Genomic DNA, 461,373 nt, shown 5'->3' on the forward strand with positions numbered 1-461,373 from the left:
CATATGGCCGAACAGCCTGCCCTTCATGAACGGCAGCAGGTGGAAGGTCGGGGTGACGAACGAATAGCCATAGGGATATTTGGTCACCACCAGCCGATCACCGACCAGCATGCCGGGCAGCATCGATTCGGACGGGATGTAGAAGGGTTTGGCGATCAGGCTGTGGAAGCCCAGCACCGCGATCACCAGCCAGAAGACGCCGCGCACCTCCGCCCACCAGTCGGTTCGACGGGGGGGACGCTTTCGGGTCAGGACGATATCGGGTGCGGTCAATTCGGGGCTTTCGGCGATCACGCGATCGGGATCGCTTCGATCACGACAAAGGCCTGGGCCCAGGGGTCGTCGTCGGTCAGGGTCAGGTGCACGCGCGCCTCATGGCCATCGGGGATCAGCCGGTCGAGCGCCGCCTGCGCCCCGCCGGCCAGCGCCAGCGTCGGAGCACCCGACGGCGCGTTGACCACGCCGATATCCTTCATGAACACGCCGCGGCGGAACCCCGTTCCCACGGCCTTGGAAAAGGCTTCCTTGGCCGCGAACCGCTTGGCCAGCGTGGCGGCGCGGGTGTGCGGCCGGCGTCGGGCCTTGCCCAGCTCGACCTCGGTAAAGACGCGATTTTCGAACCGCTCGCCGAACCGCTCGAGCGAGTTGCGGATCCGCTCGATATTGCACAGGTCGGAACCCAGGCCGACGATCATGACTCTTCTCCGGCGGACGCAGCCTCGGTGATCAACTCGTCGCGGACCCGCGTCAGGACCTCTCCCAGCCAGTTGGTCCCGCGCCAACGGCTCCTGTCGAGGGCGGCTGGATCATCCGCGGCCAGGCCGATGCCCCAGATCCGGTCGAACGGGCTCGCCTCGACCAGCGTCGTGCCGGCGGTTTCGAGCAGCAGCGCCTTGAGGTCGGGATTCGCGGCATATTTGGCGCGATTGCCCTTCAGAACGATCTCGCGCGCGACGGCATTCCACCGCTCCGCGTCGAAATTGGCGACGCGGCGGCCCAGCGCCTTCTGCTCGCGCGGGCTGTCCGTCGCCAGGATTTCGGCAAGCGTCGTCTGATCCTCGAACAGCCTCGCCTTTTCCGCCATCATATATTGCTCGGCGGTGACGTAGCGCGTCCCATCGATCTCGAACGGGCTGGGATGCCACTGCGAAAAGGGATCGTTCCAGAAGAAGGTGAACCGTTCCTCGCTCACCGCGCTTCGTCCATCAGCGCGCGCATGCGCATCACGACGGGCGCGAGGCCGTCGAAGATCGCCTCGCCGATCAGGAAATGGCCGATATTGAGCTCGGCCAGCTGCGGGATGGCGGCGACGGGCACGACATTGTCGAAGGTCAGGCCGTGGCCGGCATGCGGCTCGATCCCGTTCTTGGCCGCCAGCGCGGCAGCGTCGGCGAGTCGACGCAGTTCCTCCGCCTGAGCCGGGCCCTCGAGTTCGGCGTAGCGGCCGGTGTGCAGTTCGACGACCGGCGCGCGCAGGCGCAGCGCGGCCTCGATCTGGCGCGGATCGGGTTCGATGAACAGGCTGACGCGGCATCCGGCATCGTTCAGCTGCGCGATCATCGGCGCGAGGTGGTTGTGCTGGCCCGCGGCATCGAGCCCGCCCTCGGTGGTGCGCTCCTCGCGCTTCTCGGGCACGATGCACACCGCGTGCGGGCGATGACGCAGCGCGATCGCCAGCATCTCCTCGGTCGCCGCCATCTCCAGGTTGAGCGGCACGGTCAGCCCGGTCGACAGGCGCGCGATGTCGTCGTCGGTGATGTGGCGGCGGTCCTCGCGCAGATGCGCGGTGATGCCGTCGGCCCCGGCCTCGGCCGCGAGCAGCGCGGCGCGGACCGGGTCGGGATAGCCGCTGCCGCGTGCGTTTCGCACCGTGGCGACATGGTCGATATTGACCCCCAGGCGCAGCTTGCCGCTCACGCCGTCACGCGGCTTCCGGGCTTGATCGCGGGAATCGCCGCCAGCTCCGGCGGCAGCTGGTCGGCCGGATAGGCGGGCACGTCCATCTTCAGCAGCGAGACCAGCGGCACGCCGATATCGGCGGTGCCGTTCGACCGGTCGACGATGCAGGCCGCGCCGAGCAGCGTGCCCGGAAACTTGCGAATCGAGGCGATGCATTCGCGCGACGACAGGCCGGTGGTGACGATGTCCTCGACCATCACGATCCGGGCGCCCTCGGGAATCTCGAAGCCGCGGCGCAGCTGGAACTCGCCGTCCTCGCGCTCGACGAACACCGCCTTGCAGCCGAGTGCGCGCGCAGTCTCGTATCCCGGGATGATCCCGCCGATCGCGGGCGAGACCACCAGGTCGACCTCGCCGAACGTGTCGCGGATCAGCGCGCCGAGCCGCGAACAGACGCGCTCGGTCCGCGCCGGATCCTCGAAGATTCGCATCTTCTGCAGGAACACCGGCGAGCGCAGCCCCGACGAGAGAATGAAATGTCCTTCCAGCAACGCACCGGCGTCACGGAATTCGGCAAGAATCGGGTCTTCGGTCACGCGCGCTCCCAGGGTCAACAGGGTTGGCGCGTACTTAGGACTCGTGCGCCGGTGCCGCAACGGCAATGCAAAAAGCTGTTGAGCAGACCCCCTGCCAGCGTATAGGCCCCACGATACGGCAAGTTTCGTAAGCAGATTCCGCTCGCTTCGGCGCTTCTGAACAGGGTGAATATCGACGATGCGCATGCTTGGGTTGACCACGATTGTCCTGGCGGCGGGCCTCGCGCTCGCAGGCCCGGCAACCGCCCAGAACACCGCGGCCCCGGCCGCCGCCAACGCGCCGACCGAGGCTTCGGCCGGTGGCGCACAGGCCAACAGCTCGGCTCCGGCAACTGCCGACGCGCCCGCACCTGCGGTCGCCGACCCGCTGCTCAATGCCGACGGCACGCCGAAAACGGCACCGCAGGCAGGCATCGGCATGCCCGTCGACGGGCATATCACGCTGCAGCAGCAGGTGACTCCGAACGGCCGCGAGGCGCATTGGTTTCACGATGCCATCCTGCTCCCGCTGGTCATCGCGATCTCGATCTTCGTCCTGATCCTGCTGATGTGGGTGATCTTCCGCTATCGCCGGGCAGCCAACCCGACCCCGTCCAAGACCGCGCACAATACCGCGATCGAGGTGGTCTGGACGCTGCTGCCGGTCCTGATCCTGGTGGTCGTGGCGGTCCCGTCGATCCGGCTTCTGGCCAATCAGTTCAAGCCTGCACCCGACAATGCCGTGACGCTGAAGGCGATCGGCAACCAGTGGTTCTGGAGCTATGAATATCCCGACCATGGCGGGATCGAGCTGACCGCGAACATGCTGAAGGAAAAGGACCAGGTCGCTGCCGGCACCCGCTATCGCACCGAAGCGGACGGCCCCCGTCTGCTGGCGACCGACACCCGCGTCGTGCTGCCTGTCGGGGTACCGATCCGACTGCTCGCCACCGCGAACGACGTGATCCACTCCTGGGCGATCCCCGCTTTCTGGATCAAGCTCGACGCGGTACCTGGCCGCATCAACGAGACGTCGTTCACCATCGAGAAGCCGGGCGTCTATTATGGTCAGTGCTCGGAACTGTGCGGCGCGCGTCACGCCTTCATGCCGATCGTGGTCGAGGCAGTGACGCCGGCCCAGTTCGAGGCCTGGGTCCGTGCCAAGGGCGGCACGATGCCGGCCGTCGGCAAGCCCAGCGCGGCAACGCCGGCACAGCCCGGCAGCGACGCCACCGACGACACCGCCACCCCCGCCAACGGCACCGGGCCGGTCGTGAACGCGATCGACGTGCCCGCGACCACCAACCAGGCCGCCACGGCGAACCCCGCCGGCGCAGGGAACTGAGACCATGAGCACAACGACTTTCGACGCGCACGGTCACGACCACGCGCACGACCATCATGAGGATCACCTGCCGGGCTTCTTCGCCCGCTGGTTCATGTCGACCAACCACAAGGACATCGGCACCCTCTACCTGATCTTCGCGATCGTCGCGGGCATCATCGGCGGCGGTATTTCGGGCCTGATGCGGCTCGAGCTGGCCGAGCCGGGCATCCAGTGGCTGCCCTGGCTTTCTGGTCATGCCGTCGAATCCTCTTACCACTTCTGGAACGTGCTGATCACCGCACACGGCCTGATCATGGTGTTCTTCATGGTCATGCCGGCGATGATCGGCGGCTTCGGCAACTGGTTCGTCCCCATCATGATCGGCGCGCCCGACATGGCGTTTCCGCGGATGAACAACATCTCGTTCTGGCTGCTGATCCCGGCCTTCGCACTGCTGCTGGGCTCCGCCTTTGTCGGCGAGGGTGCGGGCACGGGCTGGACGGTCTATGCGCCGCTGTCGACCTCCGGTGAACCGGGACCCTCGGTCGACATGGCGATCCTGTCGCTGCACATCGCCGGCGCCAGCTCGATCCTCGGCGCGATCAACTTCATCACCACCATCTTCAACATGCGCGCGCCGGGCATGACCCTGCACAAGATGCCGCTGTTCGTGTGGTCGGTGCTGGTCACCGCCTTCCTGCTGCTGCTCGCGCTGCCGGTGCTGGCCGCGGCGATCACCATGCTGCTGACCGACCGCAATTTCGGCACGGCCTTCTACGACCCCCAGGGCGGCGGCAACCCGGTCCTGTACCAGCACCTGTTCTGGTTCTTCGGTCACCCCGAAGTGTACATCATGATCCTGCCGGGCTTCGGCATCGTCAGCCAGATCGTGGCGACCTTCAGCCGCAAGCCGGTGTTCGGCTATCTCGGCATGGCCTATGCCATGGTCGCGATCGGCGTCGTCGGCTTCGTCGTTTGGGCGCACCACATGTTCACCACCGGCCTGAGCGTGAACGTGAAGATGTACTTCACCGCAGCGACGATGGTCATCGCGGTGCCGACCGGCGTGAAGATCTTCTCGTGGATCGCCACCATGTGGGGCGGTTCGATCAGCTTCCGCACCCCGATGGTGTGGGCGATCGGCTTCATCTTCATGTTCACCGTCGGCGGCGTGACCGGCGTCGTGCTCGCCAATGGCGGCGTCGACGACTATATGCACGACACCTATTACGTCGTGGCGCACTTCCACTATGTGCTGTCGCTGGGCGCGGTGTTCGGCCTGTTCGCGGGCTTCTACTACTGGTTCCCGAAGATGTTCGGGAAGATGTACAGCGAGTTCCTCGGCCAGCTGCACTTCTGGGTGTTCTTCATCGGCGTGAACGTCATGTTCTTCCCGATGCACTTCCTGGGCCTGCAGGGCATGCCGCGTCGCTACCCGGATTATCCGGACGCCTATGCCTATTGGAACCAGATCGCGAGCATCGGCTATCTGATCATGGCGGCCGGCATCGTGATCTTCTTCATCAACGTCATCTACTCGCTGATCGCGGGCAAGCAGGCCCCCGACAATCCGTGGGGCGAAGGTGCGACGACGCTGGAATGGACGCTGTCCAGCCCGCCGCCGTTCCACCAGTTCGAGACGCTGCCGATCATCGACGACGACAAGCACCACTAAGCTTCGCGTCCTCGCCGAAACCGAAACGCCCCGGAGGACACTCCGGGGCGTTTTTCGTTTCACCGGAAGGCAGTCAGCCGCCGTGGCAGCCCTGGTCCCTCACCCCTCGGCAAGCGCCTCGGCCAGCCAGCCCGGCATGAGCGCATCGCCCAGTGCCTCGGCCCGGCGAAGCTCGATCATCAGGCCAAGGTCGGGATAGGTCGCGCGGGTCCGGTCCCCCGGCTCGCCAAGGGGGGCGACGACCAGCCGGCGATTGACCTTCGCGCGGTAGTGCATCCGCGCGGTATTCTCCTGCCCGACATAACAGCCCTTGGTGAAGCTGACGCCGTTCAGTTCCTGCGCGTTGCATTCGAGCCAGAGCGTCTTGTCCTGGCCGAGTTCGCCCGCGCCCTCCGTCACGCCGAGCGACAGCCGGTGCGCCCGCCAGTCCGGGGCCGCCTCTCCCGCCGCCGCGCCGATCCAGCGCCAACCCAGGTCGGCGAGGCGCGGATCGGGGACGCCCTGCCCCGGCTCGCGCGACCAGTGGACGCCGCCATCCACCGCCTGAATCGTGATCGCGCGCCGCAGGCGATACAGCGTCAGCCGGCGCAGCAGCGCGTCGCGCTGCTCGGCCTCGCCGTCCAGCAGGATCGATCCGTCGCCCCCGTCCCACAGGATGAAGTCGAACAACGCCTTCCCCTGTGGGGTCAGCAATCCCGCCCATTGCGGCGCGTCGGGCGCGACGCTGGCCATGTCCTGCGTCACCAGCCCCTGAAGAAAGCCGCGCACATCCTCGCCGGACAATCGGATCAGGGCGCGGTCGGGCAGCAGGGTGGCGTGGCTCATCGGGAACAGGTAGGAGGCCCCACACTCCAGCGAAAGAGGCGATCATGGCTAGCGTCGATCTGAAGCTTGTAGGCGGACGCGTGCATCTGCCGGGCGGCCCTGCCGATGTCGCGGTCGGCGTCACCGCGGGCAAGATCGTCGCGATCGGATCGGTCGGCGATGCCGGGGAGACGATCGACTGTACCGGCCTGGATATCCTTCCCGGCGTGATCGACAGCCAGGTCCATTTCCGCGAGCCGGGACTCGAGGCGAAGGAAGACCTGGAAAGCGGCGCGCGCGCTGCGGTGCTGGGCGGCGTCACCGCCGTGTTCGAGATGCCGAACACCAAGCCGAACACCGATTCGGCCGATGCGATCAACGACAAGCTGGCGCGTGCGAAGGACCGGATGTGGTGCGACCACGCCTTCTATGTCGGGGCTACCGCAGCCAATGCGCCGCAGCTTGCCGAGCTGGAACGGCTGCCGGGCACCGCGGGCGTCAAGATCTTCATGGGCGCCTCGACCGGCGACCTGCTGGTCGCCGAGGACGACCAGCTCGCCCGCGTCCTTGCGTCGGGCCATCGCCGGGTGGCGATCCATGCCGAGGACGAGGCGCGGATGAACGCGCGCGCCGACGAGCGGGTCGCCGGCGATCCCGCATCGCATCCGGTGTGGCGCGACGACGAGAGCGCGATGCTGGCGACGCAGCGCATCCTGCGCCTGGCGCGCGAGGCCCGGCGGCGCATTCACATCCTTCATGTCACGACGCCCGCCGAACTCGAGCTGATCGGCAAGCACAAGGACATCGCGACCTGCGAGGTGACGCCGCAGCATCTGACGCTGGCCGGCGAGGACGCCTATCCGCGCCTCGGCACCTTTGCCCAGATGAACCCGCCGATCCGCTCTGGCGCACATCGCGACGGGCTGTGGAACTGGCTGGTTCAGGGCGTTCCCGACGTGATCGGATCGGATCACGCGCCGCACACGCGCGAGGAAAAGGCAAAGGAATATCCCGCCTCGCCGAGCGGCATGCCGGGCGTGCAGACGCTGCTGCCGCTGATGCTCAATCACGTCGCCGAGGGCCGGCTGACGCTGCAGCGGCTGATCGACATGACCAGCGCCGGGCCGCAGCGGGTGTTCGGCATCGCCGGCAAGGGACGCATCGCGGTCGGGTATGATGCCGACTTCACCGTCGTCGATCTCAAGGCACGCTGGACCATCGAGGAAAGCTGGCTGGCATCGCGCTGCGGCTGGTCTCCCTTCACCGGCATGGCGCTGACCGGCAAGCCGATCGGCACGATCATCCGCGGCAACCGGGTGATGTGGGACGCGGAACTCGCCAACCAGGCGATCGGCGCGCCGGTCCGCTTCGAGGCGGTCGAGTTCGGCTGAGCCGCCGCAGGGCCTGCGCTACAGGGCGAACGCCAGAAGTAGTCCCGCCTGCGCCGCGGCGATCAGGGTGAGCCAGGCCGAGAAGGGCTGCTTGCGCGTCTTGTGGCGCAGCATCGCGCGCGCCGCGAAGGCGGCCGGGGTTCCGCCGAGCAGCGCCAGCCCGAGCAGGCGCCGCTCGGGAATGCGGCGTCCGCCGACGACGGCGCGCTGCTTGTCGCGCCGGAAGCTCAGGAAGGTGAGCAGGTTGACGGCAACAGCGGCGCCCGCCGCGGCCTTCAGAAGGGGAGCCAGCGCTTCTTCTCGGTGAAGTTCATATAGCCGGCATTGACGCCCAGCCGCCAGCCGACGCCCAGCCGGACCGGGATCAGCACGATGTCGCCGCGGCGCATATAGGTGGCGGAGAAGCCGCCGACCACGAACACGCGCCCCTCCCCGCCGGGGAAGCGCTTGTAGAGTTCCTGGCTGTCGTGAAGATTATAGACCAGCACGAAGACGTTGCTGGCGTCGCCGCCTACGTCGAAGCCGATCGACGGGCCGGTCCAATAGACTTTGCGCTGTCCCTCGATCTTGTGGAACAGCGTGCCCGAGCCATAGCGCACGCCGATCGCGATCGCGCCGCCGGCCTCGCGGCCGGCGATATAGGCATTGGGCTCGCCCTGTTCCTTCAGGATATTCTCGATCAGGCCGGCCAGCCCGGCCGCGCCCTTGCCAAACACGCCCTCGGCCGCGCCGATCAGGTCGTCCTGCTGGAAGGTGTCGGTCGCCTGCGCACGCGCACCCGCCTGCTCGGCACTCTGCGGCATGTCGTAGCTGCTGCCGGGACGCGTCGATGGCCCCTGGCCGGGCTGGCCCGGCGCGGGATAAGGCTGCTGTGCGGGTTGCGGCTGATAGGGTTCGGGATAGGGATCGCGCGCGGGGTCCTGCGACGGATCCTCATAGCGCGGCGGCGAGGGATCGGCGCCGCGATAGGGATCGTCCGGCTGCTGCGCCGCGGGCGGCGTGTCGAGATCCGAATCGATCTGCGAATTGGGATCGATTCGCGTCACCTGCGCCGAGGCCGGAGCCGAGCCCAGGGCGAGCAGCGTCGCCGCCGCCATCGCCGCAAGCGCACCAAATCGCTTCATTCCCCGTCCCCAAACATGACCGTACAGCCATCCCGCTAGACCCCCATGCCTGACCCGGCAATGAACAGGCGACGATTCGAGTCGAAAATGCGCCAATCGGGGCGTTGATCCGGACAGAGTCCGTCGCTATAGGCCGCCCTTCGGTCCTGTCCGGAGACGTGGGTGAGTGGCTGAAACCAACGCTTTGCTAAAGCGTCGTACGGGAAACCGTACCGAGGGTTCGAATCCCTCCGTCTCCGCCACCGCCCTGCCGAATATCCGCACAGGAGCCGGTGTGATCCAGCCCATCGCCAGACCGATCAAACGCAAGCCCAAGCCCAAGTCGCTCCGTCTTCACGGCACGGTTGCGCGTGACCTGGGCATCCGCATCGTCACCGGCGTGTTGCAGCCCGGCGAGCTGCTCGACGGCGAAATCCAGGCAAGCGAGCAGTTCAAGGTCAGCCGCACCGCCTATCGCGAGGCGATCCGCATCCTGTCCGCCAAGGGCCTGGTCCAGTCCCGTCCCAAGATCGGCACGCAGGTGAGCCCGCGAACCGGCTGGCACCTGCTCGACCCCGATGTGCTCAGCTGGATGTTCGCCACCGACGTGCCCGACCAGGCGCTGATCGAGAGCCTGTTCGAGCTGCGCCGGATCGTCGAACCCGATGCGGCGCGACTGGCGGCGATGCGGCGCACGCCCGAACAGCTGGCGCGGATGCGGTCGGGCCTGGACGGGGTCAGCCGGCACAGCTTCGCGACTGAGGAAGGCCGGGCGTGCGACCATGAATTCCATTCGGCGCTGCTCGAGGCGAGCCATAACGACTTCGTGATCTCGCTGGCCCATGGGGTCGCCACTGCGATCGCGCTGACGACCGCCTTCAAGCAGGACAAGCTGCCGGCGCCGCGCGATGCGCTTCCCGGCCATCTTCGCGTGCTGGAGGCGATCGAGGCCGGCGATGCCGAGAGGGCGCATGATTCGATGGCGGCGCTGGTCGCCGACGGGCTGAACGACGCGCGGGAAGCCCGCGGCTGCTGCTGAGCGGCCACCGCCCAAGTCCGCTTTTGCATCGGCAGATGGTTGAACCCGGACCGCCCAGGGCCTAAATCCCGATCAGATCATGTTACCGCTAACTTTTCGACGCGGAACCAACAGGAGGGATCCAGCCATGGCGCTTACCGGGGAATTGTTCATTGCTTCCGAGCGCGTGAAGCGCGACGGCGAGGGGTTCCGCGCGGTATCGCCCGCGACCGGCGCCGAGATCGAGCCGAGCTTCACCGTCGCCACCACCGAGGATGTCGAGACCGCGGCCATCGCCGCCGAAGCGGCTTTCCCGGTCTATGCCGCCCTGCCGCGCGAGAAGCGCGCCGAGTTCCTCGAGACGATTGCCGACGAGATCGACGCACTGGGCGAGACGCTGACCGAGCGCGCCATGGCCGAGACCGGCCTGCCGCACGCGCGCCTGACCGGCGAGCGCGGCCGGACGGTCGGCCAGTTGCGCATGTTCGCCCGCGAACTGCGCCTGGGTGACTATCTGCGCGCGCGCATCGACCATGCCCTGCCCGAACGCACCCCGCCGCGCGCCGACCTGCGCCTGCGCATGGTCCCGCTGGGCCCGGTCACCGTGTTCGGCGCCAGCAACTTCCCGCTCGCCTTCTCGACCGCCGGCGGCGACACCGCCTCGGCGCTCGCGGCCGGCTGCCCGGTGATCGTGAAGGGCCATTCGGCGCATCCCGGGACCGCGGAATTGGTTGCAGGTGCAATCAATCGCGCTGCCGAAAAGACCGGCATGCCGAAGGGCGTGTTCAGCCTGATCAACGGCCCCGGCAATTCGGTCGGATCGGCACTGGTCACCGATCCGCGGATCAAGGCAGTCGGCTTCACCGGCTCGTTCGGCGGCGGCACCCAGCTGATGAAGCTGGCCGCGAGCCGCCCGGTGCCGATCCCGGTCTATGCCGAGATGAGCAGCATCAACCCGGTCATCCTGCTTCCCGCCGCACTCGAGGCACGCGCCGAGGCGATCGCGCAGGGCTTCGTCGCGTCGCTGACCATGGGCGCCGGCCAGTTCTGCACCAATCCCGGCCTGGTGCTGGCGATCGAGGGCCCCGCGCTCGACCGTTTCCTCACCGCCGCATCGGATCTGGTGGGCGTCGCGCCGGCCGCGACGATGCTGACCCCGGGCATCCACCGCGCCTATGAGAGCGGCGTGGCGCGGATGGCGTCGGCCCCGGCCTTCACCCAGCTTGCCCAGGGTGCCGAGCCCGGCGGTCCGCATTGCGGCCGCGCGGCGCTGTTCAGCATCTCGGCGAAGGACTTCATCGCCGATCCCGAGCATGCCGAGGAAGTGTTCGGCGCGACCAGCATGATCGTGCGCTGCGCCGATATCGACGAGCTGAACACCGTACTCGCCTCGATCGAGGGGCAGCTGACCGCGACGCTGCAGGTCGACGACGGCGACACCGATCTCGCGCGGCAGCTGCTGCCGGTGCTGGAGCGCAAGGTCGGCCGCATCCTGGCCAATGGCTGGCCGACCGGCGTCGAGGTGACCGACGCGATCGTCCATGGCGGACCGTTCCCGTCCACCTCGGACGGCCGCAGCACCTCGGTCGGCACGCTCGCGATCGACCGTTTCCTGCGCCCGGTCTCCTACCAGGACCTGCCGGAAGCGCTGCTGCCGGAGGAACTGCGCGAAGGCTATAGCGGCATCCCGCGCCGCGTGGACGGCAAGCCGACGCTGTAAGCTCGGCTCGACCAGTCGATCCGGAAAGGGGCTCGCCGATGGCGGGCCCCTTTCTCATATGGCGGTCAGAAGGCGGCGGCCTCGTCGTCGGCGGTGCGAAAGCGAAACGCGATGCGGTGCTCGTAGCGCTGGCCGGGATCGAGCCGCGCGGTTGGAAATTCCGGCCGGTTCGGGCTGTCCGGAAACAGCTGGGGCTCAAGGCACAGCCCGTCGCGCGCCGCATAGGGGCGACCCGAGGTGCCCGGCGGGCCATCGGCCAGATGATTGCCCGAATAGAATTGCAGTCCGGGGCGATCCGATTCGAGGTCGAGCACCCGGCCCGACACGGGATCGTAGAGCGTCGCGACCACGCCAGGGCGGTCGATCACCCAATTATGGTCATAGCCCTTGCCCAGCGCGAGCTGGGCGTCGTCCACGCCGATATCGCGGCCGACCGGCTTGGGATCGCGGAAATCGAACACGCTGCCCGCCACCTCGGCCAGTTCGCCGGTCGGGATGAGCGTCGCATCGACCGGCGTCATCCGGCTCCCCCGGATTCGCAGCCGGTGATCGAGGATCGACGTACCGCGCCCCTCCCCCGCCAGGTTGAAATAGGCGTGATGGGTGAGGTTGAGGATGGTCGGCGCATCGGTAGTCGCGCCGAGCGTGACCTCCAGCCCGTCGGCCAGCATCTCGTATCGCGCCTCGACCCGGACGGTGCCGGGAAAGCCATTCTCGCCGTCGGGGCTGGTCAGCGCCAACACCGCGCTGGTCGCGTCGTGCGACACCAGGTCCCAGTCGCGCTGGTCGAAGCCCGGCACCCCGCCATGCAGCGTATTGGGGCCGTCATTGACCGGCAGACGAACCTCGCGCCCGTCGAGCGCGAACCGGCCGCCGGCAATGCGATTGGCATAACGGCCGACGACCGAGCCCAGATAGCGCGGCGCCCCGCGATAATCGTCGAGATCGGCCAGGCCGAGCACGATGTTCGCGCTGCGGCCCGTCCGGTCGGGCACTTCGAGCCGCCGGAGCGTCGCGCCGAGCGTCAGAAGCTCGGCGCGAAACACCCCGTTGGCGATCTCGACCCGCGTCACCCGATCCTCACTTGGCCGGACAGACCGAGTTGTTGGGATCGGACACGACCCGAATGTCGGCGATCGTCACGGCGAACGGCCCGCTCGCCTGCAGCACGAAGGGTGCGGTCACACGGGCGAGATCGACGCCGTTCGACTGGTAGCACTTCAGGAACACCTTGCTCGTCTGCCACGCGCCCACCTTGCCGAACAGGCTGGTCGCATCGATCGCGCCACCCTTGGTGTCGCCTTCCATCATCAGCTTGACCGGACCGGTCGGCGCGGTCTCGACGCGGTAGGTGATCTGCAGTGACAGATCGGCATTGGCATCGCGCGAGAAGTCGATCGGCGCCGCGCCACCGATGCGGAAGGTGGCCGGGCCGTTCGGCCAGGTCAGCCGCACCGCGCCTTCCTGCTGCGCCTGTGCCTCGGCCACGGTGCGGGTGATGCCGCTGTCGGTCGCGATCGAGAAGGGCGCCGGGGTCTGGCCGCGGGAGAAGAAGATGCTGGTGTTGAGCGCCGATGCGTCGATCCCCGACACCTCTCCCAGCTTCCCGACCTTGCCGGGCTTGGCATAGGTCAGGCCGTAGCCGAACGGGAACAGCGGATCATAGCCCTTCATCCCCTGGTTCAGCACGAACTGGCCGGCGGTCTTGGGCCAGCTGTACGACAGCTTGCCGTGGAAGTCGGTGCGCGGCTTGCCCGTCTTGTCGCCGATGATCACGTCGGCAATGCCGCCGCCCTCGGTGCCCGGCAGCCAGGCGGCGACGAAGGCGTTCGACTGGTTGATCTCGGGGTTCACCCACAAAGGACGGCCCGACAGGAACACCGACACGGTCGGGATGCCCTGGCTGCGCAGCTTGCGCAGCGTGGCCAGCGCCTGCTTGTCGCCCGGCTGGAATTCCAGCGTGCGGATGTCGCCGCGCATCTCCGCATAGGGCTTTTCGCCGAACACGACGATCGCGACGTCCGGCTTCTTCGTGAAGCTGCCGTCGACCGACAGGGTCGCGGTGCCGCCGCCCGCCTTTGCCGCCTCGGCAATGCCGGAGAAGATCGTCTGGCCGTTAGGGAACAGGGAATTGGGGTTCTCCTCACCCTGCCAGGTCAGCGTCCAGCCGCCGGTCTGCATCTCGAACGAATCGGCGCTGGGGCCGGCGACCAGGATGTTGGCGCTCGACTTGATCGGCAGCACGCCCTCGTTCTTCAGCAGGACCAGCGACTTGACCACCGCCTCGCGCGCGACCGCGCGGTGCTCGGGCGTGCCGAGCGCGTCGGTGCCCTCGACCGGACGCGCCTCGTCGAACAGGCCCAGCGCGAACTTCACCCGCAGGATGCGGCGAACGGCATCGTCGATCCGCGCCATCGGGATGCGGCCTTCGCGGACATGCTTGATGGTCGAGTCGAACATGCCCTTCCAGCTGTCCGGCGCCATCGCCATGTCGAGCCCGGCGAGGAAGGTCTGGGGGCAATCGTCCTTGGTGCAGCCCGGAATCTGGCCATGGCCGTTCCAGTCGCCGACGACGAAGCCCTGGAAACCCATCCGCCCCTTCAGCACGTCGGTCAGCAGCGGCTTGTTGCCGTGCATCTTGCCGCCGTTCCAGCTGGAGTAGGACGCCATGATCGTCATCGCCCCGGCGTTGATCGCATTGGGATAGCCGGCATTGTGGATGCGGATCAGCGTATCCTCGTCGACCTCGGTATTGCCCTGGTCGATGCCATCGGTGGTGCCGCCATCGCCCAGGAAATGCTTGGCCGATGCCGCGACATGCCCCTTCTGGATACGGCTCTCGCCGGGCTTGCCCTGAAGCCCCTCGATCATCGCGCCGGCATAGCTGGCGACGACCGACGGATCCTCCGAATAGCCTTCATAGGTGCGGCCCCAGCGATCGTTCTGCGGCACCGCCAGCGTCGGGCCGAACGCCCAGTCGGGGCCGGCCGCCGCGGTCTCGGTCGCCGTCACCTGGCCGATGCGGCGGATCACGTCGGGATCGCGCATCGCGCCCAGCGCGATATTGTGCGGGAAGATCACCGCACCGATCACGTTGTTGTTGCCGTGCACGGCATCGACGCCGAAGATCAGCGGGATGCGCAGATTGCCCGCGCGCTGCTCCATCGCCACGGCGCGGAAGGCGCGCGCCGTCGCCACCCAGTCCTTCTGATACGAACGATCGTCGGGCGCGCCGAGCGGCGGCGAGTTGCCGCCCGCCAGGATCGAGCCGAGCGGATAGGTGCGCAGATCCTCGGGCTTCACCGTCGAGATGTCGCCCTGGATCATCTGGCCGACCTTCTGCTCCAGCGTCATCTTCGCGATCAGCTCGTCGATGCGCTTTTCGGTGGCGGGATCGACCAGCCCCTGGCTTGCGGCGGCAGGCCATTTGTCGGGCTGGGCGACGGTCGTCGCTGACACCGTTGTCGGATCCTGCTGCGCAATCGCCGGCGCTGCGCAAAGGATGGTCGTTGCCAGAAGCAGCTTCCGCATCAGGTCTCTCCTAAAAGATGATATCGTTATCAGAATAGCCGTACCGCGAGAAAAATCTACCTTTGCAGGTGACTTGCGAGCCAATTTGCAGCGGCGCCAGGGCTCACCTTGTCCGAGTCGCGGTCCACGCGGTAATTCGCCTCGCGCATATCCTCGACCCGGATCGCGCCGATCAGCGGGCGCAGCGCCGCCTGAAACCGGGCATCCTCCGCCCGTTTCGGAGACAGCAGCAGGATCGCGTCATAGCCCGGTATCGCCCCCTTGGGATCGGCGAGCACCGTCAGCCTGTCGGCAGCGATCCGGCCGTCGGACGAGAAGGCGGGGATGACGTCCGCCTCGCCCCCGGCCAGCGCCTTGTACATGAAGGTCGGCTGATAGGGGTGGGCCGACCGGAAGCGCAGGCCATAGGCGTCGCGCACCGCGCGCCATTCGGGCCGCTCGAGAAATTCGATATCGGTGGCCAGGCGCAGCGTCGGCGCCTGGGATGCGAGATCGGCGATGCTGCGGATGCCGCGGCGCTGCGCCTCGTCCGCGCGCATCGCGAAGGCATAGGCATTCTCGAAGCCGAGCGAACCCATCGACAGGACGCCGTGCCGCTCGCGCGCCCAGCGGCCGACGCCGTCGACGATCGCCGCGCGCGGCGGCACGTCGGTGCGCTGCATCTGGTTGGTCCAGATCGTGCCCGAATAATCGACATAAACGTCGATATCGCCCGCCGCGAGTGCGCTGAACGCCACCGCCGAGCCCAGCCCCTCGCGATAATCGACGCGGTAGCCGGCCTGTTCCAGCCGCTGGCCGATCAGCCGGGCGAGGATGAACTGCTCCGAAAAGCCCTTCGCGCCCACCACCACCGTGCCCCTGCCCGAGGGAAGCGCGGGCGCGAGCGCAACCGCGGCGGCGATCAGCAACGCGGCCAGGCTGCCCCAGGCAAGGCCGCGCCGCCGCCGGGCGATGCCATATTCGGCGAGGCCGAGCAGCGCGTCGACCGCCAGCGCCAGCCCGGCCGCGGCGATGCATCCCGCCAGCACCAGCGCCCAGTTCTGGGTCTGCAACCCGGCAAAGATCAGGTCGCCCAGGCTGGGCTGTCCGACGGTGGTCGACAACGTCGCGGCGCCGATCGTCCACACGGCGGCAGTGCGAATGCCTGCCATCAGCACCGGCAGCACCAGAGGCGCCTCGACCAGCCGCAATTTCTGCCAGCGGGTCATGCCGACCCCGTCCGCCGCCTCGATCACCGCAGGGTCGATCGTCGCCAGCCCGGTCACCGCGTTGCGCAGGATCGGCAGCAGCGCATAGAGCATCAGCGCGAGCAGCGACGGCAGGAATCCTAGCGCGGGAATGCCGCCGCCGACCAGCGTCGAGAGCGACAACAGGATCGGATAGAAGAGCGCGAGCAGCGCGAGGCTGGGGATCGTCTGGACCAGGCTGGCAAAGCCCAGTGCAACCCGTCCGACCATGCGGTTGCGCGCCGAGAGAATCGCGAGCGGCAGGCTGATGACGATGCCCAGCAGCAGCGCGGCGAAGGCCAGCAGCAGATGTTGCGCGAGAAGGTCGGGGACCCGGGCGAAGGCTGCGGTCATCGGGGCGACGCCATCACGCGCCCATTGCCGCCAGGCGGGCGGCCTGCTCTCGCGGGACCGCGACCAGCGCCTGGGCGACCGCGCCCCCCTCCCCGGCGATCAGCTGCGCGGGCGTCATGTCGGCGACGATGCGGCCGGCATCCATCACCAGGATGCGATCCGCCAGCAACAGCGCCTCCGCCATGTCGTGGGTGACCATAAGGGTGGTGAGCCCGATCCGGTCGTGCAGCGCGCGGATCGCCTTGCCCAGCGCGTCGCGGGTGACGGGGTCGAGCGCGCCGAACGGCTCGTCCATCAGCATCAGCCCGGGGCCGGTCGCCAGCGCCCGTGCAACGCCGACCCGCTGGCGCTGGCCGCCCGACAGCGCGTCGGGCATGCGCATCGCCAGGTCGGGGGCAAGCTCGACCAGGTCGAGCAGTTCGGCGACGCGCGCCGCCGTGTCCCGCACCCCCGCCAGCCGCAGGCCGATGGCGACATTCTCCCCGACGGTCATGTGCGGGAAGAGGCCGACATTCTGGAAGACATAGCCGATCTGCCGCCGAAGTTCGTGGACCGGGCGGGCGGAGACCGGCGCGCTCTCGACCTGGACCTCGCCCGCGCTGGGCTCGATCAGGCGATTGATCATCTTGAGCAGGGTCGACTTGCCCGATCCCGACGCGCCGACCAGTGCGACGAAGCTGCCGCCCTCGATCGCCAGCGACACGTCGTCAACCGCGACCGCGACCGCGTATCGCTTGCTGACATTTTCGAAGGAAACGCTGCGCGATCGCTCTGGCATCGCCCGCGATTGTGCGGGATGGTGCGGCAACAGTCAAAAAAGACGGTGGGAGGAGCGAGGCATGGCGAAGGCGATCTTCATCACGGGCGGGGCGTCGGGGATCGGCCAGGCGGTGGCGCGGTTCTTCGCGGCGCGCGGATGGTTCGTCGGACTGGCCGATGTCAACGCCGCCGGCCTTGCCGCGACCCGGGCGATGCTGCCCGACGGCATGGCCACCACTCATGTCATGGACGTGCGCGACCGCGACCAATGGGCGACCGCGCTCGCGGAATTCACCGCCGCCAGCGGCGGGCGGCTGGACGTGCTGTTCAACAATGCGGGTATCGCCATCGGCGGTCCGCTGGCCAATGCGAGCGGGGAGGAGATCGACCGAATCGTCGGCATCAACCTGACCGGCGTGATCAACGGCGCGCGTGCCGCCTATCCCCATCTCAAGGCGACGCCCGGATCGGCACTGGTCAACACCGCCAGCGCCGCCGCCATCTATGGCTCGGGCGGCCTCGCACTATATGCGGCGGTGAAGTTCGGCGTGCGTGGCCTGTCCGAGGCGCTGGACTGCGAATGGGCGGCCGACGGGATCAGGGTCAGGGTGGTGATGCCCAGCTTCATCGACACGCCGCTGCTCGATTCGAACGTGTCGGGCACCAATTACACCGCCCGCGACGCGGTCCGTGCGGCGAAGCTGGAATTCACGCCGCTGGACGAGGTGGCGCAGCAGATCTGGGACGGGATCGAGCGCGACAAGGTGCATGTCATCATCGGCAAGACCGCGCGCCGCCTGGCCTTTGCCGCGCGCTGGATGCCCGGCGGGCTGCGCAAGCAGATGCGCCGCGGCCGCGGAATGGGCTGAACCCGCCGGCCCGCGCTCAGCCGACCAACGCGTCGATCGCCTGGGCCATCTGGATGTCGCGGATCGACAGGCCGCCCGCGTCATGGGTGGTCAGCAGGATGTCGACCTTGTTCCAGACGTTCGACCACTCCGGATGGTGATCGGCTTTCTCCGCCAGCAGCGCGACGCGCGTCATGAAGCCGAACGCCTCGACAAAGTCCCTGAAGGCGAAGCTGCGCACGATCGCGTCGCGCGCCGGCTCGTGCCGCCACTCGGGCAGGCTGGCCAGTGATTCGTCGCGCAGTCCGTCGGTCAGTCGCGTCACCATCATCGCCTCCTTGCCCTTGGCCGAATGCAACGCCTATTCCCGGCAGCATGACCGGACAAGCCCCTGACGCAGCCGCGATCGAGCGCCTCGCCCGCGCGGCGCTGGCGCGCATTCCCGAACCCTTCGCCACCCATCTGGCCGATGTGGTTCTGATCGTCGAGGAATTCGCCGATGAGGAAACGCTGGCAGAAATGGGGATCGAGGACCCCTTGGCGCTGACGGGCCAGTATCGCGGCCGGCCGGTCGGCGCAAAATCCTCGTTCGACGCCATGAGCTTTCCCGACGAGATCTACCTGTATCGTATGCCTATCCTGTATGAGTGGTGCGAGACAGGCGTCGAGTTCGAGGCGCTGATCAACAATGTCGTGGTGCATGAAGTCGGCCATCATTTCGGCCTGTCCGACGACGACATCCATGCGCTGGAGGACTCCGCCGAGTGAGCCTGCTCGTCTTCCGCGACGTGACCTGCGCGCGCGGGGGACGGATGTTGTTCGAGGGGCTGAGCTTCGCGGTCGAGGCCGGCGGCGGGTGCCTGGTGACCGGGCCGAACGGGGCGGGCAAGTCGAGCCTCGTCCGGCTGGCGGCGGGGCTGCTCGATGCCGCGGCGGGGTCGGTCGAAGCCGGACCGCGCGCGTTGCTGGGCGAGCCGAGCGCGCTCGACCCCGAACTGCCGCTGGTGCGGGCACTGGCGTTCTGGGCGGGGATCGACGGGCAGCCGCGGGCGGCGGTTGATGCGGCACTTGCCGCACTCGACCTGGCGCATCTGGCGGAGGTTCCGGTGCGGTTGCTGTCGACCGGGCAGCGCCGGCGGGCCGGGCTGGCACGGGTCGCGGCATCGGGCGCGCCGCTCTGGCTGCTCGACGAGCCCGCCAATGGCCTGGACGTCCGGTCGATCGGGTTGCTGGAGGCTCTGATCGCAGCGCATCGTGCGAAAGGCGGCGCGGTAGTGGTCGCGACGCACCTGCCGGTGGCGATGCCTGGCGCGAGCGAGGTGGCGTTGTGAGGCGCAGCGGGCTTCGACAAGCTCAGCCCGAACGAGGTTTGGGCGTGTCCACGAAACCTCCGTTCGCCCTGAGCCTGTCGAAGGGCGCTGCCTGCCCGGCAACCACTGAGGTGGCGCTGTGAGGCGCAGCGGGCTTCGCATCATGAGCGCCGTCGCCGCCATCATCCTGCGCGAATTGCGCCGCAGCTGGACCAGCGGCGGGCTGGTCCTGCCGGTCGCCTTCTTCCTGCTGACCGCGATCCTGTTCCCCTTTGCGGTCGGGCCCGACGGGCAATTGCTCGCCCGGATCGGCGGCGGGGTCATCTGGGCGGCGGCGCTGCTGGCGGCGCTCCTGCCGGTCGAGCGGCTGGTCGGCCCCGATGCCGAGAGCGGCATGATCGATCAGTTCGTCGCGCGCGGATTGTCCGACGCGACGGTGGCAGCGGCGAAGATGGCCGGCCACTGGCTCGGCTTCGCGCCCAGCCTGCTTGCGGCGACGGTCATCGCCTCTGCCTTGCTGCGACTGCCGGGCGAGGCATTGCTGCGGATCGAGATCGCGCTGGCCCTCGGCACGCCCGGGCTCGCGGCGCTGGGCATCGCGACGGCGGCGCTGACCTCGGGCCTGCGCGGCGCCGGGGCGCTGGCCGGCCTGGTGATGCTGCCCTTCGCCATTCCGCTGCTGATCTTCGGCGCCGGCGCGGTCGATGGCGAGGTCGGCGCGCTCAAGCTGCTCGCCGCGGTCAGCCTCGTGCTGGTCGCGGGATGCCCGTTCGTCGCCGGCGCGGCGATGAAGATGGGACGCGGCTGAGCCTCAGTCGCGCCGCCAGCGCGCGAAGATCGCCGTCGGCAGTTGCAGTCCGCGTGCTTCCTCGCGCACCGCGAGTTCGCCCGCCTCGACCACCCCGCCCAGATCGGCGAAGTGCTGGCGCACCAGTTCGCCGATCGCCAGCGCCGACATGCGCACCGCATAGACGGTGAGGAACAGGAAGCGCGATTTCTCGTCGAGCAGCTTGCGGCAGTCGGCGACGAGTGCGGGCAGGCCTTCTTCGAGTTTCCACACTTCGCCATTGGGGCCGCGGCCCCATTTCGGCGGATCGAGGATGATGCCGTCATAACGACGCTCGCGGCGCACCTCGCGCGCGACGAACTTGGCGGCGTCGTCGATCATCCAGCGGACCGGACGATCGGTCATGCCCGACAGCGCGGCGTTCTCCTTGGCTTCCGCCACCGACTTTTTCGACGCATCGACATGGGTCATGCGCGCGCCCTTTGCCGACAGCGCCAGCGTGCCGACGCCGGTATAGCCGAACAGGTTCATGCATTCGGCCTGGTCGATGCCGTCGATCTGGCCGCGCATCCAGTCCCACACGGGCGCCATGTCGGGAAAGAAGCCGAGATGGCGGAACGGCGTGTTCTGCGCGGTGAAGCGAACCTCGCGCCAGCTCAGCGGCCAGCCGTCGCGCGGCACCGGCTGGTCGAACACCCAGCGTCCGCCGCCTTCCTCGTCCGATCCGGGCAGGAATTCGGCATGCGCGTCCCATTGCGCACTGGCGGGCGCCCACATCGCCTGCGGCTCGGGGCGGATGAAGCGGAAGCGGCCATAACGTTCGAGCTTGCGGCCATGACCGCTGTCGATCAGGCCATAGTCCGCCCAGGGTTCGCCGGTGAGAGTGATCAGGTCCATCACTGCCCCTTAGCGAGGTTGGGCGCGCTCCGCGATATAGGCCGTGATCGCGTCGAAATCGGCGGGAAGCGCGTCGTAGCGCTCCTCGCGCTCGAACAGGTCGCCGACCCTGCCCGGCAGTCCGGGTCGGATCCCGGTCGAGCGCTCGACCGCATCGGGGAATTTCGCGGGATGCGCCGTGGCGAGCGTCACGATCGGCGCCACGCCGGTCTCCGCACGGCGGGCGGCGGCGAGGCCGATCGCGGTGTGGGGATCGACGATCTGGCCCGATTCCGCTGCCCAGCGCATCGTCTGCGCCATCTCACCCGCATCGACCCGGTCGCTGACCAGCCAGCGCGCCGCCTCGGTCTGCTGAATATTGGTGAGCCGCATCGCCCGGGTCGATTCGAACCCGCGCATCTGTTCGGCAAGCGCCTGTCCCTCGCGGCCCCCGGCGTCGAACAGCAGCCGCTCGAAATTCGAGCTGACCTGGATGTCCATGCTCGGCGCCGCCGTCGGCGTGACCGTGCCGGCCGAATAATCCCCGCTCGACAACGCGCGGTGGAGGATGTCGTTGACGTTGGTGGCAACCACCAGCCGTTCGATCGGCAGTCCCATGCGCGCGGCGGCATAGCCGGCGAACACGTCGCCGAAATTGCCGGTCGGCACCGCAAAGGCAATCTTGCGGTCGGGCGCGCCGAGGCGGACCGCGGCGTAGAAATAATAGACGATCTGGGCCATCAGCCGCGCCCAGTTGATCGAGTTCACCGCCGACAGGGCGAACCGTCCCGAAAAGCCGGGATCGTTGAACATCGCCTTCACCAGCGCCTGCGCATCGTCGAAGCTGCCGTCGATCGCGATGTTGTGGACGTTGGGCGCCAGCACCGTGGTCATCTGGCGACGCTGGACATCCGACACGCGGCCCTGGGGGTGGAGCATGAAGATGTCGACGCCGTGCCGTCCGGCAACGGCATCGATCGCCGCCGACCCGGTATCGCCCGAGGTCGCGCCGACGATCGTCAGATGCGTGCTGCTGCCGGTCAGGAACTTCTCGAACAACAGGCCAAGCAGCTGGAGCGCGACGTCCTTGAACGCCAGGGTCGGGCCGTGGAACAGTTCGAGCAGCCAGTGGCGCTGGTCCAGCTGCACCAGCGGCGTGACCGCGGCATGCGCGAACCGGCCATAGGCCTGGGTGCACAGGTCGCGCAGTTCGTCCTCGCTCAGATCGTCGCCGACAAAGGGGAGCATCACCCGTACCGCGGTCTCGGCATAGGACAGGCCGGCCATCGCGGCGATCTCGTCCGCGCCGAATTGCGGCCAGGCTTCGGGAATATAGAGGCCGCCATCGCTGGCGAGACCCGCAAGGGTCACATCACGAAAGCCGAGCGTCGGCGCGGTGCCGCGGGTGCTGAGATAGCGCATGGTGCGCGGACTAGCTGCGCGGGTCGCCAGGGGCAAGGACAGCGCTTCTTTAGGTGCGGTCGTTTCCGGCTTCGCCATCGGATGCCGGCGTCTTTGCGCGCCAGCGCAGCGCAAGGACGTAGATCACCGCGGCGATCAGCGCGAAGAGAAACCACTGGACCGCATAGGCCAGGTGGTTGTTCGGGACGCTGGACAGATCGGGCCGTGCGGTTGCCGACAGGCCGGGTGCGGCAAGGTCGGCGACCAGCATCAGCGAGCGCGGGCGCCGGTCGAACCACTGGCCGATCAGCGATCGCGAATCGGGAGCGTGGGTGATGGTGCCGGTGATCGGCCCACCGCCCCATTGCGGCTTCACCTTGGGATCGGTCGAGACGCCGACATCGACCAGGAGCACCGGGCCTTCGGCACCGGTGCGGCACTGTGCGATCTGACGCCATCCGCTTTCGCCCTTGCGCGAGCGGCCGCCCTGGCTCTGCCAGCCGATCACTTCGAGGCACATCGCGCTGGCATGGCGGAACAGCAGCTCGTCGCCGACCGGGATGCGCGGGAACGCGATCGTCGGCTTCTCGAAATTCTGAGCATAGACCGCGATCGCGCGTTCCTTTTCGGCGCGACGATCAAGCTGCCAGACGCCCAGCGCGATCATCGCGGCGATGGCGAGCGCGACGATGACGGTCGGGATCAGCGGAAAGCGGGGCATCAGGGTCCAACGCGCCCTTCGCGCGCATCGTTGCGATATTCGAGTGCGAGCAGCAGCCCCTTGGCGAAGCGCAGCGCGAACAGGACCATGACCGCGGTGAGCGGCCCCCAGAGCAGGACATGGATCAGCAGGCCGGGTTCGAAGGCCAGCTCGACCGTGACGGCCAGGATGGTGATGATCGTGCCGATACCCAGCGTCAGGAAGACGACGGGGCCGTCACCGACATTGAAGCGGGTGAAGTCGAACCCGCATTTGCCGCAGGTGTCGGCAAAGCGGATCCAGCCGGAAAACATCTTGCCCCCGCCGCAGCGAGGGCAGACGCCTTTCAGCGCAGCTTCGGCGGGCGCCGGCTCGGTGACCGTGCCCGCCGTCACGATCAGTGAACCGGAGCGCCCCAGCCGCCCCAGACATAGATCGAGGCGAACAGGAACAGCCACACCACGTCGACGAAGTGCCAGTACCAGGCAGCCGCCTCGAAGCCGAAATGCTGCTTCGGGGTGAAGTCGCCCTTGTACACGCGGATCAGGTTCACGATCAGGAAGATCGTGCCGACCAGGACGTGGAAGCCGTGAAAGCCGGTCGCCATGAAGAACACGCCGCCATAGGCGCTGCCGCCCTCGCTCTCCGCCTTGAACGGGAATGGCGCGTGCATGTATTCATAGGCCTGGATCATCGAGAAGACGACGCCGAGGATGATCGTCAGCCACAGGCCCGTCTTCACGTCGTCGCGGCGATCATGGAGCATCGCATGGTGCGCCCAGGTGATCGTCGTGCCCGAGCACAGCAGCAGCAGCGTGTTGAGCAGCGGCAGCGACCAGGCGTCGATGACGTGCATGCCCTTGGGCGGCCACTGACCGCCGACGGACTCGACCATCGAGGGGAAGAGCGAGAAATCGAACCAAGCCCAGAACCAGCCGACGAAGAACATCACTTCGGAGGCGATGAACAGGATCATGCCATAGCGCAGGTGGAGCTGCACGATCGGCGTATGATCGCCGGCATGCGCTTCCTGGATCACCTTCGACCACCAGCCGAAGAAGGTCAGTGCCAGCAGGGCGACGCCCAAGAAGAACACCAGCGCCGGAACGCTGTTCGTCGCGTCGGCCGGCTGGTGCATCCACATGATGCCGCCGACCGCGAGAACGAAAGCGGACAGCGAGCCGACCAGCGGCCAGATGCTGGGCGGCAGGATGTGATATTGGTGGTTCTTGGCTCCGGCCATGGTCGGTCCCTGTTACATGGTGTGGGGCGTGCTTAACCCGGTGTCTTCGCGGAATCCACAGGGTAAAATGTGTAGGAGAGGGTGATCTTCTCCACGTCGCGGGCATCGGGATCGTTCAGGATCGCGGGATCGACATAATAGATCACCGGCATCCGCACCTCTTCGCCCGGCGCCAGCGTCTGTTCGGTGAAGCAGAAACACTGGATCTTGGTGAAATACTTGCCTGCCTGCCCCGGCGACACGTTGAACGTCGCGGTGCCGGTGACCGGCTTGTCGCTGTCGTTGCGGGCGGTGAAGAACGCCATGTCGCGCGCGCCGACATTCACCCGCTCGGACGCGACCTCGGGCTTGAACTTCCACGGAAGCTTGGGGCTGGTATTGGCGTCGAACGCGACCGTGACCATCCGGCCGGTGGCGCCCGGAGCCTCGGTGCCGCGCTGCGTCGTGCCGTCGAATCCGGTCACTTCGCAGAACATCCGGTAGAGCGGCACGCTGGCGAACCCGAGCCCGCCCATGCAGCACACGAAGGTTCCGCCCAGCAGGGCGGTACGAAGCTTGCGGCTGAGCGTCACTCGACCCCGCCCTGGATCCTGACGAAGGCGATGGCGAACACGAGCAGGACGAACGCGACCAGCAGCCACGCCATGACCCTGGCCCGCGCCTGCTGGCGGGCACGAATCTGTTCGACCGACATCGGCGCGGGGTCGCGATCCTGCGGCGCGTTCATGCCATCCACCGATCGGCGATCACGGCGCCGAACATGAGGAAGAGGTAGAGGATCGAGAATTTGAACAGGCGCTTTTCGGGCTGCATCGTGTCGTTCGGCTGCGACTGGCGAAGCGCGACCTGCAGCGCGAACGCCGCGAAGACCAGGTTCAGCGCGATCGCGGTCCAGCCATAGATGCTGCCGACCAGGCCAAGTGCCCAGGGCGCGATCGCGGCGGCGATCATCGGCACGGTGTAGATGCCGATCTGGACGCGGGTGACGCGCTCACCGGCGACGACCGGAAGCATCGGCACGCCGGCATTGGCGTAATCGGTCTTCACGAACAGCGCGAGCGCCCAGAAATGCGGCGGCGTCCACAGGAAGATCAGCGCGAACAACAGCACCGGGAGCGTGGCCACGTCGCCGGTGGCGGCGGCCCAGCCGATCAGCGGCGGGAAGGCACCGGCGGCACCGCCGATGACGATGTTCTGCGCGGTGCGGCGCTTCAGCCAGATCGTGTAGATGAAGACATAGAACAGGATCGACACGGTCAGGATGGCCGCCGCCGCCAGGTTCAGCGCGAAGAACATCAGGATGACCGAGAAAGCGGCCAGGCCGACGCCGAAATGGAGCGCCGACTGGCGATCCATCCGACCGGCGGGCAGAGGCCGTCCCTGGGTGCGCTTCATCTTGGCGTCGAGATCGGCCTCGTACCACTGGTTGAGCGCGCCCGCGGCGCCGGCTCCCAGGGCGATGCAGAGAATCGCGGTGAACCCCAGCACGGGGTGGATCGCGCCGGGTGCGGCGATCATCCCGGCCAGCCCGGTGAAGACGACAAGGGTCATCACCCGGGGCTTGGTCAGCGCCAGGAAATCCCGCCATTCGGCCGGCAGCGGTGTTGCAGTTGCATTCATGGTGGCTGCGGAAGTCATGATGACCGCAGGCTATAGGCTGCCATGTCCGCGCGGGAAAGCATTGATATCAGGACGCGCAGGCAACGCCGGGCCGGTCGGGTGGCCCGCGCCGCCGCGACGGCACTCATAGAAAAAGGGAGGCCGGTTTCCCGACCTCCCCTATTCTTGTCAGTCCCTGTCGGAACTGGTTGGGCTTAGTTGCCCGAACCCGGACCGTAGGTGACTTCCACGCGGCGGTTCTGCAGTTCGCGGACACCGTCGGCGGTGGCAACGCGCGGCTGGCTTTCACCAAACGCTTCGGTGCCGATGACGCCGTTGGGGATGCCACGCGACGACAGATACGCCTTGACCGAGTCAGCGCGACGCTGAGACAGGCCAACGTTGTAGCTGGCTGCGCCCGAACGGTCAGCGTGACCGGCGAGCATGACCGACGCGTTGCCGCAGCTCTGGTAGTTGCTGATCGCGTTATCCAGGATGCCAGCGGCTTCCGGGGTGATGTCCGACTTATCCCAGTCGAAGAACACGATGTACGGTCCCGGGGTGCAGACCACGGTCGGGGTCGGCTGCGGGGCCGGCTCCGGCGGGGGCGTCCAAGCCGGTGCCGGGGTCGGGGCCGGTACGGGCTCCGGCTCGGGCTCCGGACCACCGAAGTTGAACGTCAGGCCACCCATGATCGAGTGCGTACGGAGACGACCCTCATAGTTGCGACCGGTGACGTCCACCAGGTTGAAGTTGTCCGCGTTGAAGAAGCGATACTTCAGCGAGATGTCGACCGAGTCGCTCAGCGGAGCGCGAACGCCGGCAATTGCCTGCCACGCGAACACGGTGTCCGAATCGTCGAGGAAGTCGCGACGGGTGTTCAGGCCGATCTCGCTGCTGACGCGAGCGACGCCCGCACCACCGCCGACAAAACCCTGGATGCCGTCGTCTTCACCGAAGTCGAGCATCGCGTTGACCATGAACGACAGGGCCGACGTCTTGCCACCGGCATAGTCGTAGTTACCAGCCGGTGCGTTCTGGATCAGGTTGTTGCTGTTGACGAACGGCGTCGTCACCGTCGAACGATATCCATTTACGAAAGCCTGGCGATAGCCAACCTCTGCTTCGAGGCGGAAGCCACCGAAGTCGTAACCAATGGTGCCACCAACGTCCCAACCGGCGCGATGGTCGACAGTTCCTGCATCCTTCGCAGCGCCGATGTCGAATGAGATGTCTTCGACGAGCATAGCGCCGCCTTCAACACCCACATACCACGAGTCGTCGCGGGCGAGAGCAGGCGTGCTTAGCGCAGTCGTGGCCAGTGCCAATGTGACGGCAAGCTTCCGCATCATAATCCCCTTTCTGAGTTGTCACTACGGACAGCGCAAACTCACTACCGAAACGAAAGTTTCCACGCAAGCGCACAAATAGGTGTGGTGTTGCGGGAACGACACAGTTTTTCCGCATTTCCAGCCGCTTGTTCGGTAACCGTAACAATTGGGTGTCTCGGTTGGAGGGCAGCTCGGTTCGCATCATACAACCCGTAATCACGCGGATGCGCCACCGCATTATCGAGGTTGAGGTTCCAAGCCGATGAAATCGCAAGCTTAGTTCAGGAACGTCGGCTTGAAATCGGCAGTGGGGCAGCGCGGATCGTCACGACGAACCGCTGATCGGCGGCGATGAAGCGTTTTACACGTCAAAACGGAACCGATCATTTGTGCGCGGCGCACGCCGCAAAATGCGACGGTCCGAGCCAGGCGGACCCGCAGTTCCGCCCAGGGCGTGCGTCCCAACATTTTGACCTGCTGTTTTTTGCAGTGCAGCACGGGGTCTACCACGTGCCGCCGCCGACCGCTCCTGCGCGGTATTCGTCGAGCCGGCGGCGCGTGGCGGGCGAGATGTCCTCGGGAAGGTCGTCGATCGCGAACCAGCGCGCCTCCGCGATCTCGAGCGCATCTGCGCGGCGCATCGATCCTTCGGCATCTTCGGGCACGCTGACCACATAGACGACGACATGGTCGTCCTTATATTCCCGACGGGCATGATAGACGCCCAGCACCCGGTCGATCCGGAACTCGGCGATCGCGATCTCCTCGGCCAGCTCGCGCGCCAGGGCGGCGGCCGCGCCCTCGCCCTTCTTGACCCCGCCACCGGGGAGGTACCAGCCCCGAAGATAGGTGTGGTGGACGAGCGCCACCCTGCCCGCTGCGTCGGTCACGACCGCGCGCACGCCAAAGGTCCGCGGCCGCGTGACGAACCACACCAGCCGCGCAGCCCTGCCCGCAAGACGATGATGCCAGGCCATGCGAAGGGAATAGCGGGCGCGATCAACAGTCGCCAGCGCTCGCTGGGCAATCGCCGGCCGCGCGATTAGGGTGGCGTGGTGACCCGATCCCCGCCCGTCGTCCGGCCATGACCGGCATCGCCCGCACCGAGCTTGCTACCCCCGCCCTGCTGGTCGATCGCCCGGCGCTGGACCGCAACATCGCCGCGATGGCCAGGTTCGTCGCCGATCGCGGCCTGGCGCTGCGTCCGCATGCCAAGACGCACAAATCGGCCGACATCGCCCGCCGCCAGGTCGCCGCAGGCGCCGTCGGCATCTGTTGCGCCAAGCTGGGCGAGGCAGAGGCACTGGCAGCCGAGGGGATCGCCGACATCCACCTGACCTCGCCGGTCGTCCGGTCCGACGCCATCCGCCGGCTGATCCTGTTGAACGATCGTATAACGCTGTCTCTGGTGGTCGATCATCCAGCGATCGTCGAAGCGCTGGCCCGGGCGGCGGAAGCGGCGGGGCGGACCCTGACGCTCTTCATCGACGTCGATCCCGGCACCCGTCGCACCGGCGTGGCCTCGCCCGGGGCGGCGGTGGCGCTGGCGCGCAGCATCGCCGCAGCACCGGCGCTGCGGCTGGGCGGGGTGCAATTCTATTGCGGGGCGCAGCAGCACATTGCGACCCGGACCGAGCGTAACGCCGCGATCACGCAGCTGACCACCCGGCTCGCAACCCTATTGGACGCGCTGCGCGACGATGGCCACCCGGTTCCGGTGGTGACCGGGGGCGGCACCGGCAGCTTCGCGATCGACGCGGAGCTCGGCGTCCTCACCGAGCTTCAATGCGGCTCCTACATCTTCCTCGATCGCGAATATGAGGATTGCGAGCTGGGCGGCGGCGGAGCCCCGGCCTTCGAGCGCGCGCTGTTCCTCGATTCCACCGTCATCAGCGCGAACCATGCAGGAATCGTCACGCTCGATGCCGGGCTTAAGGCGATGGCCACCGACGCCGGACCGCCACGCCCGCTCTGGCCCGGTGCCCGTTATCATTTCATGGGCGACGAACATGGCGCGCTGCTGTCCGACGGCCCGCTGCCAATGCTGGGCGAGCGCGTCGTGCTGCAGCCGCCGCACTGCGACCCCACGGTGAATCTGTACGACCGCTTCCACCTGCTGGAGGGCGAGCGGATCGTCGCAGAATGGCCAGTGACCGCGCGGGGCCGGGCGACCTAGACAGCGGGCGCGCGGACGCTAGGCTCGACCGATACAAGCGTCCGGGGGAGAGATCGATGAAGCTGCGCCGTGCGACCGTCACCTTCGCGGCACTGACCCTGGCCGGCGCCGTTCCGGCAGCCGCCCAGCGCCTCGATGCCACCCTTACCCGCACGACGCAGGGCGCTTCGCATATCGTCGCGAAGGACATGGCCGGGCTCGGCTATGGCTCGGGCTATGCCGCGGCGCAGGACAATGGCTGCGTCATCGCCGACATGCTCCTGACCGTGCGGGGCGAGCGGGCGAAATTCCTGGGCGAGGGCAGCGTCTCGGTCGGGTTCCGCACCATCCCCAATATCGAGAGCGACTTCTATCACCGGTCGATCGCCGACCTGCCCGCGCTCCGGGCAGCGCAGGCGGCGACCAGCGCGGACAACCGCGCGATCATCGACGGATTCCGGTTCGGGTATAACCGCTATCTTCGCGATCATCGCCAGGCGCTGGCCGAAAGCTGCCGGGACGCGGACTGGGTTCGTCCGATGAGCGCCGACGATTCGCTGCTGCTGGTCAACGCCGCGATGACGCTGATCAGCTCTGCGGCACTCGCCCAGCAGATTGCCGGGGCGGCGCCGCCCTCGCCCAGGGCGGCATCGCTCGACGCGGGCTTTCCGGTCGCGGCGGACCGGATCGGGCTGGGCAGCAATGGCTGGGCGTTCGGCGGCGACGTGACCCGCGACGGCCGCGGCCTGCTGATCGGGAATCCCCATTTTCCCTGGCAGGGGCCGAACCGGTTCCGCCGGCTGCACCTGACCATCCCGGGCAAGTTCGACGTGATGGGCGGCGGCCTGGTCTTCATGCCGACGGTCGGCATCGGCTTCAATCGGTCGATCGCCTGGACGCACACGGTCACGACCGCCAGCCATTTCACCCTGCACGAGCTGAAGCTCGACCCCGCCGATCCCACCGCCTATCTGGTCGACGGCAAGCCCGAGAAGATGACCGGACGCCAGATCATCGTCGAGGTGAAGGGCACCGCGCCGATCACCCGCACCCTGTGGTCCAGTCGCTATGGGCCGATCGCCGCGATGCCCAGCGTGGGCTTCGGCTGGACGGCGACCACCGCCTATGCGCTGCGCGACGCGAACCAGGCCAATTTCCGCTCCGGTGACGCCTGGCTCGGCATCGCCCGGGCGCGCAATGTCGGAGACATCCGCACGGCGATCGGCAGCACATTGGGGATTCCCTGGGTCAACACGATCGCCGCCGACGCCGACGGCAATGCGCTCTACGCCGACGTGACCGCGGTGCCGAACGTGTCCGCCGACCTGCTCAAGGACTGCGCTGCGCCCTCGGGGAAGTCGCCGCTGGCGCGCGGTGCGAGCATCTTCCTGCTCGACGGGGCGCGATCCTCCTGCAACTGGGCGATCGACGCGTCGACGCCAGCACCTGGCCTGATGCCGCTGACGAAGCTCGCGGTGATCGAGCGCCGCGATGTGGTTCAGAATTCGAACGACAGCTACTGGCTCTCCAGTCCGCGCGCGCCGCACGCCGAATTGTCGCCGATGCTGGGTCCATGGGGCAAGCCGCAGGGCCTGCGTACCCGCGCCGCCATCAACGAGATCGACCGCGCGCTGGCGACCGGCAAGATCGATCCGGACGTCGTGGCGGCGATGGCATTTTCGAACAAGGTTCCTGCAGCAGCCTCGCTGGTGCCCGGCCTGATGACGATCTGCCCGTCACGCCCCGAACTCGCGCGGGCCTGCGCGATCCTGGCGGCCTGGGACGGCAAGGTCGACGCTGACAGCCGCGGGGCGGCGCTGTTTCTTGCCCTATGGCAGTCCGCCCAGCGCATTCCGAACCTGTGGTCGACACCGTTCGATCCCGCCAGGCCCACGGACACGCCGTCCGGGCTCGACCTGAAGGCCGCCGGGCCCGCGCTGCTCGACGCGCTGGAGGCAGGACAGAAGTCGCTGGAGAGCCTGAACATCGCGCTCGACACCCCCTGGAGCGCGGTCCAGTATGTCGAGCGAAACGGCCAGCGCATCGGAATCCATGGCGGCCCGGGCGGGGCAGGCATCCTCAACGCGATGGAGTCAGCCGTTGCGGACGGCCATCTCACGCCCTTCCACGGCACCAGCTATGTCCAGCTCGTCACCTTCGGCAAGGATGGCCCCGTCGCGCGATCGATGCTGAGCTATTCGCAGTCGAGCGATCCCGCGTCGCCCAATTCGGCGGATGGCACCCGCGCCTATTCGGCCAAGCAATGGCTGCGACTGCCGTTCACCGATCGCGAGATCGCGGCGGAGCGCATCGGCACGCCGCTGCGCATCCGCGAATAGGCTAATCCTTCTGCATCAACCGCGCGACGCGGCGCATCAGATCCTCGATGGCGAACGGCTTGGTCAGCACCTCCATGCCATGTTCGATATGGCCGTGGTTCAGCACCGCATTCTCGGCATAGCCGGTGACGAACAGGATGCGCAGCCCCGGCCGCAGCGCGCGCGCGGCATCGGCGACCTGACGGCCGTTCAACCCGCCGGGCAGGCCGACATCGGTGATCAGCAGGTCGATCCGCGCGCCCGACTGGAGCAGCTTGAGCCCCGCCGGGCCGTCCTGCGCCTCGAGACAGGCATAGCCGCGATCGCCGAGCGCATCGGCGATCAGCATCCGCACCGAGGGTTCGTCGTCGATCACCAGCACGGTCTCGCCCGCCTCGACCGGAACCGAGTCGGCGGGCACCAGCGGCGCGTCGACTTCCTCCTCGCCATGGTATCGCGGCAGGTAGATGCACACCATCGTCCCCTGGCCGACCTCGGAATAGATGCGGACATGGCCATGGCTCTGGCGGGCAAAGCCATAGACCATCGACAGCCCCAGCCCGGTCCCCTGCCCCATCGGCTTGGTCGTGAAGAAGGGGTCGAAGACGCGCTCCAGATCCTCCTTCGCGATGCCGATGCCGGTGTCGCTGACGCATACGGTCACATATTGGCCGGGATCGAGCCCCAGCGCATGGGCGGTGGTGTGGTCGAGCCAGCGATTGCCGGTCTCGATCGTGATCCGGCCCCCGTCGGGCATCGCATCGCGGGCGTTGATGCACAGGTTGAGCAGCGCGTTTTCGAGCTGGTTGTCGTCGACCAGCGCGGGCCATAGCGCGCTGGCGGCAACGGTCTCGACCATGATGCCGGGACCTGCCGTGCGCTGGAACAGCTCGGTGATGTCGGCCAGCAGGCGGTTGATGACGATCGGCCGCGGAGTCAGCGTCTGGCGGCGCGAAAAGGCCAGCAGCCGGTGCGTCAGCGCCGCAGCGCGCCGTGCCGCGCCCTGCCCGGCCGCCAGATAGCGTTCGACATCGGCGGTCCGCCCCTGGGCGATGCGGGTCCCGATCATCTCGAACGCGCCGCTGATCCCGGCCAGGATATTGTTGAAGTCGTGCGCCAGGCCACCGGTCAGCTGGCCGACCGCCTCCATCTTCTGCGCCTGGCGAAGCGCCGATTCGACCTGCTCGCGCTCCGCCAGCGCCTCGGCGATGCGCGCCTCCAGCGTCTCGTTCAACGTCCGCATCGCCGCCTCGGCGCGCATCCGCTCGGTCACGTCGTTGAACAGCACCGCCACAAGCCGATCGGACGGGTCGCCGACCCGGAACGACGAGACCTCCAGATAGCGGCCGGTGGCAACCAGCTCGCGCTGGAACCGGATCGGCTGTCCGGTCCGCAGCACCCCGCCATATAGCTCGACCCAGCCATCGGCCTCGTCGGGCACCATCTCGCGCACCTTCTGGCCGACGACATTGGGAATGCCGGCATGGCGTTCATAGGCGGCGTTCGCCTCGATATGGATATAGTCCGACAAGGGGCCATGCGGTCCGTCGAGGAACTCGATGATGCAGAATCCCTCGTCCATCGATTCGAACAGCGCCCGGTACCGGCCATTGGCGGGCTCGGGATCGACGTTCGGGGCAGGACCTTCCGGTGGCGAAATGGCGCTCATCGTGCGGGCAAACTCGGAAACGGAATGAGGAAGTTGGCGGCCATAACACCGGAACGGTCCGATTATATCCCCACGGACCGCGGGTTATTTCGCCTCCGTCCCGATTTCGGATCCGAAACGGGCCATCAGCACCGGGACCAGCAACAGGGTGAGCAGCGTTGCCGAAACCAGACCGCCGATCACTACCGTCGCCAGCGGCTTCTGCACCTCCGCCCCGGCCCCATGGCCCAGCGCCATCGGAACGAAGCCCAGCGAGGCGACGAGCGCGGTCATGACCACCGGCCGCAGCCGCTGAAGCGCACCCTGCCGGGCGGCTTCGACCGGCGCCATCCCGGACGCGCGCAGGCGCTGGATGGCGGTCACCATCACCAGCCCGTTCAGGACCGCGACCCCCGACAGTGCGATGAACCCTGCCGCCGCCGAGATCGAGAAGGGCATGCCGCGCAGCCAGAGGGCCACCACCCCGCCGACCAGCGCAAGCGGAACGCCGGTGAAGACGATCGCCGCCTCGCGCATGCTCCCCAGCGCGCCGAAGAGCAGCAGGACGATGATCGCCAGGCAGGCGGGCACCACCAGCATCAGCCGCTCGCGCGCCGAGGCGAGATTTTCGAACTGGCCGCCCCATTGCAGATGCACGCCGGTCGGCAGCCGCACCTCGCGGGCAATCCGTGCCTCGGCATCCGCGACCACGCCGGCGATGTCGCGCCCGCGGACATTGGCCTGGACCACCAGCCGGCGCTGGCCATTCTCGCGGCTGATCTGGTTCGGCCCCTCGGTCACGGCGATCGCGGCGACGGTGGACAGGGGCACGAAGCCCCCCGATGGCGTCGCCACCGGGACCTGCGCCAGCACATCGGGATCGGCGCGCGCGGCGTCGTCCAGCCGGATCGTGACCGAGAATCGCCGGTCGCCTTCGAAGATCAGGCCCGCGTCGCGGCCCCCCACCGCGGCGGCGACCGTGTCCTGGACGGTGCTTGCCGCGATGCCCAGTCGCGCCATCGCGTCGCGATCCGGGCGGACATCGAGCATCGGCAGGCCTGACGCCTGCTCGACCCGCACATCGGCGGCGCCCGGCGTGTCGCGCAGGATCGCCGCGATCCGGCCCGCGGTGTCCGCCATCGCCGCGGGATCGTCGCCGAAGACCTTGACCGCGATATCGCCGCGCACCCCGGCGATCAGCTCGTTGAAACGCATCTGGATCGGCTGGCTGATCTCGAATGCCTGGCCCGGCAGGCCGGCAAGCACCCGTTCAACCCGCTCGACCAGTTCGGCCTTTGGCAGGCCCGGATCAGGCCATTGCGCCCGCGGCTTCATCACGACGAACGTGTCGGAAATGTTGGGCGGCATCGGATCGGACGCCAGTTCGGCAGTGCCGGTCTTGGAAAAGACGAACCGCACTTCGGGCAGGGTCGAGAGCCTCCGCTCGACCCGCGACTGCATCGCCTGGCTCTGCTCGATCGACGTGCCCGGCAGGCGCAGAAGCTGGACCGTCAGGTCGCCTTCGTCGAGTTGCGGCAGGAATTCCTGCCCCAGCGTGGCAAACAGCAGCGCCGCCGCGGCAATGCCCGCCAGGGCGCCGCCGATCACGATGCGCGGACGCGCGAGCGCCTGTTCCAGGCCGGGGGCATAGCCCCGCTTCAGCCAGCGGACGACGCGCCCTTCCTGTTCCTCGACTGGTCCAGTCAGCCAGGCGGCGATCGCCGCCGGCACGAAGCTGATCGACAACAGGAATGCGGCGATCAGCGCCAGGATCACCGTCAGCGCCATCGGCGCGAAGGTCTTGCCCTCGACCCCGCCCAGCATCAGCAGCGGGACATAGACCAGCATGATGATCGCCTGGCCATAGACCGAAGGGCGCACCATCTCGCGGGCGGCGGCGGCGATCGTGTCCAGCCGCTCCTGCCGGGTCAGCTGCCCGCCGGCCTCGTGCTGACGCTCGCCGATGCGGCGCAGCGCATTCTCGACGATGATCACCGCCCCGTCGACGATCAGCCCGAAATCGAGCGCACCCAGGCTCATCAGGTTCGCCGACACGCCCGCCTGCAGCATGCCGAAGCCGGCCAGCATCATCGTGACCGGAATGACCAGCGCGGCGATGATCGCGGCGCGGAAATTGCCGAGCAGCGCGAACAGCACGACGATCACCAGCAGCGCGCCCTCGCTCAGGTTGCGCGTCACGGTGGCGATCGTCGCGTTGACCAGCGCGGTCCGGTCCAGCACCGGCTCGACGATGATGTCGGGCGGCAATGACGCGTTGATCTCGCCCAGCCGCCGGGCGACGCCCGAGGCGACCTGGCGGCTGTTCTCGCCGATGCGCATGATCGCGGTCCCGACCACGACCTCGGTTCCGTTCTCCGACGCCGATCCGGTGCGCAACGCCTGGCCCAGCCTCACCCGGGCGACCGTATCCAGCAGGACTGGCACGCCGTCGCGCGTCGCGATCGGGGTCTTCGCCAGATCGGCGATCCCGGTCAGCCGAGCATCGGACCGCACCTCCAGCCCCTCGCCGTTGCGATTGACGGTTCCCGCGCCGATCGCGCCATTGTTCGCCTCGATCGCGCGGGCGAGCGCGTCGAGATCGATGCGCAGCGCCGCGAGGCGCTGCAGATCGGGGACCACCAGATACTGCTTCTCATGGCCGCCGATCGAATCGACGCCGGCGAGCCCGTCGACGTTGCGCAGCAGCGGCGCGACGATCCAGTCCTGCGCGGTGCGCAGATAGGTGGCGCGGTCGGCCTCGGTCTGGAGATGGTCGCCATCAGGCGTGACATAGCTGCCGTCGGGCTGAAGCCCCGGTTCGCCGGGCGCGTGCCGGTCGCCCGGTCGATGCGCCATGCGGACGGTCCACATGAACACCTCGCCCAGCCCGGTGGCGATCGGGCCCAGTTCGGGCTCGGCGCCGACGGGCAGGTCCTGTTCCACCGCGCGCAGCCGTTCGAGCACCTGGGCGCGGGCGAAATAGATGTCGGTCGAATCGCTGAAGACCGCGGTGACCTGCGCGAAGCCGTTGCGGCTGAGCGACCGCGTATGGTCCAGCCCGGGGGTGCCCGCCAACGCGGTCTCGATTGGATAGGCGATCTGCTTCTCGACCAGTTCGGGCGACAGGCCGCTGGCGCGGACATTCACCTGGACCTGGTTATTGGTGATGTCGGGCACGGCATCGATCGGCAGCCGCACCAGCGCGGCGGCGCCGATCGCGGCGGCGATCACGGTCAACAGCAACACCAGCCAGCGCCGCTCGACCGACAGGGTGACGATCCGTCCGATCATGGCTCAATGATCCCCATGATCGGCGTCGCCCTTGCCGAGTTCGGCCTTGAGCGTGAAGCTGTTGGTGGCCGCGATCCGCTCGCCGCCGGTCAGGCCGGAGACAATGATCACCCGCGGGCCGTCGCGCCTGCCCAGCGTGACGGGGACCGCACGGAACCCTGCGGGGGTCCGGACGAACACCGTCGGTCGGTTGCCGATGGTCTGGACCGCGTCGGCCGGAACGCTCAGCCGGTCGGCCGGCCCGGCGCCGGTCTCGGTCCGGATTTCCACCTGGACCGGCTCGCCGACGCGCCAGCGCCCGTCGCGATTGTCGAGATCGGCGATGACCCGCACCAGCCGGGTCTCGGAATCGAGGACCGGCGAGACGAACCGGACCCGAGCCTGCCCCTCGCGGCCGGGCGCCGCTAGGGTGAGCGTCATGCCGGGTTGCACCCGGCTGGCATCGGCGGGCGGCAACGACAGCGTGACGCTGATCCGGGTCAGGTTGGCGACTCGAAACAGCTCGGCATCGGCCGCGACGGTCTGGCCCAGCATCGCGGTGCGGCCGATTACCCGGCCACCGATCGGCGCGGCGATCACGATCCGGTTGAGGCCGCCGCGCCGCAGGCCCGATGCCGCCACCTGCTGGCGCGCCATGTTCAGGCTCACCTCCGCCTCGCGTGCGGCGGCGCGCGAGGTCTGGACCTCGCGCTCGGGCCGGTGCCCCTTGGCGAACAGCGCCTCGTCGCGGCTGAGATTGGCGCGGGCGAGTTCGGCGCGCGCCGCCGCCCGCTCGACCTCGGCATTGAGGGCGGCCGCCTCGCGGCTCTCGATCACTGCCAGCGTCTCTCCCCGGCGGACCGGGTCGCCCAGGTTGCGGGCGAGCGATACGACCCGCCCGCCGATCGCGGCCGAGACAATCTGGGTCGCCTGCGGATCCCCCTCGAGCAGCGCAGGCGCGGCGATGGTGCCCCCGCCCGATCCGCGTTCGGGCCGGACGAGCGTAATTCCGGCGGCGGCGACCTGATCGTCGCTCAGCGCGATCTCGCCCGCTGCCACATGCGGTTCGGCTTCGGTCTTGTTATGGCCGGCGGGCGCGCCGCCCTCGCCGCAGCCGGCAAGCGGCAGCAGCAGAAGCGCGGGCGCAAGCCGACACGACCATGCGGCGCACCGCGCCGCGATAGTGACGGTCATTTGAAATGCTCCTGATGATGATCATCGGCGCCGCGCAGGGGCGGCGGCGGACATCGTCAGGCGATCGGGGGCCTCAGCATCCGGGCAGCAAGCTGCTGGTCGAGGAGCCGTGCCGGGGTCATGCCGGGTGCCGCAGGCAGCGGACGCAGGGCGGACTGGCGGGCAAAGGCGAACTGCGCGCCCAGATCATGGCCATGACAGCCATGACCGCCATGCGGCACGCCGTGATCGATCCCGGTTTCGGGCTCGCCGGGCGCGGGTCGTTCGACATCGGCATCGGCCGGCGCCGAATGGTCATGCTCGTCATCGGCATGGAGCCAGCTACTGGCGACGCCGTGGCCCGATGTCTCGGCCGCATGGATCACCGACCCGTTCACGAGACCCGCGAGCAGGAACAGCGATGCAAGAAGGGCGAACAGCCGGCGCACCGGGTACCCTTAGCCGATCGGGCGCCCGTGAAAAAGGGCCGCCCGAGCGGAGCGGCCCTTCCTCGCGTGGTCCGTGCCGAGACGGCGCATGCTGTCGCGGCGCACGTCCGGGACCCTGGCGCAACGTGCGTTGCGCGATCGGGGTCCCGAGCCCGTGACGATTCGCGCAGCGGTCTCTTCAGGCCAGCGCTGCGACTGCATTCGCCCAGGCGTCAGCCTCGCCGTCGCGATCGATGCGGTCCTCGACCGGTCCCGCGATACCGTCGGCAATCTCGACCTGCGCGTCGTACAGGAAGGTGGCATTGCCCTCGATCGTGACGATCCCCTCGGCGCTCGCCGTCCCGCGAACCAGTCCACCCTTGTTGAAGACGGTCGTGGCTGCTCCGAACGGAACGCGGTCGGTCAGCCCGGCGGCATAGACCGACGAGGCCATCGCGCTGCCACAGCTATTGGTCAGGCCGACGCCGCGTTCGAAGGTGCGGACATAGAGGTCGGGCCCGCGCTGCTCGACGAACGAGACATTGGCCCGACCGGGGATCAGCGGCGGCGCTGCCTCGCACCATTCGCCAAGCGCGACCAGTTCGGCCTCGTCGACGCGATCGACGAAAGTGACGAGATGCGGATTCGGCATCGCGACCGCCACGAAGCTGCGCGCGCTGGGCAGGTCGGACAGCGGCCCGGTCAGGCCGACATCGGCCAGATCGGTCGAGGCAGGGCCGACGCGGGTACGGATCGTGGTTACGCCGGGCGCGAGATCGGCAACGCGGGCGACATCGGCGCTGCTCGTCTTCAGGCGGACGCGCGCAGTCTCGAGCCCCAGCGCCTCGAACCCCGCCCGGGCGACGCAGCGCAGGCCGTTGAGGCAGGTCTCGGCCTCCGACCCGTCCGAATTGAACATGCGCATGCCGAAGTCATGCTCGCCATCGCCCGCGGTCAGCAACAACAGGCCGTCACCGCCGGCCGTGCCGGCGCGATCGGCCAGCGCGCGGGCGACGACCGCCCATTCCGCATCGCCCAGCGACAGGGAGCGGGCGTCGATCAGCGGAAAGTCGTTCCCCGACCCGTGGCATTTGACGAAAGCGAAGCGCATGGCCGCCCCTTAGGACCGCCATGCGTCATGGGCAATCCGCTCAGGCAGCGGCGCTTTGCATCACCGGCCCGCCCATCGCGGCGACCGCCGCCTGGTCCTTGGCGATGATCGCGGCGAAACTGGGCCGGGCGTGGATCGCATCGACCCAGGCCGCGGTCTTCGGCCAGCGTGCGGGATCGACCCGGCAGTCGACACAGCCCAGGGTGGCGAACGGGCTGGCCACGGCGATATCGGCGAGCGTCAGCCGATCCTCGACCAGGAAGCCGCTTTGCGGGATCACGCCTTCCAGATAGTCGAGAATCGGCGGAAGGACGGCGGTTTCCGCTTTGTCGGCGGCGTCGTGATCGGGCTGGCCCTTCATCACGCGCGGGATCACGAAACGGTTGCCGAAGATCGCGCTGCCCGCGGCCATCACGATCGTGTCGGCCAGCTCGTCATACCAGATGGTGCGCGCCCGCGCCTCCGGGGCGGCCGGGATCAGGTTGGGATCGGGATATTTCGCGTCGAGATAGGCGACGATCGCGCTGGAATCGGAGATCGCGAAGTCGCCGTCGACAAAGCCCGGCATCTTGCCGAACGGGCTGGCCGCGGCGAACTCCGGCCCACCGCGGCCCATGCCGGCCATCCTGAGCTCCATATCGAGTCCCTTTTCCGCGCCGAACACCATCACCTTGCGCACATAGGGCGACAGGGTGGAACCGAAGACGATCATGGCCAAAGTCCTCTCCTAGAAATCGATGCGGCATCGTAACAGATAGGTTGCATTGGACAACTGGATAATAGGCGACAAGCGCGGCGTAGCGTGCAAGACCGGCGGTCGTGATCTCCCTCCTGCTTCTCGCCGTCATCGTCCTGGGCATCGTTGCGTATAACCAGCATCGCAACCTGGCCCGGCTGAGGCAGGACCTCGATCATTACGACCAGCGCCTGGGCCTGGTCGAGCGTCGCCGTGATAGCGGACTGCGCCCTGCCGGCCCGGCTATTGTCGACACACCGCCAGCTGAACCCGCACATCCGCAACGCGCGTCGCGCCCTGTCCCACCGGTGCCGGCGCTTGCCGCCGCACCGCAGCCGCGGGTCGATCGGCCCGCGCCACCGGCTCCCGCCCCCGCGCCGCAGCCGCGCCCGGCGATCAGTTTCGAATCTCTGATCGGCGGCCGCTTGCCGATCTGGATCGGCGGCGTAGCGCTGGTTCTCGCCGGCTTCTTCCTGGTCCGCTATTCGATCGAAGCGGGTCTGCTGGGGCCGACGACGCGGACGATCCTGGCAGCGATCTTCGCCGCGACGCTGATCGTCGGAAGCGAGGTCACCCGGCGGATCGCCGCCACCCGCGATGATCCGCGCGTGGCCCAAGCACTGGCCGGCGCCGGCGTCGCGAGCTTCTACGCCACGCTCTACATGGCGGCGGCGCTCTATCACCTGGTCGGCCCGGTCACCGGGTTCGGGTTGATGCTGGCGATCACCGCGCTGGCGCTGGCGCTGTCGCTGCGGCACGGGCCGCCGACCGCGATCATGGCGCTGGGCGGCGGGTTCATCGCTCCGCTCGTGGCGGGATGGAATGCGGCCGGCATCGGCCCGCTGCTCGTCTATCTCGGCCTGTTCACCGCCGCGATCTTCGGGCTGGCGGTCAATCGGCGCTGGGGCTGGCTGGCGCTGGCGGCAACCGGCGCGGGCTTCGCCTGGGTCAATTTCCTGCTGGCGATGCTGGGCGGTGGCGATCTGGCGACGGTCGGCGGGTTCGTCGTGGTCCTGGCGGCGGGCGCTAGCGCCGCGCTGCCCGCGACCGGCATCCGCACGCCCTGGCTGAGGCTGTTGCCGCTGGTGGCGGGACTGATCCAGCTGATCGCGATCGCCCCCGTGCTCCAGTTCGATGCGCTTGCCTGGAGCTTCTACCTCGTCCTTGCGGCAGCATCGCTGTTCCTGGCGTGGCGCGACCGGGTGTTCCTGCCGGGCGCGCTTGCCGCGATCGGCCTCCTGTTGCTGCTGGAGGCGCTGGCGCTCGTCCAGCCCGAGCTTGGCGTCACGCCGGTCGCAGCCGTCATCGCCACGGCGTTGTTCGCGGGTGCGGGGCACGTGCTGGCCCGCCGACATGCCGGCTGGGCAGCGATCGCGCTTGCCGGCACCGCCGGGCCGGTGCTGATCGCCCATGGCTGCGCGCGCGTGCTGCTGGCCCCGATCGGCTGGAGCGCGCTCGAACTGGTTGCCGCTGCGGCCGCGGCCAGCCTTGCCTGGCGCTATCGCGGCGAGCGTCTGGAGCGCATCCTCGTCGCAGCCACCCTGGTGGCCGGCCTGCTTGCCGCGATCGGACTGGGCGTGCTGGTGCCGACCGTCTGGCTCGCCCTGCCGCTGACGGCGATACTGGTCGCCGCCGCGCTCTGGGCTCGCAGGATCGAGGCGCCGACGCTGTTCGAGTTGCCGACGCTCCCGCTCGCCGCGGCGTTGATCGCCGCGACCCCGATCCTGGTCGCGCTGGCCAGCGCTATCAGCGCGTCTCTGTTCGGGCTGCCTGGCGGCTTCACCCTGCTTCCCGGTCCGGGCGAAGCGCTCCGTGCGCTGGCACTTCCGCTGCTCGCGGCATCGGCCTTGTTGCTGACCGACCGCCGCCAGTTCGGCAAGGCGCGCGCCGGGGTGGCAGGCGCGATCATCGCGCTTGCGATCCTGGTCGCCTGGGTGCTGGCGAAGCAGGTCCTGCATCTCGATACGCCCCAGGCACTGACGATGCAGGGCTTTGTCGAGCGGACGATCTTCACCCAGGCCTGTTTGGCTGCGGGCTGGGCGTTGCTGGTCCGCGCGCGCCAGCCGCGGCTGGGCTGGATCCTGATCGTGCTGGGGCTGTTTCGGGTCGTCTGGTTCGACCTGCTCGCGCTGAACCCGGTCGTCGTCGGGCAATGGAGCGGGCCGTTCGTCCCGCTCCACCTTGCAGCGACGGGCCTGTGGTTGCGAAGCCTGCCCGGCGCGCGCGAGCGTCGCCTCGACTTGGCGGGACTGGGGTTCCTCCTGCTGGCGGTCGCCGCGGCGGTGCGCTGGCTGACGCACGGCTGGTTCCTCACCGGCCCCGTCTCGACGCTGGAGAATGGCGCCTATTCGGCCGCCCTGCTGGTGGTCGCCTTGCTGTGGCTGTGGCGCGGTATCGCCGGGGAAGCGAAGCCGCTGCGCATCGCCGGCCTCGCGCTGCTGACGCTGGTGACGCTCAAGGTGTTCCTGATCGACGCGGCGGCACTCGATGGCATCCTTCGCATCCTGTCCTTCCTGGGGCTGGGGTTGGCGCTGATCGTGATCGGCTGGGCCTATGGCAGGTTCGTGGGCAAGGGCGCGGCGCCGGCGCCGGCAATTGCCGGCTTGCCGGAGCGGGAAAACTGAGAAAGACTCCGCAACCTGATGGGTTAGGGGAGCCGCAATGATCACCGCCATCCGCGAGGTGCGCCGGGCCAGGGGGCTGACGCTGGACGATGTCGCTCGCCGATGCGTGCCGCCGACCACGGCACAGACGATTGGCAGGCTGGAGACCGGCACGCGAACCGTTTCGGTCGGCTGGCTCAACCGCATCGCCAAGGCGCTGGGCGTCGAGGCATCGGACCTGGTGCGCGTGGCGGACCGGCCCGAAATTCCGGTGGCGGCCGTGCTCGACGGCGGCGGCGCACAGGCGCCCCGCCGCGACGCGATGCTGACCCCGGTCCGCGCCGAACCCGGCACCGTCGCGGTCAGCGTTGCGGGCGGAATCGGCGATTATCGCACGGGCGACGAGATCTGGTGCCGGCGACTCGATCCCGATGACTTCGCTGCCGCGCTCAATCGCGACGTGCTGGTCCCGCGCCCCGGCGGCCGGTTCCTGTTCGGCCGCCTGATCGGGCGCGAGCCGGGCGACCGGACCCCCGACGGCACGGGCAGGCTGCACCTGCTTCCGCTAGGCGCCGGCGCGCGTCAGCAGGTGGTCGCCGACCCCGCCTGGATCGGCTGTGCGGTCCGTCTCGTCCGGCCGCTCTGACCACAGCCTGACCCCTTGCCGAACGCGCGAAAGAGGCGCATTCGAAAGCGATCTGGAGGGGTATCTGATGGCTTATAAATTCGCTGCATTCGCCGCCGCCGCACTGCTTGCGGCAGCGCCCGCCCTCGCCGAGGAATGGGACTTCGTCCTGACCAACAGCACCGGCAAGGGCATCAAGACGTTCGAGATCTCGCCGGCCGGCGCCAACAAGTGGCAGGCGAACAAGGTCGATCCCGAAATGAAGCGCGAGCCCGAGGTCAAGAATGGCGGCCGCACCACCATTCATTTCGACAAGGAAGGTTCGCAGTGCAAATATGACCTGAAGGCGACCTTCGGGGATGGCGCGACTGCGGTATGGTCGGGCATCAACATCTGCGACGCCGCCTATGTCACGATCAAGTATGCGAACGACACGGCGACCTTCACGGTCAACTGATCTGCATCCGCGTCGCGGCGATCCGGACAGGCCGGCGCCGCGGCAGCGCGAGGGATCCTGATCTGGGTCCTGGTGGGCGCTGACGGGCTCGAACCGCCGACCCTCTCGGTGTAAACGAGATGCTCTACCAACTGAGCTAAGCGCCCGTATCTCGGGAAGCCGCGCTTTAGGCGGTTTTCGTCGCGCGTCAAAGCCCTGCGCGGTGATTATCGCGGCTTTTGCGTTGGCTCAGATGAGCGGCAGGCCCTGACGCCGCAGCGCCGCGACATAGGCGCGCATTCCGGCCAGCCCCTTGGGACTCAACGCGATATAGGCGCGCCGCCGGTCGCTGGGATCGGCGTTGCGTTCGAACAGACCGGCCTCGTTCAGCGTGCTGATCCAGCGCAATGCCGTGGTCGGCGGCACGGCGGCCGCAATGCACAGGCTGGACACCGATACCTGCCGCCGCTCCAGCGCCGAGGCGTAGAGGTCGAGCAGCATGTCCCAGGCCGGATCGGCGAACAGTTCGGCATCGAAATACTGGGCGCGCATTCGCCGCGCGCGGATCGCGGTGCGGATCTCGCGCGGGTTGGCATCCTCGACGCCGTCAGGATCTTCGCCGCGATAGCCGCGGCCGGGATCGCGGACACCCGGACCGGAAAGGTCGCCGCGGCTCAGCCGGGTGAGCGTCTCGGCGATTCGCGCGACCTCGTCCGCCCATCGTGGCGGTGCCACGGATTGCCGGTCCTCGCCCGTCTCGGGTGCAACCAGGCCGAAGCGCGCCGCAGCGATCGCCGCCACCCGCTCGGCCAGCGACGGCGCGCTCAGCACCTTCGCATTGCCGCTCATCAGCAGCGAGGTGGCGAGATCGATCTGGCCAGCGTCCACCGTTGCGACGATCGGCAATCGATGCTCCAGTGCGATCCGGTTGGCCTGCACCAGCACCGGCTCGACCAGCGCATCCGGTGCGCCGGTCGCCTCGATCACGATCATTCGTCCGTGCGGACGGGACAGAGCCGCCGATGCAGCGTCGAATCCGATCCGCTCGTCCACGCGGACTTCCGCCAGGGCGAGCGCTTCGGCCGCCACCCGGCCGCCTTCAACGTCGCCGGCGATGACAAGCGCCTCGGAGAAATCCAGCTCGAGGTCGGGCGCAACCGGCGCCGGCCGATACTCATCCGTCATGATTATCTCGAATCGACATCGGCTTAGGGATGCCGCACCGCGCGGGCCGTCGAGAGTCCGAGTTCCTCCGTTTCGGAGCAATCAGGACCGTCGACGACCCCGCGCGAGGGGAGAGGAAGCCGCGGGTTACTCGAAGATTTCCGCGGTGCGATAGGCGTCGGCCTCGGGCACGTCGCCCGTTTCGGCCAGCAATTCGCGCGCGGCGCTGCCGACCACGCCATAGCCGAGCACGAACGCCATCAGGGAGAGGACGAACGTGCCGATCACAAACATGATGACCGTCGCGACCGACCCCATCATCTGCGCCACCGCGAATTGCGCCGCCGTCGGGTCACCCGATCCAGCAGCGGCGAAGATCGCGGCGAAGATCGACCAGAAGAACACCAGCGCCAGCACCACAATCAAAAGCCAGACGACCAGATACGAGCCGAACAACGTCCAGAACCGGCCCTTGCCGAGCGCCCATCCTTCGTCGATCGCGATACGCCGGCGATGAAATGTCATCGGAAAGATCAGCGACAGACGAACCAGCACCCAGATCCACAGCGCGAAGAAACCGATCCCCAGCACGAATGTCAGCACGCCCGCGACGGCCGTGTTCTGGCCGGCGATCGCTCCGATCACGAATGCCACCACCATCGTCGCCAGGAGCATGAGCAGGTAGAGGATTACAATGCCGATGAAGAAGATGACCGCCAGCCCCAGCATGCGGAACTCGTCGCCGCCGATCCGCATGAAGGCGAAACTGCTTTCGCTGGGTCGCAGCATTGCGCGGTACACGGCATTGATCAGGATGATCGAGAGGAAGAACTGCAGCAGATACACGAGCAGAATCATCAGGAGCGCGCCCGCGCCGAACTGCCCCATGGCGGACGGATCGGCTGCCTGACCAGGCATGAATATCATGCTGGTGCCCAGCAAGAGACCGAACGCGGCGTAGATCGCGATCATTCCGACGATATAGGTGACGCCCCATATCGCTACCGCCCCCGGCCGTTCCCGGATCAGGCGGAACGTGCCGCCGATGATCGAGCCGACAGTCGCCATGTCATTCCCCCTACCAAAAATACCCTGGCCGGGATCGTGGCCTGAAACGCCCCCGTTAGTCCAGAGACTTAACGATCTCCTCTACCATCTTCTTGGCGTCGGCGAGGAGCATCATGGTGTTGTCCATGTAGAAGACGTCATTGTCGACGCCGGCATAGCCGACGCCGCCCATGCTGCGCTTCACGAACAGCACGGTCTTGGCCTTCTCCACGTCCAGGATCGGCATGCCGTAGATGGGCGAGCTCTTGTCGGTCTTGGCCGCCGGATTGGTGACGTCGTTGGCGCCGATGACGAAGGCAACGTCGGTCTGCGAGAATTCGGAGTTGATGTCCTCCAGCTCGAACACCTCGTCATAGGGCACGTTCGCTTCGGCCAGCAGAACGTTCATATGCCCCGGCATGCGTCCCGCCACCGGGTGGATCGCATATTTGACGCGGACGCCGTGCTCCTTCAGCTTGTCGCCCATCTCGCGCAGCACATGCTGCGCCTGCGCCACCGCCATGCCGTATCCGGGCACGATGATGACCTGTTCCGCCTGGCTCATCAGGAAGGCCGCATCCTCGGCCGATCCGCGCGTCCACGGCCGGTCGCTCGCCGCCGCGGCGGCGCCGCCCCCGGCGTCGCCGCCGAACCCGCCGGCGATCACGCTGATGAAGCTGCGGTTCATCGCCCGGCACATGATGTAGCTGAGGATCGCGCCCGAGCTGCCCACGAGCGCGCCGGTGACGATCATCGCGGTATTGTGCAGCGTGAAGCCCATCGCCGCCGCCGCCCAGCCCGAATAGCTGTTCAGCATCGACACCACGACCGGCATGTCCGCGCCGCCGATCGGCACGATCAGCAGGAAACCGATCAGAAAGCTGAGTCCGGTCACCGTCCAGAACACCCAGGGGCTCTGGTCGGTCAGGAAATAGCCGATCAGACCGAGGATCGCGGCCAGCGTCCCCAGGTTGATGATGTGGCGGCCCGGCAGCAGGATCGGCTTGCCCGACATGTTGCCGTTCAGCTTAAGGAAGGCGATCACCGACCCGGAGAAGGTGATCGCGCCGATCGCGACGCCCAGCCCCATTTCGATCCGGCTGACCTGGTGGATCACGCCATTCTCGGAAATGCCGAACGCTTCGGGATTGAGGAAGGCGGCTGCCGCCACGAGCACCGCGGCGAGGCCGACCAGCGAGTGGAACGCGGCGACCAGCTGCGGCATGTCGGTCATCGCGATCTTGCGCGCGATGACGAAGCCGATCACGCCGCCGATCGCGATCGCGCCCAGGATTTCGGGCAATGCCGCGATCTCGTGCGTGATCAGCGTGGTCACGACCGCCAGCAGCATGCCCGCCATGCCGAACCGGTTGCCGCGCCGGCTCGACGCCGGGTTGGAAAGCCCGCGCAGCGCCAGGATGAAGCAGACGCCCGACACCAGATAGGCGAGCGGGATCCAGGGGTTCACCTCATGCATCGGCTCAGCCCTTCTTCTTGTACATGGCGAGCATCCGCTCGGTCACGGCGAACCCGCCGAAGATGTTGATGCTGGCGAACACGACCGCGACGAGGCCGAGCCATTTGGCGCTCGCGCTGCCCCCGGCCGCCGCGGCGATCAGCGCACCGACGATGATCACCGACGAGATCGCGTTGGTCACCGCCATCAGCGGCGTATGCAGCGCCGGCGTGACCGACCAGACGACGTAATAGCCGACGAAACAGGCCAGCACGAAGATCGAGAGGATCGAGATGAAGTCCATGATAGCCCCCTTCGTGCGTCAGCCGAGTAGCCGCGCGTTCACCACCTTGCCGCCCTGGGTCAGGCGGATCGCATCGCCGATTTCCTCGTCGAGCACCGGCTTGCCGGCGTCCTTGTCCCAGAAGGCCGAGAGGAAATTGTAGAGGTTGCGCGAGAACAGCGCCGAGGTGTCCGCCGCCAGCCGCGACGGCACGTTGCGGTGGCCGACGATGCGGACGCCGTGGCGCTCGACGATCTCGCCGGCGACCGCGCCCTCGACATTGCCGCCCTGCTCGACCGCCAGGTCGACGATGACGCTACCCGGCTTCATCGTCGCGATCTGCGCGTCGCTGATCAGCCGCGGCGCAGCGCGGCCGGGGATCAGCGCGGTCGTGATGACGATGTCCTGCTTCGCGATATGCGACGATACCAGCTCGGCCTGCGCCTTCTGATATTCCTCGCTCATCTCGGTGGCATAGCCGCCCGAGCCCTCGCCCTCGATACCTGCGACATTCTCGACGAAGATCGGCTTGGCACCAAGCGACTGGATCTGCTCCTTGGTCGCGGCGCGCACGTCGGTGGCGGAAACCTGCGCGCCCAGACGGCGCGCGGTCGCGATCGCCTGGAGCCCGGCAACGCCGACGCCCATCACGAAGACCTTGGCGGCGGAGACGGTGCCCGCCGCGGTCATCATCATCGGAAAGGCGCGGCCATATTCGGCGGCGGCGTCCAGCACTGCCTTGTAGCCCGACAGGTTCGACTGCGAGGACAGGATGTCCATCGACTGCGCACGGGTGATGCGCGGCATGAATTCCATCGCCAGCGCTTCGAGCCCTGCCGCGGCATAGGCGTCGACCCTGGCGCGCTCGCCAAAGGGGTTCAGCCCGGCGACGACCCAGGCACCCGGCGCCACGCCGGCAAGCGTCGCGGGATCGGGGCCCTGCACCCCCAGCACGATGTCCGCGCCGCCCAGCACCGCGCCGCGATCGCCCACCGTCGCTCCGGCTGCCGCATAGCCCGCATCGTCGATCGATGCCGTGGCGCCGGCGCCGGCCTCGACCGCCACCTCCGCGCCCAGGGCGACGAACTTCTTGACGGTCTCGGGCGTGGCCGCGACCCGGCGTTCGCCGGCCGCGACTTCCTTCAATACCGCGATCTTCACCTCAGCTGGCGATCAGCACGACGACGCAAAGGGCAACCACGACGCAGATCGCGGTGCCCCAGGTCATCATCGTGACGAAGCCGCCCCAGGTCTGGGTGTGCTGCTTGATCTCATGCGTCGAGTTCGATTCGTCGGCCATGTGATCTCCCCTGATGTGCTGTTGCCGGACTTCCTAACCGCGCTGCGCCCTCGCCTCAAGGGCCGCCCCCTAATTCGCACTTAAGCTGAACTTTACCTCTGTTTCCTATCCGGACTGCTCTGAAACGGGACAGTGGGGACGAGATACAGCGAAATGACGCGAAACGGGCAACGCCTTATGATGCTGATCGACGACGAGCCGGCGCAGCGCCGCCTGGTCGGCGCGATCGCAGCGCGCCGCGGCTGGCGCACCGTATTTGCGGGCGACGCGGAGACTGCGATCGCCACGCTGGGCACGCCCGACGGCATGGCGCTCGATGCGATCCTGCTCGACCACAGCGCGCCCGACTTCGACGCTGCCGCGCTGATCGCCGAACTGCGGGTGCGACGCCCCCTGCTGCCGATTCTGGTGCTCACCGCCAATGATTCGGTTGCGGCCGCCGTTTCGGCGATGCGGGCGGGCGCGACCGATTTCCTCGTCAAGCCGCTGGCGGCGGAACGCCTGCTCGCCGCGCTGGAGGCCGTGCTGGGCGGCGAGGCCGATGGCGAATTGCGCCCGCTCAGCGAGAAGCTGTCGACCCCGCTCGCCTTTGACGAGATCGTCGGGTCGGCCCCGCTGTTCCGCGCGGCGCTGGCGATCGCCGCCAAGGCAGCGCGCGCGCGCGTGCCGATGCTGATCGAGGGCGAAAGCGGCGTCGGCAAGGAAGTGGTAGCCGAGGCGATACACGCGGCTTCCCCGCGCAGCCGCAAGGAGATAGTCCGCGTCAATTGCGGCGCGATCCCGTCCAACCTCGTCGAATCGGAATTGTTCGGGCACGAGAAAGGTGCCTTTACCGGTGCATTCGAACGCAAGATCGGCCGTTTCCAGGATGCGGACGGCGGCACGATCTTCCTCGACGAGGTCGGCGAAATCCCGCTGGACGCACAGGTCAGGCTGTTGCGCCTGCTCCAGTCGGGCGAGATCCAGCCGATCGGCGCGCGCCATCCGCGCGAAGTGGACGTCCGCGTCATTGCCGCCACCAACAAGAGCCTTGCCGCCGAGGTCGAGGCGGGACGGTTCCGCGAGGACCTTTATTACCGGCTCAACGTCGTCCAGGTCATGATCCCGCCGCTGCGCGACCGCACGGGTGACATCCCCGCGCTTGCCCGCCACCTCCTGGCGCGAATCGCCGAACAACCGGGCCTGCGTCCGCTGGGCATCACCGACGAAGCGCTTGCCTTGCTCGGCAGCTATGACTGGCCCGGCAATGTCCGGCAGTTGCAGAACGCCTTGTTCCGCGCCTCGGTTCTCTGCGAGGGCGATGGCCTGACCCGCGCCGACTTCCCCCAACTCGCCCAGCTCTCGCTCGGCCGGCCGGCGAGCACCACCGGCGGCCAGCCCTCGGGGAATGGCGGCGTCACGCTGTTCCGCGCCGACGGCAATCTGCGCACACTGCACGAGATCGAAGCGGACGTGATCCGCCTCGCGATCGGCCATTATCGCGGGCGGATGACCGAGGTTGCCCGGCGCCTGGGGATCGGGCGATCGACGCTGTACCGCAAGCTCGTCGAGCTGGGGATCGATCAGAGCGCGGCTTGACGCGACCGGCGGCCGCTCAGCGGCCGACCAGCGCCTGATCGCGCAGTCCGCGCCAGACGCGCAGCGCCTGCGCGGTTTCGAACACGTCGTGGACGCGGATGAGCTGACAGCCGAGATCGGCCCCCTTCAGCGCAAGCGCGATCGATCCGCCCAGCCGCGCCTCGGCCGGTGCCTCGTTCGACAGCGCACCGATCATCCGCTTGCGGCTCGCGCCCAGCAGGATCGGGCACCCCAGGCCGTGGAACAGCGCCAGGCCGTTGAGCAGCGCCAGATTCTCCGCCAGCGACTTGCCGAACCCGATGCCCGGATCGACCAGGATGTTCGACCGGTCGACACCGGCAGCGACCACCGCCTCGACCCGCGCCTCCAGCCAGTCATAGGTGTCGATCAGGACATCGCGGTAATTGCCGCCCATCACGCCGCCATGCGGCCCCTTTCGCGGGTCGGGCGAATGCATCAGCACCACCGGGCACTCCGCCTTGACCACCACGTCGAGCGCGCGGTCGTCCCACAACAGCGCCGCGACATCGTTCACGACATGCGCGCCGGCGGCCAGCGCCGCTTCCATCACCCCCGCCTTGCGCGTGTCGATCGAGACGGCGGCACCGCTGCGCGCCAGCCGCTCGATCACCGGGGCGACCCGCCTGATTTCTTCGCCTTCCCACACGGTTTCCGCACCGGGTCGCGTGGATTCGCCGCCGACATCGATGATCGCGGTGCCGGCGATGGTCATATCGACCCCGGCGCGTGCGGCGGCCTCGGCATCGTCGATATGCGCGCCGCCGTCGGAGAAACTGTCTGGGGTCAGGTTCAGGATCCCCATGACCAGCGGCTGATCGAGCCGAAGCGTGCGGTCTCCCAGTGCCAGCGGCGGCCGCGGGGACGTGATGCGCGCGGCGATCGCGTCCAGCACAGGGTCGCATAGCCCGGCCAGGTCGGCCACGGGGAGCGTCGTCTGCGTGATCCGCTTTCCGTCCTGGACCGCGATGACGTCATAGGCAGCAAACCAGCTGAGCCCCCCCGCCAGCCGCACGACCTGGCCGTCGCGACCGATCGGCGTGTCGACGAACTGCGTGGGGAGGAGATAGCGCCTGGCGGAGGACGGAAGGTCGATCATGCCGCCTCTCTTAGCCTCGGCCCGCGCCCTTGGCGACGATCCTGCGCGGCGTCGCGCAGCGTGCGGAAGATCCGACGATCAGCCCTCGCGCTTCGCCCGGCTCACCAGCAGCTTGTCGATCTTGCGCTCGTCCATGTCGACGATCTCGAACCGCCAGCCCTGGGTGACGAAATGCTCACCTTCGTGCGGCAGGTGCTTGAGGATGGCCAGCGCCAGGCCGGCGACCGTCGCATAGTCGCGGTCCTCGTCCAGATCGAGGCCCAGCCGCTCGGCAAGCGAGTCCGCCGGGGTCTGGCCCGCGACCAGGAACGATCCGTCCTCGCGAACGACGATATTGGGATTCTCGCCGGGGGTCGCGTCGGATGCCTGTTCACCGGCGATCGCGGCCAGCAGGTTGGCCGGCGTCACGATCCCTTCAAAATGGCCATATTCGTCATGGACGAAGCCCATCGGCACCTCGGCGCGACGCAGCGCCCCCAGTGCGTCCATCGCATCGACCTGGTCGGGCAGGACCGGTGCGGCGCGCATCAGCGCGCGCAGGTCGAGTGCCTCCCCGCGGATCATCGCCGCGACGATGTCGCGCGACTGGACGACGCCGACGACAGCGTCGATCGACCCGTCGCCGACCGGCAGGCGCGTGTGCGGCGTCGCCACCAGCGCCGCGCGGATCCCGTCATTGTCGAGGTTGAGGTCCAGCCAATCGACTTCGGTGCGCGGCGTCATGACTTCGCGCACCGGACGATCGGCCAGCCGGACGACGCTGGAGATGATCGATCGCTCATGCTCCTCGATCACGCCCGATCGGGTCGCCTCCGCCACCAGCAGGTGGAGCTCCTCGGCAGTGACGCGATTTTCCGATTCGCGGCTCAGCCCGACCAGGCGGAAGACCAGCGCGCTGCTCCGGTCGAGCAGCCACACCACCGGGGCGGTCGCCTTGCTGAGCCACAGCATCGGCACCGCGACCAGCACCGCGATCGGCTCTGGCGAGCGCAGCGCGAATTGCTTGGGCACCAGTTCGCCGACGATCAGCGAGGCATAGGTGGTCAGCGCGATGACGATGGTGAAGCCGATCGTCTCGGCAGTCTGCGGCTCGACGCCGAAAAGCTGGATCCGCGCCGCCGTCGGGCTGCCCAGGCTCGCGCCCGAATAGGCGCCGGCGATGATGCCGATCAGGGTGATGCCGATCTGCACGGTCGACAGGAACCGGCCGGGATCCGCCGCCAGGGCCATCGCGGTGCGCGCGCTGCGCTTGCCGGACCGGGCCATCGCCTCGATCCGCGCCGGGCGCGCGGACACGATCGCAAGCTCCGACATCGCGAAGACGCCATTGAGTGCGATCAGCGCGAGGATGATCGCGACATCGATCCAGGGGAAGGGTGGAAGCGGGTCCATCGATTCGCGCCAGCCATAGCGGCAAGCCGATGCCTTTCACAACCGCGCATCTCGCAAGCAGGATCGGCTTTCGATGCGCAAGCGGAACAAGACTCGCGCGAAACGGGTTTCACCTCGATAACCAGGAACCAGGGGAGTCTTCCAATGCGCACTCGCTTTCTGATCGCAACCGCGCTGGGCGCGGCGCTGCTGACCGGTGGTTGCATGACCGATCCGGTGACCGGCGAGCGACGGGTGTCGAACACCGCGATCGGCGGAATCACCGGTGCGCTGGGCGGCTATCTGCTGGGCGACATCGTCGGCGGCCGCAACGACCGCACCGAAAAGCTGGTCGGTGCCGGGCTTGGCGGCCTCGCCGGCGTCGCGATCGGATCCTATATGGACCGGCAGGAGCGCGAACTGCGCGAGCGGACCGCGGGCAGCGACGTGCAGGTGATCCGCAACGGCGACGACCTGATACTGCGCATGCCGTCGGGAATCACCTTCGCCACCGACAGCGCGACTATCGATCCGCAGTTCCGCCCGACGCTCGACCGGGTGGGTGAAGTGCTCGGCCAATATGACCAGACCTATGTCGACATCTATGGCCACACCGATTCGACCGGCGCGGATGCCTATAACCAGACGCTGTCGGAGCGTCGCGCGCGGTCGGTCGCCGACTATCTCTCGACCCGCGGCGTGCGCAGCGTTCGGATCGCCACCCGCGGCTTCGGCGAGACCCAGCCGATCGCAAGCAACGACACCGAGGAAGGCCGCGCCGCCAATCGCCGTGTCGAGATCAAGCTGGTGCCGATCGAAAACGGCCGCTGATCGCGGCCGTCAGCCGCGGCGCTGCCTGAAGAAGTCGCGGAGCAGCCCGGCCGCCTCGCTTTCGCCGATCCCCGAATAGATTTCGGGGCGGTGATGGCAGGTCGGCTGGGCAAAGACGCGCGCACCATGTTCGACCGCGCCGCCCTTGGGGTCGGCAGCGCCATAATAGAGCCGGGCGATACGCGCATGGGCGATGGCGCCGGCACACATGGCGCAGGGCTCCAGCGTCACCCACAGGTCGCAATCCTCCAGCCGTTCGCGACCCAGCAGCCGTGCCGCCTCGCGGATCGCCAGCATCTCGGCATGGGCGGTGGGGTCGGTCAGCCGGCGCGGCGCATTCGCCGCAACCGCCACGATCCGGCCGGCATGGACCAGGGCGGCGCCCACCGGCACTTCGTCCGCTTCCGCGGCCGCATGGGCGGCATCGAGCGCGGCGCGCATCGGATCGGGGAGCGGGAACATGGCGACGACCTAGCCCAGGCCGATGCCCGCGTCACCCGTCACACCGGCGCGGCCGATCCACGACCGGAAGCGACCAGCCACAGGGCATGGGCCATGCCGGGCACGAAGCCGAGCATCGTCAGACCGATCGTGATCCAGAAGTTCCGGGATGCTCCACCCGAGAGGTAGGTCGCCAGCGGCGGCGCGAACACCGCCGCCGCGATCCTGCCCGGGCGGGGCGCGATCACTTGTTGTCGACCGGGGTGCCGTCGGCCTTCTTCACTTCGATCGCCGGCACCTCGACGGTCTTGTTAGTCGTGGTCAGATCGATCGAACCGGTTTCCGCCTTCACCTTGGGCATCTGGCCGCCGTCGACGCTGACCTTCGGCATCTGGCCGGACTGCATCTGGACGTTGAGCAGGCCGCTGTAGATCAGCACCACAGCGATCAGGGCAAGCAGGCCTACAAGGATCAGAATTCCGCGCATTGCAATCTTCCCCATCGAATCGTTTGCGTAATAACGCCCGATTGATCATGAGGGTTGCGCGTCGACATACAGATTCCCGGTCGAATCGGTTGACGCACTGTCCCAACCGGGGTATCGGCGCGGCCTTTCCGGCCCGGGTCTGCCCAGGTCAAAACCAGGATTTACAGCGATGTCGCGCATTTGCGAGCTGACCGGCAAGGGCCGGCAGGTGGGTAACAACGTTTCCCACGCCAACAACAAGACCAAGCGGACTTTCCTGCCCAACCTGCAGAATGTCACGCTCCTGTCGGATTCGCTGGGCCGCAGCGTGCGCCTTCGCGTGTCGACCCACGGCCTGCGCTCGGTCGAGCATGTCGGCGGCCTGGACAATTGGCTGCTGAAGACCCGCGACGACGACCTGTCGCTGCGCTGCCGCCGCCTGAAGCGGGAAGTCCGCAAGGCGTCGACCGCCGAACAGGCGGCCGCCTAACCCATTCCGCTCCATGCGGATTGCGAGCCCGTTCTCCCGTGCGGAGAGCGGGTCTTTCGCGTGACCGGCTCAGGGCGTTTCCAGCCTGAACTTCAGCAGCAGCGATTCCTCGAACCACAGCTGATTGTCATCCGACGCGATCCACAGGATCGTGTCCTCGCCCTCCCGCGTCACCGCCAGCGCTTCGAAATTGTCGTGCTGTACCGGCGCGGCGAAGGTCGCGATCTCCTGCCCGCGCACGACCGCATCCTTGCGCACCTTGCGTCCGTCGACGATCACCAGCTTGGCGGTGAACAGGTCGCGCAGCGTCACCCGGCGGTTGAGGATCAGCAGCCGGCCGTCGGGCAGTTCCGCCATGTCGGTCGGGTCATAGCCCTCGGGCGGGACATAGGACCATCGCTCGAACGGCGTTCCGGCCTCGGCAGGATCGCCCAGGAAGCGCAACGCCAGACGCGCGTCGCGTCGCGCCCTCGGCCGTGACATCTCGCTGATCACCAGAAAGACGCCGCTGCGCAGGCGGACCATCGATTCGGGACCGCCATTGACCGCCCAGTTCGCCATCGGCTCCGGTTCGGCATGCGCCTCGAACCGGCCATCCGCCGCAAACCGCCAGATCGCATTATATTGTTCGAACCCGACCCAATATTGTCCGGTCGCCGGATTCCAGGTCAGGGATTCGCTGTCGCGATCGATTTTCAGCCAGCCGGTGCCCGGCCCGCCGCTCAGGTCGCCGAACGAGACGTCTCGCGGAATCCAGTCCTTTCCCATGCGAAATCGCAGGACATTGCCGGCGTCGCTGACCAGCATGAACCGGTCGCCATCGATCTTCATCGCCGAAAAGCCGCCAAAGGGCGGTTGGGTGCCGCGCAGGCGGATGCCCCCCAGATAGGTCAGCGCGCCGAGCCGGGTGCGTGTGGGATCGGAGCGATCGAGCGGGACGCGATCGACCATCAGCACCTCGCCCGGCTTGAATGACTCGAGCGGCTCCGGCCCCGATGTCGGGAAGTTCAGCCAGAACAGGATGAGGATCAGCAGCCACGCACGCATCCGCCGGTCATAGCCGCTGCCCCCGGCGGGGACAGCGCAGAAAGCTGAACCTCAGATAACAAGTGCGTTCAGTTTCGAATCACGGGAACCGGATTAGATCCGAATCGTTGTTGGCGTACGAGTTCCCCTCGCGTGGTGTATCGAGGGTAGAGGGCCGGTCCGAAGGACCGGCCCTCTTCGTTTGTGCGGCACGGGGCCGCACCCCGATCAGTACATGTGCTGGCCGCCGTTTATGCTCAGCGTCGATCCGGTGACGAAACCGCCCTCTTCCGAGCACAGGAACGTCACGCCCCGCGCGATCTCGGTCGCCTGTCCCAGTCGCCCAACCGGGATCTTCGCCACGATCTTCTCCAGCACCTCGGCGGGAACCGCCGCGACCATGTCGGTGTCGATATAGCCCGGTGCGATCGCGTTGACGGTGACGCCGGCACGTGCGCCTTCCTGCGCCAGCGCCTTGGTGAAGCCGTGGATGCCCGACTTCGCGGCGGCATAGTTCACCTGGCCATATTGGCCAGCCTGGCCGTTGATCGATCCGATATTGACGATCCGGCCCCATTTGCGGCTGCGCATGCCGGGGAAGGTGGCGTGCGCCATGTTGAAGCAGCCGCCCAGGTTGATGCGGATCACATCCTCCCACATGTCGCGGCTCATCTTCAGGATCGTGCCGTCGCGGGTGATGCCGGCATTGTTGACGACGATGTCGACCGGCCCCAGCGCCGCCTCGACTTCCGCAACCCCGGCGGCGCAGGCGTCGAAATCGCCCACGTCCCATTTGAACGCCTTGATCCCGGTGCGCTCGGTAAACTCGCGCGCCTTCTCGTCATTGCCGCCGTAATTGGCGGCAACCGTCACACCCTTTTCCTGAAGCGCCAGGCTGATCGCTTCACCAATACCTCGGGTCCCGCCCGTTACGATCGCCACGCGTGCCATTCAGCTTCCTCTCTAGACTAGGTAGATTTACGCAGAGGCTAGGCGGGCTCGATCCAGCCTGCAAGTTCCCGCCGCACCAGATTCGACACCATTTCCATGCCTGCTTCGCTGTCGTTGAGGCAGGGAAGATAGGCGAAGCGTTCCCCGCCCGCGGTCAGGAAGCTTTCCTGCCCGCGGATCGACAGTTCCTCGAGCGTTTCCAGGCAGTCGGCGGAAAAGCCGGGCGCCAGAATCGCGACCCGTTTCTTTCCTTCGCCGGCCAGCCGGACCAGGGTCGTGTCGGTCGCGGGCTCCAGCCACTTGGCGCGGCCGAAGCGCGACTGGAACGCGACCACCAGCTCGCGACCCATCGCTTCGGACAACAGCCGCGCCGTCTTGCGGCAATGGCAATGATAGGGATCGCCCAGCTCCAGCGTGCGCTGCGGCATGCCGTGAAAGCTGGCGACGATCGCGTCGGGTTCGAAATCGAGCGACGCGAGCGACGTCTCGACCGAGACCTTCAGCGCGGCGATATAGCCGGCATCGTCGAAATAGGGCGGCAGGGTACGCAGCGCCGGCTGCCAGCGCATCTTCGCCAGCGCGGCGAACACCATGTCGTTGGCGGTCGCGGTCGTCGCCCCGCAATATTGCGGATAGAGCGGCGCGACCAGGATCCGCTCGCACCCGCGCGCCTTCAGCGCGGCGAGCCGGTCGGCGATCGCCGGTCGGCCATAGCGCATCGCATGATCGACGATCGCCGCCTCGCCCAGCACCGCCTGGAGCGCGCGTGCCTGCGCTGCGGTGATCGCCGCCAGCGGCGATCCGTCCTCGCGCCATACCTGTTGATAGGCATGGGCCGATTTTTTCGGACGGGTGGTGAGGATGATCCCGCGCAGGATCGGCTGCCAGAGAAGCGGCGGTATCTCGACCACGCGCCGGTCGGACAGGAACTCGGCGAGATAGCGCCGCACCGCGGCAGCGGTGGGCGCGTCGGGGGTGCCGAGGTTGATCAGCAGAACGCCGATCTTGCCGGTCGCGACCGGTGGATGGTCAGGCGGAAGGGTCATTCGATGTCCGACAAGAGGGGGAGCGAGCGGAGGCGAACGCCGCTTGCCGCCTGGATGGCATTGGCAATGGCGGGCGCGACCACCGGCACGGCGAGTTCGCCCACCCCGCCCGGATCGGCATCGCTGCGCACGATCTCTACGGTGATGTCGGGCGTATCCGCCAGCCGGGGCAGCGACAGGTCGGCAAGGTCGTCTACCGCCGCGAAATTGTCGGTGAAGCCGGTCGATGCGCCGATCGTCGCGGCCAGGCCGAAGATCAGCCCCCCCTCGATCTGCTGCTGGACCAGGTCGGGATTGATGATCCGGCCGACATCGACCACCGCAACCATCCGGCCGACCTTGATCGTCCGCCCGGTCAGTTGCGCCTCGGCCAGCAGTGCGACATGCGATCCGCGGAAGCTGTGGCAGGCGATACCCTGGCCGCTGCCCGGCGCGCCGCCCTGCCAGTTGCCCAGCTGTGCCGCGAGCTGAAGGCAGCGCGCCAGCCGCGCATTGCCGCCCAGCATCGCCATGCGGAACACCAGCGCGTCGACCTCGGCGACATGCGCCAGTTCGTCGATGAAGCTTTCGGTGAAGAACGCGGTGTAGCTGTGCGAATCGGACCGCCAATGGCCGGTCGGCACCCCGAGTTCGGCCGGATGGTGATCGATCGCATAATTGGGAATGGCATAGGGTGGGATCGCACCGGCGACTGCCGAGGGGTCGGTCGCCCCCGGCAGCGCGAGCGAGGTCGCCACCACCGGGTCGCTTCCCAGCAGCCGCTCGGCCAGCTGCCGCCCGGTCGGCGGCGCGGCGATCTTGGCCAGCCAGCCCGACACCGTCTTCGCGCCGACGACCTTGCCGGTCATCCGCGCCGCGGCGGCGGGACGGAAACGGTCATGGCGCAGATCCTCGACGCGCGACCAGGTCAGCTGGACCGGCCGCTCTATCTTGGTCGCGATCACCGCCGCCTGAGCCGCGACCTGATGCTCCAGCTTCGCGCCGAACGACCCGCCCGCCATCACCGGGTAGATGACGACATCGCCCTCGCCGAGCCCCACCGCACGCGCCGCGGCGGCCCGCGCAAGGGCCGGTGCCTGGGTCGGGAGCCACAGCGACAGCCGCCCCTGGCTGAACGACGCGGTGCAGGTCATCGGCTCGATCGCGGCATGGACCGCAAGATTCACGTGATATTCGGCCGAAACCACCCGCGCGCCGCGAAACTCCCCGGCAAGGTCGCCCGATTCGGCGATCCGCACCCCGTCGGCATCGAACGCGCCGCCCAAAGCCGCGGCGATCGAATCGTCGTTGACCACTGTCTCGGGCACCTGGAAGCGCGGGCGCATCGCCTCCAGCGCCCGCTCCGCCGCCCACCAGGTATCGGCGACCGCCGCCACCCAGTCATTGGTGCGCACGACCGACCGCATGCCCGGGATCTTCCCCGCCGCCGCCTCGTCGACCCGGGCCAGCCCCGCCGAACCCACCTGCCCCTGGCGGATCGAGGCGAAGACCATGTTCGGCAACCGGATGTCGCCGGCGAAATTGGCGCTGCCATCGACCTTCGACGGAACGTCGAGCCGGGGCACCGTCTGGCCCTGGAGCCGGTTGGCGTCGCCGCTGCGCAGCGGCACCGGCTCGGCGACGCTCTGTCCGGCAGCATCGCCGGCGACCTCGCCGAAGCCGATCTTCTGGTCGCCGTGAACCACCTGACCGTCGGCGGTGCCGCAGGCCTGCCAGTCGACGCCCCAGCGCGCCGCCGCCGCCTTGCACAGCGCGACGCGCGCCGCGGCGCCCGCCCGGCGCAGCACATCTTCGAAATTGCGGATCGAGCTCGACCCGCCGGTCAGCACCAGCGCCGATCGCGCCGCATAGGTCCGCCGGAGCGAGTCCGACAGCCCGCCCAGCGCCGTCTCGAACAGCGTCGCCGCACCCAGCGCATTGGCATAGAGCGGGTTGAGCGGTGCCGGCTCGACCCCAACCTGCGACCAGGACGCGCCCAACTCGTCGGCGATCACCTGGGGAAAGGCGGTGAAGACGCCCTGCCCCATTTCCAGCTGCGGCACGGCAACGGTGACATGGCCGTCGGTGCCGATCTTGATCCAGGCGCCGAACAGCGTCTCGTTCGCATCGGCGGTCAGGTTCGGCAAATAGGTGCGCGGCCAGACCGCCCAGGCGACCAGCAGGCCCACGCCCGCACCGCCGCCGATCAGCAGGCTTCTCCTGTCCAGCTTGAGCTTTCCGGAGCCCGCCTGCTCTCGCCTTTCCGCCATGCCGGCTGCTCTATCGTGCGGTCGCGCGGCGCGCCAGTGACCGAAATGGTGTATCATTTATACAATACACTTGGGTTTGCCGCCGTCGGGGGGTAAGGACGGGCGACATACCGACCCCGGGGGACCGACCACCGTGCTGCTTTCCGTGCTTTCCGCCGCTGCCTCCGACCATCTCACCTATGCCGGCCTCGGGCTGGATCCGGTGGCGCTGAAGATCGGCAGCTTCGCGATCAAATGGTATTCGCTCGCCTATATCGCGGGCATCCTGATCGGCTGGTGGTATCTGCTGCGCCTGCTGGCGCAGCCGGGCGCGCCGATGTCGCGGCGTCACGCCGACGACCTGGTCTTCTACGCGACCTTGGGCATCATCATCGGCGGGCGGCTGGGCTATGCGATCTTCTACGACCCCGCGCTGCTGGTGAACCCGCTTCAGTTCCTGAAGCTGTGGGAAGGCGGCATGTCGCTGCACGGCGGCGTCATCGGCACCACTGTCGCCATCCTGTGGCTGTCCAGGCGCAACGGCCTCAACTGGCTGCGCGTCCACGACTATGTCGCCTGCTGCGCCCCCTTCGGCCTGTTCTTCGGCCGCCTCGCCAATTTCGTGAACGGCGAATTGTGGGGCAAGCCGAGCGAAATGCCTTGGGCGATCGTGTTCAACCGCACCGTGGAAGCCGGCCTTGTCGAACCCGCCCGCCATCCCAGCCAGCTGTACGAGGCGGGCCTCGAGGGCCTGGTCCTGTTCGCGATCCTCGCCTGGATGTTCTGGCGGACCAAGGCGCGCTACGAACCGGGCAAGCTCGTCGGCGTCTTTCTGCTCGGCTACGGTGCCTTCCGCTTCTTCGTCGAATTCTTCCGCGAACCCGACAGCCAGTTCAAAAACACCGTCTTCGAGACCACGATTCACATGGGCCAGCTGCTGTGCCTTCCGATGATCGCGGGCGGCATCTACCTGATCCTGACCGCGAAGAAGCGCCGCCAGCGGGTCGAGCCGATCGCGGGCAGCGAAAGCGTCGCCTGACGCGCAGTCGCGGGGCCTCCCCAAGGCCGATGCGAGACGATAGGGGGGAATGGTGACCGACGCCGAACCCCTTCTCGCCGAACGCCTGTCCCGCGCGATCACCCTGGCCGGGCCGATTCCGCTGTCGCAATATATGGGCGCGGCAAACGCCCATTATTATGCGACGCGCGACCCGCTGGGCGCGCGCGGCGACTTCACCACCGCGCCCGAGATCAGCCAGATGTTCGGTGAACTGGTCGGCCTGTGCCTCGCCGACCTGTGGGACCGCGCCGGCCGGCCCGAGGCGCGCTATGTCGAGCTTGGCCCCGGGCGCGGCACGCTGGCCGCGGATGCGCTTCGCGCCATGGCGCGCGGCGGCCTGACTCCGCCGATCCATTTCGTCGAGAACAGCCCGACCCTGCGCGAGGCGCAGAAGGAACGCGTGCCGGCCGCGGAATGGAGCCTCGACCTGCTCGGCATCGCTGAGGATCGACCGCTGCTGATCGTGGCCAATGAATTCTTCGACGCGCTTCCGATCCGCCAGTTGGTGAAGACGGCCGAGGGCTGGGTCGAGCGGCTGGTCGCCTGCCAGGACACGCTGTTCCTGCCGATTGCCGGAACGCGTTCGTTCGATCAGGTCATTCCCCCCGCCTTGCGCGACGCGCCGCCGGGCTCGATCCTCGAAACCTCGCCCGCCTCGGTCGCGATCCTGCGCGCGCTGGCCGGACGATTGCTGGCTCAGGGCGGCGCGGCGATCCTCATCGACTATGGCTATTCGGGGCCTGCGATCGGCGACACGCTTCAGGCGGTGCGCGGCCACGACTATGCCAATCCGTTCGAGACACCGGGCGAGGCGGACCTGACCGCCCATGTCGATTTCGGCACGCTGCGCGAGGCGGCGGAGGTCGAGGGACTGACCGTTCACGGCCCCGTGACGCAGGGTGCGTTCCTCAGGTCGCTCGGCATCGATGCGCGGGCCCAGTCCCTGGCGCGCGCTCAGCCCGATCGCGCCGCCGATATCGCAACCGACCGCAACCGCCTGGTCGAGGACGATCAGATGGGCGACCTGTTCAAGGTGCTCGCGCTGACCGCGCCCGGCTGGCCGGCACCCGAGGGATTCCGATGATCGACTATCGTCCCGCCGTCGCCGCCGACGGCCCCGCCCTGTCCGCCACGGCGAGCGAAAGCTTCACCGAAACCTTCGGCCATCTCTACCGGCCCGAGGATCTGGCCCAGTTTCTCGACCAGACGTTCGGCCCGTCGGGCCTGCCCAGCCAGATCGGCCACCCCGACTTCACCATCCAGGTCGCCACCGATGCGGGCCGCGTCGTCGGCTTCGCCAAGGTCGGGCCGGTCGCCTTTCCCGGCGACTGGTCGGACAGCGATATCGAGCTGTACCAGATCTATGTCCTGTCCGGCTGGTTCGGCAGCGGGATCGGCGCAGCGCTGATGGACTGGGCGATCGAGACCGCACGAGCGCGCGGGTTCAGGCGCCTGGTGCTCAGCGTGTTCGTCGACAATCACCGCGCCCGCCGCTTCTATGCGCGATACGGAATGCGCGAGGTCGGCCGGTACGAGTTCAAGGTCGGAACCCATGTCGACGAGGATGTGCTGATGGTGCTCGACCTGTGAGCGAGGGGGTGGAAGTCGTCCGCGCCCGCGCGCTGGACGGGGTTGCGCATGGCTTTCTCGGTCGGCGCGGCGGCGTATCGACCGGGATCCTGTCGGGACTGAATGTCGGAACCGGATCGAGCGACGATCCCGCCGCGATCGCCGAAAACCGCCGGCGCGCGACCGAGGCGGTGGTGCCGGGCGGCCAACTTGCGACGGTGTTCCAGATCCATTCGGCCGAGGCGGTGGTCGCCACCCGCGCCTGGCCGCTCGACGCCCGGCCGCACGCCGATGCGCTGGTCACCGACCGGCCCGGCGTGGCGCTGGGCATCCTGACCGCCGACTGCGCGCCGGTGCTGTTCGCCGACCGCGAGGCGGGCGTGGTCGGCGCCGCCCATGCCGGGTGGAAGGGGGCGATCGGCGGCGTCACCGATTCGACCATCGCGCTGATGGAAAGCCTGAGCGCGCAGCGCGAACGGATCGTCGCCGCGATCGGGCCCTGCATCGCTCGCGCCAGCTACGAGGTGGACGAAGCTTTCCTGCGTCGCTTCGCCGAGATGGATCCGGAGAACGAGCGCTTCTTCGCGGCGGGGCGGCCCGATCACTATCAGTTCGACCTCGAGGCCTATGTCGCCCATCGCCTGGCAACGGCAGGCGTCCGCCGGATCGAGGCGCTGGGCGAGGACACCTATGCCCAGCCGGATCGTTTCTTCAGCTATCGCCGCTCCACCCACCGATCGGAGCCCGATTACGGACGGCAGATTTCGGTGATTGGTATCATTTGAGACGTTTCTTGAGCGTCTCGCATGCGTTAGAGCGGGACCCAAGGAGACTTTGAATGACCGACGAGACCGAAGCCGAGCTGACCGGCACCACCCCGCGCGTCCGCCCCAAGCCGTCGATCGACGAAGTTGGCGGTCGCAAGCTGAAGCCGTCGACGCTGATGATGGGCCATGGCTACGATCCCGTCCTGTCGGAAGGCTCGCTGAAGCCGCCGGTGTTCCTGACCTCGACCTTCGTCTTTCCCAATGCGGCCGCGGGCAAGCGCCATTTCGAGGGCGTGACCGGCAAGCGTCCCGGCGGTGCCGAGGGTCTCGTCTATTCGCGCTTCAACGGGCCGAACCAGGAAATCCTCGAGGATCGCCTGGCAGTCTGGGAAGAGGCCGAGGATGCGCTTGCCTTCTCGTCCGGCATGTCGGCGATCGCCACGCTGTTCCTGTCGATGGTGAAGCCGGGCGACACGATCGTCCATTCGGGCCCGCTCTATGCCGCGACCGAGACGCTGATCGCCCGCATCCTCGGACGCTTCGGCGTGCACTGGCTCGACTTCCCCGCCGGCGCCACCCGTGAGGAGATCGACGCGGTCCTGTCCAAGGCGGCAAGCGGTAACGTCGCGCTGATCTATCTCGAATCGCCCGCGAACCCGACCAACGCGCTGGTCGATGTCGAAGCGGTCGCCGCCAGCCGCGACGCGATCTTCACCGGCGCGAACAAGCCGCCGATCGCGATCGACAACACCTTCCTGGGACCGCTCTGGGCGCAACCGCTCAAGCAGGGCGCGGACATCGTCGTCTATTCGCTGACCAAATATGCCGGCGGCCATTCGGACCTGGTGGCGGGCGGCGTTCTCGGCACCAAGGAGCACATCAACACCATCCGTTCGATGCGCAACACGATCGGCACGATCTGCGACCCGAACACTGCATGGATGCTGTTGCGCAGCCTCGAGACGCTGGAACTGCGGATGAGCCGCGCGGGCGAGAATGCCGTAAAGGTCTGCGCCTTCCTGCGCGATCACCCCAAGGTCGAGCGCGTCGGCTATCTCGGCTTCCTCGAAGAGGGCAGCCGCCAGGCCGACATCTACAACCGCCACTGCACCGGCGCCGGCTCGACCTTCTCGCTCTACCTGAAGGGCGGCGAGAAGGAGGCCTTCGCCTTCCTCGATTCGCTCAAGATCGCCAAGCTGGCGGTCAGCCTGGGCGGGACCGAGACCCTGGCCAGCCACCCGGCGGGAATGACCCATTTGTCGGTGCCCGAGGCGCGCAAGCAGGCGCTGGGCATCACCGACAATCTGGTGCGCATCTCGATCGGCGTCGAGGATGCCGACGATCTGGTCGCCGACTTCGAAGAAGCGCTGAAGTCGGTCTGACGAGGCGGGCCCCGGCGAAATCCGGGGCCAACCGCCGCCGATCAGCCTTTTCGTGCTTCCGATTCGTCGATCAGCGTCAGCACGTCGCCGATCAGGTCGCGCATCGCGATGCGTGCGCCGTCCGGGTCCCCCGCCTGGATCGCGTCGCGCACCGCGGCGTGATCGGAGACGCTGGCGCTGCGGCCCTTGATCCGGTTGGTAAAGCGGATCGACGTGCGCAGCGCGGTGGTCACGACATCGCGAAACTGGATGTAGAACGGGTTGCGCGACGCCCGCAGGATCGCGACGTGAAAGGCGATGTCCGCCTCCAGCGTATCGTCCAGCCCGCGCTCGGCCGCTTCCATCCGCGCCAGCCCCTCGCCGATCCGCTCCAGCTCCGCATCGCTGGCGAACCGCGCGGCCAGCGCCGCCGCCTCGGGTTCGATCGCGACGCGCAGCTGGTTGAAATGCTTCAGCAGTTCGACCGAGAATTGCCGCTCGAGCAGCCAGCGCAGTACGTCGGTGTCGAACAGGTTCCACGACGCCGTCGGCTGGATCACCGTTCCCTGGCGCGGACGCGCGCTCAACAGTCCCTTGGCGGTCAGCATCTTCACCGCCTCGCGGGTGACCGACCGGCTGACGCCATGCTGCTTGGCGAGTTCCGCCTCGGTCGGGAACGCCTTGCCGTCGAAATGCCCGGTGACGATGGCGCGACCCAGGCTGTCCAGCATACCATAGGTGAGATTGCGCCCGAGCTGGGGACGGGTGTCCTCCAGAGCGAGCCTAGACATGTCGGCCAACCGCCACTCCCCTTCGTTTCTCTGTGCCCGACGTCTACCGGATGGTCGGACGAAGCGCTAGACAAGACCAATTAATAAGATAAATGAACGATGACGCCGCCGGTTCGGCCGAAGCGGTCCGGGGAGGGTAAGCCGTGACGAGTCTCTCGCAAATCGATATCATCGTGGTCATCGCCTATGCGATCGGCATCTTCGGGCTCGCCCAATGGGTCAGCCGCGAAAAGGCGGGCCACGCCAAGGACACGTCGGACTATTTCCTCGCCTCCAAATCGCTTCCCTGGTGGGCGATCGGCGCGTCGCTGATCGCGGCGAACATCTCCGCCGAACAGATCGTCGGCATGTCCGGGTCGGGCTATGCGGTGGGCCTTGCGATCGCGTCCTACGAATGGATGGCGGCGCTGACGCTGCTGATCGTCGGCAAATATTTCCTGCCGATCTTCCTGAAGAACCAGATCTACACGATGCCGCAGTTCCTGGAACAGCGGTACGGCAAGGTGCTGCCGATCATCATGGCGGTGTTCTGGCTCATCCTCTACATCTTCGTGAATCTGACCTCGATCATCTGGCTCGGCTCGATCGCGGTGAACAAGGTGGCCGGCATCAACCAGGACGCGGCGCTGATCGCGCTCGGCCTGTTCGCGCTGCTCTATCAGCTCTACGGCGGCCTCAAGGCGGTGGCGCTGACCGACATCGTCCAGGTCACGCTGCTGGTGCTGGGCGGGCTGGTCGTATCCTATCTGACGCTGAACCAGATCGGCGGCGGCCAGGGCGTGCTGGCCGGCTTCGACGTGCTGACCAGCCGCGTGCCCGAGAAGTTCGACATGATCCTCGAACCCGACAATCCCTTCTACAAGGACCTGCCCGGCATCGCCGTGCTGGTCGGCGGCATGTGGATCGCGAACCTCAGCTATTGGGGCTTCAACCAGTATATCATCCAGCGTGCGCTTGCGGCCAAGAACCTGGGCGAAGCGCAGAAGGGCGTCGTCTTCGCCGCCTATCTCAAGCTGCTGATGCCGGTGATCATCGTCCTGCCCGGCATCGCCGCGGTCGTGCTCGCGCCCGACCTCGCCAAGCCCGACGAGGCCTATCCGACAATGATGCGGCTGCTGCCGCCCGGCCTGCTCGGCCTGGTGTTCGCCGCGCTGATCGCAGCGATCATCGCCTCGACCGCCAGCAAGATCAATTCGATCGCCACGATCTTCACCCTCGACCTCTATGCCAAGGCGCGCGGCATCAAGACGCGCGGCGAGGACGGCGCCGTGACCTCCGCGGGGCAGGAAAAACACCTCGTGCTGATCGGCCGCATCACCGCAGCGATCGCGATCGTCATCGCGCTGCTGGTTGCCCGGCCGCTGCTCGGCAATTTCGATCAGGCGTTCCAGTTCATCCAGGAATTCTCGGGCTTCTTCACCCCGGGCATCACCGTGATCTTCCTGCTCGGCCTGTTCTGGAAGCGGGCGACCGAAGCCGGCGCGATCGTCGCGGCGGTCACGTCGCTCCTGCTGTCCGCCATCTTCTGGTTCCCCGCAGCCTGGGGCGGCAGCGCGACGCTGAACGCCGTGCCGTTCATGAACCGCATGTCGATCGTTTTCTTCGCCGCGCTGGCCCTTGCGGTGCTGGTCAGCCTCGTCCGGCCCGTCCCGACCGGCAGCAACCGGGTCACCATGGAAGGCGTCACCTTCTCGACTCCGCTGCTGTTCAACATCGCCAGCGCGCTCGTCGTCGTGATCCTCATCGTCCTGTACGCGACCTGGTGGTGAGCTTCGCCGGCACCTTCCTCGCGATCGACTGGGGGACCACCAATCGCCGCGTCTTCCTGATCGAGGACGGCCAGGTCGTGCGCACCGAACGCGACGGCCGCGGCGTCACCGCGGTGCAGGATTTCGAAGCCGAAGCAGCCGGCATCCGGGCACGCTTCGGCGACCTGCCGATGCTGATGGCGGGGATGGTCGGATCGAATATCGGCTGGCGGGCGGCGCCCTATGTCCCCGCCCCTGCGGGCATCGATGCGCTGGCGGCGAAGCTGCTGCGGATCGACGCACGCACCGCGATCGTCCCCGGCGTATGCGCCGCGGATCCCGCGGACGTGATGCGGGGCGAGGAAGTGCAGCTGCTGGGCGCGGTGGCCGCCGGGCTGGTGCCGGGCGATGCGCTGCTGGTTCAACCCGGCACCCATTGCAAATGGGTCGACATGCGCGGCGGCGCCATTGCCGGTTTCCGCACCGCGATGACCGGCGAGCTGTTCGCCCTGCTGCGCAGCCATGGCCTGCTGGCGACCCAGCTGGGCAGCGAGGTCATCCCCGGCCCCGCCTTCGCCGCCGGCGTCGAGGAGGGGCGAAAGCGCGACCTGGCGGCTTCGCTGTTCGGCATCCGCGCCGCCCGGCTGCTCGGCCAGCGCGACGACGCCGATGCCGCCAGCTATGCCAGCGGGCTGCTGATCGGCAGCGATGTCGCCGCCCGGCTGGAAGGCCGCAGCGGCCAGACGCTTTATATCCTGGCGGATGCGGCGCTGGGCGACCTGTACCGCGCGGCGATTCAGGCCAATGGCTGCACCGCGCATCGGGTCGACAGTCACGACGCGTTCGTGTCCGGCATTATCGAGGTAGCGAGACGATGAGCTTTACCGACGCGTTCGACGCCGCATTTGCGCGGCTGCCGCTGGTGGCGATCCTGCGCGGGGTGCAGCCCGGCGAGGTGGAGGCGATCGGCGAAGCGCTGGTCGCCTCGGGCTTCGACCTGATCGAGGTGCCGATGAACTCGCCCGATCCGCTCGACAGCATCGCCCGCCTGGCGACGCGCTTCGCCGGACGCGCCGTGATCGGTGCCGGCACGGTGCTGCGCGTCGATCAGGTGCGGGCCGTCCAGGACGCGGGCGGCACGATGATCATCTCGCCCAACGCCAATGTCGAGGTGATCCGCGCCAGCGCAGCGGCTGGCCTCGTCTCGCTGCCGGGCATCGCCACCCCCAGCGAGGCGTTCGCCGCGATCGACGCCGGCGCGACCGCGCTGAAGCTGTTCCCCGCCGAGGCGGCGAGCCCCGCCGTGCTGAAGGCGATGGGCGCGGTGTTGCCCAGGGGCACGCGCATGCTGCCCGTCGGCGGCATCTCGCCCGACACGATGGCCCCCTGGCTGGCCGCGGGCGCGGCGGGCTTCGGTCTGGGCTCGGCGCTCTACAAGCCGGGCCTGTCGGCGGACGAGGTCGGCGCCAACGCCCGCGCATTTGTGAGCGCCCTGCGCGGCTGAGCGACCCCCCGCCCCTGTTCCGCCTTCGCCGCCGCTTTGGTGCCGAATAATCGGGATCACCGGTTGCCGCGACGCCCGCCTTGGACTTACACTTGTGTAAACAAGAGGGAGAGGGAGAGGGTGATGCAGGATCCGGAAATCGGCTTGCTGGCCGACAGCGCGGCGCGGTTCTTCGAGCGGGAGGCGACGCCCGAGCGGATTGCGAAATGGCGCGAGGAGGGGCGCGTCGAGCGCGCCTTCTGGCGCCAGGCTGGCGAGGCCGGCCTGCTCGGCGCATCGATCCCGACGGAATATGGCGGCGGCGGCGGCGATTTCCGGCACGACGTCGCCCTGGTCGAGGAAGTGGCGAAGCACGGCGTCGAGGGATTCGCCCTGTCGCTCCACAATGTGATCATCCTCCCCTATGTCCTGGCGCACGGGACCGAGGAGCAGAAGCACCGCTGGCTGCCCAGGCTGTGCTCGGGCGAAAGCGTCGCGGCGATCGCGATGAGCGAGCCCGGCGCGGGATCGGACCTGCAGGCGATCCGCACGACCGCGCTGAAGGACGGCAACGGCTATCGCATCAACGGCGCCAAGACCTTCATCTCGAACGGTCAGATCGCCGATTTCGTCATCGTCGTCGCCAAGACCGATCCGGCCAAGGGCGGCAAGGGCGTGTCGCTGCTGGTGGTGGAAACCGACCAGGCCGAAGGCTTTCGCCGCGGCCAGGCGCTCGACAAGATCGGCCTGGACGCGCAGGACACGTCGGAGCTGTTCTTCGACGATGTCTGGGTGCCTGCCGAAAATCTTCTCGGCACCGAGGAGGGACAGGGATTCCGCCAGCTGATGGCCGAGCTGCCGCGCGAACGGCTGATCATCGCGGTCGGATCGGTCCAGACCATGGCCAAGGCGGTCCAGGTCACCAGCGACTATGTCAAGGAACGCCAGGCCTTCGGGCAGCGCATCTTCGACTTCCAGAATACCCAGTTCAAGCTGGCCGAATGCAAGGCCAAGGCGGAGGTCGCGCGCGTCTATGTCGAGGATTGCGTCCGCCGCTACATGGACGGGACGCTCGACCTGACCACTGCGGCAATCGCCAAGCTGTGGGTGACCGAGGCGGAATGGGAGGTCGTCGACGCCTGCCTCCAGCTTCATGGCGGCTATGGCTATATCAATGAGTATCCGATCGCGCGGATGTGGCGGAACGCGCGAGTGCAGCGGATTTATGGCGGATCCAGCGAAATCATGAAGTTACTGATCGCCCGATCGCTGTAACGCCGGGATCGCCTTTTCCGGCACTTTCCGCTACGGAAGTGCAGGTGAACCTGCAGCGCTCCTGGTGGTCGGCGTTCGCGAGCTTCAGCATCGCGGTCGCGCTGTTCGTGTCGCTGCTGCCACAGGGCGTGGCGGTGGCCGCCTATGAGCGCGCTGCGTTCAGCGAGCATGACGCCGGGATCCAGCTGCTCGTCCCCGATCGCTATATCGACGGGCGACGGCTCTCCAAGGACTGGCGGCCCGAAAGCAATCGCAGCGACCTCGACGGCGGCGCCTTGCTGCCGATCGATCCGCAGATGCTGGCCGGCGTTGAGCCGGTCGGCAGCGTACCGGCCGCGGCCACGGCGTATCGAATCGAGCTGCATCGCTGGCGCCCCCGGGCCCAGCCGCGGGCACCGCCCCTCCCCTGACCTTGTCCTGATCGACGCCGGAACCGTCCGGCGACCCATCATATTCGGCGTGCCCCGTTCATGACGTGCGGACGCACGCCAGCAAGGCAATGAAGATGATTATCGAACATGAAGCCACCTCGCGCGCGCTTGATCGCCGCAGCGGGGCCGACGTCACGACGGACGCGATCGAGGATATCCTGCGTCGCTATCCCAAGGTCTTCCAGGTCGAGATCGACCGGGCCGTGATGTTCCTGTCCAGCGCCCCGGTCCTGCAGCGCGCGGTGCTGTCGGCACGGCCCGGCATGCAGGCCAAGATCGACCGGCTGCGCCGCGATCACCCCAAGGCGTTCCGTAACGGGTCGACGGGCTATGTCCTTGTCGGACTGCTCAGCGCGACGGTGATCCTGCTGGGATATCTGGTCTCCGGCATCGGCTGACCGGACCGGCCGCAAGGGCGGATGCGTTCGGCGCGTCCGCCCTTCGCGGGGCGCCGTCCCGGGGTTGAAGCCGCCGGGTGCGAGGCGTACCTCGCGATCATGAAGAATTCCGACTCCGCTGCGCTCGACCATATCGAGACGCATCTCGACGACGCGATCGAACGGCTCTTCTCGCTGATGCGCGTCCAGTCCGTGTCCACCGACCCGGCCTATGCCGAGCAATGCCGGCGTGCCGCAGCGCTGCTGGCCGAAGAACTGGCCGGGATCGGCTTCGATGCGCGGGTCGCGCCCACGCCGGGCCATCCGATGGTCGTCGCCCATTATGACGGGCCGGGACCGCATATCCTGTTCTACGGCCATTACGACGTGCAGCCGATCGACCCGATCGAGCTGTGGACGCGCGATCCGTTCGACCCCTCGCTCGAATCGCGCGACGATGGCAGCCGCATCATCACCGGCCGCGGCGCCAGCGACGACAAGGGGCAGCTGCGCACCTTCGTCGAGGCCTGCCGCGCGTGGAAGGAAACCACCGGCTCGCTTCCCTGCAAGATCACCATCCTGTTCGAGGGCGAGGAGGAGTCCGGTTCGCAGAGCCTCGACCCGTTCCTGCGCGAGCATGCCGAGGAACTGCAGGCCGACTTCGCGCTGATCTGCGACACGCTGATGTGGGATCGCGAGACGCCCGGCCTGACGATCGGCCTGCGCGGCATGGCCGCCGGCGAAGTCACGGTGCGCGGCCCGTCGCGCGATCTCCATTCCGGCCTCTATGGCGGCCCGGCGCGCAATCCGATCCAGTTGCTCGCCACCATCCTGGGCGAGATGAAGGACAAGGATGGCCGGGTCACGCTGGCCGGTTTCTATGACGGCGTCCATCCGGTCGGCGACGCGGTGCGGGCCGATTGGGATCGGCTGGGCTTCGACGGTGCCGAATATCTGGGCGAAGTCGGCCTCAGCCAGCCCGCGGGCGAGGCCGGACACGATGTCCTCGAACAGGCGTGGGCGCGGCCGACCGCCGAGGTGAACGGCATCTGGGGCGGCTATACCGGCGAAGGCTTCAAGACCGTCATCCCGGCCGAGGCACATGCCAAGATCAGCTTCCGCCTGGTCGGCGACCAGGACCCTGACAAGGTCTGGGCGGCGTTCGAGGCGCATGTCCGCGACCGCCTGCCGGCCGACTGCACCGCCGAGTTCAGCCTGCGCGGCCCGGGCAGCCGCGCGATCACCGTCCCCAGCGACAGCGCCGCGCTGCTCGCCACACGCGAGGCGCTCGATGCCGAATGGGGCAAGTCGGCGCTGCTCGGTTGCGGGGGCTCGATCCCGGTCGTCAACTCGATCCGTTCGATCCTCGACATGGACACGGTGCTCGTCGGCTTCGCCCTGCCGGACGACAATATCCACTCCCCCAACGAGAAGTACGAGCTGAAGAGCTTCCACAAGGGCATGCGCAGCTGGGTGCGGATCCTGGGCAAGCTCGGCGAGATGGCCGATGCGCGCGATGCGGTCGCCGCGGCCTGATCCGGCGGGCCGACGCTCCGGCCGGAGCGGTTGACGTGGCCGTGCGGGCGGACGATAGCGGGACCATGGTTCCCCTTTCGTTCGCCGGCCACGAGTTCATGGCGCTGCCCGAAGGCGCGCTCTACTGGCCTGCGCGGCGCGCGCTGCTGGTCGCCGACCTGCATTTCGAAAAGGCGAGCTGGTTCGCGGCACGCGGCCAGATGCTGCCGCCCTATGATTCGATCGCGACGCTGAGCGAGCTGGAGGCGCTGGTCCTGCGCACCGACGCGCGCGAGCTGTGGTGCCTGGGCGACAGCTTCCACGATTCGCTCGGGTGCGAGCGCCTGCCCGATCGCGCGCGGGCGCTGCTGACCGGCCTGACCGGCCGCCTCGACTGGCGCTGGATCACCGGCAACCATGATTCGAGGTTCGTCGATCACTGCGGCGGCACGATCCTGGAGGAAGCCGAGGTCGACGGCCTGCTGCTGCGGCACGAGGCCGATCCCCGCGAGCTGCGCCCCGAGCTGTCAGGCCATTTCCACCCCAAGCTGCGCGTGTCGGTGCGCGGACGCCAGGTCTCGCGCCGCTGCTTCGTCGCGACCGGCGCCAAGCTGATCCTGCCGGCGTTCGGCGCGCTCACCGGCGGCCTCGACGCGCATCATCCGGAGATCGTGCGCGCCGTCGGCCGGCGTGCCGAGGCGCTGATCGCGCTCAACGGGAAGCTGCTGCGCTTCCCGATCGCCGCCTGAACGCGCGGCTCAGAGCTTTCCGAACACGCCTTCGAACCCCGCCAGGTCGTCCTTGGCGAGATAGCCTGCCTGCTCGATCCAGCGATCGCGCGCCATGCGCCCCTGGAAGTCGCCAAGCTGTGCGTCGAGCGCTTCCGCCGCGCTGGGCGAGAGCGACGCGATCTGCTCGAAACGGGTAATGCCCAGGCCGTTGAGCCGCTGTGCCAGCCGCGGCCCGACGCCCTTCATGCGCGTCAGGTCGTCCGTCGCCGGCTCGGCCGATACCGGCTCGGCGAGATCCGCTGCCAGTGCGGCGGGGCCGGCATCGAGCGGCGCGGCCGCGGCGATCGGCTCGTCGGCCAGCGGCGACGGGGCGGGCGCCTCCTCGACGACCGGCTCGCGGGTCGGCGGCGGCGGCGCGGGTTCCGGTTCCGGCGCCGGCGGCGGTGCGATCGGCGGCAGCGGGCGGGCAGCGGGCAGATCGGCGAAGGGCGACGCCGCCTCGGACGGGCCTTCATGGATCTCGTTCTGCGCTTCCAGCGCGCGGCGGGTGTTCGCCGCGCGGCGCGCGCAGACCGCGCCCCACCACAGGATGGCGACACCGATGATCACGCCGATGCCGATGATGACGAACGGCAGCGTCAGCCATACGGGGCCGCCGGGCAGCAGCGGAGCGGTCGATTGCAGCATTTCCATCGCGGGCGCCTTCCCAGCTTGGTGTCTCGAAACGTCTCAAAGACATAGCGCCGGATCGTGCCGCGTCCAGCGCGCAGCGCCCCGGCGATCAGCCCTGTTCGCGCTCGACCTCGCGCCAGCCGATGTCGCGGCGGCAGAAGCCGGTCGGGAAGTCGATCGCATCGACCGCGCGATAGGCGGCCGCCTGCGCCTCGCGGACCGACGCGCCGGTGGCGGTGACGGTCAGCACCCGCCCGCCGCTGGCGACCAGCCGGCCGTCCGCCAGCCGGGTGCCCGCATGGAACACCCGCGCGCCGGTCGCCTCGGCCGCGTCGATCCCGTCGATCCTCCCACCCGCCTCGGGCGTGCCGGGATAGCCGTTCGCCGCCATCACCACCGTCAGCGCGGTATCGTCGGAGAAGCGCGGCGGCGCGCGTCCGGCCAGCTCGCCCTTCTCAGCGGCGACCATCCATTCGAGCAGGTCGTCCTCCAGCCGCATCATCAGCACCTGGCATTCGGGATCGCCGAAGCGCGCGTTATATTCAATCAGCTTGGGACCGTCGGCAGTCAGCATCAGCCCGGCATAGAGCACGCCCGAATAGGGATTGCCCTGCCGCGCCAGCGCCTCGACCGTGGGGCGGACGATCTCGTCGATCGCGCGCGCCTCCAGCTCGGCGGTCAGCACCGGCGCGGGGCTATAGGCGCCCATGCCACCGGTGTTCGGACCGGTATCGCCCTCGCCGACGCGCTTGTGATCCTGCGCCGATCCGAACGAGACATAGGCGGTGCCGTCGGTCAGCACGAACAGGCTCGCCTCCTCGCCCTCCAGGAACTCCTCGATCACCACGCTGCCGCCGGTGCCCGAGAAGATGTCGGCGATCGCCGCTTCGGCATCCTCGCGGGTCATCGCGACGGTCACGCCCTTGCCCGCGGCCAGGCCGTCCGCCTTCACCACCACCGGCACGCCGAAATCGTCGAGCGCGGCCAGCGCGCCGTCCTTAGATTCCGCCCGCGCATAGGCGGCAGTCGGGATATTCTCGCGCGCGCACAGATCCTTGGTGAAGCCCTTCGACCCCTCCAGCTGCGCGGGAAAGCGGTTCGGCCCGAACACGCCGATCCCCATCGTGCGCAGATTGTCGCCCAGCCCCTCGACCAGCGGCGCCTCCGGCCCGACCACGACGAACTGGATCGAATGGCGGATGCAGAAATCGATCAGCGCGCGGTGATCGCCCGCCGCGATGTCCGCAATCTGCGCATGCTGCGCGATGCCGGGGTTGCCCGGCGCGGCATAAAGCGTATCCAGCAGCGGCGATTGCGCGAGCTTCCAGGCGAGCGCATGTTCGCGTCCGCCCGATCCCACCAGCAGGACGTTCATGCCTGATCCCTTTTTTGACGCACCATCGGGGCGGCTGGTAGCCGAGCCGACGCCCGGCGACAACGCCGCGCCGCTCAGCATCAGCGAAATGTCCTCGAAGCTGAAGCGGATGGTCGAGGGTGAGTTCGGCCATGTCCGGCTGCGCGGCGAGATTTCGGGGTGGAAGCGCGCCGCATCGGGTCATGCCTATCTCGCGCTGAAGGATGCCGATGCGGTGATCGACGGCGTCATTTGGCGCGGCGCTGCCAGCGCGCTGCCCTTCCAGCCGCAGGACGGGCTGGAGGTGGTCGCAACCGGCAAGCTGACCATCTATCCCGGCCGCTCGAAATACCAGATCGTGATCGAGCGGATGGAGCTGGCCGGCGAAGGCCAGCTGATGGCGCTGCTCGAAAAGCTGAAGGCCAGGCTCGCGGCGGAAGGCCTGTTCGATCGCGAGCGCAAGCAGCCGCTGCCCTATCTGCCCAGGGTGATCGGCGTGGTCACCTCGCCCACCGGCGCAGTGATCCGCGACATTCTCCACCGGCTCGAGGACCGCTGCCCGACGCATGTCCTCGTCTGGCCGGTCAAGGTCCAGGGCGACGGATCCGCGGCCGAGATCGCCGCGGCGATCCGCGGTTTCGACGCCATCGCACCTGGCGGTCCGCTTCCCCGGCCCGACCTGCTGATCGTCGCGCGCGGCGGCGGCTCGATCGAGGACCTGTGGTCGTTCAACGAGGAAGTCGTGGTCCGCGCTATCGCCGGCTGCTCCATTCCGCTGATCTCGGCGGTGGGCCACGAAACCGACACCAGCCTGTCCGATTTTGCCGCGGACCTGCGCGCGCCAACCCCCACCGCGGCGGCGGAGATGGCGGTGCCGGTGCTCGCCGAACTGCGCCACGGCATCGCCAGCCTGGCGCTGCGCACCCAGCGTTGCGCGAAACGCTATCACGAGCGCGCCTGCGAGCATCTCGCGGCGCTGGTCCGGGTCCTGCCGAAGCGCGACGCGCTGCTCGGGCCGCAGCGCCAGAAGGTCGACGATCTCGGCGCGCGGCTGGATCGCGGGCTCGAGCGCAAGGTCCAGCGATCCCGCGGCGAGCTCGACCGCGCGGCCGGCGCGCTGCGCCCCGCCACGCTCGACCAGCGGCTGGAGACGGCGCGGCACCGGCTGGAGGGCGCATCGCGCCTGCTGGACTCGGTCAACCCCGACAATCTGCTCCAGCGCGGCTATGTCCGCGTCGGCGCGCGGCCTTCGGGTAAGGTGATCACCACCGCCGAGGAAGCCCGCGCGGCCGGGGCCATTACGCTCCAGTTCAGGGACGGGCCGATAGATGCCCGGGTTGAGCGTGCGGGCGGCAAATCCTATGAAGGATCCAGGCCCGAACAGCCGAGCCTGTTGTGATCAGAACCGTTTGCGGATCGAGCCTGCCATGTTGATGTCGAACAATCCTCGCGCCGCCAAGCTCCACTATATGGCAAATGGCTTTCGCATGCTGTCGCCGGGCGATCATGTCGTCTGCGCCGCCTCGGGCGAGCGCGTTCCGCTGGAAGTGCTGCGCTACTGGAGCGTTGCCCGCCAGGAACCCTATGCCAGTGCCGAACTCGCGACCCGGACTCTCCTCGCCTGATGCCATTGTCGCGCGGCGTCGTCCGGGCCGGTATCGTCCTGTTGCTGCTCGCCGCCGAGCTGCCGGCGGGCATCGCCACCGCCTCGGCCCAGTCCCTGTCTGCTGCACCGGCGTCCGACCCGAGCGATCCGTTTCGCCTGCGCGGTGAATTGACCCAGGGCGGCTGGGCCATCGGTACCGCCCCTCCCGGCACTACCGGCCTCAGCCTCGATGGAACAGCGGTGCCGGTCGAACGCGACGGCGCTTTCCTGATCGCCTTCGACCGCGACGCCGGGCCGCAAGCGCTGTTGGTCGCGGCTCGCAACGACGGCAGCCGGGTCACGAAAAGCCTGACCATCGCGCCGCGTGCCTGGCAGATTTCCCGGCTCAATCGCCTGCCCCGCTTCCCGGTCCCGCAACCCGAATTCGTCCGCCTGCGCCAGCCCGAACTCGAACAGATCGCCGCTGCCCGCGCGCAAACGACCGGCGCCGAAGGCTGGCGTCAGCATTTCGTCTGGCCCGTGACCGGCCGGATTTCGACCCGCTTCGGATCGCAGCGCATCTATGCCGGCGAACCCGGCGCCTATCATTCGGGCGTCGACGTCGCCCGGCCGACCGGAACGCCGATCGTCGCCCCTGCCGACGGGGTGGTGATCCTGGCGACCACGGCACCGTTCACCCTCGAAGGGCGGCTGCTGATGATCGATCACGGCGCCGGGCTCAACAGCGCCTTCATGCACCTGTCGCGCATCGACGTGCGCGTCGGCGACCGCGTGCGCCAGGGCCAGACGATCGGCGCGATCGGCGCCACCGGCCGCGCGACCGGCCCGCATCTCCACTGGGGCATGAAATGGCGCGATGCCCGCATCGATCCGTTGCTGTTCGCCGGAGCGATGCCGGCGGCAAATTAGCGCGCCATCTCAGCGCAGGCGCTTGATCCGGATCGAGCGGCGGCCATTGACGGAGGCGCGATAGCTCCCGAGGATCCCCGCCTGGATCCGGATGCTGTCGCCAACCTTGGCGCCGAAGCTGAGCTGCTCCTCGGTCGTCTGCCAGCTGCTACCGTCCTTCAACCGGATCACCCAAAGGCCGTGACCGGTCTCGGCCGCGCTCTCCACCGTGTCGGTGATCTCGGTCACCTCAGGCTCGTCATTGCCGCCGAACAGCTTGATGTTGGGCAGCGAGAACCCGAACACGGTCCGCTTCGCCTTGCGCGCGCTCTCCCGGTCCAGGACCACGATCCGCCGGCTGTCGCGTGCCTCGGCAATCGCCGCGGTCGCCTTGTCCATGCAGGCGAGCCGCGCGCCTGAATCGGCGACGCCGCGGCAGGCCATCAACCCATCGATCAGCGCGCTCGCCTCGCCGGCCTTGTCCTGTGCATGTGCGGAAACGGGCACGACCGCGATCAGCGCCGCGCCCAACAGATATCCTGATCGCATGCTTGCCTCCGACGCCGACTATCCGTCGGAACTGCGCGCGCCACAAGCGCGACATCAGCGATGCCGTCGTCCCGTTACATCACTGTGATGAATTTGCCACAATGTGTCCGGATTTTTTCGCGCCTGCAACAATACGGTTTGCCGTTTCGCGTGGTTCGATAAGATTGTTACCACTTGTGGCAGCTTTTCAAGGGAGGAGCTGTGCGCAGGAACACACCAGACAGGCACAGGCGCCTTCTAGGGGGTACTCAAATGAAAGTAGCATTCCGTTCGCGGTTGCTTGCATCGACGCTTTTCGTCGGCGCAGCAGCCTTCGCGACGCCCGCGTTCGCGCAGGACGAAGCACAAACGACCGAGGCACAGCCGACCGACGAGATCGTCGTCACCGGCACGCTGATCGGCAATCCGAACCTCTCCGCATCCAGCCCCGTGGCCGTGATCGGGTCCGAGGAAATCGGCCTGCGTCAGAGCAACACTGCAGAGGAAGTGCTGCGCGACCTTCCCGGCGCGGTGCCCAGCATCGGCTCGGCGGTGAACAACGGCAATGGCGGCTCGGCCTTCGCCGATCTTCGCGGCCTCGGCAACTTCCGTAACGTCGTCCTGCTCGACGGCACTCGCATCACCCCGTCCAGCAGCGTGGGTCGCGTCGATCTCAACAACATTCCGCTGGCGCTTGTCGAGCGCGTCGACGCCCTGACCGGCGGTGCTGCGACCACCTATGGTGCGGACGCGGTTTCGGGCGTGCTGAACTTCATCACCAAGCGCGATTTCTCGGGCCTCGAGGTTTCGCTGTCGAACCAGCTGACCGAGCGCGGCGACGGCGCCTATTTCCGTGGTGACATCACCATGGGCGCAAACTTCGACGACGGCCGCGGCAACGCGGTGCTGTCGATCGGTTACCAGCACTCGAACGCGGTCTATCAGGGCGCGCGCGAGATTTCGCTGAACAACTACACCTCGACCTCGGGCAGCCGCGGCGGTTCCGGCACGACGGTTCCGGCGCGCTTCACCCTGCCGAGCTCGTATTTCTCGATCGTTCCGGGCACCGGCACGCTTCGTCCCTATTCGGGCGCACGCGACGGCTTCAACTTCAACCCGTACAACGTCTTCCAGACGCCGTTCGAGCGGTTCAACATCTTCGGCGCCGCGCGCTACGAAGTGACCGACAATGTCGAGGTCTATACCCGCGGCATCTTCTCGAAGAACAAGGTCAACACGATCATCGCGCCGTCGGGTGTGTTCGGTCAGCTGCTGACCATCCCGGTCAGCAACCCGTTCCTGCCGGCCTCGGCTCGTGCCCAGTTCTGCGCGAACAACGACTTCGATCCCAACACCGCCGGCATCCAGACGCTGACCACCGCACAGTGCGATGCAGCGGCGGCAGCCACCAACCCGAACGACCCCAATTTCCGCAGCTTCACGACGACCGTCGGCCGCCGCACCACCGAGCTTGGGCCGCGCACGTCCGAGTTCGTGACGCAGTTCTTCGATTACCGCGCGGGCGTGAAGGTCAAGTTCAGCGAGAGCGTCTCGCTGGATGTTTCGGGCAGCTATGGTGAGTCCGAGAACCGCCAGCAGCAGGACGGCTATGTGCTGATCTCGCGTCTGCGCACCGCGGTCTACACCACCAGCGCAACCAGCTGTAACCTCGGCGCCTCGCCGACGGTCAACAACCCGAACCCGTTGCTGCCGCCGCTCGCAAGCGCCGGTGCCGCGACCAATGCGGGCTCGGGCTGCGTCCCCGTCAACATCTTCGGCGCGGACGGCTCGATCACGCCAGCGATGGCGCCGTACCTCACCGCATCGGCCGGGACTGCCCAGCTCACCTCACTCACCCAGGCACGTGCCCTGTTGAGCGGTGATCTCGGCGTTAACCTGTTCTCGGATCAGTCGATCGGCTTCGCGCTCGGTGCCGAGTATCGCAAGTACACCGCACGCCAGACCGCGGACGTTCTCTCGCAGACCGCGGGCGAACTCGGCGGTGCCGGCGGTGCCGTGCCCAACTTCTACGGCGCCTATGACGTCAAGGAAGTCTATGGCGAGTTGATCGCCCCGGTGTTCGACGGCTTCACCCTGGAAGGCGGTATCCGCTACTCGTCGTACAGCGTCGAAGCGCCGGGCGACCCCAGCTACAACACCACCACCTACAAGGTCGGTGGTACCTGGGAACCGGTCGAGGGCTTCAAGGTCCGCGGCAACTATCAGCGCGCGGTCCGTGCACCGAACATCGCCGAACTGTTCTCTCCGGTTAACACCGGCCTGACCAACCTGGCGGTCGATCCGTGCCGCGGTGCGAATCCGGTGAACAATGCGACGCTGCGCGCCGTCTGTCTCGCCCAGGGCGCGCCGCTCAGCTCGATCGGCTCGATCCAGAACCCGACCTCAGGTCAGGCAAACGCCACCACTGCGGGCGGTACCTATCTGCGGCCGGAAACGTCGGACAGCTTCACCGGCGGTGTGGTGTTCCAGCCCAGCTTCGTTCCGGGTCTGTCGATCTCGGTCGACTATTACAACATCCGCATCGAGAAGGCGATTTCGCAGCCCACGCCGGGCGATCTGGTCGATGGCTGTTTCGGTGACAACACCGGCGCCGGCGCCAGCACCACCAACCCGATTTGCGCACTCTTCTCGCGCAACCCGGTTACCGGCGGTCTTGACGGCGATCCGGCCACGACCCGTGGTCTGATCTTCCCGGCATCGAACTCGGGCATCATCCTGACCGACGGTATCGACCTGAACGCGGCCTATCGTCGCGACCTGGGCTTTGCGAAGCTGAACTTCACCTTCTTCGGCAACTGGACCAACCGTTCGCGGTTCCAGTCGCTCGCTCCAGGTGCAGTGATCCCGCCGACCTATCCGGGTGCTGGCGGCGCGCTTCCGGTCGTCGCACCGCGTGAGTGCGTCGGCTATTACAGCCAGGATTGCGGTTCGCCGGGTTCGGCCGGCCCGTCGTCTTCGGCGGGCTCGATCCAGCCGGAGTTCAGCTGGCGGCAGCGCACCACGCTCAGCTTCGGCGATGTCGACGTGTCGCTGCAGTGGCGCCACATCGGCAAGATGCAGGCCGAGCCGGGCACCGTTGCCTTCTCCGGCACGATCGGCGCGGGCGTTCTTGCAGGTCGCGAAGTCAATTTCGGGCGGATCCCGTCATACGACTATTTCGATCTCTCGACCCGTTTCGGCGTGGGCGAGCATTTCGACCTGACCTTCACCGTCCAGAACCTGTTCGACCGCGAACCGCCGATCGTCGGCGGCACCATCGGCTCGACCTCGTTCAACAGCGGCAACACCTATCCGTCGACCTACGACGCGCTGGGTCGCCGTTATGCAGTCGGTGCGCGCCTCAAGTTCTAAGGCACGTTCCACAAGACAAGAGGGGGGTGGGCAGCAATGCCCGCCCCCTTTTTTTTACTTCTAATCGGCGCCGAAGCGATCGATCCAGGGCGCGAGGATCGGCAGGACCGGGGCGAGTTCATCGGCATAGCGGCGCCATTGTCCGCCGCCATTGTACAGGCCCTTGCGCACCTGGGTTTCGCTTGCCGTCCGGACGCCGCGATTCTTTGCCGTCCGGTCGAACCGTGCGAAATCGTCGGTCCATTCCAGCCCGATGAAGTCGGCCAGCGCGCGCACTGTCGGTTCGAACTCGGTGACCAGCCGGTCGTATCGGACTTCGTGGAAGGCGACCGGCAACATCTCCATGCAGCGATCGATCAGCCGCTTCAGCGCATCATAATGAAGCGCGGCCTCTTCCAGATCGCTGAACGCCCAGGCGGCCGACCCCGGCGTGAAATTGATCCGGAAACAGCTCAGAACCACGTCGCGCGGATCGCGGCGCATGATCACGAACCGTGCCTGCGGGAAGATCCGCGCCAGGATCGGCAGCTTGACGCCGTTGAACGGGTTCATGTCGACCAGCGTCTTGCCGGCGACCGGGCCGCCCAGATCGGCAACCCGGGCCCAATAGGCCGATCGCAGCCGCTCCAGTTTGCCCGGCGACAGCGCGTCGAGGTCCGCCATCGTCCCGTCATTGCCCAGCAATGCCCGATCGGTATCGATCAACGTGTCGCGCTCCTCGAGCGCGACGACATCGGGGGCGCTCGCCAGGACATTCTCGATCAATGTGGTGCCCGACCGGGGATAGCCCAGCAGGAACACATGGATGGCCGCTTGCCCGTCGACCGGCGCGGCCGCCGGCAGCGCAGTGACCGGACCCGTCTCCTCGACCTGCTCGCGGATGCGGTCGATGAACGCTCGGTGGGCGGGACGGTCCGGCCCGGGCTCCAGCCGCGCGCGATAGGCGTCGCGAAAGCTGCGCTGCGCGTCGCGCCAGGTCGCGAACGCCTCGGTGGTGCGGTCCTGCCGGTCGAGCGCGTCGCCCAGCAGGGTCAGCGCCCGCGTCCGATCCTCAGGCGCCACCGATCCTGCCAGCAGCGGGCGCAGCAGCGCTTCCGCCGTCGCCCCGTCCTTCGCTTCATTGGCAAGGATCGCCAGCGCGCAGGTCGCCGCGGGCTCTTGTGGATCGATCGCCAGCGCACGATCCGCAAGATCGCGCGCGCCCTCTCCCTCCCCGCGCCGGGCGGCGGCGTCCGCCAGCTTGCCGAGCGCCGGTGCCAGCCGCGGATCGATCGTCAGCGCCTGTCGATAGCTGTCCGCGGCGTCGCTCTCGCGGCGCAGTGCGTCGAGCACATAACCGCGCTCCAGCCAGGCGGCGCTATGACGCGGTTCGGTCGCGACCACCTTGTCGAGGATCTCGATCGCAGCCTCGTAAAATCCCTGCTTGCGCAGGACCGCGCCGATCGACCCCAGGATCATCACATCGCCCGGCGACAGGACCAGCGCGCGCTGGAGCAGATCGTGCGCGGCGCCGAAATCTCCATCCTCCTCACGACGCCATGCGGCAAGATTCAGGATCAGCGGTTCCTCGATTCCGCGCTCAAGCGCGGCGAGCGCCGTTTCGGCCGCGCGCACGATCTCGCCGGTCGCGAGCGACTGCCCGATTTTCACCCTGAATTGCTGGACATCGCCGGCCGATGGCGGGCGCTTGATGACTCTGTTTGACATGTCTGAGACACCGTTTCTATCATCGTTGCGGGCTGTGCTGTATCAGCATTTGCGGAGGCTTTGTCGTGATTGCCATTAGCTTGATGTCGTTATCGCTGCTCTCGGTCCAGACCGCCGGGCAGACGTCCACGCCTGCACCGAAAGCGCCCGCCGTCGATCGGCAGGACGAGAAGGTCTGCAAACGGTTCGTGGAAACCGGATCGCTCGTAAAGGGCTACAAGACCTGCAAGACCCGGCGCGAGTGGGACCGCGAAACTGCCGAGGTACGATCCAACAGCGCTCCCGCGAATTCCTGCCGCAACAGCGGAAGCGGCGGTCCCTGCTGATTTCGACCGCGCGCCGCGTCAGCCGATCAGCGGCGCGGCGAGGCTGACCGGCACGCCGGCATTGGCGGCCACCGCGTCGCTCCACCGCGCCACCTTGTCGATCTCGTCGGCATGGAGCGTCGCGGCATCGCGGTGCTCGGCCGATCGATCGCCCGCGTCGAACCGGTCGCCCGACTTGGAATGCGTCTGGAAGGCCGGGCCGGCAGTGATTTCAGCGACAGCGTCCGGGTCGAGCGGACGGGCATAGAGTCGCGCCAGCGCGTCCAGGCTGTCCCCGGGACGCGCCATCAGCATCGCGCTGTCGATCGTCCGGATACGATCCGGTCCGAACTTCGCGACCAGCGCGGCAAACAGTTTCTGATGCGCCAGCCAGGTGACTGCCGCGACCTGAAGATCGGTCAAGCCGAGCAGGTCGCGCGGCGTGAAGCCCAGGTCGATCAGCCCGTCGTCGAGCATCCCGGTCAGCATCGTGCGGACCCACAGCCGCCCGTCGATCCCCTTTTTCGCGATCGAGCCTAGATAGGTACGCAGCGGCGCATGGAGCAGCAGCGCTCGCGCCTCCGGTCGCACCGTCAGCATCGCGCCGGCAATCGAGTTGGCGACGGTCGACGGCTTGACGATCACTGCCTCTCCGGGTGCGAACGGGCGGGCGAGCAGCGTCAACACATCGTCCAGCACGCGCGCCATGTCCGGCACCGCCCCGCCCCGGCGGCGCCAGCCGACCAGGTCGTTGAGGATCACCGGCTCCTTCAGCCCCATTGCCCATCCGGGCCGGTCGACCGCGCGCGCCAGCAGCGTCGAGCAGCAATAGGCCGAATGGAAGATGAAGTGGATCGGCGCCGGCATTGGTCGTGCTGCCATCGCATCGGCGCGGCGGACGATCAGCGGCGGCGCGCCTGCGGGCAGATAGTCGTCGGTCAGGAACGTGACGCGGCGATGCGTCTCGCGCGGCACCCGCACCAAGTGCACGGCATCGTGACCGGGGTCGTAGCGATGGGCCAGCCACGAGGGATCGGCGACCGCGGCGGGGATCGATGTCGGCAGTGCCATGATGGACCATTTCTGCGCGACCCCGCCTCCATTGTCTAGCGGCTGGGGGCCGGTTATGCCTCCCGTCGTGGACCAGGGGCAGATCGATCAGATGCTGCGTACCGCGATCGGCGAACGCCGCGCGGGACGCGCCGAACGGGCAGCGGAAATCTTCCGCGACGTGATTGCGCGTGCGGGCGACCATCCGCTGGCGCTCAATGCGCTCGGCCTTCATGCAATCGGACTTGGCAGGTTCGAGGAGGCCATATCGCTGCTGAACCGAGCGATCGCCGCCGATCCGGCCTCACCCGAATTGCGGATGAACCTGGCGCGGGCGATGCGCGAACAGGGGGATGCGGACGGAGAGCGGGCCGCGCTGGAAGGTGCGCTGTCGATCGACCAACGGCACTTCATGGCGCTGGTCAGGCTCGCCGAACTGCATGAGCGTACCGGGGATCTGGAGGGCGCCGCCGATCGCTGGAGCGGCGTGCTCGCGATGGCGCCGATGATCGAGGAGCGCAGCCCCGCGCTGGACATGATGCTCGAACATGCTCGCGACGTGGTGACGCGCCAGCGCAGCGGCTTCGCCGACACGGTGACGCGCGAACTTGCGGACGCGCGATCGGACTGCGCGCCTGGCGACCTGCGTCGTTTCGATGCCTGTATCGACCATGCGCTGGGGCGGCGGCAAATCTACGCAAATCAGTGCGCCGGGCTGCACTTCCCCTTCCTGCCCGCCGACGAGTTCTTCCCGCGCGAGCTGTTCCCCTGGTTTTCCGAGCTGGAGGCGAACACCGGCGTGATCCGCGCCGAGCTCGAGGCGGTGCTGGCGCAGGATGCCGCGGCGATCCGTCCCTATGTCGCGATGGCGCCGGGCACCCCGCAGAACAAATGGTCCGCGCTCGATCAGTCGCTCGACTGGGGCGCGATGCATTTGTGGAAGGACGGGAAGCGCGACGACGCCATCTGCGCCCGCGTGCCCCAGACCGCCGCGCTGATCGACACGCTGCCGCTGTCGGACCTGCCCGGCCGCACGCCGACCGTTTTCTTCTCGCTGCTGCGACCCGGTGCCCATCTTCCGGCGCACACTGGGGTTAGCAACGTCCGGACGATCATCCACCTGCCGCTGATCGTTCCGCCCGGCTGCAGCTTCCGCGTCGGCGGCGAGACGCGCGACTGGCGCGAGGGCGAGGCCTGGGCGTTCGACGACACGATCGAGCATGAGGCGTGGAACCGATCGGACCAGCTGCGCGCCATCCTGATCTTCGACGTCTGGAACCCCTATATTTCCGACGCCGAGCGCGCGCTGTTGAAGCGCTTCTATTCGATCGCCGGCAATTCGCAGGATGCGCCCCGCGGCGCGATCGACATCAGCGAATAAGCGCGCGTTCGACCAGCGGCGCGAGCGGATCGCGGCCCGGCGCCGCGCTCTCGATCCAGGCGCTTGCCGCATCGAGTTCGGGTCCGATCGCACGTTCCAGCTCGGCGCGGCGCGCCAGGCGGTCGGCATTGTCGAACGCGACCTGCGGATTCTTCGAATAGGTCGCGAACAAGGGTCCGGCGACGGTCCGCGCCAACTCGGCCGGCTCCAGCGGCAGGCCAAGCTGCGTCGCGGCAGCCGTCAGGACCGGCAGCGGATCGGTGAAGAACCGCTCGGCATCCAGCACCCGCGCATTCGGCAGTGCCGCCAACGCCTGGGCAAAGCGATCGATCTGCCCCAGCCACAAGGCGGCGGCGCGTTCGGCATCGCTCAGCGCCGACAGGTCGCCCAGATGCGGCGCCATCAACCCGGTGACATTGCGCAGCCAGTTGCGGTGATTGTCGCTGCGCAGGATCGCCAGCAGATAGTCGCGCAGCGGCAGATAGAGCAGGATCGCTGCTGCCTCCCCATCGATCGCGGTCAGCTGAGGCAGCAGGAAATTCACCGGGACGTTCGCCTTGACCAACGTCGGCGCATCGGCGCGGTAGCGCTTGCCGATCATCGCGGTGGTCAGCGCCAGCCTGAGCGGATCGGACTGGATCGCGGTCTGGCGCAGCGCCAGGGGCTCGCGCAGCACCAGGCTGCCCCCCGGATCGTCGAGCGCGCGGGCAAGCAGGGTCGATCCGCAATGCGCCATGTGAAAGATCCAGGCGGTCGCTGCCGGGGGAGGAATCGAGCCGGCGAGCGTCGCCACGGGAAGCGCCATCGTCCCGGTTGCCGCGGGCTGGATCCGCCCGTCGAGGAAGATCGATCGATGATAGGCCGCCCGGTGCATCGGCACGAACAGCGCCGCATCCCCCTCGTAAGAATGGAGATAATGGTCGGGCGAGGCGAACAGGTCGTCGATCGTCAGGGACATCGCGTCCGGCTATAGCGCGCGGCCATCGGGGCGGCTATCCCGGCGGGACCATGCCGACCATCCGCCTTCCCCAGCCGGGCCAGCCGCACGTCGTGATCGAGGCCGACGGCGAGGCCGCGCTTGCCGATCTCGATCGGACCGCGATCGTCGATCTGTACAAGACCCATGGCGCCCTGCTGTTTCGCGGCTTCGGCGCCGATGTGCCGCAATTTCGCGGCTTTGCGCGCAGCTTCTGTTCGACCGGGGTGGTGAACGAGAGCCCGGGTCGTCAACCGCTCGATCCCCAGGCGAATATCCACACCGTCGACGGCGGCACCGGCGCGTTCGCGCTGCATCCCGAATTGTCGCGCGAACCGTGGAAGCCCGATGTCGCCTTTTTCGGCTGCCTGTCGGCGCCCAGCCGCGGCGGCCAGACAATGATCTGCGACGGGGTCGCGCTGGTGCGCGAAATGCCGGAGGCGGTGCGCCGGGCGCTCGAACCGAGGCGTTTGCTCTACATCAAGCCGGTCTGGCCCGAGCTGCTTCGCTATTGGCTCGGCACGCCCAACCCCAGCGATGCGCAGCTCGGCGCGCCGCCGCCTGCCTGTCCGTACAGTTTCCACCGCCTGCCCGACGGGCGCATCGTTCGCGTGTTCACCCGGCCGGCGCTGCACAAGCCGATGTTCACCGATGCGCCCGCGTTCGGCAATTTCCTGTTGTTCGCACGGTTCAACAACGGCCGCCCCGACCATCCGGTGCTCGACGATGGCCATCCCGTGCCCGAGGCCTGGCTGCAGGCGATCAAGGCCACGGGCGACCGGCTGGCCGTGCCGGTCGGGTGGCAGCAGGGCGATGTGCTGATGCTCGACAATAGCCGCTTCATGCACGGGCGCACCGCGATCATCGATCCGGGCGAGCGGCTGATCGCGACCTTCTTCGGCTATCTCGACTTCGCCATTCCCGATCCCGAGGAACCGGCGAACGCGATCTGGCGACAGCGGGATTTCGAACCCCCGCTGCCGCCCGATCATCCGCGCGTCCTGGCGCAGGCCGCACGCTGAGCCCGAAGGCTCAGGCCACGGTCAGCGTCAGCGCGCCGTCGCCCTCATCGACATCGACCGTCGATCCGTCGCGCACGTCGCCGCGCAGGATCAGGTCCGCCAGCGGATCCTGCAGATAGCGCTGGACCGCGCGCTTCAGCGGGCGCGCGCCATAGACGGGATCATAGCCGACCCGGCCCAGCCAGGCGCGCGCGGCATCGGTCAGGTTGATCGTGATCTTGCGGTCCTTCAGCAGCTTGCCGACGCGCGCGACCTGGATGTCGACGATCGGCGCCATATGGTCCGCGGCCAGCCGGTGAAACAGGATGATCTCGTCCAGCCGGTTGAGGAATTCCGGGCGGAAATGCGCGCGGACGATCTCCATCACCTGCGGCTCGACATCGTCGACCGACTGCCCCTCGCTCAGGTTGGTCAGGAACTGGCTGCCCAGGTTCGAGGTCAGGATCACGATCGTGTTCGAGAAGTCGACCGTGCGGCCCTGGCCGTCGGTCAGCCGCCCGTCGTCCAGCACCTGCAACAGGATGTTGAACACGTCGCCATGCGCCTTCTCCACCTCGTCGAACAGGACGACCTGATAGGGACGCCGCCGCACCGCCTCGGTCAGCACGCCGCCTTCCTCATAACCGACATAGCCCGGAGGCGCGCCGATCAGCCGCGCGACCGCGTGCTTCTCCATGAACTCGCTCATGTCGATGCGCACCATCGCGTTGGGATCGTCGAACAGGAATTCGGCCAGCGCCTTGGTCAGCTCGGTCTTGCCCACGCCCGTCGGCCCCAGGAACAGGAAGCTGCCCAGCGGCCGGTTCGGATCCTGCAGCCCCGCGCGGCTGCGGCGCACCGCGGTCGACACGGCCTTCACCGCATCGGCCTGGCCGATAACCCGCTTGGCGAGCACCGATTCCATGTTCAGCAGCTTCTCGCGCTCGCCCTCCATCATCCGATCGACCGGGATGCCGGTCCAGCGGCTGACGACCCCGCCGATATCGTCGGCGGTGACTTCCTCGCGCAGCATCGCGCCCTTGGTCGTCGCCTGCGCCGCGTCGAGCTGCTTGGTCAGCGCGGGGATGGTGCCGTAGTTGAGTTCGGCCATCTTCGCCAGGTCGCCCTGACGCTGCGCCTGCTCCAGCTCGATCCGTGCCTGGTCCAGCTGTTCCTTCAGCTTGCTCTCGGCGTTGATCTTGTCCTTTTCCGCCTGCCAGCGGGTGGTCAGCTCGGTCGATTGCTGTTCCAGATTCGCCAGCTCGGCCTCGAGGTTGGTCAAACGGTCGCGCGATCCCGCATCGGTTTCCTTCTTCAGCGCCTCGCGCTCGATCTTGAGCTGGATGATCCGCCGGTCGAGCGTCTCGATCTCCTCGGGCTTGGACTCCACTTCCATGCGGATGCGCGACGCGGCCTCGTCCATCAGGTCGATCGCCTTGTCGGGCAGGAACCGGTCGGTGATGTAGCGATGCGACAATGTCGCGGCGGCGACGATCGCGCCGTCGGTGATCCGCACGCCGTGGTGCAGCTCGTACTTTTCCTTCAGCCCGCGCAGGATCGAGATCGTGTCCTCGACCGTCGGCTCGCCGACGAACACCGGCTGGAAGCGGCGCTGGAGCGCGGCGTCCTTTTCGACATATTTGCGATATTCGTCGAGCGTGGTCGCGCCGATACAGTGGAGCTCGCCGCGCGCCAGGGCGGGCTTCAGCAAATTGCCGGCGTCCATCGCGCCTTCGCTCTTGCCCGCGCCGATCAGCGTGTGCATCTCGTCGATGAACAGGACGATGTCGCCCTCGGCAGCCTTCACTTCGTCGAGCACGCCCTTCAGCCGTTCCTCGAACTCGCCGCGATATTTCGCGCCGGCGATCAGGCTGCCCATGTCGAGCGCCATCAGCGTGCGGTCCTTCAGGCCGTCGGGGACGTCGCCATTGACCATGCGCAGCGCGAGGCCTTCGGCGATCGCGGTCTTGCCGACGCCGGGTTCGCCGATCAGGACGGGGTTGTTTTTGGTGCGGCGGGCCAGGATCTGGATGGTGCGGCGGATTTCCTCGTCGCGGCCGATGACCGGATCGAGCTTGCCGGCGCGGGCGTCTGCGGTGAGGTCGCGGGCGAATTTCTTGAGCGCGTCGTAGCGATCTTCGGCACCCGCAGTGTCGGCGGTGCGGCCGCCGCGCAGCTGGGTGATCGCGGCGTTGAGCGCCCCTGCCTTCACGCCGGCGGCGGCCAGCGCCTTGCCGGCGGCGGTGGTGGTCGCGAGGACGAGGGCGAGGAGCATGCGCTCGACGGTGACATAGCTGTCGCCGGCCTTCTGGGCGATCTGCTCGGCCTGGTCGAGGACGCGGACCAGATCGTTGTCGAGGCCGGGGGTCTGCTGGGCGCCGCCGCCGGTGACAGCGGGGACCCTGGCGAGGGCGGCGTCGGTTTCGGCGAGGGCGCGCTTGGCGTCGCCGCCGGCGGCGGCGATCAGGCCGCTGGCCATGCCCTGTTCGTCCTCGAGCAGGGCCTTCAGGAGGTGCTCGGTGCTGATGCGCTGGTGGCTGTTGCGGATCGACACGGTTTGCGCGGACTGGAGAAAGCCCTTGGCGCGGTCGGTGAATTTCTCGAGGTTCATCTTGGTCCCTGTTCAGTTCGCACTGCGAGAGATAGTGTTGCAATTATGCAACACAAGATCCGTCCGTCGAACAATGTAGGGAAGCCCGGCCGTCGCGACCAGCGTAGGAAAAATCCTATTGCCTTTTGAATGGTCCGTTTAGTTGACCAATGCCTCGAGCCGGCCGCGGACGCTGTCCGGGATCGCAACCGACTTGCGCGTGGCCAGGTCGACATGGACCGAGACGATCTCGATCGTCGCGTGGAGCTCGCCGGTTTCGGCGTGGAGCAGCTCGACCGTGTGGGTCAGGCTGGAATTGCCGACCCTGTCGATCCGCGCGCGGCCCTCGACCGTGTCGCCGAAGCGGAAGGGCTGGCGATAGTTGAGCGTGGCGCGGACGATGTTGAACTCGGCATCGAGCCAGTCGGCGCCGATCTCCTCAAGCCCGGTCCAGCGCCAGAAATCGCCGAGGACGACATCGGCATATTCGAGATAGCGCGAGTTGAAGACGATCTTCTGGCCGTCGATCTCGGAATAGCGGACGCGGAAGCGGGTGGAGAAGTCGGTGCTGGGCATGGGCGAGCGCTTAGCCGCCCGCGCATGGATTCGCCAGTTCGGGACGCGCACCCGGCGGCGCGCGTCCCGGACCGATCCACCAGGCGGTCAGCCCGCCTTGATGCCGGGCGTGTTGACGCCCATCGACTGGAGATATTTGCGGACGTTGCGCGCGGCCTGGCGCAGGCGCTGTTCGTTCTCGACCATGGCGATGCGCACATAGCCCTCGCCATTTTCGCCATAGCCGACGCCGGGCGCGACCGCGACCTTGGCATGGCTGAGCAGCTGCTTGGAAAATTCGAGGCTGCCGAGATGGGCGAGCGCGGGCGGGAGTGGCGCCCAGGCGAACATCGAGGCGCGCGGCGAGGGAATGTCCCAGCCGGCGCGGCCGAAGCTTTCGACCAGCACGTCGCGGCGCTTGTGATAGAGCTCGCGGTTCTTCTCGACGATGTCCTGCGGCCCGTTCAGCGCGGCGCAGGCTGCCGCCTGGATCGGGGTGAATGCGCCATAGTCGAGATAGGATTTCACCCGCGACATCGCCGCGATCAGGTGGCGGTTGCCGACCGCGAAGCCCATGCGCCAGCCGGCCATCGAATAGGTCTTCGACAGCGAGGTGAATTCGATCGCGACGTCCTTGGCGCCCTTGACCTGGAGGATCGAGGGGGTCGGCTTTCCGTCATAATAGAGTTCGGAATAGGCGAGGTCGGAGAGGATCCACACCTTGTTCTCGCGCGCCCAGGCGACCAGCCGTTCGTAGAAGGCGAGGTCGACCGTCTCGGCGGTGGGGTTGGACGGATAGTTGACCACCAGCACCGACGGGCGCGGCACGGTGAAGCTCATCGCCCGTTCGAGGCTTTCGAAATAGGCGTCGTCCGGCGTGGTCGGCACCGCGCGGATCGTCGCGCCGGCGATGATGAAGCCGAAGGTGTGGATCGGATAGCTGGGGTTGGGCGCCAGCACGACGTCGCCGGGCGCGGTGATCGCGGTGGCGAGGCTGGCCAGCCCCTCCTTCGACCCCATCGTCACGACGACCTCGGTCTCGGGATCGAGATCGACGCCGAAGCGGCGGCCATAATAATTGGCCTGGGCGCGGCGCAGCCCGGGAATGCCCTTGGACTGGGAATAGCCGTGGGCGTCGGGCTTCTGCGCGACCTCGCACAGCTTGTCGATGACATGCTGGGGCGGCGGCAGGTCGGGATTGCCCATGCCGAGGTCGATGATGTCCTCGCCCGCCGCTCGCGCCGCTGCCCGCATGCCGTTGACTTCGGCGATGACATAGGGGGGCAGACGCTTCATGCGGTAGAACTCTTCGGACATTTCCTCGATCTTTCGGGTTGGGATAGCGGCACGACCGTGTGCCGTGCCGCGGTTTCTACGCCATTCGCGTGCCAACGGGAATGACGAGTTGCCGGGGGTGCGCTAAACCGCCCCTTGAGGAGGATCGCCGATGCCCGAAACCGTCGACACGCCCACATTGGAAGAATTGCAGCACTGGACCTGGGTGCTCGGCCGGGCGCAGCAGATGATGATGGAGCAGGGATTCGACCTGTTGAAGGACGGGGCGGCCGCCGCCGCGCCGATGTCGGCGATGGCCGGGATGCCGGGCATGGCCAGCATGCCGGAGATGCCCGCCATGCCGGGGATGCAGGTCCCCGGCATGGTCGATCCGACCCGGGCGATGCAGGCGACCGCGGCGTTCTGGGCCGATTCGATGACGCTGTGGCAGCGCTTCCTGGACCCCGATCATGCCCCGCCGTTCGAGGAGACCCCCGAACAGGCACGCGACAAGCGTTTCAAGGCGAAGGCGTGGCGCGAGGAGCCGGTGTGGGACTTCCTGCGCCAGAGCTATTTCATGATCGCCGATCACCTGTTGAAGGGGGTCGACGCGATCGAGGGCGTGGACGCCAGGCAGAAGGAGCAGATCCGCTTCGCCACGCGCGGCTTCATCGACGCGGTGAGCCCGACCAATTTCCCCGCGACCAATCCCGAAGTGCTGGAAAAGGTGGTCGAGACCAAGGGCGAGAGCCTGCTGAAGGGCCTGCAGCACATGATGGCCGACCTGGCCAAGGGGCAGATGACGCAGGTCGCGCCCGACGCGTTCGAGGTGGGCCGCAACCTGGCGACCACCCCCGGCAAGGTGGTGAAGCGCACCCCGCTGTACGAGCTGATCCAGTATGCGCCGGTGACCGAGAGCGTGTACCGCACGCCGATCGTCATCTTTCCGCCGTGGATCAACCGCTTCTACATCCTCGACCTGACGCCCGAGAAGAGCTTCATCCGATGGGCGGTGGAACAGGGTCTGACGGTGTTCGTGGTGTCGTGGAAATCGGCCGACGCGACGATGAAGGACGTGGTGTGGGACGATTATGTCGAGCGCGGCCAGATCGACGCGATCGACACGGTGCGCGAATTGCTGGACGTGCCGTCGGTCCATGCCATCGGCTATTGCGTGGCGGGCACCACGCTGGCGGCGACGCTGGCGGTGCTGGCGGCGCGGGACGAGGCGGCCAAGGTGGCGAGCGCGACCTTCTTCACCGCGCAGGTCGATTTCTCGGAAGCCGGCGACCTGAACCTGTTCGTCGACGAGGAGCAGCTGAAGCTGATCCGGTCGCTGGGCGGCGAGGGATTCCTGGACGGGCGGTACATGGCGGCGACGTTCAACCTGCTGCGCGGGCGCGACCTGATCTGGAACTATGTCACCAACAATTACCTGATGGGCCAGGACTATGCGCCGTTCGACCTGCTTCACTGGAATTCGGACGTCACCAACCTGCCCGCCAAATGGCATCTGAGCTATCTGAGCGACCTGTACCGCGACAACCGGCTGGTCGAGCCGGGATCGATCGCGATTGGCGACACGCCGATCGACCTGACCCGGGTGCACACCCCGGTCTATGTCCAGGCGGGACGGGAGGACCATATCGCGCCGGCGGCCAGCGTGTGGAAGATCACCCATCATTTCCAGGGGCCGCTGCGCTTCGTGCTGGCGGGATCGGGGCATATCGCCGGGGTGGTGAACCCGCCTTCGGCACAGAAATATCAATATTGGACCAATGACGGGAACGCAGCGACGCTGGCCGAGTTCGTTGCAGGAGCGAAGGAAACCAGGGGCAGCTGGTGGCCGGACTGGGCCGCATGGGTGGTTGCAGCCGATGGCGAGCAGGTTCCGGCAGAGGGCGCACGGCGTCCTGGAGCCGGCGCGCTGCAGGCGCTAGAAGATGCGCCCGGGAGCTATGTCCGGACACGTTAAGTCGTTGATCCGGAAACAGTTCGTTACATGCTGCACTGCACAATGACCCCCTTGCATTCCATCGCGATTCCTCATATATGCTGCATTGCAGCAACAACCCTGTCGAGGTGAGCGAATGGCAAGCAAAGGTCCCAAGAATTTCGCCGGCAAGCCGCCGGCGATCGTCAAGGCCGCCGCGCGTCCCAAGGTCGCAGCGAAGGCCAAGGTTGCTGAGGTCGCGTCCGGAGAGACCGCGCCGATCCCGCCCGTGGCCACGGCCCCGGTGACGATCGAGCCGGCCGCGGTCGCGCAGGCAGCGTCGCAGGAAGTCAAAGTTGCGGCAGAGGCGCCCGCGGCCGTGGTGGAAACCGCAGCCGAGGCGATCGAAGCCGTCGTCGAGCAAGTGCAGCCGGAAGCGCCGGCAGTCGAACCCGTCATCGAGGCCGTCGAGTCCGTCATTCCGGCCGCAGTCAAGGAAAGCAGCATCATGGAAACCTTCGAGAACGCCACCGCCAAGACCCAGAATTTCTTCAGCGACGTCAACGAGCGCGGCAAGGTCGCCGTCGAGAAGTCGACGAAGATGATCGAGGAAGCCAACGAGTTCGCCAAGGGCAATGTCGAGGCGATCGTCGAGTCGGGCAAGATCGCAGCCAAGGGCTTCGAGACGCTGGGCCAGGACGCAGCCGATTATGGCCGCCGTTCGTTCGAGAGCGCGACCGCCGCGCTGAAGAGCATGGCATCGGCCAAGTCGCCGACCGAGTTCTTCAAGCTGCAGAGCGACTTCATCCGCACCTCGTTCGACTCCTATGTCGCCGAAGCGTCGAAGAACACCGAAGCCATGCTGAAGCTGGCCGGCGAAGCCGCCCAGCCGCTGTCCAACCGCGTCGCGGTTGCAGCCGAGAAGGCCAAGATCGCCGCGTAAGCGGGCCGATCGCCGAGATTGAGGGGCGTCCGCCAAGGCGGGCGCCCCTTTTTCATTTGGCGGCGGCGCCGGGTAGCGGTGGCGGCCCCGCCGATCGGCCGACCCGGCCCTGCCCGCCTGCCCTGCCCATCCCAGCCTGCCCGCGAGGGCCGCCTGCCCCGGGCCGCATTGGCGCGGTCATCCCGCCGGGGTTGCCGGGTTTTCGGCCGTACCGGCGGCGATTTCCGGGCCGTGGCGGACGCTGCGGCCTTGCCTCAGTCAGGAGCGCGACATATTTTCAGCCCTGTGACACGCCCATTCCAGATCCGCATGGCCGAAGATGACGGCGACGACGACGGCAACGGCCGCGACCCGTCGATCGGCCTCGCCACGCGCACCCGCACGCGGACCAAGAAACCGACGCCCTACCGCGTCCTGATGCTGAACGACGATTATACCCCGATGGAATTCGTGGTGCTGGTGCTCCAGCGCTATTTCCGGATGACGATCGAGGAAGCGACGCAGGTGATGCTCCACGTCCACCAGCGCGGCGTGGGCGTGTGCGGCGTGTTCAGCTACGAAGTCGCCGAGACCAAGGTGTCGCAGGTGATGGACTTCGCCCGCGAGAACCAGCACCCGCTGCAGTGCACGCTGGAGAAGGCTTAACCGACCCCCAACCCGACGAGGCGATATGCGACAGGCACTACGGATGATGTGTGGCCTGTCGCTGATGACGGTTGTTGCGACGGGAGGCGAGGCGGCGGCCCAGTCCGATGACAGCGATGAGCCTGGCACGATCATCCCCACCGCGACCGACCCCGACTTCGGTGACGCCACCCCGGCGCTGAGAAAACTGATCGCCGCCGCCAGGCAAAGGGCGATCGGCCCGCAGCATTTCTGCATCATCGGCTATATCGGCGATGGCGGTGACAAGATCGCGTTGGTGCATTGGCGCGAGCGGCGGCGGCTGATCTTCTGGCTCGGCGGATCGGATCCCGAATATCGCAGCGACTCCATCGTGAACTCCCGCCGTCAGCTCGATCTCGACAAGGACGTGGTGCCGACCGATGCCGATGTTGGCAGCAGCACCTATCTGATTTCGCGGACCTGGCTCGACCGGAAGCTGCGGGACTGCGCGGCCAAGGGCGCGCGGTATGTGGTGAGCGGCCCTAGGTGACGATCGGCGTATCTCTACGATCACGTGCGACCTTGGGTTGAGTGGAATCGAACAGCCCCACATGCAGCGGCTTGAACGTGAGCAACGCACAAATGTGGTGTGACCGCTTTCAGCGGCCGGCTCGCGAAAGCGGACATGATGAGCTCGACCGGTCGCGAAACTGTTGCCTATAAGATTTTTCGGCGTGCCGGCCGCCAGTTCCGCGGATTTCTTAGGCTTGCGCGGAGGTTCACGATGGCACCCGATCTGATACACGGACGCGATGTCCGCTGAACTCATCAACCGGGGAAAGGCACTTATCTTCCGGATTACCCACCGCGCCAATATCCCTTGGCTCGTAGCGAACGGCATCCATTGCGCTACATCTCCGATGCAGGACCCGGCGTTCCGGCCTATCGGCAATCCTGAATTGATTGGAAAACGCCGACACCGTGCGCTTCCGACCGCTTATGGAGGCGTCCTAAGCGACTATGTACCTTTCTATTTCACGCCGTACTCACCGATGATGTATAACATTCATACCGGCTATGGGGGGATCGAGAAGCAACGCAATGAGGATATCGTGATTCTGGTCTCGTCGATCTCTCGCTTGGGCGAGTTCGGCCTCCCGTTTGTATTCTCTGATCGTCATGCCTATCTCCAGGCGGCTCAGTTCAGCGCCAATCCCGACGATTTGGGTTGGATCGACTGGGGAATGCTTGCGACGCGCAACTTCAAGCGCGATCCTAACGACCCATCGAAGTTCGAGCGCTACGAGGCGGAGGCACTCGTCCGCACGCATGTACCCGTCGAAGCATTGATCGGAATCGGCTGCTACAGCGATACGGTCACCGCATCCGTCGCAGCCGAGTTGACGGCGGGCGGAACAGAAGTGAAGGCACGCACCCGTCCCGGATGGTATTTCCCATGATTCGTTACACCACAGGCAATCTGCTCGACGCGCCCGCTGATGCGCTGGTCAATACCGTGAACACTGTGGGAGTGATGGGTAAGGGCATCGCATTGATGTTCAAGGAGAAGTATCCGGAGAATGCTAAGCTCTACGAGCGCGCCTGCGCGGACGACGCGCTGGAGCCCGGCTCGATCTTCGTCACCCAGAATAGCGACATGTTTGGTCCGCGCTGGATCGTTAACTTCTCGACCAAGAAGCATTGGCGCCACCCATCACGGATCGAATGGATCCGCTCGGGGCTCTCGGAGCTGCACCGGTTCATCACCACCAACCATATACGCTCGATCGCGATTCCGCCGCTCGGCGCGGGCAATGGCGGGCTCGAATGGGATCAGGTTAGGCCCGAGATCGAGCGCGCTTTTATCGATCTGTCGGATGTCGAGATCATCGTCTTCGAGCCAACGTCCAAATATCAGAATGTCGCCAAGCGCGCCGGGGTGGGGAAGCTCACCCCCGCGCGCGCATTGGTCGCGGAGATTGTGCGCCGCTATTGGGTGCTCGGCATCGAATGCACGCTTCTCGAGGTTCAGAAGCTCGCATGGTTCCTCGGATCCGCGACCAAGCGGCTTGCCGAGAAAGACCCGCTCGACCTGCAGTTCGCCGCCAATCGCTACGGCCCCTACGCCGATGACCTGCGCCATCTTCTAAACTCGCTCGATGGCAGCTATCTGGCCTGCGACAAGCGCATCAACGATGCAGGCCCTTTCGACGTCATCCGTTTCAATGACGAGAAGAAGGACAAGCTGCACGCCTACTTCACCACGGAAGAAGCGAAGCCCTATCGGGCAGCACTCGAGGCCACGGCGCAACTGATCGACGGGTTCGAGTCACCGCTCGGCATGGAATTGCTGTCGACGATCGACTGGTTGATCTCGGTCGAGGGTGTCGAGGCGACACTGCCGGCAATCCGCCAAGGCATCAAGGCCTGGCCGGGCGGCCCGGATGCCGCGCGCCGTAAGGAAGCGATCTTCGACGACCGGCTAATCGACCTGGCGCTCAAGCGTCTGGCGAACGGCGGCAGCCCGACCGCGCATTGAGCCGCCTACGGCCGACCGAGACCATTGCCGATCCGTCGCGTTCCCGCACGCCTCGGCTGGTGCGGGACAATCTCCCCTGCCCGCCTCAGCCCAGGCTGCGGTTTGGCATCGAACAGGAGACTGCCGCTAGGAAGCCGGAGCCTGGGCTTCTGGAAGATCTGACGCGATGCGATCACCGAACCGGCCATCCAGCGTCAGCGCGTAGTCGCCCGACCGGAACCGCAATTGCCCCGTCATGTCCGCGAGCAGCGGCGGCTGATCTTCTGGCGTGGCGGGTCGGATCCCGACTATCGCATCGACTCCATCGTCGATTCCAACCGCCAGCTCGATCTCAACAAGGACGTCGTGCCGACCGATGCCGATATCGGCAGCAGCACCTATCTGATTTCGCGGACCTGGCTGGACCGGAAGCTGCGGGACTGCGCGGCGAAGGGCACGAGATATGTGGTGAGCGGGCGTAGGGTAACGGTCGGCGTATCTCCACTATCACGTGCGACCTTGGGTTGAGCGGGATCGAACAGCCTCAAATGCCGCGGCTTGGACCTGAGCAACGCACAAAAGTGGCGTGACAGCTACTGGGCCGGTTGCGGTCTGCCCGCCTTCAGGCATCGCGACCGCAATAGCTGCCGTCCAAGCGAAGGTTGCGGAACGGCAGGAAGCGCCCCTCTTGCGGACATGACGTGACAATGCGATGTACACGCGATGGAACGACGAAGGACAGCCGGGACGCGCTACCGCTTGATTCTCGGGATCGAAACCATAGCGTTGTCAATCGCAGCTTTTGTTTCATCCTACACCTTCGGGGACGTTCTCGGCATCCTATTTCACTATGATGCTACGACATGGATCATCGTCGCGATGGTCGCTTGGTCTGCTGCAGCTTGGGCTACGCGACGAATCCGCGTCGGTCAGACCACAGGGCTCTATTTGGAAACCTACCCCATTGTCGGGTGGGTTCTACTGCGGGTTGCACTTCTTTTTAGTTGCGGCATTTTGCTGGCTGGATGGCTGACCGCACTTGCAACCGGCTCAACTATCACATTGCTGTTCATTCGAGCGGCGGCACTTCTAATGGTCGTGAGTTTCGTCGTTAGTGTCACAGGCGGCGCGGCCATCAACTCGTGGCTAGCGGCCAAAGGAGGACGGCGGGACATCGCTCTGTAACCGCTTTCCACCCAATCTCGGCCATTCCCAATCAGAGTGTCGGTCGCCGGAAGCGGACTGGCCGGTTTCGCCCTTATCTCAGGCATGGCGCGCCGACTGGCGCCCAGGAACTGGTAAGGAAGCGCTGTCCGCTCACGGGCTGGCAGCGCGCATAACCCTGTCCGGGCAGGAGCGTGTCGGCGGCGAGCAGCAGCGCCAGCGGCAGCAGCAAGAGCAGCGGCGAAAGCACCAGAACCGCGCGGAGCAGACGTGACTGTGCCCGGGAGGGACTGCGCAACAGTATGGCTACCAATAGCGCGAGCTGCACCGCGCCGATTGCCGCCGCGCCGGCGCCGGTGCGCACCTCGACGGTTCGGCCTGCGGCAAGATTCCGGGCAAAAGAGAGGGCGCTGTCCCAGGCGATCCAGCACAGCACCAGCGCAAGCGCCGCCATACCCAGGCCCAGGATCAGCGATGCGCGTCGATCAGTGTCCGACATATGGCTCAAAAGCGCGGAAGAAAGCGCCAAGTCAACTTGTCGAGCTGACGTCGGGTCGCGTCGTGGGCATAGTCGACTGCGAGGTCGATGATCGGACTTGCGAGCGCCGTGGCCATGTTAAGGCTCACCTTGATCAGAGGCTCCTTTCCAAAACTGGTTAAAGCGCTTGCAAAAATGAGATTGAGGCGCGAAACGTCGCTTTGGGTTCTCGGGGGGATATTTTGACCGACAATTCTCAACAGCTGCTCAGCGACGTTCTGAGCCAACGCCGTCAAGAAATTGCACCATCTATGTCAGAGCAGGATTATTTCGAAGTATTTTGTGCGGAACAGATACTGAAAGAGTACGACCTATCGTACGAAGAGGTTAATACTGGAGTTGTGGACGGTGAACACGATGGTGGCCTCGACTCTATATATTCCTTCGTAAACGGCGAGACGGTAGTAGAGGACTTTGATGTAACTTCATTTAAAAGAGATATCCGCATTGATCTTCATCTAATACAGTCAAAGACTTCTGGCGGTTTTAGTGAAAATCCCATCAATAAGCTTATCTCGGTAACTCGGAAACTTCTTAACCTAACCGCAAAATACGACGACCTTCCCCAGTATAATGAAGCCGTAAAGGGCGCCCTCGATAATTTTCGAAGAGCGTATCGCGGGCTGGCCGCCAAATTCCCTTCGCTGCATATCCATTATCACTATGCATCGAAAAAAGCCGACGCGACCGTGCACAACAACCTTATCAAGAAGACCGAAGAGCTTAAAGAAGTTGCAAATGAATTATTTCCTGACGCTGAAGTAAGCTTTGAGTTTCTCGGTGCACGCAGGTTGTTAGAGCTTGCCCGTCGTCGACCTAAGACAACTTACGAACTACGAGTTAGCAAAAGCTTTAATGCCGCTAACAGCCTTGTCGTACTTAGCCCCCTACAGGAATACGCCTCTTTCCTGAAACATTCCGACGGCCGAGTGAGAGCCGATCTGTTTGAGTCAAATGTTAGAGATTTCCAAGGGAATACTGAAGTTAATGCCGAAATTATTAACACTTTGAATAAAGAAAAGGTCGTAGATTTCTGGTGGATGAACAATGGTGTTACCATAATCGCAACGAAAGCGAGCCTTAATGGCGACACGGTAACTGTAGAGAATCCACAGATCGTTAACGGCCTACAAACATCGACGCAGATCGCACAGCACTTTAATCAGCAACCAGGCGACCATCGAAGCGTTATGGTGAAGATAATATCATCTGATGATGAAGAGACGCGCGATAAGATCATAAAAGCCACTAACAGTCAAAATTATGTCCAACCGGCTACTTTGCGTGCTACTGACAAAATTCAAAGGGACATTGAAGAAGCGTTGAAACCGTTCGGGCTATTCTACGATAGGCGGAAGAACTTTTATAAGAACGAAGGAAAACCAGCTGATCGTATTCTAAGTATATCATTGATGGCGCAATCGGTGATGACGATCCTACTAGCGCGTCCAGATGCGGCAAGGGCGCGTCCCTCTACGCTTATTAAAGATGACAGCGATTACCGTCAAGTGTTCTCCCAAGCAATGCCGATTGCCCTTTACTCAAACGCAGCGTTAATGATCGGAAAGGTAGATAGAGTGCTTCGCGCACGAACCGACTTGAAAGCACGAGATCGTACCAATCTGCGTTTCTACGTTCTTCTCTGGGTTGCCAGCGTGGCCGCTGGCAGATCGGTCTTGACGCCTGCCAACATTGCGGGAATTGACATTAAAGGTATCACTGACAGTGACATTGAAACTGCGATCGACCACGTTCTAAAACTTTATGAGAAGCTGGGAGGAACTGATCAGGCTGCGAAAGGCTCCGAGTTGCGTTTAAACACGATCGCAGCATTGGTTACAAAACTGAAACATCCATCGGCTCCAGAATAGAGCGTACATATCCAGCTTAGTAAGTATATGTCCTCGCCTCATCTGCGAGCCAGACGACTGGATGCACAGGCGGGGCAGCGGGGGCGCCGTCTAGCGATCGTTGCATTCGGCACGTTTGAGATATTGTTGGGAGAAGGCAGAGCTGACCTCGATCAGCGCGCTCCCGAGCAGTTGGCCTAATCGTGGCAGAGAGGACACCTCTAGCGGAGACTCACAATCTGAGCGACAATCCGTTGCAAACCGGCGACGAGGCGTTTATGCGGATCCACTGGAAATGGGCTGTTCTAGCGGTATGCCTGCTGGTCGGGCCGCGGTTGGCGCCCGCGCCGGTGATCGATGTCGCCGAGAAGCAGCCCGCCGCAGTGGAGGCACCGCGCCTCACCGCCTCCCAGCTACGGTGTGGATCTGCGATTTTCAGCAACCAGCGGTGGCAAAAGGCCGATGTGGTCTCCGGCGCGCAAATCCCCGATATCGCCACGCTCGCGAAGCTGAGCGAGCGCCCCGTCATAGTCCATCAAGCCAAATTTGCGGGCTGGCGTCTTGCGGGCGCGGATTTGTCCAATGTGTGTTTCGAACACGTCGATCTGTCGCGTACCGATTGGCGCGACGTGACTGCGCAAGGCGTGAGGGTCTTTCGCAGCAATGTAACCGATGCGGTGATGACGGATGCCAATCTGCGACACGCCCTATTCTCCGATTCCCAACTGGACGGCGCCGATGTCTCCGGAGCAGATCTGACCGGGGCGCGGGTCGAGGGGGGAAGCTTCGACGGGCTCAATCTGCGCAGGGCACGCATGCGAGCGTTCCAGTTTTACTGCAGCTTGGTCAGTGGCAATCACAAATGCGAGGGGGTGGAGACGCGCGGCCTGGACGCGCGTGACACCGATCTGACGCATGCACGATTGGATGTCTTCAACACGGAGAACTGGAACTTCGAGGGAGCGAAGCTCGATCGCACCGTCGTTCAGGTGCAGCAGCTGAAGCAACTCGCCGCTGCCAAGGCGAGAGGGACGGTCATCCTCGAAAGCGGCGAATACAATAACGACGTGCGGGTCCGTCTGAGTCCGGCGGAATGGCGACAATTGATGTCGAACTGGGTCAGCGGCCCTGACTTTGACTGTGCGCACGCGCGGTCGGCCGTGGAACATATGATCTGCGGGTCGGATCATTTGGCGGCGACCGATCGGGAACTCGCGCGGCTCTATCGCCATGCGCGCGCGACCAACACGACCAACATCCGCGCCCAACGGCGCTGGCTTGCCGAGCGGGAGACTTGCGGCGCTAAACCCGAAGCGAAGTTTGAGCGGGAGTTGTGCATCAGCAGGGCTTACCAGGGACGCCTCGCTGAACTGAGGGAGGTTATGCCGGTCCTCTCAAAAATGAAACCGGGGGAGGAACGCCTGTTCATCACACCCGAACTGGTGCCCCAACCGACATTCGCGCGAACCGCACTTTATTCGCGGATCTTCCCGGTCCTGATCGCGACAGCCGATTCAAGACTGGTTGTTCGCGGGGTCGGGTCCGCCCGCGTCCGTGCCAGCGGCGAGGCATATGTCGACAACGGCCATTTTTGCTCCCTGGGTCCGATACTGCTCGATTTCAATCCGGCGAGCGGCAGCTTCGGTGTCCAGCGGGGTGATGACGATCCGTTGGCGGTACGGGGAGATGTCGTGAAGTTTGCGGGCGAGGAAGCGTTGGTCGGTCCACCCGACGGGTATAACGATTCGCTTGGTGAGGCGTGCAGTGCGCGGGGCCGCTTCTTCAGGATGGTGCAAATCACGATTCCCGTGTCGCAGCGCCGGGCCGTCAGGAAGATGGCGGGCTTCTGACCGCGGAAGCGCCAGACCAGCGCATGACGAAGGAGCGGCGCGCGACGGATCGCGTCGCTATTTGCCCAGCTTCAGGTCGGTGAACAGGAACTCGCCGCCCGAGCAGATGACCGATACGTTGACCTTGCCGGAGGCCTTGAGATCCAACGGCACGCTGTGGTCGCCCAGTTTCGCGACGCCTCCACCGGCACCCAGCGTGAGCTCGATCGGATAGGCCTTGCCCTTCTGGAACTCGAAAACGTCGCCCAGGATCTTCGGTTCTTCGGCCTTGTCGCCCCGGGTGATTTCCAGCGTGCCCATGATCACCGTCTGCTTCCCCGCGTTCAGGGCGGTAATGCCCAACCGGGCGCGCCAGCTGCCGTCTTCGGGTTCGAACTCGAGCATGCCGAGGGTGACATATTTCTTTACGGCGAAGATTTCGCGCAGGGAGATATTGGCACTTGCGGCATAGTCGGGGCCGTCCTGCACCGCCTTGAGCACCGAATAATGCTCGGCTTGCGTGTCGCAGTCATATTCGAGGGCCTGGGCCCGTGCGCCGGGGCTCATCAGCGTGATCGTCAGCGCGGTGGCGAATATGAGCTTGCGGTACATGTGATGGTCTCCCCCGTTTCGGCTGCAGCATATCGTGACGCGCAGTCGAGACAAGCGTGCGCCAAGTCGAAGCCGCCCCTGATCCTCGACGTCCAAAGTCGAACGCGCTTATTGCCGATCGGATCGTGCCGACTTCTTTCTCGATCCGACTGTCAGGGATGGGTGAACATCGCGCGCTCACCGCTTTGGAAATATCAGTCGGTCGGGAAGCGAACTTCCGCATCCCCCGCCCGCCACGGCGTAAGGCGGACCATCGCCTCCTCGAACAGGCGCGATCCTGTCAGGCCGTCGAGCCATTCGCGGGTCCGGGGGAGCGGCTGGGCATCGAACCAGGGGCGGTCGATCGCCGCGAACTGGCGGACGAAGGGCAGGATCGCGGCGTCGGCGAGACTCATGGTCGGGCCGCACAGCCAGGGGGCGGCGGTCAGGCGCCGTTCGAGCGGGCGGAGCAGAGCGAGGCACGCGGCGCGGTGGGGCGCGGGGTCGCCGTCGTGGCGATCGGGATATTTGGCGCGGTCGAGATGGTGCTTGAACGGGCCGTCATTGGCCTCGATCAGCGCGTCGCCATCGGGTCCGAGCCAGTTGCACGGATCGTGACGGGCAAGCGCCCAGCGCATGATATCGAGGCTCTGATCGATGACCGCGCCGTCGGGCAGGACCAGCACGGGGACGGTCGCCTTGGGCGAGGCGGCGAGCATCTCGGCGGGCTTTGCGGAGAGCTTGACCTCGCGGATCGTACAAACCGTGCCGCTGGCCAGCAGCGCAAGGCGCGCGCGGATGGCGTAGGGGCAGCGGCGGAACGAGTAGAGGATGGGGAGACCGGGCATCGGGGCGGGTTTAGGGCGGGGCGGGGTTGCGCGCCACTGGTGTGAATTGGGCCTGCGCAACGACGTCGTTGGTTGATCACAACCAGTTCAAGAGAAACGCTGACCATAACACTGCTTGCAAAGCACGAGGTCGTCCCAAGGTTACAAACTGGCGGGGCGTACAAAATTGTTACGCATTCGTACCGAAGAACAAACGATTTATCAGCGAACGCGAAATCCTTGCGGCCCGCCGTGCAAATCATCGTCCAGTTTTACTATTTCGTGTTTCACTCGATAATGGCTTCAAATCAGTTAGCTCCCTGAATACCTTACCCTTACCGTTACTCCTGTCCGATCGAAGACTCGTGGAGGACCAGTAATGGGCGTTACACCGAAGAAAATCCGCCTCGCTGACGGAGAGATCACACTTCCCGTCCTGCCGGGGCCGGTGGGCCGACCTGGACCTGGCTACCCCGGGATTAACCGTCCCGAGGCAACTGCACTCGTCGATGCGCAACTTGCGTTGATCGCCGAGCTGCGCAACGCACCATTGGGCCGGGGCGGCGTCACGCCGGAACAACTTCGCATGGCGGTAGAAGTTTCGGGCTACCGTACAAATCGAGCCGGGGCGATCACCGGGTTTCAGCGAACGGCAAATGTCGGCACCAGAGAAGAGCGGGTCGGCGGTGTGATCTTACCCAGCGGCAGCACGTGGGAGGCGCTTTATATTCACGGGCGGCTTGCCGCCAAACTCGACACACTGCGCGACCAGCGGCGCAACCCGCAGGATTACGTGTACACGGGCTTGTTCGATCATCAGTTGTTTCTCAACGAATCGGCTTCTCGCCTGCGGGCCAACCCAGCAACCGCCGCCAGATATTCCCCGATCTCAAGGGGCAATTTCGACCGGATGCTGACATATATGGAACAAGATCCGCGCCTGATTGATGTTCGCTGGATGGCGTACATGTTCGCCACCGCCTATTGGGAGACCGCACGAGCCGTCACAGTCAGACATCGGCCTGACGGACGGCCTATAAGAGAGTTCCTCACACTAGCCCCCGTAGATGAGACCGGCGCAGGCAGGGGATATCGGTACGGCCGCCCAGTGAAGGTTGAAAGACTGGGTGATACGAAGGCCAGAATCACCGAATGGGATGGCGAGCAGTTCGAGGTCAACGAAAGCGGATACACCGTCCCGCAGGGCCAAAGAGGCGGAGCAGACTACAGCAAGCCGGCCCACCCTGGTTACACGTCAGCAGCCGGGCGAGAGATCGTCTACCACGGTCGTGGTTACGTTCAGCTCACATGGTGGTATAATTATGCCATGGCCTCAATTGCAATAAATAGAGGTCTTGCCCTGCTGTGGAATCCAGAACTCGCCAAGAATCCAGACATCGCTTATTTCGTTATGGTGGACGGGATGATGACCGGTCGTCACTACGCGAATCGCAAAATGCTGCAAATGTATATCGCCGGAGCGACAACCAATTACGCTGGAGCTCGCGAAATTGTGAATGCGCGTGACCCGCAATCTGCGATTGTCACCGCTGCCGAGGCTTTCGAGGCAGCGTTGCTGGCAGCACGGCAATGATCAGGCTTACAGCATTATGTCTGGTTGCCGCCACGCTCCTAGTTGACGCATCAGTAGGCGGGAACGACCGTTTGCAAGCCCCTCGACAAAATGACCCGCGAGCTTCCACCAAAGCAGACACAGGCGTTACACGCGACGTGGATTACGGCAGCTACGTGGTTACGAGGGTGCTGATTGATCCGGCGCTGGATAACATGCAGCAGCAATTCTTCGAGGATGATCCGCGCTTCGTTGGGCGACTTTTTATCCTGCAGGCAAATCTGCTGTCTGATGACACCGGCCCGCCCTGTAAAATGGTGCGGCGGCGCTGGTCGCGGCAGACATTGGCCACCGTACTCAAAGCACATAGCCAAAGGCGCAACCAGGCGGCAGCACGACCCCCTGTACCGCGGGACTACGGCCTTCCGCCGATGCCGGCCGGGCGGATTGCGATCGTCGCGTATGAGTGTGACGATCCGAGGGACCCGCGTACCGGCGCGATCCCTGGCAACGCCTGGGCCGGTTCCGTGGGTTGGGCTTTGGGGGGTGGGCGCCGCGCTATTTTGTGGGCAGATGAAGTCATCCTTATCCTCGAACCCAGGGGTTCGGCGCCCCCAAGGCCAAGCTTCCCCTGCAACAAGGCGCACAGCGTCACAGAACGAACGATCTGCGCTGATCCATCGTTGGCAAACTGGGATCGTAGCGTGGCCATGGCTTATGCATTGAATCTGAACGGCGGCCCCGAACGGTTAGATTGGACTCCGACGGATGATCCGGACGCACTCAAGGCGTTTCATCGTCGCTGGCTGGCAGAACGGGACCGGTGCGGCGCCGATCGGGAATGCCTGCTCAGCAAGATGTACGGGCAGGTCGATGTGCTGATGCGGCGGCAATATTGACCGATGTCGGGGACGCTTCGCGCCCGAGGTCGAGGACGGAGATCAGTGCGAGCGACAAGCCGGGTCGTCGTCGCATGGTTCCGAAGCCCTGATCGACCCCATAGTCGTGATTCTGCTGGTGGGCCGGGCGGGGTAGCCCCCGCCCTCGCCCTACCGCCCCCGTGTCGGTGCGAAGTCGATGCGGGCGCGTTCGCCGATCAGGCCGCCGCTGACCCTGCCCTCGACCAGTTCATAGCCCATCAGCGCGAAGACGCGGCCGTTCAGGAAGATCGGGCGGGCATTGCCGTACCAGTCGACGCACGATGCCTTGCAGGCGTCGTCGCGGGCGCCGGCGGCGTTGGCGACCAGCTCTCCAGCGGGGGAGAAGCGGCGGGCGTCGCGGCGCAGATAGGCGATGGCCGAGCCCGAGCCGAGGAAGCGGGCGGTCGCGGCCCGGTCGAGCGCGCGGGTGACCGGCAGGCCGAGCATGCCCGAGGCGCCGTCGCGGCTGTCCGGGTCTGGCGAGAAGAAGAAGGCCTGGCTGCGGCGTTCGCCTTCGTGCGCGGCGGGAAGGAAATAGGTGTCGCCGTGGCGCGGGCGGCCGCTCAGCTCGATCGCGCTGAAGCCCAGCCGGTCCCTGGCATCGTTGCCGATCGCGATCCCGTCGCTGCCGATGATGTCGATCCGGTCGATGCCGTGCGGCAGCGGGATCTGCGCGATGGCGCTGCCGTCGAGGGGGACGGCGTAGATCAGCGCCGACTGGCTGTGCTGGTTGAAGGTCCCGGCGCTGTAGAGCAGGTGCCGGCCGACGAAGCGGTTGTGGAAGCTGTAGCCGTCGGGATCGACCGGCAGCGGGCGATAGGCCGAGCCGGGCAGGACGTGCGAGCCATTGCCGAAGCGCGACAGCGGCAGGGCGAGCAGCGCGGTGGCGCCGCCGCTGCGTTCCGAGCGCCACATGGCCTCGCCTTCGCTGTCGGCGCGCACGACCACGTTGAGGCGGCCGGCGGCGCGATCTTCGGAAAAGGAGAACTGGTCGACCGGACCGCCCCAGGCCTGGGCCGCGCCGGGTGCCGATCCGTCCAGCGGCAGGCGGTAGACGAACGCGCCCGAGCGCGCGGTCGCCGGCCGCGCGCCATCGGTCCAGACATAGACCGCCTCGCCCGAGACATAGAAGCTGCGCGACCAAGCGCCGAGCACGGCGGTGGCGCGACACGCCATGACCGGCGCGGCGAGATCGCACTGGGTGACGGTGTGCAGCGTCGACAGGTCGGCAGTGGGCGCGCGGCGCAGCGGATCGGGGACATAGAGTCGGGTCGCCGGCATCGTCCGGGTGAAGGGCGCGTCGCGCTTGCCCGACCAGCGCTGCAGCCCCGGCAGCGTCTCGAGCGGACGCTCGCTGTCGATGCGAAGCGGCGTGTAGAAGATCAGCGTCGAGCCGATCAGCCGCGAGGCATAGTTGCTGGCGGAGTAATAATCGTCCGAGCGCAGATGATAGCTGTCCTCGTAGCGCAGGCGGCCGTCGGCCGCGATGCGGAAGCGGTTGATCTCGGTCCCGCCGCGCGAATAGCTGTAGCCGACCACGATCACCCGGTCGCCGCTGACCAGCATCTCGTCATACCAGCCGTCGCCGCTCGTGCCCGGCGGGAAGGCGTCGATATGATCGACCGGGGTCATGGCATTGGCGGCGAGCGACACGGTGAAGAGCCGGCCGCGGCGCAGGATGACGAGATGGTCGCCCGCGGTCTTGACGATGCCGCCCTCGTCGACATCGGCCTCCTGGGTGTTGGTGATGCTGGACGCGGCACGGCTGGCGGGCGGCGCCGCCTCGGCCTGCGCGGCGGGCGCCGCGGGTGCGGGCATCGCGAGCGGCGGCGGCACGGGTATGACGCTGTCATAGGCGACGGGGCCCGAGGCCTGATCCGCACGCTGGCGGGCAGCGACCTTGCGCATGAAGGCGGACAGTTCCGCGTCGCTGGCAAAGGCGCGCATCGGGGGATCCTGCGGCGTGGCGGGCTGGGCCGGCGTCGTGCACCCGCCTGTCCAGGCCGCAAAGATCAGGGCGATTCCGATTCCCCGCATGGCACCTCTCCCTCATTGATATGTGATGTTATTACATAGCAAATGTTGGGCGGCAAGATCGTCGGGCGCGGTCGGGCCGTGGCGTAACCATTACGGATCATTCTATGGGATTCTGCCGGGTGCTCGGCTTCACGAGCCCGTGCCCGAGACACGTGCTATTGGTTGCCGGTGATTTTGGCGGCCATTTGACCGCAGCTATCCATTTGCCCGCGCAGCTTGAACGGCCAGACGCCCGACCAGGTGTGATAATATTGGCGGCCATCGAACGATCTGATGGTCAAGATCAGTCCATCTTGAACGACGCACCATCCGAATTCTGAGGGTCCAACTGGCACACGCCTGAGCTCCACTACGCCTATATACTCTCTCATGGCACCCGTGGATCCGCCGATGATCACGACTCGGCTTGCAAAGCAGATCGCCGAAAACGAAATGGCAAGCACGCAAAGGTATACCGAGCGGCGGATCTTTCCACTGTACAGGCAGATCTCGAAAATCTGGATCACGAGAATCAGAACAGCCAGTCCGACCAGGTTGCCCGTCATGACGGTGTCTATTTGTGCGCCATGCTCCGCCCCTGCAATCGTCAGATAAACAGCCAGGAAAAATGCCGCCAGCGCCATGGGCTCACCAATCAGAAATGTTCCTAGTCCACGCCAACTCTGACTTGGTGACACCACGAGCGAACCTAGCCCTGAAGCGTGTCTCCAAACCATATCCATAGCGTTGGTTTGATGCAGGGGAAGGTCGGCTTAAGCGGGGGGCGCTGATTGCCAGTCGCGCCAGCGCCATGGCCACAAGCCGGGCGCGAGCGCGGGCCATTCAAGCGATGCCCTCGAGGGCGTGACGGGCGCGGCTGCGTGGCCGCCGGTTGCAAGCACAGGAGGCACCCGCGTCGCGGCGGTTGCCCGCTCGGGGGCGACCTGTCACCTTTGCGGCGATGGCGACAGGCGACTCGGTGAGGGGACCGGCGTTGTTGCGCAGGCTGCTGCGCGCCAAGGACCGGATGGATGCGGCGTCGCACGAGCAGTGGCCGGTGCGGCGGCTGGCGCAGGTCAGCGGCGTGTCCGAGGCGCATTTCGCGCGGTCGTTCAAGGCGGCGTTCGGGCTGCCGCCGCACCGCTATTTGCTGACCCGGCGGATCGAGCGCGCCAAGGCGCTACTGCGCGACACCGAATTGCCGGTGATCGAGATCGCGTTCCGGACCGGGTGGGAGAGCCTGGGCACGTTCGGCCGGATCTTTCGCGACATCACCGGCGAAAGCCCGACCGAGCTTCGCGCGCGCGAGGCGGCGGCGGCGCACAGGCTCGACCAGGTGCCGCATTGCTTCGTGAGCGCGGCCTGTCGTCCCGACCTCACAATCGCAGTTTCGGAGAAGCGGCGCCGGGCCGAGGACGATAATCCGGTGGCAGAGGAAAGGAGACTGCCATGACACAGGGGATCGGGGTCGCCGGCATCTATGTCCGCGACCAGGACGAGGCACTGGACTTCTATGTCGGCAAGCTGGGATTCGCGGTCCATACCGACGCCAGCAATGGCGGCTATCGCTGGCTGACCGTCCATCATCCGGACCAGCCCGAGGTGCAGCTGGGCCTGTTCCGGCCGCAGCCGCCGACCGTCGACCGGGACACCGCACGGACCATCGACGAGGTCGTGGCAAAGGGAGCGATGCCGCCGCTGGTGCTGGTGGTCGAGGATTGCCGCGCGGCGCATCGCCGGTTCAGCGATGCGGGGGTCGAGTTCACCCAGGCGCCGGTCGACCGGTTCGGCAGCGTCGACGCCAGCTTTCGCGATCCGTCCGGCAATGGATGGAAGCTGATCGAGGCCCGGTCGTGAACGCCGGCCGTTTCAGCCGGGCACCGCAGCGCGCATCGCAGGATCGCGCAGGCACGGGCAGCGCCACGCGGCGGATCCACCGATGGGTCGGGGTGATCTTCACGCTGACCGTCACCGCCAACTTCGCGGCCATGGCCTTTGGCCCTCCGCCGGCCTGGGTCACCTATGCGCCGCTCGCCCCGTTGCTGTTCCTGTGGATCAGCGGAATGACGATGCTGGTGTCGCTGTGGTGGCGCGGCACCCGCGGCGATGCGAACGTGACGAAGGGAGCAGCGTGATGGACGACGCGGTCACCGCCAAGATCGAGAGCCTGGACGACTGGCGCGGCGCGATGCTGGCGCAGATCCGCCAGGCGATCCTCGCCGCCGATCCCGACATCGTCGAGGAGATCAAGTGGCGCAAGGCGAGCAACCCGCTGGGCGTGCCGACCTGGTCGCGCGGCGGCATCCTGTGCACGGGCGAAAGCTACAAGGACAAGGTCAAGCTGACCTTCATGAAGGGGGCGGCGCTGGCGTCCGGGACGCGGTTGTTCAACGTGCCGGCCGACGGCGTGCGCCGCGCAATCGACCTGAAGGAGGGCGATGCCCTGGACGCGGCGGCGCTGACCGAGCTGATCCGTCGGGCGAGCGCGCTGAACCTGGGCGAGGCATAACCGCCCGCCTGAACCGGAAACGTACGATGCCGCGCAAACCGATCGCCCCTGTCCTGGATCGCCGCCACCTGCTGGGCGGGATGGCAGCGACCGCCGCGTTGGGCACCGGCTCCGCGCTTGCCGGGAGCGCCCGCGCGACCTGGGTCCGGCCGGGGGAGGCGGGCTGGCCGGCGGCGGGCGAGTGGGCGTCGCTGGGCCGGGCGGTCGGCGACCGGCTGGCGCCGGGCGGCCTGCCCGAACCGGTGGCCGAGCAGCTGCTGCACAATCCCTATTATATCCGCGATCAGCCGGGGCTGACCCAGTCGTCGGGCCGCATCGACGGCTGGCGATCCAGCCCGAGCGCCTATGTCGTCCGCGCACGCCATGCCGGTGACGTCGCCGCCGCGGTGCGGTTCGCCGCGCGGCACCGGGTGAGGCTGGTCGTGAAGGGTGGCGGCCACAGCTATCTGGGCGGATCGACCGCGCCCGACTCGCTACTGGTGTGGACCCGCGACATGGAATCGATCACGCTGCACGACGCCTTAGTCCCGATCGACACCGGCGCGGCACCGGTGGCCGCGGTGTCGGTCGGCGCGGGCTGTGTCTGGCAGGATGTCTATGACGCGGTGACGACGAAGGCCGGCCGCTATGTCCAGGGCGGAGGCTGCGCCACGGTCGGGGTCGCGGGGCTGGTCCAGGGCGGCGGGTTCGGCAGCCTGTCAAAGGGATATGGCCTGGCGGCGGCGAGCCTGATCGAGGCAGAGATCGTGACGGCGGACGGCACGGTACGGACCGTCAATGCGGCGCGCGATCCCGACCTGTTCTGGGCGCTGAAGGGCGGCGGTGGCGGCAGCTGGGGCGTGGTCACCCGGCTGACGCTGCGCACCCATCGGCTGCCCGACACCGTCGGCGCGGTACGCTGGCAGGTCACCGCCCGGTCGGACGGCGCCTTTCGCGCGCTGATCGCGCGCTTCGTCGATCTCTATGCCGACACGCTGATGAACCCGCATTGGGGCGAGCAGGTGAGCGCGCGACCGGGCAACCGGTTCGAGGTGTCGATGCTGTTCCAGGGGCTGGACGCGGATACCGCGCGCGGCGCCTGGTCGCCGCTGGGCGACTGGGTCGCGGCGCGACCGGACGACTATGGTATCGACCAGCCGCTGAGCATCGTCGCCCTGCCCGCACGACATTTGTGGGACGGCGACTTTCTTCAGGCCAATGCACCCGAGGCGATCCGGTGGGACGACCGGCCGGGCATCGCGCCGCGGCGATGGTGGTGGGCGGGCGACGGCGCGGAGGCCGGCGCCTTCTGGCACGGCTATGAATCGGCATGGCTGCCGGCATCGTTGCTGGCGAGTCCCGCGGGCCGCGATCGGCTGGTCGACGCCTGGGTCGCGGCCGGGCGGCTCTGGAGAACCAGCTTCCATTTCAACAAGGGGCTGGCCGGCGCGTCGCCCGACACCCTCGCCGCATCCCGCGCGACGGCGATGAACCCACAGGTGCTGGACGCCTTCGCGCTGGCGATCATCGCGATGAACGGGCCGTCCGCCTATGGCAGCGGACCGCCGCCAGACGCGGCCGAGGCGCGCGACCATCTGGCCCGCATCCGCCTGGCGATGACCGAACTGCGCCGCGCCGCGCCCGATGCGGGCAGCTATGTCTCGGAATGCGACTATGCGCTGGCCGACTGGCAGCGCGCCTGCTGGGGCGGGCATTACCGGCGGCTGGCGGCGATCAAGGCGCGCTACGATCCCGGCGGGCTGTTCGTCGTCCATCACGGCGTGGGCAGCGTCCGCGACGGATAGGGCCCGAGTCCGAGCTTCACCCCCAAAGCTTCACAAAATACGGGATATTCCCAACTGCCGAACGGCCGCGTCCTGCCCTAGTACCCATGGCGTTCCTGGTATCCGGGGGGGGCCGGGAACCGCTGGACGATGGGAGGGCGACGGTCGTCGATCGACCGGCCATCCTCGCTCGGGGCCTTGTCTGCCCGAGCGGGTCCTTGCAGGGCGCGATTCGTGATGCCGGCGGTCGGCCTTATCGCCACCACGGATCGCGTCCCTGCAACGCGGCGATCACGCCGGGCGCGGCAGCCAGCTGAGATCCAGGCCTTCGAACCGGTTGACGTAATTGGCGGCGCGGGCGAGCGCGCGTTCGTCGCGCAGCGTGACGCGGCCGGAGTCGCGCGCGATCAGCCCCTCTTCCTCCAGCTGGCGCAGCATGCGGTTGACGTGCACCGCCGTCAGGCCGGTGGCGTCGCCGACCTCCTCCTGCGTCAGGCCGAGCTGAAAGGCGTCTTCGACGCTCTTGTCGGTGGTGCGCAGCCGATCGCGCAGGTCGAGCAGCAGCGCGGCCACGCGCGCCTTGGCGCTGGTGCGGCCGAGCGCCGCGAGCCGATCGGTCAGGCTGACGCGTTCGACCTGGCAATAGACCAGCACCATCGCCGACAGCCGGGGATGGCGGGTCATCAGATCGGACAGGGCGGACCGGTCGAACGGGCTGACGATGCAATCGGACAGCGCCGCCAGCGTCTCGGGCGCCTCGCGGTAGATCATCGACGACACGCCCAGCATGTCGCCAGGGAACAGGAAGCGCAGGATCTGGCGGCTGCCGTCGTCGAGCAGCACATAGCTCATCATCAGTCCCTTGCGCAGGACGTAGAGCTCTCCGCATTTCTCGTTCTCGCGCTGAAGCACCGCCCCGCGGCGCACCGTCCGCTGGCGTTCCTCCAACTTCTCCAGGGCCGCCTGCTCTGCGCCCGTCAGTTCGACGAGATCGCTCAGCACTTCGGCAAAACAACTACCGGCCACGCACGTCTACCCCCAACCCGCGCACTGCAAAGCAGTGCTGAGAAATCAGTGCATTAAAGTCGATCAATGCCCGTCCATCGCAGGGCCGCTTGCGCGCCGCGTGCGAAGGGCTAGAAGCCCGCAGATGGACCGTATCCTGATCCGCGGCGGCAACCGGCTTTCCGGCCGTATTGCAATTTCCGGCGCAAAGAATTCCGCGCTCACGCTGATGCCTTGTGCATTGCTGACCGATGAACCGCTGACGCTGAGAAATCTGCCACGCCTCGCGGACGTGGACAGCTTCGGGCATCTACTTAACCAGTTCGGCGTCTCGACGATGATCGAGGGCGGGCGTCCGACCGATTTCGGCCGGGTGATGACGATGCGCGCGGCGAACCTGACCTCGACGGTCGCGCCCTATGACATCGTCCGCAAGATGCGCGCGTCGATCCTGGTGCTGGGGCCGTTGCTGGCCCGGATGGGCGAGGCGACGGTGTCGCTGCCCGGCGGCTGCGCGATCGGCAACCGTCCGATCGACCTGCACCTGAAGGCGCTGGAGGCGATGGGCGCCGAGATCGAGCTGGCCGCGGGCTATGTGAAGGCGACCGCGCCGGGCGGGCGGCTGCCCGGCGGGACGTTCCGCTTCCCGGTGGTGTCGGTCGGCGCGACCGAGAATGCGCTGATGGCGGCAGTCACCGCGCGCGGCACGACCGTGCTGGAGAATGCGGCGCGCGAGCCCGAGATCGTCGACCTGTGCAACCTGCTGGTCGCGATGGGCGCGTCGATCCGCGGAATCGGCAGCGAGACGCTGGAGATCGAGGGCCGCGAGCGGCTGCACGGCGCCACCTATGCGGTGATGCCCGACCGGATCGAGGCGGGCAGCTATGCCTGCGCCGCGGCGATCACCGGCGGCGACCTGGAACTGGTGGGCGCCAATGCCGGCGACATGCGCGCGACGCTGGACGCGCTGATCGAGGCCGGCGTCACCGTCGAGGAGACGCACGACGCGGTGCGGATCGCCGCCGGCGCGCCGCTGAAGCCGCTGACGCTGTCGACCGCGCCCTTCCCCGGCTTCGCCACCGACATGCAGGCGCAGTTCATGGCGATGCTGTGCAAGGCCGAGGGCGCCAGCGTGCTGACCGAGACGATCTTCGAGAATCGCTACATGCACGTGCCCGAACTGGCGCGGATGGGCGCGAACATCGAGGTCCATGGCCGCACCGCGGTGGTGCGCGGATCGGTGAAGCTGGTCGGCGCGCCGGTGATGGCGACCGACCTGCGCGCGTCGATGAGCCTGATCCTGGCCGGGCTGGCAGCCGAAGGCGAGACGCAGGTCGCCCGCATCTATCATCTCGACCGCGGTTACGAGCGGCTGGAGGAAAAGCTTCAGGGCGTGGGCGCGGATATCGAGCGGGTCGGCGACGGCTGACGCGGCGGCGCGGCAACCGCACGGGAGGGACGAATGAAGCGGATCTGGGCGGCGGTTGCGGCAATGCTGCTGGTGGCGGGCGCGGATGCGCCCGCGCCGATTCCGGTCTATGAGGGCGGACGGGTGGTCCGCGACGCCGATGGCGCGCTGCGATCGGGCTGGCCCGGCGTCTATTTCGAGGGACGCTTTACCGGACGCGCGGTCGATGTCGGCGTCGAGACGAAGCGCGAGCAGGTCCGCGTGCTGGTCGACGGGGTCGAGAAGGCGCGGCTGGGCGAAGGCTTCAGCGGACGCAAGCGGATCGGCGGGCTGAGGCCGGGCGCGCATCTGGTGCGGCTGGAACGGCTGACCGAGAGCCAGCCGGGCGATTTCCGCTTCCTCGGCTTCTGGCCGGTCGACGGCAAGGCGCTCCCCATCACGGCGCGCGTTCGGCAGATCGAGATCATCGGCGATTCGCACAGCGTCGGCTATGCCGACACCTCGACCGTGCGCGATTGCGACTCCGCGAAGGTCCATGCCACCACCGACACGCAGCAGGCCTATGGCCCGTTGCTGGCCAGGCGATTCGACGCCGATTACCGGGTCATCGCCTGGTCGGGCTATGGCATCGTACGCAATTATGACGGCAAGGCGCCGGGCGAGAGCCTGCCCTTCCTCTATCCGCGGATCATTCCCGGCGAGACGGCCGAACTCAGGGTCCGTGACGCGTGGCACCCGCAGCTGATCGTCATCTATCTGGGCACCAACGACTTCTCGACCCCGGTCAAGCCGGGCGAGGCCTGGGCCGACGAGGCGGCGCTGCGCAGGGCGTGGCACCAGCGCTATGTCGGCTTCGTGCGCGAGATCGCCGCGAACCAGCCCCAGGCGCAGTTCGTGCTGGTCGGCGGGCCGAGCTTCGCCACCGACGTTCAATCGGTCGCGGCCGAACTGGCCACGTCGCACATCAAGGTGACGACGATGCGCACGCCCGAGATGGCGCTGGACAGCTGCCACTGGCACCCGTCGCTGAAGGATCAGCGCGCGCTGGCCGATACGCTGGACAAGACGGTGTCGGGGATGCGCATCCTGTGGTGAGCGCTCAGCCGCGATAGCCGAGCGCCGGCAGGCCGCGGCAGCCCGGATCGACCTCGAACAGCGCGCCGCCCAGCGGTTCGTCGACATCGACCGCGGCCGAGGTGACGAACATCCGGTCGAGCGCCTGGCCGGCGAACACGCAGCTGGTGATCTGGCTGGCCAGGAGCGCGATGCTGCGGTCGCGGTTGCCGTCGGGCGTGAAGCGGGTGACGCAGCCCGCGCCCCAGCAGGCGACCCACAGCCCGCCATCGGCATCGAGCGTCATCCCGTCGGGGTCGCCCCAACCCTGTTCGAATACGATGAAGGGCATGCGCTCGCCCAGGCTGCCGTCATCGTTGATGTCGAAGCGGAAGATGGTGCGCAGGCCGCTGTCGGTGTGGAACAGGTGCGACGCATCGGTCGCGATCGCGGGGCCGTTGGCGATGCGATAGCCGCGGTCGACCCGGGACACCCGGCCGTCGGTATCGAGCCGGTAGAAGGCGCCGCTCGCGCGGTCGGCAGCGACGGGCATGGTGCCGGCCCAGATGCGGCCGTGACGATCGGCTTTCGCATCGTTGACGCGGTTGCCCGGGTCCTCGCCGGTCAGCTCCGCAAGCGTCTCGATCCGAGGACCATCGAGGTCGAGCGTCACGATCCGCCGGTCGATCCCGGCGACGAAGCCGCCGCGCTCGCGCTCGATCACCCAGCCGAGATAGCCGCCGATGTTCCAGCTTTCGACGCGGTCGTCGCCCAGGGTCAGCCGGTTGAGCCGCCCCGAGAGGATGTCGGTCCAGTAGACGGCGCCGTCGCGCGCCGACCAGATCGGCCCCTCGCCCAGCTGGTCGCGACGGTCGCGCGCGACGACGCGCGGCTGCGCCATCAATGGCTGTCCCGCGGAATGCCGAAGGTCTGGGCGATGCGCTGATACTTCACCGCATTTTCCAGCACCGCGCCGGTATCGAACTGGCCGACCAGGCTGCGGTGGATTTCCTGCCACGGCGTCTGCGACGGCGGGACATAGTCGCGCGCCTCGCCCAGCGCCTCGCGGCGGCGGTCCATCTCGGCATCGTCGACCAGCAGGTCGGCGCTGTGGCGGTTGAGATCGATGCGGATCCGGTCACCGGTGCGGACCAGCGCCAGGCCGCCGCCGACCGCAGCCTCGGGCGCGGCGTTGAGGATCGAGGGGCTGCCGCTGGTGCCCGACTGGCGGCCGTCGCCCAGGCAGGGCAGCGCGTGCACGCCCGCCTGGATCAGCGCGACCGGCGGGCGCATGTTCACCACCTCGGCACCGCCGGGATAGCCGACCGGGCCGGCCCCGCGCATGATCAGGATCGAGCGTTCGTCGATGCCCAAGGCGGGATCGTCGATCCGGCGGTGATAATCCTCCGGCCCGTCGAACACGAAGGCGGTCCCTTCGAACGCGTTCGGATCATCGGGGTTGGACAGATAGCGCGCGCGGAACGCGTCCGAGATCACGCTGAGCTTCATCACCGCGCTGTCGAACAGATTGCCCGACAGGACGGTCAGGCCCGCGGCGGGCTTGAGCGGCGCGTCGAGCGGCCAGATCACGTCGGCATCCTCGCTGTCGGCGGTGCCGACATTGTCGGCGACGGTGCGCCCGTTCGCGGTCAGCACGTCGCCCTCGATCAGGCCGGCGCGCAGGAGCTTGCCCATCACCGCGGGGACGCCGCCGGCGCGGTAGAAATCCTCGCCCAGATAGGTGCCGGCGGGCTGGAGGTTGACCAGCAAAGGCACGTCGGCGCCGTGATCCTCCCAGTCGGCCAGGGTCAGCTCGACGCCGATATGACGGGCGATGGCGTTGAGATGGATCGGCGCGTTGGTCGACCCGCCGATCGCGGAATTGACCCGGATCGCGTTGAGGAACGCCTGGCGGGTGAGCACATCGCTGGGCTTGCGGTCCGCATGGACCATCTCGACGATCTGGAGGCCGGTGCGATAGGCGTTTTCCTGGCGGTCGCGATAGGGCGCGGGGATCGCCGCGGAGCCGGGCAGCGACATGCCGAGCGCTTCGCACAGCGAGTTCATCGTCGTCGCGGTGCCCATGGTGTTGCACCAGCCGGTCGACGGCGCCGAGCTGGCGACCAGTTCGATGAAGCCCTTATAGTCGATCTCGCCGGCGGCGAGCATCTCGCGCGCCTTCCACACGATCGTGCCCGATCCGGTGCGCTCGCCCTTGAACCAGCCGTTGAGCATCGGGCCGACCGAGAGCGCGATGGCGGGGATGTTCACCGTGGCGGCCGCCATCAGGCAGGCAGGCGTGGTCTTGTCGCAGCCGATCGTCAGCACCACGCCGTCCATTGGATAGCCGTAGATCGATTCGACCAGGCTGAGATAGCTGAGGTTGCGGTCGAGCCCGGCGGTCGGGCGCTTCCCGGTTTCCTGGATCGGGTGGGTCGGGAATTCGAGCGCGATGCCGCCGGCGTCGCGAATGCCCTCGCGCACGCGCTTGGCCAGTTCGATGTGATGGCGGTTGCACGGCACCAGGTCGCTGCCGGTCTGGGCGATGCCGATGATCGGCCGACCCGACTGGAGTTCGTCCAGGCTGATGCCGAAATTGAGATAGCGCTCGATATAGAGCGCGGTCATGTCGGGATTTTCGGGGCTGTCGAACCAGGCGCGCGACCGGAGCCTCTGTGTCGATCGATCGCGGTCCTGTCCCAAATCCATGCCTTTCACGCAGTCGCGATGTCGCTCCGGAAATCGCGGTCACCTACAAATGGTAGCGCATTGATATCGCTCCGGGCCGCGTATAGGAAGCATATATATCGTATAAAAGGGCGAGAGATGGAGCGGATCAGGATCGGGCTTGTCGGGATCGGCAAGATCGCGCGGGACCAGCATGTGCCGGCGCTTGCCGCGAGCGATGATTTCGACCTGATCGCGACGGCGAGCCGGCACGGCAGGGTCGACGGCATCGACGGCCATGACTCGATCGAGGCGATGCTGGCCGCCAGGCCCGAGATCGAGGCGGTGTCGCTGTGCACCCCGCCCGAGGGCAGGTTCGACCAGGCGATGTCGGTGCTGCGCGCGGGACGGCACCTGATGCTGGAAAAGCCGCCGAGCGCCACCGTCTCCGAGGCCCAGGCGCTGGCCAAGATAGCGGAGAAGGCGGGCGTGACCCTGTTCGCCACCTGGCATTCGCGCGAGGCGGCCGAGGTCGATGCGGCCCGCGACTGGCTGGCGACCCGCCGGATCGACGCGGTGCGGATCCGGTGGAAGGAGGATATCCGCCACTGGCATCCCGGCCAGGACTGGATCCTGGCCGCGGGCGGGTTCGGCGTATTCGATCCCGGCATCAACGCCCTGTCGATCGCGACGCGGATCCTGCCCGAGCCGCTGACGGTGCTGAGCGCGACGCTGTCGGTGCCGGCGAACCGCACGAGTCCGATCGCCGCGCGGATCGCGATGCGATCGGGCGACGCCGCCGTCGATGCCGATTTCGACTTTCTCCAGACCGGCGAGCAGAGCTGGGACATCGAGGTCGATACCGATGCCGGCCTGCTGCGCCTGACCCATGGCGGGAGCCGGATCGCGCTGCCCGGCGAACCGGCGGCGGCGGGCACCAACGAGGAGTATCCGAGGCTCTATCGTCGCCTGGCCGACCTGATCCGGAGCGGCGGGTCGGACGTCGATCTGGATCCGATCCAGCTGGTGGCCGACGCGTTCCTGGTAGCCGAGCGCCGCAGCGTCGAGGCGTTCGACTTCTGACCCGGCAAAGGGCGGCGCATCGTCGCGCGCCGCCCCCTCACCCGGTCAGATGTCCTCGACCTGGTCGAGATAGGCGCCATAGCCCTGCGCTTCCATCTCGCCCTTGGGCACGAAGCGCAGCGAGGCCGAGTTGATGCAGTAGCGCAGTCCGCCGCGGTCGAGCGGACCATCCTCGAACACATGGCCGAGATGGCTGTCGCCATTGGCGGAGCGCACCTCGGTGCGGACCATGCCGTGCGTCGTGTCGCGCAGCTCGGCGACATTGGCGGGCTCGATCGGCTTGGTGAAGCTGGGCCAGCCACAGCCCGATTCATATTTGTCGGACGACGCGAACAGCGGCTCGCCCGAGACGATATCGACATAGATGCCGGCCTCCTTGTTGTGGAGATATTTGCCGGTGCCGGGCCGTTCGGTGCCACTGTGCTGGGTGACGTGAAACTCCTCGGGCGTCAGGGCGGCCAAGGCTTCGGGGGTCTTGCGATAGTCGGTCATGCGCGTCTCCGTTTTGCCGCCAATGTGGGAAGGCCGCCGGCGTTTCGCCAGCACCGGTAAACTCGGCTATCCGGCAGGTCATGGCGAAGAAGAAGCGATATCTGACCGCGCGGCTGGCGGACGGCTATGTGAAGACGATCGGTCCGACATCGGCGCCCTTCACCCATTATTGGCGGATCGTCGCGCATCTGGGCGGTGGCCGGACCGACGTGTTCTGGGGCCATGCCAAGTCGCTTCGCGAGGCGACCGGCAAGAAGACTGCCATGATCGAAGCGGCCAAGCAGCGCGATTGGGAGCGGTACGATTTCGAGGTGGTCGAACTTATGGAAGAGTGGTCGAGCTCGTCGAACTGACGGCGCTTGCCCCTCAAAGTCGAGCGGCTGATTAGATAAGATTAATCGGAATGATGTTGCCGCGATTGACGCGCAATTTGAGTATGTTGAGGACGTTGGAAGACGCGAACAGACGACCTGTGTGATTTTTGCCGCATCGTAAAATAAAATGGTCGTAACCTGTACCGGATTTGCGAAATTTCCTGATCATATCATCGCGTTGGCCAGTCAAAAATACAATCGCAACGGATGCTTTGAAGTGTTGACAACGCCGGACAAGGTGTTAGCGTTAACATCGAGCGGTGGAGGCCGACTCAAGATAGAACCATGCGGCGAGCCAGGGCTCGCTGACTTAGGAGGGGACAAAATGAAAAGCATTCGGCTTACGCCGTCGTTCGCGCGATCGGCATCCGCCATCGCCATTTCCGCCTGCCTGCTGATGCCGGGTATCGCGCTGGCGCAGACCACCACCGACAGCGCACCGACCGCCGCGGAGCCGGCGACTCAGGACGATACCGGCGAGGAAATCGTCGTCACCGGCATCCGCGCCTCGCTGGACCAGGCGATCTCGATCAAACGCAACTCCGCCGGCGTCGTCGACGCGATCTCGGCCGAAGACATCGGCAAGTTCCCCGACACCAACCTGGCCGAGTCGCTGCAGCGCATCACCGGCGTGTCGATCACCCGCGCCAACGGCGAAGGCTCGCAGGTCGCGGTCCGCGGCTTCAGCGGCGGCTTCAACCTGGTGACGATCAACGGCCGCCAGCTTCCCTCCACCAGCATCGACACCAGCACGGGCAACGCGTTCGCGCGCGGCACCGGCCGTTCGTTCGACTTCCAGAATCTGGCATCGGAAGGCGTGTCGCGCCTCGAAGTGTACAAGACCGGCCGCGCCAACATCCCTTCCGGCGGCATCGGCGCCGCGATCAACATCGTCACCCGTCACCCGCTCGACGCGCGCGAGGACGGCTTCTCGGGCTCGATCGGCGCCAAGGCGCTGTATGATTCGACGGTCGAGAACGCCGAAGGCGATCTGGCAAAGATCACGCCCGAAGTCTCCGGCCTGCTGAACTGGAAGAACGACGCCAATACCTTCGGCGTTACGGTGTTCGGCAGCTATCAGCTGCGCGAATCGACGTCGATCCAGTCGAATCCGAATTACTGGAACATCGTGCCGCTGGCCGACTTCCTCAATCCGGCGGGCCCGTACATCAATCCGAACACGGTGATTACCAACCGTCCGACCACGCCCTATGTCCAGATCCCGAACGACAGCCGCTACCAGTTCTCCGAGAACCGCCGCGAGCGTCTGAACGGCCAGGCGATGGTCCAGTTCAAGCCGAACGACTCGCTCGAGATCACCCTCGACGGCCTGTATGCGCGCAACAAGCTGAGCGACGAACGCAGCGAGCAGACCAACTGGTTCCAGCGCCCGTTCACCCAGGTGACTTTCGACGACAACACCAAGATGCAAAGCGCGGTGATCCTCGCCGAGGCGGTGCAGGCCGACAAGGGCTATGAGCAGCAGCGTTTCGCCACCAGCACCGAGCTCTATTCGTTCGGCGGCAACCTCAAGTGGAACTTCACCGACGCGCTGTCGCTGACCCTCGACGCGAACCATGCCAAGTCGACGACCGATCCGGACAACTCGAACGGATCGTCGGCAACGACCATCTCGATCGGCGCACCGGTTCGCGCAACGCATCGCCTGGACTTCACCAGCGGCTTCCCGCAGCAGTCGGAGACGATCAACGACTGCACCCCGCGCGGGGGCAACTGCAACAACCAGCTCGATCTCGGCGACCTCGGCACCCAGGTGGCACGCGTCATTACCTCGCAGCAGGATGCGCGGGTCAACCAGTTCAAGGCCGAGTTCAACTGGGACCTGGGCAATGACAGCCGCTTCACCTTCGGCGGCGACTATGTCGATGCGAACATGCGTTCGACCACGGTCAACACCACCCAGCTGCTGGGTGACTGGGGCATCACCGACACCGGCATCGTCGCGCAGCGCGCCGGTGATCTCGTCAAGACCTATTGCATGACCTGCAAGTTCGACAAGTACGACCCCGGTTCGACCGGATCGGCACTGGTCGCCTTCCGCGCCAATGCAGTAGACCTGCTCAACGTCTTCCAGCCCTATTATCTGGCGCAGGGCCGGGCGATCACCGCCAGCCCGCCTTCGGACGACACCGTCGGCGAGAAGACATGGGCAGTCTATGGCCAGATGGCCTGGGGCGGCGAGATCGGTGGCCGCCGCGCCAACGCATTGTTCGGCGTCCGCTACGAGAAGACCAACGTCAACTCGATCGGCGTGCAGTCGGTCCCGGCGCAGATCCGCTGGGCCGCGGATAACGACTTCTTCGTGGATGGTGGCCCCCCGGGCGGCGCCGTGCAGGTGAAGGCGAGCTACGACAACCTGCTGCCCTCGCTCGATTTCAACATCGAGGTGGTCGACAATGTCGTCGCCCGAGCATCGTTCAGCCGTACGCTGGCCCGTGCCGACTATGGCAGCCTGTTCGCCTCGGTCGGGGTCAACGGCCCGAACCGTCCGACCGCACTTGGCTCGGCACCGGCACCGGCGACCCGTCAGGATCCGTCGCTGCTGCCGCTGGAATCGGACAATTTCGACGTGTCGGTCGAATGGTACTACAAGCCTTCGAGCTTCGTATCGGTCGGCTTCTTCAACAAGAATGTCCGCAACTTCATCGGTACCGTGGTGACCAATGGCCCGCTGTTCGGCCTGCGCGATCCCAGCGCCGGCGCACCGGGTTCGCGGTCGGGCATCGCCCTCGCCTTCCTGAACGCCAATGGCTATGACCGCAGCGACATCAACCTGTTCTCCTATACCGCGCTGCTCGTGCAGAACGGCGGAAACCAGGCTGCCGCGACGGCGACGTTCAACGCCAATTACGGCAACGAGAAGCCGGGCGCCCTCGACACGGTGTTCGTCAACAACCTGCTGGCCGCGGTCGACGTGGTCGGCGATGCCAACGACCCGCTGTTCCAGTTCGCGATCAGCGGCCCGGTCAACAATCGCGAAGGCAATGTCCACGGCTTCGAAATCGCCTGGACGCATTTCTTCGGAAACACCGGTTTCGGCTTCGCGGCCTCGTATACCAAGGTGGACGGCGACGTGAACGTCGATCCCTATGCCGATCCGAACGTGAACATCTTCGCGCTCACCGGCTTGGGCGACAGTGCCAACCTGACCGGCATCTATGAGAAGAACGGACTGTCCGCCCGCGTCTCGTACAACTGGCGCGACAAATATCTGTCGGGGACCAACCAGGGCGGCAACCGCAACCCGCTGTTCACCGATGCCTTCGGCACGCTCGATGCGAGCATCAGCTACGACTTCAGCGAGAATTTCTCGCTGTCGCTCGAAGCGGTCAACCTGACCAGCGAGCCGTTCCGTCAGTACGCCCGGACCGAGACCAACCTGGTCTATGTCCAGGAGCTGAAGCCGCGCTTCTATCTCGGCGCGCGCTACCGGTTCTGATCCGAATTCGGGGGCGGGTTTCGGCCCGCTCCCGGCAAAAGGGGGAAGGAGGCCGCCGTGCACTGCGCAGCGGCCTTTTTCTTTTGTCCCAGACCCCACGCTGCTAGACCCGAGCCAAAGCAGGACCGGAGCGAATGAACCCCGTACAGATCAACAATGTCGATCATGCCGAGCTGTGCGTCAGCCCGCGCGCCGGCGCCGAATTCGGCGACGCCTCCAACCAGGCCCTGGTCTATCCCGCCGAGTTCGAGGAACTTCAGCGCGAATTCGCGATCATCTTCCGCCGGCGCGACAGCGGCATCCAGGCCTATGCGCTGCTGGGACTGGACCGCGACGAGAATCTCTTCCTGGCCGGCGACCGCTGGGCCAGCCGCTACGTTCCCGCAACACATCAGCGCGGCCCCTTCTCGATCGGGATCGTGCGCGATGCCGGCGATGGCCCGGGCGAGCCGATGATCCATGTCGACATGGACGATCCCCGCGTCGGCACCGGCCAGCCGCTGTTCCTCAAGCATGGCGGCAACGCGCCCTATCTGGATCATATCGCCGGCGTGCTGCGCCTGCTCTATCAACAGATCGAGAGCGCGCCGGGCTTCTACGCCATGCTCGACGAGGCCGAATTGCTGACGCCGGTCACGCTGACCGTCGATGTGCGCGAGGACCTCAGCTACACCGTCCCGGACGTGCTGGTGGTCGATCTCGAGCGGCTGTCGACCCTGACCGGCGAACCGCTGGAACTGCTCCATCGTTCGGGGGCGCTGCGGCTCGCCATCTTGGCAGCGGCGTCGCTCGGCAATGTGCAGCAGCTGATCGCCCGCAAGCAGGCGCTGCTCGACCCGATCGACTGACGCGATGCCGCGCGTGATCCGCCAGACCCGAGTCATCGAGGGAGCCGACGCCGGCACCCTGAGCGTGGCCGAGCTGATCGCCGACGGCCGCCCCGCGATCCTGCGCGGCATTGCGCGCCACCTGCCGCTGGTCGCCGAGGGGCTGCGCGGTCCGCAGGCCGCGGTCGCGTGGCTGAAGCGGTTCGACGGCGGCCGCCCGGTCACCGCCTATATCGGCGACGCCGCGATCGGCGGGCGCTTCGGCTATGGCGAGGACTGCACCGCGCTGAACTTCGCGCGCGAGCGCGGGTCGCTGTCCGCCTATCTCGACCGGATCCTGGCGACGCAGGACGATCCCGAGGGCCCCTCGCTCTATATCGGCTCGACCGATATCGACCAGTATCTGCCCGGCATCCGCGACCAGGCGGCGCTGCGCTTCGCGGAACTGGAACAGGCGGGCACCCCGCCGCTGGTGAGCATCTGGCTGGGCAACCGGACGATCGCATCCGCGCATTACGACATGTCGAACAACATCGCCGTCACGCTGGTCGGGCGGCGCCGCTTCACCCTGTTCCCGCCCGAGCAGGCGGCCAATCTCTATCCCGGCCCGATCGACCTGACACCGGCGGGCCAGGTCGTCTCGATGGTCGATTTCGACGCCCCCGACCTCGGCCGCCATCCCGGCTTCGCCGAGGCGCTGGCGGCGGCCGAAGTCGCGGAGATGGCGCCGGGCGACGCGCTGATCTACCCTGCCCTGTGGTGGCACCAGGTCGAGGCGCTGGATCCGTTCAACGCCATGATCAACTATTGGTGGAACAGCACCCCCGCCTGGATCGACACGCCGCAGAACACGCTGCTCCACGCGCTGCTCAGCCTGCGCGACCGGCCCGACCATGAGAAGCGCGGCTGGCAGGCACTGTTCGACTATTATGTCTTCGGCCCCGCCGACCGTGCGGGCGCGCACCTGCCCGAGGCGGCGCGCGGCAACCTGGCGCCGATGGACGACATCAAGGCGCGCCGGCTGCGCGCGCTGCTGCTCAATCGCCTCAATCGCTGACGGAGACCGGAATGGCCGCGCCAATCGTGAAACGGGTGGTGATCGCGGGCGGGGGCACCGCGGGCTGGGTCGCGGCGGCGGCACTGGTCAAGCAGCTGGGGCCGCTGCTGGACATCACGCTGGTCGAATCGGACGAGATCGGGACGATCGGCGTCGGCGAGTCCACCATCCCGACCTCGCGCAGCTTCCACCAGCTGCTGGGGATCAACGAGGCGGCGTTCATGCGCCACACCCAGTCGACCTTCAAGCTGGGCATCGCGTTCGAGAATTGGGGCAAGATCGGCGACCGCTATATCCACAGCTTCGGCGAGATCGGGCGCAAGTCGACCTGGATGGCGCCGTTCCATCATTTCTGGATGGAGGCGCAGGCGCAGGGCTTCGGCGGCAGCCTGGACGACTATTGCTACGAGCTGCAGGCAGCGAATGCCGAACGCTTCGCGACCGGCGAGACTGCGACGCTCAGCTATGCCTATCATCTCGACGCGACGCTTTACGCGCAGGCGCTGCGCAAGCTGGCCGAACCCGCCGGGGTGAAGCGGGTCGAGGGGAAGATCGATCGGGTCGAGCGCGATCCGGAGAGCGGATTCATCACGGCGCTGGTGCTGGACTCGGGCACCCGGATCGAGGGCGACCTGTTCCTCGACTGTACCGGCTTTCGCGGGCTGTTGATCGAACAGACGCTGGAGACGGGGTATGAGGACTGGACGCATTGGCTGAAGACCAACAGCGCCTATGCCGTCCAGACCGAGGCGGTCGGGCCGCCCCGCCCCTATACCCGGGCGATCGCGCATGAGGCGGGATGGCGCTGGCAGATCCCGCTCCAGCACCGGGTCGGCAACGGGCTGGTGTTCGCCAGCGACTATATGTCGGACGACGAGGCCAAGGCGAAGCTGCTCGCGGAGATCGACGGCAGGCCGTTGTTCGATCCGCGGCTGATCCGATACCGCACCGGGCGGCGCAGGAAGGTGTGGAACGGCAATTGCGTCGCGCTGGGCCTGGCGAGCGGATTCATCGAGCCGCTGGAATCGACCAGCATCCACTTGGTCAAGATCGCGATCACCCGGTTGATCGAGAGCTTTCCGTTCGGCGGGATCAGCCCGGCGGCGACCGAGCGGTTCAACACCAATTCGCGGCTGGAAATGGAGCATATCCGCGACTTCATCATCCTCCATTACCACCTGAACCGGCGCGACGAGCCCTTCTGGCAGCGGTGCCGCGAGATGGACGTGCCGGAGACGCTGACGCAGCGGATCGCCGCCTTTCGCGACGGCGCGCTTGCCTATCAGGAGAATGTCGACCTCTTCAGAGTCGATTCCTGGGTGCAGGTGCTGATGGGCCAGGGGCTGACGCCCGAGGGCTATCACCAGCTGGCGAAGATGATGCCGCCGGCCGAGCTGCGCCAGGCGCTGTCGGGACTGAAGGAGACGGTCGCCGGGGCGGTGGCGAAGCTGCCGGCGCACGATGCGTTTCTCAGGAGCTATTGCCCCGCGGTCTGACGCGCGCCCTACCGGCTATCGCCAGCACCGGCCGCCGCTGGTGGCGACGTGCCAGGCGACCGCCTGGAGGCGTGCGGCATGGTCGGGCGACAGGCCGAGATCGACCGCCGCCTGCTCGCGCCCGCCAAGGGCGCGCGGATCCTTGCCGGTCACGTCGACGAAGATCGTCAGCGCCTCGAGATAATAGCCCGCCGCGCTGCCATGATAATGGTCGTAGGACCACAGATCGACCTGGCCGTAGCTGAGCCCGTCATAGGGATTGGGGTCGGCCAGCCCGGTCTGCATGGCGCAGTTGAACGCTTGGCCGACGGGATGGACCCGGGCGATCTCGCGCGTCTTCGCCTTGGCCTGGTCATATGCGGCGCGCAGGTCGAGCGCCATGCGGGCGATCGGCTGGCCGAACCATTTGCCGCTGCCGCGGTAGATCATGTCGGGTCGCGACCAGGTCGCGGTGAGCCCGATCCGGACGCGCGGATTGCGCGCCGCGAACATCCGCGCGAACCGGCCCGAATAGTCGATCAGCAATGACGGGTTGCCGTGGTCGGCGAAGTTCAGGACACTGGCATCCTGGAGCACGACATCGTCCCACGCCCGGTCGAGCAGCGCGCGTCGATTGTCCCAGTGCCAGTTCAGCCCCTTGCCGGGCTCGGTTTCCAGGCTGACGCGATAGTCGAGGCCCGCTTCGACCGTGAAGCGCTTGAACAGCGCGGGTACGCCGCCGATGCCGCGGTTGGTCAGGTCGGTGACGGTGTCGGCGCGATAGTTTCGCACCGGCGAATTCGCGCCGAAGGTGAAGCTGTTGCCGACGAACAGGATGGTGCGCGACGCGGCATGGCTGGCCGGACGAGCGGCACGGCCATCCTGGGCAGCCGCTGCGGGAGCGAGCGTCAGAAGGGCAAGGCCAAGCAGGAGGCGAACGGGCAAGGATATCGTCTCATCGTACCGACCGGACCGGCCGGCGGCTTGCAGCCCATCGTGCCTCGCGGCGCGACGGGCTGCAAGCCGGGGGTCAGAAGGTTGCGGCGATGCCGGCGAAGATCCGGCGATCCTCGCGGAAGCTGTTCAGCAACCGGTTCCGGTTCTGGAGATACTCGATATCGCCCTGCTTGGTGATGTTGATCGCCTCCAGCGTCAGGCGGATATTGGGCGTGATGTTGAACTGGCCCGAGAAGTCGAGCTGGCCCCGCCCTTGAGCGTAGGAACTGCCACCAGCCAACGCGCCGCCCTGCCCCAGCAGGTAGGAGTTGCGATAGATATAGGCCAGGCGAAGGGACATGAACTTGTCCTCATAATAGCCGACCACATTGTAGCTGTGCTTCGACAGGCCCGGCAGCGGCAGCGCCTTCTGCGTTTCCTGGTCGATCAGCGGCGTCTCGCTGTCGACATAGGTGTAGTTGGCCTGCACGCCCAGATTGTCGAACGGTGCCGGGAGGAAGCGCAGCGATTGCTGGAAGGCGACCTCGAACCCCTTGATCTTGCCCGACTCGCCATTGACCGGCTGGGTGATCTGGAACAGGCCGAGGGTCTCGGAGAGGCCGGGTACGAATTCTAGCTCCGTCCGGTTAATCGTGAACGAGTCGACATTCTTGTAGAAGACCGCGCCCGACAGCACGCTGGACGGTGCGAAATACCATTCGAGCGTCGCGTCGAACTGGGTCGCCTGATACGGCCGCAGCGCCGGGTTTCCGCGATTGCCGGTTTGAGACACGATCAGCGGGATGAAGCTGACGGCGACGTCCGACAGGTTCGGACGTGCCACCACCTTTGCCGCAGCGGCGCGGAAGGTGAGCTTGTCGGTGATGCTCAGATTGGCGTTCGCGCTGGGCAGCCAGAAGTCGAAGGTCGGCTTGGCCGAGGTCGGCTGGGTGTCGGACAGATAGCCCGACGACAGCCGCTCCTGAGACACGTAGCGCACGCCGGCATTGCCGGTCAGCGGCATCGATCCGATCGTCGTGTCGAAATTGCCCTTGATGTAGAAGGCGAGGGTGTCCTGCTGGACATCCTTGATCGATACGCGGCCCAGCGGGATCGTGTCCGCCGTCGGGATCGGCAGGCCGAAGGCGTCGCGCGCGACATTCGGATCGAAGGTGCCGGCCAGCAGCTGGCCTGGGAAATTCCCGGCGGCGCCGGGAAAAAAGGAGACGGTCGAGGACGAGTAGCTCACGCCCGGCAGCTCGTCGACAGTCAGGATCCCGTCGCCATTCTTGTCGCCGCGCGCCAGCAGGCTGGCAGCGCTCGGGACGTTCTGAGGTGCCTCGGCATACAGGTTCAGACGTTCGAACCGCGAGCCGACCTCGATCGATGCCAGCGGACCGAAATTGGTGTGGATCTTGAAATCCATCCGGGCGTCGAAGCCGTCATTGTCGTTCAGGATCGCGCCGTCGAAGATCGAGGCGAGCTGATACTGGCCGGGATCCATCAGGTTGAAGTTCGACGCGAGCGCGATGTCCGGCACGGGATTGCGGCCGGTGAAGTCGTAGGTGACATTGGCAACGTTGCCAGCCTTGGGCACGAGGACATAGGTCATCGAGCTGCCCTGCGCCGGCGAGGAGCTCGCCTTGCTGTAGGATGCGTCGATCGACATTTCGACGACCTCGCCCTTATACTTGGTCGAGAAGCCGATATTGGCCGATTCCAGCAGCGTCGGCGCGTCGTAGATCAGCGGGCGCACGGTGACGTTGTTGAAGGTCCCCTTGCTGACCGTGTTGCTATCGTCGGCGGTCGCGCCGGCATCGTTGTTGTTCAGCAGGATCTGGGTGTTGAAGATCGTGCGATCCTCGTCGAGGCGCGAATAGGTGCCGTCGAGGATGACTTCCCAGCGGTCGGCCGGACGCCACTGGATCGATCCCTGTGCAGTAAGGCGGCGGACCTCGCGATTGGCCACGCGCGTCATCAGCCGGTTGGGACGGACCAATCCGACCTCTTCGACCCCATCGCCGTTGCCGTCGATCCCGTTGACGACGTTTCCGTTCGCGTCCCTGGTTCCGACCTTGCTCCAGCCGCCGCTCTCGAAGCCATAGCCGGTCGTGCTGATGTCCGAATAGGCGACGGTCGCCAGGACGCCGAAGGTGTCGTTGAAATTCTTCGAGATCAGCGCCGAACCGCGATAGCCGAACTTGTCGGCCTGATCGGTATAGACGCCCTGGATCCGGCCGCTGACGACCGTGCCGTCCAGCTCAAGCGGACGCTTGGTCTTCAGGTTGACGGTGGCGCCCAGCGCACCCTCGGGCATGTCGGCGGTCGGCGACTTGCTGACGACGATGCTCGAGATGATTTCAGGGCTGAGCGACTCGAGCGAGGCGCCGCCGCCGCTGCTCGGGCCGAGGAACGAGCGGCCGTTGATCTCCAGCCGGTTCTGCGAAATGCCGCGCACCGTGAAGTTCGAGCCTTCGCCCTCGTTGCGGCTGATCTGGACGCCGGGGATGCGGCTCATCGATTCCGCGACATTCTGGTCGGGCAGCTTGCCGATGTCCTGCGCCGAGATCACGTCGACGATGTTGCCGGCCGAGCGCTTGGCGTTGATCGCATCCTGCAGCGAGCGGCGGATGCCGGTGACGACGATTTCCTCGCCTTCATCCTGTCCGTCCGCGGGCGCTGCGGCCTGGCCGGCCGGCGCCGGATCGGCCGTCTGGGCGAACGCTGCGGGTGCCATCACTGCGGCCAGCCCGATCACGGCGGTGGTGCCTGCCAGTTGCTTGCGGATTCGCGTCTTCATGTTCCGTAACCTCCCCGTGTCTTCCCGAATGGCCGTGCCGCGGCGATCGCCGGGCCGTGCGGCCTGAAGTTGCTGTCGGGAAGGACGGAACCGACCTGAACGACCGACCATCGCGACTTCTCGCGCGGTTCGATCCTGTTCGTGGTCGAGGTGCCCCACACTCCCCTCAAGCGGTCCCCGCGCTGCCGGCGGGTCGGGCAGCGCAATGGCAGAAGCCTCCGGGACACAGAGCCCCTACTTTCGTACTACCGACGTCGAACGCCCCGTGCGGCTAGACCGAAGCTGCGGTAGAACAACGACAATTGGATGGGGGAGAGACATGCGGGTAAGCCGACGCACGCTGATGGCCGGGGCCGGGAGCGTCGTCGCGACGCCTGCACTGGGCTGGACGACCCCCGCCGCGGCAGCGCGGACGGAGGAGCCGCTGCTGCACGGGATGATGCCGAGCGATGCGCTGCCCGAGCGCCTGGAGCCGGTCGAACCCGGACTGATCCGGATCGATCGTGGCTGGCGATTCCACGAGGGCGACATCGTCCCGCCCAGGCTGCGCAAGCATGACGAGACCTATCTGGCGGCCAAGGCAGGGGGAGCCCGTGGCGCCGCGGCGATCGCGTTCGACGACAGCGGCTGGGTGTCGGTCGACGTGCCGCACGACTGGGCGATCCGCCAGCCCTTCGACCGCGACGCGAACACCGACCAGGGATACAAGCCGCGCGGCATCGGCTGGTACCGCAAGACGATCATATTGGACGAGGCGGATCGCGGCAGGAAGATCGCGCTGCGGTTCGGCGGGATTGCGACCCACGCAACGATCTGGGTCAATGGCAGCATCGCCGCGCGCAACTGGTCGGGGTATACGGCGATCGAGGTCGACCTGACCCCCTATGCGCGCTTCGGCGCGGACCAGCCCAACATCATCGCCGTCCGGGTGGATGCGCAGGAGATGGAGGGCTGGTGGTATGAAGGCGCCGGCATCTATCGCCATGTCACCCTCGCCAAGCGCCCGGCGGTGTCGATCGCGACCGACGGTGTCCATTGCGATCCGCGCCATGACGGCGACGATCGCTGGCGGGTGCCGGTGACGGTGACGCTGGAGAATGTCGGGGAGGCGGCGCGCCCGGCCGAACTGAGCGTCTTGCTGCGCGACGATGCCGGGCGCGAGGTTTCCCGCGCAACGGCCAGCGGCACGGTCGATCCGCTCGGGCGCCGCGACCTAAGCTGCGCGCTGTCGCTCAGCGGACCCAGGCGCTGGTCCCCCGAGACCCCGAAGCTGTACCGCGTCGAGATCGTCGCGACGAGCGAGGCCGGCACCGACCGGCGACAGGTCCCGATCGGTTTCAGGACGATCCGTTTCGACGCGAACCGCGGCTTCTTTCTGAACGAGCAGCCGGTCAAGCTGAAGGGCGTGTGCCTGCATCAGGATCATGCCGGCGTCGGCACCGCCGTGCCCGACGCACTGCTCGAATGGCGGCTGCGGCGAATGAAGGATGTCGGCGTCAACGCGATCCGGTGCAGCCATAATTCCCAGGCCGACGCCTTCTATGCGCTGTGCGACCGGATGGGCTTCCTCGTCATGGACGAGAACCGCATCTTCAACCCCGCGCCCGATCACCTGGCCGAGATGGAATGGCTGGTCCGCGCGCATCGCAACCATCCCAGCATCATCCTGTGGTCGGTGTTCAACGAGGAGCCGATGCAGGGCAGCCGCGCCGGGCGCGAGATGGTCCGGCGGATGGTGGCGGCGGTGAAGGCGCTGGACGACAGCCGGCCGGTGACCGCCGCGATGAACGGCGGCCTCTATGAGCCCGAGAACGTCTCCCAGGCGATCGAGGTGATGGGCTTCAATTACCAGACCGACCAATATGACAAGTTTCACGCGCTGAACCCGAAGCTACCGAGCAGCAGTTCGGAGGATACCAGCGCGTTCATGACCCGCGGCGCCTATCGCACCGATCGCGCGGCGCATGTGATGAGCTCGATGGATACCGAGGCCGCCGACTGGGGCGCGACCCACCGGAAGTCCTGGGCGATGATCGCCGAGCGGCCCTATCTGGCGGGCGGGTTCGTGTGGACCGGGTTCGACTATCATGGCGAGCCGACGCCGTTCGAATGGCCGACGGTGTCGAGCTTCTTCGGGATCCTCGACCTGTGCGGCTTCGCCAAGACCGCCTATGACATTCGCCGCGCGCAATGGATCGACGACCGCCCGGTCATCGGCATCGCGCCGCACTGGACCTGGCCCGGCCGCGAGGGCGAGCAGATGGACGTGCTGGTCACGTCCAACGCCGAGCGGGTACGGCTGCTGGTCAACGGCAAGCCGGTCGGCGAGCAGGCGGGCGACCGGATCCACGGCACCCTGTTCAAGACCGCATGGCAGCCGGGCGAGATCGTCGCGATCGGCCTCAAAGGCGGGCGCGAAGTCGTGCGAACCCGGCATCGCACCGCGGGGCCGCCGGCTTCGTTGCAGCTGTTGCCGGCGCGCACGCTGATGCGCGCGGACGGCGAGGACGTGGTTCCGGTGACGATCCACGCGGTCGACCGGTCGGGCCGGCATGTGCCGATCGCGCAGCATCCGGTGACGCTGACGATCGAGGGCGGCGAGATCATCGGCCTGGGCAATGGCGATCCCAACAGCCACGAGCCGGCGCAGGGCGATCGACGGTCGCTGTTCAACGGCCTTGCCCAGGCGCTGGTCCGCGCCCGGTCCGGCGCGCAACGGCTGCGCATCGTTGCGCGCGCCGACGGGCTGAAGGACGGGTCGACGTCGATCCGGCTGGTCTGAGGTGGTTGCCGGCATGACGCGAAGCTGCGAGGATCCCTGCATGTCCAGCGAAGCCGATCCCGTTGCCGAACCGCCGCGTGCCGGTGCCGGGTCGCGGCTGGGCCGGGCGATCGCGATCATTTTCGGCGCGGGCGATTACGAGGCGCATCTGCGCCACGCCGCCGCCAAGGGGCATGCGCCGCTGAGCCGCGGCGCATTCGACCGGCGGCGGCTCGAAGCGCGCTACGGCCGGTCCTCGCACCGCTGCTGCTGACCGGCCGCGGCTGCTATTCGGGCGGCGACCACAGGCCGCGCGCGATCGCCTGTCCCGCCAGCATCGCCGCCTGGGTGCGCGAGACGGCGTGCAGCTTGCGCAGGATGGTCGAGACATGGACCTTCACCGTCTGTTCGGAGATGGCGAGGTCGTTGGCGATCTGCTTGTTCAGCTTGCCTGCCATCACCAGCGCGAGGATGCGCAATTGCTGGCTGGTCAGCTCGGACAGGCCCGCGACCAGCTGTGCCTCCTCGTCATCGGCCTCGCCCAGTTCGGGCCACCAGCGCTCTCCGTCCAGCACCAGCCCGATGATGCGGACCAGTTCGCCCATGCTCGACATCTTGGGAATATAGCCGGCGACCCCGGCTGCGACCGCGCGCCGCACCAGGCCCGGATCGGTCTTGGCGCTGAGGATCACGATCGGCGTGGTCGGATGCTGACCCAGCAGCTGGATCACGCCGGACAGGTCCGAGGCATCGGGGAGGTCGAGGTCGAGCAGGACCAGGTCGATATCGGGATCGCGATCGAGCTGATCGTGCGCGCCCGCGATCGTGCCGCACTCGATCAGGTCGATCCCGTCGATCGCCGCCTCCAGTGCGTATTTGACCGCGGTCCGTACCAGGGGGTGATCGTCGGCGATCAGGATCCGCGTCATGACTGGCCCCCGCCTTCGGCGACCGGGCCGCCATCGTCGGCGCGCTCGGCATCGACGATCACGCGGCGCAGCGGCGCCGGCTTGACCGGCTTGTAGAGCAGCAGAGCACCGGCGGCCCGCACTCGCGCAGCCACCTCCGGCTGGCGATCGGCGGTGAGCACCGCGACGCGCAGGCCGGGTCCCCATTTCCGGGTTGCCGCAGCCAGCAGGTCGAGCCCGGTTCGGTCATCGCCCAGATGATAGTCGACCAGCAGCAGATCGGGACGCCCCCCCGGCAGGCTGGTGCCGTCGGAGGTCGTGACACGGTGCCCCCAATGTTCGATCAGCGCGATCATGCCGGCACGGATGCGGGCATCGTCATCGACCACCAGGATGTCGAGTGCCGTCGTCGCCTCGTTGGGGCGCACCACGCGCGTCGCGGCGGGAACCGCCTGCAACCGGGCGAGCGGCACGGTGATATGGAACAGCGACCCTTGCCCCGGCACCGAGCGCAGACCGATCGGATGATCGAGCAGCCGCGCGGTCCGGTCCACGATCGCCAGGCCAAGGCCAAGGCCCGGCGTCGCGGCGCCGGCCCCGCGGATGCGGTAGAATTCGCCGAAGATCGCGTCATGCTGATCGGGCGCGATCCCCGTCCCGCTGTCCCATACCTCGATCCGCACCGCCGCGCCGCGCCGCCGCCAGCCGAGCAGGATCCCGCCCTGCGACGTGTGGCGGACCGCGTTCGACAGCAGGTTCTGGAGCAGCCGGCGGAGCAGTTGCGGATCGGTTTCGACCACCAGCGCGCAGGGCCGGGCGCGAAAGGCGAGCCCCTTGTCGCTGGCGAGCATGCGGAACTCGTTTTCGAGCGGCTCGAGAATATCGGCCAGGCGGATGCGCCGCAGCTTCGGCTGGATCGCGCCGCCGTCGAACGCGGAAATGTCCATCAGCGCCTCGATCAGCGATTCGGCGGCGCTGAGCGCATCGCCCGCATTCCGTGCGAGTTCGGCGGGATCGGGCACCGTCGATCCGTTGCCGGCCGGGCGGGTCTGCTCGGCAATGGCGGACACGAACAGGCGCGCGGCATTCAGCGGCTGGAGCAGGTCGTGGCTGGCGGCGGCGATGAACTGGCTCTTGCCGGCATTGGCGCGCTCCGCCTCGCTCTTGGCGGCCTGGAGCTGGCGCGTGCGCTGCGCGACGCGTTCCTCCAGCCCCTCGTTCGCCGCGCGCAGCCGCTCGGCGGCGCTGTGCCGCTCGGTCACGTCGGTATAGGTCGAGACATAGCCCTGGTCGCCGACCCGGTCATAGGTGATCTCGAGCACCGTCCCGTCGGGCCGCTCGCGTTCGTAGATATAGGGCCAGGTCTGGCGCGTGAGATCGCGGTTGATGACCAGCGCGTCGATATCCTGGGGCGAATATTCCTCGCGCGACAGGTTGAACGAGATCACCTCGGCCAGCGGCATGCCGACCTTCACCAGGTCCGACGGGAAGGCGAGCACCTCGCAGAAGCGCCGGTTCCACGCCGTGATGCGAAGCTCGTTGTCGAACGCGCAGATCCCCTGGCGGACGCCGTCCAGCGTGCCCTGGAGCAGTTGATAGTTGAGGCGCAGCGCCTCGGACGCGGTTTCCAGTGCCTGGCGCGCGGCCTCGTCGAACGGCTGGTCCCGGCGCATCGCGGCGGTCATCACCACCCGGGCGGACGGCGTGCCGATCGCGCCGGCAAGGAGGTTCTCGGTAAAGTCGATCGCCAGGCTGTCGACCGGATCGCCGGGTGCGCGCTGGCCATGGTCGCGGGCGAAGCCGCGAAAGCCCCGCTCGGCGGCATCGACGCCGATGAAGCGCACCGCGAGCGCCTTGAGGTCGGCGATCCGCTCGACCGCGGGATAGCCGCCGATGAAGCCGTCCGGCGTCGTGGCCGGCCGGCCTGCTCGATAGCGCGACAGGCCGTAGAGCAGCGCCAGGTTGACCAGGAGGCTGAAGATCGTCGTCGCGGTGATCGGGTCGCTGCGCCCCAGATCGGGCAGCAACGGCGGCACGATCGATGCGGTCAGATCGGGCGGCAGCAGCAGCATCCACGCCCAGACCGTCATCCCGCCGACGATTCCCGCGACCGCCGCAGGCATGTGCGGGCGTGACGAATAGATGCCGACGATCACCGCCGGGCCGAACTGGGCGGTCGCAACGAACGAGACGAACCCGATCTCGGTCAGCGGATAGCCGCTGACCACCACCCGGTGCATCGCGAAGGCGAGCAGCATGATGATCGCCACCGCGATGCGCCGCACCCGCAGCAGCAGCGCCGAGACGTCGTCGCCGCCCAGCTCGTCCCGGCGCCGGCGCAGGATGACGGGCATGATCACGTCGTTGCACAACATCGTCGCAAGCGAGAGGGTGGCGACGATCGTCATGCCGGTCGCGGCGGACAGCCCGCCGAAAAAGGCGAGCGAGGCGATCGCGGGCGAATCGAACGCCATCGGCAGCGCGATCACGAAGCTGTCGGGCGCGACCGCGCCGCCGAAGGTCAGCAGGCCCGCGAGCGCGATCGGGATCATGAAGATGCTGAGGATCGCGAGATAGGCCGGGAAGAAGGTGCGCGCCGCGCCCAGGTCGCCCGGCCGCTCGCTTTCGACCACGACCACCTGGAACAGATGCGGCATGCAGATGAGGGCGAGCGCGGCGATCAGCGTCTGGCCATACCAGGCGGGCAGCGTGAAGTCGGGGGCGAGGATGCGCGTCGCCTCTTCGGGGATGCGCTGGATCGCCTGGCTCAGGATATCGCCGGGGCCGTCGAAGAAGCCGAAGACGATGCACATGCCGACGATGACGAAGGCGAGCAGCTTGATCACGCCCTCCGCGGCAACGGCGAGCATCAGCCCGCGATGCCGCTCGCTCGAATGGCTGTAGCGCACGCCGAAGGTCATGACGAACACCGCCATCAGGATCGCCGACACGAACGAGGTGTCGCGCCAGATCGGTGCGTCCGCCGGGGTCGCCGCCGCGGTGACGATGTCGAAGGTGACCGCCAGCGCCTTGAGCTGGAGCGCGATATAGGGAAGCACCGCCGCGAGGCTGGACAGGGTGACGGCGGCGGCCAGCAGCTGGCTCTTGCCGTAGCGCGCGGCGAGCAGGTCGGAGATCGAGGTCGCGTTCTGCGCCTTGGCGATCGCGACGAGCCGCCTGAGCATCGGCTGGCACAGCAACAATACCAGCACCGGGCCGATATAGATGGGCAGGAACGCCCAGCCGGCCGAGGTGGCGCGGCCGACCGACCCGTAGAAGCTCCAGCTGGTGTTATAGACCGTCAGCGTCAGGCAATAGACCAGGGTCGCGAACCAGCGCGAGCGCCACAGCCGTTCGATGATCCCCGAACGCCGGTCGCCCAGCCAGGCGATGGCGAACAACAGCGCGACATACAGGAGGGTCAGGCCGATGACGGTAATTGCGGTCAATCGACAAATGCTCCCCACCCGGCGGCTTCGCCGCTCTGTGCGCCGACAAATAGGGGTCGGGGCTCGCCAGGTCGACCGACCTTAAGTAGGGGGTCCGTGTTCGCACGCGCTTTGCCATGAGGCGTGCACGGGAACCGGTAAAGGGCGGAGAGGCAATGCGGGGCGCGTCTGCGCGAAACTGGGTGGCGCTCGCGCCCTTCGTCCTGATCGCGTGCGCCGCGGCGCTCGCGCTGGGGGTGATCGCGCGGGGATCGGGAGAGCCGGTCAACGCGCTGTGGCTGCTGACCGCCGCGACCTGCGTCTATATTCTCGCCTATCGCTTCTATGGCCGGTTCATCGCCCGCCGCGTGCTGCAGATCGACCCGTCGCGGCCGACCCCGGCGGTGCGGCGCGCCGACGGGCTCGACTATGTCCCGACCGACCGGTTCATGACCTTCGGCCATCATTTCGCGGCGATCGCCGGAGCGGGACCGCTGGTCGGCCCGGTGCTGGCGGCGCAGCTCGGCTATCTGCCCGGCATGTTGTGGATCCTCGTCGGCGTGGTCGTGGCGGGCGCGGTCCAGGACATGGTGGTGCTGTTCCTGTCGACCCGGCGCGACGGGCTGTCGCTGGGCCGGATCGCCCGCGATGAACTCGGCGCGGTTGCCGGCACGGTTATCTCGCTCGGCCTGTTGCTGATCATGATCATCCTGCTGGCGGTGCTGGCGCTGGTCGTCGTCAAGGCGCTGGCCGAAAGCCCCTGGGGCACCTTCACCGTCTTCGCCACGATGCCGATCGCGGTGCTGATGGGCCTGTACGGACGCTTCTTCCGTCCCGGCCGGCCGCTGGAGATCGCGCTGCTGGGCGCGGTGCTGCTGATGGTGTCGGTGGTGCTGGGCGGCCATGTCGCGCAGGATCCGGCGCTGGCCGCCTGGTTCACCTTCGACGCGGCGACGCTGGCGCTGATGCTGATCGGCTATGGCATCATCGCCTCGCTGCTGCCGGTGTGGCTGCTGCTCGCGCCGCGCGACTATCTGTCCAGCTTCCTCAAGCTGGGCACGATCCTGTTGCTGGCGGTCGGGCTGATCTTCACCGCGCCAAGCCTGCAGATGCCGGCGGTGACGCCGTTCATCGACGGCAGCGGCCCGGTGTTTGCCGGCAGCCTGTTTCCCTTCCTGTTCATCACCATCGCCTGCGGCGCCGTGTCCGGCTTCCACGCGCTGATCGCGTCGGGGACGACGCCGAAGATGATCGCGAGCGAGGGCGACATTCCGCTGGTCGGGTTCGGCGGGATGCTCGCCGAATCCTTCGTGGCGATGATGGCACTGATCGCGGCGACGATCCTGCATCCCGGCCTGTACTTCGCGATCAACAGCCCGGCCGCGCTGATCGGCACCGATGCCGCCACCGCCGCGGCGACCATCTCGCAATGGGGCTATGCCATCGACGCGGCGACGCTGCTCGATTCGGCCAAGGCGGTCGGGGAACACACGTTGCTGTCACGCACCGGCGGCGGACCGACGCTGGCGGTCGGCATCTCGGAAATCCTGTCGGCGCTGGGCGGGCCCGATTCGATGAAGGCCTTCTGGTATCATTTCGCGATCCTGTTCGAGGCGCTGTTCATCCTGACGACGGTCGATGCCGGGACCCGGGTCGCGCGGTTCATGATCCAGGATTTCGGCGGGACCGTCTCGCCCTGGTTCGGCGACACCACCCGCTTCGCCCCCGGCGCGCTGGCGACCGCGCTGGCCGCCGGATCCTGGGGCTATCTGCTGTACCAGGGGGCGATCGATCCGCTGGGCGGGATCAACTCGCTGTGGCCGCTGTTCGGCATCGCAAACCAGATGCTGGCGGTGATCGCGTTGCTGACCTGCACGGTGGCGATCCTGCGGTCGTCGCGGCGGCGCTATTGGTGGGTGACGGGCGTGCCGGCGCTGGCGCTGACGGTGATCACCCTGACCGCCGGCGTGATGAAGCTGTTCGCCGCCGATCCGCGCGTCGGCTTCCTGTCGCACGCCGCGTCGCTGGACCCGGCCAAGACCGGCCCCGCCACCGCCGCGATGCTGCGCGGCGACTATACCAATGCCGTGCTGACCGCGGTGCTGATCCTCGTCGTCCTGGTGGCGGCGGCAAGCTCGCTGCGCGGCGCACTGCGCATCCTGCGCGGGGATGACGGCCAGCCCGTCACCACGGCGCATGGCTGACCATGGAGAGTGTTTCGATGATCTCGCGTAACCGCATCGCCCGCTGGCGCCATCTGCTGCCGATGGCGGCGCTGACCGCCCTGGCGGCGGGCGGCTGCGCCACGACCCCGGCACCGCAGCACAGTGCCGCCGGCACCGCTACCGCCGAGGCGAGCCAGAGCGACCTGGTCGTCTATGGCTGCACCTCCGCAGGCGTGATCGCGGCAATCAGCGCGCGCGAGCATGGCAAGTCGGTCACGCTGATCTGCCAGCGCAATTATGTCGGCGGGCTGACGACCAATGGCCTGGGCTATTCCGACACCGGCAACCACGGGGTGATCGGCGGCCTGTCGCTGGAATTCTACAAGCGGCTGAAGCAGCATTACGACCAGGCATCGGCGTGGAAGCACGAATCGGACCGCGCCCGCGAACAACCGCGCTACGTCGCCGACGGCGCCCAGTGGCTGTTCGAGCCGAGCGCGGCGCAGGCGGTGTTCGACGGCTGGCTGACCGCCGCCGGCGTCACGCCGCTCTACGATCGCCCGCTCGACCGCAGCGCCGGCAGCGTCGAGAAGGCGGGCAACCGCATCGTCTCGATCCGCACGCTGGACGGCGCTCGCCACCGCGGCGCGATGTTCATCGACGCCACCTATGAGGGCGACCTGATGGCCGCCGCCGGGATCAGCTACACCACCGGGCGCGAATCGAACGCGACCTATGGCGAGACGCTGAACGGCGTGCAGGTCGCGAAGACGACGAGCCACCAGTTCAAGGCGGACGTCGATCCCTATCGCACGCCGGGCCGGCCCGAGAGCGGCCTGCTCGCTTATGTGACGAACGAGCGTCCGGGACCGGACGGCAGTGCCGACAAGAAGATCCAGGCCTATACCTATCGCCTCTGCATGACCGATGTCGCGTCGAACCGCGTGCCGCTCGCGCCGCCCGCCGGTTATGACGCTGCCGATTATCAGCTGCTGGCGCGCTATCTGGCCGCCGGCTTCAACGAGGTGTTCCGCAAGTTCGATCGGGTGCCCAACGGCAAGACCGACGTGAACAACTGGGGCGCCTTCTCGTTCGACGCGATCGGGCTGAACCACGACTATCCCGAGGCAAGCTACGCGGCGCGCGAGGCGATCCTGGCGAAGCATGTCAGCTACCAGAAGGGGCTGCTGTGGTTCCTGGCGACCGACCCGCAAGTGCCGCAGTCGGTCCGGACCGAGATGAACCGATGGGGCCTGTGCAAGGACGAGTTCGTCCAGAACGGCAACTGGCCGCGCGAGATCTATGTCCGCGAAGGGCGCCGGATGGTGTCCGACTTCGTGATGGCCGAGCCGCATCTGCGCGCGGCCAAGCGCACGCCCGATCCGATCGGCATGGGATCCTATGCAATGGATTCGCACAATGTGCAGCGCTTCGTCGACGATCGCGGCTTTGCCCGCAACGAGGGCAATATCGAGGTGAGCCCGGGCGACGCCTATCCGATCAGCTATCGCGCGATCGTGCCGAAGCGTGCCCAGGCCGAGAATCTGCTGGTGCCGGTGGCGCTGTCGGCGTCGCACATCGCCTATGGCTCGATCCGGATGGAGCCGGTGTTCATGATCCTGGGCCAGTCGGCCGCCACCGCAGCGGCGCTGGCGATCGATGCGAAGGTGCCGGTGCAGGACATCGACTATGCCGCGCTGCGCGCCGACCTGATCGCGCGCGGCCAGATCCTGGAAAAGCCGGCGCGCGAGGTCGAGCGGCGACTGGAGAACTGATCGGCGGCGGGCTGGTCAGTCATCGGGTTGGCCGTGCGCGATAGACCAGGTTGCGGAAGGTGACGCTGCCGGTGCCCGCGGCATAGACGCCCGGGCGCAGGCTCAGGAATCCGTCCGCGACATTGTGGTTGTAGCCGGAGACTTCGTAGGATCGCTCCTTCGTCCACGTACTGCCGTCGGTGCTGTGGTAGAAGGTCACGACGTCCTCGTCATTGACCAGCCGCAGCAGCACCCGCCGCGACGATGCGGGGCCGCCCGGCGGCCAGCGCTCTTCCTGACCGATGCGCCACGCGTGAAATTTGCCGTCCGACAGGCCAAGGCCGCAGAAGAGCTTCTCGTTGTAGAACAGGATCAACCCGCCCTGTGCGCCCGGCTCGATCTCGAGCTCGACGCTGAGCTCATAGGCGCGGTCGCCCGCCACGAAGAGGACCGGGGAGGCATTGGCCGGCCCCTTGCCCCTCCCTGTCAGCTTCAGGCTGCCGCGCGAGATCGAGGCGCGGCGCTCGCCGTCCGAACCGGGATCGTAGATCGCCAGCTTCGTGCGGAACGCGTCGTCGACGAAGCCTGAAAGTGCGACGCCGTGCGGTCCGGTCGAGCGGGCGACCGGCTTGGCCAAGGGCTGCGACAGGTCGCCGCCCAGCGCGCGGGGCCAGCCCTCCTCGGTCCAGGCGATGGGTTCGAGCAGCATCTGCCGGCCCAGCGTCCGCATGCCATTCTCATAGCCATGATAGACCAGCCACCAGTCGCCGGCAGGACCCTCGATGGCGGTCGCATGGCCGCGCGACCACCAGGGCTCGTCGCGACTGGCGGTGCGGACGATCGGATTGTGCGGGCAATTCTCCCACGGCCCGTGGATAGACCGGGATCGCGCGACCACGACCATGTGGCTGGTCGGCGGCCCTGCCGTGCCGCCCTGGCCCGAGAACATGTAGAACCAGCCCTGCCGGTGCAGCATCTTCGGGCCTTCGAGGGCGAACCCTTCGATGGTCCAGTCGGCAGGGATCGGCCAGCCGTCATAGACATGCTCGACCTTGCCCGCGGTCGCCAGCCCGTCTTCGGTGAGTGCGACGCGGTTGCCGCCGTTGAAGAACAGGTAGCGCTTACCGTCCTCGCCCACGGCGTGGCCGGGATCGATCAGATTGTCGATCTTCAGGTCGATGGGATCGCTCCACGGCCCGCGCATGTTGTCGGCATGGATCACCCAGGTCTTGAGCGGGCGGGCGGCGTCCCGCGGGTCCAGCGCGGGAATGTAGATGAAATAGCGCCCGTCATGCCTGGCGATGTCGAGCGCCCAGACCGATCCGATATTCTTGTTGAGTGCGGTGGTGAGCGGCGTCCAGTGGATCAGGTCGCGCGAATGCCAGATCGGGACGCCGGGATAATATTGGAAGGACGAGAAGGTCGCGTAATAGTCGTCGCCGTCTTTCAGCACATTGGGATCGGGCCGGTCACCGGCCAGTACCGGATTGCGATAGCGGTCGTCGCCAAGATCGGCCACGCGCTGGCCCTCGACGCCGGTCTTCCACCTGGGCAGCGGCTGCGCGCCGGTCGTCGAACCGTCCGATGCGACCGCGTCGGATGCGAGCCCGACCGCCCCCGCGGCGAACGCGAGGCTGAACGTCTCTCTGCGGGTGGTCTTCATCAATCGGGTCCCGAAAGGCGGCAACGAGCCGGGGTAGGGACTTTACCCCACATCACACCCCGGATTGCAAATCCGCCGTTCGAGTCCGCGATCGTTCGTGCACGTCGTTCGAAGGCCGGGCGGGAGCACAAGGCCCCCGCCCGTCATCGCATCAGAACTTCACGCGCATCTGGACGCCTGCGGTCCGGAGTTCCGGCAGGCCGACCAGCAGGGCGGTGTAGTTGCTGGTGTACTGGAAGGACGGCGTGAACATGAAATTGTCGTAGACGCTGACATATTTCTTGTCGTTCAGGATGTTGGTCACGAACGCCTCGATCGAGAAGATGCCGCGCGTGATGCCTGCGCGGGCATTGAAGACATGGCGGTCCTGCGTGCGGACGATGTTGGCCTGGTTCGACCACACGCCCGACTTGTAGTTCCAGTCGAGTCGACCGAACCAGGACGAGTCCGTCCAGCCCCTCACCTCACCACCGAGCTGGATCGCGCCGACCGCCGAATATTTCGAGCTGTTCGGCTGCTCCTTGCCGGTGAAGTCGGTGATCCCGGACAAGGTGGTGAGCGAATTGTTCTTGAAGACGTTGATGTGGCTGAGATTGACCGCCCCGCCCAGTTCGAAGGTGACGAGACTGCTGGCCCGCAGGGAAGCCTGGGCCTCGACACCGTAGAGATCGACTGAGCCGCTATTGGCGCTGCCGTAGAAGAACGCACTGTCGCCGCCCGATATCACGACGATCGAATTGATCTGATCGCGCCACGGGGCATAGTAGCCGGCGATCGAATAAGTCAGCGCATTGCCGAGCCCACGACCTTTCACACCGAGTTCGTAGTTGGTCACCTTTTCCGGAGCGACACGCAAAGTGATGCCTGCGGCGATTGCCTGAGCGTAGACAGTTTCCGACGCCGACAGGAGAGCGGTGCTGAACGTGCCCGGGTTCACGCCCTTCGCGACCGACGCGTACAACATCGTGTTCGGTGCGAAGTCGTAATTGACGATCAGTCGGGGTAGGAAGTTCTTGTAAACGGAGTCGACGAGCAGCGGCCCCAGGCCGGGCTCGACCGGCGCACCAGGTCGCGTCAAATAGGCATAGCTGTGGTCGATCTGATACCGGCCCTCGGCGCTGACCGACAGGTCCGGGGTCAGGTCATAGGTCGCGCCGAAGAAGATACCGAAGGTCTTGGCGCGATCGGTGCCGCCGCCATTGGCGAAGACGGTCGTGCCGAGTGCGCGATTGCCGCCGCCGATCGAACTGCGGTTGCGTCCGTCGAGCAGGCTGGCGCCGATCACGCCGCGGAACGACTCCGAATCATAGGACAGGCGCGCCTCGACCGAATAATCCTTCGAGATGCGTTCACCGAGATAGGGAAAGTCGAAATAGGGACGGGATCCCGGTCCGCCGGAGTTGGGAAGCGCCGTGGTGTCGTAACCGTCGAGGTCGGAAAACTGGCTCCAATTCTCGTTATTATACCCGGCAAGGATGGTGCCGGTGAGTTGCGGCGAGAAGTCGATGTCGACGGTGCCGTGAAGGTGGAAATAGCGGCGCACCATGCCGTATCCCTGAACGCCATCGGACGGATCGAGCACGCGTCCGGTCGGATTGGCGAGGAAGTTGCGGATATAATCGTCCGCGATCCGGTTGGTCGACGGCTGATTCGCAAGGCTCGGCAGCGTTCCGCAGATGAACGGATTTTGCACCGCTGCACCGGCGGAATTGAACCCGCTGAGCGTACAGTTGGACTGACCGCGATAGATGATATTGCCAGAGCCGTCGCGAACGTCGACGGCCGACACGCGGGTGCTTGCGGAAATGCCGTCCTCATCCTTCGAATAGGATGCGAACACCTTGGCGCGCAGCCACGGTGCCGGACGTGCCGCGACCAGCAGCGACCCTGCGGTCGATTTCTGATCGCCCAGCGTGCCGCCGTCGGTAGCCACCCAGGACCCTTCCTTGCCGAACCGGTCGAACGTCGCACGGAAGGTCAGCGCCTCGCCGGCGATCGGCCCCTCAAGCTCGGCGCGGGTGCGGTAGTTCTCGCGCGTGCCGAGCATCGCGGTGACCGACCCTGCCCATTCGCCGGTCGGCACCTTGTTCACCACGTTGATCGCACCGGCGAAGGTGTTGCGGCCGAAATAGGCGCTTTGCGGGCCGCGAAGGACCTCGATCCGCTCGGCCGCGCCCACGCTGTTGAGCGCACTGGGCGACGAGACCGGAACGCCATCGATGAAGGTGGAGGTCGTCGTCGCCACCACCGTGGACGGCGTGAAGCCGCGGATGATGACGCCCTGGATGGTGCGGTCGGCACGACCCGAGGAGTTGTTGTTGACGTTGAACCCGGGCGTGTTGGCCGCCACGTCGGAAATCGAGACGATCGAGCGCTTCTCGATCTGATCCGCCGTCAGCGCTGTCACGGTGACCGGCGTCTTGAGGATGCTTTCCTCACGCTTGCGCGCGGTGACGACGATCTCGCCTTCGGCGCCGGGCGAGGCTTCTGCCTCCGCCCCGGTTTCGCTCGGCGCGTCCTGCGCCGCGGCAGTCATCGGCATGCCCAGGATTAGAACTGCCGAAATCGCGGCAAGCGAAGCACTATATCTCATGACCCCCAACCTCTCTGCTTGTGTTTCGCCCAGACCGGACCCGCGTCGGTCTCCGGGCAATTCAACATCATGCAGATATCGATCAGATTGGATGGTTTCGTTTGAAATGTTCGCCTAGCGAACATCCAGTTGTCTTATAATTCATGTCAGTCAACCCGGCCACCGGCACACTATCGGCGCAGTGTTACTTATTATTTCATCGTTGAGATATTTTTATCTTTTGAAGATACTTCCGGCAAATTCACGGAGATAGTCGCGCCAGTTGACCCAGGTATGACCACCTTCGCTCTCGATATAGCGATAGCGGATCGCGTAACGATCCATTATTGCGCGCGTCGGCGCGACTGCCGGATAGAGGAAATCGGTCTTGCCCATCGCGAACACGACCGGCGCCCCCGCCCTGGCGCGCGCGCGGAGATTCGCGTCATTGGCGGCGATGAACCGTTCCTCCTGGCCAGGCAGGTAGAATCCCATGCTGAAAATGCCGATCGGTCCGAAGACTCCGGGATTGGGCAGGCCCCAGGACAGGGTATGGGCGCCCCCCATCGACAGGCCCGCCATCGCCCGGTGCGCAGGATCGGCCTGGGTCCGGTAGCGGCCGTCGATCAGCGGGATCAGGTCCTTGACCAGGTCGTCGGCGAAATCCTTGTTCGCGAACAGGTCGCTGCCCGGCTTGAACACGGTATGCCCCGCCGGCATCACCACGATCATCGGCACCGCCTTTCCCGAGGCGATCAGATTGTCGAGGATGTAATGGGCCCGGCCGCGCGAGGTCCAGCTGTCGTCCGAGTCGCCGGCGCCGTGCACCAGATACAATACCGGGTAGCGGCGCGTGCCGCCCTTCTCGTATCCGGGCGGGGTATAGACATGGGCGCGGCGCACCACGCCGAGGCTCGCCGACGAATAGTCGATCGTCGAGACCGCGCCATGGGGGATTGCGGGATCATAGCGCTGAAATGCACCGCCAAGCCCCGCAACCTCGAGGACCGAGGAGGTGCCGCGATAGCTGACCGAGAATTGCTCCGCCTGGGGATCCGCCATCGTCAGGCCCCCGATCCTGAACCCATAGGAATAGGTCCCCGCGGCAACCGGCACCGCAGTGGTGGCGACCCAGTAACCGAGTTGGTCGCGGGTCATGACCAGGCCAGCGGGCTTGCCGTCGTAACCGGACGGGATCGCTTCGATATCAGCGCTGACGACCCGGGGTTCGGTCGCCTCTGGCGCGCACAGGCGGAAGCGGATCCGCGAGTCGGGCAATTGCTCGACCGGCTGGTAGAATAGCGGGTTCATGAGGTCTGCCGTCCCGCACTTGCGCGGCGCATCCTGCGCCGCTGCCGGGGCGGCCAGCAGTGCCGGTAGCGCCGCCGATGCGGCGAGCGCCGTCGCCAGGACTGACTTCATTCCCCTGCTCCCCATAGCCTGATGCTCACAGGCTGACCCGGCTGCCTGCGAAGCGCAGCCATGCAGCCGGAGACTGTTCGCCAAGCGAGCAGATCACGGGCCTCGACCCGGTCCCCACGCCCCTCGCCAACGGTCAGGCGGCCGAGAACACGAGCCGGACGTTGACGAACGCCATCATTCCCCACCGCCCGAGTTCGCGTCCGAAGCCAGAGCGCTTGATCCCGCCAAAGGGGAGCGCCGGATCGGACACGGTGTTCGCGTTGAAGAAGGTCATTCCACATGCCAGGTCATCGGCGAAGCGCCGGCGCTCCCCGCCATCCTCGGTCCAGACGCTCGATCCCAGGCCGAACGGCGTTTCGTTCGCGACCCGGATCGCCTCGTCGATATCGGCCACTTCGAACAGCAGCGCGACCGGCCCGAACATCTCCTCGACCCGCGCCTCGGCCCCTTCGGGCAGGCCTTCGAGCACGGTCGGCTCGTAATAGGCGCCCGGACCGGCCATTGCCGATCCGCCCGCGAGAAGCGATGCGCCCTGGTCGATCGCGCGGGCGACCTGTGCCGCCAGCTCGTCGCGCGCCTGGGGGCTGGAGAGCGGACCGAGATCGGTCGCGCTGTCGAACGGATCGCCGGTCCGCAGCTTCGCCACCGCCGCCAGGAACGCCTGGCGGAACGCCGGATAGATGTCGCGATGCACCAGGATGCGCTTGGCGCAGACACAGGACTGGCCGCTATTCTGATAGCGCCCGGTCACTGCCGCCGCCACGGCACGGCCGAGATCCGCGCTCGGCATCACGATCAGCGGATCGCTGCCGCCCAGTTCGAGCACGCACGGCTTCAAGGCGCGACCGCTCGCCGCGCCCACCGACATGCCCGCGCCCTCGCTGCCGGTCAGGGTGACGGCGGCGATGCGGGGATCGGCGATGACACGCTCCAGCTGGGCGCGATCGAGATAGAGGTTCTGGAAGACATGCTCGGGCAGGCCCGCCTCGATCCCCGCGGCCTCCAGCGCGGCGGCGCATTGCGGCGTGCTGGAGGCATGTTTCAGGATCACGGCGTTCCCCGCCATCAGCGCCGGCGCGAGAAAGCGCACCACCTGCCAATAGGGGAAATTCCACGGCATCACCGCGAACACCACGCCGAGCGGCTCGTGCCGCACCTCGGCTTCGCCGCCCGGATGCGGCACCGCCTCGGGCGCGAGGAGCGCTTCGCCATGGTCGGCATACCAACGGCAGTTGGTTGCGCATTTGATCACCTCGGCGCGCGCGCTTGCGATCGGCTTGCCCATTTCCAGCGCGATGAGCCGGGCATGGGTATCCGCGTCACGCTCCAGGCAGTCGGCGAGTCGGGTCAATGCCGTCCGGCGCTCGGCAAGGTCCGCTGCCCGCCAGCGCGCGGCGGCGCGATGCCCGTTCGCCATCGCAGCCTCGACCGCAGCATCCTCGGCGAACGGAAATTCGGCGATCGTCTCGCCGGTCGCGGGGTTGAACGAACGATACACCTGTCTCTCCCTGATGAGGACCGACGCGGCCCCGCCGCGCCGCCGAGGCTCACAGCCCGTGCCGGGTCCGGATGCCCGGGCGTCGCTTCCCGAAAGCATGCGCAGCCGGAGCCGGACCGTCAGCGGCGTCCGCCGACCTATCCGCCAGTCGGCCATGCCCGCCGCCCGCCATGCATTGGCAGCGGCGCGGCAGCTACCTAGTCTGCGTCGAGCGAAAGGCGGCGGCGATCCAGCCCCGCGAACGGAGGCCCCGAATGCTGAACACGTTCCAACAGGCGCGTCATGCCGTGTTGCCCAAGGCGACGCCGCAGGAGGCATCCCGCCAGGAATTCGCCAAGAGCCTCAAGCAATATATCCAGCACGGGCTGCTGCCCGGCCTGCAGCCCGTTTATCGCGGGCGCGCCGGAAAGCGGTTCGAGCGCGAAGCCGGCCGCGCACCCGCCGACCGCCACGACATCCGCAAGTCGATGGTCCCCGACATTTATTTCCAGCATTATGCGGCAGTGAACCGGATCAGCCAGGAGCTGCTCTGGGACAGCGTGATCGACAGCATCGACAGCGACCCGCAGGCGCTTCGGGCCGAGGCCGACGCCGCGTCCGCCGCGAATGGCGGCAAGCTGGTGGTGCCGGAGCAGTTCGAAGTGCCCCGCTATGTCAGCGCGCTCGACATCCATTGCATGCCCGGCGGCTATGCCGGCGAGCCGGGCGAGCAGGACGTGACGCTGGGCGCGCTCTACGACCGCGGCGTCTTCCTCTATTCGATGGGATATACCGGCCCCAACAATGACGACATGGGCCGGTCGGTCTGCAACTATATCAAGCGCCGCCTCGACGGGTTCAGCCCGAAGCGCATCCTCGACATGGGCTGCACCGTCGGTCATTCGACCCTGCCCTACAAGGAGCTGTTCCCCGAGGCCGAAGTCTGGGGGGTCGACGTCGCGGCGCCGCAGATCCGCTATGCCCATGCGCGTGCCGGCGCGATGGGGCTGGACGTCAACTTCGCCCAGATGAATGCCGAGCGGACCGAATTCGAGGATGGCTATTTCGACCTGGTCGTCAGCCACATCCTGCTGCACGAAACCTCGGGCAAGGCGATGCCGCGGATCTTCGAGGAGTGCCACCGCGTGCTGGCGCCGGGCGGGTACATGATCCATGCCGACCTGCCCCCGTTCGACCTGATGGATCCGTTCACCCAGTTCATCCTGGACAACGAGACCTATTACAACAACGAGCCCTTCTGGGGTGCGATGCGCGAACTGGACCAGGTCAAGCTGGCCGAGGCGGCCGGCTTCCCCGCGGACACGATCTGCTTTGACACCGCGCCGATGGCGGTGATGGAATTCGCCGCGGCGCAGGCCGCCGGATACAGCCAGGATGCAGCCGACAGCGTCGCCGACCGGGAGTTCACCGCCGGCGAATTCGCCCCGGGCGGGGGCTGGGAAGTATTGATCGCACGGAAGGCCGGGTAAGCGACATGACCGACACGACGAAGATGCGCCGCGACGCACGCGGCAAGCGGCCCGGTTTCTACGACACGCCCGGCATGGACCAGATGATGTCGATGATCATGGTCCTGGCGAGCGAGGTTTCCGTGCTGGCCGACGATGTCGATTCGATGCAGCGGGTCGCCGCCGCCAGCGGGCTCGACCTGAAATCCGGCATCGCCACGCTCGAGCTGGACCAGCAGGCGCTGGAAGAGCGCGAGGCGCGGCGCCAGGCGCTGCTCGATCGGCTGTTCTACCTGATGCGCAAGGAAGCGGGCGAACTCGCGGCGCGCGAGACGAGCGATTCCTATATCCGCACGATCGACGAGATCGCGGTCGGATGAGCCCCGAGTCCGGCCGGGCCGAGATGCTCGACGTGCTGAGCGCCATCGTCGGCGAAGACCATGTCCTGACCGGCGACGCGACCCTGTCGCGTGCGACCGACGTGTATCGCCGCGGCAAGCTGCCGCTTGCGGTGGTGCGGCCGGGAACCGTCGAGGAGCTTCAGAACGTCGTCCGCGCTGCCGGTCGGGCCGGCCTGCCGCTGTCGCTGCGCGGCGGCGGCGCATCCTATACCGACGGATACATCGCCTTTGACGACGACCTGGTCCTGGTCGACCTGGGTCGACTGGACCGGATCGTCACGATCGACGAACAGGACGGTTATGTCACGGTCGAGGCCGGCGTCACCTGGGCGACGCTGCGCGACAAACTTGCGGAAAAGGGGCTGCGGACGCCGTTCTGGGGACCGTTTTCGGGCCTGGCGGCCACGGTCGGCGGCTCGATGTCGCAGCACACGATCAGCCATGGATCGGGCGCCTATGGCATCTCGGCCAATTCGGTCCTCTCCTACGACATCGTCACCGCGGACGGCGCGATCCTGTCCACCGGCACCGCGGCAGCCGGCGCCGCCCCGTTCACCCGCCATTACGGGCCGGACCTGACCGGGCTGTTCAGCGGCGATTGCGGCGCATTCGGGATCAAGGCGCGGATCACCTTGCCGCTGTTGCGCAGTCGGCCGGCGCATCGCCCGATCTCGTTCGCCTTTCCCGACTTCGCCTCGATGCACGAGGCGATGCGCCGCGTCGCGATGGAGCGGATCGAGGACAGCCATTTCTCGCTCGACGCCGCACTGTCGCAGGGACAGATCGCGCGACAGGACCGGGCGGGAACGAGCATCGACATGGCCGTGTCGATCCTGCGGAGCTCGCCGAATCTCGCCGCGGGCGTGAAGCAGCTGGTCCAGGCGGCGACATCGGCGCGGCGGGTGATCGGCTCCTCGGCCTATATGGTCCATTATATCGTCGAGGGCTTCGACGATGCCGAGGTGAAGGCGCGGCTGCACCGCATCCGCACGCTGGCGACCGGCCTGGGCCGCGAGATCCCCGCCACCGTCCCGGCGATCGTGCGCGGCATGCCGTTCGCGCCGCTGTTCAACACGCTGGGGCCGTCGGGCGAGCGCTGGGTGCCGATCCACGGCATCCTGCCGCACAGCCGGGTGGCCGGGTTCGAGCGCGACTATCGCGCCCGGCTGGCGTCGCACGACCAGCAGATGAAGCAGCTCGGGATCTGGCTGGGCGGGATGTTCGCCACGGTCGGGTCGGGCGGATTCCTGTACGAGATCGCCCTGTACTGGCCGGACGAGATCACCGACTATCACCGGTCGGTGCTGCCCTCCGATTATCTTGGCGGTCTGCCCGTCCATCCGGCGAGCCCGGAGGCACGGGCATTCGTCCACCAGCTGAAGTCGGAGATCATCGACCTGTTCGTGGCGCACGGCGCAACGCATTTCCAGCTGGGCAAGGCCTATCCCTATGCGGACCGGCTCGCGCCGGAGGCGCTGACGCTCGTGCGATCGGTGAAGCATGCGCTGGATCCGTCGGCGCGGCTCTCCCCCGGCAATCTGGGCCTTTGACCGAGCCGGCATCACCGGTTTCCGGGTTCGACGAGCTCGTCTTCAGCGTGTTCGACATCGACCGGGCCAGCGCGGCGATGGTCGATGTCGGGGGCTGGCAGCGGCACCCGACCGCGCCCTTGCCGCGATGCCAGCTGACCGCATGGGGTCTGCCCGAGGAGGCGACGGGCAGCCAGGCGCTGCTCGTGCCGCCCGGCGGCATTCGCGGCCGGCTGCGCCTTGTCAGCTTCGAGGGCGTCCCGCGCGAGCTGATCCGTCCCAGCCAGCGGGTATGGGACAGCGGCGGCATCTTCGACATCGACCTGTTCACCAGCGACGTGCGGAGCCGCTATCGCGCGCTGCAGGCACGGCACGGCTGGACCGGGCTGGGCGAGCCGGTGGACTATGTCATCGGACCGTTCGACGTCACCCAGGTGGTCGCGGTCGGCCCGGACGGGCTGATGCTGGCGCTGATCGAGCCGCGGGTGAAGGACGGGATCGACCTGCCCGCCGACGGCGCCTTCTCGCGCGCGTTCAATTCGACCCAACTGGTCCGCGACATGGACGCCGCGCTCGACTTCTATTGCCGCCGGCTGGGGTGGCGACAGGTAATGCGCGACGAGGTGGTCGACGTCGCGGAACCGGGCGCCAATGTGCTGGGCCTGCCGATGCCGCATGCCGTGACGACGCGGCGGCGGGTCGCGATCGTGCACCCCGAAGGCCTGAATGACGGGTCGGTCGAGCTGATGCAGATCGTCGACATGACCGGGGAAGACCATGGCGCCCGCTGCGTGCCGCCCAATGTCGGCCTGCTCGCGCTGCGCTTCCCGGTCGCCGATGCCCGCGCCGAAGCACGGCGGCTGGCGGACGCCGGCGTGGACCTTGCCCGACCGCTCCACCGGTTCGACATGCACGGCATGGGCGAGGTGCTGAGCTTCGGCCTGAGATCACCCGATGGCGCGATCCTCGAATTCTATGAGCTGCTGGGTCAGTCCGCCAGCGTCGCGACATAGTCGGCGATCGCATCCGCCCAGCGCACCGGCTCCTGATCGACGATGTCGATGCCGCCGCCATCGATCGCGGCGAAGGCGAAGTCGGGACGCATCCTGTGGGCCTCGAGCGCGGCGTCGTGGATCATGTCGCCGGTATTGCTGAGGATCAGCGCGGGGCGGGCGAGCGCCGCGATCGCGGCAGCGTGGTCATAGCTGAAGGCGGCATGGTGGCCGTACCAATAGGCGCCGCGCGCCATCATCGCCTGGACGACATAGTCGCTGATCCGTTCGGGACCGATGGTGCCGGCCGCGAAATGCTCGCGGGTCAGCGCCAGTTCCACCATATGCTGCGCGCCGGGAAGCGCTGCGAAGTTCTTCTCCCGTTCGGCGAATTCGTCGCGCAGTGCGAGGCGCTGCGCCTCCGGCATCACGATCGCGCCGCCCAGCACCACCGCATCGACCCGGTCGGGATGCCGCAGGGCGAATTCGGTCGAGACCAGCGATCCGGTATGGTGGCCGCCCACGACCGCCCGGTCGACCCCCAGCGCGTCGAGCACCGGCGCGACCGCCTCGGCCAGGTCAGCGATCGTCGGCGGCCCGTCGGTGGGGTCGGACATGCCGAAGCCGGGCATGTCGATCGCGATCGGCCTCAGCCCGCGATCCGCCAGCGGGCCGAATACATTGGAGAATTGGTCCGAATGCATCACCGCCTGGTGGAGCAGCACCAGCGGCCGGCCGGACGAAGCGGCCTGGAAGTGGATCTGCCCGAACGGGCCGTCGGCATAGTGGCGTCGCATCGTCGTCGTCATCGTCATGGCACCATGATCTGGCGGACGGCGGTGCCGTCGGCGAGTTCGTCAAGCAGGGTGTTGATCTCGCTCATCGGGCTGACCGAGGTGAGCAGCAGTTCGACCGGCAGCCGCCCCGCCCGCCACAGGGCGATGTAGCGCGGGATGTCGCGCGCGGGGACCGACGAGCCCATATAGCTGCCGATCAGGCTCTTGCCGTCGGCGACCAGCGCGACCGCGGGGATGTCGAAGCGTTCCGCCGGATTGGGCAGTCCGACGGTGACGATGCGCCCGCCGCGCCGCGCCGCGGCATAGGCCTGTTGCAGCACCGCCGCCTTGCCCACCGTCTCGATCACGACGTCGGGCGCGCCTTCGGCAAACCGTTCCGCAAATGGCTCGCCCGGATCGATCGCATGAGCGCCGAGCCGCTCGGCGATCGCGCGCTTTGCCGGGGATGGATCGACGGCGACGACCGGGGCTGCGCCACAGGCGATCGCCGCCATCAGCGCGGACAGTCCCACCCCGCCCAGGCCATAGATCAGCACGGACTCGCCAGGGCGGACGCTCGCCGAATTCATCACCGCACCGGCGCCGGTCAGGACCGCGCATCCGAACAGCGCCGCGATCTCCGCCGGAATGTCGGCATCGACCTTCACCGCCGAGCGCCGATCGACCACGACATGGCTGGCAAAGGCGGAGAGGCCGAGATGGTGATGCACGTCGCCGCCGCACGAATCGTGGAGCCGGCGCCCGCCGCCCAGCAGCCGTCCCTCGCCGTTCGCTGCCGCCCCGACGCCGCACATGAACGGTTCGCCCGCCCGGCATCGCGGACAGTCGCCGCACGAGGGCAGGAAGGCGAGGATCACCCGGTCGCCGACGGCAAAACCGGGGTCGCGGTCGGTCCCGGTCGCCTCGACGATTCCCGTCGCCTCGTGCCCCAGCGCCATCGGCATCGGCCGGGGCCGGTCGCCGTTCACGACCGAAAGGTCCGAATGGCACAGGCCGGCCGCGTCGATCCGGATCAGCAGCTCGCCCGGTCCCGGCGGATCGAGCGTGAGTGCCGCCATCTCGATCGGCGCGGTCTTGCGATAGGGCCGGGCGTGACCGCCCGACTGCGTCAGAAGCGCGGCGGTGACCTTCATTACCGGCCCTGTCCCCATTTGCGATCGAACTCCCAGACCTTCTCGAAGCCGATCATGCTGCAGAAGGTCTTGAAGTCGAACAGCGGGATGTCCGCCGGCTCGCCGTCCAGATCGTCCTTCAACCGGGTCAGCGCAAGCTCGACCGCCGCGGCGGAGACGAGACTGGTCAGCGACGGATAGATGGCGAAGGCGAAGCCGATCTGGGCAAGCGTATCGCCCTTCATCGGCGGGGTCAGGCCGCCATTGGCCATGTTGCACAGGATCGGCTGCTCGAACGTCTCGCAGACCTTGCGCATTTCCTCTTCGCTGGTCAGCGCCTCGGGGAAGAGGATATCGGCGCCGGCCTTGGCATAGGCCTCGAGTCGGCGCAGCGTGCCGTCGAGCCCTTCCGACTGGCGCGCGTCGGTCCGCGCGATCACCAGCATCTGGTCGCGCGCATCGACCGCGACCTTCACCTTGTCGACCATGTCCTGCGTCTCGACGACGCGCTTGTATGGGGTGTGCCCGCACTTCTTGGGGAATTCCTGATCCTCGATCTGGATCGCTGAAACGCCGGCAGCCTCGTAGCCGCGAACGGTGTGATCGACGTTCAGCAGCCCGCCAAAGCCGGTATCGGCATCGGCGATCAGCGCGGCGCTGCACGAGCTGCGGACCGTCTGCATCCGGTCGAGCATCTGGTTGTAGCTCACCAGCCCGGCATCGGGCAGGCCATAGGCCGAGGCCGTCAGCCAATAGCCGCTGCCATAAACGATATCGAAGCCGACGCGATCGACCATGGCGGCGGTGATCATGTCCTGGACCCCCGGCACGACGAAGAACTGCTTCGAAGCCAGCCGGTCGCGCAATCGTGTATCAGCCATGTCTCTGTTCCTTGTTCCACAGCCAGGGAAACGCGCGGCGCTGCCCGGCTTCGTAATCGGCAATATCGGCGGCGTGCAGCGCGCGGATGCGCGCGATCTCGTTCCACCCGTTGAGCAGTGCCTCGCGCCGGTCGTCGGGCACCGTGAAGGGGATCGGCGGCATGTCCACTGCTTCGATAAGGCAGGCGCGAAGGTCCACGCGCAGGGTCGCGCCCGCCTCGACCATCGCGCCGATCCGGGCCACCATCGCTGCATCGAGGACGATCGGCAGCATGCCGTTCTTGAAGCAGTTGGAGAAGAAGATCTCGCCGAAGCTCTCCGCGATGACCACCCGGATGCCGAGGCCGGCAAGCGCCCAGGCGGCATGCTCCCGGCTGGACCCGCAGCCGAAATTCGGACCGGCGACGAGGATCGGTTCTGCCCGGCAATCATCGGGGCCGAGCCGGAATCCGGCATCGCGCCGATCGTGAAAGGCATAGCGGCCAAGCCCCTGCTTGGCGGTGATCAGCAGGAACCGTGCGGGATAGATGATGTCGGTATCGACATCGGCCTCGGGCAGCCACCAGCCCGCCCCCTCGACCGTGACGAGCGGGGTCATGCCAGTGTCCTCACATCGACGATCCGGCCCGAGACCGCAGCCCCCGCGACCATTGCCGGGCTCATCAGATGGGTGCGGGCGCCCGGGCCCTGACGCCCCTCGAAATTGCGGTTCGACGACGAGGCGCAGCGCGCGCCAGGCGGCAGGCGATCGTCGTTCATCGCCACGCACAGCGAGCATCCGGGCTCGCGCCACTCGAACCCGGACGCGAGGAACAGGCGATCGAGCCCTTCCGCCTCGGCCTGGCGCTTCACCGCCATCGATCCGGGAACGACCAGCGCCCGCACGCCCGGCGCGACCCGGCGGCCCGACAGGACGGCAGCCGCCGCGCGCAGATCCTCGATCCGGCCATTGGTGCAGCTGCCGATAAAGGCATGGTCGATCGGCAGGCCGAGGATCGCGGCACCGCCCGCCAGATCCATATAGCGCAGCGCCTTGTCGGTCGTCGCATCCCGGGCGGCCGGAACGACCCCGCTGATGTCGATCACCTGGCCGGGGCTGGTGCCATAGGTCACCTGCGGCGCGATCGACGCCGCATCGATCGTGATCTCCGCATCGAAGATCGCGTCCGGGTCGCTGGCCAGCGTCTGCCAATAGGCCTGGGCCCGGTCCCAGTCGTCGCCGATCGGAACACGTGCACGCCCGCGAAGAAACGCGAATGTCGTGTCGTCCGGCGCGACCAGCCCGGTCCTTGACCCGGCCTCGATCACCAGGTTGCACAGCGTCATTCGCCCTTCCATCGACAGCGCGCGCACGGCGGGGCCGGCAAATTCGACCGCGAAGCCGGTGGCGCCCGACGCCCCGACGCGGCCGATAAAGGCAAGCGCCATGTCCTTGGCGCTCACCCCGGCGCCGAGCACGCCGTCGAAGGTGACGCGCATGCGCCTGGCCTTTGCCTGCCACAGCGCCTGGGTCGCCATGACGATGCCGCACTCGCTTGCCCCCACGCCGAACGCCAGCGCACCGAAGGCGCCATGCGTCGAGGTGTGGCTGTCGCCGCAGACCAGGGTGATGCCGGGCAGGGTAAAGCCCTGCTCGGGACCGATCACATGGACGATGCCCTGCCCCGGCCCGGCCAGGTCGAGATATTCGATGCCGAATGCACCGCAATTGCGTTCGAGCAGGTCGATCTGCGCCGCCGCCAGCGGATCGGCGATCGGACCGCCGCGGTCGTGCGTCGGGACGCTGTGGTCGGCGACCGCAAGCTGGGTTTCGGGGCGATGGACGCGCAGCCCGTCCTCGCGCAGCATCTCGAACGATTGCGGCGTGCTCACCTCGTGCAGCAGGTGACGGTCGATATAGAGCAGGGTCTGCCCATCGGGCGCATCGACCACCACATGGGCGTGCCACAACTTGTCGTACAGCGTGAGGCCGGCAGCGGCGATGTCGGTTCGGACGGTCATGGCGATGCCCGGCGGTGCGCCTTTGCGGGTCCCGCGGCAAGCGGCCGGCGACCGCTCTCCGCTGTACGATCAATGACGGTTCAGCGAATCCCCTCGAGCCAGGCCAGGACCAGCCGGGCATAGCGGTCGGGCACCTCGACCGGCGGGTAGTGGCCGACATCCTCGAGCGCGACGAACGATCGGGTGCGGGCGTTCGCCAGATAGCCGTCCAGCTTTTCGCCGAGATAGGGCGGCAGCACGGGATCGCGCATGCCCCAGATGATCAGTACCGGTGCCTTCACGCCGGCGAGGCGCGCCATCGTCACCTCGCGATTGGCGGTCAGCGCCTGGAGCCCGGTATAGTTGGCGTCGATCCCGCGCAGGTTGTAGTTGAAATAGGCGCTGACCTGATCCTCGGTGATGCGGCCCTTGTCGCCCCACAGCCATTCGAAATAGGTGCGCCAATAGGGCCGGTCCTCCAGCCCGTTCGCCTTGGCGCGGGCATTGGCGGCAGTCATCTCGGGCGTGAGCACGGGCTTGAGACCGTTGACCGGATCAGAAGGCGTATTCGACAGGACCAGTCCGTTGACCCGGTCGGGATAGGTCGCGGCGAAATAATAGGCCAGCGTGCCCCCGCTGGACGTGCCGAGCACGCTCACCCGGTCGATCTTCAGCGCGTCGAGGAACTGGCGCACCATGTCCTCGGGCGAGCCGACCGCAGCGATGGCGTCCTTCGTCAGGGGTCCCGACAGGCCCTGAGGCGGCTGATCGAACCGGACCACGCGGTAGTGCTTGACCAGCTTCGCGACGACGGGGTCCCAGCTGCTGAGCGTGCTGCGCGAGCCGTGCAGCAACAGCAGCACCGGCCCCTTGCCCTCGTCGCGATAGCGCAGCTCGACCCCGCCGGCGATCTTCAGATAGCGATCCGCGGGATTGCCCAGCTTCGCCCGGAGTTCGGCCAGCGGAACCGGGCTCGGCGCGGGAGCGGGCTGCGCCGCAGCGCCGGTCGCGACCGCGCACAGTGCGGCCACCAGAGAGATCAGCCGTCGCATCGTTCTCGTCCCCTTATCCGTCACCGCTTCGGCGCGAATGCCATCAGGCCGGCGCCAACCATGTTCAGAATGCCCGGCACGATCCCGAACACCACCATCACCCCGACCAGCGCAGCCTCGGATTGCGGCAATCCGGCCACCGCACGCGCGCTGTCGAAGCCGAAGGCGCCGAAGATCAGTCCGGTCAGCAGCGTGCCGCCAAGCGCAAAGGCGATCTTGTCGGTCGCGATCCAGGCGGCGGAATAGAGCCCCGCCCGGCGCTCGTCCTCGGCCGCGACATCGGCGACCATCGAGAAGCCGAGCATCGCCCAGCCCGAATTGCCGACGGCGGCCAGGAACGAAAGCGCGAAAGCCGCTTCCGCGCCCCAGCTCGCAGCGAAGGACCAGGTGAAATAGAACAGGCCGTGGATCATCGCGCCGGCGATGTAGCAGTTGCGCTTTCCGAACCGCGCCGCCAGCGCGACCCAGATCGGCTGTGCCACCAGGATGCCGGCGCATGCCGCGATCACCAGCCCGCCGATCAGCGTCAGCGCATCGGCACGCCCCATATTGTAGCTGAGGAAATAGAGCAGCGCGGCATAGGACATGCCCTGCCCCACCAGCTGTAGCAGGTTGGCGCCGAGCATGATCGAGAATTTCGGGGCAAGCAGCGCACGGACGGCTTCGCCCGCGGTCATGCGTACCCGCGGCGCTCCCGGGGCCACCTCGGGACGCCCGCGCGTCGCCATCGTGACGCCGAACCAGGCGATCAGCAGCGCGATGGGGCAGACGATCGCCAGCACGATCGCCATGGCTTCATAGCCGGCGACGCCGCCGCCGAACTGCTGGACGAGCGCAGGGGCGATGCCGCCCGACAGCATCACGCCCGCGGCGGTGAACGCAAGCCGCCACGCCATCAGCACGTTGCGCTGGCGCGGCGTCGTCGTCAGCTCGCCGGCGAGCGCCAGATAGGGCACCGAGAAGCTGGCGAAGACGATCATGTACAGGCTGAATACGGCGGCGACATAGGCGATGCGGACGCCGGTCGATGCCTCGGGCACATGGAACAGCAGCAGCATCGCCGCCGGTGCGCCCATCGCACCGACCAGCAGCCAGTTCTTCCGCGCGAAGCGTCGCTTCCAGCGATCCGAAAGGACACCGACCATCAGATCGGCGCCCACCCCCCAGACCAGTTTCGGCACGAAGATCGCCGCACCCGCGATGGCCGGGGCGATGCCCAGCACCGATGTCATGAAAAACAGCAGCAGCAGCGACGGCAGGTCGCGGAACACCTGGCCGGCGATCTGGCCGAAGCTGTAGGCGATCAGCGGCACCATCGCGGTGCTCCGTCCGCCCTGGGCGGCATCGAGGTCGGGTACCGTTGCGGCGGTCATGACGTCACTCCCTCGTGCGTGCGCGGATCAATCATTTGCGGGTCAGGCGGACCGGGCCCGCCTCGCCCAGATACGAGTCGAGCTTGCGGCGCGATGCCGAATCGCGGTTCAGGAACCCCCGCATGAACAGCGTCGACAGGTCGATCGCCTGGCCGAGCTGCGCCGTCTGCGGCGGGCCTGGCAGTTCGCGGCAGATCAGCCCGCCGAAATAATGGTCCACACCGTCCAGGACGAGCGCATAGCGATCCCCGCCGGCGCGCGCCGCCTCATAGGCGTCGAGATGGCCACGCCAGCCCGCCGGATCGGTCCCGCCGATCGGGACGTCCTTGTCGCCGGTCTGGATCAAGGCAGGGACCGCCAACCTGGCATAGCCGCTGGCGGGAATCAGCGCTTCGATCGCGCCGGGCGGCGAAAAGGCGACGACCGCGGCAACGCGCGGCTCGCGCTGAATGCCGCCCAGCCCCTCCGGCATCACTGCCTCCGCACCGCCCATGGTGAGCGCGGTCAGGGCGCCATAGCTGTGCCCGGCGGCGATGAACCGCGCCGAGCCGATGGTCGCGGCCAGCGTGCGCATGTCCTCGATTCGCGCGCGCCAGCTTGCCAGTCCGGCAAATTCAGCGGTGCGCGGATGATCGGTCGAATCGACATGCAGCGGGGCGAGGATCTCGTAGCCGGCATCCGCCCAGGGCTGGAGCAGCCGGGCATATTTCCACGGCGCGGACGCGGCGCCGTGCGAGAAGCTGACGGTGCCGCGCAGCTTGCCGGCGGGTGCCCAGCGCCAGACCGCTATCTCGCGCCCGCCCGGCCCGGCGAGCACGCGCTTCTCGGGCTCCGCCGCCACCGCAGCCAGTCCCTCGACGCTGCCGGCAAGGGCGACCCCGATCGCACCGCCCAGCACCGCGCGGCGGGACAGCGATACCGAATGGACGACGTCAGCTTTCGGTTTCATGCCTTCCCCCTGCCGCACCCGTCGGCATCCCGCGTCAATGTCCGGACTATCCGCACGCAAAGCCTTGCGCAGCGAGCGCATGCGCAGGATCTATCCGCCTGCCGGAGATGCACGCCGCCTCGCCCTTCTCGGGCGAAGGATTTCGTGTTGCCCTTGCCAACAAATCTGAGGATCGCATCATGCTCGACATTCGCCAACCGCAACTCCGTCCCGAAATCCAGGCTTTTCTTGCGCGGCGAGGCCGCGGCGAGGGGCTCCTGATCGGCGCGGAATGGCGCGCGGCATCCGACGGCGCGACGATTTCGACGATCGATCCGGCAACCGGCAGCGAAATCGGGCGGGTGGCGCAGGCGAGTGGACGCGATGTCGATGCGGCAGTCGCCGCGGCGCGCGGCGCGCTGGGCGCCTGGTCGCAGACCACGCCGGTCAACCGCGCCCGCATCCTGTGGGCGATCGCCGACCTGATCGAGGCGAATATCGACGAGCTGGCCGAGCTGGAGACGCTCGACCAGGGCAAGCCACTCTTCGTCGGCCGTTGGGCGGAAATCCCCGGTGCGGTGAACCAGTTCCGTTTCTTCGCGGGCCAGGCGATGGCGATCGAGGGACAGACGATCAACAGCTCGATCGACTATCAGCCCGCCGGAAAGCAGGTCTCGACCTGGACGGTGCGCGAGCCGGTCGGGGTGGTCGCGGCGATCGTGCCTTGGAACTCGCCGCTGGTGCTGACCGCGATGAAGCTTGCGCCGGCACTTGCGGCAGGCTGTACCGTGGTGCTGAAGCCTGCCGAGGACACCTCGCTGTCCGCGCTCCGCCTCGCCGAGCTGATGGTCGAGGCGGGCTTGCCCGCAGGCGTGCTCAACGTCGTGACCGGCCTGGGCTCGGGAACCGGCGCGGCGCTGGCGGCACACCCGGACGTGGACAAGGTGTCGTTCACCGGGTCGACGCCCACCGGGCGGGCGATCCTTGACGCCGCAAAGGGCAATTTCAAGCGGGTTACGCTGGAACTGGGCGGCAAGTCGCCCGCGATCGTGCTGCCGGACGCGGATCTCGACCTGGCGATCCCGGGAACGGCCAACGCCATCTTCTTCAACGCGGGCCAGGTCTGCGTGGCCGGATCGCGCCTCTATGCCCATCGCTCGATCTTCGACAGGGTCGTCGAGGGAATCGCGGCCCATGCCCAGGGGCTGGCGCTGGGCCACGGGCTGGACGCCGCGACCCAGATGGGACCGCTGGTGTCGACGAAACATGCCGAGCGGGTCGCAAGCCTGGTCGACGGCGCACGGACCAGCGGCGCGACCCTGTTGACCGGGGGCGAGCGTCTCGGCGCGGCGGGAACCTTCATGTCGCCGGCGGTGATCGTCGACGTCCAGCCCGACATGGCGATCGTGCGCGAGGAAGTGTTCGGCCCGGTGCTGGTCGCCCAGGCCTATGACGACCTGGACGAGGTGGTCCGTGCCGCCAACGATACCGATTACGGCCTTGCCGCCAGCGTGTGGACCCGGTCGCTGTCCGATGCGCATCGCCTGAGCGGCGCGATCCGCGCGGGTACGGTGTGGATCAACTGCCACTCGATGTATGACGCATCGCTGCCGATCGGCGGGGTGAAGCATTCGGGCTGGGGTCGCGACAGCGGCAAGCAGGCGCTCGACAGCTATCTGGAATGGAAGACGATCTGCGCGGTGGTGTGAGCCCGTTTGGGCTGCACCGTGCTCGCTTAGCGGAGAAACCGAAGCGCGGGGCTGTCGCCATCGATCCCAGCCGACACAATCGGATGCATGTCGGGCCGACATCGGCCCCGAGATTTGCTGGGAAAGGGATTCAATGGCGTATCGCCTGGGAGTCGATGTAGGCGGGACCTTCACCGACCTGCTCTTGCTCGAAGAGGAAAGCGGCGCCTTCTGGCGGTACAAGACGCCGTCGACGCCGGCCGACAGTTCGGTGGGCATCCTGACCGGCGTCGAGGCGATCTGCGCCCAGGCCGGGATCACCCCGGCCGATATCGAGGTCTTCCTTCACGGCACCACCGTCGCCACCAACGCGATCCTGGAAGGCAAGGGATCGCGCGTCGGCCTGATCGTGACCGAGGGTCACCGACAGATCATGCAGATCGCGCGCAGCTTCGTCCCCGGCGGACTTGCCGGATGGATCGTCTGGCCGAAGCCCGAGCCGCTCGCCGCGCTGGAGGACACGTTCGAGATCAAGGGCCGCATGGACGCCTTTGGCAACGAGCTGCGCCCGACCGACGACGACGACATTCGCGCCGCGCTGGAAAAGGTCCGGGATCGCGGGGTCGAGGCGCTGACCGTCAGCCTGATGAACAGCTATATCAACGGCGCGCACGAACGCCGCGTCGCGGAACTGGCGGCCGAGATCCTGCCCGATATTCCCATCTCGCTGAGCCATGTCGTCCTGCCCGAGATGCAGGAATATGAGCGCACCCTGACCACCGTCGCCAATGCCGCGGTCCGGCCGGTCGTCGGCCGCTATGTGCGCAACCTGCGCCGCAAGCTGCGCGATGCCGGCATGCAGGGGCGGATCTCGCTGCTGCGTTCGGACGGCGGACTGATGTCCTCCGAAGCGTCCGAGGAACATCCGGTCGCGCTGTTGATGTCCGGTCCCGCGGGCGGCGTCACCGGCGCGCTGTGGGTCGGCAAGAATGCCGGGATCCGCAATATCCTGACGCTCGACGTCGGCGGCACGTCGACCGACGTCGCGCTGATCGAGAATCTCGAGCCGCGCCGCGTGCGCACCACCGAGGTCGGCAGCCTGTCGGTCCGCGCATCGGCACTCGACGTCAAGACCGTCGGCGCGGGCGGCGGATCGATCGCCTATGTCCCCGAACTGACCCGGGCGCTGCGGGTCGGGCCGCAATCCGCCGGCGCGGTCCCGGGGCCCGTCGCCTATGGCAAGGGCGGAACGCTGCCGACGGTGACCGACGCCAATGTCGTCCTCGGCTATCTGCCCGAGGCGCTGCTGGGCGGCACGTTCAAGCTGGACCGGCCGGCAGCGGAAAAGGCGGTCCAGACGATCGCCGACGCGCTGGGGATCGGCCTGTACGAAGCGGCGCGCGGAATCATCGACATCGTCAACGAGAACATGTTCGGCGCGCTGCGGATGATCTCGGTTCAGCAGGGCTATGATCCGCGCGACTTCGCGGTGATGGGATTCGGCGGCGCCGGACCGCTTCACGTCAACGCGGTCGCACGGCTGATGCGCAGCTGGCCGGCAATCTCGCCGGTTTCCCCCGGCGTGCTGTGCGCGCTGGGCGATGCGACGACGCAGATGCGATCGGAAACCGCCCGGTCCTTCTCGCGGCGGATCAGCGAGACCGACGAGGCGGAAGTCCGCACGATCCTCGAAGAGATGGCGGCGCAAACCCGCGACGCGCTGCTGGCCGACGGGGTTCCCGAAGAGGAGATCACCAGCCTGTTCGAGATCGACGTTCGATACGAGGGCCAGGCATTCGAAGTCCCGCTGGCGATCGACGCCGAGACGCTGGCCCGGGACGGCCTGGCCGGCATCACCGACCGGTTCGATGCCGAGCACAAGCGGCTCTTCACCTTCAACATGGAATCGCCGCACGAGCTGGTGAACCTGCGCGCGGTCGCGCTCGGCAAGCCGCTCGAGCTGGAAGCCGCCGAACTGCCCGGGGGCGACGGCGATCCGATCGGTGCCAAGCTGCGCGATCACCAATTGTGGATCGATGGCGAGCTTCGCCCCGCGGTAATCTACGACCGCGCCAGGCTGCGCCAGGGCGACATCATCCCCGGTCCGGCGATCGTGATCGAGATGGACTCGACCACGCTGATCGAGGCCGACTGCACCGCCATCGTCGACCGCGTCGGCAACATCCTCATCAACCCGACCAACGCCTGAAGGACAGACCGATGCCCGCCACGATCGTCCAGAGCAACGCCGCCCCCTTCACTCCCGGTCCGATCGACCCGGTCACGCTGGAAGTGATCGAGAACGCCCTGCGCAACGCCCGCGTGGAGATGGACGCGACGCTGGTGCGCACCGCCATGTCGCCCGGCATCCGCGAACAGGGCGATGCCTTTCCGCTGATCGCCGACCATCAGGGCCGGATGATCGTCGGCCAGTTCGGATCCTATATCGGCCCCTTCCTCGAAGGCTTTGACGGCACGATCGAGGATGGCGACATGATCCTGCTGTCCGATCCCTATTCGGTCGGCGGCGCGATCAGCCATTCGAACGACTGGCTGGTGCTCCTGCCGGTGTTCAAGGACGGGCGGCTGATCGCCTATACCTCGATGTTCGGCCACCAGAGCGACATCGGCGGCATGGTCGCCGGATCGATGCCGATCCACGCAACCTCGATCTTCCAGGAAGGCGTGCGGATCCCGCCGGTCAAGATCTACCGCCAGGGCCAGTATAACAGCGACTTGATCGAGTTGATCATGACCCAGGTCCGCACCCCGGACTGGTGCCGGGCCGACCTCAACGCGCTGATCGCCTCGTGCCGGGTCGCGGCGCGGCGGGTGGTCGAGATGGCGGAGCGGTTCGGCGACGACGTCTTCGTGGCGGCGACCAACGAGCTGCTGGCGCGAAACTATCGCGCGATGAAGCATCTGATCCAGACGTCGGTCGGCGAGGCGCCGGTCAGCTTCGAGGATTATATCTGCGACGACGGGATGGGCTTTGGTCCCTACAAGATCAAATGCACGATGTGGCGCGACGGCGAGAAGGTCGTGCTCGACTTCTCCGGCACCGATCCGCAGAGCCCCGCATCGATCAACTTCTTCCTGAACGAGAATATGCTGAAGATGTTCTTCGGCATCTACATGATCATGGTGTTCGACCCGCAGATCCTGTTCAACGACGGCTTCTACGACCTGATCGACGTGCGCATTCCCGAGGGGTCGCTGCTGAAGCCCGAATTTCCGGCCGCGCTGTCCGGGCGGACGCATGCGCTGGGACGGATCTTCGACGTGCTCGGCGCGCTGCTCGGCCAGAAGACGCCGGAGTTCCTCAACGCCGCCGGCTTCTCGTCCTCGCCGCATCTGTTCTATTCGGGCACCGATCGCAGCGGGAAATATTTCCAGCTGTTCCAGATCGGGTTCGGCGGCGTGCCCGGCCGGCCGCTGGGCGACGGCCCCGACGGCCACTCGCTGTTCCCGGCCTTCACCAACGTGCCGAACGAGTTCCTCGAACGCTATTTCCCGATGGTGATCGAACGCTACGAGACGGCGGCCGATTCGGGTGGTGCCGGGCTGCATCGCGGCGGCAACGGCATCCACATGACCTATCGCTTCCTCGAGCCCGGCCGGATCGCGATCCATGACGATCGCTGGTTCGTGCCGCCCTGGGGCGTCAATGGCGGCAAGCCCGCCGAACGGGCGCGCAAGATCCTGGAGAAGCCCGACGGGACGCAGACGATCGTGGGCAACAAGCAGGAAGACATCGAGGTCGAGGCGGGCGACCAGTTGCACTTCATCACCTGGGGCGGCGGCGGATGGGGCGACCCGCTGGAGCGCGATCCGGCGCTGGTCGCCAAGGAAGTGCGCCAGGGCCTGGTCACCGAAGCCGGCGCTCGCGCCTATGGCGTGGTCGTCACCGACGGCCAGGTCGACACGGCGCGAACCGATGCGCTGCGCGCCGAGCAGCGCGCGACACGCCCCGATCTGGAGACCTTCGACTTCGGCCCGGACATCGAAACGCTGCGCGCCAATTGCGAGGTGGAAACGGGGCTCAAGGCGCCGCGCCAGCGCCGCTGGACGCAGTCGAACCTGCCCGAGGCGATCGCAGCGGAATAGACAGAGCGTCGGCGCCGCGACAAACATGTCGGGCGCCCCGCCGTCAGCACGGCGGAGCGGCTGTCGTCCGCAGCCGCGACACGCGGTGACGGCATGGCATCACAGCCGCGCCGTCACCGCCTTGGTCTCGAGATAGGCGTCCAGCCCGTCCTGGCCGAATTCGCGGCCCCAGCCGGACTGGCCGAAGCCGCCAAAGGGCACGTTGGTGCCGACGGCGCCGTGGCAGTTGATCGAGACATGCCCGGCCCGGATGCGCGACACGAGGCGATGCGCGGTCGACAGGTCGCGCGTCCAGACGCTGCCCGACAGGCCGTAGGGCGTATCATTGGCCAGGGCGGCGATCTCGTCCAAATCCTCGGTCGCGAACCGCCGCACCGCCATCACCGGTCCGAAGATCTCCTCCTGCACCACCGCCATGTCGGCCGTCGTGTCGGTGAAGATCGTCGGTTCGATGAAGTTGCCCGGACGATCCAGCTTTCGCCCGCCGGCCGCCAGCGTCGCGCCCGCGGCAACGGCGCGGTCGATATGGCCCATCACCTTGGCCGTGTGCGCATCGGAGATCATCGGACCCAGCATCGTGCCCGGCGCCAGGCCGTGGCCGAGCGTCATGCCGCCCGCGAACGCGCCCAGCGCCTCGACGAACCGGTCGTGGATCGACTCGTGGACGAAGATCCGCGTCCCGGCCATGCAATTCTGGCCCTGGAGGAAGAAGGTCGCCATCGCGACGCCGGGAACGGCGATCTCCAGGTCGGCGTCGGGCATGACCACCACCGGCGACTTGCCGCCAAGCTCGAGCGAGACCTTCTTCAGATTGCCGATCGCCGCCTGGACGATCCGGCGGCCGGTAGCGGTCGACCCGGTGAAGCTGATCTTGTCGACGCCGGGATGCGCGGCAAGCGCGGCGCCGGCGTCCGCGCCCAGCCCGTTGACGATGTTGACGACGCCGTCGGGAAAGCCGGCATCGAGGATCATCTGGCCCAGCGCCAGCGCCGAGAGCGGCGTTTCCTCCGAAGGCTTCATGACCACGGTGCACCCCGCGGCGAGTGCCGGGGCCAGTTTCAGGATGGCGGTGGACAGCGGCACGTTCCACGGCACGATCTGCCCGGCGACGCCGACCGGCTCGCGCAGCGTATAGGTCAGCGCTTCCCCGCCCGCGGCGATATGCCGCGGCGGCGCGAGCGTCGATCCCTCGATCCGGAGGATGGCGCCGGCATAATAGTCGATCATCTCGACATTGTTGGCCACGGTCAGCTCGGCGATGAACATCGGCATGCCGTTGTCGATGACGTCCAGCTCGGCCAGCAGGCGGGCATTGTCCTGCATGATCCGGGCGAGGCGGAACAGCAGCGCGGTGCGGTCCGCCGCGGTCATCCGCCGCCAGCTGCCCTCGAAGGCGCGCCGGGCGGCGGCGACCGCCTGGTCGATCTCGGCTGCCCCGCCCAGCTGGACATCGGCGAGTTTCAGGCCCGTGGCCGGATCGACCGTCGCGCGGGTCCCGGCGCTGCCCTCGACCCAGGCCCCGTCGATCAGCAGCCGGTGCGGGCGTTCGAGAAAGGCGCGCGTTTCAGGGGCGAGTGCGTGGCCGTCGAACGGAGCGATCTGGGTCATACGGAGACGGTCCTGCAGTCATAGTCGAAAAGGCCGAGCGACTCTTCATCGCGCATCTGGCCCAGGCCGAACAGCGCGCTGTCGGCGCTCTGCATCCGGTCGGCATTGGCGTTGCTCTCCGCCTGGATGAAGGTCGCGCGTTCATGGCGCGCATCGACATAGCGGCGCAGCCCCCCGGCAACCGTCTCCGCAGCGGCCAGCGCACGCGCCAGCACGATCGCATCCTCGATCGCGCAGGCCGCGCCATGCCCGAGAAAGGGCGTCATCGCGTGCGCGGCGTCGCCGAGCAGCGCGACCCGGTCCTCGACCACCCAGTCGGGCAGCGGCGAGCGGGCGTTGATCGCCCATTTGAACAGCGGCTGCCGCGACGCGGCGGCAATCAACGCCTGAACCTCGTCGCACCATCCGGCATAGGTCGCGGCGAGATCGGCCGGATCCGCCGGAATCGTCCATCCTTCCTCGGTCCAGCCATCCTGCCGCGCGAAGAAGACGATGTTGAGCAGCCGGTTGCCGCGCACGCCATAGCGCGTGATCATCCGCCCCGGTCCGATATGGATTCCGGGATACTCGACCAGGTCGCGCAGCGCGCCGTCCACCGGCACGAGCGAGCGGCAGGCGACATGGCCCGTGAAGATCGCGGGGCCGCTTTCGAACCGGCGGCGGATCACCGACTTGACTCCGTCCGCGCCGATCAGCGCATCGCCCTCGATCCGTTCGCCACTGGCGAGGATCGCGGCCGCACCGTCGCTGTCGACCACCGCGGCATCGTTGCGCAGTTCGACGCCCGCCGTCGTCGCCGCGTCGAGGAGCAGCTTGTGCAGGTCGGCGCGGTGGACGGTCACATAGGGCGCGCCATACCGGTCGCGCTGGCTGGCCCGCGCCATCGGCACGAGGATGCGGCCATCTTCCCAATGCTGGATCCGCTGGCGCGACGGCTCGATCCCGGCCGCGGCGACCTGCTCGCAGATTCCGATATGGTCGAGACCCTTCATCGCGTTGGGCGACAGCGTCACCCCGGCGCCGATCTCGCCGAAGACGGGCGCCGCTTCCAGCAGCACCGCGTGCATTCCGGCCTGGGCAATGGCGGTGGCGGCGGTCAGCCCCCCGATCCCGCCACCCACGATCACGATTCTCTTGTCGCTCATCCGATACTCTCCCGCCGATCGCGACCGGGTCTATGCCCCGGCGGCATCGCTACTCAAAACCCGCGGGCGGATTGCTCGCCTTGCGGAGACGCGCCGGAGGTTCGGGCGCCCGGCGACGCCCGCCGCGACACATTGAGGGGGTCGCTTCTGTCCCGAAGGTCAGGGGCGCGGTCCGAACCTGCGGTCGAAATAGTCGATCGTGGCGGTCAGCGCCTTGCGATGCGCGGCGACCGTCTCGGCCTGCGACTTGCCGAACCAGCCATGGTTGGCTCCCGGGATGATCATCAGCTCGACCGGGACGCCCGCCGCCTTCAGCGCAGCCGCCATCACCTCGCTCTGCTGATAGGGAACGGCGAAATCGGCATCGCCGTGGATCAGCAGCATCGGCGCATCGCTCTTGTCGATATAGGTGACGGGCGAGACCGCACGCTTCTGCTCGACGGTGCACTGCGCCGTCTGGCAGCCGACGAACAGCCGCGTCGGATCCTCGGGCGGCTGGGGCGGATATTTGACCGGTCCTTCGAAATTCAGGTCATAGATGCCGAACCATCCGACCGCTGCCTGGACGCAGGCCGACGGAGCCGGCTGCTCCGGCGGCCTGGGACCTCGGCGGCGCGATTCGTCGACCGGTTCCAGCGCCGCGACACCGCAACTGGTCGCGGCGAGCCCGATCAGGTGCCCGCCGGCGGATTCGCCCCAGATCCCGACCTGGCCGGGATCGATCCCATAGTCCCCGGCATGGGCACGCAACCAGCGAATGCCCGATTTGACGTCGCGGATCGCCGCCGGAAACGGCGCTTCCTTGGCAAGCCGATAGCTGACGGCGGCGACGACATACCCCTTTGCCGCCATTGCCGCGAGAACGCCCGGCCAGTCGGCAAATGCCGCAGCTTCCTGCGGCGTGCCCGCGACCCACGCGCCGCCATGAACCCAGATCAGCAAGGGCCGGTTTGCCGCCTTCGCATTCGCCGGGCGATAAATGTCCATCCGCAGGGGGCGATAGCCCATCGGCTCGACGAAGATCCGCTCGCTGTGGATGACCCTGCCGTCCAGCATCGGCGTGTCGATCGAAAGCGACGATGGCGGCAACGGCTTGCCGCGCTCGATGATCGGCGCCGCGGCGGCAATGTCCGCATTGGACTGGGCGGCTGCCGGCAGGCCGGCGAGCATCGTGCCCGCCCCCAGCAGCGCGGCGCCAAGCGCGCTCAGCGCCCTCATCGCCTGCCCTTCCCGAATGCGGCGACGCGGCGGGCCGCGTTGGCGCGGATATCGGCGTAGAACAGCCCCATGTCGTGGAAATGCATGCTGCCCCCCGGCAGCGGTTTCAGGTCCAGCGCCGGATCGGGTTCGACCACCAGATAACCGTCCGCCTCGCACCGCGCCGCGACCATCGCCTTTCGCAGCGGCAGGACCGGACCCGCGCCCGGCTCACCCGGCGCGGCACCCCGGCTGGCCGAACGATCGGCGACCGGCTTGCGTCGATCGAAGGTCAGCGGATTGATGCACAGCGCCCGCTTCCCCGGATCGTCGCCATAGCGCGTCACATAGGCCTTTTGCTGCATGGCGGCGGCGGCGGGGCGGTCCAGTTCGGGCAGCACCGCGTTCCATCCGATGACGCACCCGGTCTGGGCTGGCAGGTCGCACGGCTTGAGCGTCTTGTAGCGCCGGCCGAACTCGCCCTCGGACAGGTTGATGCCGATCACATAGGCGGCAACCATCCGCGCCGCGACCGGCTGTCCGTCGATCCGGCGCTCGAGCAGCTGGGCGATGTGCCAGGCACCCTGGCTATGCCCCACCAGGATGAAGGGGCGCCCGCCATTGTCGCGCTTGAGATAGTCCTCGAACGCGCGCTCGACGTCCGAATAGGCAAGATCGAAGGCCGGCCGGCCGGCACCGTCGAGCATGAACACCGCGCGCCCGGCGGCCTGGCGATAGCGCGGCGCGAAGATGCGGCAACAGCCGTTGAAGATCGCCGCCTGTCGCGCGACGACGCTGGCATCGTTCCAGCCATTGGTCGCCGGGTCGGCCACATCGGCGTTCCAGTCGCTCTGGCCGCGAAAGGTGGTCGGGTTGACGTAGAAGACATCGACCTTCGGCGCCGCGGTGCGAGCGCTGGCACCGGGAGCAACCGTCGCGGCTGCGCCTTCCCGCCCCGGCCGCGCCGCCCAGCTTTCCGGCTTCGAATAATCGGGCGGAGGCGGTGCCTTCGCCGGATCGAACGCCTGCGCCATGGCCGTATTGCCGCCAAGCCCGAGCAGCAATGCTGCGATGGCCCCAAACCCGATCCGCATTTCTGGTCCCCCTATCCGGCTCAGGCAGTCAGCACTTCGAGCGCGACGCGCTCGGACGACTCCAATGCCCCTTCGAGGCCGCGCGCGCCCTCTGCCGTATGCTCGCCGCAGAAATGGACGCGGCCGAGCGGCGCAGCCATCACCTTGGCGAAGGCGGTCACCTGCCCCGGCTTGAAATAGGCGATCTGGCCCAGGGTGAAGCGCTCCCGCGCCCAGCTGAACAATGCCGCGCCCTTGACCTTGCCCTTGGCTGCCGGACGAAGCGTCTCCAGCCGCGAGACCACATGCGCCAGCGCCGCTTCCTTGCCCATCGCGTCCCAGACGGCCGCCAGGTTGCCGCGCGCCTGGACCATGAGCCCGGAAATCTGGTTGGGATCTGCCCCGAAACGCTGCGGCAAGATGGTGCCCAGCTGGTCGTCGGTGAACATCGCCGGCGACAGGCCGTCGCTCAGCCAGAAGGGCTCGCTTGCCGTCAGGAAGGCGATCGTCAGCGCGTTATAGCCCAGCGTCTGCACCGCCTGCGCCTGAGCGCCGCTGAACCCCGGCGTCATCGAGATGGTGCGCAGCGTCGAGAAGGGCAGCGAACACACGACCCGGCCGGCGCGATAGACGGATCCGTCGAGGCACCGCACCTCGACACCGGCCGCCTGCGAATCGATCGCCACCACTTCCTTGCCCAGCAGGACATCGCCCTTGATCAGCTTGGCCATGCCGATCGGCAGGTTCAGGTTGCCGCCGCGCACCGCCAGGGTGCGCTTGCCCGCCGCCATCTGCGTCTTGATGAAGCCGTCATTGAACTCCATCATCAGCTGGGCGACGTCGAACGAGCTCTGTCCATAATAGGGGGACAGGTCGTTCGCGAGGCGGATCGCCGCGTCGCTGAGCCCCTGCGCCTTGAGGAACGCGTTGAGCGAGATGTCGAGCGCGGTATTGGCCGGATCATTCCAGGTGCTGAAATCGGCGAGACGGTTGTGCTGCGCGATCAGCTTGCCGACGACTTCGCCGGGAAGATTGCCCTTGAGCGCATCGGGGAAGGGATTGAGCGGAGAGCGCGCCCATTCCTCGCGGGTCAGCCGCTTGCCGCCCAGCCACACTTCCTGCTGCGGCCCGCCATAGAAGCGGGGGCCGACATCGACCATCTCGACGCCTGCGCGCTTGGCCGCATCAAGGCCGCGGCCATAGCCCTCGCCCATCGAGTTGAACCCCATTTCGGGATAGCCGGGCTGGTCGAGCAGCGTGAAGACGCGTCCGCCGACCCGCTGGCGCCCCTCGAGGACCAGGACCTTCAGGCCTTCCTTCTCGAGCAGCGCGGCGGTGTTCAGGCCGGATACGCCGGCACCCAGCACGATCACGTCGATCGGCTTGTCGCGGGCGATCGCGGCGCGTGCCGATCCGGCCGCCAGCACCGCACCGGTTGCAGCCATTCCCATGGTAAATCCACGACGCGTCAGCTGCACTCGACCCTCCCTTAGCTTTCCAGCCAGACTGGCATGGCGATGGCGGGGCGTCGATACGCCGCCCTGCCCTGCTCGCTTGTCGGATAGTGACAAGCCATGGCTTGGGCTGCGACGTGCCCGCTCCTAGGACGCCTGATCGGCACCGGGTTCAGCTGGGATCAATGCTCGCGGTGCCACCAGTGCACGACCCCGTTAGGATGATGCGAATGACCTCCAAGCTCCAGCTGACCGCGCTCCTGGTTTCGACCGGCGCCTTCGCCACCTTGCTCGCCGCGCCTCGATCCGATGCCGCAGCCCCATCGCTGCCGGCCCCGGCAACGGCGCCCGCGCCGGCAATGCAGGCAGGCAACCCCGCCACCGGTGCGAAGCTGTTCCTGCAATGCCGCGCCTGCCACACGGTGAACCCGGGCGGCGCCAACACGGTCGGTCCGAACCTTGCCGGCATCATGGGCGCAAAGGCGGCGACCCGTCCGGGATACGCCTATTCGCCCGCACTCAAGAATGCGAAGCTGACCTGGGACAAGCCGACGATGGATGCCTGGCTGACCCGGCCGGCCAAGGTTGCGCCAGGCAACAAGATGGCATTTGCCGGCATGTCCAACCCCCAGGCGCGCGCCGACATGATCGCGTATCTCGCGACGCTCAAGGGCAAGTAAGGCCGGCCCACGAGGCACGAAAAAGGGGCCGGGTCGTCGTCGCGACCCGGCCCCTTTTTTTCACGCCTCGTGCGATCAACCCGCCGGGTAGACGGGGTCGAGCACCGATGCCGGGTTCTCCAGGACCTTCGGCCAGCGCTTCCTGGTCGCCCGGGTCCAGCGCTCGGGCAGGTCGTCCAGCGTCACGCCGAATCGCCCGTTGCCGGTGGCGATCAGATTTCCCGGATGGCCCGCCATCTCCATCCATGGACGCCAGTCGACGAAGTTGGTGAAGTTGGATTCGGTCGGGACCCGCTTCGCGCCGGGCTTCAGCAAGTCGCTGACATGCGCATGCATCGACACGGTCTCGCTGTAGCGGAACGGCCTGGTCGCACCGGGAATCGCGGATTCGACGCGCGTCACCTCGGTGAACCAGATGTCGTCGCCGCGCACTTCGGGTGTGCGCACATAATGGTTGGCCTTCATTCCCGGCAGCGCGCGCGAGAACTCCATTTCGAGATTCGGCAACAGCGTGAAGCGCGATGGCGGCAGGTTCCTGCCCGGATCCTTCACCGTCTTGCTGGTGTAGGGATTGTAGAATTCGCCGGTCGCGTCGCCGCTCTTCGGATCGAGGAAATGGGCGATCTCGCCGTTGAAACAGTCATAGCCGCCATCGCTGCGCTTGCGATAACGGCTGAAGGTCACGCCGATCACGTCCCACAAGGGCGTCACCTCGGCATCGACGACACCGAAATAGCTGCCGCTGATATAGCTGATGATCAACCGCTCATCGAGCGCGCCGCGCATCATCATATAGGTGCGCAGCTTGCCCTCGGGCGTCTCTACGTCCAGCTTCGCGCGCGCTGCAGCCGCTGCGGAGGGAAGCCCGGCGCTCGCCGCGACCGCGCCGGCGCCCATCAATCCCAATGCCTCGCGGCGACCGATACCCGACATGAACTTCCCCCTGTTTGACGTTCGTTTCGACGGCAGGCGCGCCGCCCTGTTCCACCCGACGCTCAGGACCTGGGCGGCTTGGGCGCGGCGGGCGGCTGCGGCGGAGTCCAGCCCGGCGGTACCGGCGCCGGCTTCTGGAAGCGGGCATAATTTTCCAGGCTCGACAGCGAGGGTCCATAGTCCTCGGTCGGCGCGTGGAGCCATTTCTCGTCCATCGCGCGCGCCGCGGCGACGATGTCCGGCGACAGGCCCTTCTCGCCATGCGGTTCCGAACCGTAGGAGCAGGCATAGCTCATATGACCCGGCGCCTGGCCCATCAGCATCCAGGGCAGCCAGGGCGTGATGCGGGTCCAGCTGCCCACATGCGGAATATGGGTCAGCTTCGGGTTCGCGACGTCGGAACGCTTCATGTAATAGGAGAAATATTCGGAGACGCGGTTCATGTAGCCCGACGACTCCCGCACCCATTTCTCGGGGTTCAGCGCGTTGGGATAATAGAGGTCGATCGCGGTGTTGAGGATGATGTTCCCCTCGCCGTCCTCGCTCCAGTCGAGCAGGAACGGCCGGCGCGGCGGCTTGTCCTTGTTCAGCCCGCCATAGGACGGGGGCTCGGGCGCGAATTCGCTGATCGTGAAGTTGAACGGATCATTGGCGATCGGCACCACCGCCACTTCCTCGCCGGTATAGGGATTCTTCCAGCTTTTCAGGATCTCGCCGGTCGTCACGTCGCGGTAGAAGACGATCTCGCGCAGCAGCTTGCGATAGCTGCCGTCCTCGAGCTTCTTGAGGCGGGTGAAGCTGAAACCCTCGACCTTGAAAAGCGGACGGATGCGCTCATTCTCGCGCACGCCATAGGCCGTGCCCTTGATCCAGCCGCACTTCTCCTTGCCGAAGTCGAGATCGCCGTCCAGCCGCGCGAACGTGTCGCGATTCCATTTGGGATCCTTGAAGTCGATCTTCGACACGAAGGAAGGTCCGCGGGGTACCGCGAGTGCGGGGGCCGCAGCCATGCCGATGGCTGCACCGGCGAGGCCGAGGCCCTCCCGGCGTGTGATCCCGTTCTTCATCGCGCATCTCCCACCTTGTTCGTCATCGCGAGGCTGCCTTAGCGCCGCCCCCGCCGTCATCCGCTCGTCCCGGCCTATCCGAACAACGGATAGCGCGTGCCAGCCTGGAGGCAAATCCGGCCCCGCCCCCGCACTCTGGCACCATCAGCCTCCTGTACCGCCACCGCCATCGATACCCGCTGGATTTCGGCAGGCCGGCACGGCCGATCGAGGTGCAGGAGGACGGTACGCGGTAATCATGGACGGGAGAGTTGCACGATGATCGAAGAACTGAACAAGGCCGGAGTGCGCGAGGCGATGCCGATCCTCGCCAGCAACGAGGGCGTGTGGGAAGGCTGGTACCGCTATTATGACGCGACGACCGGCAAGCTGGTCGACGAGCATCGCTCGCGCCTGATCTGCCGCCTGTTCACCGACGAAGGCGGCGTCGACCGCTATCACCAGACCAACTATTATTTCTGGGAAGACGGGCGGAGCGAGACGCGCGATTTCCCGGCCTGGTACGAGAATGGCCGGGTCTGGTGGGACAATGACCTGATCAAGGGCTGGGCCGCGCATATGCAGCCCGACGATCATGGCCGCTCCACCTGCCTCAACTGGATCCGCAAGGACGAGCCCGGCATCTACCTGTACGAGATGATCCAGAACAACGATGCGCGCACCCACCGCGCCCGTACCTGGCAGTGGTTCCGTGATGGCCTGTGCTACCAGCGCACGCTGATCGACGAGAAATTCATCACGCCCGACTGGCGCAACTGGACCGATCATTCGGCCCCGAAGGACTGACGCAACTCACTCCACGCGGAAAAGGGGGCGCCGGTCTATCCGGCGCCCCCTTTTTTCATTCATGATGGACCGGAAGACGGGTGCGCCGCCGCGATGACGGCACACCCCGGATCGTCAGAATTTTCCGCCCACGGTCAGGCCGAAGCGGCGTCCCTCGCCCTGGTAGATTTCGGGCACGCTGAAAGCGAAGGGCACGCCGGCGCGCGGCTGGCCGATCGCATTGGCAGCGTAGAGCACATCGAAAATGTTGTTGGCCCACAGCGCGATGCTGTACCGGTCGTTGTCCAGCGCGATGCGCGCACTGGTCAGCGTCCGCTCGCCGAAAAAGGCCGTGTTCGGAAGGTTGTAGGGCGCGTCGCCGGTGTGGCTGACATCGACGCGGGCGAAGAGTTTCCAGTCGTCCGAGACGGGCAATTCGAGGATGCCGTGGACGTTCCACGACAATTTGACCGCGCGCTGCGGCCGCTTGCCCTCGAGTGAGGTCACCGCGCGGACGCCGCTCGGCGTGGTCACCAGGATGACGGGCGGACAGCCCGGCGCCGCGGTCGCCGTCGCTCCGGTGCCGATCACGCACTGCGCCACGATCGACGCATCATAGGCGCCGGCCTGGAACTTCGGATCGGAATAGACCGCGCTGCCACCGAGTCGGAAATAATCGCCCAGCGACAATTCGGTCTGCACTTCGACGCCGGTGGTCTTGATGTCGCCCGCGTTGCGGACGATCCGGGTGGGATTCACCGTGGTCGGGTTGAGCGTGAAGGCCGAGACCTGCGCATTGGTCCAGTCCACCCGGAATACCGATGCGTTGAACAGCAGCGCGCGATCGAAAAGGCGGCTCTTGATGCCCGCCTCATAGGTCCAGTTCGTCTCCTCCTCGTAGGCGACTTCGTCCGCCAGGATGCCGGTAGGGCTGACCGGGTTCGCGGTGTTGAACCCGCCCGAGCGGATTCCCTTCGCGGCGGTCGCATAGAAGAAGATGTCGCCCGTCGCCTGATAGTCGATCGAGAAGCGCGGCGCGAAACTCTCGAAGGTCCGCGCGAAATTCCCCGTCAAAGGGAAGACGCCGGGAGCCGGCGTGGTCGTATCCGAGATAGGCAGAAGGATGCCCGGCGCGCTGGTCGGATTGCTGATCGAGTAGAGGCGCGCGCGCTTGCGGTCGATATTGTAACGCCCCTCCGCGCCGATCCGCAGGTCGCCGAAGCGATAGCCGAGCGACCCGAAGACCGACATCGTCCGCGTGCTGGCGGAAGTGTAGCTGGCGAAAAGTGCCTCGCTCAGGTCGTTGGTGAGGAACGGGTTGGCGGTGAAATCATAGGCGCCGATTCCGGTGGCCGCAGGAGTCGTCGCCTGGCTCACCTGGACCAGTCGCTCGTTCGCGGCCAGGCCGGTTCGATCGGAGGCAATGCCCAGCCCCGCCAGCGGAATGCGGGAGTTGAAATAGCTTCCCCCGAAGATCCACTGGAAGGGAGAGCCCGTGTCCGAATGGAGCCGGATTTCCTGGCTGAACGTGCGTACGCGCTCGCGGTTGGAACTCAGCAGGTTGACGCGTTGCAACCGGGAGTAGGCGCCAGCAGGCAAGCAGGATGCCCCCAGCGTGCAGACGCCGAACAGCGTACCCTGTGCCGAGACGTCATAGTCGTTGTACGTCCGGTTTTCCGCTTCGGTGAAGCCGGTCACGCTGGTCACCGCGACTCCGCTGCGCCGCCAGCTGAGGTTGAGCGAGACCTGGCGCGCCTTGGCGATCGTGTCGGGGGCGTTCGCGGTGATCGAGCTGGTGTCGCTCGCCTTCAGTTCGCCGCAATACATCGTGCGCAAGCCGGTGGCCGCGTTCACCGAGCCGCAATTGAACGCACCGAGAGGCAGGGCGCTGACCGCCGACAACTCGGTCGCAGAATGCGAGACGAAGCCGGACACGCGCGCGGTGAGTTCCTCGGTGGGACGGAATTCGAGGGACCCGGTAATGGCGTATTTCTCGGTACCGCCCAACTTGTCGTCCGGATCGCCGCTATTGTCGCCAAAGCCGCCATAGGTCAGGTATCCGGCACCGATGCGCAGCGCGACCTTGTCGCCGATCGGGGTCGAGACCGACCCGCGAATACGATAGTCGTTGTCGACGCCGACCGTCGCCTGGACATTGCCTTCGAACCGGTCCGACGGGCGACGCGTGGCGATCGACATCGCACCGGCGAAGGTCGACCTGCCGAACAGCGCACTTTGCGGACCCTTCGCGATCTCGATCTGGCCGACGTCCAGCACCGAGATGATGTCGACCGTATTGCGGCTGGTCTGGTAGATGTCGTCGATGAAGATGCCGACATTCGCCTCGACGTTCAGGTCGTTGGTGGTGTTGGCGGGCGCCTGGCCCCGGATGTAGACGTTGGTCAGCGTGCCGCCCGCGATGCTGGTGATCGCGACACCGGGCGTGGAGTTGGTCAGGTCGTTGAGACTGCTGACGTTGCGGTTCGTGAGATCCTCCGCGCTGAGCGCAGTGATCGCGATCGGAACCGTCTGGACATTCTCCTCGCGCAATCGCGCCGTGACGACGATCTCCGCAGGCGCCTCCTGCGCCGTCTCGGTCTGATCCTGTGCGCTGGCAATCTGCGGCGTCGCGGCTGCAACTGCGAGCGCCGACACCTTCACGACAAACTGACCCCGATATCGCTTCATGTTATGATCTCCCCAGTGCCGCCGCCCGACCGACGGCGATCGTATTTGCGAAACCGACCCGAGTCAGGGCAGCTCAACTTCCGGCAAGGCGCTTGACGCGGCGTCTTGAACGACCGCGTCGATTGGGCTCCTCGCAAGACTGAACTCGGTCGCCGCAGTTACGACATAGGCATGATTTTCGGCCAGCGATGGGCGCAAGTCTCGCACTGACCGCTCTACGATCACTTCTCGCGCCACGGCGACGCCAGGCGGGCCAATCCCGGTCGAATCCATGCATTGCGCACTCCCCGCCGGCAGATCGTGCCAGTTCGAGACGAGCCCTTTCCCGGCGACAAGGCCTGTCGGACGTTCGGGAACCTAGGGGCGTGCTAGCGGAGCGACCTCAGCAACAGGTTCGGCAGGACGCTGTTGTCCCATTCCGGCTGACGCGGCGGGGTATTGCCCGTGCGCAGGATCACGAGTTGCTTCGACGGAACGACATAGACCACCTGGTTCGAGTTGCCGTCGAAGAGGAAGAGGTCGTCTGCGAGATAGGGTTCGGAATGCAGCGTCTTGCCGAATTCCACCCGGGGATTGGCCGGACCGCGCCGCTCGACATAGGGGCTGCCGAGATAGACCCCCAGCCCGGCCTGTGGATATTGCGGCGATCCGGTCGTCATCGCCTTCACGAAGGACGGGGAGACCAGCTGCCTGCCGTTCCACCGCCCTCCCCGCGCCAGCAAGATGCCGAGGCGCAGATAGCTGTCCGCAGGCAACAGGATGCAGCAGCCCGAATGCGGGGTGCCGCCCGGACGGTTCATCCAGATCTGGCCGCCGCGCGCGCCGATCGGCGCCAGCACCTCGCGTGAGATCCACTGCTGATAGGGAACACCGGTCGCTCGCTCGATCAGCGGCGCGACCAACTCGCCATTGGCGTTCGAATATTCATAGCTGCTGCCCGGCACGTCGGTCAGCGGATAGTCCCGGATGATGATGCGGTCGTGATAGGGATGCAGATAGGCGCGGTTCAGGATATTCGCCGGATCGGTGCTCATCGCCTGCGGCAACAGTCCCGAGCGCATGCCGAGCACCTGGCGGATGGTGATCGCCGCCTTGGGCGTGCCGCGCCATTCGGTGATATAGTCGGCCATCGGCTGGTCGAGCGACTTGATCTTGCCCAGCATCAGCGCACGGCCGACCGCGATCACGCTGAGCGGCTTGGCAAGCGATTTCGAGACGACCGGCGTCGCGTCGCCGGTCTCGCCGAAGAAGCTCTGCTCGACCAGCTTCCCCCGGTGCCACACCATGAAGGCGGAACTGCGATTCGCCCGGGCATAGTCGCGCGCCGCGGCCAGCGCGGCAGGCGGCACCGACGTGCCGCGCGGCAGCGGCGTCCAGCGGCGCGCGCCCGCGACGGGTTCGAGAATATCGTAGGAATCGGCGCCGGCACCGCCCGGCGCGTTGAAGAGATGATCGAAGCGCTGCTTGTACAGCGTCTCGGCGGCAGCGTCGGGCATCTCCTGCGCGACGGCGGTGCCGGCCATGAGGATCGCCAGGCTTGCCATACCGATCGACAGTGCAGCGTTCATGCAATCCTCCAGAAAGTCGCACCATCATGACGCGCCGGCGGCACCAGGGGAGCCTCAAGGCCTCGCTATCCGGCAGGTGGATAGCCTGCAACGACACTGTGACTCGTCCGTCGCCGTGGAACCGGCCATGTCCGGCCGCCGGCGGAATAGCCGACCTGCCGGTCCGGCACCTTAATTTGTCCGGACTGATTCGCGGTTCGGAGGCAATCCGCCCGGGTTGCCGGCGCGGGCTGCACGAAAACTCGGCACGTTTTGCGCTCCGTGTCGAAAATTGACGCAGACACCGGTGCATCCCGTGACATAAGTGCAACGCCTCGTCGCAGATCCGCGCAATTTTAACGATTTTCCACGTGCGCATGCGAAACAAAAGAGTCATCCTCTGCGCATGGAAAAAGGTGTTCCAATTCGATCGCTGGCGCGCGGGATCGCTGTCCTGCAGGCGGTGAACCGTGGCGGCTCCCTCTCCATGATGGAGATCGCGCGAGCATCCAGTGTGCCCTATCCGACAGCCTGCCGCATCGTGCAGACCCTGTTGTTCGAGGGGCTGATCGAACAGGAGCCGGTCCGCAAGCGATACCGGCCGACCGGCCTGGTCCAGACGCTTGCCCATGGTTTCCAGGGGCATGCCGGCATCGTTCAAACGGCGCGGCCGCACATCGTCGAACTGACGCGCAGGGTCATGTGGCCGATCTCGCTGTCGACGCATGTCGGATCCAACATGGTCATCCGCGATTCGACTCATTCGCTGACCACCTTGACCTTCAACGACTATTATCCCGGCTATTCGATCCCGATCCTCGAATGCGCCTCCGGCCTGGTCTATCTCGCGCATATGCCGGCGGACGAACGCGAGGGAATCCTGGCCTCGCTCAAGCGGCTGCCGGATCGCATCCCGATCCACACCATGCGGATGATCGAGGAAGAGTCGCTGCTCGACGACGTCCGGCAGCAGGGCTTTGCGACGCGCGGCAACAATCATTTCACCCGGAACCCGGGGAAGACCTCGTCGATCGCGGTACCGATCTTCGAACATGGCCGCGTGGCGGGCGCACTGACGCTTGCCTTCTTCTCCTCCGCGATCCGAATGAACGAGGCAGTGAAGCAGTTCGCCGAATCGCTGCGCAACACCGGCCTCGCCATCACCACGGAACTGGGACCCAGCGCGGCCGCGGCCGAATAGCCACCTGTTGATCAATCGGCCTGCACGGGCGTGACCCCATCGGGGGTCGCGGCGATCATGTCCGTCTTGTTCGTTTCCCGGAGACCAGGTTCGTGGAATATCCCTACAGCGCACTGCCCGACCGACTGCCGCTGAAATGGCCGAATGGCGCGCGCGTCGCACTGATCCTCACCTTCAACCTCGAAACCTGGGACCTGACCAAGGATACGACCAAGCCCTATTATGCGGGCGGCCCGGCGATCCTTCCCGACAGCCTGCCCGGCGACACGCCCGACTTCCCCAATTTCACCTGGCGCGAATATGGCCAGCGGGTCGGCATCTGGCGGCTGTTCGACCTGTTCGACCAGCTGGGCGTCAAGGCCAGTTGCACCACCAACGCGGTCACCTTCGAGCGTCGCAAGGCGATGACCGACGCGGTGCTCGATCGCGGCTGGGAATTGCTGGCGCATAACTGGGAACAGGGCGAGCTGCTGACCGACTTCGCCAAGGATCCCGCGCGCGAGCGTGAGGTCGTGCTGCGCACGCTCGACCAGTATGAGAAGTTCGTCGGGCGAAAGGCCAAGGGCTGGCTCAGCTCCTCGCTGCGCGGCACGCTGCAGACCGCCGACATCCTCGCCGAATATGGTTGCACCTTCTACTGCGATATCATGAACGACGATCAGCCCTATCTGCTGAAGACCCCGCACGGTCCGATCGTCTCGACGCCCTATTCCAACGAGATCAACGATTTCACCTTCATCACCCGCAAGAACTTCACGACCGACCAGTTCGCCCAGGCGCTGATCGAGGAACTGGACGTCCTTCACGAGGAAGGCGCAACGACCGGGCGGATCATGAATGTCGGGCTCCACCCGCATGTCTCGGGCCGCGCGCACCGCATCCGGGCGATCCGCGAGTTCATCGAGCACGCCAAGTCGTTGCCCGGCGTCTGGTGGGCGACGCGGGAGGAGATCGCCGACTGGTATCTCGCCAATCACGAAAGCCACATCCCCGGCCAGCTCGGCTGAGCGAAAGGCGGCAACCATGAGCGATCCACGCGATCTCGATGCCGACTATGCGTCCGCCGGCTTCGGCGGTGCGCTTGTGCCCGGCGAGCGTCCGGCGCTGCTGATCATCGATCTGGTGATGGCCTATCTCGACCCGCACTCGCATCTCTATGCCGGGGTCGAGGCGGAACTGGCCGCCAACGAACGGCTGGCCGCGGCGGCCCGGGCGGCGGGCATCCCGGTGATCTTCACCAATATCGAGTACCGCGCCGACGGATTCGACGGCGGCCTGTTCTATCGCAAGGTCCCCGCGCTTCGCGCCTTTGCGCCGGGATCCCCGCTCGGTGCCTTTCCGCCAAGCCTCCAGCCGCTCGAGAGCGAGCTGGTGCTGGGCAAGAAATTCCCGTCGGCCTTTTTCGGTACTCCGCTGGCGGCGATCCTCACCGCGGCGCGGATCGATACGCTGTTCATCACCGGCTACTCGACCTCGGGTTGCGTGCGGGCAACCGCGCTCGATGCGCTGTGCCACGGCTTCCTGCCGTTCGTCGTGCGCGATGCGTGCGGCGATCGCGACCCGGAGGTGAACGAGGCCAATCTCTTCGACATCCAGGCGAAGGTGGCTCAGGTGATCGACGAGGCCGAGGCGTTGGCCGCCATCTCCGCCGGCGGGCAGAGAGCAGCCTGATGCAGGGCGGGCCGGACGCCCGCCCGCGCCGGTTCAGAATTCCGCCATCAACCGGCCGACGCCCGGCTTGCGATCGGCGATCCCGTTCTGGCGCAGCGCATTCCAGTAGGTCGCGGTGTTGATCGCGATGACCGGCTTCTGCAGGAAGGTTTCCGCAGCCGCCGCCAGCCGCATCATCGACAGGTTCGTCCCGACCTGGACGATCGCATCGACATCGTCACCGTCGAGATCGAGGATCGTGTCGCGCAGCTGCGCCGGCGTCACCCTGGCGATGTGCAGCCAGCTCTGGCAGCGCAGCGGCGTGTCGCGCACCACGTCGATGCCATAGTCGCTCATGAATCGCGCGACCTGCTCGTTCGCGACCGGGAAATAGGGCGACAGCACCGCGATCCTGCGGATGCCGCCATAGGCCTTGAATGCCTCGATCAGCGACAATGCGCCGGTGCACAGACGAACGCCGGCGACCTCCTCGACCGACCTGGTCCAGCGGGCCGAACCCTCGGCACCCCCGTAGAAGGTGACCGCCGACATGCCGAGCACCAGATAGTCGGGCTCGCAGGTCATGACCGCGCGGACGGCATCATGCGTCGCCGCATCGATGGCATCGGTCCCGCGCATGAAATCGGCATCCGACAGCGCGGTGGGATTCTGGACGATGATCCGGCTGTAGTGGTTCGTGACCCCCGGGACGCGCAAATCGTCGAAATCGGGCTGGACGACCGTGTTGGTCGACGGGCCGAGAACGCCGAACGTCTTTCTCCAGCCCAGCACGTCGGTCATGATGCCTCTTCCTTCTTCCGGGATCAGTCGATCGCCGCCGCGTCGCGGATGCTGGTGATCATCGACTGGCGCAGCAGATAGGCCTGGCGCGCCTCGTCGTTGACCGACAGCGTCCGCATCTGCTCGCGCGTGATCTGATAGGCTTCGCCTTGCCCGGCGCGCATCAGTTCCATGTTCTGGATCGTCTGCTGCTGGGTGAAATCATGAGTGACCTTGCGCCGCTGGCGGTCATAGCGCGCCAGGCTGTCGGCGGGCGCGCCGCCCTTCAGCACCGGCACCAGCTTCTCGCACAGGTTGAACGCGTCATGGATGCCGCTGTTCATGCCGAACCCGCCCAGCGGGTTGTTAAGGTGCGCGGCATCGCCCGCAAGGAACACCCGCCCGTGCTGGAAGCTTTTCGCGACCCGCTGATGGACCCGGTAGATCGTCCGGTGGAAGGTCTTCACATCCTCGCCGTGCCCGAGCAGCCGTTCGAAGATGCCGTTCTTGAACGCGTCGGACGTCAGCACGCGATTGTCGCTCTGGTCCAGCGTGGGCACCAGTACGCGCCACAGCGTCGGGACCTTCAGCAGCACCAGCCATTCGTCGGGGTCGGCGACATAATTGACATGGGCCAGGCCCGGAATCGCCTGTTCCAGCGGTTCGTCGGTGCTGAGCGTCAGGAACTTCTCGGGATAGGTGAAACCGTGGAACTCTGCGCGCAGCCATTTGCGCACGATCGACGACGCGCCGTCGGCGGCGATGAGATAGTCCGCGCGCAGCTGGCGGATCTCCATCGGCGTCTCCAGCGAGACGTTCACCCCGTCCTCGTCCTGCTCGAAATGCACCAGCCGGTGGCTGAACAGCACCTCGGCGTTGGTCGCACTTTCCAGGCGCTCGGCCAGCATCCGGGACAGATGATATTGCTCGCACTGGATGCGATAGGGATGGCGGGTCGCCTCGGCGATCTCGCCCATGTCGAACGCAAGCACCTCGCCGCTGCGACGGTCCCGCCAGTGATAGATCGGCGCCTTGAGCCCGCGCTCCATCAGCGGTGCGGTGATGTCGAGCGCCTCGAGCATCTCGAGCGTCGGCGGATGGAACGTCGATGCGCGCATGTCGGCCGCGCAGTCCTCGCCCTTGTCCGCCAGGACGACGTCGATGCCCTGCCTCGACAGCAACATGGCCGCGACACAGCCCACCGGACCGGCACCAGCGACCACGACTTGAACGCGTTTGCGCTCACTCATCCGGACAAAGCCCCCAACCTAAAGAATGACTTGAGGTGGACTGATAAGGTTGCCCTCCGTCGGTCGCGACACGAACGGCCGAACTATCCGCGCAACGGTCAACGCGGGTCCCGAAAGCACGCGCGACAAGGACCCGCCGGTCGCGAGTTGCGCCGCGTGTCGAGGCTGCCTAGTCGGCAGGTCATGAACCCGATGTCCGCCGACTCCCGCCGTGGCCTGCTCGCATCGTTGCGATCGGCAGTGCCGGCCGCACTCTCGTGCAGCCTGATCCTGTCAGGCTGTGCCGGCGGCGCGGACGCGCCCGTCCCGACACGGGTGGGGACGGCCACGCCCGTGCCGATGTCCACGCCGACCGACCCGTCCCCTGTCGACTCGGCGTCCTCCGACATGAAGGCGCTGACGGCGGTCACGGTCGCATCGTTGACGCCGGACGAGGCGCTCGATCCCAGGCAGGTCGGCAAGCGCATCCGCTGGGCGGGCGCCATTCATCAGATTGCCCCGACCGGGCGAGGCGTCTGCCTGACGATTCTCTACGCCCCAGGCGGCGACGCCGGCCAGCCGCGCTGGTCCCGCGAGGCGACGCCGGGCACCTTCAGGGCTTGCACCGACGGCAGCTACGATCGCACGCTCGTCGGGGAAACTACCAATGTCACGATCATCGGCCGCATCTCGGGCAAGGCGAACATCGGCATGGGCGGCGGCAGCAGCCCTGGTCCGGTCGTCGAGATCGAAAAGCTGTTCCGCTGGTCGGATTGCCTCTCCGGGGATACCAGCCCGGACTGCAGCATCGGCTTCGTCATGCCGGGTGCCGCACCCGACGAGTGAACCGCTGACCTTATGGCGGCGAAGTCATTGCGCTTTCCCGCGCCATCGCAGTTCAGGTCGGATCGAAAGCGGCATGCCCGGCTCGACCGTTTCGAAGCCGGCCCGGTGACGTTCCGGTCACCCGGCGGAATGCAGCACCGAAGGCGCTTTCCGATCCATAGCCAAGGTCGCTGGCGATGGTCGCAATCGGCACGCCGCGCGCCAGCCGGTCACGGGCCAGCGTCATCCGCCACCGGATCAGATAGGTCATCGCCGGCTCTCCGCAGATATCGGTAAAGCGCCGGGCGAAGCCGGACCGGGACAGGCCGGACCGTGTCGCCAGTTCCCCCAACGTCCAGTTTTGGCCAGGCTCGGCGTGGATGGCGTGGATCGCCTGCGCGAGCTTCGGGTCCGCGAGCGCTGCCAACCAGGTGCCGTTGGGCTGCACATCGGTCGCCAGATGCAACCGCAGCGCCTCGATCAGCAGCGTCTGGGAGAGATGCTCGGCCATGAGACGGCCACCGGGTCGAGGCACCCGCAGTTCCGCCATCAATCGTTCGACCAGCCATAACAAGCCGGCTGCGTCCGAACCGCCTCCGAGCCGCACCACGGACGGGAGCGCACGTAACAAGGCATCGACCGTCACGCCTCCAATCTCGAAATAACCGCCAAGCCCGCTGAAACTCCCACCCGTCCCGAAGATGGCCGTGCCGCCCGATGCGGTTGCGAAAAAACGCTGGAGGTCGATCGCGGGGGCATCGGGCCGGGTGCCCAGGACCACGCCCTGCCCATGCGGCAGGAGGACGAAGTCGCCGGCCGCAAGATCGACGGGAGCAAGGCCGTCCAGCCAGAGCCGGCATGCGCCGGCACGCAAGGCATAGCAACGAACCACCGGCTGGGGCTCGAGACGAAAAGACCAGTCGCCGCCGATCTCGAGACCTCTGAACCCATAGGCGCGCGGTTTGAGCAGTTGCAGCACATCGGACAGCGGGTCAGGGGTCATCTGGACGATCTCTACAGGATTAAGGATGATCCAGGATAGATCGTCCGACGCAATTTCCCTAACTTGGTTCGCAAGAAGTCGCCGGCGTTCGCATATGCGCGACAGGGTGGAGCGAGATCGTGGTTCAGTCCGTCAGCTTTCTTGTGCTCGGGGCGACCGGAAGAACCGGCGAGCATTTCACGAACAGGGCGCTGGCGGAGGGGCACAGGGTGCGCGCGCTGGTTCGCAGCCCGGAAAAATTGGCAGCGCATGGCGAGAGAATCGAGGTGGTGCGCGGCTCGATCACGGACACGATCGACACGGACTCGCTGGTTGCCGGTATCGACTATGTGGTCGTGATGCTGGGCGACGCCGCATCACAGCGGCGAACGAAGATCAACACGGCCTTCATGAAGCGCCTGATCCCGTCCATGCGCCGACAGGGCGTCAGGCGCATCCTGTACCAGGCCGGCGCTCTCAGCCGCCCCCATGGCGGTCGCCTGTCGCCCGCCCTCTGGCTCATCCGCAACCTGATCGCCCGGTCCTTCATCGGGCAGCACCGGGATAATGAGTCCGTCATGGCCTTTCTGGCCACGCAGGCCAACGACCTGGAATGGATCGTCCACCGCGCCGGCATCTATTCCGACGGTCCGTCAAAGGGCAGGCTTCAGCGCTCCAGCCGCAAGTACAGCGTGGCAAGTTTCGCCGACTGCGCGGACTATAATTATCGCATGGTCACCGAAAGGTCGGCGATACACACCGCCGACCTCAGCCATTACGAATAGCGTTCCGCCCGCACGCCGGAACTTGCCGCGACGAAGTGGCGTGAGCCCGTGCGACCTAACGCGGCGCCTCACTCGGTCCGGCCGGGTCTGAAGCTTCGACCGGCTCGGGCACGATCTCCAATCGGATCGGCTGCGCCATGCCCTTGGGCGGCCGCCCCGGCAGCCGTCGCCCGACGATCACGGCCCGCAGGTCCTCATTTGCCTGGGCGAGCGCGAAGGGCGTGAAATCGATCCTCGCGACGGTTCCGTCGGCATGAAGCCAGATCTTCACGACGAGCGGCGTTGCCCGAGAACCATCGACCGACCCGTGCTGGTCGAGATATGCATGCAAACGGACCGCGGCAGGATCGTCGGCGTCAAGCCAGCGCGCGATGGCAGCGGTCGCACCTTCGGCATAGCGGACCCATGCCTCAGGTGCGGCCGGCGGCGCGCCCTGGGCATGGGCGGGTGTCGACCAACCGGCGATCCCGCCTGCCAGCGCCGCCAGCCAGCAAGACAGTGCGGGACGCCCCCGGGCCATGATCCACATATATCGGAACTCCTTCACAACGCCGAAGCGAGAGTGTCGTCCGGCCGGAGCCAGACGGCCAGGGGGCAGTCGCGCATCCGACCGGTCAGAATGCTCGACCTAATCCCCGAAACCGAGGAACCGGACGCTCAGGATCGTCGGCATGGCGGTGCGAACCTCCGGCCGCGCCCGTTCGGCCAGCTGCGCAGCCTCGTTGACGACCGCGGTGGTCGCCGAGGAGGCTGCGGTCAGCGCCCCGGTATTGACCACCGGCGGCAAGGGGATGCCGGTGGCGTCGCCCTGGACCTGGATGTTGGCGGCGTTGATCACCTGGAGCGCGGCAAGGTTGACGTTGCCCGATACCCGGATGCCCGCCTCGCCCGCATCGATCGTGCCCAGCGGTGCGATCAGGTCGATGTCACCGGGATCGACTTCGGGAATCGGGTTCAGGGTGCCGATGCCCGCGCCGCTGGTGGGCACCGTCGGCGACAGCGACACATTGCCGTAGGTGTCGTACGTCCGGCGCACCGGGGCATAGACGATGCTGCCCTTCGCGCCGCGGCCGGCATTGATGTCACCCTGTGCCGACCACATGGTGATCCCGCCGCCGAAGGTCGTGAACACCCGGCTGAGCCCCAGCAGCACGCTGTCGCGCGAGAAGACTTCGATATTTCCCTGGCCCTGTGTCATCAGGCCCGTCGTGGATGGCGGCGAGACCCCGTCGGCGCCCAGCGTGAGACCACCGCCCGGCGCGAAGATCTGGATGTCGCCGCCGAAGTCGGTGTGCACGCCGGCGCTGCCCAGGAAGGTCACCGATCCCGAATAGGAACCCGGGGTGGTGTCGGTGGACATGCCCGGGAAGAGGGTGGAGATGGCCTGGCGTCCGCGCAGATAGCTGCCCGGTCGAGGTCCGTCGGCATCATTATATTCACGACCGGACAGCCGCAGTTCCTCGAAATACACCTCGCGGAGGAACACGCCCTGCTGGCTGTCGGGCAGCGCCGCGAAATAGTCGCGCGCGCCGTCGGCGTCGCCTGCATAACCATAACGGTCCTTCAGCCAGGTCATCAGCTCCTTGCTGTAGACGCGAGCGACCTTCCCCTCATTTTGCGGGTCGGCCAGCGGCCGGTCCGGATCGGCAAGGTTGGCCGGATCGAGATACAGATCGCGGAACGCCGCATAGTTCGGCCCCGCCGGACCGACGCCGACGGTCAGGACGATACCCGCCCCGGGACGCGTATCGCCGGCAACGATCGCGCCATAGCTGTTGATGGTGCTGTCGAGCTGGTCGACGCGGACGATCGGGCTGGACAGCGCCTGATAGATGTTGCGTCCGGCCGTCACCTCCAGCAGGCCCGGTCCCCAGATCTTGAACGTCGAGTTCAATACATCGCGACCCGCCACGATCGAAGAGACGTCCCGGGGCCCGGTATTCAGGATGAAGCCGCTGGACAGGATATCCCTGCCCGCCCGCATCGCGAGCGGCTTGGCCGCGACCAGGGTGAACTGATCGGGGGCATTGCGGTCCTGGATCACGCTGCCGACCTGCATCGCGACGTCGCCGGCCACGGCGTACAACCGGACGGGATCGGGAGTGTCGGCGTGCAGGTTGGTGGCCGCGTCCTGCCCATAGGCGAACAGGCCGAATCCCAGCGTGCTTTCATACGCAGCCTGCGTCGAATAGCCGTTCGTCGCCGAGACCCTGCCATCGGCGTCGGCCTGGACCCAGAGCGGCGAGAACGGCGTGGCGAGAAGGTCGGCCGAACCGCTCGACATCGAGGCGCGCCCGAACAGATTCTCCCCGGCAAGCAGTTCGAGCCCACCCGAGGCGCTTGGCGCCAGAACGAGACGGGTCGTGATCGATCCGCTCGGCGCCGCGGCAGAGAAATGGCCGGGATCGTAGAGTTGGAAGGACGGATCGTCGTTGTACGCCGAGACGGGATTCTGCAGGATATCGCCGCCGGCCGAGAACAGCGCATAGCCGCTTCGGTCGGTCCAGAGGCTGAAGCCGGTGCGCGTGGACGAGAAGGGGTCATCCACCGCGGTTCCGCCGCCCGGAACGAGGACGCGCCCTGCATCCACGCCGGTGACGACCGCCGCATCGTCGAGCGTCTGCAACGACAGCCGCCCGTCGCCAACCGCGATCAGCATCGGCGTATAGGCCGCTCGTTCCCCGGGCAGATCGACCTCGGGTGCGCGCGGATCTTTGGTGCCGCTGACGCCATAGGCGCTTTCGCGCGTCTGACCCACCGATGCGGCACGGATGACGCTGTCCCCGCGCAGGTTCAGCACACTGCCCGCGGGCGAGTCCTGATAGTCGGAGAGGCCGGTATTGATCCGCCCGCCGACCTTCATGGTCAGCGCGCCGCCGCCATTCTGGACCAGCCGGCCATCCGCCGACACATAGCCGGTGCTGGCGACCGCCAGATTCAGTCCGTTATCGGTCGGGATCTTTCCGCTGGCGTTGAGCAGCGCGGCATAGTTCGTCGTCGATCCCGCATCGCCGCCCGCGATTACGGTCAGGTTCCCGCCACCGAGCGTGCCGATGCCGCTGAAGCCGGTGAGCCGCACGCCACCGCTGCCGAAATTCAGATTGGGATCATAAGAATATTGGCCGAAATTGATGCCCCATGCGGCCAGTTCCGCCCGATCGGAATTGCCCTGGCGCCACAGCCAGTTGCCGACGTCTCCGGTGGAGGTGGAGCTTTCTCCGTCATAGCCCGCGAACCCGCGCATATCGCCTTGGGCGATGATCGAGACATCGCCGCCGCCTTGCGTGAAGTACATGCGCCGGGCGTTGAGGCTCGTCTCATAGGCTTCATTGTCAAAGCCGAGGATCGTGCCGTCACCGATTCCGCCCCGATCGAGATCATAGCCGGCAGGCGCCTCGATCTGGGTGCCGGCCGAATAGATTCCGAACAGCGATTCCTGCCGGTAGTCCCCGCCCGCGAGCAGCTCGAGGCCCGCAGCACCGGTCCGCACGACGGCGATGGCGGACGACGCGCCGTTGGTTCCGGCTCTGCCCGGTGCGTTCAGGACGATATCGCCACGCGTGCCGAGCGTCGATGCCGCAGCCAGCGTCCGGCTGTCGGAAGCGCCAAGGTCTGTCCCGGCGACAAGCCGCATCGACCAGGACTGGCTTCCCGCCGCGAGCATCGGCGCCACCGCCCAGTTGCGTCCCTCGCGGGCGATTTCCGCCGTGATGCTGGCGTTGCCGGGGTTCTCCGCCGACAGCTGGGTGCCCTCGGCAACGGTGATCGTGCCGTACAGCGCGCCATAGATGATGTCGCCGGGATAATAGGTTCCATAGGCATCGGTGATCGACCCCGACAGGACCACCGGGAAGTCGGAGAATGTGTCGTTGCTGGGGAACAGGTACACATAGTCGAAATAGTCGGGATTATACGGCGCTTCGAACGTGAGTTCCCGCGTCGATGCGGTCCCCGGCGTCAGGATCGACAGCGGTGTGTACCAGCTGGCATCGTCCGGCGTGACCGGCGGCGGCGCGAAGCCGTCATTGATGCTGCCGTTGACGATCAGGTCTCCGCCGGCACGCAGAACGAGCATGCCGGCTTCGCCCGACCCCAGCACGCCCGGATCGGCCGCGGCGCCATAGCGGAAGCCCGAAAGGTCGAGGTCGCCCGTCACGGTCAGGTCACCGTCGGGTTCCGCGCTGCGGATTTCCACGCCCGGGCGCAGGTGGAAGGCATCGCCATAGGCGCTCAGCCCTGCGATCCGACCGGCGAACGCCGCGTTTCCGCCGGCGGCGTCGATGAAGGCGCCATTGTCCGCATGGATCTGGTCCAGGAGTGACTGGTCGATGACCCCGTCGGCTGGCGCATAGGTCGCGAATGCGTTGACGGCGATGCTCGCCGCACCGCGCACCGTGAGGCCGGACGCCGCGTCGACACCGGCATCATCGGCGCCGATGCGCGGCGCGTTGATCGTCACCTGCCCTCGCGACACCCCGTCCGCCGAGCGCAGGTCGATCACCGCGCCCGACGCCAGCGAGACGGTGCCCGCGACCGATCCCAGCTCGACGCTGCCGCGGTTCGATGCCTCGATCACCGCCCCGCGCCCGTCGGTCGCGAGCACCGTCCCGCGTACGTCCAGACGGGCCTTGTCGGTCAGCACCATGTCGTCGCGCGCCGCCAGGCGGATCGATCCGACCTTGTCCCCCGACGCGTCGAGCGCACCGTCGACCGTCAGGCTGCCGCCATCCACCGAAATCCAGATCTTGTTCGCGCGAATGAGGTCGGAAATCGACAGGTCGCCCGTCTTGATGACGAACTGGCGCGCGTCGAAGAAGCCGCCCAGGTCCAGCTGGCGGTTGAGACCGGCGAAATCGGCCAGTTCCCGCACGCGGATATCGAACGCGCCCGAGTCATGGCCGGCATCGCTGGACCCGATCAGCGCCCCCCCGAGCGCCACGGTCCCGCCATCCCCCGTCGCGGTAAGCCGGATGAGGCCGGCGGCAGCATTGCGCGCCGACACGTCGATCGTCGATCCTGCCGCCTGGGTGATCCCGCCATCGGTCGTTTCGAACAGCGCGTCGCCGCCCCAGCTATATTTCGTCACGTCGAAGAAGCGAACGGCGCGACCGGACAGGTCGATGTCCGCACGGTCGAGAAGCGTGATGCCGTTTCGCGCGTTGATCGCCAGACGACCGCTCGGCAAGGCGATGCCGGTGTCGATCGCCACGGTCGATCCCGCCAGCTTGACCTCGGCCCCCAGCGCCGAGACGCTCGACGGGTCCGTGGCGGCGATACCGGCGGGCGCGCGAACCGTCAGTGCGCCGCCACTGCGATAGGCCATCGACGAGCCCGCCTCTCCCGTCAGGAGCGGGGTGACGAGGTTGAGGACGCCCCCGGCATAGCTCTGGGCGTCGGTCCCGCCTTGATAGACGGACAGCGTGCCGCGATTATTCGCCGTGATCCGCTCGCTGGCGCGCAGCGTGACCTCGGCAAAGCCCAGTGCCAGTCGGTCGAGTGCGACCTGATCCTGTGCCCGGGCCGACGGATCATAGCCGAACTCGATCCGGCGCGCGTCGATTTCCAGCGTGCCGAGCCCGGTGCCGGCGCCGCCATCGATGACCGCTCCGGGCGCGCGACTGACATAGGGGCTTTGCGGCGTGCCGACGCCGCCACCGACACCGTTCCAGACGATCGTGTCCGCGGCAATGACCGCCGCCTCGTCCGCGGTGCCAAGGCCATAGAGCGCCGGCGTGTTCAGGACGAGCATCGCCTTTCCGGTGCCGGCATCACCGCGCAGGTCGAGCGTGACGTTGCCGAAGAAATTCATCGACCCGCCGGCGGTCAGCGTGATGCGCTCCACCGGAATGCTCGATCCCAGCAGTCGGTCGATGACCGCCTGTGTCAGGCCGACGCCGACACGGACCCCCTCGGCATCCGCCAGGCTCTGCGCGGTGCCGATATCGAGCGTCGGTGCCGACAGGGCGAAATAGCGCGCCTGCAGGTCGACATCGCCGATCGAGGGTGCCCCGCTGCTCGACAGGCTGATCGTACCGAGGGTGCGCAGGGTGGCGCCGTCACCGATGGTGATGGCGTTGACCGGCTGGAACGGATCCTGGACGGCGCCGAGGAAATTGAGCGCGCCGTTGCCGATCGCCAGGATCGCACCGCCTTCGGACGTATAGCCGTTCGAGCTGTCCGAGAACACATAGCCGAGTGACGAGTTGATTCCATCGGTCGCGCCGGTGGTCGTGTCGATGACGGCGCCGCCCTCGACCGTCACCTGGTCGCCGCTCAGGAACACCTGGCCCGCGCTGGTCAGGCTGGCGCCATCGCGGATGGTGACCTTGCCGACATTGGAATTGAACGTGACGCGGGGGCCGAGCGGCGCGCGCCCGATCTGATCCGCTGCGATCGCCTGGACGAGGCTGAACGTGCCGCCAAGGACCAGCGCACCCGCGTCGAAGCGGGACAGCGCCTCGTCGCTGATCGAGGCCGCGTCGCTCGCGATTTCCCCGTCGTCGGCGCGAACCTCGATATTCGTCCGTCCGGTGACAAACACCGTTCCGGACCGCCCGCCCGCGGCGGCCGAAAGGTCGGCCGTGCCCAAGAAGTCCAGAACGTCCCCCGTCGCCATGCCGAAGTCGAACTGGATGGCCGAGGCGTCCCGTTCCAGTCGCGGCCGCAAGGCCCCGAACGTGGCGGCGTTGGCGATCGCGAACTCGGCATAGCCGGTCTCGTTATATTGCGAGAATTGCCGGACGGTCTTGGCCGAAGTGATGGTGACGAGCGTCGGCAGGGCATCGCGCACACCCGTGTTCGCGATACCGAGATAGCCGGTCGTGCGGAACGACCCGTCGGGGACGGTGACCGTATCGAGCGCGCGGACGGACCCGCCGCCCAGTTCGATGCGATAGGCGCCCGGCAGCAATGCGTAGGTCGACGGCATCAGCGTATAGGTACCGGCCGGAAGATCACCGACCGCCTGCGTCAAGGTGATCTGGCGCCCGATCGCCGGCGCGCCCGCGCCCGCATCGGGAGAGAGGGGCGCATAGTCACCGCGCATCGTCGGCACCAGTGCATAGACTTCGGCACCCGGCGCGCTGAAGCCATAGGCGGCCGGATTGGCATTGGCGAGCGCCGTGCGAAGGATATCCACCGATCCGCCCCGACCGGTGAAGAAGCCCGCCCCCGTCAGCTTGCCGCCGCCCGAGACGTCGAGAAGCGACCCTTGTTCCGCGGAGACGGTCGCCTGCCCGAACACGACGCCGCGGTCGATCATGAGGTCGACGAACGCATCGTCACCGCTGAAATCGGCCAGATCGACGAACGCGACCTTCTCGCCATTATACAGATAGGCCAGGTTATCGCTCGTGCCGCCATAGGGCATCAACAGTCCCTCGGCGCTCGTCGAGGTCACGCTGCCCGCTCGCAGCGAGACGTTGGCGAGATAGTTCCGGCCGTTGAAATTCGGGTCGAGCTCCTTGCCGACGACCAGGGTTCCCAGCGGCGCGCGGACGATGCCGCCCTGGTCGATGGTCGGCGCCGTCAGCGCCAGCGAGCCGAAGACCGATAGCGGAGCCGCCGGCGTGTCGCCCCAGCCGCGGATGGTCAGCGTCCAGTCGGGATCTCCGGGCAGCGGGTTGCGCAGCGCACCGACGCGGACGGTGCCGGCCGCACCGGTAGTCGGATAGAGTTGCGACGCCGTGAGCGTCATGTCCGGGCCGCCCGAGATCAGCCGGCCACCGGTGAAGCGGATGTCGCCCCGGCTGGTGAGCGACACCGTGTCGAAACCTGCGATCTCGGCTTCGATGCGAACGCTGGGAGTCGGAAAGACGTACCCGGACATGCCGAACATGACCGTGTTTCGCACGTCGATCAGGTCGGCCGTCAGCGAGAAGCTTCCCCGGTTTTCCGCGGCCACCTCATAGGTCGTCTGCGACAAGGGCTGCAGCCCCGGGACCGTCAGACCTTCGATGGTCGGCGTTTCCACCTTGCCGTCGAACAGCACATAGGGCGCCGACAATCGGACGTTCGGCGCGATCGCCGATCCGGTGGAGGTCAGCGCGGCGCGTCGGATGATCAACGCTTCGGACATGGCCAGGTCGACATCGCCGTCAAAGGCGATCGCGTCGCGACTCCACAGGTCCAGCGTCCCGAAGCCGGCGGCGGCGATATCGTCGGCGCCCAGACGCGTCTCGGCGACGATCGCCCCGGCCCCGTCGGGCGTCAGGTCGGTCTCAAGCCCGGTTGCGCCACCCTGTTGCGCCATGGTGATGACGCGCAGGCGGCTGGGCGCGAGTGCGAATGGCGTATTTTCCAGAACGAGGTTCAGCGTGCCGCCCGCCGCACCGCTTCCGCCGGCCCGGGCAGACATCAGCCCGTCATTATAGATGCCGCTCTGCGACCCGAGGCGGATCAGCCCGCCATCGCCTGCGACCGTGACCGGCGTCCCCCCGGCCTTGAGCGCCGTCTGCGTCGGAGTGTCGATCGTCGTCGACGCGCCGTCGGCGATCAGCCGGGCGCCCTCGCGGATGATGACCGGTGCACGCGTCGCCGCGAGATAGCCGTCAGCGTCCGGAACCAGATCCTGGACGCCGACCAGGATCTCGCCGCCATCCTGGGCGAAACCGTAGCGGTGACCCAACGCATCCACCGCGGTCATCGCCTGACCGGACACGTCGATCAGCGCGTCCTTCCCGACCCAGATCGAGCTGCCGTCTAGGGCACCGATCTGCGGCAGTTTCTGCGGTAGCAGGGCAACCGACCCGCCATGCGCAACCAGCGTGCCGTTCATGGTCAACTGACTGATGGTTTCAAGCCGGATCGACTGGCCCGAATCCACCTCGATGCGGGCGCCGTCGCCGATCAGGATATCGTTGCCGGTCAGGGAAAGGCTGGCCCCGGCGCGATGTGCGAACGTCCCGGTCAGCGCGTCGGCGATATATTCGGGAGGCTGCCACAGCTCCAGCGCCTGCACCGGGTTCGCCCCGGATGCGACGCTCGCCGACCCTGGCGTGATGCGCAACACCGGTGCCTGCGGACGCAGCGTCACGCCATTGTCGACGACGACACCTGCCCGGCTGCGAATGTCGTAGCGGGAAAATCCGCTTTGCAGCAGGGTTTCGTCGAGCACGCGAGCAGGCGTGAAACGCACTTCCCGATCCAGGACCGCGCCCTGCGGCAGGGTCTGGCCCGCCGTGAGCAGCGCAGGCTCGATGAGCCGCGTGCCGGGCTGGAGCACGACCGTGGCCGGCATGATCGCCACACCGGCGGGAAAGGCCGACGACGGGAGCACCACGCCCGCCTCGATCAGGCCATAGAATTGCACCTTCGTCCCCGCCGGCAGGACCATCCCCCGCTCAAGGGTCGCGCCATTCGCGGTTCCGCTGACCCCTGCCGGCACGGTCCAGTCGGCCGCCAGCGTGGTCGGGACGGTGTTGTCCGCGCGGACGCTGGAGACGGTCGTCGCGTCGGGAATCGCGACGCTGATGGTCTGGGTCGTCGCGAAGGTGAGGGTCGTGCCGGCAGGCAGCGTCACGTCCTCCACCAGTCGAACCGATCCGGGCAGGCGCGTCCCGGCGGGCAACATGCCGGATTGCAGGATGGCGTTGGCGCCGAACGCAACCGTCTCGGGCGTCTGCAGCGTCAGCTGGCCGCCGCCGACGACGCCATAGCCCCGGATCGCGCCGTCCAGCGTCAGCGCCGCCGTAAGCGGTTGCGGGTCGATCGACCCTTCCACCCGGTCGGCGCCCGCAATCAGCGTCACGTCGCCGCCGCGTCCACCGACCAGCTTGCCCTGATCGTCCAGCGTCGCGCCGGAAGACACGTCGACGACGGAGCCCTGGCCCAGATCGACCGATCCGCGCACCATCCGCACCGACAGGTTGCCGCCGTCGACATGCGCGACCGACGGAGCGACCGACGGGTCGTCGGAGCCGTTGGTCCATACCCCGCGCAGGTCGAGCGTTGCGCCCGTTCCCAGCGAGAATCCGGGTGCGCCATCGCCGAGCAGGAACTGGATAGCCGCATTGGACAGCGACGATTGCGGCGCGACATTGCCCACCGAGATCGTACCGCTGCGGATGGTGACATCGGCATCGATCGCCACGCTTGCGGCGCTCAGGCCGAGATGGCCACCATCGGCCAGCGTCAGCGCCTTGTCGATGACGATCGATCCTGCCGACGCAAGCGTCAGCGACCCCAGACCATAGCCGCTCAACCGGTCCGCATCGAGCGACACGGTGTTCCGGCGATCCTCCGGGATCACCCCTTCGGCCGGCAAGGACGCGGCCACATCGTCCACGTCCCCGATCCGCACGGGCGAACCGAACACGCCGTCGGCACCGAACCCGTTGGTGCGGCCGATGAGAAGCCCGCCGGCCAGTGCGACGCTGTTCTGGCTTGTCTTGTACCCGTCGAGAACGCCGTCGGGCCTGGCCGCGGCCTGACGCTGTCCCGTCACGACGCCGGCCGCGACATCGCCTTCCATCAGGACGGTCGGCGCGAAGATGCGGAGGGTGCCGGCATCGCGACCGACCGTATAGCCCTCTTCCCACCGCATGGTGCTTCCCCGGCTGAACAGCGGGTTCGAGAACACTTGGGTATACTGGCTTCCCCAGCGATCGTGCTGGCGGACCAGCGCGTTGCCCACGCTGACGAACTTCATGCCGGCAGGTGCGTTTGCCAAGTCGTAAAGCTGACCATTCTCGGCCATCACGCGCGTGGAGCGCACATAGCCCGAACGATAGTCGAGCGAGCCGCCCGAGATGTCGATGGTGCTTCCGGGCCGCAGGACGACCTCGGCGCCGGACAGGGTTACGGTCCCTCCGACCGATGCCCATTCGCCGATCCCGTGCTGCTGGTTGCCGAGCGCGCCGCCGACCTCGAGCAGCCCGCCGCCGGTGTACCAGCGGTCCCCCGCATAGCCGCCCGTCCCGGTCGGCACATAGACGAGATCGCGAACGTCCACCCAGACATTCTCGTTCTTCAGCCCGGTGCCGTCGCGATTGACCGGGCTGTCGCGCAGTTCGTTGCCCTGAATGTTCACCAGGATCGAGTTCGACGCCATGTCCAGCGTCACGCCCCTGAGACCCGACACGTCGATCCGCGAATCGGCGTCCGCAGTGATCCGGCCCGCGGCGGTGACCGAGACCTGGCCACCCTGCGCGATCGTGTCCGAAGCCGGTCCGAACGTCACCGTGCCGCCGGAGACGATCTCGACCCGCGACTGGTCGAGCCGATCGCCGGTGCGGCTCAGATTGTCGAACTGCGCCAGCCCGTTCGCTCCGGCCAGGCCGTCATTGTAGCGAAGCCGGTCAAGTCGCGCCGAATCCGTGATCAGCGCATCGCGCTGGGCGTTGGCGGCGGTCTCGTCGCTGTCCAGGTCCGGCAGGATCGTGGTGAGGCTGCCGGTGCCCAGCGTGACCGACGACAGCGCATCGCCGGCGGAGGTGAGCAGGTGGATCGTGCCGCGCTGGCTGACCCCGGTCGTCGACAGCAGCACCCCGTCCTGCCGCAACGTCCGTCCGGTCAGCGTGATGTCGCCGCGCGACGCCTCGATCTGGCCGCTGTTGATGACCGTTCCGCTGGTCGAGCCGGCGCCGATCAGCGCGCGGACTTCGTTGCCCCGCGTGGTCGAATAGGCGTTGGTCTGGGTCGATACGCCCGGGCGGACCAGGAAGTCATCGCCTGCCGCGAGCAGCGCCTGCCCCTTCTGCGTGGTGATCGAGCCGGCATTGGTGACCTGGCGGCCCATGAGCAATACATAGCCGCCGCCCGCGGTGACCGATTGCGGGGCGCGGGTGTCGATCCGCGCTCCGGCCTCGACCGTCACCGTGCCTCCGGCACCGGTGAAGGCCGGGGCATAGGCGCCGTTCGCCAGGGTCGAATAGATGCCGCGGTTGAGGAACTGGTCGTTGGTGATGGTCGCCGTCGACGCGACGAGGTTGCGCACGTTCACCTGGCTGGCGCCGCCAAAGATGACGCCGTTGCGGTTGAGGACCAGCACGGTGCCGTCGGCCTTGATCGAACCGAGGATGCGGGTGGGGTCGGCGTTGACGTCGGTGACGCGGTTGAGCGAGACCCAGTCGGCATTGCCTTTCTGGTTGAACACCAGGTCGGTCTCACGGCCGACGTTGAAGCTGTCCCAGGTCAGGATCGACTTCGCCTCGGTCTGTCCGACCGTGACGATCGTGCGACCGTCGGTTCCGGTGGTCTGGACCGGACCGGTCGCGCCGCTCCACAGGCCGGCGTCGAGCGCGACGCCGTTGGCGACCTGAAGGCCGCCCTGGCCTAGGCCGTTGGGAACATGGCTCTGCGCCGCCAGCGCGGCGGCGCGGGCTGCGGCCTGGGCGTTCTGCATCGCGGTGCGGGTCTGGGCCGCGCGCCGGAACGAGGCGACGGCGCGCTGGCTGGCGGACTGGGCCTGGGCCGCGCCTGCCGCCTGTTGCTGTGCGGCGCGCACTGCGGCGTCGGCGGGATTGACGGTCGCGCCACCGCGGCCGCGGCCCGTCTGGGCGTGGCTGACGCCGGCAAACAGCATCGAGCCGATCGCGGCACCGATCAGCAGTTGGTTGCGCGTGCGGCGGGTCTTGACGCTCATCGGACAGGCTCCAGGAAACGTGCGGCCGGCCTGACGGCCTGCTCATGATCGGGGACGCCGGCACGACAGTGCGCGACGATGCGCGGCGTCGGCCGGAACGGGATGAAATTCATGGCCGCCCGCCGCGCGGCGCCGGCGCCAGGCGGACGGGACGCTGCGGATCGACCGAGCGCCCCAGGGCATTGCCCATGCGCAACCGGGATCCCGCCAGGCTCGAGACGCCGACGCGGACATCGGGGGATCCGGCACCGGAAACGGACGGGTCGATCGTCGCGCGCGCCTGCGACTGCGCTCGCTGCGCGGCCGACTGCAGCGTCTGGCTCGCGCAGTCGAGCGTACCGGCGCGGTGCCCGGCAATGTCGACCTGGACGCATGGTCCGGGCGAGCGCCCGCCGATCCGCGTCTGCCCACCCTGCGGCCGTGGCATGGGCGCGGCTCGAACTTCGGCCGGATCGAGATCAAGCGACTGGGGCGAGGCCGGGCGTTCCTGAGCATGTGCCGTACCGGCCGCCACCGCGACGAAGGCCGCGAAGGCGACTCTCCGCAACGTGCCGGCCGAACAGAACCAGGGCGCAGGCCTCGCCATGCTCAGAACCGCGTCATGATGTCGACGAACAGTCGGTCGAGCGAGAAGGGGGCGTCGGCGATCTCCTCGGCGGAGAGCCAGCGCGCGCCCAGGATCGTGTTGGGCGCAAAGGCATAGTTGCCGCCGATCTGCCAGCCTTTGACGTTGGTGCCGCCGATGTGGAAGTCGCTGTCGGCGAAGGCGTCGATGACCGCATCCGATTCCAGGTGGCGATAGGCGACGAACGCGTTCCAGTCGCCGCGCTTCGCGGTCCAGTCGCCCTGCCCGTTCAGGTTGAGGACCGAGCCGACCGACAGGCGCCCCTGCCAGCTGATATTGCCGCCGGCATAGGCGCCGGGTGCGCTCATCGTGTCGTTCGGATCCGGGGTGTTCGGATTGGGAACCTGCATGTCGGGGCCGAGATTGTTGACCGCGCGCGTTGCGATCACGCTGCGGTCCCAACCCAGGTTGCGGACATAGTCGCCTTCAAGACGGACGGCGAAACGGTCCGAGGCGCGGTAATCGACCGACCCGCGCACGTGGAGCAGCTCGAACCGCGAGGCGAGGCCGAAATACTGGTTCTCCGGGCTCGTGATCGGATTGAGCGGATCGGCCACGATGTTCCGGATCGGGAACATCGTGTTGCCGAACTGCTGGAAGGCCGGCCGCGTCGCGTCGGTAGAGCAGACCAGTTCGTAAAATTGGCAGGGGGCGGAGCGTTTGCCCTCGACATTCGCATAACGGAAATAGGCGCCCGACAGGCGCGCCGAAACGCCGTCGGCGGGCATGACCTCGAATCCAGCCTGGGCAGCGAGCAGATATTTGTCCTGGCTCTTATAGGCCCCGCTCGACGCGCTTTCGACCGGCGCATTGCGCGATCCGAAATTGAGGTCGGTGTTGAACACCGGGAACGCACCGGCAGTGCCGAAGAGGCGCAACCCGCCGGAAACCTCGCCGTTCGCCGAGACGGCGACACCGTCGAAGTTCATGTCGTTGTCGAATATCAGGTCGCTGGTCCAGAACGGGTTGGCGAAACGGCCAAAGTCCAGGTTCACGCCCGAAACCGGGGTCAGCCGGATCGACGCGCGATCCAGCCAGAGCTGGTACTTGCCGGTGCCGGTTTCCGCGCCCAGCGTCTGGTTGGTCGAGATCGGCGAGCTGTCGTTGCCGGTTGCGACGCGGATGTCGGCGGAGACCCAGTCGGCGATGCGGGCATGGACGCCCAGACGCGCGCGCAGGCGGAAGCGCTGGCGATCCTCGCGAGAATTGACGAACGCCGGGGCGATCCAGCCCGGGGTCGCGTCGTTGATGTTCTGGGGCTCGCCCTGGTTGATCGCGCCGTAGTCGGTGAAGATGTCGGCATTGCTCTTGTCATAGAACCGACCTTCGCCGCGCATGCGGACATCGCCATAGAGCTGGATGCGGCGGGTCCATTCCGGCGTCTCGCCGGGGCGGGCCCAGCCCTGCGCCTGCGCCTGCTGACCCAGCTCCTCGCGGACCTGGGCGACGATCTGCTCGCGCACCACCTTGGGCACATAGGGCACGATCTGGGTACCGTCCGCGGTCACGCCGCCCTGGATCGGCGCCTGGGCGGTCTGGGCAGCCTGGCCCTGCGCGAGGTGCGGCTGGACAGGCACGGTCGCCCTGGCGATCATGCGATCGGCCTGTTCGCGGGTGATGACCCCTTCGGCCACCAACTGCTCGACGAGCAGCCGGGGGTCCACGGTCGTGGCCGGTACGGCCGACTGGTCCTGCGCCCATGCCGGCCGTGCCGTTGCCGCCAGCGCAAGCGTGGCCACGCAGATCAGGAGTGCGGACTTGAAAGGGTTCCGGACGCAATGGTGAGACATGAGATTCTTTCCTGGGAAAGGTGAGGCGCCGGTGATCTGGGCAGGCATGCGACAGTTCCCCGGTCGTGATGGTCTGGCTTCAGCGGTCACGAGCCGCTGCGCGCGTTGAGTTCGATCCGCATCACCGGAAGCCCGGCAGGCGGTCGTTGCGAGAGCTGAACTCCGGTCAGCGTGGCGACCAACCGGGCGTCTCGCCGGGCATCGCCGCTGCCGTCCAGGATCCGGACATTGCTGATCCGCCCATCGGCCGAGACGTTGACCGCCAGCCGGACGGTAAATCGCCCGCGTGACAATTCCCGGTCGGCCTGCGCCGCCTGGCGTATCCCCGCCAGCGCGACATTCGCATAGGCGCCGAAGCCGTCACCGCCCCCGCCGCCCGGCCGTCCCCCGATGCGGGTGCCGCCGCCATTGCCGGCCGCCAGGCCGTAATTGCTGGGTCCGGCGCCCTCGCGGGCGGTCAGCGCAGCGTCGCCCTGGCTGGGCTCGGACTTGGCCTCGGGCGGCGGCGGCGTATCGACCGGTTGCTCGATCGGCGGCGCCATCACCGGTTCGGGCGGTTTCTCGATCGGCTTCACCTCGGGCGGCGGCGGAGGGGGTGGCGGCGGCGGCAGGACGACCGTCGTCGTCTTGATCTCGTTCGGCCGCTCGACGACGGTCACCCGGCCGGCCAGCAGCCAGGCCAGCGCGATTCCCAGCAGCAGCCCGACCACCAGCATGACCCGGCCGAAGGTGACCGGCGACCGCTTGCGGCGCGGGGCTCCGCCGAACGCACCCGGCGCATCGGACCCGGTCAGGGCCGGTGCCATCACGCGCCTCCCGGACCCGACGATGCGGGCGGCCGGGTCGAAGCCATGCCGAGCGAGGGCACGCCGACCTTGGAACACAGGTCGAGCACCTGCATCACCTTGTCATACTGGACCGCGCGGTCGCCGCGCAGCACGACGGCGAGGTCGGGCGTCGTGGCGATGCTGGTGCGCAACTCGCTTTCCAGTTCGGCCAGCGACACCGGCACCGCGTCGATCGAGATCGTGCCGTCGTTGGTGACCGCGATCACGCGCGACTTGGGTGCGTTGAGCGTCTTGGCCGACGATGCCGAGGGCAGGTCCACCTTGATGCCCTGGACCGCAGCGGTGGTCAGGAGGATGAAGATGATCAGCAGCACGAAGGTGAGGTCCACCAGCGGCGTGATGTTGATCTCGTTATACGGCTTCTTGCCCTGGACCTGCATGGCTCCGTGCTCCCTTATTCGGCCGCGACGGCGGTGGGAGCGGAAGGACCATCGGTGTCCTGCCAGGTCTCGGCGATGCGCTTCTCGAGCTCGTCGACGAAGATCTGGTTGTCGGCGGTGATCTCCTCGACGCGGCTGAGCAGGTAGTTATAGCCGAACAGGGCGGGGATTGCGACGGCGAGGCCGGCGACGGTGGCGAGCAGGGCTGCGGCGATACCCGGCGCGATCGCGTTGATGTTGACCTCGCCCGCGGCGGCGACCGAGGCGAAGGTGATCATCACGCCCAGCACCGTCCCCAGCAGGCCGATGAACGGGCCGCCCGAGATGGCGATGGTCAGCAGCACCATCTGCTTGTTGAGCCTCTGGCTTTCGCGGACCTGGCCGGCATCGAGCGCGGAGCGGATCGCCGCGATCGACTGGGCGCGGATCGCGAAGCGGCTGCCGCTTGCGCGGCCTTCGCTCAGGCGATCGGTCAGTTCCCGCCGGCCGATCTGGTAGAGGCGCCCGAGTGTCGAATGCGCAGCGCCGGCACCCGGTTCGAACGCGGGCAGGCCGTCATGGTCGCCGCTGCGCCGCGCCTGCCGCCCATAGGCGTCTAGGAAATCGTCATTGGCAGAACCGACGCGGCTGAGCAGCAACCCCTTCGAGATCATCACCCAGAAGGCCAGCGCCAGCATGATGCCCAGGATGCCGATGACAATCCACGCATCGAGGGTGAGCGCCGAGAACAGGATGCCGAAATAATTGTGGCCGCCGGTCTCGACTTGCTCGGCGGTGTCGGTCGTCACCAGCTTGGCCCCCTGGCCCTCGCTGGCTGCCGCCAGCTGGAACGCCGCCTGCGGCAACGCGGCGGCGGCGACGCGGAATTCGTCGATCTCGCCGGCAAAGCCCTGCCCGACCAGCGCAGCGCCGGTCGCCGCGGCAAGCGCGCCTGCGGTCTCACCGGCGGGCTGGCCGTTGATGAAGAGGACGGTCTTCGCGCCGTCATTGACCAGCGCGACATTCGCCCAGGTCCCGGCGGGCAGCGCGGCGCCGGCGCTGCGCGTACCGGCTGCATCGATGAACAGCTGGCCGCCCTGCGACACCAGGCTGACGCTGCCCGGCAGGGTGAAGAGCGTGCCGTCGCCCTTGGGCTTTACCCAGAAGCTGACCGACAACGGGCCCGCCGCGAAGGCGGAGGCCGGCACGGTCATCGGCACGCTGCCGTCCAGCACCAGACTGTTGCCGATCAGCCCGCCAGCATTGCGCCCTTCGCCGCCGCCGGCATTGGCGCCATTTGCAGTCGCATCGCGCGGGCTGCCGGCATTGCCGAAATGATAGACCAGTCGATAGTCCGGGCCGAAGGTGCCGGCGATGTCCTGGCCGGCGGCGGCGGTCTTGTTGCCGTAATAGACGTAGAGCGACGCCGCCTGGCCGGGCTGGAGCGCCTGGACATCGACCCAGATCAGCGCCTGCTGATCCTGCGGGCTCCACTTCTCTATGTGGAACTTCAGTGGGGTCCGGTCGTCGCCCCCGACGAAGCGCAGGTCGGAGCCGTCGGGCTTGGCGTCGGCGAAGTTGAAATTGCCCTGGTGCAACCGGATCAGCACCGGTGCCCGCGCGACCTCGCCGGTGATCCCGGCGGCAGCGACGTTCAGGTTGATCCGGGTGCGGTAGGCATAATCGGCCTCCCACCAGGCATTGGCAGGCGCAGCCGGCAGGATCAGCATGGCGGCGGCGATGACGCCCCCGAGAGCGCCCTTCTTGAGACGCGAGGTCACGGACATCAGAATTCCCCCCAGAGGCGAAAGCGAGCGAAGATCGACCCGGACTCGCTGTCCGGACCGGAGGTGAGCGGCGTGCCGATATCGACCGCGCCGTTGAGATAGGAGAACAGGCGGACCCGGCCGCCGACGCCGACGCTGGACAGCGCGAAGTCGGAATCCTGTCCGATCAGCGGGCGATGAATGCCGCCGAGTCCCGAATCGAGGAACAGGTGCAGCCGCAGCTCGTCGAGCGGCCCGCCAATCCGCGGGCCGAAATCCGGCGATCGCAGTTCGGTCTGCAGCGCGACGCCATAATCGGCCAATGCTTCGGACTCGTAATAGCCGCGCACCGACGACATCCCGCCCAGGCTGAAGCCTTCATTGGAAATCAGCGGATCGGGCGACCATTGTCCGCTCAGCCGGCTGTTGAACTGCAGCCCGCCGAAAATGTCGGCGGTGTGCGACGCGTCCAGCTTGACGGTGAAAAAGCTGGGGCGGGCGCCATAGCGCTTCGCATCGAACCGCTCCCAGCCATCGCCCAGCCCGCGGAATCCGAAAATCGTCGACAGCGTGACGTCGCTTCGCCGGCGCTCGCTGTTCCAGTCGCCCCGCCATGACGCCGTGACCGGGAAATATCGGATCGGCGCGGAGGCGCGGTCGGCGCCCAGCAGCACGTCCTCGCCGAAATCCTTCCAGTCGATGCCCACGGTCAGCGAGTGGTAAAAGCCCTCGCGACTGCCCAGCGACCGGATCAGCCGGCCGCCGACGATATTGCCCTTGCCGATCACGCTGGTGCCGCCGACCACCGCGATGTCGCTGTCCGAATGGACCCCGTAGATCAGAAGCTGCGTGCCCTGGCCCAGGCGCATCAGGTAGTTGCCCGACAAGACCGTACCGTCATCGGGACGCCGAGGCGCGGTCTGTGCCGAGATCGACAGGCTGTCGCCGCGCCCCCACATATCGTCGTAGCGCAGCGTCCCCGACACCCGCAGATCGGTGGTCGCCGCCGACGAGAAATTGTTGATCTCCGCCGAGGCGTGGAGCGGCGAGCTCTCCTCCACCTTCAGCACCACATCCAGCGTGCCCGGCGCGACGCCGGCGCGAAGCTCGGGCGTCACCCGGCGGTTGGCATCCTGGTTGAGCGCGACGACATCGCGCTGGAATTCGGTGAGATTGGGGGTTTGGCCCGGGGCCAGCGAGGGTGCCTGGGCGCGCACCGCATCCGGTCGCTTCGTTCCCTCGACCAGGACCTGGCCGATCGCCTGGGACTGGACCTCCAGCGTCAGGATGCCGCCGTCCACCGACTGTTCGGGGATGAATACCGATACCGCGATATAGCCGGCATTCTCGAACGCCTTCTGCAGCGCGGCGCGAGCCTGCTCGACATCCTCTGCGGTCTTGTCCGGCCCGGTAAAGGGGTAGATTGCGCGCTCGACGGTATCGGGCGGGAGCACCTTGTTGCCTTTCACGGCGAAGGCGCGAATCTCGAACCTGGCCGCGTCGGCGGGCGGCTGGGCCGCATCCTGCGCCCACGCCGGTCCCGCGCTCCCGATGGCGATGAGCATCGCGCCCAGTCCGGCCATGCCGCCGCTGCAACTTCTTACGATCGTCACGATCTATCCCCCGCCGCCGGTCCGCAGCCAGAGGGCTGGCGGATGGCGGACCCACGTCCGTCGCCGGGGTGAAGCGCGCTACGGCTTCCATCGTCCCGACACCGCGGCCATAAGAGCCGATGACGCCGATTCTCAAGTATCAATGCGGCAGCGCACAATCGCTCGTGCGCTTCTTCCAGTTTCGACTAGAGTATATGAAGCTTAGGTGACAGAGACGGTCAGCAGACAATCGAAGCCCGCGCCGATCCTCAAGGAAGATCGGAGACATTACATTGAAATTCTATTGAACGAACAGCTCTCTCAGGGCCACAGGAGCGACCTGTTGCCGAACGTCATATCGCACTGAACAGCATTCATCTTGAATACTGCTCGCGACCTCCCTTGAATGCATTGGCACGGGTCTGGGTCGGCGTCTCGGCGAACCGCTGCTGATAGGCGCGGGCGAGCAGGGCCGCCCCGCCGAAGCCGGCCGCTTCGCCCAATTGTCCAACCGAGCGGGTCTCGTTCCCGCTGCGCAACCGCTCTCGCACCCAATCGAGCCGCACATCGCGCACGACATGGGTGACCGAGGTACCCAGGCAGGCCCGGAAATTCTTTCGCAGAGTCGCGACCGTCACGCCGGCGAGCGGCGCGAGGTCGGCGACGGTCCAGGCCTTTTGCGGATTTGCCCGGATATGCCGGATCGCCCGCAGCACCGACCCGGCGACCGGGAAGGCGGCCTTGGCAAGCCCTTCCCGCTCGAGCGCCCGCACCAGGCTGATGCACAGCAGGCGTTCCCGCGCCGGGTCGCCCGCCTCACCCGCCACCGGACCGCTCATCCAGGCGGGGCGATCGCTCCACGCGAACGAGCAGGCGATGCTCGCCAGTCGGCGCGGTTCATCGAACAGGGTCGAGGCAACCGCCTGGATCGCGGGACGAGGAAGGGAGAGAATCAGACCGTCGGAGTCCGTATGCCAGACGCATCGCACCTCGTCCGGCCGGGCGAGGAGGAGTGCCCTGCCCTGCTCCACCTCATGGCGTCCGTCGACCGTCCAGACCGTTACCGAGCCACGCACCGGCACGACGACATGGACCATCCCGTCGGTCGGCGCGACCATGACCGACGACGCCGTCGCCGCGCGGCCGCCGGTTTTACATCGGCGTCCGGGGCTCGGGCGTCCGGGGCTCGTGGCGCTGAAGCCTGTCGGGGCGCGGCGTACGGGTTCGATCATATCATGCATGAAGCTGTCCTCGTGGATAAGACTGCCGTCGCCCGATCGAACGAAACGCTTTTTTCGGTGCCGCGCATTTTTCCCGATCCGGCACGCCCGCCTTCCGGTTCCGGGCCGACTGTCACACGAAAGTGATATTCGCCGTCTATGCACCCTCGCGAAAGGCGGCGAGGTGTGACAACGGGCGGCTTCAAACCGCACATCAGTAGTCGGATCGCAGGGTTCCTGCTGTCGGGCGCGGTGCATCTCGCCGCGGGCCTGGCGCTGCTCTACGCCAGCCTTCAGGGGGCATCGCCTCAGGGTGCCGCCGGCGACGATCGCGGCCGCGCGATGATCGTGGAGTTGATCCCGCTGGACCAGCCCCCGCGCACGAAGGGGACCGATCAGGCGGAACGGCAGGGCGCGTCTCCGACACCGCGGGCTCGTCCCCAGCCCCCCCTTCGCCAGATTGCGCAACCCGTGCTTGCCGGATCGATCGGTACCGGCCCGTCAGGCTCACCGCCCGCCGCTTCCGAAGCAGCGCCCGGCGACATGCGGCAATTGTCCGACCTGCCGAGTTCCGAACTCACCGCCTATCGACAGCGCCTCGAAACCCATTTGGCGCGGTATCGCATCTTTCCGGCCGCCGCCCGCGCTGCCGGACGCGAGGGCGTCGTGACGGTCCATTTCCGGATGACGCGCGAAGGCCGTGTTCGCGACGCATGGGTCGAGGCCAGCTCGGCGTTCGGCGACCTGGACGCGGAGGCGCTGGCGGCGATCCTGCGTGCCCAGCCACTTCCCATGTTGCCCCAGGGCTGGCCAGCGGAGATCGATGTCAGCCTGCCGGTGACCTTCCGGCTGGGATGAGGCCAAGATCGGGTCCTCACGGCCAGCGATTGACCGGCACCCTCGCCGGCGCTGTCGCGCTGGCCGCATGCCTGGTTTCGGGCGCGGGCGGCGCATCCGCGCAGGCGGCGCCGGTCAGCTATCGCTTCGACATCGCCCCGCAGCCGCTGGACAGAGCCCTGGCCGAACTCGCGACGGTAAGTGGCGTCGACATCGCCTATCGGCAGAGCCTGGCGGCGGGACACAAGTCGGGAACCGTCCGCGGCACATACCCCGCGCCGGTCGCGCTGCAGATGCTCTTGCGCGGGACGGGTCTGGCAGCGCGCTTCACCGGCCCGCGGGCCGCGATCATCTTCGAGGCGGAAACGACCGACGCGCCCGCGGCGAACCGCAGCGCAACGTCCCGTGGCGGCCCGTCGCTCCGTCTCGACATGGCGGTCGTGCGAGCTCCCGCGACGATCATCGGAACCCGTGATCGCACCGCGCACCGCGACTATGCGATGGCGGTCCAGAACGAGGTTCGCGAGTGGCTGCGCGTGGACGGGGCCTATCGCGGGCGCGCCTTTCGGCTGCAACTTCGCCTCTCGGTCGATCCGCGCGGGGTTCTGCATGACGTGATGATCACCCGCCCCACCGCCGATCAAGCATGGGATCGGCATGTGGTCCGGATTCTCGCGAACCGCCCCTTGTCCACATCGCCGCCGCCCGACCTGACCGGGCCGCTGGCCTTCGAAGTGGTGTCCGATCGGGTGCCGGACGAATCGCCCAGGCCTTGGCCGCGTCGACCATGACCGCGAAATCCAGTCGAGCGACGCTGCGCGACGCGCTGGTCGACGGCTATGCACAGCTGCGCGACCGGCTCACCGCCCGGCTCGGCTCGCGCGATCTTGCCGGCGAAGCGCTTCATGAGACCTGGCTGAAACTTCACGGCGCGACCGAACTCGAGCCGGTGAGCGACCCCGACGCCTATCTCTATCGAGCAGCCATCAACACCGCATCCACGCTCACGACAGGCCGGCGACGCATCCTTGGCGACGCCGAGATCGACGAGTTGATGCAGGTCGCAGACGATGCGCCCGACCCCGAGCGCGTCGCCATCGGGCGCAGCGAACTGGCGCATGTCTGGAAGGTGATCGGCGACCTGACACCCCGCCAGCGGCATGTCTTTATCGAAAGCTTCACCGGCACGCTGACCCATGAAGAGCTGGCCGCGCACTATGGGATCAGCGTCCGGATGATCCAGATCGACCTGCGCGAGGCGATCCTGCTGTGCGCACGCCGGACGCGGCGCCAGACTTCCTTCGCGCGCGGTACGGCGCGGGTATCCACACGATGAGCAGGAAACGAACCGATGACGATGCCGCCCAGCATGTGCCCGGGACCGCGGCGAAGGTGAGCGGCGTCGTCGCTTCGCAGGACGACCGCCTGCTGGAGGAGGCCGCCGACTGGCTGGTCAGGATGATCTCCGGCAGCGCCACGGCGGATGATGCCGACCGGCTGGCGAAGTGGCGCGCGCAGAGCACCGCGCACGAGGCTGCCTTTCGAGAGGTCGCCGGCGTTCGCAGCTATGCCGATATCGCGTCCCGCACCCGCAAGCCGGTCGATCGTCGCGCGATCCTGTCCGCGGGCGGCGGCGCGCTTGCGGTCCTGATCGGCATCGGCGTCGCCCGCCCGCCGCTCGGGCTGTGGCCCTCCTATGGGGAGTTGATGGCCGACCATCGCACGCCGGTCGGCGGCCGCCTCGCCCTCCACCCCGTGGCCGGGGTCGATGTCGAGCTGAGTTCTCGTACCGCGGTTTCGCTGGTCGACAACGGGCGCGGCATCCGCCTCATCGCCGGCGAAACCTATGTGGCTGCGCGACCGTCGGACGGCATGTTCAGCGTCCAAACCGACCGGATGCGAGTCGATGGACAGGATGCCGAGTTCAACGTGCAGGTTCTGGTGAACCGACAGCGCGTCTCCTGCGTCAAGGGGACGGTGCGTTGCGACACTGGCGGCCGGGTCACGACGCTGATCGCGAATCAGGCGATGACCTCGGGTCCGGACGGGACCAGGCAGATGACGGTGGACGCGGCAAAGGAAAGCGCGTGGCGGCGAGGCCTGCTCATCTTCGACGGCACACCGCTCGCGGAAGTCGTCGATCAGATCAATCTGTACCGGCCGGGCCGCATCATCCTGACCGATGCGGCGCTCCAAGAGATCCCGCTCAATGCGGTGTTCCACATCGCCAATATCGACAACTCGGTCACCCAGATCGAGCAACTCGCCAACGTCCGCGCGCGCTATATGGCGGGCGGGGTCGTCCTGCTCGGCTAGGCACCTTATCCGCAGCGTCGTGGCATTGTCGTCCAGCAGGATGCGGGGGAGCGGCGGGCCAGGTGCTACATCGCAGCGCCAGGACGGCCGGGACCCGTCGATCAAGAGAGCAAGGACGGTCTCGGTTCGATCCGCAGCGAAGAAACTGGCGCACCCGACAGGATTCGAACCTGTGGCCTCTGCCTTCGGAGGGCAGCGCTCTATCCAGCTGAGCTACGGGTGCGTGGAGGAGAGCGCCTAGCAAAGCGAAGCGGACTGCGCCAGCCCCGACTTCACTGCTATTTCATCCGCGTCAGGCGTCGCCCCCGGCCGACGCAGGCGCCGCCTTGCCCCTGGGCGCCGGCGTCTTCGGCTTGAAGGCGCACAGATCGGCAACGATGCAGCGCCAGCATTCGGGCGTGCGCGCCTTGCAGACATAGCGGCCGTGCAGGATCAGCCAGTGATGCGCGTGAAGGCGGAAGGGTTGCGGCACCGCCTTTTCCAGTTTCAGCTCGACCGCCAGCGGGGTCTTGCCGCGCGCCAGTCCCGTGCGGTTGCCGACGCGGAAGATATGGGTGTCGACCGCGAAGGTCTCGCGCCCGAACGACACGTTCAGCACCACGTTCGCCGTCTTGCGTCCCACGCCCGGCAGTTTCTCCAGCGCCTCGCGGTCGTCGGGCACCTGGCTGCCATGATCGGCGACCAGCGCCTCGGACAGCGCGATCACGTTCTTCGCCTTGGTGTTGAACAGGCCGATCGTCTTGATGTGCTGCTTCAGCCCGTCCTCGCCCAGCGCCACCATGTCCTCGGGCGTCCGCACCTGCTGGAACAGCCTGCGCGTCGCCTTGTTGACCCCGGCGTCGGTCGCCTGCGCCGACAGCACGACTGCGACGAGCAGCTGATAGCTGTTGCCCGATTCGAGTTCGGTCTCCGGATGCGGATTGGCCTCGGCCAGCCGCTGGAAGAAGTCGAAGACCTGCGCCTTGTTCATCCGCGGCGGCTCAGACGCCCAGCACCTGGTCCATCGAATAGCGGCCCGCCGGCTGGCCTGCGAGCCACAAGGCCGCCTGCACCGCGCCGCGCGCGAAGATCGCGCGATCGTCGGCGCGGTGGGTCAGCTCGATCCGCTCGCCGTCGCCGGCGAAGATCACCATATGATCGCCGATGATCGCGCCGCCGCGCACGCTCGCCAGGCCGATCGTCCCGCCCGCGCGTGCACTGACCGTCCCGGCACGGTCGGTGACCCCGGCCTCGGCCAGCGTCGTGCCCAGCCCTTCGGCAGCGGCAGCGCCCAGCATCTGCGCCGTACCCGAGGGTGCATCCACCTTGTTGCGATGATGCGCCTCGACGATCTCGATATCCCAGTTCTCGCCCAGCCGCGCCGCGGCTTCGCGCACCAGCCGCGCGAGCAGGCCGACGCCGAGCGAGGTATTGCCCGTCTGAAGCACGGCGATGTCGCGCGCGGCGTCATCGATCAGCGCATGCTGGCGCTGTGACAGCCCGGTCGTCCCGATCACGATCGGCGTCCGCGCGGCGCGCGCTGCTGCCAGATGCGGCTCGATCGCCGCGGCCGCGGAGAAGTCGACCAGCACATCCGCCTTGCGAGCGATATCGCCGGGATCGTCCATCATGTCCGCCCCGCCCGCGATCCGCGCACCCAGCGACGGGGCCACCGAAGCGATCGCCTGGCCCATCCGGCCCAGGCTGCCATAGATACCGATACTGATGGTCATGCCTGCGCTGTTCGCACGAAGCGGGTATCGAGAATAGCGGTTTTCTCTCGTCGTCGCGGAAAGCCTCGCTGCGCAGCAATTGACGCGGTAGGATCGCGACCATGCCGAGCCATCCCCGCAACATCGTCATCCTCACCGGCGCGGGCGTCTCCGCCGAAAGCGGCGTCGCGACCTTTCGCGGACCCGGCGGATTGTGGGAGGGCCAGCGCGTCGAGGATGTCTGCACACCTCAGGCGTTGGCGCGGGATCCGGTGCTGGTGCATCGCTTCTATGACGAGCGCCGCGCGAAGCTGGCGGAGGTCGAGCCCAATGCCGCGCACCATGCGCTCGCGCGGCTCGATGCCGAATGGGACGGCGAACTGCTGCTGGTCACGCAGAATGTCGACGACCTGCATGAGCGCGCCGGATCGAAGCGGCTGCTGCACATGCATGGCGAGCTCAACTCGGCCTTGTGCGCCGCCTGTGGCAAGCGCCAGCGCTGGGAGGGCGCGCTCCCGCCGGGCAGCGCCTGCGGGTCGTGCGGCGCACCGCTACTGCGGCCCGACATCGTGTTCTTCGGCGAGATGCCCTATGCGATGCACGTCATCGAGCGCGCGCTGGGTGCCGCCGACCTGTTCGTGTCGATCGGGACGTCGGGCGCCGTCTATCCGGCGGCGGGCTTCGTCCACTCCGCGCGGCGGAGGGGGATCAACACGCTCGAGATGAATCTCGATCCGTCCGAGGGCAGCACGATGTTCGACGACAGTCGGCGCGGCCCGGCGGGCGAGCTCGTTCCGCAATGGGTGGAATCGCTGCTGCGCTGACGCTCCGAGCGTCAGCGGTTGCGGATCACTCGACCCATTCCAGCCCGATCTCGCGGTACAGCGAGCGGTCGTCTTCCCAGCCCGGCCGCACCTTCACGTGCAGATACAGGTGCACCGGCACGCCCATGATCTGCGACAATTCCTTGCGCGCGCGGGCGCCGATTTCCTTGATCCGGGTGCCGCCCTTGCCAAGGACGATGGCACGCTGGGTCGCGCGGCCGACCAGGATCTGCTGGTGGATCTCGACCGAGCCGTCCTCGCGCTCCGAATATTTCTCGGTCTCGACCGCCGAGGCATAGGGAAGCTCGGCGTGGAGTTGGAGATAGAGCTGCTCGCGGGTCACCTCCGCCGCGATCATCCGGTCGGTCGCGTCGCTGACCTGGTCTTCGGGGAAGTGCCACGGGCTTGCGGGCATGCGCGCGGACAGGGCCGCCTTCAGCTCCGCCACCCCGTCGCCGGTCGTCGCGCTGACGAAGAAGGTCTCGCTGAACGCCAGCGATTCGTTGAGCTTCGCGGCATGGCCGAGCAGCTTCGGCTTATCGGCGATGTCGACCTTGTTGAGGATCAGGATCAACGGCTCGGGCCGGCCCCTCAGGCTCTCGATGACCTGCCGAACCTTGGACCCGATTCCGCCCTTGGCATCGACGACCAGCGCGATCGCGTCGGCGCCGTCGGTCCCCTCCCATGCGGCGGCGACCATCGCCCGGTCCAGCCGGCGCTCGGGATCGAAGATGCCGGGCGTGTCGACCAGCAGCAGCTGCGTGTCCCCCTCGATCGCGATTCCCATCAGCCGGGCCCGGGTCGTCTGTGCCTTGGGACTGACGATCGCCACCTTCTGGCCGACCAGCGCATTGACCAGCGTGGACTTGCCGGCATTCGGCGCGCCGAGCACGGCGACGAGGCCGCACCGCTGGGGAGAGTCGGGGGAAGTGGCAGGATCGGTCACGTCAATGTCTCTTGGTTGCGCCCGAAATGCAGGCGGGAACGCGGGACCGGAGTCGTCCGCTGAATGGGCTCCCCTACTCTCGTTCGTGGGAGATTGTCGAACGAACTGATCCCGAGCGCCCTCGGGCATGCCGGCGCCCCTCGCCCGACCGTTGCCGGCGACGCTCGCGCGTCGCTCAGTTGTCCTCGTCGTCGCCCGGCACCGCCAGCGGCACCGCCATCAGGCGGCCCAGGCGGGAGCGCAGGTCGGACAGGTCGCGACCGACCAGTTGCTGCTGCGAGGTGAAGCTGACCGAGCGCGGGTTCACCGCGACGCCATTTCGATAGAGTTCGTAATGGAGGTGCGGGCCGGTCGACATGCCGGTCGATCCGACCGCGCCGATCTGCTGCCCCTTGCGCACGCGCTGGCCCGAGCGGACCAGGATGCGGCTCATATGGCCATAGCCGGTGCCATAGCCGCCCGAATGGGCGAGCTTCACGAAATTGCCGTATCCGCTGCTGCGGCCTGCGAACTGGACCACGCCATCGGTGGCGGCATAGACCGGCGCGCCCCAGGGGGCGGCAACGTCGAGGCCCTTGTGCATCCGGCTATAGCCGAGGATCGGGTGGCGGCGCATGCCGAAGCCCGACGAGATGCGGCCGGCCGCGGGCATCGCCATCATGCCGGTCATCTCGCCGCGGCCCGATCCGTCGAACCAGCTGTCGCGCCCGTCGACGGTCATGCGGACCAGCTGGAGCTTGTTCGCGCAGCCGCCGATGCCGGCATAGAGAATGTTGCCCATGCGGACTTCGCCGGTTTCGGCGCGCGCCTGCTCGACGATGATGTCGAACTTGCAGCCCGATCCGACCCGGCCGACCGGAACGCGCGAGTTGATCGAGCGGATATAGGCCTCGACCGCCTTGGCCGGGGCCCCGGCCGCCCGGGCCGAGCGATAGAGGCTGGCGCCGAAATTGCCCTGGACGCGCAGCGGCGTATTGTCGATGCGGATGGGGATCTCGACCAGCGAGAGCTGGCCCTGGTTGCGCACGACCTTCACGCTGAGGTCGAACCGCGCGCGAAACTCGACTTCCTGCAGCGGACGCGGCTCGGTGCGGGTCGCGCGCCGGCCCAGGGTGATGTCGAGCGGGGTGCCGGCGGGGATGTCGCCGAGCGCGATGGCATTGCCCAGCAGTTCGACGACGCGGTCGGAATCGCCGCCGCCGACACCGGCCCGCTTGAGCGCACCCATCAGCGTACCGCCCGAGGCGAGCTTTGCGGTGACGTTGATCAGCGGGCGCTCGGGCGTGTCGCTGAGCGGGGCGACCAGCGCCGTCGCCGCCATGCGGTGGCCGGTCCCGGCGCCCTGCGACAGCGGCTTGATCGCCTGGGCACGGGCGGCCTGCCACTCCTCGCCCTGCAACGCGGCGGGGACATGGCCGTAGATCGGATTCTCGAAGCCGGGCGAGACGAGATAGGCAAGCGCGCACAGGCCGATGCAGGTCGCCGCGCCGCGAAACCAGGTGACGGTGCCGATATCGGCACCCAGATCGGGGGTCAGGTCGAGGTCGGCGATGCGCTCCGCCAGGCGCGAGCGCAGCACGAGCGCCTTGGACGTCGCCGCGGGGGCGCCGTGCGAGCGTCCCGACGGCCCGCTGCCGTCGGCAAGGTGATGGTCATTGCGCAAATACAAGGCGCGCTGCCCCCAAAAGATCGTCGTCGAACATACCGACACCCCCGGCATCGGTGCGATCAGTGTAAACACGATTGGTTAAAGTCAAATTATCGCACCCCCGAGCAGGGGAGCGTGCGACAAGCCGTGCCGGCACGCGGTTGAAGGGTTGCAATCGCCAATATCTTCAACCGCTTGACCGCCGGTGGAGCGATTCACCAGTCGGGGGAGTTGCGTAAGGCCCGGCTTGGAACGACATTCCCCTGGCATATGAATCGGTTCGCGCGTTCTCCCATTACGGCGGTGCTTGGTCCCACCAATACCGGCAAGACCCATCTGGCGGTCGAGCGCATGGCCGGCCATGCCAGCGGGATGATCGGCTTCCCGCTGAGGCTGCTGGCGCGCGAGGTCTATGACCGGGTGGTCCGGATGAAGGGCCCGGCCGAAGTCGCGCTGCTGACCGGGGAAGAGAAGATCCTGCCGCCCAAGGCGCGCTGGTTCCTGTGCACCGCGGAGAGCATGCCGGTCGACAAGGATGTCGCCTTTGTCGGTCTGGACGAGGCGCAGATCGGCGCCGACCCGGAACGCGGCCATGTCTTCACCGACCGGCTGCTGCGCGCGCGCGGGCGCGAGGAGACGATGATCCTGGGATCGGATTCGCTGCGGCCGATGATCAAGGCGCTGGTGCCCGATGCCGAGATCGTCGGCCGGCCGCGCTTCTCGACGCTCAGCTATGGCGGGGCGAAGAAGCTGTCGCGCCTGCCGCGCCGCTCCGCGATCGTCGCCTTCTCCGCCGAGGAAGTCTATGCCGTGGCCGAGGCGCTGCGCCGGCTGCGCGGCGGCGCTGCGGTGGTGATGGGCGCGCTGTCGCCGCGCACGCGCAACGCCCAGGTCGCGATGTTCCAGGCGGGCGAGGTCGATTATCTGGTCGCGACCGATGCGATCGGCATGGGGCTGAACATGGACGTCGCCCATGTCGCCTTCGCCTCGCTCCACAAGTTCGACGGTCGCCGCCAGCGTCGGCTGACGGTGGCCGAAATGGCACAGATCGCCGGTCGCGCGGGACGGCACCAGCGCGACGGCAGCTTCGGCGCGCTGCACGAACAGGGGCCGGAATCGTTCACCCCCGAGGAGATCCTGGCGATCGAGGGACACCGGGTGCCGCCGCTCGAGAAGCTGTACTGGCGCGACGGCGAGCCCGACCTGTCGACGCTCGAGGCGCTGATCGGCAGCCTGGAGCGCAAGCCCGACCTGCCGGTGCTGCGCGCCGCGCCCGAGGCGGTCGACCTGGCGGTGCTCAAGCGGCTGGCGAGCGAGCGCTGGGTGCGCGACCGGGTCCGGTCGCCGCGCATGGTCGCGCGGCTCTGGGCCGCGTGCGGCCTGCCCGATTTCCGCAAGCTTGGCGCCGACCCGCATGCGCGCTTCGTCGGGCGCGTGTTCGGCCATCTGAGCGAAGGCAATGGCCATCTGCCGCACCAGTGGTTCGCCGACGAGATCGCGCGGCTCGACAATATGGCCGGCGATGTCGAGACGATCGCGGGTCGGATCGCCGCGATCCGGAGCTGGGCCTATATCGCGCACCGCGCCGACTGGCTGGAGAACCCGGTCCACTGGGCCGAGCGGACCGGCGCGATCGAGGAGAAATTGTCCGACGCGCTGCACGCCAGCCTGACCCAGCGCTTCGTCGACAAGCGGACCACGGTGCTGCTGCGCCAGATCGGCGCCGATGCGTCGAACCTGCCGGTGACGATCGGACCCGAAGGCGAGGTGACGGTCGAGGAGCATAGCCTGGGCACGCTGGAGGGGTTCCGCTTCAGCGTCGACCCGTCGGCCCGCGCCGCCGACAAGCGCATGCTGCTGGCGGCGGCGGAGAAAAGGCTGGCGGGGGAGTATCGCAAGCGCGGCGCGGCGCTGATTGCGGCGCCGGACGCGGACCTGTCGCTCGGCGATTCGCTGGAGCTGCTGTGGGGCGGATCGATCGTCGCGCGGATCCAGCCCGGCGCGACGCTCACCCGGCCGAAGATCGCGCTCGACCGGGCGCTCGACGTGCTCGACGCATCGGCGCGTCAGGCGGTGCAGGTGCGGCTCGATCGCTGGTTCGCCGACCGGCTGATGCGCCACCTGCCGGTGCTGGCGAAGCTGGATGCGGCGACGCGTGATCCGGCGGCGGGGGCGCCGCTGCGCGCCATTGCCGGCGTCCTGATCGAAGCGGGCGGGCTGTTGCCGCGACGCGCGGCGGGCCCGATGGTCGAGGCGCTCGATCCCGCCGCCCGGCATGCACTGCGCGTCATGGGGGTGACGATCGGCACGCTCGACCTGTTCGCGACCGGGTTGCTGAAGCCCGCAGCGGCGCAGTGGCGGCGGATGCTGATGGGGCTCGGCGAAGGTCCGAGGCCCGGGGCGACGGTGCTGCCGCGGACGGCGCCCGGCGCCAGCCTCGATCACGGCTATCGCCCGCTCGGCGCCCAGGCGGTTCGGGTCGATCTGGTCGAGCGGATCGCCCGCGCCGCGCATGACGCGCGCAAGGGTCGCAAGCCGTTCGCGCCCGATCCGGCACTGGCGACCTCGATGGGGGTCCAGCCCGAGACGCTGTCGCGGCTGATGGCGCAGCTCGGCTTTCGCAGCGCGCGGGTGGCCGAAGGACAGCCGCCGCGCTGGATCTGGCAGGGACTGGTTCCGCAGGCGAAGCCCAAGGCGCCGCCGCGCGACAATGCCTTCGCCGCGCTGGCCGATCTGGAATTCGGCAAATGAGCGACGCGATGCGGCTCGACCGCTTCCTGTGGTGGTCGCGCATCTCGGCGTCGCGCAATTATGCCCAGTCGCTGGCCGAGAGCGGGCATTTTCGCGTCAACGGTCGCCGGATCGAGCGTGCCCATGTCCCGGTGCGGGTGGGCGACGTGCTTGCCTTCCTGACCCACCAGGGACGCGTCCAGATCGTGCGGGTCGAAGCGCTGCCCACCCGGCGCGGCCCCCCGGCCGAAGGCCGCGCCTGCTACCAGGAACTGGTCACCGGCGGGCAGGCGACAGCGGCGGGCGGTAAAGCTGAGAACGGCTCGCATGAAGGTCCAATTGATTGACGCGCCCCGGACGCGGGCATAGCAGGGGCCGTTCGAACACCTGCCTGGTTGAATAGGGGCCGATTTCCATGACCTACGTCGTCACCGATGCCTGCATCCGCTGCAAGTATATGGACTGCGTCGAGGTGTGTCCGGTCGACTGTTTCTACGAGGGCGAGAATATGCTCGTCATCAACCCCAGCGAGTGCATCGACTGCGGCGTGTGCGAACCCGAATGTCCGGCCGAGGCGATCCTGCCCGACACCGAGAACGGGCTCGAGAAGTGGCTGGAGCTCAACCGGGTCTATTCGGAAAGCTGGCCCAACATCACCCAGAAGACCGACGTGCCTGCCGATGCCGACGAGATGAAGGGCGTCGAGGGCAAGTTCGAGAAATTCTTCTCGGCAGAGCCCGGCACCGGCGGCTGAGATCGCGGGCAATCGGTTGCGTTGCCCGCCCCGAAATGACCCGGTTTGTTACGCACATGCGCAGATTTCTGCGCGTGTTAGCGCCGTAACGCTGGTAATTTTATTGCAAACGTGTTAAATCCAACGCTGACGGAGGCCGTTGAAGCCTTCGCCCGGAGTACGCACAGATCATGCCCCGATTCGCATCCCGTCCGCGCGCCGCGCGCCTGGGTTCTTCCTGGCTCTATCGGGGCTGTTAATTCACGGAAAGGCTGTACGCAATATGGCTGCCAAGGCGCTGTCCTTCGATGTCGGCGATTATGTCGTTTACCCCAAGCACGGCGTGGGCCGTGTGATCGAGCTCCAGAAGCAGGAAATCGCGGGCATGCAGCTCGAGCTGTATGTCCTGCGGTTCGAAAAGGAGAAGATGACGCTCCGCGTTCCGACCAACAAGGCCGAGAGCGTGGGCATGCGCAAGCTGTCCAGCGACAAGACCCTGCGCGAGGCGCTGGAAACGCTGAAGGGAAAGCCCAAGGTCAAGCGCACCATGTGGTCGCGCCGCGCCCAGGAATATGAAGCGAAGATCAATTCGGGCGACCTGGTGTCGATCGCCGAAGTGGTCCGCGACCTGTTCCGCGCCGACGACCAGCCGGAGCAGAGCTATTCCGAGCGCCAGATCTTCGAGGCCGCCGCAAGCCGCCTCGCCCGCGAACTGGCCGCGATGGAAGAGACCGACGAGCCGGCTGCGCTCGAGAAGCTGCTCGACATCCTGCGCAAGGCCGCGGCGATCCACAACAAGGACAAGGTCCCGGCCTGACGCCGGACCCGGTCCGAGGGATCGAGTCGAAACAGGCGGCGGCGGGGAAACCCGCCGCCCCCTTTTCTTTGTCGGACGACGGGTGTATTATATTAGCAATACACGATGGAGATGTTTCGATGCGCACCCTGCTCCTGGCCCTGTCCGCCCTGCCGCTCTCGGCCTGTCATGCCGACGGCATCACGGGCAACGGCACAGCGGCCGATGCCGTCCCGGCGACGGGCAGCGGCACCAGCCGGACCTTTGCCGCAAGGGATTTCGCCGGCGTGACGCTCGTCGGTCCCGACGACGTGGTGGTCACGCATGGCGCCGCCTTCTCGGTCAGTGCCGAGGGCGATGCGAAATCGCTCGACCAGCTGGAGATCGCGGTGCGTGGCGGCTCGCTGACGGTCGGGCGCAAGCGCGAAGGACTGGGCTGGAGCGGGTCCACCACCGGCAAGGTGACGGTACACGTCACGCTGCCGAAGCTGACCAGCGTCAGCCTGACCGGCGCCGGCGACCTGACCGTCGACCGGGGCGAAGGCGATTTCGATGCCAAACTCACCGGCGCGGGCAACATCCGGATCGGCACGCTGGCGGCGGGATCGGCCGGGTTCGACCTGACCGGCCCGGGCGACATCACGGTGTCGGGCACGGCCGACCGGATCCAGGTCGACATCAACGGCCCGGGCGATTTCGACGGCCGCGGCCTGACCGTGAACGGCGCGAAGATCGGCATTGTCGGGCCGGGCAACGTCCATGCCGCGGTCAAGGGCGACGCCGATGTATCGATCACGGGTCCGGGCGATGCCGTGCTGACGGGCGGCGCGAAATGCCGGGTCAGCGGGATGGGCCCCGGCGAAGCGCGCTGCAGCTGATGCCGCTTGCCTGAGCATCGGTGCGGTGCGACGCTGATGCGATGTACCGGCTCGCCCCCCTGCTGCTGCTCGGCCTGACCGCATCCGCCGCGCCGGTTGCGCAGGACCGGACCTTCCTGGTTTCCGGATTCGACCGGCTTCGCGTCGACGGGCCGTTCCAGGTCGAACTCGTCGTGGGGCCGACCCGCGCGACCGCGACCGGCGACCCGCAGGCGCTGCAGCGGCTGCAGGTCCGGGTCGATGGCGGGACGCTGGTGGTCGGCGCCGGGACGGATGGCTGGGGCCGTGCGACCGGAGCGACGGTAGCGCCGCCGCGAATCACCCTGTCGACTCCGGCGCTGCGCACGGTGCTGGTCAATGGCGGCGGCCAGGTCCGCGTCGCGGCGATGAAGGGCGCGCGGATCGACCTGGGGCTCAACGGCGGCGGATCGCTTGCCGTGGCGGGGATCGACGCCGCCGACCTGGGCATCACGCTGACCGGCACGGGCACGATGACGCTGGCGGGAAGCACGCGGCAGGTTCGGGTGCGATCCAATGGCGCGGGGTCGATCGATGCGGCCGGCCTGACCGCCGGCGATGCGGTGCTGGTGTCGGAAAGCTCGGGCCGGCTGCGGATCGGCGTGCGCTACAGCGCGCAGGTCTTCGCGATGGGCCTCGGCCCGGTCGAGATCGACGGCAAGCCCGAATGCCGGATCAGCGGCAGCGGCCCGGTGCGATGCGACGGGCGGGTGACCCGGCACTGAGGCCGGGTCGCCGCACCTGCCCGGTCAGGGCTGGGTCGCGAGCAGATAGGTCTGGCGCACCGCGTCGATCGGCTTGAGCCCGTCCTCGGCCTCGTAATGCCAGAAGGTCCAGCCGTTGCACGACGGCGTCCCCTGCACGGTCGCGCCGACCTTGTGGATCGATCCCGTGGCGTCGCCGCAGCGCAGCGAGCCGTCGGCGCCGATCTCGGCCTGGAAGCGGCGCTTGGTGTCGAACAGCCGCGTGCCGGGGGCCAGATAGCCATTCTCGACCAGCGTGCCGAAGGCGACGCGCGGCGCGCCCTTCGGCGCCTGCATCGTGCGCAGCGCCGATTCGTCGAGCGGCAGCGCGGCCTCGATCCGCTCGATGGCGGCGGCGCAATAGCCCGGCTCGCGCTCGATTCCGATCCAGTGGCGGCCCAGGCGCTTGGCGACGGCGCCGGTGGTGCCGGTGCCGAAGAACGGGTCGAGCACGACGTCGCCCGGCTTGGTGCTGGCGAGCAGGACGCGGTAGAGCAGCGCCTCTGGCTTCTGCGTCGGATGGACCTTCACGCCGTCGCGCTTCAGCCGCTCCTGGCCGCCGCAGATCGGGAATTCCCAGTCCGAGCGCATCTGGAGCTCGTCGTTGAGCGTCTTCATCGTGCGATAGTTGAAGGTGTAGCGCGACTTCTCGCCCATCGACGCCCAGATCATCGTCTCGTGCGCGTTGGTGAAGCGGGTGCCCTTGAAATTGGGCATCGGGTTGGCCTTGCGCCAGACGATGTCGTTCAGGATCCAGAAGCCCAGGTCCTGCACCGTCGCGCCGACGCGGAAGATGTTGTGATAGCTGCCGATCACCCAGATCGTGCCATTGTCCTTCAGGATACGGCGCGCCTCGGCCAGCCATGCCTTGGTGAAGGCGTCATAGGCGGCGAAGGAATCGAACTTGTCCCAATCGTCGGTGACGGCATCGACATGGCTGCCGTCGGGACGGCTCAGGTCGCCGCCCAGCTGGAGATTATAGGGGGGATCGGCGAAGATCATGTCGATCGACTTGGCCGGAAGCGAGCGCATGGCCTCGATGCAGTCGCTCATCAGGATGCTGTCCAGCGGAAGCTCCGCGACGCTTTCCTGAACCGCGCTTGCCGCCTTGCGACCGCGCGTTCCGACCTTTTCCAATACGCCCATCTTAACCTTCCCCTTGCCCGGAACCCGCGGTTTCGTGCGGCGGAGCGGCATTCGTCAAGCGTGTTTTGGTTAAGCGGAAACCTGCCTAAATCCCTAGCTAGGAAGAACATTCCGGGACCGTGCCACATGTTGAGTCTGAAAGTTATCCACAGGCGCAAGGGGTGGGGGTGTGGCACGAAAGACTCACTCGCCTCGCGCCGCGATTATGCTAGTCGGGGCGGACGAGAAGGGGCGATTTGATGACGATGTTGATCCTGCCGATGCTCTTGCTGGCCGCCGCACAGGATTCGGACCGGCTGCCCGAATCTGTCCCGGCGACCGAATCGACGATCTTCTTCGGACCCTCGCGGTCGCTGAAGGCCGACGTCGCGACCGAGCATCCCGGATTGCCGGCGACGCCGGTCACCCATCGCTTCCAGTGCCTCGTCGACAGCTGGAAGGGCGAGCCGGTGTCGTGCATCCCGCTGGACGGTGCGGCCAAGCCGGCCGCGACCCGCACCGAATTCGCCAAGCGCGCCGGCGCGTGGAATGGCGGACAGGGCGCATCGGCCACGCTCCAGGCGGCCTATTCGCACGTCATGTTCACCCGGTTGCGCTCGACGGGCGAGGCGCCGGCCGATGCGACCAAGCCAAACCTGGTGCCGATGATCCTGAGCGGAACCGTGTCGGCGTCCGATTCGCCGAAGCTGCCCGCGTCCCTCGGCACGATCGCGTCGAGCGACATGGAAATGGACGACCGGCCCAGCGCGGCGCTGCTCACCGCTTATTATCCCGCCCAGGCGCTGCGCGAGAATGTCGAGATCCGGATGCGCGCCGATTGCCGCGTCCAGCCCGACCGGATGCTGCTGTGCCGCGACGCCCGCGCGGCGGAGGGCGAGGCCGAACTGAGCCCCGCGCTGCTGCATCAGTTCGCGATGTCGACCTATCAGGTGATCGGGGCGATCCGCCTCGCGCCGCTGACCAAGAAGGGCGATCCGGTGGTCGGCCGCGAGGTCGAGGTCCGCATCGCGTTCGTGGTGCCGGGCGAGTAACCGCCGCTCAGGCGCCCGGACGCCCCTCTCGTGCGAGCGGGCGGACCCGGCGGAGCAGTTCGACCAGGAATTTGCCCGGCTCCTCGATCTCGGCGAGGTGCGCCGAATCCTCGAACCAGATCAGGCCCTTGCGCGGCGCCTTCACCCGATCGAGCCACTGCGCCGCAAGCGGCGAGGGCGTGGTATGGTCATGGCGGCCGAGGAAGAAGAATATCGGGGCCTCGACGCGGGTCAGCGAGGTGAAGCTGACATCGGACAGGATCGGGAACAGCGTCCGAATGCTGTAGGCGCTGCCGTCGTTCAGCGCCTTGCGGTCGGCCGGAAGATAGTCGGGGGACATGCGCCGCGCGTCGAAGAAGAAATCGGCATTGTCGCGATAGGCAGCCAGCGCGCCGTAGCGGATCGACCATTTGCGCTCGGTCGTCATCTTGTCGATATCGAACGGGCCCGAACGGGCATAGGGCTCGAGCGCTTCGAGCTCGGCGACCGCCTCGGCATTGCCGGCGGCTCGCGCCCGGGCGAGCGTCCAGTCATAGCCGACCCGCTCATTCTCGCGGAAGTCGATCACCTGACCGGTGCCGATATAGGCGTGGATCAGGTCCGGCCGGCGCTGGAGCACGCAAAGACCCAGCGTCGATCCCCAGCTGTGTCCGAGAACGAAGATCTTCCGCTTCGCATAGCGTTTGCGCAGCAGTTCGATCACCTCGATCGCGTCGGCGCAGAACCGGTCGAAGGTCATCGTCGGGGCGATCGCCTGCGGGTCGTTGAGCGGGAACGACTTGCCCGATCCACGCTGGTCCCAATGGATCATCGTGAAATATTCCTCCCACGGGCGCTGCCACGCCCAGGCGATCGGCATTTCCGGCGCCGCCGGCCCGCCATGGAGATAGAGCAGGATCGGATTGGCACGGTCCCGGCCGCGCACGCCGATGATCTGGCGGGTACCGCCGATCCGCGCCTCGAAGCTTTCCTGCACCCCTCGGGGCGTGACGATCCGCCCGATCGCGGCCACCACCGCGCGGCCGGGCGCATGAGGATCTCCGGTCGCCGGCGGCGTGGTCTGCGCGGTCGCCGGCACCGCCGCGGCCAGTGCCGCGCCGAGCAGCGCCGCCCGGATCTTCACCCGACCTGAACCGTCATCGGCTCCAGCGCCAGCCGCGCCTGGGCGACGGGCGCGAAGCTGCGGCGATGGAGCGGGGTCGGGCCGAGGGTGCGCAGCGCCTCCTGATGGACCTTGGCGGCATAGCCCTTGTTGCTTGCCCAGCCATAGCCCGGATATTGCCGGTCATAGTCGATCATCATCATGTCGCGCCGATGCTTGGCGACGATCGAGGCGGCAGCGATAGACAGGCAGAGCGCGTCGCCGCCGATCACCCATTGCGAGCGATGGTCCCAGCGCGGGCAGCGATTGCCGTCGACCAGCACCATCTCGGGGCGAACACCCAGCGCATCGACCGCGCGGGTCATCGCCAGCATCGTCGCCCACAGGATGTTGAGTTCGTCGATCTCCTCGACCGTGGCGATGCCTACGCCCACCGTCGCGCAGTCGAGCAGCCGCGCGCACAGGTCGGCGCGCCGTGCCGCGGTCAGCTGCTTCGAATCGTTCAGCCCGTCGGGAATGCAGTCCGGATCGAGCACCACCGCCGCGGCGACCACCGGGCCGGCCAGCGGCCCGCGGCCCGCCTCGTCGACGCCCGCGACCGGGCCCGCATGGCGGCTCTCGTAGACAAAATCAGGCATCGCGAATCCGCCATGGCGGAAAGCGCCGCATCTCGCCAGCCTGATAGAGACAGACCGAATTGCCCGCCGGATCGCGCAGGCGTGCCTCGCGCCAGCCCCAGTCGCGATCGACCGGGTCCTGGTCGAAGACCAGCCCCTGCTGCTTGAGATAGGTGACCGCCGTCGACAGGTCGCCGCACTCGAAATAGACGACCGGCCGGCCGCCGATCTCGTCGGCGGCCTCGATCGAGAAGCTGGCGCCGCCCTCGGTCTCGAACCGGGCGTAGCGCGGCTTCGACCGGACGATCTGGCGCAGTCCCAGCGTGCGATAGAATTGCTCGCTGGCGGCAAGGTCGTCGGCCGGGACCGTGACCTGGTTGAGCATCGGCGACCAGCGCGTCAGGTTCAGGTCGAGACGGACCGCCTGCTGTCCCATCGGCCCGTGGCCCGAGCCCAGGCCCGGCGCCTCGCGCATCGCGATCCGCACGAACTGGCGTGCGCGCGTCACCGCCTCGACCAGCGACCAGTCCTTGGCCAGCTCGGTCGCGATGGCGCTCGACAGGGTACAGCCGGTGCCGTGGCTATTCTCGCTGTCGATCCGCGGATCGGTCCAGTCGGTTTCGGGCGGGAGCGGGCCGGCAGGCGCGAACAGGCGGTCGGTCACCTGCCGACCCTTGCCATGGCCGCCCTTGGCAAGCACCGCGCATCCGCGGCGGCTGACCAGCGAGCGGGCCGCCTCGCGCACCCGGGCGCTGTCCATCACCGACATGCCCGACAAGGCCTTCAATTCGGGCAGGTTCGGCGTGCACACGGTGCAGATGCGCATCAGCCGCTCGAACGCGGCGATCGTCGCGTCATCGGCCAGCGCCGCGCCGCTGGAGGCGACCATCACCGGATCGAACACGATCGGGATGCCGCGCAGCTCCTCCAGCTTCTCGGCGACCGCCAGTGCGGTGCGCGCCGATCCGATCATCCCGATCTTCACGGCGTCGACGCCGATGTCGCGCACGACCGAATCGATCTGCGCGATCACCATTTCGGTCGGGACCGGATGGACGCCGTCGACGCCCAGCGTGTTCTGCGCGGTGATCGCGGCGATCGCGGTCATGGCGTGACCGCCCAGCATGGTGACGGTCTTGATGTCGGCCTGGATCCCGGCGCCGCCGCCCGAATCCGACCCTGCGATGATGAGGATGCGCGGAGTCATGTCAGTGCTTGAACTTGCGCTCCGTACTGGCCGGATTGGCCGCCAGCGCCTTGCCGCTCCGGGTCGGGCGGTCGAGCAGTTCGCCGCCGCAATTGGGGCAGCGCTCGTCCACCGCATCGGCGCATTCGGCGCAGAAGGTGCATTCGAACGAGCAGATGAACGCGCCGCCGGCATTGGCGGGCAGGTCGGTGCCGCAGCGTTCGCAATCGGGCCGCATCTCGAGCATCAGGCGGCCGCCTCGCGCACCGCGTCGCAGATCCGGTCGACCAGCGTCTCGACCTGCCCGCGGTCGTCGCCTTCCGCCATCACCCGGATCACCGGCTCGGTCCCGGAGGGACGGATGACCAGACGGCCGCGACCGTCGAGTTCGCGCTCCGCGGCGGCGATCACGTCCTGGACCCGCGCATCGTCGAGCGGCCTGCCGCCCTTGAACCGGACATTCTTCAGCAGCTGCGGCAGCGGATCGAATCGGTGCAGCACCTCGCTGGCCGGTGCGCCGGCGCGTTTGATCTCGGCCAGCACCTGGAGCGCGGCGACAAGGCCGTCGCCCGTCGTCGCATAGTCGGACAGAATGATGTGCCCCGACTGTTCGCCGCCGACATTATAGCCGGAGCCGCGCATCTCCTCGAGCACATGGCGGTCGCCGACCTTGGTCCGCACCATCCCCAGGCCCTGCGACGTCAGGTGCCGCTCCAGCCCGAGATTGGACATGACCGTCGCGACGAGCCCGCCGCCGCGCAGCCTGCCCTGGCGGGCCCAGCCCCCGGCGATCAGCGCCATCAGCTGGTCGCCGTCGATCACCTGGCCATTCTCGTCGACCACGATCAGCCGATCGGCATCGCCGTCCAGTGCGATGCCGATCGCGGCGCCGGTGCCGACCACGGTCTCGCGCAGCGTGTCGGGGGCGGTCGATCCAACGCCGGCATTGATGTTCTTGCCATTGGGGGTGACCCCGATCGCGACGACCTCCGCCCCCAGTTCCCACAGCGCAGAGGGGGCGACCTGATAGGCGGCGCCATTGGCGCAATCGATCACGATCTTCAGCCCGTCGAGGCGCAGGTCGTCGGGGAAGGTCGACTTGGCGAAGTGGATATAGCGTCCGCGCGCATCCTCGACCCGGCGTGCCCGGCCGATATTCTCCGACGCGGCAAGCGTCACCTCGCCGTCGATCAGCGTCTCGATCGCAAGCTCGTCCTCGTCCGACAGCTTGTAGCCGTCGGGGCCGAACAGCTTGATGCCGTTGTCGGCGTACGGATTGTGGCTCGCCGAGATCATCACGCCCAGATCGGCGCGCATCGACTTGGTCAGCATCGCCACCGCCGGGGTCGGCATCGGGCCGACCAGGACGACGTCCATGCCGACGCTGGTGAAGCCGGCGACCATCGCATTTTCGAGCATATAGCCCGACAGGCGCGTATCCTTGCCGATCACCACGCGGTGCTTGTGATCGCCGCGGACGAAATGGGCGCCGGCGGCCATGCCGACCTTCATCGCCATCGCTGCCGTCATCGGCGCCATGTTGGTGGCACCGCGGATTCCGTCGGTACCGAAGTATTTTCTTGCCATGTTCAGCCTCTCGCGGCCTTGTTCGTTGTTCGCGCGGCCGTGATAGCGCGGCGAATCAAGAAGGGCGAGCATGTCGCAACCTACCCGAATTCTTCTCGCCCTGATCGGGGGCCTGCTCATCGGCGTCATCGCCGCGGGCCAGGCGCCGCAAGGGGCACTCCAGGCGGCGGACTGGGTGCAGCCGATCGGGACGATCTGGCTGCACGCGCTTCAGATGACCATCGTCCCGCTGGTCGTGTCGCTGCTGGTGACCGGTATCGCCGCCACCGCCGAAAAGGCGCGGGCGAGCAAGCTGGCGACGCGCGCCTTCATCACCTTCATCGTGCTGCTGTGGTGCTCGTCGGCGCTGGGCGGCATCCTGACGCTGACCTTTCTCGACGCCTTTCCGCTGGCCGGGGATTCGGCCGTCGCCCTGCGCGGCGCGCTGGCGCACACCGCGCCGGAGATCGGGACGGTGCCCCAGTTCGTCGACTTCATCATCGGCATGGTCCCGTCCAATCCGCTGACCGCGGCGGCGAACGACGCCTTCCTGCCGCTGGTGGTCTTCACCACGGTCTTCGCCTTCGCGATCACCCGGCTGCCCGCCGAGGAGCGCGGCGTGCTGACCCGCTTCTTCCAGGCGGTGGCGAACGCGATGCTGATCGTGATCAACTGGGTCCTGTGGCTGGGCCCGATCGGCGTCGGCGCGCTTGCCTATGTCGTCGGCGCGCGCGCCGGCACCTCGGCCTTCGGTGCGCTGCTCCATTATGTCGCGATCATCTCGTCGGTCGGAATCGTCCTGTGGCTGCTGGCGGTGCCGTTCGCGGTGATCGCCGGCCGGGTCTCGCCGCTGCGTTATATCCGCGCCGTGGCCCCGTCACAGGCCGTCGCCTTCTCGACCCAGTCCTCACTGGCAAGCCTGCCGGCGATGCTCAAGGCGACCGAGCGGCTCGACGTGCCGGTGGTCCAGGCGGGCGTGATGCTGCCGATCGCGGTGGCGATCTTCCGCTGGACCGGCCCGGCGATGAACTTCGCGGTGGCGATCTACGTTGCCCACTGGTTCGGAATCCCGCTGGGGCCGAGCCAGCTCGCCGCCGGCTGGGCGGCGGCTGCGATCACGACCATGGGGGCGGTCGGCCTGCCCGGCACGATCAGCTTCGTCAGCTCGATCGCGCCGATCGCGATCGCCATGGGCGTACCGATCGCCCCCCTCGGCCTGCTGGTCGCGGTCGAGACGATTCCCGACATCTTCCGCACCGTCGGCAATGTCGCGATGGACGTCGGCACCACCCGCGCGATCAGCCGTGCCGCCGGCGGCACCGACGAGGATGCCGATACCGAAGCCGACCAGTTGCTGCGGGAGGAATAGCCGCCGGCGCGCGCCGGCGGCTGCCCGCCTACTTCATCAGGACCAGTTCTTCGGCCATGCTCGGGTGGAGCGCGACCGTCTGGTCGAAATCGGCCTTGGTCAGCCCCGCCTTCACCGCGACCGCGGCCGCCTGCAGGATCTCCGGCGCGTCCGGGCCGATCATGTGCAGGCCCAGCACCTTGCCGGTATTGGCGTCGCAGACCATCTTGTAGAGCGCCCGCTCGTTGCGGTTGGCCAGCACGTTCTTCATCGGGCGGAAGTCGGAGGTATAGACCTTCACCGCACCGAATTTGTTCTTCGCCTGCCCCTCGGTCAGCCCGACCCCTGCCATCGGCGGATGGCTGAACACCGCGGCGGGGATGGTCTCGTAATCGACCTGGTGCGGCTTGTTGCCGAAGATCGTGTCGGCGAATGCCTGGCCCTCGCGGATCGCGACCGGGGTCAGCTGGACCCGGTTGGTCACGTCGCCCACCGCGAAGATGCTGTCGATGCTCGACCGGTTGTCGGCATCGACCTTCACCGCCCCGATCACGTCCAGCTCGACGCCGACCGCCTCCAGGCCCAGGCCCTCGGTATTGGGCGCGCGGCCGGTGGCGAAGATGACGCAGTCGACCTCGACCGGCTCGTGGTTGCTCATGCTGACCTTCAGGCCGGTCTCGGTCTGCTCGATCCCCTCGAACGAGGCGTTGAAACGGAACTCGATCCCCTTGGCGATCGAAATCTGGAGCAGCCGGTCGCGGATCGATTCGTCATAGCCGCGCAGGATCTGGTCGCTGCGGTTGATCAGCGTCACCTTGCTGCCGAATTCGTTGAAGATGCCGGCGAACTCGTTGGCGATATAGCCGGCGCCGGCGATCAGCACCCGCTTGGGCAGCGTCTCGAGGTGGAACACCTCGTTCGACGTGATGCCCAGGTCGTTGCCCGGGCAGTCCGGAATCTGCGGCCGCGCGCCGGTGGCGATCAGGATATGTTTCGCGGTGACGGTGCGCCCGCTGGCCAGCCGCACCTCATGCGGGCCGGTGACGGTCGCGCGCTCGTTGAAGATCTCGACCTTGTTGTTCTCGAGCGTCTGTTGATACAGCCCGTTCAGCCGATCGACCTCGCCCAGCACATTGTCGCGCAGCATCGGCCAGTCGAACCCGCATTCGGGCACGTCCCAGCCGAAGCGGCGGGCATCCTTCAGATCCTCGGCGAAATGCGCGCCATAGATCAGCAGCTTCTTGGGCACGCAGCCGCGAATGACGCAGGTCCCGCCGACGCGATATTCCTCGGCGACCGCAACCCGCGCGCCATAGGCGGCCGACACGCGCGATGCCCGGACCCCGCCTGATCCCGCACCGATGACGAACAGGTCATAGTCATAGTCAGCCATCGAAATCCGCTCCAGCAAGGGGGCATCGCCCGCCCCGCCATGTGGTGGCGGGCGCGGGCGAATGCGAGGGGTTCAGCGCTTGCGCACGAACTCGGCGCGCAGGACCAGGCCCTTGATGCCGTCGAACTTGCAGTCGATCTCCTGCGCGTCGCCGGTCAGGCGGATCGACTTGATCAGCGTGCCGCGCTTCAGCGTCTGGCCCGCGCCCTTGACCGTCAGGTCCTTGATCAGCGTGACCTGATCGCCGTCCTGCAGCAGGTTGCCGACCGAATCGCGCACCTCGACCTGGTCCGCCGCGGCCGCCTTGTCGGCGGCCTCGGCGGCGCTGATCCATTCGCCGGTCGCCTCGTCATAGACGTAGCTGTCGTCGCCGCCGGACATCAGCCGAACGCCCGGCGGATGAGGTCGGTGGTCGAGGCATCGAAATCCTGGCCGCCGCGATCGGCCGCCTTGGCCATTTCCTTGCCCAGCTCGACACCGAACTGGTCGAAGGGGTTGATGCCGGTCATCACCGCATTCACGAAGGTGCGCGCCTCGTAAAAGGCGATCAGCGCGCCCAGGGTACGCGGATCGACCCGGTCGAGCAGCAGCGTGGTCGAGGGGCGGTCGCCCGGATAGGCGCGCGCCGCATCGTCATTGGCGCGGCCGGCCATCAGCGCGGCGCCCTGGGCGAAGGCGTTGAGCAGCAGCTGGCGATGATGATCGGGATCGAGCGCATCGCCCGATTCGATCGACGCGACGAATTCGACCGGAACGAGGTGCGTGCCCTGGTGCAGCAGCTGGAACACCGCATGCTGCGCATCGGTGCCCACGCCGCCCCAGGTGATCGGCGAGGTCGGCCACGCGACCGGCTGGCCGTCGGCGGTGACGCGCTTGCCGTTCGATTCCATCTCCAGCTGCTGGAGATAGGAGGGCAGCAGCGCGAGCCGCTGGTCATAGGCGAAGACGGCCCGCGTCTCGCACCCGCGGACCTGGGTGTAATAGAGGTCGGCGAACGCGGCGAGCACCGGCGCATTGGCGGCCAGCGGGGTGAAACGGAAATGGCGGTCCATCTCCGCCGCGCCTTCCAGCAATTCCTCGAACGCATCCCAGCCCAGCGCCAGCGCCGCGGGGAAGCCGATCGAAGACCATAGCGAATAGCGGCCACCGACGCTTTCGGCGAAGGGGAGCACGCGGGTCTCGTCGACGCCCCATTCGACCGCCTTGTCGGGTGCCGCGGTCAGTGCGACCACCCGGCCATAGGGATCCTCGACCCCGCCCTCGACCAGCCAGTCGAGCGCGCTGCGGGCATTCAGCAGCGTCTCGGTCGTGGTGAAGGTCTTCGACGCGATCGCCACGATCGTCGCCTGCGGATCGAAGCGGTCGAACGCATCCTCCAGCGCGACGCCGTCGACGTTCGACACGATCGCGACGTCATAGCGGTTCATGTCGCGGCCGAGCGAATCGACCAGCAGGTCGGGGCCCAGCGCCGATCCGCCGATGCCGATGTGCAGGATGTGGCGAACCGGACCCAGCGCCTCCGCCTCGATCGCGTCGATCAGCGCGCGCATCCGCGCCTGGAACATGCGGGCCTGCGCCACGCTCTCCGGCGCGCCTTCGCCGCGTTCCGCGCCATGTTCCGCCGCGCGGCCCTCGGTCACGTTGACCGCCTCGCCGGCGTACAGCGCGTCGCGCTTGCGGCCCAGCTCCATCGTCTCGGCGATCCGCGCGAAGCCGGCGACGGCCTCCGCGGTCAGGTGGGTCTTGGACCAGTCGAAATGGATGCCGGCGACATCGCCGCTGAGCCCGGTCAGTCGATCCCCGTCCTCGGCGAACAGGGTGGTCAGCGTCTTGGGTTCCAGAGATCGGACTTCGGACCAGTCGGGCAGCGCCATGATTGAGACTCCTTGGGTTTGCGGGCTCTATCGTCCCGTAAAGCGCGCGCCACAAGGATTGATCCGCTTGACGCCATCCCTCGCCCCTAGCAGAGCATGTCGCATGACCCAGGGCTATACCGTCGACCCGCTCGCGCCTGCCAAGCCGGAGTCCGAATGGCGCGATCTCGCCAGCTTCCTGCTGAAGCTCGCGATCGTCGTCTTCATCATCCGCAGCTTCATCTTCTCGCCGTTCAGCATCCCGTCGGAATCGATGATGCCGCGGCTGCTGATCGGCGACTATCTGTTCATCACCAAGTGGAACTATGGCTATTCGAAGCACTCGCTTCCGTTCAGCCTGCCGCTGATCCCGGGCCGGGTATTTCCGGCTCTGCCGGAACGTGGGGACGTGGTCGTCTTCAAGGCGCCTCCGACAAACAATATCGACTTTATCAAGCGGGTGATCGGCCTGCCTGGCGATACGATTCAGATGAAAGGTGGCCAGTTGATCCTAAACGGCCAGGCGATCCCGAAGCAGAAAATCGCCGACTTCGTCGTGCCCATCTCGCCCAATTATCGCGCAGTGGCTTCTTCCGAAGATCAGAAAGCCAATTGCAGGCCCCAGTTTCTTCGGACCGCGGGCAATGGTAGTCAGGTCTGCCAGATGCCGCGCTTCCGCGAGACGCTACCCAATGGCAAAAGCTATGACGTGCTCGACCTGGGCACTTTCGCCCAGGACGATACCGACGTCTTCACCGTGCCCGCTGGCCATGCCTTCCTGATGGGCGACAATCGAGACAACTCGATGGACAGCCGCTTTTCTACCAACGAGGAGGGCATCGGCTATGTCCCGCTGGAGAATATCCAGGGCAAGGCGGTGGTCAGCTTCTGGTCGACCGACGGCAGCGCCAACTGGTTCCTGCCCTGGACCTGGTTCTCGGCCGCGCGATGGGAGCGGCTCGGGGAGGGATTTTGAAGCCTGATCTGGCGGGCTGGCTGCGCACGACGTTCGACCGCGCGCCCACGGACCAGGGGCCGTTCGACCGCGCACTGACCCATGGCAGCCAGGCGGCCGCCAATTACGAACGGCTGGAGTTTCTCGGCGACCGGGTGCTCGGCCTGGTCGTCGCCGAATGGCTGTTCGAACGCTTTCCCGCCGAGCCCGAAGGGGCTCTATCGCGGCGGCTGAACGCACTGGTGACGGGCGCGGTATGCGCACAGGTCGCCCGCGATCTGGGGGTCGTCCCGTTCCTGCGCCTGGGCAAGCAGGCGCGCGACGACGGCGCGCATGACAGCGACAATGTCCTTGGCGACGTGATGGAGGCGCTGATCGGCGCCTTCTACCTCGACGCCGGACTCGACGCGGTGCGCGGCTTCATCCGCAAGGCCTGGGCCGAGAAGATCGAGGCGCATGCCCAGGCGCCCAAGCATCCCAAGTCGGCGCTGCAGGAATGGGCCGCAGCCCATAACCGCCGCCCCCCCGAATATGAGGTGATCGACCGCTCGGGCCCGAACCACGCGCCCCGCTTCACCGTGAAGGTCGTGATCGGCAAGCTGGCAGACGCCACCGCCGAAGGGACGAGCAAGCAGGAAGCGGAGACTGCCGCCGCGGCGGCATTGTTGGAGAAACTGGGGAATTGAGCGCCGAGAGGCGTTCGGCCCGCTACGGGCGAAGGGCGCCGGCGAGCGGAAGATGAAGGTCCTGCGGTATATCAGCGCCGCTGGGCTCAGCCGGTGGCAAGAACAGAACATTCGAGGGATGAAGCCATGACTCATTCCCACCTCGTTCGCCCTGCGCCCGTCGAAGGGCGCTGCGCAGCGCCAGCCTCATGAGCTTCTGGGCCTATATCCTCCTCTGCGCCGACGGCAGCTTCTATACCGGCCACACCGATCGCCTGGAGGCACGCATCGCCCAGCATCAGGCTGGAGAGGTCGAAGGCTATACGCAAAAGCGCCGGCCCATCCGCCTCGTCTGGTGTCAGGAATTCCCGACCCGCCTGGAAGCCCTCGAAGCCGAGCGCCGGATCAAGGGCTGGAGCCGCGCAAAGAAGGAGGCCCTGATCGCCGGGGATTATGAGCGGCTGTCGATCCTCGCGAGGAATCGCCAGGCCGAGAACCGCCCTTCGACAAGCTCAGGGCGAACGGAAAAATAGGTATCTGCCGCTCCCACCTCGTTCGCCCTGAGCCCGTCGAAGGGCGCTGCGAAACGTCCGCTGCCTAACGCCCCTGCGATCGCCAGCGCTTGATCGTCCGCTCGAGGATCCCGTCCTCTCCGCCCGTTTCCCGCCACAGCTCGGAGAATAGCGGATCGGCCGACGCCGGGCGCTTGATCTCGTCGAGCGGGTCGAACACCAGCCGGGTCGGGGTGGCGACGCCCTCGCCCACCGCGATGCACTCGCGATTGCGCAGCGCCGGGATCGAATCGAGGAAGCCGCGCGCGCCCTCGGGTATCGCCGCCTTGACGAAGGCCTGGTCGCGCTCGTTGTTCAGGCGCATCGACAGGATCGTGCCGCATTGCGACAGCACGCCCTCGGCCAAGTCGGACGGCCGCTGGGTGATCAGGCCCAGCGAGACGCCATATTTGCGGCCCTCCTTGGCGATCCGGCTGAGGATGCGGCCGACCGAGGATCCGTCGGCGTTGCGTTCGCTGGGGACATAGCGGTGCGCTTCCTCGCACACGAGCAGCACTGGTCGCCTGGGCTCGTTGCGCGACCAGATGGCGAAGTCGAAGACCATCCGGCTCAGCACCGCGACCACGACCGAGGTGATTTCGCTCGGCACGCCTGAGACGTCGATGATCGAGATCGGCTTGCCGTCACCGGGCAGGCGGAAGATCCGCGCCATGAAGCTGGCCATCGTGTCGGCGACCAGCATGCCGGAGAACATGAAGGCGAATCGCGGATCGCCCTTGATCTCTTCGATCTTCGACCGGATCCGCAGATAGGGCGCGGTGTCGGTCGCCTTGTCCATCTTGCCCATTTCGAGCTGGAGGATCGCGGTCAGATCCGACAGCAGATAGGGGACCGGCGCATCGACGGTCAGCTTGCCGATCTCCTGCGCCAGCCGGTTCTTGCCCTTGGCCAGCAACAGGCACTTGCCGAGGATGTCGGCATCGACCTGCCGCGCCGAGCCCTCGGTCGTCAGGAACACTTCGCAATGCTCCTCGAAGTTCATCAGCCAATAGGGCATCTGCAGGTTCGACACGTCGAACAGCGCACCATTGGTCTTGAACGCCGCCGAATATTCGCCGTGCGGGTCGATCATGACGATATGGCCCTGCGGTGCCAGCTCGCAGATCCGATGGAGGATCAGCGCAGCCGCGGTCGACTTGCCGGTACCGGTCGAGCCGAGCAGCGCGAAATGCTTGCCCAGCATCGCATCGACATACAGCGCCGCGCGGATGTCACGGGTCGGATAGACGGTGCCGATCTGGATATGGGCCCTGTCCTCGGCGGCATAGATCTGCTTGAGGTCGGCGGTAGAGATCGGGAAGACCTCGCAGCCCGGCGTCGGATAGCGGGTGACGCCGCGACGGAAGCGATAGAGCTTGCCGGTCAGCCGCTCCTCGTCGCCTTCGCCCAGGAAATCGACCTGCGCCGCGATCCGGTCCTGGCCGGCCAGCTTCATCGACCGGACATTGGCGATCAGCCAGGTCGATCCGACGCGCATCTTGATCTGGCTGCCGACCTGCCCGGCATTGGCCAGCGCCGCATCGGGCGATCCGGCATGCGACTCGAGCGCGGCCGCGTCGAACACGACCTGGCTCGACGATCCGGCAATCTCGACCACCGCACCGATCGACCGCAGCGCGGCCAGGCCCATCGGCGCCCCATGCGCGACCGGGACCGCTTCCTGAACGCCGTGTGCGCCGAACTGACCTTCCATACCCGCTCCCGCAAATCGCGGGCCCTTGTGGGCGCCAAGCGGTAAACAATGCGTATCGGCCCGGCTCAGAAGCGCCGCCAGATCGCCCCCGCGCCCCAGCCGAGCAGGACCGACAGCGCGACCACGACCAGGCCATAGACCAGGGAATAATGCTCGGCCGACCGCGCGACGAATCGCTCGAACCCCGACTTGCGGATCTCGATCGGGCGAACCGCGGCCGCCAGCACCCGGCCGTCGCGGATCAGGAAAGTCTCGGCGGTATAGCGGCCGACCGGCACGCGCGCCGGGATGTTCAGCCGCGCGCGGTACAGCACGCCGTCGGTGATCTCGACCGCGCTTGGCGCCTCGTAGTAAAGGCCGCCCCGCTTCCTCAGGTCGACCAGCCCGGTATCGAACCGCCGCTGGATGTCCGGCGCCGCGCCCGATGCCGGCGACAGCTGGAGATTGTCGATGCCCAGTTCATAGATGTCGCGGGTCCGCTGATCGACCAGCTTGCCGATCGGCCGCGACGAGGCGATCGCATAGAAGCTGGGCGCGGAGCGATAGCGCATGCGATCGGCATTGACCCAGATGCCCGCGACCTTCTCCTTCTCGCGCACCAGCACCGATTGCGTCGGCCCCTTCACCACCACCACGATCTCGGGCGGCGTGCTGCCCGCCGCCGGGCGGCGGCCGTCGGGATAGACGATCGCACCGAACAACAGCAGGTCGGCCCCGGTGAAGGAATACGCGATGCGGATGTCGCGCTGCGACACGTCGGGCACCAGTGTCGGCTTGGGCGCCGCCTGCCCCAGCAGCACCGGCGCCAGCAGGGCGAGCAGCCAGGTGCGCCTCACATCAATTCCACCGAATAGATTTCGTCGGGCCGCCAGGCGAGGCCGAGCAGCATCCGCACCGCAACCATCAGCACGATGATCGCCAGCGCCAGGCGAAGATATTCGGGCCGCGTCTTCATCGCGAAGCGCGCGCCGAGCTGCGCACCCACCACCGAGCCGACCAGCAGCAGCGCGGCCAGCACGATATCGACCGCCTTGGTCGTGGTGGCGTGGACCATCGTCGCCCAGGCAGTGACGAACAGGATCTGGAACAGCGAGGTGCCGACCACGACCTGCGTCCCCATGCCGAGCAGATAGAGCATCGCCGGCACCAGTATGAACCCGCCGCCGACGCCCAGCAGCATCGTCAGGATGCCGGTCGCGAAGCCGAGCAGCAGCGGCGCGAGCGGCGAGATATAGAGGCCCGAGCGGTAGAAGCGCCAGCGCAGCGGCAGCATCGCCACCAGCGGATGGTGGCGCCGCTTGCGCGCGCGGATCGTCACCCCGGCGGCGCGTGCGCGCAGCGCCTGGACCGTCTCGACCAGCATCAGCCCGCCGATCGACCCGAGCATCAGCACGTACAGGACGGCGATCACCGCATCGATCGCGCCGCGCGCCTGCAGCCATGCGAACAGCCAGGCACCGGCAAAGCTGCCCAGCATGCCGCCCACCACCATCACCACGCCCATATGCACGTCGACGCCGCCACGCCGCAGATGCGCGAACACACCCGACACGCTGGCGCCGGTCACCTGGCTGGCGGCGGAGGCGGCGGCCACCGTGGGCGGGATGCCGTAGAAGATCAGCAGCGGCGTGGTCAGGAACCCGCCGCCCACGCCGAACATGCCCGACAACAGCCCCACGCCCAGCCCGAGCGCGACGATCACCAGCGCGTTGACCGACAGGTTGGCAATGGGAAGATAGAGATCCACCGCGCGGCGATACCCTGCCTTGCCGGACAGAAAAAGGCGGCGGAGCCAGAAATCCGCGTGCCGCTCCGTCCGTCGCACGCCAAACCCATGATATGTTGCAGGCCACTCACCTAAGGGATATCCCGTAGCCTCTACCGGCGTGACCGATCGTCCGGAGGTGCTGCCATTGTCATCTTGGGCGAACCCTCGAGGCTGTTTGCGCGTTGAATAGGTTCGGAGGCGGTACAATCGTGCCCGCGTCCGCCAAAGGGGATGGACAGGATGAAGCTCGGTACGCGGATCGCGATCGTGGCACTCGCGCTGGCACCGATCGGTGCCTATGCCGCGTTCGGCGCCGACACGCCCCAGGTCGAGATGGCGACGCCCGGCATCGGCGACGGCGCGATCGAGCGGTTCACGGTCCGCTTCAACCAGGCGATGGTGCCGCTGGGCGATCCGCGCGCCGCCTCCCCGTTCAAGGTCGAATGCGCGATCGGCGGCGAGGGCCGCTGGGTCGACCAGCAGACCTATGTCTATGATTTCGCCAACCCGCTGCCGGGCGGCACGACCTGCAAGTTCGCGTTCGTCGACAAGTTGCGCACCCTTTCGGGCTTCGAGGTCGGGGGCCAGCGCGAGTTCACCGTCGATTCGGGCGGCCCGATCGCGCGCGCGGTCCTGCCCAGCCGCTATTCGAGCGAGATCGAGGAGGACCAGGTCTTCGTCGTCGCCGCGAACATGGGCGTCGACCGGGCTTCGGTGGCCAGCAACGCCTATTGCTCGGTCGAGGGCGTCGGCGAGAAGATCCCGGTCCAGGTGCTCGGCGACGATGTCGCGGGCAAGCTGCTGTCCGACCTCGGCACCGACCGCTGGGAGGTGCGCAGCTTCCTGGGCGATGCCGGCCTGCCGCAGACGCTTCCCGCCAAGACCGAGGAGCGCGCCAAGGCGACCCAGAGCCTGGTCGCGGTGAAGTGCGCCCGGCCGCTGCCCGCCGGACGCGACATGGCGCTGATGTGGGGCAAGGACATCCGCAGCCCGTCGGGCCGGGTCGCCGGGGCCGACCAGCGGTTCGACTTCACGGTGCGCAAGGCGTTCGAGGCGCGCTTCGAATGCTCGCGCGTCAACCCGCAGGCCGGCTGCAGCCCGGTCCAGGACGCCTGGGTGAAATTCTCCGCCCCGATCGCGGCCGACAAGGCCAAGGCGATCCGCATCCAGCTGCCCGATGGCAAACAGCTCACCCCCATCCTGAGCGACGACGACAAGAACGACGCGTTTCTCTCCCAGGTGAAGTTCAAGGCGCCGCTTCCCGCGGCGACGACCGGCAAACTGGTCCTGCCCGCCAGCGTCACCGACGAGAGCGGACGCCCGCTGGCCAATGCCCAGCGCTTCCCGCTCGACCTGCGCTTCGACGAGCCGCCGCCCCTGGTGAAGTTCGCCTCGACCTTCGGCGTTCTCGAGGCGAAGGAAGGCGGCACGCTTCCGCTGACCGTGCGCAATGTCGAGGGCCAGGTGGACACCAGCCGCCTGAGCCTGTCGGGCCAGTCGCTCAAGGTAGACAGCGACGGCGATGTCGCCCGGTGGCTGCGCACCATCGAGGATGCGGGCCGCTACAAGAGCGACACGGTCAAGCGCGGCGAAGAGACCGTCCAGATCAACCAGACCGGCGCGAAGTCGATCCTGACGGGCGTCTCGGGCGCCTCGACCTACAAGTTCGGCCTGCCGAGCGGCGGCAAGGAGTTCGAGGTCGTCGGCATCCCGCTGACCAAGCCCGGATTCTATGTCGTCGAGATCGCCAGCCCGCGCCTGGGCGAGGCGCTGCTGGGGCGAAAGGCGCCGCGCTATGTCGCGGCGGGCGCGCTGGTCACCAACATGGCGGTCCATTTCAAATGGGGTCGCGAAGGCTCGCTGGTCTGGGTCACGACGCTCGACAGCGGCGTCGGCATGGGCGGCGCCAACATCCAGATCACCGACAGCTGCACCGGACAGCTGCTGGCGCGCGGCACCACCGATGCCTCGGGCCGGCTGGGCGTGCCGGCGGGCATTCCCGAACCGGAAAGCTGGGGCGGCTGCGAGGGCAACAACTCGCATCCGCTGATGGTCTCGGCGCGCAAGGACGATGATTTCAGCTTCAGCCTGACCAGCTGGGGCGAGGGCATCCGTCCCAGCGACTTCGAACTGCCCTATGGCTACAGCGCGCCGGAGGACATGTTCCACACCGTGTTCGACCGCGCGCTGGTCCGCCAGGGCGAGACGGTCCACATGAAGCATATCGTGCGCAAGCCGGTGCTGAAGGGCTTCATTCGCGGCAAGGCGTTCAGCGGCACGCTTCGCCTGTCGCACCGCGGATCCGATACCCAGTTCGAACTGCCGCTGACGATCGACGCCAGCGGCTCGGGCGAGACCGAATGGACCGCGCCCCAGGGCGCGCCGATGGGCGAGTACGACCTGCAGGTCCTCTACAAGGACGATGCCGGCCAGGAGAAGACGATCTGGACGAACCAGTCGTTCAAGGTCGACGAATATCGCCTGCCGACGATGAAGGCGAGCGTCGACGGGCCCAAGGACGCGCTGGTGCGCCCCGCCAATGTCCCGCTCGACCTGTTCGTCGGATACCTGTCCGGCGGCGGCGCATCGAACCTGCCGGTCGAGCTGCGCGTCGGCTATTTCGACGGCAACCGCACGCCCTCTGGCTATGACGGCTACAGCTTCGGCGGCGAGGCGATGACCGAGGGGCTGCGGCCGCTGAACGGCGACGAGGATGATTATAAATCCGCCTCGACCCTGCCGCCGACCCAGACCCTGCCCGCCACGCTGAACGGCGAGGGCGCGGCGCGCACGACGGTGGACGTGCCGCAGACGCTGTCGGGCAATACCGACATGCTCGTCGAGATGGACTATCAGGACGCCAATGGCGAGATCCTGACCGCCTCGCGCCGCATCCCGATCTATGGCTCGGCAGTGCAGCTTGGCGTGAAGACCGACGGCTGGCTGATGAAGCAGGACGACCTGCGCCTGCGCTTCGTCGCGCTCGACACCTCGGGCAAGCCGATCGACAACCAGTCGATCTCAGTCGAATTGTACAGCCGCGAAGTCCTGACCGCGCGGCGGCGGCTGATCGGCGGCTTCTATGCCTATGACAATCAGGTGAAGGTGACCAAGCTGTCGGGCACCTGCTCGACCAGCACCGATTCGCTGGGGCTGGCGCAGTGCCAGCTGGATCCAGGCGTGTCGGGCGAGGTCTATGCCGTCGCCACCGCCAAGGACGCCAACGGCAATGTCGCGCGCGCGGTCACCTCGGTGTGGCTGGCGGGCGAGGATGACTGGTGGTTCGGCGGCGACAATGGCGACCGCATGGACGTCATTCCCGAAAAGCAGGAATACAAGGCGGGCGAGACCGCCAAGTTCCAGGTGCGCATGCCCTTCCGCGAGGCGACCGCGCTGGTGACGGTCGAGCGCGAGGGCGTGCTGTCCAGCTTCGTCGTCGGCCTGGCCGGCACCGATCCGGTGATCGAGGTGCCGATGCCGGGCGACTATGCGCCCGACGTCTATGTGTCGGTGATGGCGGTGCGCGGCCGCGTCGGCGGCTGGCAGACCTGGCGCGCCGATCTCGCGCGCGACTGGGGGCTGAACGTCTTCTCCAAGGACGGCGGCAAGCCGACCGCGACGGTCGACCTCGCCAAGCCCGCCTATCGCCTCGGCATCGCCAGGGTGAAGGTCGGGTGGGACAGCCACAGACTGGGCGTCGCGATCAAGGCGGACCGCGAGAAATATGCCGCGCGCGACACCGCCAATGTCGATGTCAGCGTCAAGACCCCCGACGGCAAGCCGGCGGCGAGCGCCGACGTCGCCTTCGTCGCGGTCGACGAGGCGCTGCTGCAGCTCGCGCCCAACGAAAGCTGGGACGTGCTCACCGCGATGATGGGCAGCCGCCCCTTGTCGGTACTGACCTCGACCGGCCAGATGCAGGTGGTCGGCAAGCGCCATTACGGCAAGAAAGCGGTCGAGGCCGGCGGCGGCGGGGGCGGCGACCTGTCGGGCCTGAACCGCGAGAATTTCCAGCCGGTGCTTTTGTGGAAGGGCAAGGTCGCGCTCGACGCCAATGGTCATGCCCGGGTGCAGGTGCCGCTGTCAGACGCGCTCACCAGCTTCAAACTGGTTGCAATTGCAAGTAATGGAACGTCGCAATTCGGCACTGGCGAGGCAGTGATCCGCGCTTCGCAGGACCTGTCGATCTTCTCCGGCCTGCCGCCGCTGGTGCGCACCGGCGACCGGTTCGGCGCGGTGTTCACGCTGCGCAACGGATCGTCCAAGCCGATGAAGGTGACCGCGACGGTCAAGCTCGACCCGGCGGTGGCCAACGGCAATCCGCTGACCGTCGAGATCCCGGCGGGCGGCGCGGTGCCGGTGGCGTGGAACCTGACCGCGCCGGCGAACGAGGGCAAGCTGAGCTGGACGGTCGAGGCGAAGTCGGCGGACGGCAAGTCCTCCGACCGCATCACCGTCGTCCAGGACGTGGTGCCCGCGGTTCCGGTCGAGGTGTGGGCATCCAGCTTCGGCAGGGTCGGCTCGACGCCGTTCACCATCGCTCCGCCGGCTGGCGCCCTGCCCGGTCGCGGCAGCGTCAGCATCCTGCTGGCCGATACGCTCGCGCCGCCGCTCCAGGGCGTGCGCGACTATATGGCGGCCTATCCGTACAACTGTCTCGAGCAGCGCACCTCGCGCGCGATCGCCACGGGGGATACGGGCGCCTGGACGCTGATCGCCAGCGAACTGCCCGCCTATCTCGATAATGACGGGCTGGCGCGCTACTTCACCAACAACTCGCTGTCGGGATCGGAGGCGCTGACCGCCTATCTGCTGTCGATCACCGCCGAGGCGGGGCTGCCGGTGCCGTCCGGCCCGCGCGAGAAGATGATCGAGGCGATGAAGGCCGTGCTCGACGGGCGCCTGCGCCGCGAGGATTATGGCGATGTCCGACTGCAGCGGGTCGCGGCGTTCGCCGCCCTGGCCCGCAACGGCGCGGCCACCCCGGCGATGCTCGGCCAGATCGGCATCGCGCCGGCCGAGATGCCGACCTCGACGCTGGCCGACTATGCCCAGGCGCTGCAGAAGGTGCAGGGCATCGCCAACGCTGCCGCGCTGCGCGCCGAGGCCGAGCGCGTCCTGCGCACCCGCCTGGTCTATGAAGGCACGCGGATCGACCTGAGCGACAAGGGCAGCAGCCCGTGGTGGCTGATGGCATCGGACGACGAGGCGGCGATCAAGGCGGTCGTCGCGACGCTCGGCCGTCCGGGCTGGGAAAATGAATCGGCCAAGATGATGGTCGGCGTCAGCCTGCGCCAGACGCGCGGACACTGGGACACCACCACCGCCAATGCCTGGGGCACCGTCGCCGCGCGCAAGTTCATGGCGATGTACCCGGCCGAGGCGATCGCAGGCGTCACCACCGGCACGCTGCTGAACCAGACGGTCAGCCGCAACTGGCCGCTGGCGATGCCCGAGCGCGCGTTCAGCTTCGCCCTGCCGACGACGCAGGCGCCGCTGACGCTGTCGCAGGCGGGCGGCGCCGGTCCCTGGGCCTTCGTGACGGTGAAGGCGGCGGTGCCGCTGACCCAGCCGCTCCACGCCGGCTACAAGATGACCAAGAAGGTCGAGGTCATCCAGGCGTTCAAGCCAGGCCAGCTGAGCCGCGGCGACGTGGTCAAGGTGACCATCACGGTCGATGCCACCGCCGAGCGCAACTGGGTGGTGGTCAGCGACCCCGTCCCCACCGGCGCGACGGTGATCGGCAATCTGGGCGGGCAGTCGCAGATGCTGGGCGATGCAGCCGAGGGCTCGGGCCTGTCGCCCAGCTATATCGAGCGCGGCCGTGACGCCTGGCGCGCCTATTTCGGCTGGATGCCGCGCGGCAGCGTCACCGTGTCCTATGTGATGCGGCTGAACTCATCGGGCGTGTTCAACCTGCCGGCGAGCCGGGTCGAGGCGATGTATTCGCCCGAGATCCGCTCGCAGGTGCCCAACCAGGTGATGACCGTGGCGCAGCGGTGAGCCGGTGGGAGACGGTACGACGAAGCCGACCCGCGCTGGCCCTTGAGGCCGGCGCGCGGGCGGTCCGCGGCTGGATCGACCGGCTGCTGACCGACTGGGACGAGCGCGGCTGGCGCGGGGTCCTCACCCGGCGGCGGATCGGCTGGAGTCTGGCGCTGATGCTGGTCGCCGGGCTCGCCGCGCTGGACTTCGCCACGCTGCCGCCGCCGCTGCCCGACTACGACCAGCAGCGCGCGGCCTATCGCCCGTCCGAGGCCTGGCTGTACGACCGCAACGGCGTGCTGCTCGACAGCTCGCGGGTCAATTTCCAGGTGCGCCGGCTGGGCTGGACCCCGCTCGACCAGATCTCGCCCGCCGCGCGCGAGGTGATCCTGGCCGCTGAGGATCGGCGCTTTCGCGACCATGGCGGCATCGACTGGTGGTCGCTGGGCGGATCGATCCGCGACCGGATCGAGGGCAAGCGCGCGCGCGGCGCATCGACGCTGTCGATGCAGGTCGCCGGCTATCTGTCGCCCGGCCTGGCCGCGCCGGGCCATCGCAGCAGCTGGGACAAATTGCGCCAGATGCGTGCGGCCAATGCGCTGGAGTCGCGCTGGACCAAGGACCAGATCCTCGAGGCCTATCTCAACATGGCCGGGTTCCGCGGCGAGGCGCAGGGGATCGGCGCCGCGGCGCTGGGCCTGTTCGGCAAGACACCCGGCGCGCTGACCCGCGACGACGCCCTGCTGCTGGCGGCGCTGCTCCCCGAACCCGGCGCGTCGGCGCAGAAGCTGGCCCAGCGCGCCTGCGCCCTGTCGCGCGACGCCGATTGCAGCCGCTTCCTGCCCGCCGCCATATCGATGCTGGGGCCTGCGCGCAGCCTGGCGCTCGATCCGGGGCTGGCACCGCACCTGTCGGACATGCTGCTGACGACGCCCGGCGCGCGCGTCACCACGACGCTCGACATCCGGGCCCAGCGTGCCGCGATGCTGGCGCTGCGCCGCCAGCTCCAGGGCCTGGGAGGCAGCAGGGCGCGCGACGGCGCGGTCGTGGTGGTCGACAATCGCAGCGGCGACGTGCTGGCGATGGTCGGCGGGATCGGCGGCGCCTCGACCGCGGCCGCGGTCAATGGCGCGACCGCCTATCGCCAGGCCGGATCGACACTGAAGCCGTTCCTCTATGCCCAGGCGCTCGAGCGCGGTTATCTGACCGCCGCCTCGATCCTCGACGATTCGCCGGTCCAGCTCGACACCGGCTCCGGCCTGTACGTGCCGCAGAATTACGACAAGGGGTTCAAGGGCCCGGTCTCGGCCCGGGTCGCGCTGGCCGGATCGCTCAACGTACCGGCGGTCCGCACGCTGATCCTGGTCGGGGTCGATGCGTTCAAGGACCGGCTGTTCGATACCGGCTATGCCGGGCTGGTCCAGGACGGCGACTATTACGGATTCAGCCTGGCGCTGGGATCGGCCGAAGTCACGCTGATGGAGCAGGCGGCCGCCTATCGCAGCCTGGCGCTGGGCGGGCGCTGGACCCCGCTGCGCCTCCTCAAGGGCGAGGCGATCACGAGCGAGCGCCGCACCACGACCCCGCAGGCGGCGTGGATCGTCGCCGACATGCTGTCCGATCCCAATGCGCGCGCGGCGACCTTCGGGATCGATTCGGCGCTGCGCCTGCCCTTCTGGGCAGCGGTGAAGACCGGCACGTCCAAGGCGATGCGCGACAATTGGTGCATCGGTTTCTCCGACCGGTTCACCGTGGCCGTCTGGGTGGGCAATATGGAGGGCGACCCGATGCGCGCCGTTTCCGGCACCAGCGGCGCCGCGCCGGTGTGGCGCGACGTGATGATGGCGATGCATGGCGGCACCCCCAGCCGCGAGCCGCCGACACCCGCCGGGGTCGAGAGCCGCGAGATCCGCTTCGCCGGCGGGCTGGAACAGCCGCGCCGCGAATATTTCCTGAAGGGCACCGGGGTCTCGACCGTCGCGCTGGCGCCGCCCGAATCGCGACGCCCGCGGATCGTCAGTCCAGCAGGCGGCAGCGTCTATGCGCTGGACCCGGACATTCCCGCCGACAATCAGCGGCTTGCGGTCTCGTTCTCGGGGGACATTGTCGGACACCGGCTGCTGCTCGACACGACCGATCTGGGCAGCGCGTCCGCCGGTCCGATGATCGAAGCGGTGCGCGGCAGGCACCGGCTGCGACTCGTGGATCTCTCCGGCCGGGTCGTCGACCAGATCATCTTCACGGTTCGATGAACCAAACCCGGTTTCGGGCGTTGCGCGAGTCGGTCCCTCCCCCCCTTTCGGGACCATGCGAGCGCGCGTGCGCGAACGCACAGGCCCCGGGACCCTGTATCAGGTCCCGGGGCCCATTTCGTTCGGGGTCCGCTTACCAGTAGAAGTTGCGGATCACCCGGATGACGGTGCCGCGGCGCGTGTCGACCAGCAGCAGATCGTCATAATGGCGCACCCAGCTCTGGTTGAAGCCCGGGCGGGGCAGGCGATAGCGCCACGGATCGGCGATCCGGTAGCGCGGGTTGTAGTAGTTCACGCCGATCCGCGTACCTTCACGGAAGCTGTTGTAGCGGAACGGTGCGCGCCAGTTGCCGCGATTATAGAGGCCGCGGTTCGAGTTGCGCCAGCCGCGCCAGTCGTCATTGCCCCAGCGGCGGTCGCGGTCGCGCAGGTCCTCGCGATATTCGCGGCGCGCCTCGCGCACGTCGCGACGCTGTTCGCGAACCTGACGCGGGGTGCCGTGCCGTTCGGCGCGGCGAAGGTCGCGCTGTTCCTCGCGAATGTCCTGGCGGTCCCGGCGCAGTTCGCGATTCGACTGGGCCTGTGCCGCCGGAATCGCCACCGGCATGGCGACCGCGGCGAGAAGGGCTGCGGTGATGAACTTCTTCATTGTCCGATCTCCTGATCTGTCCGCCGGCTTCGCCCACAGGGTTCGCCGGTTGAGTCCAGATCTAGGCGCGTCAGACTGAACCGCGCGGGAACGCGGCCTTCATGCAGCAGACAGGATGCAGCGGCCGATTACTGGCCGGGTGCGCCGCCCGGGCCACCGGTGCCGGGCGCGCCGACGGTGCCGATATTGCCGAACAGGTCGCTGAAGAAGCTGCGATGGCGGCCCAGCGTCGGGGTGGTCTTGCCATAGGGATCGACCTTGGCGACCTTCTCGAGACCGCTGCGGTCGACGGCGGTGACGTTGCCGGCGGCGTCGAAGCGGACGCGCAGCGTCAGCTGGTCGGTCGGCTTGGGCTGGCTGTAGGCCATGTTCCGGTTGTCGCGAGACACATAATACCATTCGCCCTCGGCGAACTGGCTGGTCAGCGTCGGCCGGCCGAGCGTGCGCAGCACCGAGTCGCGATTGTCGACGCCCGGCTGGATCGAGTCGATCAGCTCCTTGTCGACGACATAACCGGTGTGCGACCGAAGCGGCGTGCAGGCCGAGGTCCCGAGAGCAGCGAGCGCCAGAACCGGGACAAGGGCGCGTACAGGAAACTTCGGCATCAACTTCTCCAGCGGGCAACACGCCACACGCGCGCGATTGCATCGCGCACCGATCGCCTCAATATGCGGGGAATTGCGGCCAAACAAGGTCGCTTGTCGGACGGCATGGTGCCATCGGGCCTGCGTACCGCCGATAGGATGATGGGAAGACAGATGAGTTTGTTGCAGCGGCTGTTCGGCCAGCCCGACCGCGGCAGGGCGCCGGAGCTTTACACCGCGATCGTCGAGCGCGCCCGCCAGCCCCATTGGTATGTCGAGGGCGCGGTCCCCGACACCGTCGACGGCCGATTCGACATGATCGCGGCGGTGATGGCGCTGGTCCTGCTGCGCCTGGAAGGCGAGCCCGCCGCGACCCTGCCGAGCACCCATCTGGCGGAGGTGTTCGTGCACGACATGGACGGTCAGTTGCGCGAGCTGGGCGTCGGCGATATCGTCGTGGGCAAGCATATCGGCCGGATGATGGGCATGATCGGCGGCCGGCTGGGCGCCTATCGCGCCGCATTGGCCGCGGGCGACCTGAAGCCCGCGCTGATCCGCAACGTCTATCGCGGCGCGGCGCCCGAGCGGGCGGCGCTGGCGCATGTCGAAACGCGATTGCTGGCCCTGCGCGACACGCTCGCCGCAACGCCGGTCACCACGATCGTCGAGGGAGAATTGCCGCAATGACGACGCCCGAATTCTCCCGCCCGCAGCGGCTCGACCAGATCGGCGCTGGCGAGAGCCAGGTGCCCGTGAGCACCGACGAGGCCGAACGCGCGGCGCTGGCTGAACGCTTCGGATTGCAGTCGATCGATCTGCTCGAGGCCGATTATACGCTGCGCCGCACCGCATCGGGCGTGCGGGCGACCGGGACACTGCGTGCATCGGTGGTCCAGTCGTGCGTCGCCACCGGCGATCCCGTGCCGGCGAAGATCGACGAGGCGTTCGACATCCGCTTCGTTCCGGAAAGCGATACGGTCGAGGAAATCGAACTGTCCGAGGACGAGTGCGACACCGTCTTCTATTCGGGCGGCGCGATCGACCTCGGCGAGGCCGCGGCGGAAACGCTGGCGCTGGCGCTCGATCCGTTCCCGCGCAGCCCGCGCGCCGACGAAGTGCTCAAACGCGCCGGCGTGGTCGGCGAGGACGAGGTCGAGGCGGTCGAGGAAGAGCCGGCGAGCCCCTTCGCCGGCCTTGGCGCGCTGAAGGATGCGCTGAGCAAGAAATAGGCGCGTGACCTGAAGCGATCGAGCTGACTGAAATCCTATCCCGGAGGGAGAGGGGGACCGCGAAGCGGTGGAGAGGGGGTCTCCACATGCGCAGGTGGTCGTTTGCGGAAACTCCCTCTCCACCATGCTGCGCATGGTCCCCCTCTCCCTCCGGGATAGGATTGGAGCACCTCACTAAACTAACTGTACCGACCTTCTCATCGGTCGCGGATTGGACCCTAGCGGGCGATGCCGCGCGCCAGCATCGACGCGACCACGTCCGCGATCGCCTCCGGGTCAGCATCCTCGGCCCAGACCGAGTAGCGTAGGCCCAGGAACACGTTCATGCCCATGATCGCCCAGGCATGGACTTCCGAAATGTCGTCGCGCAACTCGCCGCGGTCGGCAGCCTCGCGAAGCCGCGCGGCGATGCGATCGGCCGTCGTCGCATAGTGCATGCGGAAACTCTCGGGGTCGACGAACTCGGCCTCGTCGATGATCCGGTAGATTTCCTTGTGCGCGCGCGCGAAGCGGATGAAGTGGAGCAGGCCGGCGCGCTCGGCATCGATCTGGCTCGTCGCGGCGCGGATCGCGGGGCCGACATGTTCCTTCACCTGCTGCGACATGTCGCGGACCAGCGCGCGGAACACCTCGTCCTTCGAATCGAAATAGGTGTAGAAACTGCCTAGCGCCACGCCGGCGCGCCGGGTGATGCCGGCGATCGATCCGTCGTGGAATCCCTTCTCGCCAAATTCCTCCGCCGCCGCGTCCAGGATCGCGCGTAGCGTGCGCCGCCCGCGCTCGGTGCGCGGCTCCTTGCTCGCCGGCGGTACCGCTGCCTCGGGCGCGGCCGTCGCTGTGGCCTTCGCGTCACGCCGTCCGACCATCTTCGACCTCCCCTCGATCCCAAGTTGAAACCTGGTTCATGTTTCAGTATGTCATCCGCCAACCGCACACAACCCGTGGTTTCAAACGGGTCACCATCTGGGGAGGAAGACCTGATGTCACGCCTGATTCCGTCTGCACGTATCGTCCTTCAGGCTGGCGCAGCGCTTGCCGCGCTGACCGCCATGCCCGCCTTCGCGCAGGACGCGCCCGTCTCGACCGAGACCGAGATCGCCGAGGAACCGGGCGAGATCATCGTCACCGCCCGCCGCCGCGAGGAATCGCTGCGCGACGTGCCGATCGCGATCACCGCGATCAGCGGCGAGGCGCTGGAGGCGTCCGGCGCCATCGACATCACCGATATTGCCAACATGACGCCGAACGTGACGCTGGAAGTGTCGCGCGGCACCAATTCCACGCTCTCGGCCTTCATCCGCGGCGTTGGCCAGCAGGATCCGGTTGCCGGGTTCGAGGCGGGCGTCGGCATCTATCTCGACGACGTCTATCTCAACCGACCCCAGGCTGCGGTGCTCGACATTTATGACGTCGAGCGCGTCGAGATCCTGCGCGGGCCGCAGGGCACGCTGTATGGCCGCAACACCATCGGCGGCGCGGTGAAATACGTCACCCGTCGCATCGGCAGCGATCCGACGCTGAAGGTGCGCGGCACCTATGGCAGCTATGACCAGGCCGACGTGGTCGTCAGCGGCTCGACCCCGATCGGCGACACCGGGCTGAAGGTCGGCGGCGCCTTTGCCCGCCTGTCGCGCGGCGGCTTCGGCGAGAACCTGACCACCGGCCAGGATAACTACAACAAGGACATCTGGGCCGGCCGCGCGACGGTGGAGTTCGAACCGTCGACCAGCGCCTATTTCCGCGTCAGCGGCGATTATACGCACGACAAGAGCAACACCCGCGGCGGGCACCGCCTGATCCCCGGCATCGTCAGCGGAACGCCGGTGCTGGACGACGTTTTCGACTCGCGCGGCGGCCTGTTGCAGCCGAAGCAGGATGTCGAGGCATGGGGGATCACCGGCATTGCCGAGCTGAAGCCGGCCGATTGGCTGACCTTCCGCTCGATCACCGGCTACCGCAAGGACGACAGCGCGTCGCCGATCGACTTCGACGCGCTCGCTGCGGTTCAGGTCGACGTTCCCGCCTATTATAATAACGAGCAGTTCAGCCAGGAAACCCAGCTGCTGATCGACACGGGATCGTTCAACGGCCTGGTCGGCCTCTATTATCTGGACGCCAAGGCGCGCACCGTGTTCGACGTGCGCCTGCCCGGCGGGGTGACTGCGCTGACCTTCGGCGACGTCGCGACCGACACCGTCGCGGTGTTCGGCGACTTCACCTATGATATCGGCGACATGATCAGCCTGTCCGCCGGCGGGCGGTACACCTGGGACACGCGGCGTTCGTCTGTGATCCGCAACACCTATCTTGGCGGCGGATCGCCCTATTTCGGCGGCACCGGCACGCTGTTCGCCCAGACCTCGAACTTCAACGGGATCGGCAAGTTCCAGGAGTTCACGCCGCGCGCCTCGATCAGCTTCAAGCCGAGCGGCGACCACCAATTCTATGCCAGCTGGTCGAAGGGCTTCAAGGGCGGCGGGTTCGATCCGCGCGGCCAGACCAGCGCCTGCCGGACGCCCAGCGGCGGCACCTGCACCCCGGCCCAGGTCTATGACTTCATGTCGTTCGATCCCGAAAAGGTCACCAGCTACGAGCTGGGATGGAAGGGCACGACCTGGGACCGCCGCCTGAACTGGGCGCTGGCGGTATTCCAGTCCGACTATACCGACGTCCAGGTCCCGGGGTCGATCGGCACCACCATCGGCGGCACGCAGACCTTTATCGGAATCACTACCAATGCCGGCAAGGCGCGCATCCGCGGCGTCGAGTTCGAGGGCAATGCAGTGCTGGCCAAGGATCTGGGCGCGCCGGGCGGCCGCCTCAACCTCGCCTGGACGCTGGGCTATATGGACGCGAAGTATCTGCGCTTCATCGACTCGCGCGGGCTGGACGTCGCCAATCGCCGCCGGTTCCAGAACACCCCCGACTGGACCGCGGGCGCGACGCTCGGCTATTCGGTGCCCGTCGGCGACGGATCCGTCAGCCTCAGCGGAACCTGGTCTTATCGAGGCGATTCGCAGCAGTTCGAGCTGCGCACGCCGATGCTCGACCAGGCAGGTTTTTCGCTGTTCGACGCCAGCCTGGTGTGGGACGTGAACGACATGTTCTCGCTCGGCATCCATGGCCGGAACCTGGCGAACAAGCGCTACATCGTCGCAGGCTACAACTTCCTCGCCCAGAATCCCGACACGGGCGATTTCCTGCGCACCCCGGCCGGAGCCTATATTCCCACGCTCGGGACCGAGGGCGTGCTGACCGCCTATTACGGCAATCCGCGCCAGGTGTTCGCCACCGGCACGATCAAGTTCTGACGCGGACGCCTGCATCCGCATGATCCGAAGGGCCGGGCGTCTGAAGACACCCGGCCCTTTGCCGTTATGCCGGCCCCCGCCCTTACGAAAGCGATCCCATGGCACCTGCACCCGCCCATAGCGACGCCGCGATCCCGGCCCCCACGCCCCGTCAGCGCGGGATCGTGCTGGCGATGCTGTTGCTGGTCTACACCTTCAACTTTCTCGACCGGCAGATCCTCAGCATCCTCGCCCAGCCGGTGAAGGCGTCGCTGCAACTGAGCGACACGCAGCTCGGCCTGCTCGGCGGTCTGGCCTTCGCCGCGCTCTATTCGACGCTGGCGATCCCGCTGGCGCTACTCGCCGACCGGACCAGCCGCAGCTGGGTGATCACGATCTCGCTGGGCGTGTGGAGCGCGTTCACCGCGCTGTGCGGCGTGGCGCAGAACTTCACCCAGATGTTCCTGTTCCGGCTGGGCGTCGGCGTGGGCGAGGCGGGCGGCGTCGCGCCCTCCTATGCGCTGATCGGCGACTATTACCCGGCGGAGAAGCGCGCGCGGGCGCTGTCGATCTATTCGCTCGGCATCCCGCTGGGCGCCGCCGCCGGCGCGCTGCTGGGCGGCTATATCGCCCAGACGGTCGAATGGCGCACCGCCTTCATCATGATCGGCCTGGCCGGGATCGTGATCGCGCCGGTCTTTCGACTGGTCGTGAAGGACCGTCCGCGCCCGCCCTCGCCCCAGGCGCAGGTGCCCGTGTCGCAGGTGTTCGGCATCCTGGCGGCCAAGCCCAGCTTCTGGCTGCTCGCCTTCGGTGCGGCGGCAGGGTCGATGTGCGGCTATGGCATCGCCTTCTGGCTGCCGAGCCTGATGATGCGCAGCTTCGGGCTGGACCTGATCCAGACGGGGCAGTTCTTCGGCGCGCTGCTGCTGACCGGCGGCGTGGCGGGCGTGCTGCTGGGCGGTGCGCTGGGCGACCGGCTGGGCGCGCGCGACCGCAAATATTATGCGCTGGTGCCGGCGCTGTCGTACATTCTCGGCACCCCGCTGTTCATCGCCGGGGTGCTGTCGAGCGGCTGGGCGGTCGCCTTCGCGCTGTTCGTGATCCCCCAGGCGCTGGTCTATGTCTGGCTGGGCCCGGTGCTGACCGCGGTCCAGCATCTCGTCCCCGCGCACATGCGCGCCACCGCCTCGGCCAGCTTCCTGCTGATCAACAACCTGATCGGGCTCGGGCTGGGATCGACCGTCATCGGCATGATCGCCGACGCACTGAAGCCCGGCTACGGCGCCGACGCGCTGCGCTATGCGATCGCGATCGGGCTGTGCTCGTATCTGGTCGCCGGGGTGCTGATGCTGCTGGCAAGCCGCAAGCTGAAGGCAGACTGGGTGGCGTGAGGCTTCGCATAGTCGAGGGGGTCCATCCCTGTGTTGCAGCGCCTGAACCACCTCTGTTGCAGCCCCCTCCACCACGATGCTGCGCATCGCGGTTCCCCTCCCCCGGAGCCGCAGGCTCCCGGGGAGGAGATTGACCGCACCTATCGCTCGCGCGTGGCGGCGAATTTCACCTCGGAATAGCGGTCGGCGATATAGCCGACCTCCCAGCTCGACTTGGCGAGGAAGACGAGGTTGCCGTCGCGGTCCTTCGCCATCGCGCCGCGGTTCAGCTCGACGAACTCCTTCAGCGCGGCGGGATCGTCCGACGAGATCCAGCGTGCCGTCTCGAACGGCGCCATCTCGAGCCCCGCCGCGACCTTGTATTCGGCATCCAGCCGGCTGAGCAGCACGTCGAGCTGGAGCTGGCCAACCACGCCGATCACCCAGTTGGAGCCGATGTCGGGATAGAAGACCTGGGTCACCCCTTCCTCGGCCATGTCGTCGAGCGCCTTGCGCAGCTGCTTGGTCTTGGTCGGGTCCTTCAGCACGACGCGGCGCAGGATTTCGGGCGCGAAATTGGGCAGGCCGGTGAAGCGCACCGATCCCTTCTCGCTCAGCGTATCGCCGACGCGCAGCACGCCGTGGTTGGGGATGCCGATGATGTCGCCGGGAAACGCCTCATCCGCCAGCTCGCGTTCGCGCGCGAAGAACAGGATTGGCGAATGGATCGCGATCGGCTTGCCGTGCCCGGTCGGGGTCAGCTTCATCCCGCGCTTGAACGTGCCCGACACCAGCCGCATGAACGCGATGCGGTCGCGGTGATTGGGGTCCATGTTCGCCTGGACCTTGAACACGAAGCCGGTGACCTCGTCGCGCGACGGGTCGACGGGGTCCGGCTCGGCCGGCTGGGCGCGCGGCGGCGGCGCCACCTCGGCCAGCGCCTCGATCAGCGAATCGACGCCGAATTCCTTCAGCGCCGACCCGAAATAGACCGGGGTGAGGTCGCCGTGGCGATAGGCCTCGCCGTCGAATTCGGGATAACCGATCCGGGCAAGCTCGACATCCTCGCGCAGCTTGGCGAGATTCTGGGGCGAGACGATCTCGTCGAGCTGCGGATCGTCGAGGCCGCTGGTCTGGATGACCTTGCCGTGGAACTCGCGGCTGTCGCCCTCGGGCACCAGCAGGCGGTTGGTGGCAAGGTCGAAGATGCCCTCGAACGTGCCGCCCATCCCCACCGGCCAGGTCATCGGCGTGACGTCGAGCGCGAGCAGGTCGGCGATCTCGTCCAGCGTCTCGAACACCTCGCGGCCTTCGCGATCCACCTTGTTGACGAAGGTGATGATCGGCACGTTGCGCAGCCGGCAGACCTCGAACAGCTTGCGCGTCTGGCTTTCGATACCCTTGGCGACGTCGATCACCATCACCGCCGAATCGACCGCGGTCAGCGTGCGATAGGTATCCTCGCTGAAATCCTCGTGCCCCGGCGTGTCGAGCAGGTTGAAGGTGATCCCCTGGCGTTCGAACGTCATCACGCTGGACGTGACCGAGATGCCGCGCTGCTGCTCGATCTTCATCCAGTCCGAGCGGGCACGCCGGGCGGCGCCGCGCGCCTTCACCTCGCCGGCAAGATGGATCGCGCCGCCGAACAGCAGCAGCTTTTCGGTCAGCGTGGTCTTGCCCGCATCGGGATGCGAGATGATGGCGAAGGTGCGGCGATCGGAAACGGAAGGCATCGCGGCCCTCTAGCGCCTCACGGGCGCAGCGTCACCCGCATCGTGAAGCTGCGCGACTGGCCGGGTTCGAAGCGCAGCATGCCCGGCTTGTCCCAGATCTCGCCGTCGAAGCCGATCGGGTCGGCGATGCCGTGCCATGGCTCGATGCAGACGAAATGCGCGCCGGGCTTGGTCCAGATGCCCAGCGCCGGCGTGTCGGGAAAGCCGACCTCCAGCGCCGGCCCCTGCCCCGCATCATAGCGCACCGACTGGCTGACGACCGGATTCCAGATCAGTGCGTCGCGTTCGAACAGCGCGTCGTCGAGGTGCAGCACGCGGCCGTCGAGCGGGCTCGGCCAGCCCTCGGGCGCGATCCAGCCGCCCTTGACGATCGCCGACAGTTCGCCCGGTTCGTCGGCGGCGAAGGTGATGCGATGATCCTCCTTCGCGCCGCCCCAGGGGAGCGGCCAGGCGAAGGCGGGGTGGAAGCCGAAGCTGGCCGGCATCGGCACATCGCCGCTGTTGGTGACGGTGATGTCGATCGACAGGGTCGCATCGTCGAGGGTGAACACCGCGTCGAGCGTGAAGGCGAAGGGATAGACGGCGCGCGTCGCCTCGCTGTCGGTCAGGCGGAAGCGCGCGCTGCTGTCCGACTGCTCGACCAGCACGAAGGGCTGGCGGCGGGCGAAGCCGTGCTGGGGCAGCGCGAACTCCCGGCCGTTCACCCGGTAGCGATCGTCCATCAGCCGGCCCACGATCGGGAACAGCAGCGGTGCGCGGCCACTCCAGTATATGGGGTTGGCATCGGTCATCAGCTGATGCCCGTCGGCATCGGTCAGGCTGCTCAGTTCCGCACCGAGCGGGTTGATGCAGGCGGTGAGCCGGCCGTTGGCGATCTCGATCATGATCAGCCCTCGCGGTGGATGGCGAAGGCCTGCCAGCTCTGGTTGACCGGCATCAGCTCGATCCGGTTGATGTTGAGATGCGGCGGCAGGTTGGCGATCCACAGGAGGGTCTCGGCAATGTCGTCCCCGGTCATCGGCTGGACGCCCGAATAGAGCGTGTCTGAGCTTTGCTGGCTGCCGGTACGGACCAGGGTGAATTCGGTCTCGGCCATGCCCGGCTCGACCGAGGTGACGCGCACGCCGGTGCCGTGCAGGTCGGCGCGCAGCGCGAGGCTGAGCTGACGGACGAACGCCTTGGTCGCGGCATAGACGTTGCCGCCGGGATAGGGATAGGTCCCCGCGACCGACGACAGGTTGATGATCGCGCCCCTGCGCTCGACCAGCAGCGGCAGCAGACGGTGGGTGATCGACGAGAGCGCGGTGACGTTGGTGTCGATCATCGTCTTCCAGTTGTCGAGCGACGCCTTTTGCGCAGGCTCGAGGCCGAGCGCGAGGCCCGCATTGTTCACCAGCAGGTCGATGCCGCGAAACGCCTCGGGCAGCGAATCGAGCGCGGCGTCGCGCGCAGCCTCGTCGCGGATGTCGAACACCGCGGGATGGAAGGCGTCGCCGAGTTCGGCGGCAAGCGCGTCGAGCCGCTCGGCGCGACGGCCGGTGCCGATGACCCGCCACCCGGCCTTCACGAAGGCGCGCGCGGCGGACTCGCCGAAGCCGGCGGTGGCGCCGGTGATGAGTGCGGTCTTCATGCGCGAATCCTCCTGATGCCGGTCTGGTCCGTCCTTAGCGGCTCGGGGGCGAGGACCAAACGGGTTTGGCCGGGCCGTAGCGTAGAAGATTTTCGCGCAGAGCCGCGGAGGCGCAGAGAGGACGCGAGTCGACGCCATGACTCGCGTCAGCAAGCCCCTGAACAGATGGGGCGCGCCCGGTTTGCACCGAACGCGCCCCCTCAGCGTCTCTGCGTCTCTGCGCGAACAATCAGCCGCGCAACGTCGCACCCTGCTTGGCCGCCGCGGCGACGACCTTCGCGGCGATCGCCTTCAGCTCCTCGTCGGTGAAGCTCTTCTCGCTCGGCTGGAGCGTGACCTCGACCGCCAGGCTCTTCTGCCCCTCTGGCACGCCGGTGCCGGTGAAGACGTCGAACAGCCGGGCATCGACGATGCTCGCCTTGTCCGCGCCCTTGACCGTGCGGACCAGGTCGCCTGCGGGCAGGTCGGCCGGCACGAGGAAGGCGAAGTCGCGCGTCACCGGCTGGAGCGCCGGCGGGGTATAGGCCGGCCGCATGAAGCCGGTGCCGCGCTTGCCCGGCAGCGCATCGAGATACAGTTCGACCGCGGCGACGTCGCCGTCGAGGTCGAACGCCTTGAGCACCGACGGGTGGATCATGCCGAACGCCGCCAGCACCGTCTTCGGCCCCAGCCGCAGCGTCGCCGACTGGCCGGGATGATAGACGTCGCCCGCCTCGCCCATCACCTGAAGGTTGGCGACCGGCGCACCGGCGGCTTCGAGCAGCGCCAGCGCCTCGGCCTTGGCATCGAACGCGCCGAAGGGCTGCGCCTTGCCGCCCTGCCAGCCGCGCGGGGTGCGCGATCCGGCAAGGACCACGCCCAGGGTCGGGCGCTCGGCATCGGCCAGATAGCGGCGGCCGATCTCGAACAGCCGCACGCTGGTCGCGCCGCGCTTCAGGTTGCGCTCCGCCGCGGCCAGCAGGCCGGGGAGCAGCGAGGGGCGCATGACCTTCATGTCCTCGCTGATCGGATTGGCCAGCGTCCAGGCGCCGCCGCCGAAGGGCGCGGCTTCGGCCTGGGAGATGAAGCTCCAGGTCACCGCTTCGCTGAGACCGCGCGCGGCGGCGTTGCGGCGCACGCGGCGTTCCAGCTTCTGCTCGGCCGTCGCGGTCGGTCGGGCGACGCCGGGCAGGCGAGCGAGCGGCACGGTCGGCACCTTGTCGATGCCTTCGATGCGGATCACTTCCTCGACCAGGTCGGCGGCGCCGTCGACGTCGCGGCGCCAGCTCGGCACGGTGACCGTCCAGTCACCGGCGACGGTGAAGCCGAGCCGTTCGAGGATGTCCTTCTGCCGCGCGGCATCGATCGCCAGCCCGCCGAGCGTCTCGGCCTTGGCGGGATCATAGGCGATCGTCTTCGCCGCCAGCGGCGACTGGCCGGCGCGGGTGACCTCGCTAGCGGTGCCGCCGCACAGGTCGACCACCAGCCGCGCGGCGATGGCAATGCCGTCCTCGAGGAAGGCCGGATCGACGCCGCGCTCGAAGCGCGAGCGGGCATCGCTGGTCAGTCCCAGCTTCTGGCCGGCGCGCGCGATATGGTCGGGGTCGAAGAAGGCGCATTCGATCACGACGTCGGTCGTGGTGTCCGCGACGCCCGAATCCTCGCCGCCCATGATGCCGCCGATGTCGTGGACATGCGCATCGTCGGCGATGACGGTGATCGTCTCGTCGAGCGTATAGGTCTTCTCGTTGAGCGCCAGCACCTGCTCGCCGGCCGCGGCCTTGCGGACGACCAGCGCGCCGGTCAGCTTCGCGCGGTCATAGACGTGGAGCGGGCGGCCGAGGTCGATCATGACATAGTTGGTGATGTCGACCAGCGCCGAGATCGGGCGCTGGCCGATCGCCTTGAGCCGGCGCTGCATCCAGTCGGGCGAGGCGCCGTTGGTGACGCCGCTGACGGTCTGGCCGTAATAGGCCGGGCAGCCTTCGGGCGCCTCGATCCGCACCTCGGGACCGGCGCCCCGGGTCGAGACGGGGTCGACCGAGAGCGGCTTCAACGTGCCGAGGCCGGCCGCCGCCAGATCGCGCGCGATACCGCGAACGCCCATGCAGTCCTGGCGGTTCGGGGTGATCGACACGTCGATCACCGCATCGTTCAGCCCGGCATAATCGGGGAAGGGCGTGCCGATCGGCGCGTCCTGCGGCAGTTCGATGATGCCGTCATGATCCTCGCCCAGCTCCAGCTCGCGGGTCGAGCACATCATGCCGTTCGATTCGACGCCGCGAATCGCCGAGACCTTCAGCACCATGCCGTTGGCGGGCACCGTCGCGCCCGGCAGGCCGAGCACGCCGACCAGGCCCGCACGGGCATTGGGCGCGCCGCACACGACCTGGAGGGGGGCGCCGTCGCCGGTATCGACGCTGAGCACCTGCAGCTTGTCCGCCTGGGGGTGCGGCGCGGCGCTCAGCACCTTCGCCACGCGGAATGCGGCCAGCTTCTCGCCCGGATTCTCGACGCCCTCGACCTCGAGCCCGACGCGGGTCAGCGCCTCGAGAATCTGCTCCAGTGTCGCATCGGTGTCGAGATGCGCCTTCAGCCAGTCCAGGGTGAACTTCATGCGCCGACTCCTCCGCTCAGCGTGGGCACATCGAGCGCCGCGAATCCGTAATGACGCAGCCAGCGGATATCGCCGTCGAAGAAGGCGCGCAGGTCGTCCATGCCATATTTGAGCATCGCCAGCCGGTCGATGCCGCAGCCGAAGGCGAAGCCCTGCCACTCGTCGGGATCGAGCCCGCAGGCGGCGATCACCTTGGGGTGGACCATGCCCGAGCCGAGCACCTCCATCCAGCCTTCGGACCCGCCGATCACGCGCTTGCCGTTGACCATCGTGTAGCCGACATCGACCTCGGCCGAGGGCTCGGTGAAGGGGAAATAGCTGGGGCGCAGGCGCAGCACGACGTCGTCGCGCTCGAAGAACGCCTTGAGGAAGGTCTCGAGCGTCCATTTCAGATGGCCGAGCGTGATCCCCTTGTCGATCACCAGCCCCTCGACCTGGTGGAACATCGGCGTATGCGTCGCGTCCGAATCCGAACGGTAGGTGCGGCCGGGGGCGATGATCCGGATCGGCGGCTTCTGGCCGATCATCGTGCGGATCTGCACCGGCGAGGTGTGCGTGCGCAGCAGCATCTTGCGCTCGCCCGCCGCATCGTCGGGGAAATAGAAGGTGTCGTGCATCGCCCGCGCCGGATGGCTCTCGGGAATGTTGAGCGCGGTGAAATTATGCCAGTCGTCCTCGATCTCCGGACCGGTGGCGACCGCGAAGCCGAGATCGGCGAAGATCTCCGCCAGCTCGTCCATCACCTGGCTGACGGGATGGACGCTGCCCGGCGGGGCGGCATCGACCGGCAAGGTCATGTCGATCCGCTCGCTGGCCAGCCGCGCGTCGAGCACCGCCTTTTCCAGCGCCCCCTTGCGCGCGCCCAGCGCCTCGGTCACCGCTTCGCGCAGGCCGTGGATGCGCGGGCCCTGGACCTGGCGGTCCTCGGGACTCATCCCGCCCAGCGTCTTGAGCAGGCCGGTGATCGCGCCCTGCTTGCCCAGCGCATGCACGCGCAGCGATTCGAGGCCGTCGAGGCCGGCCGCGGCGTCAATCGCGCCGAGCAGGTCGGTCCGAAGCTGGTCCAGATCGGTCGTCATAATCCTCCGTCATTCCCGCAAGGCCGGGAATCGTTCGCATCGCTCGCCCCGGGGCGGGCGGTGCAGGTCCGGCTGGGCTCTAGCCACGTTGCCGGCAAAGAAAAAGGGCGCCGGTGTCTCCACCGGCGCCCCGATTCGAGCGCTGTCGCTGCAGGTCGCCTCAGGCGGCCTGGGGCAGAGCCGCCTTCGCCTGCGCGACGATGGCGCTAAACGCCTCCGCTTCGTGCATGGCGATGTCGGCCAGGACCTTCCGGTCCAGTTCGACGCCCGCGAGCTTCAGCCCGTGCATGAACTGGCTGTAGGTCAGGCCTTCGGCCCGGACGCCGGCGTTGATGCGCTGGATCCACAGACCGCGGAACGTGCGCTTCTTAACCTTGCGGTCGCGATAGGCGTACTGGCCTGCCTTTTCGACGGCCTGACGCGCGATGCGGATCGTGTTCTTGCGACGGCCATAATAGCCCTTCGCCTGATCCAGAATCCTCTTGTGCTTCGCCTTGGTGGTCGTGCCACGCTTCACTCGTGCCATGTGTCAGGCCCTCCTTACTTCAGGCCGTACGGCGCCCACGCACGGACGTGAGCCACGTCGGCGTCGGCAAGCACGCTGGTGCCGCGGTTGGTACGGATATACTTCGCGTTGTGCGAAATCAGGCGGTGGCGCTTTCCAGCGACTCCATGCTTCACCTTGCCGGTGGCGGTGAACTTGAAGCGCTTCTTGACGCCGCTCTTCGTCTTGAGCTTGGGCATTTTGGTCTCCTTGTTGTCTCGATCGGACAGACAGCCGCGGCAGCCCTTGATGGCCGGGCAATCCCATTGGATCGAGGAAAGCGGGGCCCTTAGCGAACACCGGGCCGCAATGCAACCGAGTCGGAACCCCGACGCTGCGCGGGGTTTGTGTGTCGATGGCGGAAGCACCCCCCTCGATGCCGATCGCGAACGGCACGCCGCCGGCCCCTGGCGGGCGATGGGCGGCACTGCGCACGATCGGCACGCCTGCGGCGGCGACGCTCTCGGTGATCGCCTCGCTCATCGGGCTGATGGTCCTGGCATGGGCAGTGCTGTTCGTCACCAAGGGACGGTTCCTGAAGGGGCCGTTCGAGCGGATCGTCGGCGGCCAGCTGGAACGCCAGGTGCGCGTCGGCGGCGACTTCCAGCTCTATTTCGCGCCGTTCAACGTGAAGCTGGTCGCCGAGGACGTGACCATCGCCAATCCCCGATGGTCGAAAGGCAATCTGTTCGAGGCGAAGCGCGTCGATGCGCGCATCTCGACCTGGTCGCTGATCACCGGCAATCGGCGGATCAACTGGCTGTCGCTCGCCGCGGCCAGGGTCGATCTGGCCTGGGACGCGGCGCACCGGCGCAACACCTGGACCTTCGGAACGCCCGACCAGAAGGGCGAACCGCTGGACATGCCGCTGATCCGCGCCGCGCGGGCGGCTGGGACCGAAATCCGCTACAGCGACCCGTCGATCGGGCTGCTGGCGGCGGTCGGCCTCGAGCCGGTCGAGGCGGTCGACACCCGGCTGTCGACCGCCATCCGATTCGAGGGGCGCGGGGTCGCGCGCGGCACCCGGTTCACCATCTCCGGCGCGCTGCTGACCCCGAACGCAACCGTCGACGGCGGCGAGAACAAGCTCGAGCTTCATGTCCGCGGCGCCAACACCCTGGCCGACATCACCGGCACGCTGCCCGGCGCGACCGAGCTCGACGGCGCGAAGCTGCATGTCGATGTCCGCGGACCGAACCTGGCCGACCTGTTCGGGATACTGGGCGTGGCGGTGCCCGACACGCGCCGCTACCGAATGCGATCGGCGCTGACCAAACAGGGAGGCGAGTGGCGCTTCACCGGGATGCGCGGCCGGTTCGGCGACAGCGACCTGGCCGGAAAGTTCACGATCGACACGCGCCGCCCGCGGCTGATGATCACCGCCAACCTGGATACGCGCGTGCTCGACATCGTCGATGCGGGGCCGTTCGTCGGCTATGATCCGGCCCGGCTGGAGGCCCAGGGCGCAGCCGGGGCGATCACGCGGGTCGCCGGTGCGCCGCGCGTGCTTCCCGACGCGAAGCTGCGGGTCGCGGCACTGAAGACTTTCGACGCGAAGGTCGACTGGCGCGTCCGCACCCTTCGCGCGCCGAACCTGCCGATCTCGAACGTCACGCTGGGGCTGAACCTCGACGACCGCCTGCTCACGCTGTCGCCGCTCAACTTCGCGATGGCGCGCGGCACGGTCAGTTCGGACATCGTCATCAACGCGCGCGATCCGCGCGTCGTCACCGATTACGACATCCGCCTGTCGCCGACCCCGATGGGCACGTTGCTTGCCGGGTTCGGCGTGGCCGAATCGGGGACCAGCGGAACGATCAAGGCGCGGGTGCAGCTGAAAGGTGTCGGCGACACGGTGCACGATTCGCTGAGCGCCTCCAGCGGGCGGATCGCGATGATCATCCCCAAGGGGACGATGTGGACGCGCAACGTCCAGCTGTCCGAACTCGACCTCGGCGTGTTCGTCCAGAAGATGTTCGAGAAGAAGCTGAAGGAGCCGGTGCAGATCAATTGCGGGCTGATCGCCTTCACCGTGCGCAACGGCATCGGCGCGGCCGACCCGATCCTGATCGATACCCAGGGCAATGTGGTGACCGGGCGCGGCGGGTTCAGCTTCCGCAACGAGTCGCTCGACCTGGCGATCGAGGCCGATTCGAAGAAGTTCAGCATCTTTTCGGGCCAGTCGCCGGTGGGGATCGGGGGATGGTTCGCGGCGCCCAGGATCAATCCGATCAGCGGCGAACTCGTCGCGCGCGCCGGCGCCGGGCTTGGTCTGGCCATGGTGGCGAGCCCGCTGGCCGCGATCATTGCCTTTGTCGATGTCGGGGATGCCCGCGCCGCGGATTGCGGACCGGTGCTGTCCGGGGCGTCGGCCCGCCGCCAGCGCGACGAGAAGGGACGTCCGCGCGGGGATGTCGGCACCGGCACGACCGCCAAGTCGGAAAGCGGCAAACAGTCGGGCCGCGAACAAAAGGAGCAGCGCAAGAAATTCCTGGGAATTTTCTAGCGCAGCCGGTCCGGGCCGACCGGCCTGGTTTACGATCCTGTCATTGCCCGCGCGATCAATGGCCGCGGCAGGCGAGCGTCTCCAGGATCTCCTCGACCCGCGCAGGGTCGCCCGCCGCGATGACTTCGCCGATGCTGTCGGCGTGAAGCGGATCGCCCGCCCAGTCGCACATGCGGCCGCCCGCGCCCTCGACCACCGGCACCAGCGCTGCGAAATCGTGCAGCTTCAGCCCGGCCTCGACGACGATGTCGAGCCAGCCCGAGGCGACCGCGCCGTAATTGTAGCAGTCGCCGCCCAGCACGGTGCTGCGCACGCCGGCATCGAGATGTTCGAAGGCATGGAGCTGGTCGTCGGTGAACAGCGCCGGCGAGGTGGTGGCCAGCAGCGCGTCCTTCACGTCGCGGCAGCGGCGGGTGGCGGCGGGCACGCCGTTGAACAGCGTCGGCCGTCCGACCACGCCGACCCAGCGTTCCTTCAGGATCGGCTGATCGATGATGCCCAGGACGGGCCAGCCCTTGTCGACCAGCGCGATCAGCGTCCCGAAGATCGGCCGGCCGGCGATGAAGGCGCGGGTGCCGTCGATCGGATCGAGCACCCATTGCCGGCCGCTGCTGCCCTCGCGCACGCCGAACTCCTCGCCATGGATGCCGTCCATCGGGCGTTCGGCGATGATCAGCCGGCGCATCGCCTCTTCGGCTTCGCGGTCGGCAAGGGTGACGGGCGAGGCATCGTCCTTGGTCTCCAGCCCATAGTCGGCACGGAAGCGGGGACGGATCGCCGCCCCGGCGGCATCGGCAAGGCGCTCGGCGAGCGCGATGTCTGTTTCGGAAACGGCCATGACCCGGCACTAGCCCGGCCCATCCGGCTTCGCCAGCGCCCAATTTTGACTCGCCAACGTCACAAAGCGCTGCCAATCCGGCCGGCAGATGCGCCTCAAGTTGCTGCTCCTCACCTTCGGCCTGGCCGGCGCGACGCCCGCGGCGGCGCAGCTGCGCGCGGTGCCGGCGCCGGTCGCCGACGAGCGGACCGCATTGCGCGGGGTCGAGGTGTTCCTGATCAACGAAAGCGGGGTGCCGCTGGACGCCGACGGCCCGCGCGAGATCGAGGTGACCGCGACCGACGGCACGCGGCTGATCCTGCAGCGCATGCCGATGGCACGCGCCACCGTCGCCCCGGGCGCCTTCATCAAGGTGCGCTACGTCCCCGTCGGCATCGCCGGACAGGCCGTGCCGCCGGCACTGGCGCACCAGCCCGCCGACATTCCCACGCCGGGTGAGACGACCGTGTCGAGTTCGACCGGATCCTCATCGGCGTTTCTCGACCGGTTCGAGCCGCACGAACCGGTCTATGGCGCATTCGGCCTGAACGATTCGGGCGCGAAGCTTCAGGTGAGCTTCGCCTTCCGACCGTTCGATACCGACGCACCGCTGAAGCTGGGCAATCTGCGCTTTGCCTATACCCAGACGATGTTCTGGGCGCTGAACGAACCCTCCGGGCCGTTCCGCTCGACCATCTACAGCCCCGAAGTCTATGCCGATGTGGTGGCGGGCGAGAACAGCGTGATCTCGGTCGGTTATCGCCACGACAGCAACGGGCGCGGCCTGCCCGGATCGGTCGATGTGAACCGGTTCTTCCTGCGCGGGCAGCACAGCTTCGACCTGGGCAATGACTGGAAGCTCGACGTCGCCCCGATGGGGTGGCTCTATGTCGGCAACGAAGGGGCGGCGACCAATCTGCGCCGGACCTGGGGCAATAGCTCGCTGACGCTGGCGATCCGTCAACAGGACGGGCTGAAGGTCGCGGCGACCGCACGCGGCAGCTTCGAGAGCGGACGCGCCTCGGGCGAAGTCTTCGCGTCCTATCCGCTGCGCCCGCTGGGCGGCGGCTTCGGCATCTATCTCTTCGGCCAGGCCTTTACCGGCTATGGCGAGACGCTTGACGATATCGACCGGCGCGACACGCATGCGCGCCTCGGCATCGCGCTGACGCGCTGAGCATCGCGTTAGACTTCGCGTCTGCGCAAGTTTAGAAGAACCGCAAACCTCCTGGGAGAGACCTGATGCGCCCCTATGCCTTTGCCGCGATTGCCCTGACCCTGTCGCTTCCGGCTGCCGCCGCGCTTGCCCCGGGGGTGAAGGCCCCCGACTTCACCGCGCAGGGTGCGATGGCCGGCAAGCCCTATACGGTGAAGCTGAGCCAGGCGCTGAAGAAGGGGCCGGTCGTCCTCTATTTCTTCCCGGCGGCCTTTACCGGCGGCTGCAATGTCGAGGCCGCGGCCTTTGCCAAGGCGGTTCCCGAGTTCAAGGCGGCGGGCGCCAGCGTGATCGGCATGACCGCCGGCAATGTCGAGCGTCTGGTCGATTTCTCGGCCCAGCATTGCGCGGGACAGTTCCCGGTCGCCGCGGCGAACGCCCAGGTGATCTCTGGCTATGACGTGATGCTGAAAAAGGCGGACGGCAGCGCGGCCAACATCACCAGCCGCACCAGCTATGTCATCGCGCCCGACGGCAAGATCATCTTCTCGCACACCGACATGAGCCCGGCGGACCATATCCGCCTGACGCTGGACGCGGTGCGCAAGTACAAGGCCAAGCGTCGCGGCTGAGCCGCCGCCGGGTCCGCCCGGCACCGACCGAAATCGGACAGAGCCTGCCCCGGCACCCGCCGGAGGCAGGCTTTTTTCATGCCTGGCCAGGCGCTGCGTGGCACCACAGTCGCGTGCTGCGCCGCGGATTGGGAAATTTTCCCAACCGCTGGTGGGAAATTTTCCAGGATGTCGCTGTGCAAAACGTCGAGTGTTGGATTTTCAATCACTTACGGAGTTTGGCACGGCTCCTGCAAAGTAGCTGACATCGCTGGCGAATGGTTCGCCGGCAAGACCAGGGAAATTACCATGACCAAGCTCGACTCGCTCCAGCGCACCTCCGCCCTTCTCGGCTCGCTGATGATCACCGGCCTGCTGCTGATCGCCTCGATCCCGACGCCCGTCCTGCCGATCGCCTGATCCGCACCGGCGCCAAGCTTCAACTCAGTTCAAAGGACCCAGACCATGTTCCGCCAGCTCGCCTTCGGTGTCGCTTCCTTCGCGATCACGGCCACCCTGTTCGTCGTCACCAGCGCCCACGGTCTCACGCTCGCCGCATGAGCCGTGCCGCTGGGGCGGCGCCCGCCGCCCCGGCCTCCTGAAAGCGGAACCCCGAGGTGCCGCCGCGGTTGACGCGCCAAGCAATATCAGGAGCTTGGCCATGAGCGAGACCGTCGAAATGATCCATGAGGACGCGCTGCCGGGAGAGGAGCGCACCCTGGATCCCAAACCCGAATGGGAACCTCGTTATCCCGGGTCAGGCCGGCTCGCCGGCAAGGTCGCACTGATCACCGGCGCCGACAGCGGCATCGGCCGCGCCGTCGCCGCGTTGTTCGCGCGCGAGGGGGCCGATATCGGCATCCTCTATCTGCTCGAGGATGCCGATGCCGAGGAAACCCGGCGCATCGTCGAGGCCGAGGGCCGCCGCGCCATCACCATCAAGGCCGATGTCGGATCGAAGAAGATGTGCGACGGCGCCGTCGAACAGCTGATGTCCGAATTCGGACGGATCGACATCCTGGTCAACAATGCCGGCGAGCAGCATCCCGACAAGGACATCACCGACATCAGCGAAGAACAGCTGCGCCGGACGTTCCAGACCAACATCTTCGGCATGTTCTTCATGACCCAGGCAGCGAGGCCGCACCTGGAAAACGGTGCCGCGATCATCAACTGCACCTCGATCACCGCCTATCAGGGCGAGAAGGAACTGCTCGACTATAGCTCGACCAAAGGGGCGATCACCGCCTTCACCCGCAGTCTGTCCGAGAATCTGGTCGGCAAGGGCATCCGCGTCAACGCGGTCGCGCCCGGACCGATCTGGACCCCGTTGAATCCGTCGGGCGGGGCCAGCCCCGAGAAGCTGGCGACGTTCGGCGAGGGCACGCCGATGGGCAGGCCCGGCCAGCCCAACGAGGTCGCGCCGAGCTTCCTGTTCCTGGCGTGCGAGGATTCCAGCTACATGTCCGGCCAGGTCCTCCATCCCAATGGCGGGACGGTGGTGAACGGCTGACGCGCGACCAGGCGCTGGCGGTCAGACGTCCGGCAGCGCCTGGTCGGCGGTTCCCCAGCCGGCCAGCGCACGCGAGTTCGAGCGCTCGACCAGCGTGTCGATGTCGCGGATCGAAAAGGCCTGCGCCGTGTCGATGTCGCGCAACTCGGTCCAGGTGACCGGTGCCGCGACGGCCGCCCCCTCCCGCGCCCGCGCCGTATAGGGGAGGACTGCGGTCGCGCCGCGCTGGTTGCGCAGATAGTCGATGAAGATCTTGCCCTTGCGCTGCACCTTCTTGAGATTGGCGGTGAAGCGCTCGGGCTCGGCCTCGCTCAGCGCCCGGGCGAACCGCTCGGCGAACGAGCGGACGGCGGGCCATTCTGCCCGCGGGATCAGCGGCACCACGACATGGACGCCCTTGCCGCCCGACAGCATCGGCCAACTGGTCAGCCCAATCTCGGCAAGATGCTGTTTCAGGTCCTCGGCCGCCTTCTTCACGACTCCGAAGTCGAGCCCCTCGTCGGGATCGAGATCGAATACCATCCGGTCCGCCTTCTCGACATCGGAGACCAGGCTGCCCCAGCCGTGGAATTCGATCGTCCCCATCTGGACGCAGGCGAGCAGGCCGTTGGCATCGTCGATATAGAGATAGGGCTCGGTCGATCCGTCCTTCTCGCGGATCTCGACGTGATGGACATGGTCGCCGAACGATCCGGCGTCATGCTTCTGGAAGAAACATTGCTTCGCCCGCCCCTGCGGACAGCGCACGAGGCTGACCGGACGATTGGCGAGCCAGGGCAGGATGATCGCGGAGGCAGCGGCATAGTAATCCGCCAGCTGTCCCTTGGTCAGGCCCTCGCCGGGATAGATGACGCGGTCGCGGCTGGTGATCCTGATATCGTGCGCCGGCACCTCGGGCGTGGCCGCCGCCTGCTCGATCACGACCTGTTTCGCGGGCTTGTCGCCGCGCAGGCCGAGGAAGCTGGCGTGGCGCACGACATTCTCGGCGGTGAATTCGCTGAACGCGATCTCCGCGACGAGTTCGGGGCGCAACCACTGCGCACCCCGCGCCTCGGCCCGGGGGACCTCGACCGGCGCGGTCTTGGCGGCGATCTTTTCGAAGGCCTTTCGCAGGTCGTGCAGCGTGTCCATCGAGAATCCGGTGCCGACCTTGCCGGCATAGACCAGGCCGTCGGGCCCGTTGACCGCCAGCAGCAGCGACCTGAAGCCACGCCCCTTGGCGGTGCTGGGCAGCCAGCCGACGATCACGAATTCCTGGCGGCGAGTGCATTTGACCTTCAGCCAGCTCTTCGTCCGCGTGCCGCGATAGGGCGCGTCGGCCCGCTTCGAGACGATGCCCTCATAGCCTTCGCGGCACATCGCCTCGAACAGTTGCTCGCCCGCGCCGAGGACATGTTCGGAATATTGGATGCGATCGTCGGCGCCGGTGACGAGCGCGCGCAGCCGTTCCTTGCGCTGGATCTGCGGCAGCGCGGTCAGGTCCTCGCCGCCTTCGGACAGCAGGTCGAACGCGAAATAGGTCAGCCCCTGCCCCCCGCGCGAGATCGCGTCCTGCAGCGTGGAGAAATCGGGCTTGCCGTCCTTGTAGGCGACGATCTCGCCGTCGATCAGCGCCGGGGCCGACAGGGTCGCCGCGGCCTCGGCGATGCCGGGGAATTTTCCGGTCCAGTCGAGCCCGGAGCGGGTGAAGACCCTTGCGCCGCCCTGACCCAGCGCGACGAGCGCGCGATAGCCGTCATATTTGACCTCGTGCAGCCACTGATTGCCGGCCGGCACCGCATCGACCAGGGTCGCGAGCTGCGGTTCGTGGAAGTCGGGCCGCTTTCCGCCCTTCGCGACGCGGCGCGCCGGCCCGCCCGGCTTCGCGGCGGCGCGCGACGGTTTCTTGCCCTCGGCGATTTCCTGCATCGTCCGGCCGGTGCTCACGCTGGTCAGCGCGGTCTCGACCAGGACATCGGTCGCCCCCGCCTCGGCATCGTCGATCTTGCGCAGCAGCCAGTTCTCGCCGCGTTCCTTGCCGCGCGGTTTCAGCCGGATCAGCAGCCAGTCGCCCTTCATCCGCTCGCCCTGGAGCGTGAAGTGGAGATGGCCCTCGTCCAGGTCCTTTTCCGACTTGCCCGCGATCGGCGCCCAGGTGCCGCTGTCCCACAGCATCACGGTGCCGCCGCCATATTCGCCCTTCGGGATCGTGCCCTCGAAATCGGCATAGGACAGGGGGTGATCCTCGGTCCGCACCGCCAGGCGCTTCTCGCCGGGATCGATGCTGGGTCCGCGAGTCACCGCCCAGCTCTTCAGCACGCCGTCGATTTCCAGCCGGAAGTCCCAGTGGAGCCGGCTCGCATCGTGCTTCTGGACGATGAAGCGATGCGACCCGCCCTCGGCGATCGTGCCCGCGGGCTCGGCCGTCTTCGCGAAGTCGCGCTTGGCGTTGTACTTCGCCAGCAGATCGGGCTTGCGGGCCATCAGGCGCGCTTGCGCGCCGCGGGCTTGGCCGGGGTCTTCTTCGCAGCCGGCTTGGCAGCGGCCTTGACGGGCTTGGTCTTGACCGCGGGGCTCGATTTCGCGCCCGGCTTCTCGAGCGACTTCTTCAGCGCCGCCATCAGGTCGACGACGTTGGATCCGCGGCTGGCCGGGGCGTCCTCCTTCTCCTCGATGATCTTGCGCCCCTTGGCCTTGCGCTTGCGGTCGATCAGCCCCTTCAGCGCATCGACATAGCGGTCGTGGAATTCCTGGGGATCGAACTTCGCCGCCTTCTTCGCGATCAGCGATTCGGCCAGGCCTAGCAGTTCGGGATCGGGTTCCTGGTCGGGAATGTCGCGGAAATAACCCTGCGCCTTGTTGACCTCGTCGGCATAGCGCAGCGTCTCCAGCACCATGCCGCGGCCGCACGCCTTGAGGCTGACGACATATTCGCGCCCGCGCATCGCCAGCTGGCCCAGCCCGACCTTGCGGGTGCGCTTCAGCGCCTCGCGCAGCACGATGAACGCTTCCTCGGCCAGGTCGTCGGCGGGCACGACGAAATAGGGCTTCTCGTAATAGAGGACGTCGATCTCGTCGGCGTCGACGAACTGGGTAAGCTCGAGCGTCTTCTTCGATTCGAGCTTCACCGCGTCGATCTCGTCCTGTTCGAGCAGGACATATTCGCCCTTCTCGATCTCGAACCCCTTCATGATCTCGTCGGCATCGACCGGCCCGACGCCGGGCGCGACCTTCTCGTATTTGATCCGCTGGCCGCTCGGCTCGTGGATCTGGTGGAACGAGACCTGGGCACCCGACTTGGTCGCCGTGTAGATCTCGACCGGGATCGAGACGAGCGCCAGCCTGATCTGACCCTGCCAATAGGCGCGCGCTGCCATGAAGAGCCTCCATTCGTTGCGAGGCCGATTCAAAGCACGACGCGGGGAGTCGTTCCTCGACAGCGAAAGGGCGGCATCGTACAGGGCTGGCCATGGCCACCGACCCCTTCGATCTGTTCGACACCTGGTATGCCGAAGCCCGCGCGAGCGAGCTCAACGACTCCAATGCGATGGCGCTGGCAACGGTCGGCGCCGACGGCCAGCCCTCGGTCCGGATGGTGCTGCTGAAGGGGCATGGCCGGGACGGGTTCGTGTTCTACACCAACCGCGAAAGCCGCAAGGCGGGCGAGCTGGGCGAAGGCAGCAGGGCCGGCCTGTTGTTCCACTGGAAATCGCTGCGCCGCCAGATCCGGATCGAGGGTCCGGTCAGCCGGGTGAGCGACGCGGAGAGCGATGCCTATTTCGCCAGCCGCGGACGGGATTCGCAGCTGGGCGCGTGGGCATCGGACCAGTCGCGCCCGCTGGATGCGCGCCAGACGTTCGAGGACCGGTTCGAGGCGGTCCGTACGCGGTTCGACGGGCAGGACGTGCCGCGCCCGCCGCATTGGGGCGGATACCGCGTGACGCCGAACCGGATCGAATTCTGGCAGGATCGCGCCCACCGGCTGCACGAGCGCCGCCTGTTCGTGCCCCAGGGCGAAGGCTGGGCCGAGGGGCTGCTCTACCCGTGACCAATCTCGCACGGCGCGCCGCGATCGCCAGCGTGACGGTCGCGCTGTTCCTCGGCCTGCTCAAGGCCTGGGCGGCCTGGAAGACCGGTTCGGTCGCGATGCTGGCCAGCCTGGCCGACAGCGGGCTCGACCTGGTCGCCTCGTTCGTCACGCTGGCCGGCGTCCATTGGGCGTCGCAGCCGGCCGATGCCGAACATCGCTTCGGCCATGGCAAGGCCGAGGCGCTGGCAGCGCTGTTCCAGGTGGTGGTGATCGCGGTGTCCGCCTTCGCGATCCTGGTGCGCGCCATCCCGCGGCTGCTGGCCCCGACCCCGGCGCTGGCGCCCGAGGCGGGCATCGGCGTGTCGCTGGTCGCGATGGGGGCGACGCTTGCGCTGATCACCTATCAGAAATCGGTCGTGCGCCGGACCGGGTCGATCGCGATCGGCACCGACCGGATGCACTACAGCTCGGACCTGTTGCTGAACGCGGCGGTGATCGCCGCGCTGCTGATCGACACGCTGGGCATTACCGGGGCGGACGCCGTGTTCGGCATTGCCATCGCTTTCTGGCTGATGTTCGGCGCGTGGCGCGCGTCCGAAGCGGCGCTGGACCAGCTGATGGACCGCGAATGGCCCGACGAGAAACGGCGGCGCGTGGTCGAGATCGCGGCTGCCCATCCCCGGCTGAAGGGGCTGCACGACCTGCGCACGCGCACCAGCGGATCGCATGATTTCGCCCAGTTCCACGTCTGGCTGGCGCCGACGATGACCGTGGCCGAGGCGCACGACATCGTCGAGACGCTGGAGCAGCGGCTGGTCGCCGAATTCCCGGGCAGCGAGTTCCTGATCCATATCGATCCCGAAGGCCATGTCGACGCGCCCGGCAATCCGCTGGCGGAAACCGACGAGACCGAATTGCTCAACAAGGAGCCCGATGCATGAAGCTGCCTTTCGCCCAGGTCGACGCCTTTGCCGACCGCCCCTTCACCGGCAATCCGGCCGCGGTGATCATGGTCGATATCTGGTATGCCGACGAGATCCTGCAGGCGATCGCCGAGGAGAACAACCTGGCGGAAACCGCATTCCTGATCGGCGATCCGACCCGGGCGGCCGATTATCATCTGCGCTGGTTCACGCCCACGACCGAGGTCGCGCTGTGCGGCCACGCGACGCTGGCCACCGCGCACATGATCCTGAGTCATGAGCCCGGCCTCGACCGGGTGACCTTCCGCACCGAATCGTCCGGGATCCTCGAGGTCAGCCGCGAGGAAACCGGCTATGCTATGGCGCTGCCGACGCACCGCGCCGAGCCGAAGCCGCTGCCGGATATCCTGGCGGCGCTGGGGCTGGAGACGGCGGCGGCCACGCTGTGGCATGACAAGGGCTATGCGCTGATCGTGGTCGAGGATGCAGCGGCCGTTGCCGCGCTGACCCCCGATTTCCGCGCGCTGGGCAAACTGGGCGACGTGCTGACCATCGTCACCGCGCCGGGCTCGTCGACCGACGTCGTCAGCCGGGTCTTCGCCCCCGGCGCGGGCATCGACGAGGATCCGGTGACGGGATCGGCGCACACCGTACTGGCGCCCTATTGGGCCGAGCGGCTGGGACGCGACCGCTTCACCGCCTATCAGGCATCGGCCCGCGGCGGTCTGGTCGATTGCGAGCTGAGCGGCGATCGCACCATCCTGCGCGGCAATTGCGTCACCGTGATCGAGGGGATCTTCGCCTTCGAGTGCTGACGCCGGTCAGGCGGCGGCAAGCTCGGCGCGCTCGGTCTCTGCGATCCAGCCGCCGCCCAGCACCCGGTCGCCGGCATAGAGCACCGCCGCCTGGCCCGGCGCCACGCCATATTCGGGCGAGAGGAACGTCACCCGTTCGCCGTCGAAGCGCGCCGGCACCGGCTTGGCGAGCGAGCGGACCTTCACCGTCATCTCGCCGCGATGGTCGCCGCCGATCCAGTTGACGTTCTCGATCCGCGCGGCACGGACCGCCAGCGCACGCTTGGGACCGACCACCACGTCGCGCGTCGCCGGATCGAGCCGCAGGACATAGAGCGGCTCGGGTGATCCGCCGATCTCCAGCCCGCGGCGCTGGCCGACGGTGAAGTGGATCAGCCCCTTGTGCTCGCCCAGCTTGCGGCCGACCTCGTCGACGATCGCGCCGCCGGTCTCGGCTTCGGGCCGCAGCTTCTTCACCAGCGCGGCATAATTGCCGTCGGGCACGAAGCAGATGTCCTGGCTGTCGGGCTTGCCCGCCACGCCCAGCCCCAGTTCGGCGGCGAGCGCGCGGACTTCGGGCTTGGGCATGCCGCCCAGCGGGAAGCGCAGATAGTCGAGCTGGGCCGAGGTGGTGGCGAACAGGAAATAGCTCTGGTCGCGCGCCGGATCGACCGCGCGGTGCAGTTCGGCGCCCTGGTCGCCCATCACCCGGCGGACATAATGGCCGGTCGCCAGGCAGTCCGCGCCCAGGTCGCGCGCCAGCGCGAACAGGTCGGTGAACTTGGGCCCCATATTGCACTTCACGCACGGGATCGGCGTGCGGCCGGCGAGATATTCGTCGGCGAAGTCGTCGATCACCTGGCTGCGAAAGCTGCTTTCGTGATCGAAGACATAATGGGCGATGCCCAGCCGGTCGCACACTGCGCGCGCATCGCGGATGTCGCGCCCGGCACAGCACGAGCCGGCGCGGCCCACCGCCTCCCCATGATCGTAGAGCTGCAGCGTGATGCCGATCGTCTCGGCCCCGGTGCGCGCGGCCAGCGCGGCGACGACCGACGAATCGACCCCGCCCGACATCGCGACCACGATGCGGCGCGCCGCAAGCGGCTCGGCAAGCTGGAAATCCCCGATGGTCATCGCGCGCCACATAGGCGCGCGGAGCGCCCGGCGCCAGTGCGGGCAGCGCCGGAGCCGCCGGGCGCGAGGGTTAAGGGTCCGTAGTCGGAGCCTTTACCCCGCCTTCATCGATCCTCCCTAGAAGCGGTCGTCCAACAGGCAATCGACGGATGGAAACGGGTGGATCTGAGTTTTGCCAGGCTGGACCGGGACAGTGCGGCGATCGTGCTGCCGACCGAGCTTGCGGTGCTGATGGTCGGGATCGCGGCACGCCAGGCGGCCTCGCCGACGGCGCGTGCGCAGGCGCGGCTGGACCTGGTGACCCCGGGCGAGGCGCTGCTCGCGCCGCTGCACGCCTCGTTCCACCGCGGGGCCGCCCTGTCGCTGCGCCACGGGCAGCATGAATGAAGGGGATGTTTACCCTGCCGCTTTATGCGGTGTTCAAACCGGCGATCCTAAGCGTGGGTCCGATGTCGAGTAGAGAGGGGGCCCCCCGCCCCGATCGAGGTTGTAGATGATTGAGAACCAGAAGATTCGTCCCGCAAAGGTGATCGGCCCGCTCGGCGAGCCGCTGACCCTGGAGACGCTGCCGCCGCCCGAGACGACGCGCTGGGTCGTGCGGCGCAAGGCGGAGGTGGTCGCTGCGGTCAATGGCGGGCTGCTGACCGTCGACGAGGTCTGCGCCCGCTACGGCCTGACGGTCGAGGAATTTGCCGGCTGGCAGCGGGCGATCGACCGGTCGGGCATGCCCGGCCTGCGCGTCACCCGCATCCAGCATTACCGGTCGCTGTACGAACGCCAGCAGAAATACTGAGCTTCCCGCTCCCATCGGGATCGACGACCCGCCGCCCGGACGCCGGACGGCGGGTCGTTTTCGTACCGGTTCCCTAAATCGGCGCGTCGAAGCGAAAATAACCCTTTGGGAACAAGTGGGTCGCTTGAGACTTTTTTGTACCGAAGGGCCCGAACGCCGGGCCCAATCGGAGAAACGAGATGGGACTGATTCTTTGGCTCATCGTGGGCGGCGTCGTCGGCTGGCTCGCGAGCCTGGTGATGCGCACCGACGCCCAGCAGGGCATCTTCCTGAACATCGTCGTCGGCATCGTCGGCGCGTTCATCGGCGGCCTGCTGTTCGGTGGTTCGATCAACAGCGGCACGATCACCGTGTCGACCTTCCTGGTCTCGCTGGTCGGCGCGATCGTTCTGCTCGCCATCGTCAACCTGGTCCGTCGCGGCGCCGTGCGCTAAGCGCCGGCAACCCTCAGGACCAAGACATGCAAAAAGGGGCCGCCGGGCGACCGGCGACCCCTTTTTCACATCCGCCGCATTCGCGCCGGTCCGTCCCGCTTATTTCAGCAGGAAGCGGATCGTCACCGAGACCGACAATTCCTGCTCGCCCGGACTGACCATCAGTCCGGCCGACTGGACCGACATGCGATCGGCGCGCATCGGGAACGGGGTGGGCGTGACACCGTCCGAGATCGACAGGATGCGATCGACGCGCAGCCCCGCCGCCTTGGCATAGAGTTCCGCCCGCGCCCGCGCCTTCGCCACGGCGTCGATCCGCGCTTCGTCCAGCGCCTGGGCCGGCTCGCTGATGCCCAGATTGGGGCCGGAGATCGTGTTGGCGCCCTGCGTCACCAGCAGGTCGAGGATCGCCCCGGACCTGGCGACGTCGCGGAAGCGCACGCTGACCGTGTTCGACGCCATATAGGCAAAGATCTGCTGCGGCTGGCCGTTGGTCTGGTCGCGATATTGAGGCTGGAGCGAGATCGTCGCGGTCTGGATGTCGCGCTCGGCGACGCCGGCGCCCTTCAGCGCGGCGATCACCCTGGTCATCTTCGCGTTGTTCTGGGCCAAAGCCTCCGCCGCGGTCGCGGCCTGCGTCGTGACGCCCGCGTCGATCGTCGCGATGTCGGGCACCCGGGTCGATCGCCCCTCGGCGCTCACCTCGAGCAGCGTTCCCTCCTGCAGCAGCATCGACGGCCGCTGCAGCTCCTGCGCCATGGCAGGCACCGCGACGGTAGCCGCGGCAAGCGCCGCCATGCTGAGGGTAAGTGCGCGCATTCACTGGTCTCCTGTTATATCCTGCGGCTCCTGTGGGGCACGCCCGACTAACCGCGACTGAACGGCGCGGTGGGTCGCCGTTCAGCTTTGCCGGTTCGTCACCGTCGCGCCACGACCAGGCGATAGAGGATCAGCAGGATCAGCGCGCCGACGGTCGAGGCGATGATCGTGTTGGTCCAGCTGGGATTGGTCCGTACCGTCTCGAGGCCGACCAGCGGCGCGAGATAATAGGCAAGTAGCGCGCCCAGAACACCGAGCAGGATCGTGACGATCAGGCCGCCGGGATCGCGCCCCGGCATGATGAGCTTGCCCAGTGCGCCGGCGACGAGCCCGACGACCAGCCATCCGATGATGTTGTCCGGAAGCATGACATTCCCTCCTCGATCGCGTCCACCTGATCGGTGGACCGCGACCGAGCGTCGTCGCTGTCGCCCGTCTTTGCAATTGCTTTGTTCGACCCGGCCGTTTCGGTTCGATTAGGACCCGCCTCACCTTGCGGAAGCGGAGCGAAACGGGCATTCGGCGCGCGGGAGGGGAAACGGCTACTTGTAGCCGGTGCCTTATTCATCTAATACAGCTCGTCCTGGGGACACCGGCGATTGCCGGAAGCAGGGTGGTGCTCATGAATTACGAGGCAGGGATGTTGGGCAAGAGCGACCGGCTGGAATATGCGGGCGAGACTACTCCGCGCGGGCGGCGGTGGATCTGGATCGTCGGGCTGATCGCGATCGTCGTCATCGTGGCAGTCGCGGCGTTCGCGATGCGCGGCGGATCGCAGGACGGCAAGGCAACGGCGGACAAGAGCGGCGCGGCCAAGGACGGCGACGCCGCACTGCCCAGCGTGACCTATGCCGTTCCCGGACGCTCGGACATCCAGACGGTGATCACCGGCACGGGCAGCCTGGCCGCCCGGCGCGAGATGCCCGTCGGCGTCGCCGGCGAAGGCGGGATGGTGACCCGCGTGCTGGTCGAGCCCGGCCAGTGGGTGCAGGCCGGCCAGGTGCTGGCGACGGTCGATCGCTCGGTCCAGAACAACACCGCCGAATCGCTGGCGGCGCAGATCCGCGTCGCGCGCGCCGATGCCGCGCTTGCCCAGGCGGAGCTCGAGCGTGCCCAGCAGCTTGTCGGTCGCGGCTTCATCTCGAAGGCCGATGTCGATCGCCGGACCGCGACGCGCGATGCTGCCAATGCGCGCGTCCGCGTTGCCGAGGCGACGCTGAAGGAAACCCAGGCGCGCAACCGCCGCCTCGACATCCGCGCGCCCGCCGCCGGCCTGGTGCTGACCCGAACGGTCGAGCCGGGCCAGATCATCAGCTCCGGCTCGGGCGTGCTGTTCCGCATGGCACAGGGTGGCCAGATGGAGATGCGCGTCCAGCTTGCCGAGGGCGACATCCAGCGGGTGCGCGTCGGCACCGTCGCCGAGGTGACGCCGGTCGGCACGACCGCCGTGTTCAAGGGCGAGGTGTGGCAGGTGTCGCCGATCATCGATCCGCAGAACCGCCAGGGCATCGCGCGCGTCGCGCTGACCTACAATCCCGCGCTGCGTCCGGGCGGCTTCGCCTCGGCCCGGATCGTGTCGGGCGGCCAGGTCGCGCCGATGCTGCCGCAGTCGGCGATCCAGAGCGATCCCAAGGGCAATTTCGTGTATGTCCTCGACGCCGAGAATCGCGCCAAGGTGCGGTATGTCACGACGGGTGACGTGACCGAACAGGGCGTGGTGATCACCGGCGGCCTGACCGGGACCGAACGGGTCGTTCTGACGGCGGGCGGGTTCCTGAACCCCGACCAGAAGGTCAAGCCCGTCGCGCAGCAGAAGACGAAGTAAGTCGGCCCCGCAGCAAGGAATGCGATCATGAGCTTCCGCAACATCTCGGCTTGGTCGATCCGCAACCCGGTCCCGCCCATCGTGCTGTTCCTGGCGCTGACCATCGCCGGCGTGATCAGCTTCATGCGGATGGACGTGAACAACGATCCGGACATCGACTTCCCGATCGTCTGGGTGTCGATCTCGCAGCCGGGCGCCGCGCCCAGCGAACTCGAGACCCAGATCACCCAGAAGGTCGAGTCCGCGGTACGCAGCCTGCAGGGCATCGACGAGATCACGTCGAACGTCCAGGAAGGCAGCAGCTCGACGGTCGTCCAGCTGGCGATCGGCCAGCCGATCGACCGCGCGGTCGAGGATGTGCGCAGCGCGATCCAGCAGATTCGCGGCAACCTGCCCGACGGCATTCTCGAACCGCAGATCGGCCGCGTCGACACCGCCAGCGACAATGACATTGCCAGCTTCACCGCGGTCGCCACCGACATGACGGTCGAACAGCTGAGCTGGTATATCGACAATACCGTGTCGAAGGAGCTGCTGTCGGTTTCGGGCATGTCGGCGGTCAACCGCAATGGCGGCGTCAGCCGCGAGATCCGCGTCATCCTTGATCCTGCCAAGCTGCAATCCTATGGCCTGACCGCGACCGCGGTGAACAACCAGCTGCGCCAGGTGAATCTGGACGCGCCGGGCGGGCGCGCCGAGATTTCGGGCTATGAACAGTCGGTCCGCGTGCTGGGCAATGCGACCAACGCCTATACGCTGGGGCAGACCCAGATCTCGCTGGGCGGCGACCGCACCGTGCGGCTGGCCGATATCGCGCAGGTCAAGGACCTGTATGCCGAGCAGCGCAGCCTGGCGAAGTATAATGGCCAGCAGGTGATCGCATTCGACATCCAGCGCGCCAAGGGCGCGTCGGACGTCAGCGTCTTCCACGCCGCGCAGGAAAAGCTGAACGACCTGCAGCAGCGCAATCCCAAGGTCCGCTTCGAACTGCTGTTCAACAACTCCAAATATGCCGAGCAGCAATATCATTCGGCGATGGAAGCGATGATCGAGGGCGCCGTGCTGGCGGTCATCGTCGTGTTCCTGTTCCTGCGCGACTGGCGCGCGACCTTCATCTCCGCACTCGCGATTCCGCTGTCGGCGATCCCCGCCTTCTGGTTCATGGACCTGCTGGGCTTCACGCTGAACCAGATGACGCTGCTCGCGCTCAGCCTGGTCGCCGGCGTGCTGGTCGATGACGCGATCGTCGAGATCGAGAATATCGTCAGGCATATGCGGATGGGCAAATCCGCCTATCAGGCATCGATCGACGCCGCCGACGAGATCGGCGTCGCGGTGCTCGCCACGACCATGTCGATCGTCGCGGTGTTCCTGCCCGTCGGCCTGATGCCGGGCATCTCCGGCCAGTTCTTCAAGAATTTCGGCCTGACCGTGGTCGCCTCGGTGCTGATGTCACTGGCGGTGGCGCGCATGATCACGCCGATGATCGCAGCCTATTTCCTCAAGGCGCACGGCCATGCCTCGCACGGCGAGGGCAGGTTGATGAACGTCTATATGAAGGTGCTGCGCTGGACGTTGCGCCATCGCTGGTCGGCGGTGCTGGCCGGTTTCATCTCGTTCGGACTGACGATCTTCCTGTTCACCTCGCTGCCGATGACGTTCCAGCCGACCCAGGACCAGGAAAGCGTCACCGCGACGGTCGACATGGTCCCCGGCACCACGCTGGAGCAGACGCAGCGCGTGGTCGCTCAGGTGGCCGCACGCCTGCAGCGCGAGCCCGACGTCGCCAACGTCTATTCGCGCAGCTTCGTCGGCAACGGCCGCGTCACGGCGATGTTCAAGGAGAAGAAGAGCGAGACCAGCGATGCGTTCGAGCGGCGGATCTCGCCCGAGCTGCTGGCGATCCCCGATGCCCGAGTCGGCTTCCGCTCGCAATTCGGCTGGGGCGGCAGCGGTCGCGCGCTGAACGTCACGCTGGGCGGCGAGGATCCCGAATTGCTGAACCAGACGGCCCTGAAGCTGCTGGAACAGATGTCGGGCCTGAAATCGGTGATCGCGCCGCGCATCTCGGGCGACCTCAAGCGTCCCGAGATCGTGATCAAGCCGCGGCTCGACCTGGCCGCCAATCTGGGCGTGACCACGGCGGCGCTGTCCAACGCGATCCGCATCGCGACCCTGGGCGACATCGACCAGAACAGCGCGCGCTTCTCGCTGAGCGATCGCCAGATCCCGATCCGGGTCGCGCTGGACGAAAGCGCGCGCGAGCGGCTGTCGACGATCCAGAACCTGCCGGTGCAGACCGCGTCGGGCGGATCGGTGCCGCTGCGCGTGGTCGCCGACATCAGCTTCGGCGCGGGTCCGACGCGCATCGACCGGCTCAACCTGCAGCGTCGCATCGTCGTCGGCGCCGACGTCGCGGTCGATCCGGCCACGGGCAAGCCATTCGTGTCGGGCGATGTCATGAAGCAGGTCGATGCCCTGCCGATCATGAAGAACCTGCCGCAGGGCGTAAACAAGCTGACCGTTGGGTCCGACAAATGGCAGGCGGAAATGCTCAGCAACTTCTTCATCGCGCTGGGGGCGGGCATTTTCCTCGTCTTCGCGGTGCTGGTGCTGCTGTACCGCCGCTTCATGTCGCCGCTGGTGAACATGGGTTCGCTGTTGCTCGCGCCGCTCGGCGGACTGCTCGCGCTGATGGCGACGGGCAATCCGCTGTCGCTGCCGGTGTTCATCGGCATCCTGATGCTGTTCGGCATCGTCGCGAAGAACTCGATCCTGCTGATCGACTTCGCGCTGGAGGAGATGGATAAGGGCGTCGACAAGTTCACCGCGCTGATGGACGCGGGTCACAAGCGCGCCCAGCCGATCGTGATGACGACGGTGGCGATGGTCGCCGGCATGGTGCCCACGGCATTGTCGCTGTCAGGCGACAGTTCGTGGCGCGCGCCGATGGGCATCGTCGTGATCGGCGGACTGATCCTGTCGACGCTGCTGACGCTGCTGATCGTGCCCGGCTGCTTCAGCCTGGCGGTCGGCCTGGAACAGTGGCTGGGGCCGAGACTGCGGCGGCGCCTGCTGACCTATTCGCCGGGCGACGAACATGGCACGCCGGTGATCGAACATCATGGCAGCGGCAAGATCGACTACAAGCCTGAGACCCCGCCGCACGCAGCGGAGTGAACTTCCCGGGCGTTCGGGAATTGGGATGCGCGTGAGCCTTTTCACGCGCATCCCAAGCAGGGACCCTGCCCCGCCCGGCCTCCGCCGAATGCGCCTGCTCGCCACCTTCATGCTGGTCGCGATGGCGGCGGTCTTCTTCGCCACGCGCGCGATCGGCCCGGTGCATCCTGCGATCGGCTTCATCCGCGCGTTCGCCGAGGCTGCGATGGTCGGCGGCCTGGCCGACTGGTTCGCGGTCACCGCACTGTTCCGCCACCCGCTTGGCCTGCCGATCCCGCACACCGCGATCATCCCGCGCAACAAGGACCGGATCGGTGCGACGCTCGCCCAGTTCCTGCGCGACAATTTCCTGACCCCCTCGGTCGTCGCGCGGCGGATGCGGCGGGTCGACGTGGCCGGCGCCGCCGGACGCTGGCTGGCGAATCCGCCGCAGGGCGGGCGCGGCAGGATCGGGGCCGGCGCCTCGCGGCTGGCCGCCGACATCCTCGAATCGCTCGACCAGGAACGGCTGGGCGGCATGGTGAAGGGCGCGGTCGCCGGACGGCTGCGCGCGACCGAAGTGTCGCCGCTGTTCGGCCAGGCGCTGACCGCCGCGATCGCCAGCGACCGCCATGTGCCGCTGCTCGACGGAATGATCCGCTGGGCCGCGCGAACCCTGGACGGCAACGAGCATCTGATCCGCCAGATGGTTCATGCCAAGTCCGGCGGGATCATGCGCTGGACCGGGCTGGACGAGACGCTGGCCAACAAGATCATCGACGGGCTGGAAAAGCTGATCCTCGAAATGGCGGAGGATCCCGACCATCCGATGCGCGCAAAGGCCGAGGAGGGGCTGACCCGCCTCGCCCACGACCTGCAGCACAAGCCGGAGCTGCGCCAGAAGGTCGAGGCGTTCAAGATGGAGCTGACCGAGAACCCGGCGCTGCAGCGCTGGATCGACGGCATCTGGGAACAGGGTCGTGCGGCGCTGCTGCGGGTGGCGCGAGATCCGGAAAAGGCGCTGGCCGGCCGGATGGGCGAAACGCTGCGCCAGTTCGGCGAGACGATCCAGCGCGACCCGGCGCTGGCGCGCACGATCAACCGGTTCGCGCGACGTGCCGCGGTCGGCGCCGCCGCCGACTATGGTGACGGCATCGTCCGGCTGGTGTCCGACACGATCCAGGGATGGGACGCGCGGACGATCACCGGCCGGCTCGAGAATGCGGTGGGCCAGGACCTGCAATATATCCGGATCAACGGAACGTTGGTCGGCGGCCTGGTGGGCGTGACCATCCACGCCGCCGACATGCTGCTCTAGATCGGGCTCAGGCCGACGCGGCGTCCAGCAGGATCTCGCCCTGGTCCTCGCCGTCCCAATAATGCGCACGCACGCCGCGCACCTTGATCATCGTCAGGCCGGGCGTGTCGACGCCCTGTTCGAACCAGCGATCCAGATCCTTGGTCCAGTGCGCCTCGAACTGGGCCTTGTCCTTGATCAGGTCGGCATGGCCCTCGACATGGACGAACACCGGCTTCATTCCCAGCAGCCCACCTTTGCCGTGGTAGCCCAGAGCGACCTTGGGGTCGGCGGCGATGTCATCGAACAGCCGGGTATCGTCCATGGCGAAGAAATAGCTGTCGCCGTCATAGTCGACCTCGCGATTGTTGCTCATCGGTCGCCCGGCGATGGTGCCGCCGTCGCTGTGGGTCGACAGCATGGCGAAGTCGATGTCCTTCATGATCTCGGCGAGATCGGCGCGTGTCTTGGTCAATGTCTCTCTCCTGGCGGTTGTCGCGAGGAGAACGAAGCCTCAGCGCTTTGGCTCCTGCCGCCAGTCGAAGATGGTCCATCCGCGCGAACGGGCGAGCGCGACCAGCGGCGCATGCGCGTTCACCGCAAAGGCCTGGTCCGCCCATTCGAGCAACGGCGCGTCCGACACATGGTCCGAATAGGCGCGGATGCTGGCGTCGGGCCGGGCGATCCCGGCGCCCTCCAGCCACCGCTCGACCATGCGGAGCTTTTCGGGTCCGTAACAGTTGAGGCCGTCGATCTGCGAAAGGACCCTTCCCTGCCCATCCCGTCTGGCCCGTGTCGCGATGACGTCGTCGAAGCCGAGCCGGGCGCCGATCGCCGCCGCATAATAGCCATGCGACGCGGTGGCCAGCACCAGCCGATAGCCTTCGGCCCGGTCCGCCGCGATCCGATCGAGCGCAGGCTGGAGCACGTTCGAGGCCATTACCGCATCGGCATAGGCATCGGCGACGATGCCGATCTCGCGCTCGTCCAGCGCCTTGCCGACCATCATCCGGTGGGTGATCTGTTTCAACCCGGCACGGTCGACCAGCTTCAGCACATAGAGGAGTCCGGCCAGTCCTGCGACGGGCAGCAGCCCCAGCCGCCACGGCGCCCGCGCCCTTGCCGCATGCACCAGGAACGCCGTCCAGGTCGGCGCGCGGGTGATGGTTTTGTCCATGTCGTAAATGGCGAGGCGGTTCATTGCGCCATCTAGAGTTCTCACGCCTTGCCGTTCCAGCACAAATCGCGGAAAGACGGTAACGATGAGCACAAGCGCCGACTTCGCGGAAGCCAATGGGGGCACACTCGCCTTCACCGGGGATCTGTCGCTCGCGCGGATCGGCAACCTGCCGGACCGCCTGCAGGACTATTCCGGCGAGGTCAGCCGCATCGACCTGAGCCAGGTCGAGCGGATCGATACCGTCGGTGCCTGGGTCATCCATCGCTTCGCCAAGGCGCGCGGTGCCAGCGTCGAAGGGCTGGGCCCCGATGCGCAGCATCTGCTGGAGCAGGTCGCAGCCGCCGAGCGTCCGCTGGCCCTGCCCGACAAGCCGCAGGCGCCGTTCAACCGGGTACTGGGGGAGATCGGTGACGCCGTCGTGGTCGCGGGCCGCACCTTGTACGGCCTGCTCGGCTTCATGGGCGCGACGGTGATCGCCTTCTGGAACGTGGTGCGCAGCCCGCATCGGTTCCGTTTCAATGCGACGGTGCAGCGATTCGAAGTCGTCGGCGTCTCCGCACTTGGAATCATCGGGTTGATGAGTTTCCTGATCGGCATCGTGATCGCCCAGCAGGGTGCGGTGCAGTTGCGCGAGTTCGGCGCCGAGATCTTCACGATTAACCTGCTCGGACGAATCACGCTACGCGAGCTCGGCGTGCTGATGACCGCGATCATGGTCGCGGGCCGATCCGGCTCGGCCTTCGCCGCGCAGCTCGGCACGATGAAGCTGACCGAGGAGATCGATGCGATGCGCACGATCGGCGTGTCGCCAATGGAAGCGCTGGTGCTGCCGCGCACGATCGCCGTGATCTGCATGATGCCGCTGCTCGCCTTTTATTCGTCACTGATCGGAATCATCGGCGGCGGCCTGCTGTGCTGGATCACACTCGACATCCCCCCGGTCACCTTTGTGCAGAAGCTGCGCGAGGTGGTGCCGATGACCGACCTGTGGGTGTGCCTGATCAAGGCGCCTGTGTTCGGTGCGGTCATCGCGATCGCAGGCTGTTTCCAGGGCATGCAGGTCGAGGGCGATGCCGAGCAGGTTGGCCGCCGCACCACGACCGCAGTGGTCCAGGCAATCTTCCTCGTCATCGTGATCGACGCCTTCTTCGCAGTGTTTTTCGAACGGATCGGATGGCTATGACCGCGGTACGCCAATCCGCCCAGACCACCGAAAACCCGATCATTCGGGTCCGCGGGCTGAAGAACTGCTTCGGCGAACAGGTCATCCATGACGGGCTGGACCTCGACGTGTGCCGCGGCGAGATCATCGGCGTGGTCGGCGGATCGGGCACGGGCAAGTCGGTGCTGATGCGGTCGATCATCGGCCTGCAGACGCCGGTCGAGGGCAGCATCGAGGTTTTCGGCGAAAATACGATCGGGCGCGACGAAACCGAAAGTGCCGAGATCCGCAAGCGCTGGGGCATATTGTTCCAGGGGGGGGCACTGTTCTCGACGCTGACCGTGTCCGAGAATGTGCAGGTTCCCCTGAAGGAATTCTATCCACAGATCGACCCGGTGCTGCTGCAGGAAATCGCGGCATACAAGGTGGTGATGAGTGGCCTTCCGGCGGAGGCGGCGCCGAAATACCCGGCCGAGCTCTCGGGTGGCATGAAGAAGCGCGCCGGCCTCGCGCGCGCGCTGGCACTCGATCCTGAACTGCTGTTCCTGGACGAGCCCACCGCCGGGCTCGATCCGATCGGCGCGGCTGCGTTCGACGAACTGACTGCGTCGCTGCAGAAGACGCTGGGCCTGACCGTGTTCCTGATTACCCATGATCTGGACACGCTGTATGCGATCTGCGACCGCGTCGCGGTGCTCGCGGACAAGCGCGTGATCGCGGTGGGCACCATCGACGAATTGCTGGCGCTGGATCATCCGTGGATCCAGGAATATTTCAACGGACCGCGCGGACGTGCCGCAGTAGCCGGTATCGGCAAGCGAGATGCGGCACCCGCCCCACTCGCCGATCAGAGGACGTGAGAGGCTAAATGGAAACGCGTTCTAATCATGTGCTCGTCGGCGCGGTGGTGCTGATCCTGATCGCGGTGCTCGTACTGTTCACGGTCTGGCTGGCGCGGCTGGGGACGTCCGAGGACCGCGAATACGACATCTTCTTCAAGCAATCGGTCGACGGGGTCAGCCCGGGATCGAGCGTGACCTTCTCCGGCGTGCCGTCCGGCCAGGTGAAGGAAATCGCCTTCTGGAAGGAGGACCCGCAATTCGTGCGCGTGCGGATCATCGTGAAGGGCGACGTTCCGATCCTTGAGGGCACCACGGCCGCGATCCTCGGCAGCTTTACCGGCGGCAGCACGATCCAGCTGGACGGCGCGGTCAAGGGCGCCCCCGCGATCCGCTGCCCCGAACAGAATCCGCGTGCCGCCTGTCCGCTGGGCGTACCCGTCATTCCCGCCAAGGCGGGCGGTCTGGGCGCGCTGCTCAACTCCGCGCCGCGCCTGCTCGAGCGGCTCTCGACGCTGACCGAACGGCTGACCGAGCTGCTGGGCGATCGCAACCAGGCGTCGATCGCCGGCATCCTCGCCAATACCGACCGCCTGTCGCGCGCGCTGGCCGATCGCGGGCCGGAGATTGCGGCGACGCTGGCCGAGACGCGGATCACCATCCAGAAGGCCGGTGCCGCGGCAGAGCAGATCGGCCAGCTGGCCGGTACGACCAACACGCTGCTTGCCGAGGATGTCCGTCCGGCGGTGGGCAATCTCAACAAGGCGATCTCCGCGGCGCAGCGGTCGATGGAGACGCTCGACGCGACGATCGGCGACGCTCGGCCCGGCCTCCAGTCCTTCTCGAAGAAGACGATTCCCGAGGCCGGCCAGCTGATCCAGGACCTGCGCCAGATGGCAGCCGCGCTCAGCTCGGTCGCCGAGAAGCTCGACCAGGGCGGCGCGACCGGCCTGATCGGTGCGCCGAAGCTGCCCGACTATGAACCGAAGAAGAAGTAAGGGACCGGCCATGACCATGTCCGCACGCCAGTTTGCCCTGCCGCTGATGCTCTCGCTGGCGCTTCCGCTGGGCGGGTGCATCTCGATCGGCGGCGGCAAGCCGCCCGCCTCGCTGATGTCGCTGGAATCCTCCGAATCGCTGGCCGTCGGTCAGGTCCAGAATTCGGGCAAGAGCTCGACGATCACGATCGGCGTGCCGATGGTGCCGCAGGCGCTGGCCACCAATCGCGTGCCGGTCACGTCGGGCGGAACCGCCATCGCCTATGTGAAGGACGCCGCCTGGGTCGAGGGGCCGTCGCGCCTGTTCGCCCGGCTGCTGGCGGACACGGTCACCGCGCGCACCGGCCGGGTCGTGCTGTCCAGCCGTCAGTCCCAGGCCGATCCGGGCGCACAGCTGACCGGTGAGTTGCGGATGTTCGGCATCGACGAGCCGACCGGCGACGCGGTTGTGGTCTATGACGCGGTGCTGTCGCGCCAGGACGGCGGCGTGTTCGAGAAGCAGCGTTTCGAAGCGCGCGTGCCGGTAGGGACGGTCGATGCGACCACCGTCGGGCCGGCGCTCAACAGTGCCGCCAATCAGGTCGCGTCCAAGGTTGCCGACTGGGTCGGCCGCTGATGCGGTCGATCCGGCACGGCTGAACCCGGGCGGTTCAGCCGCCGGCAGGGACGCGGCGGACTGGCGCCTCGGCATTGCAGATCTCGACCCCGCCCGCGGGCACGGTGAAGAACTCGTTCTGCCGGTTCTCGCGTGCCTTGATCCAGGCGGCGAAGCGCGGATTGTCGGTCGCGCGATACTGGAAGCGCGGCCGCTCGTCCTCGGGCAGCTGGCTGGCGAGGCGGACCGACAGGATCGGCACGCGCTGCGCCGGATCCTCGTACAGGCCCAGCCCGCCGCCGGTGCCGCGCGGCAGGCTCGACAGCCAGCCGATCCCCTCGATCACCCGGCCGGCGACGGCGATGTTGCGATCCAGATGGCGCGGCGCATGGCCGATCACCGCATAGAGCTCGGCCCCGCTGCCGGTCGACGGCGCCAGGTCGCGCGCCACCCCGACCGCGCCATAGCAATGCGGCAGCCAGCTGTGCGTCGCATTGCCCGCCAGCGACCAGCCATCGGCGCTGTGCCCGGTCCGCCCGGCATAGGGATCGGGCCGGGTGAAGCCGGTGACGCCGTCCCACCCGCTCCATTCATATTCGGCGGGCGGATTGGCAATCACCAGCGGCGGCAGCGGCTTCTTCTCGGTCGGGTCGCCCCACTGCGCGACATAATTGTCCTGCACCCGGTAGACGCTGGTGCCGTCCCACCAGCGCGCCTCGGCCAGCTTGCGGATATTGGCGACATGCGCCGGCGCGTAGCGCGCGGCGAGTCGGATGAAGACCTGATGCCCGTTCTTCAGCGTGACGACGAGGATCTCGTTATCGGGAATCGTCCTCCAGTCCTCGGGCAGCGCCGCCGCCTCGCTGGTCTGCGCCAGGGCCGGCGCGGCGATGCTGAGCGGTGCCGCAAGGGCAAGGGCGAGAAGCGCGAGGGTCGATCCGGACATGAAGCGAAGGTGCACGCGGCCAAGCGTCAGTGCAAGCTTGCCTCGCCCGCACGCATGGCTTAGGTGACGCGCCTTCCAGTGCATGCGGAGCGGTGGCCGAGTGGTCGAAGGCGCTCGCCTGGAAAGTGAGTATACGGCAAAACCGTATCGAGGGTTCGAATCCCTCCCGCTCCGCCAGCAACGCCCTCCCCGGGGCTCGAAAGTTTCACCTAACATGCTACAATCTGGTCAGAATTCGACAGCTTCCGTCGTCGAACTTCGCGCGCGGCGATGGTTCTCTGAGATATCCGGCGCAGTCGCCAGGCACTGGCGACCACGGTCCATATTGCTCGGCAGCATCCGCCGCTTGTCCTGGTCATCGCGGGTTCGGGTTGCGAGGCCGAGCGCGACAAGCCGATCGACGATCGCGGCACATCGATCTCACCCAGGACCAGGAGTTGCGATGGCGTCAGGCCGGTCGCCGCTATGAGCTTGCGCGTGCCGCCCTCCGCCGCGCGCAGTACGCAGCGCTGCGCCTCGAGCAGGCCGACATCGTCGATCACCTGCTCGCGGTCCTTCCCGAATTCGACTTGAGCGTCTTCCAGAATCCCAGCGGCGTCGATCTTCAACGCCGGTTTGGCTGATCCCGATCAGCGTCGAGCGCAGCCTGGTCGTCAGTCTTGGGGAACCTTTCGTGATCGGTTGCAGGCGCGCTCGCAGGAAGGGCGTAGCGTTGCGAAAGGCCGTGATACAGACGCTGCTTGCAGACGAGCTGGGCTGCAAACTCGGCCACAAGCGCCGCAGCAACCAGCGGAAGCATCAAACCGCGGCTGGCAGTCGTCTCGACAATGATGATGACGGCGGTCAGTGGCGCGCGGACGACGCCCGTGAAGTAGGCGACCATGCCAAGCAGGACGATCGCACCGGGCGGATATCCGGGAAGCAGCGTGCGCACCATGTCGCCGATCCCGGCCCCGACGGACAGCGATGGCGCGAAGATGCCCCCGGGCAGACCGGATACGGCGGTCGCCAGGGTCGTGACGAACTTGGCCGCTCCGAACCAGATCGGCACATCGGCACCGCTGATCAATGCGTTGGCAGCTTGGTAGCCGGTCCCCCAGGTCATTGTGGTCGTCACCCCGAGCACGGCAACGACACCGCCGCAAAGGGTAGCGAACATGATCGGCCGGGTGCGAAGCCAGCGCATCGGCGCGATCTCGGTTTTCCCCGCGGCTAGCATCAGGCGAGAGAAAAGCCCGCCGGCAACACCTCCAACCAACCCGGCGAAGGCGACACCGGCGAGCAGCGTGTTGAACGCTGCCGCCACGCCTGCCGCGCCTCCCGCAATAAGAACCGAGGCGCGCAGCGGGATCGACATCAGCCTGTGCGCATACCCCATGATCGATGCGGAAACCTGCACTGTCGGCCCCTCACGGCCGACCGACGCGCCGAGAAGGAGCGCGCTGATGGTCAACAACATCTTCGTCGTCACCGTACGAGCCGACACCAAGTCGGCCATGCCGGATTCGGGATCGCGCGAGGCTGCCATGACCTGGGGGATGCCGGAGCCGCTGGCGCTTGGTGCGAGCAACCGGGTCAGCCACGTAAGGACAGCAAAGCCGATCGGCGTTGCGATCAGCGGTGCCCACCACCAACGCTTCTCGAAGCCAAGGAACTGCTCTCCCGCCCAATCGGCCGCCCTGGCAAACATCAGCGCCGCGAGTCCGATCGTGATGGCACCGCCGAGGATCGCGATGCGCCGTCGCCAGACCAGCGCGCCCGGACCATGCCGTCGCAACAACGAGCGGGCCCGGCGCAGAATGCGAAGACGCCGTTGCATTCAGCGTACCCGGTCGGGCGCGCACGCGGTGCGGAAACCGCCCCCCTGGCGTCAACCCGACGCTCCCTACACGATCGGTTTGCAGACCCTAAATCTGCGTCGACCGTCAGGTGACGACATGCAGCCATGCCAGAGGCAATAATGTTCATCGCGCTAGACTGAGCCCATGACGGAAGGAAGCGGCTTCCTAGCGATTTCGTCTCAGTCAGGAACTGCTGCCGGCTTTGCCCTCTCGGCCTTTGGCGGTCTCGCCGCATTGATGAGGTGGGCAAGACGCACCGCCCGGCCGAACCCTGGACTCGACCGAGGTCACTTGGTCATCAATGCGATCGCCCCCCGGTTTTATCCGTTCGATCTGCCCCCGCCGCACCGACGGACCACCACATCGAGCGAAAGGATGGGGGCAGGTCCTCACCGATCCACGGCAACGACAATTTCGCCCCTGATGTCCTCTGACGAAGATCCAACCATCAGGCGATATGATCCGGGCCGCACCTGCCATGCGCCAGTAGCGACATCGTAGAAGGCGAAAGCGCGCGGATCCAGCGTCAGCGTCAGATGTCGCGCCTTGCCGGCGGGAATCTCGACCTTGGCAAAAGCGCGTAACTGACGCCCGGCTTCCCCCTCGACCGGAACGGCGGGTGCGACATAGAGCTGGACGACTTCCTTGCCCGGGCGAGATCCGCTGTTTCGTACGGTCAGCCGTACGTTCACCGGCACGTCTCCGCGAACCCGCGCCGGTGCCTTCAGTCCGGAATAGTCGAAGCGAGTATAGGACAGCCCGTGGCCGAACGGGAACAGCGGCTTGATCCCGTGCGCCTCGTAACCGCGATAACCCACCTGGAGCCCGTCGGAATATGTCGCCCTCGAGCCTTTCAGTTCCACCCTGTCGTCCTCAGTTCTCGCCAGGAAAGAGACCGGAAGCTTGCCGGAGGGATTGACCCGACCGAACAGGATATCGGCCAGCGCTGCCGATCCGCCCTCACCGGGGAGCCACATGTCGAGGATCGCCGCCGCCTTCTCCGCCCAGGGCATTGTCATCGCAGCGCCGGCATTGACGACCACGACGCTGCGCGGATTGGCGGTGGTGACGGCTTCGACGAGCCTGTTCTGATCGCCGGGCAGGTCGAGCGAGGTGCGGTCATAGCCTTCGCCCTCGGTGGTCGAGGATGATCCGACCAGCACGACCACCGCGTCCGCCGAGCGCGCCGCCGCGACCGCGTCGTCGAACGACGGGGTCGGCTCGCGGACGCCGAAGCTGAGATATTCGTAAGGGGTCTGGCCCGTTCTGTAGTCCAGCCGGATCGGATAGCTGCGCCCCGCCACGAGATCCACCGACACGGTCCGCCGCGGGATCGGAAAGCCCAGCACGTCGCGGATGTCCGGCGTGGAAGGGGTCGCCTTTTCAAGCACGGTCTTCCCATCGAAGACGATGGTCGCATTGCCCGTCCCGCGCACGCTGAATTCGTAGCGCCCGCTGATCTTCGGCCAAAAGCGTCCTTCCCAGCGCAGCGCCGTATAGCCCGTGACCTGGGGCCCGGCGATGTTGCCGCTGATCCGCTTGAGGAAGCTGGTAGCGACCTCGCCACGGATCGGCGCACCCGAGGCATCGGGCGTCGAATAATAGGTTGCGGTGAGCCCGTGTATGCTCGGGTCGTCGCCGGGGGTGAACAAGTCCGCCTGAGCGCCGGGCGGAGTCTCTTCGCTGTCCACACCCTTGGCGTAGGTGATGGTCACGCCAGGCAACGCCGCCCGAAGCGCCTGAAGCGGCGTCACCAGATCGAACGGTTCGACCGCCGAACTGCCGCCACCCTGGATGCGGGCGACGTCGGCGTTGGGACCGATCACCGCGAGCGTGCGGATCGCCGGATCGAGCGGCAGGACGCCGGCGTTCTTCAGCAGCACGATCCCCTCGGCTGCCGCGTCGCGGGCGACATCCGCGTGACGCATTGGTGCCGGATCGGGCGTGTTCGCCTCGCCCCGGTCGATCGCGCCGCTCCACAGTAGCAGGCGGACGATACGGGTCGCGGCTGCGTCGATCTGGGCAGGCGTGACCTCGCCGGCCGTGACGGCCGCCTTCAGCTTCTCGCCGAAATGCGTCGGCGGGCCGGGCATCTCCAGGTCGAGACCGCCGATGACCGCCGGTGCGGTGGAGTGGGTCGCGCCCCAGTCGGACACGACGAAACCGTTGAAACCCCATTCGCCTTTCAGCAGCGTGTTGAGCAGCCAGGAGTGTTCGGCGGCATAGGTACCGTTCACCCTGTTATAGGCAGCCATCACCGACCAGGGCTTCGCTTCCTTCACCACCGCCTCGAATGCCGGGAGGTAGATTTCACGCAATGTCCGTTCATCGACGATCGAATCGACGAAGAAGCGCTGCGTCTCCTGGTTGTTCGCGGCGAAATGCTTGACCGAGACGCCGACCCCCTGCCCCTGCACGCCGTTCACATAGCCGATGGCGATCTGCGCGGTGAGGAAGGGGTCCTCGGAATAGGTCTCGAAATTGCGACCCCAGCGCGGGGTGCGGACGATGTTCACGGTAGGGGCAAGCAGCACGTCGGCGCCGTGCGCGCGGGTTTCCCGCCCGATCGCCGCGCCCACCCGTTTCACCAGTTCCGGATTCCAGGTCGCGGCAAGCGCCACACCGACCGGGAAGACGGTCGCCGGCCGACCCTCGGGCGATCGAACGCCGGTGGGACCGTCGGTCATGCGGACCGACGGAATGCCCAGTCGTGGGACCGGATGCGTGGTCATCGAGCCTTCGCCCGCGAGCAGCGCGATCTTCTCGTCCAGCGTCAGCCGGGCCATCAGGTCGGCCACCCGCGCTTCGGCCGGTGCCTTTGCATCACGATACACCGGCCGCTCCTGCCGCTGGGCGAAGGCCGGGAATGCGAGCAGCGTCGCCGAGACCGAAGCCGTCGTCGCCGCCCGCATCCACCAGCCCCGCTGCCTCACTTGATCTTCACCAGATCGGCTTCGACCGCCGCCAGAAGCGCATCGGTCAGCTTGCCGTCCGAATAGGGCTGAAGCTGGCGCAGGCTGATCGCCTTGATCATCTCGTACTGCGGGATCGTCGTGAGGCCGGGCAGATGCTTGTCCATTACCGCCTTGGCGGCGGGATCGGCGTAGAGGTCCTGGATCGGCGTATCGATCGAGAATTTCGAAGCCGCCGCCGGGACAGACGGGGGCGCCGTCTGGGCGCTGGCAACGACAGGCAATGCGAACGGCAGGATCGCCGCCGCAATCGTCAAACGCAGGTGCATTACATAGTCTCCTTACCGGTGTCGGCCGCGAAATCGGCCCCGATGGCGTGCAATCCCAGCTCGGCGATCATCGCCTCGCGGATCATGAATTTCTGGATCTTGCCCGTCACGGTCGTCGGGAAGGCATCGACGATGCGGACGTGACGCGGCACCTTGTAATGGGCGATCTGCCCGCGGCAGAAGTCGCGCACCGCCTCTTCGTCGAGCACCGCACCCTCGCGCAGCCGGACCCAGGCGCACAGTTCCTCACCCATCCTGGCATCCGGCAGGCCGACGACCGCGACGTCCTGGATCGCGGGATGGCGGTACAGATAATCCTCGATCTCGCGGGGATAGATGTTCTCGCCGCCGCGGATCACCATGTCCTTCAGCCGGCCGACGATGTTGCCATAGCCCTGGTCGTCGATCGTCGCGAGGTCGCCACTGTGCATCCAGCCATCGCCGTCGATTGCCTCGGCGGTGCGATCGACATCGTTCCAATAGCCAAGCATCACCGAATAGCCGCGCGTGCACAGTTCGCCCGGCTGTCCGGCGGGGACCGTCGCGCCGCCGGAATCGACCACCTTGCATTCCAGATGCGGCAGCACCCGCCCGATCGTGCCTACCCGGCGCTCGACCGGGTCGCCCAGACCCGTCTGGAAGCTGACCGGGCTGGTTTCGGTCATGCCGTAACCGATGGTGACATCGCGCATGTGCAGCCGGCCGATCACCTCGCGCATCAGCGGCTCGGGACAGATCGCGCCCGCCATGCACCCCGTGCGCAGCGACGACATGTCGAAGGCATCGAATTCCGGATGCGCCAGCACCGCGATGAACATGGTCGGCACGCCGTAGAGTGCGGTGCAGCGCTCGACCTCAACTGCCTGAAGCACGGTTCCCGGATCGAAGCCGGGCGAGGGATAGACCATCGCCGCGCCGTGGGTGAGGCATGCGAGATTGCCCAGCACCATCCCGAAACAGTGATAGAGCGGCACCGGAATGCAGATGCGATCGCCCGGCTGGAGTGCCATGCCCAGTCCGACGAAATAGCCGTTGTTGAGAATGTTGCGGTGGCTCAGCGTCGCGCCCTTGGGCAGGCCGGTGGTGCCGCTGGTGAACTGGATGTTGATCGCGTCGCCGGGATCGAGACGGGACGCGAGCCGATCGAGCAACTCGCGCGCTCCGGGACGCTCCTCAGCGAGATCGGCAAACTGGATCCAGCCCGCACGCGGCGCCCCATCGATCTGGACGAGGTGACGCAGGGACGGAAGGCGCAGCGAGGGCAGCCCCTCCGGCGCAATCGCCTCGATCATGTCGAGATATGTGCTGGTCTTGAACCGTTCCGCCGCGACGAGTGCCTTCAGCCCGACATGGCCGATCGTGAATTCGACCTCGGACAGTCGATAGGCAGGATTGATCGTCACCAGGACCAGGCCTGCGCGCGCCGCCGCGAACTGGGTCAGCGTCCACTCGGCGCAGTTGGGCGACCAGATCCCGATCCTGTCGCCCGGCTCCAGTCCGAGCCCGATCAGCCCGGCAGCGAGAGAATCCGCGCGCACCAGCAATTCGGCGAAGGTCCAGCGGATTCCCTGCGCCACCGATACCAGCGCCTCACGCTCGCCCCACCGATCGGCGGCGTGCACCAGCGCCTCGCCGATCGTGATCTCCAGCAGGTGCGGCGCGTTCGGCCCGCGGACATGGCTCATCATCCTATCGCTCCGGCCCGACGCAAGTGAAGGTCGCGGCGTCATCGCTCGATCCGTGCCCGCTCCAGCGTGCGACCCGGGGATAGGCACAGAGCGGCCGGGTCCGGATCGGCTTCGCGGGGAAGCCGAGATAGGCGAACAGATCGTTGTCGAACTTGGTCGCGACCATCGTCTCGGGCGCCGGCCCGCCCTGCCGCCAGCCGTCCAGCGTCCCAAGCGCGTCGAATATGTTCGGCCCCGGCCCGGCCAGGCAGTGCGACATGCCCGGCACCATGAACAACCGTGCCGAGTCGCGCGCCTGCGCGGGACTGGCGCGCTGCACCCGTTCGAAATAGGCGATGCTGTTCTCGGGCGGGATCGCTGCGTCCTGCCAGCCATGATACATCAGCAGCTTGCCGCCGCGACGGAAGAACGTTCGCAGATCGGGATTGTCGGCGTCCAGCGTGGCGCCCTGCGTCCGCCTGGCCAGCGGATAGTCGCGTCTCAGGTCGAAGCTTGCGATCTGCCAGTTCGGATCGGAATGGACCATATTGCGCATGAATTCGGTGGCGAACATGCCGTGCTGGGCGTTCGGCCCGGTGAGCCACAGGTCCCAGGTGCCTGGCACCGCCTCCGCCCCTGGCTGGAACCCGAAATAGAAGGGTTTGCCGTCCGGCCCCACCGGACCGCGATAGATCGCGCGCGCCGCCTCGACCTGCGGCGCGGTGAGGCAGTCGGCGCCATCCCCGCTGCGGCACTGGAGCACGCCCGGATCGAACCGGCACCCGCGCGGATCGTCGATCACCCCGTCGGCGACGCCGTCGGCCTTGTCGCACTGGGCAAGCGAGGCGACCTGGAGCAACTTCAGCTTGGCATTGGGAATGACCGATTCCGGCCGGCCATGCGCAGCCAGATGGTTTGCCGCGAACGCGCTGGTCATCCGTGTCCAGGGAATGGCGGGGGCGCCCGCGATGATCGCGTCATAATCGTCGGGAAAGCGCTGCGCCTCCATCAGCGCTTCGCGGCCGCCGTCCGAACAGCCATGGAAATAGCTGGCAGCCAGGGGGGCGGCATAATAGGCGCCGACCACCTGCTTCGCCGCCACCGCCGCGAGATGGTTGGCGCGCCAACCGAAATCCTTGATTTTCTCCGGCGCGTTCAACGCCCAGTCGGCTTTTACGTCGGCAACCGCAGCGTGCCCCATGTCGCTGCCCACCGAGGCATAGCCCTTCCCGACGCCGCCCCGCATCAGCAGCGAGGGGATGGTGAGATTGTCGCCGAAGCCGCCATTGCCCGCGCCTAGAAGCTTGCCATTCCACGCGGCGCGGTCGGGCAACCAGACCTCGATCTTGACCGACGAACCCGGGCCGGCGCTCAGCGTCGCCTGGACCCGGCAAAATGCGCCGATGGCGGGCAAGCCTGGCCGCGCGGCATCGGTCGAGACCACCGCACCCCTGGCGACGGGCATCGCCGCATCGACCTTGCCATTGGCAAGCGCCAGTCCCGCAAGTGCAGCGCAGCCTTCCACCCTGGCCGTGGCAGCCGAAGGCGGCGGCGCCACTCTATCTCCGGCGCAAGCCGACGGCAGCAGTAACAGCGTTGCAGAGGACGCCAAGCGTATCATTGGGGTCATTTGGTCAGCATCCCCCTGGCTTGCAGCCAGGCCTGCATCCGGCCCGTCCAGGCATCGGTCGGCCTGTTTTTCCTGCCCATGCCGAAGCCATGGCCACCGCTGGGATAGGTCACGAGGTCGGATGGCGCGCCCGCTGCGCGCCATGCCGCGTCCAGCCGCCCGCTGTCACCACGCGACAGCTTGTCGTCGTCTGCGACCACCACCAGCAGCGGCGGCGCATTGCCGGGCACGGTGATCGGATCGGGCAGCAGTCCGGGATAGATGGCGGCGGCGAAATCCGGCCGGCTGTCCACATGACCGGCCATCATCGTCCACACCGTCACTGCACCCCCGGCGGAAAAGCCCATCAGCCCGACCCGGTTCGCCTTCACGCCGAATCGCGAGGCATTGGCGCGAACATAGCGCACCGCCTGCTCCCCATCGGCGGTCGCGAACGGGCGCAGCGGCTGCACCACCTGCGCGAGTTCGGGGAGGTTGGTAAGCCTGCGGAAGAACACCGACATGAAATCGTCACCGGTCTGGATCAGGCGATAGCGCAGCACGAATGCGGTAATGCCGATCGAGTTCAACCATTTGGCGACCTCGATCCCTTCATTGTCGATCGACAACATGTGAAAGCCGCCGCCGGGTGCGACGATCACCGCGGTTCCGGTCGCGATGGCGGGATCCGCGGGATAGGGGATCAGCGACGCTTCGGTCACGTTGCGGGTGATGGTCCCGAGCGGAATCCGGTTCTCCGTAACTTCCGCCCGGGCGCCCGCCACCGCTCCCGGCGCGCCGTTCGGCCATAGTCGAATCGGATCGGGCGTCTGGGCAACCGCACAGCCTGACATCATCAGGGCAAGCGAGGCGAGGAGGATCGTCGGCGAACGCATCTGGAACCCTTTCATTTGGCGGCATCGCGCGCGGCAGCGATCGCGGCCAGCGCGGGTGTGGTAGCGGGTGCCATTCCGGTGCCCGCGATGCCGATCGACAAGGTCTCCGGCGACGCCGGATCCAGCGGCCGCCACACCGGCAGCCCCGCGCCGTTGGGATCGCCGGTCTTCGCGAAATTGGTCCAGTAGCGTGCCAGCAGGTCGGCGGCAGCCAGATCGTCCGGCATGGGCGCAGGGTCGTCCTTAGCCAGATTGTCGAACTGGAAGATCACGTCGGTGGCGTGGCCCGCCCCGGCATCCGCCTTGCGCTTGGCTGCCGCGACATAGCCGAAGCGATACAGCCAGGTCGGCGCGCCCGATCGCGCATGCCTCGTCGCCAGCGCCAATGCCGGTTCGGCGAACAGCACGTCGCCTGCCACATGCCGGTCGGCGGCCTGGGGCGAGCCATAGGCTGCCTTCACCGCGTCCGCACCGCTGGCCAGGGTCGCCAGCACGGGACCGTTCAGCATTGGCAGGAAGGCGGCCGGGACGAAGCTCAGTTCGTCGTCATTGCCGCCGACGATATAGGGAATGGCAACCTGCTTGCCCGCGGCGAACAACTGGTCGGCATTTGCCGGCACGATCGCGCCGTCGGTGATCGGTCCCGAATAGCGATCCTCCTCCTTGTTCATCATCGTGATGCCACCCAGCACCGCCGACGCCGGCAGCGCACGCAGTGCCGCTGCATCCGCGCCGTTGGCGAATGCGCTCCCCTTCGCCTCCGCCTGGGCCAGCGTCGGCCAGGTGTCGCGCCCACCGCCCGATGCAGTGATCGCCTTGGCGAACAACCCTTTCGCTTCGGGCGACGCCATCAGCCTTGCCACCGATTCCCCGCCCGATGACTCTCCGAAGATCGTCACATTGGCGGGATCCCCTCCGAATGCAGCGATATTGCGCCGCACCCAGGCCAGCGCCGCGATCTGGTCCATCAGGCCCCAATTGCCTGTGGGCCCACCATCCCGTTCGGCACTCAGCGCCGGATGCGCGAAAAATCCCAGCCGGCCCAGCCGATAGTTGAAGCTGACCAGAACCACGCCGCGCCCCGCCAGCCGAGCGCCATCGGTCTCGGGCAAGGCGCTGGATCCGCTGACGAAGCCACCGCCATGGATCCAGACCATCACCGGCAGCGTCGCACCCGCGACAGGTTTCGGCATCCAGATGTTGAGGTAGAGACAATCCTCGCTCATCGGCCGGCCGCTGCCGGCCATGCCCGGCAGCATGTTCTGCAGGCAGTCCGCCCCGAACGTCACTGCTTCGCGCACCCCGTTCCAGCGCGTCGGTGCCTGCGGCCTGCGCCAGCGCAGCGCCCCCGTCGGCGGAGCGGCGTAGGGAAGACCCTTGAACACGGTCACGGCGCCATCGGCCCTGCCGCGAACTTGCCCCGTATCGGTGGGCACCTCCTGAGCGGCGGCGGGCAGCGTGGCGCCCAGCGCCATCAGGACGATCAGGCTTCGGATCATCGTGCATCTCCCGAACGAAACTCGAATATGCCTGGGCCGGTGCGGTACACCGCATAGCCCGCCTCGTTCCGGGCGAGGGTTGCGTCGGCGGGCGCGACGAGTGCACCGAAACGCGTCGGGACCCAGATCTCCCCGTTGCTGTTGGGCGGCACCTCGGCGATCAGCGTCAGCCGCCCGTCCGCGACCCGCCAGCGCGATGCCGCGCGGCCCTGCACCGTTTCCATCATCGCCTCGGCGCTTGCCAGGCCGGTGGGAATCACGGGCTTTACCAGCACCAGCTTGTATCCCGGCGCGCCCGGCCGCAATCCGGCGAGCCGCTGGCGCATCCAGTCGTTGATCGATGCGAAATAGTGATGATCCTGCGAGCGGCTTCCCAGGTTCCAGCTTTCGAACATGGTCGAGTGGCCGTTGGCGATCCACCATCCCCAGCCCGGCTCGTCGCGGCGGGTCGCAAGCGCATAGGCGAGATCGCCATGACCATGGTCGCTCAGCACCTCGAGCAGGTAGCGCGTGCCGAAGACCCCAGTTTGCAACCCCTGCTTGCGAACGTCGCGCGCGATGGCATCGGCCACGCCCTGCTCCCGTCCGGGCGGCGTCATCCCGAACGCGAGTGCAAGGACATTCTGGACCTGCAACGGCGGTCCAGCCGCGCCCTTTGCGTCGATCGTCCTGTACCAGCCCTTTGCGTCATCCCAGTACCGCCGGTTGTAGGCATCCCGGATTGCCCCGGCGAGCATGCGGTACCGCGATGCGTCCTCCTGCTTGCCGATCACTGCCGAGGCCTTCGCCAGCAGGTCCGCCTCGAGGAAGAAATAGGCGGTCGTCACGGCATCCACGCCGCCGCCGCGCGCATTGAAGAAGTCAAGGCTTCCGGGCGGGGCCCATTCGCTCAGGCCCGTGGCGCGATGATAGTCCGGCGCGGTGATGAAAGTGGAGGTGTAGTCCACCAGCCGCCGCTGCATCTCGTGGTTCTGCTCGAGAATGCGGACGTCGCCGTAGCTGGTGTACAATTCCCACGGCAGGATCATCGCCGCCACGTCCCATGGGGTCGTCGGCCCCCAGATGAGTCTCCAGCCGGGAGTATCCTCATATCCGTAGAAGGGAGTCGCCGGCACGATCTCGGGCACTTCGCCGCTGGCCGATTGCGCGTCGCGGAAGTCGCCGAGCCACTTGGTCCACACTCGCGCCACGTCCAGGCTGCGCACCGCCGCACCGGCCGAGGCCTGTGCATCGCCGGTCCAGCCATTCTTTTCATAAGTCGGCGTATCGGTCTGGAAACCGTGGAGGTTGTTGAGGATCGTCGCGGTCCCCGCCGCATCGATCCGGCCGAGCAGCGGATCCGCGCTGGCGAAGCTGCCGGTGCGGGCGACCGCCGAGTGGGCGATCCGCATCTTCACCGTATCGGCACCGGGCGCGCCAGCCAGTCCCTCGACCTGAAGATAGCGCAGGCCGCGATAGCCGAAGCTCGGCTCCCACCGCTCGAGCCCCTTGCCGGCAAAGGTGTAGCGGTCCGTCTGCAGTTGCGCGTCGATCAGGCCCGCCGCCGGGACGACCAGCCCGTCAGCGTCGATCCGCTCGCCACCGATCATCGAGACGGTCGTCCCGCGCGCGCCGGCCGCCGCCAGTACCGGCCAGCCCGACACGATCCGTCCGAAATCATAGACCCAGATCCCGGGCGCGACCGGCGTGACCGACACGGGTGCGATGGTCTCGACCGGCACGATCAGTTCGGAATTGGCGGCCACCATCCTGCCCGCGGGTCCGACAACGACACGCGCGGCCTGCCACCTCGATGCACGGAACCCGGCCCTGTCCCAGCCGGCCGGAAGCAAGCGGGCGTCATGGCGTTCGCCGCGATAGACCGAGTCCGACAGAGTCGGCCCCGACATGGTTTTCCAGTCGCGACCCGTCGCGACGATCTCTCGCGACCCGTCGGCATAGTCGATCTCGAGCTGCGCCTTCAGCGCCGGCTCGGCATGCCAGGGCGCTGCGTGGAAATACCATTCGTTGGGATCGCTCACGCCGTACCAGCCGCGTCCAAGCTCGGCACCAAGGACATTTTCTCCCGGCCGCAGCAGCGCGGTCACATCCTGCGCATAGGCCAGCACCCGTTTGTCATAGGCGGTGAACCCCGCCCCCAGCGGCGCGCCCACCGCCGAGCCGTTCAGCACGATGCGCGGCATTCCCCCGCCGGCATGATAGAGCCGGGCCCGGACGATCGGCTTGCGCGCCACCTGAAACGCCCGGCGCAACAGCGGCGCAGGGGCTTCGATCGGCAGTACCAGGTCGATATTCTTCACGCCGCTCGCAACGACAAGCCCTTCGGCCGACACGGTCCCGCCGGTGAACGGGTTGTCGTTGTGCGCGAAACCGGATCGGATCGCCGGACTGCCCGTGCCGCTCACCGACACCGAATGGACGACCGCGGCATGCGGCTCCTTCGCGGCGAACCCGATCGTTCCATGATCGTGCGATGCATCCTCGATCGTATCGATGACCTGTTCGTCCAGGCTGGTCACGATCCGCGGTCCCGTCGCGCGGATCGTCAACCGGTGCCGCACACCCGTCAGCGCGCCCGGCAACGGCACCCGTTTCAGGACGCTGGCCTTCACCGCCGAACTCGTCCCGCCCGGATAGTCGCGTTTCCCCGCGACCAGCACCGGCCCGTCCTTGTCCTGGCTCAGGGTCCAGACATAGGCATCGCCATAGGTCTTGCCGCTGGGCAGCGCGCGGAACAGCACTTCCACCGACGCCCCGGTCAGCGTCAGGTCGACATCCAGCCTGACGTCGCGCCAGTCGTGGTCGCGCCGCGCCGGTCCGGAAATCCAGTCGGCACGCCAGTCGGACGGCGCCAGCAGCCCCATTTCCCACCAGCCCGGAACGCTCCACCCGCCTGGACGCCCATCGCCGTCCCAGACCTGGACCTGCCACCAGTAACGCTGGCGCGATGCCAGCGGTGGCCCGGCATAGGGGATCTGCACATTGGCATCCGACGCGACCTTGCCGCTGTCCCACACATCGGATCCGTCACGCAGTCGCTCGGCGCTGGTCGCCACCCGGATGCGATAGGCGCTTTGCCGCGCCACCGGGGATCGCCACGCGAGGCGAGGCCGCGGCTCGTCCAGGCCCATCGGAGTCTCGGCATATTCGACCTTCAGCATCGTCGGCGTGCGATCCGGCTGCGCATGGCCGGCTGCGGCTAACCCGAGCAGCGACGCGGCCGCCATCAGCATCAGCGCGAGGCGACCCGCACAAGCGGCGCCCCTGCCTTTGATATTGATCGACCGCCACTGCACGACCAGCCACCCCCCCTAGAATTTCGTCCGGACGCCGAACGAGATCAGCCGCCCCAGCGTGCCGCCGTTGGTGTATCCGCTAGCGCTGTTCAGATAGGGCGGATCCTGGTCGAGGACGTTGTCGACATTGACGGTCAGAAGCGTGTTTTCGAGCAGATCGCCAAGGTCGTAGGCGAAGAACAGGTCGACCGTGTTGAACGACGAGACCCGGTTTTGCGAGGCGACGCCCAGGATCGGATAGCCGCCGCGATGATTGAGCGTCGCGCGTGCGCTGAAATCGCCGACGCTGCCGCCAAGTCCCGCGACCAGCGCGAGGCGGCCGGTGCCGTTCCTGAGATTGTCGCTGAACGGCCCGCCTGCGACCCCCGATGTATCGCGGTTGAGCGTGTAGGTTCCGTCGACCGTCGCGTTGATCGATCCGAAGCCTGTCTTTCGCGCATAGCTCAGGTTGAAATCGATCCCGTCGGTATGGATCGAGCCGAGATTTGTGCGCCGCGCATCGAACAGCACATAGGGCGAGGTGCCGACATAGAGGCTGGCCAGATTCGGCGCACCCGTGATCAGCAAATTCCCTGCCGCCGCCTGTGCCTGGGCAAGGGTGGGGCTGAGAATATAGTAGCTGGCATAGTTGGGATCGGTGAAGAGCACCGGCGACAGAATCGGCGGGACCGAGATCGCATCGGTGAACCTGACGTTCCAATAGGTGGCGCTGGCAACCAGTCCGGGCGCGACCCGCGGTGCCCAGTCGAACCCGACCGACCAGGTATCGGCAGTCTCCGGCCGCAGCGCCGGATTGCCGCCGGCGATCACGATCATCGGACGCAATATGTCCAGCGGCGAACTGTTCGGCGCGCGATACGGGCTGAACAGGAACACCTGCACGCGCGAGTCCGCCGTGCTGGTGGTATCCGCCAGGCTCGGAGCGTGGAACGACGTGCCGTAGTTGCCGCGGATCGTCAGGTCTTCGAACGGCTTGTAGGTGATCCCGATCTTCGGATTGGTGGTCCCGCCGACATCGCTATAGTCGTCATGGCGGATCGATCCGGACAGTTGAAGGCTGCGCAAGCCCGTGCCGCCGTTGCCGGCTCCTACCAGCGGCACCAGCACTTCGGCGAATACCGACTTCACGTCCCGGTCGGACGAAGACCGGATCGCGTTGGTGAACACATTGCGACGATCCTGCGATATGACCGAGCGCAGATTCTCGAAGTGATATTCAGCGCCGACCGCCAGTTTAAGGTCTCCGCCGGGAAGCGCCGCGAGATTGCCGTCCAGGATCAGCCGGCCTTCGGCCAGTTCCTGGCGCGCCTGTCCATAATTCTCGAAATCCAGAATTGTCGCCAGCACCGCCGGATTGCTCGCGCCCGGATTGTACGGATTCAGCGCCGTGGCCGTCGTCGTGCCCGCAAGAGCGATTGTGGCGGCGGAGGAATTGATCGTCTGTTCGCGGACCAGATTATAGCTCTGGCCGAAATTCGCCTCGGCGCGCAGCTGCCAGCTGCTGCCGAGGTCGACCGTGACACTCGGCGTCACGCCATAGGAATCGAACCGTGCCTTGCTGGTGGCGCTGTTGCCGAATGCGCCGGCGAACGACAGCGCGACGCTCTGGAAAGGCTGCGCGTCGACGGGACGAAAATAAGGATTGGTAAAGAGGATGTTGCCCGTGAACCCGGACTGCGCACTGAGCGTAGTCGTATCGCGCCGCGACCAATAGGCATTTGCCTGGAACGCAATCGAGTCGCTCAGTTGCTGGGTCAGGCCGGCGTACACCGAATGACGCTGCTCGCGCGGGTAGATGTCGGCATAGTCGTTGCTGTCGCACAGATTGCTCGTGTTCGCGACGAAGCCGGGCACCGCATAGGGAATACCGTTCGAGGTTATCGTACCCGGCGAACAGGTCGTGGTGCGGAAATCGGTGCCGCCGGATGAACGCTGATCGGCACGGACATAATCGCGGTCGATGCCCAGAATATTGTCGTGCCAGGCATAGGCATAGGACACGAAGATCGAACCGCTGCCCCAGTCGCGCCCCAGCGTCAGGTTGCCGTCCACGCCCTGATAATCGTCCGCGAAACTGTATCGGGCGTTCGCGCCGACGCCATCGAAGCGCGTTCGGGTGATGAAGTTGATGACGCCGCCGATCGCATCCGATCCATAGATCGCCGACCCGCCGTCGGGCACCACTTCGACCCGCTCGATGATGTCGGGCGGGATCGCCGAAGGGTCGAAGGTCGTCTGGAGCACGCCGGCGCCGACCATCCGATGGCCGTTGACCAGCACCAGTGTCGTCACCCCACCGGAGGCGCCCAGGTTGCGGATGTTCGGACGCACGACGGGGCTGGCAAAACTGGCGGTCCCCGCTGGCACCGTCCCGAAATTCCCGACCTGCGGGATCGACGCGAGCAGATCGTTGGTCGAGGCAGCACCGGTGGCGAGCACATCCGTGCGCGTCACCCCGATCACATTGGTGCCGACCGGCGCCACGCCGCGGAGCAGCGTGCCGGTGACGACGATCTCCGACGCCTGGGGGTCTGCCTGTTCCTGGAGCTTTGGCGCTGGAACCTCGGTATCCTGCGTCGACTGCGCCTGGGCCAGGCCGCCCCATGCAATCGCGCCAGCCAGTGTCGCCAAAGAAACGCCGATGCGCAGTGAGCGCCCCGCAACGCCGGCCCGTGCCGAAATGCCACCCTTCATTTGACCCTCCCCGATGCGCCGCTGCGAGCACTTGATCTGGCTGGAGGCCGACGAAGCCGTGCGCTTCCGGGACCCCAGTTGCCTCCGGCCTCTTTCGGGCGGTGTGCACAGGAGCGAATTACGACGCGCAACCGATGGCGTCAATATTTTTAAAAATATGTACCGTTAATCTGAGGCACTGGTAGATGCGGCAGCGATTTCGCCTCGAAACGCCGCTCGCACCTGGGCCAGCTGCGCCATTTGCGATCCGGTGGCCAGAACGCGTACCTGCTTGCCGATAAAAACCGCCTGCATTCGCATCGCGTCGAATGGTGCCACGCGTGGGTAGAGATGCTCCAGCCGCCGTTTCCACGCCGCCGCCTGATCGGCGACGACCTTCCACACTGCCGGACGCAGTTCCACGCGGCGGGAAGACTCAAGGCCGATCGAGTAGATTGCGATGGCGGCGCGGCCATGCTGACTCACTTCCCGGACGAATACTGCGGCGGTCAGATCGGCCAGGGTGTCGAGCGGGGCCCCGTTCCCGACAGCCGACGTCGCCATGTCGCGATACCTGTCCTTGGACCGAGCGAACATTTCGGCCTCCGCGGCCTTCAGCAAGCCGTCGATCGACCCGAAATGATAGGCCGGCGCGGCAATGGTAAGGCCGCTTTCGGCCGCGACGGCCTTGTAGGTCACCGCCCCCGCGCCTTGCGCGATCAGCACGTCGATCGCGCCCTGGAGGATGCGCGCGCGTGTCTCGCGTGCCTTGGGCGTCGGCCGCACCTGCACGGCTGGCCCTGCGAGCGGCTCGACCGGCACCGGCGCCCACAGGTGCGCGGGATCGCCGCCACGCAGGAATACTGCCGCCAACTGATCGGGGGTAAGTTCGAGCGGCAGCGTGATGAACAGCAATCCGATCGCCGTGTCGATTCCCGACATGATCGAATCATCGCTCAGCCCGCCGTACATCACGCCGGCCAGGTCGCGCCATGCTTCGAACAATTTCCCGAACCACTCGTCCGCCAGCGCATGCCCCTCGGCACTCCGGGCTGCCTCGAGAATGATCTCGCACCAGGCAAGCGCCAGCCGGCGGTGGCGACCCATCGCATTCGTGAGCAGCCGCGTGACGAACGTCGCGAGATCGGCTGCCCCGCCCCCACGCGACTGCCGTCGGGCCGCACGCTGAAACGATCGGACATAATCGTCGAGCAGTCGCTTCGACGCGTCGGCGACCATGTCGTGCTTGGTGGCGTAATGGTACGTCGTAGCGGCCAGCGACACGCCTGCCGCCGCCGCCACCAACCGATGCGTCAGCCGGCTCGACCCGGCCTCGGCGAGCACCGTGACGACCGCGTCCGCAATCCTCGCCTTCGTACGCGCGGCTTGCTCCGCCTTCGCACCTTTTCGCATCCCTGGCTTGGCGACAGTCTTGGAAATCGGGACGATGATGATGCCTGGCTCCATTCACAGGACGATCGGTTCGAAGCGCCATATAGATTGATTTAAATCTTTGTACATGATCGGTTGGCAGACACAGGTCTGCTTTCACCGGCGTGCGCTTGGCTCCGCCGTCGCCACCCGTCGACGTCGCGACAGCCCATGGGGCGTCAGCACGCCGCACCCGAAGGCGCGACGGCCAGGACCAGTGCGCTATCGCTGACTTGGCGCATTGCGATGGCCGCACAACTATTATGGCTGTGCCACGATCTAAACGGATGGAGACGACCTATCGGCCGGGCTTCGAAGCGGCGTCGGCTGAACCGTTGAACCGCAGTTCGGCAGCGGCGATGTCGGTTCCCGGGAATGGGCACCCCGATCTGGTCGCAAACATCCGTGACTCGCCTCCCGGGCCCCGGGCACTCGCATGCTCGCCATCTTCGGCTCGTCGCACAAGGGATATCACGGGGCCTGTCTGCACCAGATGGACGGCGTACGGCTCATCAGTACGGTCGCGGCGCTGCGATAAGCCAGGCGGATCAGAGAGAATATTCGAAACAAGCGCAGCCCATGGTTACGGCCGCGCCTTTGCCGAAAAATCAGATGGTGTCCTCACTATCCGGGACAGGCCGAAAAAAATCCGCAGCCCAAGGCACCATCCAGATAATCATGGCTTCAAAACCAAGAGGGACGGCCAACCGGCCGCCCCTCCCTTGTTTTTGAAAACGCTCAATAATTGGCACGCAGGATTATCGAGTAGCGACGATCGTTCGTAAAATATGATCGCGGCGCGAGATCTTCCGAACCCGACTTGTAGGCCTGGAGCAACCTCGTCGTCGTGTTCGTCAGATTCACGCCCTGGACGCCGATCTTGACGTACTTGTTGATACTGAAGAACGCCGAGGCATCGAGCTGCCCGGTCTCGTCGTTGAAAATCGACGTGTACGGGAAGATGACATCGGCGGCGGTGAGCAGGAAGCGGGACCGCCAGTTATACGCCGCTCGCAACGAAATCGGCCCCTTCTCGTAGAAGATCGTCGCGTTGACGTTATGTCTGGACAGCCCCTCCAGCGGCAAGGTGCCCTTGGTGACGGTCGAGGTAGCTGACGGCGTCCCACCGTTCAGGAACGAATTGGGAAGGCCCGAACTGTCGATGAAGGTATAGTTTCCGTTGAAGCCCAGCCCGCTGAGAGGTCCTGGCAGGAAATCGAAAGTCTGCTGATAGGCAATCTCGAATCCCTTGATCTTGCCCTTGCCCTCATAGTTTGCTGGCCCGCGCGCCTGGATATTCTGCGTGATGCCATTGTTGGTCACCGTCCGGTTGACGAGCGACTGATAAAAGAAATCGTCGACCGTCTTGTAGAAGGCGTCGAACGACAACTGGCCAACCCGGCCGAAATACCATTCGAGCGTGGCGTCGAACTGCCACGCAGTCGCCGGCTTCAGATACGGGTTGCCCGCGTTGATGGTGACGGTCCCCGACCCCGGTTCGAGCGCATAGGTCACGTACGGCCGGATGTTTGCGAAGTCCGGTCGCGTCAGGACCTTGGACCCGGCAAGGCGGAAGATCAGATCCCGAGTGAGGCCGAACTTAAGGTTCACGCTCGGCAGGAAGTAGCTGTAGCTATTCTTGAACGCAGCCGGTTGCGACGCATAGCCATCGACGGCGAAGGTGCGAAGCCGCTCATATTCGACTGCGCCGAGATTGCACACACCACCAGGCTGGACCGTTTCCACCGATCCATCCGGCAAGGTTCGCGTCGTCGCGACACAGCGCGTCGAAAACGGATCGGCGACACCGAGCTCGCTTCGATTTGGCACGGCGGTCTCGGTCCGCGAATAGATGCTGGTGTTGACATAGCGCAGCCCGACATTGCCAGACAGACGCACGCCACCAAAGATCGGCTCATTATTGCCGAACCCGATCATCGCATAAGCTGCAGAATCCTGCTGCCGGACATTGGAGACTTCCGAGGGGAGGAAGTCGGTACCGGCGATCGCTCCCACCCGCTGACCTGCCGCGAGGAAGCGATTGCTGGCCGTTGCACCATTTGTGTTGCGCCAGATATCGTTCAGCGACTGGAAGAAGCTCGTCGAGCCATTATAATCGTTGATCAGGTCGCCATTGTAGAAATAGGCGCTGGGCGGTGCAGCGGTCTGGCCACGGAAGAAGTTATCGAAGCTGTAGAGAGACGACCTGCTGGTGTCGCCCTGATTGAAGGTCACCGGCGCTCCCGACCACACTTCGCTGATCGCGCCCCAGTTATAGGCAGTGTAGCGGACATCCTGCGAACGCTCGGCGTAGCGCGCGCCGAACTTGACGCGCTGCAGGAAACCGCCCTCGTCGAACTTGTACGCGAAATCGCCCTTGATCTGATATTCGTCGCCTTCACTGTGCTCGATGTGATCCATCGCCGCGCGCCAGAACTGGAAATCGCGGTTCTGGAAATACTCGGCATCACTGGCCGCAGCCATAGTCGGGTTGGGCGACGCCCAGTTCGCCGCCAGCGTCAGCGGCTTGTGCGACACGACGAGCGGCACCTTGCCGGTCAGGTCGAGCTCCTGGTCGGCAAAGGTCGAACCGAACACGCTCAGGTCGGTAACATCATGCTTGGCGTAGGTGTAATCGACATCGAGAGCGATCGACCAGTGATCGTCCGGGTTGATCTTCAGGTTCAGGCCGACGTCCTTGACCAGGTTCTCGTCGAACACCTGGCGACGAGACAGCGACTGCTGCATGCCTCCGGTCGGAACCGTCGTCCCCGCCGACCCGCTTGATGCGGTGCGCCAGCCCGACCCCGGCAGCGTGATATATCCGCTCTGAAACAGGCCGCTGCTGTCATACACATAGTTCGGGAAGGCGTTTGAGGTCGGGTTATAGCCATTGCCGCGCTGGTTCGCGCCGAACACGAACTGCCCGGCCGCATTGCGCTGGCACTCAGCCCGCGTCGTCGTATTGCCGGCGCCGTTGACCGGGCCATTGCCGTTCTGCTGGCAGCCGGCCGGATAGGTATTGTATTCCGACAGGTCCGGCGCCGTCTCGAACGTGTGTTCGCCCCATGCATTGCTCGAATGGGTGCGCAGGAACTGCGCGGTAAACATAGTCCGCTCGTCAGTGCTCTGCCACTGCAGCGCCAGCGCCTGGCCGTCACGCTTGCGATCGTAATCCTGGCTGCGGAACTGGCCGCCGATCGGCGCATACGCCACGCTCATCGGATCAGCAAAGCCATCGGCACCAGCGGAACCGAGGTTGCCGCAGACATTGGCGGGGTTGTTGAACGTCGCGCCACCCGCACCAGTCACGGTTCCGGGAAGCAAGGTGCGCCCGTCCGTATCCCCCGGGAGCTGGTTGCGGCAGGTGACGGTGGTATTGGTTCCGGTCCCCGTCGCAGCCTGGATGCCATCGCGCGTCTGGAAATTCGTAACCTGAATGCCGTCCGCGCGGCTCTTGATCCGCGAGTAGGATCCATTGGCGAGCACGCCGATGGTGCCGATTCCGGTTTCCCAGGTGTTGCTGATCAGAAGCGACGCTGTCGGCGACCATTTCTTGGCGAAATCGCCGTAATTCGCCTCGACACCACCCCCGATGTGGAAGCCCTTGCTGTCGAACGGCTTGCGGGTGTTCAGATTGACCGTGCCGGCCAGACCGCCCTCGATCAGATCGGCGGTCGCGTTCTTGTAGACCTCGACCGAACCGAGCAGCTCCGACGGGACGTCGGCGAAGTTGATTGCCTGGCCACCGATGCCGGCGGAAAAGGTGTCGCGCCCGTTGAACTCGGAGCGCACGAAATTGAGGCCGCGCACATTGACGCCCGAACCCTCGACCGAGAAATGGTCAGGGTCGTTATTGCCCGCGAAGCGGTTGATGGACACGCCCGGCACGCGCTGCAGCGCTTCGGTGACGGAACGGTCGGGCAGCGCACCGATATCCTGCGCAGTGATGGCATCGACCACCGTATCGGAGTTGCGCTTGATATTCTGGGCGTTGGCGAGACTCTGCCGGATTCCCATGACAACGATGTCATTATCGCCGACCGGTTCATCAGGCACGATCACCGGATCCTGAGGTGACGTTCCATCCTGCGACGGTGTCTGGTTGACCGATGCCGCAGGGGCGACAGGCCCGATAGCGTCCTGACTGCCCGATGGAACGGTCTGTGCGAACGCCGGAGCACTGAGCGCAACGACGCAAATCGCCATCGCCGAAACTTCGAAGCGCAATCGCGTCCTGCGCGATCCCGCCTTCGAGGCGCACGTATCAGATATGCCGTAGGACATAATTTCCTCCCCCAGTTCGCCGATGCTTGCCGCAGCCTGTGCGTCGCATCGATCCCCACGAAGTTACGATTGGTCCATCTTGGCGGCAAGTGAAATGTTCGCGTTAACAATTTGCGGCAGCGGTGTTGCTCCGAAGCCACTCCCGACGCTGGCCAATCGCCCTTCAACTGGTATGAAAAGGCCAGATGCGGGTCGCGAGCACCCCACGATATGGAGACGGGCGCATGGCGGGGCCGAATCGGCAGCGCGTGATCGTGGTGGGAGGCGGAACCGCCGGCTGGATGACTGCAGCCGCACTCGCAAAGCTGTTGCCCGAGCGTTGCGAGGTTCATGTCGTCGAGTCGGAGGTGATCGGGATCGTCGGCGTGGGTGAGGCAACCTTGCCGCATATCCGTGCCTTCAACGAGCGCCTCGGCATCGTCGAGGCCGAATTCATGGCGACGACTCGCGCGACGATCAAGCTTGGCATCGAGTTCCGCGACTGGGCACGGATCGGCGACAGCTATATCCATCCGTTCGGCACCTTCGGACGCGGTGTCGGCGACGTCCAGTTCCATCACTATTACATGCGGCTGGTGCGGGCAGGGGTGGATCTCCCTCCCATCGAGGCGTTTTCGATGGCATGTACGCTGGCGCGAGCGAACCGCTTCGCCCCGCCCTCACGGGATCAGCGCCAGATCGCCTCCACATTCGGCTATGCCTATCAATTCGACGCAGTTGCGTTCGCGCCCTATCTGCGCCGTTTCGCAGAGGCCCTGGGCGCGCGACGTACCGAAGGCAGGATCGTCGACGTCACGCGAGAGGGAGAGAGCGGCGATGTGACTGCGCTTGTCCTCGATGACGGCAGACGGATAGAGGGAGACCTCTTCATCGACTGCTCGGGCTTCGCCGCGCTCCTGATCGGCAAGGCGCTAGGAGAGAGGTTTCAGGACTGGTCGCGATGGCTGCCTGCGGACCGGGCCGCTGCCTTGCCGTGCCGCACCACTACCGCAGTCACGCCGTACACCAGCGCCGTGGCGATGCCCGCAGGTTGGCGCTGGCGTATTCCTCTCCAGCACCGCACCGGAAACGGCTATGTCTTTTCGAGCGCCTTCGCCTCCGAGCAGGCTGCGATGGACGCGATCGGAGCGGTGGTGGAGGGCACGCCATTGGCAGATCCTCGCATTCTGCGTTTTCAGGCAGGGCGTCGCGAGCGGAGCTGGTCGCATAATGTTGTCGCGATCGGACTGGCCAGCGGCTTTCTCGAGCCCCTTGAATCGACCAGCATCTATCTGGTCCAGCAGGCAATCACGGCGCTGGTGGAGCTATTTCCGGAGCGCCGCATCTCGCCCCTCGATCGCGACGAGTTCAATCGCGTCGTCGACATGGAATATGATCGCGTTCGCGATTTCCTGATCCTGCATTATCACGCAACCGAGCGGGACGATTCCGACTTCTGGAATTACGTTCGCACCATGCAGATCCCCGACAGCCTGGCCGAGAAGATCGAGCTGTTCCGGCGCCGCGGCCGCGTCGTGAAATATCGCGAGGGCGCGTTCCTGGATGCGAGCTGGGTCTCGGTCTATCTCGGCCAGCGGGTCATGCCCGCAGGATATGATCCGCGCGCGTCCGGGCCGTCGATCGAGAGCCTGGTAGCGGGCCTGGCGCAACTGCGCGACGAGATCCACGCGACCGTCGCCGGCATGCCGGATCACCTCGCCTATCTGGCGCGCTATTGTCCGATGCCCGCGGCGGCGTGATGACGCTCGATGAGCCGATGCGCAGCGTCGCAATCATTGGCGGCGGTATCGTCGGCTGGTCCGCGGCGGTTGCGCTGAAGCGGCGCGTTCCTGCCTTGCAAGTATCGATCCTGCCCATAGCGGTTCCGCCCAATGCGCTCGCCGATCGGGTGGAGAACACGCTGCCGTCGATCATCGGCTTCCACGACGATCTGGGGCTTCGAGAAGATGATGCGGTACTGCGCGCAGGCAGCAGCTGGCGGCTGGGTACGCGTTTCGAGGGATGGGCGCAGGGACTACCGCCTTACGTCCACGCATATGGGCCCTATGGGCGCCCCTTCGGAACCGCGTCATTTCATCATCATTGGGTCCGCGCTGCCCGCATGGGCACCGCGGCGCCCTATGACACGCACTCGCCGGCTGCGATGCTTGCAAACGCGGGCCGGCTGGTCGGGACCGAGCCGGAGCTAGGCTCCATTTTCGCGGACATCCAGATCGGACTTGTGCTCGACCTGGAGCGCTACCGCGCGATGCTCCGCGCCTTCGCCGCCCATCTGGGCGTGGTCATCCACGAAGGCGTCCTGTCGACGGTTCAGTTGCGCAGCGCCGACGGCTTCATCGGTCAGGTGATACTGGAGCATGGCGGCTCGGTCGAGGCGGACCTGTTCATCGACGCTTCGGGACCCGATGGCCTTCTGCGCGACACCATCGATGCCGAATGGGAAGATTGGACTCCCTGGTTACGCAACGACCGCCTGGTTCGCGCAGTCGGGCCGGGTAGCGCGCCTGCAGCGCTTGATCATGTGACAGCTCTGGCCGGCGGATGGCGCTGGCGGACGTCCGCGATCGGCAAGACGATCCACGGGCTTTGCTATTCCAGTGCCGCCCTGGAAGACGAGGACGCACGCCGGCTTCTGGTGGATGCGGACGCGACCGATACCGCCACTCCGGTCGCGTTCAGCCAGGGGTGCCGAACAACGCCGTGGGCCCGGAACTGCGTGGCGATCGGCGATGCCGCAACAGTCATCGAGCCCCTCGAATGGACCAATCTCCACCTGGCTCACAGCGCGATCGACCGGATTGTGTCGATGATGACCGGACGGGATTGCCACCCTCTCGAGATTGCCGACTATAATCGCCAGGCCGGCGCCGAGGTCAGTCGCGTCCGCGACTTCGTACTGTGTCATTATGGCGCAGCGCGCCGTCCGGAACCCTTCTGGCAATCCCGCGCCGAACTGCCGGAGAGTCTGGCCCGCACGCTCGAGCTGTTCACCGAACGCGGTCGCCTGCCGTTCTTCGAGGAAGAAACTTTCTCGCGCGACAGTTGGCTCGCCATCCTGCTCGGTCAGGGCGTGATCCCTCGCCGGGTCGATGCTCTGATCGAGGCTACGCGGCCCGACCATTCGGACGCTGCCATGGCCGGCTTCCGCACGACGATTGAACGAGAGCTCCCCCGATTTCCCACCGCCACCGATCACCACGCGGTGCAAATGAGACGGATTTCCCGATGAACGAACACATGATCCGCGACGTCGTCATCGTAGGCGGCGGCACCGCCGGCTGGATGGCCGCTGCCGCCTTCTCGCGCTTCCTGAACAACGGCGTCACGCGCATCACGCTCGTCGAATCGGAAGAGATCGGAACCGTCGGTGTCGGCGAGGCGACCATCCCGCCGCTTATCACGTTCAACCGGATGCTCGGAATCGATGAGAATGAGTTCATCCGCGAAACCGGCGCCACCTATAAGCTGGGAATCGAATTTGAAGGCTGGGGCGATATCGGCGAACGGTATTTTCACCCTTTCGGCTCTCACGGCCATGATCTTGGCGGTGTCCACTTCCATCAGCTTTATCTCCGCGAACGCAAACGTCGCGTGTTGCAGGACATCTCCGCCTGGTCGATGAGCGCGGTCGCCGCACAGGCGGGCAAGTTCGCCCGCCCTGCTCAGGGCGCCCAATCGGCGGTGAAGGACCTGCTTTACGCATTTCATTTCGACGCCGCGCTCTATGCTCGCTTCCTGCGGCGCTATGCCGAGGCAAATGGCGTCCGAAGGAATGAGGGCAAGATCGTCGATGTCGTCTTGCGACCCGGGGACGGCCATGTCTCCGCAGTGACGCTCGAGAACGGGGAGTCGGTCGGGGGCGACTTATTTGTCGATTGTTCGGGGTTTAGGGGGCTCCTGATCGAGGAGGCGCTTGCCACCGGATATGAGGACTGGCGCCAGTGGCTGCCCTGTGACCGTGCCGTAGCGGTTCCAAGTCGCTATAGCGGGGACCCCGATCCCTTCACCCGGGCGACAGCGCGCGGCGCCGGCTGGCAATGGCGCATTCCATTGCAGCAGCGGATGGGGAACGGCCTGGTCTATTGCAGCGAGTTCATGACCGGCGAGGCCGCCGAGAAGGAATTGCTCGCCAATCTCGAGGGCGAACCCTTGGCCGAGCCTCGCCACCTCTCCTTCCGGACCGGCCGCCGGAGGCTTGGCTGGAACCGCAATGTCGTAGCGCTGGGGCTTTCGTCCGGATTCGTCGAGCCGCTTGAATCGACGTCGATCCACCTCGTCCAGTCCGGCATCGCCAAGTTGATCGCGCTGTTCCCCGATCGCCGCTTCAATCCGGTCGAGCGTGACGAGTATAACCGCCAGATGTGCGATCTCTACGAGGATGTGCGTGACTTCGTGATCCTTCACTACAAGGCGACGCGACGGAGCGACACGCCCTTCTGGGACCGCTGCCGGACGATGGAGGTTCCCGACAGCCTGCAGCGCAAGATGGACCTGTTTCGCGCCAAGGGCCGGCTGTTCCGCGAAGGGTTGGAGCTGTTCGCCACGACCAGTTGGGTTGCGGTCTGCCTGGGCCAGCACATCGTGCCTGCCGAACATGAACCCGCCGCCGATGCACTTGACGAGGCGAAGGTCGCTGACGCGATGGAACAGATGCGCCTGGACTATCTTCAGGTCGCCGCCCAGTTGCCGACGCACGCCGAGTTCCTGCGGCACAGCGGCGCTACGCTTGCGACTCCGGCGGCAGCCGCCACCGACGTGCAGGGAGCACCAACCTTCTCGTTCGAATCTGAAACCCCGTTCAATTTTTCGGCGAACCCGTTGTGAAGGAAGATGCGATCCGTCGCGTCGTGATCATCGGCGGCGGCACCGCCGGCTGGATGGCTGCGGCAGCGATCGCGCGGATCATGGGCGACGTGCCCGGACTGTCGATCGCGCTCGTCGAATCCGAAGAGATCGGCACGGTCGGAGTCGGGGAAGCCACGATTCCGCAGATCGTCCTGTTCAACAAGATGCTGGGCATCGACGAGGCGGAGTTCGTCCGCGAGACCCGCGCGACCTACAAGCTGGGCATCGAGTTCGTCGAATGGGTGAGACCCGGCCACCGCTACGTCCATCCGTTCGGCTTCTACGGCCTCGACATGAAGGGGATCGAGTTCCACCATTTCTGGCTCAAGGGCCGGGCACTGGGCGACGAGACGCCGCTCGACAGCTATTCGCTGGGCATCGTGGGCGGCTTGCAGGGACGCTTCGCCCATCCCCGTCCGGACCAGCCAAACTCCCCCTTGTCCAAGCTCGGCTACGCGTTCCAGTTCGACGCCGGACTATATGCCCGCTTCCTTCGCAAACGTGCGGAGACTGACGGCGTCAGGCGCATCGAGGGGCGGATCGTCGAGGTCGAACGGAACCCGGAAACGGGTCATGTGGCAGCCGTGCTGCTGCAATCCGGGGCCCGCATCGAGGGAGATCTGTTCCTCGACTGCTCGGGGTTTCGGGGGCTGCTGATCGAAGGTGCGATGGCCGCCGGGTTCGAGGACTGGAGCCGGTGGCTCCCCTGCGACCGGGCGGTGGCGGTGCCGTGCGAGCAGGGCGGCGACCGTCAACCGCTGACGCGTTCGACCGCCCGTGGCGCCGGCTGGCAATGGCGTATTCCGCTCCAGCATCGAATCGGTAACGGCTATGTCTACGCCTCCCATTATATTTCCGACGACGAGGCGGTCGCGACCTTGCTTGCGAACCTCGACGGCGCCCCGATTGCCGATCCCCGACAGTTGCGCTTCACGGCGGGGCACCGCCGCCGGGCATGGGTCGGCAATGTCGTCGCCCTGGGACTTGCCGGTGGATTCCTCGAGCCGCTGGAGTCGACCAGCATTCACCTTGTCCAGTCCGCCATCGCCCGGCTGCTCGCCTATTGGCCGACGCGCCGCTTCGATCAGGTGGAGATCGACCGTTTCAATGCCGCGCACGTAACCGAATATCTCGACATCCGCGACTTCCTCATCCTCCACTACAAGGCTACCGAACGGAGCGACACGCCCTTCTGGAACCTCTGCCGGACGCTGGAACCGCCGCCGGGCCTTGCGAGCAAACTCGAAATCTTTCGCGCCAACGGCAGGATTTTCCGCGACGGGCAGGAGTTGTTCACCGAGACGAGTTGGCTCTCGGTGATGGTCGGCCAGGGCGTTGAAGCAGGCGGGTACCACCCCGCCGCCGATCTGCTTTCGGATGCGGAAACGTTGAAGCGGCTTGGGCATATCCGCCAGGTCATCGAGGACACCGCATCGCTGATGCCGCATCAGGACGAGTATCTCCGACAGATCGGCTGCGCGCCCATGGGTCTCGTCTCCGCGCGATGAATTACGCGCCGCTTCCCGAAATCGAGCGCATCGATCGTCTTACATTCGAAAAGGAAGTGCGGCCTGCCGCACGACCGATCGTGCTGCGCAACCTGGCGAGCGATTGGCCGTCGGTGCATGCGGCGTGCCACTCCACCGAGCGCGGCATCGACTATCTGAAGCAGTTCAGCGACATGCGAGCGGTGGCGGCGATACTGGGCGAACCGGAGATCGCGGGCCGATTCTTCTACACGCCCGATCTGAAGGGGTTGAACTTCGTACGGGGGCAGACCCCTCTGCCCCCGTTTCTCGACCGCCTCCTGCGGGACCGGGACAGTCCACGGCCCTATGCGATGGCGATACAATCCGTACCGCTGCCAGACATACTGCCGGGGTTCATGGCGGAGAATCCGATCAGCCTGATGTCGTCCGATGTCGTACCGCGCATCTGGCTGGGCAACGCCATCCGCGTCGCGACGCATTATGACCTCATGGAAAATATCGGCGTGGTCGTGATGGGCCGCCGCAAGTTCACCCTGTTTCCGCCCGATCAGATCGCCAACCTGTACATGGGACCTCTCGAACTGACGCCTGCGGGGACACCGATCAGCCTGGTCGATCCCGATGCGCCCGATCTCGAACGCTTTCCGCGTTTCGTGAACGCAGCCAGGGTCGCGCAATCGGCGATCCTCGGACCCGGCGATGCGATCTATATTCCATTTCACTGGTGGCACGCGGTGGAATCGCTCGAGCCGGTAAATGCGTTCGTCAACTATTGGTGGAATCCGGCGCCAGTCGAGATGGGCAACCCGTACGACGCGTTGTTGCACGCGCTGGTTACGATCGGGTCGCTGTCGAGCGACCAGCGGGAGGTGTACCGACTGCTGTTCGATCACTTCGTCTTCCGCCGCAATGGCGATCCGGCGGCGCACCTGCCCGATGACGCGAAGGGCGTGCTCGGCCCGCCCGACGCCACGACCGCCGCCAGGATGCGGGCAACGCTATTGGACAGCTTCACGCGCGGCTGACTGTCTGCTGATCGCCGCGCCGTCCTTCTCGAAAATCTCGTGCAGCGCGTCGGTGTAGGGCCGATAATGGCCATCCACCCGCCAAGAGCATTCACACCGATATGATCGGCCACCTTGGTGGAGGCGGTCGGTCGAAACCATATCCGAGCCAACGGCCTGAACGGGCTCGGCGCAAAAGGGAGGGCGGGTGACCCGCCCTCCCCTGCTGGTTGCCGCCCGCAGGCGGCGCCCCCCGGTTACCAGCCCTTGACCGTGCGCGGTGCGCCACCGACGGTGAAGGTCGCGTGCGCGTCGGCGTTGGAGCTCGATCCCACCCAGACGTCGAAGGTGCCGGGATCGACCACCCAGTCCTTCACTGCGGCGTTCCAGTATTTCACGCTGGACTCGTCGAGCGTGAAGCTGAGCGTCCGGCGCTCGCCGGGGCGCAGCGTCACCCGCTGGAACCCCTTGAGCTCGCGTACCGGGCGCGAGGCGCGGCCCGCGCGCTGGTGGATGTAGAGCTGGACCACCTCGTCGCCGACGCGCTGGCCGGTATTGGCGACCGTCGTCGTCACCGTGACCTTGCCCGCCGCTGTGACGCTGCCCGACGTGACCGGCGCACCGATCTCGAACGAGGTGTAGCTCAGGCCATAGCCGAACTCATATTGTGGCGTCGCCGGGATGTCCCAGTAACGCTTGCCCTGTTCCTTGGGCGAGTGGCTGGTGTTGTGCGCATAATAGATCGGGACCTGCCCGGCGGTGCGTGGCCAGGTGACCGGCAGCTTGCCGCCCGGATTGACGTCGCCGAACAGCGCGCGGGCGATGGCATTGCCGCCGCGGGTGCCGCCATACCAGGCATGGAGGATGGCCGGCGCCTTCTCGATCACCTCGCCCAGTTCGACCGGGCGGCCGCTCATCGTCACGACCACCAGCGGCTTGCCGGTGGCGACCGCCGCCTGGAACAGCCGCAGCTGGCCGTTGGGCAGCTTCAGGTCGGAGCGCGAGGCACCCTCGCCGCTCATGTCCTCGGCCTCGCCCAGCGTCAGGATGATCAGGTCCGACTTCTTCGCCAGGTCGATCGCCCGGTCGAATTCGCTGTCGGCGCGCGCCTCGTCCCAGCGCGGCTCCTTCTTCGCCTGGCCCGGGATGGTGATCGATTCGAACATCGACGGCACGTTGCGGCGGAACTGGATGCCGGGCGCGGTCTCGACGTTCACCGAGTCTCCCAACCGGGTACGGATACCCTCGACCAGCGTCACCGTCTCCGGCAGGTCGTACTGGAACGACCAGGGGCCCAGCATGTCGCGCTTGGAATCGGCAAGCGCGCCGATCACCGCGATCCGCTTGTGCGCGCCGGGGGTCAGCGGCAGCGTGTTGTCGTCGTTCTTGAGCAGCACCAGCGCGCGTTCTGCGGCGGCCTGAGCCGCGTCGCGGTGCGTCGGGTCGGCCAGGGTGGCGGCAGCCTTGGCCTCGTCGACGAACGGCGCCTCGAACAGGCCCATCCTGAACTTGGCGATCAGGATGCGGCGCACGGCGGTGTTCAGCGTCGCCACCGGCAGCTTGCCCGAGCGGACCGAGGCGGCCAGCGTCTCGGCCGAGGCGGCAGGTCCGAACGACATCTCCATGTCGTTGCCCGCGGCGATGCTGCGCACCGCGGCGTCGGCATTGTCCTTCGCGAAATTCTGGACGACCTGGTTCTTGGTGCCGTTGGCGTCGGACACGACCCAGCCCTTGAACCCCATCTGGCGCCGCAGCACGTCGGTCAGCAGCCATTTGTTGCCGACCGCGGGCACGTCGTTGAGGTCCATATAGGCGCTCATGACGTTGCCGGCGCCGGCCTCCACCGCCGCGGCGAAGGGCGGCAGGATCACGTTGTAGAGCTGGGCGTCGGACAGATAGACGCCATCATAGTCGCGACCGCCCTCCGACGCGCCATAGCCGGCGAAATGCTTCGGGCCGGCGATGATCCGGCCGGGCGTCCCGATCGACGGACCCTGGAAGCCGCGGACCTGCGCGCGGGCGATCGCCGCGCCCAGGAACGGATCCTCGCCCGGTCCCTCGACGATCCGGCCCCAGCGCGGGTCCCGCGCGATGTCGAGCATCGGCGAGAAGGCCCAATGGATACCGACCGCGCGCGCCTCGGCCGCTGCCACGGACTGGGCCCGCTCGATATTGGCGGGGTCCCACGACGCGGCATTGGCCAGCGGCACCGGGAAGATCGTGCGGAAGCCGTGGATGACATCATAGCCGAAGATCAGCGGGATCTTCAGCCGGCTTTCCTCGACGGCGATCTTCTGCAACCGGTTGATCACCGCGGGATCGGTGACGAACAGCAGCGAACCGACCTTGGCATCGCGGACCTGACCGGCAAATTGCTCGGGCGCGCCGAACATGAATTGCTGCGAGACCTGGCCGGCCTTCTCCTCCAGCGTCATCGCCGCGAGCAGCGCATCGGCGCGCTGCTCGGCGGTCAGCCGGGTATTCAGCCAGGGCCTGGCCGAAGGTGCCGCCTGCTGGGCGACCACCGGCTGCATCGTGCCGGTCATCGCCGCGGCACCGGCGAGCATCAGGGCTGCGAGCTTCAACTTGCGCATCAAATTCTCCTGCGGATCAGCGGGTGGGTGCCGGGGCGGCATCGATGGTGGGGCCGAGCGGATCCTTCTCCAGCACCGCCGTGCCACCCGACACCTTCCCGGCGTCGACCGTGACGGTCTGCGCCCCCGCCGCCACTGAGAGTGTCAGTGCCGAAACGGCGACCAGCGTTCCAAGCATGTCCATGATCCAGGATCCTCAGCGGAAGGTCTTCGTCAGCGCGAGCTGAACGATAGGGCCATAGGGATTCGCGTTCCGCATATCGATCGCGCTGCCGCCGCTCAGGACGATCGGCGGCTTTGCATCGAACAGGTTCTGGATGGTCGCCGACAGGCGCGTTCCACGCATGAACGACCAGCGTGCGTCTTCACCGAACGAGAGCCCCAGATTGAGATCGAACGTGGTCCATGAGGGCACCTCGCTGTTGGGCTGGATGACGTTGCGGATCGTGAGCGGCTGGTCGTTGAGATAGCCACCGACATGATTTACGAACAGATTGGCCGAGAACGGGCCCCGCACATAGCCGAGATTGCCGCGAGCGCGGAAACTGATCGGATAGTTGATCCGGTCCAGTGCGTCGAAGGCCGGCAAGCCCGGTGCCTGGCGCTGCTCGTTCTTCAGGATCTTGGTGAAGTTGCCGCCGATCAGGACCGTGCCGATCCCGGTGTCGACCGAATAGCTCGCCTGGACGTCGATGCCGTTCTGAACGGCAGAGGCGACATTCTGGTACCGGCCGTCCAGCACCACCCGGATGCCGCAGGGATCGGTGATGCTGGCGCCGCCATACAGGAAGTTCTCGAGGAACGGCGCGAGCGACGGGTCATAGGTCGATGGCGACCCGTTGACGCAGCCGGCCCGGGCGGGAACCGGAATGATGAACTGCGAATAGGTCGAGGCATTTGCCGGATTGGCGAGATAGTTGCCGGCCGGCGGGCCGAGGATCTGATCCTTGTACTCGATATTGTAATAGGTCGCCGACACCCGCAGACCAGGCAGGAATTCCGGCGTGAAATCGCCGCCGATCGACCAGGTCGTGCCCTTTTCCGCCTTCAGCTCTGGATTACCGCCCAGACGCAGCAGCACGTTGCTGAACGGTTGGCCGGCAATCAGGTCGATGTCCGACCGGCCGCTGTTGTTGGGAAAGAACGGGATCTGGGCCGCGACCGAGAACAGGCCGGGCTCGAGTTCCGGCATGCCCGGCGCCCTGAACGACGTGCCCCAGGAGCCGCGCAGCGCCAGGCTGCGGTTCACCTTCCAGCCGATTCCGATCTTGGGATTTACCGTGTCGCCGAAGTCCGAATAATGATCGTAGCGTACGGCTGCGTTGACGATGAGCTCCTGGACCAGCGGCACGTCCATCTCCGCCCCCACCAGCGGGACATAGACTTCGCCAAACGCTGCCCACTGGGTACGCGAACGACGGGAATTCGCATCATTCTCGGTATCGAGGATGTTCCGAGGCCCGCGCGAGGCACCGTTCTGCAGCCGGTTGATGGTGAAGGTATATTCGCCGCCGAATGCAGCCTTCACCGTGCCCCCGGGCAGGTCGAAAAGCGATCCGTTGAACTTCAGCACACTGTCGTGAAAATAATTCTGGGCGTACTGGAAATTGGTGCCCAGGACGAGATCGAGCTGCGACCGCGTCAGCGGGGTGACCGAATAGGGATTGATCAGCCCGGCGTTGACCGCCGCATTGAACGCGCTGTCGGACTCGCCGTTGACGAAATTGCCGATGTAGCAGACGCCGCAGGTCCGGTTCTGACCATAGGTATAGTAGAGTTCCCCTTCCCAGTCGCCGGCCACCCGTGCACGCAGTCCGGTGGTCGTCGACAGGGTCTTGTCGGGGTTGATGTTGATGAAGTCGGGCGCGTCGGTGGCGTGTTCGGCCAGGTTGTACTGGACGACATAGGACTGGCCCGGCGCGACATTCGGCAGCCCCGAAATATAGTAGGGCGTGCCGGGCTGGATGGTGATGTCGAACGACGAGGCGGACGAATTGTTCGGCAAAAAGGTCCGCGTGGACAGTTCGCGTTCGTTGTAGAAGGTCTGGTTGTACAGGCTGATCGTGTCGGTCAGCTCCTGGTTCAGATAGGCGACGACCTGGTCTCGGCTCGACTGGGGCAGCAGGTCCTCATAGTCGGCACGGTCCACGAGATTGGCGGTGTTCGGCACCAGGCTCCCCACGCTGGGTATCCCGGTCGTGCCGGCCGGGATCGCGTAATAGGTATAGCCTCCCGCCTCCGGAAAGGCCGGATTGGGTGCGCCGGGCGCGCCGCCCGGACCGGAGGGAACAACGATGTTGCCCGGGTTGCCGGGCGAAGCCACGTTGCCGACGATCCGGAAATCCGCCCCGCCATAACGCCGCAGGTCCTGGCGAAGATAGGGCACCTTCCCGCGCGCGATCGCGGTGCGTTCCGAATGCTCATAGGCGACGATGATGCTGCCCTCGCGGCCGCCGATCGACCAGGAGGTCCCGCCGGTGGCGCTCAGCGCATATTCGTCGTTATATTTCGAGAAATTATAGCGTCCGCCCAATTCGATGCCGTTCATCTTCTTGCGCAGCACGTAATTGACGACGCCGGAAATCGCGTCGGAGCCATAGATTGCGGATGCGCCGTCGGCGACGACCTCGACACGCTCGAGCGCAGCGACCGGAACCTGGACCGCATCGGTGAAGGAATTGGCCGCGCCGGACGGTGCCACGCGGTGGCCGTCGACCAGGATCAGGGTCGCGTTCGAACCGATGCCGCGCAGGTTGAGCGTCGTGCCCCGATTGCCGTTGCCGCCGGCATGAGCGTTTGCGCCCGTCGCCGCTTCGTCGAAACCGAGATTCTGGAGCTGGGGCAGCGTTCGGACGATCTCGGCGACATTGTTGCGGCCCGTCGCCAGGATCGCTTCGCGGTCCATGACCACGGCTTCGCTGCCGACCGGCTTCACGCCCGAGATGTTGGTGCCCGTACCCGTGACGACGATCTCGTCGACCTCGCCCACCGGCTCTTCCACCGCAACGACCGGGTCCTGCTCGACCTCCTGTGCGGCCGCTGCACCCGACATCATGGCCAGAACGAACACACTGACGCTTGCAACGCTACGCAAACGGATACGCGACTTCGCCGACATGGCACCCCTTCCCCTGTTGACTGCGGCGCTCTTCATCGGCGCCGCCAGTAGCGCGCCGCCGGCTTGAGCGCCGACGGTCCGCAGCGCGTCGCTAGCGGCTAAGCGATCCTTTTGGGAAATCGAACTTGGCAATAGATCAATAACAAAAGTGGATCGCTATGATGTCGCTGTCGCTGTCGCTAGGGGCGGCACGCCCCGCCGATCGCGGGATAGGGGCACAGATTGCGCGCACCGGCCGTCAGATGGGTCGGCGCCCGCCCCTGCTCCACCCATTGCTCAAGCGCGGCCTGTGTTGCGGCCGCATCGGGCGTGGGCCCACCGCCGCAATGTCCCATCCCCGGCGCGAAGAAGAGTCGGGAAAAGGATGCGGCGCGACCCATGCTGCTGCGATCGACCGCATCGTAATAGGCACGCAAGTCCCACGGGCTGACCACGGGATCGGCAAGACCATGGTAGAGGATCAGCCGCCCGCCGCCCCGGGCGAACGCCGACAGGTCGGGATCGACCGCATCGATCCTGCCTGCAAGCGCAGGATCGATGCGGCGCACCGCCTGGTCGAAGTCGAAGCTGCGCCAGTCCCAGCGCGGATCGTTGAACGCCCAGAATCTGAAGAAGCCGGAGCGCGCCGGCATGGTCTGATCCCTCGGGTCGGCCCAATAGCCCGCCCATCCCCGCTCGCTGCCCGGCAGCCAGGGTGGGTAGAGCCGAGCACCTGTCCGCGGGTTCGTCGCACCTCGGTACAGGCGCGCTGCCGCCGCGCCCTCGTCCGCCGTCAGGCAGTGGCCAGGTTCGTCGCCGCTGCCGCATTGCAGCTTCGTCAGGTCCACCCGGCACGAGAACGGATTCTCGAGATAGCCCTGGCTGCGCTCGGCAGGCGTCCCGCATTGGTCGAGCGCGGCCTTGGTGAGCAGGGGCAGCTTCGCCGCGGTCAATATGGGATCGCTGGTGCCGGGACGCCGATTGGCGACGAATTGCCAGAGAAAGCCGATGTTGAGCCGGGTCCGGTTATTGCCCGGCGCACCCGCGATGATGCCGTCGAAATCGCGTGGATAGCGTTGCGCGGACATCAACGCCTGATGCCCGCCCGTCGAGCAACCCTCGAAATAGGCATGCGCGGCGGGACGTCCATAGAAGCGATACAGCAGGGCCTTCGAATGCAGCACCGTCTGATGCACCGCACGGTGGCCCCAGTCGGCAATGCTCTCGGGCAGGCCGACGGCGAATTCGGGATCGTCGCCCTGATGGCCGGTATCCGTTCCGGCGACGGCATACCCGCCCTTCAGCCCCTGCGCCATCTGGCCGAGCGGGAGCGTGCTCGAATAGCCGCCATTGCCATACATCTTGAACCGCCCGTTCCAGCCCCGTTCCGGCAGCCACAGCTCGAAGCCGATCCGCGAACCCCGAACCGGTGTCGCCACGGCGCGGACCCGGCAATGTGCCGGCAGCGCGATCCCCGCAGGCGCCGGACCCGTCACCGGTCCCGGCCTGAATTCGCCGACCGGCATCGCGGTAGCCGAAAGCAGCGTCAGGCCATCGATGCGCAACGAGCCGAGATCATGACACGGCGCGGCCAGCGCAGGCGCGGCGCACAGGAGCGACAAAACACCCGCAGCGATCCGGACCGGCCTCACACGGGCCGCCCGGGAAAGGCGGGCGCCCGCGATACCCGGCCGGGCAATGAACGCCCCATCGCCTCGGACAGCCATTGCGCGGTGGCGATGACGGCATCCAGATCGATGCCGGTGGCGACGCCCGCCCGCCCCAGCATGTAAAGCAGATCCTCGCTCGCGACGTTGCCGGTCGCGCCGGGCGCGAAGGGACAGCCGCCGATCCCGCCGATGGCACCGTCCAGCGTCGCCGCACCATGCTGAAGCGCGGTCCAGCCATTGGCCACGGCGGTGTTGCGCGTGTCGTGGAAATGACAGCGTATCGGCAGGCCCGGCGCTGCAGCCCGGACTGCGGCCAGGGTGGGCGCCACATCGGCCGGCGTGGCGACGCCGATCGTATCGCCCAGCGCGATCTCTACCGGCCCCGCCCCGGCCAGACGCCGCGCGATCGCCGCCACCCGGTCCGACGGCACCTCGCCATCGAACGGACAGCCGAACGCGACCGAGATCGTCACCTGTGCGCGCCGGCCCGACGACCGGGCAAGTTCGACGATCCCGATCGCGTCCTCGACCGTCTCGTCGGACGTTCTGCCCTGGTTGGCGATGCCGAAGCCGTCGCTGGCGCTCGCCACCGCGCCAAGCTCGTCGACGCGGGTAAGAAGCGCCCGCTCGGCACCCCGACGGTTCAACACCAGCCCGATCGTGGTGGCGCCCTCCAACAGCGGCAGTCCGGCACAGACCGCCTCGGCATCCGCCATCTGCGGCACCCGCCGGGGATGGACGAAACTGGCCACTTCGATGCGGCGGAAGCCGGCGGCCAGCGACCGTTGGATCAACGCGATCTTCTGGTCCGTGCTCAGCAGGACGGTCTCGTTCTGGAGGCCGTCGCGTGCAGAGACTTCGACGAGTTCGATGGCTGCGGTCACAGTCGGATGACTCCCAGAAGCAACGAGGCGGCGGTCATCACCAGCGTGACCAGCATCAGCCAGGGAATGGTGAAGCGCTGGTGATCGGCGAGTTCGATCCGAGCCAGCCCGACCAGCAGGAAGGTCGCAGGGGTCATCGGGCTGACCGGAAAGCCGGTGGTCATCTGGCCCAGAATCGCCGCCCTGCCGATTTCGACCGGCGGCACGCCGCCATGCTGGCCGATCTCGCCAAGCACGGGCAGGACGCCGAAATAGAAGCTGTCCGGATCGAACAACAGGCTGAGCGGCATCGAGGTGATCGCCAGCGCGACCGGCAGATGCTCGGCCGATCCGCCCGGAAGCAGCGCCGCGCCCGCCTGGGCAAGCGCCGACAACATGCCGGTTCCCTTCATGATCCCGGTAAAGGCACCCGCCGCGAGCAGGATCGCGACCATGGTGATCGCCGGCGGCGCATGGCGCTCGATCACGTCGCGCTGATCATCGGGCCGTGGATGATTGACGATCAGCGCAAGCACGGTGCCGATCAGGAATGCAGGCGCCGAAGGGAGAAGTTCGAGCAGCATCGCGGCAAGCACCGCGATCGCCATCGCCAGGTTGGCCCAGAAGCGCCATCCGGCCGACGGCGCCGCGTCCTGTCCCGCGTCCGCCGGCACCGGGAGTTCGATGCCGATCGGCGTCCGGCCCACCTGCCCTCGACCAAGCCACCAGGCGAAACCGAGCACCGTCGCGGTGCCGATGCCCCACACCGGCAGCATCGGTCCAAACAGGTCCATGACCGGCATCTGCAGCGCAGTGGCCGCACGAATGGTCGGGCCGCCCCAGGGAAGCATGTTGCCGACACCCGCCGCCATTGCGGTCACGCAGGCGAGCACCCGCCGATCGATCCCGCAGCGATCATAGACCGGCAGCAGCGCCGGCACGACCACCAGGAATGTAACCGCCCCGGATCCGTCGAGCTGGACGACCGTCGCCAGCACCGCGGTGCCGACCGTCACGAACGGCGGATGATCGCGCGTCATCCGGACGATCGCGCGCACCATCGGCGCGAACAGCCCGGCATCGGCAAGGATCGCAAAGAACAGGATTGCGAACAGGAACAGCGCGCCCATCGGCGCGACCGTCGTCATGCCGTCGAGCATGAACTTGCCGACATTCGGCCCCTGCCCCAGCAGCAGCGCCATGGCGACGGGGATCACCAGAAAGGCGACGATCGCCGACAGCCGCTTCGACAGGATCGCCGCCAGCACCATCAGGATCGTGGCGAGTCCGGCGAGCGCCAGCATCACTTGCCGATCAGTTCGACCGCGGCGCGGTTGACGCTGGCGCGCACCGTTCCGGAACTGCCAAGGACGTGCGTCATCAGCAATGCGACCGCCTTTCGCCGACGATCGACGAAGAAATAGGTGTTGCCTGATCCCGACCAGCTTGCGGTGCCCGCCGGTTGAACACCCGATGCGTCGCTGCTGGCGTCGCCGATCGAGAAGCCGTAGCCGAACTGCATCGCCTGCGGCCCCATGCCGGCCATCGGCGTGCGCGGCACGAACATCGCATCGACCGATTGCGCGTCGAGCAGCCGCCTGCCGTTGAGCGTACCGCCATTTGCCAGCATCCGGGCAAAGCGCAGATAGTCGTCCGCAGTCCCCGCGATCGCTCCGCCTCCGTCGAGCAGCCTTGTGGCATCACGATAGTCCGACGCTTCGGGCCGCTCGACGACGACCATGCCGGGACCATAAAGGGTCGTGAACCGAGGCAGCTGGCGATCGGAGATGTGAAAGCCCGTGTCCTTCATCCCCAGCGGCGCGAAGATCGTTCGCCGCAGATAGCGATCCAGTCGTTCGCCGCTCACGCGCTGGACCACCGCGCCTAGCACGGTCGTCGAATAGCTGTAGGCGAAAGTCTCGCCGGGTTGATGCAGCAGGGGCGCCTTGCCGAGCCGGGCGACAAGCTCGTCGAGCGACCGGGCAGGCGGGCCGTCGCCTGGCATTCGACCCACGGGCGTATCGCGCATGACGCCATATTTGCGGTAATAAAGATGCACCGGGGTCGTGCCCGCGAAATGATAGGTTATGCCCGATCGGTGGGTGAGCAGGTCCTCGATCGTCATCGGCCTGCGCACCGGCCGGGTCACCATGTCATCGACCCCGCCCGAGACATAGACGCGCACATCCGCAAGCTCGGGCAGGTATTTCGACACCGGGTCGTCGAGGCGAAGACGGCCCTGCTCGGCCAGCATCATCACGGCTACCGAGGTGATCGGCTTCGACATCGAATAGAGCCGAAAGATCGCGTCCCGGCGCAGGGGGCGCTTCTTCGCAATATCGGCCCAACCGGTGGTGACGTCGGCCAGCACTTTCCCGCCGCGCATGACGACAACCGTGGCGCCGGGTATCTCGCCCGCGGCCACCGCCCGGTTCAGATCGGTCCGCAGGCGCGCGACTGCGGGCACCTGCGCATGGACGGCCACTGGCGCAGCCATCACGATCATGGCCGCCGCACTGACGATCCTCATGCGGCGGCCTCCGCCGCCCCGTCCAGCGCAACCCCGCGCTGGAACAGCGCATCGATCGCCGCCGGGGCCAGGCCTGCACGGGCAAGCAGGGCACGCGAATCTTGCCCCAGCACCGGGGTCGCCCGGTCCGGCTCGGCCGCTTCGCCGGCGATGCGGAACGGCGCCCGGACTACGTTCAGCGTCCCTTCCGTCGGATGGTCTTCACGTCCGAACAGACCGACAGCCTGCAGGTGCGGATGCTCGAACAGATCCTCCAGCCGATTGACCTGCGCGCACGGTACGTCGCGCGCCTTCAACTGCTCGATCCACGCTGCCGTTGTGCGATGCGGGGTCGCCGCTTCGATCAGCGCGTAGAGCATGTCGATGTTGCGGCTGCGCTCGACACTGTCGGTAACGCGCGGGTCGTCGGTCAGGTCGTCGCGTCCGATCAGGCGCAGGAACGCGATCCAGTGCGTGGCATTATAGGGGATGATCGACACGAAACCGTCGGCGGTCCGAAACGGCTTGCGATAGGGCGACAGCAGCCGGTCATAGCCGATACCGCCCAGCGGCGGATCGAAGCTTCGTCCGGCAAGCTGCTCGACCATCAGGAACGAGACCAGGCTCTCGAACATGGGCGTCTCGATCGACACCGCCTCGCCGCCGCGATTGCGCGCCGCAAGCGCGGCGAGCACGCTGATCGCCAGATGCAGGCCGCCGACCTTGTCCGCGATGATCGTCGACAGGAAGCGCGGCTCACCGGCGGCGTTCTGGTTCAGCCAGGCCAGGCCCGAGACCGCCTGGATCGTGTCGTCATAGGCCGGTTCGTCGGCCAGCGGCCCGTCCTGTCCGAAACCGGGGGCATAGCAGTAGATCAGCCCCGGGTTCACCGCGCGAAGCTGTTCGAACCCGACGCCTAGCCGTTCCGCGGATTTCGGTCGCATGTTGTGAACCACGACATCCGCCCCGGCGATGATCGCGTGCAGTGCCGCCAGCGCCTCTCCATCGCGCAGGTCGAGCGCGATCGACCGCTTGTTGCGGTTGGCGTTGATGAACCCCGCGCCCATTTCGTCGCTATGTCCGGGGCGAACCGACCGGAAAATATCGCCCGACAGCGGTTCCACCTTGATCACCTCCGCGCCCAGATCTCCCAGCAACCGCGTCGCATAGGGGCCAAGCACCACAGTGGTCAGGTCGACGACCCGGATCCCGTTCAGCAATGTCAGCATCGCTCCGCACCCCGTCCGTCCTCAACCATAGCGCACATGGAGCAGCCTCTCCGAATTTCTCTAGCCATTCCAATTTGAAGTAGCCTGATTGGCGATCAATATTTATCGAAAGATCGAAACCATTCATCGATGTTCGTTATGGATCAGCGCGGGATGCAGTTGCGCCGCCTTGACAGCCATAGACCATCTCCTGAATGAATAGGCCGGATTGATATCCCGGATAGCAGCTGGATCGCCGATGCCCCGCAAACCAAGCCTGACAAGCCTGCGCCTGTTCATGCAGGTCGCGCATAATCGCAGTTTCAGCGAAACCGGGCGCGTCGCCAACCTCTCCCAACCAGCGCTGAGCCGGACCATCCGGCTGCTCGAGGAAAATCTCGAGGTAAAGCTGTTCGATCGCAATTCGCGCAATGTCACGCTCACCGGCGCGGGAGAGGCACTGCTGCCGATCGTCGAGCGGCTGACCGCCGATTTCGACCACGCCTTTTCCGAACTGGCGCTCAGCTTCGCAGGCGAGCGGGGTCGCGTTGTCGTTGGCGCCCTGCCCTCGATCGCCGCGGGCCTTCTTCCGACCGCAATGGCGGGCTTCAGAAATTCCAACCCCCATGTCGAGCTCATCATTCGCGACCAGCTTTCCGGAACGCTGTACCAGCAGATGCAGGAACGCCAGATCGACCTGGCCATCACGACGCCGCCGGAGCGCGGCGAGTTCATCTTCGAGCCGCTATTCGAGGATCCGGTCGTCCTGGCGGTTCGGGAGGGCGGGCCGCTGGATGACGGCACGGTCGCGACCTGGTCGATCTTCGGCGAGCACCCCTTCATTGCCATGGCTCCCAGAAGCAGTGTCCGCGAGATCACCGACGCTGCCTTGATCAAGGCGGGCGTCACCGCCCAGCCGCTCTATGAATGCGCGCAGCTCGCGACGGTGCGATCGCTGATCGAGGCGGGACTGGGCATCACCGCCTTGCCTGAATCCGCCGCGACGATGCTCCAGCCGAACCGGCTGAAGCTGCGCCCGCTGCGCGAGCCGGTAATCTCGCGCACGATCGGTCTGGCCTATCCCGCCGGCCGCACGCTTCCCCCGGCAGCGGCCGCGTTCGCCCGACACTTCATGTCGAAGGCGCGACATGCCCATGGCCAGAAGCGGACGGGTCCGGCGCACACACTCTGATCGGCCCGACGTCACTTGGACCGCCAGCCGACCGGGAGGTCGCGCGCGGGCAGCTTTACCGATACGGTCTGGACGATATCCCGCGAGGACGTCCCCAGCATAACCCGGTAGGTTCCGCCGCGAACCTTCCACCGACTGGTCTTGCCGTCGAACATCGCCAGCAGCCGCGGATCGACGGTCAGCGTGACACGCCTGGATTGCCCTGGCGCAAGGTCCAGCTTCTCGAATGCACCCAGTCGCTTGGGCGCCTCCCAGCCTTCACCCGACACATAGAGCTGGATCACGTCCTTGCCGCGGCGGTCGCCGGTGTTGCGCGCCGTGAAGCTTGCCGAGATCGTTCCCTGCGCCGCCCGTGCCGTCAGCCCCGAATAGCCGAAGCTGGTGTAGGACAGGCCATGGCCGAACGCGAAGGCAGGCTCGTGCCCCTGCCGGTCGTACCATTTATAGCCGACCGTCGCGCCTTCGCCGTAGACCGTGTCGCCCTTGTTCGGGGCGCTGGGTTTTGGCAGCTGCTCCAGGCTGCGCGGGAAGGTCGCCGGAAGATGTCCCGACGGATTGACCTTGCCGTACAGGACATTGGCGATCGCCGGGCCACCCGAGGTCCCCGGATACCAGGCGGCGACAACCGCAGCCACCTTGTCCGCCCAGGGGGTGAAGACCGGTCCGCCGGTCTCGAGCACCACGACGGTCCTGGGGTTTGCCTCCGCGACGCGCGCAATCAGGGCATCCTGTCCGTCGGCAAGCGTCAGCGAGACATCGAACGACTCCCCCGCCCACTGCGTGGCGAACACGATCGCGACATCCGCAGTGCGCGCGGCAGTGGCAGCAGCGGCGGGATCGGTACCGTCGATAAAGCGGATATCGGCATCCGGCGCCTGGCGTCGCATCGCCTCGACCGGGGACGACGGATAATAAACGACCGGCCCGGGCCAGTAGGTCGGCTTAAGCCCCGGTACGGCGTTGCCGCCCCTGGGATGGACCGAGGATGCACCGCCGCCCGACAGGACGCCCTTGTCGGCATGGCCGCCGATGACGACGATCCGCTTGACCGCGGGCGTCAGCGGCAGGACCGCATCACGGTTCTTGAGCAGGACCAGTGCCTCCTCGGCATCGCGCTGGGCGGTCGCCGCACTCTTTGCCAGCAGCATCTCGGGCAGATCGTCGGGCGCGGCAGTGATCGGGTGATCGAACAGGCCGTGGCGAAACATGGCATAGAGGATGCGCGACACCATCTGGTCGAGCGCAGCTTCGTTCACCTCGCCCGCGTCCAGTGCAGCGTTCAGATCCGCACCGAAGTAGGGCTGCTTGTCGAAAGGATAGCCCGATTGCTGATCCAGACCGGCGGCGATCGCCGGTGCCGTCGAATGGGTCCCGCCCCAGTCGGACATGACGAAGCCCTTGAAGCCCCAGTCCTTGCGCAGCACCTGGGTCAGCAGCCAGGGGTGCTCGCACGAGAAGATGCCGTTGACTCGGTTATAGGCGCACATCACCGAACCCGGATCCGCCCGTTCGATCGCGATCTGGAACGCCAGCAGGTCGGACATCCGCGCGGCAACCGGGTCGATCACCGAATTGCCCGCGTTGCGATCGGTCTCCTGGTCGTTGACCGCAAAATGCTTGACGGTGGAGATGATGTGGTTGGACTGGACGCCCGCCGTATGCGCGCCTGCCATGGTTCCGGCGAGCAAGGGGTCTTCGCCCGCATATTCGAAATTGCGGCCGTTGCGCGGCTCGCGCATCAGGTTGACGCTGCCGGCCAGCATCACGTTGTAGCCGGACGCGCGGGCCTCCTCGCCGATCATCGCACCAGCCGCAAAGGCAAGCGCCGGGTTCCAGGTCGCGGCGGTCGCCAGGCCCGACGGCAACCCGGTCCGCTCCCATTTACGCGGCGCCCCGCCCTGGCTGGCGACACCGATGCCCGCATCCGCCTGCCATTGCGGCGGGATGCCCAGGCGTGGGACGCCCGGAATATAGCCTGCCGAACCGTTTCGTGCCGCGGCCGGTGCCTTGTGCTGCTTCATCGGGAAATCGGTGGCGAAATAGCCGAACACCAGCGTCAGCTTTTCGTCACGGGTCATCTTCGGAAGGAGCAGCGCGACCCGGCGATCGGCGTCCAGCCGGGCATTCATCCAGGGGCGATCGTTCGAGACCTGCTGCTGCGCCGGTGCGGCGAGCGGGGTGACCGCGGCGGCTAGGATCGCGACGCTCGCAAGCGCCTGGGTGGCGATCTTCATGTTCATGGGAGTCTTTCTCTCGTTCGCTGCGGCAGTCGTGCGCCCAAAAAAGGTGCCGGCTCGGCGAAGGCCCAGCCGGCACCAGGCTCCGGGGTCAACGGGTCTTGCGCGCCAGCTTCGCCAGATCGGCGTCAAGCGCCTCCAGCTTTGCATCGGTCAGCACCTGCGGCAGATATCCCTTGATCGCGTTCAGCGTCATGCCGCGCGCCATGTTGATCTGGGGGTTGCCGACGAAATCGGGCAGGTGCGTCTTGAGCACCGCATTCGCCGCAGGATCGTCCAGCAACTCGCCGATCGGGGTGGTCAGGCTGCTGTAATGGCCGGAGGCACGGGCAGCCTCCATGCGCGCCTTTTCACGGTCGATCTCAGCAGCCCAGGGATCACGCTGCGGCGCGGCCTTTCCGGCTTCCGAAAAGTCCATCATTTCGTCGCCGGCCTTGGTGAATTTCGACCAGGCGGGAAGGCCCGATCCGTTCGGGTCGCCGGTCTTCACGAAATTGACCAGATAGCGGCTGACCTGCTTGCCCATCTCGATATCGCGCGGTGTCGTCGCCGACCCGTATTTGATCGACGTGTTATCGAAGAAATAGGGGATCTCCGCTGCGTGCTGCGCGCCCGGCTGCGAGACCGATTGGGCGACATAGGAAAAGCGGTAATACCAGATCGGGACCTTCCGGTCGGCGAAGACGCCCGAGGCCTCGCGCGCGCCGGCGACCATGAAGCCGCTCTTGCCGCCGATATCCGCGCTGGTCGCGCCGACGATCACCGGCACCCGAGCGAACTTGCCCGAGGCATAGGCCTCGTCCAGATCGACCAGCACCTTGCCGTCGGGGAACGGGCCGGTGACCGTTTCCGGTCCGGAGCCCCGCGCCATCATGCTCAGCCCGTCGGTGACCTGCTCCGCAGTCAGCGCGCGCAGCTTGGCCAGCGCATCGGGCGCCTTGGGATCGATATTGTAACGGCGCGCGAAATTCTCGCCGATCTGCTCGACCTGCGCCAGCGTCTTCGCCTCCTCGGTCCGGCCGTTGCCGCCCGACATGACCACCGCGCGCTGGAACAGGCCCTGGGATTGCGGCGAGGTCAGCATGTTGTGCACCGACATGCCGCCGGCGCTCTCGCCGATGATCGTCACGTTCGACGGATCGCCGCCAAAGGCAGCGATGTTGCGCTTCACCCATTGCAGCGCCGCGACCTGATCCATCGCCGCATAGTTGCCGAGCCTGCCCCCGTCAGGGTTCTCGGCGCTCAGCTGCGGCAGGGCGAAGGTGCCGAACCGGCCCAGGCGATAGTTGAAGCTGACGAAGACGATCCCCTCGCGCGCCAGATTGGCGCCGGCATAGGTCGGCGGCGACGCGCCGCCATTGACGAAGCCGCCGCCATAGATCCACACCATCACCGGCAGCTTGCCCTTGGCCCCCGCCGGTCGCCAGACATTCGCGTAGAGGCAATCCTCGGCAGGCGTGGTGCCCAGCGGCGCCGCGTCGCTCGGGAAGGGAATCTGCATGCAGTCGTTGCTGTACTGGGTCGTCTCGCGCACGCCATTCCACGGCTTGACCGGCTGCGGCGCGCGCCAGCGCAGTTCGGCGAGCGGCGGCTGGGCGAACGGAATGCCCTTCCAGCTCTGAACGCCCTCTTCGGTGCTGCCGCGAATTTCGCCGCTGTCGATCTTGACCTGGGCCGACTGGGCGAACGCCCCAACCGGCGACGTGATCGCGATTGCGCCGAGCAGCAGCGCCGTGATCGAGGAAGTCCGCATGTTCATTCTCTCCATTGGTCTTTCTATCGGTCGGCACCGGCGCGCGCCTGCCCGCCGGCGCCCTGGGGTCAGAATCCCGCCGACAGCTGGAAGGTAACGGTGCGCCCGAACGGGTTGGAATAGGCCCCGTTGAACACCGCGTTGTTGGTGTAGACCAGTCGCGGGGCCTTATCGGTCACGTTCTGGAAGTTGAGCGATCCGCGCAGGCTTTTCATGAAGCTGCGGTCGCGTCCGGCGAACTCGGTGCTGTAGCCGATGTTGAGATCGAAGGTGGTGTAGGAGTCGATCCGCACCGGCAGCACGGCCTGGCCCAGGCGGTCCACCGCCTGGTCGTTGGTGTAGGAGCCGGTATAGTTGGCGAACAGCATCGCGTTGAACCCGTGATAGTTCACCCCGATCGATCCGCGACCGCGCCATTCGATCGGCGAGCTGTAGAAGCCGGTGCGATCGATGAACGGGTCGCCCGGCTTCACCTGCTGCTCGTTGTTCAGAACCTTGTTGACGCTGGCATTGAACAGGATCGCGCCGCCGTCGAAGTCGTAGATGTAGTTGACGGTCGCATCGATGCCGTCCTGCTTGGTCGCCGCCAGATTGGTGTTGCGTGCGTCGAGCAGGATTTCGACCGAACAGGGATTCAGGATACCGCCGCCATACAGGATCGTGCGCCCCGCATATTCGGCAAGTACCGGATCATAGGTCGCCGAGTTGCCGTTCACGCAGCCTGCCGGATTGTCGATCGGAAAGATGAAGTCGGAATAGCCGAGATAGCCGGGATAGGTCGTCGGGTTGAGGAATGCGCCGAACACGTCGGGGCCGGCGATCCGGTTGTTATAGTTGATCTTGTAATAGGTGCCCGACAGCCGCAGGCCCCTGAAGGGCTCGAGATCGGCGCCGACCTGCCAGGTCGTCGCCTGTTCCGGCCGGATATTGGGATTTGCGCCGCTGACATAGGCAGCAAGGATCGGGCCCTGCGGGATGCGCGGGTCCTGGCCGAGATAGAAATAGTTGAATACGCCGCCCGACGAGATGGCGCGCGGGTTCACGTCCGGCAGGTTGGGCGCGCGGAATGACGTACCCCAGGAGCCACGGAAGGTCAGTCCGTCGACAACTTCCCAGGTGCCGCTCAGCTTCGGGTTGGTCGTGGATCCGACATCGGAATAATGGTCGTAGCGCACTGCCCCGCTCAGCGTCAGCGCCCGGATCAGCGGGATGTTCATGTCGTCCGCGATGATCGGCACATAGACTTCGGCAAACGCCGACAGGATGGTGCGCGCGCCGCGGCTGGTGCTGGCGTCGGTATCCAGCTGAAATTCATTGTTGAACGGCCGGTTCGCGCCGTTGATGTTGTAGTTGTAGACTTTGTTGCGCTCGCCGCCGAATGCCGCCCGCATCTTGCCCGCGGGCAATGCGAACAGCGGTCCGTCGAACTTCACCAGCAGGTCGTCGATCCCGCTGCCGCTGCGCTGGATATTGTCGCCGGTGAAGGTGGCAACCTGGGCCGGCGACAGGCCCGAGACATTGTCGAGCGGATTGATGGCGCCGATGTCGATCTGATATTGCAGCGCGGTCAGATTGATGTTCGTGCCGAGCTGGCAATAGTTGCACGCCTTGTCTCGACCATAGGTGTAGAACGCCTCGCCGCGCCAGCTCCAGGGCAGGCTGACCTTCACGCCGCCGGTCAAATTGTAGGACTCGTTCTCGCCGGTCCAGTTGTTCAGCCCGACACTCTTGATCATGTTGTACTGGACGGTCAGCGCATCGGGCGCGAGACCGGCGATATAATAGGGGTTCGGCGTCGTCGTCGGCGTGTTGGTGACGGGATCATACAGGAAGCGGCGCAGCTGGACGTTGCTGATCACCCCCTGCGCGGTCGAGGACAGGGTCCGGCGGTTGTTGTAGGTGCCCTGGAACGACAGCTCGACCGCATCGCCCAGCTTCTGGGTGATATAGGCGGCGACCTGATGGCGCCGCAGGTCGCCGGTATAATCGTTGAAATCGCTCGAATCGAGCAGGTTGGGCTGGTTCAGCAGCAGGTCCGAGATGCTCAGGTCGCGATTGGTGCCGACCGGCAAGCCGTAATAGGTGTTGGCGCCCGCGCGCGGCAGCAGGCTGTTCTGCGGCGGCTGGAGCGGACCGAACGGACCGTCGGGATCGGCATTGGCGACGACGAGGTTGCCGTTGAAGCCGGCGGTGGCGGTCGTGCCGTTCAGGCGATCGTCGACGCCGCCGAACCGGCTGAGATCCTGGCGCAGATAGGGGTTCTTGCCGCGGCGATAGGCGTCGCGCTGCGAGAATTCGTAACTGATCAGGATGTTGCCGCGGCCGAGCCCGCCAATTTCCCAGTTGGTGCCCGCGGTGATGGAGGGACTGACTTCCAGCCCGCCATTGTTGTTGCTGGCGCGGACCGACATCTCGAGGCCCTGATAATCCTTGCGGATCACGTAATTGACCACGCCCGCGACTGCGTCCGAACCATAGACGGCGGAGGCGCCGTCGGCGATCACCTCGATCCGCTCCAGTGCGGCGAGCGGGATGGCGTTGGCTTCGGTGAAGGTCTGCGACGCACCGGTGTTGGTGATGCGGTGCCCGTCGATCAGGACCAGAGTCGATGCCTGGCCAAGGCCCCGAAGGTTGATCGCGTTACCCTGCTGGTTGTTGTTGCCGCCCTGGGTCCCGCCTTCGCGAAACTCGCCCAGGTTGCGGACCTGAGGCAGCGTGCGGACGACATCGGCGGCGTTCGTCTGGCCGGTCGCCAGGATTGCCTCGCGGTCCAGGGTAATGGCCTCGCTGCCGACCGGCTTTACGCCCGAAATGTTGGTGCCGGTGACGATGATTTCCTGAACGGTCGCAGCGTCGAGCTCCTGCCCGTCTGCGGTCGGGTTCCCCGCATCGTCCTGCGCCTCTACCGCCGGATCGCCTTGAGTCGTCGCGGTTTGAGCAAATGCCCCCGGGGCGGCAAGCAACCCGAACGCAAGCGTCATCAGGCTGACGCACCCTGACAGCCGATTTCCAGTCAGCACCATAGCCAATCCCCTCCAATGTCCTGCTCGCTCCGCCCGGCTTCTCGCATTGCGGGCCGTCGCTGGATCGAGCCACCTAGTCATGGACGCGACGAAGGCTGTTCAGGAAATCGAATTTTAGGATTGATCTATCCACATTGCTGATCAATCATTTCCTCGCCGCGAACTCGTGCCGCTCGGTCACGACATCGCGGAGAATGTGAGCGCGAAATGCTCCCGAACCATGGGCGTCTCGGATCGAAACGTCCGAGTGACCCCGCCCTCGCGAGTGCGCGCCGGGAAGAGGCGCGTTCGGATAGTTGTCTGTTTATCAATTATTTAAGCGACAACACGACCTTGCTCAGACGGCCCGCGCCGTACGGCGGCCAGCGCCATGCCAGACGCGAACACGGATCAGGGCACGCCGTAATTCATCGCCTCCAGATCGGAGATAAGGGTCGGGCCCGTCGGCTGCCACTCCAGGCGCTCGCGCGTCCATGCGCTGGACGCGCGCGTGTCCAGGCCGGCAAAGCCGGTCATCCAGCCGAAATAGGCGCTGGCATCCTGCACATCGAGCGACATGAGCGGCAGGCCCAGGCCGGTCGCGACCGCCGCGGCGATCTCGCGCATCGGCACGCCTTCCTCGGCGACCGCATTGTAGCGCGCGCCCTTCTCGCCGCGATCGAGGGCGCGCACGTAGAGCCTCGCCACGTCGGACACATGCCCTGCCGACCAGCAGTTCAGCCCGTCTCCGAGATAGGCGACCCTGCCCTTGGCCCGCGCCATGTCGATATAGGGCGAGATCAGACCCTGTTTCACCGTGTCGTGCACCTGGGGGAGGCGGACGACCCGCACATCGACACCGGCCTCGAGAAGCTCGGCGCCGGCTTCCTCCGATGCGATGCGGGGAATCGGATGACGCCGGTCGAATATGGCCTCCAGCGCGGGTCGCCCGTCTCCCGGATCGCCGATCGCCACGCCCGAGGTGATCAGCAACGGGCAGCTTGAGCCCCGCAGGACCGAGCCCAGCGCCGAGATGACCCGCCGGTCCTTCTCGCAATTGGCGACGAAGTTCGCGAAGTCATGGTCGAAGGCGGTATGGATGATCGCGTCCGCCCGCTCGGCACCGGCGCGCAGCGCGTCGATGTCCTCAAGCGTCGCCAGGTGGGCATGCGCACCTGCCTCGGCGAGCCTGCGGGCGCCGTCCTCGGACCGCGTCATTGCGAGCACGTCGTGCCCGCTTGCCAGCAGTTCGGGAAGGATGCGGGAGCCGATGAAGCCGGTCGCACCGGTCAGAAATACGCGCATGGTCCACTCCTGTGATGAACGACCCGCTTCCTCCGATCCTCATTCCTGTTAAAGTAGTGACCTTATCAGGGTATAAGCTTCACCAGGATCGCGCGATGTCCAACGGCACCTCCACCGCGCTCGGCGCATTCCTGCGGGACCGGCGGCTGCGCATGGATCCGGCCAGCTTCGGCTATGGCGGCGGCCGCCGCCGCACGCCGGGGCTGCGCCGGGAGGAAGTGGCCCAGCGCTCGAACATCTCTCCGACCTGGTATACATGGCTCGAACAGGGGCGCGGGGGCGCGCCGTCCGCCGACGTGCTGAACCGGATCGCCAAGGGCCTGATGCTGACCGAGCCCGAGCGCGAGCATCTGTTCATCCTGGGTCTCGGCCGCGCGCCGGCGGTCGACTACAAGGCGCCGGACGGCATCACGCCGCGTCTGCAGCGCGTGCTGGACGCGCTTCGCTTCAGCCCGGCGATCATCAAGACCGCGACCTGGGACGTCGTTGCGTGGAACGCCGCGGCGGCGGCGGTCCTGACCGACTATGGCAGCCTGCCGCGCGACCAGCGCAATATCCTGCGTCTCATGTTCACGAACTCGCGGGTGAGGGCGGCGCAGTCCGACTGGTTGAGCGTTGCCCGCTATGTGGTGGGCGCCTTCCGCGCGGATGCGGCACGCGCCAATGCGGGCACGGAAATCGGTCAGCTCGTCGAGGAACTCTCCCGGCTGAGCCCCGAGTTCGAGGCGCTGTGGCGCGACAATGACGTCGCCGGCCATGCCGACGGGCTGAAAAACCTGCACCACCCCGATCATGGGCTGATCGAGCTGGAATTCTCCTCATTCGCCGTCGATGGCCGGCCGGATCTCGGGATGATCGTCTATAACCCCGCCACCCCGGAAACCGCCGCGCAGATTCGAAAGATCATGGGCGTTTCGATCGCGGCTTGAGCGCGGGCATCTTCGGCGGCACCGGCGGAGACGGCACTGGAATTCGCTGACAAGGGACGCCATCTTCGAGTCATGAGAGACGATGCCGGTCCGGGAGAACCAGCGATCCGCCGCGCGCGCACCCTTGCCGCGGGCCTTGCCGATGTCGGGCTGACCCATGCCGAGGAATTGCTTCGCCGGATGTCGCCCGAAGGGCGCGAGCAGGCGCGCCGCGAGCGCGAGGCGCGGGCGCGACGGCGCAACCGGTTGATGGCGCGGATGCTGATGGCGGCCGTCGCCTCGCTGCTGACCTGGGCGCTGGTTGCGGCGATCGTCAGTCCGGGCGTGGCGTTCGCCGCCGCATCGGCGGTGATGCTGCTGCTGATCCTGCTCATCGCCAATCGCGCAGACCCCCGCGTGCCCGGCCGTCAGGCCTTGAACGACGCACCGCTTCCCGCGCTGGCGGAAGAGGCGATCGTGTGGCTGGACGCCCAGCATCGCGGGCTGCCGTCTCCCGCGCTCCGGTTCACCCGATCCATCGCCGCGACGCTCGACGCAGCGGAGCCGCACCTCGCGCGGGTCGATCCTCGCAGTCCGTTCGCGGCCGACGTCCGCAAGCTGATCGCCGAGGAACTGCCCGACCTCGTCGAGGGCTGGCGGGCGGTCCCGGTCTCGGCGCGGCGCACACCCCGTGCCGACGGTCGAGCACCCGACGACCATCTGTGCAACGGCCTTCAGCTGATCGACGCCGAACTTGCCCGCGCGACCGAGCAGCTTGACCGCGGGTCGTTCGAGCAGATCGAGGTGCTGGGCCGCTATCTGGAACTCAAATACGACAGGGATAGCGGCCTGGCGTGACGCTGCGCCCGTCGAAGATCCCAGGCCGCTCTCCGCGGGCGCGATGTCAGAGACGCTATTTCGGGCGCGTCATCAGCGACAGGATCTGGGACAGCCGGGGCGTCAGCGTCGCACTGAGCATCATGTCGCCGCCATTGCTTGCGGCGACCGGGCCGAAATCGCGCAGGAGATGGTTGCGCACGACTTCGGGCAGAACCGAATCGTCGTCGAGAAATTCCGGCCGCTCCATCAATTCGGTGACATGGGCGTCGTCCGCCGCGACGTCGCCGGACAGGTCGCCGATCCGCTGGAAGAGGATCGAATAGGCGGTCGGAATACGCAGCGAATTGCTCGCCGCGATCAGCAATCCGTCCAGCAGGACGATCCGCGGCATCGGCACCACGTTGAGGATCAGGAAGGACGGCACGTGCCGCACGCTGTCACTGGCGATCGCGAACAACTGCCCCTCCACCGGAAACATCGCGCCGCCATAGCGGATGCTGTCGGCGCCCAGTTCGAACTGGAGCCCGCCGCCCGCGTCGCGCCGGATGATGCCGTGCTGCTGGCAGAAGCGTCCGGGCTCGAACACCGATGCGTGGGTGGTTCGCCAGAACCCCTCATAGGCGTCGAGCTGCGAATCGACCGCGCTGCGCACGACGTCGAGCAGCTGGCTCGACAGGCTCCTGCTGCTCGATTCCGCCGGCGACCGGGCGATCTCGACCCCGAACTGGCTCGCGAAATCCGGCAGGTCGCGGTCCCAGTCGAGCAGGGTCAGGCCGGGCTGCTTTTCGGCGAGCAGGTGGGTCAGCCGCTCCAGATTATGCGCCGAGGGCATGACCGCTCCGGATGCCCAGCGCCCGACCAGCGACTTGTCGACGCCAAGCTCGTGCGCAAGGCGACCCCGGCTCATCGACAGCGCCTTCAGCCCGAAATTGAGCAGTTCGGCAAAATGGTAAGACATGCGTTCAGGGTCCTGCGACGGCGCGTCATCTTCGCCAGTCGGTTTGATGACCTTTGCCCGGGCGCAGGCAAGCGGTAGCGAGCCGCAACGCGGCAGATGTATCATCCCGTGCAAAATCCGTATCGAGCACCGCAAGGGATCGGCACGCGCCGCTCAGCGCAACGCGCGGATCCAGTCCCACATGTGCTGCCCGTTCACGTCGCCGGGAACGGGCGATAGCCGCAGCGCCGCCAGGGCGCGGGTTTCCTGCGGCGTCATGCCGAACCGCTCGCGATAGGCGCGCGAGAAGTTGGTACGCCACGCGAAACCGCAGCGTCGGGCGATATCGGCGATCGGCGTGCCGCGATGCCCCGGATCGCGGAGCATCGACTGGGCGAGATGCAACCGCTGGGCGCGTACGCAGGATGCGAAGCCACCATGCGATTCCATCAGGTAATAGAGCTTTCGCCGCGAGATGCCGAACCGCGCGGCGACCTGATCGGCGGTCAGGTCCGGGCATGCGGCTGCCTCGTTCAGGTGACGGCGGATTTGCACGGTCAGTATCGGATCGAGATCGACGACAGCCTCGATGCGCCGCTCCGAATTGAGAACCGCCGCGGCGAGCGCCAGTGTCGGGCGAACCACGGCTTCGGCCTCGGCGATGCCCATCAGGCGCGCGGACTGGAACAGGCCGATCAGATGGTTGCGCAGCAATGCGGCCAGCGGCGTGCAGCCCCGGATCAACCGCAGATTATGGTCGTCGGGCGCGTCCAGCAGCGGGGCGAGCAGGCGGCGCGGCATGGTAAGGTTGATGGTGTTCACGTCGCTGGTGCCGGTCGCCTGTGGCTGGGCGAGATCGGCGACCAGCAGGTCCCCGGCCCGCGCCTCGTCTCCCGCGGGTCCGTCGCGCTTTCCATGCCAGCCGGAAATGCAGAACTGGAGCGTGATATGATCGACCCCGTCGCGACCGATCCGCGCACGCGACCGGTCGAAGGTCTGGGCGGCGCTGCGATATGCCGTCAGCACGATCTCGCCGAAGTGAAAGGCCTCGGCGCGGAACTGGAATCTCGATCCCTCGCCGCCGCGCCGCCGAACGTCGTACAGCGCACCAAGCGTCTCGTGCCACAGGGTCAGCGCCTGATTGGGGCGCATCCGTACACTTTCGAGGACGCTGTGCGGAATGCGTATCGCGAGGTCGCAAGATCGATCCGGCATCTGTCACTCCAACGCTGCACTGGCTTTCGGCGCAAGATCAATGACCGCGTTTCACTATACCGATACTATGGATCATGGCCTATCGTGTTTGCGAAGGCAGCGCGACAAGTTCGGACGTCACCTCCGCCCCTTGCAGGACTGAACGATGCCCCTCGCCCGACAGATGCCATCGACCGCAATGGGTTCCGCGCTGCTCGTCCTGGCAGCGACGCTCGCGCCGGGCGCGCACGCAGCCCCCTTTATCGATACTATGGCCGCGCCCGACATGGGGCAGGAGGAGCGGCCACTCGAGAAACAGCACAAGATGCGCGGGACGATCGGCTATCTCGGACCGTCCGATGCCTGCACGAAAAATCGGCACGCGGTCGATGCGTCGGCCAGCCTTGCGGTGGGCGAGTGCCGCGCCGACGCCTATCGTCTCACCGATCGGCGCGGGCGGGTGGTCGATCTGGTCGACCTGTTCCTCGTCACCAGCGACGCCGATGCCGCGTCCGACATGCACATTCCCTATGGCATGATCGACATGATGGTGCCCGAGCTGAAGGATGGCGGGCGCGGAACCGTGACCTACGCGGTCATCCAGGGCGCCCACGGTCCAGTCAATGTGATCCGCGACTTCGCCCCCGCCCGCTGACATCCGGCGGCGGCGGCGGCCTCAGAGACTGTTTGGAAAATCGCGAAAGAGCGATTTTCAAGGCGGCACCGGCCCGCTCCCCCACCCGACCACCCAGCGGCAGTATTCTGTGGGTGGTCGGGTGGGGGAGCGGGCCGGCACCGCGATGCGCCAACAGGCGCATTTCAAAACGGTCTCTCAGCACTCCACCACGTTCACCGCCAGCCCGCCCAGCGACGTTTCCTTGTAGCGTTCCGACATGTCGAGCCCGGTACGGTGCATCGTCTCGACCACCTGGTCCAGACTCACCCGGTGGGTGCCGTCGCCCAGCATCGCCAGCCGCGCCGCCTCGATCGCCTTGATCGATCCCACCGCATTGCGTTCGATGCACGGCACCTGCACCAGCCCACCGACGGGATCGCAGGTCAGCCCCAGATTATGCTCCATGCCGATCTCCGCGGCATTCTCGACCTGGCCCGGGGTGCCGCCCATCGCGGCGGCCAGCCCCGCCGCGGCCATCGAGCAGGCGACGCCCACCTCGCCCTGGCAGCCGACCTCGGCCCCTGAGATCGAGGCATTTTCCTTGAACAGCGATCCGATCGCCGCGGCGGTCAGCAGGAAATCCTCCGACCCGCGCCGGCTGGCCGAGGGGACGAACCGCTCATAATAGCGCAGCACGGCGGGCACGATGCCGGCCGCGCCGTTGGTCGGCGCCGTCACCACCCGGCCGCCGGCCGCATTCTCCTCGTTCACCGCCAGCGCCCATAAATTGACCCAGTCGATCACGGTCAGCGGATCGCTCAGCGCGCGCTCCTGGCGCTCGATCAGCTTGCGATGGATACCGGGCGCACGGCGCATGACGCGAAGCCCGCCGGGCAGTTCGATCGTCTCGGCGCGAAGCCCGCGATCGACACAGGCCATCATCGCGTCGCGGATCAGGCCCAGCCGCTCGGACACCGCCTCGGGCGGAAGCGATGCCTCCTCATTCTCGCGCATCAGCTCGGCAAAACTCTTGCCGCTCCGCGCGGCGTGCGCGAGCAGTTCGGCGCCCGAGCGGAAGACGTGCGGCACGTCCCAGCCCCCTTCCGGCGCGGCGTTGCGCGTGATCTGGTCCTCGTCGAGCACCGCGCCGCCGCCCACCGAATAATAGACGCGCCGCAGCAGCGCCACGCCTTCCGCGTCGAAGGCAGCGAAGCGCATCGCGTTGGAGTGAAAATCCAGCCGCTCCCGCTGGAGGAATTTCAGGTCGCGATCCTCGTCGAACCCGATCTCGGCCATGCCGTCCAGCAGGATCCGGCCGCTTGCGCGAATGGCGTCGACCACCCGCTCGGCCAGATCGGGATCGAGCGTCGCCGGCACGTGGCCCGCCAGCCCCAGCAACACGGCCCGGTCGGTCGCATGCCCCTTGCCGGTCAACGCCAGCGACCCGAACAGCGAGACCTCGACCCGGGCGACCGCGAGCCCGGCAAGCCGCCGCGCAAAGTCGGCGGCCGCGGTCATCGGCCCCATGGTATGCGAGCTCGACGGCCCCACGCCGATCTTGAACAGATCGAATGTGCTCGCAACCATCAACGCCTCTCCAGAATCCTGGGCGCGCTCCACGTCGCGCCGACAGGGGGCAGATAGTCGTTTTCGTATCAAATGACACCGGCGATCGGCCGCCACGGCGGATCGCCGCCGCCGGTCAGGGCTTCGCCGCGGGCACTGCGGCCGAGCCGGGAGCCTGCTGATAGACCCGGACATGCTCGATCTCGAACCGGATGGGGAAGATCGAGTCGTCGACCTCGCCGCCCATCGCCCCGCCGACCGCCAGGTTCAGCAGCAGATATTGCGGCTTGTCGAACGGCCATTGCGCCGCGCCGGTGCGCGCATTGGCGTAGCGATGATAGGATTTGCCATCGACCGCGAAGCTGATCGCATCGGGTGTCCACAGCATCTGATAGTCGTGGAATGCCTCGCACGCATCGGCGACGCGCACCTGTCCGCTCTTGCCGAAAGTGCCGGCGGTGGATCGGTTGTGGATCGTGCCGAACACGTCGCCCGGCGTCTTGCCGACATGCTCCATGATGTCGATCTCGCCGCCGTCGGGCCACCCCGCAGTGGCGCCCAGCATCCAGATCGCCGGCCAGGATCCCTTGCCGCAGGGAAGCTTCGCGCGGATCTCGTACAGGCCATAGGTCCATTCGGCCTTGCCCCTGGTGATCAGCCGGGCCGAGCTGTAGCGCTGGCCGCCATGATCGGGGCGATCGGACAGCGTCTCCCGGCGTGCCTCGATGATCAGCCGGCCGCCTTCGACCCGCGCATTCTCCGGCCGGTCGGCCGAATAATATTGCAGCTCGTCATTATACCAGCCGGTCTTGTTGGCATGGGTGTCATGGACCCAGTGGGCCGGATCGGGTGCGCCGTCCCGGTCGAACTCGTCGGCCCAGACGAGGGTGTAACCCGGCTTGTCCGGCGCCTGTTGCGCGGCGGCAGGCAAAGCCGCCAGCACCGACAGCGCCGCTGCGATCGGCCACCGCATCAACGCACCGTCACGATGCGGCTGGCGCGGGTGCCGTCGGCGGAACGGGTGCGCAGCTCGACCGGTCCCTTCACCGCCACCGGCCCGCGATAGGTCCGCCATGCGCCGCCGCCGGTGCGATAGTCGATCGCCATCCCCGGATATTCGCTGTTCGCCTCGAGCTTGCCGCCGGCAATCCGCGCCCCCGGCGGGGTGATGCGATAGGCGATTTTCAGCCGGTCGAGCAGCGCGAACTGCGCGGGCATCCGCCCGGCGAACCGGCGCCAGTCGGCCAGGATCGCGCCGCGATCGACCCGCGCATCGCCCGGGCCATAGCTGGCGCCGGCGACATAGGCGGGCTCCCAACCGGGCTTGCGCCAGGCTCGCTCGGAAAAGGCGATCAAGCGCGGGAACAGCTGGTAATCGACCCCGGCATCGGTGCGCGTCGTCTCGCTCCACAATTGCGCCTGCAACCCGGTCACGCCGCGTCCCGCGTCGCGCGGCGTCTTGTCCTCGATCGTCTGCGGCCGCGAATAGGTATCGCGGATCAGCGCGCCGTTCGCGGGCAGATTGTCGGTCATGAAGCCGAACACCTGCAGCGTGTCGACGCTGCGCGATGCCCAGTCATAGCCGCCTTCCTCCGGGTGCGGGACATAGGGCATGTCGAGATAGCCGATATCGGGCACCGACAGCACCACGTCCCAGCCATGATTGGCCTGGACATGCGCCTCGGTGATGCCGCCGGTGAACAAGGTCGCCCAGATGTTGGTCTGGACCGATTTCGGCATGTTCTTCGGATCGGTATGGCCCAGGCCATCGCTCCACCCCGCGACCTTCAGCCCGCGTCGGTCGAGATCGCTCGCCACGCGCTCGATGAAATAGGCGCCCAGCGCCTTCGCATCGCGCCCGGTCTTCGCCATCACCGGCTTGCACGCCGGGCTCTGCGACCAGGCGCCGGCGGTCTCGTCCGCGCCGATATGGAAGGTTCTGAGCGGCGCGCCCGCCGCGGCGTGCATCGCGGCGATCTCGCCCACCGCGGTGTCGAGGAAACGATAGGTCTGGTCGATACAGACGTTCAGCGTGTTGTCGTCGTAATTCTGGATGCTGCGATACCGGGTGGTGTCGCCCGGCTCGACCAGTCGATAGGCCTCGGCATCCGCCTTCCGCCCCGCGGCGAACAGCCGGTTGTAGCGCACCTCCATCGACCGGATCGCCGCGCGCGAATGGCCCGGCATGTCGAGCGACGGGATCACCTCGATCTGGCGCGCAGTCGCGGCGCGGACGATCTCGATATAGTCCGCCTGGGTCAGATGGCCGTTGACCACGCCGGTCCCGTCCGGCCCCGCGCCCAGCTGCGGCAACAGGCAGGTCTGTTCCTGCGGATCGTGGCAACGCTTCGATCCCACCTCGGTCAGTTCGGGCAGCGCCTTGATCTCCAGCCGCCAGCCTTCGTCATCGGCCAGGTGCAGGTGCAGCTTGTTGAACTTGTAGGCGGCCATCGCCTCGATCAGCTTCAGCACCTCTTCCTTGCTGTGGAAGTTGCGCGCCAGGTCGATGTGCAGTCCGCGAAAGCCGTAGCGCGGCGCATCCTCCACCGCGATCGGCTTCAGCATCCTCCGGTCGAACATCGCCTGCTGGACCAGCGAGCGGATCGCGTTGCTCGCCCCTGCGGCATCGCCGGCGACGATCGCGATGCGCCCGTTCGACACGGTCAGGCGGTAGGCCCCGGTGCCCAGCCCCGCCCCCGCTTCGACGCGAATCTCCATCGGCACCCGGCCCGCCATCGATACGCCGGAAGCGGCCAGCGCGTCGAGCGCCGCGGCGATCTCGGTCCGCGTCACGCCGTTCAGCACCGGCGCCACGCCGCCACGCAGGTCGATCGCCGCGCCGCCCAGTCGCCTGGCGCTGACCGGAGTGGGAAGGATGACGATATCCGCCGGATCCGCCGCGCCACGCTCGGCAAATGCGGCAAAGGCGCGCTCGGGCGTCTGCCACACGGTCCTGTCGTCGCCCCCGCGCGAGGCGAGCTTCGCCTCGTCGGTCATCGGCGCGACATAGGAGAGATATTCCCGGCCGGTATCGCGGTCGATCGCCGGGCGCGTCGCGGCGATCACCCGCGCGTCGATCCCCTTCGCGGTCAGGTAGAGATTGGGCATGGCAAAGGCCTGCGAGTGCCAGGCGCCCTGCCCCCATAGCTTGATGTCGTAACGCTTGCCCGGCTCCAGCCGCGCGCCGGGCTTCAGCGTCAGCCGATACAGGTCGCCGTTGATCAACTGATGCTGGAAGACGTCGCTTTCGGTAACAGGTAGCCGATTGACGAAGCTGAAATAGATGGCGAAGCCGTCCGCCGCGAGTCCCCCGGGCAGGCGCGCGGGCATGGTGAAGCTCAGCGTGGTGAGGAAACAGCCCTCGGCTCCCGCCGGACAGCTGGCGGGATGATTGTCGACCACCTCCAGCCGGACGCCCATTTCGCGCGCAAGCCGGTCATAATCCGCCTGTATGCCGGGGCTGGACTCGGCGGCCAAGGCGGCAGCCGAAGGCACCGCCAGGATCATGGACACAGCAAGAACCGATGCCAGGCTTTTCCACCCCGTGACTGCCATGCGCGTCTCCCCTTGCGTGATTTGGACCGTATTTGATATTAATGTTGTCATGACAACTGGAACGGGTCAAGCACGTCGGCATGACCATCCGCCCCTGTGAGCGAGAGAAAATAGCGAAATGACGCCCGTGGTATCGCGCATGATTGGTATTGCAATGGTCATGTTTCTGACTGCAGCTTCTGCCGGTTCCGCTCAGGCCCGCCCGGTGCTCGTCGGTTATCTGCCCGCGTTCAAGGGACTGGTGTCGAAGGTCGCGACCACGCCCATTGACGGCTACACCCACATCAATATCGCCTTCGCCAATCCGGATCCATCGGGACGGCTGGTCCGCAGCGGCCGGATGACCTGCATGGAGGACGGCGCGCAGGATCATGTGACCGTCGCCCAGCTTCGCGACGCGACAACCCGGCTGCGCGCGAAGGGGGCCAAGGTGCTGCTTTCGGTCGCGGGCGGGATCCTTCCGCGCTGCGCAGGCGACTGGTCGGCGCTGACCGGCGCCGGTGCGCGCGATCGGCTGGTCAGGGAATTGCTGGCGGTGGTCGAGGCAGCTGGACTGGATGGGATCGATATCGACATCGAGGGCGAATTGCTGACGAAGATCGACCGGCAGGGCAATTACACCCCCTTCATCGCCGCGCTGTCGAAAGCGCTGAAGGCACGGTCGAAGCTGCTGACGGTCGCCACAGCCTCCTATGAGGGTGGGATGATCCCGGTCGGATCGATTCCCTATTTCGATCTGGTGATGGCGATGTCGTACGACGCGATCGGTCCGAGCTGGGGGACGCCGGGCAGCGAGCATGCGACGCCGGCCCAGGCCAAGCATGACGTCGCGCTGTGGCTGGATCGCGGCGTGGCGCCGGAACGCCTCGTGCTGGGCGTGCCCTTCTATGGCTATGGCTTTGGCAGCTATCCGCCCCATCTAGACTTTCGCGACCTGCTGACGACCTATCCCGACAAGGCGCTGGGCGACGACGTGATCGGCAAGGCCTGTGCCGGCTGCGACTATGTCAGCTTCAACTCGGTCGCGACGATCCGGCGCAAGGCGGCACTGGCCCGTGCGCGCGCCGGCGGCGTGATGGTCTGGGAAATAACGCAGGATAGCGATACTCAGCTGCTGGCCCGCACGATCGCGAGCCAATTGTACGAGACTTCCACGCCGAATTGACTAGGCCCTGCGGCTGGAACATCATCGGTCGCGAACGGGGACGAAAGCCAGTGTCATTCATCGAGAGCGTCGGGCGCCTGCACAAGGAAGACCCCACGCCGCTCTACCTCCAGCTCCAGAAGGGCCTGCGCAACGCGATCGAGAATCGCGTCGTCCAGGCCGATGCAGCCATCCCGACCGAGCGCGAACTTGCCGAAGAATTCGACATCTCGCGCATCACCGTGCGCAAGGCGGTCGACGGGCTGGTCAGCGAGGGTCTGCTGTCGCGCCGCCGCGGCGCCGGTACCTTCGTGGTCGCCCCGCGCGTGGAAAAGAATTTCTCGCGCCTCACCTCCTTTTCGGAAGACATGGTGTCGCGCGGTCGCCGCCCGCACAGCGCCTGGGTCAGCAAGAGCGAGGGCGCGGTGACGCCGGAGGAAGCGATGTCGCTCGGGCTGTCGCCGGGCACCTCTGTCTATCGCTTCCACCGGATCCGCTTCGCCGACGACCTGCCGATGGCGCTCGAATTCGCGACCGTCCCCGGATATTGCCTGCCTTCGGTCGATGCAGTCGGCGCCTCGCTCTACGAAGCGCTCGAACGCGCCGGTCACCTGCCGGTTCGGGCGCTGCAGCGGCTTCGCGCGGTCAACTTCACCGCAGACCATGCCGAGCCGCTGGGCGTGGCGCCGGGCGATGCCGGGCTGTTCATCGAACGCCGCGGCTTCCTGGTCGATGGACGCACCGCCGAATTCACCCAGAGCTATTATCGCGGCGACGCTTACGACCTGGTCGCGGAACTCAATACCCGCTGATCACGCGCCAAGCCGGGCGAGGAAGTCCTCGTGCGGCGGCAGATCGGCCAGCATCTCGGCGCTGCGCTGACGCAGCAACCCCAGCCGGCGGCGCAGCTCCTCGATCGGCAGCGCGTCGGCGATCGGGTGATGATCCGCCGGCCGCACGCCCTGACCCCACAGGATCGCGAACCAGTTGGTCGGGCCGAACAATTCGGTCGGCTCGTTCAGGATGTTGCCGCTGGTGCGGAACGCCTCGATCCGGGCGGCCAGGCTGTCAGGCAGCGCGGTGCTGCGCACGTCGCGCCAGAAGGGCGTGTCGAGCCCCGACGACACGGCATAATGGGCGAGCACGAAATCGCGCAGCCGTTCATATTCATGGACGGTATCGGCGTTGAACCGCTCGACCACCGCCGGATCGATCGCCTGGCGCGGGAACAGACCCAGCAGCCGGATGATCCCGGTCTGGATCAGATGGATCGAGGTCGATTCCAGCGGCTCGAGGAAGCCGCCGGCAAGGCCCAGCGCGACCACATTGCCGTTCCAGCAGCGGCGGCGATGCCCGGCGGTGAAGCGCAGCTGGTTCGGTTCGGCCAGCGGCGCCCCGTCGAGACGTGACGTCAGCAGTTCGACGGCATGGTCGTCGCCGAGATGGCGGCTGGAATAGACATAGCCGTTGCCGGTGCGGTGCTGGAGCGGAATGCGCCACTGCCACCCCGCCTCGCGCGCGGTCGATCGGGTGAAGGGCGCGATCGGTCCGTCGGCGCGGGCACAGGGAATCGCCACGGCGCGGTCGCAGGGCAGCCAGTGCGACCAGTCGACATAGCCCGACTTGAGCGCCCCTTCGATCAGCAGCCCGCGAAAGCCCGAACAGTCGATGAAGAAGTCGCCCTCGATCCGTCCGCCCGAGCGCAGCGAGACGCCGGTGACATGACCCGACTCCCCGTCCTGCGCGACCTCGACGATCTCGCCCTCGACCCGGACCACGCCGGCGGCTTCGGCGCGGGCGCGCAGGAAGCGAGCATAGAGCCCGGCGTCGAAATGGAAGGCATGATGGATCGGGCCGTGCCGCGATCGGCGATCGAACCGCCCGGCCGCGGCCGCCTGCGCCTCGACGGTATAGGCCCAGGGGTCCTTATCCCCGCCACCTGCGACGTGCCGCAGCCAGTGATGGTGGAACCCGACCCCGGCCATGTCGATGCCGAAAAAACCGAACGGGTGGAAATAAAGCTGGCCCGCGCCGCCCCAGTCGGCGAACTCGATCCCCAGCTTGATCGTGCCGCGGGTCGCGCGAAGAAACGCATCCTCGTCGATCCCGAGCATCCGGTTGAACTCGCGGATCGAGGGTACCGTCGCTTCGCCGACCCCGACGATGCCGATCGCGTCCGATTCGACCAGGGTGATGCGATGCCCCGCCGGGCCTAGCGCATGGCTGAGCGCCGCTGCGCACATCCAGCCCGCAGTGCCGCCGCCGACGATGACGGTGTGCCGGATCGGGCGAGCAGTCACGCCATCGCCCGATGAAGCGCCGCCTCGTGGCTGTCCATCGCCAGGACATCGGCGCGGATCGCCGCGAGCTGATCGCGGAAATCGGCCATCACCTGCTGCTCGTCGACCCGGTCGACCTGCGGGTCCCAGCTTTCCGGCATGACGCCCAGCCCGAGCAGGCAGGTCTCCCACTCGTCCTCGGCAAAGCTGTCCTGATGATAGGCCGCGACCATGCCGCGCGCGGCGAACAGCGCGATCCGCGCTTCCAGGTCGGACGATATCGGGCGCGCGCGTGCCGCGTCCCAGAAGGGCTCGCCCTGCCGCCCGTTGAGCGCGTGCGGCACGGCGGCGAAGTCGCGCATCCGCGCCGACCAGCCGGCAAGCTCGTCATTGTAGATCCCGGCCTCGGGCATCGCGTCGGCGCGGACGGGGAACAGCGAGATCAGGTGGGTCAGCGCAACCTGCAGCCGGTGCAGGTCGAGCGCGGCTAGCGGATCGGGCCGCGCCGCTGCCGCGCCGATCGCGACGACATTGCCGATCCAGGGCTTGCGTCGCTCGCGCGGGGTCAGCGGGACGAAGACGGGATCGCGCACCAGCGGCACGGGCAGCTGCGCCATGGCCGCCTCGTCCGACATCAGCGCCGGATCGTAAGCGACGGCGACCCCGGTCCGATCGCGCAGCGGATGAAGCGCGGTCCATCCGGCGCGGTGCGCGGCGACATGGCTGTACAGCGGCAGCGGGCGCAGCGGCCGGGCGGAGCCGACCAGCATCCGGCCGACGCCGGACAGCGACGCGTCGACCGGATCACCCGTGCCCAAGGCCGAGAGGATCGCCGCATCCTCGCTTGCATCGACCACCAGGTCGGCATCGACCCAGCTGCCGTCGGACAGTCCGATCCGCCGGACCGCACCCCCGGCGACCAGCGCGCGCGGCGCCGTGTCCGGGCGGATCGTGACCCCGATCGCCAGCGCCTGGCGCCGGAGCAGCGCGGCATAGCCTCGCGCGTCGAGGTGCAGGCCCTGGGTCGTTTCGCCGTCACCGGCGATGCGGATGCGCCCGTTGCGCGCGGCGACCGCCTCGCGCGCAAAGTCGCCGAACCCCGCCGGCAGTCCCTCGGCGCGCGCCTTCAGCCAGAACGGCAGGAAGGGCAGACCGGCGATCGGCCGCCCGACGGGACCGAAGCCGTGAAGATAGTCGCGGCCCTCGCCGGCAAAGCCGACATAGTGCCGGCCCATGGTGAAGCATCCCTGGGTTTCACGCAGTACCGCCGCCGGGTCGAGGCCGAGCAGCTGGTGGAAGGCAAGCAGGTTGGGCAACCCTGCAAGCACCGCATCCGCCGGCGCCTCGCCCGGCGTCTCGACCCAGGTCACCTCGACCCCGACCGGTGCGAAGGCGCGGCGCAGCGCGATCGCCGCCATCGCCGGGGCGTGGCCCTGCCCGACCACGACGACGCGGGCGACCTTCACGGCGCCGCTCCGGCCGGGCAGTGGCGCGAAACGGTTGCGGCATGATCGGGCATCGCATCCGCGGTCCGGGCGATCAGCGCGCGCAGCTCGGCCATCCGCTGTGCGAGCACCGGTTCGGGCAGGATGTCAGCCAGCACGTCATGCGCCTGCGGGTCCACGCCTTGGCCGATGAATACCGCCTGCCAGCTGGGCGGGCCGAACAGGCCGTCGCGATATTCGCGGATATGGCCGCGGTGGCGAAACCGGTCGATCCGGTCCTGAAGGCTGTCCGGGATCGCCATCGCCCGGCAATAGCGCCACAGTTCCGAATCCTCGCGCGTGCTCGCCCGGTAATGGAGGATCAGGAAGTCGCGGATGCGGTCATATTCGATGTCCATCACCCGATTATATTCGCGGGCGAGCATAGGAAATTTCCTATGCCGATCGGGGAGGAGGCTGAGCATGAACGCGACCGCCATCTGCACCAGATAGATGCTCGTCGATTCCAGCGGCTCGAGGAACCCGCCGGCCAGGCCCATGGCGATGACATTGTGGTTCCACGCCTTGCGCCGCTTGCACGCCTGGAACCGAAGCCCGCGCGGATCGGCCTGCGGCGAACCGTCGAGGCGCGAAAGGAGCAGCGACGCCGCCTCGTCGTCGGACAGGAAGGCGCTGGCATAGACATAGCCATTGCCGGTGCGGTGCTGGAGCGGGATGCGCCACTGCCAACCGGCCTCGCGCGCGGTCGAGCGGGTATAGGGGGTGAACTCGCCGGCGCGATCGCACGGCACCGCCATCGCCCGGTCGCAGGGCAGCCAGTGCGACCAGTCCTCGATCCCCGTCTCCAGCGTCTGTTCGATCAGCAGCCCGCGAAAGCCCGAACAGTCGACGAACAGGTCGGCCCGGATGGTTTCTCCGGACGCGAGCGTGACGCCGTCAACATCGCCGCTTTCGCGATTGCGCCCGACCGAGACGATCCGCCCCTCGATCCGCTCCAGCCCGCGCGCCTCGGACCAGCGGCGCAGATAGCGGGCGTAGAGCCCGGCATCGAGATGATAGGCATAGGAGAAGGCCGAGGCGGGATCGGACGGGTCCTTCGCCGGAAAGTCGAACCGGTTCTGCCGCGCGGCGACGATCGCCAGGCAATAGTCGGACAGCGGCCCCGCGGTTTCGCGCATGCGCAGCCAGTAGTTGAAGAAATCGGCGACCCCGATCGGCCGGCCGAACGCGCCGAAGGGGTGGATGTAGCGGGCGCCGACATGGCCCCAGTCGACGAACTCGATGCCTAGCTTGAAGGTCGCCTGGGTCGCGGACATGAACTCGGCCTCGTCGATGCCGAGAAAGTCGTTGAATTCCTTCATCTGCGGCAGCGTCGCCTCGCCGACGCCGACCGTCCCGATCTCCTCCGATTCGATCAGCCGGACCTGATAGCGCGACGGGTCGAGCTTCGCCGCGCAGGCGGCGGCGCACATCCAGCCGGCGGTCCCGCCGCCGACGATCGCGATCCGGAAAGGCTCCGTCATCGCCCTACCCTAGCAAGAAGTCGCGCGGGGGCCAGCGCCGCCGGCCCCCGCACCCCGATTACAGCGTGAAACGGATGCCGGCCTGGATGCGCCGGTCGTTCTTGAACCAGGCATTGGGCTTGGTCAGTCCGCTATTGTCGATCTGCTGGCGCAGCACCGTGTCGGTCCCGAGCAGGTTGCTGCCCTGGACGATGAACTCGAACTGGCGGAACAGCTTCAGCCGCAGCGATGCATCGAGATAGCCATTGCCGTCCTGCCAGATCGGCAGCCCGACGCAGCAGTCGATCGCCGTCACCAGATAGTCGGACCGCCAGTTATAGGCGAGCCGGACCGACAGCGGCCCCTTTTCGTACATGCCGACCAGATTGTAGCTGTGCTTCGAGATGCCCTCGAGCGCCTTTGCCCGAACCGCGGTGGTGTCATAGGAGACACCGCCGCCCGACGTTCCGCCGCCGGTCTCGTTGGTCAGGTTGATCGTCTCGATGCCTTCATTGTCGACGAAGGTATAGTTGGCCTGGACGCCGAACCCGCTGAGCCAGCCGGGCAGGAAGTCGAAGAAGGTCTGGAACGCGACCTCCACGCCCTTGATCGACGCGCCGTCGCCGTTCATCGGCCCGGTCACCAGCACGTCGCGGGTGACGCCGTTATTGGTGACGGTCAGGTTATAGGTGCCCGACTGGATGTAGTTGTTGAACTTCTTGTAGAAGGCCGTGGTCGTGAACGAGCTGGCGCGGCCGAAATAATATTCCAGCGTCACGTCGAACTGATCCGCCTCGATCGGCTTGAGCCGCGGATTGCCCGCCTGGCCGCGATAGCGCCAGTTATAGCCGACGATCGTCTTCCCGTCGGGCCCGAAGATGATGTCCGGGTTGGTCCGGTCGGTCAGGCTTGGCGACAGCCGGGTGATGGTGGTGAAGTTGCGCAGCAGGCCGACATCGGGACGCGAGATCGCCTTGGAATAGGCGAAGCGCGTGATCAGCTTGTCGGTCCAGTCGAGCTTCAGGTTGAAGCTGGGCAGGAAATGGACATGGTCTTCGCGCGCAGTGTTCGGCACATAGGCGCCGTTGCCGAACGCGATCTCGGCCGGCGTGGTGACGCAGCCCGCTGACGCGGTCGGCAGACCGGTGCCAGGTTCCGTGCCGCGCTCGCAGATCAGCTGATTGTCTGAGAAGCCGACGGGGAAGGTCAGCGCGCCCTGGGTTTCGTTGACCGTGAAGATCAGCCGACCGCCGATATTGCCCGACACGCGCGCCGGCCCGACCATGGCATCCGGCCCGCCGAACTTCAGCATCGCATAGCCGGCGGTGGTCATCTCGCTCAGCTTCAGGATCTCGCTGGGCAGATAGCAGCCATAGTCGCCGGTCACGCTCTCTCCGGCGCGATAGCCTGCATTCGAACAGACCGGATAATAGTCGCCGACGCCGATGGTGGGCCTGCCGAGCGCCGCCGCCAACTGCTCGCGATTCTCCAGCTTGTCCATGCTGAAGAACGGGAAGCTATGCTGGTTGATCTGGTTGCCGGCGAAGAAGTCCTTCCCGAAGGTGAAATTCTCGTTCGAACCCGATCCGTAGACCGGCTTGTCGATGTTGAAATAGGACGCCTGGCTATAGGTCCAGGTGTTGGCGATGTTCGCCCAGTTATAGGCACCCCAGCGCACCGTCTGATCGCGATCGGCATAGCGGGCGCCGAGCTTCAGCGAGCTCAGCCACGGCGTATCGAATTCATATTCGACGTCGGCACGGAAGGCGAGTTCGTTGCCGTCGCTGTCCTCGGTATGATCGGTGATCGCGTAATAATGATAGTTGTTGGGGTTGGTCACCCCGCCGCTCGACAGGTTGATGTTGTCGGCGACGTTCGGCTCGAAGGTCAGCGTGGGATATTTGCCGCGCATGTCGAGGAAGGTGTTCACATAGGTCCGCGCGGTGACCGACGCGTTGTAGTTGTGGACCTGTGAATCGACATATTGGGCGTCGAAGTTCAGGTGCACCCGGTCGCTGGGCGACCATTTGAAGTTGAAGGTAAAATCCTGGGTGTACTGCTTGTTGCGCAGCGCGTTCGACGCAGTGTCGAGCTGCGCCGCGCGACGGTCGTTGGTGCAGGTTTCCCATGCATAGCAGCGGTTGAAGAAGGCCTGGCCGTTCTCGTTCACTCCCAGGCCGAGATTGGCGTCGCCCTCGCCGACATAGGGTCGCTGCGCCGACCACCAGCCCGAGGTGAAGTTGCCGTCCTGGTCCCAGGTGAAGTCCGGCTTGCCCTGCAGCGGCTGGACCAGCAGCGGATCGCTGAACGTATAGTCGGTCGGGCGACCATAGAGTTCGAGGCTGCCGGCACCCGACGAATAGAGCGAGCGCTCGCGCCAGCTATTGTCATATTGCGACCGGGTATATTGCGCGGTCGCCACCTTCGACCCGTCGGTCGAGCGCCACTGCAGCGCGCCGGCGATACCGATGCGCTTGCGGTCATAGACATTGTCACGCATCCACACGCCGCTGGGCATGTAGCTGGGGCCGTCAAGATAGGTGCCGGCATCGAAGATCGCATAGCGGTCCAGCTGCACGCCCTGGCTGCCCGTCTTCACATGGCTGTAGGCGCCGTTCAGCATGATGCCGAAGGTGCCGGCGCCGGTGTCGAACAGCTTGGTCAGCACCCCCGACACTTCGGGCGTCACTTCGGTGGCGATGTCGCCGTAATTGCCCATCACCCCGATCGACAGCACGTCCTTGCTCGAGTCGAACGGCAGCCGGGTGCGCAGGTTGACCGTGCCGGCGATGCCGCCCTCGATCATGTCGGCGGTCTGGTTCTTGTAGGTGTCGACGCCGGAGAGGAGTTCGGGCGAGATGTCCTGCCAGCTGAGCCCGCGCGAGCTGTTGGCGGAGAAGGTGTCACGGCCGTTGAATTCGGAGCGGACCTGCGGAAGGCCGCGGACGATCACGCCCGAGGGTTCGGCCGAGAAGTGCGACGTGTCGTCGGTGCCGGCGAAGCGGACCACGGTGACGCCCGGAACGCGCTGCAGCGCCTCGGCGACCGACTTGTCGGGGAAGGAGCCGATATCCTCGGCACTGATCGAATCGACCACCGTGTCGGCGTTGCGCTTGCGGTTCTGCGCAGTGTCGAGATTGGCCCGCTGGCCGGTAACGATGATGGTATCCTCGTCCGCCGCGCCATCCTGCGTATCCTGCGCCCAGGCGGGCAGTGCGAGGCCGGTGGCGAGTGCCGCGAACCCCGCGGTGGCCAGAAATTTCTTACCGAAGATCGATGGATTATGACCCTTGCGTATCATCTACCCTGTTCCCCCTGAATCGACAGTCGTTCCCACTACGCCGATAATACCAATTCTTGCGTTGGCACCTTACCAATAGACTACAAATTAATTACAGAGTCCATATGAAATGCGCTAGAGAAGCGCACTGACAGGCAATGGGAGGGCATGACATGTCAGACACCGAGAGACAGAGGCTGGTATCGCTGGACGTGCTGCGCGGCCTGACCGTGGTCGGGATGATCCTGGTCAACTCGATGGCCGGGATGAAATATGGTGCGCAGGCCATGGTCTGGCCGCCGCTGCTTCATGCCCATTGGGACGGGCTGATGCTGGCGGACCTGGTCTTTCCGGGCTTCCTGATGATGGTCGGCGTGGCCATCCCGCTCGCCTTTGCCAAGGTGACGCAGGGCAGCCAGACCCGGCCGATCCTGGGACGGACCGCGCGCCTGTTCATCCTCGGCTTCATCCTGTCGAACCTGCACTGGTTCGCGACATTCGACGGCGCCTGGCGGCTGTTCGGGGTCCTGCAACGGATCGGCCTCGCCTATGGCGCCTGCGCGCTGCTGTTCCTCGCCTGCGGGCCGCGGATCCGGCTTGGCATCATCGCCGCCATCCTGGTCCTCTATTGGCCGCTGAGCCTGCTGCCGGCGCTCGACGGCCTGCCCACCGACATCTGGCAACGCGGACATAACTTCGTCGCCTCGGTCGATCGCGTCCTGCTGGGCGCGGGGAATCACAATTACGTGACCGGGCCGGAGGGCTACGACCCCGAAGGACTGCTCGGCACGCTGCCGGCGATCGCCCACGGGCTGATCGGGGTCGCGATCGGCGAATATCTGCTGAAGCGCCCGCCCCATTCGGCGCGCACCCTCGCGCTCGCCGGCGCGGCGATGCTGATCGTCGGCATCGTCTGGGGCTTCGTGTTCCCGGTGATCAAGGACATCTGGTCGAGCAGCTTCGTGCTGGTCACCTGCGGCATCACCACGCTGACGCTGGCGGGGCTGCACGCCTGGCTCGACCGGGCAGGCGAGCCCGGGCCGGCGACCCGCGCCTTCACCCTGTTCGGCGCGGCGTTCGGGATCAACGCCATCGCCGCCTATGTCACCCACCAGCTGACCGCGCCGATGCCGACCTGGAAGCTGATGCTGGTCCCGTTCGAGGCGCTGCGCGGGTCGATCGGCGACGCGGCGGCTTCGTTCGTCCCGGTGCTGCTCTATATCGGCTTCATCTGGCTGTGCGTCGATTATCTCCGCCGCAGGCGCTGGATCTTCAAGATCTGACGCATACGACGAGAAGCCACACGATAAGACCAATAATACCTTTAAGATACCTATTGTGGAATCGGGTGGCGTTTCCTATGATCGAGGCATGATGGCAGAGACTGCACTCCGGCGCGAAAATGCGGCGATCGATCCGGCCGCGACGCTGATGTATCGCGAGGCGGCGGAGGCCGGTGCCGCCGTCGCCCGCTTCCTGGATGCCAATCGAGACGCGATCGATCGGATCGGTGCCCGGCTGCGCGCGGCGCCCCCGGCGGTCGTGGTGACCTGCGCCCGGGGATCGTCGGCGCATGCCGCCGCCTATGGCAAGTTCGCGATCGAGACGATGACCGGGGTCGTCACCGCCCCGGCCGCCCTGTCGATCGCCTCGATCTATCCGGCGCGCACCGCACCCGCCGCGGCGCGGGGCAACCGGCTGTGCATCGCCATCTCGCAATCCGGACGCAGCCCCGACCTGATCGCCGCGGTCGAGGCGCAGCGTGCCGAGGGCGCCTATGTCGTCGCCCTGGTCAATGTCGCCGACTCGCCGCTGGCGGGAATCGCCGACGAGGTGCTCGCGCTGAACGCGGGCCCGGAAGTGTCGGTCGCCGCGACCAAATCCTATCTCGTGTCGCTGGTCGGGCTGGCGGCGATCGTCGCCGCCTGGACGCAGGACGCCCCGCTTGGCGAGGCGATCGATCGCCTGCCGGCGCTGCTGCCCCGCGCCTTTGCGCTCGACTGGCACGCGGCGCTGCCGACGCTGACCGATGCGACCAGCCTGTTCGTCATCGGCCGCGGCTATGGCTATGGCGCGGCACTGGAGGTCGCGTTGAAGCTGAAGGAAACCTCCGGCCTCCATGCCGAATGCTTCAGCGCAGCCGAGGTGAAGCACGGGCCGATGGCACTCGTCGGCAGGGGCTTTCCGATCCTGGCGCTGGCGGGAAGCGACGCCGCCGGCGACGATGTCCGCGAGACCGCAGCGCTGTTCGAGGCACGCGGCGCCCGGGTCTGTCTTGCGGACACACGCGGCGGCGCCGGCACCCTGCCCGCGCTGGCCGACCATCCGATGATCGAGCCGATCCTGATGGTCGAGAGCTTCTATGCGCTGGCGGCCAGGCTGGCGGTGGCGCGGGGCCATGATCCCGATTCTCCGCCCTATCTGAACAAGGTGACCCGGACGGTATGAAACTGCGCATCGCCAATGGCGGGATCGTCGTCGGTCGCGCGGTGTTTGCCGCGGCGACGATCGAGGTCGTCGACGGGCGGATCGCCGGACTCGATCCCGCCATCTCGGGATCGCCCGATATCGACCTGGACGGCGGCTGGCTGGTACCCGGATTCGTCGACACCCAGGTGAATGGCGGCGGCGGCGTGCTGTTCAACGACGATATCAGCGTCGACGGGATCGCCGCGATCGGGGCCGCCCATGCCCGGTTCGGCACCACCGCATTCCTGCCGACGCTGATCAGCGACACTCCAGAACATGTCGCGGCCGCTCTGGATGCCGCCGACGCGGCGATCGCCGCCGGCGTGCCCGGCGTGGTCGGGGTCCATATCGAGGGCCCGTTCATCAACCCGGCCAAGCGCGGCATCCATGAGGCCGACCGCATCCGCCAGCTGGACCCGGCAATGGTGGAACTGCTCAGCCGCCCGCGCGCCGGGCGCGTCGTCCTGACCATCGCGCCCGAACGGGCCAGCCTGGCGCATGTCCAGACCCTGGTCTCGCACGGCGTGATCGTCTGTGCCGGCCATACCAATGCGACCTATGACGAAGTGCAGTCAGCGGTCGGGGCGGGGTTGAGCGGGTTCACCCATTTGTTCAACGCGATGTCGCCGCTTACCCACCGTGCGCCGGGTGCGGCGGGGGCCGCGCTGGACGCGCCGGGCTGCTGGTGCGGGCTGATCGTCGACAACGCCCATCTCCATCCCGCGACCGTCCGCATCGCGATCCGCGCCAAGGGGCCGGACCGGATCATGCTGGTCACCGACGCGATGCCCAGCGTCGGAACCGATGCGACGAGCTTTATGCTCCAGGGCAAGCGGATCGAGGTGCATCACGGCGTCTGCACCTATGAGGACGGGACGCTCGCCGGATCCGACCTCGACATGGCCACCGCCTTTCGCAACACCGTCCAGATCACCGGGCTGGCGCCGGCCGAAGTGGTGCGCATGTCGAGCGAAGCGCCGGCGGCGTTCCTCGGCCTGTCCGCCACCCATGGCACGCTCGCGCCCGGACGCCGCGCGGACTGGGTCGTGCTGGACCGGGAACTGCGCGCCAGAGGCACCTGGATCGGCGGTCGGCAGATCGCGGAAGGCGCCGTCGGAAATTCGAGGCGCGATTAGGCGCGAACCAAGGGGGAGTGCGGCTTGGCCGATCTGATCATCACCGCACCGGTCAAAGGCTGGGCGGCGCCGCTGGAGGAAGTACCCGACCCCGTCTTTGCGGGGCGGATGATGGGAGACGGGGTGGCGATCCACCCGACCGGATCGACGATCCACGCACCGTGCGACGGGACCATCGTGTCGATCCACGCGGCGGGACATGCCGTCACGATCCGCAACGCGGCGGGGGCCGAGATCCTGGTCCATACCGGGCTGGATACGGTTGCGCTGGGCGGCAAGGGGTTCGAGCCGCTGGTCGCGGCCGGTGCCGTCGTGTCGCGCGGCGATCCGCTGATCCGGTTCGATCTCGACGCGGTCGGCCGCGCGGCGACCAGCCTGGTCACCCCGGTGATCGTCACCAACAGCGACACTTTCCGGATCGAGCGGCGCACGACCGGCCAGATGGTCGGGATCGGCGAAGCGCTGATGACGCTGGTGCCGATCGAGGCACAGGCGCGAAACTGGGCCCAGGACGGCGGCGAGACGCATCGCCGCACGCTGGTCGTGCCGCTGGTCCACGGTATCCATGCCCGCCCGGCCGCGCGGATCGGCGCGTGCGCACGCGCCTATCAGGCCGAGGTCGAGATCGTCGCCGGCGACCGCCGTGCCGATGTCCGCAGCGCCGTGGCGCTGATGGGGCTTGGCCTGTCGCAGGGCGACGCGATCACCATCGAGGCGCGCGGGCACGACGCCCGGGACGCGGCTGAGGCCGTGGCCGCTCTGATCGCGAGCGGCATGGGCGAGAGCGCGGTGCAGGCCGCGACTCCGGCACCCGCCGCTGCGCCACCCGACGCCGGGCCTGCGCCCGAGGGCGCGCTGGCCGGCCTGTGCGCCGCACCGGGCATTGCGATCGGAACCGCAGCGTGGCTGCGCACCGACCTGCCCGAGATCGTGCGCGATGCCGCAGACGCTTCGGCCGAGAGCGCCGCACTGGACGCGGCGCTGGCCCGGGTGCGCGAGCATCTGACCGCCTCCGCGACGCGAGGCAGCACCGCGCAGCGCCAGATCCTGGCCGCGCATCTCGCCTTTCTCGACGATCCCACGCTTGTCCGCGCGGCGCGACAGCATGTCGCCGCGGGTCGAAGCGCCGGCTTCGCATGGCGCGATGCCATCGCGACGCAGACCGCGTCGCTGCGCGGGTCGGGCGATTCGCGTTTCGCCGAGCGCGCCGACGATCTCGACGATCTCGCGCGGCAGGTGCTGCTGGCGCTGGCCGGACGGGATCCCGCGCCGCGCAGCATCGCACCGGGCGCGATCCTGCTTGCGGACGAGCTGTTGCCCTCGCAGCTGATCGGGCTGGAGCCCGGCAGCGTCGCCGGCGTGGCATTGGCGCGGGGCGGGGCGACCTCGCACGTCGCGATCATTGCCGCCTCTCTCGGCCTGCCGATGCTGGTCGCCGTCGGCGCATCGCTGTCGCAGATTGCCGAGGGGAGCCGGCTGGTTCTCGATGCCGATGCGGGGCTGATCCATGTCGACCCCGCCGACGACACCCTGGCCGGCCATCGCCGGCGCAGCGACGAGCTGCAGGCGCGCAGGGCAGCGGCGCTGGCCGCCGCGCAGGACGAATGCCGTTCGGCCGACGGGACGCGGATCGAGCTGTTCGCCAATCTCGGATCGCCCGACGATGCGGTAACGGCCGCTGCGCGCGGTGCCGAGGGATCGGGGCTGGTGCGCACCGAATTCCTGTTCATGGACCGCGCGACCGCGCCCGACGAGGCCGAGCAGCGTGCAAGCTATCAGGCGATCGCCGACGCGCTCCCCGGCCGCCCGATCATCATCCGCCTGCTCGACATCGGCGGCGACAAGCCCGCGCCCTATCTGCCGCTGGCGCAGGAGCAGAACCCGATGCTGGGCCAGCGCGGCATCCGCGCGACGCTGGCGCATCCCGAGCTGCTCGAGACGCAGTTGCGCGCGATCCTGGGCGTACGGCCCGCCGGCCAGTGCCGGATCATGGTGCCGATGATCGCCAGCCTGAGCGAGTTGCGTGCGGTCCGCGCCACCATGGACCGCATCGTCGGGACAAGCGGCGCGCAGGTCCAGCTGGGCGTGATGATCGAGACGCCCGCCGCAGCCGTTACCGCCGACCTGATCGCGGCGGAGGCCGATTTCCTGTCGATCGGCACCAACGACCTGACCCAGTACACGCTGGCGATGGACCGGGAGAATGCCGCGGTGGCGGCAAGCGTCGATGCGATGCACCCGGCGGTGCTGCGGCTGATCGCCCGGACCTGCAGCGGCGGCGCGCGCCACGGCCGCGTCGTCGGCGTCTGCGGCGGGCTGGCGTCCGACCCGCTGGGCATACCGGTCCTGCTGGGCCTGGGCGTCACCGAATTGTCGACCACCCCCGGCTTCGTGCCCGAGGCCAAGGCGCTGGTTCGCCGGCTCGACCTCGACCGCTGCCGCGACCTTGCCCGGATCGTGCTCGAACTGGGATCGGCAACCGAAATCCGCGCGCGCGTCCGCGCCTTCACCCAGGAGCTTGCCTGATGCGCAACGCGATCGAAGCCCTTCAGCCGCTGGGCCGTGCGCTCATGCTGCCGATCGCGGTGCTGCCGGTGGCGGCGCTGCTGCTTCGGCTGGGTCAGCCCGACCTGCTAGACATCGCCTTCATCAGCGCTGCCGGTTCGGCGATCTTCGACCATCTGGGATTGTTGTTCGCCGTGGGGGTCGCGACCGGCTTCGCCCGCGACGGCAACGGTGCCGCGGCGCTGGCCGGCGTGGTCTGCTTCCTGGTCGTGGGACAGGCGTTGCGCCTGTTCATCGACGTGCCGCCCGAGGCGCTGAAGGACGTCACCGGCGACGCCGTGGCGATGGCATCGAATGCATTCCGCGAAGCCGCGGTCGCCAAGCTGGAGGTCCCGATCGGCATCCTGTCCGGGCTGATCGGCGGCCATTTCTACAACCGCTTCTCAACGATCGCCTTCCCCGAATATCTTGCCTTCTTCGGCGGCCGGCGCTTCGTGCCGATCGCCGCGGGCGTCACCGGGCTGGCGATCGCCGCGATCCTGGGCGTCAGCTACGACCATATCAATGCCGGCATGACCGGCGCGAGCCGCGGCATCGTCGATGCGGGGGGCGTCGGGCTGTTCGCGTTCGGCGTGCTCAACCGCCTGCTGCTGGTGACCGGGCTGCACCACATCATCAACAACATCGCCTGGTTCGTGGTGGGCGATTTCCAGGGCACGACCGGCGACCTGCGCCGGTTCTTCGCGGGCGATCCGGGTGCAGGGGCGTTCATGTCGGGCTTCTTCCCGGTGATGATGTTCGGCCTGCCCGCCGCCTGCCTGGCGATGTATCACGAGGCGCGCAGCGACCGGAAAAAGGCGGTCGGGGGCATGTTGTTCAGCCTGGCGCTGACCAGCTTCCTGACCGGCGTGACCGAGCCGATCGAGTTCAGCTTCATGTTCCTGGCGCCGGTGCTCTACGCCATCCACGCGGTGCTGACCGGCATCTCGATGGCGCTGATGAGCGCGCTGAACATCCATCTCGGCTTCGGCTTTTCCGCCGGGCTGTTCGACTATCTGCTGAACTTCGGCAAGGCGACCAACCCGCTGCTGCTGCTGCCCGTCGGCGCGGCCTATGCGCTGGTCTATTATGCGCTGTTCCGCATCGTCATCCGCCGGCTCAACCTGAAGACGCCCGGTCGCGAGGATGTGGCCGCCGCACCCGCCACCACGGATTCCGGCGTTGCCCTCCCCCGCGGCGAGGCGTTCGTTGCGGCGCTGGGCGGCGCCGCCAATCTGGTCAGCGTCGACGCCTGCACCACCCGGCTGCGGCTGATCGTCGCGGACCAGTCGGCGATCGACGAACCGGCGCTGACGGCATTGGGCGCGCGCGGCGTGATCAGGCCCTCGGCCAAGGCGGTTCAGGTCGTGCTTGGCCCGGTGGCCGATGCGGTGGCGATGGAGATCCGCGCCGCGGCGGGTGGCGGTGCTTCGGTAGCCGCACCGCCGTCTCCACCGGCCTCGCAGTCGGTCGAGCTGGAACCTCGGGTGATCGAGGCGCTGGGCGGCAGCGGGAACCTCCGCAGCGTCACGCGGTTGCACGGGCGCCTGCGCATCGAACTGGCCGAGCCCGGCCGCAGCGACCTCGACGCGGCGGGCCAGGGGTTCCGTGCGGCCGTGATGCTGGACGACGGGATCGTGCATCTGCTCGAGCGCGCCTGACGGGCGCCGCGAAGATCGCGCCGGCGGCGGGATCCGACCGGCTACAGATGAGGCGGCTGCCGTCCCAAGTTGTTACACCGGTGGAACTTATTGTCGCGCGACGCGTCTCAAGCCGTTCAGGAGGAGACAGATCATGATCGGCTTTATCGTGTGGCTTATCATCGGCGGCGTCATTGGCTGGCTTGCCAGCATCATCATGCGCACCGATGGCCAGCAGGGCATTTTTCTTAACATCGTCGTGGGCATCATCGGCGCCTTCATCGGCGGGATTATCATCAACGGCGGTTCGATCAACAGCGCCCCGCTGACGATCCAGTCGTTCCTCGTCTCGCTGCTGGGTGCGGTCATCCTGCTGGCGATCGTCAACCTCGTTCGTCGCGGCAGCGTTCGCTGAACCGCTGACCGTTTCGTCGCCAGCCGCCGCCTTGCCGGTGGCTGGCACGAGACCGGAAAACGGCATCGGCGACCTGCGCCTTGTCCTACTATTCTCGTCATCACATCGCCGCGCGCGGGTCCGAACGGATCCGCGCGCCGCGTTGTCGTGGCGCGTCCCCCTCGACGACGACTTCCTTGACGCTCCCTTTTGTCAGACTATACCGCTGAGTGCGCGAAGGGGCATGCATCGCATTTCCTCCACGCCCAGAACAGTTTGACAGGGAGGAATGATGCTCGATCTCGTCCGTCCGCTTGCCGCCGCGCTGATGCTGGCGTCGGCAGTTCCGGCAATCGCCCAGGACCGCGCGTCCGGCCCGGTCGAAGTCGTGGTGGATACCGCAAAGCCCGGCAGCAAGATCGACCGCAACATCTTCGGCCAGTTCGCCGAACATCTCGGCACCGGAATCTATGGCGGCGTTTGGGTCGGCAAGGACTCGACGATCCCCAATGTCCGCGGCATCCGCAAGGATGTGGTCGCGGCACTGCGCGCGATCCGCGTGCCCAATGTCCGCTGGCCCGGGGGCTGCTTCGCCGACGAATATCACTGGCGCCACGGCATCGGCCCGGCCAAGGACCGCCGCGTGACGATCAACTCCAACTGGGGCGGATCGACCGAGCCGAACACGTTCGGCACCCACGAGTTCATGGACTTTGTCGACCAGATCGGCAGCGAGGCCTATATCTCGGTCAATGTCGGATCGGGCACGGTGGCGGAGGCTGCCGAATGGGTCGAGTATATGACCGCCGATCCCGCCACGACCGCGGGCAAGGAACGCGCGGCCAACGGGCGCAAGGCACCGTACAAGATCAAGTATCTCGGCCTCGGCAATGAAAGCTGGGGCTGCGGCGGGTCGATGACCCCCGACTATTATGTCGACCTGATGAAGCCGTTCGCCCGCTTCGTGCGCAACTATAACCCCGCCCAGACAGGCGACCAGGCGATGCAGCGCATCGCAGTGGGCCCGAACGACGCCGACACCGGCTATACCGAGGGCGTGATGAAGGCGTGGAAGGGCCATGACTGGGCCTGGAACATCGAGGGCCTGTCGCTCCATCACTATACCACCGGGGGCTGGCCGCCCTCCTATCCCAGCGTGAATTTCGACGAGGGCGCCTATGCGCGGCTCGTCAAGGAAACGCTGGCGATGGACGACCTCATCGCCAAGCACGGCGCGATCATGGATCGCTACGATCCCGAGAAGAAGGTTCCGCTGGTCATCGACGAATGGGGGCTGTGGCTGGCGCCGACGCCGGGGACCAACCCCGGCTTCCTGCAGCAGCAGAATTCGATGCGCGATGCGATCGCCGCGTCGCTGAACCTCAACATCTTCGCGCGCCATGCCGACCGCGTGCGCATGACCAACATCGCCCAGATGGTGAACGTCCTCCAGGCGATGATCCTGACCGACACGGACAAGATGGTCCTCACCCCGACCTATCACATCTTCAGGATGTACCTGCCGTTCCAGGATGCGACCTTCGTGCCGGTCCGGTTCAACGCGGGCACCTTCAAGCAGGGTGACATCGAACTGCCGCGCGTCGATGCGGTCGCGGTGCGCGACACCGCCGGCAAGCTGTGGCTGGCGGTCACCAACCTCGATCCTGCAAGGCCGGTCCGGATCAGCGGCCGCTTTCCCGGCATGACGGTCAGGGCGGCGCGCGGCGAGGTGCTGACCGCGCCGCGGGTGAATTCGGTGAACAGCTTCGACGCGCCGGAAGTGGTGGTTCCCAAGCCCTTTGCGGGCAAGGCCGAGCGTGACGGGGTGACGCTGGAGCTGCCGAGCAAGTCGGTGGCGGTCGTCCAGATCGAGTCCTGAGCCGGACGGGGATGGCGGCACCGCGCCGCCATCCCCGTGCCCTCACGCGTCGAACGCCTCGACGATCTTGCGACGGCCGCGCAGGAAGGCGTCGGCGACCAGCCGCAGCGGATCGACATCGACATCGCTGGCCCTGTCGCGGACCAGCGATGCGAAATGCGCGTACATGGCGGGATATTCGCCGTCGGGCTGACGCGTGCTGCCGTCGGGCAGTGCGAGCACCGCCCCGCCCTCGCTCAGCGTCAGCCTGCCGGCATCGGTATCGACCTCGATATCCCAGCTCTGCGGCCCGGTCTGGCGCCAGTCGAGGTCCATCGCCACCGGCGTTCCCGCGGTGTCGCGCAGGCCCAGGATCGCCGCGATCGGCGCCTCGCGATTGGCGGGAAATTCCAGCAGCGCCTCGGTGAGCAAAAGCCGCCGGGGCAGGATCGCGGTGGCGATCGACAGCGCGTTGATGCCGGGATCGAACACGCCGAAGCCGCCGGCTTCCCAGATCCAGGCCTGGCCGGGATGCCAGACGCGGACATCCTCGCGCCAGGTAATGCGCACCGAGCGGATCTCGCGGCGCGCCAGCCAGTCGCGGGCCGGCGCCACGCCGGCGGCAAAGCGCGAATGCCAGCTGGCGAACAGCGTGACGCCGGCGGCATCGGCCGCCGTCTCCAGCGCCACCACCTCGCCCAGCGTCGCGCCGGGCGGCTTTTCGAGGAACAGGTGCACCCCGTGGCCGATCGCGGTCATCGCCAGCGCGTGGCGGACCTGGGGCGGGGTGCACAGGGCCACCGCATCCAGCGCCGGCCCCTCGGTCAGCAGCGTCTCCAGGTCCGGCAGATGGGGGATGCCGTCGACCCCGGCGTGATGCGGGCTGACCGTCGCGACCAGCTCGAAATCCGGGTCGGCGGCGATGGCGGGCAGATGCTGGTCGCGCGCGATCTTGCCCATGCCCACCAGGGCGATGCGGATCGCCATGGTCAGAGACTGCGAACGCGGGTGATCGCCGCCTGCCCCCCGCGCGACAGCGGGTTGCGCAGCGGCAGGGTGAAGGGCGCCGCCTCGATCTCGAACCGGTCGCCCGGCGCGGTGCGGACACCGTCGCTGAACGACAGGGTCGCGGTGCCGAAGAAGTGGACATGGACGTCGCCGGGCGCGCGGAACAGCGGATATTTGAAATGGTGATGCTCGAGATTGGCGAGCGCGTGCGACATGTTCGCCTCACCCGACAGGAACGGCTTTTCCCACAGCACCGTGCCGTCGCGCACGATCCGGCTGGCGCCGCGTACGTCGTCCGGCGCGGGTCCGGTCAGCAATTCGGGGCCCAGTGCCGCCTGGCGAAGCTTGGAATGGGCCAGCCACAGATAATTGTGCCGCTCGGTCACATGGTCGCTGAACTCGTTGGCCAGGCACAGGCCGAGCCGCCACGGCGCGCCGTCCGGGCCGATCAGGTAGATGCCGGCCAGTTCGGGCTCCTCGCCGCCATCCTGGGCGAAGCCGGGCATTTCGAGCGGTGCGTCCGGCCCGACCAGATGGGTGCCGTTGCCCTTGTAGAACCATTCGGGCTGCTGGCCGACCGCGCCGTCCGCGGGCTTGCCGCCCTCGACGCCCTCCAGGAACATGCGCATGCTGTCGGTCTGGTGCGTCGCCTGCGCCGCGTCGCGGTGCATCTTGTCGCGCCCCTCGGCCGAACCGAGATGGGTGAGGCCGGTACCCGACAGGATCAGGTGCGCGGGGTCGGGATGGTCGATCGGCGCGATCAGCCGGCCCGCATCCAGTGCGGCGCGCAGATCGACCTGACCCGCCGTGCCCAGCGCCGCGACCGCCTGTGCCAGAGTCTGCCCCTGCTCGATCGCATGCAGCGCGAGCGTGCGCATATCGGACACTCCGGTGACGAAACCCGCACCATCCGCCGTAGCCGCGATCACCCGCCGTTCGCCATCCGCGCCGCGATACTGAGCCAGCCGCAATGTCACCGATCACTCTCCCGAAACTGCCGCAGCGCGGCGCTATTTAGTCCGACATATTGGGAGCCGCGGTCAAAGGCAACTTGCAAGCCCTGCATCCCGGGCTGATAAGACCCGATCAACGAGAGGAGCTTGAGCCGGATGGCATCGCAGGAGAAGGCGGCACCCCTGACCGCGGCAGGCGCGGCGGAACGGCTGACCTCTTCCTCGAAGGGCACCGGCCGCAGGTTGCGCGGCGCGGTTGCGCATTATCTGGGAACCGCGATCGTCTCGGGCCGGATCGCGCCGGGCGAACGGCTGACCGGCGAGGTAGCCAATTCGGAAGCGCTCGACGTGTCACGCAGCGCCTATCGCGAGGCGGTGCAGGTCCTGACCGCCAAGGGGCTGGTCGAGAGCCGCCCCAAGGCGGGGACGCGGGTGCTGCCGCGCAGCCGCTGGAACATGCTCGACCCCGCGGTGCTTGCCTGGGCCTTTTCGGGCGAGCCCGATCTGGATTTCGTGCGCGACCTGTTCGAGCTGCGCGTGGTGGTCGAGCCCAATGCCGCGCGCCTGGCCGCGGCCCGCCGCGACAAGGCCGATTTGAAGGCGATGAAGGAAGCGCTGGCGCAGATGCGGCGCTTCACCCTGGCGACCGAGGCCGGGCGCGCCGCCGACCGCGATTTTCACGACGCGCTGCTCCAGGCGACGCACAACAGCGCGCTGGTCGCGCTGAGCGCGAGCATCGGTGCGGCGGTCAACTGGACGACGCAGTTCAAGCAGCGCGCCCGCGCCCTGCCGCGCGACCCGCTGCCCGACCATGTCCGGGTGTATGACGCGATCGCGGCCGGCGACGGTGATGCCGCCAGCGATGCGATGCGCGTGCTGGTCGAGCTCGCGCTGGAGGACACGCGCTCGTCGATGTGACGGGCTAGCGCAGCAGCGCAGCCTCCGCCCAGGTGACCGGATCGGCGAAGCGCGGCGACCCCGGCGTGCGTGCCACGAGTTCGACGAGCTTCACCCCGCGCACATCCGCCGCGATCGGAACCGCCGCCTCGCCGAAGCGCATTGCTTTGGACCGGGCGAGCAGACGGCCGTCGCCATAGACTTCGAACGTCACCGCCTGGCCGCGGTCGCGCGCGCTGTCGTCGACGCCGACCCGCGCGGCGAAGCGGCGATAGCCCGAATTGCGCACCTCGATCCGCGAATTGGCGAGGATGCCGATGCCCGTGTCGAACCGCGTGCCGGCGATGGCGAGCTGTTCGGAATAGGGCGTGCTGTCGGCCTGCGCCCCGCCCCAGCCGCCATAGCGCGGCCCTTCGCGCGAGCCGCGGGTGCCCGCCCAGGGCAGGATCGCACGGTGGATCATCGGATCGGCCTGCGGCGCGATCACGCCATCGGCGGCCGGGTTCACGCTGCCCGGCATCTCGGACAGGTACAGGCCGTCCGCCAGCACCCTTTTGCCCTTCGCCCGGAACAGCCGCGTCTCGCGCGGGGCGAGCTTCAGGTCGTACCGGTCGCGGAAGCGCGCGGCGATGCCGTCCCACAAATTGGTCAGCGCGACATCGGCATCGCCCGCGAACTTCAGATGCGCCGCCATCAGGCTGGCCGAGACCGGCGCGTCGCCGCGGTTGAGGATCGCCACCGCCTTGTCGCCATCCGCCAGCGTCTTCACCAGGATGCTGACATCGTCCGAATCATAGGCGAGCACCGCCTGGTTGCCGGCCGGATCCTGGTTCAGCGCGATGACCTTCGCCTTGCCCAGGATCGCCATCAGTTCGGGCGCGGCACCGCGCAGGTCGTATCCGATCATCAGCGGCGCGTTGAGCATCGCCCACAGGCTGAAATGCGACCGCGCTTCGGTCAGGTGGGTCGCGTCGAAATCGCCGGTGCCGATATAGAGCATGTCGGGGTCGTTCCACGATCCGGGATGCGCATAGAGCGGGCGGCGGATGACGCTGTCCATATTGTGCAGCATCCGGCCCCAGACCGGGAAGATATCCTCGCTGGTGCGCGACAGGTTCGCCATCTCGCGCCCCCAGGACCGGACATCGGCCGCGCCCCACAGGCACAGCGAGAAGACGAAATCGTCGTCCGGATTGACCCGCTCCAGCGCCTGGCGGACCTGGGTGTAGAGCAGCCTGGTCGCGGCGATATCGGTGCGGCCCAGCGATCCGCTGTCGACCAGCGGCGTCAGCGCGCGAAACTCGCCGCTCAGCACCTTGGGCGCATCCTCGGCCAGTCCGCGGATCCCGCAGGCATCGACCTTGATCAGGTCGAACCCCCATTCGCCGAAATACAGCGCGATGTCGCGGTCGACATGGCCGTACAGCCCGACCTCGCGCTCGGCGACCGTGCCGCTGGGCTTGTTGGCCACATCGTCGCTGTGGATCTGGCCGCAGCTGTTGCGGCCGATATCGGAATAGATTCCCGCCTTCAGCCCCATGGCATGAAGCCGGTCGGTCAACGGTCGGAAGCTGGTCCGCCCGTCCGCCATCCGCGCCGAGGGAAATTTGTCGGCGCGGATCACCATCCGCCCGTCGGCGCCGCGCCGCGCCCACCAGCCCTCGTCGATGTCGATATAGCGATAGCCGCGCGCCGCCAGCCCCGAGCGGACGATCGCCTGGGCCGACCCGATCAGCTTCTCCTCGCTGATATCGAGCGCGAAGGCATTCCAGCTGTTCCACCCCATCGGCGGCAGCTTGGCCGCGCCGCGGCTATAGGCGCTCCACCGACCCTGCGCCGCCAGCCGGTCCGACTGGGCGGCGAGCGGGCTTGCCGCAAGCAGCGCGCCCGCCATCGCGACCACGGACAGCATCGATCGACCGCTCAGCCTGCGCTTCATTCCACCTCTCCCGCTTTCGCGCGAATTTGTCAGTCTAAATAATAGGCGTCAACCGCAGCGATCCGAGGCACGGCCATGGAGTTCACTCCAGACCGGCGCGATCTATGGGCTTGGCGGAGCCGGGATATTCGGCATAAATAGCCCGACTAATTATCGGTCGCCGCGTCTCCGGAAAGACGTGGGCGATCAGGGGAGGACATGAGATGCCGAGACTTGCCGCGTCCTGGGGCGCCCTGCTGCTTGCCGGCACCGCGATCACGGCACCTCCCGCCCATGCCCAGCGCGACGCACCCTCTGCCACTGAAAAAAAGGCGGACGCACTGGCGAGCGCTCTGGTCGGGCGGATGACGCTGGACGAGAAGATCGATCAGCTGCTCAATACCGCCCCGGCGATCCCGCGGCTCGACGTCCCCGCCTATAACTGGTGGACCGAATCGCTCCACGGCGCGCTCGGGTCGCTGCCGACCACCAACTTTCCCGAACCGATCGGCCTGGCCGCGACCTTCGACGCGCCGCTGGTCCAGCAGGTCGCCGGATCGATCGGCAGCGAGGTTGCGGGCCTGCACGCGCTGGCCCGCCAGACCGGCCGGATGGGGCGGATCGGTACCGGCCTCAACACCTGGTCGCCCAACATCAACATCTTCCGCGATCCGCGCTGGGGCCGCGGCCAGGAAACCTATGGCGAGGATCCGCATCTGGCGGCCGCGATGGGCGTCGCCTTCGTCCGCGGTATCCAGGGTCCCGACCCGGACCGTCCGCTGGTCATCGCCACGCCCAAGCATTTCGCGGTGCATAGCGGCCCCGAATCGACCCGCCACAGCGCCAATGTCTTCGTGTCGCGCCACGACCTCGAGGACACCTATCTCCCCGCCTTCCGCGCCGCCATCGTCGACGGCGGGGCGGGCTCGGTGATGTGCGCCTATAACCGGATCGACGGCCAGCCCGCCTGCGCCAGCGACGACCTGCTCGTCACCCATCTGCGCGAGGCGTGGGGCTTTCGCGGCTATGTCGTGTCCGATTGCGACGCGGTGAAGGACATCGCCGACAACCATCATTACGCGCCGGACCCGGCCGCGGCAGTCGCGGCGGCACTGCGCGCGGGCGTCGACAATGAATGCCATACCGCTACCCTGTCGGACACAGCCGGGCTGGGCGACCGCTACCGCGAGGCGCTGACGCGCGGACTGATCACCGAAACCGATATCGACCGCGCGCTCGTCCGGCTGTTCGCCGCGCGCTACCGCAATGGCGACCTGCCGGGCCTGCGCCGGGCGGAGCGCGATCCGCGCGCGGTTGGCGCGCCCGCGCATGGCGCGCTGGCCCTCGCCTCGGCCGAAAAGAGTCTGGTGCTGCTGAAGAATGACGGCGTCCTGCCGCTGCGCGCCGGCACCCGAATCGCGGTCATCGGCCCGCTGGGCGATGCCACCCGCGTGCTGCGCGGCAATTATTCCTCGCCGATGTCGGCGCCGCCGATCTCGGTGGTCGACGGCCTGCGCCAGGCGATGCCCGGCGCGCGGATCGACTATGTCCCCTTCGCCGAGACCTTCACCGACGGCGACCCGATCCCGACCAGCGCACTGCGCGCACCCGATGGCAGGCCCGGCCTGCTCGCGCGCTATTACAACGCGCTCGGCACCCCGCCGAAGCAGTTCGCGCCGGGTACGCTCGCCGACTATCTGCGGACCGTCCGCTTCGCCGACACGCCCGTCGCCACCCGGGTCGAGGACGGCGTCAACGGTCGCAGCCTCGATCTGGCGCAGGTCTCCGACCATCACCGTGTCGTCTGGACCGGCTTCATCGTCCCGCCGCACAGCGGCAGCTACCGCCTCGGCCTGTCGGGATTCATGAGCGGCACGCTGAAGGTCGACGGCAAGCCGTTCGTCGACCTGAAGGACGCCCCCTGGGGCAGCCTGCCGACGATGAAGACCGTGCGCCTCGAAAAGGGCAAACGCTATCCGGTCGAGATCACCGGCGACGCCCATACCGGGACGACCGGCGTCGGGCTGGTGTGGAAGCGCGTCTCCGCCACCCCCGAACGCGACCTGAAGGCCGCGGCCGCGTCGGCCGACGTGCTGGTCGCCGTGGTCGGCCTGACCTCGGACCTGGAGGCGGAAGAATCGCCCGTCCAGATTCCGGGGTTCAAGGGCGGCGACAAGACCACGCTGGACCTGCCCCCCGACCAGCTCAGGCTGCTGGAACAGGCAAAGGCGACCGGCAAGCCGATCGTCCTGGTCGCGATGAACGGCAGCCCGATCAACCTCGCCTGGGCGAAGGACAATGCCGCCGCGATTCTCGAGGCCTGGTATCCCGGCCAGTCGGGCGGGCTGGCGGTCGCCAACATCCTGTCGGGCAGGACCAATCCCTCTGGCCGCCTGCCGCTGACCTTCTATCGCAGCGTCGAGGATCTGCCGCCGTTCGGCGACTATTCGATGGCGGGCCGCACCTATCGCTATTTCGACGGCAAGCCGGTCTATCCGTTCGGCTTCGGGCTCAGCTATACCCGCTTCGCCTATGAACCGCTCACCGTTGCGCCGGTCGGCGGCAATCCCGCCCGCGGCATCCGCGTCACCACCACCGTCCGCAACACCGGCCAGCGCGCGGGCGACGAGGTCGCGCAGCTCTATCTCAGCTTTCCCGCCGATCCCGGCGCACCGCGCATCGCGCTGCGTGGGTTCCAGCGCGTGACCCTGGAACCGGGAGAGGCGAAGGCGCTCCGCTTCGACCTGTCGCCGCGCGACCTCAGCGCGGTGACGACCGACGGGGTGCGCCGGGTGCTCGCCGGAACCTACCGCGTCACGGTCGGATCGGGTCAGCTCGACGTCGACGTGCCGGGACAAAGCGCCAATTTCGCCACGCCGGGCAGCGCGCCGCTACCGCGATAGATCGGCACCGGTCAGGCGCAGCGGCTCCCCGCGCCGAAGCGTCACCGCGCGCGACCGGCTACCATAGCGCACGGTCCGCTCGCCGCCGATCGGGCTGACCAGGGTTACGGCCTCCAGCGCGCCGTCGCGCCAGGCAAGATCGACGGTGCACGCCCCGCGCGCGCGCAGCCCGCGGACCGATCCCGTCGGCCAGGCGCGCGGCAGCGCCGGCAGCAGCAGGATCTCGGCCTCGCGGCTCTGCATCAGCATCTCGGCGATCGCCGCCGCGCCGCCGAAATTGCCATCGATCTGGAACGGCGGGTGTGCGTCGAACAGATTGGGATAGGTACGCCCCGGCCCCAGCAGGAAGCGCAGGATGCGATGCGCATGCTCGCCGTCGCGCAGCCGCGCCCACAGGTTGATCCGCCACGCCGTCGCCCAGCCGGTAGACTCGTCCCCGCGCAGCTCCAGCGAGCGCCGCGCCGCCGCCGCCAGTTCGGGGGTGCGGTCGGGATCGATCTGATGGCCGGGATACAGCGCATAAAGGTGCGAGACATGGCGATGGTCGCGCTCGGGCGCCGCCGCGTCCCAATCCTCCTGCCATTCCTGCAACTGTCCCTGGCGGCCGATCCTGTCGGGCGGAAGTGCCGCGCGCATGGCGCGCAATTCCCCGGCCAGATCCTGGTCGATCCCCAGAATGTCCGCCGCCGCGGCAGTCTGCCCGCACAGGTCGCGCAATATCTGCATGTCCATCGCCGGACCGGCACAGATCGACGCGCCGAACGGATGCCGGTTCTCGGGCGACAGCGACGGATTGGTCACCAACTGGTCGGTTCGCGGATCGCGCTGGAGCGTGTCGAGGAAGAACAGTGCCGCGCCGCGCATCAGCGGATAGACGGTCGCCAGCCATTTGGCGTCGCGGCCATAGTCGTAGCGCGCCCATAAATGGGTGCACAGCCAGGCGCCGCCCATCGGCCACAGGCCCCATTGCGCGCCGTCGATCGGCGCGGTGGCGCGCCACAAATCGCTGTTGTGATGCACCACCCAGCCGCGCGCACCGTACATCGCCTTCGCGGTCCGCGCGCCGCTTTCCGCCAGCTCGCGGATCATCGCGATCAGCGGCGCGGTGCATTCGGCCAGCCCGGTGATCTCGGCGGGCCAATAGTTCATCTCGGTATTGATGTTGACGGTATATTTCGATCCCCAGGGCGGATTGAGGCTGTCGTTCCAGATCCCCTGGAGATTGGCGGGCTGGCTGCCCAGGCGCGACGAGGCGATCAGCAGGTAGCGGCCATAGTTGAAATAGAGCGTCGCCAGCCCGGGATCGTCCTGCTGCTCGCCGCGGCGGACCCGCTCGTCGGTGGGCAGCGCCGCGGCGGCGGTCGTGCCAAGGTCGAGGTCGACTCCGCGATACAGGCGGCGATGCTCGGCCCCGGCATTCTGTGCGATCCGCGCGAAGCCGAGACGCGATGCCGCGGTCAGGCGCTCACGGTTCGCGGCGGCGGGATCGCCGCCGACATCGTCGAACCGGCGAAAGCTGGTCGCCATGGCGAGGAGCAAGGTCACCTCGTCCGCGCCGCGAATGGCGAGCCCGTCGCCCGACGGGGTCACCGTGCCGCCCCGTGCGACGGCCCGCATTCGCGCCTCGAATCTCAAAGCGCCGGCAACGCCGTTCGCATCGCCATTACGACCGGTCAGGATCAACTCGCCCGCTTCAACCTCCGTGGCGGCACTCTTATGGGGCGAAGTCAGGGCGAGGTCGCAGTCGATCGCGCCGCGGCGATCGGCGGTCAACCGAACCGCGATAACCTGATGCACCGGACAGGCAATTACCTCGCGGCGAAACCGGGTGCCGCTGAGCGTAAACCGCGTCGTCGCCAGCGCGGCGTCGAGGCTGAGCGCGCGCTCATACTCGACCACATCGCCGTCCGCGGCATCGGGCATGATGATCCACAGATCGCCCAGCGTCTGGTACGGCATCTGCTGCAGCGGCCGTGCCATCAGCTTCGCATTGGCGAGCGCCTCGGCTTCCTTGTACTTGTCCGCGAAGATCAGCGACCGGACCTCGGCCAACGCCAGCCGCGCCTCGGGATTGACCGGATCATAGGGCCCGCCCGCCCACAGGCTGTCCTCGTTCAGCTGCAGCCGCTCCTGCGACACGCCGCCGAAGACCATCGCGCCGATCCGCCCATTGCCGACCGGCAGCGCCTCGACCCATTCGCGCGCCGGCTGGCGATACCAGAGCCGGTGCTCGCCCGCCGGACGCTCCTGCGCGACCGACGCCGCCGCAGGCAGGGCCAGGCCGGCGGCCGCGCCCGCCGACCCCTTCAGCAACCGTCGTCGGTCGATGCTCACTTGAAGGGTTCCGCCGCCTCCTCGGCGAGCACGGCCCCGGTCGGCTTCGCGCCCCACAGCGCATAGAACAGGATGTAGAGTTCGCAGGCCGCGGTCAGCAGGAACGACCATTGCAGGCCATATTCGTCGGCCAGCATCCCCTGGACGAACACCAGCGCGCCGCCGGCGATCGCCATGATCAGCAGCCCCGATCCTTCCTCGGTCAGCGGCCCCAGCCCACGAATGCCCAGGGTGAAGATCGTCGGGAACATGATCGAGTGGAAGAAGCCGACCAGGATCAGCGACCACATCGCCGCCGGGCCATGGGCGAACACGGTGATGAGCATGACGACGAACGCCCCGACCGAGAAGGCGGCCAGCACCGTCTCCGCCCGGATGCGCTGCATGATGAACGAACCCAAGAAGCGGCCGACCATCATCCCGCCCCATAGGAAGGTCAGATAGTTACCCGCCTGCTGCGCGGTCAGGTTGGCGATGTCCGGCTGGCTGACGAAATTGACGAACAGATTGGCGACGCCGATCTCGGCGATCAGATAGATGAAGATCGCGGGCACGCCGAACACCAGGTTGCGATGCTTCCACAGCGAATGACTGCGGCGCTCCTCACGCGAGACACGCGACACCGAATTGCCCATCGCCGGCAACGGGAAGCGCGCGATTACCAAGGCCAGAAGGATCAGCACGACCGCGACCAAGCCATAGGGCAGGATCACCGAATGAGCATCGGCCAGTCGTTCGGCCGGGGTCAGCACCGTCGTCGAATCGACCGTGCCACCCTTGGTTCGGCCAAGGATCAGATAGGCGCCAAATGGCGGGGCCAGCGTCGTGCCGAGCGAATTCATCGCCTGGACCAGGTTGAGCCGCGAGGACGCCGTCTCGGGCTTGCCGACGATCGCCACATAGGGGTTGGCCGCGACCTGGAGCAGGGTGATCCCACTGGCGATCAAGAACAGCATCGCCAGCGTGACGCCATAGGAGGGGATGCTGGCCGCCAGCATCATGCCCAGCGATCCAGCCCCCATCACCAGCAGGCCGATCACCAGCGAGCGCTGATAGCCGACCCGCTGGATCAGCTTGGCCGAGGGGATCGAGGCAACGAAATAGGCGATGAACCACACGCTCTCGATCAGCGTGGTCTGGGTATAGTTGAGATCGAACACGCTGCGCAGATGCGGTAGCAGCGTGTTGTTGATCCCGGTGATGAACCCCCACATTAGGAACAGCGACGCGAGCAGTATCAGCGCGGCGAGGTACCGGGGCGGAGCTCCAGCATTGCTGTGCGCGCTCGGCGCGGTCGATCCGGGCGGCAATGCCATGTGGGGACGTCCTCTCCTGATGCCGTTCGCGGCGGGTTGCTCTTTGGTTTCTAGTCGGAGTATTGATCGCCGTAACGGGCGTCAACAACCGATCTGCCCGGCACCGGCAGCGACGCCGAACGGGAGGGGTTTATGAAACGGATCATCGCCTTTACGCTGGCATTGCCGCTGATCGGCCTGACGCCGGCCCAGGCGGCCACCGCGGAGCGAAAGCCGTTCGGCACGCTGCGCGACGGCCGCGCGGTCGAGGCGATAACTCTGTCTAACGCCAAGGGCATGCGGGCCACCGTCCTCAACTATGGCGCGATCCTCCAGTCGGTGATGGTCCCGGACCGCGCCGGCCGGTCGGAGGAGGTGACGCTGGGCTATAATGACATGCAGGGCTATCTGGAGAAGCCCAATTATTTCGGCGCGACGGTCGGCCGCTATGCCAATCGGATCAAGGCGGGCAGCTTCGCGATCGACGGGCGGCAGTACAAGCTGGCGCTGAACAACAACGGCAATGCGCTGCACGGCGGGCCGCTGGGCTATGACAAGCGGCTGTGGACGGTCGAGAAGGTGACCGACGGCCCCACCGCCAGCGTCGTGATGCGCTATGTCAGCCCCGATGGCGAGGAAGGCTATCCCGGCGCGCTGACTGTGACGGCGACCTATTCGCTGGACGAGGACAATGCGCTCACCGTCGAATACAGCGCCACCACGACGAAGCCGACGATCGTCAACATCACCAATCACAGCTTCTTCAACCTGGGCGGCGAAGCGTCGCAGCGCAGCATCTACGACCATTATCTGACGATTCCGGCCGATGCGACGACGCCGGTCGACGCCTCGCTGATCCCGACCGGCGAGATCCGCCCGGTCGATGGGACGCCGTTCGATTTCCGCCGCCCGACCCGCATCGGCGAACGGATTCGCGACGGGCGCGACCCGCAGATCGTCTTCGGCCAGGGCTATGACGAGAATTTCGTGATCGCCCGCGACGTGTCGAAGGCGCCGCGGCTTCATGCCCGCGTCGAGGATGCGACCACCGGCCGCGTGCTCGACATCCTGTCGAACCAGCCCGGGGTGCAGCTCTACACCGGCAACTTCCTCGACGGCACCGCAATCGGCCGCTCCAACCATGCCTATCGCCAGGGGGACGGCATCGCGCTTGAGCCGCAGGTCTTTCCGGACACGCCCAACCAGCCCGCCTTCGGCTCGGCGCGGCTCGACCGCGGCCAGACCTATCGCAACATCATCATCTACCGCTTCTCGACCACCGCACCGCGGAATTGAGTGCATTTCCAAGGCCCGACCATGACCGATCCCGCCGTCCCGCCGAAGCTGCGCAGCCGCGCCTGGTTCGACAATCCCGACAATATCGACATGACCGCGCTCTATCTCGAGCGCTATCTGAACTTCGGGCTGAGCCTCGAGGAACTGCGGTCGGGCAAGCCGGTGATCGGCATCGCCCAGACCGGATCGGACCTCAGCCCGTGCAACCGCCACCACCTGGTGCTGGCCGAGCGCGTTCGCGAAGGCATTCGCGAGGCGGGCGGAATCGCGCTGGAATTCCCGGTCCATCCGATCCAGGAGACCGGCAAGCGGCCGACCGCCGGGCTGGACCGCAACCTCGCCTATCTCGGCCTGGTCGAGCTGCTCTACGGCTATCCGCTGGACGGCGTCGTGCTGATGACCGGGTGCGACAAGACCACGCCCGCCTGCCTGATGGCGGCCGCCACGGTGAACCTGCCCGCGATCGCCCTGTCGGTCGGGCCGATGCTGAACGGCTGGCATCGCGGCGAGCGCACCGGATCCGGCACGATCGTGTGGAAGGCGCGCGAGATGCTGGCGGCGGGCGAGATCGATGACGAGGGCTTCATCAAGCTGGTCAGTTCGTCGGCGCCCTCGACCGGCTATTGCAACACGATGGGCACGGCGACGACGATGAACAGCCTGGCCGAGGCGCTGGGCATGATGCTGCCCGGCTCGGCCGCGATCCCGGCGCCGTATCGCGACCGCCAGGAAGCCGCCTATCGCACCGGCAAGCGGATCGTCGAGATGGTGGCGGAGGACCTCAAGCCGTCCGACATCCTGACGCGCGAGGCGTTCCTGAACGCGATCGTCGTCAATTCGGCGATCGGCGGATCGACCAACGCGCCGATCCATCTCAACGCGATCGCGCGCCATATCGGCGTCCCGCTCGACGTCACCGACTGGGCCACGCACGGCCATGACGTCCCGCTGCTGGTGAATTTGCAGCCGGCAGGCGAATATCTGGGCGAGGATTATTATCGCGCGGGCGGCGTGCCCGCCGTGGTCGCACAGCTGATGCAGCGCGGCCTGATCGCCGGGGACGCACGCACCGTGAACGGCCGGACGATCGGCGAGAATTGCGGCCGCGCTGAAATTGAGGACGAGGCGGTGATCCGCCCGATCGACCGCCCGCTGTCGGAGGCCTCGGGCTTCCTGGTGCTGCGCGGCAACCTGTTCGACGCGGCGATCATGAAGACCAGCGTGATCGGCCCGGAATTCCGCAAACGCTATCTGTCCGATCCGGCGGATCCCAATGCGTTCGAGGGGCCGGTGGTCGTGTTCGACGGGCCCGAGGATTATCATGCCCGGATCGACGATCCCGTGCTGGCGATCACCGACCGCACCCTGCTGGTGATGCGCGGCGCCGGGCCGATCGGCTATCCGGGCGCCGCCGAGGTCGTGAACATGCGCCCGCCCGCCTATCTGATCCGCCAGGGGGTGCATTCGCTGCCCTGCCTGGGCGACGGCCGCCAGTCGGGCACCTCGGCATCACCCTCGATCCTGAACGCCGCGCCCGAGGCAGCGGCAATGGGCGGCCTCGCCCTGCTGCGCAGCGGCGACCGGGTCCGCGTCGACCTGGGCCGCGGCACCGTCGACCTGCTGGCATCGACCGAGGAACTGACGGCACGCCGCGACGCGCTGAAGGCCGAAGGCGGCTATCCCTATCCGCCGGCCCAGACCCCGTGGCAACAGATCCAGCGCGCGCTGGTCGGCCAGCTCGATACCGGCGCGATCCTGGAGGGATCAGAGGCGTTCCAGCGGATCGCCCAGACGAAGGGCCTGCCGCGGGATAATCACTGAGGCGCGTGGGCGTAGCGCCCGGGCGCTACGCCGGTGGGTCGGCTGAGGATGAGTCGCGCCGACAGAACCCAAGCGCACCCAGTCCCCCTTCCGCTAGCGGGAGGGGTTAGGGGAGGGCCTGTTACCCTCTCGAACGTCGCGGGCGAGGACACGCCCTCCCGCAAGCGGAAGGAGAGAGGCTCCTCACTTCTTCCGGTCGAGAAACCCGTGCATGCGAAGCCAGCTGGCATAGGCTTCGAACCAGCCGGTGCTCGTGGTGGTCTTGGGATACATGCCGAAGCCGTGCCCGCCCTGTTCGTACAGGTGGAATTCGACCGGGCGCTTGGCGGTCTTCCAGCTTTCGATCAGGCCGAAGCCGCTATTGGCGAAGAAGGGATCGTCCGCGGCCAGTGCGACAAAGGCGGGCGGCGCATCGGCGGACACGGTGACCGCGCCGAGCGGGCCGTAGATCAGGCCGATAAAGGCCGGCTTTGCATCCTGCCCGGCCAGCGTCGTCGCCAGCGTCAGCATCGCGCCAGCGGAAAAGCCGACCATGCCGATCCGGTCGGGATCGACATGCCATTCGCCCGCGCGCCTGCGGATCAGGGCGAAGGCTGCGCGCGCGTCGGCGATCTGCGGGGCGAGACCGGCGATCGCCTGTTCGGGATTCATCCGCGGCGCGGTGCGCGCGGTGCCGGAGAACATCTCGCGCATCGACTGCTCGAAGGCGGGCATCTCGCGCGGGGTCTGGTTGAGGCGGTATTTGAGGACGAAGGCGGCAACGCCCTTGGCCGCCAGCGCACGCGCCACGTCCCAGCCCTCATTCTCCATCGACAGGGTGCGGAAGCCACCGCCGGGCGTCACGATTACCGCAGCGCCGGTCGCCTTGGCCGGATCGGGAAGGAAGGGCGTCAGCGTCGCGACGGTGACGTTGCGGGTAAAGACGCTGCCATATTGGCTGTGCCACGCCTCGGGCGCGGTGGCGCCGGGCAGCGGACCGGTGCCCAGGTCGATCGCGCCCGGCTGGGCGGGCGTGGCGATCGGCGTCATCCGGTCGTTCTGCGCCAGCGCAGGTGCGGCCAGCGCAATGGCGCCCGCCATGCAGACCACGCCCAGCCAGCGGCCGATCCGACCCGCGCCGCGCGTACGCGGGTCCCCTTGCGACAAGCGCTTCACATCTCTCTCCCTCGCCCATGCCGAATCGTTGTCCGGCATGGTCATTTAGACGGAGTATTGATCGTGCCGCAACTGCGCTCGGCGGTCGATTGCGTCGGAAATGGCGCAGAGGGGGTCGTTTCGCGACAGGATTGAGTAGGACTAATCCACCGCCGGTCCGGTCCGGAGCCGATAGAGGCTGTGATGCGTCAGGATGAACAGCGTCCTGCCATCGCTGCCGCCGAAGATCAGCTGGAGCGGGCGCTCCGGCACATCGATGCGTCGGACCGGCGCGCCGGCGGGATCATAGACGAAGATCTGGCCGTTCGCGACGTAGAGGCTCCCATCGGGGTGCCGCGCGACGCTCTCGCCGCCGCGGTCGGCAACCACCGTCAGGTCGGTGAGTGCGCCGCCTGCGCCGACCGTGCCGCTATAGGTGCGGTTCTCCGACCCGTTGGTCAGGACGACGCGCTCGCCGGGGCGGGCGGTGACCAGGCCATAGGCATCGAGCGTGTCAGACCAGCGCCAGCCCTGATGGTCGTCCGGACCCTGGTTCCACACCCGAAAGGCAGGCAGCACCAGCGACCCGTCGGGCGAGACATATTCGCGCGGCTTGGCCGTGCCCATGGCGCGGGTGAAGAAGTCGGCGATCGGCGGGTATTCATAGGTGGCGGGGTCGATCCGGTCGGCGAACTCGCCATTGGCCCACATGTTTCCGGGCAAGGCGGTGAGCGCACCCGCGCGGCGCCGCGCCGGCGTCGGCTCGATCACGGTGACGTCGGCGGGTGTTGCCGGATCGATGCTGTAGACCGTTGCGTCATGGCCGGCGGAGGACAACACCATCAGCCGGCCCGACTTGTCCACCGCCAGGCTGACGGGATCGAGCGGCGCATCCGCCAGGATCGATAGGCCGTCCTTCTCGGACCAGCCATGGATGCGGTGGAAGAAGCGGTCGATGAAATAGAGCTTGCCGCGCGCATCCACCGCCGCGCCGGCGATCGAATAGAAGCCGTCGGCCAGCTTCTCGATTCCCGCGGTCACCGGGACCGGGGTGCGGGTCGTGGGAACCGCGCCGATCTCGAGCCGGGCGAACTCGCGCTCGCGCACCTCCTGCCCGCCGGTCATGTCCTTGATCGCATTCTCGAACGGGTATTTGCTGGCGCGCAGATAGGTGCCGCAGCCCTTGTCGTCGCAACTGGCAAAGCCGCTCTCGCCGTTCACATGAACGTTGCGGAAGCGGATATCGCTCGAATTGTAGAGCTTTACCGCCGCGTCCATCGGCTTGATCGATCGGGTGACGCGGTAGCCGTGATAATTGGCGAACAGGATGTTGCGCGAGTTGCGGATCTCGGTCGAGACCGCGTTGACGCCGTCGCGCACTTCCTGCTCGGTCTGCGGCGCGTGGAACTCCCAGTTCTCGACATTCTCCAGGACGATCTCGACCCGGTAATGATGCTCGGCCGACAGTTCATAGACCTGGCCCGGCGTCTTGGTGTCCGAGACATAGAAGCCGGCCGAGGCGAGTGTGTTGGGCGACCAGATCGCGGCGAAGGTGCCGCCGCCGCCATCGGTGACCCAGATGCTGGGATGCTGGCCGTCGAAGCGCGCGCGCGGATCACCATAGCCGATCGGGCTGCCCTTGGTCAGCACGGTGCCGCCGCCGCCCTGGATCTTCACGTCGTTGACCATCGATGCCTCGCCCGCGCGCCACAGCAGCGCGGTGGCGCGCGGATTGACGCCGCCGGTCCACAGGCCGAGCCCGGAGACGATCGCATTGCCGCCCCTCGAACTGCGGATCATCGCCTTGGCGCTGCCGACCCCGGCATAGGCGGGGGCATTGTCGGGCAGATAGACATGGGTGAGGCTGGGGTGCAGCGCGATCAGCACCGTGTCGGGCCGCAGCGTCAGCGTATCGGTCACGCGGTATCGGCCTATCGGCAGATAGAGGACGCGGTGCGTGTCGATCGCACGCTGCAACGCCTGGGTATCGTCGGTCTCGTCGTCGCCCTTGACGCCCAGGTCGCGGACATTGACCCAGTCGCGCACCGGCGGCAGCGCGGCGATCGCCGGCTTGCGGCGCGGCGGCATGCGGGTCAGCGGGGCCATCGTCACATCGGTCGCGAAGGCGCCGGGAGCGCCCAGCCCCGGCAGCTTCAGCCCATAGGAGAAATCGGTGACGCGGTACTGCCGTCCCTGGCCGGCGACGGTGCGGCCGCTGTCGCGAAAGCGGGCGAAGACCGGCGTGTCGCGGGCAAGGGCATTGGCGAAGCCGATCTGGGTGAAGACGCTGCCCTCGTTCGAGATCAGCACGCCGGCCTTCGAGACATTCTCGAACCGGACATCCTTGCCCCACAGTGAATCCGAATAGCCGCGATCGATCTCGACCCCGACCGGCACGTCGCGGATCGCGACGTTGATCAGCGTCAGCCGCGCCTCATGCTCGCGGATCGCCGCGTCGCGCTGCCCGACGAACTCGGAATCGATCAGGGTGAACTGCCAGGCAGGCGAGGTCTTCTCGGTCAGGATGCCGTAGCGGCCGCCATAGAAGCGCAGATTCTCGCACTCGTTGCCCGCCTGGTAGATGCCGGCCAGCCCCGATCCGAGATGGAAGTCGACATGGCGCAGGAAACCGTGCTGCGCGACGCGGAACCGCACCGCGACCGCGCCTTCATTGCCATTGCCGATCTCGAAATCGACGTTCGAGAGCGCCGAATAGAAGGTGCTCGACGTCGCGTCGAAGATGTCGGGATTCGCTGGCACGCTGGTGGGCGGCGGCACCGGCACCGCGCCGACGCGGTACTGGTCCTCGCCGGTGAAGGACAGCATCGCGGCGATGCCCTTGCCATAGCCCGGCGTCGCATCGCCCAGCACGATCACCGGCCGGGTCGCGCCGAAGCCGAAGATCCGGACCGCCGAACGGACGAAGATCGTGCGGCTGATCCGGTAGCGTCCGGCCGGCAGGAAGACGACGCCGCCCTTGCCGCCGCTGGTGGTCGCCGCCACGTCGATCGCCTGTTGCAGCGCGGCGCTGTCGTCGGTCCGCCCGTCGCCCGCGCCCTTCACGACGATCGCGCGCGGATCCTCCGGACGGGTGAGATAGACCGAGGTCGAGGCGGCGGCCGCGGGAAGCGGGCACAGCAGCAGCGTCAGGACGAACACCCAGAACGGCTTCATCTTCTCTCTCCCCCGGGAGGATCTGGCATGGGCAGTCGGCGCGGATCGAGGCGCCGTTGAAATCAGGACAGCGGGTGCGCCATCGCCTCGGCCGCGATCGCGACCTGGGTGCGGTTGCGCACGTTGAGCTTGCGCATCAGCGCGGTCATGTGCGCCTTCACCGTCACCTCGGCGATGCCGAGCTCATAGGCGATCTGCTTGTTGAGCTGGCCCGAATGGACCCCGCGCATCACTTTCATCTGGGTCGGCGTCAGACGCACCGGCCGGCCGGCGATATCGATCGCCTTCCGCATCTCGGCAGAGACGGCCGCTTTCCGACCTGCTTCCTGGACAGTCACCTTCATCGATCCTCTCCCCGAGGCGCATGGCTGCATGTCGTCGGACCAGCGTAACGGCGCGGTCCCGATGTCCGCGCTCCACCTTTGGAATCGGTCGGACAGGTTTTTATATGTTCAGCATCCAGCAGCGCTGACAAGCGTTTTTTGTTGCTGCAATGTAAAAACCTGTCCTACAGATCGCTCCGATTTCAGTGCTTTCAAATAAAAGTCTAGGATTTCAGGCGAGGACAACGATGTCAGCATTGACGTATGGCAACGCCGCCCGGAGGACGACATGACCGGCGGCGACATCAGACTGATCGCGGCCGCGCTGGCCGGCATCATCCTCGCCATCGTCATGATCGTTCGCGGCAGGCTCCACCCGTTCATCGGACTGCTGTGCGGCGCCTTCGCGGTCGGCCTGCTCGCCGGACTGCCGCTCGCCGACACGGCCAAGGCGGTACAGAAGGGTGTCGGCGACATCGTCGGCGGCACCGGGCTGGTCGTGGCGCTGGGCCTGTCGCTCGGTGCGATGCTGCATCTGTCCGGCGCGGCCGCCTCGCTCGCCACCGGCGCGCTGCGACTGACCGGGCCGAAGGCAGCGCCCTGGGCGACGCTGGGCATCGCGATCGTCATCGGCCTGCCGCTGTTCTTCGAAACCGGGCTGGTGCTGTTGCTGCCGATCGTCGTCGCCGCGGCCAAGGCGATGCCCGACGAGGGCGATCGCGACGCGACCAAGCTGCGCCTGATCATGCCCGCGCTCGCCGGCCTCGGCGTCGTCCACGCGCTGGTGCCGCCGCACCCCGGCCCCCTGCTGGCAGTCGAGGCGCTGAATGCCAGCCTGGGGCTGACGATGCTATACGGCATCCTGATCGCCATCCCGATCGCGATCCTGGCCGGCCCGGTGCTCGCGAAGTTCGTCACGCCGGGGATCAAGCTGACCGAGCCGGTGATGAGCGAGACCGTCGTCGACCTGGCGCCGCCGCCGCGTGGCGTGTCGCTGTTCATCGTCCTGCTGCCGATCGTGCTGATCGCATCGGGCGAGATGGCGAAGCTGATTCCGGGCCTGAATGGGGGGGGATTACTTGCAGCTGCAAGTAATCCCGTGCTCGCGTTGCTGATCACCAACCTGCTGGCGCTGCCCTTGCTGTTCGGGCGCCGTCTGAGCGAAGCGAAGATCCAGGATGCGATCTGGTTCGAGACGATGGGCGCGGCCGGCGCGATCCTGCTCGCGATCGGGGCGGGCGGCGCGCTGAAGCAGGTGCTGGTCAGTGCCGGCCTGTCCGATCTGCTGGCGCGGCTGGTGATGATGTACTCGATCTCGCCCCTGCTGCTCGGCTGGCTGGTGGCGGTCGGCATCCGCCTGGCCGCGGGGTCGGCGACGGTGGCGACGATCACCGCGGTCGGCATCATGCCCGGCGTCGTCGCGGCGTCTGGCGCCTCGCCCGAACTGGTGGTGCTGGCGATCGGCGCAGGCTCGGTCTTCTTCAGCCATGTCAACGATCCCGGCTTCTGGCTGGTGAAGGGCTATATGGGGACCAGCACCGCGGACACGTTCCGCACCTGGTCGGTGCTGGAGACGGTGATCTCGGTCGCCGGACTCGCCTTGGTGGTGGGGCTCAGCTACATTGTCTGAGCCGCTGCCTCAGGCGCGCGGCGGGGGAAAGAGGGGCGCGATGCAGGAGGGCAGGCTCGCCGATCGCGCCTATACGGCGATCGTCGGGATCATCAACGAGGACGATCTGGAACCGGGCGACCGCCTGCCGTCCGAGGCGCGGCTGGGCGAATTGTTCGGCATGTCGCGCGCGATCGTGCGCGAGGCGCTGGTCCGGCTGGCCGCCGACGGAATCACCGAGGCGCGGCGCGGTGCCGGATCCTATGTGAAGCGCCGCCCCTCCGCGCGGCTGGGATCGCATGTGCCGATGGACGGCCTGGCGGCGACGCTGGGCACCTATGAGGTGCGCTTCGTGCTCGAGGCTGAGGCGGCCCGGCTGGCGGCGCAGCGCCGGTCGCACGAGCAGATGGAGGCGATCGATGCCGCGCTCGAGGGACTGCGCTCGGCGCTGCTGTCCAGCGCGCCGGCGCATGACGAGGACTGGCTGCTGCACCGGGCAATCGCCGAGGCGACGGGCAACAGCGCGTTCATCTCGACCTTCGACCATCTCCAGCACGACGTCATGGGCATATTGCGCGCCGGGGTCGACATCTCGCGGTCGCGGCCGCCCGAAGTGATCGGGTCGATGATGGACGAGCATGACGCGATCGTCGATGCGATCCGCGCACAGGACGGCGACGGCGCCGCGCTGGCGATGCGCTGGCACCTGTCGCAGGGCCGCAAGCGCCTGATGCCCTGAGCGACCTCAGCGGGCCAGCCGCCTCCGGGCCCAGGCGATCACCTCGCTGCCCAGCGCCTCGACCGGGCGATAGCAATGCACCACCAGCGCATTCTCGTCCGCGCCGGGCCGCTCCAGCGTCGCGAACTGGCTGTCGAGCAGGGCGGGCGCCATGTAGTGATTCGCCCGCGCCGCCAGTCGCGGTGCGATCTCGCCGTGGGCACCGTCGAGCAGCACGAACATCAGCGGCACGCCGGCAGCACGCTCCAGCCGCTCGCGATAGCTGCGCTTGAGCGCCGAGCAGGCGGCCACCGCGCTTCCGTGATCGCGCACGGCGCCGCCGATCGATGCGCCCAGCCGGTCGAGCCACGGCCAGCGATCGTCATCGTCGAGCGGCTGGCCCGATCGCATCTTCGCGACGCTTGCGCTGGAATGAAAGGCATCGCCTTCGAATGCGGGCACGGCGAGGCGCGCGGCCAGATGCTCGACCAGCGTCGACTTGCCGCAGCCGCTGACCCCCATCACGACGATCCCGTACGGCGGCGACCCCGATCTCTTGAGCTGTGCTTGCACGTCGTCCCCCGGCATTCGGCTGCCCCGCTAGATGTTCGCAGCGGACCGCTTTGGCCATTGCGACCTTTGTCGCGGTCGTCGCGGCGCCCGCGCCCGCGTATCGCGACGCTCTCGACGGTCGGGATCATCCGGGGGGCATACAGCATGATCGGCAGGACGGGCTCGCTAATCGCCGCATGGATCATCGCCGTCGCGATGCCCCTGCCGTCCGCACAGGCGCAGGGACAGCGGGCCGAGCGCCCCACCCGCTCGGCATTCGAACACATGCCGGCGGACCCCGCCGCGGTGATCGCCAAGGCAGTCGGCGACGGCGTCGCCGACGACAGCGCGGCGATCCAGCGTGCGATCGATTCGGCGGCCGCCCGGCCGGGCGGCGGGATCGTCTTCCTGCCATCGGGCCGGTACCGGATCAGCCGGACCCTCTATATGTGGCCCGGCATACGCCTGTTCGGCACCGGGCGGACGCGACCGGTCTTCCTGCTCGCGCCCTCGACCCCCGGATTCCAGCGCGGCGTCGGCAGCATGATCTTCTTCACCGGCAACCAGCCCGGCGGGGCGGCCCCCGGCCCCGGCGGTACCCCGCTGCGCGGCCCGGTGCCGGTGCCGCCGCCGACCAGCGTGCCGTTCCGCGCGGATATCGCCGACGCCAATTCGGGCACCTTCTACTCGGCGATGGCCAATGTCGATTTCGAGATCGGCGCGGGCAATCCCGCCGCGACCGCGGTCAGATTCCACACCGCGCAGCACGCCTATCTCAGCCATATCGACTTCCGCCTCGGCTCGGCCCTGGCCGGCATCTATCAGGTCGGCAATCTGGGCATGGACCTGCGCTTCTTCGGCGGCCGCTATGGCATCCTGACCGAAAAGCCGTCGCCGGCCTGGCCCTATACATTGCTCGATTCCGAGTTTGTCGGCCAGCGCGACGCCGCGATCCGCGAGCATGAGGCGGGGCTGACCCTGGTCAACACCGTGTTTCGCGACGTGCCGGTCGGGATCGAGATCGACCGCGGCTATGGCGACTGGCTGTGGGGCAAGGATGTCCGGTTCGAGAATGTCTCGCACGCCGGCGTCATCATCAGCAACGAGGGCAACAATTATACCCAGATCGGCTTCGACAATGCGGTCGCGACGGGCACGCCGGTGTTCGCGCGGTTCCGCGAGAGCGGCCGCACCGTCGCCGGGCCGGCGCCGCGCTACCGTGTCCGCGAGTTCACCTATGGCCTGACCTTGGCGGGGCTGGGTCAGACCGGCAGCTTCGCCACGCGGCTGGACGCCACCCCGCTGTCGGCACTCCCGAAGCGGCGTGCGGCAGCGATCCGGCCCTTCCCCGCCGTCTCGACCTGGACCAATGTTCGCGATCTCGGCGCAAAAGGCGACGACAGGACCGACGATACCGCGGCGATCCAGCGGGCGATCGACACGCACCGCGTGCTGTATTTCCCCGCCGGCTTCTACCGGGTCAGCGATACGCTGCGGCTGAAGCCCGACACGGTGCTGATCGGGCTGCACCCGAGCCGGACCCAGATCCTGCTGGCGGAAGACACGCCTGCCTTCCGCGGCTTCGGTGGCGCCAGGGGCCTGATCGAAAGCGCGCGGGGCGGCGACGCGATCGTCACCGGGCTGGGGCTGTACACCGGCGGGGTCAATCCGCGGGCGACCGCCTTGCTGTGGCGCGCCGGCGCGCGATCGCTGGTCGACGACGTCAAGTTTCAAGGCGGCCACGGCACCAACCTGGCCGATGGCAGCCGCTTCGATCCGTATAACGCCAATCACACCGCCGACAGCGACCCGCGCAAGCGCTGGGACGGGCAATATGCCAGCCTGTGGGTCACCGATGGCGGCGGCGGCACGTTCAACGGCCTTTGGACGCCGAACACCTATGCCCAGGCGGGCCTCTATGTGTCCGATACGAGCACGCCGGGCTTCGTCTACCAGATGTCGGCCGAACATCATCTGCGCGCCGAGATCGTGCTCGACCGCGTCCGCAACTGGGAGTTCCTGGCGCCGCAGACCGAGGAAGAAGCCGGCGAAAGCCGCAACGCGGTCGCGCTCGAGGTGCGCAATTCGAGCAACATCCTGTTCGCCAACTTCCACGGCTACCGCGTCACTCGCTCGCTTCAGCCAGCACCGGCTGCGGTCACGCTCTACGGCTCGCGCGACATCCGCTTTCGCAATGTCCATGTGAATACCGAGAGCGGATTCGCAACCTGCGACGCCAATGGCTGCGGCACCTATCTGCGTGCGAGCAAGTTTCCCTATGCCAATGCGATTCGCGACGTGACGCGCGGGCTGGAGGTGCGCGAGCGCGAATTCGCCGTGCTCGACGTGACCGATGCGCCCGCCCCGCCGGCGACCGCGCCGCTGGCGCCGGTGCAATTGCTCGCCCAGGGCTTCTACTCGATCGGCGGCGGCGCCACCGATGCGTCGGGCAAGCTGTATTTCATCGACCGCCAGTTCCACCGCATCCATGGCTGGAGCGCGCGTGACGGCCTGTCGATCGTCGCCGATGCGCCGCTCGACCCGGTGAACCTGGCGGTCGATGCCTCGGGTAACCTGCTGGTGCTGTCCTCCGACGGGCCCGAAGCCACCGTCTATTCGATCCCGCCGGACAAGCCCGCAGACGTCACGCTGATCGCGCCGACGCGCGCGACCGAACGCCGCGGCGCGCGAGTCGTCATTCCGGGCAGCTTCTGGAACAATGGCGAGTTCCGCGACCAATATGATCCTGCCACCGACCGTTTCACCACATTGGCGGAGATGTTCGCGCGCGACATGGCCGTGCCCAAGACGCGCAGCTATGTCTCGCCCGACGGCAGCCTGGCCCTCCCCGCCTTTCGGGTGTGGCAGCAAGGCCCGGCCAATCACCTGGGCTGGCGCTTCTCCGATACGCTCGACACCTATGGCTGGATCACCGGGAAGGTCGGCGAGCGGGTCTACATTGCCAACGGCTCGGAGAACCGGACCTATAGCGGCCTGTTGGGGGCCGGCGGCACGGTGACCGATCTCAAGCCCTTCGCGCCGCGCGGGGGCGAGAGCGTCGCGGTGGGTCCCGACGGGCGCGTCTATGTCGCGAACGGCCAGATCTTCATCTACGCCCCCGACGGCAGCGAGGCCGGGCGACTCGCCGTGCCCGACCGTCCGCTGCAGCTTGTCTTCGGCGGTGCCGACGGACGCACATTGTTCATCCTCACGCATCACGCGCTCTATTCGGCGCGACCCTGACACGATCCGACCGCAGCGTCTGCGACGATGGTCGTAGATGTTGAGGCCCACCGGATCGGCTAAATGATCTCGACCATGACAGACCGCCGATCGACGGCGGCATTCGAAATGATGAGAGGGGATGGAAGATGACCGTTTTTTCCGCTGATCGCCGCCTGCGGGCGCCGCTGCATGTTAGCGCTACCAGTATTGCCGCGCTTGTCGCGGTGCTCGCATTCTCGCCGGCTGCCGCCCAGACCGCGCCGTCGGCCCCGCCGCCCGCGCCCGTCCAGGATGCGCCGGTCACCGTCGACCAGAGCCAGACCACCGCGCCCGACCAGCAGGTGTCGAGCGATATCATCGTCACCGGGTCGCGCATCACGTCCAGCGGGTTCAACGCGCCGACACCGACCACGATGGTCAGCAGCGAGGACCTGCAGCAGGTCGCCGCGCCGAACATCTTCAACGCGATCACGATCCTGCCCTCGCTCCAGGGCTCGACCGGCGCCGCGACCGGCACGTTCAGCACCTCGAGCGGCCAGCAGGGCCTAAGCTCCTTCTCGCTGCGCGGCCTGGGCGCGCTGCGCACGCTGACGCTGCTCGACGGCCAGCGCGTCGTCGGCGCGAACGTGACCGGCGTTCCCGACATCAGCATGTTCCCGCAGCTGCTGGTGACCCGCGTCGATGTGGTGAACGGCGGCGCATCGGCTTCCTATGGCTCCGACGCGGTCGGCGGCGTGGTGAACTTCATCACCGACACGCGCTTCGTCGGGTTCAAGGCGAACGGCCAGCTGGGCATCACCACCTATGGCGACGACAAGCAGGCGCAGTTCCAGGCGGCATGGGGCACGGCGCTGCTCGACGACCGGCTGCACGTGATCCTGAGTGGCGAGTTCGACCATCAGGGCGGTGTGGGCGCCGGCGATTTCGGCACCGACCTGGCCGGCAGCCGCGACTGGTATCGTGCGACGACCCTGGTCAACACCGGCCAGACCAACAATGGCCGGCCGCAATTCCTGTACCGCGACTTCGCCCAGCCCTATCAATATGCGCGCTACGGCCTGATCAACAATGGCCCGCTGCAGGGCATCGCGTTCGACCAGAACGGCCAGCCCTTCAACTTCAACTATGGATCGGGCGGCGTGCCCAACGGCGCGGGCGGCGTGACCGGATGCTTCCCGGGGAACAGCTTCTGCGTCGGCGGCGACCTGTCCGGCGCGCCGGGCAGCGGCGCCTCGCTCAAGTCCGCGCTGGAACGGATCAACGGCTTCGGCCGGATCGGGTTCGACTTTGCGCAGGACAATGAAGTCTATTTCACCGTCAACGTCGCCCAGGTGACGACCAACAACCAGCCGAGCCCGGGCTATAACCGCGCCAGCCTGACGGTGCAGTGCGCCAATCCCTATCTGCCGCAGCTGGTGCGCGACCGTTGCGCGACGGCGAACATCACCTCGTTCGGCTTCGGGTCGAGCAATGCGAACTTCCCCGACCCGCACGTCTATACCGACCGGCGCCAGTATCGCTTCGTCGGCGGGCTGAAGGGCAAGTTCGACGTCGGCGGTTCGGCCTGGCGCTACGACGCCTATTACCAGCACGGCATCACCATCTCCGACATCAATGTCGAGGATATCGTGCTGCAGAACCGCTATGTCGCGGCAACCAACGCGATCACGCTGAACGGAGCGATCGTCTGCGCCGATGCGGCCGCCCGCGCCGCGGGATGCCAGCCGATCAACATCTTCGGCGGGACCCCGCCCTCGTCCGCGGCGCTGGCCTATGTCACGCCGGAGAACGGCCCATTCCAGCACACCAAGCTGACCCAGGACGTCGCCAGCGTCAATTTCTCGGGCGAGCCGCTCAACCTGTGGGCAGGTCCGCTGTCGGTCGCGTTCGGCGGCGAATATCGCCATGAATATTATCGGGTGAACGCCGACCCCTATGGCGCCGGCGTCAGCGCGATCAGCCCGAACGGCCCCGACTATCCCGCCGATCCGCTGTTGAACTCGGCGCAGGGCAGCAACTGGGCCGCCGGCAACTACAAGAACGGCACCGGCAGCTACAATGTGTACGAAGGCTATCTCGAGCTCGACGTGCCGCTGTTCAAGGGCGACGGGATCGGCCGGGCGAACCTGAACGGCGCCGCGCGCGTCACCCATTACAGCACGTCGGGCACGGTCTGGACCTGGAAGCTGGGCGGCACCTGGGACACGCCGCTGGACGGGTTCCGCCTGCGTGCGGTGACGTCGCGCGACGTGCGCGCCCCGAACCTGTCGGAGCTGTTCGCCGCGCCGACGGTGACGACTTTGCCCAACTTCAACGATCCGTTCCGCAATGTCGCGGTCCAGGCGTTCCAGAACACGGTCGGCAATCCGAACCTGAAGCCCGAATCGGCGCGGAACACCGAGATCGGCGTCGTGCTGTCGCGGCCGTCCTGGCTGCCGGGCCTCAGCCTGTCGTTCGACTATTACAATATCGAGCTGAACGGCGTGATCTCGAGCCTGTCGGCGCAGCAGATCGTCCAGTTCTGCTTCGACGGCAACCAGGCCTTCTGCGGCGGGTTCGAGCTGAACAGCCCGCAGCAGGGCGGCAATTTCATCAACGTCCAGCCGTTCAACCTGGCATCGTGGAAGACCAGCGGGTTCGACATCGAGGCGAGCTATCAATGGGTTCGACCGCTGGGCCTGCCCGGCAGCTTCACCGTCCGCGCACTGGGCACCCATGTCCGCGAATTCCTGGTCAAGGCCGGGATCGCCGGCGTCGACACGGTCGACCAGGCGGGCGCGAACAACGGCAACACGCCCGACTGGAAGTGGCTGGCGGTCCAGACCTATTCCAACGACCGCTTCTCGCTGACGCTGCAGCAGCGCTGGTTCAGCGACGGCACCTTCGGCAACCAATATGTCGTCTGCCAGACCGGATGCCCGGCATCGACCGGCAACCATCCGACGATCGACTTCAACAAGATGAAGGGCGCCTTCTATTTCGACGTGGGCGGAAGCGTGAACCTGACCGGCAACGTCACCTCGTTCTTCAAGGTCGATAATGTGTTCGACCATGATCCGGCGGCGGCACCGCAGACCAATACCGGCCTGGACGTGAACCCGGCGCTCTACGACACGCTGGGCCGGACCTATCGCGTGGGCGTCCGCATGAAGTTCTGATCCCCCGAGTTCGACTCCCCCTTGGGCTGGCGGCATGGCCGTTCCCCGATCCCGCTCCCCGGAGCCGGGCGATCGGGGAACCCCATCTCGCCAGCCCGTTTTTTTGCGTGTATTCGCGGGTCGCTGGCTGCCCGGCAAAAGAGCAGCTTGATTGAAGTGACAGTGTAACATATCAACCGCGCGAATGACCAGCAGACGGCCTTGCAACGATCCGCGCCAGCGGACCGGTGGTGACCGGCACGACAGCGCCGGACCGGCGCGGCCGCGCCTCGCCGCGCGCTGGCATGCGCTGCTGCTCGTCCTGCTGCTCTCGCTGTCGTGGCAGACCGTCGTCCTCGGCACCCACCGGCACGCGCCGGCGGGAACGAACTGGACTATGGCGGCCGACGGCAAGAAGGCCGATGCCCCCGACAGGCAGGTGCCCGCCGACCAGCCCGCCGGATGTGCGATCTGTGCCGAGCTGGCGACCGCTGGCGCCTATCTGATCCCGACCGCGGCCACGCTGGCCGCACCGGCGCGCGAACCCTTTCATTTCGCACCGTCGCGCCTGACCGCGCTTGCCCTGCCCGCGCCGAAGCGCGGCTGGCAGAGCCGCGCACCCCCGATCCGCTCCCAGGCCTGAGGACTTCCGGATTCGCAGAACGGGCACGATCACGTGCCTGAGCGCCGGAGTCCTTGTCCCGATCAAAAATCAAGGTTCCTGGAGCATCTGTTCATGCGTCATCTGTTTCTGCTGAGCGCCGCCACCGTCGCGCTCGCCCTCCCCGCCGTCGCCCATGCCGCCGGCCCCGACCCCCAGCCCGCCGACCGCACCGCGGCCGCACCCGCCGATCCCGCGCCCGACGCCCCCGCCGACGGACAGGATGCCCCGGTCGGCCGCGGCAACGAGATCATCGTCACCGGCCTGCTCAACCAGAGCGAGAAGGACGTGCTGTCCGGCACCTCGGTCCTGTCGGGCGAGGAACTGACCCGCGACCTGCGGCCCAGCATCGGCGAGACGCTGGCGCACCAGCCCGGCGTGTCCGCCACCTCGTTCGGCCCCAGCGCCTCGCGCCCCGTGCTGCGCGGCTTCCAGGGCGAGCGTATCCGCGTGCTGACCGACGGTATCGGATCGATCGACGTGTCGAACACTTCGGTCGACCATGCGGTGGTGATCAACCCCCTGCTGGCCGAGCGGGTCGAGGTGCTGCGCGGTCCCGCGTCGCTGCTCTACGGGTCGTCGGCGATCGGCGGCGTGGTCAACGTGATCGATACCCGCATTCCGCGCACCGTGCCCGAGAATGGCTATCGCCTGAATGCGATCGGCACCTATGGATCGGCAGCCAATGAGCGCTCGATCGGCGCCGCCGGCGACGTGGCGGTGACCGACAAGATCGTGCTGCACGCCGACGGATCCTATCTGAAGAGCGACGACCTCGACATCGGCGGCTATGTGCTGACGCGCCAGGCGCGCGCCCAGGCGCTGGCGGCCGCCGCCGGACCGACCACCGCCGACGATCCCGACTTCGCCGCGACGGCGGCGCTGCGCGGCACGCTGCCCAACAGCTTCGCCAAGACCTGGACCGCGGGCGTCGGCGCGTCTATCATCACCGACACGGGCAGCCTCGGCATCTCGTACAGCCACTATGACAGCTTCTACGGCGTGCCGATCCGCTATGCGCTCGCGTCGGGCGAGGAGCAGGAGGCGCCGCGCCTGAGCCTGTTGCAGAACCGGTTCGACCTGCGCGGCGAAGTGGATACCGGCGGCGGCTTCCTCGACAAGATCCGCGTCCGTGCCGGCTATGCCAATTACCGGCATTTCGAACTGGAGGAAGACGGGTCGGTCGGCACCGCCTTCTACAACAAGGGGATCGAGGGACGGCTGGAACTGGTCCAGGCCAATCGCGGCGGCTGGTCCGGCGCGTCGGGCGTCCAGTTCTTCAACCGCGACTTCAACGTCGTCGGCGACGAGGCCTTCCTGCCCAAGAACACGACCCAGCAGATCGGCTTCTTCACGCTGCAGCAGGTCGACCTGGGCGCGCTGCGCGCCGAGGGCGGACTGCGCTACGAGATCACCGACCAGGAGGCCAATCCGGTCAATGGCGACCTTCGCTTCTTTTCGGGCAAACGCAATTTCAACGCGCTGTCGGGATCGGCGGGCCTGTCCTATGCCCTGGCGGACGGCGTTCGGGTAGGCGTGAACCTGTCGCGGACCGAGCGGGCGCCGTCGGCCGAGGAACTGTTCGCGCGCGGCGGCCATGCCGGCACGCAGAGCTGGGAATTGGGCAGCCCCGATTTCGGGCTCGAGAAGTCCTGGGGCCTGGAAGGGACGCTGCACGTCCACCAGGACGCCTTCAGCCTCGATGCGTCGGCCTATTATAACTGGTTCTCCAACTATATCTCCGAGAACCAGGTCGATCCGGCAATCTGCCAGGCAGCCGCCACGCCGAGCGGCCGCGATGTCGACCTGCCCTGCTTCCAGTTCCAGCAGGCGGCGGCGCGCTATTACGGGTTCGAGGCCGATGCCTCGCTGCGCGTCGCCCGGATCGGCAGCACCACGATCAACATCGATGCGCTGGGCGACTATGTCCATGCCAACATCGTCGACCTGAGCCCCGCGCCGCGCATTCCGCCGGCGCGCGTGCTGGGCGGGATCGAGGCGCAGTCGGACCGGTTCACCGCCCGGGCCGAGGTCGAGCACGTGTTCGAGCAGGACCGGATCGCCGCATTCGAGACGCCGACCGACGATTACACGCTGGTCAACGCCTCGATCGGGTTCCGGCCGATTCCGGGCAACCAGAAGGTCTCGCTGCTGCTGAGCGCCAACAACATCTTCGACGTCGACGCGCGGCGCCATTCGAGCTTCCTGAAGGATTTCGCGCCGCTGGCCGGGCGGGACCTGCGGGCGACGATCCGGCTCGGCTTCTAGTCATCCGGACGGGAGCGGCGGCCGGTCTCCGGACCGCCGCTCCCCCGACATCGGAAGCGCGCATGATCGAGCAACGGCAGCAGGCCGAGGGTGCCCCGCGCCCGGGCGGGCGGCGTCCGCATCGTCCGGCCGGACGGCTGAACGAGATGATCCTGGCGATCATCCGGAAGGCGGCACGGCCGATCCGGGTGATCGAGATCCGATCGGCGCTGGACGCGACGGGCGAGGCGATCACGCCCAGCCTGGTGTTCCGGGCATTGGGCCAGCTTTCCGCGCGCGGCGCGATCCAGAAGGTCGAGCTGGCGCGCGGCTATGTCGCGGGCACCGGCGCGCCGCGGATCGCGCTGGTGTGCGATGCGTGCGGCGACGTCTCGCTGGTCGCGTGCGAGCCGGCATTCGCCGCGCTGGACGAACTCGCCGGCCGGCATGGACTGTCCGGCCAGCGGTTCGTCATCGAGGTGCCCGGTCGCTGCGCGATATGCGCCGCGACGGCGGGCGACGTCGCCTGAGCGTCAGGCGCGCTTGAGCTGCTTGACCGCGTGGTCGGCCGCGCGGGTGGTCAGCGCCATGAAGGTGAGCGACGGATTGACGCACGACACCGACGCCATCTGCGCACCGTCGGTGACATAGAGGTTGGAGGCGTCATGCGCCTGGCTCCAGCCGTTCAGCACCGACGAGCGCGGATCGGCGCCCATGCGCGCGCCACCCATCTCGTGGATCGCATCGCCCGGGATATGCTCGCCTTCCCAGCTGCGGACATTGGTGAGGCCGGCCTTGCGCAGCATCGCCTCGCCCTGGACCTTCGCGTCGGCCATCATCTTCAGTTCGTTCTCGCGGAAGCGGACGTCGAAGCGCATCAGCGGAACGCCGAACCGGTCGACCTTGCTGGCGTGCAGCGAGACGCTGTTGTCCTTGTAGGGCAGGCATTCGCCGAATGCGCCCATGCTGAACTTCCACGGGCCATAGTTGCGCATCGCATGCTTCATCGACGCGCCGAAGCCGACCGGGGCCGCCGGCTCGCGCCGGGCGCTACCCTGATAGCCATAGCCGCGCTTGAACCCCACGCCTTCCTCGCCGCCGATGTTGCGGAAGCGGGGAACATAGACGCCGCCGGGACGCCGGCCATATTCGATATAGTCGCTCATCCCCGGGATCTCGCCTTCCACGCCGACGCGGAAGATATGATCCATGACGTAGCGGCCGAGCGTCCCGCTGGAGTCGAAATGGCTGCGCCCGCCGCCCGGCGCGCGCGAGTTCATCAGGATCTGGGTCGATGCCATCGCCGAGGCGCACAGGAAGACGAGGTCGGCATTGACCACCTCCGCCTGGCCGGTCTTGGCATTGATGTAGCGCACGCCGGTGACGCGCTTCTTCGCCGCGTCATATTCGAGGTTCGTGACCACCGCGTCCGACTGGAGCGTCAGCCGGCCGGTAGCGCGCGCCGCCGGCAGGGTGACCGCCTGGGTCGAGAAATAGGCGCCGAACGAGCAGCCATTGCCGCACTGGTTGCGGAACTGGCACTTGGTCCGGTTCTGGTCGGGCTTGTCCTCGGTCATGTTGGACAGGCGGGTGTTGATCAGCTTGCGCCCCGGAAACTCCGATTCGAGGCGCTGCTTCAGCCACTTCTCCGCCACGTTCATCGGCATCGGCGGCTGGAATTCGCTGTCGGGCAGATAGGGCAGGTTCTCGCGCGAGCCGGAGACGCCGATATATTTCTCGACATAGCTGTACCAGGGCGCGAGGTCGTCATAGCCGATCGGCCAGGCGCCATCGATGCCTTCGCGCTTGTTGGCGTCGAAATCCTCGGGCGCCCAGCGGAAGCTCCACCGGCCCCAGATCAGCGATTTGCCGCCGACCGCGCCGGGACGGATCCAGTAGAATTTGCTGCCCTCGTCATAGGCATAGGGGTTCAGCCGGTCGTCATTGTAGAAGCCGCGGTTGCTCGGCTGGACATAGCCGAACTTGGCGATGAAATAATCGCTTTCCATCAACGGCTTGGGCATGACGTTGCGGGCCGGCACCTCATAGGCGGGCTTGCCGTCATAGGGATAGTCCTCGCCATGCTCGACCATCACGCCGCGGTCGAGCATCAGGACGCGAAGGCCCTTTTCGGTCAGTTCCTTTGCGGCAAAGCCGCCGCTCACGCCCGAGCCGATGACGATTGCGTCGAACCTGTTGGTCGCTGCCATATTCGTGTCCTCTCCCGGTGGGCAGTCAGAATTTCAGCGCGCGCAGCGTCTGGAAGCTGGTGGTGATGTCGGGAAGATAGGGCGCAGGCGCCTGGTCGTTCTCGACATAGAAGTGGCGGACGCCCGCACTCCCCTTGAGCTTGAACAGCGCCGCGAAGTCGGTCTTGCCCGCACCCACCGCAGCCATGCTGCCGTCGGCGCGCATGTCCTTGACGTGATAGGCGTAGAGGCGGCTGCCGAGCCGGTCGATCAGCGCGCCGACATTCTCGCCCGCACGCTCGGCCCAGTAGAGATCGAGTTCGATCTTCACCAGCGCCGGATCGGTCACCTTCAGGAAGCGCTCGTACAGGCTGACGCCGCCGGGCTTGAGGGTGAATTCGAAGTCGTGATTGTGATAGGCGAAGGCCAGCCCGGCCTTTTTCAGGTCGGTCGCGAAGCGGTTGAAATTGGGCAGCGCGGCTTCCCAGCCCTGCTCGGTGCGATGCGGGTCGGTCATGTAGGGCAGCACGACCGTGTCGGCGCCCAGGGTCTTGGCCATCTGGACCGACTTGTCGAACTGGCCGAGCAGCGCGTCATAGCCGATATGCACCGACGGTGCGCGCAGGCCCAGCCGGTCCATCGTCTTGCGCAGCAGGGCATGGTCCATGCCCTCATAGCCGCCACCGCCATATTCGACCTCGCGATAGCCGATCGCGGCAACCTGCTCGAGCGTCTTCACCGGATCCTTCGAGAAGAGATCGCGGATCGTGTAGAGCTGGAGCCCGATGGCCTGGAGCTTCGCGGCGAAGGCGGGACGATCGAGAAAGGCGAGGGCGGCGACGCCACCGGCGCCGGCGAGCAACATACGGCGGTTGATCATGCGCTGTAGACCTTGTTGACCTTGGAATAGGGGAAGGCGCCGTCATATTCGCCCGGCACCGGCAGATATTCGCGCTCCTGGGTCATGCCGATCTCCGACGTGTAATAGCCGGTGATCACCATCTGGCGGAACGCCTCGAAGAAGACCTTGCCCGAGGGCAGTTCGCCGTTCATCGCCAGCGTCAGCAGCGCGTCCTGCTGGTCGGGTTTGGCCTTGGCCGCGGCGACCTTGTAGTCCTGCTCGCTGCGCGCCTCGATCGCGTCGAGGCCGGCCAGGATCGGCACGCGCTCGGTCGGCGACGACCAGTCGGCAAGCAGCTTCTCGATATAGGCGGGGACGCCCGCAGCGATCGCGCCGGGCGTGTCGGTGGTCGGGATGACCCGCTCGCTCAGCGCGGTCATCAGCGCGCGCTGCGCCGTGCTGAACACGGCCGCGCTGGGCGGCCCCTCGCTGATGACGGGCACGCCCGCCGACTGGGCGACGCCGGCAGCTCGGGCGATCGGGGCGAACAGCCCCGCGCCGAACATGGCGACGACACCGGCAAGTGCAGTTCTACGGTCGATCACTTGGCCCCTCCCAGGTCCTGAGCAATTGCGGTTTCCGGCAGCGGACGCACCCAGATGTTGCGGAACGATACCGGCGAATCATGATCCTGAAGCTGAATGGGCGCGGCATCGCCATGCGCCTGGTACTTGGCGACCTGACGCCAGATGGTGGTGCCCAGCATCGCCTGGTGGTTCTGGACCAGCACGCCGTTGAGGAAGGCGGTGATGTAGGCCGGACGGACCAGCGATCCGTCGGCGGCGAAGCGGGGCCGTTCGAAGATCACGTCATAGCTTTGCCATTCGCCCGGACGGCGCGCGGCGTTGGCCAGCGGCGGCTTCCAGCCATAGACCGCGCCGACGGTGCCGTCGGCATAGGTCGGGTTCTGATAGCCGTCGAGGATCTGGATCTCGTAGCGCTGCATGAACCAGATGCCGCTGTTGCCGCGATCCTGCGAGCTCTTGGTCGGCGGATTGGGCGAGCGGAATTCAAGGTGGAGCTGGACGTCGCCGAAGCTTTGCTTCGTCACCAGATTATTGTCCTTGCCACCCACGCGCGGCGGCACGGTGAAGGCGCCATCCTTGACCGGCCATAGCCCGCCATCGGCCTTCCACGCATCGAGCGAGGTGCCGTCGAACAGCACGACCGCATCGGCCGGTGCGCCGCCCGGCTTGACCGAGGGAGTCACGACCGGCGGGGCGGGGCGATCGGAGTCGTGGACGTGCCAGGTGCCGCCCGGCAGCATCGGCGTGTCCTTGAACCCGGGCTTGTCCTGCGCGGCGGCGGGCGCCGCCATGCCCAGCAGCAGCGCGCCCGCCGCGCCCGCCAGAATGCGGATGTCCGTCATGCTTCCGCTCCCTTGTCGATCGCGCGATAGGCGGCGACCAGCCGGTCCTCGCCCGCGCGGCCCTTGACCGAATTGCCATGTTCCATGCCGATCACGCCGGTATAGCGGCGCGCGCGCAGCCATTTCACGATCGTGGCATAGTTGATCTCGCCCGATCCGGGCTCGTTGCGGCCGGGATTGTCGCCGAACTGGAGATAGGCGATCTCGCTCCAGCACGTGTCGAGCACCGGGATCAGATTCCCCGACTGGATCTGCTCGTGATAGAGATCGGCGAGGATCTTCACCGCCGGGCTGTTGGCGCCGCGCGCGACGGCATAGCCCTGGGCGATGCTCTGCATGTACACGCCGGGATGATCGGTGCGGGTGTTCAGCGGCTCCATCACCATCGCGATGCCGTGCGGAGCGATGATGTCGCCGGCGGCGCGCATCACGTCGATCACCCGCGCGGTCTGGATGTCGACCGGAACCTTTCGGTCGAGAAAGCCGGTGACCACCGTCATGCGCGTCGCGTTCAGCCGCTTGGCGACCTCAACCGAGCTGCGGATATCGGCCAGGAACGCTTCGCGGTCGGCGCCGTCGGTCGCGCCGAGCAGCGGACGCGACTGGGCCCATTTCGGCATGCTGGCGACGAAGACGCCCATCGTCATGCCGCGTGTCGACAGCGCCTTCGCCATGCGGGTCTGGTCCGCGACCGGCCGATTGCGCGCCTCGTTATCCTCCCAGGCAGTGAAGCCCTGGTCGGCGGCATAGGCGATCTGCTCGATCAGGCCGCCGCGACTGGCGAAGCTGCCCTCGTGCGGCGCGAAGCCGAGCGAGAAGCGCGCCTGGTTCGCCCCGACGCCCTGCGCGGCGGCCATGCCCGCCGCGAACGGCGCGGCCGCCCCTGCGGCCAGGACGGTGCGACGCGAGAGCGTCATGCCGCGCGCGCCATCATTTGCCGGCTTCCGACCTGAGATAGGCGATGATCGCGGCGCGCTTCGCCGGATCGGACATGCCGATCGGCATCTTCGTGCCGGGCACCTTCTTGGTCGGAGCGGCGAGGAACTGGTTCAGCGTCGCCTCGTCCCAGCGCAGCTTGGAATTCTTGAGCGCGGGCGAATAGTTGAAGCCGGGCACGGACGCCGCCTGCCGGCCGACCACGCCGTTGAGGTTGGGGCCCACGCCGTTGCGGCCGCCCTTCTGGACGGTGTGGCACGCCTTGCACGCGGCGAAGGCGGGCGGCGGCGCCGTCTGGGCGACGGTCGGCGCCGAAGACAGGACGAACACCGTCGTCCCGACCGTTCCGACCACCAGACACGCGATAAGCTTCATGACTCTACTCCGGTTACGACAGGGGTCCATTTGCGGTCGCCCGCCGAATTGGCGACCATCGCCTCGACGAAGTCCATCGTGCGCAGGCCGTCGGCAACGCCGGGAAACCAGGCGCCGTACTCGCCGCGGATCGCCGCGGCGAAACCGCGATACAGGTTGCCGAATGCCTCGACATAGCCCTCGGGATGGCCCGCGGGCGTGCGCAGCAGACGGGTCGTGCCTTCCTGCAGTCCCGGGCCGCCGGCACGGACGATCTCCGCCGGCCGATCGAGCCAGCGCAGCGTCAGCGTATTCGGCTCCATCTGCGACCATTCGAGGCCGCCCAGCTCGCCATGGACGCGAAGCTTCAGGCCATTCTCCTCGCCCGCGGCGACCTGGCTCGCCTTCAGCGTGCCGCGTGCGCCGCCGTCGAAGCGGAGCAGCGCGCTGACATCGTCGTCGAGCCGCCGGCCGGGCACATGGATGGTCAGATCGGCCGACAGCGCCTCGGCGCGCAGGCCGGAGACATGTTCGGCGAGATGGAAGGCATGGGTGCCGATATCGCCCAGGCAGCCGCCAAGCCCCGCGCGCTTGGGATCGGTGCGCCATTCGGCCTGCTTGTTGCCCTCGGTATCGATCGACCGGCTGAGCCAGCCCTGGAGATATTCGACCTGGACGAGGCGGATCGCACCGAAATCGCCGCGGGCGACGCGCGCCCGCGCCTCCTCGACCAGCGGATAGCCGCTATAGGTAAAGGCCAGCCCGAAATGACGGCCGCTTGCCTCGGCAGCCTCGGCGATGGCGCGCGCCTCCGCGCTGCTGATCGCCATCGGCTTTTCGCAAAAGACGTGGAAGCCGGCCCGCAGCGCGGCGATCGCCATCGGGGCGTGGAGATGGTTGGGCGTGACGATCGCGACCGCGTCGATCCGCTCGCCCTCGGGACGCGCCGCCTCTGCGACGAGCATCGCGTCGAAGCTGGCATAGACGCGCTGCGCATCCAGGCCGAGCCGGTCGCCGGTGCGGGCGTTCCTGCCCGCATCGGTGCTGAACGCGCCCGCGACCAGCCGCCAGTCGCCGTCGAGCGCGGCCGCCATGCGGTGGACGGCGCCGATGAACGCGCCCTCCCCGCCGCCGGCCATGCCGAGCCGAAGCGCCTGCGTCATGCCGCCGAACCCTCGGGCGACAGGCCCATCAGCTTGCGGATCGCCGCCTTGTCGACGCCGCTGGCGGCGAAATCGTCGAATGCACGCTCGGTCACGCGGATGATATGGTCGCGGATGAACGGGGCACCTTCGCGCGCGCCGTCCTCGGCCCGCTTCAGCGCGCATTCCCATTCGATGACGGCCCAGCCGGCATAGCCATATTGGGCCAGCTTGCTGAAGATTCCGACGAAATCGACCTGGCCGTCGCCGGTCGAGCGGAAGCGCCCGGCGCGGTTCACCCAGCTTTCATAGCCGCCATAGACGCCCGACCGGCCGGTCGGGTTGAACTCGGCATCCTTGACGTGGAAGCACGAGATGCGGTCGTGATAGCGATCGATGAAGTCGAGATAGTCGAGCTGCTGCAGCACATAGTGCGACGGGTCAAACAGGATGCGTGCGCGCGGATGATTGTCGACGGCGGCCAGGAACCGCTCCCACGACGCGCCGTCGTGAATGTCCTCGCCCGGATGGATCTCGAACGCACAATCGACGCCGGAGTCCTCGAACACGTCGAGGATCGGCGTCCAGCGCCGCGCCAGTTCGGCAAAGGCTTCCTCGACCAGGCCGGCGGGCCGCTGCGGCCAGGGATAGACATAGGGCCAGGCAAGCGCGCCGGAAAAGGTGGCATGCGCGTTCAGGCCGAGATTGGCGCTGGCGCGCGCGGCGAGCTTGACCTGCTCGACCGCCCAGGCCTGACGCTCGGCCGGCTTGCCGTGAAGCTCAGGCGGCGCGAAGCCGTCGAACAGCGTGTCATAGGCCGGATGCACCGCGACCAGCTGACCCTGAAGGTGCGTCGACAATTCGGTGGGCACGATCCCGAACGTGTCGAGCCGGCCGCGCAGGTCGTCGCAATAATCCTTGCTCTCGGCCGCCTGCTTCACGTCGATCAGCCGCGGGTCGCACGGGATCTGTACCCCGACATAGCCCAGGCCCGCCGCCCATTCGGCGAGATGGTCGAGCGTGTCGAACGGCGCGGTGTCGCCAAGGAACTGGGCCAGGAAGATGGCGGGGCCCTTCATCGCGGTCATGCGTCTGCCTTGCTGTTATCGCGGAAGCTGAGCTGGAAGAGGATGGCGATCACCGCCGCGGCGATCGCGGGGTACCACCACATCTGCTGCCAGTCGGCGATGCTGGGGTTGGCCGGCAGCTGCGCATAGAGATAGGCACCGATCTGCGAGCCGAGCAGCATGCCGACGCCATAGGTGAACAGCGTCAGCATGCCCTGTGCCTGGGCGTTCACGCCCTTGGGCGAGGCGATCGTGCCGGTGTAGATCGCGCCGGCGACGAAGAAGAAGTCGTAGCAGATGCCGTGCAGCGCGACGCCGACATAGATCGCCCAGATCGAGTCGCCGCCGTCGCCGATCGCGAACAGGGCATAGCGCACCGCCCAGGCAACCATGCCGACCAGCAGCAGCGGCTTCACCCCGAAGCGGCGATACAGCCAGGGCATCGAGAACATGAAGGCGAGTTCGGACATCTGGCCGATCGACATGGTGCCGCCGACATTCTCGATCCCCGCCGTGCCGATATAGGCCGAGGCATAGGCGTAATACATCGCCAGCGGGATCGAGATCAGCGTCGCGCAGGTGATGAAGATCAGGAACGAGCGGTTGCGCATCAGGCCGAACGCCTCGACGCACAGCACCTGGCGCAGGACGCTTTCGTCGCGCGGCGCATCGGGTTCGACGTTGGGCAGGGTGAAGCTGTACAGGCCGAGCGCGACCGAGACGACCGCGGCGATGGTGAAGATCTGCGGGCTGGCGGACAGGCCGGCCCAGCCGATGATCAGGCCGGCCGCGATCCAGCCGAGCGTGCCGAAGGCGCGCACGAACGGGAAGCGATCGACCCGGTCGCCGAAGCTCTTGAGCGCGATGGTGTTCGCGAGGCCCACGGTCGGCATGTAGAGGATCATGTAGCCCAGCAGCACCCAGACGAAGGTCGCACCCCGTTCGGGCGTGACCATCGCCGGCAGGGCGAACAGGATCGCGCCGCCGACCAGGTGAAGGATCACCATCAGCATCTTCGGGCTGAGATAGCGGGCCGCCGCCATGCCGAGCAGGAACGAGCCCACGATCGAGGCGATCGGCCCGACCGAGAAGGCGTTGCCGATCAGGCTGCCGATGCCGACGGTCTGCATGACCAGGCCCAGGGTGACGTTCCATGCCCCCCAGACGAAGAACTGCATGAACATTAGCGCGCTGAGACGCCCCGTGAGCATCCCCTCCGCCGGACGCGCGGATCCGGCAATTGTCCCTTCGATAGCGGCCATGCGCCAACCCTCCCCGACTGCGGCTTCCTCGCCGTTACGCGGCAACCTATGCAGCGGGTTCGGCGATGTAAAGGATTACATTCACGCCTATCGACACGGCCGGTCGCACGCGACATGAAGCGATGATGTCGACCACGATCATCGAAGTCGCCGCGGAGGCGGGCGTATCCACCGCCACCGTCTCGCGCGTGCTCAGCCAGCCCGAACGGGTCGCCGAGACCACGCGCCGCCGCGTGCTCGAGGTCGTGGATGCGCTCGGCTACCGGCCCAATGTCGCCGCGCGCAGCCTGAGGACGCTGCGCGCGGCGAAGATCCTGCTGACCGTTCCCGACATCTCCAATCCCTTCTTCGCCAGCGTGATTCGCGGCGCCGAGGAAGCGGCGCGCGACGCAGGCTATGCCGTCGTGGTCGGCGACACGCGGCATGATCCTGAGGTCGAGGATCAATATGCGGAGATGCTGTCGCGCCGCGAGGTCGACGGCCTGATCTTCCTCGGCCACCGCCTGCCCGACAGCCTGACCCCGCTGCTGGAGCGAAAGGGCAATGCGGCGCCGATCGTCAACGGATGCGAATACAGCCCGGAACTGGGCGTGCCGAGCGTGCATATCGACAATGCCGCCGCCAGCAGCGACGCGGTCGAACATCTGATCGCGCTGAACCACCGCGACATCGGCATCATCACCGGACCGCCGATCAGCCCGATCAGCCGCGACCGCCTGGCCGGGGCGATGCGGGCGGCCGAGCGGCACGGCGTCGCCGACCGGCTGCAGGTGCGTGTCGGCGACTATTCGGCCTGTTCGGCCTTCGTCCAGGCGAGCGCGCTGATCGAACGCGGCGTGACCGCGATCTTCTGCTTCAACGACGAGATGGCGCTGGGCGCGATCAGCGCGGCCAGCCAGGCGGGGCTGTCCTGTCCCGACCAGATCTCGATCGTGGGGTTCGACGACCTGCCCTTCGCCCCCTATTTCCAGCCCGCGCTGACCAGCGTCGCCCAGCCCAAGGGGCTGATCGGCCGGCGCGCGGTCGAATTGCTGGTCGGCATCCTGCGCGGCGTCGATCCGCCCGACCGCCAGGTCACGCTGGAGCACAAGCTGGTCGTGCGCAACAGCACCGGCCCGGCGCCGCTCGGCTGACCTCGCTCAGGGACGGGCGACGGTGATCCGCGGCAGGCTGCGGATCGGTTCGACCGTGATCCGCCGGAACCAGGTCTCCGCGCCTTCTGACTGAAGCTGGATGCGACCATGGGTCAGCGGCTGGCGGCTGCCGTCCGGCGCGACGACCGCCAGGCCGCGAACCTCCGCCACCGGTACGCCGTTGACGACATGCACCGCGCGATCGCCCAGCACATAGAGGTCGAGCGTGTTCCACTCGCCGACCGGGCGCTCGGCATCGCGCGCCGCCTCGACATTCCAGGTCGGGGTGCCGTTGACCATCTCGACTTCGCGTCCGCCGACGCGGAACCGAAGGTGCGGCGCGATCAGCGCCGGATCGGACGTCACATCGGTGCGGGCGCGAACGTCCTTGCCGACCGTCACGATCATGCCCGTGGACCCCTTCATGATCTCGAACTCGACCGAGGGACGCCAGGTGCCGAACACATCGCCGGGCTTGCCATGAGTGTGATAGAGCAGGCCGTTATTCTGCGGCTCGGTCTTGCGCGGCGCCCAGGTCTTGTCGCCCCATTTGAACTCGAGCCGGAGGTGATAGTCGCGCAGGTCCGCAGTATGGACCAGGCTGCCCCAGGTTTCTCCCTTGATCCAGATCGCCGGTTCGCCGTCGACGGTGCGGACCGCGAAATCGCCCCCGGTATCGCGCGCCGTTCCGATCGGCACGGCGCCCGGATCGGCGCGATAGGTGACCGCCGGGTCCGGATAGCCGAGCCACGGCGCCCAGTCCTTCAGGCTGCGTCCGTCGAAAAGCGAGATCTTCCTGCCGGCAGCGGCGGGAAGATCGACCAGCTTCAGCTCCTGCGCCGGCAGCGGTTCGCCGGCGATGGCGACGGCCTGCTCGCGCGAGTCCTGCGCCCAGGCGGACGTCGGCAACAGGGCTACGACTGCAACCGCTCGGAACATCTTCATTCGCATCCCCCTGAATGACCGCGCAACCCGACGGCCAGCGCTGGCACCCCGGGGTTCTGACCGGCGCCCGGCGCGGAGGCAAGCGTTCGATGGTCGCATATCCCCGACCCGCGCAGACCGGCGCCGCTGCGGGTCGGGCAAGATAATCCCCGTTCGTCACAACGACGTAACAACTCTTCCCCACCCGGCACCGCGAGCCGGATGGAGGTGCAATTCGACGATCGGCGCCGCGCCGCGGCGGCGATCGCACATCCGGCCTGGGGAGATCAGGGGCGCCGAATCCATTGGGTCCGGCCGCGCCGACATGACGCACGCTCGACCGAGCATCGCCGCCCGGACTCCCCCGAGTCCGGGGCCGCCGACGCTCGTCCGACGCAAGCGGCACGCCGACGACAGAATTCAAAGGGGATCATCATGCACAGCACGTTCAGCCGTACCGCCCGCCCGACGCATCTTCTGCTGGGGGCGGCGATCGCCGCTCTGACCGTCACCGCGGCATCGGCGCAGACGGCGCCGGTCGAGGAGACCGCAGCCGAGGACACCGGGGAAGAGATCGTCGTCTCGGGCTATCGCCGCAGCCTCGAAGAGGCGATCGACATGAAGCGCAACACGATCGGCTTTTCGGATTCGATCGTCGCCACCGACATCGCCGACTTTCCCGAGCAGAATCTGTCGGAGGCGCTGCAGCGCGTGCCCGGCGTGACGATCGAGCGCGACAAGGGCCTGGGCACCCGCGTCAACGTCCGCGGCCTGCCGAGCGAATTCACCTTCGTGTCGATCAACAAGCTGGCGACGGCATCGGGATCGGGCGGCCGCGACGTCGAGTTCGACATCTTCGCGTCGGAACTGATCCAGTCGGTCACCGTCCAGAAGTCGCCGACGGCCGCCGACGAGGAAGGCGGGATCGCCGGCTCGGTCTCGATCCGCACCGCGCGTCCGTTCGATGCGCCGGGCCTTCGCCTGATCGGCAGCGCCGAGGGCGCGTACAACTCGATCTCGGAAAAGGTCGATCCGAACTTCTCGTTCCTGGCGAGCAACACCTTCGGCGATTTCGGCGTGCTGGTGTCGATCGCCAAGCAGCAGCGCACCAACCGGACCGATTCGAATTCTGGGATCAATTTCCGGCCGATCTCGCGCTGGACCGACCGTGCCGGCACGAACCGCAACCAGGCGATCGCGGTGCTTCAGCGCGACGCCGGCATCACCTTCACCGACGCCGCCAAGAACCAGATCGTGTTCCTCGATAAGGTCGGCGACCGCGTCTATCAGAACGACCAGGACCGGCTCGGCCTGTCGGGATCGATCCAGTACAAGCCGAGCCCGACCTTCAGCCTGGCATTCGACGCGTTCCTCGGGTCATACGACACGGTCGAGGACGAATATGACGCCGCCGGCTATTCGGCATCGAGCAACTCGACGCTGGAGCGGATTCACGAATTCGATGCGACGACCCTGTCGAGCGCCGGCATCGTCGTGCTGCGCGACGTGTCCTACACCAACACCCAGCATGAATTCCTGAGCAAGGAATATCTCAACGAGACCGATTATCGCCAGTTCGGCGGCGAGATGAACTGGGAAACCGGCAACTGGAAGATCAACCTGCTGGGCGGCTATTCGGGCGCGCGCAAGACGCTCGACAACGCCAATCTGAAGCATGTCGCCTATGCCCCGTCGCGCACCCGCTATACCGAGACGGGCGGCGAGACGATCCCGAGCGCCAATCCCCGCACGATCGACATGTACAACGCACCGGGCGCCTATCGCTTCGAGGCGTATGAAACCACGCGCGAACAGATCAAGGACGACAAATATGCCGCGCAGATCGACCTGAGCTATCAGTTCGAATCGCCCGTGCTGAAGCGCTTCAACGTCGGCGCACGCTTCACCGACAAGACCAACGAGCGCGAATATGGCGAGGAGAAGATCCAGGGGCCGACGCGCGGCAGCACCGCCTATGTCAATGTCCGCACCCTGGCCGACAGCCCGCTGACCGACGTCACCGACATCGTCGGCGGCAAGGCCTATCAGGCGCGCACCCTGTCCTGGGCGCAGATCTCGAACGACTATGCGCGCGACTTCTTCCGTCCCGACGGATTCGTCACGCCGTTCAACGACGGCCAATATTACCGGGTCCGGGAAGAGACGGTCGCCGGCTATGCGATGCTCGACCTGGAGTTCGACATGTCGTTCCCGGTCCACGTCAACCTGGGCGGCCGCTATGTCCGCACCAAGGTGCGCTCGGAAGGCTTCCATCAGGTCCAGAATCCGGACGGCACCACCGGCTATACCGACGCGCCGATCGCCAGCGAGGGCAGCTACGAGAAGTTCCTGCCGTCGTTCAACGCCCATGCCGAGCTGACCGACAGCCTGATCCTGCGCGCCGCTGCGTCGCAGACGCTGATCCGTCCTGCGCTGACCGACCTGGCGTACAAGCGCACCGCGAGCTGGAACGACTTCCGCTTCACCGACGGCAATCCCAACCTGAAGCCCACCTATGCCGATCAGTGGGAAGTCGGCGTCGAGAAATATCTGGGCGGTCGCGGCATTCTGGCCGCGTCCTATTTCTGGAAGAAGATCAAGGGCGTGGTCCAAAACCAGCTGACCGGCGTCGTGCCCGACGTGACCAAGTACAACGCCAACGGCACGATCGACGGCGTCTATGACTTCGACGTGTACCAGCCGGTCAATGCCGAGGGCTCCTACACCGTCAGCGGCGTCGAGCTGAACGCGGTGCTGCCGTTCAGCATGATCGCGGGCTGGCTGGACGGATTCGGCGTGAACGCCAACGTCACCTTCCTCGACAGCTCGCTGACCGGCCAGTCGGACCTCGACATCCCGACCTCGCCGATCGGCCTGTCGGACAATACCTACAATGCGACCCTGTTCTACGAGAAGGGGCCGCTGTCGCTGCGCGTCTCGTACAACCGCAAGGGCGCCTATGTGGAGCGGATCGAGCGGAACATGTATCCGGTCTATCGCGACGCCTATGGCCAGTTCGACATCGCCGCCAGCTATCAGCTGACGCGCAACTTCCGCGTCGAGCTGCAGGGGATCAATGTCGGCAACGAGAAGACCACCGGCTACACGATGGATCCGGCCTTCCCGACCACCTACGAATTTTCGGGAAGCCGGATCAGCCTGGGCGTGCGCGCCCAGTTCTAATCCCCGATCGAACCGGTACCGGTCCCGCCGCTCCGGCGGCGGGACCGGCCGAAGCTGCACATTCGCCTCAGCCCGGAGATACAACATGATCGCTCGCGCCCTGCTCGCCGCCCCGCTGTTCCTGCTCGCGCCCTCGGCACTTGCGCAGGAAAGCACCCCCGACCTGTCCCGCGCGGCGCGGGGCGATATCCGCGAACCGGGCGGTGCCCGGCGGGTCGCCGGCGACATGCGCGAGACCTATCGCCAGCTGTCGCGCGAGGGCGAGGTGCGCAACGTCATTCTGCTGATCGGCGACGGCATGGGCGATTCGGAGATCACGATCGCCCGCAATTATGCCGAGGGCGCGGGCGGCTATTTCAAGGGCATCGACGCCCTGCCCTTCAGCGGCCACTACACCCATTATTCGCTCGACCGCGAGACGGGGAAGCCGGACTACGTCACCGACAGCGCCGCCTCGGCGACTGCTTGGGCATCGGGCGTGAAGACCTATAACGGCGCGATCGGTGTCGATGTCCGCGGCAAGCCGCAGCCCACGCTGATCGAGCGCGCCAAGGCGGCGGGCCTGGCGACCGGCAATGTCTCGACCGCGGCGATCCAGGATGCGACGCCGGGCGCGCTGCTGGCCCATGTCGTCCAGCGCAAATGCTATGGTCCGGTCGAGACCAGCAAGACCTGTCCGCAGAATGCGCTGGAAAATGGCGGCGCGGGATCGATCACCGAACAGCTTCTGAACACCCGCGCCGACCTCGTCTTGGGCGGCGGCAGCGCCAGCTTCGCCGAAACCGCGAGGGCCGGGCGGTACAAGGGTCGTACCCTGTTCGACCAGGCCGGGATGCGCGGCTTTCATATCGTCCGCACGGCCGCCGAACTGGCCGCGGTAACGCGGGCAGACGATCGCCAGCCGCTGATCGGCCTGTTCGCCGACGAGCATATGCCGGTCCGCTGGACGGGCCCGCGCGCCAGCCATCACGGCAATCTCGACCAGCCGCCGATCACCTGCGCGCCGAACGCCGCGCGCACCGCGTCGGTGCCGACGCTGGCCACGATGACCCACAAGGCGATCGACCTGCTGAAGGACCGGCCCAAGGGCTTCTTCCTCCAGATCGAGGGCGCATCGATCGACAAGCAGGATCACGCCGCCAATCCGTGCGGCCAGATCGGCGAGACGGTCGACCTGGACGAAGCGGTCCAGGTCGCGCTCGAGTTCGCCCGCAAGGATGGCCACACTTTGGTGATCGTCACCGCCGACCATGCCCATAGCAGCCAGATCGTCGGCAACGGCACGAAGGCGCCGGGCCTGACCGCGGCGCTCACGACGCTGGAGGGCGGGATGATGACGATCAGCTACGGCACCGCCGAAGAGGGATCGCAGGGCCATACCGGCACCCAGTTGCGCATCGCCGCCTATGGTCCGCGCGCGGTGAATGTCAGCGGCCTGCTCGACCAGACCGACCTTCATTTCATCATCCGCGAGGCGCTGGCGCTCGACTGAGCGGCGGCCCCTTCCGGAGGCTGCCATCAAGTTGCAATGAAAAACGCGATTGCGTTATTTAATCGTAACAAAGCTGCCGCGAGCGCTTCACATCCCTGGTCCAGCAGCCCCCCAACCACACGGGGAGCAACAATGAAAAACCGGATTCCGCTCGCGGCACTGCTCGCGACCACTGCCTTCATCTCGACGCCCGCATTCGCGCAGAGCGCGGCGCAGGACGAGACCAGCGGCAGCGAAGACAGCAGCGAGATCATCGTCACCGCCCAGAAGATCGAGCAGCGCGCCGTCGACGTGCCGATCACCATCTCGGCGATCACCGGCGAGCGCATGGCCCAGATCGGGGTCAGCGACCTGGACGAACTGTCCAACTATATTCCCGGCCTGAACATCCAGGAGCAGAGCGCCAACAATCCGGGCATCGTGATCCGCGGCATCACCTCGGACTCGGGATCGGCGCAGCAGGGCCCGCGCGTCACCCTCTATTATAACGGCGTCGATATCTCGCGTTCGCGCGGCTCCTATCAGGCGATCTACGACCTGGAGCGCGTCGAGGTCATCAAGGGCCCGCAGGCGACGCTGTTCGGCACCGCATCGGCCGTCGGCGCGATCAGCCTCACCTCGGCCCGCCCGCGTCCCGGCTTTTCCGGCGCGCTGACGGGCAGCTATGGCAATTACGATGCGACGACGCTGTCGGGCTTCGTCAACGCCGGGTCGGACACCCTCGCCGGGCGCGTCGCCTTCGAATGGAAGAAGCGCGACGGCTATGTCGAGAATCTCTCGCCGCGCCAGAAGAAGGACCTGTATTCGCAGGACCAGCTGGGCGTGCGCGCCTCGCTGCGCTTCACGCCGACCGACGCGCTGACCGTCGACCTGATCGGCACCTATGACCAGCAGCGCAACGGCGGCACGCCGTTCATCTCGCGCGCGCTGCCGACCGAGGACGGCCCGGGCAATCCGTTCGGCCGCGCCAATCTGGGCGGCTCGCCCCTGTCGAAGCAGGTGCTTGGCGACGACCAGCTCGGCCTGAACCGCGAAGTCTATGATCTCAACCTGACCGCGAGCTATCAGCTGGCGCCGGGCCTGACCTTCACCACCGTCAACGGCTATCGCGAGTTCGACAGCCGCGAGGTGTTCGACGCCGACGGTTCGGCCGCCTGGTGGCTGGAATTCGCCGAAATCGCCAAGGGCTGGCAGGCAAGCCATGAGGGGCGCTTCTCGTACAGCGATCCGAACTGGCGCGCCTCGTTCGGCTGGAACGTGTTCGTCGAGGACAATCTGCAGAACGTGCCCTTCTCGTCCGACGAGGGCATCTTCATCCAGTGCCTGACGCGCGCGATCCCGGCGCTCGGCTGCATCAGCCCGACCGGTGTGGTCACGGCCGCCCAGGCGCTGCCGGCGCTGACCGGCGGCGCGGTGACGTCGATCCCCTACAGCTCGACGTTCGAGAACCAGGGCCGCAACGACAGCTATTCGGTATTCGGCGACGCGACCTGGATCGCCTCGCCGTCGCTGGAAATCACCGCCGGCGTCCGCGTGCTGATCGAGCAGCGCAAGTCGGGCTACCGCGCCGACGTGCCGCGTCCGATACTGCCGGGCCTCCTGCCCGCACCGCTGCGTGCGGCACTGCTCACCGGCCTGCCCAGCCTGGCGGTCTCGCTGGTCCCCGGCCAGTATGACACGGGCGGCCAGACCTATACCGCACAGCGTTCCTTCTCGGCGGTGCTGCCGCGCTTCAACATCCTCTATCGCCTGAGCGACAAGACCAACGTGTTCGCGACCGTCTCGAAGGGCCGCCGCTCGCCGGTCGTGAACCTGAGCGCGGCGCTGCGCGGCGGCGTGACGGTGCCGAACCTGGCGATCGTTCCCGAGGAGCAGGTGTGGAATTACGAAGTCGGCCTGAAGGGCAGCGCCGGCCCGGTGTCGGGGTCGATCGGCGTCTATTACCAGAAATATGACGGCTTCCAGGTCAGCGCCCGCCAGCCCGACGGCACGTTCCGCGCCGAAAGCGCGGGCAGCGCCAGCAACCTGGGCGTCGAGGCCGAGCTGAACATCCGCGCCAGCAGCTGGCTGAACCTGTTCGGCAATGTCGGCTATATTGACGGCGGCGTCGACAAGAACGACCAGTTCGCCTCGACCTATTCGGGCGCGCGCTTCCGCCTCCAGCCCGAATGGCAGGGTGCAGCCGGCTTCACGATCGACGCGCCGCTCGGGGGCGGGATGCGCTTCTTCGCGACGCCGAGCGTCACCTATCGCAGCCGCATCTTCTTCGAACTGCCCAACAGCCTGGCGCTGTCGCAGGGGCCGGTGACGCTGGTCAACGCCCGCGCCGGGGTCAGCTTCATGGAAGACCGGTTCGAGATCGCCGGCTATGTCCGCAACGCCACCGACGAGCGCTACCTGCTCGACGCCGGCAACACCGGCGGCAGCTTCGGCATCCCGACCTTCATCCCGGCCGAGCCGCGCTTCTACGGCGCCCAGCTCACCGCACGGTTCTGAGAGCGGCGACGGACATGACGATCAATCGACGCAGCGCGCTCGCGCTGCTCGGCAGCGGCGCGGCGCTCGGACTTCCGGGCGCCGCGCAGGCGGCACCTGCGACCGGGCGCTTCGCGCACGGCATCGCCAGCGGCGATCCGGCCGCGGACGGCGCGGTGATCTGGACGCGGGTGACGACCGAGGCCGGTGCGGGCGACGTGCCGGTGACCTGGCAGGTCTCGACCTCGCGCGACGGAAAGCCGGTCGCCAGCGGCAAGGCGACCGCGCGCACCGCCGCCGACCATACGGTGAAGGTCGAGCTGACCCGCCTGCGCCCCGGACAGGATTATTGGTATCGGTTCGCGATCGAGGGCGGCGAGACCTCGCCCGTCGGACAGTTCCGTACCCTGCCCACCGGCTCGGTCGACCAGCTCGTCCTGGCGGTGGCATCGTGCCAGCTCTATTCGGGCGGTCTGTTCAACGCCTATGCCGACATGGCGGCATTGCCGCGGCTGGACGCCGTGCTGCACCTTGGCGACTATATCTATGAATATGGCGCCGAAGGCTATGGCGTCGAGATCGGCAGCAAGCTCGGCCGCCTGCCCGATCCTCCGCACGAGATCGTGAGCCTGGCCGATTATCGCCGCCGCCATGCCCAGGTGAAGGCCGATGCCGACATGCAGGCGGCGCATGCCCGCGCCGCGTTCATCTGCGTCTGGGACGATCACGAGGTCGCCAATGACGGCTGGATCGGCGGCGCGGAGAATCACGATCCCGCGACCGAAGGCGACTGGGGCGCGCGCAAGGCAGCGGCGATGCAGGCCTATTTCGAATGGATGCCGATCCGCGATCCCAAGCCGGGCCGGCCCTGGGAAGCGATCAACCGCAGCTTCGAATTCGGCAACCTGGCGACGCTGGCGATGGTCGAGACCCGGCTGCTCGCCCGGTCGAAACAGGCCGAGGTCAAGGGCGGCACGCCCGATCCCGCCGAGTTCGCATCGATCATGGCCGAGCGCGCCCGTCCCGAGCGCGAGATGCTGGGTGCTGAGCAGCAACGCTGGCTCGAGGGCGTGCTGGCCAAGTCGGTCAAGTCGGGCAAGCCGTGGCAGTTGCTGGGCAATCAGGTGGTGATGGCGCGCGTCGCCGGACCCGATTTGAGCGGCCATGCCGATCGCATCGCACGGCTGCCGGAGATGTATCGCGACCGGCTGGCCGCCGCGGTCGTCGGCTACAAGGCGGGGTTGCCGTTCAACCTCGACGCCTGGGACGGCTATCCGCCGGCGCGCGAGCGCCTCTACGCCGCCTTCCGCCGCGCGGGGACCAGGCCGATCGTGCTGGCAGGCGACAGCCACGCCGCCTGGGCGAACGATCTCTATGACGATGCGGGCACCCTGGTCGCGTCCGAGTTCGGCGCGACCGCGATCACCAGTCCGTCCTATGGCTCGCTGCTGCCGGGTCTGGGCAAGCCGCTAGCCGAGGCCAATCGCGAGGTCGCCTACTGCGACCAGGACGGCAAGGGCTATACGCTCGTTACCTTGACCCCGGGCCACGCGACGGCGGAGTTCGTCACCGTCTCGACCATCTACGCCAAGCCGTTCACCCGGTCGGTTGCGGCACGCTACCGCGTGGCGCCGGGCGAGGCACGCCGCCCGGTCGAGCAGGCCTGAGGAATTCCCCTGGCGGCATCCACTTGCCGCCAGGGGCCTCGGAATCGGAAGGTCCGCGACCAGGATTGCGCGGGAAACCGAAGCATGACACCCGCAATCCCGTCATGGTCGAAGATTATTTCCTGTGCGGCTGGCGGGTCCGCAGCGCCCTGCCCCTTCCGGAACTGATCCGCTGGCGGTCGGCCGACGACGGGCCGCCGGACATCGTCGTCGAGGAAGGGGCCGTACCGGAGACGCTGGAGCGGTCGCTGACCCCCGGTCGCTACCTGATGGTCGATCCCGCGGGGACCATCTTGCTGCGCATCGCCGACGGCCTGCGCTTTCTGATCCAGGACGACGGCCGGGTGACGGTGGACCGGGTCGATCGGGAGGACCCGGACAGCTGGCGCCTGTTCTTCCTCGGCACGGTTCTGGGGTATCTGTGTCACCAGCGCGGCCTGTTCCCGCTGCACGCCGCGACCTTGCGCGTGGACGGCCGCACGCTCGCCATTGCCGGAGCCCAGGGATCCGGAAAATCGACCCTCGCTCACGCGCTAGGCCGGCGCGGCCATCGCCTTGTTTCGGACGACGTCACGGTCATTTGCGACGAGGATAATCGCCTGGAGATCAGCCCGGCCTTTCCGCGCTTGAACCTGTGGCGCAGCGCCCTGGACGCGGCGGGGGTCGGCGTGTCGGGGCTGCGGCGGGTGCGCCCCCAAATCGAAAAGTACGACGTGCCGCTGCCAGGAAGCGTCGACATCGCGTCGCTGCCGCTGGATGCCATCGTCATATTGGGCGAGGCGTCGGCCTCGGATCTGACGAAGCTGGCGCCGACGGCCGCCCTTCCGGCCGTTCAGGCCCATATCGCCCAGCGCCAGGTTGCCGCCGCGCTGGGCAACCAGCGCCGGCTGTTTGCGACCACTGCGCGCATCGTCTCCACGGTGCCCGTCTATCGCCTCCAGCGGCCCAAGCGCTTCGAGGATCTGGAAGAGGTCGCAGCCTTGATAGAGCGGGAGATCGCCTGATGGCGACGCAAGGCGTCCACTGGCTGGCCTCTTACCCCAAGTCCGGCAACACCTGGGTGCGGATCGCCCTCGCCTGCCTGGGCAACGCAGGCCGCCTGCCCGATCTCGGAAAGCCCGATGAGCTGTGCCCGAACGCGGCGAGCCTGGAGTGGATGCAGGATCTGCTCGATCTTCCGGTCGGCGACATGACGCCGGGGGAGCAGGCGCTGATGCGGACGGAAGCCTGCCGCCTCCATGGCACAGCCACCGACGGTCCCGCCTTCCTGAAAATCCACGACGCCTATGACGCCGCCTCGTTCGGACCGGTACCAGGCGCGGGCACGATCCTGATCGTTCGCGACCCGCGCGACGTGGCGCCTTCATGGGCGGATCATCTCGGAATCTCCCTCGACGATGCGATCGCGCTCATGGCCCGCCGCGATTTCGCGATCGGCCTGCCGGGGCGCCAGCAACAGCATCACACGCTTCAGCGGCTGGGAAGCTGGTCCACGAACGTGCAATCCTGGCTCGACCATGCGCCGCGCCCGCTCTTGCTGTTGCGGTACGAGGATCTGCAGGCGCAGCCCATCGCTTGCCATAGGGCGCTTGCCCGTTTCACCGGTTACCCGATCGATGCCGCCCTGATCGAAAAGACCGTGGCGGCCACGTCCTTCCAAAGCCTGCAGGCGGCCGAAGCGCAATCGGGATTCAAGGAACGCGGGCGCAAGCAACGGACCTTCTTTCGCCAGGGTCAGGCCGGAGCGTGGCGGCAGGGCATCAGCGCGGAGCAGGCGGACCGCCTGTGGACCGACCATCACGAGATCATGACGCGGCTCGGCTATGGTGCGGACGGCACCCTGTCCGATGTTCCGGATCACGCCCTGCCTGTCAGGTGACCCGGCGATGGCCTTTCGTCAGAAGCGGAAGCTGAGCCAGCCGGCGATGAAGTCGGAATCGCGATAGCCTGCCTTGGTCAGCGACGGGCCGGCCATCAGATGCTCGTAGCGGCCGGTGAAGGACAGGCGCGGCGTGATCGTCCACACGACCTGCGCGCGCGCCACATCGGCGATATGGGAATCGCGGACATTCTGGGTGCCGGCAAAGGGCTGGCCGTTCGCGCGATAAACCGCGTCATGGACATTGGCGCGCCACGCCCGCTGATATTCCAGGTTCAGCCGCACGCCCGATGTCGGGGTCATCGTCACCGTCGGCGCGAAGGCGATCAGGTTGCTCGGCGTCAGGAACAGGCCGTAGCTGTAATAGATGTTGTTGCCGAACGGGGCATAGGCATTGCGCAGGCTGCCGTCGCCATAGCCGCCCCCGCCGCTGGCATAATCGGCGTGAAAGCCGATGCGCGGCGCCGTCTTGCCCGCGCCGATCCGCAGATTCTGCGAGAAGAACGCCTGCCAGGCGTCGATCCGCTGGTCCATGAACTGGCCCCATTGGTGGTTGACCGACCAGTCGATCGCGACCGGGCCGGCATCGCCCCAGATGCGGGTGCCGAGATAATAACGGGTGGCCGGACCGATCCGCCCGCCCCAGGTGCCGACCTTGTTGCGCCGCCGCCAGAAGAACGGATCGACGTACAGGCTGCTGCCCGGCAGCCAGCTCTTCGGCACGACGAACCCCAGCGTTACGCCCGAAAAGCGCCGTGCCGGATCGATGACGTCGTCGTCGGTACCGAGGTCGCCATATTGCGTCGGCTTCAGGTCGAACGCGTCGATCCGCACCGTCTTGCCGCGTGCCCATAGCCGCAGGCCGTTCAGCGTGTAGCGGATGGTGTTGTTGTCACGTTGCGACACCAGCAGGTTCGGACCGTCGGTGAATTCCTGGCGCCCGTAGCGCGCGCCGATCGTCACTCCGCCGACCTCGGCATTGGCTTCGGCAAACAGCTGCTGCACGGCGATACGGTTGCGCAGCGTCGCGGCGGGCGCGCCGAGCTCGACGCCGCTGATGCCGCCATGCGCGACCTCGCCATAGACGCGGAAATGCGGTCCGACATGCAGGTCGGCACCCGCCACCAAGCGGAAGATGTCCTGCCGCTGGGCGCGGGCATCGCGCAGGTTCGGGTTTGTCGTGTGATTGACCCGGAAGCGCGCCTCGCCCGACAACGTCACATAGATGTCGCCGTCGGAATCCAGCTTCACGCATTTCAGCCGGTCGATCGGATCGTCGCGCTTGGCCGGATCGCACAGCGCACGCCAGTCCTCGGCCCAGCGCGAGAGGTTGTAGCCGCCGGTGGTGGCGCCGTCGCCGGCGGCGATCGCGGGATAGCCAGCCGCCTCGTCGGTTTGCGCCAGTGCGGGGGCAGCCAGGCCGAGCGCGGAGCCGGCGAGCAGGATGCGGGCCAAGGCCATCGCCTGCCTCCTTATTCGGCCGGAACGGCGGTAGCGGGGAGTTGATCGACCGGCCTCGCCCGTCCGCTCAGCGCCTCTTCGAGCGCGACCCGGTCGAGCCGACCCTCCCAGCGCGAGACCACCACGGTCGCCACCGCATTGCCGATGAAGTTGGTCAGGCTGCGGCATTCGGACATGAACCGGTCGACGCCCAGGATCAGCGCCATGCCAGCCACCGGCACGCTGGGCACGATCGACAGCGTCGCGGCAAGGGTGATGAACCCGGCCCCGGTGACGCCGGCCGCGCCCTTGGACGACAGCATCGCGACGCCCAGCAGCAGCAATTGCTGGCCCAAGGTCAGGTCCACCCCGGTCGCCTGGGCGATGAACAGGGCCGCCAGCGTCATGTAGATGTTGGTGCCGTCGAGGTTGAAGGAATAGCCGGTCGGCACGACCAGCCCGACGATCGTCTTGGGGCAGCCGGCGCGCTCCATCTTCTCGATCAGCGACGGGAGCGCGCTTTCCGACGACGACGTGCCGAGCACCAGCAGCAATTCGGCCTTGAGATAGGCGATCAGCCGGAAGATCGAGAAGCCGGCCAGGGCCGACACCGCGCCGAGCACGACCACGACGAACAGCGCGGAGGTGGCGTAGAAGGTGCCGACCAGCATGGCGAGATTGGCAAGCGTCCCCACGCCATATTTGCCGACGGTGAACGCCATCGCGCCGAACGCGCCGATCGGGGCAGCCTTCATCAGGATCGCCACGACCTTGAACATCGCCAGCGACACGTCCTCCAGCGCCGAGACCAGCCGCTCGCCGCGGTCGCCGATCAGCGCAAGCCCGATCCCGAACAGGATCGCCACGAACAGCGTCTGGAGGATGTTGCCGCCGGTGATGGCCGAGAGGAAGGTGTCGGGAATGACGCCGAGCAGGAAGCCGGTCAGCGTCGTCTCATGCGCCTTGGCCGTATAGTCGGCCACCTTGCCCGCATCCAGCGTTGCCGGATCGATGTTCAGCCCCGCGCCCGGCTGGACGACATTGGCGACGATCAACCCGACGACCAGCGCCAGGGTCGAGAAGAACAGGAAATAGGCGAACGCCTTGGCCGCCACCCGGCCGACGGCGGCGAGATCGCGCATGCCGGCGATGCCGGTGACGATCGTCAGGAAGATCACCGGGGCGATGATCATCTTGACCAGCTTGATGAAGCCGTCGCCGACGGGCTTCAACGCCTCGCCGGTGCCCGGCGCATAATGGCCGACCAGCACGCCGGCGACGATCGCCAGCAGCACCTGGACATAGAGATGGGCGTACCAGCGTCGCGGCCTGGGCGGCGGCGCGTCGCTCGGACGGGGGGCGTGATCAGCAGGGATGCGTACCATGATGTCCTCTCCATGTGCCGCGATCGGACGCCGCCGGCTGTGGGATGGCCGATTTTGCAGCGGCGCTCGAAGCGGACAAAATGGCGGAACGCCATATATATTTATCACGCTGTATCATAACTTTAGCGGGATTCCGGACCCTGAGGCGGGCAGAAATCGGCACATCGCCCGTCCAGCGATGTGCAACTTCTTGCACATCGCCGCGGCGTGGCGGATAGCATCGGACCATGACCCGCGACTCGCTGTCTGGCTGGCGCTTCTGGATGATCGCCGCGCTGATCGCTGCGATCGTCGCAGTCGCCGCCGGCTGGATAAGCGGCGAACGCACGCGCGCCGGCCTGGCGGACGGCGCGGGCACCAGCGCCCAGCTTCGCGCCGCGCTGCTCGACAGCGAGATTGCCCGCTTCCGCCTGCTGCCCCTCGCGCTTGCCGACGACCGCGATGTCGCGGCGACGCTGGCCGGCGGCGCGACCCGCGCCCTGGACGTCAAGCTGGAGACGCTGGCCCGCACGACGGGAGCGGCGGTCATCTATCTGATCGGGCCGGACGGCCGCGCGATCGCCGCCAGCAACTGGCGGTCGCCGCAGAGCTTCGTCGGCTCCGACTATCGCTTCCGGCGCTATTTCAGGGAAGCTTCCGCCCGGGGCGAGGCAAGCCAGTTCGCGCTCGGCACCGTCAGCCGGCATTCGGGCCTCTATCTCGCCCGGCGGACCGCCGCGGGCGGTGTGGTGGTCGTCAAGCTGGAGTTCGATGCGATCGAGGCGGCGTGGCGGCGCGCCGGGGGCGACACCTATGTGACCGACCCCAGCGGCCTGGTGCTCGTCGCGAGCAATCCCGACTGGCGCTTCGCCATCACCCGGCCGGTCGCGCCCGCCACGCTTGCCGCGCTTCGCCGCGATGCCGCCCTTCCGCCGACCGCGCCGGTAACCGTGCCGAAGGCGCGCGGGGATAGGGTCGAGGCGCGCGTCGCCACCGGCCAGCCGGGCTGGGCGCTGACCTTGCGGCGATCGGTCGGCGCGGCGATATGGTCGGCCAGGCGCACGGCGGGGCTCGGTGCGCTGATGACGGTGCTTGCGCTTGCCGTGCTGCTGTGGAGCCTGCGCCAGCGCGCGACTCTGGCGCGACGCCGGACCTCCGAGCTGGAAGCGGCAGTCGCCGAGCGCACCGCCGCATTGCGACTGGAGATCGAGGAGCGCGCCGCGCTGGAGGCGCGTGCAGCCGAGCTTCGCGAGGGGCTGCGCCAGGCCAACCGGCTCGCCACGCTGGGTCAGGTCACCGCCAGCGTCGCGCACGAGACGGCCCAGCCGGTCGCGGCGATCCGGGCCTATGCCGAAACCAGCACCCAGCTGCTCGCCGCCGGCGCGACCGACATGGTGCGCGACAATCTCGACGCGATCCGCCGCCTGAGCGACCGGATCGGCGCGGTGACGGCGCAGCTGCGCGGCTTTTCGCGCCGCCAGGCGGGCGAGATCCGCCCGCTCGCCCTCACCGAAGCGGTCGACGGCGCGCTCCTGATCCTGAAGGACCAGCTTCGCTCGGTCCGGCTCGATCGGCCCGAGATCGATCCCGGACTGATCGTGATGGCCGGCCGCGTCCGGCTCGAGCAGGTGATCGTCAACCTGCTCCAGAATGCGGCGGAGGCGCTTGCCGGACGGCCCGATCCGACGATCACGATCGAGGTCGCGCCGGCCGAGGCGATCGTGCGCGTCCGGATCCGTGACAATGGCCCCGGTGTCTCGGCCGACATCGCCGCGCGCCTGTTCACGCCCTTTGCGACGAGCCGCAGCACCGGCCTCGGCCTCGGCCTGGTCATTGCCAGCGACATCATGAACGATCTCGGGGGATCGCTGCGCTGGCTGGCCGGCGAGACCGGCGCCTGTTTCGAGCTGGAGTTGCGGCGCGCATGACCGGGCCCGTCGCCCTGATCGACGACGACGACGACCTGCGCACCGCGCTGACGCAGATGCTCACGCTTGCCGGCCATGTGGTGCATCCCTTCGTCGATGGCCCCTCCGCGTTGAAGCGACTCGATCGCGATTTCCCCGGGGTGGTCGTCAGCGACGTGCGGATGCCGGGCATGTCCGGGACCGAGCTGTTCGCCCGGTTGCGCGCGATCGATCCCGAGCTGCCGGTCATCCTGATGACCGGGCATGGCGACGTGGCAATGGCGGTCGACGCGATCCGGGCGGGCGCCTGGGACTTCCTCACCAAGCCCTTTGCCGGCGAGGCGCTGCACGCCGCACTCCAGCGCGCCGGGACCGCGCGCACGCTCGTGCTGGAGAATCGCCGCCTGCGTGCCGAGGCGAGCGACAGTGAAGGCGCCTTTCTCGGCGACGCGCCCGCGATCCGCCGGTTGCGCGACATGATCCCGACGCTGGGCGAGACGGCGCTCGACCTGATCGTCGAGGGCGATACCGGCACGGGCAAGGAACTCTATGCGCGGCTGGTCCACCGCGCGGGCCGGCGCGCACGCCACCGGTTCCAGCTGCTCGACTGCGCGACGCTTCCCGCGGCCATGATCGAGCGCGACCTGTTCGCGCGCGGCGGCCTGATCTCGCGTGCGGATCGCGGCACGCTGTTCCTCGACAATCTCGACCTGGCACCGCCCGAGCTGCATCACCGCCTGACGCAATTCGCCGAACAGCGCCTCGTCGCACTCGACCATCGCGATCCGGACCCGGTCGATGTCCGCATCATCGCCGCGACCGCCGAGGGCGGCCGGGCCGCGCTGCCGCCGGCCCTGTACCACCGCCTGGCCGGCGTCGCGCTGCGCATGCCGCCGCTCGCCGAACGCCGCGAGGACATTCCGCTGCTGTTCACCCGGTTCGCCCTGCGCGCCGCGGAGCGCCACCGCCGCGACGCCCCCGCCCTGCCCGAAGCCGCCCATGCCGCGGCCCGCCGCGACTGGCCCGGCAATGTCCGCGAACTGGAGCTGAGCGCCGAACGCTTCGTCCTGGGGCTGGATCTGCCGACCGCCGCGCCGGGACCGGCGGGGCTTGGTGCCGGCTCGCTCCCGCAGCGCCTCGAAGCGTTCGAGCGCGAGGCCATCCTCGACGCGATCGCTGCCGCCAATGGCGAGATCAACGCGGCGATCGCCGCACTCGGGCTACCGCGCAAGACCTTCTACTACCGCGTCAAGCGCCTCGACATCGATCTGCGCAGCGCAAGAGGGGTGGCCGTCCGCGGAGCGTGAAGGGCGTGCGACGGCAGTCAGCCTGCCGCTCGCGCGCGGGGTGGAAACGGCACCGAACCCCTTTGCAACTCCGGAGAACATTGCAGGTGTCCCGGAGGGTGATCGCTGGTAATTGCCGGAAATGACGAGCGACGATGCAGTTGCGGGCTCTCCGCCTCTTGCCGACACTGCCTGGATCGAACGCGACCGTATCGCCGCGTTGGAAAGCTATCAGGTCCTGGACACCCCGCGAGAGCCTGAGTTCGACGCGCTCGTGCGGCTTGCCGCCGAAACCTTTGCCGCGCCGATTGCGGTGATCAACCTGATCGCCGGCGAGCGTCAATGGTTCAAGGCCGAAACCGGCATCGGCACGCGCGAACTTCCCCTTGACGTCTCGATCTGCGCGCATGCCCTTCTGCAGAACGACGTCATGGTGGTCCCCGATCTACGCGAGGACGCGCGGTTTCGCGGCAATCCGCTCGTCACGCCCGACGGCGGCCTGCGCTTCTACGCTGGGGCCCTGCTGCGCAGCCGCGCCGGGCTTCCGATCGGCACCCTGTGCGTGCTGGATCGCGCGCCGCGGCCCGAGGGCATCACGCCGCATCAGCGTCTCGTCCTTGACGTACTTGCGCGTCAGGTGATGACCCAGCTGGAACTGGGCCGCGCGCTTGCCGAACAGGCGCGCCGCGCGGACGATCTCGCGGAAACCGCCCGTCGGCGCGAGGCGGCCGAGCAGGCGCTCGGCGATGTCGAGGAACGCTACCGGCTGGCGGGACGTGCGACCAACGATGCCGTGTGGGACTGGGATTTCGCGACGAACCACGTCGTGTGGAACGAGACGCTCGAGACCAAGTTCGGGCATGTGCTCGCCGAGATCGATCTGACCGGAGACTGGTGGATCGAGCATATTCATCCCGAGGATCGGGAGCGGATCGACCGAAGCATCCATGTCGCGATCGACGGCGACGCGTCGAGCTGGGCTGACGAGTATCGCTTTCGGCGCGCCGACGGCAGCTATGCGTCCATTCTCGACCGGGGCCATGTCATTCGCGATGACACCGGCCGTGCGACGCGCATGGTCGGGGCGATGTTCGATATCTCCGAGCGCCAGGAGAACCGCGCCGCACTGGCGATCAGCGAGGAGCGCCTGCGGCTCGCGACCCAGGCCGCAGAGATCGGCTTCTGGGATGTCGATGTCGTCAACGACGTCCTGATCTGGCCGCCGATCGTCAAGAAGATGTTCGGGATTTCGCCCGACGTGCCGGTGTCGCTGCGCGATTTCTATGTCGGGCTGCATCCCGACGACCGGGACGCGACGAGCGCGGCATTCACGGCCGCATGCGATCCCGGGCACCGCGCGCTCTACGATGTCGAGTATCGCACGGTCGGCAAGGAAGATGGGGTCATCCGCTGGGTCGCCGCAAAGGGCCGCGGGATATTTGCCGAGGACGGGCAATGCATCCGCGTCGTCGGAACGGCAATCGACATCACCCGGCGCAAGCTTGCCAACCAGGCATTGCGTGACAGCGAGGGCCGGCTGCGCTTCCTGCGCGAAGTCGACGAAGCGCTGCAGGCTGCGGATGACGCGCCAACCGCGATGACGGCGGCGGCCAGGCTGCTCGCGCTCCACCTCGGCGCATCGCGCTGCGCCTATGCCGATGTCGATGCCGACAGCGACCGATTCATCATCCGCGACGATTACACGGCGCCCGGCGTCGCAACGTCGGCCGGCACCTACAGCTTGGACCTGTTCGGACCGCGCGCGGCCGCCGACATGCGCGCCGGGCGGACGCTCCTGATGCGGGACGCCGGCGCCGAACTTGGCAGCGCCGATGGACGCGAGATGTTCCAGTCGATCGGAATCGATGCGATCATTTGCTGCCCGCTGATCAAGGAAGACCGGCTCGTCGCGATGATGGCGGTCCACCAGAACCGGCCGCGCGATTGGCGAGGCGACGAGATCGACCTGGTCGAATCGGTGGTCGAGCGCTGCTGGGCGCATGTCCAGCGGATCGGTGCAGAGGCGCGGCTGCGCGAGAGCGAGGAGCGCTACCGCACCTTGTTCGAAGCCGTCGATGCGGGGTTCACCATCGCCGAGATGAAGTTCGACGATGAGGGCCGCGCCGTCGATTACCGGCTGATCGAGATGAACCCTGCATTCGAGCGCCAGACCGGCATGGGCGAACTGGTCGGCAAATGGGTGCGCGAGGCCGTGCCGGGGCTCGAGCAACACTGGTTCGAGACCTATGGCCGGGTCGCCGCGACCGGCGAACCCGTCCGGTTCGAGAATTACGCCGAACCGATGGGACGCTGGTTCGACGTGCACGCATTCGCGACGGGCACGCCCGGCGACAATCTCGTCGCCATTCTCTTCAACGACATCACCAGCCGAAAGCGTGGGGAAGAAGCGCTGCGCGAACTCAACGAGAGCCTCGAGACCCAGGTTGCGGACCGTACCGCGGAGCTGCGCTTCAGCCGCGACATCATCGAGGCGACGATATCGCCCATCTGCGCCTTCGATGCCGACTATCGCCTGATCGCGTTCAACAAGGCGCACAATGACGAATTCCGACGCGTCAACGGCTTCGACACCAGGATCGGAGACGTGTTCCCGGATCTCTTCATTCCCGAACAGGCCACCAAGATGCGCGCGCTGATGGCTCGCGCCTTGTCAGGCGACCGGTTTACCGTCGTCGAGGCGTTCGGCCGCCCCGAATATGACGAACCCTGCTGGGAGATCAGCTACACGCCCCTGCGCGATGCGAATGGCAGCATCATCGGCGCCTTCCATCTGGCCAACGACATTTCGGACCGGCTGCGCGCCGAGCAGGATCTGGCGATCGCCCAGGAATCGCTGCGCCAGAGCCAGAAGATGGAAGCGATGGGCAGCCTCACCGGCGGCGTCGCGCATGACTTCAACAATCTCCTGACGCCGATCATCGGCAGCCTCGACATGCTCCAGCGAAAGGCGCTCGGCAGCGAGCGCGAGCAGCGGCTGATCGCCGGCGCGCTCCAGTCGGCGGAACGCGCCAAGACGCTGGTCCAGCGGCTGCTCGCATTTGCACGACGCCAGCCGCTCCAGACGCGCGCGGTCGATATCGGCGCCCTGGTCTCGGGCATGGCCGACCTGATCGCCAGCACCTCGGGGCCGCAGACCCGCGTCGTGGTGGACGTGCCGGACGACCTGCCGGCGGCGCTCGCGGACCACAACCAGCTGGAAATGGCGATCCTCAATCTGAGCGTCAACGCGCGCGACGCCATGCCGGACGGCGGGCGGCTGAGCATCGCAGCCCGCGCCATCAAGGTCGGTGACGACCATCGTACCGGACTTGCGCCAGGCCGCTATGTCCAGCTGTCGGTGGCCGACACCGGCATCGGCATGGATGCCGAGACGGTCAGGCGCGCCGTCGAACCCTTCTACTCGACCAAGGGCATCGGCAAGGGCACCGGGCTGGGCCTCTCGATGGTCCATGGCCTCGCCGCCCAGCTGGGCGGCGCGCTGACCATCGAGAGCCGCTCCGGCCTGGGAACCCTTGTTCAACTCTGGTTGCCGACCACCGACGAGGATGTCTCGTCGGCCGATCGCACGGATGAAGCGGTGGCACGGCCCGGTGCCGGCCTCGCCCTGGTCGTCGATGACGAGGATATCGTCCGCGCCAGCACCGCCGACATGCTCATCGATCTGGGCTATGAGGTGATCGAGGCAGCGTCCGCCGAACAGGCGCTGCAATTGATCGAGGGCGGGTTGATACCCGATCTGCTGGTCACCGATCACCTGATGCCTGGCATGAATGGAACCGACCTCGCCCGCATCGTGATCGATCGCCTGCCCGGGACGCGCGCACTCATCGTTTCGGGCTATGCGGACGTCGAGGGTATCGCGCCGGACCTGCCGCGGCTGGTGAAGCCGTTCCGTCAGGCCGATCTCGCCGCCAGAATTGCCGAGCCAGGCAAATGACCTGTGCACGTGCCGCCGGCGGTCCGCTGGCGGGAAAGCGATAGCCCGAAAGGCGTGAGCACCCGCCGGTAGCGGCACGGCCGGGCTTGATGGCGGTCCGCGCCCATAGGTCACGCGTCGTTGAACAGCGTGAGCGTGCAAATGCAGCCGATCGCTGTTAGCCTTATGCTCAATACCCAGCAGCGCCTTCGATTCCAGATGCTGCGATCCAGCCATCGATCCCGATCCGGCACCGCAACCAACGACAAGATCGATCCATAATTCAATACCTTAACGCTGCGGCATGGCTGTTGCTTTGCTTCACCCCGAACCTGCGCGGCTACCGCGCTTCATATCGGGGGTCGCTTGCTCAAGCGCCAGTATATAGCGCCGTTGGGCATCACTAGGAGGGAGAGGGATCGGCCGTCGCCGAGCTTATATGCCTTGGCCCGAGGCTGGGCGTTCCTGATCGCGAGTGCGGTAAGAGCCATGTCGGTATCTCCGTCCGAAAACGGGTGGATCCAGGGCCGAAATAGACAAACAAAAGCGTTGGCCTCTCGGCGGAAACACCCGAACCACGTCGGACAAGATATTTGGAAAAGGCCTTTGGCCCCAGCCACTTACGCGACGCTGATGGACGTCGCCGGACTGGAAAAATGGTGCCCAGAAGAGAACCGAATAAATGAAAGCATCGATTTGATTATCTTGTTCGAATAAAAAACGATGCATCCATTTATACCACAGAATGGCTCCTCTATTTTTTCGCCAATCCGTTTCGAGTCCCCTCGGAACCTCTTCCATCTATCGTATCCGACATTAGTTCTATACTTGATCCGAGGCAGTTTGTCCAGATGCATACGGGCGGATGCGTGCAGAGGTGCTGTCTAGACTATTCCGTGGTCGTGGTTCGCCATTCAGAATGGCAGATGACGCGGTGGTGCAATTTACCAGCAGAGTGCAGCATTCAAACTAGCACCCAGTCCTCGGCCGATAAGTTATCATTCATCAGAGCAGGACTGGCGACGCAGGTGTGGGCGGCGCGCCGTGAACCTGACGTACCGCCAAGCTGCCTGGGGGCAGGACGGTTAAAACTTCAGCTGCGGGGATCGCAGGGTCCAACCAGGCGGCCCATTGGTTTCGTGCCAACGGGATGATCTGGCGATGGTGATAAGGAGCTACGTCAGGGCCGGCGTCTAGCGTCAACATCGTGAAGGCCTCGCCCGCCGCCGGGTGCTTGCGCCAGATACCGGCGATCGCGAACCAGTCGTGATCCTCCATTGTGAAGAGCCACTTGTTCTGCCGCTTCTGCTTGAGGTCCTCCGGCTTGGTGAACTCGTAGAATCCGTCAGCGAGGATCAGGCAGCGGTTGGACCCGAATTCACGACCCTCGGCTCGGTAATTGTAGACCGGCTTGCCCGTGGATCCCGGCCAGCTCCAGCGCCGGTTCAGCAATGCGGCGACTGGACTGGCGCCTTCGATCCGCGTGACGATGGGCGCGATATCAGTGATCTTGATGTCTTCGCGCGCCGCAACGTTCGGCATCCCCTCGGGCGCTTCGACCGCGATCTCAAGCTCTTCAAAATCCTCCATGATCGAGGCGATATCGACCTCGAGGCGGTAATCATTACACATGCTCTATCCCTGATTTGCACACCAAGCATGTTCGCCTTATGTTCTCGCCATGCAAGCGAGTGCCTTCGAGTCGGATGCATCCTTTGGCAGCCGCAAGATCATCATCCGGCGCAATCCGCGCACGGGCAAGCCCCAGGCGATCGACGCCAGCTGGGGTCTCGAGCCTTGGGAGCCTGACGGCAAACCGTTCAAGTTCATTCGTTCGGAAGGAAGGACCTTCCCCCACCAGCGCTGCCTCGTGCCAGCGAGCGAATTCCAGGTCACCAACGGCGACCGCAAGTTCCGGGTCCTGCTCGATGACGGAAATTTCTTCTATCTCGCGGGGATCTGGCGCCCCTCCTCTGGCGACCGCGATGTCAGCTATGCGATCATCACCATCGAGGCCAACCCCGACATTTTCTTCTACCAGGATCGCCAGGGTGCCGTGCTGCTGCGGCGCCAGAACATGGCGTGGCTTGACGGCACCCAGCCCGAGGAAGCGCTCCTGAGCCCTCTGCCCAAACACAGTTTCATTGTCGAGGAGGTGGGTCCGAAGGGGCTCGCTGATCGCCAGCGCGTGCTGGCCTTGTAAGCAAGGATCCGAGCCATGTTGTCGCAACCATCGTCCGGCCTCGCCGCCCCCACCACCTCTAGCCTCTCTGAGCGGTTGAACGCAGTTCAGTTTAAGAGCACGCAGATTGCCGCAGCACTCGAGGTGCTGGCGACTCTGCCCCGGGATCACAAGCGCGACCTTGGAGCCCAGGCGACGGCGCTGCACGCCTATGCTCGTGACGCCGGATTTGCCGACGACGCGCTTGCAGGGGCGGCGCTCCATGCTCGCGTCGCTGCCGTGAAGAAATGGGCGGAGGCGCATGATCCGCTTCGACAGTCCGATGCGCAAGCGGTAGTCGAAGCGGCGGCGCGCCAGCCCCTGGTCCAAACCGCGGCCGGTCTGGATTTCGAGGCGTCGGCCTTTCAGGAACTGATCCTCTTCATCGAGGAACTGCCCTGGTAGGATCGACGGCGTGCCGATCGCTCGGTCGCTGCGACCTCAACGCGAGAGATAGGTGCTGATCGCGTCGACGCTGTTGCCGACGGCATCCACGGCTTCCTGCAGCCGCTCGCGGCTCACTCCGAACTTTTTCGTCCAATAGGCAACTTCGTAATCCTCGCCCATTGCCACCCGTGCGCTGTCCTGCGGCCCGCGCAAATTCTTGTCGTCTGCCATATGCCTTCTCCTGATGGGGACGCTCAACGCGGTCGATTTGCGAGAGTTTCCGGAAGGTTAACTGGCGATGGAACGAACCGTCGCTGAGTCGAGTCTAGCGCAGATGAGATCGTCAGCCTCTCCCTCGCGGCGCGCGGCTTCGGCCAAACTGGACGAGGCGGCAGTACCGCCCTTCCGTCCGGTACAGCTTGCGCAACTGGTCGACGCGGTTCCAGCCGGCGACCGCTGGCTACACGAGATGAAATATGACGGGTACCGTACGCTGGTCGCGATCGGTGGTGGCGCTGCCCGCGCCTATACGCGGTCCGGACTGGACTGGTCGGATCGGTACCCCGCGATCCTCGAGCAGGCTGGCAGGCTCAACGTGCGGTCGGCACTGATCGATGGCGAGGCAGTTGTGCTCGATGCCGATGGCCGTTCGAGCTTCCAGGCATTGCAGGGCGCGCTGAAGGGAGCGCCTGGTACGATCGACTATTTCGCCTTCGACCTGCTTGAGCTGAACGGGGAGGATCTGACGAGACTGCCCCTCCTTGAGCGGAAGGAGAGGCTGCGTGCGATCTTGCCCGAGGGCGACCCGCATCTACGCTATTCCGAACATATCCGCGGCAATGGCGAGAAGCTGCTGGCGAGCTTCTGCAGCGCCGATCTCGAAGGCGTCATCTCCAAGCTTGCGACAGCGAAATATGTCGGCTCGCGTAGCGGCACCTGGGTCAAGACCAAGTGCATCAAGCGCCAGGAGTTCGTGATCGTCGGCTGGACGCCGTCGGACAAGTCACGGACGTTCCGATCGCTGATTCTTGGTATTCATGAGGGTGGCGTGCTGCGCTACGCCGGCAAGGTCGGGACCGGCTTCAACACCGGCGAACTGCTGCGGCTGATGGAGATCATGGCGCCGCTCGAGCAGAAGGAGGCGACGGTGAAGGCGCCCCGCGCCGAGGTGCGCGGCGCGCACTGGCTGAAACCCAGGCTCGTCGCCGAGATCGCCTACACCGAGATGACTAACGAGGGGACGCTGCGACACCCGAGTTACCTTGGGCTTCGCGAGGACAAGAAACCGGAAGCAGTGGTGCTTGAGATCGAGGCGCCGATCGCATCCGCGACGGAACCGGATGCGACCAGCGTCACGATCAGCAACCGCGACCGCGTGATCTACCCGGAATCGAGCATCACCAAGGGGGAGCTTGCCGACTATTACGCCGCCGTCGCGTCTATTATGTTGCCCTGGTGCGGAAGCCGGCCGATCAGCCTGGTGCGCTGTCCGCAGGGGCGTGCCAAGAAGTGCTTCTTCCAGAAGCATGACGCTGGTAGCTTTGGCGACGCAGTCAAGCATGTCGGGATCCTCGAGAAGGACGGACATGAGGAGCCCTATCTGTTCGTCGACAGTGCGGACGGCCTGCTGACCTGCGTGCAGATGGGAACGATCGAGTTTCATGGCTGGGGTGCGCGCATCGAGGATGTCGAGAAGGCGGACCGACTCGTATTCGATCTAGACCCGGACGAGGGCCTGGACTTCGAAGCGGTTCGCAAGGCCGCCTTTCATTTCCGGGACATTCTCAAATCAATCGGACTCGAAACATTCCCGATGGCGACCGGCGGGAAAGGCATCCATGTGATCGCCCCGCTCGTGCCCAGGGCGGAATGGCCTGAGGTAAAGGATTTCGCCCACCGGCTTGCCCAGGCGGTCGCGCAGAGCGATCCGGACAACTTCACCGCCGCCCTGCCCAAGGCCCAGCGCAAGGGCCGGATCTTCGTGGACTATCTGCGCAACCAGCGCGGCGCGACGGCGGTAATGCCTTACGCCGTTCGTGCGCGGCCCGAGGCGCCGGTGGCAGCACCGATCACATGGAAGGAAATGGAGACGATCGACAAGCCGTCGCATTTCCATATCAGCGATGCTGCCGAGCTGGTGAAGCGAGCTGCCTCCAGGGCGCTGTCCGGCTGGGGACGCGCCGATCAGGTCCTGCCCGACCTGTGAAGATCGCGACCTACAATGTGAACGGCGTCAATGGCCGGCTGCCGGTCTTGCTGCGCTGGCTAGCTGAAGCGCGGCCGGACGTGGTCTGCCTCCAAGAACTAAAGGCTCCGCAGGAGAAATTCCCGGAAAAGGCGATCCGCGATCTCGGCTATGATGTGATCTGGCACGGGCAAAAGAGCTGGAACGGCGTCGCCATGCTCAGCCGGGTGGGCGAGATCCACGAAACGCGCCGGGGCCTGCCGGGGGACCCGGACGCGAGCCAGAGCCGCTACATCGAGGCGGCAGTCAACGGGGTGCTGATCGGCGGCCTGTATCTGCCGAATGGCAATCCCCGCCCCGGGCCCAAATTCGAGTATAAGCTGCGCTGGTTCGACAAGCTCATCGAGCATGCCGCGGAATTGCTGGAGTCCGGCGTCCCGGTGATGCTTGCCGGCGATTTCAACGTCATGCCGACCGAACGCGACGTCTATAAGCCCGAACGCTGGCTGGACGATGCGCTGTTCGCCCCTGAGGTACGTGCCGCATTCTCCCGCCTGACCGACCAGGGATGGACCGATGCGCTCCGCGCGATGCATCCCGATGAGACCATCTACACCTTCTGGGACTATTTCCGGAATGCCTATCGCCGCGATGCGGGGCTGCGGATCGACCATCTGCTGCTCAGCCCGACGCTTGCCGACCGTCTGGTGGATGCGCAGGTCGACCGCCACGTGCGAGGCTGGGAGAAGACCAGCGATCACGCGCCGGTCTGGGTTGAGCTCGGCGACAAGCCGAAGCGAAAACGTGCCGCGCGTCCGACAAAGCAGCCCGGGTGACACGAGGCCGCGAATAGTCTCCGACTTATCGGAAATCCCGCGGTTTTATCTTGATTCCCTCGGTCTGCTGCCCGGGAATGATGCCCGAGCCCAGCCGGAGATCGGGGATGTAAATATCGCGCGCCGCCTTGCCCAGGGCTCGCTCGGCAGGATCGCGCGGGTCCGGGCCCTGACCGTGCTTGACGACATCGGCGCGGGACATACGATAGACGTCGGCAACATCCTGCCGCGTGCCGACGCTAGCAAGCATCGGCGACAGATCGTCTAGGCGGTCGACGATGACGTGAATGACCTCCCCTTCCCGCTGCACCTTGCCACGCAGGCCCAGCATCGATGCGCCGATAACGACGCGACGGTACTTCTCGAAGATGCTGGTCCACACTACGAGATTGGCGATATCGGTCTCGTCCTCGATCGTGATGAACATGACGCCCTTTGCCGAGCCGGGCTTCTGACGGACCAGCACGAGGCCGGCCAGGTTGATCCAGCGCCCGTCCTTCATCGTTCGCGTTGCCGAGCAAGGCAGGATCTTGCGGGCAGCAAGCTCGTCGCGAAGGAAGGCGATCGGATGCGCGCGCAGCGACAGCGAGGTGGCACGATAGTCTTCGACCACTTCCTGACCCTCGCCCATTGGCGTCAGCGTCACCTCCGGCTCGACCGCCTCGTCACGCCACGCTTGGTCCCTCCGATCGGCCGCAGCGAACAGCGGCAACGCCGCATCCGCCAGGCCCTTCACCTGCCAGAGTCCGGTGCGGCGGGTCTGTTCGAGCGAGCCGAACCCATCCGCCTCGCCAAGCCGGTTGAGCGCACCCGCGCCCACCTCGGCCCGGCGTTGGATTTCCTCGACACTGCGATACGGCCGGTCACCACGGGCGCCGACGATCGCTGCGCCATCGGCGTTTGAAAGGTCGCGGACCATCCGCAGACCCAGGCGCACGGCCCTGTATTGACCGGAGGCATTCTCGAGCGTGCAGTCCCAGCGGCTATGATTGACGTCGATGGGGCGAACCTCGACGCCGTGCTCGCGCGCGTCGCGGACGATCTGGGCTGGGGCATAGAAACCCATCGGCTGGGCATTGAGCAGCGCGGCGCAAAAGGCATCGGGGTGATGGCACTTCATCCAGCTCGACGCATAGGCGATGAGTGCGAAGCTCGCGGCGTGGCTCTCGGGAAAGCCGTAGCTGCCAAAGCCCTCGATCTGCTTGAAGGTCTTCTCCGCAAAGTCGTGGTCATAGCCTCGCGCGACCATGCCGCCGATGAGCTTGTCGCGGAAATGGCTGACTCCGCCGGTGAGCTTGAAAGTCGCCATGGCGCGGCGCAACAGGTCTGCCTCGGACGCGGTGAACCCCGCGCATTCGATCGCGACGCGCATCGCCTGCTCCTGAAAGAGCGGCACCCCGAGCGTCTTCTCGAGCACGCGGCGCAGTTCTTCCTTGGGATAGGTGACCGGCTCCTTTCCCTCGCGCCGGCGCAAATAGGGGTGGACCATATCACCCTGAATCGGCCCTGGTCGAACGATCGCGACTTCGATCACCAAGTCGTAGAAGGTTCGCGGCTTGATCCTGGGAAGCATCGCCATCTGGGCGCGGCTTTCGATCTGAAAGACGCCGAGCGTGTCGGCCTTGCGGATCATCGCATAGGTGGCGGGGTCCTCGGCCGGGATCGTCGCGAGATCCAGCATGAGCCCCTTATCGGCCTCGAGAAACTCGAACGCGCGGCGCATGCAGCTGAGCATCCCCAGCGCGAGCACATCGACCTTCATGAAACCCAGTGCGTCGATATCGTCCTTGTCCCATTCGATGACCTGACGATCATCCATCGCGGCCGGCTCGATCGGGACCAGCTCGTCAAGCCGGTCGCGGGTCAGCACGAAACCACCGGGATGTTGCGACAAATGGCGAGGCGTGTTGATCAGCTGGCGGGCAAGGTCGAGGGTCAGCGCGAGCCGGCGGTCGGCCATATCCAGGTTCAGTTCCTCGGCGTGCCTTTCCTCCACACCGTCGCGGCTCCAGCCCCAGACCTGGCTGGACAGGCCCGCCGTCAGGTCTTCGCTCAAGCCCAGCGCCTTGCCGACCTCGCGCACCGCGCCGCGCGCCCGGTAACGGGTGACTACGGCGGTGAGCGCGCTGCGCGTGCGACCATAGGTCTCGTAGATCCACTGGATCACTTCCTCGCGGCGCTCGTGCTCGAAATCGACGTCGATATCGGGCGGCTCGCGGCGCTCCGCCGAGACGAAGCGTTCGAACAGCAGTTCGGAGCGAACCGGGTCGATCGAGGTGACGCCGAGGACGTAACATACGGCTGAGTTGGCCGCCGAGCCGCGGCCCTGGCAGAGAATGTCCCTTGAGCGGGCGAAATTCACGATGGAATGAACGGTCAGGAAATAGGGCGCATAATCCAGCTTTGAGATGAGGCGGAGTTCGTGCTCGAGCTGGCCGCGGACCTTCGATGTCACTCCGTCGGGATAGCGCTGCGGCGCCTTCTCCCAGGTCAGCCGCTCGAGCTCCTGCTGCGGCGTGCGGCCGGCCACGCCGACCTCGTCGGGATATTGGTACCGGAGCTGCTCGAGGTCGAAGCTGCAGCGCTCTGCGATCTCGAGGCTACGCCCGACCGGGCCGGTATCCCCGAGATTGCGCCGGAACAATCGTTCCATCTCGGCTGCCGGCTTCAGGTGGCGATCGGCAACGCACTCGCGGCGCTCACCAAGTTCGTCGATCGTGCATTTCTCACGGATGCAGGTGACGACGTCCTGCAACAGCCTGCGGTCGGGAGAATGGTAGAGCACGTCTCCGGTCGCGACGGTCGCGACCCGCGCTTTGGCCGCCATCTCCGCCAAGTCGCGCAAGCGGACGGCGTCGCGCGGGCGCCGGCGCAGCGACAAAGCGAGATAGGAGCGATCAGCGAATATTCGCCCGGTTCGGGCAAGCGCGGCTTCAGCAACAGCATCGGCCCGGTCCGGCACCAGCACGCCGATCAGCCCGTCATTCCATTCCTCGACGTCACTCCAGTCGATATGGCACGCGCCCTTGCCCGCGCGCGCCTTGCCGGCGGAGAGCAGCCGGCAGAGCCGGCCATAGGCAGCGCGGTCGGTGGGATAGACGAGCAACGCGGTACCGTCGGAAAGATCGAGCCGGCAGCCTGCGATCGCGCGGACACCCGTTGCCTTTTGCGCGTCCCAGGCCCGGACGATGCCCGCCACCGAGTTGCGGTCGACAATTCCGAGCGCAGGCAATCCGAGCACCGCGGCCGCTGCAAGCAGTTCCTCGGGCGACGAGGCGCCTCGCAGGAAGCTGAAATGCGTGGTGACCTGCAGCTCGGCATAGGTCGGGGAATGTTCAGCCATCGGTTCTGGCCCGTTGGGTCAGAGGTTCGCGTCTGCCGGTGCGAAAGCAATCAACTTCAGCCGATCGCGTTGAAGTTCCCTAGCTCGGGATGAAACAATGGCAGGTTGCGGGTCGACTTCTGCGCAACCGCGCTGGCGTTGCAGTTGGTTGCGAGCGTAATCCACTCAATCCCCCAATGGACGATGAGCGTCTTGCCGTCGGGACCGGGTTCGATCGTTGCGGCCCCCTCGATGATCACTTCCCAGTCCGGGTCATGGTCGCGCACCGCCTTGATCAGCGACCCGTCCGAAAGCGCGATATAATAGGCATGCAGGTAGCTTTCGCCCCCGAATTCGAACGAAGGGTCGGCAGGTATCGTGAGCCTGGATTCGATCTCACCGGTGACCCGCAGGATTGCGGCGTCTGCGGAGGGGGTTAGAGTGATGGACATCGCAGGTTCTCCGAATCGCGGAAATGGAACATAACAGGAACTTACTGGAGTGGCCATCGCGAGTTTCCTGCTTAGGCAAAGGCTCCGTGGATGAACCATCGCATCCGCCCGCTGGCACTGCGCTCGCCGTCACCCAGGCGAAACAGCCAGTATCGCCCCCCGCCCTCCACCTCGACCTGGAAATAGTCGCGTACCGCATAGGGCGTGCGCGCCTCGTGTCCGGCCTCGCGCCACCATTCGCCGTGCAGGCGCTCGGGTCCATCCGCCTGGGTCACGCGAAAGCGTTTGCGGCGCCACACGAACATCGCGGGCGGATGATCGGGGAGCATCGCGGTCACTTGGATCTCCTGTGGCGGGTCAAGGAGGCGACCAGGGCGCGGGAGATCGTCAGCCCAGCGGCGGCGGATGGCCTGAGTCAGCGCCGGCACCATTGCCACTGAACGCTCCGGCATACCGGGTCGCGGTGCGGCGCGGTGCAGGCTGGCCTGCCCGAACCGGTTGGCGAGCGCGTCGATCAATCCGCCCAGATCTGGTTTGCGTTCGCCGGCCCGGGCGAGGTCATTCTGGCTGGAGGCGAGCGGTTCGGTGAGCGGCGCGATGAGGGTCATCCCCTCCACGCCAAGACCCGGCTCGACCTGCTCGATCCGGGCGATCAGAAGCTTGGCAAGGTGCGCGGTGTCGCGGCTGGGCGTCGCCGTGCCGATGCGGATCGCTCGCGCCTGGCCGTCGACGCGGTGGAAATAGCAATCCAGCCGGCGCGCACCATGACCCAATTGCACCAGCTGCGCACCGAGGTCGGCAACCAAGTCGCGTATAACCATGGCGAAAGCCTCTGGTGTCGCGATCGGCTCGACCAGGTCGCGCCGGCAATGCGGGGCGCGAGGCGGGAGCAGCGGCTCGATCGCCTCGGGCGCATAGCCCAGTGCCTGGTCGAGACGCTGGTGGAGGAGGCGCCCGAAGCGGCGCGCAAGCGGCCCGCGCGGCGTCTCGATCAGCTGCTCGATCCGCTCGAAGCCCAGTTTCCTTAGCCCTTCGACGGTCTCGGGTTCGAGCCGGAGCGCTGCGATGGGCAGCAACGCCATCGCCTTGCGCTGATCGCCGGATTGAATCGTGACCGGCCGGCCTGCAGGGACGTGCCGCGCGACTGCATGCGCACAGCCCGGCGTGTCGGCAGCCGCGATCTGGAGGGCGTAGCCGGCGCGGGCAATGCGACGATGCAGGTCCTTGAGCAGCGCCGGCTCGCTGCCGAACAGCTGCGCACAACCGGTCACGTCGATCCAGACACCGCTCGGCGGATCGGGTGCGACGAACGGCGAATAGCGACCACACCAAAGAGCGAGACGCCTGAGCGCGGCGAGATCAGCCTCGGGATCGGCGTCGACCACGGTCAGCCTCGGCGCGAGACTGCGCGCCTTGGTGAGGGTCATGCCGGGGACAAGTCCGAGTGCGCGCGCCGGCCCATTCACCGCAGCCAGGATCTTGCGGCCATGATCCGGACGAGCGGTAACGAGCGGCTGGTCGGGAGCCGGAACATCCTCAGCTCGCGAAGCGCCGCCCCTCCGTCGCAGCCGGTCGGTCGGCCAGCTGGGAAGGAAGAGCGAGACGACCCTGCGCATCACAGGCCTCCACGATCCAGGATTTTGGGACGCCGCCACGATTACGCTCGAGCTGTACCTCCCAGCGCGGACGGCCCAGGCTTGGGATGCCGAGTGGCTTGCTGGGGGCGGCCAGCACACGCCAGCGGGTGACAGCAGCAGTCCCTTCCGTCTGATCCCCGATGCGCGCCGCACGACGAAACACGAAAGCGGTGCTGCCCGAGGCCTCGGCTGCGAGCTGGAGCCGCTTCGAGGCGGTGGTCGACAGCTTGGCGACTTCGCCGACGACCCCGGCCAGGCCCGGGTGGCGCAGGCATTCCTCCATTGCGAGCAGGACATTGGTGTCGCTCCCTGCCTCGACATGAATCACCCGATCGGGGTGCAGCCCCGCCAGGTCCAGTGCCGGGGCGAACAGGTCGCGCCACCTGAGGCACCAGAATACCGGCCCGTCGATCCGCGCGAGGATACCGGCGAGAAAAACCGTGGCCGCCGCGTCATCGCAAAGCTCGGAGCTGCCCATAACCTCATGCAGCGCGCCCGCCACCAAGCCGCCGCCCGGCAGCCACCGGTCGATCGCCGGGATACCGAATGGCACAGCCTCACGCGCTCGTCCGACCCCCTCGATGGCGGCAATGCGGGAACGCAGGTCAGCAATGGCACCAGGCGGCCTCATGGGGTCGAATACTCGGGAGCACTATGATTCGTTCGTCTTTTGTTCCGTGATACATCGCGTCGTCAAGATGCCCGCTGCCTCCCGCAAGGGGGTGCGACCTTCGGGTCGAGCAGCCAAACCACCGCAAGGCCAGAAATCCGCGGATGTCGGGCCACACCGCTTGCGTAAGAATTATTTTTGCACGACGCCCCGTAGTTCGCGATGTGCCGCGTCAACCCTCTCGAGGCCGGAGCAACCGGCGATGGGAGGGTAGGATGACGATCTCGAAAAAAGCGCTGTGCGCCGCGCTGCTGGCCGCCAGCGCTTTCCCAGCCGGCATGGTCACCCAGCCGGCCCAGGCGCAGGAAGCGCCGATTGCGTTCGCGGTGCCGGCGCAGGACTTGGCTGCAACACTCCGTGTCTTGGCCCGCCAGGGCGGCCGCGAAATCCTTTTCGCAGATGATGACGTGCGCGGCATGCGCTCGCCTGCGGTGCGGGGCAACTTCACGGTGGAACAGGCAGTGCGGCTGGCGATCGCCGGCAGCGGACTGGTCGTCGAGGTGGAAGCTGGAGCGCTGGTCGTACGGGCCCGGCCCGCCGCGACCGCGGAGGCGACCACCACCATAACCGTGACGGGCACTCGCATTCGTGGTGCGGGCAGCCCCTCGCCCCTGATCGTGATGACAAGGCGGGGCATCGAGGAGCAGGGACTCCCGGATATGGCAAACGTTGCGCGGATCATTCCGCAGAATTTTACCGGAGGGCAGAACCCCGGAGTCGCGGGGGGCGGTGACCAGGGCGGATATAATAATCTCAACAACTCCACGACGCTCAACCTTCGCGGGCTGGGCTCGGACGCGACGTTGACGCTCATCAATGGTCACCGCCTTCCTTACGACGCAGTCAACCAGGGCGTCGACATCTCGACCATTCCCATCGCCGCACTCGACCGCATCGAGGTAATCGCGGATGGGGCATCAGCACTCTACGGCTCTGACGCCGTCGGCGGGGTCGCCAACATCATCCTCCGGCGCGACTTCGATGGGCTGTCCACCAGTGCACGTGTTGGCACCTCCACCCAGGGCGGCAACGCACAGCAGCAATATTGGGGCGTCGGTGGCCAGCGCTGGGCTGACGGCGGCTTCATGGTGGCGATCGACTATAACAGGGCCACGCCGATCTATGCCGATGACAGATCCTATTCGCGCAGGCTTCACCCCACACAAATGATCGCGACCGGAAGTCGGCAGGTGAGCGGCGTGCTCACCGGCCACCAGGATCTGGCAAGCTGGGCGTCGTTCGAGGTGGACGCCCAGTTCGCAGACCGGCGATCGCGCAAGGGCAACGCATTCTCGGCGACGGCACCCGTCACGATTTTCGGGCAGCTCAGTCTGCCGGTCGTGCGCTCCTATGCGGTTACCCCGTCGCTGCATCTGCGGCCAGGTGGCGGCTGGGAAGCGACGTTTGAGATGACGAGCGGGGAGAGCAATACCGTCAGCACGGCGCGACGCTACGTCGGTGGCGTCGTGCAGGTCGGGCGCTCGGCCTATGACAATCGCCTCACCAACTTCGAGGCGAGCGCGGAAGGTCCGCTCGTCCGCCTGCCCGGAGGCGATGTCCGCCTCGCGCTCGGCGGGGGTTATCGTCGGTTCAGGCTCGACTTCAATATTCGCTCGACCAGTGGTGGCGTAACCCGCGTAACCCGCGACGCCAGCGAGCGGCGGGAAAGCGCGTTCGGCTATGGCGAGTTGTCGGTGCCGTTGGTGGGAGCTGCCAATGCCGTCCCCCTGATCGATGCCCTGCGCCTCAGCGCCGCGGTCCGCTACGAGCGATATTCGGGCATTGACGAGGTCGCCACCCCGAAGCTCGGGCTGATTTACGCGCCTCATCCCGACCTCGTCTTCAAATATAGCTGGGGCCGGTCGTTCAAGATCCCGACGCTCAATCAGGTCAATCAGCCGCGCGAAGCCATCTTGCTGAGCCAGGACCAGTTCTCGCCGCAGCCGGCCCCGCCGCTTCCCGTCGGTTCGACCGTGCTGCTCCTCGGGGGCGGCAACCCCGACCTGCGCGCAGAGCGGGCGACGAGTTCGACCCTTTCGATCCAGTTCGAGCCGCGCTTCCTAGCCGGGCTCCGCGTCGAGCTGAGCTATTTCGACATCGACTATCGCGGCCGCATCGCAAGCGGGGTCAGCGACTTCAGCACGGCGTTGACCAACCCCGTCGCCGCGGACTTCGTCCTCTATGGTCCGAGTGCCAGCCTGCAGCAGGCGCTCATCGCAGACGCGCCACTCGGGCTGCAAAACCAGAGCGGGCAAGCCTATGACGCGGCTCAGGTGTTCGCCATCGTCGACTCAAGCCTGCGCAACACAGCGCGCGAGCAGGCGCGCGGTGTCGACCTTGCGGTCGATTACAGCACAGAGCTACGGGGTGGCGGCCAATTGCAGCTGGCCGCCTCGGCGAGCTATCTTGAGGGGAAGCGTCAGCCCGTCGCCAACCAGCCCTATGAAGGGCGGGCGGGACTGATCTTCACGCCGCCAAACTTCCGGGCGCATGGCTCGGCAAACTGGCAGCGCGGCAGCCTCCAGCTCTCGGCGGCGATCAACTATGTCGGCAGCACGCTCGACAACCGGTTTCCCGATACGGAGACGATCGGCGCCTTCACCACCCTCGACCTGAGCGGAGCGTTTCGCCCTGCCATCGACCGGGGACCGCTCGCGAATCTCGAGTTGCGGCTCAACCTTCAGAATCTGCTGGACGAGGAACCCGACCCGATCAGGAATTCGGCGGCCTCCGCAATTCCCTTCGATTCGACCAACCAGTCCCCAGTGGGGCGGTTCGTCAGCGTCTCGGTAACGAAGCAGTGGTAAGCCTGCGCATCGCACTCGTTGCCGCATCGCTCCTGGCGCCGGCGGCGGCGGCCGCCGCTCCAGATTGCGCCGACCTGCTGCCGTCGGGAACGAATCTGGCGCTTCGCAATCTGTTCCCCGAGGATCTTGTGCGCCTGCGCGACATCGGGCCGGTCGACCCCAACCAGCAGGACGAGGGCCTGTTCTCGGTTTCGCCCGATGGTAGCCAGGCTGCCTTTCAGCTCAGGCGCGGCGATCCCGCGACCAACAGCTTCTGCCTCGCGATGCTGGTCGTGGACCTTCGCTCGGGCACCGTGCCTCGCGTGATCGACCGCGGCGGGGCGTTCATGCGCGTTCGCTACGACTTTCGGGGCAAAGCCGGGTTCAAGACCGGTTTCACGGACCCGATCACGCCCCGCTGGTCACCCGACGGGAAGTGGATCGTGTATCGCCGACGCGATCAGGGCGCTGTGCAGCTGTGGCAAGCTCGAGTGGACGGCGGCGGGAGCGCAGCAATCACGTCGAGCCTCGACGATATCGAGGATTTTCGCTTCACCGACGATGGGCGCGGCATCGTCTACGCCACCAGGCCCGGCCTTCGCGAGGCAGAGGCCAAAATCGATCGGGAAGCGCTCTCAGGCTTTCACTATGACGATCGGTTCGCGCCCTCGGCCAGCTATCGGCCCTTTGCGCCCGCACCGATCGCGAGGGTGGCTAGCTTTCTTGACCTCGGAAGCCGGAGGGTACGCAAGGCGACGCTGGAGGAGGCTGCCCTGCTCGATAAACCGTCGATGCGAGAGGGCAGCTGGACCGAGGTCCTATCGGATGCCGGCGACCGTGCGTGGCTCAAGATTCCATCCGACACCCTCTACCCCTCGCGAGGCCAGCTAACGGTAACATCCGGCAGCCGCACGATCGCCTGCGACGCGCCAGCCTGCGCGGACGCAAGCCATCCATGGTGGGCAGGCAACTCGGTGCGCTTCTTTCGTCGCGAAGGCTGGGCGAAGGCCACGACCGCGATCTATGAATGGAAGCCCGGCTTGAGCGATGCGCGCCGGCTCTACGGCACGGACGACCTGTTCCTGGGGTGCGTGCCCGCGGGCGGCACGCTGACCTGCCTGCGCGAGGGGCCCCTCCAACCACGCCGGCTCGAACGCCTGGATCCGGTCAGCGGGCATCGCGAAGTGTTGTTCGACCCGAACCCGGAATTCGCCAATTTCAGGCTCGGCGAGGTCGAGCGAATCCGCTCGCGCAACAGCTTCGGCATCGAATCCTTCGCCGATCTCGTCCTCCCGGTCGGCTATCAGCGAGGAAAGCGCTACCCGCTGGTCGTGGTGCAATATGTCTCGCGCGGCTTTCTGCGCGGCGGCACCGGCGACGACTATCCGATCCAAGCGTTCGCGAACCGTGGCTTCGCCGTGCTGAGTTTCGACCGTCCAAGACAGGTCGGATTCGAGTCGACGACGGACTTCATCGAGGCCGACCGGATCAATCTCAAGGACTTCGCCGACCGCCGCAGCGTGCTCGAAGGATTGGAGACCGCAGTCAAGGTCGCGATCGAGCGTGGCATTGCCGATCCGGCTCGCATTGGGATCACCGGCCTGAGCGACGGCTCCTCGACCGCCGGCTTTGCGCTGCTCCATAGCAAGCTTTTCGCGGCCTATGCGATGAGCAGCTGCTGCTGGGACACCAACCTGGCAATGCGCGTCGGCCCCAGCGCGGCCAGGCTTTTCCACCATATGGGGTATCCGCAGGCCACGGACGATAGTCCGGCAGCCAAGGCATTCTGGGACCGGATTGCCTTCTCCCCCAATGCGCGTTCGATCCGGGCTCCAATCCTGGTCCAGGTGTCGGACGATGAAGTCCTGAGCGCGCTCCAGACCTACACCGCGCTGCGCGAACTGGACCGGCCGATCGACATGTTCGTCTTCCCCGACGAGCATCACGTCAAATGGCAGCCAGCGCACCGCCTCGCAGTCTATACCCGCTCGATCGACTGGTTCGACTTCTGGCTGAACGGGGCCAGGATTACAGGCCGCGACGAGGAGGTTGCACGGTGGGCCGCGATGCGTGAAACCATTTCCGACGCGGCTGAAAAAGCCGCTTCCGCGGCCGACCCGCATGACGCGGTACGCTAGCGCCAGCCCCCCGGGTCGGGACATGTTCGGCAGATGCAAGGACTGGCGCGGGATCCACACCGCCACGGTCGATGCGCGCACATCTTGATATCAGCGACGGGCATCGCCGCAAATATCATCCTGGGGTTTATCGATGAATGCTCAACCGAGCTACACACGTAATACTTAATATATTGCCGGAAATTCTAATTTTATTTAGCCTCATTTCAAATTTTCCAACATGCCTCAATAACAATCGATGCGGCAAACCGCGAGAGAGATCCATGAAACTCCATACAGTCATCTTGGCAAATGCGGCTCGCCTGTCATTCAGGGCTGCCGCTGCCACTTTCGGCGTTTCTACTCTCTGCCTCTCTCCGACCGCACAGGCTGATGTAGCCCCCAATACCGTTCGAAACGTCACAATCACGTTTGATGACAGCATCACAGATAATACCCGTCGCAGTTACGAGGATGGGCTCAACCAAATCCGTATTGCTTCGGGCCATTACTACAATGACCGCATGTTCATAACCCAAAACCAAGATACGAATAATCATGGCTTGATACGAGTGAACCTCGTCAGAAGGTCGGATAACAGGTACGTTATTTTATGGCTGCGTCCGTACGACCTTTATGTGCTCGGATACACGGCTTATGACAGGGTGGCCGGCGCTGAGGGCCGAAATGGAAACAGAACGGCAGCGTTCCGCGACAGCGGCCTAAGGAGCGCGTTATTGCGGAGCGGTCAGCAGTGGGCGCTCGATACCAGTTATGAAATGGGCACGACGGGATCTTACGCCAGTTTGGCGGCGCCGTTGAATGGAGCATTCCCGCCTTCCACCGGCAGGGCTACCCAGGTGATATCCTACGCCAGCTTCCGCGCTCATTTTGAATCGCTGGACCGGTCGATGCAGACCGCAGTCAGCCATGGAGCTGGCGTCGTCAATCCTCGCCCGGCATTACAGTTTATGATCGGCCTGCTTTCCGAATCAGCGCGCTTGTATGACGTTCGCGGTCAGTTCTCGGCAGCCTTCGCATCTACGGCGTATAATCACCCGCTTGGCCAGCTTCAAATCTCGCTGGAGAACGATTGGGACGTCATCTCGACATGGACCCGAGATAGAGCGAACGGTACTCCTCGGGGAACACTCCTGACCGGATCGGGAAATTATAATACCTTTGACGACGTCAGGGCACGGCTCGCGATTATACGAGGCTTCAAACCTCCGAGATAGCGGTTTCCCATAATGCTGATGCTGGAACTCAGGTCACAAAGGCCGCTGTCAGCAATGCCCTTCAGCGATTGCACTAGCACAATGTCGGGAACGCTTTGATAGCAGATAATCCGCAGGGCATCTCGGCAGCCCAAAATAAAAGTGATGGGAATTTATGAGGGTTGCACTTTGCGCCACCGCAGCTGCGGCCTGCCTAGCATCGCTTGCTCTTGCTTTCGGGTCCGATCCGATACCGAGCAACGGCCACGTTGTCATCTTGCAGAAAGGTGAACGTAACTTTGGAGCGCTCCCACCCACGGACGCAACGCCCACGGTCATCGCTGAGAAAACGCCCGCCGATAATCAAGGTCCATATTTCCGTTTAGAGGAACTCGATCGGTATATGGCCACCGAGCGACGTGACCCTGAATGGGCAAGAGTCTCCGAGGACAGCTTAAACAGTCTTCTAACCAGGCTGCTGTACCCAAATCTCGGAGCGGGCTTCAAGGCTACGTGCGCCGCGACCATCTGCCGAATAGACGGCCAGCTTACCTCTTCGGAGCGCGAGTTGTGGCAGTCGCAGGCTCGGGATGCTCATTTCAAGATATATCTCTCGGAGTACGACCTGGAGTATGTCGCTGGTGAGGCGGACCTGAACGCGGGGTCTACAGCGTTTCGAACATATGTGGGTCGCGTGGCCAACCAGATGTAGAACTGCTGGGCGTTGGAAGTTCTGCGTATTGTCCGAGGAGCGCGGATACCGGAGCTCCAGCGAGCCCCGCGATCCAAATTGGCATAGTCGGAGGCCACTCAAAACTCGGCGTCAGGGGGTACAGGTCCGCGAACCACGGTCGACAATTCACGCGACGTAGCGGGTCCCTGGCTAGATGGTCTTGTCGAGTTGCGCGCGCGCCGCGTCCGCGATCGGATGCAGCGCCGCGCCGTCGATCGTCCCGACCATGCTGAATCCCAGCCCGCGCCGCGCCCAGCTGACGGTCGTCACCGCACCCTCGCGATTCACCGCCATCGGCGCTTCCTTGTCGACCGCCATGTTTCGCGACAACAGCGTCAGCCGCTGGCCGCCTTCATTGTCGTACATGAACATCACCGCCGCGCCGTGCGGGGTCGGCACCACCCTGCCGCCCAGGAAGCGATAGCCCGCCGCCGACAGGTCTGGCACCGCGACCGGCCGGTCCAGCCTGCGCGATGCCCATTGCACGAACTGCGGCGCATCCGACGCGGCGATCTCCACCGGCCGGGCCGTATCGGGCGCATAGACCGCATAGCTCTGCTTCGCTTCCTCGGCGAGCGCCGCAATCCCGACGGTCGGCTGCTGCTGGCTGGCATGCATCATCCACCCCCCCGCGCCGCCGATGACCAGCAGCATCGCCGCCGCCGCGCCCTGGATCGGCAGCGTCCAGCGCCGCCAGTCGCGCCGTCCCCGCCGCTCGATCACATGCGCCAGGCTCAGCTCACTCGGCACCGGCTCGTCCGCCATCCCGGCCAGCGCGGCGCGCAGCGCATCGCGCGCTTCGATATCCCGTGCCACCCGCGCGCGAAGCTCGGGCTGCGCGTTCAGCACCGCCTCAACCTCGGCCCGGCGATGCCCGCCCAGCACGCCGTCGACATAGGCGTGCAGGTCGTCCTCCCCGATCGGACGGCTGGTCATTTCACGCTCCTCAAATGCATGACGGGCGCCGCCTCCCCGCTCAGTGCCTCGCGCAGCCGTGCGCGGGCGCGCGACAGGCGCGACATGACGGTCCCGACCGGAACGCCCAGCGTCTCGGCGGCGTCGGCATAACTCATCTCCTCGATCGTCACGAGCAGGATCACCGCGCGCTGCTCGTCGGTCAGCCGGTCGAGACTGGCCAGGATGTCGCGCTGGTGCAGCCCCGCCTCCTGCTCCGCCGGCCGTGCCAGCGCGGCCTCGCTTGCCTCGTCCAGCGCCACCGCAGTTCCCCGTCGCGCGCGCTGGCGCAGCTGGTTCATCGCCAGATTATGGAGGATCGCGAACATCCAGGTTCGCGGATCACCTTGCCCCCGCCGCTGGTGCCACCGTCCCACCGCTCGCTCCAGACAATCCTGCACCAGGTCGTCCGCCGCCGCCCGATCGCGCAGCAGCACCCGGGCATAGCGCCGCAGCCGCGGGATGACCGGCTCGATCAGCAGGATCATGTCGCGCATGCGGTCCTCACGGCATCTGCCTCTGCACGATCGCCCCCGGCGCGGCCGACGTCCCCGCCCGGATCGCCAGCCAGTGCCTGGCTGTGGCACCCTGACCCTGCACCACCTGCCGGATCGGCCCGCTCGCATTGACGATCGCCGATCCCGCCGGATTGGTCTTGAAGTCGGCCAGCGGCTCGACCGTCCCCGTTCCGTCCGCCTGATCGGTCAGCACCAGCTGATAGGATTGTCCGGGCGCCAGCCCGGTGACCGACGCCTGCAGGATCTGGATCAGCCCCTGGTCGAACAGCGTCACGCTGGTCGCTCCCTTGCCCCCGGCGCCCAGCGCCAAGGTGGTCGCCTGTCCCGCGACACCCAGCGGCTGGAGGTTCTCGCGACCCGTCCCCGCCGGTACTGCGCCGGCGACATAGGCGATCGCCTGCGGCGCCTGTCCGATCGCCACCTTCCCCGTGACCTGGTTGGTGGCGGTGTCGATCCGGACCAGCGCATCGTCATTCTCCATCCCGACAAAGACCGTCTTGCCGTCCCCCGACGGCCACACCCCGTGCGGCAACCGTCCGACCGGGATCGTCGCGACCTTTGCGAAGCTGTCGGTGCGGAACACCTGCACCTCGCCCGTCCCGCCGACGGTGACATAGGCGAACAGCCCCTGCGCGGTCCGCGCGAAATTGACATGGTTGGTGATCGGGCCGGTATCGATCACCTTCATCGTGGCAAAGGGCGGCTTGGCATCGATCACCACGGTCTTGCCGACATCCTTCAGCGTGTACCACACCTGTTGCCCGTCGGGGGTCGCCGCGATGTTGGGACAAAAGGGACTGGGCTGCGCCACCCGCCCGACGATCGCGTGGCGGGCGACGTCGAACACCACCAGCTCGGGATTGAACGACGAACAGACATAACCGTATTTCCCGTCGGGCGAGAAGATCGTCATTCCCGGTCCCCCCGGCGTCTTCAGCCGCGCGGTCTCCTGATAGGTGACCGGGTCCAGCACCGCGATATAGTCCTCGCCGCGCACCGTGACCCAGACTTCCTTCCCGTCGGGCGTGAAGAATGCCTCGTGCGGCGACCTTCCGATATAGGTCGTGTGCTTCACCGCGTTGGTCGCGGTGTCGATGAAGGTGACCGAGTTCGACCCGATCGACACCACCGCCAGCGTCCGGCCGTCAGGCGAAAAGCCCATCCCGTGGACTAGCACCTGCCCCTTGTAGAGCGGGCTGAAATTGGCTGGCTGCGGATCGCCCAGCCGGATCACGCCCAACAGGGTGCCGTCGACCGGATCGGTGACCGAAACGGTGTTGGAGAATTGCTCGGCGGCATAGACGCGGTCGCGGTGGCTGGCCGGCACGTCCCTGCCCCACGGCGCCTGCGGGCCGTGCTGAGCGAATGCCGGCGTGGCGAGCGCGGCCATCGCCGCTGCGATCGGGAGCGTCTTCATCTCAATGTCCCTCCCGATGCGCGCCCGTCGCGCCACCCTGCTGCGTCGGCACGGGCAAGGAAGGCGGCAACGGATCCCCGATCGCCAGCCGCATCGCCGCAATCTCCTGCTGCTGCTCGACGATGATCTCCTGCGCGATCCGCTTCAGTTGCGGGTTGCGGCCATGGTTCAGCACCGCGACCGACATGTCGATCGCGCCCTGGTGATGCGGGATCATCATCGTCACGAAGTCGCGGTCGACATCGCCGGTCGGCGCGACATGCATGTCGGCCATCATCCGGTTCATCGCCCTGTCCATCGCCGCGGCGAAATCGCTCGATCCGCCGCCGGCATGCGCCGCGGCGCCCAGCGCAAAGGTCAGGGGAAGTATCAGGGTTCGGCGCATCTCGCCCTCCATCGTCAGAGCAGTCGCAGGGGTGGACACCACCCGGCCCCGACTATTCCCGGCGCGGAAGAATATTTATCGAAGCACGCCAGACACGGCGGGGCGACCGGACCGATCCGAATGGCGAGGCTCAGGAGATCTGTGGACCAGACCTGTTGCGACCAAGCTGCCAGTTGATGCCTTCACTCCGAGCCACTCCTGCGACCGGCTTGCCCAGTTCGCGCTCGAGTATCGATCGCCACGGGACCAGCGTAAAATCACGGCTGCGTTCGACCAATCCATAGCGTCCGCCTGCCAGCTCGACCTTCCTGGTCAGTCGGCCCTCGATCTTAGCGCCCTGGCCGACCTCGACGAACGCCTTGCCGAGCTCCTCGCTCAATCCGCTCGCGACACGCAAAAGCTCTCGCCGCTGAAGTGCGGCGAGCATTCCTCGCTTCAGCCGGACCTGGTCGTCGCTTCCGATCTCCGCCAACCCCTGTTCGACCAGCCACTGACGCCGCGCGGCGAGCGCGACCCGTACCTCGCGACCGAACCCAGCGTCACGCGCCGAAACGGAATCCTCTCCGGCCAGGGCGCGGTCGAGCCAGGTGGCGGCATCGGCTGAGGGCAACTTCTCAAGGGGGATCGGCGATAGGGTCTCGATCACCACCGGCCGGTCTCGCAGCAGGCGCGCCTCATAGGTAGCCACCCGCTCGAGATGATCGTCAGGGATGCGAAAGCTGCCGTCCGATTGGCGGTCGACCAACCCGCTGCGGCGCATCGCCTCGAGGCGGCGGACATGCGCCTCGGCGAACGCCCGGCTCGTCTGCGGGTCATGCTCGAGATGAAGGGCAACCGAATAGCATCCGCCCTGCGAGGCCGCCACTGCGGCGATCGTCCGGTCGACCTCACGAACGGCCAGCGTTCGCGGCGTGATACGAACGATGGAACCCTGGGGTGTTGGATCGATCGCAGAACCAAGGCCGATGTCGAGATAATGCGCCCGGCCGTCGGTCCCATCGATGATGAGATAGTGCCGGTCGCGAAGCTCGTCGGCGAAACCGCGTCGCAGGACGCATCCCACCACCGGCGTCCGCAGCTCCCGGTCGATGACCCGGTCGGCCTGTGCCCGTTCGACCCGGCAGGCCGTCAGCTCGCGCTGCATCAGCCGGATGATGTCACCGCGCTCACCCATGTCGCGCAGCGCCTGCTCCAACCCGTCGGCGAGCCGCCAGCGTCCAGCGCCGAGATCCTCCGCCAGCCCCATGGCGCCGAGCTTGCGCAATCGCCCGGTGGCGACAGCCTGCTGGAACGGGTCGTTATGGGCCGGACCCGTGACGCGATCGGCGTCCATCCGGCGGATCAGCCGGCGGTCGATCGCGGTGAGCCTTTCCTGGGTCACATCATGGCGCAGCCGCTCCTCGATCTCGCGATCGGTGCGCGGGCCAAGATCGAGCGTGGCGAGTTCGGCCGCGCGCTCGCGAAGCCCGTGCGCAATATACTCGCGCGCGATGACGAGGTTCTGGCCCTGGTCGTCGACCCCGCGCAGCATGATATGGGTGTGCGGCTGGTCGGTATTGAAATGGTCGACCGCGATCCAGTCGAGCCGCGTCCCGAGGTCGTGCTCGGCCTGCGCCATCAGCCTGCGGACATAGGGCTTGAGGTCGGGATATTCGGCGCCGTCCTCGGCCGACACAATGAAGCGGAACTGGTGGCGGTCGCCAGCGCAGCGTTCGAGAAACGCCTTGCCGTCGGTGGCATCGAGCTCGCGCCCGTAGAGCTCGCCCGGCGAGCCGTCGCGAGTCACCCCGTCGCGCTGGATGTAGCGCAGGTGTGCGCGTGCCGCTGCGAAGCCGCTGCCTGCCATGCGCACCAGCCGCACCTTGACCACCGCGCGGCGCGTCCGGGCGTCGGCAAACCGGTCCCCGCTCGCGAGCAGCCTGCCGATGCTCGCGCCGCGGCCGATCCGGCTCCCGTCGAACCGCCCCGAGCGCACACCCGTCTTGCTGCCGGCAAGACGCGCCGCGGCGAGGACCCGGCCGCCATATTTGGCGAGGCGCTTGCCGTCCTTCGCCCCGGGCCTGCCGAGCTTGGGGGTGAACTCGTCCTCGCTCACCGCCGGTTCTCCAGAGTCTCGCGCCACGGCATAGAAAAGGGCAGATTTCGGCCATTCGCACCGCGCCTGTCTCCCGTGCGGCGCGGGCGG

At 67.0% G+C, this 461,373-nt stretch carries 365 protein-coding genes and 4 tRNA genes (1 of these 369 running past the window's edge); 167 read left to right on the forward strand and 202 right to left on the reverse strand.

The window, feature by feature from the left end:
- The 5 genes in view from lepB (TPR58_RS00750) to pyrE are tightly spaced (at most 17 nt apart) and all read right to left on the reverse strand, a layout consistent with a single transcriptional unit that may run on beyond the window.
- Positions 1-273, reverse strand: partial view of a signal peptidase I gene (gene lepB, locus TPR58_RS00750; RefSeq protein WP_346245108.1) — the 5' end (the start) only. The gene continues 597 nt to the left of window position 1, outside the view; only the first 273 of its 870 coding nucleotides appear in the window; the start codon lies at positions 271-273; its stop codon lies beyond the left edge, outside the window.
- Between the two features lie 17 nt (positions 274-290).
- Positions 291-695, reverse strand: coding sequence for a holo-ACP synthase (gene acpS, locus TPR58_RS00755; RefSeq protein ID WP_346244690.1), 405 nt, complete (start codon positions 693-695; stop codon positions 291-293).
- Complete coding sequence (gene ybiA, locus TPR58_RS00760) at positions 692-1,192, reverse strand: riboflavin biosynthesis intermediates N-glycosidase (RefSeq protein ID WP_346244691.1); 501 nt, start codon at positions 1,190-1,192, stop codon at positions 692-694. Before ybiA ends, acpS begins: the two co-directional genes overlap by 4 nt.
- On the reverse strand, positions 1,189-1,917 hold the full coding sequence (locus TPR58_RS00765) for a pyridoxine 5'-phosphate synthase (RefSeq protein ID WP_346244692.1): 729 nt from the start codon (positions 1,915-1,917) through the stop codon (positions 1,189-1,191). The genes ybiA and TPR58_RS00765 overlap by 4 nt, the downstream gene beginning before the upstream one ends.
- Positions 1,914-2,495, reverse strand: coding sequence for an orotate phosphoribosyltransferase (pyrE, locus tag TPR58_RS00770; RefSeq protein ID WP_346244693.1), 582 nt, complete (start codon positions 2,493-2,495; stop codon positions 1,914-1,916). Before pyrE ends, TPR58_RS00765 begins: the two co-directional genes overlap by 4 nt.
- Positions 2,496-2,679: 184 nt before the next feature.
- Between pyrE and coxB the strand changes: the two genes are divergently transcribed.
- Positions 2,680-3,819, forward strand: a complete 1,140-nt coding sequence (coxB, locus tag TPR58_RS00775) for a cytochrome c oxidase subunit II (protein ID WP_346244694.1) — start codon at positions 2,680-2,682, stop codon at positions 3,817-3,819.
- Positions 3,820-3,823: 4 nt separating this feature from the next.
- Positions 3,824-5,476: a cytochrome c oxidase subunit I gene (gene ctaD, locus TPR58_RS00780; protein ID WP_346244695.1), complete on the forward strand. Its 1,653-nt coding sequence runs from the start codon at positions 3,824-3,826 to the stop codon at positions 5,474-5,476.
- A gap of 99 nt (positions 5,477-5,575) precedes the next feature.
- On the opposite strand, the gene ygfZ is transcribed toward ctaD, so the two are convergent.
- A complete protein-coding gene (gene ygfZ / locus TPR58_RS00785) occupies positions 5,576-6,301 on the reverse strand; it encodes a CAF17-like 4Fe-4S cluster assembly/insertion protein YgfZ (RefSeq protein WP_346244696.1) in 726 nt (241 codons plus the stop codon).
- 44 nt (positions 6,302-6,345) lie between these two features.
- Between ygfZ and TPR58_RS00790 the strand changes: the two genes are divergently transcribed.
- Positions 6,346-7,671 carry a dihydroorotase gene (locus TPR58_RS00790; RefSeq protein ID WP_346244697.1) on the forward strand — a complete coding sequence of 442 codons (1,326 nt, stop codon included), beginning with the start codon at positions 6,346-6,348 and terminating at the stop codon, positions 7,669-7,671.
- A gap of 18 nt (positions 7,672-7,689) precedes the next feature.
- Here TPR58_RS00790 and TPR58_RS00795 read toward each other — a convergent pair whose 3' ends face one another.
- Together TPR58_RS00795 and TPR58_RS00800 are read right to left on the reverse strand one after the other, a co-directional pair.
- Positions 7,690-8,013: a DUF1294 domain-containing protein gene (locus TPR58_RS00795; RefSeq protein ID WP_346245109.1), complete on the reverse strand. Its 324-nt coding sequence runs from the start codon at positions 8,011-8,013 to the stop codon at positions 7,690-7,692.
- Positions 7,947-8,795: a DUF1134 domain-containing protein gene (locus TPR58_RS00800; RefSeq protein WP_346244698.1), complete on the reverse strand. Its 849-nt coding sequence runs from the start codon at positions 8,793-8,795 to the stop codon at positions 7,947-7,949. The genes TPR58_RS00795 and TPR58_RS00800 overlap by 67 nt, the downstream gene beginning before the upstream one ends.
- Before the next feature lie 152 nt (positions 8,796-8,947).
- On the opposite strand from TPR58_RS00800, the gene TPR58_RS00805 reads away from it, so the two are divergent.
- The 3 genes from TPR58_RS00805 (at position 8,948) to TPR58_RS00815 (ending at position 11,512) form a co-directional block, all read left to right on the forward strand.
- A tRNA-Ser gene (locus TPR58_RS00805) sits at positions 8,948-9,037 on the forward strand.
- 32 nt (positions 9,038-9,069) lie between these two features.
- Positions 9,070-9,813 carry a FadR/GntR family transcriptional regulator gene (locus TPR58_RS00810; protein ID WP_346244699.1) on the forward strand — a complete coding sequence of 248 codons (744 nt, stop codon included), beginning with the start codon at positions 9,070-9,072 and terminating at the stop codon, positions 9,811-9,813.
- 127 nt (positions 9,814-9,940) lie between these two features.
- Positions 9,941-11,512 (forward strand): aldehyde dehydrogenase (NADP(+)), encoded by a 1,572-nt coding sequence (locus tag TPR58_RS00815; protein ID WP_346244700.1) that lies wholly within the window; start codon positions 9,941-9,943, stop codon positions 11,510-11,512.
- Positions 11,513-11,577: 65 nt separating this feature from the next.
- Here the strand turns inward: TPR58_RS00815 and TPR58_RS00820 are convergent, their stop codons facing one another.
- From TPR58_RS00820 to TPR58_RS00835, 4 genes are read right to left on the reverse strand one after another with little or no spacing between them, the layout of a single operon-like run.
- Complete coding sequence (locus tag TPR58_RS00820) at positions 11,578-12,585, reverse strand: aldose epimerase family protein (protein WP_346244701.1); 1,008 nt, start codon at positions 12,583-12,585, stop codon at positions 11,578-11,580.
- Positions 12,586-12,592: 7 nt separating this feature from the next.
- Positions 12,593-15,043, reverse strand: coding sequence for a glycoside hydrolase family 3 protein (locus TPR58_RS00825; RefSeq protein ID WP_346244702.1), 2,451 nt, complete (start codon positions 15,041-15,043; stop codon positions 12,593-12,595).
- Between the two features lie 56 nt (positions 15,044-15,099).
- Positions 15,100-16,623: an ABC transporter permease/substrate-binding protein gene (locus TPR58_RS00830; protein WP_346244703.1), complete on the reverse strand. Its 1,524-nt coding sequence runs from the start codon at positions 16,621-16,623 to the stop codon at positions 15,100-15,102.
- Positions 16,624-16,636: 13 nt separating this feature from the next.
- Entirely contained in the window at positions 16,637-17,401 is a 765-nt protein-coding gene (locus tag TPR58_RS00835; RefSeq protein WP_346244704.1) for an ATP-binding cassette domain-containing protein, read from the reverse strand.
- Between the two features lie 61 nt (positions 17,402-17,462).
- Between TPR58_RS00835 and TPR58_RS00840 the strand changes: the two genes are divergently transcribed.
- Positions 17,463-18,251, forward strand: coding sequence for an SDR family oxidoreductase (locus tag TPR58_RS00840; protein ID WP_346244705.1), 789 nt, complete (start codon positions 17,463-17,465; stop codon positions 18,249-18,251).
- A gap of 16 nt (positions 18,252-18,267) precedes the next feature.
- Here the strand turns inward: TPR58_RS00840 and TPR58_RS00845 are convergent, their stop codons facing one another.
- Positions 18,268-18,561: a 4a-hydroxytetrahydrobiopterin dehydratase gene (locus TPR58_RS00845; protein WP_428835685.1), complete on the reverse strand. Its 294-nt coding sequence runs from the start codon at positions 18,559-18,561 to the stop codon at positions 18,268-18,270.
- Between the two features lie 44 nt (positions 18,562-18,605).
- Between TPR58_RS00845 and TPR58_RS00850 the strand changes: the two genes are divergently transcribed.
- From TPR58_RS00850 to TPR58_RS00860, 3 genes are all read left to right on the forward strand, one after another.
- On the forward strand, positions 18,606-18,998 hold the full coding sequence (locus TPR58_RS00850; protein ID WP_346244706.1) for a metallopeptidase family protein: 393 nt from the start codon (positions 18,606-18,608) through the stop codon (positions 18,996-18,998).
- Entirely contained in the window at positions 18,995-19,561 is a 567-nt protein-coding gene (gene ccmA / locus TPR58_RS00855; RefSeq protein WP_346244707.1) for a heme ABC exporter ATP-binding protein CcmA, read from the forward strand. Before TPR58_RS00850 ends, ccmA begins: the two co-directional genes overlap by 4 nt.
- 142 nt (positions 19,562-19,703) lie before the next feature.
- On the forward strand, positions 19,704-20,348 hold the full coding sequence (locus TPR58_RS00860) for a heme exporter protein CcmB (protein WP_346244708.1): 645 nt from the start codon (positions 19,704-19,706) through the stop codon (positions 20,346-20,348).
- A gap of 3 nt (positions 20,349-20,351) precedes the next feature.
- On the opposite strand, the gene TPR58_RS00865 is transcribed toward TPR58_RS00860, so the two are convergent.
- From TPR58_RS00865 to TPR58_RS00910, 10 genes are all read right to left on the reverse strand, one after another.
- Positions 20,352-21,224: an RsmD family RNA methyltransferase gene (locus tag TPR58_RS00865; RefSeq protein ID WP_346244709.1), complete on the reverse strand. Its 873-nt coding sequence runs from the start codon at positions 21,222-21,224 to the stop codon at positions 20,352-20,354.
- A gap of 9 nt (positions 21,225-21,233) precedes the next feature.
- Positions 21,234-22,625 carry a threonine synthase gene (gene thrC, locus TPR58_RS00870; protein ID WP_346245111.1) on the reverse strand — a complete coding sequence of 464 codons (1,392 nt, stop codon included), beginning with the start codon at positions 22,623-22,625 and terminating at the stop codon, positions 21,234-21,236.
- Positions 22,626-22,674: 49 nt separating this feature from the next.
- Positions 22,675-23,325, reverse strand: coding sequence for an SURF1 family protein (locus TPR58_RS00875; protein ID WP_346244710.1), 651 nt, complete (start codon positions 23,323-23,325; stop codon positions 22,675-22,677).
- Positions 23,325-23,618, reverse strand: coding sequence for a DUF983 domain-containing protein (locus TPR58_RS00880; protein ID WP_346244711.1), 294 nt, complete (start codon positions 23,616-23,618; stop codon positions 23,325-23,327). The genes TPR58_RS00875 and TPR58_RS00880 overlap by 1 nt, the downstream gene beginning before the upstream one ends.
- An 83-nt stretch (positions 23,619-23,701) precedes the next feature.
- Positions 23,702-24,547, reverse strand: a complete 846-nt coding sequence (locus tag TPR58_RS00885) for a cytochrome c oxidase subunit 3 (protein WP_346244712.1) — start codon at positions 24,545-24,547, stop codon at positions 23,702-23,704.
- Positions 24,548-24,579: 32 nt separating this feature from the next.
- Positions 24,580-25,119, reverse strand: a complete 540-nt coding sequence (locus TPR58_RS00890; protein WP_346244713.1) for a cytochrome c oxidase assembly protein — start codon at positions 25,117-25,119, stop codon at positions 24,580-24,582.
- Positions 25,116-25,274: a hypothetical protein gene (locus tag TPR58_RS00895; protein WP_346244714.1), complete on the reverse strand. Its 159-nt coding sequence runs from the start codon at positions 25,272-25,274 to the stop codon at positions 25,116-25,118. The genes TPR58_RS00890 and TPR58_RS00895 overlap by 4 nt, the downstream gene beginning before the upstream one ends.
- Complete coding sequence (locus TPR58_RS00900) at positions 25,271-26,167, reverse strand: heme o synthase (RefSeq protein ID WP_346244715.1); 897 nt, start codon at positions 26,165-26,167, stop codon at positions 25,271-25,273. The genes TPR58_RS00895 and TPR58_RS00900 overlap by 4 nt, the downstream gene beginning before the upstream one ends.
- Before the next feature lie 194 nt (positions 26,168-26,361).
- Entirely contained in the window at positions 26,362-27,495 is a 1,134-nt protein-coding gene (locus TPR58_RS00905; protein WP_346244716.1) for an OmpA family protein, read from the reverse strand.
- A gap of 485 nt (positions 27,496-27,980) precedes the next feature.
- Positions 27,981-28,454, reverse strand: a complete 474-nt coding sequence (locus TPR58_RS00910) for an NUDIX domain-containing protein (RefSeq protein WP_346244717.1) — start codon at positions 28,452-28,454, stop codon at positions 27,981-27,983.
- A 107-nt stretch (positions 28,455-28,561) separates the two neighbouring features.
- On the opposite strand from TPR58_RS00910, the gene TPR58_RS00915 reads away from it, so the two are divergent.
- Entirely contained in the window at positions 28,562-29,653 is a 1,092-nt protein-coding gene (locus tag TPR58_RS00915) for a DSD1 family PLP-dependent enzyme (protein ID WP_346244718.1), read from the forward strand.
- Between the two features lie 56 nt (positions 29,654-29,709).
- A complete protein-coding gene (locus TPR58_RS00920) occupies positions 29,710-31,971 on the forward strand; it encodes a penicillin acylase family protein (RefSeq protein ID WP_346244719.1) in 2,262 nt (753 codons plus the stop codon).
- 1 nt (position 31,972) lies between these two features.
- On the opposite strand, the gene TPR58_RS00925 is transcribed toward TPR58_RS00920, so the two are convergent.
- The 6 genes from TPR58_RS00925 to TPR58_RS00950 all read right to left on the reverse strand — a co-directional run bounded on the left by TPR58_RS00925 (position 31,973) and on the right by TPR58_RS00950 (position 40,292).
- Complete coding sequence (locus TPR58_RS00925; protein WP_346245112.1) at positions 31,973-33,532, reverse strand: ATP-binding protein; 1,560 nt, start codon at positions 33,530-33,532, stop codon at positions 31,973-31,975.
- 171 nt (positions 33,533-33,703) lie between these two features.
- Positions 33,704-36,889 carry an efflux RND transporter permease subunit gene (locus tag TPR58_RS00930; protein ID WP_346244720.1) on the reverse strand — a complete coding sequence of 1,062 codons (3,186 nt, stop codon included), beginning with the start codon at positions 36,887-36,889 and terminating at the stop codon, positions 33,704-33,706.
- A 3-nt stretch (positions 36,890-36,892) separates the two neighbouring features.
- Complete coding sequence (locus tag TPR58_RS00935) at positions 36,893-38,062, reverse strand: efflux RND transporter periplasmic adaptor subunit (protein ID WP_346244721.1); 1,170 nt, start codon at positions 38,060-38,062, stop codon at positions 36,893-36,895.
- 56 nt (positions 38,063-38,118) lie between these two features.
- On the reverse strand, positions 38,119-38,490 hold the full coding sequence (locus tag TPR58_RS00940) for a hypothetical protein (RefSeq protein WP_346244722.1): 372 nt from the start codon (positions 38,488-38,490) through the stop codon (positions 38,119-38,121).
- Between the two features lie 178 nt (positions 38,491-38,668).
- Positions 38,669-39,580, reverse strand: a complete 912-nt coding sequence (gene dapF, locus TPR58_RS00945) for a diaminopimelate epimerase (RefSeq protein WP_346244723.1) — start codon at positions 39,578-39,580, stop codon at positions 38,669-38,671.
- A 40-nt stretch (positions 39,581-39,620) separates the two neighbouring features.
- Complete coding sequence (locus TPR58_RS00950; RefSeq protein WP_346244724.1) at positions 39,621-40,292, reverse strand: glutathione S-transferase family protein; 672 nt, start codon at positions 40,290-40,292, stop codon at positions 39,621-39,623.
- Between the two features lie 107 nt (positions 40,293-40,399).
- Between TPR58_RS00950 and TPR58_RS00955 the strand changes: the two genes are divergently transcribed.
- The 3 genes from TPR58_RS00955 to TPR58_RS00965 all read left to right on the forward strand — a co-directional run bounded on the left by TPR58_RS00955 (position 40,400) and on the right by TPR58_RS00965 (position 44,001).
- Positions 40,400-42,940, forward strand: a complete 2,541-nt coding sequence (locus tag TPR58_RS00955; RefSeq protein ID WP_346244725.1) for a DUF2339 domain-containing protein — start codon at positions 40,400-40,402, stop codon at positions 42,938-42,940.
- 37 nt (positions 42,941-42,977) lie between these two features.
- Complete coding sequence (locus TPR58_RS00960; protein ID WP_346244726.1) at positions 42,978-43,565, forward strand: helix-turn-helix domain-containing protein; 588 nt, start codon at positions 42,978-42,980, stop codon at positions 43,563-43,565.
- 67 nt (positions 43,566-43,632) lie between these two features.
- Positions 43,633-44,001 carry a hypothetical protein gene (locus TPR58_RS00965; protein ID WP_346244727.1) on the forward strand — a complete coding sequence of 123 codons (369 nt, stop codon included), beginning with the start codon at positions 43,633-43,635 and terminating at the stop codon, positions 43,999-44,001.
- 70 nt (positions 44,002-44,071) lie between these two features.
- Here the strand turns inward: TPR58_RS00965 and TPR58_RS00970 are convergent.
- The 7 genes from TPR58_RS00970 to TPR58_RS01000 form a co-directional block, all read right to left on the reverse strand.
- Positions 44,072-44,147: transfer RNA gene (locus TPR58_RS00970), tRNA-Val, on the reverse strand.
- An 82-nt stretch (positions 44,148-44,229) separates the two neighbouring features.
- On the reverse strand, positions 44,230-45,165 hold the full coding sequence (locus TPR58_RS00975; protein WP_346244728.1) for a winged helix DNA-binding protein: 936 nt from the start codon (positions 45,163-45,165) through the stop codon (positions 44,230-44,232).
- Between the two features lie 126 nt (positions 45,166-45,291).
- Positions 45,292-46,116, reverse strand: coding sequence for a hypothetical protein (locus TPR58_RS00980; protein WP_346244729.1), 825 nt, complete (start codon positions 46,114-46,116; stop codon positions 45,292-45,294).
- 151 nt (positions 46,117-46,267) lie between these two features.
- Positions 46,268-47,668, reverse strand: coding sequence for an NAD(P)(+) transhydrogenase (Re/Si-specific) subunit beta (locus TPR58_RS00985; RefSeq protein ID WP_346244730.1), 1,401 nt, complete (start codon positions 47,666-47,668; stop codon positions 46,268-46,270).
- Positions 47,669-47,672: 4 nt separating this feature from the next.
- A complete protein-coding gene (locus tag TPR58_RS00990) occupies positions 47,673-47,951 on the reverse strand; it encodes a proton-translocating transhydrogenase family protein (protein ID WP_346244731.1) in 279 nt (92 codons plus the stop codon).
- An 18-nt stretch (positions 47,952-47,969) separates the two neighbouring features.
- Positions 47,970-49,091 (reverse strand): NAD(P) transhydrogenase subunit alpha, encoded by a 1,122-nt coding sequence (locus TPR58_RS00995; RefSeq protein WP_346244732.1) that lies wholly within the window; start codon positions 49,089-49,091, stop codon positions 47,970-47,972.
- A 1-nt stretch (position 49,092) separates the two neighbouring features.
- A complete protein-coding gene (locus TPR58_RS01000; RefSeq protein WP_346244733.1) occupies positions 49,093-49,230 on the reverse strand; it encodes an aa3-type cytochrome c oxidase subunit IV in 138 nt (45 codons plus the stop codon).
- A 153-nt stretch (positions 49,231-49,383) separates the two neighbouring features.
- Here TPR58_RS01000 and TPR58_RS01005 point away from each other — a divergent pair, with 153 nt between their 5' ends.
- Positions 49,384-50,808, forward strand: coding sequence for a sigma-54-dependent transcriptional regulator (locus TPR58_RS01005; protein WP_346244734.1), 1,425 nt, complete (start codon positions 49,384-49,386; stop codon positions 50,806-50,808).
- Between the two features lie 16 nt (positions 50,809-50,824).
- Here TPR58_RS01005 and folP read toward each other — a convergent pair whose 3' ends face one another.
- On the reverse strand, positions 50,825-51,925 hold the full coding sequence (gene folP, locus TPR58_RS01010) for a dihydropteroate synthase (RefSeq protein ID WP_346244735.1): 1,101 nt from the start codon (positions 51,923-51,925) through the stop codon (positions 50,825-50,827).
- Between the two features lie 78 nt (positions 51,926-52,003).
- A complete protein-coding gene (locus TPR58_RS01015) occupies positions 52,004-53,317 on the reverse strand; it encodes a hemolysin family protein (RefSeq protein ID WP_346244736.1) in 1,314 nt (437 codons plus the stop codon).
- 144 nt (positions 53,318-53,461) lie between these two features.
- Between TPR58_RS01015 and TPR58_RS01020 the strand changes: the two genes are divergently transcribed.
- Complete coding sequence (locus TPR58_RS01020) at positions 53,462-54,127, forward strand: YiaD family glycine zipper/OmpA-like lipoprotein (RefSeq protein WP_346244737.1); 666 nt, start codon at positions 53,462-53,464, stop codon at positions 54,125-54,127.
- 9 nt (positions 54,128-54,136) lie between these two features.
- Here TPR58_RS01020 and TPR58_RS01025 read toward each other — a convergent pair whose 3' ends face one another.
- From TPR58_RS01025 to TPR58_RS01035, 3 genes are read right to left on the reverse strand one after another with little or no spacing between them, the layout of a single operon-like run.
- Entirely contained in the window at positions 54,137-54,568 is a 432-nt protein-coding gene (locus TPR58_RS01025) for a nucleoside deaminase (protein WP_346245113.1), read from the reverse strand.
- A 59-nt stretch (positions 54,569-54,627) separates the two neighbouring features.
- Positions 54,628-54,816 carry a YqaE/Pmp3 family membrane protein gene (locus TPR58_RS01030; RefSeq protein ID WP_346244738.1) on the reverse strand — a complete coding sequence of 63 codons (189 nt, stop codon included), beginning with the start codon at positions 54,814-54,816 and terminating at the stop codon, positions 54,628-54,630.
- Positions 54,813-55,055 carry a hypothetical protein gene (locus TPR58_RS01035; RefSeq protein ID WP_346244739.1) on the reverse strand — a complete coding sequence of 81 codons (243 nt, stop codon included), beginning with the start codon at positions 55,053-55,055 and terminating at the stop codon, positions 54,813-54,815. The genes TPR58_RS01030 and TPR58_RS01035 overlap by 4 nt, the downstream gene beginning before the upstream one ends.
- 169 nt (positions 55,056-55,224) lie before the next feature.
- Between TPR58_RS01035 and rpmB the strand changes: the two genes are divergently transcribed.
- Positions 55,225-55,524, forward strand: coding sequence for a 50S ribosomal protein L28 (rpmB, locus tag TPR58_RS01040; protein WP_346244740.1), 300 nt, complete (start codon positions 55,225-55,227; stop codon positions 55,522-55,524).
- 69 nt (positions 55,525-55,593) lie between these two features.
- Here rpmB and TPR58_RS01045 read toward each other — a convergent pair whose 3' ends face one another.
- The 4 genes from TPR58_RS01045 to TPR58_RS01060 all read right to left on the reverse strand — a co-directional run bounded on the left by TPR58_RS01045 (position 55,594) and on the right by TPR58_RS01060 (position 60,796).
- Positions 55,594-56,571 carry an esterase-like activity of phytase family protein gene (locus TPR58_RS01045; RefSeq protein ID WP_346244741.1) on the reverse strand — a complete coding sequence of 326 codons (978 nt, stop codon included), beginning with the start codon at positions 56,569-56,571 and terminating at the stop codon, positions 55,594-55,596.
- 207 nt (positions 56,572-56,778) lie between these two features.
- Entirely contained in the window at positions 56,779-57,501 is a 723-nt protein-coding gene (gene phbB / locus TPR58_RS01050; RefSeq protein ID WP_346244742.1) for an acetoacetyl-CoA reductase, read from the reverse strand.
- A gap of 38 nt (positions 57,502-57,539) precedes the next feature.
- Positions 57,540-58,547 carry a ferrochelatase gene (gene hemH / locus TPR58_RS01055; RefSeq protein WP_346244743.1) on the reverse strand — a complete coding sequence of 336 codons (1,008 nt, stop codon included), beginning with the start codon at positions 58,545-58,547 and terminating at the stop codon, positions 57,540-57,542.
- Positions 58,544-60,796, reverse strand: coding sequence for a xanthine dehydrogenase family protein molybdopterin-binding subunit (locus tag TPR58_RS01060; RefSeq protein WP_346244744.1), 2,253 nt, complete (start codon positions 60,794-60,796; stop codon positions 58,544-58,546). Before TPR58_RS01060 ends, hemH begins: the two co-directional genes overlap by 4 nt.
- Positions 60,797-60,929: 133 nt before the next feature.
- Here TPR58_RS01060 and lgt point away from each other — a divergent pair, with 133 nt between their 5' ends.
- From lgt to TPR58_RS01085, 5 genes are read left to right on the forward strand one after another with little or no spacing between them, the layout of a single operon-like run.
- Positions 60,930-61,814: a prolipoprotein diacylglyceryl transferase gene (lgt, locus tag TPR58_RS01065; RefSeq protein ID WP_346244745.1), complete on the forward strand. Its 885-nt coding sequence runs from the start codon at positions 60,930-60,932 to the stop codon at positions 61,812-61,814.
- A 52-nt stretch (positions 61,815-61,866) separates the two neighbouring features.
- Entirely contained in the window at positions 61,867-62,919 is a 1,053-nt protein-coding gene (locus tag TPR58_RS01070) for a class I SAM-dependent methyltransferase (protein WP_428835678.1), read from the forward strand.
- The gene (locus TPR58_RS01075) at positions 62,916-63,425 is read left to right on the forward strand and encodes a GNAT family N-acetyltransferase (protein WP_346244746.1); all 510 of its coding nucleotides are present in this window, start codon (positions 62,916-62,918) and stop codon (positions 63,423-63,425) included. Before TPR58_RS01070 ends, TPR58_RS01075 begins: the two co-directional genes overlap by 4 nt.
- A complete protein-coding gene (pgeF, locus tag TPR58_RS01080) occupies positions 63,422-64,189 on the forward strand; it encodes a peptidoglycan editing factor PgeF (protein WP_346244747.1) in 768 nt (255 codons plus the stop codon). The genes TPR58_RS01075 and pgeF overlap by 4 nt, the downstream gene beginning before the upstream one ends.
- 53 nt (positions 64,190-64,242) lie before the next feature.
- On the forward strand, positions 64,243-65,553 hold the full coding sequence (locus TPR58_RS01085; protein ID WP_346244748.1) for a cystathionine gamma-synthase family protein: 1,311 nt from the start codon (positions 64,243-64,245) through the stop codon (positions 65,551-65,553).
- A gap of 41 nt (positions 65,554-65,594) precedes the next feature.
- Here the strand turns inward: TPR58_RS01085 and TPR58_RS01090 are convergent, their stop codons facing one another.
- The gene (locus TPR58_RS01090; protein WP_346244749.1) at positions 65,595-66,323 is read right to left on the reverse strand and encodes a FadR/GntR family transcriptional regulator; all 729 of its coding nucleotides are present in this window, start codon (positions 66,321-66,323) and stop codon (positions 65,595-65,597) included.
- 143 nt (positions 66,324-66,466) lie between these two features.
- On the opposite strand from TPR58_RS01090, the gene TPR58_RS01095 reads away from it, so the two are divergent.
- The 8 genes from TPR58_RS01095 (at position 66,467) to pdeM (ending at position 73,901) form a co-directional block, all read left to right on the forward strand.
- A complete protein-coding gene (locus TPR58_RS01095) occupies positions 66,467-68,092 on the forward strand; it encodes a sodium/sugar symporter (protein WP_346244750.1) in 1,626 nt (541 codons plus the stop codon).
- Entirely contained in the window at positions 68,083-68,949 is an 867-nt protein-coding gene (locus TPR58_RS01100) for a 2-dehydro-3-deoxygalactonokinase (protein WP_346245115.1), read from the forward strand. Before TPR58_RS01095 ends, TPR58_RS01100 begins: the two co-directional genes overlap by 10 nt.
- Entirely contained in the window at positions 68,946-69,575 is a 630-nt protein-coding gene (locus TPR58_RS01105; protein WP_346244751.1) for a 2-dehydro-3-deoxy-6-phosphogalactonate aldolase, read from the forward strand. The genes TPR58_RS01100 and TPR58_RS01105 overlap by 4 nt, the downstream gene beginning before the upstream one ends.
- 123 nt (positions 69,576-69,698) lie before the next feature.
- The gene (locus TPR58_RS01110) at positions 69,699-70,829 is read left to right on the forward strand and encodes an acyl-CoA dehydrogenase family protein (RefSeq protein WP_346244752.1); all 1,131 of its coding nucleotides are present in this window, start codon (positions 69,699-69,701) and stop codon (positions 70,827-70,829) included.
- Between the two features lie 44 nt (positions 70,830-70,873).
- The gene (locus TPR58_RS01115) at positions 70,874-71,239 is read left to right on the forward strand and encodes a hypothetical protein (protein WP_346244753.1); all 366 of its coding nucleotides are present in this window, start codon (positions 70,874-70,876) and stop codon (positions 71,237-71,239) included.
- A 95-nt stretch (positions 71,240-71,334) separates the two neighbouring features.
- Positions 71,335-71,658 carry a hypothetical protein gene (locus TPR58_RS01120; RefSeq protein ID WP_346244754.1) on the forward strand — a complete coding sequence of 108 codons (324 nt, stop codon included), beginning with the start codon at positions 71,335-71,337 and terminating at the stop codon, positions 71,656-71,658.
- A gap of 99 nt (positions 71,659-71,757) precedes the next feature.
- Complete coding sequence (locus TPR58_RS01125; protein ID WP_346244755.1) at positions 71,758-73,173, forward strand: M20/M25/M40 family metallo-hydrolase; 1,416 nt, start codon at positions 71,758-71,760, stop codon at positions 73,171-73,173.
- A 65-nt stretch (positions 73,174-73,238) separates the two neighbouring features.
- Positions 73,239-73,901, forward strand: coding sequence for a ligase-associated DNA damage response endonuclease PdeM (gene pdeM, locus TPR58_RS01130; RefSeq protein ID WP_346244756.1), 663 nt, complete (start codon positions 73,239-73,241; stop codon positions 73,899-73,901).
- Positions 73,902-73,910: 9 nt separating this feature from the next.
- Here the strand turns inward: pdeM and TPR58_RS01135 are convergent, their stop codons facing one another.
- Both TPR58_RS01135 and purD read right to left on the reverse strand, forming a co-directional pair.
- Positions 73,911-74,576, reverse strand: coding sequence for a hypothetical protein (locus tag TPR58_RS01135; protein WP_346244757.1), 666 nt, complete (start codon positions 74,574-74,576; stop codon positions 73,911-73,913).
- 88 nt (positions 74,577-74,664) lie between these two features.
- Positions 74,665-75,930, reverse strand: coding sequence for a phosphoribosylamine--glycine ligase (gene purD, locus TPR58_RS01140; RefSeq protein WP_346244758.1), 1,266 nt, complete (start codon positions 75,928-75,930; stop codon positions 74,665-74,667).
- Here purD and xseA point away from each other — a divergent pair.
- The 3 genes from xseA to TPR58_RS01155 are packed head-to-tail and all read left to right on the forward strand — an operon-like array spanning position 75,929 to position 78,424.
- Positions 75,929-77,308 (forward strand): exodeoxyribonuclease VII large subunit, encoded by a 1,380-nt coding sequence (xseA, locus tag TPR58_RS01145; protein WP_346244759.1) that lies wholly within the window; start codon positions 75,929-75,931, stop codon positions 77,306-77,308. The two genes, purD and xseA, sit on opposite strands and share 2 nt — an antisense overlap.
- A 28-nt stretch (positions 77,309-77,336) precedes the next feature.
- Complete coding sequence (locus TPR58_RS01150; RefSeq protein ID WP_346244760.1) at positions 77,337-77,534, forward strand: DUF2093 domain-containing protein; 198 nt, start codon at positions 77,337-77,339, stop codon at positions 77,532-77,534.
- Positions 77,534-78,424 carry a M23 family metallopeptidase gene (locus tag TPR58_RS01155; RefSeq protein ID WP_346244761.1) on the forward strand — a complete coding sequence of 297 codons (891 nt, stop codon included), beginning with the start codon at positions 77,534-77,536 and terminating at the stop codon, positions 78,422-78,424. The genes TPR58_RS01150 and TPR58_RS01155 overlap by 1 nt, the downstream gene beginning before the upstream one ends.
- A gap of 9 nt (positions 78,425-78,433) precedes the next feature.
- Here TPR58_RS01155 and TPR58_RS01160 read toward each other — a convergent pair whose 3' ends face one another.
- Entirely contained in the window at positions 78,434-78,952 is a 519-nt protein-coding gene (locus TPR58_RS01160) for a hypothetical protein (RefSeq protein WP_346244762.1), read from the reverse strand.
- Positions 78,953-79,204: 252 nt separating this feature from the next.
- Here TPR58_RS01160 and TPR58_RS01165 point away from each other — a divergent pair, with 252 nt between their 5' ends.
- Positions 79,205-82,303 (forward strand): TonB-dependent receptor domain-containing protein, encoded by a 3,099-nt coding sequence (locus TPR58_RS01165; RefSeq protein WP_346244763.1) that lies wholly within the window; start codon positions 79,205-79,207, stop codon positions 82,301-82,303.
- 60 nt (positions 82,304-82,363) lie between these two features.
- On the opposite strand, the gene TPR58_RS01170 is transcribed toward TPR58_RS01165, so the two are convergent.
- Positions 82,364-83,953 carry a tetratricopeptide repeat-containing sulfotransferase family protein gene (locus TPR58_RS01170; RefSeq protein WP_346244764.1) on the reverse strand — a complete coding sequence of 530 codons (1,590 nt, stop codon included), beginning with the start codon at positions 83,951-83,953 and terminating at the stop codon, positions 82,364-82,366.
- 122 nt (positions 83,954-84,075) lie between these two features.
- Here TPR58_RS01170 and TPR58_RS01175 point away from each other — a divergent pair, with 122 nt between their 5' ends.
- Entirely contained in the window at positions 84,076-84,336 is a 261-nt protein-coding gene (locus tag TPR58_RS01175; RefSeq protein ID WP_346244765.1) for a hypothetical protein, read from the forward strand.
- Positions 84,337-84,354: 18 nt separating this feature from the next.
- Here the strand turns inward: TPR58_RS01175 and TPR58_RS01180 are convergent, their stop codons facing one another.
- Positions 84,355-85,386 (reverse strand): hypothetical protein, encoded by a 1,032-nt coding sequence (locus TPR58_RS01180; RefSeq protein WP_346244766.1) that lies wholly within the window; start codon positions 85,384-85,386, stop codon positions 84,355-84,357.
- A 55-nt stretch (positions 85,387-85,441) separates the two neighbouring features.
- On the opposite strand from TPR58_RS01180, the gene TPR58_RS01185 reads away from it, so the two are divergent.
- On the forward strand, positions 85,442-86,746 hold the full coding sequence (locus TPR58_RS01185; protein ID WP_346244767.1) for an aspartyl/asparaginyl beta-hydroxylase domain-containing protein: 1,305 nt from the start codon (positions 85,442-85,444) through the stop codon (positions 86,744-86,746).
- Here the strand turns inward: TPR58_RS01185 and TPR58_RS01190 are convergent.
- Positions 86,736-87,704: a hypothetical protein gene (locus TPR58_RS01190; RefSeq protein ID WP_346244768.1), complete on the reverse strand. Its 969-nt coding sequence runs from the start codon at positions 87,702-87,704 to the stop codon at positions 86,736-86,738. The genes TPR58_RS01185 and TPR58_RS01190 overlap by 11 nt on opposite strands.
- Positions 87,705-87,754: 50 nt before the next feature.
- Here TPR58_RS01190 and TPR58_RS01195 point away from each other — a divergent pair, with 50 nt between their 5' ends.
- Positions 87,755-88,744 carry a TauD/TfdA family dioxygenase gene (locus TPR58_RS01195; RefSeq protein WP_346244769.1) on the forward strand — a complete coding sequence of 330 codons (990 nt, stop codon included), beginning with the start codon at positions 87,755-87,757 and terminating at the stop codon, positions 88,742-88,744.
- A 10-nt stretch (positions 88,745-88,754) separates the two neighbouring features.
- Here the strand turns inward: TPR58_RS01195 and clpB are convergent, their stop codons facing one another.
- The 3 genes from clpB to TPR58_RS01210 all read right to left on the reverse strand — a co-directional run bounded on the left by clpB (position 88,755) and on the right by TPR58_RS01210 (position 93,185).
- A complete protein-coding gene (clpB, locus tag TPR58_RS01200) occupies positions 88,755-91,334 on the reverse strand; it encodes an ATP-dependent chaperone ClpB (protein WP_346244770.1) in 2,580 nt (859 codons plus the stop codon).
- 138 nt (positions 91,335-91,472) lie between these two features.
- A complete protein-coding gene (locus tag TPR58_RS01205; RefSeq protein ID WP_346244771.1) occupies positions 91,473-91,889 on the reverse strand; it encodes an acyl-CoA thioesterase in 417 nt (138 codons plus the stop codon).
- Between the two features lie 87 nt (positions 91,890-91,976).
- Positions 91,977-93,185 carry an LL-diaminopimelate aminotransferase gene (locus TPR58_RS01210; protein ID WP_346244772.1) on the reverse strand — a complete coding sequence of 403 codons (1,209 nt, stop codon included), beginning with the start codon at positions 93,183-93,185 and terminating at the stop codon, positions 91,977-91,979.
- Positions 93,186-93,315: 130 nt separating this feature from the next.
- Between TPR58_RS01210 and TPR58_RS01215 the strand changes: the two genes are divergently transcribed.
- The 8 genes from TPR58_RS01215 to TPR58_RS01250 all read left to right on the forward strand — a co-directional run bounded on the left by TPR58_RS01215 (position 93,316) and on the right by TPR58_RS01250 (position 100,328).
- A complete protein-coding gene (locus tag TPR58_RS01215) occupies positions 93,316-95,118 on the forward strand; it encodes a PHA/PHB synthase family protein (protein WP_346244773.1) in 1,803 nt (600 codons plus the stop codon).
- Between the two features lie 115 nt (positions 95,119-95,233).
- The gene (locus TPR58_RS01220) at positions 95,234-96,019 is read left to right on the forward strand and encodes a phasin family protein (protein WP_346244774.1); all 786 of its coding nucleotides are present in this window, start codon (positions 95,234-95,236) and stop codon (positions 96,017-96,019) included.
- A gap of 309 nt (positions 96,020-96,328) precedes the next feature.
- Entirely contained in the window at positions 96,329-96,664 is a 336-nt protein-coding gene (clpS, locus tag TPR58_RS01225) for an ATP-dependent Clp protease adapter ClpS (RefSeq protein ID WP_346244775.1), read from the forward strand.
- A gap of 25 nt (positions 96,665-96,689) precedes the next feature.
- Complete coding sequence (locus tag TPR58_RS01230; protein ID WP_346244776.1) at positions 96,690-97,175, forward strand: hypothetical protein; 486 nt, start codon at positions 96,690-96,692, stop codon at positions 97,173-97,175.
- A 262-nt stretch (positions 97,176-97,437) separates the two neighbouring features.
- Positions 97,438-98,085 carry a type II toxin-antitoxin system toxin DNA ADP-ribosyl transferase DarT gene (gene darT, locus TPR58_RS01235; RefSeq protein WP_346244777.1) on the forward strand — a complete coding sequence of 216 codons (648 nt, stop codon included), beginning with the start codon at positions 97,438-97,440 and terminating at the stop codon, positions 98,083-98,085.
- Complete coding sequence (darG, locus tag TPR58_RS01240) at positions 98,082-99,164, forward strand: type II toxin-antitoxin system antitoxin DNA ADP-ribosyl glycohydrolase DarG (RefSeq protein WP_346244778.1); 1,083 nt, start codon at positions 98,082-98,084, stop codon at positions 99,162-99,164. Before darT ends, darG begins: the two co-directional genes overlap by 4 nt.
- 225 nt (positions 99,165-99,389) lie before the next feature.
- Positions 99,390-99,671, forward strand: a complete 282-nt coding sequence (locus tag TPR58_RS01245; RefSeq protein ID WP_346244779.1) for a hypothetical protein — start codon at positions 99,390-99,392, stop codon at positions 99,669-99,671.
- A 231-nt stretch (positions 99,672-99,902) separates the two neighbouring features.
- Positions 99,903-100,328: a hypothetical protein gene (locus TPR58_RS01250; RefSeq protein ID WP_346244780.1), complete on the forward strand. Its 426-nt coding sequence runs from the start codon at positions 99,903-99,905 to the stop codon at positions 100,326-100,328.
- 73 nt (positions 100,329-100,401) lie between these two features.
- Here the strand turns inward: TPR58_RS01250 and TPR58_RS01255 are convergent, their stop codons facing one another.
- Complete coding sequence (locus TPR58_RS01255; protein WP_346244781.1) at positions 100,402-100,836, reverse strand: hypothetical protein; 435 nt, start codon at positions 100,834-100,836, stop codon at positions 100,402-100,404.
- Between the two features lie 191 nt (positions 100,837-101,027).
- Between TPR58_RS01255 and TPR58_RS01260 the strand changes: the two genes are divergently transcribed.
- Together TPR58_RS01260 and TPR58_RS01265 are read left to right on the forward strand one after the other, a co-directional pair.
- Entirely contained in the window at positions 101,028-102,716 is a 1,689-nt protein-coding gene (locus TPR58_RS01260; RefSeq protein WP_346244782.1) for an AIPR family protein, read from the forward strand.
- Positions 102,717-102,949: 233 nt separating this feature from the next.
- On the forward strand, positions 102,950-104,545 hold the full coding sequence (locus tag TPR58_RS01265; protein WP_346244783.1) for a pentapeptide repeat-containing protein: 1,596 nt from the start codon (positions 102,950-102,952) through the stop codon (positions 104,543-104,545).
- A 57-nt stretch (positions 104,546-104,602) separates the two neighbouring features.
- On the opposite strand, the gene TPR58_RS01270 is transcribed toward TPR58_RS01265, so the two are convergent.
- Together TPR58_RS01270 and TPR58_RS01275 are read right to left on the reverse strand one after the other, a co-directional pair.
- Positions 104,603-105,136 carry a hypothetical protein gene (locus tag TPR58_RS01270; RefSeq protein ID WP_346244784.1) on the reverse strand — a complete coding sequence of 178 codons (534 nt, stop codon included), beginning with the start codon at positions 105,134-105,136 and terminating at the stop codon, positions 104,603-104,605.
- Between the two features lie 194 nt (positions 105,137-105,330).
- Complete coding sequence (locus TPR58_RS01275) at positions 105,331-105,963, reverse strand: glutathione S-transferase (protein WP_346244785.1); 633 nt, start codon at positions 105,961-105,963, stop codon at positions 105,331-105,333.
- Positions 105,964-106,321: 358 nt separating this feature from the next.
- On the opposite strand from TPR58_RS01275, the gene TPR58_RS01280 reads away from it, so the two are divergent.
- Complete coding sequence (locus TPR58_RS01280; protein ID WP_346244786.1) at positions 106,322-107,536, forward strand: lysozyme family protein; 1,215 nt, start codon at positions 106,322-106,324, stop codon at positions 107,534-107,536.
- 137 nt (positions 107,537-107,673) lie between these two features.
- A complete protein-coding gene (locus tag TPR58_RS01285) occupies positions 107,674-108,414 on the forward strand; it encodes a lysozyme inhibitor LprI family protein (RefSeq protein ID WP_346244787.1) in 741 nt (246 codons plus the stop codon).
- Positions 108,415-108,564: 150 nt separating this feature from the next.
- Here the strand turns inward: TPR58_RS01285 and TPR58_RS01290 are convergent, their stop codons facing one another.
- Both TPR58_RS01290 and TPR58_RS01295 read right to left on the reverse strand, forming a co-directional pair.
- Positions 108,565-110,472 (reverse strand): beta-propeller domain-containing protein, encoded by a 1,908-nt coding sequence (locus tag TPR58_RS01290; RefSeq protein WP_346244788.1) that lies wholly within the window; start codon positions 110,470-110,472, stop codon positions 108,565-108,567.
- Between the two features lie 155 nt (positions 110,473-110,627).
- Positions 110,628-111,095, reverse strand: a complete 468-nt coding sequence (locus tag TPR58_RS01295; protein ID WP_346244789.1) for a hypothetical protein — start codon at positions 111,093-111,095, stop codon at positions 110,628-110,630.
- Positions 111,096-111,445: 350 nt separating this feature from the next.
- Here TPR58_RS01295 and TPR58_RS01300 point away from each other — a divergent pair, with 350 nt between their 5' ends.
- From TPR58_RS01300 to TPR58_RS01320, 5 genes are read left to right on the forward strand one after another with little or no spacing between them, the layout of a single operon-like run.
- On the forward strand, positions 111,446-111,904 hold the full coding sequence (locus TPR58_RS01300; protein ID WP_346244790.1) for a helix-turn-helix transcriptional regulator: 459 nt from the start codon (positions 111,446-111,448) through the stop codon (positions 111,902-111,904).
- Positions 111,901-112,308: a VOC family protein gene (locus TPR58_RS01305; RefSeq protein WP_346244791.1), complete on the forward strand. Its 408-nt coding sequence runs from the start codon at positions 111,901-111,903 to the stop codon at positions 112,306-112,308. Before TPR58_RS01300 ends, TPR58_RS01305 begins: the two co-directional genes overlap by 4 nt.
- Positions 112,305-112,586, forward strand: a complete 282-nt coding sequence (locus tag TPR58_RS01310) for a hypothetical protein (protein ID WP_346244792.1) — start codon at positions 112,305-112,307, stop codon at positions 112,584-112,586. The genes TPR58_RS01305 and TPR58_RS01310 overlap by 4 nt, the downstream gene beginning before the upstream one ends.
- Positions 112,586-112,960, forward strand: coding sequence for a DUF1801 domain-containing protein (locus tag TPR58_RS01315; protein WP_346244793.1), 375 nt, complete (start codon positions 112,586-112,588; stop codon positions 112,958-112,960). The genes TPR58_RS01310 and TPR58_RS01315 overlap by 1 nt, the downstream gene beginning before the upstream one ends.
- A gap of 26 nt (positions 112,961-112,986) precedes the next feature.
- Positions 112,987-114,744, forward strand: a complete 1,758-nt coding sequence (locus tag TPR58_RS01320) for an FAD-binding oxidoreductase (RefSeq protein WP_346244794.1) — start codon at positions 112,987-112,989, stop codon at positions 114,742-114,744.
- Positions 114,745-115,014: 270 nt separating this feature from the next.
- On the opposite strand, the gene TPR58_RS01325 is transcribed toward TPR58_RS01320, so the two are convergent.
- Positions 115,015-115,749 (reverse strand): Crp/Fnr family transcriptional regulator, encoded by a 735-nt coding sequence (locus tag TPR58_RS01325; protein ID WP_346244795.1) that lies wholly within the window; start codon positions 115,747-115,749, stop codon positions 115,015-115,017.
- 124 nt (positions 115,750-115,873) lie between these two features.
- Here TPR58_RS01325 and murA point away from each other — a divergent pair, with 124 nt between their 5' ends.
- Both murA and TPR58_RS01335 read left to right on the forward strand, forming a co-directional pair.
- Positions 115,874-117,157: a UDP-N-acetylglucosamine 1-carboxyvinyltransferase gene (murA, locus tag TPR58_RS01330; protein WP_346244796.1), complete on the forward strand. Its 1,284-nt coding sequence runs from the start codon at positions 115,874-115,876 to the stop codon at positions 117,155-117,157.
- Positions 117,158-117,190: 33 nt separating this feature from the next.
- Positions 117,191-118,231, forward strand: a complete 1,041-nt coding sequence (locus TPR58_RS01335) for an SGNH/GDSL hydrolase family protein (protein WP_346244797.1) — start codon at positions 117,191-117,193, stop codon at positions 118,229-118,231.
- A gap of 4 nt (positions 118,232-118,235) precedes the next feature.
- Here the strand turns inward: TPR58_RS01335 and TPR58_RS01340 are convergent, their stop codons facing one another.
- Together TPR58_RS01340 and TPR58_RS01345 are read right to left on the reverse strand one after the other, a co-directional pair.
- A complete protein-coding gene (locus TPR58_RS01340) occupies positions 118,236-119,090 on the reverse strand; it encodes an SMP-30/gluconolactonase/LRE family protein (protein WP_346244798.1) in 855 nt (284 codons plus the stop codon).
- Positions 119,090-120,898 carry an IlvD/Edd family dehydratase gene (locus TPR58_RS01345; protein ID WP_346244799.1) on the reverse strand — a complete coding sequence of 603 codons (1,809 nt, stop codon included), beginning with the start codon at positions 120,896-120,898 and terminating at the stop codon, positions 119,090-119,092. Before TPR58_RS01345 ends, TPR58_RS01340 begins: the two co-directional genes overlap by 1 nt.
- 117 nt (positions 120,899-121,015) lie before the next feature.
- Here TPR58_RS01345 and TPR58_RS01350 point away from each other — a divergent pair, with 117 nt between their 5' ends.
- Complete coding sequence (locus TPR58_RS01350; RefSeq protein ID WP_346244800.1) at positions 121,016-121,939, forward strand: Gfo/Idh/MocA family protein; 924 nt, start codon at positions 121,016-121,018, stop codon at positions 121,937-121,939.
- Between the two features lie 45 nt (positions 121,940-121,984).
- On the opposite strand, the gene msrB is transcribed toward TPR58_RS01350, so the two are convergent.
- Positions 121,985-122,431: a peptide-methionine (R)-S-oxide reductase MsrB gene (gene msrB / locus TPR58_RS01355; RefSeq protein WP_346244801.1), complete on the reverse strand. Its 447-nt coding sequence runs from the start codon at positions 122,429-122,431 to the stop codon at positions 121,985-121,987.
- Positions 122,432-122,511: 80 nt separating this feature from the next.
- On the opposite strand from msrB, the gene TPR58_RS01360 reads away from it, so the two are divergent.
- From TPR58_RS01360 to TPR58_RS01380, 5 genes are all read left to right on the forward strand, one after another.
- Positions 122,512-122,784 carry a hypothetical protein gene (locus tag TPR58_RS01360; protein WP_346244802.1) on the forward strand — a complete coding sequence of 91 codons (273 nt, stop codon included), beginning with the start codon at positions 122,512-122,514 and terminating at the stop codon, positions 122,782-122,784.
- A gap of 346 nt (positions 122,785-123,130) precedes the next feature.
- On the forward strand, positions 123,131-126,265 hold the full coding sequence (locus TPR58_RS01365) for a TonB-dependent receptor (RefSeq protein ID WP_346244803.1): 3,135 nt from the start codon (positions 123,131-123,133) through the stop codon (positions 126,263-126,265).
- Between the two features lie 134 nt (positions 126,266-126,399).
- Entirely contained in the window at positions 126,400-127,113 is a 714-nt protein-coding gene (locus tag TPR58_RS01370) for a SapC family protein (RefSeq protein WP_346244804.1), read from the forward strand.
- 4 nt (positions 127,114-127,117) lie between these two features.
- Positions 127,118-128,149, forward strand: a complete 1,032-nt coding sequence (locus TPR58_RS01375; protein ID WP_346244805.1) for a cupin-like domain-containing protein — start codon at positions 127,118-127,120, stop codon at positions 128,147-128,149.
- A gap of 11 nt (positions 128,150-128,160) precedes the next feature.
- Positions 128,161-129,645: a tryptophan halogenase family protein gene (locus TPR58_RS01380; protein WP_346244806.1), complete on the forward strand. Its 1,485-nt coding sequence runs from the start codon at positions 128,161-128,163 to the stop codon at positions 129,643-129,645.
- Between the two features lie 15 nt (positions 129,646-129,660).
- Here TPR58_RS01380 and TPR58_RS01385 read toward each other — a convergent pair whose 3' ends face one another.
- Together TPR58_RS01385 and TPR58_RS01390 are read right to left on the reverse strand one after the other, a co-directional pair.
- On the reverse strand, positions 129,661-130,569 hold the full coding sequence (locus TPR58_RS01385) for a PEP-CTERM sorting domain-containing protein (protein ID WP_346244807.1): 909 nt from the start codon (positions 130,567-130,569) through the stop codon (positions 129,661-129,663).
- A gap of 85 nt (positions 130,570-130,654) precedes the next feature.
- Positions 130,655-133,360 (reverse strand): TonB-dependent receptor, encoded by a 2,706-nt coding sequence (locus tag TPR58_RS01390; RefSeq protein ID WP_346244808.1) that lies wholly within the window; start codon positions 133,358-133,360, stop codon positions 130,655-130,657.
- A 319-nt stretch (positions 133,361-133,679) separates the two neighbouring features.
- Between TPR58_RS01390 and galA the strand changes: the two genes are divergently transcribed.
- Together galA and TPR58_RS01400 are read left to right on the forward strand one after the other, a co-directional pair.
- Positions 133,680-136,142 carry a beta-galactosidase GalA gene (gene galA / locus TPR58_RS01395; protein WP_346244809.1) on the forward strand — a complete coding sequence of 821 codons (2,463 nt, stop codon included), beginning with the start codon at positions 133,680-133,682 and terminating at the stop codon, positions 136,140-136,142.
- A gap of 40 nt (positions 136,143-136,182) precedes the next feature.
- Positions 136,183-136,395, forward strand: a complete 213-nt coding sequence (locus TPR58_RS01400; RefSeq protein ID WP_346244810.1) for a YbdD/YjiX family protein — start codon at positions 136,183-136,185, stop codon at positions 136,393-136,395.
- Positions 136,396-136,408: 13 nt separating this feature from the next.
- Here the strand turns inward: TPR58_RS01400 and TPR58_RS01405 are convergent, their stop codons facing one another.
- Positions 136,409-137,050, reverse strand: a complete 642-nt coding sequence (locus TPR58_RS01405) for a LuxR C-terminal-related transcriptional regulator (protein WP_346244811.1) — start codon at positions 137,048-137,050, stop codon at positions 136,409-136,411.
- Entirely contained in the window at positions 137,047-140,478 is a 3,432-nt protein-coding gene (locus TPR58_RS01410) for a hybrid sensor histidine kinase/response regulator (protein WP_346244812.1), read from the reverse strand. The genes TPR58_RS01405 and TPR58_RS01410 overlap by 4 nt, the downstream gene beginning before the upstream one ends.
- A 155-nt stretch (positions 140,479-140,633) precedes the next feature.
- Here TPR58_RS01410 and TPR58_RS01415 point away from each other — a divergent pair, with 155 nt between their 5' ends.
- Entirely contained in the window at positions 140,634-142,661 is a 2,028-nt protein-coding gene (locus tag TPR58_RS01415; protein WP_346244813.1) for a carbon starvation CstA family protein, read from the forward strand.
- A gap of 17 nt (positions 142,662-142,678) precedes the next feature.
- Complete coding sequence (locus TPR58_RS01420) at positions 142,679-144,397, forward strand: FAD-dependent oxidoreductase (protein WP_346244814.1); 1,719 nt, start codon at positions 142,679-142,681, stop codon at positions 144,395-144,397.
- Positions 144,398-144,416: 19 nt separating this feature from the next.
- On the opposite strand, the gene TPR58_RS01425 is transcribed toward TPR58_RS01420, so the two are convergent.
- The 4 genes from TPR58_RS01425 to TPR58_RS01440 form a co-directional block, all read right to left on the reverse strand.
- A complete protein-coding gene (locus TPR58_RS01425; protein ID WP_346244815.1) occupies positions 144,417-146,039 on the reverse strand; it encodes a family 43 glycosylhydrolase in 1,623 nt (540 codons plus the stop codon).
- 151 nt (positions 146,040-146,190) lie between these two features.
- Complete coding sequence (locus tag TPR58_RS01430; RefSeq protein WP_346244816.1) at positions 146,191-148,632, reverse strand: TonB-dependent receptor; 2,442 nt, start codon at positions 148,630-148,632, stop codon at positions 146,191-146,193.
- 213 nt (positions 148,633-148,845) lie between these two features.
- Positions 148,846-150,033, reverse strand: a complete 1,188-nt coding sequence (locus tag TPR58_RS01435; RefSeq protein WP_346244817.1) for an alpha/beta hydrolase — start codon at positions 150,031-150,033, stop codon at positions 148,846-148,848.
- A 133-nt stretch (positions 150,034-150,166) separates the two neighbouring features.
- On the reverse strand, positions 150,167-151,531 hold the full coding sequence (locus TPR58_RS01440) for an NAD-dependent succinate-semialdehyde dehydrogenase (protein ID WP_346244818.1): 1,365 nt from the start codon (positions 151,529-151,531) through the stop codon (positions 150,167-150,169).
- A gap of 254 nt (positions 151,532-151,785) precedes the next feature.
- On the opposite strand from TPR58_RS01440, the gene TPR58_RS01445 reads away from it, so the two are divergent.
- Genes TPR58_RS01445 through TPR58_RS01460 form a run of 4 tightly spaced genes read left to right on the forward strand, consistent with a single transcriptional unit; the run spans position 151,786 to position 155,922 of the window.
- Positions 151,786-153,000 (forward strand): class I SAM-dependent methyltransferase, encoded by a 1,215-nt coding sequence (locus TPR58_RS01445; RefSeq protein ID WP_346244819.1) that lies wholly within the window; start codon positions 151,786-151,788, stop codon positions 152,998-153,000.
- Between the two features lie 5 nt (positions 153,001-153,005).
- Complete coding sequence (locus TPR58_RS01450) at positions 153,006-153,359, forward strand: hypothetical protein (RefSeq protein ID WP_346244820.1); 354 nt, start codon at positions 153,006-153,008, stop codon at positions 153,357-153,359.
- Positions 153,356-154,930: an FAD-binding oxidoreductase gene (locus tag TPR58_RS01455; protein WP_346244821.1), complete on the forward strand. Its 1,575-nt coding sequence runs from the start codon at positions 153,356-153,358 to the stop codon at positions 154,928-154,930. The genes TPR58_RS01450 and TPR58_RS01455 overlap by 4 nt, the downstream gene beginning before the upstream one ends.
- Complete coding sequence (locus tag TPR58_RS01460; RefSeq protein ID WP_346244822.1) at positions 154,927-155,922, forward strand: VOC family protein; 996 nt, start codon at positions 154,927-154,929, stop codon at positions 155,920-155,922. Before TPR58_RS01455 ends, TPR58_RS01460 begins: the two co-directional genes overlap by 4 nt.
- On the opposite strand, the gene TPR58_RS01465 is transcribed toward TPR58_RS01460, so the two are convergent.
- The 8 genes from TPR58_RS01465 to TPR58_RS01500 all read right to left on the reverse strand — a co-directional run bounded on the left by TPR58_RS01465 (position 155,898) and on the right by TPR58_RS01500 (position 164,045).
- A complete protein-coding gene (locus TPR58_RS01465) occupies positions 155,898-156,710 on the reverse strand; it encodes an alpha/beta hydrolase (protein ID WP_346244823.1) in 813 nt (270 codons plus the stop codon). The genes TPR58_RS01460 and TPR58_RS01465 overlap by 25 nt on opposite strands.
- A 2-nt stretch (positions 156,711-156,712) precedes the next feature.
- Entirely contained in the window at positions 156,713-157,831 is a 1,119-nt protein-coding gene (locus TPR58_RS01470) for an alcohol dehydrogenase catalytic domain-containing protein (protein WP_346244824.1), read from the reverse strand.
- Positions 157,831-158,691, reverse strand: a complete 861-nt coding sequence (locus TPR58_RS01475; protein ID WP_346244825.1) for an isocitrate lyase/PEP mutase family protein — start codon at positions 158,689-158,691, stop codon at positions 157,831-157,833. The genes TPR58_RS01470 and TPR58_RS01475 overlap by 1 nt, the downstream gene beginning before the upstream one ends.
- Positions 158,684-159,289, reverse strand: coding sequence for a 3-isopropylmalate dehydratase small subunit (gene leuD / locus TPR58_RS01480; RefSeq protein WP_346244826.1), 606 nt, complete (start codon positions 159,287-159,289; stop codon positions 158,684-158,686). Before leuD ends, TPR58_RS01475 begins: the two co-directional genes overlap by 8 nt.
- Positions 159,286-160,692, reverse strand: coding sequence for a 3-isopropylmalate dehydratase large subunit (leuC, locus tag TPR58_RS01485; RefSeq protein WP_346244827.1), 1,407 nt, complete (start codon positions 160,690-160,692; stop codon positions 159,286-159,288). Before leuC ends, leuD begins: the two co-directional genes overlap by 4 nt.
- 80 nt (positions 160,693-160,772) lie before the next feature.
- The gene (locus tag TPR58_RS01490; protein WP_346244828.1) at positions 160,773-161,723 is read right to left on the reverse strand and encodes an alpha/beta fold hydrolase; all 951 of its coding nucleotides are present in this window, start codon (positions 161,721-161,723) and stop codon (positions 160,773-160,775) included.
- A 20-nt stretch (positions 161,724-161,743) separates the two neighbouring features.
- Positions 161,744-163,096: an MFS transporter gene (locus TPR58_RS01495; RefSeq protein WP_346244829.1), complete on the reverse strand. Its 1,353-nt coding sequence runs from the start codon at positions 163,094-163,096 to the stop codon at positions 161,744-161,746.
- A gap of 31 nt (positions 163,097-163,127) precedes the next feature.
- Positions 163,128-164,045, reverse strand: coding sequence for an alpha/beta hydrolase family protein (locus TPR58_RS01500; RefSeq protein WP_346244830.1), 918 nt, complete (start codon positions 164,043-164,045; stop codon positions 163,128-163,130).
- A gap of 179 nt (positions 164,046-164,224) precedes the next feature.
- Here TPR58_RS01500 and TPR58_RS01505 point away from each other — a divergent pair, with 179 nt between their 5' ends.
- The 3 genes from TPR58_RS01505 to TPR58_RS01515 all read left to right on the forward strand — a co-directional run bounded on the left by TPR58_RS01505 (position 164,225) and on the right by TPR58_RS01515 (position 169,819).
- Positions 164,225-165,733, forward strand: coding sequence for an aldehyde dehydrogenase family protein (locus TPR58_RS01505; RefSeq protein ID WP_346244831.1), 1,509 nt, complete (start codon positions 164,225-164,227; stop codon positions 165,731-165,733).
- 133 nt (positions 165,734-165,866) lie between these two features.
- Complete coding sequence (locus TPR58_RS01510) at positions 165,867-167,921, forward strand: hydantoinase/oxoprolinase family protein (RefSeq protein WP_346244832.1); 2,055 nt, start codon at positions 165,867-165,869, stop codon at positions 167,919-167,921.
- Positions 167,922-167,932: 11 nt separating this feature from the next.
- Positions 167,933-169,819, forward strand: coding sequence for a hydantoinase B/oxoprolinase family protein (locus TPR58_RS01515; RefSeq protein WP_346244833.1), 1,887 nt, complete (start codon positions 167,933-167,935; stop codon positions 169,817-169,819).
- Positions 169,820-169,918: 99 nt separating this feature from the next.
- Here TPR58_RS01515 and TPR58_RS01520 read toward each other — a convergent pair whose 3' ends face one another.
- From TPR58_RS01520 to TPR58_RS01540, 5 genes are all read right to left on the reverse strand, one after another.
- Complete coding sequence (locus TPR58_RS01520) at positions 169,919-171,427, reverse strand: aldehyde dehydrogenase family protein (RefSeq protein WP_346244834.1); 1,509 nt, start codon at positions 171,425-171,427, stop codon at positions 169,919-169,921.
- Positions 171,424-172,572: an FAD-dependent monooxygenase gene (locus TPR58_RS01525; protein WP_346244835.1), complete on the reverse strand. Its 1,149-nt coding sequence runs from the start codon at positions 172,570-172,572 to the stop codon at positions 171,424-171,426. The genes TPR58_RS01520 and TPR58_RS01525 overlap by 4 nt, the downstream gene beginning before the upstream one ends.
- A gap of 159 nt (positions 172,573-172,731) precedes the next feature.
- A complete protein-coding gene (locus TPR58_RS01530) occupies positions 172,732-173,790 on the reverse strand; it encodes an alpha/beta hydrolase fold domain-containing protein (protein WP_346244836.1) in 1,059 nt (352 codons plus the stop codon).
- Entirely contained in the window at positions 173,787-174,863 is a 1,077-nt protein-coding gene (locus tag TPR58_RS01535; protein WP_346244837.1) for a DUF3089 domain-containing protein, read from the reverse strand. The genes TPR58_RS01530 and TPR58_RS01535 overlap by 4 nt, the downstream gene beginning before the upstream one ends.
- A 20-nt stretch (positions 174,864-174,883) precedes the next feature.
- Positions 174,884-176,293, reverse strand: coding sequence for a flavin monoamine oxidase family protein (locus TPR58_RS01540; RefSeq protein WP_346244838.1), 1,410 nt, complete (start codon positions 176,291-176,293; stop codon positions 174,884-174,886).
- A gap of 233 nt (positions 176,294-176,526) precedes the next feature.
- Between TPR58_RS01540 and TPR58_RS01545 the strand changes: the two genes are divergently transcribed.
- Positions 176,527-176,976 carry a c-type cytochrome gene (locus TPR58_RS01545; RefSeq protein ID WP_346244839.1) on the forward strand — a complete coding sequence of 150 codons (450 nt, stop codon included), beginning with the start codon at positions 176,527-176,529 and terminating at the stop codon, positions 176,974-176,976.
- 75 nt (positions 176,977-177,051) lie between these two features.
- Here TPR58_RS01545 and TPR58_RS01550 read toward each other — a convergent pair whose 3' ends face one another.
- Positions 177,052-177,909, reverse strand: coding sequence for a DUF1838 family protein (locus tag TPR58_RS01550; RefSeq protein ID WP_346244840.1), 858 nt, complete (start codon positions 177,907-177,909; stop codon positions 177,052-177,054).
- Between the two features lie 62 nt (positions 177,910-177,971).
- Positions 177,972-178,976, reverse strand: a complete 1,005-nt coding sequence (locus TPR58_RS01555; protein ID WP_346244841.1) for a DUF1838 family protein — start codon at positions 178,974-178,976, stop codon at positions 177,972-177,974.
- Positions 178,977-179,234: 258 nt separating this feature from the next.
- On the opposite strand from TPR58_RS01555, the gene TPR58_RS01560 reads away from it, so the two are divergent.
- Positions 179,235-179,762 (forward strand): DUF3598 domain-containing protein, encoded by a 528-nt coding sequence (locus TPR58_RS01560; protein WP_346244842.1) that lies wholly within the window; start codon positions 179,235-179,237, stop codon positions 179,760-179,762.
- A 114-nt stretch (positions 179,763-179,876) separates the two neighbouring features.
- On the opposite strand, the gene TPR58_RS01565 is transcribed toward TPR58_RS01560, so the two are convergent.
- On the reverse strand, positions 179,877-182,429 hold the full coding sequence (locus TPR58_RS01565; protein ID WP_346244843.1) for a TonB-dependent receptor: 2,553 nt from the start codon (positions 182,427-182,429) through the stop codon (positions 179,877-179,879).
- Between the two features lie 368 nt (positions 182,430-182,797).
- A complete protein-coding gene (locus TPR58_RS01570) occupies positions 182,798-183,997 on the reverse strand; it encodes a serine hydrolase domain-containing protein (protein WP_346244844.1) in 1,200 nt (399 codons plus the stop codon).
- A gap of 385 nt (positions 183,998-184,382) precedes the next feature.
- Between TPR58_RS01570 and TPR58_RS01575 the strand changes: the two genes are divergently transcribed.
- The 3 genes from TPR58_RS01575 to TPR58_RS01585 all read left to right on the forward strand — a co-directional run bounded on the left by TPR58_RS01575 (position 184,383) and on the right by TPR58_RS01585 (position 186,848).
- Positions 184,383-185,177 carry an IclR family transcriptional regulator domain-containing protein gene (locus TPR58_RS01575; protein WP_346244845.1) on the forward strand — a complete coding sequence of 265 codons (795 nt, stop codon included), beginning with the start codon at positions 184,383-184,385 and terminating at the stop codon, positions 185,175-185,177.
- A 92-nt stretch (positions 185,178-185,269) separates the two neighbouring features.
- Positions 185,270-186,184, forward strand: coding sequence for a polysaccharide deacetylase family protein (locus tag TPR58_RS01580; RefSeq protein WP_346244846.1), 915 nt, complete (start codon positions 185,270-185,272; stop codon positions 186,182-186,184).
- 16 nt (positions 186,185-186,200) lie between these two features.
- Positions 186,201-186,848, forward strand: a complete 648-nt coding sequence (locus TPR58_RS01585; RefSeq protein ID WP_346244847.1) for an isochorismatase family protein — start codon at positions 186,201-186,203, stop codon at positions 186,846-186,848.
- 33 nt (positions 186,849-186,881) lie between these two features.
- On the opposite strand, the gene TPR58_RS01590 is transcribed toward TPR58_RS01585, so the two are convergent.
- Together TPR58_RS01590 and TPR58_RS01595 are read right to left on the reverse strand one after the other, a co-directional pair.
- Positions 186,882-187,628 carry a maleate cis-trans isomerase family protein gene (locus TPR58_RS01590; RefSeq protein WP_346244848.1) on the reverse strand — a complete coding sequence of 249 codons (747 nt, stop codon included), beginning with the start codon at positions 187,626-187,628 and terminating at the stop codon, positions 186,882-186,884.
- A gap of 23 nt (positions 187,629-187,651) precedes the next feature.
- Positions 187,652-188,857: an FAD-dependent oxidoreductase gene (locus TPR58_RS01595; protein ID WP_346244849.1), complete on the reverse strand. Its 1,206-nt coding sequence runs from the start codon at positions 188,855-188,857 to the stop codon at positions 187,652-187,654.
- A gap of 183 nt (positions 188,858-189,040) precedes the next feature.
- Between TPR58_RS01595 and TPR58_RS01600 the strand changes: the two genes are divergently transcribed.
- A complete protein-coding gene (locus TPR58_RS01600; protein WP_346244850.1) occupies positions 189,041-189,682 on the forward strand; it encodes a Slp family lipoprotein in 642 nt (213 codons plus the stop codon).
- 52 nt (positions 189,683-189,734) lie between these two features.
- Here TPR58_RS01600 and TPR58_RS01605 read toward each other — a convergent pair whose 3' ends face one another.
- Positions 189,735-190,664 (reverse strand): AraC family transcriptional regulator, encoded by a 930-nt coding sequence (locus TPR58_RS01605; protein ID WP_346244851.1) that lies wholly within the window; start codon positions 190,662-190,664, stop codon positions 189,735-189,737.
- Between the two features lie 143 nt (positions 190,665-190,807).
- Here TPR58_RS01605 and TPR58_RS01610 point away from each other — a divergent pair, with 143 nt between their 5' ends.
- Positions 190,808-191,428 (forward strand): NAD(P)-dependent oxidoreductase, encoded by a 621-nt coding sequence (locus TPR58_RS01610; protein ID WP_346245116.1) that lies wholly within the window; start codon positions 190,808-190,810, stop codon positions 191,426-191,428.
- A 55-nt stretch (positions 191,429-191,483) separates the two neighbouring features.
- On the opposite strand, the gene TPR58_RS01615 is transcribed toward TPR58_RS01610, so the two are convergent.
- The 9 genes from TPR58_RS01615 to TPR58_RS01655 all read right to left on the reverse strand — a co-directional run bounded on the left by TPR58_RS01615 (position 191,484) and on the right by TPR58_RS01655 (position 212,232).
- The gene (locus TPR58_RS01615) at positions 191,484-191,957 is read right to left on the reverse strand and encodes a hypothetical protein (RefSeq protein ID WP_346244852.1); all 474 of its coding nucleotides are present in this window, start codon (positions 191,955-191,957) and stop codon (positions 191,484-191,486) included.
- A 99-nt stretch (positions 191,958-192,056) separates the two neighbouring features.
- Entirely contained in the window at positions 192,057-204,011 is an 11,955-nt protein-coding gene (locus TPR58_RS01620; protein ID WP_346244853.1) for a filamentous haemagglutinin family protein, read from the reverse strand.
- Positions 204,012-204,120: 109 nt separating this feature from the next.
- A complete protein-coding gene (locus TPR58_RS01625; RefSeq protein ID WP_346244854.1) occupies positions 204,121-204,597 on the reverse strand; it encodes a hypothetical protein in 477 nt (158 codons plus the stop codon).
- 2 nt (positions 204,598-204,599) lie between these two features.
- Entirely contained in the window at positions 204,600-206,375 is a 1,776-nt protein-coding gene (locus tag TPR58_RS01630) for a putative porin (RefSeq protein ID WP_346244855.1), read from the reverse strand.
- A 137-nt stretch (positions 206,376-206,512) separates the two neighbouring features.
- Positions 206,513-207,232: a TonB-dependent receptor gene (locus tag TPR58_RS01635; protein ID WP_346244856.1), complete on the reverse strand. Its 720-nt coding sequence runs from the start codon at positions 207,230-207,232 to the stop codon at positions 206,513-206,515.
- A complete protein-coding gene (locus tag TPR58_RS01640; protein ID WP_346244857.1) occupies positions 207,232-207,654 on the reverse strand; it encodes an ExbD/TolR family protein in 423 nt (140 codons plus the stop codon). Before TPR58_RS01640 ends, TPR58_RS01635 begins: the two co-directional genes overlap by 1 nt.
- A gap of 14 nt (positions 207,655-207,668) precedes the next feature.
- Positions 207,669-209,420, reverse strand: coding sequence for a DUF2341 domain-containing protein (locus tag TPR58_RS01645; protein ID WP_346244858.1), 1,752 nt, complete (start codon positions 209,418-209,420; stop codon positions 207,669-207,671).
- Positions 209,420-211,012 (reverse strand): ShlB/FhaC/HecB family hemolysin secretion/activation protein, encoded by a 1,593-nt coding sequence (locus TPR58_RS01650; RefSeq protein ID WP_346244859.1) that lies wholly within the window; start codon positions 211,010-211,012, stop codon positions 209,420-209,422. Before TPR58_RS01650 ends, TPR58_RS01645 begins: the two co-directional genes overlap by 1 nt.
- 353 nt (positions 211,013-211,365) lie before the next feature.
- Entirely contained in the window at positions 211,366-212,232 is an 867-nt protein-coding gene (locus tag TPR58_RS01655) for a helix-turn-helix transcriptional regulator (RefSeq protein ID WP_346244860.1), read from the reverse strand.
- Between the two features lie 165 nt (positions 212,233-212,397).
- Here TPR58_RS01655 and TPR58_RS01660 point away from each other — a divergent pair, with 165 nt between their 5' ends.
- From TPR58_RS01660 to TPR58_RS01675, 4 genes are read left to right on the forward strand one after another with little or no spacing between them, the layout of a single operon-like run.
- Entirely contained in the window at positions 212,398-213,069 is a 672-nt protein-coding gene (locus tag TPR58_RS01660; RefSeq protein WP_346244861.1) for an energy transducer TonB family protein, read from the forward strand.
- Positions 213,070-213,098: 29 nt separating this feature from the next.
- Positions 213,099-213,839, forward strand: a complete 741-nt coding sequence (locus tag TPR58_RS01665; protein WP_346244862.1) for a hypothetical protein — start codon at positions 213,099-213,101, stop codon at positions 213,837-213,839.
- Positions 213,836-214,384, forward strand: a complete 549-nt coding sequence (locus TPR58_RS01670) for an RNA polymerase sigma factor (protein ID WP_346244863.1) — start codon at positions 213,836-213,838, stop codon at positions 214,382-214,384. The genes TPR58_RS01665 and TPR58_RS01670 overlap by 4 nt, the downstream gene beginning before the upstream one ends.
- Positions 214,381-215,364, forward strand: coding sequence for a FecR family protein (locus tag TPR58_RS01675; protein ID WP_346244864.1), 984 nt, complete (start codon positions 214,381-214,383; stop codon positions 215,362-215,364). Before TPR58_RS01670 ends, TPR58_RS01675 begins: the two co-directional genes overlap by 4 nt.
- 146 nt (positions 215,365-215,510) lie before the next feature.
- Here the strand turns inward: TPR58_RS01675 and TPR58_RS01680 are convergent.
- The 3 genes from TPR58_RS01680 to dapB form a co-directional block, all read right to left on the reverse strand.
- Positions 215,511-215,587 (reverse strand) — tRNA-Arg (locus TPR58_RS01680).
- 69 nt (positions 215,588-215,656) lie between these two features.
- Positions 215,657-216,334, reverse strand: a complete 678-nt coding sequence (gene nth, locus TPR58_RS01685) for an endonuclease III (RefSeq protein ID WP_346244865.1) — start codon at positions 216,332-216,334, stop codon at positions 215,657-215,659.
- 10 nt (positions 216,335-216,344) lie between these two features.
- The gene (dapB, locus tag TPR58_RS01690; protein WP_346244866.1) at positions 216,345-217,076 is read right to left on the reverse strand and encodes a 4-hydroxy-tetrahydrodipicolinate reductase; all 732 of its coding nucleotides are present in this window, start codon (positions 217,074-217,076) and stop codon (positions 216,345-216,347) included.
- Between the two features lie 101 nt (positions 217,077-217,177).
- Here dapB and TPR58_RS01695 point away from each other — a divergent pair, with 101 nt between their 5' ends.
- Positions 217,178-217,879, forward strand: a complete 702-nt coding sequence (locus TPR58_RS01695) for an NAD-dependent deacylase (protein WP_346244867.1) — start codon at positions 217,178-217,180, stop codon at positions 217,877-217,879.
- Positions 217,880-217,904: 25 nt separating this feature from the next.
- Here TPR58_RS01695 and era read toward each other — a convergent pair whose 3' ends face one another.
- Entirely contained in the window at positions 217,905-218,825 is a 921-nt protein-coding gene (gene era, locus TPR58_RS01700; protein ID WP_346244868.1) for a GTPase Era, read from the reverse strand.
- 175 nt (positions 218,826-219,000) lie between these two features.
- A complete protein-coding gene (locus TPR58_RS01705; RefSeq protein ID WP_346244869.1) occupies positions 219,001-220,494 on the reverse strand; it encodes a peptidoglycan DD-metalloendopeptidase family protein in 1,494 nt (497 codons plus the stop codon).
- Positions 220,495-220,743: 249 nt separating this feature from the next.
- Between TPR58_RS01705 and TPR58_RS01710 the strand changes: the two genes are divergently transcribed.
- The 6 genes from TPR58_RS01710 to TPR58_RS01735 all read left to right on the forward strand — a co-directional run bounded on the left by TPR58_RS01710 (position 220,744) and on the right by TPR58_RS01735 (position 226,353).
- On the forward strand, positions 220,744-223,224 hold the full coding sequence (locus TPR58_RS01710; RefSeq protein ID WP_346244870.1) for a helicase-related protein: 2,481 nt from the start codon (positions 220,744-220,746) through the stop codon (positions 223,222-223,224).
- Positions 223,221-223,550, forward strand: coding sequence for a S4 domain-containing protein (locus TPR58_RS01715; protein ID WP_346244871.1), 330 nt, complete (start codon positions 223,221-223,223; stop codon positions 223,548-223,550). Before TPR58_RS01710 ends, TPR58_RS01715 begins: the two co-directional genes overlap by 4 nt.
- Positions 223,551-223,618: 68 nt before the next feature.
- Positions 223,619-223,957, forward strand: a complete 339-nt coding sequence (fdxA, locus tag TPR58_RS01720; RefSeq protein WP_346244872.1) for a ferredoxin FdxA — start codon at positions 223,619-223,621, stop codon at positions 223,955-223,957.
- 262 nt (positions 223,958-224,219) lie between these two features.
- Positions 224,220-224,753 (forward strand): CarD family transcriptional regulator, encoded by a 534-nt coding sequence (locus TPR58_RS01725; RefSeq protein ID WP_346244873.1) that lies wholly within the window; start codon positions 224,220-224,222, stop codon positions 224,751-224,753.
- A gap of 119 nt (positions 224,754-224,872) precedes the next feature.
- Positions 224,873-225,610: a head GIN domain-containing protein gene (locus TPR58_RS01730; protein WP_346244874.1), complete on the forward strand. Its 738-nt coding sequence runs from the start codon at positions 224,873-224,875 to the stop codon at positions 225,608-225,610.
- A 41-nt stretch (positions 225,611-225,651) separates the two neighbouring features.
- The gene (locus TPR58_RS01735; RefSeq protein ID WP_346244875.1) at positions 225,652-226,353 is read left to right on the forward strand and encodes a GIN domain-containing protein; all 702 of its coding nucleotides are present in this window, start codon (positions 225,652-225,654) and stop codon (positions 226,351-226,353) included.
- A 24-nt stretch (positions 226,354-226,377) separates the two neighbouring features.
- Here the strand turns inward: TPR58_RS01735 and TPR58_RS01740 are convergent, their stop codons facing one another.
- On the reverse strand, positions 226,378-227,517 hold the full coding sequence (locus TPR58_RS01740; protein WP_346244876.1) for a site-specific DNA-methyltransferase: 1,140 nt from the start codon (positions 227,515-227,517) through the stop codon (positions 226,378-226,380).
- A gap of 239 nt (positions 227,518-227,756) precedes the next feature.
- Here TPR58_RS01740 and TPR58_RS01745 point away from each other — a divergent pair, with 239 nt between their 5' ends.
- Entirely contained in the window at positions 227,757-228,548 is a 792-nt protein-coding gene (locus TPR58_RS01745) for a hypothetical protein (protein ID WP_346244877.1), read from the forward strand.
- Positions 228,549-228,555: 7 nt separating this feature from the next.
- Here the strand turns inward: TPR58_RS01745 and TPR58_RS01750 are convergent, their stop codons facing one another.
- From TPR58_RS01750 to glmM, 5 genes are read right to left on the reverse strand one after another with little or no spacing between them, the layout of a single operon-like run.
- A complete protein-coding gene (locus tag TPR58_RS01750) occupies positions 228,556-229,671 on the reverse strand; it encodes an alpha/beta fold hydrolase (protein WP_346244878.1) in 1,116 nt (371 codons plus the stop codon).
- The gene (locus TPR58_RS01755) at positions 229,668-230,288 is read right to left on the reverse strand and encodes a ribonuclease HII (RefSeq protein ID WP_346244879.1); all 621 of its coding nucleotides are present in this window, start codon (positions 230,286-230,288) and stop codon (positions 229,668-229,670) included. The genes TPR58_RS01750 and TPR58_RS01755 overlap by 4 nt, the downstream gene beginning before the upstream one ends.
- On the reverse strand, positions 230,281-231,474 hold the full coding sequence (gene thiD / locus TPR58_RS01760) for a bifunctional hydroxymethylpyrimidine kinase/phosphomethylpyrimidine kinase (RefSeq protein ID WP_346244880.1): 1,194 nt from the start codon (positions 231,472-231,474) through the stop codon (positions 230,281-230,283). Before thiD ends, TPR58_RS01755 begins: the two co-directional genes overlap by 8 nt.
- Before the next feature lies 1 nt (position 231,475).
- Positions 231,476-231,700, reverse strand: a complete 225-nt coding sequence (locus TPR58_RS01765) for a DUF1272 domain-containing protein (RefSeq protein ID WP_346244881.1) — start codon at positions 231,698-231,700, stop codon at positions 231,476-231,478.
- The gene (gene glmM / locus TPR58_RS01770; protein ID WP_346245117.1) at positions 231,700-233,040 is read right to left on the reverse strand and encodes a phosphoglucosamine mutase; all 1,341 of its coding nucleotides are present in this window, start codon (positions 233,038-233,040) and stop codon (positions 231,700-231,702) included. The genes TPR58_RS01765 and glmM overlap by 1 nt, the downstream gene beginning before the upstream one ends.
- A 70-nt stretch (positions 233,041-233,110) precedes the next feature.
- Between glmM and TPR58_RS01775 the strand changes: the two genes are divergently transcribed.
- Entirely contained in the window at positions 233,111-234,388 is a 1,278-nt protein-coding gene (locus TPR58_RS01775) for a dicarboxylate/amino acid:cation symporter (protein WP_346244882.1), read from the forward strand.
- A 28-nt stretch (positions 234,389-234,416) separates the two neighbouring features.
- Here the strand turns inward: TPR58_RS01775 and gor are convergent, their stop codons facing one another.
- The 3 genes from gor to pgi all read right to left on the reverse strand — a co-directional run bounded on the left by gor (position 234,417) and on the right by pgi (position 237,634).
- Positions 234,417-235,760, reverse strand: coding sequence for a glutathione-disulfide reductase (gene gor / locus TPR58_RS01780; RefSeq protein WP_346244883.1), 1,344 nt, complete (start codon positions 235,758-235,760; stop codon positions 234,417-234,419).
- A gap of 72 nt (positions 235,761-235,832) precedes the next feature.
- On the reverse strand, positions 235,833-236,141 hold the full coding sequence (locus TPR58_RS01785) for an alkylphosphonate utilization protein (RefSeq protein WP_346244884.1): 309 nt from the start codon (positions 236,139-236,141) through the stop codon (positions 235,833-235,835).
- Positions 236,141-237,634 (reverse strand): glucose-6-phosphate isomerase, encoded by a 1,494-nt coding sequence (pgi, locus tag TPR58_RS01790; protein ID WP_346244885.1) that lies wholly within the window; start codon positions 237,632-237,634, stop codon positions 236,141-236,143. Before pgi ends, TPR58_RS01785 begins: the two co-directional genes overlap by 1 nt.
- A 103-nt stretch (positions 237,635-237,737) precedes the next feature.
- Between pgi and lepB (TPR58_RS01795) the strand changes: the two genes are divergently transcribed.
- The 3 genes from lepB (TPR58_RS01795) (at position 237,738) to TPR58_RS01805 (ending at position 239,766) form a co-directional block, all read left to right on the forward strand.
- Positions 237,738-238,589, forward strand: a complete 852-nt coding sequence (lepB, locus tag TPR58_RS01795) for a signal peptidase I (RefSeq protein ID WP_346244886.1) — start codon at positions 237,738-237,740, stop codon at positions 238,587-238,589.
- Entirely contained in the window at positions 238,562-239,254 is a 693-nt protein-coding gene (gene rnc, locus TPR58_RS01800; RefSeq protein ID WP_346244887.1) for a ribonuclease III, read from the forward strand. The genes lepB (TPR58_RS01795) and rnc overlap by 28 nt, the downstream gene beginning before the upstream one ends.
- A 188-nt stretch (positions 239,255-239,442) precedes the next feature.
- Positions 239,443-239,766, forward strand: a complete 324-nt coding sequence (locus TPR58_RS01805; protein ID WP_346244888.1) for a GIY-YIG nuclease family protein — start codon at positions 239,443-239,445, stop codon at positions 239,764-239,766.
- Between the two features lie 64 nt (positions 239,767-239,830).
- On the opposite strand, the gene TPR58_RS01810 is transcribed toward TPR58_RS01805, so the two are convergent.
- The 3 genes from TPR58_RS01810 to TPR58_RS01820 all read right to left on the reverse strand — a co-directional run bounded on the left by TPR58_RS01810 (position 239,831) and on the right by TPR58_RS01820 (position 243,245).
- Entirely contained in the window at positions 239,831-241,498 is a 1,668-nt protein-coding gene (locus TPR58_RS01810; RefSeq protein ID WP_428835679.1) for an ATP-binding protein, read from the reverse strand.
- Between the two features lie 65 nt (positions 241,499-241,563).
- Positions 241,564-242,334: a TIGR02186 family protein gene (locus TPR58_RS01815; protein ID WP_346244889.1), complete on the reverse strand. Its 771-nt coding sequence runs from the start codon at positions 242,332-242,334 to the stop codon at positions 241,564-241,566.
- Positions 242,331-243,245 (reverse strand): sulfite exporter TauE/SafE family protein, encoded by a 915-nt coding sequence (locus TPR58_RS01820; RefSeq protein ID WP_346245119.1) that lies wholly within the window; start codon positions 243,243-243,245, stop codon positions 242,331-242,333. Before TPR58_RS01820 ends, TPR58_RS01815 begins: the two co-directional genes overlap by 4 nt.
- 261 nt (positions 243,246-243,506) lie before the next feature.
- Between TPR58_RS01820 and TPR58_RS01825 the strand changes: the two genes are divergently transcribed.
- Positions 243,507-249,269 (forward strand): alpha-2-macroglobulin family protein, encoded by a 5,763-nt coding sequence (locus tag TPR58_RS01825; protein WP_346244890.1) that lies wholly within the window; start codon positions 243,507-243,509, stop codon positions 249,267-249,269.
- A gap of 158 nt (positions 249,270-249,427) precedes the next feature.
- Positions 249,428-251,503, forward strand: coding sequence for a penicillin-binding protein 1C (gene pbpC / locus TPR58_RS01830; RefSeq protein WP_346245120.1), 2,076 nt, complete (start codon positions 249,428-249,430; stop codon positions 251,501-251,503).
- A 133-nt stretch (positions 251,504-251,636) separates the two neighbouring features.
- Here pbpC and TPR58_RS01835 read toward each other — a convergent pair whose 3' ends face one another.
- Together TPR58_RS01835 and TPR58_RS01840 are read right to left on the reverse strand one after the other, a co-directional pair.
- Positions 251,637-252,152 (reverse strand): RcnB family protein, encoded by a 516-nt coding sequence (locus tag TPR58_RS01835; protein ID WP_346244891.1) that lies wholly within the window; start codon positions 252,150-252,152, stop codon positions 251,637-251,639.
- 128 nt (positions 252,153-252,280) lie between these two features.
- Positions 252,281-252,757 (reverse strand): outer membrane protein assembly factor BamE, encoded by a 477-nt coding sequence (locus TPR58_RS01840; RefSeq protein ID WP_346244892.1) that lies wholly within the window; start codon positions 252,755-252,757, stop codon positions 252,281-252,283.
- A gap of 153 nt (positions 252,758-252,910) precedes the next feature.
- Here TPR58_RS01840 and TPR58_RS01845 point away from each other — a divergent pair, with 153 nt between their 5' ends.
- Positions 252,911-253,423: a ubiquinol-cytochrome C chaperone family protein gene (locus TPR58_RS01845; protein ID WP_346244893.1), complete on the forward strand. Its 513-nt coding sequence runs from the start codon at positions 252,911-252,913 to the stop codon at positions 253,421-253,423.
- Positions 253,420-253,965 (forward strand): DUF177 domain-containing protein, encoded by a 546-nt coding sequence (locus TPR58_RS01850; RefSeq protein WP_346244894.1) that lies wholly within the window; start codon positions 253,420-253,422, stop codon positions 253,963-253,965. Before TPR58_RS01845 ends, TPR58_RS01850 begins: the two co-directional genes overlap by 4 nt.
- 218 nt (positions 253,966-254,183) lie before the next feature.
- Here the strand turns inward: TPR58_RS01850 and TPR58_RS01855 are convergent, their stop codons facing one another.
- The gene (locus TPR58_RS01855) at positions 254,184-254,831 is read right to left on the reverse strand and encodes a TetR/AcrR family transcriptional regulator (protein ID WP_346244895.1); all 648 of its coding nucleotides are present in this window, start codon (positions 254,829-254,831) and stop codon (positions 254,184-254,186) included.
- Positions 254,832-254,945: 114 nt separating this feature from the next.
- Here TPR58_RS01855 and TPR58_RS01860 point away from each other — a divergent pair, with 114 nt between their 5' ends.
- Together TPR58_RS01860 and TPR58_RS01865 are read left to right on the forward strand one after the other, a co-directional pair.
- A complete protein-coding gene (locus TPR58_RS01860; RefSeq protein WP_346244896.1) occupies positions 254,946-257,276 on the forward strand; it encodes a TonB-dependent receptor in 2,331 nt (776 codons plus the stop codon).
- Positions 257,277-257,374: 98 nt separating this feature from the next.
- Complete coding sequence (locus TPR58_RS01865; protein ID WP_428835680.1) at positions 257,375-258,649, forward strand: spinster family MFS transporter; 1,275 nt, start codon at positions 257,375-257,377, stop codon at positions 258,647-258,649.
- 140 nt (positions 258,650-258,789) lie between these two features.
- On the opposite strand, the gene TPR58_RS01870 is transcribed toward TPR58_RS01865, so the two are convergent.
- The 7 genes from TPR58_RS01870 to rpmI form a co-directional block, all read right to left on the reverse strand.
- Positions 258,790-260,361: a peptide chain release factor 3 gene (locus tag TPR58_RS01870; protein ID WP_346244897.1), complete on the reverse strand. Its 1,572-nt coding sequence runs from the start codon at positions 260,359-260,361 to the stop codon at positions 258,790-258,792.
- 17 nt (positions 260,362-260,378) lie between these two features.
- On the reverse strand, positions 260,379-261,245 hold the full coding sequence (locus tag TPR58_RS01875; protein ID WP_346244898.1) for an aldose 1-epimerase family protein: 867 nt from the start codon (positions 261,243-261,245) through the stop codon (positions 260,379-260,381).
- 2 nt (positions 261,246-261,247) lie between these two features.
- Positions 261,248-261,991 (reverse strand): SDR family NAD(P)-dependent oxidoreductase, encoded by a 744-nt coding sequence (locus TPR58_RS01880; RefSeq protein WP_346244899.1) that lies wholly within the window; start codon positions 261,989-261,991, stop codon positions 261,248-261,250.
- Between the two features lie 229 nt (positions 261,992-262,220).
- Positions 262,221-264,587, reverse strand: a complete 2,367-nt coding sequence (pheT, locus tag TPR58_RS01885; RefSeq protein WP_346244900.1) for a phenylalanine--tRNA ligase subunit beta — start codon at positions 264,585-264,587, stop codon at positions 262,221-262,223.
- Positions 264,584-265,666, reverse strand: coding sequence for a phenylalanine--tRNA ligase subunit alpha (pheS, locus tag TPR58_RS01890; RefSeq protein WP_346244901.1), 1,083 nt, complete (start codon positions 265,664-265,666; stop codon positions 264,584-264,586). The genes pheT and pheS overlap by 4 nt, the downstream gene beginning before the upstream one ends.
- 160 nt (positions 265,667-265,826) lie before the next feature.
- The gene (gene rplT / locus TPR58_RS01895) at positions 265,827-266,192 is read right to left on the reverse strand and encodes a 50S ribosomal protein L20 (protein ID WP_110152512.1); all 366 of its coding nucleotides are present in this window, start codon (positions 266,190-266,192) and stop codon (positions 265,827-265,829) included.
- A 14-nt stretch (positions 266,193-266,206) separates the two neighbouring features.
- Complete coding sequence (rpmI, locus tag TPR58_RS01900) at positions 266,207-266,410, reverse strand: 50S ribosomal protein L35 (RefSeq protein ID WP_346244902.1); 204 nt, start codon at positions 266,408-266,410, stop codon at positions 266,207-266,209.
- Positions 266,411-266,565: 155 nt separating this feature from the next.
- Here rpmI and TPR58_RS01905 point away from each other — a divergent pair, with 155 nt between their 5' ends.
- Positions 266,566-268,716 (forward strand): AsmA family protein, encoded by a 2,151-nt coding sequence (locus tag TPR58_RS01905; protein WP_428835681.1) that lies wholly within the window; start codon positions 266,566-266,568, stop codon positions 268,714-268,716.
- Between the two features lie 55 nt (positions 268,717-268,771).
- On the opposite strand, the gene hisN is transcribed toward TPR58_RS01905, so the two are convergent.
- Complete coding sequence (gene hisN / locus TPR58_RS01910) at positions 268,772-269,554, reverse strand: histidinol-phosphatase (protein WP_346244904.1); 783 nt, start codon at positions 269,552-269,554, stop codon at positions 268,772-268,774.
- Between the two features lie 88 nt (positions 269,555-269,642).
- Here hisN and TPR58_RS01915 point away from each other — a divergent pair, with 88 nt between their 5' ends.
- From TPR58_RS01915 to TPR58_RS01925, 3 genes are all read left to right on the forward strand, one after another.
- Positions 269,643-270,710 carry a phospholipase A gene (locus tag TPR58_RS01915; RefSeq protein ID WP_346244905.1) on the forward strand — a complete coding sequence of 356 codons (1,068 nt, stop codon included), beginning with the start codon at positions 269,643-269,645 and terminating at the stop codon, positions 270,708-270,710.
- Positions 270,711-270,775: 65 nt separating this feature from the next.
- Positions 270,776-271,321: a peroxiredoxin gene (locus TPR58_RS01920; protein WP_346244906.1), complete on the forward strand. Its 546-nt coding sequence runs from the start codon at positions 270,776-270,778 to the stop codon at positions 271,319-271,321.
- A 640-nt stretch (positions 271,322-271,961) separates the two neighbouring features.
- A complete protein-coding gene (locus tag TPR58_RS01925) occupies positions 271,962-272,813 on the forward strand; it encodes an SDR family oxidoreductase (protein WP_346244907.1) in 852 nt (283 codons plus the stop codon).
- Positions 272,814-272,834: 21 nt separating this feature from the next.
- On the opposite strand, the gene ligD (TPR58_RS01930) is transcribed toward TPR58_RS01925, so the two are convergent.
- Together ligD (TPR58_RS01930) and ku are read right to left on the reverse strand one after the other, a co-directional pair.
- A complete protein-coding gene (gene ligD / locus TPR58_RS01930) occupies positions 272,835-275,276 on the reverse strand; it encodes a DNA ligase D (protein WP_346244908.1) in 2,442 nt (813 codons plus the stop codon).
- Complete coding sequence (gene ku / locus TPR58_RS01935; RefSeq protein ID WP_346244909.1) at positions 275,276-276,169, reverse strand: non-homologous end joining protein Ku; 894 nt, start codon at positions 276,167-276,169, stop codon at positions 275,276-275,278. Before ku ends, ligD (TPR58_RS01930) begins: the two co-directional genes overlap by 1 nt.
- Positions 276,170-276,261: 92 nt before the next feature.
- Here ku and pdxH point away from each other — a divergent pair, with 92 nt between their 5' ends.
- Genes pdxH through TPR58_RS01950 form a run of 3 tightly spaced genes read left to right on the forward strand, consistent with a single transcriptional unit; the run spans position 276,262 to position 278,560 of the window.
- Positions 276,262-276,840 carry a pyridoxamine 5'-phosphate oxidase gene (gene pdxH / locus TPR58_RS01940; RefSeq protein ID WP_346244910.1) on the forward strand — a complete coding sequence of 193 codons (579 nt, stop codon included), beginning with the start codon at positions 276,262-276,264 and terminating at the stop codon, positions 276,838-276,840.
- The gene (locus TPR58_RS01945; RefSeq protein ID WP_346244911.1) at positions 276,837-277,763 is read left to right on the forward strand and encodes a cation diffusion facilitator family transporter; all 927 of its coding nucleotides are present in this window, start codon (positions 276,837-276,839) and stop codon (positions 277,761-277,763) included. Before pdxH ends, TPR58_RS01945 begins: the two co-directional genes overlap by 4 nt.
- Positions 277,760-278,560, forward strand: a complete 801-nt coding sequence (locus TPR58_RS01950; RefSeq protein WP_346244912.1) for a PhzF family phenazine biosynthesis protein — start codon at positions 277,760-277,762, stop codon at positions 278,558-278,560. Before TPR58_RS01945 ends, TPR58_RS01950 begins: the two co-directional genes overlap by 4 nt.
- A gap of 6 nt (positions 278,561-278,566) precedes the next feature.
- On the opposite strand, the gene mnmA is transcribed toward TPR58_RS01950, so the two are convergent.
- A complete protein-coding gene (gene mnmA / locus TPR58_RS01955) occupies positions 278,567-279,676 on the reverse strand; it encodes a tRNA 2-thiouridine(34) synthase MnmA (RefSeq protein ID WP_346244913.1) in 1,110 nt (369 codons plus the stop codon).
- A 159-nt stretch (positions 279,677-279,835) separates the two neighbouring features.
- Here mnmA and TPR58_RS01960 point away from each other — a divergent pair, with 159 nt between their 5' ends.
- From TPR58_RS01960 to TPR58_RS01970, 3 genes are all read left to right on the forward strand, one after another.
- Positions 279,836-280,063 carry a hypothetical protein gene (locus TPR58_RS01960; protein WP_346244914.1) on the forward strand — a complete coding sequence of 76 codons (228 nt, stop codon included), beginning with the start codon at positions 279,836-279,838 and terminating at the stop codon, positions 280,061-280,063.
- 106 nt (positions 280,064-280,169) lie between these two features.
- The gene (sciP, locus tag TPR58_RS01965; protein ID WP_346244915.1) at positions 280,170-280,469 is read left to right on the forward strand and encodes a CtrA inhibitor SciP; all 300 of its coding nucleotides are present in this window, start codon (positions 280,170-280,172) and stop codon (positions 280,467-280,469) included.
- 179 nt (positions 280,470-280,648) lie between these two features.
- Positions 280,649-280,903, forward strand: a complete 255-nt coding sequence (locus TPR58_RS01970; RefSeq protein WP_346244916.1) for a GlsB/YeaQ/YmgE family stress response membrane protein — start codon at positions 280,649-280,651, stop codon at positions 280,901-280,903.
- 99 nt (positions 280,904-281,002) lie between these two features.
- On the opposite strand, the gene TPR58_RS01975 is transcribed toward TPR58_RS01970, so the two are convergent.
- Complete coding sequence (locus TPR58_RS01975) at positions 281,003-281,722, reverse strand: SIMPL domain-containing protein (protein ID WP_346244917.1); 720 nt, start codon at positions 281,720-281,722, stop codon at positions 281,003-281,005.
- Positions 281,723-281,820: 98 nt separating this feature from the next.
- Positions 281,821-282,090 carry a GlsB/YeaQ/YmgE family stress response membrane protein gene (locus TPR58_RS01980; RefSeq protein WP_346244918.1) on the reverse strand — a complete coding sequence of 90 codons (270 nt, stop codon included), beginning with the start codon at positions 282,088-282,090 and terminating at the stop codon, positions 281,821-281,823.
- Between the two features lie 254 nt (positions 282,091-282,344).
- Between TPR58_RS01980 and TPR58_RS01985 the strand changes: the two genes are divergently transcribed.
- From TPR58_RS01985 to TPR58_RS01995, 3 genes are all read left to right on the forward strand, one after another.
- Complete coding sequence (locus TPR58_RS01985; RefSeq protein WP_346244919.1) at positions 282,345-283,547, forward strand: efflux RND transporter periplasmic adaptor subunit; 1,203 nt, start codon at positions 282,345-282,347, stop codon at positions 283,545-283,547.
- 27 nt (positions 283,548-283,574) lie between these two features.
- Complete coding sequence (locus TPR58_RS01990; protein ID WP_346244920.1) at positions 283,575-286,727, forward strand: efflux RND transporter permease subunit; 3,153 nt, start codon at positions 283,575-283,577, stop codon at positions 286,725-286,727.
- Between the two features lie 88 nt (positions 286,728-286,815).
- Entirely contained in the window at positions 286,816-288,024 is a 1,209-nt protein-coding gene (locus TPR58_RS01995) for a DUF445 domain-containing protein (protein WP_428835682.1), read from the forward strand.
- Positions 288,025-288,031: 7 nt separating this feature from the next.
- Here the strand turns inward: TPR58_RS01995 and TPR58_RS02000 are convergent, their stop codons facing one another.
- Complete coding sequence (locus TPR58_RS02000) at positions 288,032-288,478, reverse strand: pyridoxamine 5'-phosphate oxidase family protein (protein WP_346244922.1); 447 nt, start codon at positions 288,476-288,478, stop codon at positions 288,032-288,034.
- 39 nt (positions 288,479-288,517) lie between these two features.
- Positions 288,518-289,204, reverse strand: coding sequence for an HAD family hydrolase (locus TPR58_RS02005; protein ID WP_346244923.1), 687 nt, complete (start codon positions 289,202-289,204; stop codon positions 288,518-288,520).
- 61 nt (positions 289,205-289,265) lie between these two features.
- Here TPR58_RS02005 and TPR58_RS02010 point away from each other — a divergent pair, with 61 nt between their 5' ends.
- From TPR58_RS02010 to TPR58_RS02025, 4 genes are read left to right on the forward strand one after another with little or no spacing between them, the layout of a single operon-like run.
- Positions 289,266-290,366, forward strand: coding sequence for an ABC transporter permease (locus tag TPR58_RS02010; protein ID WP_346244924.1), 1,101 nt, complete (start codon positions 289,266-289,268; stop codon positions 290,364-290,366).
- Positions 290,363-291,205 carry an ABC transporter ATP-binding protein gene (locus tag TPR58_RS02015; protein ID WP_346244925.1) on the forward strand — a complete coding sequence of 281 codons (843 nt, stop codon included), beginning with the start codon at positions 290,363-290,365 and terminating at the stop codon, positions 291,203-291,205. Before TPR58_RS02010 ends, TPR58_RS02015 begins: the two co-directional genes overlap by 4 nt.
- Positions 291,206-291,213: 8 nt before the next feature.
- On the forward strand, positions 291,214-292,182 hold the full coding sequence (locus tag TPR58_RS02020) for an MlaD family protein (RefSeq protein WP_346244926.1): 969 nt from the start codon (positions 291,214-291,216) through the stop codon (positions 292,180-292,182).
- 10 nt (positions 292,183-292,192) lie between these two features.
- A complete protein-coding gene (locus TPR58_RS02025; protein WP_346244927.1) occupies positions 292,193-292,798 on the forward strand; it encodes an ABC-type transport auxiliary lipoprotein family protein in 606 nt (201 codons plus the stop codon).
- 34 nt (positions 292,799-292,832) lie between these two features.
- Here the strand turns inward: TPR58_RS02025 and TPR58_RS02030 are convergent, their stop codons facing one another.
- Positions 292,833-293,723, reverse strand: a complete 891-nt coding sequence (locus tag TPR58_RS02030; protein WP_346244928.1) for a peptidylprolyl isomerase — start codon at positions 293,721-293,723, stop codon at positions 292,833-292,835.
- An 86-nt stretch (positions 293,724-293,809) separates the two neighbouring features.
- On the opposite strand from TPR58_RS02030, the gene TPR58_RS02035 reads away from it, so the two are divergent.
- Positions 293,810-293,900: transfer RNA gene (locus TPR58_RS02035), tRNA-Ser, on the forward strand.
- 32 nt (positions 293,901-293,932) lie between these two features.
- Here the strand turns inward: TPR58_RS02035 and TPR58_RS02040 are convergent.
- The 12 genes from TPR58_RS02040 to TPR58_RS02095 form a co-directional block, all read right to left on the reverse strand.
- Positions 293,933-294,331, reverse strand: a complete 399-nt coding sequence (locus tag TPR58_RS02040) for a hypothetical protein (RefSeq protein ID WP_346244929.1) — start codon at positions 294,329-294,331, stop codon at positions 293,933-293,935.
- A complete protein-coding gene (locus tag TPR58_RS02045; RefSeq protein ID WP_346244930.1) occupies positions 294,328-295,542 on the reverse strand; it encodes a chloride channel protein in 1,215 nt (404 codons plus the stop codon). The genes TPR58_RS02040 and TPR58_RS02045 overlap by 4 nt, the downstream gene beginning before the upstream one ends.
- A 411-nt stretch (positions 295,543-295,953) precedes the next feature.
- Positions 295,954-298,497, reverse strand: a complete 2,544-nt coding sequence (locus TPR58_RS02050) for a glycoside hydrolase family 3 C-terminal domain-containing protein (RefSeq protein ID WP_346244931.1) — start codon at positions 298,495-298,497, stop codon at positions 295,954-295,956.
- Positions 298,494-298,805, reverse strand: coding sequence for a hypothetical protein (locus TPR58_RS02055; RefSeq protein ID WP_346244932.1), 312 nt, complete (start codon positions 298,803-298,805; stop codon positions 298,494-298,496). Before TPR58_RS02055 ends, TPR58_RS02050 begins: the two co-directional genes overlap by 4 nt.
- Positions 298,805-300,493, reverse strand: a complete 1,689-nt coding sequence (locus TPR58_RS02060; RefSeq protein ID WP_346244933.1) for an AMP-binding protein — start codon at positions 300,491-300,493, stop codon at positions 298,805-298,807. The genes TPR58_RS02055 and TPR58_RS02060 overlap by 1 nt, the downstream gene beginning before the upstream one ends.
- Position 300,494: 1 nt before the next feature.
- Complete coding sequence (locus tag TPR58_RS02065) at positions 300,495-302,030, reverse strand: tannase/feruloyl esterase family alpha/beta hydrolase (RefSeq protein WP_346244934.1); 1,536 nt, start codon at positions 302,028-302,030, stop codon at positions 300,495-300,497.
- 68 nt (positions 302,031-302,098) lie between these two features.
- Positions 302,099-302,977 carry an alpha/beta hydrolase gene (locus tag TPR58_RS02070; protein ID WP_346244935.1) on the reverse strand — a complete coding sequence of 293 codons (879 nt, stop codon included), beginning with the start codon at positions 302,975-302,977 and terminating at the stop codon, positions 302,099-302,101.
- An 11-nt stretch (positions 302,978-302,988) separates the two neighbouring features.
- Entirely contained in the window at positions 302,989-304,476 is a 1,488-nt protein-coding gene (locus TPR58_RS02075; protein ID WP_346244936.1) for a carboxylesterase/lipase family protein, read from the reverse strand.
- Positions 304,473-307,709 (reverse strand): family 78 glycoside hydrolase catalytic domain, encoded by a 3,237-nt coding sequence (locus tag TPR58_RS02080; protein ID WP_346244937.1) that lies wholly within the window; start codon positions 307,707-307,709, stop codon positions 304,473-304,475. Before TPR58_RS02080 ends, TPR58_RS02075 begins: the two co-directional genes overlap by 4 nt.
- Before the next feature lie 78 nt (positions 307,710-307,787).
- Positions 307,788-310,466 (reverse strand): TonB-dependent receptor domain-containing protein, encoded by a 2,679-nt coding sequence (locus tag TPR58_RS02085; RefSeq protein WP_346244938.1) that lies wholly within the window; start codon positions 310,464-310,466, stop codon positions 307,788-307,790.
- A gap of 165 nt (positions 310,467-310,631) precedes the next feature.
- On the reverse strand, positions 310,632-311,858 hold the full coding sequence (locus TPR58_RS02090; protein ID WP_346244939.1) for a TetR/AcrR family transcriptional regulator: 1,227 nt from the start codon (positions 311,856-311,858) through the stop codon (positions 310,632-310,634).
- Between the two features lie 756 nt (positions 311,859-312,614).
- Positions 312,615-315,935, reverse strand: coding sequence for a TonB-dependent receptor (locus tag TPR58_RS02095; RefSeq protein WP_346244940.1), 3,321 nt, complete (start codon positions 315,933-315,935; stop codon positions 312,615-312,617).
- Between the two features lie 452 nt (positions 315,936-316,387).
- On the opposite strand from TPR58_RS02095, the gene TPR58_RS02100 reads away from it, so the two are divergent.
- Genes TPR58_RS02100 through TPR58_RS02120 form a run of 5 tightly spaced genes read left to right on the forward strand, consistent with a single transcriptional unit; the run spans position 316,388 to position 323,523 of the window.
- Complete coding sequence (locus TPR58_RS02100; protein ID WP_346244941.1) at positions 316,388-317,902, forward strand: tryptophan halogenase family protein; 1,515 nt, start codon at positions 316,388-316,390, stop codon at positions 317,900-317,902.
- Positions 317,878-319,392 (forward strand): tryptophan 7-halogenase, encoded by a 1,515-nt coding sequence (locus tag TPR58_RS02105; protein ID WP_346244942.1) that lies wholly within the window; start codon positions 317,878-317,880, stop codon positions 319,390-319,392. Before TPR58_RS02100 ends, TPR58_RS02105 begins: the two co-directional genes overlap by 25 nt.
- Positions 319,389-320,987, forward strand: coding sequence for a tryptophan halogenase family protein (locus tag TPR58_RS02110; RefSeq protein ID WP_346244943.1), 1,599 nt, complete (start codon positions 319,389-319,391; stop codon positions 320,985-320,987). The genes TPR58_RS02105 and TPR58_RS02110 overlap by 4 nt, the downstream gene beginning before the upstream one ends.
- The gene (locus TPR58_RS02115) at positions 320,984-322,516 is read left to right on the forward strand and encodes a tryptophan halogenase family protein (RefSeq protein ID WP_346244944.1); all 1,533 of its coding nucleotides are present in this window, start codon (positions 320,984-320,986) and stop codon (positions 322,514-322,516) included. Before TPR58_RS02110 ends, TPR58_RS02115 begins: the two co-directional genes overlap by 4 nt.
- Positions 322,513-323,523, forward strand: coding sequence for a cupin-like domain-containing protein (locus TPR58_RS02120; protein WP_346244945.1), 1,011 nt, complete (start codon positions 322,513-322,515; stop codon positions 323,521-323,523). Before TPR58_RS02115 ends, TPR58_RS02120 begins: the two co-directional genes overlap by 4 nt.
- A gap of 236 nt (positions 323,524-323,759) precedes the next feature.
- Here TPR58_RS02120 and bglX read toward each other — a convergent pair whose 3' ends face one another.
- From bglX to TPR58_RS02160, 8 genes are all read right to left on the reverse strand, one after another.
- A complete protein-coding gene (gene bglX / locus TPR58_RS02125) occupies positions 323,760-326,096 on the reverse strand; it encodes a beta-glucosidase BglX (protein ID WP_346244946.1) in 2,337 nt (778 codons plus the stop codon).
- A 16-nt stretch (positions 326,097-326,112) separates the two neighbouring features.
- Complete coding sequence (locus TPR58_RS02130; RefSeq protein WP_346244947.1) at positions 326,113-326,280, reverse strand: hypothetical protein; 168 nt, start codon at positions 326,278-326,280, stop codon at positions 326,113-326,115.
- 12 nt (positions 326,281-326,292) lie between these two features.
- Positions 326,293-329,166 (reverse strand): TonB-dependent receptor plug domain-containing protein, encoded by a 2,874-nt coding sequence (locus tag TPR58_RS02135; RefSeq protein WP_346244948.1) that lies wholly within the window; start codon positions 329,164-329,166, stop codon positions 326,293-326,295.
- A gap of 227 nt (positions 329,167-329,393) precedes the next feature.
- On the reverse strand, positions 329,394-330,758 hold the full coding sequence (locus TPR58_RS02140; RefSeq protein ID WP_346244949.1) for a tannase/feruloyl esterase family alpha/beta hydrolase: 1,365 nt from the start codon (positions 330,756-330,758) through the stop codon (positions 329,394-329,396).
- A gap of 83 nt (positions 330,759-330,841) precedes the next feature.
- Positions 330,842-331,747, reverse strand: coding sequence for a hydroxymethylglutaryl-CoA lyase (locus TPR58_RS02145; protein WP_346244950.1), 906 nt, complete (start codon positions 331,745-331,747; stop codon positions 330,842-330,844).
- Positions 331,744-333,030 carry a CitMHS family transporter gene (locus TPR58_RS02150; RefSeq protein ID WP_346245122.1) on the reverse strand — a complete coding sequence of 429 codons (1,287 nt, stop codon included), beginning with the start codon at positions 333,028-333,030 and terminating at the stop codon, positions 331,744-331,746. Before TPR58_RS02150 ends, TPR58_RS02145 begins: the two co-directional genes overlap by 4 nt.
- A complete protein-coding gene (locus TPR58_RS02155; RefSeq protein ID WP_346244951.1) occupies positions 333,030-334,256 on the reverse strand; it encodes a serine hydrolase domain-containing protein in 1,227 nt (408 codons plus the stop codon). Before TPR58_RS02155 ends, TPR58_RS02150 begins: the two co-directional genes overlap by 1 nt.
- Positions 334,253-335,464 carry a CaiB/BaiF CoA transferase family protein gene (locus tag TPR58_RS02160; protein WP_346244952.1) on the reverse strand — a complete coding sequence of 404 codons (1,212 nt, stop codon included), beginning with the start codon at positions 335,462-335,464 and terminating at the stop codon, positions 334,253-334,255. The genes TPR58_RS02155 and TPR58_RS02160 overlap by 4 nt, the downstream gene beginning before the upstream one ends.
- 238 nt (positions 335,465-335,702) lie before the next feature.
- On the opposite strand from TPR58_RS02160, the gene TPR58_RS02165 reads away from it, so the two are divergent.
- On the forward strand, positions 335,703-336,635 hold the full coding sequence (locus TPR58_RS02165; RefSeq protein WP_346244953.1) for a LysR family transcriptional regulator: 933 nt from the start codon (positions 335,703-335,705) through the stop codon (positions 336,633-336,635).
- An 11-nt stretch (positions 336,636-336,646) separates the two neighbouring features.
- On the opposite strand, the gene TPR58_RS02170 is transcribed toward TPR58_RS02165, so the two are convergent.
- The 4 genes from TPR58_RS02170 to TPR58_RS02185 form a co-directional block, all read right to left on the reverse strand.
- A complete protein-coding gene (locus TPR58_RS02170) occupies positions 336,647-338,875 on the reverse strand; it encodes a glycoside hydrolase family 3 C-terminal domain-containing protein (protein ID WP_346244954.1) in 2,229 nt (742 codons plus the stop codon).
- A gap of 88 nt (positions 338,876-338,963) precedes the next feature.
- Positions 338,964-340,625 (reverse strand): carboxylesterase/lipase family protein, encoded by a 1,662-nt coding sequence (locus TPR58_RS02175; protein ID WP_346244955.1) that lies wholly within the window; start codon positions 340,623-340,625, stop codon positions 338,964-338,966.
- A 68-nt stretch (positions 340,626-340,693) separates the two neighbouring features.
- Positions 340,694-343,648, reverse strand: a complete 2,955-nt coding sequence (locus tag TPR58_RS02180; RefSeq protein WP_346244956.1) for a TonB-dependent receptor domain-containing protein — start codon at positions 343,646-343,648, stop codon at positions 340,694-340,696.
- 390 nt (positions 343,649-344,038) lie between these two features.
- The gene (locus TPR58_RS02185; RefSeq protein ID WP_346244957.1) at positions 344,039-344,932 is read right to left on the reverse strand and encodes an SDR family oxidoreductase; all 894 of its coding nucleotides are present in this window, start codon (positions 344,930-344,932) and stop codon (positions 344,039-344,041) included.
- A 95-nt stretch (positions 344,933-345,027) separates the two neighbouring features.
- Between TPR58_RS02185 and TPR58_RS02190 the strand changes: the two genes are divergently transcribed.
- Both TPR58_RS02190 and TPR58_RS02195 read left to right on the forward strand, forming a co-directional pair.
- On the forward strand, positions 345,028-345,861 hold the full coding sequence (locus tag TPR58_RS02190) for a helix-turn-helix transcriptional regulator (RefSeq protein WP_346244958.1): 834 nt from the start codon (positions 345,028-345,030) through the stop codon (positions 345,859-345,861).
- A 72-nt stretch (positions 345,862-345,933) separates the two neighbouring features.
- Complete coding sequence (locus TPR58_RS02195; RefSeq protein WP_346244959.1) at positions 345,934-346,698, forward strand: hypothetical protein; 765 nt, start codon at positions 345,934-345,936, stop codon at positions 346,696-346,698.
- Between the two features lie 55 nt (positions 346,699-346,753).
- On the opposite strand, the gene TPR58_RS02200 is transcribed toward TPR58_RS02195, so the two are convergent.
- Together TPR58_RS02200 and TPR58_RS02205 are read right to left on the reverse strand one after the other, a co-directional pair.
- Positions 346,754-347,638, reverse strand: coding sequence for a helix-turn-helix domain-containing protein (locus TPR58_RS02200; RefSeq protein ID WP_346244960.1), 885 nt, complete (start codon positions 347,636-347,638; stop codon positions 346,754-346,756).
- Positions 347,639-347,791: 153 nt separating this feature from the next.
- Positions 347,792-348,769 carry an AraC family transcriptional regulator gene (locus TPR58_RS02205; RefSeq protein WP_346244961.1) on the reverse strand — a complete coding sequence of 326 codons (978 nt, stop codon included), beginning with the start codon at positions 348,767-348,769 and terminating at the stop codon, positions 347,792-347,794.
- Positions 348,770-348,977: 208 nt separating this feature from the next.
- On the opposite strand from TPR58_RS02205, the gene TPR58_RS02210 reads away from it, so the two are divergent.
- The gene (locus TPR58_RS02210) at positions 348,978-349,466 is read left to right on the forward strand and encodes a hypothetical protein (RefSeq protein WP_346244962.1); all 489 of its coding nucleotides are present in this window, start codon (positions 348,978-348,980) and stop codon (positions 349,464-349,466) included.
- Between the two features lie 177 nt (positions 349,467-349,643).
- On the opposite strand, the gene TPR58_RS02215 is transcribed toward TPR58_RS02210, so the two are convergent.
- The 3 genes from TPR58_RS02215 to TPR58_RS02225 all read right to left on the reverse strand — a co-directional run bounded on the left by TPR58_RS02215 (position 349,644) and on the right by TPR58_RS02225 (position 354,548).
- On the reverse strand, positions 349,644-351,014 hold the full coding sequence (locus tag TPR58_RS02215) for an L-serine ammonia-lyase (RefSeq protein WP_346244963.1): 1,371 nt from the start codon (positions 351,012-351,014) through the stop codon (positions 349,644-349,646).
- Between the two features lie 115 nt (positions 351,015-351,129).
- Positions 351,130-351,966: a glycoside hydrolase family 16 protein gene (locus TPR58_RS02220; protein WP_346244964.1), complete on the reverse strand. Its 837-nt coding sequence runs from the start codon at positions 351,964-351,966 to the stop codon at positions 351,130-351,132.
- Positions 351,966-354,548: a family 20 glycosylhydrolase gene (locus TPR58_RS02225; RefSeq protein ID WP_346244965.1), complete on the reverse strand. Its 2,583-nt coding sequence runs from the start codon at positions 354,546-354,548 to the stop codon at positions 351,966-351,968. The genes TPR58_RS02220 and TPR58_RS02225 overlap by 1 nt, the downstream gene beginning before the upstream one ends.
- A gap of 205 nt (positions 354,549-354,753) precedes the next feature.
- Between TPR58_RS02225 and TPR58_RS02230 the strand changes: the two genes are divergently transcribed.
- Positions 354,754-355,713, forward strand: a complete 960-nt coding sequence (locus TPR58_RS02230) for a glycosyl hydrolase family 18 protein (protein WP_346244966.1) — start codon at positions 354,754-354,756, stop codon at positions 355,711-355,713.
- A gap of 50 nt (positions 355,714-355,763) precedes the next feature.
- Positions 355,764-356,504 (forward strand): GntR family transcriptional regulator, encoded by a 741-nt coding sequence (locus TPR58_RS02235; RefSeq protein ID WP_346244967.1) that lies wholly within the window; start codon positions 355,764-355,766, stop codon positions 356,502-356,504.
- Here the strand turns inward: TPR58_RS02235 and TPR58_RS02240 are convergent, their stop codons facing one another.
- From TPR58_RS02240 to TPR58_RS02255, 4 genes are read right to left on the reverse strand one after another with little or no spacing between them, the layout of a single operon-like run.
- On the reverse strand, positions 356,505-357,992 hold the full coding sequence (locus TPR58_RS02240) for a tryptophan halogenase family protein (protein ID WP_346244968.1): 1,488 nt from the start codon (positions 357,990-357,992) through the stop codon (positions 356,505-356,507).
- Entirely contained in the window at positions 357,989-359,437 is a 1,449-nt protein-coding gene (locus TPR58_RS02245; RefSeq protein ID WP_346244969.1) for a tryptophan 7-halogenase, read from the reverse strand. Before TPR58_RS02245 ends, TPR58_RS02240 begins: the two co-directional genes overlap by 4 nt.
- Entirely contained in the window at positions 359,434-360,939 is a 1,506-nt protein-coding gene (locus TPR58_RS02250) for a tryptophan halogenase family protein (protein ID WP_346244970.1), read from the reverse strand. The genes TPR58_RS02245 and TPR58_RS02250 overlap by 4 nt, the downstream gene beginning before the upstream one ends.
- Before the next feature lie 58 nt (positions 360,940-360,997).
- Entirely contained in the window at positions 360,998-364,219 is a 3,222-nt protein-coding gene (locus tag TPR58_RS02255) for a TonB-dependent receptor (protein ID WP_346244971.1), read from the reverse strand.
- Between the two features lie 152 nt (positions 364,220-364,371).
- Between TPR58_RS02255 and TPR58_RS02260 the strand changes: the two genes are divergently transcribed.
- The 7 genes from TPR58_RS02260 (at position 364,372) to TPR58_RS02290 (ending at position 374,260) form a co-directional block, all read left to right on the forward strand.
- Positions 364,372-365,481 carry an acyltransferase family protein gene (locus tag TPR58_RS02260; RefSeq protein ID WP_346244972.1) on the forward strand — a complete coding sequence of 370 codons (1,110 nt, stop codon included), beginning with the start codon at positions 364,372-364,374 and terminating at the stop codon, positions 365,479-365,481.
- Positions 365,482-365,569: 88 nt separating this feature from the next.
- Positions 365,570-366,646, forward strand: coding sequence for an SIS domain-containing protein (locus tag TPR58_RS02265; RefSeq protein ID WP_428835683.1), 1,077 nt, complete (start codon positions 365,570-365,572; stop codon positions 366,644-366,646).
- Positions 366,643-367,803 carry an N-acetylglucosamine-6-phosphate deacetylase gene (gene nagA / locus TPR58_RS02270; RefSeq protein ID WP_346244974.1) on the forward strand — a complete coding sequence of 387 codons (1,161 nt, stop codon included), beginning with the start codon at positions 366,643-366,645 and terminating at the stop codon, positions 367,801-367,803. Before TPR58_RS02265 ends, nagA begins: the two co-directional genes overlap by 4 nt.
- A gap of 24 nt (positions 367,804-367,827) precedes the next feature.
- Positions 367,828-370,329: a phosphoenolpyruvate--protein phosphotransferase gene (gene ptsP, locus TPR58_RS02275; protein WP_346244975.1), complete on the forward strand. Its 2,502-nt coding sequence runs from the start codon at positions 367,828-367,830 to the stop codon at positions 370,327-370,329.
- Complete coding sequence (nagE, locus tag TPR58_RS02280; RefSeq protein WP_346244976.1) at positions 370,329-372,008, forward strand: N-acetylglucosamine-specific PTS transporter subunit IIBC; 1,680 nt, start codon at positions 370,329-370,331, stop codon at positions 372,006-372,008. The genes ptsP and nagE overlap by 1 nt, the downstream gene beginning before the upstream one ends.
- Positions 372,009-372,144: 136 nt before the next feature.
- Complete coding sequence (locus TPR58_RS02285; protein WP_346245123.1) at positions 372,145-372,402, forward strand: GlsB/YeaQ/YmgE family stress response membrane protein; 258 nt, start codon at positions 372,145-372,147, stop codon at positions 372,400-372,402.
- A gap of 268 nt (positions 372,403-372,670) precedes the next feature.
- A complete protein-coding gene (locus TPR58_RS02290) occupies positions 372,671-374,260 on the forward strand; it encodes an alpha-N-arabinofuranosidase (RefSeq protein WP_346244977.1) in 1,590 nt (529 codons plus the stop codon).
- A 42-nt stretch (positions 374,261-374,302) separates the two neighbouring features.
- On the opposite strand, the gene TPR58_RS02295 is transcribed toward TPR58_RS02290, so the two are convergent.
- Together TPR58_RS02295 and araD1 are read right to left on the reverse strand one after the other, a co-directional pair.
- Positions 374,303-375,226 (reverse strand): Gfo/Idh/MocA family protein, encoded by a 924-nt coding sequence (locus tag TPR58_RS02295; protein ID WP_346244978.1) that lies wholly within the window; start codon positions 375,224-375,226, stop codon positions 374,303-374,305.
- A 2-nt stretch (positions 375,227-375,228) separates the two neighbouring features.
- On the reverse strand, positions 375,229-376,224 hold the full coding sequence (gene araD1, locus TPR58_RS02300; RefSeq protein ID WP_346244979.1) for an AraD1 family protein: 996 nt from the start codon (positions 376,222-376,224) through the stop codon (positions 375,229-375,231).
- A gap of 132 nt (positions 376,225-376,356) precedes the next feature.
- Between araD1 and TPR58_RS02305 the strand changes: the two genes are divergently transcribed.
- The gene (locus TPR58_RS02305; RefSeq protein WP_346244980.1) at positions 376,357-377,118 is read left to right on the forward strand and encodes a FadR/GntR family transcriptional regulator; all 762 of its coding nucleotides are present in this window, start codon (positions 376,357-376,359) and stop codon (positions 377,116-377,118) included.
- Between the two features lie 4 nt (positions 377,119-377,122).
- Here TPR58_RS02305 and TPR58_RS02310 read toward each other — a convergent pair whose 3' ends face one another.
- Entirely contained in the window at positions 377,123-379,036 is a 1,914-nt protein-coding gene (locus tag TPR58_RS02310; RefSeq protein WP_346244981.1) for an NPCBM/NEW2 domain-containing protein, read from the reverse strand.
- A 203-nt stretch (positions 379,037-379,239) separates the two neighbouring features.
- Here TPR58_RS02310 and TPR58_RS02315 point away from each other — a divergent pair, with 203 nt between their 5' ends.
- Positions 379,240-381,918 carry a glycoside hydrolase family 3 C-terminal domain-containing protein gene (locus tag TPR58_RS02315; RefSeq protein WP_346244982.1) on the forward strand — a complete coding sequence of 893 codons (2,679 nt, stop codon included), beginning with the start codon at positions 379,240-379,242 and terminating at the stop codon, positions 381,916-381,918.
- Here TPR58_RS02315 and TPR58_RS02320 read toward each other — a convergent pair.
- Together TPR58_RS02320 and TPR58_RS02325 are read right to left on the reverse strand one after the other, a co-directional pair.
- The gene (locus TPR58_RS02320) at positions 381,907-384,252 is read right to left on the reverse strand and encodes a glycoside hydrolase family 95 protein (RefSeq protein ID WP_346244983.1); all 2,346 of its coding nucleotides are present in this window, start codon (positions 384,250-384,252) and stop codon (positions 381,907-381,909) included. The two genes, TPR58_RS02315 and TPR58_RS02320, sit on opposite strands and share 12 nt — an antisense overlap.
- The gene (locus tag TPR58_RS02325) at positions 384,249-385,568 is read right to left on the reverse strand and encodes a sugar MFS transporter (protein ID WP_346244984.1); all 1,320 of its coding nucleotides are present in this window, start codon (positions 385,566-385,568) and stop codon (positions 384,249-384,251) included. The genes TPR58_RS02320 and TPR58_RS02325 overlap by 4 nt, the downstream gene beginning before the upstream one ends.
- Before the next feature lie 132 nt (positions 385,569-385,700).
- Between TPR58_RS02325 and TPR58_RS02330 the strand changes: the two genes are divergently transcribed.
- Positions 385,701-386,843 (forward strand): aldose epimerase family protein, encoded by a 1,143-nt coding sequence (locus TPR58_RS02330; protein ID WP_346244985.1) that lies wholly within the window; start codon positions 385,701-385,703, stop codon positions 386,841-386,843.
- 21 nt (positions 386,844-386,864) lie between these two features.
- Positions 386,865-388,664 (forward strand): IlvD/Edd family dehydratase, encoded by a 1,800-nt coding sequence (locus TPR58_RS02335; RefSeq protein WP_346244986.1) that lies wholly within the window; start codon positions 386,865-386,867, stop codon positions 388,662-388,664.
- A gap of 183 nt (positions 388,665-388,847) precedes the next feature.
- Here the strand turns inward: TPR58_RS02335 and TPR58_RS02340 are convergent, their stop codons facing one another.
- From TPR58_RS02340 to TPR58_RS02350, 3 genes are all read right to left on the reverse strand, one after another.
- Positions 388,848-389,744 carry an alpha/beta hydrolase gene (locus TPR58_RS02340; RefSeq protein ID WP_346245124.1) on the reverse strand — a complete coding sequence of 299 codons (897 nt, stop codon included), beginning with the start codon at positions 389,742-389,744 and terminating at the stop codon, positions 388,848-388,850.
- Between the two features lie 216 nt (positions 389,745-389,960).
- Positions 389,961-392,972: a glycosyl hydrolase family 28-related protein gene (locus TPR58_RS02345; protein ID WP_346244987.1), complete on the reverse strand. Its 3,012-nt coding sequence runs from the start codon at positions 392,970-392,972 to the stop codon at positions 389,961-389,963.
- A gap of 62 nt (positions 392,973-393,034) precedes the next feature.
- Positions 393,035-393,265 (reverse strand): helix-turn-helix domain-containing protein, encoded by a 231-nt coding sequence (locus TPR58_RS02350; RefSeq protein ID WP_346245125.1) that lies wholly within the window; start codon positions 393,263-393,265, stop codon positions 393,035-393,037.
- Between the two features lie 319 nt (positions 393,266-393,584).
- Between TPR58_RS02350 and TPR58_RS02355 the strand changes: the two genes are divergently transcribed.
- Complete coding sequence (locus tag TPR58_RS02355) at positions 393,585-394,925, forward strand: GntP family permease (RefSeq protein WP_346244988.1); 1,341 nt, start codon at positions 393,585-393,587, stop codon at positions 394,923-394,925.
- 40 nt (positions 394,926-394,965) lie between these two features.
- Entirely contained in the window at positions 394,966-395,643 is a 678-nt protein-coding gene (locus TPR58_RS02360; protein ID WP_346244989.1) for a FadR/GntR family transcriptional regulator, read from the forward strand.
- A gap of 6 nt (positions 395,644-395,649) precedes the next feature.
- Here the strand turns inward: TPR58_RS02360 and TPR58_RS02365 are convergent, their stop codons facing one another.
- Complete coding sequence (locus TPR58_RS02365) at positions 395,650-396,210, reverse strand: gluconokinase (protein ID WP_346244990.1); 561 nt, start codon at positions 396,208-396,210, stop codon at positions 395,650-395,652.
- 129 nt (positions 396,211-396,339) lie between these two features.
- Here TPR58_RS02365 and TPR58_RS02370 point away from each other — a divergent pair, with 129 nt between their 5' ends.
- The 5 genes from TPR58_RS02370 to TPR58_RS02390 all read left to right on the forward strand — a co-directional run bounded on the left by TPR58_RS02370 (position 396,340) and on the right by TPR58_RS02390 (position 405,974).
- On the forward strand, positions 396,340-399,417 hold the full coding sequence (locus TPR58_RS02370) for a glycosyl hydrolase family 28-related protein (protein ID WP_346244991.1): 3,078 nt from the start codon (positions 396,340-396,342) through the stop codon (positions 399,415-399,417).
- Positions 399,418-399,545: 128 nt separating this feature from the next.
- Complete coding sequence (locus TPR58_RS02375) at positions 399,546-402,557, forward strand: TonB-dependent receptor plug domain-containing protein (protein ID WP_346244992.1); 3,012 nt, start codon at positions 399,546-399,548, stop codon at positions 402,555-402,557.
- A 184-nt stretch (positions 402,558-402,741) separates the two neighbouring features.
- A complete protein-coding gene (locus TPR58_RS02380; RefSeq protein ID WP_346244993.1) occupies positions 402,742-403,179 on the forward strand; it encodes a DUF2946 family protein in 438 nt (145 codons plus the stop codon).
- Positions 403,180-403,272: 93 nt separating this feature from the next.
- Positions 403,273-405,465 (forward strand): TonB-dependent receptor, encoded by a 2,193-nt coding sequence (locus TPR58_RS02385; protein ID WP_346244994.1) that lies wholly within the window; start codon positions 403,273-403,275, stop codon positions 405,463-405,465.
- Between the two features lie 62 nt (positions 405,466-405,527).
- Positions 405,528-405,974 carry a Fur family transcriptional regulator gene (locus tag TPR58_RS02390; RefSeq protein WP_346244995.1) on the forward strand — a complete coding sequence of 149 codons (447 nt, stop codon included), beginning with the start codon at positions 405,528-405,530 and terminating at the stop codon, positions 405,972-405,974.
- Positions 405,975-405,977: 3 nt separating this feature from the next.
- Here TPR58_RS02390 and TPR58_RS02395 read toward each other — a convergent pair whose 3' ends face one another.
- Genes TPR58_RS02395 through TPR58_RS02435 form a run of 9 tightly spaced genes read right to left on the reverse strand, consistent with a single transcriptional unit; the run spans position 405,978 to position 414,664 of the window.
- Complete coding sequence (locus TPR58_RS02395; RefSeq protein ID WP_346244996.1) at positions 405,978-407,654, reverse strand: GMC family oxidoreductase; 1,677 nt, start codon at positions 407,652-407,654, stop codon at positions 405,978-405,980.
- A gap of 25 nt (positions 407,655-407,679) precedes the next feature.
- Complete coding sequence (locus tag TPR58_RS02400; RefSeq protein ID WP_346244997.1) at positions 407,680-408,513, reverse strand: sugar phosphate isomerase/epimerase family protein; 834 nt, start codon at positions 408,511-408,513, stop codon at positions 407,680-407,682.
- Entirely contained in the window at positions 408,510-409,079 is a 570-nt protein-coding gene (locus TPR58_RS02405) for a gluconate 2-dehydrogenase subunit 3 family protein (protein ID WP_346244998.1), read from the reverse strand. Before TPR58_RS02405 ends, TPR58_RS02400 begins: the two co-directional genes overlap by 4 nt.
- A complete protein-coding gene (locus TPR58_RS02410; protein WP_346244999.1) occupies positions 409,076-409,903 on the reverse strand; it encodes a 3-keto-disaccharide hydrolase in 828 nt (275 codons plus the stop codon). The genes TPR58_RS02405 and TPR58_RS02410 overlap by 4 nt, the downstream gene beginning before the upstream one ends.
- Positions 409,900-410,820 (reverse strand): hydroxypyruvate isomerase family protein, encoded by a 921-nt coding sequence (locus tag TPR58_RS02415; RefSeq protein WP_346245000.1) that lies wholly within the window; start codon positions 410,818-410,820, stop codon positions 409,900-409,902. Before TPR58_RS02415 ends, TPR58_RS02410 begins: the two co-directional genes overlap by 4 nt.
- 13 nt (positions 410,821-410,833) lie before the next feature.
- Positions 410,834-411,214, reverse strand: coding sequence for a c-type cytochrome (locus tag TPR58_RS02420; RefSeq protein ID WP_346245001.1), 381 nt, complete (start codon positions 411,212-411,214; stop codon positions 410,834-410,836).
- Positions 411,211-412,356 carry a Gfo/Idh/MocA family protein gene (locus TPR58_RS02425; RefSeq protein WP_346245002.1) on the reverse strand — a complete coding sequence of 382 codons (1,146 nt, stop codon included), beginning with the start codon at positions 412,354-412,356 and terminating at the stop codon, positions 411,211-411,213. Before TPR58_RS02425 ends, TPR58_RS02420 begins: the two co-directional genes overlap by 4 nt.
- Positions 412,353-413,423: a sugar phosphate isomerase/epimerase family protein gene (locus tag TPR58_RS02430; RefSeq protein WP_346245003.1), complete on the reverse strand. Its 1,071-nt coding sequence runs from the start codon at positions 413,421-413,423 to the stop codon at positions 412,353-412,355. Before TPR58_RS02430 ends, TPR58_RS02425 begins: the two co-directional genes overlap by 4 nt.
- Positions 413,420-414,664 (reverse strand): MFS transporter, encoded by a 1,245-nt coding sequence (locus TPR58_RS02435; RefSeq protein WP_346245004.1) that lies wholly within the window; start codon positions 414,662-414,664, stop codon positions 413,420-413,422. Before TPR58_RS02435 ends, TPR58_RS02430 begins: the two co-directional genes overlap by 4 nt.
- Before the next feature lie 125 nt (positions 414,665-414,789).
- On the opposite strand from TPR58_RS02435, the gene TPR58_RS02440 reads away from it, so the two are divergent.
- The gene (locus TPR58_RS02440) at positions 414,790-415,797 is read left to right on the forward strand and encodes a LacI family DNA-binding transcriptional regulator (protein ID WP_346245005.1); all 1,008 of its coding nucleotides are present in this window, start codon (positions 414,790-414,792) and stop codon (positions 415,795-415,797) included.
- A 6-nt stretch (positions 415,798-415,803) separates the two neighbouring features.
- On the opposite strand, the gene TPR58_RS02445 is transcribed toward TPR58_RS02440, so the two are convergent.
- Positions 415,804-416,742: a 3-keto-disaccharide hydrolase gene (locus TPR58_RS02445; RefSeq protein WP_346245006.1), complete on the reverse strand. Its 939-nt coding sequence runs from the start codon at positions 416,740-416,742 to the stop codon at positions 415,804-415,806.
- Between the two features lie 414 nt (positions 416,743-417,156).
- On the opposite strand from TPR58_RS02445, the gene TPR58_RS02450 reads away from it, so the two are divergent.
- The 6 genes from TPR58_RS02450 to TPR58_RS02475 all read left to right on the forward strand — a co-directional run bounded on the left by TPR58_RS02450 (position 417,157) and on the right by TPR58_RS02475 (position 427,417).
- Complete coding sequence (locus tag TPR58_RS02450; protein ID WP_346245007.1) at positions 417,157-419,904, forward strand: TonB-dependent receptor; 2,748 nt, start codon at positions 417,157-417,159, stop codon at positions 419,902-419,904.
- A gap of 85 nt (positions 419,905-419,989) precedes the next feature.
- Positions 419,990-421,396: an alkaline phosphatase gene (gene phoA / locus TPR58_RS02455; RefSeq protein WP_346245008.1), complete on the forward strand. Its 1,407-nt coding sequence runs from the start codon at positions 419,990-419,992 to the stop codon at positions 421,394-421,396.
- A 132-nt stretch (positions 421,397-421,528) separates the two neighbouring features.
- Complete coding sequence (locus TPR58_RS02460) at positions 421,529-423,892, forward strand: TonB-dependent receptor (RefSeq protein ID WP_346245009.1); 2,364 nt, start codon at positions 421,529-421,531, stop codon at positions 423,890-423,892.
- A 14-nt stretch (positions 423,893-423,906) separates the two neighbouring features.
- Positions 423,907-425,538, forward strand: a complete 1,632-nt coding sequence (locus TPR58_RS02465) for an alkaline phosphatase D family protein (RefSeq protein WP_346245010.1) — start codon at positions 423,907-423,909, stop codon at positions 425,536-425,538.
- A 65-nt stretch (positions 425,539-425,603) separates the two neighbouring features.
- Complete coding sequence (locus tag TPR58_RS02470; protein ID WP_346245011.1) at positions 425,604-426,542, forward strand: hypothetical protein; 939 nt, start codon at positions 425,604-425,606, stop codon at positions 426,540-426,542.
- Positions 426,542-427,417, forward strand: coding sequence for a sulfotransferase domain-containing protein (locus TPR58_RS02475; protein ID WP_346245012.1), 876 nt, complete (start codon positions 426,542-426,544; stop codon positions 427,415-427,417). The genes TPR58_RS02470 and TPR58_RS02475 overlap by 1 nt, the downstream gene beginning before the upstream one ends.
- Before the next feature lie 18 nt (positions 427,418-427,435).
- On the opposite strand, the gene TPR58_RS02480 is transcribed toward TPR58_RS02475, so the two are convergent.
- Complete coding sequence (locus tag TPR58_RS02480; protein WP_346245013.1) at positions 427,436-428,878, reverse strand: alginate export family protein; 1,443 nt, start codon at positions 428,876-428,878, stop codon at positions 427,436-427,438.
- 11 nt (positions 428,879-428,889) lie between these two features.
- Positions 428,890-430,242 carry a dicarboxylate/amino acid:cation symporter gene (locus TPR58_RS02485; RefSeq protein ID WP_346245014.1) on the reverse strand — a complete coding sequence of 451 codons (1,353 nt, stop codon included), beginning with the start codon at positions 430,240-430,242 and terminating at the stop codon, positions 428,890-428,892.
- Between the two features lie 227 nt (positions 430,243-430,469).
- Here TPR58_RS02485 and TPR58_RS02490 point away from each other — a divergent pair, with 227 nt between their 5' ends.
- From TPR58_RS02490 to TPR58_RS02500, 3 genes are all read left to right on the forward strand, one after another.
- Complete coding sequence (locus tag TPR58_RS02490) at positions 430,470-432,149, forward strand: sensor histidine kinase (RefSeq protein WP_346245015.1); 1,680 nt, start codon at positions 430,470-430,472, stop codon at positions 432,147-432,149.
- Positions 432,146-433,435, forward strand: a complete 1,290-nt coding sequence (locus TPR58_RS02495) for a sigma-54-dependent transcriptional regulator (RefSeq protein WP_346245016.1) — start codon at positions 432,146-432,148, stop codon at positions 433,433-433,435. Before TPR58_RS02490 ends, TPR58_RS02495 begins: the two co-directional genes overlap by 4 nt.
- A 121-nt stretch (positions 433,436-433,556) precedes the next feature.
- Positions 433,557-437,372 carry a PAS domain S-box protein gene (locus TPR58_RS02500; protein ID WP_346245017.1) on the forward strand — a complete coding sequence of 1,272 codons (3,816 nt, stop codon included), beginning with the start codon at positions 433,557-433,559 and terminating at the stop codon, positions 437,370-437,372.
- Between the two features lie 984 nt (positions 437,373-438,356).
- On the opposite strand, the gene TPR58_RS02505 is transcribed toward TPR58_RS02500, so the two are convergent.
- Entirely contained in the window at positions 438,357-438,983 is a 627-nt protein-coding gene (locus tag TPR58_RS02505) for an SOS response-associated peptidase (protein WP_346245018.1), read from the reverse strand.
- A gap of 49 nt (positions 438,984-439,032) precedes the next feature.
- On the opposite strand from TPR58_RS02505, the gene TPR58_RS02510 reads away from it, so the two are divergent.
- Positions 439,033-439,554, forward strand: coding sequence for an SOS response-associated peptidase family protein (locus TPR58_RS02510; protein WP_110152044.1), 522 nt, complete (start codon positions 439,033-439,035; stop codon positions 439,552-439,554).
- A gap of 15 nt (positions 439,555-439,569) precedes the next feature.
- Positions 439,570-439,977 carry a hypothetical protein gene (locus TPR58_RS02515; protein WP_346245019.1) on the forward strand — a complete coding sequence of 136 codons (408 nt, stop codon included), beginning with the start codon at positions 439,570-439,572 and terminating at the stop codon, positions 439,975-439,977.
- Between the two features lie 36 nt (positions 439,978-440,013).
- On the opposite strand, the gene TPR58_RS02520 is transcribed toward TPR58_RS02515, so the two are convergent.
- The gene (locus tag TPR58_RS02520; RefSeq protein WP_110152042.1) at positions 440,014-440,190 is read right to left on the reverse strand and encodes a DUF3606 domain-containing protein; all 177 of its coding nucleotides are present in this window, start codon (positions 440,188-440,190) and stop codon (positions 440,014-440,016) included.
- 103 nt (positions 440,191-440,293) lie between these two features.
- Between TPR58_RS02520 and ligD (TPR58_RS02525) the strand changes: the two genes are divergently transcribed.
- Together ligD (TPR58_RS02525) and xth are read left to right on the forward strand one after the other, a co-directional pair.
- A complete protein-coding gene (gene ligD, locus TPR58_RS02525) occupies positions 440,294-442,165 on the forward strand; it encodes a DNA ligase D (protein WP_346245020.1) in 1,872 nt (623 codons plus the stop codon).
- Entirely contained in the window at positions 442,162-442,980 is an 819-nt protein-coding gene (xth, locus tag TPR58_RS02530) for an exodeoxyribonuclease III (RefSeq protein ID WP_346245021.1), read from the forward strand. Before ligD (TPR58_RS02525) ends, xth begins: the two co-directional genes overlap by 4 nt.
- A 25-nt stretch (positions 442,981-443,005) precedes the next feature.
- Here the strand turns inward: xth and TPR58_RS02535 are convergent, their stop codons facing one another.
- From TPR58_RS02535 to TPR58_RS02550, 4 genes are read right to left on the reverse strand one after another with little or no spacing between them, the layout of a single operon-like run.
- Positions 443,006-446,323, reverse strand: coding sequence for an error-prone DNA polymerase (locus TPR58_RS02535; protein WP_346245022.1), 3,318 nt, complete (start codon positions 446,321-446,323; stop codon positions 443,006-443,008).
- Positions 446,324-446,379: 56 nt separating this feature from the next.
- Positions 446,380-446,811 (reverse strand): hypothetical protein, encoded by a 432-nt coding sequence (locus TPR58_RS02540; protein ID WP_346245023.1) that lies wholly within the window; start codon positions 446,809-446,811, stop codon positions 446,380-446,382.
- A 14-nt stretch (positions 446,812-446,825) separates the two neighbouring features.
- Complete coding sequence (locus TPR58_RS02545; RefSeq protein WP_346245024.1) at positions 446,826-448,370, reverse strand: Y-family DNA polymerase; 1,545 nt, start codon at positions 448,368-448,370, stop codon at positions 446,826-446,828.
- Positions 448,291-449,022 carry an ImuA family protein gene (locus TPR58_RS02550; protein WP_346245025.1) on the reverse strand — a complete coding sequence of 244 codons (732 nt, stop codon included), beginning with the start codon at positions 449,020-449,022 and terminating at the stop codon, positions 448,291-448,293. The genes TPR58_RS02545 and TPR58_RS02550 overlap by 80 nt, the downstream gene beginning before the upstream one ends.
- Positions 449,023-449,276: 254 nt before the next feature.
- Here TPR58_RS02550 and TPR58_RS02555 point away from each other — a divergent pair, with 254 nt between their 5' ends.
- The 3 genes from TPR58_RS02555 (at position 449,277) to TPR58_RS02565 (ending at position 455,202) form a co-directional block, all read left to right on the forward strand.
- Entirely contained in the window at positions 449,277-451,868 is a 2,592-nt protein-coding gene (locus TPR58_RS02555) for a TonB-dependent receptor (RefSeq protein WP_346245026.1), read from the forward strand.
- A complete protein-coding gene (locus TPR58_RS02560) occupies positions 451,862-453,985 on the forward strand; it encodes an Atxe2 family lasso peptide isopeptidase (RefSeq protein ID WP_346245027.1) in 2,124 nt (707 codons plus the stop codon). The genes TPR58_RS02555 and TPR58_RS02560 overlap by 7 nt, the downstream gene beginning before the upstream one ends.
- A gap of 263 nt (positions 453,986-454,248) precedes the next feature.
- Complete coding sequence (locus TPR58_RS02565) at positions 454,249-455,202, forward strand: ribosome-inactivating family protein (protein WP_181402037.1); 954 nt, start codon at positions 454,249-454,251, stop codon at positions 455,200-455,202.
- Positions 455,203-456,064: 862 nt separating this feature from the next.
- Here TPR58_RS02565 and TPR58_RS02570 read toward each other — a convergent pair.
- The 5 genes from TPR58_RS02570 to rlxS form a co-directional block, all read right to left on the reverse strand.
- Positions 456,065-456,850 carry an anti-sigma factor family protein gene (locus TPR58_RS02570; RefSeq protein WP_346245028.1) on the reverse strand — a complete coding sequence of 262 codons (786 nt, stop codon included), beginning with the start codon at positions 456,848-456,850 and terminating at the stop codon, positions 456,065-456,067.
- The gene (locus TPR58_RS02575; RefSeq protein ID WP_346245029.1) at positions 456,847-457,365 is read right to left on the reverse strand and encodes an RNA polymerase sigma factor; all 519 of its coding nucleotides are present in this window, start codon (positions 457,363-457,365) and stop codon (positions 456,847-456,849) included. The genes TPR58_RS02570 and TPR58_RS02575 overlap by 4 nt, the downstream gene beginning before the upstream one ends.
- Positions 457,366-457,372: 7 nt before the next feature.
- Positions 457,373-458,803, reverse strand: a complete 1,431-nt coding sequence (locus tag TPR58_RS02580) for a YncE family protein (RefSeq protein WP_346245030.1) — start codon at positions 458,801-458,803, stop codon at positions 457,373-457,375.
- A 1-nt stretch (position 458,804) separates the two neighbouring features.
- Positions 458,805-459,188, reverse strand: a complete 384-nt coding sequence (locus tag TPR58_RS02585; protein ID WP_346245031.1) for a DUF305 domain-containing protein — start codon at positions 459,186-459,188, stop codon at positions 458,805-458,807.
- Positions 459,189-459,318: 130 nt separating this feature from the next.
- Positions 459,319-461,283, reverse strand: coding sequence for a relaxase/mobilization nuclease RlxS (gene rlxS / locus TPR58_RS02590; RefSeq protein ID WP_346245032.1), 1,965 nt, complete (start codon positions 461,281-461,283; stop codon positions 459,319-459,321).
- Positions 461,284-461,373 lie beyond the last annotated feature (90 nt).

Origin of the sequence: Sphingomonas rustica (assembly GCF_039652585.1) — a bacterium.
In the GTDB taxonomy this organism is placed as follows: domain Bacteria; phylum Pseudomonadota; class Alphaproteobacteria; order Sphingomonadales; family Sphingomonadaceae; genus Sphingomonas; species Sphingomonas rustica.

What these genes read in the sequence shown, in the direction of transcription:
- TPR58_RS02265 (WP_428835683.1), top strand. Translation starts at nt 365,570, where the DNA reads ATGATGGCAGAGACTGCACTCCGGCGCGAAAATGCGGCGATCGATCCG.
- TPR58_RS01785 (WP_346244884.1), bottom strand. Translation starts at nt 236,141, where the DNA reads ATGTCCGGCGGCGACGACAGCTACGTCTATGACGAGGCGACCGGCGAA.
- TPR58_RS00950 (WP_346244724.1), bottom strand. Translation starts at nt 40,292, where the DNA reads ATGATCGTCTTCGGTTCCACCCTGTCGCCCTATGTGCGCAAGGTGATG.
- TPR58_RS02310 (WP_346244981.1), bottom strand. Translation starts at nt 379,036, where the DNA reads ATGAAGCGCAGGCTGAGCGGTCGATCGATGCTGTCCGTGGTCGCGATG.
- TPR58_RS01870 (WP_346244897.1), bottom strand. Translation starts at nt 260,361, where the DNA reads ATGCCTTCCGTTTCCGATCGCCGCACCTTCGCCATCATCTCGCATCCC.
- rpmB (WP_346244740.1), top strand. Translation starts at nt 55,225, where the DNA reads ATGTCGCGCATTTGCGAGCTGACCGGCAAGGGCCGGCAGGTGGGTAAC.
- coxB (WP_346244694.1), top strand. Translation starts at nt 2,680, where the DNA reads ATGCTTGGGTTGACCACGATTGTCCTGGCGGCGGGCCTCGCGCTCGCA.
- rnc (WP_346244887.1), top strand. Translation starts at nt 238,562, where the DNA reads ATGGGAGCGGCTCGGGGAGGGATTTTGAAGCCTGATCTGGCGGGCTGG.
- TPR58_RS01105 (WP_346244751.1), top strand. Translation starts at nt 68,946, where the DNA reads ATGAGCTTTACCGACGCGTTCGACGCCGCATTTGCGCGGCTGCCGCTG.
- darT (WP_346244777.1), top strand. Translation starts at nt 97,438, where the DNA reads ATGTCCGCTGAACTCATCAACCGGGGAAAGGCACTTATCTTCCGGATT.
- TPR58_RS01715 (WP_346244871.1), top strand. Translation starts at nt 223,221, where the DNA reads ATGAGCGACGCGATGCGGCTCGACCGCTTCCTGTGGTGGTCGCGCATC.
- pdxH (WP_346244910.1), top strand. Translation starts at nt 276,262, where the DNA reads ATGGCCACCGACCCCTTCGATCTGTTCGACACCTGGTATGCCGAAGCC.
- TPR58_RS02175 (WP_346244955.1), bottom strand. Translation starts at nt 340,625, where the DNA reads ATGCGGACTTCCTCGATCACGGCGCTGCTGCTCGGCGCAATCGCGATC.
- TPR58_RS01415 (WP_346244813.1), top strand. Translation starts at nt 140,634, where the DNA reads ATGCGGGGCGCGTCTGCGCGAAACTGGGTGGCGCTCGCGCCCTTCGTC.
- TPR58_RS01085 (WP_346244748.1), top strand. Translation starts at nt 64,243, where the DNA reads ATGACCGACGAGACCGAAGCCGAGCTGACCGGCACCACCCCGCGCGTC.
- TPR58_RS01535 (WP_346244837.1), bottom strand. Translation starts at nt 174,863, where the DNA reads ATGCGGATCGGGTTTGGGGCCATCGCAGCATTGCTGCTCGGGCTTGGC.
- TPR58_RS02215 (WP_346244963.1), bottom strand. Translation starts at nt 351,014, where the DNA reads ATGGTTGCGAGCACATTCGATCTGTTCAAGATCGGCGTGGGGCCGTCG.
- gor (WP_346244883.1), bottom strand. Translation starts at nt 235,760, where the DNA reads ATGGCTGACTATGACTATGACCTGTTCGTCATCGGTGCGGGATCAGGC.
- TPR58_RS01150 (WP_346244760.1), top strand. Translation starts at nt 77,337, where the DNA reads ATGTTGATGTCGAACAATCCTCGCGCCGCCAAGCTCCACTATATGGCA.
- TPR58_RS02030 (WP_346244928.1), bottom strand. Translation starts at nt 293,723, where the DNA reads ATGTCCGGATCGACCCTCGCGCTTCTCGCCCTTGCCCTTGCGGCACCG.
- TPR58_RS01165 (WP_346244763.1), top strand. Translation starts at nt 79,205, where the DNA reads ATGAAAGTAGCATTCCGTTCGCGGTTGCTTGCATCGACGCTTTTCGTC.
- glmM (WP_346245117.1), bottom strand. Translation starts at nt 233,040, where the DNA reads ATGGCAAGAAAATACTTCGGTACCGACGGAATCCGCGGTGCCACCAAC.
- TPR58_RS02400 (WP_346244997.1), bottom strand. Translation starts at nt 408,513, where the DNA reads ATGATCAACCGCCGTATGTTGCTCGCCGGCGCCGGTGGCGTCGCCGCC.
- TPR58_RS02520 (WP_110152042.1), bottom strand. Translation starts at nt 440,190, where the DNA reads ATGGCAGACGACAAGAATTTGCGCGGGCCGCAGGACAGCGCACGGGTG.
- TPR58_RS01530 (WP_346244836.1), bottom strand. Translation starts at nt 173,790, where the DNA reads ATGAGGGCGCTGAGCGCGCTTGGCGCCGCGCTGCTGGGGGCGGGCACG.
- TPR58_RS02290 (WP_346244977.1), top strand. Translation starts at nt 372,671, where the DNA reads ATGATGCTCGATCTCGTCCGTCCGCTTGCCGCCGCGCTGATGCTGGCG.
- TPR58_RS01730 (WP_346244874.1), top strand. Translation starts at nt 224,873, where the DNA reads ATGCGCACCCTGCTCCTGGCCCTGTCCGCCCTGCCGCTCTCGGCCTGT.
- TPR58_RS02350 (WP_346245125.1), bottom strand. Translation starts at nt 393,265, where the DNA reads ATGCGGAAGGCGATCGATATCGCCGGCCGGCCGGTGCGTCTGACGCCG.
- TPR58_RS00925 (WP_346245112.1), bottom strand. Translation starts at nt 33,532, where the DNA reads ATGGACGAGGGATTCTGCATCATCGAGTTCCTCGACGGACCGCATGGC.
- TPR58_RS01155 (WP_346244761.1), top strand. Translation starts at nt 77,534, where the DNA reads ATGCCATTGTCGCGCGGCGTCGTCCGGGCCGGTATCGTCCTGTTGCTG.
- pbpC (WP_346245120.1), top strand. Translation starts at nt 249,428, where the DNA reads ATGCTGGTCGCCGGGCTCGCCGCGCTGGACTTCGCCACGCTGCCGCCG.
- TPR58_RS02165 (WP_346244953.1), top strand. Translation starts at nt 335,703, where the DNA reads ATGCCCCGCAAACCAAGCCTGACAAGCCTGCGCCTGTTCATGCAGGTC.
- TPR58_RS01470 (WP_346244824.1), bottom strand. Translation starts at nt 157,831, where the DNA reads ATGAAGGTCACCGCCGCGCTTCTGACGCAGTCGGGCGGTCACGCCCGG.
- TPR58_RS01560 (WP_346244842.1), top strand. Translation starts at nt 179,235, where the DNA reads ATGATCGAAGAACTGAACAAGGCCGGAGTGCGCGAGGCGATGCCGATC.
- TPR58_RS01195 (WP_346244769.1), top strand. Translation starts at nt 87,755, where the DNA reads ATGCCGACCATCCGCCTTCCCCAGCCGGGCCAGCCGCACGTCGTGATC.
- TPR58_RS00980 (WP_346244729.1), bottom strand. Translation starts at nt 46,116, where the DNA reads ATGATCGCGATCTACGCCGCGTTCGGTCTCTTGCTGGGCACCAGCATG.
- TPR58_RS01365 (WP_346244803.1), top strand. Translation starts at nt 123,131, where the DNA reads ATGAAAAGCATTCGGCTTACGCCGTCGTTCGCGCGATCGGCATCCGCC.
- TPR58_RS02375 (WP_346244992.1), top strand. Translation starts at nt 399,546, where the DNA reads ATGACCGTTTTTTCCGCTGATCGCCGCCTGCGGGCGCCGCTGCATGTT.
- TPR58_RS01865 (WP_428835680.1), top strand. Translation starts at nt 257,375, where the DNA reads ATGGCACCTGCACCCGCCCATAGCGACGCCGCGATCCCGGCCCCCACG.
- folP (WP_346244735.1), bottom strand. Translation starts at nt 51,925, where the DNA reads ATGATCGACCTTCCGTCCTCCGCCAGGCGCTATCTCCTCCCCACGCAG.
- TPR58_RS00900 (WP_346244715.1), bottom strand. Translation starts at nt 26,167, where the DNA reads ATGAATGCAACTGCAACACCGCTGCCGGCCGAATGGCGGGATTTCCTG.
- TPR58_RS02330 (WP_346244985.1), top strand. Translation starts at nt 385,701, where the DNA reads ATGAAACGGATCATCGCCTTTACGCTGGCATTGCCGCTGATCGGCCTG.
- TPR58_RS01515 (WP_346244833.1), top strand. Translation starts at nt 167,933, where the DNA reads ATGCCCGCCACGATCGTCCAGAGCAACGCCGCCCCCTTCACTCCCGGT.
- bglX (WP_346244946.1), bottom strand. Translation starts at nt 326,096, where the DNA reads ATGCGCAAGTTGAAGCTCGCAGCCCTGATGCTCGCCGGTGCCGCGGCG.
- TPR58_RS00840 (WP_346244705.1), top strand. Translation starts at nt 17,463, where the DNA reads ATGGCGAAGGCGATCTTCATCACGGGCGGGGCGTCGGGGATCGGCCAG.
- TPR58_RS01475 (WP_346244825.1), bottom strand. Translation starts at nt 158,691, where the DNA reads ATGGCTGATACACGATTGCGCGACCGGCTGGCTTCGAAGCAGTTCTTC.
- phoA (WP_346245008.1), top strand. Translation starts at nt 419,990, where the DNA reads ATGATCGCTCGCGCCCTGCTCGCCGCCCCGCTGTTCCTGCTCGCGCCC.
- TPR58_RS01640 (WP_346244857.1), bottom strand. Translation starts at nt 207,654, where the DNA reads ATGCAGGTCCAGGGCAAGAAGCCGTATAACGAGATCAACATCACGCCG.
- TPR58_RS01060 (WP_346244744.1), bottom strand. Translation starts at nt 60,796, where the DNA reads ATGGCGGAAAGGCGAGAGCAGGCGGGCTCCGGAAAGCTCAAGCTGGAC.
- TPR58_RS01575 (WP_346244845.1), top strand. Translation starts at nt 184,383, where the DNA reads ATGGAAAAAGGTGTTCCAATTCGATCGCTGGCGCGCGGGATCGCTGTC.
- TPR58_RS01015 (WP_346244736.1), bottom strand. Translation starts at nt 53,317, where the DNA reads ATGGACCCGCTTCCACCCTTCCCCTGGATCGATGTCGCGATCATCCTC.
- TPR58_RS01205 (WP_346244771.1), bottom strand. Translation starts at nt 91,889, where the DNA reads ATGCCCAGCACCGACTTCTCCACCCGCTTCCGCGTCCGCTATTCCGAG.
- TPR58_RS01985 (WP_346244919.1), top strand. Translation starts at nt 282,345, where the DNA reads ATGAATTACGAGGCAGGGATGTTGGGCAAGAGCGACCGGCTGGAATAT.
- TPR58_RS01230 (WP_346244776.1), top strand. Translation starts at nt 96,690, where the DNA reads ATGCGACAGGCACTACGGATGATGTGTGGCCTGTCGCTGATGACGGTT.
- TPR58_RS01615 (WP_346244852.1), bottom strand. Translation starts at nt 191,957, where the DNA reads ATGTGGATCATGGCCCGGGGGCGTCCCGCACTGTCTTGCTGGCTGGCG.
- TPR58_RS01835 (WP_346244891.1), bottom strand. Translation starts at nt 252,152, where the DNA reads ATGAAGAAGTTCATCACCGCAGCCCTTCTCGCCGCGGTCGCCATGCCG.
- TPR58_RS01860 (WP_346244896.1), top strand. Translation starts at nt 254,946, where the DNA reads ATGTCACGCCTGATTCCGTCTGCACGTATCGTCCTTCAGGCTGGCGCA.
- TPR58_RS01500 (WP_346244830.1), bottom strand. Translation starts at nt 164,045, where the DNA reads ATGAAACCGAAAGCTGACGTCGTCCATTCGGTATCGCTGTCCCGCCGC.
- TPR58_RS02180 (WP_346244956.1), bottom strand. Translation starts at nt 343,648, where the DNA reads ATGGTGCTGACTGGAAATCGGCTGTCAGGGTGCGTCAGCCTGATGACG.
- TPR58_RS02325 (WP_346244984.1), bottom strand. Translation starts at nt 385,568, where the DNA reads ATGGCATTGCCGCCCGGATCGACCGCGCCGAGCGCGCACAGCAATGCT.
- TPR58_RS01875 (WP_346244898.1), bottom strand. Translation starts at nt 261,245, where the DNA reads ATGATCGAGATCGCCAACGGCCGGCTCACCGCCTGCATCAACCCGCTC.
- TPR58_RS02545 (WP_346245024.1), bottom strand. Translation starts at nt 448,370, where the DNA reads ATGCGCAGGGTCGTCTCGCTCTTCCTTCCCAGCTGGCCGACCGACCGG.
- TPR58_RS01655 (WP_346244860.1), bottom strand. Translation starts at nt 212,232, where the DNA reads ATGCATGATATGATCGAACCCGTACGCCGCGCCCCGACAGGCTTCAGC.
- TPR58_RS02365 (WP_346244990.1), bottom strand. Translation starts at nt 396,210, where the DNA reads ATGCCGGGGGACGACGTGCAAGCACAGCTCAAGAGATCGGGGTCGCCG.
- TPR58_RS02260 (WP_346244972.1), top strand. Translation starts at nt 364,372, where the DNA reads ATGTCAGACACCGAGAGACAGAGGCTGGTATCGCTGGACGTGCTGCGC.
- phbB (WP_346244742.1), bottom strand. Translation starts at nt 57,501, where the DNA reads ATGGCACGCGTGGCGATCGTAACGGGCGGGACCCGAGGTATTGGTGAA.
- TPR58_RS02495 (WP_346245016.1), top strand. Translation starts at nt 432,146, where the DNA reads ATGACCGGGCCCGTCGCCCTGATCGACGACGACGACGACCTGCGCACC.
- sciP (WP_346244915.1), top strand. Translation starts at nt 280,170, where the DNA reads ATGATTGAGAACCAGAAGATTCGTCCCGCAAAGGTGATCGGCCCGCTC.
- TPR58_RS01735 (WP_346244875.1), top strand. Translation starts at nt 225,652, where the DNA reads ATGTACCGGCTCGCCCCCCTGCTGCTGCTCGGCCTGACCGCATCCGCC.
- TPR58_RS02555 (WP_346245026.1), top strand. Translation starts at nt 449,277, where the DNA reads ATGACGATCTCGAAAAAAGCGCTGTGCGCCGCGCTGCTGGCCGCCAGC.
- TPR58_RS01390 (WP_346244808.1), bottom strand. Translation starts at nt 133,360, where the DNA reads ATGAAGACGCGAATCCGCAAGCAACTGGCAGGCACCACCGCCGTGATC.
- TPR58_RS02515 (WP_346245019.1), top strand. Translation starts at nt 439,570, where the DNA reads ATGTTGTCGCAACCATCGTCCGGCCTCGCCGCCCCCACCACCTCTAGC.
- TPR58_RS02370 (WP_346244991.1), top strand. Translation starts at nt 396,340, where the DNA reads ATGATCGGCAGGACGGGCTCGCTAATCGCCGCATGGATCATCGCCGTC.
- TPR58_RS02005 (WP_346244923.1), bottom strand. Translation starts at nt 289,204, where the DNA reads ATGAACCGCCTCGCCATTTACGACATGGACAAAACCATCACCCGCGCG.
- TPR58_RS01305 (WP_346244791.1), top strand. Translation starts at nt 111,901, where the DNA reads ATGACACAGGGGATCGGGGTCGCCGGCATCTATGTCCGCGACCAGGAC.
- TPR58_RS00860 (WP_346244708.1), top strand. Translation starts at nt 19,704, where the DNA reads ATGAGCGCCGTCGCCGCCATCATCCTGCGCGAATTGCGCCGCAGCTGG.
- ku (WP_346244909.1), bottom strand. Translation starts at nt 276,169, where the DNA reads ATGGCAGCGCGCGCCTATTGGCAGGGTCAGATCAGGCTGGCGCTCGTC.
- TPR58_RS01635 (WP_346244856.1), bottom strand. Translation starts at nt 207,232, where the DNA reads ATGGCACCGGCCCTGACCGGGTCCGATGCGCCGGGTGCGTTCGGCGGA.
- TPR58_RS02425 (WP_346245002.1), bottom strand. Translation starts at nt 412,356, where the DNA reads ATGACGCAGGCGCTTCGGCTCGGCATGGCCGGCGGCGGGGAGGGCGCG.
- TPR58_RS01035 (WP_346244739.1), bottom strand. Translation starts at nt 55,055, where the DNA reads ATGCGCGGAATTCTGATCCTTGTAGGCCTGCTTGCCCTGATCGCTGTG.
- TPR58_RS02385 (WP_346244994.1), top strand. Translation starts at nt 403,273, where the DNA reads ATGCGTCATCTGTTTCTGCTGAGCGCCGCCACCGTCGCGCTCGCCCTC.
- TPR58_RS01465 (WP_346244823.1), bottom strand. Translation starts at nt 156,710, where the DNA reads ATGACGACGACGATGCGACGCCACTATGCCGACGGCCCGTTCGGGCAG.
- dapF (WP_346244723.1), bottom strand. Translation starts at nt 39,580, where the DNA reads ATGCGCTTCGCTTTCGTCAAATGCCACGGGTCGGGGAACGACTTTCCG.
- ligD (WP_346245020.1), top strand. Translation starts at nt 440,294, where the DNA reads ATGAGATCGTCAGCCTCTCCCTCGCGGCGCGCGGCTTCGGCCAAACTG.
- TPR58_RS01125 (WP_346244755.1), top strand. Translation starts at nt 71,758, where the DNA reads ATGAAGAATTCCGACTCCGCTGCGCTCGACCATATCGAGACGCATCTC.
- TPR58_RS01840 (WP_346244892.1), bottom strand. Translation starts at nt 252,757, where the DNA reads ATGCCGAAGTTTCCTGTACGCGCCCTTGTCCCGGTTCTGGCGCTCGCT.
- pheT (WP_346244900.1), bottom strand. Translation starts at nt 264,587, where the DNA reads ATGAAGTTCACCCTGGACTGGCTGAAGGCGCATCTCGACACCGATGCG.
- TPR58_RS01590 (WP_346244848.1), bottom strand. Translation starts at nt 187,628, where the DNA reads ATGACCGACGTGCTGGGCTGGAGAAAGACGTTCGGCGTTCTCGGCCCG.
- TPR58_RS01550 (WP_346244840.1), bottom strand. Translation starts at nt 177,909, where the DNA reads ATGTCGGGTATCGGTCGCCGCGAGGCATTGGGATTGATGGGCGCCGGC.
- TPR58_RS01275 (WP_346244785.1), bottom strand. Translation starts at nt 105,963, where the DNA reads ATGCCCGGTCTCCCCATCCTCTACTCGTTCCGCCGCTGCCCCTACGCC.
- TPR58_RS00835 (WP_346244704.1), bottom strand. Translation starts at nt 17,401, where the DNA reads ATGCCAGAGCGATCGCGCAGCGTTTCCTTCGAAAATGTCAGCAAGCGA.
- TPR58_RS02415 (WP_346245000.1), bottom strand. Translation starts at nt 410,820, where the DNA reads ATGACGCTCTCGCGTCGCACCGTCCTGGCCGCAGGGGCGGCCGCGCCG.
- TPR58_RS02060 (WP_346244933.1), bottom strand. Translation starts at nt 300,493, where the DNA reads ATGATGAGCCATGTCCGCGGGCCGAACGCGCCGCACCTGCTGGAGATC.
- darG (WP_346244778.1), top strand. Translation starts at nt 98,082, where the DNA reads ATGATTCGTTACACCACAGGCAATCTGCTCGACGCGCCCGCTGATGCG.
- TPR58_RS02220 (WP_346244964.1), bottom strand. Translation starts at nt 351,966, where the DNA reads ATGCGGTGGCCGATCGCAGCGGCGCTGTCGGTGCTGGCGGCTTTGCCT.
- TPR58_RS01755 (WP_346244879.1), bottom strand. Translation starts at nt 230,288, where the DNA reads ATGCCTGATTTTGTCTACGAGAGCCGCCATGCGGGCCCGGTCGCGGGC.
- TPR58_RS01090 (WP_346244749.1), bottom strand. Translation starts at nt 66,323, where the DNA reads ATGTCTAGGCTCGCTCTGGAGGACACCCGTCCCCAGCTCGGGCGCAAT.
- TPR58_RS01420 (WP_346244814.1), top strand. Translation starts at nt 142,679, where the DNA reads ATGATCTCGCGTAACCGCATCGCCCGCTGGCGCCATCTGCTGCCGATG.
- TPR58_RS02355 (WP_346244988.1), top strand. Translation starts at nt 393,585, where the DNA reads ATGACCGGCGGCGACATCAGACTGATCGCGGCCGCGCTGGCCGGCATC.
- galA (WP_346244809.1), top strand. Translation starts at nt 133,680, where the DNA reads ATGCGGGTAAGCCGACGCACGCTGATGGCCGGGGCCGGGAGCGTCGTC.
- TPR58_RS01495 (WP_346244829.1), bottom strand. Translation starts at nt 163,096, where the DNA reads ATGACCGCCGCAACGGTACCCGACCTCGATGCCGCCCAGGGCGGACGG.
- TPR58_RS02540 (WP_346245023.1), bottom strand. Translation starts at nt 446,811, where the DNA reads ATGGCCACTCCAGTAAGTTCCTGTTATGTTCCATTTCCGCGATTCGGA.
- TPR58_RS01995 (WP_428835682.1), top strand. Translation starts at nt 286,816, where the DNA reads ATGCGCCTGCTCGCCACCTTCATGCTGGTCGCGATGGCGGCGGTCTTC.
- TPR58_RS02315 (WP_346244982.1), top strand. Translation starts at nt 379,240, where the DNA reads ATGCCGAGACTTGCCGCGTCCTGGGGCGCCCTGCTGCTTGCCGGCACC.
- TPR58_RS01845 (WP_346244893.1), top strand. Translation starts at nt 252,911, where the DNA reads ATGAGTTTGTTGCAGCGGCTGTTCGGCCAGCCCGACCGCGGCAGGGCG.
- TPR58_RS01380 (WP_346244806.1), top strand. Translation starts at nt 128,161, where the DNA reads ATGGCCGCGCCAATCGTGAAACGGGTGGTGATCGCGGGCGGGGGCACC.
- TPR58_RS02210 (WP_346244962.1), top strand. Translation starts at nt 348,978, where the DNA reads ATGCCCCTCGCCCGACAGATGCCATCGACCGCAATGGGTTCCGCGCTG.
- TPR58_RS01540 (WP_346244838.1), bottom strand. Translation starts at nt 176,293, where the DNA reads ATGGGAATGGCTGCAACCGGTGCGGTGCTGGCGGCCGGATCGGCACGC.
- mnmA (WP_346244913.1), bottom strand. Translation starts at nt 279,676, where the DNA reads ATGACCATCGGGGATTTCCAGCTTGCCGAGCCGCTTGCGGCGCGCCGC.
- TPR58_RS02250 (WP_346244970.1), bottom strand. Translation starts at nt 360,939, where the DNA reads ATGACGGAGCCTTTCCGGATCGCGATCGTCGGCGGCGGGACCGCCGGC.
- TPR58_RS01765 (WP_346244881.1), bottom strand. Translation starts at nt 231,700, where the DNA reads ATGCTCGAGATGCGGCCCGATTGCGAACGCTGCGGCACCGACCTGCCC.
- TPR58_RS01490 (WP_346244828.1), bottom strand. Translation starts at nt 161,723, where the DNA reads ATGCGACGGCTGATCTCTCTGGTGGCCGCACTGTGCGCGGTCGCGACC.
- TPR58_RS02345 (WP_346244987.1), bottom strand. Translation starts at nt 392,972, where the DNA reads ATGAAGCCGTTCTGGGTGTTCGTCCTGACGCTGCTGCTGTGCCCGCTT.
- pheS (WP_346244901.1), bottom strand. Translation starts at nt 265,666, where the DNA reads ATGACGACCGATCTGGACCAGCTTCGGACCGACCTGCTCGGCGCGATT.
- TPR58_RS01425 (WP_346244815.1), bottom strand. Translation starts at nt 146,039, where the DNA reads ATGAAGACCACCCGCAGAGAGACGTTCAGCCTCGCGTTCGCCGCGGGG.
- leuC (WP_346244827.1), bottom strand. Translation starts at nt 160,692, where the DNA reads ATGACCGTCCGAACCGACATCGCCGCTGCCGGCCTCACGCTGTACGAC.
- TPR58_RS01190 (WP_346244768.1), bottom strand. Translation starts at nt 87,704, where the DNA reads ATGTCCCTGACGATCGACGACCTGTTCGCCTCGCCCGACCATTATCTC.
- TPR58_RS01850 (WP_346244894.1), top strand. Translation starts at nt 253,420, where the DNA reads ATGACGACGCCCGAATTCTCCCGCCCGCAGCGGCTCGACCAGATCGGC.
- TPR58_RS01670 (WP_346244863.1), top strand. Translation starts at nt 213,836, where the DNA reads ATGACCGCGAAATCCAGTCGAGCGACGCTGCGCGACGCGCTGGTCGAC.
- TPR58_RS01970 (WP_346244916.1), top strand. Translation starts at nt 280,649, where the DNA reads ATGGGACTGATTCTTTGGCTCATCGTGGGCGGCGTCGTCGGCTGGCTC.
- TPR58_RS00975 (WP_346244728.1), bottom strand. Translation starts at nt 45,165, where the DNA reads ATGACGGATGAGTATCGGCCGGCGCCGGTTGCGCCCGACCTCGAGCTG.
- TPR58_RS02195 (WP_346244959.1), top strand. Translation starts at nt 345,934, where the DNA reads ATGAGAGACGATGCCGGTCCGGGAGAACCAGCGATCCGCCGCGCGCGC.
- TPR58_RS01455 (WP_346244821.1), top strand. Translation starts at nt 153,356, where the DNA reads ATGAGCCCCGAGTCCGGCCGGGCCGAGATGCTCGACGTGCTGAGCGCC.
- TPR58_RS02535 (WP_346245022.1), bottom strand. Translation starts at nt 446,323, where the DNA reads ATGGCTGAACATTCCCCGACCTATGCCGAGCTGCAGGTCACCACGCAT.
- TPR58_RS02055 (WP_346244932.1), bottom strand. Translation starts at nt 298,805, where the DNA reads ATGCACCTGCGTTTGACGATTGCGGCGGCGATCCTGCCGTTCGCATTG.
- msrB (WP_346244801.1), bottom strand. Translation starts at nt 122,431, where the DNA reads ATGACCGACTATCGCAAGACCCCCGAAGCCTTGGCCGCCCTGACGCCC.
- TPR58_RS02585 (WP_346245031.1), bottom strand. Translation starts at nt 459,188, where the DNA reads ATGCGCCGAACCCTGATACTTCCCCTGACCTTTGCGCTGGGCGCCGCG.
- TPR58_RS01335 (WP_346244797.1), top strand. Translation starts at nt 117,191, where the DNA reads ATGAAGCGGATCTGGGCGGCGGTTGCGGCAATGCTGCTGGTGGCGGGC.
- TPR58_RS01595 (WP_346244849.1), bottom strand. Translation starts at nt 188,857, where the DNA reads ATGAGTGAGCGCAAACGCGTTCAAGTCGTGGTCGCTGGTGCCGGTCCG.
- TPR58_RS01445 (WP_346244819.1), top strand. Translation starts at nt 151,786, where the DNA reads ATGCTGAACACGTTCCAACAGGCGCGTCATGCCGTGTTGCCCAAGGCG.
- TPR58_RS02025 (WP_346244927.1), top strand. Translation starts at nt 292,193, where the DNA reads ATGACCATGTCCGCACGCCAGTTTGCCCTGCCGCTGATGCTCTCGCTG.
- TPR58_RS02575 (WP_346245029.1), bottom strand. Translation starts at nt 457,365, where the DNA reads ATGCGCGACATGATCCTGCTGATCGAGCCGGTCATCCCGCGGCTGCGG.
- nagE (WP_346244976.1), top strand. Translation starts at nt 370,329, where the DNA reads ATGCGCAACGCGATCGAAGCCCTTCAGCCGCTGGGCCGTGCGCTCATG.
- TPR58_RS02450 (WP_346245007.1), top strand. Translation starts at nt 417,157, where the DNA reads ATGCACAGCACGTTCAGCCGTACCGCCCGCCCGACGCATCTTCTGCTG.
- TPR58_RS02130 (WP_346244947.1), bottom strand. Translation starts at nt 326,280, where the DNA reads ATGGACATGCTTGGAACGCTGGTCGCCGTTTCGGCACTGACACTCTCA.
- TPR58_RS02255 (WP_346244971.1), bottom strand. Translation starts at nt 364,219, where the DNA reads ATGATACGCAAGGGTCATAATCCATCGATCTTCGGTAAGAAATTTCTG.
- TPR58_RS01545 (WP_346244839.1), top strand. Translation starts at nt 176,527, where the DNA reads ATGACCTCCAAGCTCCAGCTGACCGCGCTCCTGGTTTCGACCGGCGCC.
- TPR58_RS00985 (WP_346244730.1), bottom strand. Translation starts at nt 47,668, where the DNA reads ATGCATGAGGTGAACCCCTGGATCCCGCTCGCCTATCTGGTGTCGGGC.
- TPR58_RS02440 (WP_346245005.1), top strand. Translation starts at nt 414,790, where the DNA reads ATGTCGACCACGATCATCGAAGTCGCCGCGGAGGCGGGCGTATCCACC.
- TPR58_RS02410 (WP_346244999.1), bottom strand. Translation starts at nt 409,903, where the DNA reads ATGACGGACATCCGCATTCTGGCGGGCGCGGCGGGCGCGCTGCTGCTG.
- ygfZ (WP_346244696.1), bottom strand. Translation starts at nt 6,301, where the DNA reads ATGAGCCACGCCACCCTGCTGCCCGACCGCGCCCTGATCCGATTGTCC.
- TPR58_RS01710 (WP_346244870.1), top strand. Translation starts at nt 220,744, where the DNA reads ATGAATCGGTTCGCGCGTTCTCCCATTACGGCGGTGCTTGGTCCCACC.
- TPR58_RS02170 (WP_346244954.1), bottom strand. Translation starts at nt 338,875, where the DNA reads ATGAACATGAAGATCGCCACCCAGGCGCTTGCGAGCGTCGCGATCCTA.
- TPR58_RS01075 (WP_346244746.1), top strand. Translation starts at nt 62,916, where the DNA reads ATGATCGACTATCGTCCCGCCGTCGCCGCCGACGGCCCCGCCCTGTCC.
- TPR58_RS01585 (WP_346244847.1), top strand. Translation starts at nt 186,201, where the DNA reads ATGAGCGATCCACGCGATCTCGATGCCGACTATGCGTCCGCCGGCTTC.
- TPR58_RS02335 (WP_346244986.1), top strand. Translation starts at nt 386,865, where the DNA reads ATGACCGATCCCGCCGTCCCGCCGAAGCTGCGCAGCCGCGCCTGGTTC.
- hisN (WP_346244904.1), bottom strand. Translation starts at nt 269,554, where the DNA reads ATGGCCGTTTCCGAAACAGACATCGCGCTCGCCGAGCGCCTTGCCGAT.
- TPR58_RS01880 (WP_346244899.1), bottom strand. Translation starts at nt 261,991, where the DNA reads ATGAAGACCGCACTCATCACCGGCGCCACCGCCGGCTTCGGCGAGTCC.
- TPR58_RS00790 (WP_346244697.1), top strand. Translation starts at nt 6,346, where the DNA reads ATGGCTAGCGTCGATCTGAAGCTTGTAGGCGGACGCGTGCATCTGCCG.
- TPR58_RS01990 (WP_346244920.1), top strand. Translation starts at nt 283,575, where the DNA reads ATGAGCTTCCGCAACATCTCGGCTTGGTCGATCCGCAACCCGGTCCCG.
- TPR58_RS02010 (WP_346244924.1), top strand. Translation starts at nt 289,266, where the DNA reads ATGAGCACAAGCGCCGACTTCGCGGAAGCCAATGGGGGCACACTCGCC.
- TPR58_RS00990 (WP_346244731.1), bottom strand. Translation starts at nt 47,951, where the DNA reads ATGGACTTCATCTCGATCCTCTCGATCTTCGTGCTGGCCTGTTTCGTC.
- TPR58_RS01370 (WP_346244804.1), top strand. Translation starts at nt 126,400, where the DNA reads ATGAACCCCGTACAGATCAACAATGTCGATCATGCCGAGCTGTGCGTC.
- TPR58_RS00850 (WP_346244706.1), top strand. Translation starts at nt 18,606, where the DNA reads ATGACCGGACAAGCCCCTGACGCAGCCGCGATCGAGCGCCTCGCCCGC.
- TPR58_RS02430 (WP_346245003.1), bottom strand. Translation starts at nt 413,423, where the DNA reads ATGACCGCGATGAAGGGCCCCGCCATCTTCCTGGCCCAGTTCCTTGGC.
- TPR58_RS01555 (WP_346244841.1), bottom strand. Translation starts at nt 178,976, where the DNA reads ATGAAGAACGGGATCACACGCCGGGAGGGCCTCGGCCTCGCCGGTGCA.
- pdeM (WP_346244756.1), top strand. Translation starts at nt 73,239, where the DNA reads ATGGTTCCCCTTTCGTTCGCCGGCCACGAGTTCATGGCGCTGCCCGAA.
- TPR58_RS01220 (WP_346244774.1), top strand. Translation starts at nt 95,234, where the DNA reads ATGGCAAGCAAAGGTCCCAAGAATTTCGCCGGCAAGCCGCCGGCGATC.
- TPR58_RS01855 (WP_346244895.1), bottom strand. Translation starts at nt 254,831, where the DNA reads ATGGTCGGACGGCGTGACGCGAAGGCCACAGCGACGGCCGCGCCCGAG.
- TPR58_RS02565 (WP_181402037.1), top strand. Translation starts at nt 454,249, where the DNA reads ATGAAACTCCATACAGTCATCTTGGCAAATGCGGCTCGCCTGTCATTC.
- TPR58_RS02185 (WP_346244957.1), bottom strand. Translation starts at nt 344,932, where the DNA reads ATGCGCGTATTTCTGACCGGTGCGACCGGCTTCATCGGCTCCCGCATC.
- TPR58_RS01270 (WP_346244784.1), bottom strand. Translation starts at nt 105,136, where the DNA reads ATGTACCGCAAGCTCATATTCGCCACCGCGCTGACGATCACGCTGATG.
- TPR58_RS01000 (WP_346244733.1), bottom strand. Translation starts at nt 49,230, where the DNA reads ATGGCCGACGAATCGAACTCGACGCATGAGATCAAGCAGCACACCCAG.
- TPR58_RS02100 (WP_346244941.1), top strand. Translation starts at nt 316,388, where the DNA reads ATGGCGGGGCCGAATCGGCAGCGCGTGATCGTGGTGGGAGGCGGAACC.
- TPR58_RS02570 (WP_346245028.1), bottom strand. Translation starts at nt 456,850, where the DNA reads ATGACCAGCCGTCCGATCGGGGAGGACGACCTGCACGCCTATGTCGAC.
- TPR58_RS02490 (WP_346245015.1), top strand. Translation starts at nt 430,470, where the DNA reads ATGACCCGCGACTCGCTGTCTGGCTGGCGCTTCTGGATGATCGCCGCG.
- TPR58_RS02500 (WP_346245017.1), top strand. Translation starts at nt 433,557, where the DNA reads ATGACGAGCGACGATGCAGTTGCGGGCTCTCCGCCTCTTGCCGACACT.
- TPR58_RS00880 (WP_346244711.1), bottom strand. Translation starts at nt 23,618, where the DNA reads ATGTTTTCCGGCTGGATCCGCTTTGCCGACACCTGCGGCAAATGCGGG.
- TPR58_RS01925 (WP_346244907.1), top strand. Translation starts at nt 271,962, where the DNA reads ATGAGCGAGACCGTCGAAATGATCCATGAGGACGCGCTGCCGGGAGAG.
- TPR58_RS01975 (WP_346244917.1), bottom strand. Translation starts at nt 281,722, where the DNA reads ATGCGCGCACTTACCCTCAGCATGGCGGCGCTTGCCGCGGCTACCGTC.
- TPR58_RS01405 (WP_346244811.1), bottom strand. Translation starts at nt 137,050, where the DNA reads ATGACGCGGATCCTGATCGCCGACGATCACCCCCTGGTACGGACCGCG.
- TPR58_RS02205 (WP_346244961.1), bottom strand. Translation starts at nt 348,769, where the DNA reads ATGCGCCCCAATCAGGCGCTGACCCTGTGGCACGAGACGCTTGGTGCG.
- purD (WP_346244758.1), bottom strand. Translation starts at nt 75,930, where the DNA reads ATGAACGTCCTGCTGGTGGGATCGGGCGGACGCGAACATGCGCTCGCC.
- TPR58_RS02015 (WP_346244925.1), top strand. Translation starts at nt 290,363, where the DNA reads ATGACCGCGGTACGCCAATCCGCCCAGACCACCGAAAACCCGATCATT.
- fdxA (WP_346244872.1), top strand. Translation starts at nt 223,619, where the DNA reads ATGACCTACGTCGTCACCGATGCCTGCATCCGCTGCAAGTATATGGAC.
- TPR58_RS01645 (WP_346244858.1), bottom strand. Translation starts at nt 209,420, where the DNA reads ATGTCCGTGACCTCGCGTCTCAAGAAGGGCGCTCTCGGGGGCGTCATC.
- TPR58_RS01565 (WP_346244843.1), bottom strand. Translation starts at nt 182,429, where the DNA reads ATGAAGCGATATCGGGGTCAGTTTGTCGTGAAGGTGTCGGCGCTCGCA.
- TPR58_RS00825 (WP_346244702.1), bottom strand. Translation starts at nt 15,043, where the DNA reads ATGCGGAAGCTGCTTCTGGCAACGACCATCCTTTGCGCAGCGCCGGCG.
- TPR58_RS01350 (WP_346244800.1), top strand. Translation starts at nt 121,016, where the DNA reads ATGGAGCGGATCAGGATCGGGCTTGTCGGGATCGGCAAGATCGCGCGG.
- TPR58_RS01160 (WP_346244762.1), bottom strand. Translation starts at nt 78,952, where the DNA reads ATGCGATCAGGATATCTGTTGGGCGCGGCGCTGATCGCGGTCGTGCCC.
- TPR58_RS01775 (WP_346244882.1), top strand. Translation starts at nt 233,111, where the DNA reads ATGTCGCAACCTACCCGAATTCTTCTCGCCCTGATCGGGGGCCTGCTC.
- TPR58_RS00920 (WP_346244719.1), top strand. Translation starts at nt 29,710, where the DNA reads ATGAAGCTGCGCCGTGCGACCGTCACCTTCGCGGCACTGACCCTGGCC.
- TPR58_RS01620 (WP_346244853.1), bottom strand. Translation starts at nt 204,011, where the DNA reads ATGAGCGTCAAGACCCGCCGCACGCGCAACCAACTGCTGATCGGTGCC.
- TPR58_RS01005 (WP_346244734.1), top strand. Translation starts at nt 49,384, where the DNA reads ATGACGCGAAACGGGCAACGCCTTATGATGCTGATCGACGACGAGCCG.
- ligD (WP_346244908.1), bottom strand. Translation starts at nt 275,276, where the DNA reads ATGGCCCGCAAGCCCGATCTGCTGGCGAAGTACAACGCCAAGCGCGAC.
- TPR58_RS01430 (WP_346244816.1), bottom strand. Translation starts at nt 148,632, where the DNA reads ATGAGATATAGTGCTTCGCTTGCCGCGATTTCGGCAGTTCTAATCCTG.
- TPR58_RS01180 (WP_346244766.1), bottom strand. Translation starts at nt 85,386, where the DNA reads ATGGCACTGCCGACATCGATCCCCGCCGCGGTCGCCGATCCCTCGTGG.
- TPR58_RS02090 (WP_346244939.1), bottom strand. Translation starts at nt 311,858, where the DNA reads ATGCGAAAAGGTGCGAAGGCGGAGCAAGCCGCGCGTACGAAGGCGAGG.
- acpS (WP_346244690.1), bottom strand. Translation starts at nt 695, where the DNA reads ATGATCGTCGGCCTGGGTTCCGACCTGTGCAATATCGAGCGGATCCGC.
- TPR58_RS01520 (WP_346244834.1), bottom strand. Translation starts at nt 171,427, where the DNA reads ATGACCCAGATCGCTCCGTTCGACGGCCACGCACTCGCCCCTGAAACG.
- TPR58_RS02295 (WP_346244978.1), bottom strand. Translation starts at nt 375,226, where the DNA reads ATGGCGATCCGCATCGCCCTGGTGGGCATGGGCAAGATCGCGCGCGAC.
- TPR58_RS00800 (WP_346244698.1), bottom strand. Translation starts at nt 8,795, where the DNA reads ATGAAGCGATTTGGTGCGCTTGCGGCGATGGCGGCGGCGACGCTGCTC.
- TPR58_RS01805 (WP_346244888.1), top strand. Translation starts at nt 239,443, where the DNA reads ATGAGCTTCTGGGCCTATATCCTCCTCTGCGCCGACGGCAGCTTCTAT.
- TPR58_RS02160 (WP_346244952.1), bottom strand. Translation starts at nt 335,464, where the DNA reads ATGCTGACATTGCTGAACGGGATCCGGGTCGTCGACCTGACCACTGTG.
- TPR58_RS02510 (WP_110152044.1), top strand. Translation starts at nt 439,033, where the DNA reads ATGCAAGCGAGTGCCTTCGAGTCGGATGCATCCTTTGGCAGCCGCAAG.
- clpB (WP_346244770.1), bottom strand. Translation starts at nt 91,334, where the DNA reads ATGAACCTCGAGAAATTCACCGACCGCGCCAAGGGCTTTCTCCAGTCC.
- TPR58_RS01215 (WP_346244773.1), top strand. Translation starts at nt 93,316, where the DNA reads ATGCCCGAAACCGTCGACACGCCCACATTGGAAGAATTGCAGCACTGG.
- TPR58_RS01605 (WP_346244851.1), bottom strand. Translation starts at nt 190,664, where the DNA reads ATGACCCCTGACCCGCTGTCCGATGTGCTGCAACTGCTCAAACCGCGC.
- TPR58_RS01345 (WP_346244799.1), bottom strand. Translation starts at nt 120,898, where the DNA reads ATGGATTTGGGACAGGACCGCGATCGATCGACACAGAGGCTCCGGTCG.
- TPR58_RS01740 (WP_346244876.1), bottom strand. Translation starts at nt 227,517, where the DNA reads ATGGGCGTATTGGAAAAGGTCGGAACGCGCGGTCGCAAGGCGGCAAGC.
- TPR58_RS02155 (WP_346244951.1), bottom strand. Translation starts at nt 334,256, where the DNA reads ATGAGGATCGTCAGTGCGGCGGCCATGATCGTGATGGCTGCGCCAGTG.
- TPR58_RS01290 (WP_346244788.1), bottom strand. Translation starts at nt 110,472, where the DNA reads ATGCGGGGAATCGGAATCGCCCTGATCTTTGCGGCCTGGACAGGCGGG.
- TPR58_RS02480 (WP_346245013.1), bottom strand. Translation starts at nt 428,878, where the DNA reads ATGGCCTTGGCCCGCATCCTGCTCGCCGGCTCCGCGCTCGGCCTGGCT.
- TPR58_RS02045 (WP_346244930.1), bottom strand. Translation starts at nt 295,542, where the DNA reads ATGCAACGGCGTCTTCGCATTCTGCGCCGGGCCCGCTCGTTGTTGCGA.
- nth (WP_346244865.1), bottom strand. Translation starts at nt 216,334, where the DNA reads ATGAACAAGGCGCAGGTCTTCGACTTCTTCCAGCGGCTGGCCGAGGCC.
- TPR58_RS01625 (WP_346244854.1), bottom strand. Translation starts at nt 204,597, where the DNA reads ATGGCGAGGCCTGCGCCCTGGTTCTGTTCGGCCGGCACGTTGCGGAGA.
- thiD (WP_346244880.1), bottom strand. Translation starts at nt 231,474, where the DNA reads ATGACTCCGCGCATCCTCATCATCGCAGGGTCGGATTCGGGCGGCGGC.
- TPR58_RS01045 (WP_346244741.1), bottom strand. Translation starts at nt 56,571, where the DNA reads ATGCGTGCGTGGCTGCTGATCCTCATCCTGTTCTGGCTGAACTTCCCG.
- TPR58_RS01315 (WP_346244793.1), top strand. Translation starts at nt 112,586, where the DNA reads ATGGACGACGCGGTCACCGCCAAGATCGAGAGCCTGGACGACTGGCGC.
- TPR58_RS01135 (WP_346244757.1), bottom strand. Translation starts at nt 74,576, where the DNA reads ATGGAAATGCTGCAATCGACCGCTCCGCTGCTGCCCGGCGGCCCCGTA.
- TPR58_RS01375 (WP_346244805.1), top strand. Translation starts at nt 127,118, where the DNA reads ATGCCGCGCGTGATCCGCCAGACCCGAGTCATCGAGGGAGCCGACGCC.
- xseA (WP_346244759.1), top strand. Translation starts at nt 75,929, where the DNA reads ATGCCTGATCCCTTTTTTGACGCACCATCGGGGCGGCTGGTAGCCGAG.
- TPR58_RS00895 (WP_346244714.1), bottom strand. Translation starts at nt 25,274, where the DNA reads ATGAACGCGCCGCAGGATCGCGACCCCGCGCCGATGTCGGTCGAACAG.
- dapB (WP_346244866.1), bottom strand. Translation starts at nt 217,076, where the DNA reads ATGACCATCAGTATCGGTATCTATGGCAGCCTGGGCCGGATGGGCCAG.
- TPR58_RS00960 (WP_346244726.1), top strand. Translation starts at nt 42,978, where the DNA reads ATGATCACCGCCATCCGCGAGGTGCGCCGGGCCAGGGGGCTGACGCTG.
- TPR58_RS00910 (WP_346244717.1), bottom strand. Translation starts at nt 28,454, where the DNA reads ATGGCCTGGCATCATCGTCTTGCGGGCAGGGCTGCGCGGCTGGTGTGG.
- TPR58_RS02445 (WP_346245006.1), bottom strand. Translation starts at nt 416,742, where the DNA reads ATGAAGATGTTCCGAGCGGTTGCAGTCGTAGCCCTGTTGCCGACGTCC.
- TPR58_RS02080 (WP_346244937.1), bottom strand. Translation starts at nt 307,709, where the DNA reads ATGCTGATGGCGGCCGCGTCGCTGCTCGGGTTAGCCGCAGCCGGCCAT.
- TPR58_RS01810 (WP_428835679.1), bottom strand. Translation starts at nt 241,498, where the DNA reads ATGGAAGGTCAGTTCGGCGCACACGGCGTTCAGGAAGCGGTCCCGGTC.
- TPR58_RS02435 (WP_346245004.1), bottom strand. Translation starts at nt 414,664, where the DNA reads ATGGCCGCTATCGAAGGGACAATTGCCGGATCCGCGCGTCCGGCGGAG.
- lepB (WP_346244886.1), top strand. Translation starts at nt 237,738, where the DNA reads ATGACCCAGGGCTATACCGTCGACCCGCTCGCGCCTGCCAAGCCGGAG.
- TPR58_RS00930 (WP_346244720.1), bottom strand. Translation starts at nt 36,889, where the DNA reads ATGATCGGACGGATCGTCACCCTGTCGGTCGAGCGGCGCTGGCTGGTG.
- TPR58_RS02505 (WP_346245018.1), bottom strand. Translation starts at nt 438,983, where the DNA reads ATGTGTAATGATTACCGCCTCGAGGTCGATATCGCCTCGATCATGGAG.
- TPR58_RS02020 (WP_346244926.1), top strand. Translation starts at nt 291,214, where the DNA reads ATGGAAACGCGTTCTAATCATGTGCTCGTCGGCGCGGTGGTGCTGATC.
- TPR58_RS00915 (WP_346244718.1), top strand. Translation starts at nt 28,562, where the DNA reads ATGACCGGCATCGCCCGCACCGAGCTTGCTACCCCCGCCCTGCTGGTC.
- TPR58_RS02580 (WP_346245030.1), bottom strand. Translation starts at nt 458,803, where the DNA reads ATGAAGACGCTCCCGATCGCAGCGGCGATGGCCGCGCTCGCCACGCCG.
- TPR58_RS02120 (WP_346244945.1), top strand. Translation starts at nt 322,513, where the DNA reads ATGAATTACGCGCCGCTTCCCGAAATCGAGCGCATCGATCGTCTTACA.
- TPR58_RS02085 (WP_346244938.1), bottom strand. Translation starts at nt 310,466, where the DNA reads ATGAAGGGTGGCATTTCGGCACGGGCCGGCGTTGCGGGGCGCTCACTG.
- TPR58_RS01120 (WP_346244754.1), top strand. Translation starts at nt 71,335, where the DNA reads ATGATTATCGAACATGAAGCCACCTCGCGCGCGCTTGATCGCCGCAGC.
- pgi (WP_346244885.1), bottom strand. Translation starts at nt 237,634, where the DNA reads ATGGCGCTGCCCGACTGGTCCGAAGTCCGATCTCTGGAACCCAAGACG.
- TPR58_RS01695 (WP_346244867.1), top strand. Translation starts at nt 217,178, where the DNA reads ATGCCGAGCCATCCCCGCAACATCGTCATCCTCACCGGCGCGGGCGTC.
- TPR58_RS01110 (WP_346244752.1), top strand. Translation starts at nt 69,699, where the DNA reads ATGCAGGATCCGGAAATCGGCTTGCTGGCCGACAGCGCGGCGCGGTTC.
- TPR58_RS01905 (WP_428835681.1), top strand. Translation starts at nt 266,566, where the DNA reads ATGGCGGAAGCACCCCCCTCGATGCCGATCGCGAACGGCACGCCGCCG.
- TPR58_RS00885 (WP_346244712.1), bottom strand. Translation starts at nt 24,547, where the DNA reads ATGGCCGGAGCCAAGAACCACCAATATCACATCCTGCCGCCCAGCATC.
- hemH (WP_346244743.1), bottom strand. Translation starts at nt 58,547, where the DNA reads ATGACCCTTCCGCCTGACCATCCACCGGTCGCGACCGGCAAGATCGGC.
- TPR58_RS00935 (WP_346244721.1), bottom strand. Translation starts at nt 38,062, where the DNA reads ATGACCGTCACTATCGCGGCGCGGTGCGCCGCATGGTCGTGTCGGCTT.
- TPR58_RS00815 (WP_346244700.1), top strand. Translation starts at nt 9,941, where the DNA reads ATGGCGCTTACCGGGGAATTGTTCATTGCTTCCGAGCGCGTGAAGCGC.
- TPR58_RS01320 (WP_346244794.1), top strand. Translation starts at nt 112,987, where the DNA reads ATGCCGCGCAAACCGATCGCCCCTGTCCTGGATCGCCGCCACCTGCTG.
- TPR58_RS01450 (WP_346244820.1), top strand. Translation starts at nt 153,006, where the DNA reads ATGACCGACACGACGAAGATGCGCCGCGACGCACGCGGCAAGCGGCCC.
- TPR58_RS01570 (WP_346244844.1), bottom strand. Translation starts at nt 183,997, where the DNA reads ATGAACGCTGCACTGTCGATCGGTATGGCAAGCCTGGCGATCCTCATG.
- TPR58_RS01435 (WP_346244817.1), bottom strand. Translation starts at nt 150,033, where the DNA reads ATGAAGTCAGTCCTGGCGACGGCGCTCGCCGCATCGGCGGCGCTACCG.
- TPR58_RS02465 (WP_346245010.1), top strand. Translation starts at nt 423,907, where the DNA reads ATGACGATCAATCGACGCAGCGCGCTCGCGCTGCTCGGCAGCGGCGCG.
- TPR58_RS00830 (WP_346244703.1), bottom strand. Translation starts at nt 16,623, where the DNA reads ATGACCGCAGCCTTCGCCCGGGTCCCCGACCTTCTCGCGCAACATCTG.
- ctaD (WP_346244695.1), top strand. Translation starts at nt 3,824, where the DNA reads ATGAGCACAACGACTTTCGACGCGCACGGTCACGACCACGCGCACGAC.
- TPR58_RS01505 (WP_346244831.1), top strand. Translation starts at nt 164,225, where the DNA reads ATGCTCGACATTCGCCAACCGCAACTCCGTCCCGAAATCCAGGCTTTT.
- rpmI (WP_346244902.1), bottom strand. Translation starts at nt 266,410, where the DNA reads ATGCCCAAGCTCAAGACGAAGAGCGGCGTCAAGAAGCGCTTCAAGTTC.
- TPR58_RS01745 (WP_346244877.1), top strand. Translation starts at nt 227,757, where the DNA reads ATGACGATGTTGATCCTGCCGATGCTCTTGCTGGCCGCCGCACAGGAT.
- TPR58_RS01360 (WP_346244802.1), top strand. Translation starts at nt 122,512, where the DNA reads ATGGCGAAGAAGAAGCGATATCTGACCGCGCGGCTGGCGGACGGCTAT.
- TPR58_RS01400 (WP_346244810.1), top strand. Translation starts at nt 136,183, where the DNA reads ATGTCCAGCGAAGCCGATCCCGTTGCCGAACCGCCGCGTGCCGGTGCC.
- TPR58_RS01950 (WP_346244912.1), top strand. Translation starts at nt 277,760, where the DNA reads ATGAAGCTGCCTTTCGCCCAGGTCGACGCCTTTGCCGACCGCCCCTTC.
- TPR58_RS02380 (WP_346244993.1), top strand. Translation starts at nt 402,742, where the DNA reads ATGACCAGCAGACGGCCTTGCAACGATCCGCGCCAGCGGACCGGTGGT.
- TPR58_RS02360 (WP_346244989.1), top strand. Translation starts at nt 394,966, where the DNA reads ATGCAGGAGGGCAGGCTCGCCGATCGCGCCTATACGGCGATCGTCGGG.
- leuD (WP_346244826.1), bottom strand. Translation starts at nt 159,289, where the DNA reads ATGACCCCGCTCGTCACGGTCGAGGGGGCGGGCTGGTGGCTGCCCGAG.
- TPR58_RS01600 (WP_346244850.1), top strand. Translation starts at nt 189,041, where the DNA reads ATGAACCCGATGTCCGCCGACTCCCGCCGTGGCCTGCTCGCATCGTTG.
- TPR58_RS01025 (WP_346245113.1), bottom strand. Translation starts at nt 54,568, where the DNA reads ATGCGCGCCGCGCTCGATGCCGCCCATGCGGCCGCGGAAGCGGACGAA.
- murA (WP_346244796.1), top strand. Translation starts at nt 115,874, where the DNA reads ATGGACCGTATCCTGATCCGCGGCGGCAACCGGCTTTCCGGCCGTATT.
- TPR58_RS02460 (WP_346245009.1), top strand. Translation starts at nt 421,529, where the DNA reads ATGAAAAACCGGATTCCGCTCGCGGCACTGCTCGCGACCACTGCCTTC.
- TPR58_RS00865 (WP_346244709.1), bottom strand. Translation starts at nt 21,224, where the DNA reads ATGGACCTGATCACTCTCACCGGCGAACCCTGGGCGGACTATGGCCTG.
- thrC (WP_346245111.1), bottom strand. Translation starts at nt 22,625, where the DNA reads ATGCGCTATCTCAGCACCCGCGGCACCGCGCCGACGCTCGGCTTTCGT.
- TPR58_RS02200 (WP_346244960.1), bottom strand. Translation starts at nt 347,638, where the DNA reads ATGTCTTACCATTTTGCCGAACTGCTCAATTTCGGGCTGAAGGCGCTG.
- nagA (WP_346244974.1), top strand. Translation starts at nt 366,643, where the DNA reads ATGAAACTGCGCATCGCCAATGGCGGGATCGTCGTCGGTCGCGCGGTG.
- TPR58_RS01210 (WP_346244772.1), bottom strand. Translation starts at nt 93,185, where the DNA reads ATGTCCGAAGAGTTCTACCGCATGAAGCGTCTGCCCCCCTATGTCATC.
- TPR58_RS02475 (WP_346245012.1), top strand. Translation starts at nt 426,542, where the DNA reads ATGGCGACGCAAGGCGTCCACTGGCTGGCCTCTTACCCCAAGTCCGGC.
- TPR58_RS02390 (WP_346244995.1), top strand. Translation starts at nt 405,528, where the DNA reads ATGATCGAGCAACGGCAGCAGGCCGAGGGTGCCCCGCGCCCGGGCGGG.
- TPR58_RS02070 (WP_346244935.1), bottom strand. Translation starts at nt 302,977, where the DNA reads ATGCGTTCGCCGACGATCCTCCTCGCCTCGCTTGCCCTGATGATGTCA.
- TPR58_RS02550 (WP_346245025.1), bottom strand. Translation starts at nt 449,022, where the DNA reads ATGAGGCCGCCTGGTGCCATTGCTGACCTGCGTTCCCGCATTGCCGCC.
- TPR58_RS02190 (WP_346244958.1), top strand. Translation starts at nt 345,028, where the DNA reads ATGTCCAACGGCACCTCCACCGCGCTCGGCGCATTCCTGCGGGACCGG.
- TPR58_RS01280 (WP_346244786.1), top strand. Translation starts at nt 106,322, where the DNA reads ATGGGCGTTACACCGAAGAAAATCCGCCTCGCTGACGGAGAGATCACA.
- TPR58_RS01185 (WP_346244767.1), top strand. Translation starts at nt 85,442, where the DNA reads ATGCCTCCCGTCGTGGACCAGGGGCAGATCGATCAGATGCTGCGTACC.
- TPR58_RS00845 (WP_428835685.1), bottom strand. Translation starts at nt 18,561, where the DNA reads ATGATGGTGACGCGACTGACCGACGGACTGCGCGACGAATCACTGGCC.
- TPR58_RS00875 (WP_346244710.1), bottom strand. Translation starts at nt 23,325, where the DNA reads ATGCCCCGCTTTCCGCTGATCCCGACCGTCATCGTCGCGCTCGCCATC.
- TPR58_RS01725 (WP_346244873.1), top strand. Translation starts at nt 224,220, where the DNA reads ATGGCTGCCAAGGCGCTGTCCTTCGATGTCGGCGATTATGTCGTTTAC.
- clpS (WP_346244775.1), top strand. Translation starts at nt 96,329, where the DNA reads ATGGCCGAAGATGACGGCGACGACGACGGCAACGGCCGCGACCCGTCG.
- TPR58_RS01020 (WP_346244737.1), top strand. Translation starts at nt 53,462, where the DNA reads ATGCGCACTCGCTTTCTGATCGCAACCGCGCTGGGCGCGGCGCTGCTG.
- TPR58_RS02110 (WP_346244943.1), top strand. Translation starts at nt 319,389, where the DNA reads ATGAACGAACACATGATCCGCGACGTCGTCATCGTAGGCGGCGGCACC.
- TPR58_RS02395 (WP_346244996.1), bottom strand. Translation starts at nt 407,654, where the DNA reads ATGGCAGCGACCAACAGGTTCGACGCAATCGTCATCGGCTCGGGCGTG.
- TPR58_RS02305 (WP_346244980.1), top strand. Translation starts at nt 376,357, where the DNA reads ATGGCATCGCAGGAGAAGGCGGCACCCCTGACCGCGGCAGGCGCGGCG.
- TPR58_RS01510 (WP_346244832.1), top strand. Translation starts at nt 165,867, where the DNA reads ATGGCGTATCGCCTGGGAGTCGATGTAGGCGGGACCTTCACCGACCTG.
- TPR58_RS02150 (WP_346245122.1), bottom strand. Translation starts at nt 333,030, where the DNA reads ATGCTGGCGCTCGCCGGACTCGCCACGATCCTGATGGTGCTGGCGGCG.
- TPR58_RS01525 (WP_346244835.1), bottom strand. Translation starts at nt 172,572, where the DNA reads ATGAGCGACAAGAGAATCGTGATCGTGGGTGGCGGGATCGGGGGGCTG.
- TPR58_RS01825 (WP_346244890.1), top strand. Translation starts at nt 243,507, where the DNA reads ATGAAGCTCGGTACGCGGATCGCGATCGTGGCACTCGCGCTGGCACCG.
- TPR58_RS02420 (WP_346245001.1), bottom strand. Translation starts at nt 411,214, where the DNA reads ATGAAGCTTATCGCGTGTCTGGTGGTCGGAACGGTCGGGACGACGGTG.
- TPR58_RS00905 (WP_346244716.1), bottom strand. Translation starts at nt 27,495, where the DNA reads ATGCGGAAGCTTGCCGTCACATTGGCACTGGCCACGACTGCGCTAAGC.
- TPR58_RS01675 (WP_346244864.1), top strand. Translation starts at nt 214,381, where the DNA reads ATGAGCAGGAAACGAACCGATGACGATGCCGCCCAGCATGTGCCCGGG.
- TPR58_RS01980 (WP_346244918.1), bottom strand. Translation starts at nt 282,090, where the DNA reads ATGCTTCCGGACAACATCATCGGATGGCTGGTCGTCGGGCTCGTCGCC.
- TPR58_RS00965 (WP_346244727.1), top strand. Translation starts at nt 43,633, where the DNA reads ATGGCTTATAAATTCGCTGCATTCGCCGCCGCCGCACTGCTTGCGGCA.
- TPR58_RS02340 (WP_346245124.1), bottom strand. Translation starts at nt 389,744, where the DNA reads ATGGCGGGCGCCATTGCGCTGGCCGCACCTGCGCTGGCGCAGAACGAC.
- TPR58_RS01295 (WP_346244789.1), bottom strand. Translation starts at nt 111,095, where the DNA reads ATGGCGCTGGCGGCATTTTTCCTGGCTGTTTATCTGACGATTGCAGGG.
- TPR58_RS01340 (WP_346244798.1), bottom strand. Translation starts at nt 119,090, where the DNA reads ATGGCGCAGCCGCGCGTCGTCGCGCGCGACCGTCGCGACCAGCTGGGC.
- TPR58_RS02225 (WP_346244965.1), bottom strand. Translation starts at nt 354,548, where the DNA reads ATGGCAGTCACGGGGTGGAAAAGCCTGGCATCGGTTCTTGCTGTGTCC.
- TPR58_RS02075 (WP_346244936.1), bottom strand. Translation starts at nt 304,476, where the DNA reads ATGATCCGAAGCCTGATCGTCCTGATGGCGCTGGGCGCCACGCTGCCC.
- TPR58_RS01920 (WP_346244906.1), top strand. Translation starts at nt 270,776, where the DNA reads ATGCGCCCCTATGCCTTTGCCGCGATTGCCCTGACCCTGTCGCTTCCG.
- TPR58_RS01915 (WP_346244905.1), top strand. Translation starts at nt 269,643, where the DNA reads ATGCGCCTCAAGTTGCTGCTCCTCACCTTCGGCCTGGCCGGCGCGACG.
- TPR58_RS02485 (WP_346245014.1), bottom strand. Translation starts at nt 430,242, where the DNA reads ATGGTACGCATCCCTGCTGATCACGCCCCCCGTCCGAGCGACGCGCCG.
- rplT (WP_110152512.1), bottom strand. Translation starts at nt 266,192, where the DNA reads ATGGCACGAGTGAAGCGTGGCACGACCACCAAGGCGAAGCACAAGAGG.